Source organism: Actinomadura rupiterrae, assembly GCF_024172125.1.
In the GTDB taxonomy this organism is placed as follows: Bacteria; Actinomycetota; Actinomycetes; order Streptosporangiales; family Streptosporangiaceae; genus Spirillospora; species Spirillospora rupiterrae.
The window spans coordinates 168,796-599,130 of sequence record NZ_JAMZEA010000008.1 but is presented as its reverse complement, the minus strand read 5'-3'; the positions used below and the strand labels follow the sequence as shown (position 1 = coordinate 599,130).

The following is a 430,335-nucleotide window of genomic DNA, read 5'->3' as shown; positions in this document are numbered from 1 at the left end:
GCGAGGCGGGCAGTTGCAGCACCCACGTGTAGAAGACGATCGTCGGCGCGAGCGTGATCGCGGCGATGCGCAGCGCGGGGCGCCGGTGCTCGCGCAGCAGCGTCCGCAGTGGCCGGTCGGCGCCGTCCTGCGCGGTGAACAGGAAGCTCTCAGCGAGCTTGCGGCGCAGGACGATCGCGGCGATCCCGGCGAGTCCCCCGGCGGCGAACAGGATCCGCCAGCCGAAGGCGTGCATCTCGTCCTTGCTGAGCACGGCGGAGAGGCCGGTCGCGGCGAGCGCCGCGACGAGCGTGCCGAGCACCGTGGACTGCTGGAACACCGCCGAGTACCAGCCGCGCCGCTCGGCGGGCGCGGTCTCGGCGAGGTACGCCGCGGTGGCGCCGATCTCCCCGCCGGACGACGCGCCCTGCGCGCAGCGCAGCACCAGCAGCGCGAGCGGCGCGGCGACGCCGATCGTCCCGTAGGTCGGGACGATCGCGATCAGCACCGAGGCCACACCCATGATCGCGACGGACACGGTCATGCCGGCGCGGCGTCCGCAGCGGTCGGTGAGCCGCCCGAGCAGCGCCGCGCCGACCGGACGCGCCAAGAACGCCACGGCGAACGTCGCGAGCGCCGCCATCAGCGCTGCCGCTGGCTGCCCCTTGGGGAAGAACGCGTGCGCGAACATCGGCGCGCGAACGCGTAGACCGACCAGTCGTACCACTCCAGGGCGTTCCCGGCGGCGACGGCCGCGAGCGCCCCGGCCTTGACCCGGCCGGGCTTGGCGGCGGGCGTGAGGCCGGTGACGCGCGGCGTGTACTGCGGGTACGGCGACCGTTCAGGTACTGCGGGCACGGTTCACCTCCTCCCGGACGGCCGGGACGACCTCCCGGGCGAACAGCTCGATGTCGGCGGGACGCCCCGACGACAGGACGAACCCGGACACGCCGAGTTCGAGCGCCAGCTCGGCCAGCTGATCGGCCCAGACCTTCGGCGGCCCGTGCAGGACCCGCCCGAAGCGCCGGGCGAGAACACGCCGTCCAGGTTGTAGAGGCGGCGGACGGCCGCCGGGTCGCGTCCGGCGGCGGTGGCCGCCTCGTCGATCAGCGGCGACGCGGCGGCCATCTCGCCCGGGCCCATGTAGGCCGAGGACGGGATCCAGCCGTCGGCGAGGCAGGCCGATCAGGTTCAGCGTGCGCGGCCGGTACCCGCCCAGCCAGAGCGGGACGTCGAAGGGGCGGCCGAGGATCGGCGGGGCGTCGCGGAGCCGGTAGAACTCGCCCTCGACGGTGTGCCCGGGGCGCCCGTCCAGCAGGCCGCGGACGACCCGACGGCCTCGTCCAGCGCCTGGACCTGCTGGCCCGGTGTCCAGGACGGGCCGCCGAGCGCGGCGATCCCGCCCTGGTGCGCGCCGGAGCCGAGGCCGAGCGCGAACCCGCCCGCCGCTGATCTCGGCGAGCGTGGCGGCCCAGGACGCGAGCGTCACCGGACCGCGCAGCGGCAGCGACGCCACGTCCGGGAACACGGTGATCTTCCGGGTCGCGAGCGCGACCCGGGTGAGCAGGGTCGGGGTGTCGGCGAAGCCGGGATGGTACGGGTGGTCCTGCATCCCGACGAGGTCGAGGCCGAGGCTCTCGGCCAGCCGGACGTTCTCCATCGTGGCGGGCATGTCGGCGACGGCCGGCGAGAGGAACACGCCGAACAGCAGGTCGTGCCGGTAGTCGGGCATGAGGATTCTCCAGGAACGGAAGGAGGGAGGGCGCGGGCGGCGGCGTCGGGGAAGCGCGGGAGGCCGCGTCGGCGAAGCGCGTAAGGCGGCGTCGGGGCGCAGCGGGTCAGCGGGTCAGGGGTCAGGCGATGTCGGCGTAGGTGAGGCGGACGAGGGTCGGCGTCAGGTGCGTCTCCTCGTACTCCAGGTGGGCCGACAGCAGCTCGGAGACCTCCCGGACCTTGGCGAGCATCTTCGGGCCCACGGCCGGGTCGCCCGGCAGCAGCCGGATCATCTGCTGGAGCTGGTCCAGGTGCGCGACGAGCCGCTCGTGCTCGTCCATGAGCTGCTTGATGCGCGGCGCGAGGTCCGGGTTGCGCTTCCGCAGCACCGGGAACATCGACGCGTCCTCCACGGTGTGGTGGCCGTGCACGAAGGAGCAGAACTGGGCGCAGTAGCGCGGCAGGATGCGCTGCCAGTCGCGCTGGCGGAAGGCGTCCATCGCGCCCTGGAGCCTGCGGCGCGCGGCCGCGTCGCCGCCGACGCCGTCCACCACGGCGGTCACCAGGCGGCGGAACTCGTCCATGTCGCGGCGCATCTGGTCGTGGATGACGAACAGCCGCTGGGCGAGTTCGACGCCTTCGGGGTTGGCTCCGGGAAAGTCCAGCTGGGGCATGCGGGTTCTCCTCCTCGGCGAGGCCGCGTGGCACGGCGGGCAGGCCGCGCCGGCGGCTCGGGTGCTCGGTCGGGACGGGACCGGGCCGCGTCGTCGGGGGCCCGGTCCCGATCGGATGGGTCAGTCCTTGAAGCCGACGGCGAGCCATTCGGGGCCGGACAGCGGGCGGACGGAGACCCGTCCGAAACCGGCCTCGGCCAGCCAGGCCGCCGCGTCGGCGGGCCGGTAGCCGTGCCCGCCGGGGCTCTCCAGCATCATGTGCAGATCGGCCAGGTGGCCGAACAGGTTGGCGGCCCCGTCGGGCCGTCCGGGGTCGGTCATCAGGTCGTAGACGACGACCGCGCCGCCCGCGGGCAGCGCCTTGTACGCCTTGGCGAGCAGGTCGCGCTTGGTGGCGGTGTCCCAGTCGCACAGCACGTGCCCGAGGACGAGCAGGTCGGCGGCCGGCAGGTCGTCGGTGAAGAAGCTGCCGCCCTCGAACCGCATCCGGTCGGCCAGGCCCGCTTCCCGCGCGGCCCGCTCGAAGTGCGGCCGGACCTGCGGCAGGTCGAAGCCGATCCCGGCGAGGTGCGGGTGCGCGGTGAGCAGCGTCCGCAGCACCGCGCCGCCCGCCGCGCCGACGTCGGCGACGGTCTTCACGGCGTCCCAGTCGAGGTCGCTCTCGCGGGCCAGCGCGAGCGCCGCGCCGGTCGCGCCGCCCGCCATCGCCGCGTGGAACGCGCGGACGCGCTCGGGGTCGGCGTACAGCGCCTCGAACGGGTCGTCGCCCGCGTTCGCCTTGTTCTGCGGAAGGCCGGTGCGCAGCATTTCGGTCAGGCCCTTCCACGACTCCCACCAAAGGTGGGACGCGGCGAGCGGCAGGCCCGCGACGTTCGTGCCCTCGGCCTCGGTGAGGAAGCGCTTGGCGACCGGCGTCAGGCCGTACGCGCCGCCGTCCTCGCGAGCGAGCATGCCGAGGCCGGTCAGCGCGTCCAGGAACGGCCGGACGCCGCGCTCGTGCAGGCCCAGCTCCCGGACGATCCGCTCCACCGGGCGCGGGCCGTCCGCGAGCGCCTCGAACAGGCCAAGCTCGATCGCCGACATGAGCACCCGCGACTCCCAGAACCGGAACCCGGTGCGGATGACCTGCCACGGCTCGATCGCCGGGTCCACGGCCGGTTCGACGAGGGCGCGGATGGCGGCGGTGTCGTGGATGTCCTCGAAGCGGACGGCCTTCCCGTCGCGGATCCGCCAGTGGTGCACGACAGTGATGTCGGCCTCGCGGCCGGTCGTGGCGGCGCGCATGTGGTTCACGCCCGTGACGACCACCTGGTCGCCTTCGGCGAAGAACGTGTCGGGACGCATCCCGACCTCGGCGAACAGCGCCCGCGCGCGGGCCATGAACGCCTTCACGGCCGGAAGGCCGCGCTCGACGCCGCCGAGGCCGTGGTCGTCCATACCGTCCGGGTGGACCCACTCGATGTCGGGGTCGAAGAACGCGAGCGCCGCGTCGAGGTCACCGCGCCGGAACGCGTCGTACGAGGCGGAGATCAGCGCGATGTTGTCGGTCGTGAGCGCGGTGTCAGCGGCCGTGCCGGTCGTGAGCGCGGTGTCAGCGGCCGTGCCGGTCGTGGGCTCGGTGTCGGCGGTCATCGGGGCTCCAGGACGAGGTCGGGGGCGTGGTGGGCGAGGACGCGGGCGACGCCGGCGCGCCAGTCGACCTCGCAGGGGCCGACCAGCTCCAGGCGCCGGGTGTGGTCGAAGACCGCGGTCTCGCGGGACAGGTCGCCCGGGTCGAGCCGCGGCTCGATCCCGGTGAGGGCGGCCATGTGGTGCAGCAGGTCGGTGATGCCGACCTCCTCGTCCCCGCCCCAGTTCACGACGGTGGCGGGGACGGACGCGACGTCCCACAGCAGCGGCGTCTGCCGGACGACGTCGTCGGTGTGCAGCAGGTTGCAGAAGTTCTGGCCCTCGCGCGGGACGGCGCAGGGCAGCCCGTCCGCCATCCGGCGGAACAGGATCACCGGCAGGCCGCCGTGCCCGTACGGGCCGTACGCGACGTTCAGCCGCGCGATCGTGGTCGGCAGGCCGAGCGCGGCGGCGAGGCCGCGCACCAGGCCCTCGGTGGAGATCTTCGCGACCGGGTAGGTGGGCAGCCAGGGCGCCTGCCCGCCGATCGGGTCGGTCTCGCGGTAGCGGTGCATGCGGTCGGCGCGGTTGTAGACGACGCCGCTGGAGACGTAGAGGAACGCCTCGGCGTCCGCGCAGTGCCGCATCAGCTGCGCGGTCCCGGTCGTGTTGATGCGGACGGTGTCGTCGAAGTCGGTCCCGTCGCCCCGGTGCACGGCCGAGTGCAGGACGTGGGTGAAGTCGCCGGGCAGGTCGTCCGGCAGGGAGCCGTGGCCCATGTCCCAGACGCGGGTGCGGATGCCGAGCTCGCCGAGCGCCTTGCGGGCGTCCCGGTCGCCGAACCGGCCGAGGCACCAGACCTCGTTACCCGCCGCGAGCGCCTCGGCGACCGGACGGGCCACCTGGCCCGTCCCGCCGGTGATCAGGATCTTCTTGCCGTGGATCACTGTGGTCCTGTCTTCCTGGTCGGAGGCGTCAGGAGGCGCGCCGGTCGGAGGCGAGCGCGTCGCGCAGCTCGGCGCGCAGCGTGGCCTGGAACGTCCGGACGTGCTCGGGGCTCATGAGCGTGTAGTGCTCGCCGTCCACTTCGATGAAGCGGTTCTCCGAGCGGGTGAAGTCGTCCCAGGCGCGCAGCTGGTCGTTGAGCCAGTCGGCCTTGGTGCCCTTCAGCGGCGTGCAGTAGAAGACGCGGACGTCCTCGACCGTCCCGGACGGCGCGTAGTCGCGGCCGAGGTGCACCATGTTCTGCGCGAGCGCGACCCAGGCGGCGAACCGCTCGACGTTCAGGTCCAGCTCGCGCAGCCGCTGCCGGGGCGCGTTGTCGACCAGGTAGCCGAGCTGCTCGTCCTCGGGGAGCCCGCGCAGCTTGGCGGCCAGGGCCGGGATGTCGGCGGCGTTCACCAGGTCCAGGAACAGCGCGAGGTTCAGCGCGCCGTCGGTGAAGGTGATCTCGTGCATCCGGCCGGCGATGTGCGGCGGCAGGTTGAACACGCCGACGAACGACACCTTCTGCCCCATCGCCTCCAGCCGCTTGGCGATCTCGAACGCGACCGCGCCGCCGTAGGAGTACCCGGCGACCGCGTACGGCCCGAGCGGCTGGACGCGCCGGATGGCGTCCACGTACGTGTCGACCATCTCGGCGAACGTGCCGAAGTGCGCCTCGCCCTCGCCGAACCCGCGCGCCCGCAGCGCGTAGAACGGGCGCTCGTTCGTGAAGTACTTCGCGAGGTTGATGAACACCAGCACCTCGCCCAGCCCCGGGTGGACGCAGAACAGCGGCGTGCCATCGCCCGTGAGCTGCAACGGGACGAGCGGGTCGTACTCGGCCTTCGCGCCGCCCGCGATCCGCCCGGTCAGCGCCCGGACGGACGGCGCCTGGAGGATCGTCGACATCGGCAGGTCGTCCACGCCGAACGCCCGCTGCACCTCGACCTTCAGCCGCAGCACGTCCAGCGAGGTGCCGCCGAGGTCGAAGAAGCTGGTCGTCACCGACACGGCCTCCGCGTCGAGCACGCGCGCGTAGATCTCGGCGAGCCTCCGCTCGGCGTCGGTGCCGGGCTCGGCGAAGGCGCCGAGGTAGCGGGCGGCCAGCTCGTCCGCGCGGCGGGCGGACGCGGCGAGGCGTCCCCGTTCGAGGTCCTCGCGGAGCCGGCTCCGCTGGATCTTGTTGAGGTTCGAGCGCGGGATGGCCTCCTCGTCCACCGGCAGGATCGCCGCCGGGCGGAAGCCCCAGTGCATGACGGTCGAGTTCCGGATCGCGACGATCGTCCGGTAGAGCGCGGCGTCGTCGAACGCGGCGTCGCCGTCCGGCGCGAACGCGACGGCGAGCTGCTCGGTGTCCGCCCCGGCCGGACGCGTCGGGAACGCCGCGACGCTGCCCGCGCGCACGCCGTCCAGGTCGCCCAGCACGGTTTCGAGGTCGTGGCTGTAGTAGTTGACGCCGTTGACGATCACGCTGTCCTTGCTGCGCCCCACCAGGACGAGCGCGCCGGACGAGTCGAACATGCCGAGGTCGCCCGTCCGGAACCAGCCGTCGTGGGTGAACGCGTCGGCGGTGGCCTGCGGGTTCCCGAAGTAGCCGCTCGTGACCATCGTCCCGCGCAGCTGCACCTCGCCCGCCGCCTCGGACCGGCCGTCCGCTCCGGCAGCCGCGGTCGCGCCGGACGCTCCGGACGTGGCGGCGAGCACGTGGCCGTCCGGCGCGGCGATGCGGATCTCCAGGCCCCGGACGGGCCGTCCGAGCGCCGGGAACTCCGCGTCGTCGTCGCGCGGGTCGAACACGGTGTTGAAGACGCTCCCCGCGCAGGTCTCGGTCATGCCGAACGCCGGGACGACGACGTCCCCGTGCAGCCCGTACGGCTGGGCGAGGTCCAGGAACCGCCGGACGGTCGCGGTGACCGTCGCCTCGCCTCCCGAGATGATGTGCCGGACCTTCCCCAGCTCGAACGATTCGGCGCCCGGCGGAACGTCGGACAGGGCCCGCGCGAGCTGCCCGAAAAGGAAGTTCGGTGTGAACGTCACGGTCACGCCGTGCTCGGACACCAGCCGGAGGAACTGCAAGGGGTCGGCCAGCACGGTCTGCGGCGTCGCGATCACCTGGTCGGCCCCGGCCGTCATCGGCAGCAGGTGCGCCTCGATCGCCGCGATGTGGTCGGCGGAGATCCAGTTCAGGAAGACGTCGTGCCGGGTGATGCCGAGCGCGCCCGCCTTCCCCGCCTGCGCCGCCAGCAGGTTCGCGTGCGTGAGCCGCACCGCCTTCGGCAGGCCGGTCGAGCCGGACGTCAGCATCAGCAGGGCCAGGTCGTCCGGCTGCGGGAGGTGGATCTCGCCGCGCCGGCCGAGGTCGGACTCGGCCAGCTCCTCGATCGCGGCGCTGCGCAGCCGCGGCACGTCCGGAAGGTCGGCGAGGGCCGCCTTCGGCGCGATCACCAGGGGCTCGCCGAGCAGCACGCTCAGCTGTTCCAGTTGCGTCCGCCACCGCGCCGCGTCGTTCGGCGGAGCGATCGGGGCGGGCACCATCCCGCCGAGCACGCAGCCCCAGAAGGCGGGCAGGAACGTCTGCGGGTCGTCCGCGACGATCAGGACCCGGTCGCCGGGCAGGCGCCCGTAGCCGCGCAAGCCGCACAGCACGCGTTTCGCGCATTCGGCCAGGTCGGCGTAGGGAAGGTGCGGTCCGTCGACGAAAGTGACGCCGCGCTTGTCATGGGCGGCCACCGATAGCAGTTGCGGAAGTGTCGTGAAGTTGGGAGTCGGTTCCACTGGGACTTGCCTCCAGCCATAGAGCACGCGAAACGGAGTCAGACCACCTGGAACTGCGCCATCATCCCCATCGAGGCGTGGTCGATCAGGTGGCAGTGGTAGACGAAGGTGCCGCGGTAGTCGGCGAAGGTCGCCTGCACCCGGACGGTCTCGCCGGGATGCACGGTCACGGTGTCCCGCCAGCCCTGCTCGGCGGCGGGAGGCGGGGTCCCGTTGCGGTCGAGGACCTTGAAGTGCACCAGGTGGATGTGGAAGTTGTGCGGCAGCCCGTACTGGGTGTCGGCGTTGTAGATCTCCCAGATCTCGGTCGCGCCGAGCGGGACGGTCTGGTCGATCCTCGTGTCGTCGTAGGTCTTGCCGTCGATCACCATCACGCCGCTCGGCGGGTCGAACGGCCCGAACTGGATGCGCCGGGTGTTGGTCGCGGCGGGCAGCGTCGGCGCCGGTGCGAGCTGGTCGGGGACGTCGCTGGTGTCGGACGCGGTGCCGACGATGTCGAACCGGAGCAGCTGCTTCTGCGCGTCGCCCTCGTTCGGGAACGGCATCGCGTTCGTCAGCAGCACGTGGTCGCCGACCTTGTAGCGGGAGAAGTCGATGACCACGTCGAAGCGCTCGCCCGGCCACAGCTCGAACGAGGTCACGTCGTCCGGCGCGGGCAGCAGGCTCTGGTCCGCGCCGATCACCGTGAGGGTCGAGCCGTCCGCGAGGCCGAGGCCGAACGGGCGCAGGTTGGACGCGTTGAGGAACCGGAACCGGTACTTGCGGGCCTGCACCGGGAAGTACGGCTGGTTGCGGCCGTTGACGAGGATCGTCGTCCGGTTCGCGAAGTCGTCCATGACCCAGTTGAGGGTGCCGTCGTCGGCCATCCGGACGTCCCGGAGCATGATCGGCACCTCGTACGGTCCGCGCGGCAGGTTCAGCGCGCGCTCGTCCGGGCTGGAGATCAGGTAGAACCCGGCGAGGCCCTTGAACAGGTTCTCGGCCTCCACGTGGTGCGCGTGGTCGTGGTACCAGAGCGTCGCCGCGTACTGGTTGTTCGGGTAGGTGTAGGTCTTGCTGCCGCCGGGGTTGATGACGTCCATGGGGTGGCCGTCGTTCGCCGCGGAGACGTGCCCGCCGTGCAGGTGGGTGGAGATGGGCCGGTCCAGGGAGTTGGTCTGCCGGACGACGACCTGGCGCCCTTGCCAGGCCCGGATCGTCGGGCCGATGAACGTGCCGTTGTAGCCGAAGATCCCGCTGCTCACACCGGGGACCAGCTCCTCGGTGCCGTTCTTCACGGCGATGTCGTAGTAGTCGGTCGTGGACGTCGAGGAGGTGGGCCGCAGCACGCTCGGCACCGGCATCTGGACGGAGAACGGCGAGGTGGTGAGGCGGCTGCCGGCGCGCAGCAGGTGCGCGGTGTGCGAGCCGTGCCCGGCCATCGGCCCCGCGGCGCGCGCGGTGTGGGCGTTGTAGAGGACGGCGGTGGCGGCCGTGGCCGCTCCGCCGAGGACGAACTGCCGTCGCGTGACCATGCGTAGAGCTCTCGCTTTCATCGAGGGCCGTGGAGGGGACGCAGCGGGGAGTCGGAGCAAGAGGGACGAGCAGCGGGGAGCCGGGGGGACAGGCCGGGGACGAGCTGGGGGGACGAGGGACGGGAGGTGCCGTGGCCGGGAGGGGGACGCGGAGGCGTTGTCCCCCTCCCGGTCGCGGCGGGCCGGGAGATCGGGGAGGAGCCGGGTGGGCACCGGCTCCACTCCCGGCCGCGGGGTGGTGGGGTGGCCTTGGGCGAGCGGGGCGGCCAGGGCGGCTGGATCGGACGGTTCGGCGGGTCAGGCCGAGGAGGCGCCGGCCTCCGGGGCCTTCTCGGCGGGGGCGGGCGAGGCGTCCGGAGCGGGCGCGCCCTGCGGCGGCCTGCCGGGGATGACGGTCGCCGACAGCAGCAGCACCAGGACGGCGATGCACGCGCCCGCGACCAGCGCGCCGGAGTAGCCGCTGGTCAGCGCCTCCGGCATCGGGTGGCCGTCCTTGGCGGAGCTCTTGATCAGCTCCGTCACGACCGGCGTCAGGATCGCGATGCCGAGCGTCGCGCCGACCTGCTGCGAGGTGTTCAGCACGCCGGACGCGACACCGGCCAGGTGCGGCGGGGCCATCGACGTCGCGGCGATCGTGGCGGCGACGAACACCATGCCCATGCCGATCCCGGCGAGCAGGGACGGGCCGAGGATCTGCGCCCAGAACCCGCCGTCCGCGGAGATCGCGCCGAACCAGGCCATCCCGGCCGCGGCGATGATCGAGCCGATCGCGACGGCCGCGCGGGGCCCGCCGCGTCCGACGACGGGCGGGGCGAGCTGGGTGCCGATGATGATCGCGACGCAGATCGGCAGCTGCGCGACCGCCGAGCGGAGCGGCGACCAGTGGTGCACCTGCTGCATGTAGAGGGTCAGGAACACCATGCCGGGGACGAGCGCCATCGTCATGAGCCCCATGCCGAGGTTCCCGCCGGTCAGCGGGCGCAGCCGGAACAGGCTCGGCGGCACCAGCGGCGCGGACACCCGGTTCTCCACGACCACGAACGCGACCAGCAGCAGCACGCCGACCACCAGCGACGCGACGGTGGACGTCGAGCCCCAGCCCTTGTCGGGCGCGGTGACCAAGCCGTACACCAGCAGGCCGAGGCCGAGCGTGGACGCGATCGCGCCGACGACGTCGAACGAGGCGGCGCGCTCTCCGACGCGTCCGCCGGGGAGCAGGGCGGGGGTGAGGGCCAGCGCGACGATGCCGATCGGGACGTTGATCCAGAAGATCGCGCGCCAGCTGATCCAGTCGGTGAGCGCGCCGCCGAGCACCGTCCCGGACACGCTGCCGAGCCCGGCGAGCGCGCCCCAGATGCCGAGCGCCTTGAACCGCTCCTGCGGCTCGGTGAACAGCCGCATCACCAGCGCGAGGGCGGCGGGCGCGACCACGGCCGCGCCGAAGCCCTGCACGCCGCGCGAGATGATCAGCCAGGCCGAGTTCTGCGCCAGCCCGCAGGACGCGGACCCGACCACGAAGATCAGCAGGCCCCACACGAACATCGCGCGGTGCCCCACGTGGTCGGCGACGCGCCCGCCGAGGAGCAGGAACCCGCCGAAGACCAGGGTGTAGGCCGACACCACCCAGGACAGGTTCTCGGGCGAGAAGTGCAGGCCCCGCTGGATCGACGGCATCGCGATCGTGACGATCGCCGCGTCCAGGATGAGGATGAACTGCGTCACCGCGAGCACGGCGAAACCGGGCCCGCGCCTCGCCGCATCGGGTTGTGCGGACACGAGAGATACCTCCGGGTAGTTCGGGGTGTGAAGCCCGTTCCACCACGTTGTGGACGAGCTGTACCCGAAGCTACGAAGGTCCCTTGTTCACGCCTTGTCCCCGCGTTGTCCCCCGGAAGGCCAAGGCCCCGGGACGACACCCCGGGGCCTTGCCCAAATCACTCTGACCAGCTCATCCGCGAAGCCGCGCGACCGCCTCAACACCTCCCTCGCCCAGCGGCCAGTAGACGTGGTCGGCCCCGAGCTGCGCGAGCCGCTCGACGTCCGACGCGACCTGTTCGGGCGACCCGGTGAGCGGCATCCGCCCCGGATCAGCATCGGTCTCGCCCACGGGCCCGTTCGCCTGGACGACGAGCGGGGTGTCGGCCGGATCGACCCCGGCCTCCTTCGCCGCGCGCCCGTACAGCGCGACGATCTCGCGCAGGTCGTCCCACGAGTACAGCGACAGCGTGAGCCCCGCCCGCAGCCGCGCCGCCCGCGCGACCGCCCGCGCGCTCACCGCGCCGATGACGACCGGCACGTCCCGGACGGGCTTGGGCCCGATCTGCGACTCGGGGATGCGGTAGTGCCGCCCCTCGAACCGCACCGGGTCCGGCCCCCACACCGCGCGCATCGCGTTGACGTGCTCCTCGAACCCCGCGCCGCGCCGGCCGAGCGGCACGCCCACGGCCTCGAACTCCTCGGCCATCCAGCCCTGCCCGAGCCCGACCAGCAGCCGCCCGCCGGACAGCCGGTCGACCGTCGCGACCCGCCGCGCGAGCACCACCGGCGGCTGGAACAGCGCCGCGATCACGCTCGTGCCGAGCAGCACCCGCTCCGTCCGCGCCGCGACGAACGACAGCACCTCCAGGGGGTCGTACACGTTCGCCCACTCGTCCGGCGGATCGGCGGGCGGCATGACCCCGCCGTACGACACCGGCCCCGGCGGCCGCAGCAGCCGGTCCTGCACCCACACCGAGTCCAGCCCGGCCCGCTCGGCCCCGGCCGCCACCCGGACGATCTCCTCGGGCGACGCCGCCGCGCCGCTCGCCGGCAGAAGGACACCGAACCTCACCATGCGGAGGTCTCCTCTCAAGGGGGATCCTGGAAGTGCCCTCACGCACAGTGCCGCAAACCGAACAACGAGCAATCACGACAAACGTAGAAAAATTTCGTCAACCCTTGCGCAGCCCCACCCGCCCGCCCACTCCGGAGCGTGCCGGCCATCCGCCCGGATCCTCCATGGTCACGGCGATTTCCGTAGTTCAGGGGTGTTGTCGGAGAGTGATTGTTGCTATCTCTGGGAGGTCGTGACTTTCTGACGGTGCTCAAGGGGTGCGCGGTGGTCGCTGGCGGATCGGCGGGGGCGAGGGGGCTGCGGGCCCGGGAGCAGGCACTGGAGCTGGCGCGGCGGTCGCGCTCGGCATGTCGCCGGTGGCCGTCCAGCCGCTGCTGGTGTTCGCCGGCCACCGCCTGGACGAGACGCTCGGACGGGTCCGCCTCACGGGCCGCGAGGACGTCCTGAGCATGCTGCTCGCCGCGCCGAAGCGGTTGAACGCGCCGATGGTGAAGGCCGTCGCGGCCTACCTGGAAGAGGGCTTCCCGGCGTACGAGGCGAACGCGCTTCCAGAGCGTCCGGCCGCCGCCGCGGGCGAGAAGTCCGGGCTGTTCGACGTCGAGGAGGTCGAGCAGGCGGCGATGGCGTCGGTCCTGCACGGCCCGATCGAGCAGTGGATGACGTTCCTGCATCCCGACCAGGTCGCGATCGCGCGCCGCGAATGGAGCGGGCCGGCGCGCATCAGCGGACCGGCCGGGACGGGCAAGACCGTCGTCGGCCTGCACCGCGCCGCGCACATCGCCACCCGCACGACCGGGCCGATCATGTACGTCACCTACGTGAACAACCTCCCGCGCGTGCAGGGGCGGCTGTTCCAGCGGATGGCGCCCCACCTGGCCGACCGGGTGGAGTTCACCAGCCTGCACGGCTGGGCGCAGCGGTTCCTCGCCGACCGCGGCGTCCGGATCAACCTGGACAAGCGCGCGGCGGAGGACTGCTTCTCCCGCGCGTGGCTCCAGGCCGGCCGCGGCAGCGCGCTCGCCGAGCTGCGCGAGCGTCCCGCCGCCCCGCCCTACGCCGCCGTGATCGTGGACGAGGTGCAGGACCTCACGCTGGTCGGCGTCCGGCTGCTGCACGCCCTCGCGGGCGACGGCCCCAACGGGCTGCTGCTGATCGGCGACGGGCAGCAGGCCGTCTACCCCGGCGGGTTCCGGCTCGGCGAGGCCGGCGTCGGCATCAAGGGACGCGGAGCGGTGCTGCGCATCAACTACCGCAACGCCGCCCCGATCCTGGACGAGGCCATGCGCCTGGTCTCGGACGACCCGTTCGACGACCTGGACGGCCCGACCGCCAACGGCCACCGGACCGTCGAGACCACCTACCACGAGGGCCGCGTCGTGCACGCCGCCGCAGCGTCGGAGTCCGACCACGACGACGTGTTGGTCGGCGCTCTCGGCGCGCTCGCGGCGGGCGACCCGGCCGCGCTCGCGAGCACCGCCGTCCTGTGCCGCTCGCGCACCGACGTCGAGCACTACCACCGGCTGCTGACGCGCGCCGGGCTGCCCGTCCTGCGCCTGGACAGCTACGACGGGCGGCCCACCGAGGCCCTGAAGATCGGCACCTACCTGCGCGCGAAGGGCCTGGAGTTCAAGCACGTCTTCCTGCCCGCGTTCACGACGCGTCCGACCACCCTCGGCGGCGATCCCACCGCCGCCGAGCGCGCCGCGCTGACCCGCCGCCAGTCCTTCGTCGCCATGACGAGGGCCCGCGACCTGCTCTGGCTCGGCACCATCCGGGACTGAGCGGGAGGACGTCAGGGTTTGCGGGAGATGGCGGCGTACATGCCGGCTTCGGCGGGGGTCGCGGGGAGGGTTTCGGGGGTGGGGCGCCAGGCGGCGGTGTAGACGAGGCCGGGGTCGAGGAGGTCGGTGCCGGTGAAGAAGCGGGCGATGTCGGCGGCGGTGCGGGTGTGCAGGGACGCCGAGGAGTGGCTGTCGTAGACCTGCTCGGCCTCCTGCGCGATGGCCGGGTCGGGGTCGGACGTGCCGTGCGAGATGACCAGGTGGCTGCCCGGTGCGGTCGGGGCCATGAGGCGGGCGACGATGCCGTGCGGGTCGTCCGCGTCCGGGAAGAAGTGCAGGACGGCGAGGAGGAGGACGGCGACGGGGCGGTCGAAGTCGATGAGGCGGGTGACGTCCGGGTGGGCGAGGATCGCCTCGGGGTCGTGCAGGTCGGCCTGGACGAGGGCGACGCCGCTGGTGTTCGCGAGCAGGGCGCGGGCGTGGGCGGCGACGATCGGATCGTTGTCGACGTAGACGACGCGGGCGTCCGGGTTGTGCTGCTGCGCTACCTCGTGGACGTTCTGCTGGGTGGGGAGGCCCGTGCCGATGTCGATGAACTGGTCGATCCCGGCGTCCCGGACGAGGTGGGTGACCGCGCGGCTGAGGAAGGCGCGGTTGTGGCGGCACGCGTGGAGCGTCTCGGGCGCGGTCGCGAGGAAGGCGTCCCCGGCGGCGCGGTCGACGGCGTAGTTGTCCTTGCCGCCGAGGAAGTAGTCGTAGATGCGCGCCGGGCTCGGCACGCTGGTGTCGACTCCGGTCGGCGCCCATTCCGCGGTCATCGGCTCTCCCACCTGGCGGGTACGGCGTGATCATAAGCCGCCCGGGGGCGCGCGCGTGTGAGGAGCCCTCATGTTCGCTCTGGGCTGCGGGTGTTCGCTATGAGCGGTGTCGTGGCCCCTGAACGGACGTGGCCTCCGGGTGATAGCACGGAGGTATGAGGCTTCTGGTTCTTGGCGGTACGGAATTCGTGGGGCGCGCGGTCGTCGAGGAGGGCGTCGCGCGCGGGTGGAAGGTCTCGGTCTTCAACCGGGGCACGCACGAGGCCCCGGAAGGTGCGGCGGTGCTGCGCGGCGATCGCACCGCGCCGGACGGGCTGGCGGAGTTGCGGAACGGCGAGTGGGACGTCGTGGTCGACACCTGGTCGTGGGCCCCGGCGGCCGTGCGGGACGCGGCGGAACTGTTGTCGGGCCGCGCGGGTTCCTATGCGTACATTTCGAGCCGGTCGGTTTACGAGTACCCGGTCGCGGTCGGCGCGGACGAGAGTGCGCCACTGGTCGAGGGTTCGCCGGACGACGCGGACTACCACGACCGCGCTTCCGACTACGCGCGGGTGAAGGCCGGAGGTGAGCTGGCCGCGGTCCGCGCGTTCGGTGATCGGGCGCTGCTGGCGCGCGCCGGTCTGATCCTCGGCCCGTACGAGAACATCGGGCGGCTGCCGTGGTGGCTGAACCGGATCGCACAGGGCGGCCCCGTGCTCGCGCCCGGTCCGGCCGAGTTGAAGCTGCAGCTGATCGACGTCCGCGACCTGGCGGCGTGGACGCTGGACGCGGCGGCGCGGCAGGTCGGCGGGGCGTTCAACGTGACCAGCCCGGTCGGGCACACGACGATGCGCGAGCTGCTGGAGGCGTGCGTCCGGGCGACCGGGTCGGACGCGCGGCTGCGCTGGGCCGACCCGGACCCGATCCTCGCGGCGGGTGTGCAGCCGTGGCAGGACCTCCCGGTCTGGGTTCCGCCGGGCGATTTGTACGAGTTCCTGCACCGGACGAACGTGGACAAGGTGATCGGCGAGGGGCTGCGGTGCCGTCCGGTCGAGGAGACCGTCGCGGACACGTGGGCGTGGCTGCGGTCGATCGGCGGCGAGGCGCCGCAGCGTCCGGACCGTCCGGCGGTGGGGCTCGACCCGGAGGTGGAGCGGTCGCTGCTCAGCGGGGCCGCTTGAAGAGGTACGCGCCGTCCCGGATCCCGTCCGACACGGCGTCGGCGGTCTCGTCCGGGGTGAGCACGGACGAGTCGAGGACGTACCGGTCGTAGCCGTCCTGCGCCACGAACTGGGCGTGCATGTCCGCGATGGGACCCGGATCGGTGAGGTGCCGATCCGGGTCCCGCCCGGTCGCGCGGGCGAGCGCGGTCGCGGCGTCCGGACGCAGGATCACGTAGTGGAACGGTTGCGCGCGTTCCTCGAACTTGTGCAGGAACCACGGGCCCATCACGCCGTCGCAGATCACGGTGTAGCCGCCCGCCGCGTAGCCGAAGGCCGCGCCCGCGACGACGCCCATCACGGTCTCGTTCTGCTCGTGCGACTCGGGCAGATACGGCGGGATGATTCCGCGTTTGATGTAGGCCCAGAAGTCGTCGGTGTGCAGGTGGACGCTGCGCTCGAACCGTCCGGCGAGCAGCCCGGCCACGGTCGTCTTCCCGGCGCCGGGCGGCCCGGCCAGGATGATCACGTTCCCCATCCGGCTCATCCTCGCAGGCCCGCCAGTTTGTCGGGGTTCACCTGGAAGCGCAGGTTCTGGATGCGGCCGTCGAGCAGGTCGTAGGTGACGACCCCGATCGGCTGCCCGCCGATGACCGCGACCACCGCCAGCTCGCCGTTCACCGTCCTCGCCTCCAGGACGACGCCGACCGACTCCGGCTTGGCGAGCGTGCCGAGCAGCCAGCGCGCGACGTGGTCCGGGCCGTGCAGCGGGCGCCGCGCCGCGGTGACCTTGCCGCCGCCGTCCGACCAGCAGGTCACGTCGGGGGCGAGCAGTTCCATGACGGCGTTGATGTCGCCGCCGGACGCCGCGGCCATGAAGCGCTCGGTGAGCGCTCGGCGGCGTTCCGGATCGTCGTCGAACCGGGGGCGCCGGGCCTGCACGTGCTCCCGCGCGCGGTGCGCGACCTGCCGGACGGACGGCTCGGGCCGCTCCACGAAACCGGCGATCTCCGCATACGAGAAGCCGAACACCTCGCGCAGGACGAACACCGCGCGCTCGATCGGCGACAGCGTTTCCAGCACGACCAGCATCGCGGTCGAGACGGTGTCGGCCACCTCGGCCTCCTCGGCGGCGCTGTCGGGCGCGGTCAGCAGCGGTTCGGGGAGCCAGGGCCCGACGTAGCTCTCGCGCGTCGCACGGGCGGACGTCAGCCGGTTGATGGAGAGGTTGGTGACCGTCCGGACGAGGTAGGCGCGCGGGTTCTCGACGCCTGTGCGGTCGGCCTTGTTCCACGCGATCCACGCGTCCTGGAGGACGTCCTCGGCGTCGGCGACGCTGCCGAGCAGCTGGTAGGCGGTCCCGAACAGCAAACGCCGGTGCGCGGTGAACGGGTCCTCTGCCGTGCCGGTGCTCGTCATCACGGGCCGCCTTCCTTCACCGGGTGGTACGGCCACCCTTGGAGAGGTACGGGTACACATTGAAGCGCCTGCTCATCCGGAAGAACGGGATGGGGCTGCTGCTGACGGCCTCCTTGTAGAGGACGGCGGCGCGCCCGGTGAGCGCGAAGCGGCGCGGCGTGTCGTCCGCGTGCGTGAACTGGATGACGGCGTCGCGGCGGCCGAGGCTGACCGGCTGGTGGAAGTAGCCGAACCGGAACGGCTTGAGCGCGCGCCCGCGCAGCATCCGGACGATGTTGTCGGCCGCGTGCGCAGCGGTCGGCATGCCGCTCTGGCAGGTCCCGTGGATCTCGCCCCACGCCTGCTTCGCAGCGGCCGCGTCGCCGACCGCGAACACGTCGGGGTGGGACACCGAGCGGAGTTCCGCGTCCACGACGACGCGTCCGCTGCGGTCGGTCGTGATGCCCGCGGCCGTCGCGAGGTCGGGGACGCGGACGCCGCTCGTCCACAGGGTGGCGTCCGAGTTGACGATCGTGCCGTCCGCGAGTTCCACGCCGTCCGGGAGGACCTTCGTGACGGCCTCGCCGACCCGCACGGTCACGCCGAGCCGCTCGAACGCCTTCGCCATGTGCGCGCGCGCCCGCGGGCCCATCATCGCGGCGGGCTCGCCGCGGCTGACCAGCGTGACCTTGAGGTCGGGACGGGTCTCCGCGATCTCGGTCGCCGCCTCGACACCGGTCAGGCCGCCGCCGCTGACGGTCACGTTCCGGACGTCCGTTTCGGCGAGCCGCGCCGCGAGCCGTCCGGGCTCGTCCAGCGTGAACGCGTGATCGGCCGATCCGGGCACGAGCGAGGTGTCGGCCCTGCTCCCGAGCGCGATGACGAGCACGTCGTAGGCGAGCCCGTCCGTTCCGTCGATGACGACGCGGCGCCGGGTGGTGTCGATTTCGGTCACGCTGCCCTGGCGGAACACGACGCCCGAACCGTCCAGCAGGTCCGGGATGCGACGGACGGCCAGCTCCTGCCCGGACGCGGTCTGGTGCGTGCGCAGCCGCTCCACGAACCGCTCGGACGGGTTGACCAGCGTGACGGTGACGTCCCGGTCGCGGCGCGTCCCGTGCGCGATCCGGACGGCGCTCAACATCCCGGTGTAGCCGGCGCCCACGACGACGATGCTCTTGCGCATCTTCCCCATCTCCTTGAGGACGATCCCTTTTCGACGCCCATGGGACAAGCGGCCCGCCCGATCCGTGACAGACCGCCGTGTGACGTGCGCCACTCGGGTAGATCCTTCGCCAACTGCGGGGACAGCTCCGCCCGCCAACGGCGTATCCGCAGGTCGGACCGCGCCACGGCATGAACTCATGCTTGCATGATCACTACGCAACGACGGCGGCTCCGAGCCCTGGCCGCGGCCGTCGCCGCGCCTCTCGCCGCGCTGCCGGCCGTGCTCGCCGCGCCGCTGGCCGCGGCCGTCGCGGCGATCGCGATGGCCGCCGCCACGATCGGCCTGGCCGTCGCCACGACCGGATCCGCAACCGGCTCCGCACCCGCGTCCGCACCCGGGTCGGCACTCGCGTCCGCGCGTCGGGCGGGGCCGCGCTCGTCCACTGTCGGAGTGAACCTGGACGTCACGGGCATCCCGGCGATCGGGCAGCCCGCGTTCACCGGACGCCTCGGCACGGCCACGACCGGCGACGCCACCGAGCGCGACCAGGCCGACTACGCCCACGACCCGGACGGCGTGAAGTCGCTGGTCACGATCGCGAACCCGTCCGGCAGCACGTCCGGGAACACCGCGGTCGGCGCCTGGGACGCGACCAGCGACCCCAACGTGTTCGCCATGTCGCTCAAGCCGGGCGCCCCGCAGGTCCTGGACGTCGCGGCCGTGCACACCTACGCGCAGTGCGAGCCGCCGCACGCCCCGCAGGTCCAGAACTACGTGACCGCGCCGACGTTCGCGGAACGGCTGCTCGCCGACGGCGAGAACTCGGTCGACGTCACCGGCGCGCAGCTCGGCTACCCGGACGTCACGACCGGCACGCTGAAGGTCACGATGACGCGCGTCCAGAAGACGACGCCGGACACGGCCGCCGAGGCGCGCGTCGTGTTCGACATCGAGGGCACGCTGAACGGCGCTCGCGGCGTCCTCTACCGCGGTCCGATCGCGAAGGTCGTCCTCGGGGACGTCCGGGCGCAGTGCACCGGAATGTCGCCGAACCCGGCGCCGGGCGAACTCGTCGTCCACAAGTCTGTGGACAAGCGGTACGTGCGCGTCGGCGACACCGTCCGGTACACGATCACCGCCCAGAACGTCGGCGGGACGACCATGCTCGCCCACTTCACCGACGACATGAGCAAGGTGCTCAAGCACGGCGACTACAACCACGACGCGCACGCGACCAAGGGCCGGGTCGCCTACCGCGAGCCCTACCTGGTCTGGACGGGACGCCTCGCACCCGGCGACACGGCGAAGATCACCTTCACCGTCACCGCGCGCAGCGTCGGCCGGATGCCGAACGTCGTCGTGTGGGACAGGCGTCCCGTCCCGCCGCCGCCGACCCCGGCTCCGAAGCCGACCGAGAGCCACCACACCGACACCGACGTGGTGCCGAAACACGTGAAATGACGGCTCGGTCCCGTCGCGCGAGGGACACCGGGGAGTGGCCCAGATCACACGATCTGTTCCTTAACCTTTTGCTTAAGTGACGCGTCTTACGCTTCGTCCACCAAGGAACGGGAGTTACAGATGCGACGCAAGCTCATCCTCGCCACGGGCGTCATCGCGACCGCCGGGGCGGTCACGCTGGGCACCGCCGGGATGGCCTCGGCCAAGGCGAGCTTCGACCTGCACGCCAACCACAAGACCGTGCACCGGCACGGGACCGTCGGCTTCAAGCTGGCCGCGGCGACCGACTCGGCGCACGAGCACCTGACCGGCGCGAAGTTCTGCCTCCAGGAGGCGACCGGCAAGCCCGGCAAGTTCGCGACGGTCAAGTGCACGACGGTCGGCCACTGGGACCGCAAGGCGAAGGCGGAGATCTACTCGATCGCCTTCAACTTCGGCAACCAGGCCAAGGGCAAGCACGCCTTCCGCGGCACCGTCCAGTTCAAGCACCACGGCAAGTGGGGCCAGACCTACAAGACCAACTCGGTCGTGGTCACGGTCAAGTAGCCGCTTGAGCAGGCGGTTGGCCGCTTGAGCGGACGCTGACGCGAGCGTCGTAGGCCGGCAGGGGAGCGCCCCTCCGTCGCGGCGTCGGCAGGAGAGAACAGGGACGGCCCCGGCGGACTTTCGTCTGCCGGGGCCGTTCCGCTGTTCGTTGCAGGGAGGCTGCATCGCCATGCGGCGTCAGAGGCTGCGGGCGGTGATGTCGCCGTTGGAGGTGGTCGCCTTGATCTCCAGGCCGGGGGTGCCGTCGTTCTTGAGCGCGTTGCTGATCCGGCCGTTGGGGGTCTCGGCGTCGAGGGAGGCCGAGGCGCCGTGCGCCGCGGTCACCGAGATGCTGCCGGACTGGGTGCGCAGGACGACCGTCCCCGCCACCGCCTCGGCGATCCGGATGTCGCCGCGGGCCGTGGCGATCTCCGCCGGGCCGTTCAGGCGGCCGATCTCGATGTCGCCGTCCGTCGCCTTGAGGCGCAGGCCGGCGGCCTGGTCCACCGTGATGTGCTTGTAGGCGCCCTCGAAGGCCACCTCGCCCAGCGGGCCCTCGGTCACCAGCTCGGCGGCCTCCGCCTTGCCCTCGACGCGGGACCCGGCAGGCAGGTGGACGGTCACCGCGACCGCCCCGGACGACCCGAACGCCGAGCTCTTCGCCGCGGACTCGATCTTCAGGACGCCGTCCGCGTACGCCACCGCGACCTGCTCGGCGGCCTTCACGTCCCGGCCCTTGCCCGCGTCCACCGGGAGGACCTCGACGGTCGCGTCGGCGCGGTCGGCGGCGACGAAGTGGACGCGCCCGGCGGGGACGGTCACGACGGCGGCGATCGGGGCGGTGGTGTCGAACTTCTGCATCGTGTGCTCCTTGAGTCCGCGGCGCTTGCCGCTCTCTTTCCGACACCGCAAACGCTACGTTGCTTTCACGATCTACGCAACATCAACGTTGCGACGAGACCTTGTTTTTCCAGGTCAAGACACGAAAATCATTGCAACGGCTTGCCGTATAACGCAACACGCGTCCCGCAACTCGTTGCGTTACGGTGCCGGTGAACGCTATGCTGGCGGTATCAGGACGCAGCAGCAGCGAGGAGAGTGCGATGCCGGGAGGCAGGCTCACCCAGCAGGACCGCCAGCAGATCGCGGCAGGACTGGCCGACGGCCTGGCCTACGCCGAGATCGCGCGGCGCCTCGACCGGCCCACCTCGACGATCACGCGCGAGGTCATGCGCAACGGCGGCCCGGCCGGCTACCGCGCCGACCTCGCCCAGCACGCCACCCAGCAGCGCACGAACCGCCGCCGGACGGCCTCCGCGCAGGGCCCGGCGGCGTCCCCGCAGCCGCACGGGCGCGACCCCGAGGCCGTCCTCGCCTTCCAGGAGAAGCTCACCACGGTCTTCATCATGTCGGGCCTGCCGAAGATGATGGCCCGCGTCCTCGCCTGCCTGTACTGCACCGACTCCGGCAGCCTCACCGCGGGCGAGCTGGCCCGGCTCCTCCAGGTCAGCCCCGCGTCGGTGTCGAAGGCGACCACGTTCCTGTCCGAGATGGACCTCATCAACCGCGACCGCGACCAGGGCCGCCGCGAGCGCTACTTCGTCGACGACGACCTCTGGTACCGGTCGATGGTCCGCAGCGCCAAGGCCAACGACGACACGGTGGCCGCCGCGCGCGAGGGCGTCGGCGTCCTCGGCCGCGGCACCCCGGCCGGCGACCGCCTGGAGAGCGTCGCCCGCTTCCTCGACTTCGTCACCGAAAGCCTCCTCCGCGCCGCCGAGCAGAGCCGCGAGATCCTCTACAGCAAGCCCACCCCCACCCCCGAGGACGACTGAGCACGCAACCCCCGCCCCGAACGCCGAACACAACCCCCGGCCCGAGCGCCGAACGCAACACCCGGCCCGAGCGCCGAACGGAATGCCCAGCCCGAACGCCGAACGGACGCGACCCGAGCGAGTCTCGGGGCCGCGTCCGTCCTTCGTTCGGGTCAGGCGTGCTCCCAGACCGTCCGGACCTCGACGTTGCCGTACCTGGCGCCGGGGCAGCGCGCCGCCCAGTCGAGCGCGGCGTCCAGGTCGGGGACGTCGATCAGGTAGTAGCCGCCCGCGATCTCGCGGTCCTTCTCGGACGGGCCGTGCACCACGACGCGCTCGCCGTCCGGCCGGACGTGCACGGACACGGCGTTCGTGGTGTCCAGCGCCCGCCCGTCGAGCCGGACGCCCGCCTCGGTGACCGTCCTCTCGAACGCCATGAACTCCTCGACGGTCGGACCGTCCGCCGGATACTCCTCGGCCGAACCGGGCGCCGCGGTGTTGACCAGAAGCAGGTACTTCATCCTGCACTCCCTAGCTGTTCGGATCGCTTACCCCGCAACCACGAACAGCCGCCCCCGAAATGGACACCCACCCGGAAATCTTTCGCCGGCCCGCCGGATCAGCCCTGCTCCAGGGCCTTGACCTGCGCCGCCAGCTCCTGGATCCGAGCGCCTTGCACAAGGACGTCCTCGTACGCGACGTCCCCCAGGGCTCTCTGCAACAACGCCTGCTCCTTCTGGTACGCCACGCTCCACACCTGCGCGGCGACCGCGCCCACTCCGAACAGGGAGCCGACGACCAGGCTCAACCCCAGGCCGCGGACGCCGCCGGTGGAGGCCAGGCTGAGCACCACGCCGGTGCTGAGCAAGGCGGCATGCAACGTCCACACGAGCAGGCCGATCCCACCGGAATGAAGCCGCGGCCCGCGCGCCGCCGGAACCTGCGGAAACAGCACCCACCGCCGCACCACACCCGAGAACGTCTTCCAGAACTCGCGCTCGGCCGCCTCCAGTTCGGCGACCAGCTCCTGCCGGGCGGCATTCCGCTCGTCCATGCGTCCTCCCCGCTCGAAGGCGCCCGGACCGGGCACGATGCGCTCCGCCCCGCGGCCTCGTTTCCGGTTGGACGCACCATCCCGACCCCCGGCCCATGATCGCCGGCCCAACAGCGAGGGGTGGCCATCTGGACACCCAAAACCCCTCACTCAAGGTAGCCGGAACGTGCGTAGAGTCATCGGTGCAGCGGTCATCCTCGCGAGAAGGAGAACCCGTGCGCATCACCACAACACTCTCGGCGGCCCTGCTGGCCAGCGGCATCGCCCTGACTCCGGCATCTGCGGCCGCCCCGGGCACGCCTGACGGACGAACCCAGGCGACCATGCGGCCCCACCTCTGCCCGCCCCACAAGGTGTGGAACCTCCACCTACGACGCTGCGTGCCCCTGAAGGTGGCGCGCTGCCCGAAAGGCATGCACTACGACCACAAGCTGGCCACCTGCGTCCTGCGCGACTAGGCCGTGTTTACGCAGTCCCGGCCCACTGCGCTCGCCTAGCGGCTCGCTCCGTGACCGTGCCTGGGCGAACGCGGCATCGCTTCGCGATCAACCCGGGTGCCGCTCGCCTCCGGCGTCGCGGCACCGCGCTGGTCACGCGTTCGCGCGCGTGGCCGAGGCCACTTCGAAACAGGCCCTAGGCACCGACGCGTCCGGACCCCGGCCGAACGAGCACTCATCCACTTCGTTCGATTACCGACGGTTTTCGTCCGATAGCAGTGGGTAGTGGATCTTCTGGGAGGTCACGGGAAGGCGAGACCTCACAGTCCAGAGGGGGGACGATCATGAGCAAGGCCCGTCGCGCCAAGCAGCAGCAGGACAGGCACGCACGCCCGGTGGAGCACACCCAGGACGCGGCCCAGACGACGACCGTCATGGATGCCCAGGCGGCTCCGACGGCCACCCTGAAGAAGGAGCCGATCGCCAAGCCGAAACACCAGCGCAAGTTCGGCCACAACTGAGCCCAGCGCCCAGCGCACGCTCACACCCGGACACCACTTCCGGCTGTGAAGCCAGGCCCGCTCCGTCCCACGACCGAGCGGGCCTCTCCAATGCCCCCAAGATCGCAGGAGCCACCCTCACTCACCATGAACGAGCATCAGCCGCGTCGCGCTAAGCCTGCCGCGCTTTGATGGAGGCAAGGAGCCCGCTCCACTCGGACGCACCAACCCGCAGCCGCCCCCCGTCCGGATCCTTGGAGTCACGTATGGCAACGCCGGACTTCAGGAAAGCAGCCGCCTCCACGCAGTGCTCACCGTCCGACCCACTGCGAGTGCTCTTCCGCCAGGTCGTCGCCGGTGCCTCCAGCCGTCGTCCGGGGGGCTTGGAGTGGCGTACGCCGACATCCCACGAGGCCATGACCGCCACCTCCACGCAGTCGCTCTCAGGATCGCTGCCGCTGTGGCTACTCCTGCGCCAGGACCCGTGAGGCTCATTTCCGCTTTTGTTGCTCTTCCGCCATGTTGCCACCAGCGCCTCCAGCCATCGCGCGGAACGCTCTCGCTGCCCGTTCGAACTCCAGGCGCGAATCCTCCACGGACAGGGCCAGCGAGCAGAGGTCCTCGTACACGTCGAGGTAACGTGCCACCTCGTCGTCCTCTTGGAGGAACTGTGCCCGGGTCAGCGCGGCCAACGCCACCACCGTGAAGTTGCCGGTCTCGACGTCCAGGATCGAGAACGAACCATCGATGCCAGGGACGGTCGTCGCGCTGAACGGCAGGACACGGAGCTGGATGTCGTCCTCATATGAGACCTTCAGCAAGTAGCCCATCTGCTCGGCCATGACGAACGGACCGCCGGTGTTCATGCGAAGCGTGGCTTCGCCGATCACCGCTTCGTAGCGCAGCGGCGGTTCGCGGTCGAAGACCTCCTTTCGAGCCATGCGGAACTCCACATGGCGGTCCAACTCCTCCGGGGTGTACTTGAAGGAGCCCATCACGGCTCGTGCATAGCCAGGTGTCTGAACCAGCCCGGGAATGAGCTCCGGGTAGTACGACCTCACACGCGACGAGTCGATCTCAAGCTCGTGGTACTCCGTGATCTTCTTCGTGGGGAAGACCAGCCTGTTCCGCCGGACCCACTCACGGGACGGGCCAGGCGACGCGAGGCCCATCAGGGATTCCCGGACCGCGGGGCTTGTGACCTCGTACTTGGTGAGGATGTAGTCCACCTCGTGGCGGCGGACCACGACTCGGGCGTTCTCCATCCTGTGCAGCGTGGATTTGGACAGGTTGAGCAGCAGGCATGCCTCATCCTGGGTCAGGCCGCGCTCCTCGCGGAGGCGGCGGAGCTGTGCGCCGAGGCGGCGCCTTCGCAGGGTCGGGGGACGTTGCGCCATACACGCATGGTGAACGATCCGTCACGCGTTTTTCAGTGAAAGTTTCGAAGTTGACGGGTCGATACTTCGCGCGAGTTCCAGCTTTCGGGAGCCGCCCGTTCCCGGGAGCGGTCGTGTTCTTGGAACGTGTTGTGCGGGTTGAGCCGGCGTTTCATGCTTGCGGCGGTCCTTACGGGAAGGAGTGTTCCGATGACGCCGCGTGAGAAGCGCTATGTCCTGCTGGTCGGGCTCGCCTGGGAGTTGCGGAAACTGTGCGTGGCGACGTCCGTCCTGCTGCCGGTGCGCGGCGAGACCGTTCTCGCCGTGCACATTCCGGGGCATTCCGGCTTCACCGTTCTCGCCGCGCAGTCGGAAGGCCATTGGCTGATCATGTGGGGCCTCGAAGGCACCGCGTCCGCGGAGACGCTCGACCTCGCGGCGCGGGACATCGCGGCGGCCGTGCGGGGGCGCGCCGCATGAACCTCGTCGGCACCCTGGACGTCCCGGGCGTCGCGCGTTCGGCGCAGCTCGCCCGGGCCTTCGTCACCCGCCTGGCCCGCCGGCTCACCCTGATCGACGTCACCGACGAGACGCTCTCCGACCTCGCGCTCGTGGTGGACGAGCTGGTCGCGAACGCGTGCGAGCACACCGCATCAGGACGCGGCGGACGCATCTCCGTCTTCGTCCAGACGGCCGGCCGCGCCGTGCGCCTCATCGTGCAGGACGACGGCGGCGCCCTGACCAGCCGCACGTCCAGCCCGAGGCGTGCGGCGAGGGCGGACGCGGCCTGTGGCTGGTCGAGGCGCTGTCCACAGCCTGGGGATCGCACGACTCGTGCGTCTGGGCCGAGTTTCCGTGCCGGTCGAGTTCGCTCATGCCTCAAGAACAGCACGCGGAGCGCTGAGCCGCCTCGAAGGCGGCGACCTGTGGATAACTCTGCGCGACCGCGTCCTGTCACCGCGTCCGGCTAGCGTTCCCGGGCATGGCAGACATCCAGGAACTGATGATCGCGACGGACCTGCGCGCGAGCCTGTCGGAGGCCGAGGTCGCCGAGTTGCGCTGGCAGGTGGGGCTGGGCCCGCGTCCCGAGCACATCGGCGAGGAGACCCTCGTCGTCAACGAGATCCTTGACATCGTCCGGGACGAGGGCGAGGAGCCGGTGCAGGACGAGGACGGCGACTGGGTGATCAAGCGCTTTCCCGAACCCGCATGGCACGACGGCTCGCCACGCGCCGCCTACAAGATCCCCGGCGTCGTCTCCTCGTCCCTGGTCCGCGAGGGGGCTGCTGACGGCGGCCGCTGGGCGCTGACCTGCCGCTGGGAGATCCACCCCGACGGGCACGCCGAGATCGCCGAACTCTTCGACTGGCTGGCCGGACGATGCGACAGCGAAACCGCCTTCTTCGGCTATCTCCGCTGGTACGAGGAGGGCGAGCCCGACACCCCGCTCCACCTGCGCGCCGGGAAGATCGTCACCTTCCGCGACGGGAAGTTCGTCCCACCGTTCGCATGGGACGAGGACGACGAACCCGAGGATTACTGACCGACACGGCTTCCGGTCGTTCGGGCTGCTAGGTGTGTTCGGAGACCAGGGTGGCCCGGGTGCCGGGCTCAAGTGCCTGGAAGGTGTGCGGGAGGTCGCCCGGGTAGGCGATGTAGTCGCCGGGAGACAGCTCGACCGGATCGTCCAGGAGGCCGACCAGGGCGCGGCCCGTGCTGATCACGACGTGCTCGACCACCCCGGGCATGTGCGGGTCGGACGCGCGGGGCGGGCCCGGCTCGGCGGTGATCTGGTAGATGTCGCGGCGGGCGCCGGGCGGGCAGGACGCGAGGACGGTCGCGCGGTAGTCGGCGCGGTCGGCGGCCAGCGACGGCCCCTCGCCCGCCCTGATCACCTGCACGCGCGGGACGGGCTGCGCGACGAGCTGCGCGAACGGGACGTCCAGCGCGACGGCGAGCGCCCACAGCGTCTCCACGCTGGGGTTTCCTGATCCGGACTCCAGCTGCGACAGGGTCGACTTGGCGACCCCGGCGCGCCGCGCGACCTCGGTGAGGGACTGGCCGCTGCGGGCGCGCTCGCGGCGCAGCGCTGCGGCGATGAACTCCATCGGCGGACGGGCGGGCTGCTCGCTCATGGCCGTTCATCCTAGAGAACGCAGTTCGATTTGACGAACACGGCACGGATCGTTCATTTTGGACTACGTGCGTTCGATATGGAGAACACCCGACCGGGACATCGTCCTGGTCTGCCTGGCCGTGGGCGCGACCTCGGTGTCCTACGGCGCCATCTCGGTGGCGTCGGGGCTACCGTTCTGGTTCCCCATGGTGATGGGCGCGCTCGTGCTGGCCGGGTCCTCAGAGTTCCTTTTCGTCGGGATCGTCGGGGCGGGCGGCTCGCCGATCGCCGCCGCCCTCGCCGGCCTGCTGGTCAACGCCCGGCACATGCCCTATGGCCTCGCCCTGCCGGACGTCCTCGGGCACGGGTGGCGGCGCTGGCTCGGCGTCCACCTGATGAACGACGAATCGGTCGTCTTCGCCCTGACCCGCAAGGATCCGACGCGCTCCTACTGGACGTGCGGTGTCGGCGTCCTGCTGTGCTGGCCGCTCGGGGCGCTGCTCGGCGCGGGCGTCGGCTCGGCCGTCCACGATCCGAACGTGTTCGGGCTGGACGCGATGTTCCCCGCCGCGATCCTCGCGCTGATCCTGCCGTCACTGCGGGACGCGGGCGCGCGCCGTCCCGCGCTGCTGGGCGCTGTCATCGCGCTCGCATGCGTCCCCGTCCTGCCCGCCGGCCTCCCCATGCTCGCGAGCCTCGCCGCCCTGGCCTTCCTCCCTCTCCTCACCCGCCGACTGCCCGCCGCCACGGACGAGCAACAGCCTGGCCACGGCCCTGGCACGGAATCCGAGGACGATCGGATGGGGGCGGCGGAGACCGTCGTGTCCGGCGAGTGGAGGCAAGCATGATCATCGCTGCGATGCTGGCGCTCGCTGTCGGGACGTATCTGCTGCGGATGTCCGGGCCCGTGCTGCGGACGCGCGTGACGTTCCCGGCGAGCGTCGAGAAGCTGCTGGACACGTCCGCCGTCGTCCTCCTGACCTCGCTCGTCGCGGTCACCGCGCTGACCGAGGGCAGCGGCCCGGCGGACGTCGCGCGGCCGGTGGGGGTGCTGGTCGGGGGCGTCCTGGCCTGGCGGAAGGCGCCGTTCATGGTCGCCGTCCTGGCCGCCGCCGCGACGACGGCGCTGCTCAGGCTCCTGTGAGCCCGTTGGACGCTTCGGACAAGGGCGAGGGCCGCCGGTTTGTCGGATGCGGCATTGGCGCGGGTCTCGCGGAGGCCCAAGGATCGTTCCATGAGGCGTTTCGCGAGTGTGGAGGAGTTCGCCGCCGCCAAGGGCGAGCATCTGGGCTACAGCCCTTGGCGGACGGTCGAGCAGAGCCGGATCGACATGTTCGCCGAGGCGACCGACGACCGGCAGTGGATCCACGTGGATCCCGAGCGCGCCAAGGACGGACCGTTCGGCACCACGATCGCGCACGGCTACCTCACGTTGTCGCTGGTCAGCGCGTTCATGCCGGAGATCTTCTTCATCGACGGCCTGTCCTCGGTGGTGAACGTCGGGCTGAACAAGGTGCGCTTCCCGGCGCCGGTGAAGGTCGGCGCGCGGGTCCGCGGCGGCGCCGAGCTGCTCGACATCAAGAACTCCCCGGCCGGCAAGCTCTCGACCGTCCGGATGAAGGTCGAGGTCGAGGGCGAGCGCCGCGCCGCCTGCGTCGCCGAGACCCTCTTCCTCTACGTCGCCTGAGCCCGGCGGCCCCGCGACCTCATGGGCCGCTGCTAGCGTCCAGAGCGTGACCGAACTGGACGGACTGCCGCGGCTGGAGTTCGCGTTCCCGGGCCCGCTGCGCGACAAGCTGGTAGCGGCGATCATGGACGGCGCCAAGACGAGCACTACCGGCCTGGTCGCCGCCTACAAGGAGGAGGACGAGCCGCTGCCCGAGCCCGGACGGCAGGGCGTCCTGATCGACTCGGTAGAGCGGACCGTCGCGGTGCTGGAGACGGTAGCGGTCGAGACCGTCCGGCTAGCGGACGTTAGCTGGGAGCACGCCCGCGACGAGGGCGAGGGCTACCACTCGCTCGCCGAGTGGCGCACCGCGCACGAGTCGTTCTGGCACGGCGCGGAGATGCGCGAGCTTCTGGGCGACCCGGACTTCACCGTCGATGACGACACCCTCGTGGTGACCGAACGGTTCCGGCTCGTCCGGAACCTCGCCGACGAGCACGGACGGCTCGAACCCGCCCACACCTCCGGCGAGCGCGCCACGCTCGCCGGATTCCTCGACTGGCAGCGCGACACGCTCGCCATGAAGTGCAAGGGTCTGGACGCCGACCAGCTCAAACGCAAATCCCTCACGCCCTCGGACCTATCGCTGCTCGGCCTCGTCCGGCACCTGGCGGAGATCGAGCGCAGCTGGTTCCGCGAGGTCTTCGCAGGCGAGTCGCCCGGCCCCATCTGGCCGCGCGTGGACGGCGAGCACGCCGACTTCCTCGTGGACGACGCCGACCCCGGCGAGGCGTTCGAGGCGTGGCACGCCGAGTGCGACCGCGCCCGCGCGATCGTCGCGTCCCACGACCTGGGCGAAGTCGTCCACTGGCGGGACGAGGACTGGTCGCTGCGCTGGATCGTCACGCACATGATCGAGGAGTACGCCCGCCACAACGGCCACGCCGACCTCCTCCGCGAACGCATCGACGGCACCACCGGCGAGTGACGGAACGCTCAGCCGAAGTCGATATCGAGGTCGACCGGACGCTCAGTCGAAGGCGAAGTCGATCTCGATGATGGTCAGGCGGAGGTCGCGGACGAGCGGGATGCGGTGGCTCCACGGGGCGAGGCGGAACGCGCCGCGGCCCGCGGGGTAGGGCAGGGCGCGGACGGCGGTGATCTTCGGGGACGCGGTGGCGATCTTCGGGTACTCGCCGGCGTCCATCGCCCAGTGCCACGGCGGCGCGGTGTAGTCGGCCGTCCGCATCAGGCCCTTGAGGCTGCGGGCCGCCAGGGCGCGCGGCATCGTGTCGAAGAGCATCCGGCCGCCGGGGAAGCGGTCGGCGCACGCCGCGATCAGGCCGCGGACCTCCGGCGGGCGCAGGTACATCAGCAACCCCTGCGCGGTGACCAGCACGGGTTCGCCCTCGGGCACCTCGTCCATCCAGGTCAGGTCGAGCGCCGAGCGGGCCACGCTGCGGCGGCGCGGCGGGTCGTCCGGTAGCAGCTCGCGTCGGACGTCGAGGGTTTCGGGCAGGTCCACGGTCAGCCAGCGGACGCGCCCGTCGTCCACCCGCCAGAACTGCGTCTCCAGCCCCTCGCCGAGCGCGACGACCGTCCCGCCGGGGTGCTCGTCCATGAACCGGCGCACCGCGATGTCGAACGCCAGCACGCGCAGCGCCTGCCACTGCGCGAGGCTCCCGCCGCCGCCGAACCGCTCGAAGGGGTAGTCGATCGTGTCGACGAGCTGGACGTCCTTCGGGTCGTGCAGCAGCGCGTCGTCGCGGCGCGCCTCGGCGGCCCGGTGGTACAGGGTCCACAGCAGGGTCTCGGAAACGCCCGTGAGCTGGACTTTCACCGGTCCACGGTAACGGCCCGGCCGTCGATCGCCGCGCGCAACACTTCGGCGTGCCCGTTGTGCCGGGCGTATTCCTCGATCATGTGGCAGAGGATCCAGCGCAGCGAGACCGCGCCGCGCCGGGGATGCCGTCCGGACGCGTCCAGCGAGGGAGCGGACGCGACGACCTCCCGCGCCCGCGCGCACTCGCCGTACCAGGCGTCGTAGGCGTCCTCGGCCGGGCCGTCGAACCCGAAGTCGTCGCCGGGGAACCGCGACCAGCGCAGCGGCACGTCCTCACCTGCGAAAACGCGCCGGAACCAGGCCCGCTCGACCTCCGCCATGTGCCCGACGAGGCCGCCGAGCGTGAGGGTCGAGGGCGGGACGGACGGATCGGCCATTTCGGCGTCGCTCAAACCTGCGCACACCATGGCCAGCGCGTCCCGCTGGGCTTCGAGCAGAGAGATCAGCGTCGCCCGCTCGTCCGCCGCACGGGCGCCCGTTCCGTCCACCCGCCAACCCTAACCGGGGCCTGCCGGGAGGTCCGCTTCACGCTCTGGCCCGGGCACTCGTCCGGATCGGCACCACCCCTTGACAGAGAGTAACTGATGGTGATGTATAGGTGACTGTAGGTAGTCAATGGCGAGCGACACAACGAACCGGAGGTTCATCCATGCGTGCTCGCACTCTGACCGTGCTGGCCCTGTCCGCCGCCCTGGTACCCGCGTCCGCGGTGGCCGCCGCCGCGGCCGCGCACGACACACACCGGATCGCCCAGCACCGGGCCGCCGAGCGGACCAGGGCCGTCACGCCCGTCACCACGGACATCACCGCCGTCGACAAGTCCACCTGGGTGCGCTGGCTGCCGAACGCGCTCCCGGCCGCCGGCTACATCACGCTGAAGAACTCGTCGGAGAAGCCGCTCGACGTCACCAAGATCCGCACACCGGACTACCAGCGGGTCAGCATCTACCAGACCGTCGTCGACTCCCAGTCCAGCAGGATGGTCAAGCTCGACAAGTTCACCATCCCCGCGCACGGCGAGTTCGCCTTCGTCCCGGGCCGCTACCACCTGATGTTCGAGAAGCCCACGCGCCTGATCACGCCGGGCGACAACGCACGGGTGATCTTCTTCCTGAGTGACGGCAAGGTCTTCAAGGTCAGGATGCCGGTCCGCACCTCACCTGAGCTGTATTAGCCCGAGCGGCCTGATCGCGCTCGTGCGGCTCGTCCGAGAGCGCGCGAGCGCGGTCAGGGGAGGATGCCGGCCAGGAAGTCGGCGGTGGAGCGGCGCAGGTCGTCCAGGGACGGGGTGTCGCCGGCGCCGGCGAGGGCGTCGAAGAGGACGCCCTCGTGGAAGGCGACCAGCTGGCGGGCGTGCCGGGCCGGGTCGGGGGAGCCGGCCGCGGCGACGAGGGCGACGAGGGGTTCGCGGAAGCGGCGGCCCGCGCGGTCGTAGATCTCGCGGAGTTCGGGACGGCGGTTGGCCTCCAGCGCGAGTTCGTAGCGGGCCAGGGCGCGGCGGCGGGCGGTGGTCAGCTCGATGTTCAGCGCGTTTGCGACGATCTCGGTGAGCTGCTCGCGGGTCAGCCGGGACGGCACGGAGAGGCCGGCGAGCAGGGCCGAGTCGTCCAGTCCGGTGAGCCGGGTCATGGCGAGTTCGAGCAGCGCGAGGCGGGTCCGCGCGATGTTGGAGGTGGAGCCGGGGGCGAGCCCGGCCGCCTCGTCCACGGCGCGGTGGGTGAGTCCGCGCATGCCGCGGTCGACCAGCAGGGCGATCGCCGCGTCTGCGACCAGCTCGGCTCGTGACGTCATGGGGATCACACTACCGCTGTAGTGAAGCCCGAGCTACAGTGCTCACGAGATGAACTACAGGCGTAGTGAGCGGGGTAGTGGCATGACGACGCGGACGGCGATCGTGGTGGGCGGCGGCATCGGCGGACTGACCTCGGCGGTGGCACTGAAGGACAAGGGCTGGGACGTCACGCTCATCGAGCGCGCGGCCTCGCTGGACCCGGTCGGGTCGGGCATGGCGCTCGGCCCCAACGCGCTGCGCGCGCTGGACACGCTCGGGCTCGGCGATCCGGTCCGGGAGCTGGCCGCCTTCCAGGGGGACGGCGGGATCCGGCGGGCGAGCGGAGCGTGGCTCAGCCGGACGAGCGCGGAGGCCGCGGCCGCCCGCTTCGGCGACCCGACCGTCCTGCTGATGCGCGCGACGGTGGTCGACCTCCTCACGGCACGGCTCGACGGCGGCGAACTGCGCCTCGGCACGTCCGTGACCAGCGTCGATGCGGAGAGCGGGACGGTGGTGACGGCGGACGGCGCGGAAGCGCGCTCCGATCTGGTCGTGGCGGCGGACGGCATCCACTCGGCGATCCGCAAGGCCGCCTTTCCGGGCCATCCGGAACCCCGGTACTCGGGTTTGACCGCCTGGCGCTTCGTGGTCGATGCGGACGAGGCTCCGATGCCGTCCGAAACGTGGGGGCGCGGGCTGGTCTTCGGTGTCATGCCGCTCGCCGGGAACCGCGTCTACTGCTACGCGACGGCCGTGGCGCCGGCAGGCGGAACCGCGCCGGACGGGGAGAAGGCCGAACTGACGCGACTGTTCGGCACCTGGCACGCGCCGATCCCGGAGCTGATCGGGAAAACCGGGGACATCCTCCGCAACGACGTCTTCTACCTGCACGAGCCGCTGCCCGCGATGCACCGCGGCAAGGTCGCGATCCTCGGCGACGCGGCGCATCCGATGACGCCGAACCTCGGGCAGGGCGCCTGCCAGGCCATCGAGGACGCCATCGTCCTCGCGCACGAGATGACCGACGGCGGCGGCCTGCCCGCCTACACGCGGGCGCGGTTGCCCCGGACGTCCGCGATCGTGAAGAAGTCGGCGGGCATCGCCCGCCTCTCGAAGGTGAGCAACCCGGCCGCCGTCGCCGGACGGGACGCGGTGATGCGCGCGCTCGGACTGCTCGGCCCGACCGCGCTGCTGCGCCAGGGCGACGCGGTGTTCAACTGGGACCCGCCGCACGCCGGTGCCGTGACCAGGTGAGACGACCGTCACGCCGGTCCGGAGGTTGACCTCAACAAAAGTTGAGGTTCCAGAGTGGAACGCGTCGCCCCGACCCGCGGGGCGCGCGACCACCGGAGCCACGCAGAGATGAGTGAGACCGCAAGCCCCCCGCAGCCGCCTCTGCGGCTCGCGGTGATCATAGGCAGCACCCGCCGCGGACGGTTCGGACCCACGATCGCGGACTGGTTCACCGCCGTCGCCCGCACCCGCGACGACCTGGAGACCGAGGTCATCGACCTCGCCGACGTCCAGCCGCCCGAGGCCCCCGGCACCGCGTCCTCCGCCGCGGACGCGGCCCCCGCCGCCGCGGCATCCGGGGTGCCCAGCGCGGCGGAGGCGATCCAGGCGTTCGCCGCGGCGAGCGAGGCGCTGGAGCGGGCGGACGCGTTCGTGATCGTGACGCCCGAGTACAACCACAGCTTCCCCGGCGGGTTGAAGGACTTCATCGACGCGCACCTGCGCCAGTGGCAGGCCAAACCCGTCGCGTTCGTGTCGTACGGCGGCATGTCGGGCGGGCTGCGCGCGGTCGAGCACCTGCGGCAGGTCTTCGCCGAACTGCACGCGACGACCGTCCGGAACGTGGTCAGCGTCCACAACCCGTGGACGACCTTCGACGCCGAATGCCCCGACGCGCGCGCCGCCGCGCACCGGATGCTCGACCAACTCGGCTGGTGGGGAAGCGCGCTGCGCGACGCCCGAGCCGTCCGTCCCTATGAGGAGGTCTGACGATGGCCGCCACGCTCACCGCCGCTGACACCGCGGCGCCCGCACGCACGCTGAAGCCCATGACGATCGCGCTGATCCTGGTGCTCGGCGGGATCATGGTCTCGCTCGACACCACCGTCGTGAACGTCGCCATCAACCGGCTGTCCGAGACCTTCGACGCGTCGCTCGCCACGATCCAGTGGATCGCCACCGGGTACTCGCTCGCGCTCGGCGCGATGGTGCCGACGGCGGCCTGGGCGGTCGGCCGGTTCGGCGCCAAGCGGTTGTACCTGACGGCCGTCGCGGCGTTCGCGCTCGGCTCGGTGCTGGCCGGGCTGGCCTGGGACGTCCCGTCGATGATCGCGTTCCGGGTGCTGCAGGGCCTGGCGGGCGGGCTGGTGATGCCCGCCGGGATGACGATCCTGATCCGCGCCGCCAAGCCGGAAGAGCTCGGCAAGCTGATGGGTACCAACGGGCTGGCGATCCTGGTCGGGCCGCTCGCCGGGCCCGCGCTCGGCGGCTGGCTGATCGACCAGGTGTCCTGGCGCTGGATGTTCTTCATCAACCTGCCGGTCGGGCTGGCGATCCTGCTGCTCGCCGGTCGCCTGTTCCCCGCCGACGCGCCCGCCGCGCGGCGCGCGCTGGACGTCCCCGGCCTGCTGCTGCTCTCCCCCGGCCTCGCCGCGCTGATCTACGGCGTGACCCGGTTCGGGGACGGCGCGGACGGCGCGGCGCCGCTCCTCTGGATCGCCGCCGGGCTGGCGCTGGCCACGGCGTTCGCCGTCCGGGCCCGGTTCGCCGCGCACCCGCTCATCGACCTCGGCCTGTTCCGCACCCGAACGTTCTCCGCCGCGAGCGCGACGCTGACGGTGTTCAGCGCCGGGTACTTCGGGACGATGATCCTCGCGCCGCTGTACTTCCAGGTGGTGCGCGGCGAGTCCGCGACGGTCGCGGGGCTGCTGGCGATGCCGGGCGCGTTCGCGTCCGGGATCGCGATGCAGGTCGCCGGGCGGCTGGTGGACCGGATCGGCGCCGGACGGATCGTCCCGGTGTCGGTCGCGGCCGCCGCGACCGGGTTCGTGCTGCTGGCCGTCCAGCTCACGGCGGACGGCTCGTACTGGGGGATCGCCGGGGCGACGGCGCTGATCGGCGGGGGCGGCGGCGCGACGATCATGCCTGCGCTGACCGCCGCGACCAAGGGCGTCTCGCACGAGCAGGCGCCGGCCGCGAGCACCACCGTCAACCTCATCACGACCACGATGTCAGCGGTCGGCATCGCATCCGCTTCCGCGCTGCTGTCGGCCCGCTTGCCGGACGGCGGGATCCAGGCCGTCCACCGGCTGACCGGGCCCGCCCGCGAGGCCGCCGCGCCGACCCTCGCGCACGCCTTCCAGCTCACCTACCTGCTGCCGCTGTCGCTGGTCGTAGCCGCCCTCGTGCCCGCCCTGCTGATCCGTTCGCGGAGGACGCCATGACGACCTGCGCCTGACTGCCTGATCGGCGACCCGTCCGCCTGACCGTCCCTCGGGGGCCGGTCAGGCGGGCGGGATGTTGTGGTTCAGGCGGAACAGGTTGGACGGGTCGTACGCACGCTTCAGCGCGACGAGCCGCTCGTAGTCGCCCGGCTCGTACGCGGCGCGGACGTTCTCCGGCGTCGCGTTCGCGCCGTACAGGAAGTTGAGCGCGTGCCCCAGCTTCCACGGCGCGACGACGGCGTCGAGCCGGTCGTGGAAGTCGCGGACGTCGTCCGCCGTGAGCCCACCGACCAGCGGGGACAGGAAGGCGACGAAGTAGGCGGCGTCGCGGTGGCCCACGGCGCTCGGGACGGCCGGGGCCTTCGCCATCGCGCCGCCGAGATGCCGGATCTCCATGATGCGCGGGGCGTCCGAGCCGCCCGGGCCGGTCAGGCGCAGCAGCTCGTCCACGGCGGTCTGGGGGAGGTCACCGACCAGGGCGTGGGTGGTGAAGTAGCCCATCGGGACGTCCGGCTCGTTATGGATCGTCCCGATCTCCGGGTACGGCATCACCCGGACGGAGTCGACCAGCCTCGGCGCGATCCCGCGCAGCGGCGCGACGAGCCGCTCGCCCGCGTCCGCGTCGCCGAGGTAGGCGATCCGGATATGCGCGACATGCCGTCCGCGCAGCGGCTCGGGCACCATCGGCAGGTCGGGTAGCGGGACGAGAGCGATCGACGAGTTCATCTCGTCGGGGACGCTAGCCGTCCACTCGCGGTAGGCCGCGAAGACCGCCGGGACGTGCTCGGCGTCGAAGTACAGCGCGCCGCCGTACAGCCGCTCCAGCGGGAAGAGGTCGAGCTCGACGGCCGTCACGACGCCGAAGTTGGCCCGGCCGCCGCGCAGCGCCCAGAACAGGTCCGGGTCGGAATCGGCCGTGACGCGGCGTTCCGTCCCGTCCGCCGTGACGACCTCGATCGCCCGGACGTGGTCCGACGCGTGCCCGGCCGTCCGGCCGAGGATCGAGATCCCGCCGCCGAGCAGGTAGGACACCACGCCGACGCTCGGCGCGGACCCGTTCGGCCCGGCCAGCCCGTGCGCCGCGGCCTCGCGCACGACGTCCCGCCAGCGCGCGCCCGCCTCGGCCCGAGCCGTCCGCGCGCCCGGGTCCACGGCGACGCCGGTCAGCCCGCTCACGTTGATCAGCAGGCCGCCGTCCGCCGGGACGGGCATGCCGTGGCCGGTGTTCTGCACGGCGACCGGCATCCCGCGCTCGGCCGCGTACCGGACGGCCGCCGCCACATCGGACGCCGACGACGCCACGCCGACCACGTCCGGGCGGTGCCACCCGGCGAGCTGGAACGCGGCGCGCGCGTCGTCGTAACCCTCGTCCGCGCTGGTCAGGACGGTGCCTTGGAAGTTCGGGATGGTCATCGGAGTCTCCTCTCGTCCACGCACCTCCACCCTGCCCGCGGCCGATCCATAAGTCCAAGAGAGGCTTTTTCTACTTCCTAGAAGCATCGCTTATGGACAGCGGTTCGAGCACCGGGTTGCGCACGTGCTCGAAGATCACCGAGGTCCGGAACCCGGCGATCTCGGGGCGCTTGCTCAGCCGGTCCAGCAGCATCGCGTGCAGGTCGTCCAGGTCCCGGACGGCCACGTGCAGGACGATGTCGTCGCCGCCCGCGACAGTGAACACCCCGATGACCTCGGGCAGCGTGCTCACGTACGCGATCGCCGCGTCGATCACCTTCCGGCTCAGCGGCCGGATCTGCAGCGCCACCAGCGCCTGCACGCCGCGGTCGAGCGCCTTGAGATCGATGTCGGCGTGGTAACCCCGGATCACGCCGCGCCGGGTCAGCGCCCGCACCCGCTCCAGGCACGTGGACGGCGCGACACCGAGCATCCGGGCGAGCTCCCGGTTCGAGGTCCGAGCGTTCGCCTGGAGAATCCGCACGATCTCCGAATCAAGTTCGTCCATGACCGTGATTCTGGTCGATTTCCGGTCGAACGTTCGGCGAGGCCCCCATATGGGCGCCGGGCTGCCTACCTTCGAGGCCACATCCCGGACATCCGAAAGGAGCGCTCGTTGACGGCTGCCCAGGTTCCCGCCGAGACCCGCCCCGCCCGGCCCGCGCCCCCGCGCGGGCGGCTCGGCGTGGGCACGGGCACGGCGCTGCTGACCGGCGCGGTGCTCGGACCCGGCGTCCTCGCCCTGCCGCATTTGGCCGCGGCGGCGGCCGGACCGTCCGCGATCATCGCGTGGGCCGCGCTGCTGGTGCTCAGCGCGCCGGTGGCACTGACGTTCGCGTCGCTCGGCGTCCGGCATCCCGACGCGGGCGGCGTCGCGTCGTTCGCGCGGCGCGCGTTCGGCCCGCGCACCTCGATGGCGGTCGGCTGGTGGTTCTTCGGCGTGGTCCCGGTCGGAACGGTGGCCGGCGCGATGATCGGCGGGGACTACGTCGCGTCCGCCGCCGGGTGGGGCCGTCCGGGCGCGGCGGCCGTCACGCTGGCACTGCTCGCCGCGGCGTTCGCGAGCAACCACGGCGGGCTGCGGCTGTCCGGCCGCGTGCAGCTCGCGCTGGTCGCGGCCCTCGCCGTCCTGCTGGTCGTCGCGATCGGCACGGCGATCCCGCACGTGCGCGCGGACGCCTTCACTCCCTTCGCCCCGCACGGCGCGGTCGGCGTCGCGCAGGCGGCGGGCGTCCTGTTCTTCGCCTTCGCAGGCTGGGAGGCCGCGAGCCACCTCTCGGCCGACTTCGCGTCCGGCAAAAGCAGCGAAACCGGGACGTTGCTGCGGCGGGCGACCGTCGCGACGCTCGGACTGGTCGGTGTCCTGTACCTGGGGCTCGCGATGACGGTTACCGGCGCGCTGGGCTCGCGCGCGGAGACCTCGCCCGTCCCGCTAACACTGCTCTTGCAGGACGGTATCGGGCAGGCGGCCAAGCCCCTCACGGCGGTCGCGGCCATCGCGCTCAGCTTCGTCGCGATGAACACCTACATCGCGGGCGGCGGACGGCTCGGCGCGGCGCTCGCCCGCGACGGCGCGCTACCCCGCGCCCTCGCGCGCGGCGCGGACGCCGGGCAGGTCCCGCACCGGAGCCTGGTCGTGCTCGAAGTGATCTCCGGGGCGGTCGCCGCGGCCGCGCTGGCGTTCGACCTCGGCCTGGACCCGCTGATGCGCGCGACCTCGGCCTGCCTCGCGGCGGTGACCCTGGTCGGCGTCGCCGCCGCCGTCCGGTTGCTGCCGCGCGGACGGTCCCGGGCGCTCGCGCTGACCGCGACCGTTTTCGTCGGCGTCGTCGCGCTGTCCTGCGGCTTCTACCTGGCGATTCCAGCGGCCGTCGCGCTGGCCGTCGTCCTCACCGTCAGGCCCGAACCGCCCGGCGCCTAAGCCTGGCCGGTCTCGAAGCGGGCGATCTTGCCGTCCTGGACGATGAAGCGCCAGGACGTGCGCATCGAGCCCCACGTGTCATTGGTGTAGTTCGCGACGAACGAGCGGCCGTCCGGCGAGGTGGACTCGATCTCCATCCGGCCGTTGGACGAGAAGATCTCCCGGTCGGCCCAGTCGGACAGGTCCCGGTCGGAGCCGTCGTCGGACATCGTCGCGTCCGGGGTCAGCGCGGCCTGGAACGCGTTCCGGTCGCCCGCGTTGACGGCGTCCACCAGCGTCCGGACGGCGGGATCGAGCTGTGCGGTGGTCATGTGTCCTCCTGGTCGGTGGTCATGTTTCTCCAGTTCAGATGGTCAGGACGGTCCGGAAACGGGCCTTGTTCATGGTCTGGAAGGCGTCCTCGGCCTCGGCGAGCGGACGGGTCTCGATCATCGGGCGGACGCCGGTCAGCACGGCGAACTCCATGGCGTCCTCGGAGTCGGCGGCATGCCCGCTGTACCAGCCGGTCACCTCGCGCCGCCCGAAGACCAGCAGGTCGCCGGGGACGGGGATCGGGTCGTGGTCGTTGGCGATCACGACCATCCGCCCGTTGGGGGCGAGGCCGGTCGCGATGTCGGCCTGCGCGGACGCGGACCCGGCGGTGGACAGCACGACCCGCGCGCCGCCCAGCTTCCGCAGCCCGGCACCGGCGCCGCCGGACGCCTCGCTGTCGACGTACTCGTCCGCGCCGAGCCGCCGCGCGACGTCCTCCTTGGCGCGGCCGCGGTTCACGGCGACGACGCGGAAGCCCATCTTGTCCGCGTACTGGACGGCCAGGTGCCCGAGCCCGCCGATGCCCTGGACGGCCACGGTGTCGCCGGGCCGCGCGCCGCTGTGCCGCAGCGCGTTGAAGGTGGTGAGGCCCGCGCACATCAGCGGCGCGGCCTCCCCGAAGGTCAGCTCGTCCGGGACGGCGGCGAGCGCGGCCTGCGGCGCGACCATGTACTCGGCGTACCCGCCGTCGTAGCTCGCGCCGACGATCTTGCGCTCGTCGCAGTTCACGAAGTCGCCGCGGCGGCACGCGCGGCACACGAAGCAGTGCCCGCCGTGCCAGCCGACGCCGACCCGGTCGCCGGGCCGCCAGGCGGTGACGCCGTCACCGACGGCGTCCACGACACCGGCGACCTCGTGCCCGGGCGTGCGCGGCAGGCCGAGGCCGAGCGCGTCGAACCGGGCCACGGCGTCGCCGCCGCACACGCCGCAGGCGTGCACCTTCACCCGGACCTGGTCGCGTCCCGGCTCGGGGACGGCCAGCTCCACGGCCTGGAACGGCTCGCCCGCGGCGACGGCCCGGACGGCCCGCATGGTGCTGCTCATCAAGTCCTCCTCTGAGGGGTGTTCCTGCGGCCCGGCGGCCGCATTCGGGACATGGCGAGAGCCATGCCGAAACTTGGCCGCCGACCGTGGATATCAGCGATATCCGGTCGATGCTTCCGACGCTACCATACAAGCGCTAACGCCGATTTGTTACCATCGATACATGCCGGAACGTTCGCCTGCCCGGGACCGGATCGTCGCCGCGGCCGCCGACCTGCTCGTCCAGCAGGGCCGCGAGGCGGTGACCACGCGCGCGGTCAGCGCCGCCGCCGGGGTCCAGCCGCCCGCCATCTACCGCCTGTTCGGGGACATGAGCGGCCTGCTGGAGGCCGTCGCCGCGGACGGCTTCGCGCGCTACCTGAAGATCAAGAACGCCCAGCCGCGGGCCGGCGACCCCGTCGACGACCTGCGCGCCGGCTGGGACCTGCACATCGGGTTCGGCCTGGACAACCCGGCGCAGTACCGGCTGATGAGCGAGTTCCTCGGCCCGGGGTCGGACCATCCGGCGGCCCAGGAGTCCCGCGACATCCTGCGCGGGCTGGTCGAGCGCGTCGCCGAGGCCGGACGGCTCGCCATCGGCATCGACCAGGCCGCCGAGATGATGCTCGCGGCCGGGGTCGGCGTGACGCTGACGCTGCTGGACCAGGCGCCCGAGCGCCGCGACCCGGGCCTCTCCGAGCGCACCCGCGAGGCGGTCATCGCCGCCGTCACCACCGACCGCACCGCACCCGAGGACCGCGAACCGTCCCGCCGCGCCGTCGCGCTGCGCGCCGTGCTGGACGAGTCGTCCGCCGAGTTCACGCCGGGCGAGCGCCTGCTCCTGGACGAGCTACTGGCCCGCCTCTCCCCGGCCTAGCCGCCGCGCTCGGCGGCCTCTGCTCGATCTGGCGGGTATCGGGCGTCCTGATCACGTGGATGGGGTCTGTCACAACGGCACCAAAGGGACATGGACGTCTGCTAGAACATCCGGGTGGAAGCCCTGCGTCCCGGAGACCCCCGGCAGATCGGACCCTACCGGCTGGAATCGCGCCTCGGCTCGGGCGGGATGGGCCGGGTGTTCCTCGGCGTCTCGCCGGGCGGGCGCCAGGTCGCGGTCAAGGTCATCGAGGCCGGGCACGCCGAGGACCCGCGGTTCCGCCGCCGGTTCGCGCGCGAGATCAACGCCGCCCGGAAGGTCGGCGGGTTCCATACCGCCCAGGTCGTGGACGCCGATCCGGACGCGCCGGAACCCTGGCTCGCGACCGCCTTCATCCCCGGCCCGTCGCTGCGCGAGGTGGTCGCCACGCGCGGCCCGCTCGGCCGGGACGACCTGCGCGCGCTCGCGGCCGGGCTCGCCGAGGGCCTCACCGCGATCCACGCCCACGGCCTGGTGCACCGCGACCTGAAGCCGGAGAACGTGATCATGGCGGCGGACGGGCCGCGGATCATCGACTTCGGCGTCGCGCGCGCCGCCGACGCCACGTCCCTGACCTCGGCGGGCGTCGTCGTCGGCACGTACGCGTTCATGGCGCCCGAGCAGGTCCTCGCCGGACCGCCCGAACCGGCCTCCGACGTGTTCTCCTACGGCTGCCTGCTCGCCTTCGCCGCCGCGGGGGTCGGCCCGTTCGACGCCGACACCATCCCGGCGATCGTGCACCGCGTCCTCAACGACGTGCCCGAGCTGGAGGCCGTCCCGGACGTCCTGCGGACGCTCGTGTCGGTCTGCCTCGCGAAGGACCCGGCGGCCCGTCCGACCGTCCAGCAGGTGCTCGCGCACCTCACCGACCCGAACTCCGGCGCGCTCCCCACGCCGAGCCTCGCCGCGCTCCTCCGGGCCCCGGAGGTCGAGCCGGAGATCGAGCCCCTGGAGCCGCACCCGACGCCGGACGGCCCCACCCAACTCTCGTCCACCATGCTCGCCACCCGCGAATACAGCGAACCCCCCGCCGTCCCGCCAGCGCCGAGCCCGCAGTCGCCCCCGGCGCAGTCACCCCTACAGCAGCCGGCGCCGCAGGGGCCCGCCCCGCACGCGGTCGACGGGCAGGCGGCCGACCCGCACGCGCAGGGGCCGCAGGCGGTCGGCCCGCAGGGGCCTGGGCCCCACGCGGCGGGGCCGCACGGACTGGGGCCGCATGGGCCTGGCGCGCACGCGGTCGGTGCACACGGGCAGGGGCCGCAGGGGCCTGGCGCGCACGCGGTCGGTGCACACGGGCAGGGGCCGCAGGGGCCTGGGCCGCACGTGGTCGGTCCGCATGCACAGGTTCCGGCGTTGGCGCGGGGGGCGTCGGTGGACGGGGGGAGGCGGGCGTTGCTGATCGGGGGCGGGGCGGCGGTCGCGGCGGCGGCGATCGGGGTTCCGGTTGCGCTGCTGCTCGGGGATTCGGGCGGCAAGAAGAAGGCGGCGCAGCCCAAGAAGGCACCGCTCATCGCGTTCGTCTCGCCGGTCGCGACGCTCAGCGGGCACACGCAGGGCGTCCGGAGCGTCGCGTTCAGCCCGGACCGCAAGTACCTGGTCAGCGGCAGCGACGACTCGACCATCATCATCTGGGACATCGCGGCCGGGCACCCCGCGCGGACGCTGCGCGGCCACACCTCCAGCGTGCTCAGCGTCGCGGTCAGCCCCGACGGAAGCACGGTGGCCAGCGCCGCGCTCGACCGGTCCGTCCGGCTGTGGGACGCGGCGACCGGCGCGCTCAAGCAGACGCTGCCCACCGTCGAGTTCGGCCCGGTCTCGGTCGCGTTCAGCCCGGACGGCTCCCTCCTGGCGGGCTGCAATCCCGACATCTGGATCTGGGACGCCCGATCCGGCCGCAAGCTGCGCACCCTCACCGGGAGCGGGAACTCCGGCGTGCACGACGTGGCGTTCAGCTCCGACGGGCGGACGGTCGCCGCCGTCACCGACGGCTACTACAAGAAGGCGCCCGGCAGCAGCGTCCTGATGTACGACCCGGTGAGCGGGCGCCGCACCGGCACGCTCACCGGGCACAAGGACAGCGTCCGCGCGCTCGCGTTCCTGCCTGACGGCAAGTCCGCAGCGGCCGCCGGGAACGAGGGGATCGTCCGGATCTGGGACTACCGGTCCGGGACGACCACCGGGACGATCACGGTCGGCGGCGGCGCGATCCACAGCCTCGCGGCGACGCCGGACGGCCGCACGCTCGTCGTCGGGAACACCGACCGGACCGTCCGGAGGTTCGACCTCGCGACCCGCGCCCCGGCCGGGACGCTGACCGGCCCCGCGTCCGACATCGAGTCGGTGCGGGTCAGCCCGGACGGCTCGCTGATCGCGGCCGGCTCCGGCAACGGCTCGGACGCCGACCCCAACGTCTACCTGTGGAAGGCCCGCTGATGGAGCCGCTGCGTCCCGACGACCCGCGCCAGGTCGGCCCGTACCGGCTGGACGGACGGCTCGGCGCCGGCGGCATGGGCGAGGTGTTCCGCGGCGTCTCGCCCGGCGGGCGGCTCGTCGCGGTCAAGCTGATCCGCGCCGAGTTCGCGACCGACCCGCAGTTCCGGTCGCGGTTCGCGCGGGAGATCGAGGCGGCCCGGAAGGTCGGCGGGTTCCACACCGCGCAGGTCGTGGACGCCGACCCGGACGCCGAGTCGCCGTGGATGGTCACCGCGTTCGTGCCCGGCCCGTCGCTGCGCCAGGTCGTCGTCCGGCAGGGCCCGCTGCCGCCGGGCGAGGTCCGCCGCGCCGGCGCCGCCATCGCCGAGGGGCTGAAGGCGATCCACGAGAGCGGGCTGGTGCACCGCGACCTGAAGCCCGGCAACGTGATCATGTCGTCGGACGGCCCGCGGATCATCGACTTCGGCATCGCGCGCGCCGCCGACGCCACGTCCCTGACCTCGGCGGGCGTCGTCGTCGGGACGTTCTCGTTCATGTCGCCCGAGCAGGTGTGCGCCGAGGAGACCGGCCCGCCCGGCGACGTCTTCTCGCTCGGCTGCCTGCTCGCCTACACCGCCACCGGACGCGGCCCGTTCGACGCCCCGACGATCCCCGCGATCGTCCACCGGATCACCGACGGCGAGCCCACCCTGGACGGCCTGACCGACGACCTGCGCGACATCGTCGCCGCCTGCGTCGCCAAGGACCCGGCGCAGCGCCCGACCGTCCCCGACCTGATCACCCGCCTGACCACCCCGCAACTCCCCGCCGCAACGCCCCACGCCCCGCAGTTCGCCCCCGACAATCCGCAAGCCGCACCCCTTGGCGCGCACGCCGCCGCCCCGGGTGCGCAAGCCGCAGCGCTAAGCCCGCAAGCCGCAGCGCCCGGCGCGCATGCCGCAGCGCCGGGCCCGCAAGCGGCGCAGGGCGCGCCTCACGGGCATGGCGGGCAGCTCGGGTTTCCAGGGCAGCTGGGGACGGTGCCGGGGGGTGGGGTTCCGGCGGTGACGTCGCCGCGCGGTTCTGGCGGGCCGTCTCGGCGGGCGTTGCTGATCGGGGGCGGTGCGGCTGCGGCGGTCGCGGTTCTGGGCGGGACGGCGGGGGTCCTGCTGTGGCCGGAGAGCGGTTCGGCCGGGCAGGGCGACGTTCCGGCGACGCCGCTCGGGACGCCCGTCCCGACCACGCTGCCGAACACCGCCGTCGACATGTTCCAGCTCGCCTTCAGCGCGGACGGCAAGCGGCTGTCCGGCCTCGGGTTCGAGGCGCTCTGGAACTGGGACCTCGCGACCGGGCAGGGCAAGGTCGCCGAGCTGGACTTCGACGGCTGGGAGCGGCCCTACACGCTCAGCGCGGACGGCCGGATCGCGGCGGCCGGCACCCGGAGCGGCACGTTCACGATCCGCGACGTCCTGACCGGGAAGGCGATCGGCACCCTCCCGTCCGGGACGCGGGTGCAGTCGGTCGCGCTCAGCCCGGACGGGCGGCTGCTCGCCTACATCGGCCAGGACAACTCGCTCCAGGTCTGGGACGTCTCCGCGAAGAAGACCGTCAAGACCGTCCCGAACTACGCCCGCAGCACCCAGAGCGTCCTGCTGTTCAGCGCGGACGGGCGGGACGTCCTGCTCGGCGAGGGCGCGGTCAAGCGGACCCGGGTGGCGGACGCGCCGGTCAAGGGCGCCACGCTCGGCGTGCCGAGCGCGGTCACCCAGATCGGCGCCCCGGTCGTGGCGGTCGGCCCGTCCGGCTCGACCATGGCGTCCTCCAACTCGACCGGCGACTACACGATCTACCTCGGCCCGCCGGACGACCACGGCAGCACGAAGCTCGAAGGCGGGCACAAGGGGCAGATCACCACGCTCGCGTTCAGCCCGGACGGCAAGGTGCTCGCGAGCGGCGCCGAGGACGGCCTGGTCTGCCTCTGGCACGTCCCGACCGCCCGGCAGGTCGCGTCGGTGACCGCCGACCCGAAGCAGGTCGAGTGCGTGACGTTCAGCCCGGACGGCCAGTCCTTCGCCAGCGGCGGCCGCACCGGTGTCACCAAGATCTGGACGTTCCCCGGCCACTGACCGCGGCGGCCGGGCGAGGCGGTCAGACCGCGTTGGAGAGCGCCTCGAACTCCGCGTCGGTGAGCGTGATCTCGGCCGCGGCGAGGTTCTCCTCCAGGTGCGCGACGCGGGACGTGCCGGGGATCGGCAGCATCACCGGCGAGCGCCGCAGCAGCCAGGCGAGCGCGAGCTGGCCCGGGGTGGAGCCGTGCTCCTTGGCGAGGCCGTCGAGCGGCCCGCCCGGACGCGCCAGCTCGCCGACCGCGATCGGGAACCACGGGATGAACGCGATGCCCTCGGCCTCGGCGTAGTCCAGGACGTCCTCGGACTTGCGGTTCGCCAGGTTGTAGAGGTTCTGGACGGACGCGATCTCGGTGGTCTCGCGGGCGCGCTTCAGCTCGTCCACGCTGACCTCGGACAGCCCGATGTGCCGGATCTTGCCCTCGTCGCGGAGCAGCGCCAGCTCGCCGAGCGACTCCTCGACCGGCACCTTCGGGTCGATGCGGTGCAGCTGGTAGAGGTCGATGCGCTCGACGCCGAGGTGGCGCAGGCTCAGCTCGGTCTGCTGGCGCAAGTATTCCGGACGTCCGACGGGACGCCAGTCGTCCGGGCCGGAACGGGTGAGGCCGCCCTTGGTCGCGATGACCAGGTCGTCCGGGTACGGGTGCAGGGCCTTGCGGATCAGCTGCTCGCTGACGAACGGGCCGTACGAGTCGGCCGTGTCGATGAAGTTCACGCCCAGCTCGGCGGCGCGGCGCAGGACGCGGAGCGCCTCGTCCGGGTCGGCGGGGTCGCCCCAGACGCCGCGCCCGGTGATCCGCATCGCGCCGTAGCCGAGCCGGTTGACCGGCAGGTCCCCGCCGATGGCGAAGGTCCCGGACGCGTCGGCGGGGCGGGCGGTGGTGTTCTCGGTCATCTCAGCATCAACCCTTCGCAGTGGTGGCCCGTTCAATCATGCCCGGACGGGCGCCGGATGATCTCCTTATAGTCAACAAATTGATTAATCACTGGGGTACGCTCTAGCCATGTCGTTGCGCAACGCGGTGCTGGCCGCCCTCTTGGACGGCGAGGCCTCCGGGTACGACCTGGCCAAGAACTTCGACGCCGGTGTCGCCAACTTCTGGATGGCCACGCCGCAGCAGCTCTACCGCGAGCTGGAGCGGATGTCGGGCGAGGGCCTGATCGAGGCGCGGGTCGTCGAGCAGGAGCGGCGGCCCAACAAGCGGCTGTTCTCGCTCACCGAGGAGGGACGGCGCGCGCTGCGCGAGTTCACCGCCGCACCGCCGAAGCCGGGTGCGATCCGGGACGAGCTGATGGTCAAGGTGCAGGCGGTGGACGGCGGCGACGCCGAGGCCGTGATGGAGGCCGTCCGGGAGCGGATGCTGTGGGCCGAGGCGAAGATCGCGCGGTTCGAGCGGCTGCGCGCGCGGCTGCTCGCCGGCCGGACCGAGGCCGAGCACCTCGCCGAGGCGGAGCGCGTCGGCCCGTACCTGACGCTGATGCGCGGGCTGGAGTTCGAGCGGGAGAACCTGCGCTGGGGCGAGCTGGCGCTCGCCGTCCTGGAAGCACGCCGGAGCCGGGTGGAGTAGTCGTGGGATATCTGCGTTATGTCGCGGTCGGCGACAGCCAGACCGAAGGGCTGATGGACGGCGACGAGGCGTCCGGCTACCGGGGCTGGGCCGACCGCCTCGCCGAGAAGCTGGCCACCGCCGAGCCGGGGTTCCGGTACGCGAACCTGGCCGTCCGGGGGAAACTCGCGGGCGCGATCCGTGCAGGCCAGACGGACGCGGCACTCGCCCTGAACCCGGATCTCGTCACCGTCATGGCCGGGATGAACGACCTGATCAGGCCGGGCTGCGACGCGGACGCGGTCGCCGCCGACCTGGACGCGATGATCGGAGCGTTCGCGGCGTCCGGCGCGACCGTGGTCGCCTTCACCTTCCCGGACGTCGGCACGATCGCGCCGCTGGTCGCGCGGCTGCGGCCGAGGGTGATGGCGTTCAACGACCGGATCCGCGCGATGGCCGAGCGGCACGGCGCCGTCCTCGTGGACACCTGGGGGCACCCGGTCGTCACCGATCCCCGGATCTGGAACCCGGACCGCATCCACGCGTCGCCGCTCGGGCACGCGCGGATCGCGGCCGCCGTCGCGCACGCGCTGAACCTGCCCGACAGCGACGCGAGCTGGTCGGACCCGCTGCCGCCGCTGCCGGCCGTCCCGGCGTGGCGGCGCGCCGGAACCGAGCTGACCTGGGCCGCGACGTTCCTCAGCCCGTGGGTGTGGCGGCGGATCCGGGGCCGCTCGTCCGCGGACGGCCGCAGCGCCAAACGCCCCGAACTGCTACCGGTCACTCTCCTTTAGGGATGCCTGCGAACAGGTCGTCTTCGGGGAGCGTGACAGGGATGTGCGCCTTCGCCAGGTAGTAATCCTCGGTCGGCCATACGTCGCGCTCCACGTCGCGGTCGTGCAGCATGAATCCGCCGTTCGGATCGATCTGCGTAGCGTGCGCGAGCAACGCCTTGTCCCTGGTGGCGAAGTACTCCGCGCACTGGACGCGCGTAGTGAACTCAGGTGCCGGGACGTCGTCGGGGAACTCCTTCAGGACGTCCGCCATAGGCGACGGCAGGCCGCGCGCGGTCATCCCATCGTGGAGCGCCTGGAACCACGCCTTCGACAAGGCGCCGTGGTAGTAGAGCTTGAGCGGCTGCCACGGCTCGCCCGCCTCGGGGAAACGGTCGGCGTCACCCGCTGCGTCGAACGCCGCGACGGTCACCTCGTGCGTGCGCACGTGGTCGGGATGCGGATAACCACCGGTCTCGTCATAGGTCACAACCACGTGCGGACGGAACGCACGGATTTCGCCGACAAGGCGCGCTACGGGCTCGTCCATCGGCGCGAGGGCGAAACAGCCGTCCGGGAGCGCTTCGCCAGGCGCGGGCAAGCCGGAGTCGACGAACCCTAGGAAACGCTGCTGGACGCCCAGGATCGTCCGCGCCGCGTCCATCTCCGCGCGCCGGATCTCGGCCAGTCTCTCCCGGACCCCCGGACGGTCCATCCCAGGATTGAGGACGTCGCCGCGCTCGCCGCCCGTGCAGGTCACGACCAGCACCTCGGCCCCCTCGGCCGCGTACCTGGCCAGCGTCGCCGCGCCCTTGCTGGACTCGTCGTCGGGATGGGCGTGCACGGTCATCAGTCGCAACGTCATGGGCGAAACATTAGGTCAGACCTAATTAATCTGCAAGCCTAAATTTAGGATCGACATACACTCCTGCCCGCGCGGCACAGCACGCGGCGTGCGCGGCCCGGTCGGCGACCGCCTCGTCCAGCGGATCGCCGCTGGCCAGGAAGCGGTAGTACACCGGCGCGGACACCGCGCGGATCACCTCGGCGGCGTCCGTCCCCTCGGGGACCTCGCCGCGCTCGACGGCCTGCGTCACGCACGGCGCCCACTCCGCGATCCGGGCGGCGTAGAAGCGGTGCAGCGCCTCGGCGGTGCGCTCGTCGCCGGTCGCGGCGGCGATCACGGCCTTGAACAGCGCGCCCTGCCGCTCGTCGGTGAGCGTCGCGACGACCAGCCGGGCGTTCTCGCGCAGGTCGCCGTCCAGGGAGCCGGTGTCGGCGCGCGCGACGGACTGCTCGGCCATGCCCTCCAGCAGGTCGGCGACCAGCACGCGCGGACTGCCCCAGCGCCGGTACACGGTCGTCTTGCCGACCTCGGCGCGGCGCGCGATCTCCGCCAGGTCGATGCCGTCGAAACCGCACTCGATCAGCGCGTCCTCGGCGGCGCGCAGCACGGCGGCGCGCACCCGGGCGGTCCGTCCACCAGGACGCACCGTGCCAGGCGCGGTCTCCTCCTCCGGCGCGGACTCCGTCTCGGGCACGTTCTGCGGCATAACGGGTCTCCAGTTCCATTTAGGCGCGGCGGGTGGTACCGTCGAGCCCATCCTAACGGAACTACAGAACCGTTAACTGCTGGAGGCTTCCATGGCCGCGTCCACGTCCGCCCCCTCACCCGCGCACACCTCACCCGCGCACCACTCACCCGCGCTCACCTCGCCCGCGCGCACCGCCGCGCCGCCCGACCGCATGACCGGGCGGCAGCGGCTGCTGCTCACGCTGCTGCTCGGCGCGCAGTTCATGGTCGCCGTCGACTTCTCGATCCTGAACGTCGCGCTGCCCGAGGTCGGCGCGGGCCTCGGCTTCTCGGTGGCGAACCTGCAGTGGGTCGCCACCGCGTTCGCGCTCGCCGCCGCCGGGTTCACGCTGCTGTTCGGCCGCCTCGCCGACCTCGCCGGACGCAAGCGGCTGTTCATCGGCGGGATGGCCGTGCTCGGCGTGTCCTCGCTGGTCGGCGGGCTCGCGACCGGGCCGGAGATGCTGCTGGCCGCGCGCGTCGCGCAGGGCCTGGCGACCGCCGCCGTCACCCCGGCCGGGCTCGCGCTGCTGACCACCGCGTTCCGCGAGGGGCCGCTGCGCGAGCGGGCGCTCGGCCTGAACGGCGCGCTGATGTCGGCGGGCTTCACCGCCGGCGCGATCCTCGGCGGCCTGCTGACCAGCCTGCTGTCCTGGCGCTGGGCGTTCCTGATCAACGTCCCGGTCGCCGCGCTGGTGGTCGCGCTCGCACCCCGGATGATCACCGACGCGGCGCCGCGCGTCCGGGCCCGGCTGGACGTCCCGGGCGCGGTCTCGGTCACCGGCGGCCTGCTGCTGCTCGTGTTCGGCCTGACCCGCGCCGGCGAGCACGGCTGGACCTCCCCGCTCACGCTGCTCGCGCTCGCCGCCGGCGCCGTCCTGGTCGTCGCGTTCTGGTTCGTCGAGAAGCGCGCCGCGCAGCCGCTCGTCCCGACCGCGCTGCTCCGCCGCCGGACGGTCGTCTGGGGCAACACCGCCGGGCTCATCGCGTTCGTGACCGAGACCTCGCTGGTCTTCCTGCTCACGCTCTACCTGCAGAAGGTGCTCGGCTACTCGCCGCTCGCCACCGGCCTGGCGTTCGGCGTCCTCGGGCTCGGCACCGTCCTCGGCGGCACCCTCGGCGGACGCGTCGTCGGACGGTTCGGCACCCGCGCCACCATCCTCACCGGCGGCCTCGTCCAGGCGGCGGCGACCGCGACCCTCGTCGCGCTCGGCACCTCGCACGCCTGGATCGCGCTGCTGCTCGCCGCCACCTTCGTCGGCGGCGTCGGCAACATGCTGGTGATCGTCGCGTTCATGGTCACCGCGACGTCCGGCCTGGACGACGCCGACCAGGGCCGCGCGACCGGCGTGGCCACGATGACCCAGCAGATCGGCATCACGCTCGGCACCCCGATCATGAGCGCGGTCGTGGTCGCGAGCTCGTCGGGCGGCGTGCTGCCCGGCCTGCGCGTCGCGATCGGCGTGAACGCGGCGCTGGTGGTCGCCGGGGCCGTCCTGGCCGCCGGGTTCCTCAAGCGGTCCCGTTGACCGGACGGCGCTCCGCGCGCGCGGCCCTGGCCAGAGTGGCGACGGCCAGGGCCGCGACCAGCGCGCACACGCCGTTCCAGCCGAACCGCTCGAAAGCGTGCGCGCCGAGCCACGAACCGACGCTGCCGCCGAGGTACGCGCAGGTCATGTAGGCCGTGTTGAGGCGGCTGCGCTCGGAGTCGCGCAGCGCGTATATGCGGACCTGGTTGGCGACCATGCCGGACTGCATCGCGACGTCCAGCACGAGGAACCCGGCGACGAGACCGGCGAACCCGATCGGCCCGCCGAGCGTTCCCGCCGCGAGGACCAGCGCGGACGCGACGACCGCGAGCATGCTGAGCCGGTTGACCACGTCCGGGCCGCGCCGGTCGGCGAGGCGTCCGGCGAACGGCGTGCAGACCATCGTCGCGGCGTTGACCAGCGCGAGCATCCCGACCGCCCGCGTCGTCAGGCCGTAGGCGGGGCCGGTCAGCAGCAGCGCGACGCCCGTCCAGGCCGCCGAGAACCCGCCGAAGACCGCCGCCTGGTAGAAGCAGGACCGGCGCAGCTCGGGCTCGGTCCGCAGCAGCCGGAGCGACGCGGCCAGCAGTGCGGGGTAGCGGTCGCGAGACGCCGGACGCGTTTCCGGCAGGACGCGCGCCAGGACCAGCGCCGACACGAGCGTCAGGGCGGCCATCGCCAGGTACGGCGCGCGCCAGCCGAGCCACTCGCCGACGAACCCGCCGAGCGTCCGGGACAGCAGCATGCCGCCGATCGATCCGCCGAGCAGGATCCCGCTGGTCATCCCGCGCCGGTCGGCCGGGACGAGGCCCGCCGCCATCGGCCCGAGGATCGGCGCGATGACCGTGACCGCGCCGACGAACGCGGACGCGGCGACGAGCGGCGCCGTCCCCGGCGCCGCGCCGGCCGCGAGCAGGCCGAGGCCGGTGAGCGCGAGCAGCGCCACGACCAGCCGCCGGTGCGGGACGCGGTCGCCGAGCGGCACCAGCAGGAAGATCCCCGCCGCGTAGCCGAACTGCGTCGCCGTCACGGCGAGCGCGGCGGTGTCCGGCGAGACGCCCAGCCCGGACGCGATCGACGGGCTGATCGCCTGCGGGAAGTAGACGTTCCCGACGGCGATGCCGCAGGTCAGCGCGAGCAGCAGGACGACGCCGCGCCCGACGTCCGGCCGCGCGCCCGCCTTCTGGAGAGTCATTGCCATGCGGTCGAGTCCACGGCATGCGGCGGCGGTCGCCAATGGATGTAGCGTGGAACTTAATGATCAGTTTCGAGCTGGACGTCGAGGACCTCGCCGACACGAGGTTCGCCGTCTCGCCCCTGCACGAGACCGTCGTCAGCCTCCGCGTGCTGCGCGACCCGAGCCTGTCGGCGCTGCACCTGCCGTGGCGCCGGGCCGCCCTGGACGCCGTGGACCCCTCGGACCTGCGCCTGCTGCTGTCCCTGGTCAGCGCCCGCCGCACGCTGCCCGACCACCTGACGCCCCGTCCGGACGAGTTCGAGCCCCGCTTCGAAGCGGAACTGGACCGCGTGCGGCGGACGCCCACCGCCCACGTCCGGCGCGACCTCGCTGCCGCCCACGCGCCGAACGACCTGCCCGAACCGCTCCGCGCCCCGGACACCGCCGCGCTCCACGAGGCCATCTGCGACGTCCTGCACCGGTTCTGGGAGCTGGCGATCGCGCCGCACTGGCAGCGGATGCGGCTCGTCCTGGAAGCCGACATGACCTACCGCGCGCGCCGCCTCGCCCTGGGCGGCGCGCGCCTGCTGTTCGCCGACATGCACCCGAACCTGCGCTGGCAGGACGGCGTGCTGCACATCAGCAAGATGATCAGCCACCACCACGTCGCGGCGCGGGGGCGCGGGCTGCTGCTCATGCCGTCGGTCTTCGTCCACAAGCCCGCCCCGCCGCTGAGCCCGGACGAGCCGCCGGTGCTCGCCTACCCCTGCCGGGGCGTCGGCACGCTCTGGGAGGCGCCGCCCCCGCCCGACCTCCCGGCGCTGGACGCCCTGCTCGGCGCGCCCAAGGTCCGGCTGCTCGCGCTGCTCGCCGAGCCCCTGCCGACGATCGAGATCGCCCGCCGCCTCCGGGTCACGCCGAGCGCGATCTCCCAGCACCTCCAGGTGCTGCACGCGACCGGCCTGGTGAGCCGGGCGCGCGACGGCCGCCAGGTCCTCTACCGCCGGACGGCCGTCGGCGACGCCCTGCTCAACCCGTGACCTCCGTTGGCGGCGGCTCAACCCAGATTTCGGCCAGCCTCCTGATGGTGACGGGTTCGGCGAGGATCGACGCCAGCACCTGCTCGACGTGCCGGAAGTGCGGTGTCGTGAAGTGCTCGTCCAGGGCGTCCTGGCCGGTCCACTCCTCGACGACGAGCATGCGGGACGGGTCGTTCGGGTCGGTGTAGGGCTGGTAGGCGAGGCATCCGGGCTCGTCCAGGGACGGCTCGATCATCGCCTCCAGCGCGGTGCGCAGCCGGTCCTCCTGCCCCGGCACGGCCCGGAGCTCCGCCACCACGACCAGCGCCGTGCCCCCGGGGGTCACGGGCGGGCCGGGCCGGTGCCGGCGCCGGACGCGGTGATCGCGGCGGAGACGGCGTCCAGGTCGTCCTGGGTGAGCGTCACCTCGGCGGCGCCGATCCAGCCGTCCACCTGCGCGGACGTCCGAGCGCCGACGATCGCGCCGGTGATGCCGGGCCAGGCCAGCGCCCACGCGATCGCGGCCTCGGGGACGGTCACGCCGTGCCGGGCGGCGATCGGCCGCAGCGCCTCGGCGACCTGGAGGTTGGCGGCCAGGCCCGTGGTGAAGTCGGCGTGCCCGAGCCGCCAGTCGTCGGCGGGCAGGTTCGCGACCCGCTCGGCGGAGAACGCGCCGGTGAGCAGGCCGGACTGGAGCGGCGAGTAGCCGATCACGGCGGTGTCGTTGCCGCGCGCCCAGGCGATCTCGGCGGCGGCCGACCGGTTGATGGCCGAGAACGGCGGCTGGATCGCGTCCACGTGGGCGATCTTCTCGGCCGCCTCCAGCTCCTCGACGGAGTGGTTCGACAGGCCGATCGCGCGGACCTTGCCCTCGGCCTTCAGGTCGGCCATGACCTGCCAGTACTCCTCCAGCGGCGTCGCGTTCGGCGACACCGCGCCGAACCCGCCGCCCGCGTACTCCAGCGACTCGCCGGTGTCCGGGTAGTGCACCTGGTAGAGGTCGATGCGCTCGACGCCGAGGCGGCGCAGCGAGTCCTCCAGCTCGCGCCGGACGCTCGCCGGCTTCATGATCCGGCGCGGCGCGGCCTGCGGGTCGGCGGGGTCCCAGACCAGGCCGGCCTTGGTGAACACGTACGGGCGCTCGGACTCGGGCAGCCCCGCGACCGCCTTCCCGACCAGCTCCTCGGAGTGCCCGAGGCCGTACACGGCGGCGGTGTCGATCCAGTTGACCCCGGACCGGACCGCGTGCCGGACGGCCTCGATCGACTCGGCGTCGTCGGTCGCGCCCCAGCCGAACTTCCAGCCGGGCCCCGCGACCGCCCACGACCCGAAGCCGAGGCGGGTGATCTCCATGTCGGTGCGGCCGAAGCGAACAGTGTCGGTCATCTTCGTGGTGCTTCCTTGCTCGATGCGGATCGGATGACCATCACTGTCGTCCGGCGCAAGCGCGCTACCCAGTGCCAGCGCGTGCCTGGGCGCGACGTGACCAGGCTGCTCTGCGTGACTGGGCGCGGCATGCCGGTTGCCTGGGCGCGACGTGACCAGGAACCACTTGGCCCGGAGCGCGATACTGGAGCCATGGTCTTGGACAGGCGCGCCGAACTGGGCGAGTTCCTCCGGTCACGCCGGGCCCGGCTGCGGCCCGAAGAGCTCGGGCTGCCCGACTACGGCGGACGCCGGCGGGTCCCCGGGCTGCGCCGCGAGGAGCTGGCCCTGCTGGCCGGGGTCAGCGTGGACCACTACGTCCGGCTCGAACAGGGCCGCACGCTGCACTTCTCCGAGGAGGTCCTGGACGCCGTCGCCCGCGCGCTGCGGCTGAACCCGGCCGAGCGCGAGCACCTGTTCCGGCTGGCCCGGCCCTGGTCGGGGACGGACGCCCCGTCCCCGCCGCAGACCGTCCGGCCGGGCCTGCGGCGGCTCCTGGACGCGGCGCCCGACGTGCCCGCCTACGTCGTCGGCCGCGACACCGACGTGCTCGCCTGGAACCGGCTCGCCGCGGCGCTGATCACCGACTTCGGCGCGCTGCCGCCGGAGGAGCGCAACCTCGCCCGGCTCGTCTGCCTGGACGAGGGTGTCCGCGCGCTCTACGAGGACTGGCCGGGCAAGGTCGCCGACGTCGCCGCGTTCCTGCGGCTCGACTCGTCCCGGCATCCCGACGACCCGCGCACCGCCGCGCTGATCGAGGAGCTGTCGGCCGAGAGCGCCCAGTTCCGCACCGCGTGGGCGGAGCACCAGGTCAAGGACAAGACGCACGGCCGGTACATCTACCTGCACCCGGTCGTCGGACGCCTGGACCTCGCGTACGAGACGCTGCGGCTGCCCGACGACCCCGACCAGGCGCTCATCGCACACACGGTCGAGGAGGGCTCGCCGTCGGAGGCGGCGCTGCGGCTGCTGGCGACGCTGTCCCAGCAGGAGCTTCAGGACGTCCGGGGCGCCACCAGGCCGGACTCGTAGGCCAGCACGACCAGCTGCGCGCGGTCCCGCGCGTGCAGCTTGATCATCGCCCGGTTGACGTGCGTCTTCGCGGTCACCGGGCTGATCGCCATGCGGACCGCGATCTCGTCGTTCGACAGCCCCTGCGCGACCAGCGCGACCGCCTCGCGCTCGCGGTTGGTCAGCTCGTCCAGGCCCGTCCCGGCGCCCGTCCGGGGCGGCCGCGCGACGTACTGGCCGATCAGCCGCCGGGTGATGGACGGCGCGAGCAGCGCGTCCCCGCGCGCCGCGACCCGCACCGAGTGCAGGAGGTCCTCCGGCTCGATGTCCTTGACCAGGAAGCCCGCGGCCCCGGCGCGCAGCGCGTTGAAGACGTACTCGTCGAAGCCGTAGTTGGTCAGGATGACCACGTGCACCCCGGCCAGCGCCGGATCCGCCGCGATCCGCCGGGTCGTCTCGATGCCGTCCAGGACGGGCATCTGGATGTCCACGAGCGCGACGTCGGGCAGCGTCTCGCGGGCGAGCGCGTGCCCCTCCGCGCCGTCCGCCGCCTCGGCCACCACCTCGATGTCGTCCTCGGCATCGAGCAGCGCCCGGAACCCGCCGCGCAGCAATGGCTGATCGTCCACCAGAAGCACCCGGATCACGAGCACGCCACCAACCGCTCGTCCTGCACACGGATCACGAAGACCTCACCGGCCGCTCGTCCTGCTCGCGGGTCATGCGGGGCCTACGGGGAGTTCGGCCTGGACGGTGAAGCCACCTTCGCCTCGGGGTTCGGCGCGCAGGCGGCCGCCGAGGGCGGTCACGCGCTCGCGCATGCCGAGCAGTCCGACACCCGGGACGGGCGCGTGGCCCGGCGTCGCCCTGCCGTCGTCGTCCACCCTGATCGCGAGCATCCCCGGACGGTAGTCGATCACGATGGACGCGGTCGTCGCGGCGGCGTGCCGGGCGGTGTTCGTCAGGGACTCCTGGACGATCCGGTAGGCCGTCCGGTCCACCTCGGTCGGGACGTCGTGCCGCTGGCCCTCGATCGTCAGGGTCGTCGCCAGGCCCGTCCCGCGGGCGCGTTCGACCAGGTCGGAGACGTGGTCGAGACCGTGCGGCGGGGTGGCCGCGTCGTCCCGCAGCGTCTCCAGGGTCGCGCGCAGCTCGCGGGTCGCCTCCCGTCCGGCCTCCTGGATCGCGAGCAGCGCCGCGGGCACCTCCTCGCCGCGCTTGCGGGCCAGGTGCACCGCCACCCCGGCCTGCACCTTGATGATCGAGATCTGGTGGGTGAGCGAGTCGTGCAGCTCGCGCGCGATGTGCAGGCGCTCCTCGCTCGCGCGCAGCCGGGCGGTCTCCTCGCGGGTGCGCTCCGCCTCGTCCGCGCGCCGCTCGGCCTGCCGCAGCGCCACCCCGGCGGCCCCGGCGGCGATCAGCCACGCGATCTCCAGGACGCCGCGGGCCTGCGCGACCGCCTCGGCCAGCGACCAGCCGCGCGGGGCGAGCAGGGCCGCGAGCGGCAGCGTGAGCAGCAGCGTCACGCTCGCCGCGACCGAGACCGCGTGATGCCCCGCCCGGACGGCCGCGTACACCGCGAACAGGAACGCCACCGCGGGCACCTCGCACCCGAGCGCCTGGTAGCCCGCCACGCACACCCACGTCACGCCGAGGACGACCACCGGGGCCTTGCGGACGAACGCCAGCGCGAGGCCGCTGCCGCCGATCAGCGCGTAGCCGAGGATCTCCAGGGCGGTCGCGGGACGTCCCTGGGCGAACGCGGTGGTCAGGAGGGCCCCCGCCAGGCAGACCGCGATGATCCAGTCCCTGCCCCGGGCCCAGACGGCGGACGTTCCAGTGCTCAAAGCCGCCAGTCCGGTACGCATAGCCGCAACCTAGCCGCATCCCGGCGCGGCCACCTCCTGCGCGCGGACGAGCGGTCCGCTACTGCGCCCGCAGTAGATCCACATCGTCCGCAGCAGAAAGGCGCGTGAATTGCGCCGCCGGACGTAGCGCACATTGCCTTCGCCGGGCGGACGCGCCGCGCGGATCCGGCCGGAATCATCAATTCCGTCCAGCCGTGACGAACGACTGCTCAGGAGTTGACGATGACGACCGAGAAGGCCCGCGAGGACGGTTTCCTCGCCGGGCTCGCCCGCTTCTGCCACCGGCGCAGACGCCTGGTCCTGCTGCTCTGGGTCGCCGGGGTGATCGCGGTGGCGTTCGCCGGTTTCGGCTTCGGCGCCGCGTCCGACAACGATTTCTCCGGCAACGCGTCCGAATCCGCACGGGCGCAGAAACTCATCGAAAAGCATTTCCCCGAGCAGCAGGGCGACACGCTCACCCTCGCCATCAAGGCGGACCGGGGCATCGACGACCCGGCCGCCAAGCAGAAGATCGACAAGCTCGTCGCCGAGCTGGACGCCTCGCCCGCCACCGGCCCGATCGTCTCGCCCTACCGGGACCCGGCACTGGTCACCAAGGACCGCCGAATCGCGCGCACGACCATCCCGCTGACCAGCCAGAACGTCAAGATCGGCGACGTGCGGTCGCTGGTGACGGCGGTCAAGGACGCGTCCGGCGGCGGCGTGACGCTCGGCCTCGGCGGCGACAACGCCGAGAAGGCCGAGACGCCCGGGCAGGGCGCCGGCGAGAGCGTCGGCGTGCTCGCCGCGGCGGTGATCCTGTTCATCGCGTTCGGCTCGCTGGTCGCGATGGGCCTGCCGATCGTGACCGCGCTGATGGCGATCGTCGGCGGCATCGCGCTGATGAAGCTGGTCGGGTACATCTTCCCCGCGCCGGACTTCACCGTGGTCGTGTCCGCGCTGATCGGCCTCGGCGTCGGCATCGACTACGCGCTGTTCATCGTGACCCGCTTCAAGGAGGCGCTGAAGGACGGCGACCTGCCCGAGGCCGCCACGGTCAGGGCCATCACGACCGCCGGGCACGCGGTGCTGTTCGCCGGGACGACCGTCGTGATCGCGCTCCTCGGCCTGGTCGCGATGGGGCAGCGGCTGATGACCGGCGTCGCGATCGCCGCGTCGGTGACCGTCCTGGTCACGATGGTCGCGGCCGTGACGCTGCTGCCCGCCTTCCTGGGCTTCGCCGGCTACAAGATCAACTCCCTGCGCCTGCCCCGCCGGACCACCCGCGCCGAGCGCGCCCGGAACGCCCAGGCCGCGGCGAACGTCCCGGCCTCCGAGGCCGTGCAGGGCGTCGTGGACGGGCAGGGGCGGGGGCACGCCCGACGGACGGCGGCGGAGCGGTGGGCGGCGCTGGTGCAGCGGCGGCCGTGGGTCGCGGCCGCGCTGGCCACGGCGGGGCTGCTCGTCCTCGCGGCGCCCGCGCTGTCGATGCGGCTGAGCCTGCCGGACGCCAGCGTCCAGCCGCACGACCGCAGCAGCTACGTCTCGTACCGCATCCTGTCCGAAGGCTTCGGGCCCGGTTACGGCGCGCCGTTCGTCTTCGCCACGCCGATCGCGTCCCGCGACGCCGACCTGCGCCCGATCGTCCAGGCGGTCTCGAAGACCGAGGGCGTCGCCTACGTCACGCCGCCGCGGGTCAGCAAGGACGGGCAGGCCGCCGTCTTCATGGCCTTCCCGACGACCGGCTACCAGGACAAGGCGACGCCGCGCCTGGTGCACCACCTCCGGGACGACGTGCTGCCGGGCGTGCCGGGCGGCAAGGCCGTCCACCTCGGCGGGCCGAACCCGGTGACGGTCGACTTCTCCGACATGATCGGCGCGCGGCTGCCGCTGATGATCGCGGTCGTGCTGGCGCTGTCGCTGGTCCTGCTGCTCGCGCTGGTCCGGTCGGTGACGATCGCGGTCCAGGCGGCCGTGATGAACCTGCTGTCGATCGGCGCCGCCTACGGGGTGCTCGTCGCGGTCGTCCAGTGGGGGTGGCTCGGCAAGGCGCTCGGGTTCCCGACCGCGATGCCGGTCACGAGCTGGGTGCCGATGATGATGTTCCCGATCCTGTTCGGGCTGTCCATGGACTACGAGGTCTTCCTGATCTCGCGGGTCCGCGAGGAGTACGTCCGGACCGGCGACACGAGGACGGCCGTCTCGCACGGCCTGGCCCGCACCGCCAAGGTCATCACCGCCGCCGCGGCGATCATGGTCGCCGTCTTCACGACGTCCCTGCTCGGGCCGGACGTCGGGGTGAAGCAGATCGGCCTCGGCATGTCGGTCGCGGTCCTGGTGGACGCGACGATCGTCCGGCTCGTCCTGGTTCCGGCGGTGATGGAGCTGTTCGGCAAGGCCAACTGGTGGATGCCGTTCCGCCGCCGCGCCTCGGCTCCGGTTCCCACTGCGGTCGAGGAGCCCGCCGGGGTCTGATCGTCCTGTCCGGTTCGCGAGCGCGGGAGGCCCGGCCTCCCGCGCTCTTCGCGTACGGCGTCACCCCTCGCGGCGCGCTCCGCCTCCGGGACCGTGTCGGTACGTTCCGGCTCCGGACTCGTTCCGGTGCGTTCCGGCTCCGGACTCGTTCCGGTGGGCGTTCGCCTCGCGGTTGACCTCCCAGGCGTCGGCCACCGGTCCGAGATGGGCGAGCTTGTCGGGGTTGATGACCGTCCGGATCGCCTGGATCCGGCCGTCGAGGACGTCGAGCGTCCAGGTGTTGAGGACGCGGCCGGTGCGGTCCCGGAAGATCGCGCCGGGCTGGCCGTTCACCGCGTGCGGCTCCACCGCGACGCCGATCCCGGCGAGCGGCCCGGACATCGCGGCGAGCAGCCGCAGCACGTTCGCCGAGCCGAAGACCCCCTTGCCCCACTGCGGCGCCTTGCCGCCGCTGTCGGCGACCATGTGGACGTCGGCGGCGAGCATCCCGGCCAGCGCGTCCACGTCGCCCTGGCGGAAGGCGTCGAGGAAGCGTTCGGCCAGCTCCCGCCGCTCCCGCCGGTCCGCCTCGAAGCGCGGACGGCCCTCGTCCATGTGCCGCCGCGCCCGGACGGCCAGCTGGCGGCACGCCGCCTCGGACCGCCCGACCGCCTGCGCGACCTCGGGAAAGCCGAATCCGAACACCTCGCGCAGCACGAACACGGCGCGTTCGAGCGGGCTGAGCCGTTCGAGGAGCAGCAGCGCCGCCATCGACACCGAGTCGGCCAGCTCCGCCGACCGCTGCGGGTCGTCGTAGGGGTCGGCGAGCAGCGGCTCGGGCAGCCACGGCCCGACGTACTCCTCGCGCCGGACGCGCGCCGACCGCAGCACGTTGATCGAGATGTGCGTGACCACGGCCGACAGGTACGCCTTCGGCGACTCGGGCGCCGTGCCGGCCGCCTCGTACCGCAGCCATGCCTCCTGAACGGCGTCCTCGGCCTCGGTCACGCTGCTCAGGATCCGGTACGCGATCGAGAACAGCAGCGGGCGGAGCTCCTCGAACTCCTCCGTCCGGCTCGTCCCCGGGGCGGCTCCGGAACTCGCATCGGGGTTCGCGTCGTCTCCTCCGTGGACGCTCACGCGAGGACGTCCTTGAAGCCCTGGCGCCAGGACGGGTGAGCCGGTTCCCAGCCGAGCTCGGCCTTGGCCTTGGCGTTGGACGAGCCCTTCGCCTTGGTCATCATCGTCACCGCCACCTCTCCGGCGAGCAGCCCGCCCAGCCACGCCGGAATCCGCATCGGCTTCTTCGCGCCCGCGCACGAGGCCAGGTAGGGCAGCCACTCCCGGACCTCCGCCGGGTCGTCGTCCACGATGTTGTAGATGCCATGCGCCTTCTGCTCGATGGCCTTGAGGGTCGCGTCCGCCGCGTCGTCCAGGTGGATCCACGACCAGACCCCGGCGCCGTTGCCGATCTGCGGGAACTTACGCTTGCGCAGCATCTCGACCTGGTCGTCCGTCGCGCCCGGACCGTAGAACCAGCCGTAGCGCAGCGCCGCGCCGCCCGCCTTGAGCACCGCCTCCTCCAGGTACCGGACGGGTTCCATCGCGACCAGCGGGCCGAAGCCGGACGACAGGTCCAGCGGGTCGCGCTCCGGGCCGTCCCATCCGCCGTCGCGCGGGCCGTTCGCGGCGGCGTTGCTCTGCGCCACGATGTGGGACACGCCTGCGGCCTCGGCAGCGGCCAGCAGGTTGTCGGTGCCTTGCGTGCGCAACTTGACCGTCCCGGCGAAGTACCGCTCGGACTTCATGTTCGTCCCCGCGTGGACGACGCCGAGCGCGGTCATCTGGTGGACGAGGACGTCCGGCTCGGCGCCGGTGACCGCCTCGCGGACGGACGCGGCGTCCTGACCGTCCATCACGACCGGCTTGGCGCCCAGCTTCCGCAGCAGCTCCAGCTTCGCCTTGCTCGTCGTCGTCGCGGTCACCTCGTGCCCGCGCGCGATCAGGAGCGGCACGAGCCGCTGTCCCAGAACCCCGCTTCCACCTGCAATGAACACCTTCATGACTGCACCAATCCGACTAGCCGTCTTGTCTCGACATACCTGAGACAAGACAGCCCCGCCGCCTGTGACATCTCAGCCGGGCCTATGCGCCTCGTGATGTGTCAGCGTTTCAGCCGGGCCTGTGGTGTGTCAGCGTTTCAAGCGTGCGGCCCTGGACTCCAGGTAGCGCTGTTCGGCGAGGCTGGCGGTGGCCTTCGCGGCGGCGCGGTAGTGCTCGTACGCCGCGTCCGTCTCGCCGGTCTTCTCCAGCAGGTGCGCCCGGACGGACAGCAGCCGGTGGTGGCCGGACATCCGCTCGTCCCCGTCCAGGTCCGCGAGGACGGCGAGCCCGGCGGCCGGGCCGTCGATCTCGGCCAGGGCGATCGCGCGGTTCAGGGTGACCATCGGGTTCGGCGCGATCCGTTCGAGGATCAGGTACAGCGCGTGCACCTGCCGCCAGTTGGTCTCGTCGGCCTTCGCGGCGTCGGCGTGCGTGGCGGCGATCGCGGCCTGGAGCTGGTACGGGCCGAGCGTGGTGTCCGCCAGAGCGCCCTTGACCAGCGCCGTTCCCTCGTCGATCAGCGCGCGGTCCCACTTGCCGCGGTCCTGCTCGTCCAGCGGGACGAGGTCGCCGCCGGCGGTCGTGCGGGCGTCGCGCCGGGCGTGGGTGAGCAGCATCAGCGCGAGCAGGCCGGCCACCTCGCCGTCCTCGGGCAGCTGCGCGTGCACCATCCGGACGAGCCTGATCGCCTCGCGCGCGAGGTCGGCGCGGTCCAGCTCGTCCCCGGAGGACGCCGTGTACCCCTCGTTGAAGATCAGGTACAGCACGTGCAGGACGACCCGCAGCCGCTCCTCGCGCTCGGCGCCCTCCGGCAGCTCGAACCGGCTGCCCGCCGCCCTGATCCGCTGCTTGGCGCGGCTGATCCGGGCCGCCATCGTGGCCTCCGGCACCAGGAACGCGCGCGCGATCTCGGCCGTGGTCAGCCCGCCCACCGCGCGCAGCGTCAACGCCGTCTGCGACGCGGCGGTCAGCGTCGGATGGCAGCACAGGAACAGCAGGACGAGCGTGTCGTCGGTGTCCGGAACGTCCTCGGGGACGATCTCGGTGGCGTGCGCCGTCTCGCGCTCGCGGCGGGCGTGCTCGCTGCGCATCTGGTCGATGAGCCTGCGCTGCGCCACCGCGACCAGCCAGCCGCGCGGGCTGTCCGGCACGCCCTCGGCGGGCCACTGCACCGAGGCCGCGAGGACGGCCTCCTGCACCGCGTCCTCGCAGCCCTCGAACTGCCCGTGCCTGCGCACGAGCGCGCCGAGGACCTGCGGCGCCAGCTCGCGCAGCAGGCCCTCGACCTCGTGCGGGGTTCGGTCCGGTTCGGTCATGCCTCCAATTGTCCGTCGTAGAACATGACCTGTCGGACCTCGACCCCCAGGCCCTCGATCGCGGCGTCCGGGATCTGCGCGGCCAGCTCCAGCGCGCGGTCCCGGTCCTCGACGTCGACCAGGTAGAAGCCGCCGAGGAACTCCTTGGCCTCCAGGAACGGGCCGTCCGTCACCACGGTCTGCCCGCCGCGCACCTTCACCACGGCCGCCTGGGACGGGTCGACCAGCGCCTGCGTGTTGATCATCTCGCCGGACGCGCGGAGGTCCTCGATGAACCGGCCGTGGCCGCTGCCGATCGCCTCCTTCTCCTCGTCGGTCAGCGCGTCCAGGACGGCCGGGTTGATGTGCATGCTGATCAGGAACTTCATCGTGCTCTCCTCACGTCGCGTCCCCGCGAACGGGGCTCCAGTCTCCGCCCCACCAGCGGGGCTTCCATCTCCGGCCCTCGGGGCCCTTGCAGTCGGCCCTCGATGTGCCCTTGCATCAGGCCCTCGGCGGGCCTTGGCGTCAGACCCCGGCTGGGACCTCGGCGTCAGACCCCGGGCTGGGGCCCTGGCGTCCGGCCCCGGGTGGGGCCTTGGCGTCCGGCCCCGGGTGGGGCCTTGTGTCGGGTCGCCGAGGGCGTCGTGGCCGGGCCTTCGGGGCCCTCGTGTCCGGCCCTCGGCGGGCCCTTCGCCGGTTGGTCGGAGCCGCCGCCGTCGTCTTGACATCCCGCCGCGAAAATCTCGCACGAATTTTTTCCGGCGGTCTCGCCTCCACCATGTCAAGAAGCGTCCGGCCGCTCCGACCACCCCGCGTACCTGCCTTGAGAGAAGGGGTGATGGAGATGCGAACGAACCGCGCGTGGCTGGGGCTGATCGTCCTCGTGCTGCCGACGCTGATCGTCGCGATGGACATGACGGCGCTGCTTCTGGCGCTGCCGAAGCTGAGCGCCGACCTCGGCGCGAGCAGCGTCGAGCAGCTGTGGATCAGCGACGGCTACGGGCTGGTCGTGGCCGGACTGGTGATCACGGCCGGCACGCTCGGCGACCGGATCGGCCGCCGCCGGGTGCTGCTGGCCGGGGGAGCCGCGTTCGCCGTGCTGTCGGTCGTGGCGGCCTTCGCCGTGGACCCGCTGATGCTGATCATCGTGCGGGCGCTGCTCGGCGTGGCGGGCGCGACGCTGACACCGTCCACGCTGGCGCTGATCACCAACATGTTCCGGGACGAGCGGGAGCGCGGGAAGGCCATCTCGATCTGGGCGACCTGCCAGTTCACCGGCGGCGCGCTCGGCCCGGTGCTGGCCGGGCTCCTGCTCCAGCACTTCTGGTGGGGCTCGGTGTTCCTGATCGCGGTGCCGCCGATGGTGATCCTGCTGGCCGCCGGGCCGTTCCTGCTGCCGGAGTTCCGCAGCGACCGGGCCGGACGGCTCGACCCCGCAAGCGTCGCGCTGTCGATGGCGGCCGTCCTGCTGATGGTCTACGGGTTCAAGCAGCTCGCGATCGAGGGCCGTCCGGTCGTCCCGTCGGTGGCGCTGGTGGTCGGCGCGCTGCTCGGGGCCGTGTTCGTGCGCCGGCAGCTGCGGATGGAGACGCCGCTCCTGGACCTGCGCCTGTTCCGCAGCCGCCCGTTCACCGCCGTGATCGTCGGGCTGATCTTCGCCGGGATGGCCATGGCGGGGACGGGCCTGCTCGTCACCCAGTACCTCCAGAACGTCCTGGGCCACTCGCCCGCCGCCGCCGCGATGCTGTTCGCGCCGATGGGGCTCGGCGTGGCGGCCGGGACCATGACCGCGCCGGCGCTGGCGCGGCGGATGAAGCCCGCAACCGCCATTTCGGGCGGGCTGGCCGTGTCCGCTTTGGGCAGCCTGCTGCTGGCCGCCGTGCACGGCCAGGGCGCGCTGCCGCTGATCATGGTCGGGATCACCGTCCTGGCGCTGGGCACCGGGCCGCTGTTCGCGCTGGGCACGGGCCTGGTCGTCGGGTCCGTCCCGCCGGAGCGGGCCGGATCGGCCGCGTCGATGTCGGAGACGGGCAACTACCTGGGCGGCTCGCTCGGCTTCGCGGTGCTCGGCGTCCTCGCCGCGGTCGTCTACCGGGACGGGACGGACGGCACGTCCGACTCCCTCGCCGGAGCGGTCGCCGCCGCCCACCACCTGCCCGCCTCCCAGGCCGCGCCGCTCCTGCACACCGCCCGCGCGGCCTTCACGACGAGCCTGCACGTCACGGGCTTCGTCGCCGCGGCGCTCTTCGCAGGACTGGCGGCGCTGACTCTGATCATGCGTCCGGCGTCGTCCCAATCGGCTACCGAACCCGCCCCGGCGCCCGAGCCGGAAACCGTCTGACCCGTTTGGGATATGTGGCTCACGTCACACTTATCACCCTGTCACATCATCGAAGTCGGCGGCGTCTTGTGTTCGAACATCGGGCACCACGGGAGAACGGACAAGACGCTCATGACTTCGGCAACGGAAAACCTTCGGCGTGACTTCGGCGGCGACATCATCGAGCCGGGCTCCGCGGACTACGAATCGGCGAGCGGAGCGATGCTCGTTCCGGGATCCCCGGCTTATGTCCTGCGTCCCGGGAATGTGAAGGACGTTCGTGCGGCGATAGCCTTCGCCGCCGAATCGTCCCTTCCCCTCTCGGTGCGCGGCGGTGGCCACTCGTTCGCCGGATTCGGTACGAATAACAGCGGAGTGGTCATCGACCTCGGCCGCCTTTCCGGCGTGGACATCATCGACGCGGACCGGCACATCGTCCGGATCGGCGGCGGCGCCACCTGGGGAGCGGTCGCGGACGCGCTGCAGCCGCACGGCCTGGCGATCTCCTCGGGCGACACGCGCAGCGTCGGCGTCGGCGGCCTCACGCTGAGCGGCGGCATCGGCTGGAAGGCCCGCGAACACGGCCTCGCCCTGGACGCCCTGGTCGCCGCCGAGGTCGTCACCGCCGCCGGCCACGTCCTGCGCGCGAGCACCGACGAGAACCCGGACCTCTTCTGGGCGCTCCGCGGCGGCGGCGGCAACTTCGGCATCGTCACCGCCTTCGAATTCGCCGCGCACCCTTCCACCGACGTCCACTTCGGCAGGATCACCTTCCCAGCCGCGGAGCTTTCCACCGTCCTCCGGGGATGGGCGGACTACTTGCGCACGGCGCCCGAGGAACTCACGTCCATCATCAATTTCGCGAACCCCTTCTTCGGCGGTCCGGACGCGCCGGTCGAAGTCCTCGTCACCTACGACGGCGACGACCCGGAAAGCGCCGCCGCGGCCCTCGACCCGATCCGGAAACTGGGCACGGTAACGTCCGACGACGTCACCCTGAAGCCCTATGCGGAAATCCTCGTGGAGGGCATCGCCCCGCCGCCCGGAATCCGCTTCGCCTCCCGAGCCGCATTCGTCGGAACCGAATCGGTCGGCGACGTCCTGGACATCCTTACCGAGGTCGGCTCCGCCGCAGGATCACCGTCCATCTCCGTCCGCACGGTCGGCGCGGCCGTATCCCGGGTTCCGGACGACGCGACCGCCTACGCACACCGACAGGCGGAACTGATGTTCGTCACCGCCACCGCCGGTCCGGCCCCCGCCCTAGAGGCGTCCCGCCCCGCCCAGGACACGATCTGGGAACGCCTCACCCCGCACACCACCGGCGCTTATGCGAACTTCCTGGCCACCGCCACCGACCTGGACGTGGCCGCCGTCTACCCGCCCGAAACCCGCAAGCGCCTGGCGTCCATCAAGCACCAGTTCGACCCCACCAACCTCTTCACCCAAAACCACAACATCACCCCCGAATAACCCCTGGGGCCGCCCGAACCCCCTCGGGCGGCCTCGAACGGCCCCAATCAGGCACAACCCGGCGTCCATGCCACACAACCGCGCACGCCGCGCGCCGGGCTCGGCACGCTCACACTGCACATTTCCGCTGCTCAGACCATGAACTGGTCGTGGCGGAGGTAGATCTCAGCCCACTCCTCCTCGCTGAGTTCCCGCCCGCTCTCCACGATCTCGGCCAGCTCCTCGAAGTAGGCCTCGCGGGGAGCGCCGGGCGCGAACAGCACGAGCATCGTGGCCGGCCCGTCCTCGTTCCGGAACGCATGGACACCACCAGGCGGCGCATACAGGAAGTCACCGGGCGAGGCCGTCGTCCAGGCATCCCCATTGAAGAGGTTGACCCTGCCGTCCAGGATGAAGAACGACTCCGAGAACGTCCTGTGGAAGTGCGCCCCAGACCCGGACGGCTGCTGCCCCATCTCCCACCGATAGAGCCCGAAGTGCCCATCGGTGGTCGCTCCCGTAGCGAGGTAGTGCACGTTCGTCCGCCCGCCAATGGCCAGCTCCGGCACAGCGTCCGCCCCCCGGAACACCGCACTGACCTCGCCCTTCTCCGCCAAGTACCGAGCATCCGGATACGACATCCCCAACCTCCAACTCCCGCGCCCCAACAAGAGCGCATCCCAAACCTCAGCCAGCCACCCCACAAACCAGCGCCCAGCACAATCCCACACCCCACCAGCCCCAACACACCCCCACACCTCATCCCGCCCCGCGCACACGACCAGTCCCGCACCCATCAACGCACCGGCCGCCCACAACTCACCCCGCCGAACGTCAGCGGCCAGCCCTTCAACGCGGGTCGCGTCGCGGGGTTCGTCCTGAACAAACCGCGGTGCAGCGCGAACGCGTCCGGCACGCCGCACAAGCCCGGGACAACCACGACACGCCTTCGCCCAAACACGGCACGCCTCCGCACGACACGGCGCACGCCCAATGGACCACGGCGCGGCCCCGTCCGGAGACGCCGCCCAAGCCCGAGACGGCCTCCGCGCCGACACGGCACGCGCCCAACGGGTCAGGGTACGGGCCGTCAGAGGACGCCACCCGAAGCCGCACGTGGTCACGACAGGGGCCGCACGGACACAGTGCAGACCTCACGCAAGCTCAGCACACGCAAGAAGACACCACGCACGCCCGACGCGGCCGCCACAGTGCAGGCGCGCGACCGGGAAGGCAGAGCTATGCGGAGGCAGCTGTGCGAAGGCAGCTGTGACGGCGGCACCTGGGGCAGCGGCAACCTGTGCAGGCCCGCAAGGTCGGCGGCGGGGGGGCGCCGGAACAGCGGCGGGGGGCGTCGGAACAGCGGCGGGGGGCGTCGGAACAGCGGCGGGGGGCGTCGGAACAGCGGCGGGGGGCGTCGGAACAGCGGCAGAGGGTGGCCGGGTCAGCGGGTGGTCCTCGGGTTGGCGGCGGAGGGGGCCGGGTGGCCCTCGGGCTGGCGGCCAGGTCAGCGGAGGGTGGTCCTCGGGTCAGCGGAGGGTGGCTGGGGCGGCGCCGGGGTCCTCGGGTCAGCGGCGGAGGGGGCCCGGTCAGCGAGGGGGGTCGTCGGGTCGGCGGCGGAGGGGGCCGGGGCGGCGGCGCCGGTGGTCCTCGGGGTGGCGGCGGAGAGGGGTCGGCTTGCGGGGGTTGGGGGTTAGCGGCGGAGGGGGGTTTGGCGGGCGATGGCGGAGAGTTTTTCCGGGTTTCGGACGACGTAGAGGCCGCTGATGAGGCCGTCGTCGATGCGGACGGCGACGACGGTGTCGATCTCGCCGTCCCGGCGCAGGATCATCGCCGGGTGGCCGTTGACCTGCACGGGCTCCGCGGCGGTCAGGACGGGGACCTTGAGCAGGAGGCCCGCCACCAGCTCGGCGCCGACGAAGGGCTCCAGCGCGGCCTGGACGACGCCGCCGCCGTCGGTGAGCAGGACGACGTCCGGGGCGAGGATGTCCAGCAGGTTCTGCAGGTCGCCGGTCTCGACCGCGCGCTGGAAGGCGTCCACCGCGTCCTTGGTCTCGGCCGGTGACACCACCTCGCGGGGACGGCGCGCGGCGACGTGGGCCCGCGCGCGGTGCGCGATCTGCCGGACGGTCGCCGGGGTCTTCTCGACCGCCTCGGCGATCTCGTCGTAGCCGAGGTCGAACACCTCGCGCAGGACGAACACGGCGCGCTCGGTCGGGCCGAGGGTCTCCAGGACGAGCAGCATCGCCATCGAGACGCTGTCCGCGAGCTCGACGTCCTCGGCGACGTCGGGCGTGGTCAGCAGGGGTTCCGGCAGCCACGGGCCGACGTAGGACTCGCGTCGGCGGCCGAGCGTCCGCAGCCGGCTGAGCGCCTGCCGCGTCGTGACGCGGACGAGGTAGGCGCGGTGGTCGCGCACGTCCTCCAGGTCCACGCCGGTCCAGCGCAGCCAGGTCTCCTGCAGGACGTCCTCGGCGTCGGCGGCGGAGCCGAGCATCTCGTAGGCCACGGTGAAGAGCAGGTTCCTGTGCTCGACGAAAGACCTTGTCGCAGTATCTAGAGGGTCTTTCGTTTCCTTCGGCATCTCACTCATGCGTGGCCCCCTAACGTTCGTGCCAATGCCTGCCGCACAAACGACGCCGTAGCGATGGTTTTTGTGACAGTGGCGTGCGTCACAGGGCGGGACGCGGGGCCCGCCTGACCTCGCGGTCGACGGCGTGGGCGTCGGCCACCTCGCCGAGGTGCGCGAGCTTGTCGGGGTTGATGACGACACGGACGGCCCGGATCCGGCCGTCCAGAACGTCCAGGACGAGCGTGTGCAGCACCCGTCCGCCGCGGTCGCGGAAGATCGCGCCCGGCTGGCCGTTGATCTCGCGGGGCTCGCACGCCACGTCCGCGCGCGCCATCCGCGGGAAGGCGGACGCGAGCAGCCGCGCCACGCTCTCGGCGCCGACGAGCACCCGGGCCAGCTGCGGGGCCTTGCCGCCGCCGTCTCCGACCAGCGACGCCTCGTCCGCGAGCATGTTCCGGAGGCTCGACACGTCGCCTTCCCGGAGCGCGTCGAAGAACCGCGAGGCCAGTTCGTCGCGGGTTTTACGGTCGGCCTCGAAGCGCGGACGGCCCTCGTCCATATGCCGCCGCGCCCGGACGAGCAGCTGCCGGCACGCCGCCTCGGACCGTCCGACCGCGTCCGCGACCTCCCTGAAGCCGAAGTCGAAGACGTCACGCAGCACGAAAACGGCGCGTTCGAGCGGGCTGAGCCGTTCGAGGAGGAGCAGCGCGGCCACCGAGAGCGAGTCGGCCAGCTCCATGGAACGTTCCGGATCCTGGTAGGGATCGGTGAGCAGCGGTTCCGGCAGCCACGGCCCGACATACTCCTCGCGCCGGACGCGCGCCGACCGCAGCACATCGATCGAAATCCGCGTCACCGTGGCGGACAGGAACGCCTTGGGCGAATCGGGCGTCGTCGCGGACGCCTCGTAGCGCAGCCACGCCTCCTGGACGGCGTCCTCGGCCTCGGTCACGCTGCCCAGGATCCGGTAGGAGATCGAGAAGAGCAGCGGCCTGAGCTCCTGGAACTCCTCGATCCTCGCCACACCAACCCCCTTGTCCGACATTTCCCGCCCTACCGTGTCACAGGCGGCCGGGCCATCTCGTCTCAGGGGGCATGACGAACAACGAGCAGACCACAGTGCTGGTGACCGGCGCCAACAAGGGACTCGGCCTCGAAACGGCGCGCCGCCTCGGCGCCCTCGGCTGGACGGTCTTCCTCGGCTCCCGCGACGAGAGCCGGGGCCGCGCCGCCGCCGACACCCTCCTGTCCCAGGACATCAAGGTGACCATGATCCCACTGGACGTGACCTCGGACGCCTCGGTCGCGAACGCCGTCCGGCTCGTCCGGGAGCACACCGACCGCCTGGACGTCCTGGTCAACAACGCGGGCGCGTCCGGCCACGCCGTCCCGCCCGCCGAAGTGACGCCCGAGGAGCTCCACGGCGTCTACGACACCAACGTGTACGGGCCCGTCCGGGTAACGAACGCGTTCCTGCCGCTGCTGCGCGCCTCCGACAACCCGCGCGTCGTCATGGTCTCCAGCGCCGTCGGCTCCTTCGCCGCCATCACCGACCCCGACCAGCCGGCCGCGAAGTTGCACGAACTCGCCTACAGCTCGTCCAAGGCGGCCCTGAACATGATCACCGTCCGGTACGCCCACGCCCTGCCCGACATCAAGTTCAACGCCATCACGCCGGGCGAGGTCGCGAACCACACGTTCGCCGCCACCGACATGAACCACCACACCGGCCAGCTCACCGTCACCGAAGGCACTGACGCCATCGTCCGCCTGGCGACCCTCGCCCCGGACGGCCCGACCGCCACCTTCACCGACCGCCTAGGCCCCATCTCCTGGTAACCCCCCTCGCCCCGATCCCGAGCCGTCCTCTACATGTGGCCAATCGGGCCTCCCGCCGGGGGCGGTCAAGCCACAAGTCCCTGCTCGGCGGGCCCTGGCCAGTGGCCGGGGCCGGGGCCGGGGTTGGTCAGGCGGTGGCGCCCAGGAGCCGGACGAGACGGACAAGAGCGGCGCGCTGCCCGTCCGGATCATCGTTGAGTCCGGGCATCAGCATGGGCTGGAGCTGGGGCGTCGCGAACCACCACCCCGCCAGGGCGATGACGGCGTAGAGGAGATCCTCCGGCGGAACATCGGCGTTCAGGTGTCCTGCGGCCTGGGCCTTCGTCAACGTGGCGATCTTCTCGGCGTAGTGCGCGGCCCGGGCCTCCCGGGCCGCCGCCTCCCCGCCGCTGACGTGCAAGCCCTCCCAGTGCAGCAACCGGATGAAGTGCGGGTGCGCGCGGTGGTAGTCGAAGACCCGCGCAGCGTATTCACCCAGGTCGGAGGCGAGCCGGTCGTCCAGCGGCACGGCCTCTGCCAACCGCTCCAGCTCCCTGGTCAGCACCACGGCGAACATCTTCTGCTTGTTGCCGAAGTACGAGTAGATCCGCTCCTTGTTGACCCCGGCGCCGGCGGCGATCCGGTCCATCCGCGCGGCCTCGGGCCCATGGGTGGCGAACTCCTCGACCGCAGCTTCCAGGATGAGCCGCTTCGTCCTCTCGGTGTCCCATGCCATGCCCCGAGCATACGACATCTCCAACTCAAGAGTTGGACTTCTGGCCCCTCCCATGCCAAACTCCAACCACCGAGTTGGAAACACTCTCGCTACTTGGAGCCCTCGATGCCCATCACCATCAACACCCACCGCCCCACCCCACCCCGAACCAACGCCGCCGCAACCACGCAACCCCCGTCCACCACCGCAACTCCGAGCGCCCTGCCAGTACCAAGCAACAAGCCCCTCTCCGAACCAGAAGCGCCACGCGCACAACAGCCCGCCCTCCCATCAATCCACCTGCGAGCGCTGTTCACCTGGCTAGCCGTCTACTCGACCCTCATGGCGACCCAGCTCACCTTGGGCCCGGCCCTGCTCCCGCTGCCCCTCCCCATCCGGACGCTGCTGGTGACCGCCATCGTCGTCCCCACCGTCGTCTACGTCCTGCTCCCCGCAATCCTCCGAGCCCACGCCGCCCTAAGCCACCGCACCCCACCCACCCACTAACCCCCACACCCGCCATGCCCACCACCCCGAGCACACGCCTCCCCAAACCCCCACCGACTCCCACTCACCCAGCACCCCCGACTCCCGCGCCCCCAGCGCTCCGGTGCCTCTGAACCCGCTTACCGGCCCGCCTCCGCATACCGCCACCGGCGCACCCACCGCATCCGGCGACTCCATGTCCCGCGCAGCCGGTGAACCCGCGTTCTTGACTCATGCACACGCCTCGCGGATGCGGCCACGGGAGCGGGAGCGACGGCGGGAGCGGGAGCGGGGACGGGGGCGGCGCACCCGCACATCGGACGGCCCTGCACCACGCGCCTGAGTCCCTCACCCAGCGAACGAGACACCTCCGCTCCCCATGCAAGCCTGGCACCACCGGCGTCCGACGACTCCCACGTTCCACGCGTCCAGCGCCCGCCCGGACCCTCGCCCCTACGCATCCGGCAGCCCACGCCGTGACCCACTGCACCCGCGCCCCGCGCACCCAGCGCACCGCGGCCCCGGCGCCTCTGGACGTCGCGTCCCGCCACCGCCCCCGCTCACCAGACGCCCCCGCACGCCCGACGACGCCCGCCTTCCACGCGTCCGGCGATAGGGCCTCGGCTCGTATCCGTCCCGCGCCCCACGCCCAGGGCGCCCCCGCCACACCCGCGCCCCCGCCCCACGCCCACGCCGACGGGCGCGGGGCGGGGGGCGCGGGGCGGGGGGCGCGTCCGCGCATCGGACGGCCCTGCACCACGCGCGCCTGAGCCCCGCACCCAGCGAACGAGGCACCTCCGCACTCCACGCACTGGCACACCCCGCGCCCGACGACACCCGCGTTCCACGCGTCCAGCGTCCGCCGGGCCCTCGCCCCCGACGCATCCGGCACCCCACGCCCGTGGCGGACCCGATGACCCGCCCCCGCGCACCAGCGCACCCGCCGACTCCGCGCCCAGCCCCGGCGCGTCTGGACCCCGCGTCCCGCCACCACACCCGCTCGCCAAACGCCCTCGCGCGTCCGCAGCCTCCCGCCCGAAGGACGCGCCGCGCTCGTCGGCCCTGCGCCCCTGGCGCTGCCTTAGCCCGCCCGCATCCCCCCGCCACCACATCCCGCGTGGCTGGCGCGCCGCGCGTCCCATGACTCCGCGTACCCAAGCGTCCGGTGACCTCGCGTCCCACGCGCCCGGCGGCACCATGTCCCACGCGCCCGGCGGCACCATGTCCCGCGCGTCCAGTGACTCCGTCTCCCGTGGGTCCGGGGGCCGTCGCGTCCTTACTCCTTGTACTTGGCAGCAGGCGTGAGGCGTCGTCGGGCTGGTGGTGCGGGCTGGTCGGCGAACCCTGGCGGGGGTAGTCAGGCGATCGACTGCGCTGATGCGCTTGCATCAGGGAGCGTGGTCTTCGGGTTCGATCCGCATTCATGACAAAGACGCCTGTGCTCGGGGGCGAGGGCAGGCGTCTTGAGGACGGCCATCCCTGGAGGCAAGTGGGGGAGCCTTCAGGGACGGGGCGTTCGTCGAGTCAGGCGTTGGGCTCAGAGGCGGACGATGGCGGAGGCGACTTCCGTCGGGTCCGTGAAGCCGTCGAACGTGCCGTGGGCGAGCAACTGCGCAGCGGCCTGGTGTGCCGCTGCGTACGCGGACAGCTGCAGGGACGCTCCCACACTCACCCGGCGGACTCCGGCCCCGGCCAGTTCGGCCACCGTCGGCCCGCTGGGGTCGGCCATCGCGTTGACAGGAAGCGGCGAGGCCGCCACAAGCTCCTTCAGGACGGTCAGGTCGAGCAATCCGGGCACGAAGAGGCAGTCCGCCCCGGCCTCGGCGTAAGCGGCAGCCCGCGCGAGGACGTCATCGAAGCGCGCCGACTCTTCGCCGACCTGCAGGAAGTAGCCATCGGTCCGTGCGTTGATGACGAGATCGGGCACTCCCGCGCTGGTCGCCGCCTCACGCGCGGCGCGGATGCGTTCGGCCTGCTCATCGATGGTGTGCAGCGGCTCCTGGAAGGACCGGGAGTCCTCAAGGTTGACGCCGACCGCGCCGGCCCCGACGACCTCGGCGACCGTGAGCGCCACATCCGATGGCGCTTCGCCGTAGCCGTTCTCGATGTCCGCCGTGACGGGGACGTCGACGACCGCGCAGATGCGGCGCACGGCCTCCGCCATCTCGGCGCGTTCGAGCTTGTGCCCGTCCGCCTGGCCTTGCGCCCAGGCGATGCCCGCGCTGGTCGTCGCGACGGCCCTCGCCCCTGCGTGGACGACCGCAGCGGCACTGGCCGCGTCCCACGCGTTCGGCAGCACCAGCAGGCTCTCGTGCAACCGGCGCAGTTCCACAGCCTTGTCGTTGAGTCCCATCTTCCGCACGACCCCCTAAACTCAGAGAAACAGACCGTCAGTCGGTTTGGAAGCTACCGACCGACAGTCGGTATGTCCAGGGAGGCGAACATGAACAACCGCGGACAGGCCACCCGCGCCCGCCTGGTCGACATCTCCTCCCGCCTCTTCGCCGAGTACGGCTACGAGGGCACATCGATCGAGGCCGTCCTGCATCGGGCGAACGTGAGCCGCGGCGCGCTCTACCACCACTTCGACAACAAGGAAGCCCTGTTCGAAGCCGTCCTGGAGGAGCTTGAAACCGACATCACCCGCCAGGTGTTGGAAGCGGGCAAGGACAAATCCCCCGTCGACGCCCTCCGCGCCGGCTGCCGCGCCTGGATCCGCCTGGCCGCCGAACCGACCGTCCGCCGCATCGTCCTCATCGACGCCCCGGCCGTCCTCGGCTGGCAGCAGTGGCGCGAGATCGAGGAACGCCACGCCCTGGGCCTCTTCAAATCCGTCCTGGACACCCTGGCCGAGCAGGGCGCCCTCCCCGCGGAACGCGCCGACCTCTGGGCCCACATGCTCCTGGCCTCGATCAACGAGCTGGCCCTGCTCGTCGCCAACTCCGAAGGCTCCCCTGAATCCGTCACGCAAGCCGAAGCCGCCGCCGACGACCTCCTAGGCCGCCTCCTGGACTCCTGACCGCTTCAAGCCCTCCCGCGCCACCATCCCAGGAGCCGCGCCCAACCAGGCCCCAAGGTCTGGCCAGCCACCCAAGGACACGGCCCACCACATCCAGGACACGGCGCATGCCCACGCCCACTCCCCGGCCCACGCCCAGGGCCCGGCGCACACCCAGGGCCCGGCCCACGGCCACAGCCCGGGCCCGCGTTCCACAGCCCGGGCCCGCGTTCCACAGCCCGGGCCCGCGTTCCACAGCCCGGGCGCACGTCCACAGCCCGGGCGCGCGTCCACGGTCCTGCGCACGTCCACAGCCGCGTCCGCAGCCCGGCCCGCGTCCAGGGCCCGGCGCAATACGTCCATCCATGGGCCGGGACGTCCCCGATTCGCCCCAGGATGCGGCGCCGACCGCCAGGCGCAACGGACGGCCGACCTGCGTGAGACCAAGGAGCGGCTCCGCGCGATCTTGGACAACGGCATCCGCCTCGGCCTGCTCCGCCACCTGCACGACGGCCCCCGGCGCCGACCTGGCCGCGCCACCGTCCCCGGAGATCGTCTTCAACCACCTCGGCCGGATGGCGACGGCGACGGCGACTGGAGCGTCGCATCGGTCTTCGGCGGTGCGGACGGCGCGATGCCGGTCCGATGACCTTCGAGTCACAGTCCGTCCCGCAAGCCGATCCGCTCACCTGCGTCCACAAGGGAGCCTCGCCGCCACCTCAGACCACCGATGCCTCAGCGGCGAGCATGTCCCGCAGGCTCGACACAGCCAGCCCTTCGGGAGCCATCGAAGGGCCGGGCCCGACTTGAACGGCGGCGGTTGTTGGCCCGAGAGTGGACGGAATGATGGTGGACGAGGCGATGGTGCCGCTCGTCCTCGCCGGGGCGGTCGACTCGGCCGGGGCCGACCCGTCCTACGCCGACCTGGTGCGGCGGCTGCGGCCCGGCCGCGACGACGGCACCGACACCAAGGCCCGCGACGTCCAGTTCACCGCTGAGGGTGCACGCGAGGGGTTGGCCTCGAAGCGCGGACACCCCGTCCATCCTTTGATGGCGCCAATCGGCAAATGCCGAGCCGGGCTTGCTCGGTAGTCGACCTCGGTCTGGGCGCCAGGGAAGTACTTCACGAACCCGCTGGGGCCGGGCCTGTTATGGCGGCCCGCTGGCCATGCCCCTGCGACGGACGCTGCCCAGTCCGTCGACAGGCACAGCCCGTCCTCGGAACAACCAACTGCGGTGTCCCGAGGTCATGTGGCCGTCCGAACGAACGTTGCAACATGACGGTTCTACGCGGACGGGCATCACCATCGGCCTGCGGGCCTGAGCCGGTCAATCGAGAGCCGTACCGGCCATGAGCCGGTTGGACGTGAGGCGATTGGACGTGAGGCGATTGGACGTGAGGCGGTTGGAGGTGAGGCGGCGGGGTCGGGAATCGACAGGTTGTGAGCCGTCAGGACGTAGCCGTTCGTGCAGGGTGGCAAACGCCCGTTCGGCGCATGGGCTGGTTGTTCAGTGGAGCTGGCCGGTCTGGTGCAGGTGATCGAAGATGATCTGGTCTACGGGAGATACGCGGTGGCGGTCCGCGTAGGTCAGCCAGGTGACTTCTTCGATTTCGCTGGCGGCGGTCGGAGTGCCGTCGTGGTCGGCGGTGTAGCAGGTCATCTGGACGGTGATGCCGTCTGCGTGGCCGTGAGCCTGGGCTTGGAAGGTGCCCAGGTGCTCGGCGGTGGCGGGGACGATCGTGATGGCGAGCTCCTCGTCGATCTCGCGGACCAGGGTTTCGATGTCGGTTTCGCCGGGCTCGCGCTTCCCGCCGGGGAGGTAGTAGACGTCCTTCCCTCGTGATCGTGTGCTGAGGATCTTGCCTTCGTCGAGATGGATCCAGGCAATCTTGTCGATCATCGTCCGCTGTCTCCTGTCGGTCGTCGTCGGGCGGCGGCGGCCCGAGGCGGCTCGTTCGCGGTGCCGCTCCAGGAGTTCGCCGCACTTGAAGATCGCGCTCCGGCACCGCCCGAGGCAACCCGATAGGACCGTCGAGCGCGCTCTGGCGGGCCTTCCGGACTTGATGACCTCGAACGCCGCAGCCGGGCCGGCGGGGCACAAGTCGTCCCCTTGGAGGCTCGAACAGGTGTGACATGGGGGCGTGCGGGCCCGTTGATCGATCCGCAACCAACGCCGACGTCGAATGCCCTGTGCGCACTCCAGAGCGCTGCCGGTCGGCGAGCTGGCTTGGCAAGTCGCGCGCGGATTCGCCGTCGCGCACGCCTTGGGCAGGTTCTCGCTCGTAGGCGGACGCGACTGAACACACGCACGCATTCAGCGCCGCCTACTGCTAACTGCCCAGACCCGTGGGCTTGGCCGAGAGACCGGGTTGGCTGTGGGTTTGGCCATGGAGCCTGGCCGGGCCAGGACCGGGTTCCGTCCCGGGGCCGGGTCGGTTGCGGGCCGGGTCGGTTGGGGGCCGGGTCGGTTGGGGGCCCGGTTAGTCGTGGGGTGGAGGTGGTTGGGGGTCGGGTTGGTGGAGGTGGTTGGCCGCAGGTTATGGGGTGAGGAGGTCGTCGAGTTCTGCTTCGAAGAGCTTGGCGGGGTCGAGGCCCATGCCGGTGAAGTGGCCGGCGAGTTCGAGGGACAGGACTCCGTGGCAGCGCGTCCAGAAGGTCAGGGCCCGGTGCAGGACGGAAGGTGGGTAGGACGCGTCCGCCCATTGCCGGTGGTCTTCGAGGTGCTTGTCGAGCGGAGTGGCGGGACGCTCCGGGATGGACTTGGCGCATGCCTTGAGCAGGACGGACATGATCTCGTCCGCGATGACGGTGGTGTCGTCCGGGGCCTGGTAGCCGGGGACGGGCGTGCCGTAGATCAGGAAGTAGCGCTGCGGGTCTTCGAGAGCCCAGCGGCGCAGGGCATGGGCCACCACGCCCAGGTCGGCGCTCAGCGTCGTGGCCGCCTGGACGGTGTCGGCGAGGCTCTGGTAGGCGTCCCGGATGAGCTCGGTGATCAGCTCGTCGCGGTTGGCGAAGTAGCGGTAGAGGGCCGGGCCGCTCATCCCCATCTGCTTCGCGATCGCGTTCAGGGACAGCGCCGAGGCTCCGGCCGAGGCGATCTGCTCCCAGGCGCGGCGCTTGACCTCCGCCCGGATCTGGACGCGGTAGCGCTCGCGCGGAGTCTCGGAGCTCTTCTCCGCCACTGACCCGCCTCCTTGAGCTAGACCTTGAAGATTTAGTTAGAAGGTATCACGGAACCTATTGACCGCAGCCCGGCCGTCCAGTTATACCTTCTAACGAACGAACCACCCTCTAGCAAACATGAGAGCGGACATGGCCCATGAGGGCTTGGACACGGAGGAGCAGCATGTTCGGTAAGGCCACTTCGAGGACGTTCGGGCTTCGGGCGCGGACATGGGGACGGGCGCGCGGGAGTGCGCTGGTGATCACGGTTGCTGCGGCCGGGGTGCTCGCGAGTGCGGCGGACGGCGCTCAGGCGGCGGAGCGGCATCATGCGGGCGCGCCTCAGTGCAGAGGCGCGGGGGTCGATCCCGCCGCACGCGTCCGGTACGAGACGGACATCTTCATCAAGGCTCCGTTGAGCACGGTGTTCAAGGTTCAGACCGACGTGAGGCGCTGGCCGAGTTGGCAGAAGCCCGTGCTGTCCATGAAGCTCCTCGACCCGGGACGCCTTCGGCCGGGGTCCCGGTTCCGGTGGACGACGCCGGGCCCGGCCACCCCGACGACGCCCGCGACCACGATGACGATCACGTCCACCATCCAGCGGATCAAGCAGAACGACTGCATCCTGTGGAGCGGGCCGGCGATCGGGGACGGCGTGCGCATCGACCAGGGCGTCCACCTGTGGAAGTTCACCAAGGTCAAGGGCGGCGTCCACGTGCACACCGAGGAGACTTGGACCGGCAAGCAGGTCGACGCCGATGTCCCCACCGCCACGCGCCTGCTCGGGGATGGCCTCAAGCAGTGGTTGCTCGACCTGAAGGCCACCTCGGAAGCTCGCGCCCACGACCATCACCTGCACAAGCCCGCCCAGTCGCGTCCTTAGCCCCCCGGGGGGCGGCGGCCGAGGAGGTTCCGCACTGCTGCGCTCGAAGCGCCCGCGCCCCCAGGGCCTGCGGGGCTCGGCCCGAACGCTCGCTGGCGTGGGGCCTGGAAGTTCCCGCTCGGCCGCGGGCGAAGCGTCCGCGCCTCCAGGCCGTGGGGCCCTGCCCGGACGCTCGTCGGCCTAGGGCTTGGAGGTTCCGCCCAGCTGGGCTCGAAGGACTCGCGCCGCCTCCAGTCCCGCGGGGCTCTGCTCGAACGCTCGCCTGCGTGGGGCGTGAAGGTGCTGCCCGGCTGCGCTCGAAGCGCCCGCGCCCCAGGCCTGCAGGGCTCGGCCCGCACGCTCGCTGGCGCGGGCCTGGAGGTTCCCGCTCGACTGCGGGCGAAGCGCTTGCGCCTCCAGGCCCGCGGGGCTCTGCGCGGACGCTCGTCGGCGTGGGGGGGTTTGGAGGTGACGCCGGGCTGTGCTCGAAGGGCTCTCGCCTCTGGGCCTGCGGGGCTCTGTCTGGACGTTGTCGGCGTGGGTTGGGGCGGGGGGCTTGGGGGTTGGGGGCGGCGCTTCAGGGGTTGGAGTGGAGGAAGTCCAGGACGAGGGCTGCGGTTTCGTCGGGGCGTTCGAAGTGTGGGAGGTGTCCGACGCCTTCTAGTAGGTGGAGGTCGGCGTGAGAGAAGACGGAGCGCAGGACGTCTTCTGGGGGCATCGGGGTGATCGGGTCATGGCGTCCCCAAATGACTTGGACGGGGACGTCGGCGGCGTCCAGAACGCGGTAGAGGTACTCAGCCCCATGGAAGGGGACGTTGGCCAGCGCGGACAGCAGGCTGCGCTTGAATCCCCGATAGCGCAGTTCCGGCAGCAGGCGCGCCTGGACGCGCGCCACCACGCGCGGGTCGCGGGAGTAGCCGGGCAGGCGTGATTTCAGCGCCCGGTTTCCGGTCAGTCGGAAAAACGGCAGCCCGATGCCCGGAAGCATCGAGATCCGCAGGCCGCGACTCAGCGGCGTCGCGAACCCGTCGGGCGAGACGAGGCAGACTCCGGCGACGCGTTCGGGGTGATGCACGGCGAACTCGGCGGCGATCGGGCCGCCGAAGGCAAGCGCAACCAGCGTCACCGGACGGTCGACACCCAGCGCGTCCAGCAGGTCGATCATCTGCTCTTCGAACAGCGGCTGGTCGTACGAGATGTCGGGACGGTCGCTGAATCCGAGGCCGTAGCGGTCGAATCGGATGGTCCGATAACCGGCGCGGGCCAGCCGCTCGAAGAGTTCGTCCCAGACCCAAAGGGACAAGGTGGCTCCGGGAATCAACAGCACCGGTTCGCCTGTCTCCGGTCCGTCCACCATCACGTGCGTCGTTCCGTGACGAAGCCGGACGAACGACCCGGGCGCGTCCTTCCGGGCGCGGGCGTCCATCGGGACCGTCTCGCCGCGACGGCGGTTCAGCAGGACGGGCAGGGCGATCGCCGCACCGGCCACCGCCAGTCCAGGACGCAGGTTCAGGCTCATCGGACGCCACTCCTTCATAGCGGGACCGGTACATTAATGACCGGCGGTCAGTCGAATGACCGATGGTCAGTCTGTGCCACTGACCGGCGGTCAGTCAAGGCGAGCGAAGAGGTGGCTCATGGGCAAGGCTCCGGACGGCGTGCGGAAGCGCGTCCTCAAGCCGGCGGAGGAACGCCGCGCCGACCTGCTGGACGCCGCCCTGGAGGTGTTCGCCGAACGCGGCGTCGCCGACGCGACCGTCAACGACATCACCTCGCGCGCGCAGGTCGCGAAGGGCACCTTCTACCTGTACTTCTCCGCCAAGGAACAGGTCGTGGCCGCGCTATGGGAGCGATACGTGACCGGCTACATGGACCTGGCCCAGGCCGTCCTCACCGACCGGGACGAATCCGACGCCCTCACCGACCAGGCCGGAACCGGCGTCCTCACCGAGCTTCTTGAGCGACTGATCGACCACGCCGTGGAGAACGCCGAATTGCACCGGATCGTCTACGGCTCCGCCGACGCCAAGGCCCTAGCCCTTTGCGCGGAAACCAACCAGCGCGTTATCGACCTGCTGGCCGAAGCCATCGAACGCGGCATGAACGCCGGCACGTTGCGCCCAGGCCATCCCCAGGTCTTCGCTCGCATCCTTTACCACGGAGCCCACGCCACCTTGCACGACGCAAGCAGCGAATCCGGGCCGTCCTATACCCGGGCGGACGTCAAGACGACCGTCCAAACCATCGTCCAGCGCACCCTGGCCCCTGCCTGACACACCGCCCGCGCGCAAGCCTGAAGCCACGCACAACACCGCCACCCAGGCATCCCGCACGGACGCGGGGCCGCACGGACACGGGGACGCGGGGCCGCAGGGGCGCACGGACGCGGGGACGCGGCGTCCGCAGGTCGAGCGAATTGGGTATCCGACAGGCGTGCGCCTGGCGAAGTTGCGCGGGTGGGCGTCCGGCGGGCGTACGCCTGGCCAGGACGCGCGGGATGGGCGCCCGGCGGGGCTGGCGTGGCGTGGGCGTCCGGCGAGCCGAATATCCGGGCGTGCGCAAGGCGGGCATCCAGCGGGTTCGGCGGGCGTCCGCAGGGTGAGCGTCCGGCGGGCTCGCGGGAGGCGGGCATCCGGCGGGGGTGCGCGGGGCAGGCGTCCGGCGGGGGTGCGCGCGGCGGGTTCGGCGGGGGTGCGCGGGACGGGCGTCCGGCGGGTTCGGCGGGCGTCCGCAGGGTGGGGCGTCCGGTGAACGTACGCAGGGCGGGCATCCGGCAGAGTCGCGCGGGAGGCGGGCATCCGGCGGGGGTGCGCGGGGCAGGCGTCCGGCGAGTGTGCGCGAGGCCGGTTCGGCGGGTGTCCGCAGGGTGGGCGTCCGGTGAACGTGCGAAGAGTGGGCGTCCGGTGAACGTGCGCAGGGTGGGCGTCCGGTCGGCGGGCGTGCGCGCGGCGGGTATCTGCCGGGCGGGCATGGGGTGGCGGTGGGGTTGGACGGGGAGGGCCGGTCTGGGCGGGTGTTGGTGGAAGGGGTGCAGTTGGGGCGGGCGCGGGTTGGGCAGGGCGGGGCGGGCGGAGTCGGAGGGATGGCGCGGGCGGCGGCAGGGTGTGGACGGGGTTCTCGCGCTGGAGCGGGGGGAGGGCGTCCGGAAGGTGGTGTGGGCGGCGCGCGGCCTTCGAGGGGGCGGCGCCGAGGGGGCGGCGGTCCAGAGGGGCCCTCGGGGGGTTCCGGGGGCGTTGGTGGGGGAAAACGACGAAGGAGCAGCGGCCGGCGCGATTAGCGCGGGACACTGCTCCCAGTGATGAAGTGAAGTGGGCTACTGACGAAACTTCCTGGCCTGCAGCGATGCGGGCACTCTGACACCTGTGATTCCACGCTAACTAAGATCATTTTCCACTTGGGTCATGATCAGAGCGCCCCCCAGGCGTGTCGAGAGGATGCGCCGGGTGCGCGGGCGAGCTCGAGCGGCGATCATCGGTTCGAGGAGTTAGGAGGATCGAGCCGATCGCTGCACCCGCCGCCATGGTGATGGCCGCGGCCGTCAGGGCGGTCCTGTAGCCGCTGACGAAGGCCTCTCCGGTGGTCGCGCCTCCCGCAAGGGATGACTTCTCCTCCGCCATCAAGATCGTTCCGGCGCAGATGATGCCGAACAGGCTCGAGAGCTCCCGAGCGGTGTCGAGCAGGCCAGAAGCGGTTCCGTAGCCGCTCTCGGGGACCACTGCGAGTGCACTCCCGGACATGGTCGTCATGAGTGCGTAGCCAGCGCCGATCAGCCCAAAGACGGCGTTCAGTTCGAGATAGTTGATTCCAGTTCCCGCGGCGGCGCTGAGTCCGATGCCGATCGCCATCGTGAGCAGTCCCGCTGCTGTGGAGACATGAGTTCCGTGTGCAGCGCAGACCCGGGTGGCCACCGGGACGCCGAGCAGCATCAGGAGGGAGAAGGCCACGAAGATCAGTCCAGCCCGTGTCGGTGAATAGCCCAGGGCCTGTTGGATAAAGATCGCCGAATAGAAATATGCGCCCATAAGGCTAAAGTGGGCAATAAAGCAAACTGTGAGTCCCCCCATGAAGGTTCGACTTCTGCGCATTTCCTCGTTGATAAGAGGGTCGTCCGTGCGCCGCTCGTGAAGGACGAACGCCAGCGCGGTGATGATCGCGAAGGTTGCCGAGACGAAGACAGGAGGAGAGCCAGGTCCTCGGTCCTGGACCAGGAGGAGGGTGACGACAGTGCCCAGGATGGCGCATGCCGCAAGGGCGATACCGCCGAGGCCCACAGTTTTCCGGCGGGGGACGTCGCTCCTCTCGCAGACACCGGCTACGGCCAGTAACGCCGACATTCCGACCGTCGGCACATTGATCCAGAAGATGTAGCGCCAATCGGCGTACTGCGAGATCAGGCCGCCCATCGGGGGGCCGACAGCAACGGCAGTTGCTGCCAGACTGAGCCATACCCCCACCGCAATATCCCGCTTCTTCCGCTCAACGCTTTTGAAAGTAGCTCCTATCAGTGCGAGACAGGTTGGAGAGATTAATGCGGCACTTGCCCCCTGCAGGATCCTCGCCGTGATGAGAGAGCCACTTGACCATGCCGAGGCGGCGAAGACCGAGGAGCAGCCGAAAAGGAGCAGCCCGCAGAGGAGTATTCTCTTGCGTCCGAACCTGTCGGCCATGCGTCCGCCCGCTGGGATGAGGCTCGCGTAGGTCACCAGGAATGATGCGCCGATCCGCTCCATATCCGTCAGAGACATGCACAGATCGGCGCGGATGGAAGGCAGCGCCGTGTTCAGCACTGCGGTGTCGAGGGACGTGACGAAGGTAGCGCTGCCGACTGCGGCGACCACAAACCAGCGCTTGTCCATGGAAAGACCTCCCGTTTCATTGTGCTGGTGATCCAGTACGCCACGCGTCCAGGGCTTGCCCGGGATCCCGACTGAGTTGGGTGAGGGCATCGGTGAATCCGCTCACCAGACGGTCTATGCCCGCCTCGTCGAGAAGGCTGGGGTCGTAGATGACACTGCCGGTGAGCGATTTTCCCCATTCCATGGTCCACAGGCCGTCGAGAGGGACCGCCATGCCATCCACGAAGGAGTCCGAGCGCTGTAGACGTTCCGCCAGGCAGTCATCGCTGAGCCGGTACCGCCCGGCGCCTTCGATGACGACCACCTGGAACGGCATGAGGAAGAACTCCTCATCAGCGAGGAGGAGCCCGAGGTCCAGGCTCTCATCGATGACCTGAAGGACCGGAAGATCATGACTGTAGGCGTCGAGGAAGGTCTCTTGGACCTGTTCCACCGCCTGCCGGTGAGTCATCTCCTCGGAGAGCTCAGTTCGAAGAAGCAGTGCATTGACGAAGAACCCGACCATGTTCTCGGTCTCTGGGACATCTCGCCCGAAAGTCAATGTCGGCACCACGATGTCGTCGACGCCGGTGATCTTGCGGAGACACACCTTGTAGGCGCTGAGAAGAAGAACGAACGGCGTTACCTGAAGGTCCTCACTGACGTGCGTCACCGCGTCGGCGAGTGCTGCGGGCACCTCGAAGCGGAACACCGACCTATGACCGGCGTCTTGCGGACCACGCCGGCGCATGAAGGGAATCCTCGCGGGCCTGACGCCGTCGAGCTGCCTCTGCCAGTAGTCGAGGGCCCGTTTCGTCGCTCGGGTGAGGGGCTCCGCCTGCTGCCGTGCCGCATACTGCCCGTACTGCAGGACCGGTGGGAGCATCGGATCCGCGCCGGAGAGCCTGGCTCGGTAGAAGGCTCCGAGATCCTGCATCACCACTTCGAGTGACCAGGCATCGGAGGCGGAGTGGTGCATGAACAGCACGAGAACAGCGTCATCAGGCGAGAACCTGCCCAGGAAAACCCAGAGAAGAGGAGGCTCCGTCCACGGGCGCTCTCCCAACTCGATCGTTCTGATAAATTCTTCGGCGGCGCCTTCCGAGTAGCCGCCTTTGCCGCTCAGGTCTGTGACGGAGAATCGATGGCCTTCCGGCTCCAACACACATTGGGACGGCATGCCCTCGCGGCGGTGAATTACGGTTCGTATCACTTCGTGGCGAAGAGTTACATCAGCGACCGCTCCGTTGAGGGCCTCAACATCGATCCTGCCCTGGAGGCGGTGAGTAGAGGAGATCGTGAACAGCGGGCCCAGCGCGCATCCCGGATGTAGAGATTCGAAGAAGGTCAGCAACAGTTGAGAGAAAGAAAGCGGCGCGCTGTGGGCGACGGCCACCGGCTCTCGACTAAGATCAACCACAGGTCCTCCTCCAGCGTCGGGCAACGTATCGCGAACACGACTCCCAGAGTGTAGCCAGCTTACCTTGTGAGTAAATTTTATTTACCCACTCCGCGTTATCGGTTAGATCTTCACATATCTCCGACTCAACCAGCACGTGGGCACATGGTGGTGCCCACGTGACGGCTTCCCCGGGTCCAGATGTGGCCAGACTTGCCCCTTACTGGGTGCGGATCATCCGGCCTATGCTGATCGGCGGCGATCTTTTTCCCTTTATCTGACATCCAGACACTATTCAAGTTACGCCAGGGCCTTCCCTCAGGCTCTTAACCCTCAGCTCGGGCGGCAATTCTTTTCCGGTTGGCGCGATTCCGGCGGCAGATACTTTCCACTCTCGAAGGAGATGAAGTCATGGGCGTGCATGTGGTGGACGGTGCCAACGGTTATGTCGGGGCGAACCTGATCAGCGCGATGATCAGCGCTGGGGACGTCGTGCACGCTCTCGCGAGGGTGCCGGGCGACGTGGTGGCCGAGAGGGTGAGAAGCGCGCCTACCGCGCCCACGGACCTCGGCATGGAGCGACTCCATCCGCTCTGCTACGCGCTCACCTCACAGAGCCTCGGGCTTTCGGAAGAGGCCGTGACCGGGCTCTTCGCGGTCCCGTGCGACTATTGGCATCTGGCGGCCGTCGTCAATTTCAACCCCGGGCGAAGAGATGAACTCGAGGCGGTGAACGTCGCCGGAACACGGCGGGCGCTCGAGGTCTTCGCCCGGCACGCCAAGCCAGGCTCCCGGTTCTTCCTCATCAGCACGGCCTACGTGTGCGGCACCGAACAGCGGACCTTTCACGAGGAGTGGAACGAGCGCACAGATCCTGAGCATTTCCGGAACTTCTACGAGCTCACCAAGAACCAGTCGGAGCTCGTCCTCCGCGACTACCTGCGCGACGGGCGGGTGGACGGCGCGGCCATCCGCCTGGGGCAGGTTGTCGGTCACTCGGTGACGGGCCATGCCGACACTGATTACGGTGTCTACGACTTCATGAGAACGGTGAGTCGGTTCGCCCGCCGATGGCCCGGCAGGGCCATCCGGGTCAAGGGCGATCCTGAGTCGGCGCTCCACTGGCTGCCGATCGACTCCTGTGTCGACGCCCTGCTGGGGATCGCTCGGTCCGCCGTGGGAGATTTCGATCCGCCGATCTTCCATGCTCTGGCAGCGAATGCCGTGCCCGTCAAGGATTTCTTGGCCACGATCAGCGACCGTCTTCCCGTTGACCTGAGCATCGTTTCCCCGGACGAGGTCGATGACCATTCGATGAGCCGTATAGAACGACTGGTCGACGCGCGCCTGAGCTACACAGGAAAGTACATCAACCGCACGTTTGCCTTCGATCAGAGCAACCTGGTCAGGGCGTTGGGGGAACCGCCCGCAGCGGTCGATCGGGCGATGGTGGACCGGCTGGTGTCTTGGTGTATCGCGACGCGGGAGGACACCGACCCGGACATGGAGATCCCGGCATGACCCCGACGGATGTGACCGAACTGCTGTCGTTGGGTGCGGGTCCTGTAGTCGAGTGCCCGGATCGGACGTTGTCGGAGTTGTTCGAGGAGCAGGTCGGGCGGACGCCCGGCGCCGTCGCGGTGGTGGCCGGCGATGAGTCGCTCACGTACGCGGAGTTGAACGCGCGAGCCAACAAGCTCGCCCGTCGGCTTGGCGCCGTCGCACCGGTCGGTCGCGACAGGGTGGTGGCTGTCTGCCTCCCGCGCTCGGAGCTCGCGGTTATCGGTGTCCTGGCCGTGCTGAAGGCCGGGAGCGCCTATCTGCCGCTGGATCCCGACTACCCGGCGGCCCGCCTCACCCACATGCTCGAGGAATCGCGAGCGGTGGCCCTCATCACCCACACCGATGCCGCGCCGGCCTTGGTTGTCGACGCCCCCGCCCCTCCGATGCTCCTCCTCGACCGGCAGCAGGGCTTGGTGGACGGTTCCCCCGCGGGCGACCTAGGCTCCGTCGCGACATCCGGCGACCTGGCCTACGTCATCTACACCTCGGGATCAACCGGACGCCCCAAGGGTGTCATGATCGAACACCGCAACATCGTCAACTATCTGGCCGCCGCGTCCGGAGTGACTCGCCCTGGGCCGGACGACCGAGTGGCTCAGATCGTCAGCCCGTCGTTCGACCCCGCGCTCCGGGAGATACTCGGACCTCTGCTCGTGGGCGCGCGGATCCTCATGCTGCCCGAACCAGCCGACAGGTCACCGCGAGCACTGGCAGAGCTCTTCGCCTCGGGTGAGGTGACCGTCGCAGCGGCAATCGTGCCGAGCCTGCTCAGGCAGCTGATCGAGCATGCCGAAGCCAAGGGGCTTCACTGGCCCCTCCGCGTCCTTGCGACTGCGGGAGAGACGCTCACCACCGATCTGACGGAGCGGCTCCGGCCGATCATGCCCACCGGGCTCGTCGTGAACCAGTACGGTCCAGCGGAGTCGACGATGGTCAGCTGCCGCCACATCGTCAGGGCGAACTCTGCCGACGCCGCCACCATACCGGTCGGTCGTCCGGTGGCTAATGCACGACTGGTGTTGATGTCGGAGGACGACCAGCTCGTGGCCAGGGGGGCGGTCGGGGAGATCTGGATCGGCGGCGCCGGAGTCGGGCGAGGGTACCTCGGGCAGCCGGGCCTCACCGCGGAGCGGTTCGTGACGGTTCCCTACCGTGGTTACACGGAGCGCTTCTACCGGACGGGGGACCTCGGCCGATGGTTGCCGGATGGCAGCCTGGAGTTCGTGGGGCGAGTCGATCATCAGATCAAGTTGCGTGGCCATCGGATCGAGCCAGGGGAAATCGAGGCATGTCTGCGCTCCCATCCCGATGTGGTCGATGCGCTGGTCACCGCCGACCAGGACGGCCACGGGGCGCAGCGCCTGATCGCCTATCTCCGTGGTGACTGGTCGCCCGTAGAGGAGTTGCGCCAGCACCTCGCGCGGTACGTACCCGCCTACATGGTGCCGACACACTTCGTCACCCTCGACGACTTCCCCCTCACCGCCAACGGGAAGATCGACCGGGCCAGGCTTCCCGAACCGGAGGAGACACGCCCAGAAATCCAGACCGGCTACCTCCCGCCCCGCGATCCCACCGAGGCCGCCATCGCCGAGATCTGGGAGGACATCCTCGGCCTGGACCGCATCGGAGTGCACGACAACTTCCTCCACCTCGGCGGACACTCACTGCTCGCCACCAGCATCCTCAACCGCATTCACCAGGAGATCGGCGCCTCCCTGGATCTGGGGGAATTCCTTTCAGGCGCGACCATCGCCGCCACCGCGCAACTCGTCGCCGAGGGCGACGTTCCGAGCAGTCCTCGGAAGGCTTCAAACGATCCGGCCGTCGGGGCTCACGGAAAGGGAATCCTCTCCTTCGCTCAGGAACGCCTGTGGTTCCTGAGCGCTATGGAGGCCGGAAACCCGTTCTACAACATGCTGACCGCCGTGAGTCTGACAGGCGGCCTCGACCACTCGAAGCTGCGGCAGGCGCTCTGCGACGTGATCGAGGCCAACGAGATTCTCCGCACGGTGTTCACCGAGGACGACGGTGCCCTCCGCAGCTCGGTGCGGCCCCTGCAGGACGTCGAAGTCTCTCTAGTGTCTGTCCCTGATGGTACGGATGCCGATACCTGGATCGAGCGGGTCCTCACCGCCGACCTGAGGACGCCCTTCTCTCTGGCCGATGGCCCGCTCCTCCGCTTCAAGCTGCTCGAACTGTCATCGGACCGGCATATCCTCGCGACGACCTATCACCACATCGTCATGGACTGGTGGTCGGAGGACCTCTTCAATGAGCAGATCGCCGAGGCATACGCCGCGAGGCTCCGGGGGGAGGAGTACAGCGGACCGCCAAACGCCGTCCAGTACGCGGACTTCGCGCGATGGGAACGATCCCGAGAGCAAGTTCTCTCCCTGGAGAATCTGCCCTACTGGCTCGACGAACTGGCGGACGCCGAGCCCGTTGTGGCGCTTCCCACTGACAGGGAACGCCCGGCAGCCCAGACCCACGCGGGCGACGTGGTCCGGCTGCCGGTTCCAACAGCGGTCATCCACCGGGCACGGGCTCTCGCCAGAGACCAGGAGGCCACCTTCTTCGTGGCCGCGCTCGCCGCCTTCTCCGTTCTGATCTCCAAGCACACCGGGCAGCAGGACCTGATCATCGGCACCCCTTCCGCCGGAAGACCACAGACCCGGTTCGAGAACACACTGGGGTTCTTCTCCAACACGCTGCCCATCCGCATCCGGAACCTGGGAGACCAGACGTTCGAGGAACTGATCGGTCAGGTCAGGTCCCAAGTCATCGGCGGTTACAGCCACGAGCACTTCCTCTGCAGTGGCTGGTCGAGAAGCTGAACGTCGAACGCGACCTCTCCCGCAACCCGCTGATCCAGGTGCTGTTCCAGATCACCGAAAGGTCTTCAGCGAAGGCGTATCCGCCTCGGTGGCCCGGCCTCGAAGCCCTCCCGGTCCCCTCCCCTGCGACCTCGGTCCGGTTTGACATCGAACTTCACCTCGACTGCCGTGGTGAATCCACCGAGGTCGAGCTGACCTACAGCACTGATCTTTTCGACCGGGAGACCGCAATCCGTCTGGCCCGTCACTACGTGACGATCCTCAAGAGCCTGCCCTCGACGCCCCGGGCCCCGGTCGCGACGCTCAGTCTCCTCTCAGCCGATGACCAGGCAGAACTGCTGTCGTTGGGTGCGGGTCCTGTGGTCGAGTGCCCGGATCGGACGTTGTCGGAGTTGTTCGAGGAGCAGGTCGGGCGGACGCCCGGCGCCGTCGCGGTGGTGGCCGGCGATGAGTCGCTCACATACGCGGAGTTGAACGCGCGAGCCAACAAGCTCGCCCGTCGGCTTGGCGCCGTCGCGCCGGTGGGCCCAGGTGCAGTGGTGGCGGTCTGCCTACCCCGAACGACGGCGGCGGTCATCAGTGTCCTAGCCGTACTGAAGTCCGGGAGCGGCTATCTGCCACTGGATCCCGACTACCCGGCGGCCCGCCTCACCCACATGCTCGAGGAGTCGCGAGCAGTGGCCCTCATCACCCACACCGATTCCGCGCCGCCCCTCACAGCCGGCCTTCCATCCCCTCCGACGCTTCTCCTCGACCAGCAGCAGGATCTGACCGACGGCCTGGCCGAACACAATCTGGCCTCTGGCGCAACGTCCCGCGACCTGGCCTACGTCATCTACACATCGGGATCAACCGGACGCCCCAAAGGTGTCATGATCGAACACCGCAACATCGTCAACCTCGTCCACTGGCACGCGAACTCCTCCGACCACATCGGCCGCGTGCTCCAATACGCTCCGTTCACCTTTGACGTTTCCGTACAGGAGATCTTCCTGACGCTGCTCAACGGCGGCATGCTTCACCTCGTCGACAATGCGGCGCGCACGAACCCCTCGCGCCTTGCCGATATCGTGTCCGATGCCAAGCCGACCACCCTCTTCCTGCCCCCTGCCGCGTTCTCCTCTTATCTGGCGGGGGATGACTTCGCCTCCGCGCTCCGGGAGATCCGACCTGAGGTCGTCTGCGCAGGAGAGCAGCTGCAGATGCCCTCCGAGTCGGCGCTGATCACCTGGCAGGTCCACAACCAGTACGGCCCGACCGAGACCCACGTCGCTACCCACTACACCCTCCCGCGAGGGCTCGTCGGTGCGGCACCGATCGGTCGCCCGGTGGCTAATGCGCGGGTCGTGTTGATGTCGGAGAATGACCAGTTGGTGCCCAGGGGGTCGGTCGGGGAGATCTGGATCGGCGGCGCCGGAGTCGGGCGAGGGTACCTCGGGCAGCCGGACCTCACCGCTGAGCGGTTCGTGGCCGATCCGTTTGGGGGGCCAGGGGATCGTCTCTACCGGACGGGGGACCTCGGCCGGTGGTTGCCAGATGGGAACCTGGAGTTCGTGGGGCGGGTCGATCATCAGATCAAGTTGCGTGGCCATCGGATCGAGCCAGGGGAAATCGAGGCGTGTCTGCGCTCCCATCCCGATGTGGTCGATGCGCTGGTCACCGCCGACCAGGACGGCCACGGCGCGCAGCGCCTGATCGCCTATCTTCGCGGTGGGCACACATCGGTGGAGGAAGTGCGCCAGTACCTCGCGCGGTACGTACCCGCCTACATGGTGCCGACGCATTTCGTCACCCTCGACGACTTCCCTCTCACCGCCAACGGGAAGGTTGACCGGGGCCGGCTTCCCGAGCCGGAGGAAACGCGCCCAGAACTCCAGACCGGTTACATCCCGCCGCGCGATCCCACCGAGGCCATCATCGCCGGCATCTGGGAGGACATCCTCGGCCTGGACCGCATCGGAGTGCACGACAACTTCCTCCACCTCGGCGGACACTCGCTCAAGGCTGTGGCGATCATTTCTCGTATCCGCAAGAAGATCGATACCGACGTCACCGTCAAGGAGCTCTTCCGAGCGCAGACCGTAGCGCGCCTGACCGAAGAGATCCGGCGCCGTGAGGGGATCACCTGATGACAGGGACCGGGGATGGATTCGAGGCACTTCAGTTCACTCACGTCGACGAGGCAGCCGACCCGTCGCTTCACCTGGACTACCTCAAGACGATCTCAACGGTCCCAGGAATGCGGCCCTACAAGCTGCTCTCCTTCGATCTGCTGAACGCGCGCGATGGCGACACGGTCCTCGACGTCGGCTGCGGCATCGGCGAAGACCTGCCGAAACTCGGCGAACTCGTGGGGCCGCGGGGCGGTGTCGTCGGGATCGACAGCAGCAAGACCATGATCGAAGAAGCGAAGGCGAGGATGAGCGGCCTGCCCGTCCGATGCCTGCAGATGGACGCGCTCCACCTCGACTTCCCCGACAGGCACTTCGACGCGGTCCGCTCCGACCGGGTCCTTCCCTATCTCACCGAGCCTGCACGCGCGCTGAGAGAAATGGTGCGGGTCGTGCGGCCCGGCGGCACGGTGGTGGTCGCCAGCACCGACTGGGGATCCCTCGTCGTTCCCGGAAACAACCGGACGGTCACCCGCAGCATTCTCGACCTCAGATGCGACCGCGTGGTCCATGGCTGGCTCGCGCGAAGGTTCCCCGCGATGCTGAAACGCTCGGGCATGGAGGACATCCAGGTCCGTGCATCCGCGATCCTGGTTCCCGACCTGGAAACCGCCGACCTGCTCTTCGGGCTGACCTCCGCCACACGGGACGCAGCGGAAGCGGGGGCCATCAGCAGCGCGGACGCCGACCGGTGGCTGAGCGACCTCGAGCGCGAGACGGCACAGGGCACCTTCCTCTCGACGATCACCGGCATCGTGGCCGCCGGCCGCAGACCGTGACCGGACCTGTCCGCGACCTGCTGCGGGACCGGTCCTTCCAGCTGATGTTCTGGGCCCGGGCTATCTCGTTCTTCGGAAATGCCATCCTTCCCATCGCCCTGGCGTTCGCCGTGCTCGGGCAGGCGACACCCAGCGCCGCGACCCGGCTGGGGCTGATCCTGGCGGTCCGGTCGGTGGCTCAAGTGGTGTTCCTGCTGATCGGTGGGGCGGTCGCCGACCGGTTCCCCCGACGGCAGGTCATGGTCGGGGCAGAGGCGATGGCGGGCATCGCCCAGGCGGCGACAGCTGGCCTGTTCTTCCTTGGCAGTGCGACACTGCCCGCGCTGCTGGTGCTGGCAGCGGTCAACGGCGCCGCCTGGGCCCTGTTCTGGCCCGCCTCCACCGGACTCGTTCCCCACCTGGTCCCGATGGAGGCCCTGACCGCCGCCAACAGCCTGTTGCGGCTGTCGATGAACCTGACCGCGGTCGTCGGATCGGCGACCGCCGGCGCACTGGTAGCCCTGGCCGGTCCGCACTGGGCCCTCGCGGTCGGCTCCGTGACCTTCCTGCTTTCGGCCGGGTTACTCGGAGCGATGCGCACCAGGCCAGACAACCCCGCGGCGCACGAACACGCACTCAGGGCGCTGCGCACCGGCTGGCGTGAGTTCCGGTCGCGGCGCTGGGTCTGGGCGACGGTCGCCCAGTTCTCCCTCGTCAACGCCTGCTTCCAGGGTCCCCTGATGGTCCTGGGGCCAGTCGTCGCGGACCGGCGTTTCGGCGGCGCCCCCTTCTGGGCGACGATGCTGGCGCTGCACGCCGCGGGGCTCGCGGTCGGCAGCCTCGCCGCTCTCAGGACGCGCTCTGCCCGCCCCATGCTGACGGCCACCGCCGCGACCTTCGGCTTCGCCCCGATGTACATCGCGCTCGGCTGGAACACCCCGCGTGAACTGATAGGCGCGGCTATGCTCCTCGGCGGATTCAGCGCCTCCCTTTTCAACATCCTGTGGAACACCAGCCTCCAAACTCGGATCCCCCCGCATGTCCTTTCCAGGGTGAGCTCCTACGACGCTCTGGGATCGTTCGCCCTCGGCCCCGCCGGCGCCGCCCTGGCCGCGCCCCTGGCACTCCGCTTCGGGACAACAGCCGTCTTCCTCGGCTGCGGAATCCTGCTCACTCTTGCCTCCGCCGCCGTCCTGACATCTGGGGACACCCAGAAATTGACCCGCCCCGACCTTCACCATCGGCAGCGTTCTTAGCGCATAGCGCTTCAGTTGCAGATCGCCTGCTCGGCCGTAGTTTCAGGATGGTGGGGGCGGGGTTGTGCCAGCGGGCATAGGCCCGGGCGACCGTGTGGTGGCAGCGCCGCCAGTGTGACCGGGCCAGTGCTCGTTGGAGCCGTTCGGGCTCGGGATCGCCCCGCATCTGCCACTGCCAGCAGCGGCTGTCGTTGGCGACCAGGGTCGCCGACACTACCGGGCACCGTCTCATGCGCTGACGGCATGTGAACACAGGGTTCAGACCGGTGCACGCTCGTCACCGTGAGCTGGGCGGGCCGGGAGCGTCCCCCGCCTGGGGTGTCAGTGCTGATGTGCCCCGGCGGCCCGATGGTTTAGGCCGCTACCCCGCGTGTTATTACGTAGCAGAACGATCACTGTGGGTTAGAGTTCCGGGCGCGGGGGAGGAGAGCCAGTCCGGTGTGGTGGAGCACCTCATCGGCGCCAGGGATTATGTGGGCGCGACGCTTGAGTCGCTGCGGGCCGAGGCGGTTCGTTTGCGGTCCCGGTTGGATGTAGTGCTGGAGGAGATCGGTGACTTCCAGCGCACCGATGCCTCCCTGGATCGTCTGATCGTCCGTGCTGCAGGCCAGAGTGACCGGGACACCCGGCAAGGCACCGGCTGGGGCATCGACGAGACCATCACCCAGGATGCCAGGCAGCACGCCGACTCTGCTGCCGACGCGCCAGGAAGCACCTTTGATGCCCCTCTGGCCTCCGGTGATGGTGCCGGTGAGAATGTCGCGGCCGGGCAGAATGCGGAACCGGATGCCGACTCGGGGGGCACGGACCAGGGCGAGGCCGAGTCCGACCGGCCGCCTGCGCCCGGTGGCGGAACAGGTGCGCCGGGATCGCCGCGGTGGTCGCGGTGCGATGAGATCGAGCACCTGGTGCGGCAGCGTCCGGACCGCACCTCGTGGCGACCGCGGCTGGTCGCCGAGTTGTTGGGCGTGGACAACGTCAACAGCGTCCGGTCGTTGATGAAGTACATGCACCGCCGTGGTCGGCTGGCCAAGAACTCCGACGCCTCCTATCGGCTCGCCGAGCCCGCCTGCTCCACGTCCCCTCACGGGTCCGCTCCCGAGCCCGATCCTCCGGCGGCATCCGAGGCGGCGCCCGAGTCCGGTGTGGACCGGGGCCTGCTGGTCTTGCTGACCGAGGACGCCGACGCCAGCGACCACCGGTCGGCTCGCCAGGCACCAGGCCGCCCGGCCGGCAACGTGGCGTTCGCGTCGTTCGGCGCCGCCGACCGCCCAGTGCCGCGGCCTCGCGGGGGCCGGTCCGGTGCGCCACTCCGGCAGGTCGGTGAACGGGAGGTCCTTGACTTCTTGAGGATCGGAGCGGACCGAAGGTGGCGCCCGCAGGAGATCGCGGCCGAGTACGGGCTGACCGACTGGGAGCCGATCCGGCTGTTGCTGCGTGATCTGGCGGCTGCAGGCCGGGTGCGCAAACACGGTTCGGGCCGCTACCAGCACCGCCCGAACGCCACGACGACGGCCGCGGCTCGGGCGCGGAGTCAGGACGACCCCACCGCGGGGAGGGCAGGCTAGCCCGACTCCCAATTCATCCAGCGAGCGGCCGCCGCCCAGTACCAGCTCGACGACGGCCCCCGCCACAGACGACTCGCGCACGGCCTCGCCCGAAGGGCGATTCAGCAACCGGCAGCAAGCCGCGTCGCCACCGTACCGCCGCAGGAGGGCGGTACCGGCGGCGCGCGCGCTGTCCCGACCGCGTGTTGACCCACCCTTGGGCGCACGCAAGGAGAACACCGTGCCCGTTGACCAGCCCGATAAGCCGATCATCCCGTCGGTTTCCCACCGGCGCTCCCAGCCGCCCTCACCATCATCGCATTCCCGGATCGCGCTGCGCTCCTCCAGAGGCCGGCCGGGCCGGTGTCCTTGGGCGCACGCGTGCCTGCCTGGGTGGGCATCGGGGCCGCTGGTGCCGCCGAAATCGGCCGCGAGCAGGTGTCGGGGCGGCGCTGCGGGGGGAGGCGGCCGTGGTTGAGCGGAGCCGGCTCGCGCCGGCCGGGGTGCTGCGGTGGAACGATCTGGTTGCGGCGAAGATCGGTTCATGGCGTCCGGGACGCTGTCCTGAGCAGGTATGGGAACTGCTCGCTCCGACGGTGCGGCAGATCGCCACCGTGGCCGGTCCGCGCTCTCCCGAACATGCCAAGCAGGTGCTGGCCACCGCCTACCGTCTGGCTCGGTTCGCCTACGAGCAGGGCTTCCCGGTGACGGTGTCGTCGGTGCTGGCACCCGAGGCCATCGCAGCCTTCGTCCAGGTCGGGTGCGGGAAGGTCGCAGAGTCCACCCGCGCCGCCCGCCAGCGGGAGGCCTGGCAGCTGCGCCAGGCGGTGGTGGGCCTCCAGGACGCCTCCGGGGGAACGGCGCCGCCGGTGAGGTTCAACGCCTACGACCCGAACGCCCCCTACAGCCGGACCGAGATGACGCTGCTGTGGTCCTGGGCGGGCGGCCAGCCGACCGAGGCGCTGCGCCGCGGCTGCCGGCAGCTGATCGTGCTGGGCGCCGGGTGCGGGCTGACCTCCGCCGAGGTGATCCAGGTGCGTGGGCACGACGTGCGCCTGGGCGGCCAGGTCGGCGATCCGGTCTCGGTGCGGGCCCGCGCGACGCGGGACCGGGGGGTGCTGTGCCGCCGCGACTGGGAGCGGGCGCTGCGGCAGGAGGCCGAGCCACTGGCCGGGCAGGTGGTGTACCTGTTCCAGCCGCGCTGCCATGTCCGCACCGCCGGCGTCGTCTCCGGCTTCCTTGCCCGCGCCCATCCGGCGCCCGGCCCCCCGAAGCTGTCGATGCCGCGGCTGCGTTCAACCTGGCTGGTGGGGTTGCTGAACGACAACGTCCCGCTCACCACGATCGTGGCGGTCGGCGCCGACGACGTCTGGGCCACGCTGCAACGAGTGATCCGCTACGCCCGCGCGCTGGAACCCGACCAGGCCGCGCGAGCCCTGCGGGGCGCACCGTGATCTCCAACGCGCTGATGCCGGCCCGGTCGGCGCCTCCGCACCGCGGCCGGGGGCAATGGCCGCACGACCGCGGGCGCGTCGCCCACGACGCCGCGGAGGTCCGCGCAGGCCCGTGAAACAGATCGGCCGCCGTCGAGCTGGTACCCCGACGGCGGCCGCGGAAGACCGTGCACACCCTTTTTCGCATCAGACACGCCAGGCCGTCCGCCTGCGACGATACCGCCGCCGCCGTCCGCGGCGGCGGTAGGGCACGCGTTCGCGCCGGGGTTGTCTGCCGACCGCTCCCGCCATCAGGCGGGAAGGAACGGTGCAACCACCCATGAACAGCAACAGACCTGGCGCCCGCAGCGGAGGCACCTCCGGGACATCTGCCCCCGTGTCAGGGGCCGCCGTCGATCTCCGGCGCCGCGGCAGCAGGGCGGCCCGGTTCGCCGTTTTCGGGCCACAGCGGGCCCAGGGCACGTTCGAGGTTGGCGATGGTCAGCAGGTCGGCCCACACGGCCCCGGCCAGCACGTTGGCGATGGTCTGCCGGTTCACCCCGCTGACCGCTCCGAGCCGTTTGGCGCTCCAGCCCTGCGCCGCCATCGCCCTGGCCAGCCGCACCGCCAGCTGCTGGGCGACGTGCGCGCCGTGGTGGTCGGCCAGTCCCGCCTGCGGCCAGTCCCCGTCGATCACATAGTCGCGGGGCCGTCTGGCCCGCGAGTCGTCCCCGGCCACACCGGTCATTGTGAACCACCCGCCGCCCCGGAAACCCCACACCAGGAGGGCAAATGGATTAGCACCCTTGGTGAGCGGGCAGCAGTTGATCTTGGGAGGCGGTCCCGCCTCCCAAGATCGACCCGGGGGTCCGCCATGTCCGAGCACGTATCCAAGCCAGAGTCCGCGCGCCCGTCCGCGCGCCGCTCACCGCGCGCGGTGTCGATCAGGCTTGTTGATCGCCGAGTGATTCGGGGACGATGGTTGGGCGGCCGAGCCTAATTCAGAGGTTGAAACGGAGCTGACAGCACCCGTTGGCTGTTCCGAGGAGCGGGAGTCTACCGGCCGGTGGCGGTGCTGAGCCAGGTCGGATCACCCTCGATGCTGCGCCGAAAGCTAGACATCATTTTCAGCTTTACCCAGACGAAGCGCCTGGGACGGGTCCGTCCCAGCAGGATGAAAGAGGGTCGCGCATCGGCCGTTGTCGTCGCGGAGCGAAGGCTGTCATGACGACAGCACCCCAGTCGCCATAGCAGCCACTGAGCCTTTTCCATCACGGGGCGAGGGCGGCCTCGCGGTTTTGTAGGACGCTGATGGCCTTGGCGAGGTGGCCGGCGCGGTAGGGGCAGCAGCGGAGCTTGGTGAGGATCTTCCATGACTTGAGCTGGGCGTTTCCGCGTTCACCTGGTCCGCGGAGCTTGGCGTGGGCCCGGTTGGCTTGTTTCTGGGAGGCGGGCTTGTTCCTGCCCTTGTAAGGAACGATGATCGCGGGACCGGCGCCGACGTAGCCCTTGTCGGCCAGGACCGGCAGCCCGCACGCTGCCAGGGCGCGGATGATTCCCCAGTTCCGGGCCGCTTTCAGGTCGTGGATCGAGCCGGGTACCGCACCCGACACCCACACGATCTGCCCGTACGGGCCGGCAATTACCTGCAGGTTCACGCCGTGCTTGTGATGCTTGCCCGAGTAGAAGAGCCGGTCGGCGCGGAGGCGGTCGGTCGCGATGAGAGTGCCGTCCAGGATCAGATGTCCCAGCCCGTCTTTCTTCGCCCTGGCGAGTGTGGTGCCGAGCTTGGGTGAGCGGGCCGACAGCCAAGCCACGACCTCGTTCACATACCTCCACGCGGTCGTCGTCCCGACCCCGAAACCTGCCGCGAGCTGCGCGAACGTATCGCCCTTCTTCAAGTATGCGAGCGTCATCAGCGCCTGCTGCCCCGCGTTCAAAGCCCGGCCCTTGCTCTTCAGCTTCGTCCGCTCCCGCCGGACGAGACCGGTCAGGTAGTTCAGAGTCGAACGCGACAACGGCAGCGAAGCACGATAGAAAAGCACGTGAAACCTCTGGTTGTGGGGGGCGGAGGTCAGAGACCCCTCTCCTACCAGGGGTTTCTTCACGTCCACGGCCAGCCACGCCGCCCGCGATCATGCTGTGATCAGCAGCCTTGAAGAGGCTGCTGGAAAAGGTTCACTGAACGGGTTGATCTCTACGAAATCCCACATCATGGGCTGCACTGGGTGCCCGAACGTCGGCTCCGGCCTTGAGTAGCGATCGAAAACCCGCCATCGCATCTGGGTCGAACACCGTTGTGCAAGCTTTCTGTGACATAGGCTCAGGGCCGCCGTGACTCCTGCGGCATGTGCTTCCGAGCGACCGTCCTCCTGCACCCAGGTCGGTATCTGCGCTACCGCATCCGCGAACGCGTTCAGGGTGTGCACCTGACGTGCTGTGTAGAGTTCGAGGGGGCTGGCCATTCCATACATCCGGCTGCCCCGGTCAAGGGTGAGCGGTGCCTCATAGTTCATTCCTTCCGGCATGGAGATTGCTCCTCGCCGCCCAGCATCGGGTACGTACCGGCGGTCCTTGCCGCCGCCGATCACCTCAGCTAGGAGTTGCAGCCCAAGGCGACCGGCCCTCCCCTCGGTCCGTACGTAGTCGGTGGCGAATACAGTCCCGCAACCCGGACAGGCGAAGCGCGGTCGGCCACCTTCAAGTTTGGTCGCGGGCGGCGGAAACTTGTTCCCCTCCCCGACCTCAAATTCAACCCGCCCGCCAGTGACAACTGGCCTGAGCCACCGCAGATCCTGGGGCCTCTTGCTCAGCCACGGCGAGGTGTAGAGGGGGATACGAATACCGCACCCTTGGCAGGGGCAGGCCACTGTCCTCGCCCACAGGGACGCGGACACATTCGTGTCATCAACCTTGGGGTAGAGATGGCTGACCTTGGCCCATGCTGCGGAGCGCACCCGCTCGGCGTACCACTCGGTCACATCCTTCAGGCCCTCGGTTGTCGTGAGCTGGGCGATGTAGCGCTGGCTTTCGCGCAGTGCAGTCACGGTTTCGGTGAGCTGGTCGGACACATGCAAGACCCGGTATCCGTGGGGGTGGGTGAGGGGCCTCGCGTTTTCCGGACACCTGCTTGATGGGTGATCTACGCGGCTTGCTGCCGGTCCAGGTACTCGTTGTGGACCTCCCATGGGGTCCGGTACCCGTTCGCGGAATGTAGCCTGCGTCGATTATAGAAGCCCTCGATGTAGCGCATGCACGCCCGGCGGGCCTTCGCGCGCGTGGCAAATACCATACGGTTCAGCCACTCGTTCTTCAACGCCCCGAAAAACGACTCGGCCAAGGCATTATCCCAACATACGCCCGTCCGGCCCACCGACCGGCGCATTCCATGCCCGGCCAGGTGCCGACCGAACTCGGCACTCATGTAATTCGACCCGCGATCGGAGTGGAAGACACATCCGGGCTCGATGTCGATGTTCCTTGCGGCCGCATCCAGGGCGTCGGTGAGCAGCGAGGTTTTGAAATGGTCGCCCATCGCCCACCCGACCACCATCTTGGAGTGGCAGTCGATCACCGTCGCGAGATACGCGAAGCCCTCCCAGGTGGGAATGTAGGTGACGTCCCCGACCAGCTTGGTGCCCGGCGCGGCGGCGGTGAAGTCGCGGCGGACCAGGTCGGGGACCGCGCCCGGGCCGTCGGCCCGGGTCGTGACCGGCCGCCACGGCCGCGGCTGCACCGACTCCAGACCCAGCTCGCGCATCAGCTGCCGGACCAGTTCCGGCGACACCCGAACACCCGACCGAGCCAGAACCGCATGCACCCGCCGATAGCCATAGGTCTGGTGGTTGGCCGCAAAGACCGCCTCGATCATCAACTTGAGCCGCTCGCGGCGTTCGCGGGTCGCCAAGGCCGGCCGCCGCCGCCACTCGTAGAACCCCGAGCGCGAAACATGCAGCCAGGCGCACATATCGATAATGCTGTGGTTGGCCTTCTCCGCGTCGATGAACTCGTACTTGGCGGTCACGGGTGTTCCCTGGCGAAGAAGGCCGCGGCTTTTTTCAGGAAGGCGTTCTCCTCGCGCAACCTCCGGTTCTCGCGTTCGAGTTGGAGTTCCCGCTCGGTCCTGCCCTCGCCCGGACCCGATGCGGCCTGCGTGTCGGCGCCGTGCGTCAGCCGATACGCCTTCACCCAGGATCCCAGGGTGGTCTCGTGCACATCCAGGTCTCGTGCCACATGGGTGATGGGCCGCGGACCGTCCAGCACCATCCGGACGGCCTCGTCCTTGAACTCCTGGGAGAAGTACCGCCGTTTACGCCTTGCCAATGACCTTCCTTCCGGTTCGTCCACAATCCTAGCTATGGACGTGTCCGGAAGATCCGGGGCACCTCAGGGCGACCTGCAGGGCGGCGAGCTAAAGTTCGACCAAGTGGTCGCGGGCCTGGTCGTTGAGCGGGGTCCCGGCCTCGACGCGCAGGGCGAACAGCCGGTCCAGCAGCCACCTGTCGCGGGGGACTCGTTTGCCGTTGAGGTAGCGCGACAGCGTGCCCTTGTCGATGGTCGGGTTGACCCTGCAGAACGCCCCCTGGCTCATACCGACCGAGTCGAACAGGGCCTTCAGCTCGGACGCGAAGGCCTTGACCTGCGCCCGGTCCTCGACCGGGACATGCCGGGAAGGGCGTTCGCTGTCGATCACGCGCCCATCATCTCGGCACCGGCCCGGCGCCACCCCGGCGTCGACAGAACTGGCCATTACCGGGCGATGATCTCGTTGAGGACCCGGACCGCTCCGCTGGTCGCCGACAGAGCAGCCAGCACCACCACGGGAACAGACCCGTCGGCCCACAGAGTGAGGGCCCCGGTGACCACTCCGGCGGCCAAAGCGAGCGCGAGGACGATAGCCGCCCGGACCCCCAGCAGCGGCTCAGGCCCGCTGCCACAGCCGGGTTCGCGGTCACGGTCAGAGCTGGGGGTCGGCCTGGCCATCGAGGACTCCCTTACAAGTCGGGGAAGCAGTGGTGTCGCCCTCCACCATCGAGGCCATCTCCGGGGTTGCGCTGGCGTGCAACGGTCCTGCGGCGAGTTCCGGGTGTTGCCACTTACTGCAACCGCACACCAACGTGGGTCCCAGGAGAAATCGTGGGAACGATCAGGCCGCGAGGTCGAGCAGCTGATCCGAGCCAACGGGTCCGGGGTTCCAGCGGACGAAGTCGGCTCGGAGGTCATTGTTAAGGACGCGGGTGCGGATCTGTAGGAGGAGGTGGGGTCCTGGCCATGCACGCGGCCGGCGCTGAGCTGTGCCAGAAACTGGAGCGAACACTTCACCCCACCGAGATCAGGCTGATCGTCCTGGATTTCGCCTCCGTGACGGCGATGACCAACAGCTTCCCAGACGAACTGGTTGGCAAACTCTGCACCTCCCTCTCTAGCCTGAATCTGTCAAGTCGCCTCCTGGGCTTCCGGATCGCCCACGGTTGAGTTGACAGGACGGGCTCCATTCAGGAGCGTTGCCGGGAGGGTGCGCCCGCGGGTTCCTGCGGGACGTCTGCAAGGACCCGCCAAGCCGCGGCCGCGAAGGTCTCCAGCCAGTCGATCGTGCTAAGAGTTTCTTCTGCGGTGAGCGGCGCACGGCTTTCGCCCCCGCCTGGGCGGCGGTCGGCGCCGTGGACGATCTGATTCCTGCGCTGGACGATCTCGTTCATACGTGACCGCAGGACGTCGGGCGATTGTTGGTCTCCGCCCAGTGCGCGTGCGGTCTCTGGCCAGAGGTCGAACACGCCGCCACGAATATTGGGTCGATCACGTGAGGGTTCTCGAGAGGCGGCCGCGGGAGTCGGACGCCGGGTTCGGACTCCTCCCAAGATCCAACTTTCCACGACCGCGACCGCCTGTACCCAGCAGGCCCGGTGGAGATCTTCCAGATCCAGCGGCTTCGGTCCGCCCTCCAGAGACGGAGCGATCTGTGTCGCAGTGCTCACCAGTTCCCGGAGCCGATCGAAGCTTTCGCGTAGTGGTAGCGGCGGGTCTGAGGGCGGGGTGAACAGTGCTAGAGGCTCTGGGGCCGGTCGTCGCACTCTTGATGTCGAGGAACTCGGTGTGCCCGGGACGCCGCTCGGCCGATCCTCAGCTTCTGCTGGGACCTTGGTGACAGAGTCGATGATCAGACTCTGCCCATCGTGAAGCACCATCTTGGTCCGGTCGACCCGGACGGCACGGTGGCTGCTCAGCCTCTCGTGCTCGTACTGTTCAACTAGTCGGCCGTCCAGGAATCTGCGAGGAGCGTTGTCAGAGTGGGGCGGCAAATGGTCGCGAAACACTCTGATGTCGTTGACACGCACTGGGGTTGGACTGCGGTCCAGGTCGCGCTGGACCGCTGCGTCGGCAGTGTTCTGCGATGGGGAGGGCTGATCGAATGCCGCTGTGCTCAGCCGGTCGGCCAGAGCCGCGAGGTAGGAAGCGTCCTGGACGTCCCTGCCCAGAGAACCTGTCCACTCTGGTCCATGCAGGGCGCCCAGCAGGGATGCGGTCATGGAGGCGAGGGTGTCGGTGTCGGCCTTTGGCAGGAACGCTGCGCGCAGTAGTCCGCTGAGCGGGCGGGTGGCCGTGCGGGCGGCCAGATAAGCGGATGCGACGGCGGTGACCGTGCCCGCACCGTTGCGGGTTTTGTCGAAACAACCGAGCTCAGCCAGGGTTTCGTCGTCGTTGGCGAGCGCGCCGCGGCCCAGCGACCTGTGGGCGATGACCAGCAGTTCGCGGGCTTCGCCGATGGTGGCTTGCCAAATGGCGGCGGGTGACTGGCCCGTGGACGCTGTGAAGGCTCGGAGCCAAACTTCAGGCAGCATCCCGTGTACCCGATCGAAGTCCTGCCACGATCGGTCTTCGATGAGGGCTTGGACGAGATCGCCGTAGCCGAGTGTTCCCTGACGGAGGAGTGTGTGACGCAACGCCAAGCCATGGATGAGCGCGCCCACCAGTGCCCGGGGGTGACCGTGGGTGGTGATGCCGTCCGTGGTGATCCTTGCCAGCAACGACCCGGGGTTCAGATCGGCGGAGACGATCACGTGGGGGGCAATCCGCATCGCCACGCCGTTGGCGCCTGCGTTGAAGTAAGCGCCGATGGCGCGGTCGGCGAGAGCCCGGCTCGTAGAGTCGGCAACCCGTCGCCAGGGCGGTGTGCCCGTAGCCCAGGTGTGGGCGGCGGAGATTACCGCCCTGCCTCCGCCACGTTGGTAGACGGGCCAGGCCGGCAACTCAGTCTCGGTGAGGCGGTTGAGCCACCGCGGGCCGCTCAAGCAGGCGCGGGCGACCGACATCAGCAACTGGGTGTCGTCGCTGTAGTCGCCGGCGTTGACGCGTTCGGTGTAGCGGGCGTACTGGCCACCGGAATTACGGTCCCAGGAACGAAAGCTGGGCTCTGGCTGGATGCTGCGGGACTTGTTCCCGCCGACGATGCTCGACCGGATCTCCTGAGGCCAGCCGAGAGCGTCGCCAACGGCAGCGCACAGCACGGCACCCCGTGCGCGTTGCGGAAAATTCGCAGGCGGCGGCGTCATGTCAGCCATCTTCTCAGTCTGCCGACGGGGACCAAGGCCGCTCCTCGATTGTTCCGCCGTTTCGGATCCGGGAAGGCAGTCTCACGCGGTCGAAGAAGATCGGAGCGACGATCCAGCAGAATCGGTCGGGCGCGTGGCCGCGTCGGCCGAGGGCAGCGTACTGCTCCCGCGCGGTGGCGGCATCAGCGACAACGATGCCGGTGACGGCCGATACCGGTACGGGGCCAAGGATCAGCGCTTCGGATTGCAGATCGGTTGCCGCCCCAGGAACGTGACGGGGACCGCGTTGCCATCCTCCAGGCTTTGAGACGGCGGCGTAGCAATCAAGCAAGGCTTGGCGGCCGACCCGCAGGTGCGCGCCTCGGTCCTTGGCGGCGTTGCAGGGTGAGAACAGGGTGCCGAGCTTGTCGACGAGTGCTGCGTCTAGGAGCAGGCACACCCAGTCCTGGTAGTTCAGAAAGGGCCCCTTTGCCTTGGCCATCGACAGATAGTAGGGGTTGGGGAACTGCATGCTGCAGCAAATGCGGTCGGGATGGGCATCGTAGCGTTCGGAGTCGGTTGGGGAGAACTGGTCGCTGGCATTGTCGGCGAGTTCCTTGCTGCTGCGGATCTGCCCGTCCCGGAGGATGTGGAACAGATTCTTGGCAGGGGTGAAGTGCGCCAACCGTGTCAGCCTGACGGCGGCGCGCGCGTGGGCGACCTCGCCATTGCCGGTCATACAGCCAGCCTGGTGTAGAGGGCGGGATCGGTCGGGAGCAGCGGAGTGAGGGGCCCACGGTGGGTAAGCAACAGGTCCGAGCGCGCCCGGGTGATCGCCACGTACAGCAGCCTGGCCTCCCGGGCCTCGGCGTCGCGTTCACCAAAGGCGGCGACCTTGTCGGGATTCGGCATGTGCGCAGCGTCCAGGAAAGGCAGGATCACCGTGTCGAACTCCAGCCCCTTGGCCGAGTGATAGGCACCGCACCAGATTCCCGGCGTGGGGTCCCATACACGCATCTCAGGATCCAGCTCGCGGACGGGCAGCCCCACGCACGCCTGGCGCGCGTCTGCCCAGGTGCGTGCAAGCACGGCGACGGTCCCGGTACGGGCGTAGTCACGGGCCTGGGCACCTATCAGTTGGATCTCCCGCTCAGGATCAGAGCAGGTCACCAATGTCGGCAGCGTTCCGGCCGCGGTGGGCTCGCGTGGCTCGACGAGGTCCTGGGGATCACCCGCCATGTGAGGCATGCGACTCATGGCTATCGCCAGCCGGGCAATCTGCGCGGTGTTGCGGTAGTTGTCACTGAAGCGCTCAACCCGGTGGATGTTCAGTCCGCAGGAGCGCCAGCTCACCCCCTGCCCGTAGATCAGCTGGTGGTAGTCGCCAAAGAAGGTGACCGAGCCATCGGCGGGAACGGTGGCGGCCAGGGAGCGGATCGCCTCCGGCGCCAGGTCCTGACCTTCATCGATCACAACATGGCGGTACCGGCGGGGCCGGGAGTCCTGCGGGAGGCTGGCGCGGACAGCTCCGGGCAGGTCCCACCAGTCGTAGGTCTTGCCATGGTCAGACCGCAGCTTGAGGTAGGCGGTGCGGATCTTCCAAATGGCCTCGCGCTGGCTGTCGTTCAGGCCAGCCCCCCGGCCGCGGCCAACGCGCTCGGCGGCCAGGTAGTCCGACAGGGCCTGCAAGCCCATACCACTGATCCACTCGATCTCGTCGAGGAAGAACTCGACGGGCCGTTCGAAGAACTGGCCCGGCTTGTAGGTGGCAGCGATCTCCTTGATGGCCTGTCCGGCCAGGTGGCGGCGCAGTTCGGGATTGGCGATCGCGCCATAGGGCATCTTGCCAACGCTGTTGAGGTACCCACGGGCAAAAAGCCCGTAGGTCTCGATGGTGATGTTGGCCGCGGCAGCGGGCTGGATATGGCGCAGGTAGGTGACCAGCGCATTGTTGTAGGTGACCAGGAGGACTCGGCCACTGTTACGAGTTTCGGGCGCTGCCAGATGCTCAGCGCGCAGCATCGCCATCGTGGTCTTGCCTGTGCCCGCAGTGCCCAGAACAACCTGATGTCCCGCTCCTGGCAGGTAAATCACATCCGATTGCCGCCCACGCGGTTCCGGCAGACTCACCGCGCTCTCTCACGGATCGTCATGCCGTTGCAGACCATGCGCCGGGTGCAAAGGTCCTGTTGAGGCCCTACGCCTGGGAACCTTTCGGCGCAAGTCGACTTCCCCGAGAGAGGACCGTCCGGCGCACCATCGGAGATCCAATGGGCTGGGAGCCGGAGGAGAAGAGGCGCCACGAATGACAGGGTGATCACCAACCTGCTCGTTGAGACCTGATCAGCGGAGGTCGTGCGCCATGTCCGCAGCGCACCGTCAAGCAACGCAACTCTATCGAATTCCGGCGATCCTCGACTGGGTGCAGATACTGCAGCCGATCGACCGAAATCGGCCATCCCGGGTTGTGAACCAGGAAGCTCGTTGGAACGCGGCGATGGCACCGACATCAGCCGCCCGGACCTCCCTGGACGGTGACTCAAAGCCGCCCGCGTCCTGCGCACTGGCGGACACCTCGGCATCAGCAACGTCATCGTCACTCTGGTCGCTCAAGCCGCCCCTGGCCTGCATTCGGCGATCACCCAGGCAACACGCCCCGGCACGGCGACCGCCAGGGATTGATCCGGCACGTCAAGACGTGACCCGGCGGAGTGACGACTCTTCGGATCGCCTGGACACCGCAGTCCTCTATTGCGGATGGATAGTCGCCTTGCGGCATTCCGCCAGCACTGTGTTCATGGCCGCCTGTCCCCAGTCCTGCCATTGCTGGAACGTCCGATTCTCGTCGGAGGTTAGATGGTCGGGGTTCGGAAGGCTGACCTTCCAGTCCGCGGAGTCGACCAGAACAGCCATGGCCCGGTTCAGCTCCTCCCAGCGCAAATCGGCTCGGGCAGCGCGCGTGGACAGGTCCGAGACCGCATGGATCTGGTGCGCGATCAGCACATATGCCCCATGCTGGGTCGCCGCACGCGGCGGGCTCCCCTGAGGACGGGCGGTGAGCTTCTCGCATGCCCGCCTAGCCCAGTCCGCTGCACGGGAGGTGTCCTGTTGGCCGAAGCAGCCCACCGTCAGGCCTGCCGCCGACACTGCGACCAAAGCCAGGATGCAGAGTATCCGGTACATGATCTCCCATTCCGGCTGGCGGGAGAGGGACAGTACCGCCGTTCCGGTGCCGTCCGCCGCAACCTTTCAGGTTGCTATCGTGGTTGCACCTGACCATGCTTGGGCAACAGATGATCAAGGGGGACCACCGTTCTCACAGCAATACTCGGGGGACCAGCATGGAGACATTCGTGGTGGTGAAGGCACCGTCCGTCAGCGGTGCCGCCAGGCTGAGGAATCGTTGTTCCGTCTTGGCCGACGCTAGTGGTCGTCTTGCGTTGCCCACTATGGGCTCGACAACAGCCAGGTAATGCCGGGTGCCCACTCGACGAGGGAACCGGCGGCCACTCGCTTGGCCAGCGCGCGGCCGGTTATCAGCGCGCTGCCAAGGCTGTCGCCGCTCCGCGCGCCAGGTGGCCGCCGCGGCGCCGGGGTTGTGCCGGGCGGGAGCACTGGAGTCCGCAGCCGGCGACCTTGCCTGCACGTGGCTCATCTGGTCAGACACCGGCTGGCAGGAGGCACACTTCTGTTATGACTGCGCTCCAACGAGTGCACTGTGGCCAGTGGAATGCTCGTTCTGCCTGAGCGGCACCGGGCCGGTCATGGTTGCTTCGACGGCGACCAGCACCACAGCCTCACCCGATTGGGCACCAGCCCGAACCCGTCTTCGGCAGGCCGGCTGGACAGTCGGCTCCACACAGCTGCTATGTCCGGCATGCACTGTCGACCAAAGCGGCATGCCCGACATGACACCTTCCTGGTGGGAGCACCTTCGGAAGACGCTGCGGCGGGCTTGACCCTCGGGGAAACAAAGCGGGTTCAGCGGTTCGCGCCTCCATGGGCTGCCCGGCTCGGCGGGACCGGGCAATGAATCGGGGCAAGGGGCGTGAACTGGGAAGATGTCTCTTCCCGCAGGCAAAATCCGGGAAGATCACACAAATTGCCTCGTCGGGCAGCTCGGGCGCGGTAGCTTGCTGACCCATGGGCCAGGATCTCCGACGCGTGTCGGTAGAGGCGTATGAGCGCGTGGCGGCAGGGCTGGTCGAGGAAGAGTCTCGACTCAAAAGCCAGTTGGCCGCCGTGAGTGAGCGACTCTCCTCGGTGCGGGCCGCTTTGGATGCCCAGAGGGCGGATATCGAGGCATTCCCCGACGATCCGGAGTTTCTGTCCTCAGACGCCGAGCCCGAGGGGCCCGAAGAAGCTCCCACCTCGCAGCCTGGACCGGCCCCCGAACCTGTGGCACCGGTCACTCGCACGACGCCTGTCACGCCTGCGAAGTCGGCCACCAACGTTGTGAAGATCAAGGCCCCGCGCCGGGACAGGATCTGGCAGATCCTGGCCCAGGGCGCCGAGCGGTGGTGGCGCGTCAACGAGATCACCGTGGCTCTCGGAGAAGCGAACAACAAGATCGTGCGTCTCACCGTCGACAAGATGGTCGACAAGGGCGAGGTGCTCAAGCACTGGGCCTCGAAGAACGAGACCTGGTACCGCTTCAACGACGGTGTCGACCGACCCGCGCCGTCCGCGTCCGCAGCCTCCGACGAGGACGCCCCCATCGATGAGCAGGGGGCAACGATGTAACCCTGGTGCGCGTCTGAAGTCGCGCAATAAAAGTGGCCGCCGCCGAGCTCTGACCTTCGGCGGCGGCCGAACGACTGACCACAGCGCATAACTGACGGCTCGTCGTTTGCTCGAAACACTACCCGTCTCCACAGTCGGGTCGCAGGTGATTCGGGCATTTCGCCGTGGCCGTCGCCTTGACGTGCCCGTTTTCATCCTCGAACGGCGAGATGCCCATGTCCTTCTTCACCGCCGGCCTCCTGCCGGACGGTCCCCTCTTGCGCGCCGTCCGGCAGCCAGCGCACGCTGAGCGCCCGTTGCAGGTTGGCGATCGTCATCAGGTCCGGCCAGACCGCCCCTGCCAGGACATTGGCGATGGTCTGCCGATTGACACCGCTCTCGCGGGACAGGCGGTTGGCACTGAATCCCTGCTCGGCCATCGCCTCGCCCAAGCGGCGCGCGAGCTCTTGGGCGACCTGCGCTCCATAGGGTTCGCCGCCGGACTCGTCGACCAGCAGTGCCTGCGGCCACTGCCCTTCGACAGCGAAGTCCCGGGGGCGTCGAGTACGGGAGTCGTCACCAGACACGTCGCCGACCTTGCCCTCTCCATGATCATTTATGATCCGTCTATTGAAATAGCAGGGTGCTATTGGGGTAGCGGTGCTTAGGGGGGCGGAGGTGCCTCCGGGCGTCTATCTCTGGCAGGTACCTGTGTCCAACCGGATCAACTCCTACCGACCGCGGCGAGGCAGTCCCGCGGCCTGGGCGCGGGTCGAGGACGGGGTGCGGGAGATCGTGCAGCGGTCCGAGCCGCTGACGCCCTACACCGCCGGGGAGTTGATGAGCGTGCTGGCGCAGCTGGCAATGTTCGCCGACGCCCAGGGCTATCCGCCGGGCGCCGAAAGCTGGTTGTCGCGGGAGCTGATCGAACGGTTCATCCTGGTGGGCACGAATGCGAGCAAATGCTCTCGGGGTAACTACCGCACCAAGCTGCATCGGCTGCGCGAGGCGGTACTCGGCCCCGACTGCCAGACCGGCAAGCCGGTCAAGCTGTCGGCTGCGACAGCGGCCAAGCCCTATACCGACTCCGAGGTGGCGCGCCTCTGGTACTGGGCCGACGGACAGCCAACCGACGAGCTCCGTGCAGGCTGCCGGTTGCTGCTGTGCCTGGGCCGAGGCTGTGGTCTGGACTCCCCCGAGATCATCCCGCTGCGCGCCCATGACATTCGGCGACCGGGCAACGGTGCAGCCGTCGTCCACATCCGCGGACGACGGGAACGACAGGTGGTGTGCCGGCGCGCCTGGGAGAGGCCTCTGTTGCACGAGGCCGCGCGATTCGACGGGCAGGTGTCCTATCTGTTCCGGCCCCGATCCGGCGCTCGCGGAAAAAACACGGTCACCAACTTCCTGGCCCGCTGTCACCATGCGCCCAGCACCCCCACGCTGGTGATGGGCCGACTACGGGCGACCTGGCTGGTCGAGTTGATCGAGCAGTGTGTGCCGCTGCCAGTGATTGTTGCGGCAGCCGGCTTGGACACCCTGCACGGGTTGTCCCGCATCCTTCCGCACGTCCGGGGCATGGCCGCCGGACCGGCCGCCGACCTGCTGCGCGGTGACCTGTGACACTGCCGCCGCTTCAACACGGGGACCTTCCCGCCTCGGCGGCTCAACGTCCACGCATTGAGTTCGGTGATCAGCGAGTGCGCGACGCCGCCGCGTTCATCGCCGAATCCGGGATCGTAGCCGAGTTGGAGAGGTACATCGCCCGCGAACGAGGCCGTCCCCGTACGTGCACCGTCGAGGGGCTGCTGGTCGGGATGGCGCTGTGTGCTCACCGCACCGGAGGAGTGCTGTTCACTCAGGTCACCGAGATCCTGCACTGGGGCATTCCCGAGGATTGGCGGCGCCGCTTCGGCTTGGTCGACCGCGTCGACAACGCCCGTGGCTTCGCTGCCGCCTACAGAGTCGTGCTGCGGCTCACGCACCGCCTCCTCGACGAGCTGAACCCCTCGCCCCTGCCCATGAACCGGCGGCTTCCGGTCGCCGTAGTTGAGCAGATCATCCAGGAAGCCGACAGCGAGCTGCTCGCGCAGCGGCGTGAACGGCTCCACAAAGTCATCGACGCAATCCTGGGGGCGTCGATCGCCGCCGTCCGCCACCGGCTGGATGAGCATTGGGACGGCTCGCTGGGTGTGGACGCAACCCCGATCGCCACATGGGCCCGCGGCGTCGAACAGGACGGGCCGGTCACCGCCACCGACCCCGACGCAGGCTGGTACGTCCGCGAGGGCGACCACCGCGCCCCCGACCTCCACAGCCACATCCGCCCGACCAAGTCTGGCAGCAAACGGAACCCACGTAAGAAGAGGAGTGCAAGGAGGCTCTTCGGCTACGACGCGAATTTGGCGATCGCATACAACCCCCACCACGACCCACGCCCCCAGGAGCACGGCTGTGGCGACCCGAGGCTCCTGCCCGCGCTGGTGTTGAGCATGCGCCTGGACAAGCCCGGGCACAACCCCGGCAGCAACGGCGTCACCATGCTGAAGAGCATCAAGGAACGCGGACACCCCGTCGGGTATGTGGCTGGCGACCGGCTCTACAACGGCTCGAACCCGAATGCTTGGCAACTCCCTGTGCGGGCGCTCGGCTATGACCCGGTATACGACTACCGCAAGGACCAGCTCGGAAGCATGGCGCAGGCCGACGGCGCACTGCTGGTCGAGGGCACCTGGTGCTGTCCCTCGACCCCGCAACGATTGATCGACGCAACCCGCGATCTGCAGCGCGCCGCCGGGCCGAAAAAGATCGACCCCGAAACCTGGGTGGAACGCATCCACGCCCGCGCTCACTACCTGCTGCCCCGGAAGGGCCTGCCCGGCGACCAGGGGCAGCAGCGCTACATGTGTCCTGCCGCCGCCGGGAAGGTCCAGTGCCCCCTCAAGCCGGCCAGTATGGGCACAGACCCTCGCCTGCCCTTGGTCGATCCACGGCCGTCCCCCGTCAGCGAGCCACCGCCCATCTGTAAGCAGGGAAGCATCACCATCGGCTCTGAGGACGGCGCCAAGCACTGGCAGGCACACCCCTACGGCAGTCCGATCTGGCAGAAGCTCTACTTTCGGCTCCGCAACGCCGTCGAGGGTTTCAACGGATTCGCCAAGGACGATGCGCAAGAGGCGATCGAGCGGGCTCAGAAGCGGCGTATCCGCGGCGTCGCGGCACAGAGCCTGGTGCTGGCCTTCCAGCTCGCTCGCGTCAACCAGCGCAAGATCAGCGCCTGGATCGACACCCTGCCCGGCGAAGACGGCCAGCCCCGCCGCCGAGCGCGGCGTCGGAAGTACAAGCCGCTGGGCACCTGGACACCCAAGGGCCACCTCGACGAGGTGGCCTGACCATCCCGCACGCACCACGGCAACTCTCCGGGCGCGAGCCTGCCCAGAATCAGTTGAGCCGCCGCACGCCCGCTTCAGAAGGCCCCCATGATCGATTCGCGGCGCCCTCAAGGCGGCAAGCCACCCCCTTCGGAGCACCGACAACGACGAAGACCCCTCCGCCTGGCGCAGAGGGGTCTTATTTCGTCACTATGGGGGGAGGACTTGCGTCACTACCCCGAAGTGGGCGAGGAGGGATTTGAACCCTCACATCCTTTCGGACACACGGACCTGAACCGTGCGCGTCTGCCGTTCCGCCACCCGCCCCGGGTGTCGCCCCCGTTTCCGGGTGCAGGAAGAGATTAGCACGGTTCAGGGGGTGGTCCGGCAACCGGATACTTCTAGCGAACCTTGACACCGATACGATCGTCTACCAGTGGGGAAGGGAGGTGCCCGTGGGCGTCATTCAGCGCTTCGAGCGGAGGCTTGAGGGCATGGTCGAAGGTGCCTTCGCCCGGGCGTTCAAGTCCGAGCTGCAGCCGGTCGAGGTGGCCAGTGCCGTGCAGCGCGAGATGGACGACCGGGCCGCGATCGTCGCGGCCGGCCGCACCCTGGTGCCGAACGACTTCGTCGTGGAGATCTCGCAGCAGGACGGCCAGCGGCTTCAGGTGTACGCCGACAGCCTGAGCCAGGAGCTGGCGAACCTCGCCCGCGAGTACGCGAAGGAGCAGGGGTACTCCTTCGTGGGTCCGGTCCGGGTGCGTTTCGAGAACGCCGACGACCTGGCCACGGGCATGTTCCGGATCCGCTCTGGGGTCATCCGCGGGTCCACGGTGGAGGGCGGGGAGATCCGCCGGCCGCCGTCGGACTACCCGCGCGCGCCCGGTGGCGCCTTCGGCGGCAACCCCCGGCTGCTGGTCACCACGACGATGGACAACGGCCCGGCCCACCAGAGCACCTACGAGGTCAACACGCCGGTCACGCTGCTCGGGCGGGGCACCGACTGCGACCTTCGTTTGGTGGATCCGGGGGTTTCGCGGCACCATGCCGAGATCCGTATAGAAGGTCCCGAGATCGTGCTCGTCGATCTAGGGTCGACCAACGGTTCCTTCGTCAACGGCCAGCCGATCCGCCGGGTCACCCTGGTGGACGGAAGCCGTGTGACGATGGGGCGCACCACACTCGTGTTCCGCCGCGATAGGGAGTAACCCCGACTCCGATGTCCGACTTCACCCTCACGCTGATCAAGCTGGCGTTCCTCGCGGTGCTCTGGCTGTTCGTCATCGCGGCCGTCGGAGTGATCCGCGCCGACCTCTTCGGGTCGAAGGCCGCGACGAAGGCAGCCTCCCGCGCGGCGAACCGCGCCGCGCGGGCCGTCCAGCAGCGCCCGCCCAAGGCCGCCGCGCGGCCACCGCAGGGGGCGCCGCAGGGCGCTCCACAGGGGCCGCCGCCACGTGGGGGCCAGCGGGGCGGCGGGGGGCCGTCCAAGCTGGTGGTCGTGCAGGGCGAGCGGACCGGAACCGTCATCGACCTCACCGGCGTCCCGATCACCATCGGCCGGGCGAATGACTCCACGCTCATCGTGACCGACGACTACGCTTCGAGCCGACATGCCCGGCTTTACGCGCAGGACGGTCAGTGGATCGTGGAAGATCTCGGTTCGACCAATGGGACCTATCTGGGGCGCACCAAGGTGACCCGGCCGATGCCGGTGCCGCCGGGCGTCCCGATCCGTATCGGCAAGACCGTGATCGAGCTGCGCAAATGACTCTGGGAATCCACTACGCCGCCCGGTCCGACGTGGGCATGCTGCGCGAGGGCAACGAGGACTCCGGCTACGCGGGCGCGCACCTGCTCGCCGTCGCGGACGGGATGGGCGGCCACGTCGGCGGGGAGATCGCCAGCGCCGCCGCGATCTCCGAGATCCGCAAGCTCGACAAGGCGATGCCCGCCGCCGAGCTGCTGGCCGCGCTCGAGCACACGGTCAAGACCGCGAACGAGAACCTGCACCGCATCGTCGAGTCCGACCCGGCGCTGCAGGGCATGGGGACGACGCTCACCGCGATGCTGTGGGCGGGCAACCAGATCGCGCTGGTGCACATCGGCGACTCGCGCGCCTACCTGCTGCGCGACGGCAGCCTGTTCCAGATCACGCACGACCACACGCTGGTGCAGTCGCTGGTCGACGAGGGCCGGATCAGCCCGGACGAGGCCGCCTCGCACCCGCAGCGCTCGCTGCTGCTGCGCGCGATGGACGGCCGGGGCGAGATCGACCCGGACCTGTCGCTGCGCGAGGCGCGGCCGGGCGACCGCTACCTGCTGTGCTCGGACGGCCTGTCCACGGTGGTCACCGCGGAGACGATCTTCCAGGTGCTGACCGAGGCGGACGAGCCGGACCAGGCCGTCCGGCAGCTGATCGACCTGGCGAACCGGGGCGGCGGCCCCGACAACATCACCTGCGTCTGCGCGGACGTGGTGGAGCTCGGCAACCAGCCCCCGCCCCCCGGCCCCGGACGGGCCGTCGGAGCGGCTGCGAACGCGGCCCCGCCGCAGGTTCCGGGCGACCCGAACGCGCCCGGCGGCCCCGGCATGCCCGGCGGCCCGGCGGGTCCGGGCGACACGCCGGCGAGCCGCGCGGCGCAGCTGCGCGACACGATGCCGCAGCAGCCCGTCGCGGTGGACGAGATGCCGCCGCCGATGCCGCACCATCCGGGCGGTCAGGCCGGGCCGCACGGCACCGGCCCGCAGGCGACCGTCCCCGACCCGCGCTACCAGGAGCAGCCGTACGCGGCCGCCGAGCAGGAGTACCAGCCCGCCGGACGCCGCGAGCGCCGCGCCGCCAAGCGCGCGAGCCGCGGCCCGCGCCGCTGGCTGTGGCTGGTCGTCGTGGCCGGAGTGTTCGTCGTCGCCGTCGTCGGCGGCGGGGTGTTCTTCGTGCAGACCGCGCGCAGCGGCTACTACGTCGGCGAGCAGAACGGCACCGTCGTGCTGTACCGCGGGACGACGCAGAAGGTGCCGCTGATCAGCCTGTCCCGCAAGGCCGACCGGCAGCCGAACCCGCCGATCAAGGTGTCGGACCTGCCGCAGGACCGCGCCCAGGCCGTCCGCGCCAAGTACACGGTGAAGGGCCCCGGCGCGCTGGACGACCTGGCCAAGGCCGTGTGCAAGTACAGCCTGCGCGACGAGGGCGGCAAGGTGGCGATCCGGTTCGGCGTCGACCAGAACGACTGCGCGCCCAAGACCGTCCAGGCGGGGACGATCCCGCTGACCGAGCTGCCGACGTCCGACCTGAACAACGTCCGGGACGGGAAGTACTCCTTCATCGGCGTGGACCTGGCGGAGAAGAAGATCGCCGACCTGACCGAGCGGGTGGGCCAGTGCCACGGCCCGCACCCGGCGATCAAGGACTGTCCCGCGCCGTCGAGGGGCAGGTCGTAGCGCATGCACGCACTCGGGGAGCAGATCAGGGCGCAGATCCCGTACCAGCGCCGCAACGCGGCCTCGCTGGCGCTGCTGGTGTTCGCGATGGTGCTGACGCTCGCCGCGTTCGCCGAGGTCGGCCTGGCCCGGGACGGCTCGATCCCGGGCGGGCTGTTCGGCTACGGCGGCGGCCTGGTCGTGATGGCGCTGATCGCGTACGCGGTTCAGCTGCGGTTCGCGCCGTTCGCCGACCCGTTGCTGCTGCCATTGGCGGTGGCGCTGAACGGCATCGGCATGGCCATGATCTACCGGCTGGACCTGGACACCTCGGCGGACCACAAGGCCGCCGAGATCGCCGGCAAGAAGGTGCTCAAGGACGCGGCGGACGCCCCGGGCCAGCTGATATGGACCTTCGTCGGGATCGCGCTGTTCGTCGTCGCGATCGCGATCATGCGCGACACCAGCAAGCCGGACGCCAAGCTGTCGTTCACCCCGAAGACCGCGCAGCGCTACACCTACATGATCGGTCTCGGCGCGATCATCATGCTGCTGCTGCCGATCGTGCCGGGTGTCGGCGCGGAGATCAACGGCGCGCGGGTGTGGATCAGCGTCGGCGGGTTCTCGGTGCAGCCGGGCGAGTTCGCCAAGCTGATGCTGGTCGCCTTCTTCGCCGGCTACCTGGTGAACAAGCGGCAGGCGATGTCGCTGATCGGCAAGAAGATCGGCCCGCTGTCACTGCCGCGCGCCCGCGACCTCGGCCCGATCGTGGTCATCTGGCTGTTCTGCCTCGGCGTGCTGTTCATGCAGAAGGACCTCGGCACCGCGCTGCTGTACTTCGGCCTGTTCGTGTCGATGCTGTACATCGCGACGCAGCGGGTCTCCTGGGTGATGATCGGTGTCGGGCTGCTGGCGCTCGCGGTGTTCGTGGTCACGCTGCTGCCGTTCATGCAGCACGTGAACCAGCGCATCGACATCTGGCAGAACCCCAAGCCGTACTTCGACGGCGGCTGCCTGATGCACAACGGCAAGGTCGTCCCGGTCAACCCGAACACCGACATCTTCAAGCAGGCCAAGGTCACGCTGGAGGCCAAGGCCCAGCAGCAGGAGGCCGCCGGGCAGAAGGCGACCGCGATGCAGACCCGCCTCGTCGGGCCGGGCTGGTGGGCCTGCACGAAGATGGGCGGCGAGTACTCCGACAGCGCGCAGCTGATGAAGGGCATGTTCGCGCTCGGCCAGGGCAGCGTGCTCGGCACCGGGCTCGGGCAGGGCAAACCCTGGCTGACACCGCTGTCGTTCAGCGACTTCATCTTCGACTCGATGGGCGAGGAGCTCGGGCTCACGGGCCTGATGACGCTGCTGCTGATGTACGCCCTGATCGTCCAGCGCGGTATGAAGACGGCCGTCGCGGCGCGCGACCCGTACCTCAAGCTGTTCGCGGGCGGTGTCTCGTTCGTCCTGGCGCTGCAGGTGTTCGTGATCGTCGGCGGTGTGACCCGGCTCATCCCGCTGACCGGTCTGACCACGCCGTTCCTGTCCCAGGGCGGGTCGTCGCTGATGGCGAACTGGATCCTGATCGCGATCCTGGTCAGGATGAGCCACGACGCCCGCAAGCCCGCCCCGCAGGCCATCCAGGACGAGGGCATGACCCAGATCGTGAGCCTGCGATGACCTGCCGTAGCCCCCAAGCCCCCCAGCGAGGAGACGCCGCGTCGTGAACATGGACAAGCCGGTCCGGCGGGTCGCCGTGTTCGCCCTGCTGCTGTTCTTCGGGCTGATGGCCCAGGTGAACTACGTGCAGGGCAGCGAGGCCGACAAGCTGCGGAACGACCCGAACAACACGCGCAAGATCGCCGACGTGTTCAACAACCCGCGGGGGCAGATCACCGCGGGCGGCGAGGTGCTCGCCTGGTCCACCCCGACCGGCAAGGACAGCCCCAAGTACGGCCGCAACTACAAGGACGGCAAGGACTTCTCGCCGGTCACCGGGTACTTCAACGGCAGCGCGTCCAAGGTCGAGCTGGCCTACAACAGCCTGCTCGCGGGCACCGACAAGAAGATCACCCACCAGCGCTGGTTCGACCAGTTCATCGGCAAGAAGCCCGAGGGCGGCAACGTCGACCTCACCATCGACCCGAGGGCGCAGCGGGTCGCCTACGAGCGCCTCAACAGCGACACGGAGCGGCGCTCGGCCGCGGCGGTCGTCGACATCAAGACCGGCGCGATCAAAGTGCTGGCGTCCAACTCGACCTTCGACCCGAACGAGGTCGCGCCGCAGCTCGGCGAGAAGGGCATGAAGCGGCTGAACGAGCTGGACAAGGCGCCCGGCACGATCAAGCCGCTGATCGACAACGCGATGAGCCAGACCTTCCCGCCCGGCTCGTCCTTCAAGATCGTCGTCGCCGCGCTCGGCATGGAGAACCTCGGCCTGAACGAGAACTCCCAGGTCGAGTCCGGCCAGCTGCGGCTCCCCGAGTCGGGCCAGCTGCTGCCGAACTCGCACGACGGCGGCAGCTGCGCGGGCACCGCGTCGCTGAAGGGCGCGTTCGCCGAGTCCTGCAACACCACGTTCGGCAAGATGGCGCTCGACCTCACGATCAACAAGCTCAACGAGGGCGCGTCCAAGTTCGGTTTCGGGCAGAACGTCCAGGTCGAGCCGCTGATGAAGGCGGCCAAGAGCGAAGTGCCGATCGCGATCAACGACCTGCAGACCGGCAAGTCCATCCCGACCGGCAAGGACGGCACGGCCCGCTCCGGCATCGGCCAGGAGAACGTTCGCGCCACCCCGCTGCAGATGGCGATGGTCGCGCAGGCCGTGGCCAACGGCGGCAAGATCATGAAGCCGTACGTGGTGCAGCGCGCCACCGCCAAGGACCAGTCCGAGGTCTACAAGGCCAACCCGCAGGTCTTCGCGCAGCCCATCAAGTCGGACACGGCGAGCCAGCTCCGCGACATGATGCGCGCCGTGGTGTCCGAGGGCACCGCGAAGAACCTCCAGGGCGACGACATCGCCGGCAAGACCGGCACCGCCGAGCAGGGCGGCGGCAACCCCAACGCCCGCTGGTTCGTCGGGTTCGGCCCGGCCGACCACCCGCGGTACGCGTTCGCCGTGGTCAGCGAGGGCACCGGGGACGGCGCGCACGGCGCCGGCCCCATCGCGGCCGCCATCATGCAGGCGGTGATGAAGAAGTGAGCACGGGTACCCTCACGGGGAGCCAGGACGGGGCATGCCTCCGCCGCGCCGGGGAACGTCCCGGCACGGACCGGGCGCACCGGCCGAGCGGCCGAGGCGGACCGGTCCGGGCGCACCGGCCCGATGGCCGGGGCGGACGGGACCGGGCGCGCCACGACTCCGTCAACTCCGAGCCCGGCTCCGCCGCGTCCGCGCGGCGGGCGGCTAGGTTCGGGGGACAGGGTGACGACGTTCGAGGGAATGTGCGCAGATGAGTCAACCTCGGCTGCTCGGCGGCCGCTACGAGCTCGACTCCGTGATCGGGCGCGGCGGCATGGCCGAGGTCTACCGTGCCCGTGACCTGCGGCTCGACCGGATCGTCGCGGTCAAGACCCTGCGTCCGGACCTGGCCCGCGACCCCACGTTCCAGGCCCGGTTCCGGCGCGAGGCGCAGTCCGCCGCGTCCCTGAACCACCCGTCGGTGATCGCCGTCTACGACACCGGCGAGGACGCCGTCGGCGACACCCCGATCCCGTACATCGTCATGGAGTACGTGGACGGTTCGACGCTGCGCGACCTGCTGCGCGAGAACCGCGCGCTGATGCCGCAGAAGGCCCTGGAGATCACCGACGGGATCCTGCGCGCGCTGGACTACAGCCACCGCGGCGGGATCGTGCACCGCGACATCAAGCCGGCCAACGTGATGCTGACCCGGCAGCACGAGGTCAAGGTGATGGACTTCGGCATCGCCCGCGCGATGGCCGACTCGGCGTCCACGATGACCCAGACCGCGCAGGTCATCGGCACCGCGCAGTACCTGTCGCCCGAGCAGGCGCGGGGCGAGCGGGTGGACGCCCGCAGCGACATCTACTCCACCGGCTGCGTGCTGTACGAGCTGCTGACCGGGCGGCCGCCGTTCACCGGCGACTCCCCGGTCGCGATCGCCTACCAGCACGTCCGGGAGGAGCCGACCCCGCCGTCCCAGATCGATCCGGACATCCCGCAGTGGGCGGACGCGATCGTTCTCAAGGCGATGGCGAAGGACGCGGCGAACCGGTACCAGAACGCCGCCGAGTTCCGGCAGGAGATCCAGCGGGCCCTGCACGGGCAGCCGGTGTCGTCGACCGCCGCGTCCACGATGATGATGGGCGCCGCGCCGACGGCCGTCCAGCAGCCGCAGCACACGCAGGTGATGGGCGCGACGCAGGTCCAGCGGCCCGACAACTACGACCTGGCGCCCGTCCAGTACGGCGACTACCGGCAGGACGCCGACTACGACCGCGACCATCGCGGCGGGGGCGGCGGCGGCAAGGCGGCCGCGTGGATCGCCGCGGTGGTGGCCGTGCTCGCGGTCGCCGCGCTGGTCGGCTGGCTGCTCGCGCCGGGCGGCGGCAGCGACACCGTCAAGGTGCCCACGGTCGCCAACATGACGGTCGAGGACGCCACCAAGGCGATCAAGGACCAGGGCCTCGCGCTCGCGCCGGAGACCAAGAAGGAGTTCAGCAACGACGTCGACAAGGGGAAGGTCATCAAGGCCGACCCCGCCGAGGGCACGTCGCTGAAGAAGGGCGCAGCGGTCACGCTGGTCGTGTCCAAGGGGCCGGAGCCGCCGAAGAAGGTGGAGGTCCCGGACGTCGCCAGCCAGCCGGAGGGCGACGCGAAGCAGGCCCTGGAGGGCCGCGGCTTCAAGGTCGACATCCAGCGGATCCCGTCCAACGACGTCCAGCAGGGCATGGCCGTCAAGACCGACCCGAAGGCCGGCGAGCAGGTCGACCCGAACTCCCAGGTCACCCTGTACGTCTCCACCGGGCCGCAGGACATCGCGGTGCCGAACCTGCAGCGCCTGCCGCGCGACGTGGCCTGCAAGCGACTCCGCGCGCTGCACCTGACCTGCGTCGTCCAGGAGCAGCCGTCGCCGGACGCGACCATCCCGCCGGGCGCGGTGTGGAACGTCAGCCCGGCGCCGGGCACCAAGCTCCCGTCCGGCTCGTCCGTGACGATCATCGTCACGCCGAAGGCGCAGCCCCCGGCGACCTCCCCGCCCCCGGACCAGAACCAGCCACCCCCCGGCCAGCAACCCTGACGCCCACGGAAGGCCCGGCCCCTCACTATGAGGGCCCGGGCCTTCCCCTTGCCGGTGGGGTTGGGCCTGCCGCGCGCCTTCGTCCTTGCCTGGGGTCGTGACTACCGCGCGCTGGAGCCGGTGCGCCGGGCACGGACGTCCATGCGGTGCGGTGTCGGCGCTCGTGCGGTGGGTGCGGACGTCCGCGCGGTGCGGTACCGGGGCCTTCGCCCCTGCGCTGCGCGGTGGCGGCGTCCGGGCGGGGTGCGGACATCCGGGCGGGGTGCGGACATGGGAGAGGGCCTCCGCCACTCGGGGGCAATGGCGGAAGCCCTCTCGCTAGTGTCTTCGTACCCGGAGGTATCGGCGTTACATGCGTCACTCCGAATTTTCCGTGCAAACCCCTCGGGGGCTGGTCAACCGGACTCTGCGCAGGTGAGGAGCCAATTCCGGAGAAGTGCGTGTCCACATGCGGACAGCACCGATTCGGGGTGGAACTGAACGCCCTCGACCGGGGCCGTCCGGTGCCGGAGCCCCATCACGACGCCGTCCGGGGTGCGCGCGGTCACCTCCAGGACGTCCTGCGGCACGGTCTCGGGACGGACGGCCAGGGAGTGGTACCGCGTGGCCGTGAACGGGCTCGGCAGGCCCGCGAAGACGCCCCTGCCATCGTTCTCGATCTGGCTCGTCTCCCCGTGGACGATCTCGGGCGCGTGACCGACCGTCGCGCCGAAGACGTGCCCGATCGCCTGATGGCCCAGGCAGACGCCGAGCAGCGGGATGCCGCGCTCCACGGCGTCCCAGACCAGGTCGAGGCTGACCCCGGCGTCCGCCGGATGCCCCGGACCAGGGCTGATGAGGACGCCGTCCGCCTCGCGGGCGTCCTCGGGGGAGACGTCCTCGCGTTCGGCCACCCGGCAGTCGGCGCCCAGCTCCCGCAGGTACTGGACGATCGTGAAGACGAAGCTGTCGTGATTGTCCACGACCAGAACACGCACCCCTCCATTCTCCCCGCTATCCCCACAAGTTGACGAACGGCGGCGAACGCCCGTATGCGGAGCGTAATCTCTCGGCACCCCTCCGAGATCGAAAGGTTTCCGCGATGCATTTCCTCGCGCTCCTGCCCGGCGTTCCGCTCGTCCTCTCCGGCGCCGCCGTGCCCGGTTACGGCGCGTTCCGGTACGACGACGTGCGGGGGCTGACCGGTTACGGCTACTGGGGACCGCCGCGCGGCATGGGCCACGAGTACCTGAAGCTGAAGATCTGCGCCCGCGACGTCCGCCCTGACGGACGCGCCGTCCGGATGACCGTCGCCCTGAAGGAGCCCGGCACCCCGACCATCCTGTACGTCAACGCCGTGAACCACCGCGGCGTCGGCTCGACGGTCTGCTCGTCCCTGGTCAGCCTCGGCGCCGAGTGGCTGGTCGCCCGCGGCGGCACCATCGACCGCCGCGGCACCTACCACCCCGGCCCCTGGCACCGCCTCCGCTAACCCACACCCCCCGCGCTCCCCGCGTCCTCCCCCAGGCCGCGGGGCCCGCAACCCCACCTTCACCCACCACTCCGAACCCCCCTTTCAACCCGCGTCCGATCCAGCGAGCAAGCCCCCCGCCCACTCCAGCGCACAGCGCACACAGCCCGGCGCCGCCCCGCGCGCACGGCCCTCCGACGCGCCGCGCACATGGCCCACCGGCGCGCGGCGCGGAGCCGTTCGAGCGCGCCGGGCGAGCGACCACTCCGTCGCGCGCCGCGCAGGGCCGCTTCGGCGCGCCGCACGGGCGCAGCACGCAAGCGCGGGCGCAGCGCGCAGGCGCAGCGCACAGGCGCGGGCGCAGCGCGCGGGGCGAGGAGGCACTACCTCGCGCGGCGTGCAGGGTCCTTCGGGGTGTTGCGCGCCGCGGGGCGGTTCGGTGCGGGGTTTGGGCGTGCGGGTGGTGTTCAGGGGCCGGGTGGGGTGGGGGCCGGGGTGGTGGTGGCGGGGTTGCCGTTCATGACGCCGTGGTCGAACTGGATCTTGGGTTCGGCCCAGGGGAAGACGAGGTACCAGAGGATCACGGCCGCCAGGAGGACGAGGCCGGCGGCGATGGCGGTCTTCGTCTGCCATCCGCCGGGGAGCAGCCGCCAGATCAGCGCGTACATGCCCTGGTCCTCCTACTTTCCGGTGACGCGGGGGTACTGGGCGGAAAGCTCGCCGAAGACGATCAGGCGCTCGGCCGCCGAGTACATCGGGTGGCAGGTGGTGAGGGTGATCATCCGCTTGCTGGCGCGCTCCCCCGGATGGAACGGCACGGGCGCGGTGACCTGGACGTCCGTCGGGTCCACGACGCGGCGCGTGGTGACCTTGTAGACGTACTTGCCGTCCCGCGTGTCGACGTCGATCTCGTCGCCCGGCTTCAGCTCGCCGATCCGGTTGAACGGCGCGGAGTAGGTCGTCCGGTGCCCGGACACGACGAAGTTGCCGACCTCGCCGGGCAGCTGCGTGCCGGGGTAGTGGCCGGGGCCCTTGCGCAGGTCGTCCAGCGAGACGCCCTCGATCACGACGTAGTGGTAGGACGAGCCGAACTTCGGGATCCGGATCATCGCCAGGCCCTTGCCGAGCTTCACGCGCTCGGTCGTCACCTTCCCGCCGGACGGCCCGGACGCCCAGGTACGCATCATCTCCTTGCCGAGCTTGTCCTGCTGCTCGTGGGTGTAGCGGCCCGTCCCCCACAGCTCGTAGGTCACGAACAGCAGCAGCACCAGGCCCGCGGTGATGCACAGCTCGCCCAGCCCGCGGATCAGCACCCGCACCGCCGTGCCCCCTTCCCACCGCCATGTCAGCCCGGGGGCCGGCTCCCGGGCGTGTCGTCGCCCGCGTCCGGCGGCACCGTGGCGTGCTTCATCGTCACGTTCCCGGTGTAGGCGGGCAGGGTCACCCGCCGGAGCGTCCGCACCGACCAGCCGAGGCCGTACGCGCGGACGTACCGCCGGTACACCGTGATCGCGGGGGAGGCGTCCAGCGCGGCGCGGAGCCGGTCCGGGTCGCCGACGGCGGTGATCCGGAACGGCGGCGAGTACACCACCCCCTGGAGGATCAGCGTATTGCCCACGCACCGGACGGCGCTGGTGCCGATCACACGTTGGTCCATAATTTGCATGCCCCGCGCGCCGCCCGCCCACAGCGCGTTCACGACGGCCTGCACGTCCGCCTGGTGGACGACCAGGTCGTCCGGACTCGCCCCGGTCGGAGCCGTTCCGCGCGGCGCATCGTCCAGGACGACCTTCACGCCGTCGCCGCCGACCGGCGTCATCCCGACGCGCCCGGCGAGCCTGTCGGCGTCACCCTGGGCCTGGTTGACCCGCGCGTCGGCGCGTCCGGCGGCCCGCGACAGCCCGTCCACCTCGTGCCGCAGCCGGTCGTAGCGGGCGCGTTCGCCCAGCGTGCGGCGCTGTTCGGCGGTGATGAGCTCGGTGATCCGGGTCCGTCCGGTGTCGCGCAGGTCGGTGCCGCGGGCCGTGCTCGCGCTCGCCGCGAACAGGGCTCCCGCAAGGACCGTGAGAGCTGGGATGATGCTTCCCCACGCTCGACGCCGTACGCTGCTCACCAGCGACTACGCTAACCGACAAACCACCCATGCGCGGACCGGTGCGCCGGCCGACCCGCCCGAGGAGACAGAACCCACCGTGGCCAAGTCCAAAGTGCGCAAGAAGGCCGTCTACACGCCGCCGCAGAAGTCCAAGGCGCCCGAGGTCAGCCCTCGCTGGCTCGCGCCCACGATGGTGGCGCTCTGGCTGGTCGGCCTCGCCTGGATCGCCGTCTACTACGTCACCGCCGCCACCGGCGTCGACGTACCCCTGATGACCGGTCTGAAGAGCTGGAACCTGCTGATCGGCTTCGTCGCGATCATCCTGGGAGTCGGCCTCTCCACCAAGTGGCGCTGACGCTTACCCACTTCCCCGCTACCTGAATCCACGAAAGTTTTCCACAGGCTGGGGATAACCCCGAAACCCGTCCCCAGGCCTCCCCACCAGCCGCGTCTCCCACCCGAGCCGCGGCCCCCACCCATGCCCAAACCCATCCCCTCGCGCCCCAACCAGGCCACCCGCACGCACAAAACCGCCACCCACACCCCTGACAACCGGCACCCCCAGCCCCACACAACACGAACCGCCGCCCCCACGGCATCAGCTGGAACGCGCGACGCCAAGCAGCCACAACCTCAGCCACGTCACCAACCATGCGGCGCTGGAAAGCGGGGGCGCGGCGCTGCGCGTTCTTCGCGCTCAGCCCCGCGATGAACCACAGCGACAAGCCCAGCGAAAGCAGCTCGCCGGGGATGCGCCGCATCGCCTATCCCGTCTGGACGGCCCAAATGAGCGGGATGGCTGGGCGGGAAGGTGACGGCGCTGGCGAAGACGGCGCCGTCGCGCGCGAGGCGCTCGGGCGCCGGGCTCGGGCTGAAGTGGGGACCCTGGATGCCGAGGATTCAGGTCAGCCTGCCGCTGGCGTTGATGGCGCGTTCCGCTGGCGCGCGTTTCAGCTGGACGCATCCCGGCCGCGGGCGGGGCTGGGGGATTGGAGGGGCCTGGGCGCTGGGTGTCAGGTCAGGCCGTTGCCGGGGTTGGCGGTGAAGGTGGCGGCCTTGATGACGATGAGGGCGATGAAGAGGGCGAGGACGGCCAGGGGGGCGGCGATGTGCATCCAGCGGCGGCGGGCGACGGGGGCGTACGCGTAGACGAAGGCGACGGCCAGGCCGGTCAGGAGTCCGCCGACGTGGCCCTCCCAGGAGATGCTGCTCACCGAGAAGGTGAAGATCAGGTTGATGGCGAGCAGGAACAGGATCGGGGCGGTGGGGGCGCCGCTGCGGCGCGCGACGACGAAGAAGGCGCCGAAGAGGCCGAAGATCGCACCGGACGCGCCGACCGCGCCGGTGTAGGGCGCGACGAGCAGGAGCAGGACGTTGCCGCCCAGGCCGGACAGCAGGTAGAGCGACAGGAAGCGCGCGCGGCCCAGCGCCATCTCCAGCGGCGGGCCCAGCACGTACAGCGCCCACATGTTCAGCAGGATGTGCGCGAAGCCGAAGCCGCCGCCGCTCGGCTCCTGGTGCAGGAACATCGAGGTGATCAGCCGGTACCACTCGCCGTCGAGGACGCCTGCGGTGAGCGTCCCGTCCGGGCGTGTCCAGGCGCCGAGCATCATCAGGTCCGGGACGACCCGCTTCGAGGCGATCTCGCCGACGTAGGCCAGCACGCACACCGCGATCAGCGCGTACGTGACCACGGGCTGGTCGGACGAGCGCCGGGGGATCGCCGCACGCGGCCTGCGGGCCGTCCGGTTGCCTTCCGCGACGCACTCCGGGCACTGGTGGCCGACCGACGCGTCCCGCATGCAGTCGGGGCAGATGTGCCGGTCGCAGCGGGTGCAGCGGAGGTGGGCCTCCCTGCGCGGATGCCGGTAGCAGGTCGGGACCGGCGCCTCTGGGGCGGGTTGCTGGTCGGTGCTCATGGTGGCGGCTCCGTGGGCCTGGCTGCGGCGGGGCCGGTCCGCCCGCGGACCGGTCTGGCTGGGGGACGAGCCCGGTCCGTCCGGACCGGGTCCGTCTCCCCTACCTAGTCTTACGACTGGCGCCGCTCGATCGTCACCGACTCGATGACGACATCCTGCTTCGGACGGTCCATCTGACCGGTCTCGACCGAGACGATGTCGTCCACGACGCCCGTGCCCTCGATCACCTTGCCGAAGATCGTGTGCCGCCCGGTCAGGTGCCGGGTGTTCTGCACGTTGGTGGTGATGAAGAACTGCGAGCCGTTGGTGCCGGGGCCGGCGTTCGCCATGGCCAGCAGGTACGGCCGGTCGAACTTGAGGTCGGGGTGGAACTCGTCCTTGAACTCGTAGCCCGGGCCGCCGGTGCCGCGGCCGAGCGGGTCGCCGCCCTGGATCATGAAGCCGTCGATCACCCGGTGGAAGATCGTCCCGGCGTAGAGCGAGGTGCCGGTCTTGTCCTCGCCGGTCTCGGGGTGCCGCCACGGCTTGGAGCCGTCCGCCAGGCCGACGAAGTTGGCCACCGTCTCGGGCGCCTTGTCCGGGAACAGCTGGGCCACGATCTTGCCCTTGTTGGTGTTCAGCGTCGCAAAGATTTCCTCAGCCACGCGGGCCGCCTCCTCGTCGAGATGCTTGCGTCTGAGCTGGTCAAGGCTCGTTTCGCGAGGCGCACTCCTGTCTACCCTGAGTCACGCCTTGATCACTCTTCCAGGGTTTACCTCCCGCTGCAGGGGAAGGCTGCCTGACAGGACCTCGCAAACAGGGAGGTTAGCGTGTCCCTAAAGATGAGTATCCGCCGGAAGCCGCGCCAGGATGTCGGCTCGCGGCTGGACCGTGCACAGGTGGCATTCCGTCAAGGCCTGTCGGCTTGCCGGGGTGGCGCCTCGGTGGCGGCAGAGCGGATCGGCCCGGCGGCGCGCCAGAGCCGTGTCGTCGCAGCCGAGCGTGTGCTGGCCGCCCGGGGCTGGAGCGCCCCGCGGCTGAAGCAGGCGGCCAGGTATGTCGAGACGGATCTGGGCCCACGAGTGAGCTCCATGTTGTCCGACACGGCCCACCGGGTCGAGCCGCCACGCCGCCGCCGCCGAGCGCGCAGCGTGATGGTCGCCATGCTGGCGGGAGCGACGGCGGCCTGCGTGGCCGGTGTCGTGCTCACCCGGCGCAACGCGGCACAGACGGTCCAGATGATGACGGACGAGTCGACCGCCGAACCGGCCGACGCCCAGCACGCCGACCACGTGCCGTCCAAGAGCAGCTGAACCCGCGCGCACGCCGACCACCGAAGAGGGACCCGACCAACAAGGCCGGGTCCTTCTTCCACGCACCCCCCCAACCAGCCCACTGCCGAAACAGGCTGCCCGGCGGAAGCTGAGGCGCGGTGCGCGCGGCCGCATGAGGTGGCGCGGTGCGTGCGGCCGCATGGGTGGCAAGGTGTGTGCGGGTTCATGGGTTTGTCCCGCGGCCAGCGCTCCCGCAGCCTGGCCCTCCCGCAGCCTGGCACTCCAGGAGCCCGGCACCTCTTGGAGTCCGGCACTCCAGGAGCCCGGCGCCCCTTGGAGTCCGGCGCCCCTTGGAGTCCGGCGCCCCTGGAGCCCGGCACTCTCGCGGCCCGGCACTCCTGCGGTCGGGGCTCGCGGCCCGGCACCCTCGCGACCCGGCACCCCGCGCGACTCGACACCCCCGCGACTCGGCACCCTGGCCGCCCGACACCTCCGCGCCCCGGCGCTCTCACGGCCCGCCACTCCTGCGCCTCGGCACGCCCGCAGCTCGGCACCTCCGCGGCCCGGCCCCGCTACGACTCGGCGCTCTCACAGCCCGGCACACCTGCGGCCTCACAGCCCGGCACTCCTACGGCCCGGCACTCCTACGGCCCGGCACTCCTACGGCCCGGCACTCCTACGGCCCGGCACTCCTGCGGCACGGTGCCCCAGGAGCCCGGCGCCCCAGGAGCCCGGCGCCCTAGGAGCCCGGCGCCCCTGGAGCCCGGCGCTCCTACCGCTCAGCGCCACTGCGGCTCAGCGCCACTGCGGCTCAGCGCCCCTGCAGCTCGGCACCCTCGCAGCCCGGTACCCCCGGGTTCCGGCGCTCTCCGGCATGGGTGCCCCTGGATCCCGGGGTCCCTGCGGCCCGGCATGCCTGTGGCTGGGGGGGCTTGCGGCTGGTGGTTCTGGGCGGTTCCGCTCTTGAGTTGTTGCGGTGTTGGGGCCGGTGGGGCCGAATCGCGTTCTGGGTTGGCGGTCCGGGGGTTCCTACCAACCGGTACGGTGGCGCCATGTCGCCGACTCCGCGTCCACTTGGGCAGCAGCTCACCGGGCTCCTCAAGCGCAAGGCCCGGCAGGGCCTGCACACAGCCGTGCAGCGCGGCTGGGAGTGGGTCCAGCGGCACGGCGAGATCACACCCGAGACGCACGGGCGGCGGCGCTTCGCCTACCTGGGCGAGGGCGTGTGCATCGGCTTCCCGGTCGGGACGATCTACGGCGAGCCGTGGATCTCCATCGGCGACCACACCCTGGTCGGCACGCACGTCACGATCTCCGCGGGTTTCGTGCCCGGCCTGGACCTGGGTCCCGACGTGATCGTGAAGATCGGCGGCAGCTGCTCGCTCGGGCGCGGCACCCACATCGTCGGGCACCAGTCCATCGAGATCGGCGACGACGTCTTCACCGGCCCGAACGTCTACATCACCGACCAGAACCACACCTACAGCGACCTGGACATGCCGGTCGGGCGCCAGTGGCCCGAGAACAACCCGGTGGTGATCGGCTCCGGCTGCTGGATCGGCACCGGCGCGATCATCCTCCCCGGCACCAAGCTCGGCCGGAACGTGGCCGTGGCCGGCGGCGCCGTGGTCCGGGGCGAGTTCCCCGACCACTCCGTGATCGGCGGCGTGCCCGCCAAGGTGCTCCGCAGCTACACCCCCGCCGAAGGCTGGCAGCCCCCGCTCCGGAACCAGCCGCTCATCTCCCTGGACGAACTGGCGGCGCTCTCCCTGGACGGGATGGAAGGACTGCAACTCCTCCAGGACAAGCTCCGCAACGCCGCCCCCGGGCAGGCCCACAGAGAAGCCGGCTGACGTCCGCCTCCGACTCGTCCCGCAGCTGGACGATCGGCCGCCGCTCACGACGGCATTGCCCTGCGATCCCGCTTCCATATGGCATGCCCTGATCACCTTCCGCCTCGCTCCGGGACCGGCGGACACCGGCCCCGACGACTGACGGGATCCATCCTCGGCGCCGGGCCGCACCCACAGAAACCGAACGTCGTTCTGTGGATAACTTCGGCGCAGGCGGCATTCTCCTAAGCAACAAAGACGGACGGGCCGCTGACACCGTGTGGTGTCAGCGGCCCGTCCAGGATGCTCAGATGAGCGTGCGGCGCCTAGGGCTTGTTTCGAAGTGGCCTCGGCCATGCGCGCGAACGCGTGACCAGTGCGGTGCCGCGACGCCGGAGGCGAGCGGCACCGCGCTGATCGCGAAGCGATGCCGCGTTCGCCCAGGCACGGTCACGGAGCGAGCCGCTAGGCGAGCGCAGTGGGCCGGGACTTTGAAACACGGCCTAGTTGAAGCGGGCGCGGCGACGGTCGTTGCTCTCACGGCGAGGGCCGCCGTAGGAGGAACCGCTGCCGTTGCGACGGCCGCCCGTGCTCGCCCCGCGCGGCGCGGCGCCCCGGCGGTCGCCGGAGAAGCCGTGGTCGCCACGGGGCGCGCGGCTGCCGCCCTCACGGCGGTCGCCCGAGAAATTGCTGTTCCGACGGTCACCGTCGAAGTTCCGGTCGCGGTGCTCGTTGTTGTACGGCCGGTCTCCGCGGTAACCGCCCTCACGGCGGTCGTCCCGGAAGCCGCGGTCATCGCGGGGGCCGCTGTCGCGACGGTCGTCGTTGCGGCGGAACCCCTCACCACGGGACTCGCCGCCACGGCGGTTACCGTCGAAGCCGCGGTCCCGGCGGTCGCCTCGGGCGTCCTGGCCACCGCCACGGCGGTCGCCGTCGAAGTCCCGGCGGTAGCCACCGGAACCGCCCTCACGGTCACCGAACTCGCGGCGACGGCCGCCGTCCTCGCGGAAACGACGCTGGCCACCACCGTTGAAGCGGCCGCGACGGCCCCGCCCAGCCTCGCGGCGCGGACGCTCCGGAATGACCGGACCCTCGATCGGCACGCCGGACGGCTCGCGCGCGCCCGTGAGGCGGATCAGCGCGTCGTCACCGGACGTGACGCGGTGCTTGGGCGCCTCGATGCCCGCGCGACGCGTCATCGCCGAGGTCGAACGCACCTGGTGCGGCAGGACGAGCGTGACGACGGTGCCCTTCTCGCCCGCGCGCGCGGTGCGTCCGGCACGGTGCATGTAGTCCTTGTGGTCCGCGGGCGGGTCCACGTGCATGACGAGGCTGATGTTGTCGACGTGGATGCCGCGCGCGGCGACGTCCGTGGCCACGAGGACGTCGAACGTGCCCTCGTGGAACTCGGCGATCGTGCGCGTACGGAGCCCCTGGGACTTGCCGCCGTGGAGTCCGGCCGCCCGCACACCCGCCTGGGTGAGCTGCTTGGCGAGCCGGTCGACGCCGTGCTTGGTCCGGGCGAACAGGATGGTCCGGCCCTCACGGTTCGCGATTTCGGCCGTGATGGCCGCCTTCTCCTTGGGCGCGACCAGGAGCAGGTGGTGGTCCATCGTGTCGACGGGCTCGTCCACAGGCCCGATCGCGTGCGTGACCGGGTCGCTCAGGTAGCGCTGGACGAGGACGTCCACGTCCTTGTCGAGGGTCGCGGAGAACAGCAGGCGCTGCCCGCCCGGACGAGCCTCGTCGAGGATGTCGGTGACGTCGGGCAGGAAGCCCATGTCGGCCATGTGGTCCGCCTCGTCCAGCACGACCATTTCGAGGGCGGACAGGTCCGCGGCCCCCTGGCGCATGAGGTCCTTGAGGCGGCCCGGGGTGGCGACGAGGATCTCCACGCCGCGGCGCAGGGCGTCGATCTGCTTGAACATCGACGTCTGGCCGATGACGGTCTTGAAGTGCAGGCCCAGGGACCGGCCGAGCGGCTCCAGGTTGGTCACGACCTGCTGGGCGAGTTCGCGCGTGGGCACGAGGATGAGCCCGAGCGGACGGCGCGGCTCGGCGCGGCGCCCCTCCAGGCGGGCGAGCATGGGCAGGCCGAAGGCCAGGGTCTTGCCGGAGCCGGTCTTGCCACGGCCGAGGACGTCGTGGCCTGCCATGACGTCCGGGATGGCCGCGGCCTGGATCGGGAACGGCGACTCGATGCCCTGGCGCGCGAGAGCCGCCACGAGCGGCTCAGGCAGGCCGAGCTCCGCGAAGCCGGGTTGTGCCTCGGCCCTCGCGGTGTCCGCGACGTCCTCCGCAGGGGTGGACTGGGCATGGGCAGCAGAAACGTCGGTCACGCAATACCTTCCGAGAGGGGGCGCGTCTCGGGAGGCACCACAGAGGCCGGGGAGGCGGCCGTGATTCGTGCGCTGCAAGGACGAGCCAGTCGTGACGCCGCCACTGTTCGGGCGGGCGTCATAAGAGCGATTTGTTCATCCTAACGTCGGGAGGCCCCCTGCTTATGCCCATCCTGCAGGGCCGCCTTTGTCGCACAGGCCACTTCGCCCTGGTCTGTAGGGGTCCATGAAGGAGGCGCGCCGCGCCGCGTGGGGAGCCTTTGGCGGCACTGTTTCCGCCCGCGGACGTTCGTGCGCCCGCGCGGGGGACGGCATCGGTTCCGTGAGCGGGACGGCGCCCTCCCGTGTGCGGAACGGCGTGGATTCCGCGCGTCGGCCAGCTGCGTGGTGGCGTGGGTCGGCGGTGCGCTCCGTCCGTGGCCGGTGATGTGGCCCGCATGTGGGGTGGCCCAGACGTGCACGGTGATGTGGCCTGCAGTTGGCCAGTGGGGGTGGCTCGCTTGTGCGCGTTCTGCGTATGGGGACGGCAAGGCTGTCGGGAAGTTATCCACAGGTTGGCCGTCGGGTGGCGGCGTGTTCGGAGCCGCGCCGACGATGGACGGGTGGTCCTGCACCGAGCCCGCCATCGGCAGGTGAGGTCGAAGTGATCACGTCACAACCGCGCCTGTGCCCCTCGTTCGCTGGGGGGGTGACACGGGGCACAGGCGCGGCCATCCGTTCGTCGGCACCGCCGAGCCGACGCACGGATTGATCAGTGACGCCGGAGGAAGGAATCCAGGCGAAGGAGATCATCTTCTTCGCCCGACAGCGGAAGGGGGGGGTGATCTGTCGGGCCCGAGGTTCGGGGTCGAGGTCCGGAGCCGGGTCGAGGTCCGGGATTCGATGTTCAGGGTCCGGGATTCGATGTTCAGGGTTCGGCGCGGCTTAGCAGGCGCAGGTGATGCCGGCGACCGGGGCGGTCAACGGGTCGGGAGCACGACGGCTGACACCGGCGGCGGCCTCGACCGGGTACCCCTCGCGCGCCCAGTACTCGAAGCCGCCGATCATCTCCTTGACCCTGTAGCCGAGCCGGGACAGCTCCAGAGCGGCCCTCACCCCGCCGTTGCAGCCGGGCCCCCAGCAGTAGACGACTACGGGCACGTCCCGATCGAGGAGTTCCTCGTGACGAGCGGCGATCTCGGCCCGGGGCATGTGCACGGCTCCCGCGACGTGTCCCATGTCCCAGGCCTCGCGAGCCCGCGAGTCGACCACGACGATCTTCTCTGTCCCGTCCTGCATCTGGGCGAAAAGGTCCGAGGGGTCGGTCTCGAAGGCCAGCCGCGCGGCAAAGTACCGCACGGCCGCGTCCTCGATCTGGATCTCACTCACGCTCAAAGGAGGTCTCCTAACTGCGTTCTACAAGGTCAGAACTTCGCTGTGGTCTGGCTGACGGGCATCGGCTGATGCTCCGGCCAGGGGCATTCGCCGAGGGCCCGGGCCGGCGGCCCGTGCCGGTGGCTCCTGGCGGCGAGCCGTTCGCTTGGTCTGGCCCACGCGGCTTGTGCTCGGTTCGTCTTGGGCGTGACGTTCGTCTTGAGCTTGACATGGTGGGCCGTGGTCGAGGCCGAGCCGCTGGGGTGATCAAGAGCTGGTGATGGATTGGAGGTCGATGTTGCTTCGGACGAACTGAGCGGCTGGCGAGCAGCGGGACGGTGTTGTCGCTGCTCACAGGGAAATGGTCGCCGGTCTGCGATCGCCGCGACAGTGGCAAGAACGCCGCTGAGCGTTAAGATCTGGCCATGATCGAGGTTGCTGTGGGGCGTCGGCACCGCGTTGCGGTGCTCGTCTTCGATGGGATGGCGCCGTTCGAGCTGGGCGCGGTCGTCGAAGTGTTCGGGCTGCCCCGGCCCGAGCTGGACGTGCCCTGGTACGAGCTGCAGGTCTGCGGGCTGGATCGCGAGCCGTTGCGGATGGTCGGTGGGCTCACGATGACGCCCGATCACGGTCTGGAGGAGTTCGCCGCCGCCGACACCGTGATCGTCGTTGCGGTGCCCGACGTCAGGGGCGAAGTCCCTGCTCCTGTCGTGGACGCGCTTCGGACGGCGCACGCTCGCGGCGCGCGGGTGGTCTCGAACTGCTCCGGAGCGTTCGCCCTGGCCGCCGCCGGACTACTCGACGGACGCTCCGCCACGACGCACTGGCTCTACGCCGACCTGCTGCGCCGCCGGTATCCGGAGATCGACGTCACGCCGGACGTGCTGTACGTGGACGGCGACGACGTGATCACCGGTGCGGGTAGTGCGGCGGTCCTCGATCTGTGCCTGCATCTCGTCCGCAAGGACCACGGGGCGCGGGTAGCGAACGCCGTCGCGCGGCGGCTCGTCGTCCCGCCGCACAGGGACGGTGGCCAGGCCCAGTTCGTCGCGGCCGCAGTCCCTGAGCCGGCCGCCGACGACGCGATCGCCCGCGCGATGGACCATGCCTTGGCCAACCTCACCAGTCCGCTGACGATCGCCGAGCTGGCACGGGTCGCCTGCCTCGCGCCCCGGACCTTCATCCGCCACTTCAACCGGCAGACCGGCACGAGCCCGCTCCGCTGGGTCCTGCACCAGCGGATCATGGCGAGCCTGCCCCACCTGGAGAACGGCACCACCCCCGTGGAGAAGATCGCCGCCGCCGTCGGCTTTGACAGCCCGGCCACCTTCCGCCACCACTTCACCCGCATCATGTGCACGTCCCCGTCCGCTTACCGAAACACCTTCCGCACAGGAGCTGCGTAGACCTCCGCACAGGAGCCGCGTAGACCTCCGCACAGGAGCCGCATAGACCTCCGCACAGGAGCCGCATAGACCTCCGCACAGGAGCCGCATAGACCTCCGCGCCGGAGCCGCATAGACCTCCGCGCCGGAGCCGCATGGACCTGCTCCCGGCAGCCGCATCGACCTCGCCCGGCAGCGCACGGACCTCGGCGGGAGCTGCATTTCCCCAGGCCTACCTTCGGTGCTGGCCTGCAGTCGGCCCTTCGTGGCGGCAGGCCAGGGGAGGCCGTGCCACGGCTGGCCTGAGCCGCCCGGCCCCACGCGTCCGGCCCCACGGCCTGACTCGGCTGTAACGACACGAGGCGGGCTCGGGTGGCTGCACAAGGCGGCAGCCCCCTTCGCCTGCCCTGCAGCGCAACCGGCGGCCCCAAATCAGACATGGCCGAGGTTGAGCTGCACCAGCGCATGAACCGGCGGCCTCTGATCCAGCCGTGGCGGAGGTCGGGCTACACCGGCGCGTGAATGCTTCCGGAAACGGCCGACGCACGCGACGGCTTCGGATGGGGGGCCCGCACTGGGCTGCCGGAGTGACCGAACGCCGGGTGGTCGGTCGGATTGTTCTGCTGGGTGAGGCATCGGGACGGTGGCGTGGGCCGCGCGTAGCTCGGGGGCTCCGCGGCGCATGGCGCGGGCGCTGCCGTGCGCTGGGACGCGGCTGGTTGGGCTGGAAGGCGTGGGGGTAAATCGCGGCTATGGGGGTCGGGGGAGTTGGGTTCGTCTCGCGGGCGGGAGCTGCGAACAGGCGGTCCTGGCTGCGGGTTCTAGGTTCGGGACTGGCGCTGTGGGTGGCGAGCGTGGTGGTCACCGGGATCACCGCGAACTCGAACCTGGTGCCGACGATCGTTCTGCTGGGCAGCTTCGCAGTGCCGATGGCGTTCGTCGTGTGGGCCTACGAGCATGGGACGTCGGGCGAGATCACCGTCCCGTACCTGTTCCGGGCATTCGTCGTGGGCGGCGTGCTCGGGCTGCTCGGGGCGTCGCTGCTGGAGACTTACCTGCTGCATCCGTCGCCATGGATGTACGTGGGTGTCGGGCTGATCGAGGAGGCGGCCAAGCTCGCCGCGCTCATGTATGTAGCGCACCGGCTCCACGTCCGGACGACACGGGACGGCTTGGTCCTCGGCGCGACGGTCGGGTTCGGATTCGCGGCGTTCGAGAGCGCTGGATATGCGGCGAACGCGCTGTTCACTGTGCACGGACTGAGCATCCGCGCAATGGTGGAGACCGAGATTCTCCGAGGGTTGCTCTCACCGGTCGGACATGGATTGTGGACGGCGATCGTAGGCGGAGTCCTTTTCTCAGCGTCGCGCAGACGGCAGCGACTCCACATCAGCGGAGCAGTCATCCTGACATGGCTCGGAGTCTCACTCCTGCACGCCCTTTGGGATTCCATGCATGGCATCGCCATCGCAGTGACGCTCCGGCTCACTGGAGACGCCTGGCAGGCCGGGATGATCGACCGTGGCTACCTCCCGGAAGCCACCCCTGAGCAGGGACATCTGATCGCCCTACTGGACTGGGCCGGGCTGATCGCGATCTCCGCCATCGGCCTGACCTGGCTCCGCACGCTGTCCCTCCGAGCCAGTTCGGACGACTCCGAAGACGAGCCCTCAAATGAGAACGGACGCCCCGCCATCCATCCTTATCCTACCCCTGGCGTGATATCTCAGGCGCCACGAGATCCTGACACCGGACGCACGCCCGAGCCATTCAGCGACACGTAGGTCCCCTTGGCGTTCCCTTAACTCGGCATCACGGAGCACAGCCAACTCCGGGTCGCCGAACGTTCCTGGAACCCGACAACAGTTGTTCCCGGTTCTCGCCTACCGCCTACCAAGCCAGGCGCGCCATGCGAGAGCGTGCACCGAGTGCGCTGTTAGGCAGATGGCGTTGATGGATGTGTGAGTAGCACATTCGGAGCCGCGTGGACGCAGCGAGCAGGCTCGGCTGTCGTGGAGACGGAGCCTGTGCCGTAGGAGCTGCAGGCTTGCCGCCTGCTGCGCGACGGTGGTGACGAGGACGGCCCGAACGACGCTGAGGCCGAGGCCGACCAGAGCGGCCGCATCGGCGTGCCTGCTTGCTTGGCCCTCGGAAAAACCAGGTGCCTTGGGTCAGCCGGCGCCAGGTGTGTTGGCTTGCCTGGGGTGGTTGTGAGTGTGGTTCGGCGTGCCGGTTGTTGCTGCGTTCGGGAGGAGGGCGGCAGGGGCAGCGTTGAGATCGTTCGGGTGGGCCGAATTCATGTGAGGAATCACGGGATGGCTGCGAATGGGCCGCCGCAGTAGTTCGGAAGGGATGGTGGGTGTGGGACGTAATTACGTTCGGGAGGCTTGGTGGTCTCGGGAGGTTGAGTAGTTCGGAGTCCTGACGGTGGCGCTGTGGTTCTGGATGTTCGATGGCGCAGGTCGGGCTGGACGTTCCGGACGTTCGAAGGGTCGAAGTGGTGGCTTCGATGTCCTGTTCTGGTCATTTCCCGGCCGCAGAGCAGAAATTTGTCAGCGCCTGAGCCACTATTCGTCCGGAACGATGGTGTACGGGGGCAAGGGGGCGTGTTGCGGTGACTTCAGTCTTCTCCAACGCCGCGATGGACGACGACACACGACGGGGGATGCTCTTCCAGGGGGAGCTGTTCGTCTACTCGGCGACGCCGGCGTCGCGGGCGCTGGTCGAGTTCGCTCGGGAGCTGGTAGCGGAGGCGTTCGGGGGCCGCGATCCGGAGACGGCGCAGCACGAGATGGAGGTCAACGAGTTCGCCGCACTGCTGGCCGAGCTCAAACCGCGTTTCATCCACCATCCGCGCTGCCGGATCCTGCTGCCCGCGCTGCTGGAGGAGATGGGCTGCGACCCGTCCCTCACCTACTTCGACGTGCCGCGGCTGCGCACCTCGACGTCCAACGACTACCTCACGACCGGCATCTCCTACGCGTTCCACCCGCACCGGGACTGCTGGTACTCGGCGCCGTTCAACCAGGTCAACTGGTGGATTCCGGTGTTCGAGGTCGTCCCGGACAACGCGATGGCCTTCCACCCCAGGTATTTTGACCGGCCGGTCAAGAACGGCAGCGCGCGGTACGACTACGGGGAGTGGAACCGGACGAGCCGGCAGACGGCCGCCCAGCACATCGGCACGGACACCCGCGAGCAGCCCAAGCCCGAGGAATCGGTCGAGCTGGATCCGCAGATCCGGGTCGTTCCCGAACCGGGCGGCATGCTGATCTTCTCCGGCGCGCAGTTCCACTCGACCGTGCCGAACACCTCGGGGCGGACGCGCTTCAGCATCGACTTCCGCACCGTCCACCTGGACGACGTGCGGACGCACCGGACCGCCCCGAACGTGGACGCCGCCTGCACCGGCACGACGTTGCGCGACTTCGTGCGCTGCACCGACTTCGCGGCGATGCCCGAAGATCTCGCCGTCGACTACGAGAAGCGAGCCCTCGACAACCCCCTCCGAACCGCCGCCCCGATCTGACGCACCAACGCAGCCAATCGCCGACCCGGCTAGGCCATCCGGGCATGGGCTCGTCCGCCCCGCCCAAGCTCGAAGACGTCGTTCTGGGCTGCGAGGAGTGGACGCCCGGAAGGAATACGGACAGTCGATTCGGGTGGTGGCTCACGGTCCACTCGTCCGCACACCGGTGTGCGTCTTCGCAGGCCAGGCCGGAGGTGGAGACCGCGACCATCGGAGAGCCGACCTTCGCCGGGGCGCTCACATCCGGACGCACGCAGGCCCTCCGACCCGGACGAGCCTGGCTTGTCCCATTTGAGCGCTCGGGCTGACGAAGCTGGGCAGGCGCACTCGCTTGGGAGCGGCCTCTTGGGCGCCGACTCGCTCACAACGTCATCTCGACACCGCCCGCGCTCCGGTGGACGTCCGCGCACAACGAGCGCGTGTCGCCAAGGCGCGGGCCAGCGCCGGCCGTCAAGTTGACCGATCATTACAGAAAGGTCTAGCGTCGCAGGCATGGGACGGGTCAGGGAGTTCGACACCGCGGCCGTGGTCGAGCGGGCCATGGACGTGTTCTGGCGGCTCGGTTACGAGGCGACATCGATCCAGGACCTCGTCGAGGCGACCGGGATCGGGCGCGGGTCGATCTATGCGGCGTTCGGCAGCAAGGACGGCCTGTACGTGGCGGCGCTCCAGCATTATGCGGAGCGGTCGGCCGCGACGATGTCCGCGCGGCTGGATCGGGACGAACCCGTCCGGATCGTCGTGCGGGACCTGCTCCTGGCGCTGGTGGACGAGACCGTGGACGACCCGGAGCGGCGCGGATGCCTGATCACCAACAGTGCTGTCGAGCGGCTGCCGCGTGACCGGTTCGCGGCGCGCGTGGTCGGGTCGTCCCTGGACGGGACGGCCGAGGCGATCACGCTCGTGCTCCGCCGGGCCCGGGACCGGGGCGACATCCGCCCAGATGCCGACATCACGGCGATCGCAGACTTCTTCGTCACGACGATCCAGGGATTGCGCGTCCAGGGCAAGGCCGGCGCGGACCGGCGCCGGCTCGCCGCCGTGGTGGACACGGCGCTCAACGTTCTCTGACCCGTCGTCCGTCACGCGGGCACCGCTCGATCAGTGCCCATTTTATGGAATGTACAGTCAAGAAAAGGAGCCCGAAGATGACGACCGTCGCTCTCCTCGGCACCGGGATCATGGGGGCCGCGATGGCCCCGAACCTCGCTCGCGCCGGGATCGACCTGACCGTCTGGAACCGCACCCGGAGCAGGGCGGAACCGCTCGCCGCGCACGGCGCGTCCATCTCGGACACGCCCGCCGAGGCCGTCGCCGACGCGGACGTGATCATCACGATGCTGACCGAGGGCGAGGCCGTCCGCGCCGCGATGGAGGCGGTCGGCCCTGCGCTGCGTCCCGGACAGGTCTGGGCGCAGATGAGCACCGTGGCAGCCGAGGCCGTCGCGCCGCTGGCCAAGCTCGCCGACGAGCATGGCCTGATCTTCGTTGACGCGCCGGTGCAGGGCACGCGGCAGCCCGCCGAGCAGGGCGCGCTCGTGATCCTCGCGGCCGGTCCGGAGGCCGCGCGTCCCCAGCTCGCGCCGGTGTTCGACGCCGTCGGCAAGAAGACCGTGTGGCTCGACGAGGACGGCGCGTCCGGCGCGGGCACGCGCCTGAAGCTCGCCGCGGTCGCCTACGGCATCTCGCTGACCTCGATCCTCGCCGAGTCCCTGGCGCTGACCAAGGCGCTCGGCCTCGACCCCGCCCTGTTCGGCGAGGTCATCACGGGTGGCCCGCTGGACAGCCCCTACCTCCAGGCCAAGCTCGGCGCCGTCCTCGCGGACGATTTCACGCCCAGCTTCACGGTCCGGAACGCCGAAAAGGACACGCGCCTCATCACCGAGGCCGCCGCCTCGGCGAACGTCCGGCTCGACATGGCCGAAGCCGCACGCGACCGCTTCCGCCGGGCCATCGCCCAAGGCCACGGCGATCTCGACATGGCCGCCACGTACTACGCGAGCTTCGCGGCATCCTGAGCAGCACCGCATCGAGCCGGATGGCCCCGCAGGCCGTCCGGCTCTCCTGCCGTCGAGCGTCGCCTTCTGGAGCCCAAACAGAACAAATCCGTGGTTTCACTCCCTTCGCTCGGGTGTTACAGACGGTAACGGAGGAGTACGACAATTCTCAGCGGGGCTTGACGTCCAGTGGGACTTGGGAAGACTGGCGGGGTGATGGTCAAGACGCTGCGGCCGCGCAACTACAACGAGGCCTTGTACGTCGGGCACTTCTTCCGGAACAAGCGGGTTCCGGTGGTGATGGACCTGACCGCGCTCACCGACGACGTCGCCCGGCAGTTCGTCGACTTCGCCGCGGGCCTGGTCTTCGGACGCGGCGGAGACATGGAACGACTGGATTCCAAGGTGTTCCTGCTGGTCCCCGGCCGCATCAACCGACCCGGCGTCGTGCCGCCGGAGCCCGTCCCACCGACCGGCTCAAACGAGGCGACCGCCGACCCTCTGATCTGATCCATGCTCTTCGCCGTCACCATCGACTGCCCGGATCCCGTCGCCCTGGCCGCTTTCTACCAAGCTTTCCTAGGTGGCGAGATGCGCTCGTCCAATCCCGACTTCGTGGTGCTGACCAGCGAGAACGGCGGCGTCCGGCTGGACTTCCAACGCGTCGGCAACCCGGAGCCACCCGCCTGGCCGGATCCGGACGCGCCCCGACGCGTCCACCTTGACATCCAGGTGGACGACCTAGACCAGGCCGAACGGCAAGTGATCGACCTCGGCGCGCGACTCGCATCGCACCAGCCCGGCGGCCGCCGCTATCGCGTCTTCCTCGACCCGGCCGGCCACCCGTTCTGCCTAGCCACCCCAGACGCCGCCAATGTCCCGTCCACAATCATCAGCCCGCCCTAACCCGATCGCCTCCGGCAGCCCACGAACGCGGCCAGCGCCGTCACAAACGCGGCATCGCCGCCGACTTCATTGTGGGGTCGCGGGTCTAACACCCACTACAGGAGTGGACGTCCTAGTGCGCCTCGCAGGCGTGCGAGGCCCTGGACAGCCGCGCGCGCGGCGGTGCCCTCCTGCTCGCACCTTCCGGTGGGGGGCCAACGCCCCCTCCCTTCGGGGTGATCTCCACTATTCCCCCACTCTCGGAGGCAGTGGCCCTGAAAAGCCGAAAGCCCAGGCCGGGAAATCGTCCCTGACCTGGGCTTCCTTACGGGTGGAGCCTAGGGGATTCGAACCCCTGACACCCGGCTTGCAAAGCCGGTGCTCTGCCAACTGAGCTAAGGCCCCTCGGCGGGACAAAGCTTACCGGGGGACGGGCGCCGGACGCGCCCGGATATCGGTGTGGTGTGCGGGTGCCGCGCATGGCCTTGGCCCGGCGGGATCGGGACGGCGGTCCGTCCCGGTCACGCCGGGGCCATGCACGGCGGATATCGGTTCAGCTGTCGGTGGACGTGGCCTCGGTCCACAGGTCCAACTCGGCGCGGTCCTGCTGCAGACGACGCCAGACGACGAACCCGCCGAGAGCTACAACGGCCAGAACAAGCAGCTTCTTCACGGTGGGGACCCCTTCACCTCGACTATGAAGCCAGCCCGAGGGACACACGTATGAAGAGACTCTTCCCCCAGGCTCTCCGCAGCCTAGCAACCCGGGCGGAGCGATCCGCACCCCCTGTGCCGTTATCGGACCCGCCGTCCAAAGACGGTGCGGTTGCTGTGGCGGATGCGCCATCTCGTTTCGGACGCGGATCGGCCGGATAATCCGGGCAACGACGTCAGGAGAGTCCGGTGGGCGCAGAGGACGACTTCGGTCTCTGGGAGCGGGAGCTGCGGGCGGAGGCGCAGGACCGTCCGGAGTCCTCGGGCCTGCGCGGACTGCTGCTCGTCGCGGTCGCCACGGCCGCCGGGTGCAGGGTGCTGATCACGATGGGGCAGGCTCCGCTGGGGACGGCCGGGCTGGTCCTTTCGTCCGTGATCCTGCTTTTGTGGCGCGCCGGGATGTGACGCTGCGCAGCCGGATCTTGATCGCTGTCGGCGAACGAGGTGAAGCGCGTAAGCGTGACGGACGGCACGTCCGTAATCGGCGAGTCGGGCTCGCTCGCCGCGGTGTGTCGCCTCTGGATGGGACACGGCCCTCGCCTGGTGGACAGGGGCCGACGAGGGGGTTCATCCACAGGCTGGAGCGCGTCGTTTGCACAGCTGCTCGGCTGTGCGGGTAGGGGTTTCGGGCTTCTCCTCCACACGAGAATCCCCAGTTGGCCGGGGGTTTACGGACACGCGCCGGGACTCTGGACAACTTGGGGACGGCGTGTGGGCGACGTTCACCGGGTCCCTCATTTTCCACACCCTGTGGATAACTTCGGTGCACAACCTGTGGGGAGTGGGGAAGACTCGCCATCCACGTCGCGTCCCCAGGATGCCCCCAGGACGGCGTCCCGTTATCCACGTGGTGGATAACGCTCTGACCAGTGCCGAGGCGGCTCCGAGAAGGCGATGTCCCAGGCTCGTGCACAGGCTGTGGGCGGCGGGCCTCCACAGTGTCCCGCATCCGGTGGAAACCGTCCGCCCACGGGAAATCCCCAGCCGGGTCCCCAGATCATCTTCCTGTGAACCACACTGTGCGCCCCGTCCACAGGACGCACCACTCGACACGCTGCGGCCGTCCGACACGGTCCACGCGTCGCCCGGTTCCTACCTTTACGCTGAGCTAGCGGTGCGTAGGCGGAAGACTCCCGTCCGCAAGTTATCCACAGACTGTGGAATCGTTTTGACCCGCCGCAGGCTGCGGGAACACTGGGTTCCGGGAGCGGGGCGAGCGTTCCGTCCCCAGTTCGGACAGCTGGTCAGCGGCCGATGATCCAGCGGCCGGACCAGCCCAGGAAGCGGCGCGGGTAAGCCCCGTCATCGTCCAGCCCGCCGCCGTCCAGGACGTGGTCCAGCCCGGCGATCACGCGGTCGAGCCCGGCCGTCGGCGCGGTCGTGCGGGTGGCCACCGGTCCGAACAGACGGTCGGCCTCGTCCTTGGCCCAGGCGGTGAAGGCGCGGGCCTCGGCGTCGCCGGCCATCGACAGGAAGAACAGCGCCTGCCGCCACGCGTACGCCGCGTCCTTCACCGCGCGCAGCGGCAGCGCCGACCGGTTCGCGGTGGCGAGCCGGTCGCACAGCACGGCGAAGGCGCGGCGCGCCAGCTCGGGCCAGCCAGGCCCGGGCGTCACGCCCACCTTCCGGACGAGCACGGCGAGATTGTGCGTGGTCAGGACCTGGGACTGCTCGATGACCCGGCCGTTCGCGACCACCCACGAGCCGGGCCCGTCGCCCGCACGCGCAGAACACAGCGCCGCGAACTCCCTCGCGGCGTCCCATTCGGGATCGGAGGTGTTACGGACGTGCTTCTTCCGCGTCTTGTGCGAGTTCTTGTGCTCGCCTTCATGCGAGCGTTCGGCGGCAATGGCTCGGAGCGTCCGCACATGCGCGGCGTCGATGCCGTAGTAGCGGACGTACAGCGACCCGTCGAGCAGGTCGGCGGCGATCTCGGCCGCGCGCACGAACTTCGGGGAGAACGTGCCCATGAAGATGTCCGCGGCGAGCTCCTCGACGAACGGGACGTCGAGGCCGGCCTGCCGCGCGAGCGTCGAGAGCTCGGTGACCAGCCGGTTCGGAACGACCGTCCCGGGGAACGCGGAGATCGTGAGCTCGCCCAGCCGGGTCAGCGTCGTCCGGGCCGCCTGGTGCGCCGCGTCGCCGCCGCTCCCCCGCCGGGACGCGATCGCCGGGACCCACGGCAGCTCCTCGAACCGCACCTGGTGCTCCAGATTCACCAGCAGCAGCGAGCGGCGCGCGCGGAACGCCCGGTACTCCGCGGCGACCAGCGACGCCAGCGCCGGATCGCCGTAGTCGAGCGCCACCGTGGACGCCACCAGCTGCGGAACAAGCTCCGCAAGCACTTCCGCCGATGGCACGATCCGCCGCTCGACCAGCGTCCCGACAGGCGCACTCAGGGCCTGCCCAACTGTGCGAAGCACGACGTCCGGCATGACCGTCCCAACAGGCACCCCATCCTGCCGCCGTACCGCTCGCCCAAGCCCCGCGTTCTCGAGTCCGGTGGTCGCATTGGGTTCCGCGGACGCGCTGGGCCCCGCGGGCTCGTTGGCGGTCGTGAACGCGTTGGCGGTCGTGGACGGGCTGGGGGGCGTGGACGGGCTGGGGGGCGTGGACGCGTCGGGGGTGGTCGCGGCGGGCTGGGGGTCGGGGGAGGCGTCCTTGGTGCTGGGGGAGTCGGTGCTGGCGGAGGCGTGTTCGTGTTCGGTGACCGGGTGGACGAAGGGCGTGATGTCCGGGAGGCCGTCGTTCTGGGGGACGGAGGTTAGGCGCGCTGCCGCGATCGTGGCGAGGGCCTGGTGGGTCGGACGTGCGGCCTCGGCGGCTTGGCGCTCGCGGAGGGCCGAGTGCTCGGGAGATCCAGGCACGCCTCGGCGAGCGAGCATCGAGTCGACGGCGTGCTGGAGAAGGCCGCGTTTCGTGTCAATGCCGAGGAGGACGTCCTCCATGGCAGTGCGCAGGATCGCCGCGTTCTCCTTTGGCCGGCGGTGCTTGGAGCACAGGCGATGTTCGACGGCCAGCTCGCGGTACTCGTTCAGGAAGGCGGTGGCCTGAGCCGTCCAGCCTTCCGGGAAGGCAGTGGCAACGCGTCCGTCCACGACAGTGGTCAGCCAATGAGAGAGGAGGCGATCAGCGAAGGGATTCCAAACGCTCAGCGCCTCGTGCATCGCGTCGATCGCGGGAGGAGTGCGGCGTGCGAGGAGCGCATCGCGCACGTCACCTACCGAACGGCGGAAGACGTGTCGCGGGTTGCGTGGAGAACGGCCCGGACGGCGCGCCGGGACGAAGCGGACCCTGTCCGCGAACGGCGAGATCTCGTCCAGGACGTCGAGCGCGGCCGCGCGGTCGCCGTCCCGCAACAGCCACGCGACCGTGAGAAGCGCGGCTTCTTCTGGAACGGTGATCTCGTAGTCCCCCGCGTCCAGCATGGCGTTGAGTTCGGCCTGGCCGGCGTCCGTCAGGTAGTACGCGAAGACGGCGGCGCGGTTCGGGGCGACAGACGTCTCGTGCGGGAGCAGGGGGCCGCCTGCCAGCGGTATGCCGGTCGCGAAGCCTCCGCGCACGACCTCAAGGGTGACCCACGCCGGAAGCCCTGCGACCGGTGTGCGGCTGCCGATACTGAGCGTGCCGTCAGTCATCCCGTCGAGAACCTGCGTCCAGGCGCGAACGCGCCTCTCAGCTCGACGCCGGGTGGCGGCGTCTTCGTGCCGCGTTGCGGTGGTGAAGGCGCGTGCGAGCTGCCCGAGCGGGTAACCGTGTCCGATGTTCATAGCCAGCGTGGCGGGTTCCGCCCCCGCGCCCTCCGGGTCTAGAGCCCGGCGCTCTCCTGACTGAGCTACACGCTGATCAATACCGACCCTAGAAACCCGTCCTAATCCACGCAATCGGATTACCCGCCTGAGTCGGCATCCCTGGCGCGACAACGTGCCCTGCGCAGACGCCGACCACCATCTCAGCGACGCCCGATCTTCACCTGCGACACCACCTCACCCCGTGGAGGCCGCACAGCATCACTCACGCACCATCACCTGCTGACCGTCCACAAGGCGATGTTCGCTCGCAAGCCCGCGGCGCGCGCTTCTCACTGCCACAAGCCTCCACGCCACGCTGCTTCAAAGGACAGATCGCGACGAGTCACCACCCGACGCAGTCGCGGATTCGCCGCCCCAGCCCGAGCGGAACCGCGTTGCCGAGGGTTTTGGCGCGAGCTGAGTACAGGCGTGGAGGCACTTCTGGCGCGTACATGCCACCGCGGCAAATAGAGGTGAGCCCCGGACATGGACGCGCCCTTGCGAACGGACGTGAACGCAGTACCCCACGCCCGCACGGGCGGTGTCGTGAACCAGGTGGCGGGCCCGGCCGCAGACCTCGCTGCGGAACTCGCCGTGGGCAAAATCGTGCGCCGGGCCGGGCTCCTCGCCGTGCGCGTGGCCGTGCGCCTGACCGCCTACCTAGCGGCGTGCCTGGTCGCGTGCCCGAGCGCGGACCCGGTCGCGTGCCGGACCGTGCGCCTGACCGCATGCCTGGTCGCGGACCAGTCGCGTGCCCGAGCGCGTGCCTGGTCGCATGCCTGGTCGCATGCCTGGTCGTGGACCGGTCGCGTGCCTGACCGCCTCCCTGACGGCGTGCCCGAGCGCGCGCCGACCGTGGCCCCGAGCGCGTGCCTGGTCGCGGACCGTCGCGGACCCGAGCGCGTGCCCGAGCGCGGACCCGGTCGCCTGCCGGGCCGGGGGTCCTCGCCGTGCGCCTGACCGCCTGCCTAACAGCGTGCCTGGTCGCGTTTCCGACCGCGTGCCGGGCCGTGCGCCTGGTCGCGGACCGGTCGCGTGTCCGACAGCCTGCCTAACAGCGTGCCCGAGCGCGGACCCGGTCGGCTGCCGGGCCGGGGTCCTCGCCGTGCGCCTGGCCGTGCGCCTGACCGCCTGCCTAACGGCGCGCCTGGCTGCGTGCCCGTCCGCGTGCCGGGCCGTGCGCCTGGTCGCGGACCCGGTCGCAGACCCGGTCGCGGGCCTGACCGCCTGCCTGACGGCGTGCCCGAGCGCGGACCCGGTCGCGTGCCGGGTCGTGTGCCTGGTCGTGTGCCTGGTCGCGGACCTGGTCGCGGACCGGTCGCGGGGCTGACGGTGCGCCCGAGCGCGTGTCCGAGCGCGTGGGTGGTCGTGGGGGTGGGGTGCGTCAGCCGAGGGAGGTTATGGCTTCCAGCATGGCGCTGGTGGAATGGGCTTCGGTGATGCCGAATTCCCAGGCCAGCGCGCCCATGGCCTCCGCGCCGAGGCGTTTCGCCTCGGTGTGCGGGTCGCCTGCCGTGTAGGCGAGGGCGACCGGTTCGAGGGAGGCGAGAAGCTCCGAATAGTCCTGCCATGCGGACACTTCGGGCGGGCCGGAGATGACGAAGACGCCCGCCACCGAGCGCAGCGCTGCCAGCACCTCGGCGCGTTCGGTGGCGGTGTTGACCGGACGGCCCGGGCCCTTCCACGCGCGGACGCGCTCGTCGTTCTCGACGCCGACCACCACCGGGAAGCCGCGCTCCGCCGCGTCCCGAAGGAACCGGACATGCCCGACGTGCAGGACGTCGAACACGCCCGTGACGACCACCGGCCGCCCGTCCGGACGCGGGCCCGCCCAAGCCGCCGTCAGCCGCTGACCTCCCACAGCCATCCGCCCTCCGCAGGTCGATTCCCCTGCCACACAGTGAACACGACCGGGAGGCCCGTCCCGTCACCTGCCCCTGCTCCGGGCGGGTGACGCGACGCACGTCACACCCCCGGGGCCCTTGCGTGCGGCGATAAAAATAATGCCTACTATTTTTAGGCCCCACCCCCAGGAGGCGTGACGATGACGACGACGCTGGTGCGATGCGCGGACGGCGACCACACCGTGGAGCTGCGCGACCGGGAGCGCGTGGCGGAACGGCTGCTCAAGGCGTCCGCCAGGAAGTCCTACGACCCCGAGGTGGACGTCGACTGGTCCGCGCCGTTCGACCCGGAGCTCTTCTACCTCCCGCCCGAGGCCGTCTCGCTCTACGAGACGCCGCTGTGGGACCGGATGACCCACGAGGAGCGCGTCGAGCTGTCCCGGCACGAGCTGGTCAGCATGCTGTCGTTCGGCATCTGGTCGGAGATCATGCTGATGAAGGGCCTGCTCGGGCACGTCTACCGCGCCGATCCGACCACGCGGCACGTCGCGTACGCGCTCACCGAGACGGCGGACGAATGCCGCCATTCCACGATGTTCGGCCGTTTCATCGGCAAGACCGGACTGCGCCCGTACCGGATGGCCTGGCCGGAGTTCCAGATCGGCAAGCTCGCCGGACTCGTCGACCCGCCGATGGCGATGTTCGCCGCCGTCTTGCTCGTCGAGGAGGTCACCGACGCCGTCCAGCGCGTGGCCATGTCGGACGACCGCGTCCAGCCCCTCGTTCGGACGATCAGCCGCATCCACGTGACCGAGGAGGCGCGGCACATCTCGTACGCGCGCGAGGAGCTGAAGCGGCAGGTCGCCCGCACGCCGCGTCCGCTGCGCCGCGTCCAGGCGTCCGGTATCGCCGGCGTCGGAATCCGTATGGCGCCGCGCCTGACCCGCCCGGCCGTCTACGCCGCAGTCGGCCTTGACCCGCGCATGGCGTACCGGACCGCGAAGTCCAGCCCCCACCGCCAGGCCACGCTCCGCTGGGCCTTCCGCCGCGCCACCGGCTTCCTCACCGAGATCGGCATAATCGAAGGCCCCAGCGCCCGCATCTGGCGCCGCACCGGCATGCTCTCCACCACCGACTCCCCGGCCCCCGCCCCCAACGGCCTCCCCCACCGCCAACACCCAACGCAGCGAATGGACGAGGCGGAATGACGCCCGCAGCGTCCCCCGCCTAACCCAGAGCGTTGGACTCCGCACAATGGACGGCCCCCCACTGCACACGACAGGCGGGTGGAGCCCGCGCCGCGGAGGACGGCGACCCGCGCGATACAGGACGCGAGCGCAAGGGTGCGCGATGTGTGGACACGAATCCGCAGGATGTGCGGACACGAATCTGCGCGGTGGGCGGATGCGGACCGCGCGCGAGGACCGGCCGGTGCGATGTGCGCAGCGGGCGCAAGGGTGCGCGATGTGCGGACACGAATCTGCGCGGTGGGCGGACGCGGACGCGCGCGAGGACCGGCCGGTGCGATGTGCGCAGCGGGCGCAAGGGTGCGCGATGTGCGGACATGAATCTGCGCGGTGGGCGGATGCGGGGCGGGCGTGAGGGCCGCCGGTGCGGTGTGCGGAGCGGGCGTGAGGGTGCGCGGTGTGCGGGAGCGCGGGTGGCGGTGGGGGCGCTTTAGGGTTGGGGTATGGGGAGAGTGGCTGGGCTTACGGGCGCGGAGGCGCGGCAGCGGTTGCTGGCGGCGGCTGCCGAGGTGTTCGTCGAGCGCGGTTACGCGGGGACGGCCACCAGTGAGATCGCTCGGCGGGCGGGGTTGTCCACAGGCGCGATCTACTCGCGGTACGCGTCCAAGGCGGAGTTGCTGGCGGACGCGATCAAGGCGCACATGCCTGCTGAGCTGGCGCGGCTGCTGAGTGACGGTGCTCTCGGGGTGCCGGTGCCGGACGTCGTCCAGCATCTCGGCGAGGAGCTTCCGCACCGGCCCCGGCAGATCAGTGCGATGTTGGTCGAGGGGGCGGCGGCCGCGCGGCGCGATCCCCGGGTCGCGGAGATCTTCGCGGCTGAGCTGGCGGCGCACCTGGAGAGCGTGCAGAGCCTCGTCACCGCTGCTCAGGACGAAGGTTCGGTTGATTCGTCCCTTCCGTCCGGGGCCTTGGCGCGCTTCCTGCTGGCCGTGGCGCTGGGGACGCTGTTCACCAACATGCTGGACATCGACCCTGTGGACGACGCGGACTGGGCCACGGTCATCAACCGGTTCATTGCTGCCGCCGCCCCCGGTCAGTAGTCCACAAAAGCCGCCTAGGCGGTTAGGCGGGTGGCCAGACTCGGGCGGGCTTGCTGGATTAGGCGGTCGGGGGCGTCCTCGGGGTAGTAAGTGCTGAACGGGTGGTGGGCCAGGGCCAGTTCGGAGAGGACGAAGAGGGGGCAGAGGGCGCGGGAGTAGCGGCGGCAGGCCGAGGTGCGGCCGCGCTGGGCGTCCGCGTCGGCGAACTTGGCCTCGGCTTCGGTGACCTGGGCCCCGATGTAGGACGGGTTGTCCGCCAGGCCCGGATCGTCCAGGACGGCGTCGACGTTTCGGGTCGGGGCAGCTGACGCCGAGCGCAGGATGCGGGCCTGCAGCGCGTGCATCGAGACGACCGGGGACCAGATGTTGTAGTCGCCGCTCGACTTCGGAACGGCCGTGGTGACCGAGTCGAGGATCTCCAGGGCCTCGGGTCCGCGGTCCAGGGCCCAGAGGTAGGTGGCGAGGTCGAGCTCCTCGTAGAGCTCGCGCATGCGGGTATGGGACCAGCGCTTGACCAGGGACGACTTGAAGCGGATCAGGTAGGGGTTCGTTTCGGCGGCGGGGTCCGCGGCGGCGGGAGGGGTGATCGGCATGGACGCATCAAACCGCATCCGCCCGACGTCAGTCGGGGGGCGTGAAGAGGGCGTCGTGGGCCGCTCGTAGCGCGGCGGTCTCGCGGTCGAGCTGGATGAGGGCCTGTTTCGTGGCGGTGTCGGTAACGGTGTCCGACATCGCCTCGACGGACGCCTCGACCGCTTCGAGGCGGGACGTGAGGGCCTTGACCAGCGCGGACGCCGTGGACGGATCGGTCGGGAGCCCGGCCAGGCCCGGCAGGAGGCCGGCGAGTGCGCTGGTCCCGGCGTCCAGGCGGCGGCGCTCGCGGTGCAGGTCGAGCAGCGCCTCGACCTTGGACCGCAGCACCCACGGGTCGAACGGTTTGACCAGGTAGTCGACCGCGCCGACGGCGAAGCCGCGGAAGGCGAGGTCGGGTTCGCCGCGGGCCGCGGTCAGGAAGATGATCGGGATGTCGCGGGTCCGGTCCTTGCGCTTGATGTGGTACGCCGTCTCGAAGCCGTCCATCCCGGGCATCAGGACGTCCATGAGGATGACGGCGTAGTGGTCGGCCATCAGGGCGCGCAGGGCGTCCTCGCCCGAACGCGCGGTGGCGACCGACGCGTCCAGGCTCTTCAGGACGGCCGCCAGCGCGAGCAGGTTCTCCTGCTGGTCGTCCACGACGAGGATGCGCGCGGGCTCAGCGGCCATCGGTCGGTCCCCCGGGCGTTGTCGAGGGGCCGCCGTCCGCCACCGCGTCCGTGTCGAAGATGGCGGCCACTTCGGCGCTCACGTCGGCCTCCGCGCCCGCGTCCGCGTTGGCGTCCCCGTCGGGTGCGGGTGGCGGTACGGCCGGGGGCTCCAGCCAGCGGCGCATGACCATGAAGAGGTGCTCGATCTCGACCGGCTTGGTGACGTAGTCGGACATGCCCGCGACCAGGCTCTTCTCCTGGTCGCCCTTCATCGCCTTCGCGGTGAGCGCGACGATCGGGAGGTCGGCGAAGCGCGGCATGGCGCGGATCGCGCGGGTGGTGGCGTAGCCGTCCATCTCGGGCATCATCACGTCCATGAACACCAGGCAGATGTCGTCCTCGTGCTCCAAAGCCTCGATGCCGCGGCGGCCGTCGGCGGCGTAGCAGACCTTCAGGCCCGACCGCTCCAGGACGGTGCTGAGCGCGAACACGTTGCGGATGTCGTCGTCCACGATCAGCACCTTGCGGCCCGCGAACGCCGCGTCGCGCGCGACGACCGGGCCCGGCTCGGTCGGCTCCGGCGTGCCGATGCGCGGGCGCGGGTCGGCGACCGGGGTGAGCGTCTCGATGCCGGGCGCGGACGCCGGCGCGGGCAGTGCGGCGAGCACGGAACCGCCGGTCAGGACCGGGTCCGCGGGGACGTCCGCCAGCGGGTCGAGCATGTCGTCCGGACGCGGCCGGTACGGGGAGCGTTCGGGCAGGTAGAGCGAGAAGGTCGAGCCGCGGCCGGGGTCGCTGACCGCCTTGATCTCGCCGCCGAGCAGCTCGGCGATCTCGCGGCAGATGGACAGGCCGAGCCCGGTGCCGCCGTACTTGCGGCTGGTCGTGCCGTCCGCCTGCTGGAACGCGTCGAAGATGACAGTGAGCTTCTCGTACGGGATGCCGACGCCGGTGTCGGTGACGCCGAAGCTGATCACCCGCTCGGACGAGCGCAGGGTGTCGGTCGCGAACACCACGTTCTCGGCGAGGCCGACGCGCAGCCGCACCGAGCCCTGGCCGGTGAACTTCAGCGCGTTCGACAGCAGGTTCCGGACGATCTGCTGGAGCCGCTGCTCGTCGGTGCACAGCGTCTCGGGCACCTCCGGTGCGACCTCGACGTCGAAGTCCAGACCCTGCTCGATCGCGATGTGCCGGAAGGTGACGTTGACGTAGTCGACGAGCTTGGCGAGTGGGATGTCCTCCGGGTGGATCTCCATCTTGCCCGCCTCGATCTTCGACAGGTCGAGGATGTCGTCGATGAGCTGCAGCAGGTCGTGCCCAGCGCCGTAGATCGTGCGGGCGAACCGGACCTGCTCGGGCGTCAGGTTGCCGTCCGGGTTGGCCCACAGCAGCTTGGCGAGCAGCAGCAGGCTGTTCAGCGGCGTGCGCAGCTCGTGCGACATGTTCGCGAGGAAGTTGGACTTGTACCGGGACGACAGCGCGAGCTGCTCGGCGCGCTCCTCCAGCGCGCGCCGGGCCTGCTCGATCTCGGTGTTCTGCACCTCGATCTCGCGGTTCTGCTGGGCCAGCAGCGCCGCCTTCTCCTCCAGCTCGGCGTTGGAGCGGCGCAGCTCCTCCTGCTGGCGCTGCAGCTCGGCGGAGCGCTCCTGCAGCTCGCGGGTGAGCCGCTGCGACTCGGCGAGCAGCGCCTCGGTGCGGGCGTTGGCGATGATGGTGTTGATCGCGACGCCGATGGTGTGCACGAACTGGTCGAAGAAGGCCAGGTGGACGTCGGAGAACGGGGAGAAAGCGGCCAGCTCGATCACGCCGAGCACGGCGTCCTCGAACACGATCGGCAGCACGACCACGCAGGCCGGGGACGCCTCGCCGAGCCCGGAGGAGATCTTGATGTACTCCGGCGGCGCGTCCAGGATGATCAGCCGCTTGCGCTCGACCGCGGCCTGCCCGACCAGCCCGACGCCGAACCCGATCTCCTCGTTCAGCCGGCTGCCGCCGCGGTAGCCGTACCCGGCGATCAGCCGCAGCCCCGGGTCGCGGTCGCCGTCCCCGCGCTGGGCGAGGAAGAACGCGCCGTAGTGCGCGGCGACCAGCGGCGTCAGCTCGGACAGGAGCAGGCTCGCGACCTCGACCAGGTCGCGGTGGCCCTGCATCAGCCCGGCGATGCGGGCGAGGTTGGACTCCAGCCAGTCCTTCGCGCGGGTCGTCTCGCGCAGGTTCGCGACCATCAGGTTGACGTTGTCGGACAGCTCGGCGACCTCGCCCTGCGCGTCCACCGAGATGGCGCGGGTCAGGTCGCCGCGGGCGACGGCGCTGGCCACCTCGGCGATCGCGCGGACCTGCGTGGTCAGGTTGCTGGCCAGCAGGTTCACGTTGTCGGTGAGGTCCTTCCACACCCCGGACGCGCCGGGCACCTGCGCCTGCCCGCCCAGCTCGCCGCGGCTGCCGACCTCGCGCGCGACGCGCGTCACCTCGGACGAGAACGCCGAGAGCGTGTCGACCATCGTGTTGATCGTGGTCTTCAGTTCGAGGATCTCGCCCTGCGCGTCCACGTCGATCTTCTTGGTCAGGTCGCCGTTCGCGACGGCCGTGGTGACCTGCGCGATGTTCCGCACCTGGTAGGTCAGGTTGTTGGCCATCGCGTTGACGTTGTCGGTGAGGTCCTTCCACATCCCGGACGCGCCGCGGACCTGCGCCTGGCCGCCCAGCTCGCCTTCCGTCCCCACCTCGCGCGCTACTCGCGTCACCTCGTCGGCGAACGCGGAGAGCGTGTCGACCATCGTGTTGATCGTGGTCTTGAGCTGGAAGATCTCGCCGCGCGCGTCCACGGTGATCTTCTTGGTCAGGTCGCCGCCGGCGACGGCCGTCGCGACCTGGGCGATGTTCCGCACCTGGTTGGTGAGGTTGTTCGCCATCGAGTTCACGTTGTCGGTCAGGTCCTTCCACAGGCCGGATGCGCCGCGGACCTGCGCCTGACCGCCGAGCCGTCCTTCGGTGCCGACCTCGCGCGCCACCCGGGTGACTTCCGAAGCGAAAGCCGAGAGCTGATCGACCATCGTGTTGATGGTGTCCTTCAACTCCAGGATCTCGCCCTGCGCATCGACGGTGATCTTCTTGGACAGGTCTCCGTCCGCCACAGCCTTGGTGATCTGCGCGATGTTCCGCACCTGACTCGTCAGGTTGTTGGCCATCGAGTTCACGTTGTCGGTCAGGTCTTTCCAAACACCCGAGACGCCGCGGACCTGCGCCTGACCGCCCAGCTCGCCTTCCGTGCCGACCTCGCGCGCGACTCGCGTCACCTCGTCGGCGAAACCGGAGAGCTGGTCGACCATCGTGTTCAGGGTGTCTTTCAGCTCCAGGATCTCGCCCTGCGCGTCCACGGTGATCTTCTTGGACAGGTCGCCGTCCGCCACGGCCTTGGTGATCTGCGCGATGTTCCGCACCTGGCTGGTGAGGTTGTTGGCCATCGAGTTCACGTTGTCGGTCAGGTCTTTCCAGACACCCGAGACGCCGCGGACCTGCGCCTGACCGCCGAGACGGCCTTCGGTGCCGACTTCGCGAGCGACGCGCGTCACTTCACCGGCGAAGGCGGAGAGCTGGTCGACCATCGTGTTGATGGTGTCTTTCAGCTCCAGGATCTCGCCCTGCGCATCGACGGTGATCTTCTTGGACAGGTCCCCGTCCGCCACAGCCTTCGTGATCTGCGCGATGTTCCGCACCTGACTCGTCAGGTTGTTGGCCATCGAGTTCACGTTGTCCGTGAGGTCTTTCCAGACGCCGGACACGCCCTGGACTTCGGCTCGTCCGCCCAGGTTGCCCTCGCTGCCGACCTCGCGCGCGACGCGCGTCACCTCGCCGGCGAAGGCCGAAAGCTGGTCGACCATCGTGTTCATGGTGTCCTTGAGCTCCAGCAGCTCGCCCTTGACGTCCACGGTGATCTTCTGGCCCAGGTCGCCGCGCGCCACGGACGTCGCGACCTGCGCGATGTTGCGCACCTGGTAGGTCAGGTTGGACGCCATGACGTTCACCGACTCGGTGAGGTCCTTCCACGTGCCGCTGACACCGCGGACCTGCGCCTGGCCGCCGAGCCGCCCCTCCGTGCCGACCTCGCGCGCGACGCGCGTCACCTCGTCCGCGAACGCGGAGAGCTGGTCCACCATCGTGTTGACGGTCAGCTTCAGCTCCAGCATCTCGCCGGTCGCCTCCACGCTGACCTTGCGGGTCAGGTCGCCGCGCGCGACCGCCGTGGTCACCGCCGCGATGTCGCGGACCTGGTAGGTCAGCCGCCCGGCCATGTCGTTCACGGCCTCGGTGACCTGCGCCCAGCGGCCGGCGAGGCCGCGCACCTTGGAGTGCCCGCCGAGCCGTCCCTCGGTGCCCAGCTCGCGAGCGACCCGGGTCACCTCACTGGTGAACAGGGTGAGCTGGTCGATCATCCGGTTCGCGGCCAGGCCGGGACGGCGCAGGTCGCCGTGCAGCGGGCGGTTGCCGACCTCCAGGATGGCGCGCTGCGACAGGTCGCCCGCGGCGACCGCCTCCAGCACCCGGGCGGTGCCGGACAGCGGCGTGGTGATCAGGTCGAGCAGCGTGTTGACCTGCTCGACGGTGCTGGTCCAGCGGCCCTGGCCGGGGCTGGCGGCGAGCCGCTCGTCCAGCCGGCCCTCCCGGTTGACCTGCTGGCAGACCCGGTGCACCTCGTCGGCGAGGTGCCGGTTGCGGTCGGAGATCTGGCCGAGCACCTCGGCGATCTCGGCCATCGTGCCGCCGTCCGGGGCGGTGAAGCGGGGCCGGAAGTCGCCGTCCCGTATCGCGCGCAGCGCCTCCAGCAGCGAGCGCAGCGCCGCTTCCTGGTCGGACGCGGCGGACACCGAGGGCGCGCCCGCTCCGGCCGCCGAACCCGGCGGCGAGCTGTCGGCGGACGCGCCGGACTCGGCGGGCGGGGGCGCGTCGGGGTCGTCGGGAGCCGAGGTCAGAGGCGCTCTAGCAGTCATGGCGACGACCTTGCGAACTTGGCGTGTCTGAGCCTCTGCAGTCTGTCACCATGTCAGGACCCTCACCCGCAAATCCGAGGGTTTGGTTACGGTGCCGGGTTCGGTGAAGATCCTGGCCACCAGGGGGATCACGCATGCTCTCTCGCTCGTCGAGCATCGCTTTGGCGCAGGGGAGCGCCTCGGTGTCCGCCGCGCGCCAGCACCTCCGCGCGGTGCTCCTCGAATGGGGCCTGCCGCCCGCGGGCGCGCACGAGGCGCTGCTCGTGGCGGACGAACTCGTCGCCGGCGCCGTCCTCCGCAAGGCGGACGACCTCGAACTGACGTGCCGCCTGGACGGTCCGAGCGGGCGGCTGCGCATCGAGGTCGGCTGCCGGACGCGGACGACCCCGTTCGCGTCCGCGCACGCCGCTCCGGAACGCCTCGGCCCGCGCCTGACGTACACGCTGGCCGAGCAATGGGGAGTGACGTACACGCGCGAGACGACGACCGCGTGGTTCGAGCTGGCCGTCCCGTCCACCGAAGCGGGCGCAGACGATGCGTCCGACCAGATCGGCGGAGTCGGCGAGGGGCAAGGGCCGGGCGTGCGCTCCGAGGGCGAGCGGGGCGAGCGCTCCGAGGGCGAGCGGGGCGAGCGCTCTGAGGACGAGCGGGGCGTGCGCTCCGAGGGCGAGCCGGAGGACGCCGCCGACGACGGGACGCGCGGGCAGATCCTCGAAGGGGCTCGGGTGCTCGACGGGTCGCTCGTGCTGGACGGCGTGCGCGAGCCGTTCCCGGGGTTCCCGGCGGCGCCGATGCCGCTGCCGTGGCCGTCGGGGCTGTCCACCGAGGCGATGTTCGACCAGGTCGTCCAGTGGACGCGGGCGATCACCCAGGCGGACGCGGCGTACGTGCTGGTCGGGTCGCCCGGCGAGGGGCTGCGGGTGCGCGCCTCGACCGCGTCCGCCATGGCCGGGACGCCGGAGTCGCCGGACGCGCGGGTCGAGGAGGCGGCGCGGCTGCTGGCGGAGGCGCAGGACGACGGCCGGGAGCCGCCGCGGCTGCCGGACGGCGGCTTCCTGTCGGTGATCAGCGTCCCGATCCGGCGCGACGGCGAGCGGCTCGGCGTGGTCGTGGCCGTCGCGGTCCCGGCCGACCGGTTCGGCACCCTGGACGTGGCGAGGCTGCGGTTCGCCGCGGACGCGCTCACCCCGGTCGTCGCGGACGAGCGGCGCGCGCAGGCGCACCGCGACTACCGCACCTGGATCGGGTTCCTCGCGGAGGCGGGCGAGCTGCTCGCCGGGACGCTCGACGCGAACCTCGTCGTCGCGCTCGGCGCGCAGCTGCTCGTGCCGCGGATCGGCGCGTGGTGCGCGGTGTTCCTGGCTGGGCCCGGCGAGCGCGGCGAGCTGGCGCACGTGTGGCATGCCGACGAGCAGCAGATCGGCGCGCTGCGGGCGGCGCTCGGCACGGTGGAGGCGCCGCTCGGCGGGCAGGTGAAGCGGGTGCGTCCGTGGCCGGGGCTGGAGCGGATGCCCGTCCCCGCGCGGCTCGCGTACGGGCCGGAGGTGCTGGAGCTGCCGCTGGCGACGCGGGACCAGCGGCTCGGAACGGTCCTGCTCGGCGGACCCGAGGCCGGCTCGTTCCCCACCGATCTCCTGCAGCTCTCCGAGGACCTGTGCGCGCGCATCGCGGGTGCGCTGCTGACCGCGCGCAGCTACGGCGAGCAGGCCGCGGCGAGCCTCACGCTGCAACGCGGCCTGCTGCCGTCGCGGCTGCCGCCGATCCCCGGCCTGGACTACGACATCGTGTACGCGCCCGCCGGGCAGGACGCCGCTGCGGGCGGCGACTTCTACGACGTGTTCGCGGCCGCGCCGGGCTGCTGGCGGTTCACGCTAGGGGACGTGTGCGGAACGGGCCCCGAGGCCGCGTCCGTCACCGGGCTCGCGCGGCACACCCTGCGCGCGCTGTGCCGCGAGGGGTACGACTCCGCGCCCGCGATGGAACGGCTGAACGAGGCGATGCTCGACGAGGGCGTGGAGCGGCTGCTCACGGCCGTCCATGGCGAGCTGCGTCCGGACGGCGAGGGCGTGGCCCTGTCGGTCGTCCTCGCCGGGCACATCCCGCCGCTGCTGCTGCGCCCGGACGGCAGCGTCCGGGCGGTCGGGGAGTCGCAGATCCTGCTCGGCGCGATGCGGTCGCCCGGCTACGAGGCGGAGACCGCGCGGCTGGCGCCGGGCGAACTCCTGCTCTGCGTGACCGACGGCGTCACCGAGCGCCGCCGAGACGGGCGCCTGCTGGACGACGACGACGGCCTCGCCGCCCTCCTGTCCACGTGCACTGGCCTGACCGCGCGGGCCGTGACGCGGCGCCTGCACAACGCCGTCCGGCAGTTCGGGAAAGGCGGGCTGGACGACGATCTGGCGATTCTCGCGTTCCGCGCCGTCCCGACGCCTGACCTCAAGGCGTGAGCGGCGCGCCTAGCGCAGGGCGGCTTGGGCCTTGGGCCAGTTGTCGTGGAGGCGGCTCAGGTAGGACGCGGCTTGCGGGCCCGGTTTCGTGCCTTCGGCGAAGAGGCGCATGTTTCCCGCCCCGGCGTTGTAGCCGAGCGCCAGCAGATCCGACTTGCTGAACGTGGACGACCGGTCGGACGGCAGCTGGCGCGCCAGGTCGTGCAGGAACCAGGCCGCGGCGCGGACGGCCAGTGCGGGATCGTCCGGCAGCTCCTCCCAGCGGCGGTTCTGGAAGGGGCGTCCGTCCTTGGTGTCGTCGAACGCGGCCCGGTGCATGTTCGCGATGCCGAACGCGGCGTCCGGCTTGAACCGCTGCCAGGTGCGTTCGAAATTCGCGTCGTGCGGCTTGTCGGACTCGTTGTAGAGGATCGCCATCAGCAGCACCGGGTCGACGCGCGCCTCGTGCGCGTACAACTTCACCTGCGTCCCGAAGTGCTCGGGTGAACGGTCTTTCGACGACTGCCCGTCCGCGCCCGCGTCCGTGGCGGTCGCGCTCGGCTTGGCCGCCGGCTTCTGCGACGCGTCCGTCTTGGACGCGTGGCCGCCGCCCTTGATGGTGAGCAGCGCGGCGACGACGGCCAGTGGCAGCACCAGCCAGATCAGGTTCCCGCGTTTGTCCTTCACCCGCGCCCCCGGTCGCTCACGAGCCTGATCACCACACTGCCACATCGGGACGCCGGACGAACGCGCGGCCGGACGTGGCGGCGCGAGCCGGGGACGGCGCGAGCCGGGGACGGCGCGAGCCGGGGGCGGCGCGAGCCCGGGCGGCGCGAGCCCGGGCGGCGGGAAGTAAGAGCGGGGGAGTGTCGTGGCGGCGGGAGCCAGGGGCGGGGGAGCGAGAGTGGTGGACGCGGCCATGTCGCGCCGGGGCGGGGCGATCTAGCGTCCGCGGCATCTGTCCCCCATCGCCGGGAGGTCCCCGATGTCGCTCAGATCGCTGTCACTGCTGGCCCTTGCCGCCGGCCTCGTCGCCGCACCCGCGACCGCTGCACGGGCCGAGTCGTGCCCGTCCGGGATCAGGGTGCCCGGAGCCGAGTACCAGCAGGTCGCGTGCCTGTCGGAGCTGACCACGGCGGGCACGGTCGCGTCCGGGCACACCGTCCCGGGGGACTGGGCCGGGCTGACGCCGAAGGACCTGCCGGTGCCGAGCGGCGTGCCCGGCGTCCAGGTGGACGGGTACTTCCCCGACTCGTCCCGGACGAACGCCGACCACGGCTGGAACCACGACGCGCAGTTCGTCATCCGCCTCCCCGACCGCTGGAACGGCGGGCTCGTCGTCTCCGGCTCCCCCGGTGTGCGCGGACAGTTCGCCAACGACCGCGCCATAGGCGACTGGGTCCTCGCGCGTGGATACGCGTTCGCCGCTACGGACAAGGGCAACACCGGAGTCGACTTCTATAAGGACGGTCGGCATCCGGGCGACGCCATCGCAGAGTGGAACTTCCGCCTAACGCAACTGACGCGGGCGGCTAAGAAGGTCGTCCGGCAGAGGTATCACGAGAGGCCGCGTAGGACGCTCGTCACGGGCATGTCCAACGGGGGATACCTGGTGCGCTGGCAGCTGGAGAACCATCCCGAGCTGTATGACGGGGGAGTCGACTGGGAAGGCACGCTCTGGCGCACGGACGGCCCGAACCTTCTGACGTTCCTGCCACCGGCCCTGCGCGGTTATCCACAGGACAAGGACGCTGTGGTGAAGGCGGGATTCCCTGCCGAATCCGAGTTCCTGTGGCCGTTCTACAGCCAGTACTACTGGGGACTCACGCAACGCATCTACCGCGCCGAGTTCGACCCCGGCTACACAGGGGACGAGGCCGCATACGACTACCAGAGCCGTCCTGAGAGCGTGCGGAAGGCCGTCGCCAAGGTCGCGCTGACCGGACGCATAGGAAAGCCGCTCATCACGCTGCACGGGACGCTCGACGGGCTGCTGCCCATAAGCCAGGACTCCGACGTGTACGCGCGGCTCGTGCGCGCACAGGGGCGCGGCGCGATGTTCCGCTACTACCGGATCGAAGGCGGGACGCACGTGGACTCGCTCTTCGACGCCTTCCCGGATCGGCTGCGTCCGCTCGTCCCGTGCCACCGCGCGGCGTTCACCGCCCTCGAACGGTGGATCGGACGCGGCGAGGCCCCGCCGCCGAGCCGGACCGTCCCGCGCCCGGCCGCCGGCCCCGTCACGTCCTGCACCTTGGGCTGAGGCACCACTCGGAACGGACAGAGTGTGTGGGTCGACACCATGGGCAGCGCGTGTGACCCAGCTTACAGTTCGGGCCATGACGAACTCTTGGCCTGCGGGAACGGCCCCGTCCGGGGACCGTCCCCCGCACGACGCAAGCCCGGCCGGGGCCGGCGACCCGGCTGACGCGACCGCCGCGACCGCTGCGGCGGGCGCGGTCGGCGCGGGTGGCGGGCTCGGCGGGCGGACGGCGCTGGTGACCGGCGGCGGCAGCGGCATCGGCCGGGCCTGCGCGGCCGCGCTCGCCGCCGCCGGGGCCGACGTGCACGTGGTCGACATCGACGGCGAGGCGGCGAAGGCGGTCGCCGAGCTGATCGGCGGCCGCCCGCACATCGCCGACCTCGCCGACCCGGACGCCGTGGACGCGCTGCCCGCCGAGGCCGACATCCTCGTCAACAGCGCCGGCCTGCAGCACGTCGCGCCGATCCCCGAGTTCCCGGTCGAGCGGTTCGTCCGCATCCAGCAGGTGATGGTGACCGCGCCGTTCCTGCTGATGCGGCGGACGCTCCCCCACATGTACGCGGCCGGCTGGGGTCGCATCGTCAACATCTCCAGCGTCCACGGCCTGCGCGCCAGCGCCTACAAGGCGGCCTACGTCGCGGCCAAGCACGGCCTGGAAGGGCTCAGCAAGGTCGCCGCGCTGGAGGGCGCGGCGCACGGCGTGACGAGCAACTGCGTCGACCCCGGCTACGTCCGCACGCCGCTCGTGGAGGGCCAGATCCGCGACCAGGCGGCCGTCCACGGCGTCCCGCCGGACGAGGTCGTGGACGACGTGCTGCTCGCCCGCACGCCGGTGAAGCGCCTCATCGAGCCGGACGAGGTCGCCGCCGCGGTGCTGTGGCTCTGCGGCCCGCACGCGGGCTTCGTCACCGGCACGTCCCTCTCCATGGACGGCGGCTGGACCGCCCAGTAGTCCCCCACCGGACGCCACACCAGTCCCAACGGACGCCGCACCAATCCCACCGGACGCCGCACCAATCCCACCGGAAGCCTCACCAGTCCCCCATCCTCAGCCCAGGACGGAGCCCCCATGTCCCACCCCGATACAGCCGTGCCCGGAAACGGGAGAGAGCGCTCGAAGGGCATCGCGCGGATCGTCAGCGCGAGCCTGATCGGCACCACGATCGAGTGGTACGACTTCTTCCTCTACGGCAGCGCCGCCGCGCTCGTGTTCAACAAGCTGTTCTTCCCCAAGGCGGACCCGCTGACCGGGACGCTCATCGCGTTCCTCACCTACGCCATCGGGTTCGCGGCGCGCCCGCTCGGCGGCGTCGTGTTCGGCCACTTCGGCGACCGGATCGGGCGCAAGAAACTGCTCGTCGTCAGCCTGGTGATGATGGGCGGCGCGACGTTCGCGATGGGCCTGCTGCCGACGTACGCGACGCTCGGCGTCGGCGCGCCGCTGCTGCTGACCGCGCTCCGGGTCGTCCAGGGGTTCGCGCTCGGCGGCGAGTGGGGCGGCGCGGTGCTGCTGGTGTCGGAGCACGGCGGTGATCGCAAACGCGGGTTCTGGGCGTCGTGGCCGCAGTCCGGCGCGCCCGGCGGCAACCTGCTGGCGACCGGCGTGCTGGCGCTGCTCGCGGCCGTCCAGTCGGACGAGACGTTCCGCGCGTGGGGCTGGCGCGTGCCGTTCCTGCTGTCGGGCGTGCTGGTCGTGATCGGCCTGTGGATCCGGGTGTCGGTGAGCGAGTCGCCGCTGTTCCTGGAGGCGAAGGAGAAGCAGGACGCGCAGGACCGCGTTCCCGTCGTGGAGGTGTTCCGGACGGGATGGCGGCAGGTCCTCGTCGCGATCGGCGCGCGCTTCGGCGAGAACATCTCGTACTACATCCTCACCTCGTTCCTGCTCGTGTACGTGACCGAGCATCTGAAGCTGCCGAAGAGCACCGCGCTGGACGCCGTGCTGATCGGCTCGGCCGTGCACTTCCTCGTGATCCCGGCGTGGGGCGCGCTGTCGGACCGGATCGGGCGGCGGCCCGTGATGCTGATCGGCTCGGCCGGGATGGCGCTGTGGACGATCGTGTTCTTCTCGCTCGTGGACGACCGCTCGTTCGGCGTCATCACGCTCGCGGTGACGGTCGGGCTCGTCCTGCACGGCGCGATGTACGGGCCGCAGGCGGCGTACGTGTCAGAGCTGTTCGACACGCGCGTCCGGTACTCGGGCGCGTCGATGGGATCGCAGCTGGCGTCCATCATCGCCGGGGCGCTCGCGCCGATCGTCGCGGTCGAGCTGCTGAAGGACTACGACTCGTCCGTCCCGGTCGCGCTCTACATGGGCCTGGCGGCCGTCGTCACCGCGCTCACCGTCGCCGTCGCCCGCGAGACCCGCGGCCGCGACCTCGCCCGCGTCGAAGCCGACGCCGCGTCCCCCTCCGCCGTCACGGTCCGCACCACCTGACCACCCCCACCACGCACCCGGAACCGCCCGCCCACACGTTCGCTGAGGCGGGCGGTTCTGGGGGGAAGGCTGCGACGATAACCGGCATGGACCATCCGGCACTGTCCGCGATGCGCGGGCTGCTCGGGCTGCTCGTGGACGGCGCGCCCGCCGAGGACTTCGCGCGTCCGGCCGCCGAGGCGCGCGCCGCCGGCCTCGCCCCGGACGAGCAGGCCGCCGTGGACGAGGCGACCCGCATGGCGCTCGACATCCGCCGGACGCTGGAGGCGCACCGCCGCCGCGAGCGCGAGCTGGCTGCGCTGTTCGACAGCGCGGGCGACCTCGCCGCGCTCCGCGACCTCGACGCCGTGCTGCGCGCGATCGTGCATCGCGCGCGCACGCTGCTCGGCACCGACACCGCGTACCTCACGATGAACGATCCGGTAGCGGGGGACACGTTCATGCGCGTGACGGACGGCTCGGTGTCGGCGAAGTTCCAGCAGTTGCGGCTCGGCATGGGCGAGGGGCTCGGCGGGCTCGTCGCGCAGACCGCGCTCCCCTACGCGAGCCGCGACTACCGCACCGACACGCGCTTCAACCACACCCGCACGATCGACGACGCGGTCGGCGAGGAGGGGCTGCGCGGGATCCTCGGCGTCCCGATACGGGTCGGGACGCGCGTGATCGGCGTGCTGTACGCGGCGGACCGGCGGCCGCGCGACTTCGACCCGGACGCGGTGACGCTGCTGTCGTCGCTCGCCGACCTCGCGGCCGTCGCGATCGACAACGCGCGGCTGCTGGAGGAGACGCGCGCGACGCTCACCGAGCTGAACGCGGCCAACGCCGAACTCAACGCGGCGAACGAGGAGCTGAACGCCGCGAACGAGACGGTCCGCGCGCGCAGCGAGGAGATGCGCCGGGCCGCCGCGATCCACGACCGGCTGACCGGGCTGGTGCTGCGCGGCGGGGACGCGACGGACGTCGCGCGGGAGATCGTCGCGCTGCTCGGCGGCGGCCTCGTCGTGCACGACGCGGACGGCACGGAGGTCGCGCGCGTGGCCGCCGAACCGTTCGTCCCGGCGCCGGACGGCGTGGCGGCATCGCGCGCGAGCGGACGCGCCGTCCCGGTGGACGGGACGTGGGTCTACGCGGTCCTCGCGGGCGCCGAACCACTCGGCACGATGGCGCTTCTGGGCCGTCCGGAACTCACCGACGGCGACCGCCGGTTGTTCGAGCGCGCGGGGATCGTGACGGCGCTCCTGCTGCTGTTGCGGCGGTCCGTCGCGGAGGCCGAAGACCGCGTTCGCGGCGACCTGTTGGGAGACCTCCTGACCGGAGGTAATGCCGACAGTCTGACATTGCGCGCGCGCAAGCTCGGCGTGGTCTTCACTCGTGCGCACGCGGTGCTCGTGCTGCAGTGCGACGCGTCCAAGCGGGAGCGCTTGCTGACCGAAGCGTCGCGTCGTGCGCGCGCGTTGGGAGGGCTCGCCGGAACGCACAACGGCAACGTCGTCCTACTCGCTCCGACCGACGCGCCGGGCGCGCTCGCGCAGTCGTTGTCAGGGGAGTTGCGGGACGCGCTGGGCGGCGTTCCGGTGACGATCGGAGCGTCCGCTTCCGGGCCGGGACTCGGGCGGTTGCCGGCCGCTTTCGAGGAGGCGCTGCGGTGCGCCCGCGCGCTGCACACGCTCGGCCGGAGCGGCGAGGGCGCGGACCCGCCGTCGCTCGGTTTCCTCGGCGTGCTGCTGGGCGACCGCGCCGACGTCGAGGGCTACGTGCGCGGCGTCCTCGGGCCGGTCATCGACTACGACCGGCGGCGCGGGACGGAGCTGGTCCGGACGCTGGACGCCTACTACCGGAGCGGTGCCAGCCTGACCGAGGCCAGGCAGGCGCTGCACGTCCACGTGAACACGGTCGTGCAGCGGCTCGACCGCGTCCGGCGGCTCCTCGGCGACGACTGGAACAGCCCGTCCCGCGCGCTGGAGCTTCAGCTAGCGCTGAGGCTTCACTGGCTCAGCAGGTAGAAGTTGGAGTAGTGGTCCGGCGAGAAGTACACCTTGCCGGTGCTGCTGTGGACGATCCGGTAGGCGTCGCGCTGCGCGTACTTGGCCCGCGAGTAGACGTCGTACTCGTGGTAGGTCACGCCGCTCGGGAGCTGCCCCTCGCGGTTCTGGAACACGCCGCCGGTGTAGTTGTAGCGGCCGTCCGGCCACGAGTACCAGCCGCTCGTCGACGGCCAGCCCTTCGACGCCCACACGGACGCGGCGTAGCTGCCGTCCGCGCACCGGCTCACCGTGCACGTCTGGTACACCGACGCGCTCGCCGGGACGACGTCGACCGCGGCGACACCGGTCACCGACGCGGCCGCGACGACGCTGACGACCGCGCGCCTGGTCCACGACGCGCGGGACGCGTGCGCCGCACGGGACGCGCGGGCGGGCTTCTTCTTGAGCTGCTTCAAGGGGCCTCCTTGGCGAGGGGACGAACACCGCCATGTTCGCCAACATCGTCACGTCCGAAATATGGCAACAGTGGCCAAAATCCGAGGCGCCGCACGTCCGTCACCCCCGCGTCCTCCACCGTCCACCGGCGCGTCCCCGCCCGCAGACCTCTGGCGATAAGTTCCGTTTGGACCGATGTGGACGGGGAGAGGAACGAGTCCGTGACGATCTTGAACCTGGTGCCCCGGCCCGTCCGGATCTCCGGTGAGGGGAACGTCCCCTTCGACGGGACGGTCCGGACGCGCATCGACGCGTCGCTGCCGTCCGAGGGCTACCGCCTGACGACCGGCGCGGACGGCGCCGTCGAGATCGTCGGCGGGGACGAGGCGGGCGTGTTCTGGGGCCGCCAGACGCTCCGCCAGCTCCTCGGCCCGGACGCGTTCCGGCAAAGCGCGCAACCTGCCAAAGGCGAGCTGCCGCACGTCGTCATCGAGGACGCGCCGCGGTTCCGCTGGCGCGGGTTCATGCTGGACGTCGCGCGCCACTTCACGCCGAAGAGCGGCGTCCTGCGGTACATCGACCTGCTCGCGGCGCACAAGCTGAACGTCCTGCACCTGCACCTGACCGACGACCAGGGCTGGCGCATCGAGATCAAGCGCTATCCGCGGTTGACCGAGGTCGGGTCGTCCCGCCGGAGGACCAAGCTCGGCTGGGGCGAGCCGGACCTCTGGGACGACCGCCCGCACGGCGGGTTCTTCACGCAGGACGACCTCCGCGAGATCGTGGCGTACGCGGCGGAACGGCACATCACGGTCGTCCCGGAGATCGACCTTCCCGGGCACATGCAGGCCGCGATCGCCGCGTACCCGGAACTGGGCAACACCGACGTCCTGGACACGGCCGCGCTCGGCGTGAAGACGGACTGGGGCGTCAACCCGCACGTCCTCAACGCGGGCGACGCGACGCTGCTCTTCTTCGAGGGCGTCCTGGAAGAGGTGCTCGACCTCTTCCCGAGCCGGTTCGTCCACATCGGCGGCGACGAGTGCCCCAAGGACGAGTGGAAGGCGTCACCGGCCGCACAGGCACGCATCCGGGAGCTGGGCGTCGGCGACGAGGACGGGCTCCAGTCGTGGATCGTCCGGCACTTCGACCGGTGGCTCGCCGAGCGCGGCCGCCGCCTCGTCGGCTGGGACGAGATCCTGGAAGGCGGGCTCGCCGCGGGCGCGACGGTCATGAGCTGGCGCGGGCGCGACGGCGGCGTCAGCGCGGCCGAGGCCGGGCACGACGTCGTCATGTGCCCGATGCAGGAGGTCTACCTCGACCACCGGCAGAGCGACCATCCGGACGAACCGGTCGCGTTCGGCTGGACGAAGACGCTGGCGGACGTGTACGCGTTCGACGCCGTCCCGCCGGAGCTCGCCGGGACCGCGCACGCGGACCGCGTCCTGGGCGCGCAGGCGAACATGTGGACGGAGCAGACCGAGAACCAGCAGCGCATCGACTACATGGTCTGGCCGCGCCTCGCGGCGTTCGCCGAGGCGGTCTGGTCGCCGTCCGAGGGGCGCGACTTCGGCGGCTTCGAGCGCCGCATGCGCGAGGAGCACTACGCCCGGCTGGACGCCATGGGCGTGGACTACAGGCGGCCGGGCGGGCCGCTGCCGTACCAGCAGCGGCCCGGAATCCCCGGCCGTCCTTTCACGTCACCCAAATACGACGAGAGCTGAGCCCCGGGGGCCGCTCGTCAGGTGGAGTGCTACTCGCCCCGCCACGGCAGGACGTTCATGACCGGTGCGGGACCGCCGAGGTTGCCCGGCGCCGGGATCGCGTAGGTGTTGACGTACCGGTCGTTCGGCGTGCCCGCCGCCCACGTGTCGCTGGTGCCGCCGAAGACCGCCGCGAAGTAGCCGTCACCGTAGGCGCGGACCTTCGCGCTGAAGTGACCCTTCTTGTCGGTCTTCACCCACTTGACGTGGTACCAGGTCTTCTTGCCCTTGAAGCGGAAGATGATCCGGACGGTCTGCCCGCCGAACGCGCCGTACCCGCCCTTGGACACGTACCAGCGGCTCAGCGTGCCGGACACGGTCACATAGGAGTTCTTGCGGACCGAGGTCTTCGAGGCGCTCAGCTTCGACATCTTGGTCGACCAGCGCCACAGCTTCCGGACGGGCGAGACCGACGGAGCGTAGGTCGTGTCGCCGAGGAAGCGCGAGCGCCAGTAGCCGGAGTAGTAGACCCGCAGCGAGGTCTTGTAGCCGGTGTTCCACGGCGAGAACGTCTTCATGGTCTTCCAGCCGGTCGTGCCGTTGCTGGAGTACTCCAGGACGACCTTGCGGTTGTAGACCTGGCCGCCGCCGGACGGCGAGTACAGGTTCGTCCAGGCGGTCACCTGGCCGTAGGCGTCCATCGTGGTGGAGAAGGCGAGCCGCCCGGCGTACCGGACCGCGGTGTGGCCGAGCGTGACCCGCCCGCCCTTGAACAGGCCGGCCGGGGTGGTGTCGACGTAGAACGTCCCGCCGCAGGACGGCTTGACGGTCGTGCTGAACCTGCCGTCCGCGCCGACCGTCAGCGTCTGCGCCGGGATCGGGGCGCCGGTGCAGTTGGCGTCGGGAGTCTGGCCGAGGACGGCCTTGCCGCCGGGGACGGCCGTGCCCTTGTAGGTGACGGCGCCGTTGAGCGTGACCGGCTGGCCCTCGTCCAGGGTGGACTTGTCGGCTGTCATCACCGTGTCGGTCTGGCCGCGGACGATCTGGACCGTCACCGGGTCGGAGTGGAGGCTGAGCGACGGCACGTTCGCGGAGACGACGACCGAGTCGGACGTCCCGTTGGGCGCGAGGGTCGCGGTGTAGTTGCCGTCGGCGTCGGTGGTGCCGGCGGTGACCGTGCCCTCTCCGGCCGGGGCGGACAGCTCGACGGCCGCGCCCGCAGCGGGCGTCCCGTCGGCGTTGGTGACCTTGCCGGTGATGGTGGCGGTCGGGTGCTCGGGGTCCACCGAGGCGGGGGCGGCGATGGTGACGGCGGCCGTCCCGTCGGCGAACGCCGGTACGGCGGTGAGAGTGCCGAGCAGCAGGGTGCTCGTGACACCGACCGTGGCGAAGCGAAGCAAGTGATCCCTCCGGGTGTGAAGGACATCGAACGGTGAAGGTGGAACGTGGCGGGTGATGAAGCGACGCGCGACCCTCCGGGGCGGTTGGCCGCGGACACCGAATCGTGATCTATCGGACTTTCCGGTCGGCCATTCTTGCCAGACACTTACGTCTGTTAGAGACTTCCGGACGGTCCGCCGGACCGGCCGACCGAGACCGCAACCGAGGGAGCGGCAGTGACCGAGCAGGGCGCGGCGGGCATGACCGGACAGGGGCAGCCGCAGGGGCAGCCGCAAGGACAGGGCCAGAGCGCGGCGGGCACGACGGAGCAGCAGATCGGCGCCGTCGCCGCGAGCAACGGCCTCGGCGCGCACCGCGCCGCCTTCGCGTCCATCGCGGACGCCCAGGCGCGGCACGCCAACCGCGTCGGCATCGGCGCGATCGTCCTGCTCGTCCTCTGCCTGGTGTGCCTGGCCACCGGCTACCCGGCGCTGCTGATCATCCTCGGCGGGCCGTTCCTCATCGCCGTGTTCGCCTACTTCCGCTACAGCGGGATGGCCGGACGGAACGACGGCGCGCGCCTCGACCTCTTCGAGCGCGGGCTCACGTCGGCGTACCGGGGGCAGGTCCGGGCCGTCCGGTACGAGAGCACGGGCGTGCTGCAGGACATCGTCCGGTACACGCGCTACGGGCAGACCACGCGCATCACCTACCGCTACACGCTGACCGACACCACCGGCCAGCAGCTGACGCTGAGCGGCGGCTACGCGAACCCGGAGCAGTGGGGCCCGGCCATCCAGCAGGCCGTCACGGACGTCCACCTCCCGCAGGCCGTCGCGCGCGTCCGGGCGGGCGAGCGCGTGGAGTTCGGCCCGCTCTGGCTGACCGCGGCGGAGGTCGGCTCCGGTTCCAAGTCCGTCGCCTGGAACCAGGTCGAGGAGATCAAGGTCAGCAACGGCTTCGTCTCCCTGCGCGTCACCGGCAAGTGGTCGTCGCTGTCCACGACGTCCGTCAGCCGCATCTCGAACTTCTTCGTCTTCCTCGCTGTGGCCGACTACCTGCGCACCAACTCCCAGTAGCAGCCCTGATCGACACGCACGACGACCCGGTGACTGGGGTAGGCCATCTGCGTGACACGTAAGCGACACTGAGACGCGGTACGTGTTCCAGGGACCGAGAACCGGCCCGGCCACCGGAGGGAACCGTCGTGCAGCAGTCCAGCGCCGGCAACACACGTGCGCAGCCGGCAGGCGGTGAGGACGGGCGGCTGGCGCGGCGGCTCGGGACCGGGGACGCGGTCGTGATCGGGCTCGGCTCGATGATCGGCGCCGGTGTCTTCGCCGCGTTCGGGCCGGCCGCGCGCGCCGCCGGGACGGGCCTGCTGGGCGGCCTGCTCATCGCGGCGGTGATCGCGTACTGCAACGCGGTCGCGTCCGCGCAACTGGCCGCGGCATATCCGGTTTCGGGCGGGACGTACGTCTACGGACGCGAGCGCCTCGGCCATTGGTGGGGCTTCACGGCCGGGTGGGGCTTCGTGGTCGGCAAGACCGCCTCGTGCGCGGCGATGGCGCTGACCTTCGCCTCGTACGCGGTCCCGGGCCCGTGGTGGGCGCAGCGGATCGTCGCGGTCGCGGGCGTGCTGGCGCTGGCCGCGCTCAACTACCGGGGTGTCACCAAGACCGTCCTGCTCACGCGGGTCCTCGTCGCGACGAGCCTCACCGCGCTGGCCGTGGTCGTGATCGGCATCGCGGCGGGCGGGCACGCGAGCACCGCCCACCTGGACGGCCGGACCACCGGCGGTGCGTACGGCGTCCTCCAGTCGGCCGGGCTGCTGTTCTTCGCGTTCGCCGGGTACGCCCGGATCGCGACGATGGGCGAGGAGGTCCGCGACCCGCGCCGCGTCATCCCGCGCGCGATCCCGATCGCGCTGTTCCTCGCCGTGGCGGTCTACCTGGTCGTCGGGGTCGCCGCGCTCCTGGCCGCCGGGCCGCACCGCCTCGCCACGGCGTCCGCGCCGCTGACGGCGGCGGTCGAGGCGGCGGGCTCACCGGCGCTGGCTCCGGTCGTCCGGATCGGCGGCGCGATGGCGGCGCTGGGCGCGCTGCTGGCCCTGATCGCCGGGATCGGACGAACCGGGCTCGCCATGGCCCGCGAGCGCGACCTCCCGTCCTGGCTCGCCGCCGTCCATCCGCGGTACAAGGTGCCGCACCACGCGGAGATCGCCCTCGCCGTGGTGGTGAGCGTCCTGGTCGCGACCGTCGATCTGCGGGGCGTGATCGGCTTCTCGTCGTTCGGCGTCCTGGTGTACTACGCGATCGCGAACGCGTCGGCGCTGACGCAACCCGCGTCCGACCGCCGCTGGCCGCGCTGGCTCAACGGCGTCGGCCTGGTCGGCTGCGTGGTGCTGGTCGCCACCCTGCCCTGGCCGTCCGTCCTGGCCGGGGTGGTGATGTTCGCGCTCGGACTGGCCGGGCGCGGGCTGATCCTCCGCCGCCGCCGGGCCGCCTGATCAGCCGCCGGGGAACCTGATCAGTCGCCGGGGCAGCTGATCAGTCGCCGGGGCTGCTGATCAGTCGCCGGGGCTGCTGATCAGTCGACGCCGCAGGGCGGGACGATCCGGCCCGCGAGGACGCCCGCGACGATCACGCCCACCTCGGCGGCCGTCTCGTGGGACGGCGCGGGCGCGACGATCCGGGTGCCGTCGCCGATGAAGTGCCGCCCGGGCGTCCTGACCGTGAGGTGCCACATCCACGGCCCCGGACGGTACGGGCCCGGCGACGCGGCACCCGAACCCATGATCATCTGCGCGGCGGACTCGTCCGGCCGGCCGAGCGTCACCAGCAGGGGAGCGGCGGCGGGACGCGGCAGCTTCACGTAGCCGACCTCGGCCCGGGAGTCGGCCATGACCGGCCCCTCGATCGGCACCAGCTCGCTCCCGAAGTGCTCGGACGCCTGCCAGACCACGGTGTCCAGCAGCTTGACCGGCTCGACCTCCTCGTCCACGTACAGGCACTCGCGGGTGAACCGCTCGTCGCAGGCCCGCAGCACACGCTCGGGCAGCGGCCCCGACCAGCGCGTGTACGGGTCGTAGACGCCGTGCTCGAACAGGACCTCCTCCATGTCGTGCAGCGCGTGCGCGGCGGCGGCGATCACCGATTCGGTGTAGAGGGCGATGCGGTCGGCCCGGGCGACCTCAAGGACGTCTTCCCGAGCGGGGCTCTCCGTCTCGTCGTACATGGGACTCCTCCTCCGAACCGGTCCCAGCATCGCGGACCCGGATCGGGCGCGCCGCGCCGCTCGGCACAGGGTCACGATCCGGCACGCAAGTGTGGCCGCCGGGTTCGGACTACCCTGATCACGCCATGGAACTGCGCCAGCTCAGGTACTTCGTCGCGGTCGCCGAGGAGCTGCACTTCGGCCGCGCCGCCGAGCGCCTCACGATCGTCCAGTCGGCGGTCAGCCAGCAGATCGGGCGGCTGGAGCGGGAGCTCGGCGTCGCGCTGTTCGACCGCTCCCCCCGGCACGTCCGGCTGACCGAGGCGGGCGCGGTGTTCCTGCCCGCCGCCCGGGCCGTCCTGGACGCCGAGCGGCACGCCGCGGACACGATCGGCGCGTACGTGGCTTCACGTGAAACCGTCCTGCGGATCGGGACGAGCCGCGGCATGGGGGACAGGCTGACCAGCATCCTGGAGGCGCTGGCCGCGTCGAGATACCGGGTCGAGCTGTCGGCGAGCGCGCCCGAGGAGCGGATCCGCCAGGTGGCCGACCGCGAGCTGGACGCCGCGTTCGTCCGCGGCGTGGCCGACCCGCCCGAAGGCGCGGACGTCCGGCTCCTCCCGGTCTGGCAGGACGAGCTGCTCGTCGCGCTCCCGGCCCGCCACCCCTTCGCGGACGAGGAGAGCATCGACCTGGCGCGCCTGGCCGATCTTCCACTGATCATGACCGATCGGCGCGCCAACCCCGCGCTCGTGGAGCTGGTCGTCCGCGCCTGCGAGGACGCCGGGTTCACGCCCGTCCCCGGACCGCCGCACAGCACGCTCCAGGACACCCTCGCCTCGCTGGGCGCCGGCACCGACGGCTGGACGGTCGTCTACTCCGCCGCCGCCGACCAGGTCCGGACGACGCGCGTCGCGTTCCGGCCCGTCCGGCCGCCGCTCTCGCTGCCCGCCGTCCTGGTGGTCCCGGCGAACCCGCCTGCGCGCGTCAGCGCGCTGATCAAAGCCGCCCGGAACTCCGGCCCTCGCACAGGCTGAGCCGGAGGCGCGATCTCGATTCGTGATCGCTGCGCGCGCGGAGTGCTTCTGGTTCGCAGCCGCGCACAGGAGTGAAGTGGGAGCCGTCCTCCTCCCCCTCACCTGGAGTTTCGCGGTCATGTCCCTGAGCACCGAGATGTCCCGACCGGCCGCCGCCGCGCCGGCGCGGCGGCGGACGCTGCTGCCGTTCGCCGGGATCGCGGCGGGCAACTTCATGATCGCGCTGGACGCGACGATCCTGAACGTGGCACTGCCGGACATGCGGGCCGACCTGCACGCCCCGGCGGCCGCGCTGCCCTGGGCCGTGGACGCCTACACGGTCGTCCTCGCCGGGCTGATGCTGGCGTCCGGCTCCGTCGCGGACCGCTGGGGCCCGCGCGCGGTCTACCGCGTGGCGCTCGCCGGGTTCGCCCTCTTCTCCCTGCTGTGCGCGCTCGCGCCGAACGTCGGCGTGCTGATCGCGGGCCGGGCGCTACTCGGCGTGCCCGCCGCCGGGCTGGTGCCCGCGTCGATGGCGCTGCTCGCCGCGCTCTTCCCCGAGCCCGACCAGCGGTCCCGGCGGATCGGCTCGATCGTGGCGATCACCGGGATCGGCGTCGTCGGCGGGCCCGTGCTGGGCGGCGCGCTGGTCGCGCTCGGCGGCTGGCGGCTGGTGTTCCTGGTGAACATCCCGGTCGGGCTGCTCACGCTCGCCGCGTCGCGCGGGCTCAGCGGCCATCGCGGCGGCACCGCCAAGCCGATCGACCGCACGGGGATCCTGCTCTCGACGGCCGGGCTCGTGGCGCTCACGTTCAGCCTCGTGGACGGCGGGACGGGCGGTTGGCTCCGGGTCCGTCCGCTCGCTGGGCTGCTCGTCGCGGCCGTCATCATCGCCGCCCTGCCGCTCGCGCAGCGGCGCGCCGCGTCGCCGGTGCTGCCGCCCGCGCTGGTGCGCCTGACCCGCGTCCGCGTCGATCTGGTCGTGGGCGTGATGTCGCAGTTCATCTACTACGGCCTGCTGTTCGCGCTGACGCAGTGGATGGTGGACGGCAAGGGCCTGTCGCCGCTCCAGGCGGGCGCGGCGTTCCTGCCGATGACCGTGCCGGTGCTGTTCGTCCCGGTGCTGACCGGACGGTTCGTGGTCCGGTTCGGCGCGCGCCGGGTGATGCTGGCCGGGCTGGCGCTGGACCTCGCGGGCGGGATCGTCCTGGCCCTGGGCGGGACGTCCCTGTGGACGGTCTTCGCGGTGCAGGTCCTGGTCGGGGTGGGGAGCCCGCTGGCGATCCCGTCCTGCATCGCCGACATGTCGGCCGCGCTCCCGCTGCACCTCGCCGCGACCGGTCAGGGCGCGCTCAACGCCGCGCGCCAGACCGGAACCGCGCTCGGCGTCGCCGTCTTCGGCACGCTCGCGGCCCTGTCGTCGGCGGGCGTGGTCCTGCTGGTCGGGGCGGTGCTGACGCTGACCGTCCTGGTCGCCGCCGGACGCTCGCGGCGAGCGCTCGGCGAGCAGGTGGCGGCCTGAGAACCAAGATCCGCACAGAAGTTATCCACGCCCTGTGGATAACTTCTGTGCACAGGTATTGACCTCGGGTAAGGGCGCGTCGTCACCAGCCTCTCCCCACCCCGGTCCCCAGGTTTTCCACGTGGTGACCCGGTGGTCAACGACCGCCGCCGTCCGAGGTCGCCAGGTGTCAGGCGGCGCGGGCGGCCGCCTCGAAGGCGGCCTGGGCGGCCCGGACGAAGGCGGCGGTCGCCGGGGAGCGGGCGTCGCGGGGCCAGCCGACCGACAGGACGGCGGGTTCGGCGTCCTCCACGGGGATGTGGACGAGCTCGGCGCGCGGGTAGGCGCGCGTGACCCAGGCGGGCAGCAGGCACACCACGCATCCCAGCTCCACGAGCCGGAACAGCTGCGACAGGTCGGAGACGGGCGGGCGCGGCTCGGCGATGAGCCCGCGCCGGACGGCCTGCAGCCGGCTCTGGGCGAACGCGGTCGGCTTCTCGCCCGGGACGACCGGGCTCCCGTCCGGGAGCAGGCGTCCGGCCAGGTCGGCGAGCTTCAGGCTGGCGCGTCCGGCGAGCGGGTCGTCCGCGGCCAGGACGGCGATGCGCGGTTCGGTGCGCAGCGGCTCGAAGTCGAGGCCGCGGTCGTCGAACGGGTTGAGCAGCAGGCCGACGTCGGCGCGTCCGTCCCGGAGGGCCTGCGCCTGCTCGTCGCGCCCGCCCCAGATCAGCTCCACCGGCAGCGAGGCGTCCTCGCGCTGGTAGGCGGCGAGGATCTCCGACAGCATGCCGCCGTCGTTGTCGGCCTTGAGCGCCAGGCGCAGCCGTGCGGAGGGCCGTCCCGCGTGCCGGGCGCGCCGGTCCGCCGCGCCAACCGCTTCGAGCACGGTCCGCGCGTCCCGCAGGAGGGTCTCGCCGGCGCGTGTCAGCGCGACGCTGCGGGTAGTACGTTCCAGCAGTTGGACGCCGAGCTGCCGTTCGAGTTCGCGGATCGCCCGGGACAGCGGCGGCTGCGCCATGCCGAGGCGCCCGGCGGCGCGGCCGAAGTGCAGTTCCTCCGCGACCGCGACGAAGTACCGGAGCTGCCGCACCTCCAGATCACTCATATCCGCAGGGTATCAATCGCGATCGAACCGGTCCTTCAGGTTCGCGGGCGGGACGGGTTGGCTGATCGGCGTATCCCCACGGAGGTGCACCAATGATCGTCGTCACGACTCCCACCGGCCAGATCGGCCGTCAGCTCCTCGACCTGCTGCTGGACGCGGACGCGGCCGTCCGCGTCATCGTCCGCGACCCCGCCCGCCTCCCCGCGCGCGTGCGCGAGAACGCCGAGATCGTCCAGGGCTCGCACAGCGACAAGGACGTCCTCACCAAGGCGCTCACCGGCGCGGACAGCGTCTTCTGGCTCGTCCCACCGGACCGGACGGCACCGAGCATCGAAGACCATTTCGACGAGTTCACGCGGCCGTTCTGCGAGGCGATCACCGAGACCGGCGTCGCGCGCGTCGTCGCCGTCTCCTCGCTCGGACGCGGCGTCGCGAAGAACGCGGGCCACATCTCGGTCTCCCTCGCCATGGACGAGGCGATCGAGGCCACCGGCGTCCACTACCGCTCGCTGGAACTGCCGGGCTTCATGGACAACATGCTGTGGAACATCCCGTCCATCAAGGCGGCGGGCATGTTCACCTCGACCGTCACCCCGGACCGCAAGCAGCCCGCCGTCGCCACCCGCGACATCGCCGCCGTCGCCGCGCGCCTGCTGCTCGACGCGTCCTGGGACGGCCGGCAGGGCGTCCCGACCGTCGGCCCGGAGGACCTCTCCGCCGAGGACATGGCGAGGATCATGTCCGAGGTGCTGGAGCGTCCGGTCCGGTTCCAGCAGATCTCCCCCGAGGAGCACAAGGCCGCGCTGATGAGGTACGGCTCCAGCGAGGCGTCGGCCGACGGCATCAACGCCATGATGACCGCCGTCGACCAGGACGGGATCTACCACGCGCAACCGCGCACGTCCGAGTCCCGCACGCCCACGACGTTCCGCCAGTGGTGCGAGGACGTCCTCAAGCCCGCCTTCGCCGAATAGTCGCCGGGCCGAAACCGGAAGGGTGCCGCGCTCGTTGAGCGGGCGTGGCACTCGTCGCGTTCATGTCGATCCCCGGGCTCGTCCTCGGGCTGGTCGCGTTCGCCGTCCTCGACCATCTCGGCTGGTGGGCGCACCGCCGCTTCCGCCTCCCCTGGCGCCGGGACGAGGTCGGACGCCCCGTCTCGGCCATCGCGGTCGGCGAGCTGGACGCGTTCTTCCACGGCACCCACCGCAACCAGCAGGACCAGCGCGCGTCCTCGCTCATGATGCGCGACGACGAGACCGACGGCGCGCCCCCGCGCACCCGGATCGACCTCGATTCCGGCACCGCGACCGTCCGCCGACCGCTCGACTAGGGCTCAGGTCAGGGCGGCGATCTTCTTCTGGAGGAGGTCGCGGTCGCGGTCGTTCGCGCAGAGGTTCGCGGCGGCTTCCAGTTCGGCGCGGGCTTCGCCGGTGCGTCCGAGGCGGGCCAGGAGCTCGCCCCGGACGCTCGGGAGCAGGTGCGAGGTCGCGAGCGAACCGGCCGCGACCAGCTCGTCCACGATGGGGAGGGCGGCGGCGGGGCCGCGGGCCATCGAGACGGCGACCGCGCGGTTGAGGTCGACCACCGGGGACGGCGCCAGGCGGCCGAGCGCCTCGTAGATCAGGACGATCCGCTCCCAGTTCGTCGCCTCGACGGACGGGGCGACGGCGTGGCACTCGGCGATGGCCGCCTGGAGGCCGTAGGCGCCGAGGCCGCGGCCGACCTTCTCGGCACTGGCGAGCGCGGCGCGCCCGCGGCGGATCGCGGCCTGGTCCCAGCGCGTCCGGTCCTGGTCTTCGAGCAGCACGGGCTCGCCGTCCGGGCCGGTCCGGGCGGGGAAGCGGGCGGCGGTGAGTTCGAGCAGGGCCAGCAGGCCGTGCACTTCCGGCTCGTCCGGAACCAGGCGGGCCAGCACCCGCGCGAGCCGCTGCGCCTCCCCGGCCAGGTCGAACCGGATCACCTCGCCGCCCGAGCTGGCCGACGACCCCTCGGTGAAGATCACGTAGATGACGCTGAGCACCGAGCCGAGCCGCTCGGCGCGCTGCCCGGCCGCCGGCGCCGCGAACGGGACGCGCGCCGCCGCGAGCGTCTTCTTCGCGCGGGTGATCCGCGCCTGCGCCGTCGCGGTCGGGACGAGCAGCGCCCGCGCGATCTCGTCGCTGGTCAGGCCGCCGACCACGCGCAGCGTCAGCGCCACCCGCGCCTCCCGCGACAGGACGGGGTGGCACGCGATGAACATCAGCGTCAGGACGTCGTCGTCGATCTGGTCCGGGTCCCACGGCATCTCGGCGCCCTCCCCCGCGGGATCGGCGGGCGCGGCGGCCCCCGCGGCCACGCCGCCCTCGCCCAGGTCGCGGGCGAGGGCGGCGTACTTCTCGTCCTGCGTGGAACGCCGCCGGAACGTGTCGATCGCACGCCGCCGCCCGACCGTCATCAGCCACCCGGCGGGATTGCGCGGGACGCCGTCGCGCGGCCAGGTCACCAGCGCCTCGGCGAGCGCCTCCTGCGCCAGATCCTCGGCCAGCGCGAAATCCCCGGTGTACCGGGCGAGGGCGCCGACGATCCGCGCGGACTCGATCCGCCAGACCGCCGCCACCGCCTCGCGTCCGCTACCGCCCATCCGTCTCTCCCCACCGCTCGGTCAGGCGGCCGCCCGGTGCCTCGCGTCCGGTCATGTCAGAGCCGGCCGTGTCAGAGCCGGCCGGGTCAAAGCTGGCCGTGGGCCTCGCGCCAGGCGCGCTCCTTCTTGACCCACTCGTTGTCCTGCGGGAACTCGTCGATCGTGGTGACGCGCCGGATCTCGGTCTTGAAGCCGGGCGCGATCAGCGGGCTGCGCTTGGCCCACTCGACGGCCTCCTCCTTGGACGCGACGTTGAGCAGGTAGAAGCCGCCGAACAGCTCCTTGGTCTCGCCGTACGGGCCGTCGGTGACGACCGGCACCTCGGACGAGTTGTCCACGACCACGCTCTCGGCCGGGTCGGCGAGGCCCTCGGCGGCGAGCAGGACGCCCGCCCGGATCAGCTCCTCGTTGAACCGGCCGACGGTCTCCAGCATCTTCTCGAAGTCGACGTTCGCCAGGCTCGCGAGGCCCTCGTCGGTGGCGCGCCAGATCAGCATGTACTTCATGGCCCTGTCTCCCTGGATCGTCCGGGCCGCCTTCCGGCCCTTGCACTCGTAGGTCGAACGGGGGACGGCCCGGATCGACACGTCCCCCGAAAAAGTTTCCGGGGGACTTTCGCCAGGATAGGGCGCGGTGATCACGGCGGGCAGGGCTACCGCTCGATGTAGGACTCCAGGCCGCGCAGGATGATCTCCAGGCCGAACTCGAACCGGTCCTCGCCGTCCGAGGCCTCGGGGGACAGCAGCGGGCCGATGTGCCCGACCGTCGACGGGAACTGCTCGACGGGCAGGGCGGCGAAGAACTCGCGCACCTGGCTGAGGAACCGGGTCATGTACTCCCGCTCCGTCAGCCCGCTCGCGCGCTGCTTGGACAGGTGCAGCGACCCCTCGTAGGCGTCGGCGTTGATGTAGAGGTACAGGCGCTCCACGCCCCAGACCGCGGCGGGCGACGGGACGCCGCCGGCGAGCATGACCGTCAGCAGCCACTCGTTGACGCGCAGCGAGTTCACCCCGGTGGGGATGTTGCCGAGCGGGACCCGCGCGATGTCGGCGTGCTCGGACATCACGCGGTGGATCTCGTACGCGACCTCCTTGATCTGCTCGCGCCAGCGCGCCGGGTCCGGCTCGGGAAGCCGGATCTCCCCGCAGACCCGGTCGAACATGACGTCGAGCAGCTCCTCCTTGTTGGAGACGTGCGCGTAGAGCGAGGCCGGGCCGGTGTCGAGCTCCTGCGCGACGCGGCGCATGCTGACGCCGTCCAGGCCCTCGGCGTCCAGGATGCGCAGCGCGGTCTCGACGATCAGGTCCTGGCTGAGCGGCTGCTTCTGCGCGCCGCCGCCCTTGCGCTGCCCGCGCCAGGCGGGCACCGGGAGCGCCGCGCCCCCGCCCGCCGGCGTCCCGGCCGCCGCCCTGGCCCGCGGCCTGCGGCCGGAGTCCTCCCGAGTCGCCATCCGCGCCCCTCCCTCGTCCGGGACGGCCGCCTCGACCGTCCACGAACATCGTACTTGATAACGAATGCCGTACTTGACACGAACACTGATCGAGCATAGAACAGTGTTTGCAACGAACGAACGGCGTTCGTGCTCTGGAGATGAGGACGCTATGACCACCACCACCGACGCGGCGCCCGGCGGGCTCGCCGCCGCCGTCCCCGAGAGGCTCTACCGCTGGCGCTGGATCGCCCTGCTCGTGATCCTGGCCGGCGAGATCCTGGACATGCTGGACGCGCTGATCACCACGATCGCCGCCCCGACCATCCGCGCCGACCTCGGCGGGACGGCCGGCACCCTGCAGTGGCTGTCGGCCGGCTACACCCTCGCCCTGGGCGTCGGCCTGATCACCGGCGGGCGGCTCGGCGACCTGTACGGCCGCAAGAGGATGTTCCTCATCGGCGCCGCCGGGTTCACGATCGGCTCGCTGCTGTGCGGCCTCGCCGTCTCACCCGAGATGCTCGTGGGCTCGCGGGTGCTGCAAGGCTTGTTCGGCGCGCTGATGCTGCCGCAGGGCCTCGGCCTGATCAAGAAGATGTTCCCGCCCAAGGAGGTGGGCGCCGCGTTCGGCCTGTTCGGGCCGATCATGGGTCTGTCCTCGGTGGGCGGCCCGGTGCTCGCGGGCTGGCTGATCGACGCCGACCTGTTCGGCACCGGCTGGCGGATGATCTTCATGATCAACGTGCCGCTCGGCCTCGCCGCGGTCGCCGCCGGGCTGCGCTTCCTGCCCGAGGCGCGCGCCGCGAGCGCCAGCCGCCTGGACCTGGTCGGCGCGCTGCTCGCCGCGCTCGGCGCCGGACTGGTCGTCTACCCGCTGGTGCAGGGCCGCGAGCACGGCTGGCCCGCCTGGACGTTCGCGATGATGGCCGCGTCCGCCGCGGTGTTCGCCCTGTTCGTCTGGTACGAGGTCCGCACGCAGCGCGCGGGCGGCGACCCGCTCGTCACGCCCTCCCTGTTCCGCAAGCGCGGCTTCAGCGGCGGCCTGACCGTCGGCCTGGTGTTCTTCTCCGGGATGACCGGGTTCGCGCTGGCCTTCGGCCTCTACACCCAGCTCGGCCTCGGCTACTCGCCGCTCAAGGCCGGCCTCGTCCAGATCCCCTGGTCCGCCGGAATGATCGTCGGGTTCGGCGTGGCGCAGGCGGTGTCCCGCTTCGGCCGGCACGTCATCCACGTCGGGACGGTCGTGATGGCCGGCGGCGTGGGCCTGATCATCCTCACCCTGCACCTCGCCGGCACCGGCGTCGGTCCCTGGCAGCTCACCCCGGCGCTGCTGGTCACCGGCCTCGGCATGGGACTGCTGATGGCGCCCTTCTTCGACATCGTCCTGGCCGGTGTCGAGCCGCACGAGACCGGCGCCGCGGGCGGCACGCTCACCGCCGTCCAGCAGCTCGGCAGCGCGCTCGGCGCGGCCGTCCTCGGCACCGTGTTCTTCGACCGGCTCGGCGACCACCTCAGCGCGAGCGGCCCCACCTTCCAGCACGCGATGGACGCCACCCTGTGGACCACCATCGGCCTGCTGGGGGCCAGCTTCGCGGCCACCTTCCTGCTCCCGAAGCAGCCTCGTCCCGAGCAGGACGCCACGCACTGACCCGCTCCACCACTCCAGAGTCCGAACACGCGACGCCCCGGCGGCTCCCGCCGGGGCGTCGCGTTCCGTCCGGACCGACGCGCGCGGACGGGTCGCGTGCGACGGTAAATGATTCTCCAAGGGCGCGAACGTTTCTCCGAAGGCGCGAACCCGTGATCATCCCTGTGCATCTCATCGTCCGCAGGAGTCCATCGAGAACGGGGAATGACATGCGACTCAGCAAGTTCGCGCGGCCGGCGGTCGTGGCACTCGGGGCAGGGCTGGCCATCGCGGGCGGGGCGTCGGCGGCGAGCGCGGCCACACCGGCACCGCAGGCCGCAGGCAAGACGCACCTCACGTCGTTCGGCTACGGCAGGCTGCGGATCGGGGAGTCCGCGAAGGCCGCGCTGCGCTCCGGCCTCGTCGTGGTCAAGCACCGCGACCGGATCTGCATCGGCTACGACCTCAAGGGCCACCCCACGGGACGCGACAACGTCGGCGGTTACATCTCGCACAAGTACGGCGTCGCGATGATCACCGCGCCGAAGGGCGTCTCGACCAGCCGAGGCGTTCATGTCGGCTCGTCCTACGCGCAGCTCAAGCGGGCCTACCCCGGCGTGCGGCGCGACATCCACGGCTACTACGACGTCACCGCGCCGGGCAACCGCAAGGCGCTCTACTCGTTCGCCCTCCGGCACGGCAAGGTCAGCGGCATCTGGCTTGAGCTGAAGAACCAGGACTGCTTCAACTAGCGTCCTGGACCAGACCGGCGCCCGGTTCCGGGGTCGGCGGTGAAATCATCGGGGGGTTCCACGCGACCGGAGCGGAGACCGCTCGGCCGCGTGGCTTTCCCCCCGATGTCCGCCAATGCTCGACACCCCCCTGGCGCCCCTCACCCCCCAGATCGGGACGCCGGTGTAAAGCCCCCCGGCGGACGTGTCCGAGGCTAGCGGTCCCCTCCGGCGGCGTTGTCCCTTCACGCCCCGGGTGCGCCGAGCGGGCCCCACCGGGCGACGAACGGTCGGCTCCCGCCGCGTCCGGCCGGGCCGGACGATCATCCAGACCGAATCCGCGCGTTCAAGCGACCCGAAACCGCCCGGAATGCCAGGATGCCGGGCATGATCGCGAGGCATGTCTGGACGATCGCCCTCACCACGACCGCGGCCGCCGCCGCGAGCGTCACGACCGGCGCCTGGTACATCGGCCTCTTCACCTCGGACGGGCGCTTCACCGGACGCGACGCCTGCACCCTCCTCCCGCCCCCGGCGCGGCTGGCACCCCTGGTGGCCGCGGGGGCCCGCGAGCCCATCGACTCCCGTCCGAAAACCGTCATCGGTCTCGGCGGCGACGCCCGCTCCGAGTGCAAGTGGAGCAGCGTCCCCGAAGGCCAGGACCACCCCTTCCGGACGGTCCGCATCCACTTCGAGGCCGTGACCCGTACAGGTCGCGTCTCTGCGGAGTCGAGGGCCAAGACGGAGTTCCAGAACTGGCGCGCCAAAGGCTCGTCCCCCACGCGGCCCGTCGACATCGGCGACGGCGGGTACACGCGGACCGACGTGATGACGGTCAAGGTGCTCTGGTCGAAGACCGACATCTACGACGTCCACGCCAAGTTCCGGATCTCGAACGCCCTGGTCGACGTGTCGGCCCGCACGCACACCGAACCCGGCGCCGACAAGCTGGCCCTGGTCGTCGCGCTGGCACGCGACATCGCCGCGGAACTCGACCGTTGAGCCCGCCCGAGCACCGTCCGGATTGTCGGGGCGCGTCGCTAACGTTCATGCGGTCGGTACAGGACGAGTCACGTTGGGACACCACATGACGGACGGCGGGACGACCAGGAAGCTCGCCCCGATCGAGGGACGCGTCGACGCCCGGCTGACCGATCTGCGCCGCCTCATGGCGGAGGAGCCGGCCGACCCCGACATCGTGGCGGAGGCCCGCAAGCGCAAGGAGTCGGCGCTGCTCGACTTCGGGATCGCGCAGAGCTCCGTCGCGTCCTGGCTGTACGCGAAGTGCCACCACCACATCCCGACCACGGCGGTCCCGACGGCGGCGGTGCTGGCCACGGGCGACGGCAGCCGCGCCCTGCTCTACAACCCGCACTTCTTCCTGGAGCTGGACCAGGAAGGCGTCAAGTTCGTCCTGTTCCATGAGGCCAGGCACCTCATGCACCGGCACCTGTACGTGGACGAGGAGCTGCGCAGCGACCCGAGGTTCACGCTCGCCGCCGAGGTCGCGATCAACCACGTCGCGCTGCTCCGGCTGCGGCGCGACAGCCTGCCCACGATCCCCGGCAAGGACGGCGGACCGCCCGAACCGACCGGAATCGACCCTCGCAAGATCCACGCGATGTACGAGGAGGACCTGCGGAAGCAAGGGCTCCAGCCCCTCCCGTACGACGAGTTCTGCTACACCGACCTGACCGTGTACGGCGAGCTGCGCCGCATGAAGTCGCTCGAACCGCCGCCGATGGCCTACTGCGTCCACGGGGACGATGACGAGATCCCGCTCGACCCCGAGACCGTGGAGCAGGTCGCGGACGAGGTGCTGCGCGAGGTCGTCCAGGCGGCGCTGCGCGGCAACCAGTCAGCGCGCGAGGAGGTGCTGAACCTCGCCGACCGCTCCGCCGACGGCGGCGAGCGCATCCAGCGCATGTGGGGCGGTCTCGGCCTGGAGAAGCTGCGCGGCGTCACGCCGGTGACCCGCCGCGTCGAGTGGTGGCAGCGCTGGCTGGTCGACGTCCTCGCCTCGAAGCTGGAGGACGCCGAGCGGCTCGTCTACCCGAAGAAGCACGGCGCGATCCTGCTGGCGCTCGGCCACGACCCGATGCTGACCCGGCGCGGCCCGGAGCGGAAGAAGGTCGTGCTCATCGCGCTCGACACGTCCGGGTCGATGCCGGACGCCGTGATCAGCTGGCTGACCACGCTGGTCGGGCAGACCGACGGCGTCGAGAGCCACTGGCTCAGCTTCGACGGCGTCGTGATGCCGTTCGTCCCCGGCGAGCGCGTGCTCGGCGGGGGCGGCACGAACTTCCAGAACGTCGTCGACTACGCCGAAGGACGGCTCGAAGTGGCCGGCAAGCGGCTCATGGTCGAGCCCGACGCGATCATCATGGTGACCGACGGCTACGCGCGGAAGGTCAGCCCCGCCGAGCCGGACAAGTGGATCTGGCTCATCACCGACAACGGCGACGACTGGCCGGACCGCCACCACCCCCCGATGGCCTGCCACCGGGTCACATCGTCCGGCTGACACGCGGCCGCCCAGGCCGGCGTTGAAGCCGGCGTTGAGGCCGCATCGCTCCCAGAAGGGCCCGAAGGCGAACCGGGCCGGAACCATGACCGACGGAGGAGAACGCACCCGTGCCCACCGCACCGACGAAGAGCCGTCCCCCGCTCGCCGACCGGGGCGGACGGCAGTGGAAAGCCACCGCCACCTACCCGGACGCGCCGGAGGCGGGCCCCACGACGCGGCTGGAGAAGTTCATCGACGCGATGATCGCCATGGGCCAGACCGGGCAGATCTTCGGCGAGCACGGCATCGGCAAGACCTCCACGTTCGTCTCCTACATCCCGTCCCGGTACCCCGGCACCGAGCTGGTGATCGTCCCGGCCGCGAACCTCACCCCGGACGACCTGCTCGTCAACGCGCCGGTCCGCGACGACCGCACCGGCGAGCTGGCGCTGCGCCAGCTGGTGATGCGGCAGCTCGTCCCGGGCAAGCCGTTCGTCCTGCTCATCGACGACTCGCTGCAGGCGGGCAGCACGGTCCAGTCGCAGCTGATGCAGATCGCGTGCGACTGGCACCTCGGCGAGTACGACCTGCGCGCGCTGGGCTGCGTCGGGGTGTTCCTCACCGACAACGAGTCGCTCGCCGAGACCAGCGTCCGCCGCTCCGACCTGGCGATCCTCGACCGGATGGTGACGCTCAAGCTGACCGCGAACGACACCGCGTGGCGGTTGGCGCTCGCCGAGCGCTACCCCGACTGGGACCTGCGCGAGGTGTTCCGGCAGTGGGCCTCCCTGAGCCCCAAGCTGCGGCACCTGCTGTCGCCGCGCACGCTCCAGCACGTCCTCGACTGCGCCCGCGCCGGGTTCCCGCTGACCTGGGGGCTGCCGCTGCTGAACGGCAGCCGCCTCGCGCTGGTCGAGGAGCGTCCGGACGGCGAGCCCGGCCGCGACCGAACGGCCGAGGTGCTGGACGACATCGCGCGGTCGGTCGGGGCAAGCAACCCGTCCACGGTGGCCGACCCGGTCCGCCGCATCCTGCGCGCGGCGATGACGCACCGCTGGGCCGTCCTGCTCCAGGGGCCGCCCGGGTGCGGCAAGACCGAGATCACCAAGCAGATCGCCCGCGAGGAGACCGGCCGCGAACCCGTCTACTTCTCGCTGCCCGTGACCAACGTCGAGGACCTCTGCGTCCCCGTCCCCACACCGGACGGCGCGCTCGACGCGATGCTCGCGCGCACCCTGCTGGACCCCGAGCCGAAGGTGCTGGTCTGGGACGAGTACAACCGGCCGAAGGACAAGGCGACCTTCGCCAAGCTGATGGAGGTCACGCAGGAGTGGACGCTCGCCGGGCGTCCCATCCCGAACCTGCGCGCCCAGGTCGCGCTGCAGAACCCGCCCTACCACCTCGGCCGCAAGATGCTGGTGAGCAGCAACAACGTCGCGCAGGCCAGCCGGTTCACGATCAGCTACGAGGTCCGGCCGGAGGACATCCCGGCGAACGAGTGGCTGATCTCGACCTACGGCGAGACCGCCGAGACCGTGCTGGACTGGTGGAAGAACGACATCGACGACGAGGGCCGCGACTGGGTCACCAAGCGCACCCTGGAGCGGCTGATCAAGCTGCACCGCGCGGACATGCCGCTCCAGTCCGGGCTGATCTACCTCGGCGACGGCGAGTTCGCGCCCGTCCCGCTCACGGCGCTGGAGGCCCGCCTGGCCGGACGGCGCGGAACCGGCCTCGCCGACATCGCGGCCGACCTGCCCGGCTGGGACGCGCGGCTGGCGGCGGCCGCCGAGGAGTCCGCGGAGGGCACCGACGACACCGACCTCGTCCACCAGGTGTTCTCCAACGCCGAGGTCTCGCAGCTGGAGCGGCACCTGGACGCGGTGGCCCGCCTGCTCCGGCACCTTCCGCCGAAGCTGCGGGCCACCTACCTCGTCGGCCAGACGCCGGAGCGGCAGCGCTTCTGGGTGTCCGCACTGGCCCGGATGGCCGAGCTCAGCGCGGCGCCGCGGAGCTAGTCCTTCGGCTCGCCGTCGCTTTCGTCTTCGCCCTCGTCCTCTTCGGTCTCCTCGTCGTCCTCGTCCTCGTCCCACTCGTCGTCGTCCTCGTCCCAGTCCTCGTCGTCCCAGAAGAAGTCCTCCTCCTCCGGTTCGCGGATCATGGGGATCTGGACCTCGGACTGGGCGTGGCCGACCGTCCAGGAGTTGCGGAAGAAGTCGAACCGCAGGTGGAAGAGGTCGGCGGTCTCGGTGAACAGGATCGGCGGGACGAGGACGTCGACGGCGCCGACGGTCCGCTCGGTGCCGACGAAGATCTTCGGGTCGATGTCCGGCCCCTGGCAGGCCGCGAAGTTCACCGGGGTGAGCGCGTCCTTGCCGAGGACGTGGACGAGGTTGCCCTCGACGACGAACCGGTCGGGGTCGAGCACGACCTCCTCGCCGAGCAGCAGGATCGGCGCGGGCATGACCTCCTGCTTCGCCTTCTCCTGGAGCTCGGTGTAGCGCCCGATGGTGTCCGCGTTGCGCGTCATGTCGTAGTTGGAGACGCCGCCCATGTGGAAGCCGCAGCACGGGATCTCGCCGTCGTCGGGCCTCTCCGGCTCGGGGAACAGCGCGGACTTGTCGAACGGCGGCACGGCCGACGAGCTGCGCCGGTCCGCGAGGAAGCCGGGAATCCACTCCGCGTCCGCCGCTTCGACGACGTCGGCCTCGCACAGGTCGCGGAAGGCCCGGTCGCCGATCTTGCAGTTGAAGTAGTCGAGCAGCGTGATCGCGGCGCACTCCGCGGCGGTGATGCCGTCGCCCTTGGCGAACCAGAAGTCGTAGCCGTTCGCGACGAACTCCACACCACGGAACCTCTTGTGGACGAACGGTTCGGCGCCGTCCCCGGGCGTGAGGCCGTTCCAGTGCGCTGCGGCGACGCGGTTGTAGTAGTCGTCGGCGTGCCGCGCGAGTTCGGGCGCGAACACGCTCTCGCCGGTCAGGTAGCAGGCCTTGCTGAACAGCGCGCCGATCTCCGGGTCGTCCCCGACGTGCTCCTCGGTGAAGACCAGCTCCGAGCGCAGGAAGACCTTGCGCCCGTCGCGGTAGGGCGCGCCCTCGTGCTCGTACCGCTGGTCGAAGACCACGCAGGTGAACGCGGGGATCTCGGTGAGCGCGCCGGCGCCGCCCAGGTCGAGGACGGGCCCGTCCGCGCCCGATCCGCCAGTGAGGTAGAGCAGGACCGTGTAGCGCGACGCCTGCTTGCGCGCGGCATCGCGGTACGGCGTGTCGCGGTGGCGGTGGAAGTTCGCGTCGCCGGGCTCGAAGCGGTTGCACCGGAACACCGGGTTGACGTGCGAGAACCCGTCCATGAGGGCTTCGGGCATCGCCTTGGCGACGGCGCCGGTGAGGGCCTCGGCGAGCAGCGCCGAGTGGAAGATGAAGCGCTCACCGCCGCGCGAACCGGAGTTCAGCGGCGGGACGTACAGGTCGAGCGAGTCGAGGCCCTCAAGGCCGGTCCGGGTCGCGTCCGGAACGCGCATCCCGAACGCGAACGCGCCCTCGGCGATCTCCGTCCGGCCGTCCAGGACGAACTCCAGCGGGACGTCGGCGAAGACGCGGTCCAGCGGGAGGATGTTCTCGAACGTCCGGAACGACAGCTCGTGCGGGTCGGCGAACACGGCCGCCAGGTACTGCGCGTCCTCGATCGGACGGGCGAACCACTCGCGCACGTCCTCGTCGAGGCGCTCGGCATCGACGAACCGGACGGCCTTGAACCGCGCGGTCGGATGCCAGGACACCGCGAGCCCGTCGACCGTCGTCACGGCGCCGCCGCAGGTCGCGTCGACCTCCGCCCGGAACCGCCCGACCTCCTCAGGCGGGGCGCCGCCGCTCGACAGGGCGAAGAAGCGGTCGCGGAGTTCGGTGTAGCGGTCACGGAGTTCAGTGCTCATCGGCACCTCCAGATGGCGCGTAGTGCAGGTGGGAGCTGGGGGGCGTCCGCGAGCAGGGGCGCGCCGTCCTCACCGGCGGTTCCGTCGTCGCTGACGTCGATCACGTCGGCGCGGTTCAGCAGCAGCCGCTCCAGCGAGCCGGCGAAAGGCGCGCCGAGCAGCGTCCGCACCCCCTCCGCGCCGATCGGGTTGTAGCGGAGGTCGAGTTCGGTGAGGCCCTCGAAGCGGTGCAGGGCGGCGACACCGGCGGCGGTGATGGAGTTCTTCTGCAGTCGCAGCGTGCGGACGCCGGCGAAGCTCGGCGACTCGGCCAGCGCGGCCAGCCCCGAGTTCCCGACGGCGCAGTACCGCAGGTCGAGCGTGGTGATCCGGGCCGGCTCGGCCTCGGCGCGCAGGTAGGTCGCGACGGCGAGCGTGCGCGCGCCGAGCGCGCCGATCCGCAGGTAGGACAGGTCGAGCTCGGTGACCCGCCCGAAGCTCAGCGTCGCGAGCGCGCCGGTGTCGATGGACGCGGACGGCTCCGGTTCCCCGTCCTCGTCGCGGTCGTAATCCTCGTCCCAGTAGTCGCCGGTGTCATCGCCGGGAGCGATCCGCAGCGCGGTCACGAACGGGGACCGCAGCACCTGGTCGACGTCCACCGGCGCGTTGTCCGACCACTCGACCGCCACTCTGGTGGCGAAGCCGAAACGACGCTCCAGCACGGTCGCGCTCTTGGGCAGCGCGGCGTCCCATTCCGTCCGGTGCTCGGCCAGCAGCGCGGCGAGCTCCTGATCGAGCGGGTCCCGGCGAGCCGGACTCGTCCGGGCCCGGCGCCGCTCCAGCCGGATCACCTCGCCCCGGGTGTCGCCCCGCTCGCGCAGCCGTGCCCCGTACACGTCCCACGAGGCCAGATCCCCGGGATCCTCCCGCAGCCTCTCCTCAAGCGCCTCAATTTCCACTCACGGCATCGTAGATTCCCCCAGTGACAAAAACCCCGCTACTAGCGAAATAACGCAAAGAAGCACCGAGAGTCGGACGAACCCCCGATCCGAGCGCACCCAAAAGGGGAGCGACGAGCCATTCGCCGCAACGCGCCCACGGCCAGCTCTGTCACGTTTTCGAGTCGGGCAATTCGCACAAATCACACGCTCCCTGGCCACAGTCGGCCCCATCACGATGAGGCGGAACGGAGGGCGCAGCCCGTCAGTACGATCAGCCGATTCCGTCCGGTCAGCAGGGAGACTGCACACCCCGTGTCCACACCGTCCGAGGACCCCGCCTCCGCTGCCCTGCCGCTGCGCGCCACCGACCCCCGGGCGATCGGCGGCTACACGCTGTCGGGGAGGCTGGGATCGGGCGGCCAGGGTGTCGTCTACCTCGGACGAGGCGACGACGGCTCGCGCGTCGCGGTCAAGCTGCTCTACTCGCACGGCGACCTCAGCGCCCAGCGCGCCATGGCCAAGGAGCTGGCCGCCGCCCAGCGCGTCGCCGCGTTCTGCACCGCGCGCGTGCTGGCCAGCGGCGTCGAGGGCGACGACTGCTACCTGGTCACCGAGTACGTCGAGGGGGCGAGCCTGCTGCGCACCGTCCGGGACGGCGGCCCCCTGGACGGCCCCGACCTGGACCGCCTCGCCGTCGGCACGGCGACCGCCCTGGTGGCCGTCCACGACGCCGGGATCGTGCACCGCGACCTCAAGCCCGCCAACGTCCTGCTCGCCGCGGACGGCCCGCGCGTCATCGACTTCGGCATCTCCAAGGCCCTGGACGCCGCGACCGGCGTCACCAGCGACATCGTCGGCACCCCCGCCTACATGGCCCCCGAGCAGCTCGCCGGCCGGCCCGGCGGAGCCGCCGCCGACGTGTTCGCCTGGGCGAGCCTCACCGTGTTCGCCGCCACCGGCCGTCCGCCGTTCGGCGACGACTCGATCCCCGCCGTGATCACCCGCGTCCTGCGCGAACCGCCCAACCTGGACGGCATCCCGGACCACCTCCGCGACGTCCTGACCACCTGCCTGACCAAAGACCCCACCCGCCGCCCAACCGCCCCCACCCTCCTCCACACCCTCCTGAACCGCACCACCCTCCCCACCCCCACAAAGCCACCGCCCGCCCCCACCCCGAACCCCCCACCCGCCCCGGAGACCCCACCCCCGGCCCAGTCCGACGCGCCCACTCCAGAGACTCCGCCTGCGGAGGTGGCTGGTGTGCGGTTGCCGCCTGGGGGGCTGGCGCGGGGGCCGCGGGATGCGACGTTGATGCTCTCCGAGGGGGCGGCTGCGGCGGTGCCTCTGGGGCCGCCGCCTCTTCCGGCCGGCCCGGGGTTCCGGCGGGCCGTTATCGCCGTCGGGGCCGTCCTGCTGGTGGCGGCGGTGATCGGGGGTGCGTTCTGGGTGCGGAGCCTGCGTTCCCAGAACGCGGCCGCCAACAGCGCGCCCACCTCGCCTGGACGGCTGGTCGGGACCGCCGCGGAGTCTCCGGCGTCCTCCGATCCCGGGGACTCGCCGCAGGCGATCAGTGATGCGGCGCTGCAGGCCATGGCGCGGGCGCGCACGGCGTCGTTCGAGATGTCCAACCAGCAGACCGAGGGGGAGTACCAGCTGCACGCGATCGGCGAGCTCGGCTTCGACGGCAGCGGCTCCACCAGCTACCAGCTGGAGCTGGAGAAGGGGTGCGCGCTGGCCCCGGTCAGCGCCGTCCTCATCGGGAACACCGCCTACAGCTCGCTGTACGGGTCCGCCGGGGTCTTCGACATCTCGCCCGGATCGTCCCCGCCCGGAGAGGACGGCTGCCTGGGCGGGCTCGCCGAGGCGCGCTGGGCCAGCACGCCCTACAACATCGCGACCCTGCTGCGCCTCGGCCGCTCCATCACCCAGACGCACGGCCCGGACGGCCTCGTCCTGCGCGGTACGGCCTCGACGGCAGCCCTGACCACCGGGAACCCGTCGGCGCCGCTGTTCGCCGCCTACGCCAACGCACCGGCGGTCGTCTTCCGCATCGAGCTCGCCGCCGACCGTCTCCCCCGGCAGGTCGAGTTCCACTTCGCGATGTCCGTCGCGGACGGCGCCCGGCTCGACGCCGCATTCACCACGACCTACAGCCAATGGGGAATGGCCCCGCCCGTCCGCCGGCCCTAGATCGGGATATCGGCGCGGCGGTGGCCCCACTATTGCGGCGGAAATGCGAAAACCCGCCGGTGATCCGGCGGGTTTCGGCTGGTGGGCGTACCAGGACTTGAACCTGGGGCCTCATCCTTATCAGTTCGGCGCAGCCCAAGATCACAGCCTTGCCCCGAACCCCTGACCTCCTGCTGACGCCTGCCTGGGTCTGTCGTCGTCTGCCCCTGTTGCCGTCAGCGCTGCCGTCACTGCCGTCGGTCTCCCGGCCTGGCTGGCAGGGACGCGAACCTCTGTGACGGCCTGGTCGTCGTCAATCCGGCAACTCGTCGTCACAGGTACAGCGACCGGTCCAGAGTGCTCATTCGCGCGAACGGCGAGAACCCCTGACAGACCGATTCGCGCGAATGAGTGCTCTGGTTCGCGGGGGTCCAGGGGGCGGCGTAGCCCCCTGGTTCGAACGCGCTCAACCGGACCTGCCCACCGACAGACGTCGGTCTCCGTCGCCGTGTCGATGGTTGACTGAGCGCGCGCCCTTCGATGGCCTTGGCCGATGGCACTCCCCGCACCCGGCCCGCAACGCCCCCGGCCCTCGCTTCTGGCTGCGCTGCTCGACACCCGTTTTGAGCATCAGGTGACTCCGTACCTGGTGCGCTGGGTCTACCTGGGCACGCTCGCCGTCGTTGCGCTGGGAGAGCTGTTCAGCCTGCTGTGGGTGTGGGCGCTGGCCGAATGGATCGGCGCGGCCATGTGGCTCGCTGCCCCGGTGCTGCTCGGCGTCGGCCTGGTGGTGGTGCTTGCCGTCCGGATCGCCTGTGAACGAACCCTCGCCAAGCTCGGCAAGTGGAGTAGGAACGCCCCGACTACGTGAGCGGGCTGCCGTCCAATGCCGTAGGCACCCGAAGGGCGGGCTTGCCCGTTGGCCGGCGGCCTGCGCCTGATGCTCGTGGGGCGGCGGTGCGCCCCGGCGGACGACCGTTGGCCGGGAGACGGGGCCGGGCCGTCGCCGATGCGCGGCCGGGCGCGCGCGGTCGGGGACCGGCGCCCACGCCGCACGCCCCGGCCGCGCGGGCGGCGGGCCGCGCCAACGGCGCGAGCGCCGCCGCCCCTTGATCTCAAACGGCCAAATTCGGCAAGCAACGCGGGAAGCTCCGCCGACCTACGCGGGCACGGCGGGCTGTGGGTGGTCGTCGGTAGGCTGCGGGCACGGCAGGCAAGCAACAAGGGAGCAACGTGGAAAAGTGGAAGCTCTCGTATTGGGACGGCAGTACGGATGCGATGCTCGGCATGGACACGCGGCCTGACCCGTCCATCGTTGTCGAGCTTCCGACTGACGGCCTGGCTCGGACCGGTGAGGACGAACAGAAGATCCTTGAGCTGATGCGCGAGGCCGTGCGGGAGCACGTTGGCGAACACGCCATCCTGACGGACGCGGAGATCATCGGGGCTTAGTGGTCTCAAGCCCGGCTGCGCGCGTCGTCGTACCGGGCCGAGTAGTACGCATGATCCCGGGGGTATCCCTCAAGGTCGCTGAGGCTCGCTCCGTACAGCGCTGCTGCATCGCTCCAGTCTCGGACGGCATAGGCCATGTCCGCGCGCTGGAGCTGGGCGCGGACGGGATCGAGCCAATACAGCCATCCCGGCCGTTCGCCTGGGTCCGGGACACGTAGTGCAAGCTCGTACGCCTGATCACTGAGTTGCCGTGCTCGATCACGTTCGCCTGCTGCTGCGGCGGCCATGCCCTGAGTGTGCGCTGCGATCGCCTCGGCGGCTGGGGAAAGGCTTCGTCCTGGTGGAGCGATGCGAGCGCCCTCCGCGATCCGCATTGCGCGAAGTGGGTCGTTGTGGGTCAACACGTAATGTGATCGCACTCGGGTAACCCAAGAGCTGAGGTCGTAAGCTCCTGCCTCGCTCGCCCATCCTTGGGCAAGGTCTAGCCAGCTCAGGGCCACACCCATTCGCCCCTCTTGCGCGGCTACCCAGGACAGCCAATGCGCATGCTCACCCGCGAGGGTGAGTAGCTTGTCGGCCGTCGCCCCGGACGCGTCCGGGATGCTACGTGTCACGCTGTCAAGCTGGCTTCGGACCACCGACCACAGCTCGCGCCCGCCTACCTGGTCTTCGGCGCGGCGATAAGTCGCGAGTACTTCGCTGATCCAATCCGCCGTGCGTACATCTGGGCTGCCGGTCGTGTGGGCGTGCGCGATGCGCTCCCGAAGCTCCGGCGGCGGCATCCACTCGGAAAGATCCTGTTCCCGTGCGGGAACGCCTCCCAGCTCCTCCGGCACGTTCAACCCCCGGGTTATCCGGTCGATCACCTCGGCTGAGGTGATCTGTTTATTCCCGCGCTCGATGACGGAAATGTACGGCTGAGCCATGCCTACGAGCGGTTCCAGCTCGCGTTGGCTGAGTCCGGTCACCCGCCGGTACTCGCGGAAGATCGCCGCCCAATCCTTTCGAGCCCACGCGGCGCGTAGACGCGGATTGGTCCAGGGTTGACGATCACTCACAGCCCGACGATACGCCGTGCATATATCCGCTGCATATCGGTTCCGGGAAGTCGCTGGCTCACGATGGGTGACCACATCACATGGTGATCAAGTCAGCGCGGAGGCTGAGTGTTCATGGCGGACGGGATGCGCGAGTGCGCCGAGTGCGACGGGCGGGGCTGGAAGCTGGTTTCTCTGCGTCGTCTGGTCCTGGTCCGGAACTCGGGCCGGGGCGTCGGCCCCAAGCCTGAGCGGCGGCCGTGCTCCTGGTGCTCGTCGGCGAAAGTCGAGCGGGCGGCCTGATGAGCTGCGGGGCCGGTGTTCTGGTGTGGGTGGCTGCGGTGCCTCCTTTCCACGGGGTGGTGTCGCCTCTCGGGTCATGTCCCCGGTTCACCGGTCCCGCTTCCAACCCTGGGAAGGGGGTAGGCGGTGGGTGAGCAGCCGTTGAGCGAGGCTGAGGCGTCGGTGTGGGCTCCTGCGGCGCGTGCGCTGGTGGTGGAGCTGGCCGCGCGGGGCCTGGTGGCGAAGGTGCGGGGGCACGGCGCGGTGTGGGCGCGGAACCCGGCCGGTGAGCCTGCCCCTGACGACCCGGTGGGCACTGCCGCCTCTCCTGGTCTGAGTCAGGAGGTGTGGTGCCGTCCGGACTGGCCTGACCGTGAACTCTGGTGGTGGTGGGCCTGGTCGGTGCCGCGTCCGGTGGGAGACGACTCTGATGGTTCGCCGCTGGTGGAGCTGGAGCCGTTGTGTCCGGCCAAGGATGCGGCGCGAGCGGCCGAGGCAATCGCGCGGGTGTTGGCGGTGCCGTTCGCTGACGCCGGGGTGTCGTGATGGGCGGCGGGTTCGCGGGCTGGGTGGATGGTCGGGGTGGTGAAGCCGCGGGACGCCTACCGGTCGCTGCTGGTGGTTCGGCCGGTCGGGTGGAGCTTCCGGCGGGGTTGGATGCCGGGCCGGTGACGCGGGCGATTGAGTCCGAGTTCGGGTGCCGGGTGGAGATGGCTTGGTACGGCGAGAAGACGCGTTCGTGGTGGGCGATGGTCCGTGTGGGTGGTGGGTCGCGCCTGGTGGAAGCGATCAGCCCTCGGGAGTTGCGTGATGCGGTGGTTCAGGCGGACGGCTGGCCGTGGCCGAACACGGGGTCACGAGGCGCACATGACCAGTGAGCCGGAGCGCGAGGGGCTGCCCGAGGCTCGGTTAGACGAGTTGGCCGGCGGGTCTGAGGACGGGAAGCCGGGGGCTGCGGCGCTGGTGTTGGCCGAGGCCATGACCGAAACGGCGGACCTGTTCCGCAAAGCGGTGTCGGCGTCCGGCACGCTGCCGGTGGAGCAGACCAATGAGTTGCTCTCCTGGTTGTTCGACATCTTCGATCAGCTTCTGGGGCTGCTCTGGGACGCCGGAGAGAGCCTGAACGCCATCCATCACGCCACCGTCTCGGATGGGCCGGTGTGGGACGACGCGAACGCCGCCCAGGCACGGGCGAAGCTGCATGCCCTGGATCAGGCCATGGTGAACCTGTCGTCCTGCCGTGACACCCTCGGCGGTGCTCACATGCTCCTGAGCCATGCCCAATCCGAACTCGATCGGGTCGAGATCATCGATGGCACAGCCGGACGTCCGGCCGAGAAGACTCTCTAATCTGCGCCTGCGTCGGCGTGGCGAAACTCGATGTGTTGGCCGTCTTGGCGTGCTGTGGGCGTGACCTGCGGCTCGGCGGACGACTAGGCTGCCCGGTAGAGCGGTCGTTCGCTCAAGTGGCAGAGTCGTCAGGTGGTCAACATGTCGAGTTTGGAATTCGAGCCTCCGAAGTATGCCCGGGTGGTGCTGGAGCTGCGCCGTCGCATCGAGGACGGCGAGTACGCGCCTGGCGCTGCGCTGCCTTCTGAGTCTCAGTTGGTGCGTGAGTTCGCGGTCGGCCGTACGACCGTGGTGCGGGCGCTGGAGCTGCTGAAGAAGGACGGTTGGATCACCCGGGAGCATGGGCGCGGGTCGTTCGTGCGGGGCCGTCCGGTCACGCGCGAGGAAGCCAGCCGTCCGGGTCTTGCGGTGCTGGACCGACCGGAGACGGCGCGTCCGGTCGCGGTCGGCCTGGCCAAGGTCTCCCCTGGTGTGGCTGCGTTGATGGGCGTGGACCGGGGTGAGCAGATGATCCGGCGGCGCTGGGTCAACATGGTGGAAGGCATCCCGTCGGAGCTGGTGACGTGCTGGTTCCCGCCTGCACTCGCCTACGGGACCGACCTGGACTCGGACCGGCCGATCACGGCGGGCATCCGGGAGCATCTGCGCACGGTCAAGGACCTGCGTATTGATCACATCGTCGAGCAGCTCACCGCGCGGCACCCCCGGCCTGATGAGGCCGAGTTGCTGGACCTGAAGCCCACTGACGCAGTGTTGGCGCTGACGGCCTCGGCGCGGGACGCGGCCGACGCCTCGCGGTTCGGGATTGAAGTGCTGCTACCTGGCCACCTGCACGAGTTGGAAGACCGTTACAGCGTGCCGAACTGATTCGTCCAGCTAATGTGACTCACGTCACACGCTCATGCACTTGTCCGGACGAGTGGACGGGGTATTCTCTAGGTATCAGCTTGACCGGACAAGAGGTCAAGCGGACGAAGGAGATGGCGCATGGCGGTTCTGGGACGGATTCCGGTGAACTTCGGTGAGGTGTTCCCGTACGGGGTTTTCGCCACGGCGGCGGCCGAGCCGCTGGAGAACTTCGACACCAAGCGGCAGGAGATCGACAAGGAGAACGGGCTCCCGGTGTGGGTGGTGGACGTGTACGACGCCGACCCCGAGGCCAACCACAAGAACAGCGCGATCCGGGTGAAGATCTCCGCCGAGGTGTGCCCGGTGGTGCCCGAGCCGGTGATGGGGCCGTTCCGCCCGTGCGAGTTCGAGGGGCTGACCGTCACGCCGTGGTTGGACGACTCGGGGTCGCGTCCCCGGATCGCCTACTCGTGGCGGGCGCGCGGAGTGCGTGCTCCGGCCAACGTCCCCGGTGGCGTGAAGAGCCGTCCGGCTGCGGCGACCAAGGACGCGGCCTGATGGGGGCGGGCAAGGGGCGCATGGGCGCGCTCACGCTGCCGGTGGACGCGAACGCCACCAGCGAGTTCCGGTCCTTCCGGGCGCGGACGCCGCTGTTCTCGATCATCGCGGGGCGCGTCCTGGTGACGCTCACGCTCCCGGAGCGGCTGCGGGCCGAGGACGTGGAGTTCGCCCGGACCCTGGCCGAGCAGGCGAGCGCCTACGCGACCGAGGTCGAGCGGGCCTACAAGGCGTCCGGCCGCACCACGCACGCGGCGCGGAAGGGGCGGGCGGCCTGATGGGTGAGTACTCCTACACCACGATCGCGATCGAGCCGGGCGAGTCCCCCCGGATCGGGGTGGTCCTGCGCGGCGGTGAGTCGGTGTCGGTGCTGGCCTGTCTCCAGGGCGATGCGGCGCAGGTGGCGGTGACGCAGGAGGGCGTGAGCGTCGCCTTCACCCCCGCTGACTGGGAGCTGGTCACGGCGGCGGACGTGCACACCGCGCGGGAGTTGGCCGAGGCATTCGCCGCCTACGCGGCCAAGCTCGAACAGCTCCACGCCGAGCACACCGCCGACTCCGGGTCTGACGACTCCTCCGGCGCGGACACCTCGGAGTGTGCGGCGTGATGGCGCTGGCGCTGCTGGGGCTGGTGCTGATGGCCGTGGGCGTCATGGGCGCGCTGGCGCTGCTGGGTGAGTGGCTGGAGTCGCGGCGGGCGGTGCGCTGGTGCCACACCATGGGCCGTCACTGCGGCCGGGCCTCCTGTGAACCGTGCGCGCTGGCTGCCGAGTCGGCCGAGGCCGCCGCGAAGGTCGGGGCCTGTCCGGTGCTGATCGTCCCGGTCTGGTTCCCCGGACCGCCGTCGATCCCGGGCGCGTTCACCCGGGTCACCTGAACTAGCGAGTTCGCGCGAGGTGAGGGCGGGGCGGCGTGAAGCTGCAACCTTCCCGCCGCCCCTTCCCCTCTCGCTCGCTTCCTCTACCTGCGCAAAGTCCACGAATCCCGAAGGGGTGACCTCATCATGGCATGGGAGTTCCGCAAGCTCGGTCCGGGCGAGAACGTCGCCGTCGAAGCGTCCACCGACCCGTTCGCGGGCCCCAAGTGGGCTCCGCCGGTCTGGCACATGCCAGAGGGCCTGGTGCTGCTGGTCAACCTCGTCCGCTTCCTCGTCCGGCTGACCGTGTTCACCGTCCGCAACGCCCTCCCGCTCTCGGCTCTGACCGGGCTCGGATGGCTCGCCTACCGGTACGGCTGGGTCCTGCCGGTCGTCTTGGTACTGCTCGCCGGTGCCGCTCTGGCCGGGTGGGCGGCCTGGGACCGTCCCTCGTTCCTCCACTGGGTCGGCTACCCGGCTCGTGCCAAGTGGCGGCACTTTCGGATCTACCGGCGCGACTGGCAACCGGTGATCGTCGGGTCCGGGCTGTCCCGCGTCCACAAAGGGCGCGAGTACCTTCCGTCGATCAAGCGTGTGCAGTGTGGTCCGTCCGCTGACCGGGTGCTGGTCCAGATGCTCAAAGGGCAGGCTCCGGACGCCTGGGAGCGGGTCACGGCCAACCTCGCGCATGGCTTCGGCTCGTCCCTGGTCCGTGTCCGTCACGGCGGCCGTCCGGGGCGGGTCTGGCTGGAGTTCGTCCGCAAAGACGTTCTCGCCACCCCGATTCCCGCGCTGCCGATCCCCGCCGCTGCGGCCGTCGATCTCGGCGGGCTGGAGATCGGGCGGTGTGAGGACGGCTCCCCGTGGCGGCTGCGCGTCCAGGGGACACACGTCCTGGTCGCGGGCGCGACCGGTTCAGGCAAGGGCTCGGTGATCTGGTCAGTGGTGCGGGCGCTGCTGTCGCTGATGGTCGCCGGACTGGTCGAAGTGTGGGCCATCGATCCCAAGCGCATGGAACTGAGCTTTGGACGGCAGCTCTTCGAGCGGTACGGCCGGTACTCCGACGATCCCAAGGGCGGGATGGTCGAGCTGCTGGAGGCGGCGGCCGAGGACATGAACGCCCGCGCGGCCGAGTTCGGTGGGGCTGTGCGGTCGTTCACCCCGAGCGGCCGGCACCCGTTCCGGCTGATCATCGTGGATGAGCTGGCGTTCCTGACGGCCTACTGCCCAGAGCGGGAGCTTCGCAAGCGTGCCGAGTCCGCGCTGGCCATCCTCGCCTCCCAGGGCCGATCGGTCGGCTACGGGCTGCTCGGTGCACAACAGGACGCCCGCAAAGAGGTCAACAACCTGCGCAACCTGTTTCCCGACCGGATGGCGCTCCGGCTGGACGAGTCCGACCAGGTGGACATGATCCTTGGGGACGGGGCGCGGGACCGTGGCGCATACGCCGATGAGATCTCCTCGGTCCCCGAGATCGGCGCGGGCGTCGGGTTCGTCCGGCTGGAGACCGTGCCCGATCCCGTCCGCGTCCGGGCCGCGTACGTCTCCGACGACGACATCCGCGCCATGGTCGCCTACGCCCTGGCCCGCGACGAACGAGACGACTTCGACGACCAGGATGGCGGCACCTTTGGCCCCGGAGCGGCGGCATGAGCGCGCCTCGTCACTGGCTTGACCCGGTGCGCTGCCCGTCCTGCGCTCGCCTGAACCCCTCGTGGCTGGCCTACCGGCCCGACCGGGACGGCGACCGGGTGACCTGCGAGTCCTGCAACGCGGTGGTCCTGGTGCTGCTCGCCGATGGCCGCCTGGTGGAGCTGCGGCCCCTCAACCCGGCCAACACCACGGGAGGTGACGCATGACCTTCACCCAACCCACCCTCGACGCCCCGGACAGCCCCGTCGAACAGGCTGAGCAGACCGGGCGAGTGAAGGTGTACCCGCCGCTCGCGCGCGACTTGGTCAAGGCCGTCGCTCTGGAACACGGCGTGTGCATCCGCCCCGTGCCCATGCGGCGGGTCGATCTCCGCTCGGGAGTGTCGGAAGTCGTCTACGTGCCGTGCGGACACACCCTCGCCTCGGTCTGCCCCTCGTGCGCCGAACGCAAGCGCAAGCTCCGAGCCGTCCAGTGCTCCCAAGGCTGGCACCTGGACACCGAACCGGAAATCCGGCGCGAAGACCCGGCCGAACACCAGCGCAACCTGATGGAACTGCGCGCCCAAGCCCAAGCCGAACGCGACCGGGCCAAAGCCGAAGGACGCGCGCACGGGGAACCGGTCGAGTTCTGGGATGGCCTGCTCGCCGAACTGGACGTCGAGATCGAACGTGCTGGGGTGCGAGGCACGCTCAAGACCGGTGACCAGCCCACGCGGCGGACGCGAAGCACGCGGCGGCGACAGGACGCCCCCGACCTTCCCCGCCGTCCCGTGGACGCGCGGACCGTGGGCAAGACCTTCACCGCACCCGGCGGGAAGACGTTCCGGCCGTCCATCTTCCTCACGCTCACCCTCGACTCCTACGGGCGCGTGCACTCCGATGGGACGCCGGTCGATCCGGACGGCTACGACTACCGGCGGGCCGCACGCGATGCGATCCACTTCGGGAAGCTGATCGACCGGTTCGTGCAGAACCTCCGCCGGTTCGTCGGCTACGACGTCCAGTACTTCGCCGCCGTCGAACCCCAACGCCGCCTCGCCCCCCACCTCCATATGGCGATCCGCGGGACGATTTCACGTCGCGAACTGCGTCAGGTGGTGGCGGCGACCTATCACCAGGTGTGGTGGCCCTCCACCGACCGGATCGTCTACCCCAACGACCGGCTTCCGGTCTGGGACGAGTCGGCCGGAGACGACGGACAGGGCGGTTACCTCGATCCGAATACGGGTGCGGCGCTGCCGTCCTGGGATGAGGCCCTGGACGCGATCGGCGAAGATTACGACGCCGAGCCCCTTCACGTGGTCCGGTTCGGCCGTCAGGTGGACGCACAGGGTGTGTTGGCCGACACCCCGGATGCGCGGCGCTGCGTCGGCTACCTGACCAAGTACCTGGTCAAGAGCGTCGCCGACTGCCACGAACCCGAAACCGACCGGCAGAAAGCCCACGTCGAACGCCTCGCCGACGCTCTCCGCTATGAGCCGTGCTCGCCGACCTGCGCGAACTGGCTCCGCTACGGCGTCCAGCCCAAGAACCCGCGTAGCGGCATGGTCCCGGGGTTCTGCAAGGGCAAAGCCCACAAGCGTGAGCACCTCGGCTACGGGGGCCGGCGGGTCCTGGTCTCCCGCAAGTGGTCCGGCAAGACCCTCGCCGACCACAAAGCCGACCGGAAGGCATGGGTGCTTGCACGCCTGGCCGAGGCAGGGATTCCGGCAACCAACACCGACACCGGTTCCGGCTACGCCTGGGAACGCGCGGGCCCCGGTGACGCCGACGTCCGGTCCCTCGAACACCGCCTACTGCTGCTGATCAACGAACGCGTCAAGCGGCGCGAGCAGCTCGCACAAGCCACCCCAGAACTTCCGGCAACTCAGCAAGCGGCATAGCGGGAGGTGAACTCATGGCCGATTCGCAAGTGAAGCTCATGACCGTTCCGGAGGTCATGGCCGTGCTGAATCTCGGGCGTTGCAAGGTCTATGACCTGATTCGTTCCGGCGCTCTGGAGTCCGTCAAGGTCGGCCGTGCACGCCGAGTTCCTGCCGATGCGATCGACATGTTCATTACCCACCTAAGAGAAGAGGCGGCCTGATGGCTGAGAAGCGCAAGCCGAAGCGGCGGGCGAATGGCGAAGGAACCATCTATCCGCGTAAGGACGGGCGCTGGGAAGGGGCTGCGTACGTCCTGACGGCGGACGGTACGTTCAAGCGCATCCGCAAGTACGGCAAGACTCGGGAGGAGGTTCACGAAAAGCTCGTCCAGGCCCAGCAGAAATCCGCGACCGGTGTTCCCGTCGCCAACAAGCCCTGGAAGCTCGGCGAGTACCTGGACTACTGGCTGGAGAACATCGTCAAGCCGTCCAAGCGGTGGAACACCTACAAAAAGTACGAACAGACAGTCCGGCTGTACCTCAAGCCCGGTCTCGGCAAGCAACGCCTGGACCGGCTTCGGGTCGCGAAGGTTCAGACGTTCCTGAACCAGCAGATCGCGGCGGGTCACTCGGTGGCCAAGGTCCACATCATGCGCATGGTCCTGGGGGCCGCGCTCACCCGTGCCCAGCGGGAAGAGCTGATCTCGATCAACGCCGCGCGCCTGGCGACGCTGCCTCCTCCGCCGTCCAAGAAGGTCAAGCCCTGGACGGCCGAGGAAGCGCGGGCCTTCCTGGCCGCTGCGCGGAAGTCGCCTCTCTACCCGGCGTTCGTTCTCATGCTGACCTACGGACTCCGGCGCGGTGAGGTGCTGGGCCTGGGCTGGGACGACACGGACATGGACGCTCTGGAGATGCGGGTGCGCTGGCAGTTGCAGCGCATCAACGGTTCGCTTCAGCGAGTGCCGGTCAAGACGGATGCGGCCAATCGAGACCTTCCGCTGCTCCCGATCGCCTGGGAAGCGCTCATCGCGCGGGCTGATCAGCAGGGGGCGGCCCGGCGTCTGGCCGGGGAGGCGTGGCAGGAGAGTGATTTGATCTTCACGACGCGCACGGGGCGTCCGATCGAACCGCGTAACCTCGCGCGTGCCTTCGAGCGGATCACGGACGACGCGAACCTTCGGCGCATCCGCCTTCACGATCTGCGGCACACCACGGCCTCGTTGCTCAAGAAGCTGGGCGTCCCGCCGAGCGATGCGAAGGAGATCCTCGGGCACGCGCGTGTCTCGGTAACGCTGGAGATCTACACTCACGGCGACAATGAGGACCACCGCACGGGGCTCGGCAAGGTCGCCGGAGAGCTGTTCGGAACAGCGGAGAGCTGAGCCCGTTGCCGTCACCGTTGCCGTCAAAAAGCCCCCGCCGAATCCCGGCGGGGGCTTTGAACTGGTGGGCGTACCAGGACTTGAACCTGGGGCCTCATCCTTATCAGGGATGCGCTCTAACCGACTGAGCTATACGCCCTCAGCTGCGCCGCCGTCCCGCGGCGACGCATGTGAGATTACCGCATGGTGGAGCGTGGGCGGTAATCAGTTGTCACTCGGCCTCCTTGAGGGTCACCTCGACGCCTCCGACCAGGTCGGCGGCCAGGTTGTAGATCACCGCGCCGACGGTGGACAGGGCCGTGATGAGCATGACGTTCAGGGCTCCGACCAGCACGGTGTAGCCGAGGACGCGGACGAACGAGAACCAGCTGCCGGCATCGACGCCGCCGCTGTCCTCGCCCTGCTTGGAGGTCAGGTCGTGGACGGTGTTGGCGATGGCGTCGAACACGCCGAGGCCGGACAGGATCATCCACAGCACGATGACGGCGACCAGCAGGACGACGAAGCAGACCAGCGACATCACGAAGCTGAACTTCATCACCGACCAGGGCTCCAGCCTGGCGAGCTGGAGCTGGGCCTTGCGCGCCGACTTCCCGGGCGCCGCCGGACGCGCCGGGGCGGCCGGGGACGGCGCCGGACGGGACGGCGGCGGCGTGGCCGGACGGTCCTTCAGGACGGTGCCGGCGAAGCCCCCGCCGCTCGGCGCGGACGCGGCCGCGGCCGCCGCGGACGGCGACTCGGCGCGGGTGAAGCGCTTCTCGGTGCGGTCGGTGGAGACCGAGTCGGCGGGCTCGGCCGGCTCGTCCCAGGCGGGCTTCGCCGGACCGGACGGCTTGGCCGAACCCGGCTTGGCCGAACCCGGCCTGCCCGGCCCCGGCTTGGCGGCGGCGGACGTCACCGACGGCCTGTCCTCGACCTTGGGCAGGTCGTGCTTGGTCTCGTCCCCGGTGATCTCCACCGTCGCCTCGTCCCGGCCGGGCTTGGACGTGGCGGGCACGGCCTTGCCGCGGGCCGGCGGCTTGCCGGTCGTGCCCTTGTCCCCCGAGGGCCGGTCCTTGCCGGGCTCGCTGCTCACGTGACCTCCTGGCCTGGCGGCGCGGGCGCGGCGGCGGGCGGCAGGGTCACTCGCCCTCGCCTCCCTCGGCCGTGTCGTCCTCGCCGGTGTCCTCCATGGACTCTACGTTCCTCGCGATCGCCACGACGCTGTCGCCGTTCGCGAGGTTCATCAGCCGGACCCCCATGGTCTGCCGACCGGACTGCTTGATCTCCGCCGCGGTCGTCCGGATGACACCCCCGGAGGCGGTCATCGCGAAGACCTCGTCGTCCGGGCCGACCATCAGCGCCCCTACCAACCTGCCGCGAGATTCCACGATCTTAGCGGTGAGGACTCCCTTACCCCCACGCCCCTGGCGCGGATACTGGTCGATCGGGGTGCGCTTGGCGTAGCCGCCCTCGGTCGCGACCAGGACGTCGTGCGAGGCGTCGGACGCGACCAGCATGTTCAGCAGGTGCTGGTCCTCCTCGAACCGCATGCCGATCACGCCGGACGTCGCGCGGCCCATCGGCCGCAGCGAGTCGTCGTCGGCCGAGAACCGGATCGACTGGGCGTTGGTGGACACCATCAGCAGGTCGTCATCCGGCGACACCAGCCGCGCGGCGATCACCTCGTCGTCGTCGCCGAGGTTGATCGCGATGATGCCGCCCGAGCGGGGCGAGTCGAAGTCGCGCAGCGCGGTCTTCTTGACCTTGCCCTTGCTGGTGGCGAGCACCAGGTACGGCGCGACGTCGTAGTCGCGCAGGTCCATGACCTGGGCGATGTGCTCGTCCGGCTGGAAGGCCAGCAGGTTCGCCACGTGCTGGCCGCGCGCGTCGCGGGTGGCGTCGGGCAGCTCGTAGGCCTTCGCCCGGTACACCCGGCCCTTGTTCGTGAAGAACAGGATCCAGTGGTGCGTGGTGGTGACGAAGAACTGGTCGACGATGTCGTCCTGCTTGAGCTGCGCGCCGCGCACGCCCTTGCCGCCGCGCCGCTGCGCGCGGTAGAGGTCGGTCTTGGTGCGCTTGGCGTAGCCGCCGCGGGTGATCGTGACGACCACGTCCTCCTCGGCGATCAGGTCCTCGTAGGAGACGTCGCCGTCGAAGGGGATGATCTCGGTGCGGCGCTCGTCGCCGAACTTCTCCACGATCGGGGCCAGCTCGTCACCGACGATCTGGCGCTGCCGCTCCGGCGAGGCGAGGATCTCGTTGTAGTCGGCGATCTCGGCCATCAGCTTGTCGTACTCGTCGATGATGGCCTGGCGCTCCAGGGCGGCCAGCTTGCGCAGCTGCATGTCCAGGATGGCCTGGGCCTGGATCTCGTCGATCTCCAGCAGCGCCATCAGGCCCTGCTGCGCCTCCTGCGCGGACGGCGACCGCCGGATCAGCGCGATGACCTCTTCGATCCGGTCGAGCGCCTTCAGCAGCGCGCGCAGGATGTGGGCGCGCTCCTCGGCCTTGCGCAGCAGGTACCGGGTGCGGCGGACGATCACTTCGATCTGGTGCTCGACCCAGTGCCGGATGAACTGGTCGATGCGCAGCGTGCGCGGCACGCCGTCCACCAGCGCGAGCATGTTCGCGCCGAACGTCTCCTGCAGCTGCGTGTGCTTGTACAGGTTGTTCAGCACGACCTTGGCGACCGCGTCCCGCTTGAGGACGATCACCAGCCGCTGGCCGGTGCGGCCGGAGGTCTCGTCGCGGACGTCGGCGATGCCGTCGAGCTTGCCGTCCTTGACCAGCTCGGCGATCTTGAGCGCGAGGTTGTCCGGGTTGACCTGGTACGGCAGCTCGGTGACGACGAGGCAGGCCCGGTTCTGGATCTCCTCGACCTCGACCACCGCGCGCATCGTGATCGAGCCGCGGCCGGTGCGGTAGGCCTCCTCGATCCCCTTGCGGCCGACGATCAGGCCGGCGGTCGGGAAGTCCGGGCCCTTGATCCGCTCGATCAGCGCTTCGAGCAGCTCGTCGTCTGCGGCACCGTAGTTGGCCAGGTACCACTGGACGCCCTCGGCGACCTCGCGCAGGTTGTGCGGCGGGATGTTGGTCGCCATCCCGACCGCGATCCCGGCCGAGCCATTGACCAGCAGGTTCGGGTACCGCGACGGCAGGACCGTCGGCTCCGCCGAACGACCGTCGTAGTTCGGCGTGAAGTCGACGGTCTCCTTGTCGATGTCGCGCAGCAGCTCCATCGCCAGCGGGGCCATGCGGCACTCGGTGTAGCGCATGGCCGCGGCCGGGTCGTTGCCGCGCGAGCCGAAGTTGCCGTTGCCGTCGACCAGCGGGTACCGCATCGCCCACGGCTGCGCCAGCCGGACGAGCGCGTCGTAGATGGCCGAGTCGCCGTGCGGGTGGTAGTTGCCCATGACGTCGCCGACGACGCGGGCGCACTTGAAGTAGCCGCGGTCGGGACGGTAGCCGCCGTCGTACATCGCGTACAGGACGCGCCGGTGGACGGGCTTCAGGCCGTCGCGCACCTCGGGAAGGGCGCGCGCGACGATGACCGACATCGCATAGTCGAGGTAGCTGGTCTGCATCCGCTGCTGGATGTCGACCGGCTCGATCCGCCCGCCGCCGTCGGTGGTCGTTTCAGTCACGTGCGTAAGACCTCTGCTCTAGATCGGTTCGGGCGGGCTCAGATGTCGAGGAAGCGGACGTCCTTGGCGTTGCGCTGGATGAACTCGCGGCGCGGCTCGACCTCCTCGCCCATCAGGACGCTGAACAGCTCGTCGGCCTGCGCGGCGTCGTCGAGCTGGATCTGCATCAGGACGCGGCGGTCGGGGTCCATGGTGGTGTCCCAGAGCTCGTCGGCGTTCATCTCGCCGAGGCCCTTGAACCGCTGGACCTGGTCGCGCGGGCGCGGGTCGCGCTTGCCGGCCGCGATGCCCGCCTCGATGATCTGGTCGCGCTCGGCATCGGAGTAGGCGTAGTCGGCCTCGTTGCCGCGGGCGTCCCACTTGATCTTGTACAGCGGCGGCTTGGCCAGGTAGACGTGGCCCGCCTCGATCAGCGGCCGCATGAACCGGAACAGCAGGGTGAGCAGCAGCGTGTTGATGTGGTGGCCGTCCACGTCGGCGTCCGACATCAGAATGATCTTGTGGTAGCGCAGCTTGGTGATGTCGAACTCGTCGTGCACCCCGGTGCCGAGGGCGGTGATGATCGCCTGCACCTCGTTGTTCTTGAGGATCTTGTCGATGCGCGCCTTCTCGACGTTCAGGATCTTGCCGCGGATCGGCAGGATGGCCTGGTACATCGGGTTGCGGCCGCCCTTGGCCGAGCCGCCGGCGCTGTCGCCCTCGACGATGTAGACCTCGGACCGGCCCGGGTCGGTGGACTGGCAGTCCGACAGCTTGCCGGGCAGCGAGGTCGACTCCAGCAGGCTCTTGCGCCGGGTCAGGTCGCGCGCCTGGCGGGCCGCGACCCGGGCGCGCGCCGCCTGGGTGGCCTTGTTGATGATCTCCTTGGCCTCGCCCGGGTTCTCCTCGAACCAGTCGCGCAGGTGCTCGTTGCAGGCCTTCTGCACGAACGACTTGGCCTCGGTGTTGCCGAGCTTGGTCTTGGTCTGGCCCTCGAACTGCGGGTCGGCCAGCTTGATCGAGATGATCGCGGTGAGGCCCTCGCGGACGTCCTCGCCGGTGAGGTTGTCGTCCTTCTCGCGGAGCAGGCCCTTGTCGCGCGCGTACCGGTTGACGATCGTGGTCAGCGCGGCGCGGAAGCCCTCCTCGTGGGTGCCGCCCTCGGCCGTGTTGATCGTGTTCGCGAAGGTGTGCACCGACTCGGCGTACGACGCGTTCCACTGCATCGCGATCTCCACCGACATGCCCTCGGTGTCGTCGCTGAAGTAGATGACCGAGTCGTGGACCTGTTCCTTCTTCGCGTTGATGTAGCGGACGAAGTCCTCGATGCCGCCCTCGTAGTGGAAGGTCACCTGGCGGGTGGTGCCCTCGGCCTCGGTGTGGTCGGGCCGCTCGTCCCGCAGGGTGATGGACAGGCCCCGGTTCAGGAACGCCATCTCCTGCATGCGGCGCGACAGCGTCTCGAAGGACCACTCGGTGGTCTCGAAGACGTCCGGGTCGGCCCAGAAGGTGATGGTCGTGCCGGTCTCGTCGGTCGGCTCGCCCTTCTCCAGCGGGCCGATCGGGCCCTTCCAGGTGTAGGACTGCCGCCAGTAGTGGCCGTCGGTGCGGATCTCGGCGTCAAGGCGGGTGGACAGCGCGTTCACCACGGCCGAGCCGACGCCGTGCAGGCCGCCGGAGACCGCGTAGGACTTGCCGTCGAACTTGCCGCCCGCGTGCAGCGTGGTCAGCACCAGCTCGACCGCCGGCTTCTTCTCCACCGGGTGCAGCCCGACCGGGATGCCGCGCCCGTTGTCGGTGACCCGGACCCCGTTGTCGGCCAGCAGCGTGACCATGATCGTGTCGGCGTACCCGGCGAGCGCCTCGTCGACGGAGTTGTCGACGATCTCGTACACCAGGTGGTGCAGGCCTCGCTCCCCGGTCGAGCCGATGTACATGCCGGGGCGCTTGCGCACCGCCTCAAGGCCCTCAAGGACAGTGATCGAACTAGCGTCGTACGCCAAAGGAGATCCTCCTGCCGGGGACGCTCGCCGTCCCGCGATTGACGCGGTGTGCCCCGTAACACACGTAAGGGACGCCCACTACTCCTCGTCGGTGTCGGACGGAGCCTGGGCGACCCACGGCGGCGCAACATCCTGAACCGCTCCCATCCTACCCGCTCGGAACCCGAAAAGAGGCACTGAAGGCCGCTGTGCGCGCGTGTGCCGCTCGAAAGGGCCTGGAGATGCATCCCCCCATGGATCCGGGGGGGTTCTCCGCCCTACGGCACGCTCGCGCTTCGCGGTACCGGATCGCTCCGAACGCATGTTCCCATGCACCTCCGACACTCCCTTCCCCACGGCTGACCTGGGCTCTCTCGCCTCCCGACGCACCGGAGCGCGTTTCCCCCAGCCTGCCGCCCGCGGACCGCCGGTCAAAGCCGCGCACCAAACTGTGGATAACTCTCCGCCAACCCCCTCCGCTGCAACGCGCACGCGCACGAGAACGTCCCAGAGAGGACGTTCCGGAGGGGGAACGGGACGGGTTAGCGGACGCGCCAGGCGCCCGTGCGGCGGGGGCCGGACGAGGGGCCGACGACCTTGACGCGCTTGACGGTGCCGTGGCCGAGCTGCTCGTTCAGGCGGCGGACGAGCGTGGACGACAGCAGCCGCAGCTGGGTCGCCCAGGTCGTGGAGTCGGCGACGACGGTCAGCTCGCCCTCGTCGAACTTCTCGGGACGGGTGTGCTCGGCCAGCTCGGGGCCGACGAGGCCCGCCCAGTTGCCGAAGACGCCGCCGACCGCGGCGCGCTGCTCCCAGCCGCGGGTGGCGAGCAGGTCGCGGATCGCGTTGCCGAAGGGCTTGGGGTCGCCGCCGCGCCCGGGCTCGCGGACGCGTCCGACTCCGGACGGCGCCCTCCGCTTGCGGCCCTGGCCGGGGAGCGTGCCGCGCTTGATCGCGTCCGCGCGCGCCTGCGCCAGCGCCTCGCGCGCCAGCTCGATGCCCGACTTCGCCGGAGCATCGGCCGCCCCAGAGCCGCCGGACGTCTGGGAAGCACCGGACGTCTGGGAAGCGCCGGAATCCACCGTTCCAGAGGGGTTATCCACATCCCGTGGATCTTCGTTCATCGTCCCTCCCCCTTCCGGAACCCGACGGGTCGCCTGGGGATCACCCCAGCGTCACTCCACCATCATCCGCCGACTCACCGAGAACGGCATCCCCATCCGTCCCACTCGTGCGCGCGGGGGAGGGGACCACGTCACCGTCCGCGACCGCGAAGGTCGTCCCGGTGAGTTCTGCCGGAACGTCGGCCGGGACGGCGGCGGTGATCAGCACCTGCTCGGCGGGCGCGACCATCTCGGCGAGGCGGCTGCGGCGCCCCGCGTCCAGCTCGGCGAACACGTCGTCCAGGATGAGGACGGGGTCGTCGCCGTCCGCGCGCAGGAGGTCGAACGCGGCGAGCCTCAGCGCCAGGGCGAACGACCACGACTCGCCATGGGACGCGTAACCGCGCGCAGGAAGGTCCCCCAGGCGCAGGACGAGTTCGTCCCGGTGCGGCCCGACGAGGCTGACGCCGCGCTCCAGCTCCTGCTTGCGCGCCTCGGCCACACCCCCGAGCAGCTGCTCGGCAAGTTGTGCACGGTCTGTGGACAACTCGACGCCCTCGCCCAGCGAGCTGCGGTACGTCAGATCGGCGATCCCGCTGTGTGGAGCGAGTTCCGCATACGCGCGCGCGACAAGAGGACGCAGCGCCGCGACGAGTTCGAGTCGCGCGGCGAGCAACTCCGACCCTGTGCGCGCGAGGTGGGTATCCCAGACGTCCAGCGTGGCCAGAACCTCGGGACCAGGGGAGCGGCGGTGCGCTGCCGCCGACTTCAGCAGGGCGTTGCGCTGCTTGAGGACGCGCTCGTAATCCGACCGGACGCCTGCGAAGCGCGGTGCGCGCGCCGTCAGCAGTTCGTCCATGTATCGGCGGCGCTCGCCCGGGTCGCCCTTGACGAGGGACAGGTCCTCGGGCGCGAACAGGACGGTCCGGAGCATCCCCAGGATCTCGCGCGGCCTGGGGACGGGGGAGCGGTTCAGCCGGGCGCGGTTGGCCTTGCCCGGGTTGATCTCCAGCTCGATCAGGGCCTTGCGGTCGTCCTTCACCACGCCCGCGCGCACGATGGCGCGCGCCGCGCCCTGCCGGACGAGCGGGGCGTCCGTCGCCGCCCGGTGGCTGCCGTGCGCGGCGACGTACCCGATCGCCTCGACCAGGTTCGTCTTGCCCTGCCCGTTCGGCCCCACGAACGCGGTCACGCCCGGCGTCAGCGGCACCTCGGCCGTCGCGTACGAGCGGAAGTCCTGGAGCGAGAGATGGGCGACATGCACGAGACACGAGGGTAGGCCCTCGCACCGGCCGCCCGGCACGCCACCAGCTCAACCCGTGTGTCCGCGACGGGCGACGGCGCGCCCACCGCCGGCCGCCGGGTTCGCTCGGCCTGCGCAGGCACCGGATTCGCTCGGCCTGCGGCGACCGCCGGGCTCGCTCGTCCTCTGGCACGCACCGGGCTCGCTCGTCCACTGGCGGGCGGCGGGTTCGCCACAGCCTGTGGATAACTTCGGAACGGCCGAGCCCCGGCGTCCCCAGGGGTGGGGATGCCGGGGCTCGGGCGGCCGTGCGGCGATCAGATCCCAATGCGGCGGTCAGGCGCAGGGTGGCCCGCCGGGTTCGGGTATCAGACCTTGGGCGGGACGACGTCCGCACCGGGGGAGTCGGCGCCCTTGGCGGACTCGACGGCGTGGCCGCCGAACTGGTTGCGGAGGGCGGCGACGACCTTCATCGCGGGGGAGTCGTCCTGGCGGGAGGCGAAGCGCGCGAACAGGGACGCGGTGATCGCCGGCAGCGGGACGGCGTGGTCGACGGCGGCCTGGACGGTCCAGCGGCCCTCGCCGGAGTCGTTGGCGTAGCCGCGGATGTCGTCGAGCTCCGGGTCGTCGGCGAGCGCGCGGTTCATCAGGTCGAGCAGCCAGGACCGGATGACCGTGCCCTCCTGCCACGACTTGAACGTGCCGGGCACGTCGGTGACCAGGTCGGACGCCTCGATCAGCTCGTAGCCCTCGCCGAACGCCTGCATCATCGCGTACTCGATGCCGTTGTGGACCATCTTCACGTAGTGCCCCGCGCCGATCTTCCCGGCGTGCACGAACCCGTACTCGCCCTCCGGCTTCAGCGTCTCGAAGATCGGCATGAGCCGCTTCACGTCGTCCTCGGAGCCGCCGACCATCAGCGCGTAGCCGTTCTGGAGCCCCCACACCCCGCCGGACACGCCGCAGTCCACGAAGCCGATGCTCTTCGCGGCCAGTTCGGCGCCGTGCTTCTGGTCGTCCACATAGTGCGAGTTGCCGCCGTCGATGACGATGTCACCGGGCGACAGCAGTTCCCCCAGCCTGTGGACGGTCTCCTGGGTGGGGCCGCCCGCCGGCACCATCACCCACACCGCGCGCGGGGCGGACAGCCGCTCGACCAGCTCCTCGACGGAGGCGACGTCGCTGACCTTCGGGTCGCGGTCGTAGCCCACCACGGTGTGCCCGCCGCGGCGCAGACGTTCGGCCATGTTGCCGCCCATCTTGCCGAGGCCGATGATTCCGAGCTCCATTGCTTCAACTCCCCTGCGTGGCACCGCCGCGCGCGGGCACGCGGCGGCGGGATGGTCCCCTGGTCGTCCCAGAAGGCCCCGGACCGTTCCGGGGTCCCCTGACTCTGCCCCCGGTCGTGATGCTTACCCAGAGAGTCGCACAGGCATGATCAGGTAGCGGTAGTTGGGGTTCTCCCCGTCCTGCGGCGGCTTGCCGGTGAGGACGGCCGGCTTGGTCGGCGTGGTGAACGACAGCCGCGCGACGTCCGAGCCGATCGCGGACAGCCCGTCCAGCAGGAAGCCGTGGTTGAAGGCGATGTCGATGTCCTCGCCCTCCAGCGTGGCCTCCAGGGCCTCCACGGCCTGCGCCTCGTCGCCGGTGCCCGCCTCCAGGACCACCTCGCCCTGCCGGAACGACAGCCGGACGGGCGTGTTGCGCTCGGCGACCAGCGACACGCGCTTGACCGCCTCGATGAACGGCGCGGTGGAGATCTCGGCGAGGCCCGCGTACTCGCTCGGCAGCAGCGAGCGGTACTTGACGAAGTCGCCGTCCAGCAGCCGGGACGTGGTGCGGCGGCCGCCGCCCTCGAACCCGATCATGCCCTCGCCAGCGCCGCCCTCGGAGCCGCCCAGCGCGATCGAGACCTCGGCCCCGGCGGTCAGCGACTTGGCGGTGTCGGCGAGCGTCTTGGCGGGCACCAGGGCGACCGCGGAGAAGTCCGGGCGCTCGGGCTTCCAGTGCAGCTCCCGGACGGCCAGCCGGTACCGGTCGGTGGACGCGAGCGTGACGGTCTCGCCCTCGATCTCGACCCGGACGCCGGTCAGCATCGGGATCGTGTCGTCGCGTCCGGCCGCGATGGCCACCTGGGACACCGCGGCGGCGAACTCGTCGGAGCCGACCGAGCCCGCGGCGGGCGGCATCGCCGGCAGCGTCGGGTAGTCCTCCACAGGCATGGTGAGGAGGGTGAACTTCGCCGACCCGCAGCGCAGCATCACCTTCGCGCCGTCGGTCGTCACCTCCACAGGGTGGGGAGGAAGGCTGCGGCAGATCTCGGCGAGCAGCCGCCCGGACACCAGGGCCGTGCCGGGCTCCTCGGTGTCGATGTCGGTGGACACCTGGGCGGACACCTCGTAGTCGAACGCCGACAGCTTCAGCCGGTCGCTCGCCTCGATGTGCATCCCGGCGAGGACGGGCACCGGGGGGCGCACCGGGAGGGTGCGCGCCGTCCAGGCCACGGCGTCGGCCAGGGCGTCTCTGTCGATGCGGAACTTCAAGGGGACCCGCCTCCTGCAGGTTTCGGGCAACGGTGGGCTGGACAGATCTCGGTCGGGGCGGACCTCACGGGTTTCCCCAGGCCCTGACTTGAGATGGATCTTTTCTTGGGTAGAGAGAAGAGGAAGTACTAGTCATAGGGGCGGTGGATAGTGTGGACAACCGCCGTTCCCGCAGGTGAGACCGCTTTTCTTCATCCACCGGGCCTGTGCAGCGGAGGTGGATTGCGCGGCGCGGCCTGGGGACGGCGAAACGATCCCCACACGTCGTCCTCATGTCATCCCCCGGTTGTCCACGAGTTCTCCGCAGGTTTTCCCGGCCGTCCCGGCGCGGACCCGGCGCGGCCTCCGGCGGGCGGGCGGTGTGCACAGCGCGTCCCCAGGCCGTCCCCAGGTCATCCACCGAGCCGTCCCCATGATGCCGGGTGGCCGTCCCCAGCCGGTCCACAATCCGTCCACGAGTCGTCCTCAGATTCAACGGGGTTGTCCGCAGGTTTTCCCCCGGGTTATCCACCGTGTAGGGCGGAGTTTTCCCCAGGCTGTGAATGTCGATCTTGTGCGAGCGCCCCGGAGAACGGCCGGAACCGCCGTCCCGCGGGCCGGTTCAGCGCTTGCGCGCCTGGTGCTTGATCCGCCCGGTGAGCTCGGTGACCTGGTTGTAGATGGCCCGCCTTTCGGCCATCAAGCTGCGGATCTTCCGCTCGGCGTGCATCACCGTGGTGTGGTCGCGGCCGCCGAACTGCTGCCCGATCTTGGGCAGCGACAGGTCGGTCAGCTCGCGGCAGAGGTACATCGCGATCTGCCGCGCGGTGACGAGCATCCGGGAGCGCGACGGTCCACAGAGGTCCTCGATCGTCGTCCCGAAGTACTCCACAGTCTGCGCCATGATCATCGGGGCGGTGATCTCCGGCCCGGTGTCGTTGGGGATGAGGTCCTTCAGCACGATCTCGGCCAGCTTCATGTCCACCGACTGGCGGTTGAGGCTGGCGAACGCGGTGACCCGGATCAGCGCCCCCTCCAGCTCGCGGATGTTCGTCGCGATCTGCGAGGCGATGAACTCCAGCACGTCCGGCGGCGCGGCCAGGCCCTCCTGGCGGGCCTTCTTCTGCAGGATCGCGATCCGCGTCTCCAGCTCGGGCGGCTGGACGTCGGTGGTCAGGCCCCACTCGAACCGGTTGCGCAGCCGGTCTTCGAGCGTGACCAGCTCCTTGGGCGGGCGGTCCGACGAGATGACGATCTGCTTGGACGCGTTGTGCAGCGTGTTGAAGGTGTGGAAGAACTCCTCCTGCGTCTGCTCCTTGCCCTCAAGGAACTGGATGTCGTCCACGAGGAGGATGTCGACGTCCCGGTAGCGGCGGCGGAACCCGTCCGCCTTGCCGTCCCGGATGGAGTTGATGAAGTCGTTGGTGAACTCCTCGGAGCTCACGTAGCGCACGCGCGCGCCATTGAAGAGGCTCTGCGCGTAGTGGCCGATGGCATGCAGCAGGTGCGTCTTGCCGAGGCCGGAGTCGCCGTAGATGAAGAGCGGGTTGTACGCCTTGGCGGGCTGCTCTGCCACCGCGACGGCCGCCGCATGGGCGAACCGGTTGGACGAGCCGATGACGAACGTCTCGAACGTGTACTTCGGGTTCAGCCGACCGGGCTCGGCGGCCTGCTGGCCGCTACCGCTGGGCGCGGGCGCCTGGGCGGAGTCGTCGTCCCTGTAGGACGAGTCGTCGGACCGGTAGGGCTGGTCGGTGTCGCTACCTCCCCGGTAGGGCGAACGCTCGTTTCCCCCTTGGAAGACGTCGGACGGCGGAAACGGCGAACCCTGCGGGCCGCCTGGACCGCCTGGGCCACCCGGGCCTCCCGGGCCACCTGTGCCGCCGTCGGAGCGTCCGCCCCTGGACGGCTCGTTCCCGGCGCGCTGGTCCCTGTCCGGACGGGCCGTGCCGAGCGTCCGGTCGTTCAGGTGGGAGGGCGCGTGCGAACCGGTCGCCGTCGCGCCGCCTCCCATGCCGGGGTTGCCGCCGCCCATTCCGGGCCGTCCGCTGCGGGGGCCGCCGTAGCCGCCGAGGTCGGACGTGGGGTAGCCGCCGCTCTGCTCCGGACCGGAAAAGCCGTTCTGGTCACCGCCGCCATAGCCGCCGCCGGACGGATCGGCGGTCACACCGAAACGGTCCTTGTCGGACGGCGCGAAGCGGTCGTTGTCGGCGGCAGGGGAGAAACGGTCCTGGTCGGGACCGGAGGAGTACCTGTTGTCCTGGTCGGCGCCTGAGCCGTAGCGGTCCTGGTCGGCGCCTGGGCCGGCACCGTACCGGTCCTTTTCGGAGCCGAACCGGTCCTGATCCGGGCTGAACCTGTCCTGATCCGGCGCGAAGCGGTCCTGGTCCGGGCCGCCGGGATATCCACCGCCCTGTGGACCGCGTCCTTGGGGATCGAAGGGCGAACGCCCGCCGGCGGGGCCGTATCCGGAGGGACGGCCTCCGTAGTCGCCGCCTCGCTGGGGCCAGCCGCGGTCGTCGTTCTCGCGCTGGGCTGCCCAACCGCGGTCGTCTTCGTCACGCTTCGGGGCCCAGCGCTCATCGTCCTGGGCGGGCGGGTAGTTCGACGGGCCGTACCCGCGTTCCGCATAGGGCTGCTCTGGATAAGGACGCTCGCCGTAGGGGCGTCCTTCATAACCCTGGTCGCCATAGGGACGGTCCCGCTCACCCCGGTAACCGGACGCGTCGTCGCCCCGGTAGGGCTGAGCGTCAGGCTGCCCTTGGCCGCCCTCGTGCGCGGGCGCGGGAGGACTGGACGGCGCGGACGACTCAGGCTGGACGGTCACCGCCACACGGATCTCGCGCCCCAGCTCCTCGGAGAGTGCCTGAGTGATGAGGCCGCGCAGCCGGTTCTCCAAGGCGCTCTTAGCGAACTCGTTCGGCGCGGCAAGGAGAGCGGTGTCCTCTACAAGGGCGAGCGGGCGGACGAGCGGGAGCCAGGCCCGGTGGTTGGGAGAAAGGTCACGGTCGGCCAGAGCCGCCACCGCGCGGGACCAGGCGGATCCGAGATTCTGTCCGTCCATGCGCTAGGCCCCTCCCGATACCTCCGCCACGTCGCCCGCACGGAGTGCCCCTCAACCCGTCGATCCCGCCGGTCCGGGCTGCCACAGAGGCCCGTCCACAACGCGGGAGACTTACTCTCTCACGAGTTGTCCACAGAGTTGTCCACACCATGTGCATGAACATGGGGACGCCTGTGTAAAAGTCCATGGCACGACCGCGGAGGCCGTACGTAGCAAGGGGTTCGTGGTCTCGGCGCACCCTGCGAGACCTGCGAGAACTAGGAGAACCGGTCGGCTGAGGACCACATACCGGGAAGCTCGTCCCGACACTGTAGGGCCTGACTCAGGATGGTCGCAACACGCCTCAGAAACCCCGTAGGCACCGTGTTCGTCCCCACATGATCCACAGTTACCCACAGCCTTCGCGCGGGCGCACGAGGCAAGTCAGGACACCTTGACCCGCCCTCCCCGCGCGGGCGCACGAGCCCGAGGGATCGCTAGTTCACTAGCGACTGGGACCTCCCGCCCCTGCGCGGGCGCACGAGGCCCTGTGGGAAACGCACCCGATGACGCTCCGGAGCCAGGCTCCGCGTCCAGGGGAGGCCGGGCCGTGCTCACGGGGACGGTGCGGACGCTCGGCGGCTGCGGGCGCTCCGTTTGACCAGATGGGCGAGTAGCCCGTAACGTGCTGAGGTCGAGTCGCATCGACGGAGATGACGCGTGCCCGCCGTCTCGCCCAGTTCGGGAGAGCCGGGTGGGCCCCCGCTGCGGGGGACCGGACGCGGCCCGCGGTGCGAATCATCGAGCCTGATCACACCGACCGCAGCCCTGGAGCCTGAAGTGAGCAAGCGTACTTTCCAGCCGAACAACCGCCGCCGCCACAAGAAGCACGGCTTCCGGCTGCGCATGCGCACCCGCGCCGGGCGCGCCGTCCTCTCCTCGCGGCGTGGCAAGGGCCGCGCCCGCATCGCGGTCTGACCCTCCACTGACGCATGCTGCCGTCCGGACACCGGATGCGGCGGCGGGACGACTTCACCCTGGCCGTCCGGCGCGGTCGACGCGCCGGACGGCCAACTGTCGTCGTGCACCTGCTCCGCGGGGACGCATCAGCCGTGCCGTCCCGTGCCGGGGCGTCCCGCGGGGACGTCGAGCCGGGGCGTTCGGCCACAGGCGGAATCCGGCCTGTGGAAAACCGCCCCGCCGGCGCTGACGACGCGTCCCGCCCATTCGTTCGGATGGATGTGGACAACTCGGCGAACGGCGACCCGCGATCCGCCTCGCAAGCCGCCGCGCACCAGACCCAGCGGGCCGACGCCCCCGCGCTGGTGGGGTTCATCGTGGCCCGGACGGTCGGCAACGCGGTCGTCCGGAACCAGGTGCGGCGCAGGCTGCGTCACCTCGTGCGTGCGCGCCTGGACCGACTTCCGGGGGGTAGCCTGCTCGTAGTGCGCGCCAACCCGGCAGCCGGAACGGCGCGCGGTGACGAACTGGCCGCGGACCTGGACTCCGCCCTCGACCGGGTGCTGCGGCAGACCTCCAAGGGACGGACATGACGAGCGGACCGTCGGGTGCGCGACCCGCGGACTCCCCGGTCGGACCCGGCCGCGCGGACTCCCCGGACGAACCGGGCGCCGCGCCGCGCCCCGGACCGGTCGCCGCGGGCCTGATCGTCCTCGTCCGCGGCTACCGCCGCTTCTTGAGCCCCCTGCTCGGGCCCACGTGCAGGTTCCGGCCGACATGCAGCGCCTACGGGCTGAAGGCCCTCCAGGAGCACGGCGCGCTGCGCGGCTCCTGGCTGACGGTGCGGCGGATTGCCCGGTGCCATCCGTTCAACCCCGGCGGTTACGACCCGGTTCCGCCGCGCCGCGACCGCGCCACCGCTCCGGACGCGCCGTCCGGGGCCGGTCCGCGCGAACAGGCCGCGGAACCCCCGAAGACCTCCGGCCGCGAGCAGAGCGGCCCCGCCCTAGCAGAGCCCAAGGAGCTGCCCGGTGCTTGACTGGTTGTACACGATCGTCTCCCAGCTCGTCGTGTGGATTCACGCGGCGCTGAGCGTCGTCCTGCCGAAGGACAGCGGGTGGGCCTGGGGCGGATCGATCATCCTGCTGACCGTCCTGCTCCGGCTGCTGCTGGTTCCGCTGTTCGTCAAGCAGATCCACGCGTCCCGGAAGATGCAGGAGCTGAACCCGAAGGTCCAGGCGCTCCGCAAGAAGTACAAGAACGACAAGCAGCGCCTCAACCAGGAGGTCATGAAGCTCTACCAGGAGAACGGCGCCAACCCGCTCTCGGGCTGCCTGCCCCTCCTGGTCCAGATGCCCGTCTTCATCGGCCTCTTCCAGGTCCTCAAGCGCATCTCGGACGTCCCGCTGGACAAGTCCGGGCACGCCACCCACGGCGTCTTCAAGATGACGCCCGAGCTGGTCACCAGCGCGCAGAACGCGCCGATCTTCGGCGGCCGGATCTCGGACACGTTCCTCACCGCCTGGAACCACAGCCCCAAGGCCTGGAACGCGCTGGTCATCACCGGCGTCGCGGTCATCATCTCGTCCTGCACGACGTTCTTCACCGTGCGGGCCAGCATGCAGCGGCAGCAGCCGATGGCGGACGAGAACAACCCGATGATGCAGGCCCAGAAGATGATGGTCTTCCTGGCGCCCGCGTTCGGCCTGTTCGGCCTCGGGTTCCCGCTGGGCGTGCTCATGTACTGGGTGACGTCCAACTCCTGGACGCTCGCGCAGTCGCACTACATCTACAAGCGCTACCAGTCGCCCGAGGCGCTGGAGAAGGCCAAGGAGAACGGCAAGGCCCCCGCGGCCGCCGGCGCGAAGGCGAAGGCCGGCGCCAAGGCGAAGAAGGGCGCCGACGCGTCCACCGCCGATGCGGACGCGTCCGGCACCGCCGACACTCCCGCGCCGAAGGTCGTCCGGAACCAGCCGACGCGTAAGCCGCGCAGCAAGCGCAGCGGCTCCCAGAAGCGCTAGTTTTGACCCCGGTCCTTGCCGAAGAAGGAGATCCCGTTGAGCCAGACCGACACCACCGAGGTCGACGTCCAGGCGCTGGAGCAGGAAGGCGAGATCGCCGCCGACTACATCGAGGGCCTGCTGGACATCGGTGACTTCGACGGCGACATCGACATGGACGTCGAGGGCGAGCGCGCGGTCGTCGCGGTCGTCGGCGGCGCCCTGGACGAGCTGGTCGGCAAGCGCGGCGAGGTGCTGGAGGCGCTCCAGGAGCTCACCCGGCTCGCCGTGCACCGCCAGACCGGCAACCGCAGCCGGCTGATGCTCGACATCGGCGGCTACCGCGAGCGCCGCCGCGCCGAGCTGACCAAGCTGGGCCAGGAGGTCGCGGCCGAGGTCAAGCAGTCCGGCCAGGCCAAGCCGCTGGCACCGATGACCCCGTTCGAGCGCAAGATCGTGCACGACGCCATCGCCGCCGTCGGCCTGCGCAGCGAGTCCGAAGGCGAAGAGCCCGACCGCTACGTCGTCGTCCACCCGGAGTAGACCCCGGACGCACCGAAAGTGAATCGCCTCGTGCTCCCGCGCATTCCTCGGGAGCACGAGGCGATTCTTTTGTTGGTTCGAGTTAAGCGTCCTTGCTGCACCTATAGGACGTGTTGAAGCGGTCCACGGTGCAGACGTAGATCAGAGCGGTGTACTTGACCTTCGAGATGGCCACGTGCCCGTACCGCACCTGCCTGTACTTCGTGGCGAGAGCGACCCGCGGAGTGTAGCTGTGCCCGCCCTTGTCCCAGGTGTGGATGTAGAGCGCGGCCCGCTTGCCGTCGCCCTTTGTGTCCTTGACGGTGCCGGCGACGTCGATCTTGTAGAAGCCTTTTCCGAGAGAGATCCAGCAGATGCGCGCACTTCCCCAGGCGCCCGTGGTCGAGGTATAGGCGTTCCTGCAGGACCAGCCCCGCTTGGCCTGCGTGCTCGCGTCCGCCGCCGGGGCGGCGATCGCCGTGGTAGCGCCGGCGAGCACGACGGCTGCGGCCAGTGCCTTGAAACCAATCATCTGGATCCCCTCTTTCGTAAGTGGCTGGGCCGGATGTGAGGGATCGTAATGATCAGCCTTCAAGCGGGCATCCGGGAAATTACGTACGCCACTACGGAGGCGACATCAAATTCAGCTCTTGGATAACGCCGTGTCGTGCCAGGTCATTGAATTTTGGCTCGTTCCAAGAATGGCAGGGCGGGTGGCAGGCGCTTTGATTGGCCGGCAGCCGCCGTCGCGCGGCTAGCCGTATCTGGGACGGCCTCAACACACCGCCGTTGATTTATCGGTCATTGATAGCTGTGCTCGCCTCAACCGCCCGCCCGGATGAGCCAGGAACTCGCTCAATGATAAACGGTCGACAGGCGGCCGGCGTGAGGCTCCTATGCCAGGCGTTGTTCGGGCCCTGGTCGTCCGACCGCCGATGTCGTTCCGCGTTCCAGGCAGAGGCCCCGCACCGGGTGTTCGGTGCGGGGCCTCTGCTTTGCCCGGCCGCGGGCCGCCGCCAGGCGCGCGGCCGGGCGCCTGATTCCGCCGGAAACTTCAGTGGTTGCGCGGGCCTCGGTGGACTGGGGGACGGTCCGCCAGGGGCGGGTCTTCCTCGATTCCCGGGTCCTGGGCCACGGCGGGATCCTGCGCTATGGCCGGGTCCTGCGCCAGCGAGGGGTCCTGTTCCGCGTGGCCCGCGTGCATCTCCTCGCGGGTCGCCGGACGTTCGATCACACGTTCGATGACCTTGGGTTCGTCGGAACGCTCCACGAGCCGCTCCTCGACGACCGGGCGGTCCGGTTCGAGGTCGTAGCCCGGGTCCGCGCCGGCGACCTGCTGCGTGCGGCGGCGCGGGCGGGTGTAGGCGAACGTGAAGACCATGCTGATCACGCCGACCAGGATGAGGATCCAGCCGACGAGGTGGATGTCGAGGCCGCTGAGGTTCACGCGCACGGCGAAGGCGAGGATCATCCCCAGTGCGACGAAGGCCAGACTGACGCCGATACCCATGTGAGTCCCTCCCGTCGCGGTGGACAGCGCCGCCCTCCTCCTACCCCCTCCACGCCGAATATGCGTGGCCGCTGCGCCTGCCGTGCCCTTCATCGCGGGCGCGGTGCGGGGGGAATCGATCAGAGGGAGGCCAAGGAGGCGTCCGGAAGCCGTGTGAGCTGGCGTGGCGCCGCCCGCCCGGGTACGCCGTGGGCGGTTTTTGTGGAACGATTCGTCTGGTGGGCATTGCACGTGAGGTATTCGGTGACGCGCTGCCGATCGCGGAACGCTACGCGGAGTTCCTCGCCGACGCGGGCGTGGAGCGCGGGCTGATCGGTCCGCGCGAGGCGGACCGGCTGTGGGAACGGCATCTGATCAACTGCGCGGTGGTCGCCGAGGCCGTCCCGGAGAACGCCCGGGTGGTCGACATCGGCTCCGGCGCGGGGCTGCCGGGGCTGGTGCTCGCGATCGTCCGGCCGGACCTGTCGATCACGCTGCTGGAGCCGCTGCTCCGCAGGACGAACTTCCTGATCGAAGCGGTCGACCTGCTCGGGCTTGAGAACGTCGAGGTCCGGCGCGGCCGCGCGGAGGAGGTCGTCAAGGAGTTCTCGATGGACGTCGCGACCGCCCGCGCCGTCGCCCCGCTGGAGCGGCTGGCCAGGTGGGCGCTGCCTCTGCTGCGTCCGGGCGGCGAGCTGCTCGCGATGAAGGGGGAGCGCGCGGCGGCCGAGATCGAGGAGGCCGCGCCGGTGCTCAAGCGATTCGGTGTGCGGACCACTGAACTACTGCAAGTCGGACAAGGTAAGGTCGAGCCGCCGACAACGCTTGTCCGGGTGGTGGCCGACCGAGCGCCGCGTCCCGCCAAAGGGTCGAAGAAGAGGTCTTCATGAGCACGGGACCGGTACCGGGCCGCTCTGGCAGCCCCGACGAATCCGCTGACGAGCAGGCCGCCGCGCGCCTTCCCGGTCACGCCGATGCGCCGGACCGCCCAGGGGGCCCGTCCGGTCCCGGAGCCGACCAGGCCGGACGGCCCGACGCGGGCGCGCCGCCCGCCGCGGCCCCCGGCGACGCGGGGGACCGGCCCGAGGTGCCGCGACCCTCGCCGGAGGCGGGCGCCGCCCCCTCCGGACACGCACTGTGGGGAAACACGACGTCCGGAACCGCGGAGACCGTCGGGTACGTCCCGACCGGAGGCGGCGGCGCGACGCCGCCGCACCCGCGGCAGGGACACACTCAGGGGGAGTCAGAACTCGTGCGCGAGGCGCTGAAGGACGCCAAGGTTTCACATGAAACCTCCGTGACCGCGCTCAAGGTGATGCCGGGCTCGGGCCGGCGGGACGCCGAATGGCCGCGGCCGAGCCGGTGCCGGATCATCTCGGTCGCCAACCAGAAGGGCGGCGTGGGCAAGACGACCACGTCGGTGAACATCGCCGCGTCGCTCGCCATGCACGGCGCGCGTGTCCTGGTGGTCGACCTTGACCCGCAGGGCAACGCCTCGACGGCGCTCGGCGTGGACCACCACGCCGACATCCCGTCCATCTACGACGTCCTGATCGAGGACACGCCGCTCGCCGACATCGTCGTCCCGGCGCCGGAGATCCCGAACCTCTACTGCGCTCCGGCCACGCTGAACCTCGCCGGCGCCGAGATCGAGCTGGTCTCCAAGGTCGCCCGCGAGTCCCGGCTGCGCCGCGCGCTGGACGCCTACGACACCGACGGCTTCGACTACGTCCTCATCGACTGCCCGCCGTCGCTCGGGCTGCTCACGGTGAACGCGCTGGTCGGCGGGGACGAGCTGCTGATCCCGATCCAGTGCGAGTACTACGCGCTGGAGGGCCTCGGGCAGCTCGTCCGCACCGTGGACCTGGTCAAGGCGCACCTCAACCCGCAGGTGAACGTCTCCACGATCCTGCTGACGATGTACGACGCGCGGACCCGGCTCGCCGCGCAGGTCGCCGAGGACGTCCGGGCGCACTTCGGGGACGTCGTGCTCAACACGGTGATCCCGCGCAGCGTCCGGGTCTCGGAGGCGCCGAGCTACGGGCAGTCCGTGATGACCTACGACCCGGGCTCCAGCGGCGCGCTCGCCTACGCCGAGGCCTCCTCGGAGATGGCGCACCGGTGGGTGGAGGCCGCCCAGTGAGCAAGCAGCCGCGCGGGCTGGGCAGAGGGCTCGGCGCGCTGATCCCGACCGCCCCGCCGCCGCCGACGGCCGCCGACCCGTCCACCGGGCCGTCCGCCGGGCCCGGGTCGGGTGCGGGAGCGGGCGTCGGCGCGGGTGCGCGGGACGTCACGTCGGACGGCGCGTACCCGGAGGCCTCGGCCGTCGCGGGGGCGCACTTCGCCGAGCTGCCGCCGCGCACCATCCGGCCGAACCCGCGCCAGCCGCGCGAGCACTTCGACGACGAGGCGCTCCGCGAGCTGTCGGAGTCGATCTCCATCGTCGGGCTGCTCCAGCCGATCGTGGTGCGCCGCATCCAGGACGGCATGGAGCACGACTACGAGCTGATCATGGGCGAGCGCCGCTGGCGCGCCGCCCAGATGGCCGGCCTGGACGCGATCCCCGCGATAGTCCGGGACACCGGCGACGACGCGATGCTCCGGGACGCGCTCCTGGAGAACCTGCACCGCCAGCAGCTCAACCCGCTGGAAGAGGCGGCCGCCTACCAGCAGCTCCTGGAGGACTTCGGCGCCACCCACGAGCAGCTCGCCACCCGCATCGGACGGTCCCGACCGCACATCACCAACACGCTGCGGCTGCTGAACCTGCCGCCGAACGTGCAGCGGCGGGTCGCGGCGGGCGTCCTGTCGGCCGGGCACGCCCGCGCGCTGCTGTCGCTCGACACCGCCGAGGCCCAGGACCGGCTCGCGCAGCGCATCGTCGCCGAGGGGCTCTCCGTCCGCGCGGTCGAGGAGATCATCGCGATGCGCGAGGCGGACGACGAGCCGAAGGGCCCGCGCGTCCGCGGCAAGCGCCCGGTCGCGCCTGCTCTCAAGCACCTGGCCGACCGCCTCTCCGACCGCTACGAGACCAAGGTCCGCGTCGACATGGGGCGCAACAAGGGCAAGATCGTCGTCGAGTTCGCCACCCTGGAGGACCTCGACCGCATCATCAAGTCCATGGCTCCGGACGAGAAGGGCGTCGACGAGGACTACTAGGCTGTGTTTCAAAGTCCCGGCCCACTGCGCTCGCCTAGCGGCTCGCTACGTGACCGTGCCTGGGCGAACGCGGCATCGCTTCGCGATCAGCGCGGTGCCGCTCGCCTCCGGCGTCGCGGCACCGCGCTGGTCACGCGTTCGCGCGCGTGGCCGAGGCCACTTCGAAACAGGCCCTAGCCGCCTCTCCCCGGATGCCCGCCTCGCTCTCCGAGGCGGGCGTTTCCTTTTTCCGGCGATCTGACCGCTCGTTTCCGTGCTCCGAGCCCTTTCCTGAGCCGCGTTTCACGTGAAACCAGTCCTCTCAGGAGCCGAATCTGCGGCCTCCAGCGCGTCCCATTCGCGCTCTGAGAGCTTCCTGGCGAACTCCCCACGAGCGAAAAATCGCGCTCACGCCCTCTCCGGACACGCACTTTCGCTCGAACCGCGTCCCGCGACCATCCGCGAGTGCCGCCCCGAGAGTCCCCCAAGGCAGAGCGACGAGGGAGAAGGAGCGCGCGCTCGGGGGTGACTCGTAAGTGGCGGGGCCCATGTTTCACATGAAACATGCATACCTGGCTCAAGGTGATGTCCGGCTTGGCTGGGGCTGGGGCTGGGGCTGGGGCTGGGGCTGCGGGAGGTCTTCAGTGAGGGGTAGTGCTGGCTTGGGCCAATAGGTGCTCGACGACCTTGGGGGACTTGAGGATGCGGAGGCTGGCGTGCGAGGCCTCGCGGCCGATGGCTTCTCTGATGGCGGGGAAGCTGCTGCTGCTGCGGCGGTAGGTGAGGAGCAAGCGCCAGAAGGCCCAGTTCTCGCGGGAGCGGCGTGCGGCCCGCCAGGCGCAGCGCCACAGTGGGAAGTCGAGCACGATCACGGTGTCGGCCGCGCGTAGCCGCACGGCGAGGACGTCGTAGGGGCCGAGGTCGCCGTCTAGTAATCCAGCCCTCGGACTCGTTGATGAGCCGATGCTGGATGGCGGCCCACTCGGTCTTGGGGGCGGGGGTGAGGTCGTCCGTCCGGAATCGCTCGGCTAGTTCGATCACCGGGAGGGCGAGGGGCGCGCCTAGGCGGCGGGCGAGGGTGGACTTGCCTCGTCCGAGGATGACGATGTGATCCATGGGGGCGGCGGGGCGCTGTTTCACGTGAAACGGCGTCGGAGGAGGGAGTCGCAGAGGGGGCCGAGGTCCAGGCCGGCGGCGGCGACGGCGCGGGGGAGCAGGCTGGTCTCGGTCATCCCGGGGGCCACGTTGACTTCGAGGAAGTGGACGTCGCCCGCGGCGTCCACGATGAGGTCGGTGCGGGAGAGGTCGCGGAGGCCCAGGGCTTCGTGGGCGGTGAGGGCGGCATGGGTGGCGCGCTCGCCCGCCTCGGGGGAGAGGCGGGCGGGGGCGACGAACTCGGTGTCGCCCGCGTCGTAGCGGGCGGTGTAGTCGTAGCGCCCGTTCGGGGTGACGATCTCGACGGCGGGGAGGGCACGCGGGCCGTTCCGGCCCTCGATGACGCTCACCGCGACCTCGGTGCCCGCGATGTAGCGCTCGACGAGAGCGGCGTCGCCGTAGGCGAAGCAGGAGACGAGGGCGGCGGTGAGGTCCTCGGCCTTGTGGACGGCGGACGCACCGAGCGCCGACCCGCCCCGGGTGGGCTTCACGAAGAGCGGGAGCCCGAGCCGTTCGATGATCAGGTCGAGGACTGCGGTGGCGCCGAGGTCGTGGAAGAGCTCCTTGGGGAGCGCGACCGAGGCGGGCGTGGCGATCCCGGCGCGTGCCACCACCGACTTCGCGGTGGGCTTGTCCCAGGCGACCCGGCAGGCGGACGGGCGGGCGCCGACGTAGGGGACGTCCACGAGTTCGAGGATGTCGCGGATCGCACCGTCCTCGCCCATGGCGCCGTGCAGGACGGGGAAGACGACGTCCGGCGGGTCGGCGGCGAGGCGCTCCAGGAGGTGCGCGTCCGCGTCCCGCAGCTCCACGGGGATGTCGAGGGCGCGCAGGGCGTCGGCGACGCGGCGGCCGGAGCGGAGCGAGACCTCGCGCTCGTAGGAGAGTCCTCCGGCCAGGACGACGACGTGAGCGAATTCCACTGCGGTTCCTTCGGGCGGGTCGGGCGGTTCCGGTCGCCATCCATCATGGAGGCTGCCGCTGTTTCACGTGAAACGGGGGCGGGCGTCGGCGGGTTATCCACAGAACCCGCTTCGACTTTCGGCGGCCGACCCGCTCCGGCGACCATGGGTGCATGCGGGATGGTGAGCGTTCGGCGAGGCGGGAAACGCGGCCTGGAAGGGCCAAAAGCGCGCGCCCTCCGCCTTGACGAAGGCGAGAGGGCGCGTGCAGGTCGATCGAGGGAAGGGAGTGATGCGAGGGATCAGATGACTTCGGGGCCGGGGGTGTCCACGCCGGGAGAGCGGTGGGGGCCCACACCTCCGAAGGTGTCGCGGGTGTGCAGTTCGTTCTCGATGACGCCGGCCAGGCGGCGGACGCCTTCGCGGATGCGGTCCGGCTCGGGGTAGCAGTACGAGATGCGCATGTCGCGTCGTCCGTTGCCGTCGGCGTAGAAACCGGTGCCGGGCACGTAGGCGACGCGTTCCGCGATGGCGCGCGGGGCCATCGCCTTCGCGTCGAGTCCTTCGGGGAGGGTGAGCCATACGAAGAAGCCGCCGCCCGGACGCGTCCAGGTGCATCCCTCCGGCATGTGCGCGTCGAGGGCGTCCAGCATGGCGTCCCGGCGCTCGCGGTAGAGCTGGCGGAACTCCTTGATCTGCTCGCGCCACGGCTGCGTGGCCAGGTACTCCCGGACGGCCAGCTGGGAGAAGCTGGAGTGGCAGAGCACCGCCGACTCGGCCGCGAGGACGAGCTTGGCTCGCACCGCGTGCGGCGCGAGCGCCCAGCCGACGCGCAGGCCGGACGCGATGGTCTTGGAGAACGTGCCGAGGTAGACGACGCGGTCGGAGTCGTCGGCGCGCAGCGCCCGCATGGGCTCGCCGTCGAAGCCGAGAAGCCCGTACGGGTTGTCCTCGATGATGAGGATGTCGTACTCGGCCGCGAGCTCCAGCAGTCGCGCGCGCCGGGGCGCGGACAGCGTCACACCCGCCGGGTTCTGGAACGTGGGCACCGTGTAGAGGAACTTGACCGTGCGTCCCTCCCGCCGGAGGCGCGCGAGGGTCTCCTCCAGCGCGTCCGGAACGAGGCCGTCCTCGTCCATCGCGACGTGGACGACGTCCGCCTGGTACGACGCGAACGTGCCGAGCGCACCCACGTAGGAGGGGCCCTCCGCGAGGACCACGTCCCCCGGGTTCACGAAGATCCGCGTGACGAGGTCCAGCGCCTGCTGCGCGCCGACGGTGACGATCACGTCGTCCGCGCACGCCTGCACGCCCTCCAGCGCCATCACGTCGCAGATCTGCTCGCGCAGCCCCGGATCCCCCTGCGCCGACGCGTACTGGAGCACCTCGGCCCCGTTCCGCGCGATCAGGTCCCCGACCATCCCGCCGAACTCGTCCAGCGGAAGCGCCGACACGTACGGCATCCCGCCCGCGAGCGAGACCACCTCGGGCCGCGAAGCCACGGCGAACAGAGCCCGGATCTCCGAAGCCACCATGCCGGCGGCGCGGTCGGCGTAGCGGTCGGAATAGGCATCTGTACGCGTGTGCTGCTCCACGAGGCACCTCCAGGGCGATCGGATTACCCAGCAAACTACGGCATCCGCCCCCCACCAACCCCGAGAACCCCCCACAGTCCCCACCCCCAACCTCTCCCATCCCCCCACCAACCCGCCGCCAACGAGCCCGCCATCCCCAGGCCCGCCGTCCGCGCCCCGCCCGCGTCCATGCCCAACCAGGCGCCCATGCCCCAAACGGCGTTCCGCGCCAACCCGCCTGCCCGCCCTCCGGTCCGTCTTCCGCGTCCTGCCCGTCGCCCACGAACCTGCCGTCCACGAACGGCTCGTCCGCGGCCAGTCGTCGTCCTTGTCCAGCGCGCTTCCGCGCTCAACCCCCCTTCCCAGCCCACCCGCCCTCCGCCCGCCGTCCGCGAGCCCGCCTTCTCCGTCCAGCCCGCTGCTCGTTCGACACGGCGGCACGCTCGACACGCGGTTCCGCGCCCAACCCGCCGTCCGCGTCTCGCCCGGCGTGCGCGTTCCGCTCGGCGTCCGCGCCCAACCTGCCGCCCGCCGCCCGCGAGCCCGCCGTCCCCGTCCGGCCCGCGAACCCTTCGACACGGCGGCACGCTCGACACGACGTTCCGCGCCCCACCCGCCGCCCGCCTCTCGCCCCGGCGTGCGTGTTCCGCTCGGCGTCCGCGTACAACCTGCCGCCCGCCGTTTGGGTTTCGCCCGCCGTCCGGGAACCCGTCCTTCGCGTCCCGGTAGCCCTCCGCGTCCCGCCCGCGTCCATGCTCCACATGGCGTTCCGCGCCCAACGCGCCCCTCCCACCCCCTGGCCCGTCGTCCGCGCCCAACCCGGCCTCCGCGCCCCGCCAGCCCTCCGCATTGCGCCGGGCGTCCGCATCCCGCCCGGTGCCTGTCGTTTGCGTTCCGCCTGCCGTCCGCGAACCCGCTGTCTGCGTCCAGTACGCGCGGGCGTGCTTAACACGGCGTGCGTGCTCAACATGGCGGTCGGCCTCACCCGTCTTCCATGGACCCGACGTCCGCAGCCGGGCTCAGCGCGGCGGCCGCGCTCAACACGCCCGACCTGCCTCCCTCCCAGTCCACCCGCCGCCTCGTGTCTGTGTTTCGCCGCTGTCCGCGACGACGCCGTCGTCCAGGCTGGGTTCGTGCTCAACGCGGTGGGCGGGCTGAGCAGGGTGGCGGGGCTTCACGCGGTGTTCCGCGCTCAACCGTCTTCCATGAACTCGACGTTCGTGGTGCGGCTTGACGCGGTGGGCGGGCTCAGCACGTCGTTGCGTGTTCGACCCGGCTTACGCGCATCGATCGTTGTGCGGGGCTCGCGCGTCGGTCGCGTTTGGTCAGCGGGCCGGATTTGTGGTGGTGGCCGGGGCGGGGGGATCGGGGCTGCGGAGCGGCGGGGGTGGGTGGGGGGTGGTCGAGTACGATGCCGGTGGGTTGGGTGGTAGGGCGCTTTAGGGCGGGGGTGCCGGGCCGGTGTCGCGTCGTCTGGTCAACATCACGCTGGACAACCTGGATGATCTGCCGCACAGGTGTCGGCGGTGCGTGTTCTGGGAGCTGGATCCGGTCAGTCGCGGGCGGGCCGAGGAGGCCGGGGACCCGGGGCTGGAGAAGGAGGCGTGGATCTCGTCCACGCTGCTGGAGTGGGGGTCCTGCGGGAAGATCGTCTACGTGGACGATGTTCCGGCCGGGTTCGTCCTGTTCGCTCCGCCGCTGTACGTGCCGCGGGCGATCGCGTTTCCGACGAGTCCGGTGAGTGCGGACGCGGTCCTGCTGATGACCGCGCACATCATCCCGGAGTTCGCGGGCGGCGGGCTGGGGCGGATGCTCGTCCAGGGGGTCGCCAAGGACCTCGTGCGGCGCGGGGTGAAGGCCGTCGAGGCGTTCGGGGACCTGAAGGGCGAGGAGGGCGGGTGCATGGTGCCCGCCGACTACCTGCTGTCGGTCGGGTTCAAGACGATCCGGCCGCATCACCGGTACCCGCGGCTGCGGTTGGAGCTGAAGTCCGCCCTGTCGTGGCGTGAGGACGTCGAGGTGGCGTTGGAGCGTCTGCTCGGCTCCATGACACCCGAAGGCATGCTCCGGCCCGTCTGAGGGGATCTGAGGGACGTATGAGGCCCCGTTCCGGGTGGAACGGGGCCTCACGGGTGCGTCAGATGAACTCGGCGAGGTCGCGGAGGAGGGCGGCCTTGGGCTTGGCGCCCATGATCTGCTTGACGACCTCGCCGTCCTTGTAGACGTTCATGGTCGGGATCTGCATGACGCCGTACTCGGCGGGGACCTTCGGGTTCTCGTCGATGTTCATCTTGACGATCTCCAGCTTGTCGCCGTGCTCCGCCGAGATCTCCTCGAGGATGGGCGAGACCATCCGGCACGGTCCGCACCACTCGGCCCAGAAGTCGACGAGCACCGGCTTGTCGTTCTTGAGGACGGCGGTGCCGAAGTCGGCGTCGGTCACGGCTTTCATCGGGTCTCCCTTGGTTCTCGTACTGGGAACGGCGCGGCGGCCCCCCGCCGCCGCACCGGTCAGCCCTCGCCCGCGAGGACGGCCGGGTCGGTCTGCGGGATGGTCTCGCCCTCGCCCTGGTCCTGCAGCCAGCGCTCGGCGTCGATGGCGGCCGAGCAGCCGGTCGCGGCGGCGGTGATGGCCTGCCGGTAGGTGTGGTCGACCACGTCGCCGGACGCGAACACGCCGGGCAGGCGGGTCTTGGTGGTCGGCGCGTCCACCAGGAGGTAGCCCTCGTCGTCGGTGTCGAGCTGCCCGGTGAACAGCTCGCTGCGCGGGTCGTGGCCGATCGCGATGAACAGGCCGGTGACCGCGAGGTCCTCCTCGGCGCCGGTCTTGACGTTGCGCAGCCGGACGCCGCTCAGCTTCTGGTCGCCCTGCAGCTCGACCACCTCGCTGTCCCAGGCGAAGCGGATCTTGTCGTTGGCGAACGCGCGGTCCTGCATGATGCGGCTGGCGCGCAGCTCGTCGCGGCGGTGCACGACGGTGACGGTGCGGGCGAACTTGGTCAGGAAGATGGCCTCTTCCATGGCCGTGTCGCCGCCGCCTACGACCGCGATGTCCTGGTCGCGGAAGAAGAAGCCGTCGCAGGTCGCGCACCAGGAGACGCCGCGTCCGGACAGCTGGTCCTCGCGGGGCAGGCCCAGCTTGCGGTGCTGCGAGCCGGTGGCGATGATCACCGCGTGCGCGCGGTACACGTCCTCGCCGACCTTGACGACCTTCGGGTCGGAGGTGAGGTCGACCTCGGTCACGTCGTCGGTGATCAGCTCGGCGCCGAACCGCTCGGCCTGCTTGCGCATGCCGTCCATCAGGTCCGGGCCCATGATCCCGTCCGGGAAGCCGGGGAAGTTCTCCACGTCGGTGGTGTTCATCAGCGCGCCGCCGGCGGTCACCGAGCCCTCGAAGACCAGCGGCTTGAGGTCGCCGCGGGCGGCGTAGACGGCGGCCGTGTAGCCCGCGGGGCCGGACCCGATGATGATGACGTTGCGGACGTCGTCGCTCACTGTCTCAGTGCCTTTCTCGATGGCTGTCGGTGGCCGGAGGGGCGGGAACGCCGGGCCGATTCCCCAGGATCCCCGGAGCCGTTTCCGTCCGCCAGTCGCGTCAACCGATCCTAGGGCCCGCAGATTCCCGCCCGTCCCGGGACGGGCGCGGGCCGGACATAAGCTTGACCACATGGCCCGGATTCTTCTCCTGCACTCCATGTACGGGCTGCGGCCCGCCGTCCACCAGGCCGCCGACCGGCTGCGCGCGCACGGGCACGAGGTGCACGTCCCCGACCTGTACGACGGGCGCGTCTCGGACGACCCGGACGAGGCGCTCGCCATCAAGGAGGAGATCGGCATGGACGAGCTGCTCAAGCGCTCCGTCGCAGCCGCGGCTCCGCTGTCGGCGGGAGGCGTCGTCTACGCCGGCTTCTCCCTCGGCGGCGCCCTCGCGCAGAACCTCGCGCTCGCGGACGAGAACGCCAAGGGCCTGCTGCTGATGCACGGCACGTCCGACATGGCGGACGACGCGTCCGCGCCCGACCTGCCCGTCCAGCTGCACGTCGCCGACCCCGACACCTACGAGCCGGTCGACTGGCAGAACGCCTGGTACCTGCGCATGCGCCGGGCCGGTGCCGACGTCGAGGTGTTCCGCTACCCGGGCGCCGGGCACATCTTCACCGACCCCGAGCTGCCGGACTACGACGAGGAGTCCGCCGAGCGCGCCTGGGCGATCGCCGAAGACTTCCTCAAAACCCTCTGACCGTCCCCGACCGCCCAGGGACAAGAAGACGTCTCTGAACGTCCCCGACTGCCCCGGGACAAAGAGAAACGACGGCCGTCCGAGGACGGCCGTCGTTCCGGTGGCGCCGGTTCAGCCGGAGACCTGCGTGTGGCTGATGAGCTGCTGGTTCTCCGGGGTGCAGTTCGGCCGGACGACCCAGACGTCGTAGCGGCCCGCCGACGGTCCCGGCAGGGCGATGATCACGGCCGGGGCGCCGTCGTAGCTGGCCTGGTCGACCAGCAGCGGCCGGGCCGCCCTGGCCAGCGACGCGACGCACGGCTGGAGCGCCGCGGACGTCGCGCTCCGCATGGTCAGGTTCCGGGCGTGCTCGCCGAGCGCCTTGGCCACCTGCGCGCCGAGCGTGGCCGCGCGGTACGCGGTGCCGGTCGTCACGATCTCGTAGCCGCCGGTGGCCGCCGCCGAGGGCGCGACACCGCCGTCGGCGCCCGAGTTCAGGTGGTTGCGTCCGGACGGGTCGGTGACCGGGGACGAGACGCTCGCGCTGCCGTCATGGCCGCCGCCGCGCAGGAGATTCGTGCCGACCGCCGCTCCGCCGCCGAGCACGACCACCGCGGCCGCCGCGGCGGACAGGACCCGCCAGTGCCGCTGCTTGCGCCGCTGCTCCAGGCTCACCACGGTGGCGGTGTGCAGCGACTCCGCGGCCAGCGCGGAGTCGATCCGCTCGGCCAGCTCGGCGGGCATGGACGGGAGGGGCGCCTCCGCGAGCAGCCGGGGGACGTCCGCAAGGTCGGCGGATCGGTCCCGGCACTCGGCGCAGGTGTCGAGGTGCGCTTCGGCGGAGGCGGCCCGGTCGTCTTCGAGCAGTCCCTCGGCGAGGTCGGCCAGGGTGTCGTAGTCGAGGTGCGGGGAAATCATCAGGGTGCGCCACCTCCTTCCACACCTCCGACGTTCCGCGCGTCCCTTCGGTTCCGATGCTGCCGCAGAAGTGGGGCGAGCCTCGCGCGCCCGCGCGCGCACCGGGACTTGATCGTCCCTGGTGGGACCTCCAGGACGGCGGCCGCGTCGTCCACCGAATAGCCCATCATGTCGACCAGGACGAGCGCGGCCCGCTGCTCGTACGGCAGGTGCGCGAGCGCCTGCTGGACGTCCAGGGACACCCCGTGCGCGTCGGTGGGGTCGGGCATCTTGGGCGCGACGGCGTCGAAGGTCGCGTCGTCCCCCATGGGCGTGGACGGGCGGACCGAGCGGCGGCGGATCCGGTCCAGGCAGGCGTTGACGACGATGCGGTGCAGCCAGGTCGTGACGGCGGCGTCTCCGCGGAACCGGCCGGCGGCGCGGAACGCCGACAGGCAGGCGTCCTGGAGCGCGTCGGCGGCCTCGTCCGGGTCGCCGAGGGTGCGCAGGGCGACGGCCCACATCCGGTCCCGGTGCCGGTGGACGAGCTCGGCGAAGGCGTGCGGGTCCCCCTGCGCGTGCCGGGCGAGCAGCTCCTTGTCGGGCACCTCGTCCACGCGCGGCGTGCTCACCGAAGCCATGACCGCTCGCCTTCGCTGGTCACCCGGCGTCCGGGAACGGCCGCACCTGCTGAGGAAGACACCACAGATTCCTGGGGGGAGGGGACATTCTGCTCACAGGAACGATACCGAGAAGCCCCGCCCCACGTCACAACACGGAAACGCACCGGCGCGATCGCCACCCCATCGTTACCGGTGCCATCCCTTAGTGAACCTGCACGGATGGCCGTTTCCTTCCTGGTCCCGCACTGCCGGGGCGCTCTCGCACCACCCGGCCGCCAGCCACGTTCGAGCAGGTCAGGCGGCATATGACTCGGACCCGGCGGCCAACGCCGTCCGGGTCGGCGGCCGGCGTTCGGATGCCCGGCCGTCAGCCGGCCGAGCCGAGGATGGTGACCTCGCTCAGCTTGGCCTTGAAGCGGTCCGGGACGGGCGTGGTGAACCAGATGCAGACGTACTGGCCGCTCGCGGCCTTCTCGGCCTTGATCGGGAACGTGGCGCCCTGCGAGGTTCCCTTGCCGACGACGTGCAGCGCGCCGAGGTCCTTGGCGTCGCCGACGCGGAGCTCGATCGGGGCGTTGCCGACACCCGCGGTGTTCACGCGGACGCTGTCGACCTTCACCTTGCGGCCCATGTCGAAGACGACGCCGAGGCCGTTCTTCAGGTTGCCGAAGTTGTCCCCGTGGTACCCGGCGCTCTGCCAGGGACGGCCGTGGCCGCCCTTCATCAGGGTGTCGAGGTTCTTGCCGATCTGGCTGTCGGTGTCGCCCTTGGAGTCCTCGATGGAGGAGACACCGGACGGCTTCAGCGCGGTCGCGGCGGGCTCGGACGGCGAGTTCGTCTGCCCGGTGTGCCCGACGTTGCCCTGCTTGCCGCTCTTGTCGCCGTGGTCGTTGCCGCTGGACAGCGCCCACGCGCTCAGCCCGACGACGACCGTCAGCGCGGCCGCGGCGATGCCGAGCAGCCCGCGGTTCATCGGCTTGCGCGGCGCGCCGTGGTGCGAGGGGCGTCCGACCGGGGTGGTCGGCTGGACGGGCGGAGGCGTGGTGGACGGCCCGGACGACGACCGGCGCGGACGCGGCGGAGCCGCCGAGCGGGCCGGTGCGGGCGCGGGCTGGGCGGAGTGCACCTGCGTGGGCTGGGCCTGCGCGGGCGGCTGGTGGTAGGCGGCCGTCGCGCGCGTGGGCGCGGGCGGACGCGGTGTCGGCGCGGTGCCGAGCCCGGCGAACAGCGGCAGCGGCGTGCGCGGGACGCGCCGCAGCGCACCGGCGAAGTCGGACGGCGTGCGGAGCGCCTCGGCGTCCGGGCCGCTCGCGGGCGCGGGAAGGCCGAGGCTGCGGCAGACGATGTCGTCCACGGCGGACGGCACCCCGGCCTGCACCAGCCGCGGCGCGAGCAGGGAAGCGGAAGCGGGCTCGTCAGGCGTGGTGACGTTCGCCTTGGGATCGCCGTCCGGCGTGGTGACCGTGGTGGCGTTCTCGTGCGCGCCCGACTGCGAGCCCGATCCCGATGCCGAAGCGCCGGCGGTAGGCGCGGCAGGCAAGGACGAACGGGACGGCTCGCCCGGCCAGTGCGCGGTCAGCGCCGCGTAGAGCATGGACCCGAGACCCCGCGTGTCAACGGACGCGGGCGAGTCGGAGTAGTGGTCGGCCAGGACCGCGTCCGTGGCGACGCCGAGGACCTTGACGGTGCCGCCGGTCGTCCACACGAGGTCGCGCGGGGACAGGCACAGGTGCGCGAGACCGGCCGCGTGCGCGGCGGACAGCGCCTCGGCGGCCTCGTACAGCAGCGTGGTGGCGCGTCCGGGCTCCAGCGGGGCCTTGGCGAGCATCTGCTCCAGCGTCTCGCCGACGACCCATTCGCTGACGACGTAGGCGCGCTCGCCCGAGTCGTCGGCGTCGAAGACCTGGGTGAGGCGCGGGTCGGTCAGCCGGGACGCGGCGCGCGCGGCCGTGACGACCTCGTGCACGCGCGGGAAGCCGGGCTCGAACGTGCGGACGGCGACGGCGCGCGCGAGGATCTCGTCGATGGCCTTCCACAGGGACGAGCCACCCGAGTCCTTGATGCGTTCTTCCAGCCGGTAACGGCCCGCGAAGCGGGCGCCGGGCTCGATGACGGACGTGCTCACGGCAGTGTCCAGCGCAGGTGGTCAGATCCCATGTTCGTGGCGTGGCAGCTTACGCCTCCGACCCTCCTCTTTGCAGTCCCCAGGGTGTCGCCCCGCAAGCCGTAGTCCCCAACATGGTAGTGGCTGGACCGCTTGCCGGTCGCCTTAACCGCGCGGGTGGCGTGGAGTTTGCGATGCCCGCCGGTGCCGGTGAGCGCACTTTACCCGCGGCCCGGGATGCGGGAGCCGACCATGGAGAGCATGGACTGGACCTCCCCCACGCGCAGGAGCCGGGCGAACAGCAGGTAGAGCACGCCTCCACCGGCGCTACCCACCACGAGGGCGAGCATGCCCGGGATGAGGCCGCGGCCGAGTGCGGCCTCGGTCACAGCGTGCACGGCGTACGCGAAGCCGATCAGCGGCCACAGGGCCACCAGCAGCTTCAGGTGCGTGCCGATCACGCGCCGCCCGTCCAGGCCGCCGAGCTTGTGCCGCAGCACGACCCAGCAGACGACGGTGCCGACGACGTTGGCGAGCGCGAACCCGGACGCGATCCCGATGATGATCCACTTGACCGGCAGCAGGTAGTACGCGCCGACCGCGCACAGGATGTTCGTGCCGACCGTGCCGAACGCGATGAACGCCGGGGTGCGGGTGTCGTTGTGCGCGTAGAACACGCGCAGCATCAGCTGGTAGGACGAGAACGGCACGAGCGCGATCGCGAACGCCTGCATGACACGTCCGATGACCTCGGCGTCCGACACCGAGGTGGAGCCGTGCGCGAACAGCACCACCGAGATCTCCGGGCCGAGCACCGCCATCAGCGCCGCCGCCGGCAGGATGATCACCGAGGACAGCCGCAGCCCGGACGAGAAGTCGTCCCGGACCAGCTCGGACGCGCCCTCGGTGGCGTGCCGGGACATCCGCGGCAGCAGCGCGGTGATCACCGACACCGCGACGATCGCGTACGGCAGCTGGAAGATCATGTAGGCGGTGGAGTACGAGCCGTACCCGTACACGTCGCCCGCGCCCGCGTTGTGCGCCTTGCTGCCCGCGCTGTTGCACAGGGCCGTGACGACGGTGAACGCGACCTGCGTCAGCATCACGTAGAGCAGGGTCCAGCCGGCGAGCCTCCCGACGCCGCTGATCTCGCCCTTCTGGAAGTTCAGCTTGGGCCGCCACCGGAACCCGACCCGGCGCAGCGACGGCCACAGCGCGACCGTCTGCAGCACGATGCCGCCGGTGGTGCCCGCCGCGAGCAGGTAGAACTCGGTGTCGGTGATCGTGGACGCGCCGACGGTCTTGCCGCCCGACACCCACAGGAACGCGCCGCCGACGCCGATCATGACGATGTTGTTCAGCACCGGCGCCCACATCGGCGCGCCGAACGAGCCGCGGGTGTTGAGGATCGCGCCGGCGAACGCGCCGACCCCGTAGAAGAAGATCTGCGGCAGGAAGAACAGCGCGAACAGGATCGCGATCTTCCGCTCGTCCCCGTGGTAGGACGGCGCGGACAGCGTGATCAGCAGTGGCGCGGCGAGCATCGCGACCGCGGACAGGCCGAGCAGGCCCAGCACCGACAGCGTGAACACGCGCTGCTCGTACTGCTCGCCGTAGGCCTTGTCGCGTTCCTTCGCGCGCACGAGCAGCGGCACGATGACGCTGGTCAGGATGCCGCCGAGCAGCAGGTCGTAGATCTGGTTCGGGAAGGTGTTGGCGGTGTTGTAGATGCCGAGCAGCGTCCCGTTGGACAGCGCGGCGACGATCGCGGCCGTCCGGAGGAATCCGGTCACGCGGGACGCGATCGTCCCGAGCGCCATCATCGCGCCAGACTTCAGCAGGCTCGATCCGCCGCCTCCGCCTCCGCCGGTCTCGACGGGCGGCGCGGTCGGCGGCTCGGTGCCGGGCGGTAGCGGAAGGTCGAGCGCCGTCTCAGCGGCGGCGCCCATCCCCGCCGGAGGACGACCCGTCCCCGGGTTCCGTCCCGTTCCCGGCGTCCCCGGACCCTGGCCCGGACCCATTTCCGTTCCCGGACCCGTTCCCGGACCCGGGTTCTGAGCCATTGCCCGATTCATGCCGGGTCCGTGTCCCGAACCAGCCTCCGGCCTCGGCCCACTCGTCGGTCCCGGCGTCCCCGGCGTCCCCTGACGTCCCGGCATCGGCATCTGCACCGTCGGCTGGCGGTTCTGTCCGGCCGGAGGACCAGGAGTCCCGTACGGTGGCGCGGGAGTCGCGCCCGGCGCGTGGTGCCGGCCCTGCGCCGTTTCCGGACGCGTGACGTCCTGCGGCTGGCCCGGACGTCCCTGGTTCGGACGACCCGGACCCGCCTGGCCCGGACCCGCCTGGCCCGGCTGCCCCGGGATCGGCTGCGCCTGACCCGGACGGCCCGTATTCGGTCGGGACGGCGTCCGAGGCTGGTCCCATTGGGTAGCGGGCGGCGGAGGGCTCTGCCGGTACCCCGCCGGGGGCTGCCCCTGCGGAGGACCCTGCGGATTCCCCATCGGACGGCCCTGCTGCGGAGCCTGCGGGCCCTGCGGAGCCTCCGGGCCCTGCCGGCCTTGCGGATAGGCCTGCCTCGGGTCCTGCGGAGGCATCTGCCCCGCCGGGCCCTGCTGGGGCGCCTGGGTAGGCGGAAGGGCCTGCCTCGGGTCCTGCTCCTGGTCCGGGTTTGGGTAGCCCGGAGTCTCCCGAGACCAGGGGTTCTGCTCCGGGGTAGTAGGGCCCCGGCGCTCCGGCCGCTGGTCCCGTTCCGGTCGGTCCGTCACCGGCTGCCTCCGCTTTCCGGCGGCGCCTCGCTCGCATGGCCCGCACTCCGACGCCCACGAAGAGTACGGCAAGTGCGCCACCCGTGATGAGCAGCGACGTCCGTCCATACCCGGTGGTCCGGACGGTAATGACGTGGGGGTCGCCGTAGTCGTCGCCGTTGGCGGACGCGAGCTGCACCAGCAGCCGGAAGCGCCCGTTCCCGTTGGCGGTGACCGGGAGGTTGCGGGTGACCTTGTCGTTGGGCCTGAGCTCGATCGGGGAGCGCCCCTCCAGCTTGCCGATCTGGAGCTTGGCGCTGTTCTCCGACGAGATGTTCATCGTCACCCGGACGGTCTGGTCCGGGAGGTCGTTGGAGACGGTGATGTGCACCATGCCGGAGTTGCCCGCCAGCGCGGTCGACACGCTGACCACCCGGACCCGGCCCGTGTCCGCGGCCAGCTCGTCGCTGACCCGCCGCCGCGCCGCGAACGCCTGGGAGGAATGGGAGCGCCACGACACCGACTCCAGCCGCAGCACGGCCCGCTCGTAGACCGGGCTCGGCGAGTTGACCACGATGGAGGCGAAGGTGTTGGCCTCCTTCTGGATGCGGTGCACCTGCTCCAGGTAGCCGGGGCCGAGCTCGTAGCCCTGGTACTCCTCGGGGTAGTCCTTCTGCTGGCGCTGCTGCGGCGTGGTGCGCGCGATCTGCTCCAGCGTGCTCGCCTTCAGCCACGGCACGGACGAGGTGTCGTTGAGCAGGCCCTGCGCGAGGTCGGCGGACGGGCTCCAGTGCCGTCCGGGCGCGACGACGAGGGTGCGGTTCGCGGTCTGCGGCTGCTCGGCCGTGATCATCGCGGTCTCGGCCAGGAACCGCTGCTCGGTCAGCGCCTTCGCGCCGGGCGCGCGCGGGTCCTGGTCCAGGATGTCGGTGATCTTGTCGTCGTAGGTGAGGACGGCGTGCTGCCTGCCGCCGATGTCGGCGGTGGTCACGGCGTTCGGCGTGTAGCCGTTCTGCGCGCCGCCGAAGGCGTTGTCGCTGCTCATCAGGATCGGCCCGGAGCCGACCCAGCCGGGCTGGACGAGCTGCTTGAGCGTGCCGGGCCCCGCGACGCCGGACGGCGGCCAGGCCATCGGCGTGCTCGGCTGCCCGCCCAGCACGGCCGTCGCGACCTGCGAGTTCCGGTAGGCGAGCGCGACCTGGTTCTTCTGCTTGCTCCGGACGAGCGCGACGACGTCGGGGTCGGCGTAGGGCAGCGCGAAGTACGGATCGCCCTTCATCGCGGGCTTGAGCGACTTCAGCCAGGCGTCGGCGGCGGCGCTCTTGGGCTTCTTGACCGACTTGTCGTCCCGCAGGCCCTGGACCCGGTAGCCGGCGGTGGCCATCTGGCGCGCGTCGTCCAGCAGGGCGGGGTCGACGGCCCAGGTCAGCGGGGTCTTGGTGGTCGCCGCGGCGGACACCAGGCCGCTCAGCCTGCCGCCCTTGCCGAACTGGGCGTTCAGGTCGTCATCGGTGAACATGTCCCCGGCGGTGCGGTGCTGCCGGTCGATCAGCGGCCAGACCCAGCCGACCTTGATCGGCTTCACATCGCCCGGCTTGGGGCTGAACGTCACGAACGTGATGACCCCGGCGACGACCTCCTGAGCGGCGTTCACGACCTCGACGCCGACCGGGTAGACGCCGAAGCGGCGCATGCCGATGTCGGCGGTGTCCGCGTCGAGCGAGAACGCCTGCGAGCCGTTCGGCGCGGCGGCCTTCGGGAGCTGGGCGGGCTTCTGCCCGACCCCCCGGAGCAGCTGGGACGGCTGGCCCTCCGCGTACCGCTCCAGCTGGGAGCGGGTGGTGAGCGCGGTGCCGTTGTAGCGCATCCGGACGGTCAGCCCGGTCTGGTCGCGCCCGGTTCCGTTCGTCACGGTGCCGGTGATCCGCACCTTGGCGCGCTTGCCGGTCGCCTCGGCGGCCTTGGGACTGACGCTCGACAGCGCGAGCGTCACCTTTCCCTGCCGCGCCTTCTCCGGCTGCGTCGCCGAGTCGGGCGCCTGGGGCAGCGACGCGTCCGGCGCCTGCGGCTCGGCGTCCGGCGCCTGCGGCTCGGCGGCCAGCGCGCTCGTCGTGAGGCTCACGTCGGAGACGGACGCGCCGCCGGAGGGCAGGGCGAACGCCCCCGGCGCGGCGCTCGTGAGAAGGCAGGGCACCAGCGCGGCCAGGGCCGCCGCCCGACTCACCGCTCTCACGCCGCGCCCGCCCGGGGCCCGCGGCGGGCCGGCCGGGCGCTCAGTCTCCGCACCACGCGCTCGATGTTAGCCGCGCCCAGGCTCCCGTCCGACCGTCTGAACCCCCCACCGGCAAAGATCGCCCGACCCTGGACGCCCGCTGAACGAACCCCCGGCGGGTCGGGGGGTCAGCGGACCCGGGGTGGGCGGTTGGTGCCTCGGGGGACGTCGCGGAGGGTGGCCGCGCCGGTGGACCGGGCGCTGCGGGGGCGGGGCGCCAAGCGGCCGCGCAGCGCCGGCGAGTCGACGAACATCGCGGGCGGGGCCTTCGGCCCGCTGGGCGGTTCCAGCGCGCAGGGCTTGGCGGCGCTGAGCGTGCAGAGGTCGGCGACGCGGATGCCGAGGGCCGTGGACGGTTCGCCGGTGGGCGTGTAGACGACGTCGTCCGCGGCGAGCACCTCGGTGATCCGCTGGTCCAGCAGCAGCGGCATCGCGGGCGGGAGCAGCAGCGGCGCGACCAGCCCGGCGGCGTACTCGGTGACGGCGTTGACCATGTCCGCCCGCGCCGGCCGCACCTGGCGCGCGCCCACCTCCCTCCGGACGGCCTCCAGCGGCGGCCGGGCGCCCGCGCACACCACGGCCGCGGCCAGGAAGCGGTCGCCGCGGTACACGTCCTCGCAGGTGTAGACGCGGGTCACCAGGCACCGCACCGCCGGGAGTCCGAGCGCCTCGGGCAGCTCGTCGGCGGTCGCGATGCCGAAGGGCAGCCGCACGATCTCGTGCCGCGTCTCCCCGCCGAGCAACGCGCGGTGGATGGTGAGAGCGTCCTTCATGTCCGGCTCCGTCCCGCGGGGTCCACACCCCGCATCCGGTGGTGTTTCCGTCCCCCGTGAGCCACGCTGTGAGGGGGCCTCCCCACATACCCGTCGATGCGGCCATGATGCGGGGCGCCGCGTCCCGGACGCCCCGTAAACCCCGTTCCGCCGCGGCACCGGCGTCGCCGGCCCGCCCGGCGGGTCGCGCGGGATCCACTCCGCGCGGCGCCGTCCGGTCCGGCCGGACCCGCCCGCACCCGATGCGCCACGGTCGGTGCGGCGCCCGCGATGGACCGCGCGCCCGGGGTTCCCCGCTACCGTTGTCGTACGGAGGTTCACCGTCGGCCGCGCGGGCGCTCGCGGGGTGATCAGAACGTAACCCGGCTATCGCGCCATGTATAGGGGCGTGGAGGGGTTCGCGGCGGTGAATAGTGCTTTGTCAGCAGTCAACCAAGGAAATACGCTCGATGGCCGTGCCTGACCCCAACGCGAACCCGAACGCTCCCGACGCCGGCCGGGCCGCGATCACCGAGCTGCTGTCCCGCGTCGCCCCCGTTGCCGAGGACCTGGCCGCGCGGTTCGCCGCCGCCGGGCACGAGCTGGCGCTGGTCGGCGGCCCGGTGCGGGACGCCCTGCTGCGCCGCCCGACCAAGGACGTCGACCTCACGACGGACGCGCCGCCGCAGCGCATCCTGGAGCTGATCGACGGCTGGGCCGACGCGGTCTGGACGATCGGCATCGAGTTCGGCACGGTCGGGCTGCGTAAGGACGGCCACGAGCTGGAGATCACCACCTACCGCTCGGAGACCTACGACCCGAAGTCGCGCAAGCCCGAGGTGGCCTACGGCACCTCCCTGGTGGAGGACCTGCGCCGCCGCGACTTCGCGGTGAACGCGATGGCGGTGAAGCTGCCCGCCTACGAGTTCGTCGACCCGTTCGGCGGCCTCACCGACCTCGGCGCGGGCCTGCTCCGCACGCCCGGCCGCCCAGAGGACTCCTTCGGCGACGACCCGCTGCGGATGCTGCGCGCCGCCCGGTTCGCCTCCCAGCTCGGCTTCTCGGTCGCCCCGGACGTGGTGGCCGCGATGACCGAGATGGCGTCCCGCATCGAGATCGTCTCCGCCGAGCGGATCCGGGACGAGCTGTCCAAGCTGCTGTGCGGCGCGCACCCGCGCGAGGGCCTGGCGCTGCTGGTCGACACCGGCCTCGCCGCGCACGTCCTGCCCGAGCTGCCGAAGCTGCGGCTGGAGATCGACGAGCACCACCGGCACAAGGACGTCTACGAGCACTCGCTGATCGTCCTGGAGCAGGCCATCGCGCAGGAGGAGGACGGCCCGGACCTGGTGCTCCGGCTCGCCGCCCTGCTGCACGACATCGGCAAGCCGAAGACCCGCCGGTTCGAGTCGGGCGGGCGCGTCTCGTTCCACCACCACGAGGTGGTCGGCGCGAAGATGGCGCGCAAGCGGCTGACCGAGCTGCGCTACCCCAAGGACGTCATCGGCGAGGTGTCCCGGCTGGTCGAGCTGCACCTGCGGTTCCACGGCTACGGGACGGGCGAGTGGACCGACTCGGCCGTCCGCCGCTACGTCCGGGACGCGGGCCCGCTGCTGTCCCGGCTGCACAAGCTGACCCGGGCCGACTGCACGACCCGCAACAAGCGCAAGGCCGACCGGCTCCGCCGCACCTACGACGAGCTGGAGGAGCGCATCTCCCGGCTCGCCGAGGAGGAGGAGCTGGCCTCGATGCGGCCCGAGCTGGACGGCAACGAGATCCAGGAGATCCTCGGCATCCGGCCCGGCCCGCTGGTCGGCAGGGCCTACAAGCACCTGCTCGACCTGCGGCTCGACCAGGGCCCCATCGGGAAGGAAGCGGCCACCGCGAGCCTGCTCGCATGGGCCGCGGAACAGGGCGTCACCCCGCCGGAGCAGGCCGGCAAGCCCGGCGGCAGCGACAAGGCCAGCAAGACCGGCGGCAGCGCCAAGACTGGCAAGACCGGCGACGGCCCCGGGAGCAGCGAGGCCGCGGGGACGGAGGACGCGTCGTGATCGACCTTCGGCTCGGGCGGATGAGCCCGCAGGCGGCCGACGACCTGGTCGCCTTCGACAGCGAGCACATCTGGCACCCCTACGCGCCGATGCCCGCGAAGGTCCCGGCGCTGCCGGTCGTGTCGGCGTCCGGCACGCGGCTGACGCTCGCCGACGGCACCGAGCTGATCGACGGGATGTCGTCGTGGTGGGCGGCGATCCACGGCTACGACCACCCGAAGCTGAACGCGGCGGTCACCGGGCAGCTCGGGAAGATGGCGCACGTCATGTTCGGCGGGCTGACGCATCCGCCCGCCGTCCGGCTCGCCCGCAAGCTGGTCGAGCTGACCCCCGGGCCGCTGACGAAGGTGTTCTTCGCCGACTCGGGCTCGGTCGCGGTCGAGGTCGCGATCAAGATGGCGCTCCAGTACTGGCGCTCGCAGGGACGGCCCGAGCGGCACCGGCTGCTGACCGTCCGGGGCGGCTACCACGGCGACACGTTCGGCGACATGGCCGTCTGTGACCCGGTCAACGGGATGCACCACACCTTCAACGACGTCCTGGCCCGGCACCTGTTCGCCGACGTGCCGCCGTCCGGCTACGACGCCGAGCCGGACGAGGCGTACCTGGACTCCCTGCGCCGCCTCGCCCGCGAGCACGCCGCCGAGATCGCCGGGGTGATCGTCGAGCCGATCGTCCAGGGCGCGGGCGGCATGCGCTTCTACGCGCCGGAGTACCTCCAGGCGTTCCGGGAGGTCGCCGACGAGCTGGGCGTGCCGCTGATCCTGGACGAGATCGCCACCGGCTTCGGCCGCACCGGCGAGCTGTGGGGCTGCGACCACGCCGAGGTCGTCCCGGACATCATGTGCGTCGGCAAGGCGCTGACCGGCGGTTACATGACGATGGCGGCGACGCTGTGCACCGACGAGGTGGCCCGGACGATCACCGAGGGCGAGGCCGGGGTGCTGATGCACGGCCCGACCTACATGGCGAACCCGCTCGCCGCGTCCGTCGCGTCCGCGTCCATCGACCTGCTGCTGTCCCGCGACTGGCGGAGCGAGATCGACACCATCGAGGCCGTGCTGACCGCGGGCCTGGAGCCGGCGCGGGAGCTGCCGGGCGTCGCGGACGTCCGCGTCCTCGGCGGCATCGCGGTGATCGAGATGCGCGAGCCGGTGGACATGGCGGCCACCCAGGAGACCGTCCTGGAGCACGGCGTCTGGCTGCGCCCGTTCGGGCGGCTCATCTACGCGATGCCCCCGTACGTCTCCACCGAGGACGACCTGGAGCACATCGCCGACGCCATGTACGCCGCCGCGGCCCAGCCCACGAGCGCGGAGGACTGAGGGCGCGCCCGACCGGTGGCCTCGGGGTTCCGCGTCCTATCGGACACCCCGGGGCTCAGCGCTGATCGGTCACGGGGACGTGATGGTCTGCCCCGGTGCGATCGTGACGGCGGTAGGGGCGATGCCGCCGGTGAGCTCGAAGATGTCACCGACGGCGAAGTGGCGGCAGGCGCTCGTGATCGAGGCGACCACGAGGTTGCCCTCGTTGAAGCTGAGGCGCGCGTTCGCGTCCGCGTAGGCGAACTCGGTGAATCCGGGCGCGCCGGCGCGTCCCGTGACGAGGATGTGGCAGCCGTTCGACCCGTCGAGCGTGATGGAGCTGATGCTCACCGTCCCGACGGTCGTCCCGCTCGCGAACGTGTTGGCGTTGACGGTGGACGGGGTGGACGCCGAGACGTGCGTGTTCACCGTGAAGGCGACCCGGTCGGTGCATCCGGTGAAGGACAGGCCGGTCATCGTGCCGATGTTCGCGCCGGGCAGGCCCGTCCCGGAGCGGAGGCTCCCGGCGACGGAGAAGCCGCTGCACAGCACCTGCGAGTTGGTGTCGGCGTCACGGAGCGAGGCGGGGAACGCCTGGGTGGAGGTGCCGGTGGCCGTTCCGGAGAACGCGCCGCCCGGGCTGACGGTGAACGTGGGCGCGGCGGCCCGGGCGACCCCCAGGCCGGTGAGCGAGCTGACGAGCGCGGCGCAGGCGGCGGCCGCGAGGACGGGTTTTCGGGATGCGGGCATGGCTGGTCTCCTTGCTGGAGGAGTCGGTGAGGAGCCGCCGGGGAAGCCGTCCCGAGCGGCGGGGAGGCGGCCGGCCGGAGGGGCCGGAACCGTCGTTGACCGGCGGATATGCCGGTGCCGACGATTGTGGGCCGCCCGTCCGGACGCTGTCGAGGACGCTGACCGCTAGCAGCCGGGATTGAACCCGCGGCCCCGGAGGCCCGTTCACGGGGGCGAGGGAGCCCGGGCGCGTCCGGGCGTGACTACAGTGAGCGGATGAGGGCGGGTGAGCTGCGGGGGATCCTGGGTGAGCGGTACTTCCGCCGCCTGTACGCCACGCGCCTCGTCTCGCAGCTCACCGACGGCGTCTTCCAGGTCGCGCTCGCCGGATACGTCTTCTTCTCGCCGGAGCGGCAGGCGTCCGCGGCGAAGGCCGCGGCCGCGTTCGCGGTCACGCTGCTGCCGTACTCGGCGCTCGGCCCTTTCGCCGGGGTGTTCCTCGACCGCTGGCGGCGGCGGCAGATCCTGGTGTGGGCGCCGGTGCTGCGCGCGGCCGTCGTGCTGCTCGTCGCGGTGATGGTCGGCGTGGACGAGGACGGCCTGCCCTTCTTCATCGGGGGCCTGGTCGTGCTCGGCGTGAACCGCTTCTTCCTCGCCGCGCTGTCGGCGGCGCTCCCGCACGTGGTGCGGCGCGAGCAGCTCGTCACCGCCAACGCCTTCGCCGTGACGTCGGGGACGATCGCCGCGTTCGCGGGCGGCGGCCTCGCCTACCTCCTGCGCGGCGCGTTCGGCGGCGGTCCGCACGGCACCGCGTCCATCCTCGTGGTCGCCGCCGTGCTGTTCCTGGCCGCCGGGGCGCTCGCCGCGCTGCTGCCGCGCGACCTGCTCGGCCCGCACGCCGGCGAGACGTCCGGCGGCGGGACGGCCCGGGAGGTGCTGCACGGCCTGGTGGACGGCGCGCGGCACATCGTCCGGCTCCGTCCGGCGGGGCTCGCACTCGGTGCGATCTCGTTCCACCGGTTCCTGTACGGCGTGGTGCTGATGCAGACGCTGCTGCTGTGCCGCGGCCACTTCACCGGCAACGCCGAGGACGGCCTGCGCGTCGCGGCCGTGATGCTCGGCGTGACCGGCGCGGGCTACTTCGCCGCCGCGGTCATCACACCGGCGGCCGTCCGGCGGATCACCAAACCCGCCTGGATCTCGCTGCTGCTCGCGGGCGGCGGCGCCGTCGTGCTCGTCCTCGGGCTGCCGTTCGCCGAGGCGCCGTGGGCGGCGATGTCGTTCGCGCTCGGCGTCTCGTCGCAGGGCGTGAAGCTGTGCGTGGACACGATCCTCCAGGAGACCGTCGAGGACGCCTACCGGGGACGGGTCTTCGCCGTCTACGACATGCTCTTCAACGCCGCCTTCGCCGCCTCGGCCGCGCTCGCCGCGAGCTGGCTGCCGGTGAGCGGCGTGTCGTCCGGCACGGTCGTCGGCGTCGCGGCGGTGTACGTGCTGGGCGCGCTGATCTACCGGACGGCGTCCAACCGCGTCCCGGTCATCGCCGACGCTCCTCGAAACGCCGCCTGAGCAGGGTGAAGTCGTCCTCGGGGAACAGCACGGGCAGCTCGTCGAGCGTCCGCGCCAGCCGCTCGCGCAGCGCGTCGAACTCCTCCGACCCGAGCGGCGCGCCAGTGAAGAGGAACTGCCAGCCGAACGCGCCGCGGGTCAGCAGCAGGGTGTCCAGGTACTGGCGGTATCCGAGGTCCAGCTGCCAGTCCGCGTACCGGATCGTGGACCACCACAGCTCCGGCTCCGCGCCGTCCGGACGCAGCCGGATCCCGGCATAGCTCCCCGTTCCGGTGACCGGGTGCTCGTCGATGATGCGCAGCTCCGAGGATGGGAAGCGCTCGCCGCCCTTCCAGGACTCGATCCACGACTCGTACGCCTGCGGGCGCGCGTGCGCGAGGTCCGTCAGGAAGAACTCGCCGCCCGTGCCGTCATGCAGCGAGTCCCACTGGCGTCCCAGCTCCCGGAACCGGTGGAAGCAGGCCGCCAGCCCGTCGGGTGCCGATTCATGGCCCATGACGGCCGTCCAGGCCGCCTCGGCGTCGTCGAACCGGGGGTCGAGGCCGCCGTCGATCCGGTAGCGGACCTTGATCTCGGGATGCTCGTCGAGCGCGGCGCACAGCGCGTACCACCGGGCCTCGTAGGCGTTCGGCCGCACGGGCATGCGTCCCCGCTTCCAGTTGATCATCCGGAGCGGAGGACGATACCCCACCGACGCCGTCGAAACCTCCCATTCCACAAGGGTTCGCCCTATCTCACCCCGGTTCTCGGTCCAGGCCGAGCAGGGCCGCGGCGGTGCCGCCGAGCACCCGGTCGCACACCTCGCCGGACGGCGTCACCCGCTCGATCATCATGCGCGTGACCAGGGGATCTCCGTAGGGCGCGTCCGACCCGAACAGCGTGCGCCCGGGGATCTCGGCCACGGCCATCCGGACCGCGATGACCGTCGGGGACGTGGACAGCTCCAGATACATACTGGGGGTATCGCGGACGAGCCCCACGGCGTCCATCCAGTTCAACCCGCCGAGCTGGCTCACCACGAGCGGGACCTGCGGATACTCGGCCGCGAGCCGGGCGAGCGTGCGCAGGTCGCCCGCCGTCGTCGGAGCGAAGCCGTGCACGACGACGGGCAGGCCGTCATGCTCGGCGGCGGCGCGCAGGACGGGACCGAGGAGGTCGGCGCGTCCGGGCGGCGGGGTCAGCTCGCCGATGCCGCGGAGCCCGCGTCCGGCGATCTCCCGCTCGACCCAGGCGCCGATCCGGTCGGCCGGGAGGCTGAGCGGCACCGGGCCGAAACCGAGGAAACGGTCAGGATGCGCGGCGAGCGCGGCGTCCAGTTCGTCCAATGCCCGGGCGAAGGCCGGGCCCTCGTCGGTCCGTCCGTTGAGGGCGTCGTCGAGGACCGCGAACTCGCGCTGCAGCGACGCCAGATCCGGCGCGCGCTCCGGGTGCGGACGCGTCGGGAAGAGCACCGCGCGGTCGACGCCCGCCTCGTCCAGCAGGGCGATGTGCTCGCCCACAGGGTCGTGGACATGGCCGTGCGCATCGATGATCAAGGTGCCTCCAGGAGGTCCCGCGGACGCCGGAATGCGCCCGCGCGGCCCACTGTTGCCCCTTCACACGGTTGGAAGGTCAAGCCCGACCGCCGGGCCGCTTCGAGCCCGCCGACCGCTTACGAGAAGGGACGCGCCGTTGCTGATCGGGGAACTCGCTCGCCGTACCGGAGTCAGCGAACGGCTGCTGCGCTACTACGAGGAGCAGGGGGTTCTTCCAGTCGCGCCGCCTGCCGAACGGCTACCGCGACTATGACGAGTCGGTCGCGGAGACCGTCCGGCAGGTGCGCGCGCTGCTCGCGGCCGGTCTGCCCAGCCGCCTCATCCGCCAGCTGCTGCCCTGCTCGGAAGGCGACGGCGGCCTCCGCGCGTGCCCGGGCGTCCTGGACAAGCTCCGCGCCCAGCTCACCGCCCTGGACGAGAAGGCCGACGAGATCGCCCGCGCACGAGCGCTCCTGGAGCGCACCATCACCCGCACCACCCAGGCCGCCGACCCCCAACCGGCCCAGCTCCACTGAGATTTGGTCGCACAGCGTCGTTTTCGGGCTATTGGGCCAGGTAGATGCGGGTGTAGTCGTAGCCGGCGGCGATCGGGAGGAACAGGGCGTTCCGGACGCGGGAGGACGTGAAGACGGTGTACTTCCGGTCGAGGAGCGGCAGGATCGCGGCGTCCTGCGTGACCATCTGGTCGGCGCGGCGCCACAGGTCGGCCGCCTTCGACTCCGACGTCGTGGTGAGCGCCTGGTCGATCAGGTCGTCCACCTGCTGGTCGGCGTAGCCGCCGTAGTTGGTGGACCCGGGGCCGAGCGTCCGGCCCGACAGCAGCGGCAGCAGCACCGAGCGGCCGTTCGTGCCGTACCAGTCGGGCGTCCAGCCGGGAGCGGCGATGTCCCACTGGCCGGCCGCGCCGCGCTGCGGGTCCGAGAGCGTCCGGCCGTAGAAGTCGCCCGCGGTGTCCGGGGTCAGGACGGTCTGGACGCCGCAGGCCGCGAGGTTCTGGTGCAGCGACTCGGCGATCAGCTTGTGCACGCTGTTCACCCGGTACGGGAACCGGAGTGTCAGACCCCGCGGATAGCCTGCCGAGGCGAGCAGGCGGCGGCAGGTGGCGGGGTCGCCGGAGTCGCCGGGCGTCGGGAACGGGTCGGCGGGCGCGTACCCGGTCGTGCCCGGCGGGATGACCGTGTGCAGCGGGCGCGCCACGTCCGGTCCGCCCACGATCTTGACCAGGGCGGAGCGGTCCACCGCGTAGGCGAGGGCGCGGCGCACGTTCCGGTTCGCCAGCGCGCGCCCGTTGTTCGGGCTGCGCAGGTTGAACACCAGGTACGGGCTGGTCGACGGCGCGTCCCGGACGGCGAACCGGGCGTCGCGCGAGGCGCGCAGCCGGGGCAGCGCCGAGGTCGGCACGGGCTGGTCCCAGGCCAGGTCGGCCGTGCCCAGCTCCAGCTGCTGCTGGACCGCCTCGGGGGAGTCCTGCCCGAGCGTGATCCTGATGCGGTCGACGTGCTGCTCGCGCAGCGGGTCGCTCCCGGTACGCCATGCCGGGTTGCGGGTGAGCAGGTAGGTCGTGTTCGGACGGTACTCGGTGATCCGGTACGGACCGTCCGAGACGGTGTGCTGCCGGAAGACCGGGCCGTCCGGCACGTAGGCGTCGTACTCCTGCGGCGCCGCGGCGGTGTACCCGAGCGTGAGCAGGTTCAGGAAGTCCGAGGCCGGCCTGACCAGCCGGAACACCAGCGTGCGGGAGTCCTTCGCCCGGACGCCCTCGATGCCGTGCCCGTTCTGGTAGGCGGCGAACGCGGCGGCGGTCCTGCCGTCCGCGCCGGGGGTGGACGCCGCGATGCCCTGCGCGCCGAGCTGCATGTAACCGCGGCAGTAGGCGTCCATGCCGCGCAGCGTCGCGGTGAAGTACCCCATCCCGCTGGATGGCGAGGCCGGGTTGCACAGGCGCTTGAACCCGCGCACGAAGTCGCGCGCGGTGACAGGGCGGGGCGGCTTGGTGTCCCACATCGCGTCGCCCCGGAGGCGCACGGTGTAGGTCAGGCCGTCCGCGCTGATGCCGCCGTTCGCGCGGGTGGGGAGCCGCTCGGCGACGTCCGGGTGCACCGGGACGGTCTCGGCGAACGTGTTGGACGCGACCGTCCCGAACAGCGTGCGCGCGAACGTCCGGTCCAGGCCGCGCGAGCCGACGCTCGACGCCGACGCCGGGTCCAGGTGCTCCACGTCGGACGAGCCGACCACCCGCAGCGTCCCGCCGTCCCGGGGGACGCCGGCGTGGGTCGGGTCGTCCGGCCCGGGCCACGCGCACCCGGCCGCCAGCGCCGTCACGCCCGTGACCAGCGCGATCACCGGCCCGGACCGCGCCCGCCGCCACCCCTCCCGCCGCCGCGTCCCGCCTCGCAGCGTCTCGCGTCGCCGCGTTTCCTGCCGTCGCGCCTCCTGCCGCCGCGCTTCCCGTCGCCGCGCCTCCTGCCGTCGCGTCTCGTGTTGCCGCGCCAGCCGTTGCCGCGCCTCGCGCCGCCGTGCTGCTCGCCCGCCGCCGGAGGTGGGCTCAGGCTCGGGGCCGGTCGTGTCGTTCGGACCGGATCGTGTGTGGGGTTCCAGCAGGTCCGGCGGGCCGGGTTCGGACGGGTGGAAGTCGGGGTCGTGGGGGTGGTCTGGGCGGGGCGTGGGGTGCCACGCCGGTGCTGCCATCGGAGCCTCCCGAAAATGTCACGCGGGGTGCCAGGGTAGGGCCGGAGCGTGACTACGGGTGCTGTATCCCGATTTTCCTATGAAACAAAACAACCCCTGACGGGACGAATCCCATCAGGGGTCACTCTGTCGATCTTGGATCGAGCGCTCGCGGCGGCCTCAGCCAGGCGCCTCAGCCGCGCGCCGTCGCGGGGACGGAGGTCAGCGGTCGAGCTCGCCGTTGATGAAGGCCTCGACGGCGTCGTGCGCGTCGTCGTCGGAGTACTGCTCCGGCGGGGACTTCATGAAGTAGGAGCTGGCCGACAGGATCGGGCCGCCGATGCCGCGGTCCTTGGCGATCTTGGCGGCGCGCACCGCGTCGATGATGACGCCGGCGGAGTTGGGGGAGTCCCAGACCTCCAGCTTGTACTCCAGGTTCAGCGGGGTGTCGCCGAAGGACTTGCCCTCCAGGCGGACGTAGGCCCACTTGCGGTCGTCGAGCCACGGCACGTGGTCGGACGGGCCGATGTGCACGTCGGCCTTCGCCATCTCGTGCGGGATCTGCGAGGTGACCGACTGCGTCTTGGAGATCTTCTTGGACTGCAGGCGCTTGCGCTCCAGCATGTTCATGAAGTCCATGTTGCCGCCGAAGTTGAGCTGGTAGGTGCGCAGCAGCTCAACGCCGCGGTCCTCGAACAGCTTGGCCATCACGCGGTGCGTGATGGTCGCGCCGACCTGGGACTTGATGTCGTCGCCGACGATCGGCACGCCCGCCTCGGTGAACTTGGCGGCCCACTCGGGGTCGGAGGCGATGAACACCGGCAGCGCGTTCACGAACGCGACCTTGGCGTCGATGGCGCACTGCGCGTAGAAGCGGTCCGCCTCCTCAGAGCCCACCGGCAGGTAGGACACCAGGACGTCGACCTGCGCGTCCTTGAGGGCCTGGACGACGTCGACCGGCTGCGCGTCCGACTCCTCGATGATGTCGCGGTAGTACTCGCCGAGGCCGTCGAAGGTGTGGCCGCGCTGGACGGTCACGCCGGACGGCGGGACGTCGGCGAACTTGATGGTGTTGTTCTCGCTCGCGAAGATCGCCTCGGACAGGTCCATGCCGACCTTCTTGGCGTCCACGTCGAAGGCGGCGACGAACTCGACGTCACCGACGTGGTACTCGCCGAACTGGACGTGCATGAGGCCGGGGACACGCGTCTCGGGGCTCGCGTCCTTGTAGAACTCGACGCCCTGGACGAGGGAAGAGGCGCAGTTGCCCACACCCACGATGGCTACGCGCACCGAACCCATCCGGTTGCTCCTTCTCTTTAGCGGTTTGCGATCCTCGCCCGCCCCGAAGGGCGAACGCCACCTCTGCGGGACATGAGGTGGTGCTCACCCGTCCCTCTCGAGGCCGAGCCGCTCTCAGCGGCCGGTCTCCCGAGGCATGTTCTGAATCGATTGCTGTAGACGTTCTTTGGTTCTTGCCTGTTCCTGCTCCGCCCGCTCGCGGCCGATCAGCTCGTTGAGCCACCGGACCTCGCGCTCGACGGATTCAAGTCCATGGTTCTGCAGCTCAAGGGTGTACGAGTCGACCCGCTCGCGGGTCCGCGCCAGGGCGGCGCGCACGCTCTCCAGGCGCTCCTCCAGCCGGCTGCGCCGGCCTTCGAGGATCCGCAGCCGCACGTCGGCGCGGGTGTGCGAGAAGAAGGCGAAGTGCACGCCGAACCCCTCGTCCTCCCACGCCGCCGGGCCGGCCTCGGTGAGCAGCTGCTGGAGCCGCTCCTTGCCGTCGGCGGTGAGCTTGTACACGATCTTCGAGCGCCGGCTCTGCAGCGCGAGCGGCACGTTCGGCTCGCTCGGCCGGTCCTCGACGATGAGCCCCTTGGCGAGGAGCTGCTTGAGGCACGGGTACAGCGAGCCGTACGAGAACGCGCGGAACATGCCGAGCAGGATGTTGAGCTGCTTGCGCAGCTCGTACCCGTGCATCGGGGACTCGTGGAGCAGCCCGAGCACGGCGAGCTCCAGCACGCCCGCGCCCTTCTTGCCTGCCATGAGTCCGTCCCGTCGTCCGCGGAGCCGATGTCTCCATGTGATGTATCGAGTGAATGTATCGACCCGATACATCTGAAAGATACGTAGTACCGCGCGTCCTGGCAAGTCCACAGGATGTGATCACTGCCGCACGGACCGGGCGCGACCGGTCGCCGAGCGTCCCCTCCGCCCCGGCGGCCCTCTTCGTTCTTGCTGGTCAGGGCGATCGCGGCGGCTGTGATCTTCCGGATCCGGACGGCCCGGGATTACCCTGCTGGCATGCGGGCCGGACGCGCTGCTCGGGACCGCCGCCCATGAGGCCGCGGCTGGTCGTCGACTACGGCCTGGCCAAGCGCGCGGCCCTGGCCGAGCTGCGCTCCGGGCACCTGACCAGGGCGGACGCCTGCGACGCCCAGCCCTACCTGCTCCGCGCGGCCCGCTACCACGGCGAACCGGCCGACACCCCCTGCCCGGTCTGCCATGCCGTCCCGCTCACCCTCGTCCGGTACGTCTACGGGGACGAGCTGGGCCGCCTCGCCGGGCGGGTCACCGCGTCCGTCGAGCTGGCGGAGATGGCGCGCGAGTACGGCGAATTCCGGGTGTACGTGGTAGAGGTGTGCCAGAGTTGCGCGTGGAACCACCTGTCGCGTTCCTATGTTCTCGGTCACGGAGATCCGCCGCCTGACCGGTGAGCCCGCCCGTCCGCCGCGAACCCCGCGCGGACCTGCCCGTTCGCCGCTTCACGGCCGCGCTCGCGCCCCCGCGCGAAGTGCCAAGGTCTCGTCTGGGCCCGGCACGGGCCTCTCCCGTTCACCGGGAGGCCCAGTACTCTTCCGACACCACAACTGTCGTTGTCCCCTGCCGAACGAGGTCACGTGAGCACTCCAGGCCAGCCCCGACCGGAACCCGGTCCGCTGCGGCCCGGCGGACGGCACGTCCCCGCGCCCGGCGACAGTCCGGACACTTCGGTGAACACCCCTCCGCCGCCGGGACGCGACGGTTCCGGAGCCTTCGGAAGCCCCGGCACGCCCGGCGGACCCGGCGGCTCCCCGCCGGCAGGCCCGCCCTCCGCGAGCCCCGGCGCCCCCGGCATCCCGTCCGCGAGCCCCGGCGCCTCCGGCGTCCCGTCGGCAAGCCCGGGCGGCCCGGGAATCCCCTCTCCGAATCCAGTCGGCCCGGGAATTCCGTCTGCGAGCCCGAACGGGCCCGGCGTTCCTTCGACGAGCCCTGGCGGGCGGGGGATTCCGTCCGCGAGCCCGAACGGGCCGGGCGTTCCGAATGCTCTGGGTGGCCCGAACGGTCCGGGTAGGCCGAATGGTCCCGGCATGCCGGGTGGGCCCGGTGCGGCCGGTGGTGCCGCGATGGGCATGCCGGGGGCGGGGCATGTGGGCGGAGAGCTCAAGTTCGGCTACCCCGAGCCGGGTGGCGGACGGCCGGGCGGTCCCGGCGGGCCTTCCGGTCCCGGGGGACCAGGCGGTCCGGGCGGTCCAGGCGGTCCGGGCGGTCCGGGTGGGCCTGGCGGCGGACGAAGACGGAAGCAGCCGGAGCGCGGGCCCCGGCAGTGGTACGACCACCTGCGGTCGCGGACGACCGGTTGGCGGCGGTTCCTGCCGTCCTGGAAGCTGGTCGTCGGATCCGGGCTGCTCGTGACGGCGGGCCTCGGCTCGATGATCGGCATCGCGTACGCGCAGACACCCGTCCCGGACGAGGGCAACGCGGACGCCACGAAGACCGCCGCGATCTTCTACTACTCGGATGGCAAGACCGAGGTCGGACGGATCGGTAAGAACCGCATCATCGTCAAGATCGACAAGGTTCCGATGCACGTCCGGTACGCCGTGGTGGCCGCCGAGAACCGCTCCTTCTACACCGACAGCGGGTTCTCGCCGACGGGCATCACCCGCGCCGTCTGGAAGAACCTCACCGGTGGCGACACCCAGGGCGGCTCGACGATCACCCAGCAGCTCGCGAAGAACTACTACCTGAACGACAAGCGGACGATGGGCCGCAAGTTCAGGGAGCTGTTCATCTCGCTGAAGCTGGAGGACAAGCTCGGCAGCAAGGACAAGATCCTTGAGCTCTACCTGAACACGATCTACTTCGGCCGCAACTCCTACGGCATCGAGGCCGCGTCCAACACCTACTTCGGCAAGCACGTCGACCAGCTCACGCCGGACCAGGGCGCGCTGCTCGCCGCGATCATCCAGCAGCCGGGCAAGTACGACCCGCGCAGCGGCAACAAGCAGTGGCAGGCTGAGACGCAGGCGCGCTACGGCTACGTCCTCGACGGCATGCGCAAGATGCACAAGCTGTCGGACGCGCAGTACGCGCAGTACAGCAAGCGGATGCCCGAGACGAAGCCGATCGGCGGGCCGTCCACGTTCGGCGGGCAGCGCGGCTACATCATCAAGCGCGCGCTCAAGGAGCTGGACCGGCAGGGCATCACCGAGCAGACCGTCGTGGAGAAGGGCCTGCGCATCACCACGACGTTCGACAAGGACAAGATGGCCGCGGCGAAGAAGGCCGTCGAGACCACCGTCCCCGGTGTCGACCCGAACAAGCTACTGAAGAAGCACATCCGGCTCGGCCTGGCGTCCGTCAACACCTCGAACGGCGAGGTCGAGGCGATCTACGGCGGTCCGAGCTACCTGAAGGACTCCTACGACAACGTCTGGATGGGCAGCGCGCAGGCCGGATCGGCGATGAAGCCGTACGTCCTGGCGGCCGCGCTGGAGAAGGGCTACGGCCTGAAGAGCATGGTCGAGGGCCGGTCCGGGATGGGCTTCGACGCGGAGGGCAACTCGGTCAAGGGCGGCTCCCCGAAGGACGTCACGCAGGGCGGTCTACCGAACTCGCACAGCGCCAAGGGCGGGATCACCCTCATCCAGGCGATGAAGGAGTCGACGAACACCGCCTTCGCGCAACTCGCGATCAAGACCGGTCCGTCGAACATCGTGTCCATGGCCGAGCAACTCGGCGTCAGCCCGGACATGGTCGACCAGTACAAGACGCAGTACGGCGTCGCGCTGGGCATCAACAACATCCGGCCGATCGAGCAGGCGTCGGGGTACTCGGTGTTCGCGAACGGCGGCACCTATTACCAGCCGCACGTCGTCCGGAAGGTGGCGACGGCGGAGGGCAAGACCTTCAAGTCGCTCAGCTGGCAGGTGAAGAAGTCCGCCCTGTCGAAGCCGATCACGCAGGACGTCACCTACGCGCTGCAGGGGCCCGTGAAGCCGGGCGGCACCGCGCCGGCGGCGGCGCTGTCGGACCGTCCGGTCGCCGGCAAGACCGGTACGACCGACAACAACGTCGCGACGTGGTTCGTCGGGTACGTCCCGCAGCTGTCCACCTCCGTGACGATGTACAACAACGACCGGAAGACGCTGGTCGTCCCGGGCATCGGCGAGGTCGTCGGCGGTAGCGTCCCGGCGCGGATCTGGCACGCCTACATGGCCGAGGCGACCAAGGGCATGCCGGTCGAGGAGTTCCCGCCGCCCGCGTGGGTCGGCACCCCGCAGAAGTGGGTGGACGCCTACAAGGAGAAGAAGAAGGACAAGCGCCCGCCGTGGTGCGACAACAACCCGTGGGCGCAGCTCGACCCGCAGTGCCGGGGCGGCGACCACAACGGGGACGGCAACGGCAAGCAGCCCTGCCAGTCGCCCTACCCGGACGGCAACTGCGACCCGAAAACCCCGCCGTCGGACCCGCCGCCGCAGTGGTGGTGCTTCATGCACCGCGGTGACGACCGGTGCGACGGGCGCAAGAAGGGGCACGGCAACAACGGCCCGGCCTGGCCGAACGCCCTGGCGGAGCGTCCGCGCATCCTGGTTCCACCGCCCTCGTCGAGACCGTAATCCCGGACTTGACCGAAATGCCGCGAGCCCGGCCCGACAACCCGTCGGGCCGGGCTCGCGTCTTGTGAAGGGAGTGAGAAGCCCGTCATCGACCATCGGTGCCCGGCCCGGTACCGAGAGTGATCTAGCTCATTCGGTGACAAAACAGTAAAACCCCCTCTGAACTGGGATTTTTCGTGTCGTTCCCGCGTTGATCCGGCGTCCGCGCGCGTCAGGGCCGCCCCCAGCGCCCCGTGGTGCGCAGTACTCTCGGACGACGCACAGCCGTACCCCCACCGATGAGGTCGTGTGAGTTACCGAAGCCAATACGGACCGGAATACGGAGAGAGCCCGCGGCAGGCGCCGGGCTCCAGCCGCCCCGGCGGTAGCGCCATGCCGCAAGGCCGGGGGACCCCGAACGGCGACCCCGGCACCCCCGCGCGAGGCCGCAGACCGGCCCGCGTCGGCGGCCGCGGCGCGCCCACCCGCCAAGGCGGAGGCCGCCAGGCCCCGGGCGGCGGCGGACGCCGAGCCGCCCCGCCGAACGCCCCGCGCCGTCCCGCACCGGGCGGCCCCGGCGTAGGCAACCCGATGGGCCCGGGTGGTCCGGGAGGCCCGGGTGGCCCCGGCCGTCCAGGAGGCGGCGGCGGAGGCCGCGGCCCCGGTGGACCGGGCGGGCCGGGTGGACCCGGCGGCGGTCCGGGAGGGCCGGGAGGCCCCGGCGGTCCGGGCGACGACTTCTGGGGATCGGACGAGCGCGAAGGCCGTCGCGGACGCGGCGGACGTGGCGGCAAGAAGGGCAAGCCGAAGAAGACCGGCTGGCGCCGCTGGGTCCCGTCCTGGAAGATCGTCTCCGCGGTCACCGCCCTGTGCGTCCTGGCGGTAGCGACCCTGGTCGTCACCGGTTACATGCTCACCGGCGTGCCCAAGGACGCCCAGGACGGCGTGAACGACCAGGGCACCACGATCATGTACGCGGATTCCAAGACGCCGATCTCTCGGATTGGAACGCACCGGCAGAGCGTCCAGCTCAAGGACGTCCCGCCCGTGGTCCAGAAGGCGGTGCTCGCCGCTGAGGACCGCAACTTCTACAGCGAGACCTGGGGCGTCTCGCCCAAGGGGCTCGCCCGCGCCATCTACCTGACGGCGACCGGCGGCGACGTCCAGGGCGGTTCGACGATCACCCAGCAACTCGCCCGGAACTACTACCAGGGCCTGAGCCGGGACAAGACGATCAGCCGGAAGGTGAAGGAGATCTTCATCTCCATCAAGCTCCGGCGCAAGGTCGACGCGAACCAGATCCTGGAGATGTACCTCAACACGGTTCCCTTCGGGCGCAACGCCTACGGAATCCAGGCCGCAGCCCAGGCCTACTTCAAGACCGACGTCAAGAACCTCAAGTACGAGCAGGCCGCGATGCTCGCCGCGATGATCCAGCGGCCGAGCTTCTTCGCCACCCAGGGCACCTCGATCAACCACAAGCTGCTGATCGACCGCTGGCAGTACGTCCTGGACGGCATGGTCAAGATGGGCGTGATCACCGAGCAGCAGAAGACGAGCGCCAGGTTCCCCAAGACCACCCACAGTTGGAGCGACGTCAAGGGAGCCAACGGCCAGGGCGTCTACATCCAGCAGCGGGTCGAGTCCGAACTGAGTGGGCTCAACCTCCCGGACAACTGGGACAAGAACGGGGCGCGGGTCATTACGACCATCGACCCCACGTGGATGAAGTACGCCGCCGATGCAGTGGATGAGGCGGGCGTCAAGAAGTGGCCGAAGGCCGTTTCCAGCGGCCTTATCGCCGTCGACCCCGCCAATGGTGAGATCAAGGCGTTCTACGGTGGCGACAAGAAGCACAACGGAGATTACGACTCCGTCTTCAACCCGAGCGCCCAGGCGGGTTCGTCCTTCAAACCGTACGTGCTCGCGACGGCTCTCAAGGCCGGGTACAGCATCAAGTCCACGATCGACGGCCATTCGCCGCAGTGTTTCGACGGCGAGGGCGAGAACATCACCGGTGTCTCCGACTCGACCTCCTGCAAGGCCAAGGGCGGATACCCGGTCGCCAACGACGAGGGCGATGGCCCCATGGGCGTCATCGACCTGGTAAAGGCCACCGAGAAGTCGGTCAACACCGCCTACGTCAAGCTCGGCATCAAGCTGCACACCAGCGAGGTCGCCAAGACGGCCCAGCAGTTCGGCGTCCCCAGCAACTCGCTCAAGCCCTTCGCGCTGTCCGGCGGCGGTTACCAGGCCGGTATCTCGCTCGGTATCGCCGACGTCCCGGCGGTCACCCAGGCGGCCGGATACGCAACCTTCGCCAACGGCGGCTACAAGGTCACGCCGCACCTGATCAAGAAGGTCCAGCGCTACGACACCGGGTCCAAGAAGTGGGTGGACCTCAAGCTTCCCTGGGACAGGAAGAAGCCCGAGCGGATCATGGACCAGGACCTCGCCGCTCAGGCCGACACCGCGATGAAGGCCGTCGTGCAGAGCGGTACGGCGACCCGGGCCCAGCTCGACGACGGCCGCCAGGTGGCCGGCAAGACCGGTACCACCGAAAAGAATGTGGCGGCCTGGTTCGTGGGTTACATCCCGCAGCTCTCGACGGCTGTGACGATGTTCAACACGAAGCACCAGACGATCAGCGGCATTCCTGGTTTCCAGGGCAACAGCGTTTACGGTGGCACGATCCCCGCGAAGATCTGGAAGTCCTTCATGGAGAAGGTCATCCACGGGGAGAACATCGACGCAAAGCCCTTCCCGGACCCGAACTACTCGGGGACGACGCCCAAGATGTGGGACCAGCCGACGAGCTCGCCGAAGCCGTCCGACTCGCCGACCGACAGCCCGTCCTGCCCGCCCGGTCAGACGCCGGGCCCCGGCAAGGGCAAGAAGGGCTGCAAGCCGACGACGCCGACCACGCCCACGACGCCGACCACTCCGACGTCCCCGCCGAACGGCAACCTTCCCGGCTGCAGCATCCCGGGCATGGGCAGGCCGACGTGTGACCCGGACAAGCCGCCGCCCGGCAGTGAGAAGAACCCGCCGTCGTGGTTCTGCGGCTCGCACCCGGACTACAAGTACTGCAACCCGAACAAGCCGAACGACGGCCAGCGTCCGCAGGCCCTCCCGCAGTACGCGGGGACACCGGCGCGCGAGGCGTTCTGACCGGGAGCACCCTGTGACGCGGGGTCGCCGTCCACACCCCGGACGGCGGCCCCGCGCCGCTGTTTCAGGCGTCCGGCATCATCGGCGCAGAGCGTCCCTCAGCCGCATCCGTCGCCGTGGTGCTCAGTTCGATTTCGCGGCGGACCTGGCGGGGGCCCAGGTCCGCCTTGCTCTGCCTACGGAGGAGTCACCGTTCCTTCGTCCGTTTACGGGGGACTCGTCGTGTTCGGCGGGCCGGTGGGCCGCTGACTGGACGGTCCAGCCGATCCGGTGCAGCAGCAGGTCCACGCCGGCGAGCGTGTAGTCGACGCCGAACCGGCGGCGGAGGAAGGCCGCGACCAGGACGAGCGTCCAGCCCTGGTCCTGGTCCCAGCCGTGAGCAGCCGGCCCGGCCTCCAGTTCGCGTTCCAGAACCCGGAGCTGCGCCTTGGTCAGGCGGCAGCGCGCGCCACCGGGGCCCCTGGACCGGAGCGCGTCGCGTCCGCCGGCCGCCAGCGCGCGCCGCCACCGGTGGGCCGACGTCCGCGTCACGCCGAAGCGCCGCGCCACCTCCCGGTCGCTCGCGCCCGACTCGAACATGATGGCCGCGGCCATCCGCACCCTCTCCCGCCGGGCCCGCTCCTCCGCGGTCAGCCCGCCTCCATCGGGATACCTCATAGCCCCGGCATAACAGTTCAAGCCGTAGCCGTCACCAGCCAATCGGTGGCCATGGCCACCGGCCGGGACGCCAGGCGACGGCTGTGCCGAACAGGGCTCGAAGAAGCCTGGGCGAAGGCTGACCACATCAGGACTCGGACGAGTCGCCGGTCGCCCTGTCTGGTGATCTGTCTGGGGGTAGCGTGCCGGGAAAAGGTCTTGATCAAGAGGAGTAGTGCGTGGCATCCAGAGCCGTGGTGACATCCCTGGTCTCGACGCTGGCGATGGGTGCGGCGCTCGCCGTCGCGGCGCCCGCGCAGGCGGCGGAGCCGCAGGCGGCGCAGGCCAAGCAGTGCGCGCTGGGCAAGTGGACGCTCGTCGGTATCAACGCCCAGTCCACCGGGACGAACCGGTGGTACAAGGGCTCGCGGACGGGCGGCGGCGGCGCCAAGCTGACCATCACGAAGACGAAGTCGTACTACAACTTCGACAAGTCGGCCCGCATCTGGGAGCTCGACTACCTGAAGAAGGGGCACAAGCCCAACAAGGCGTACGACATCTACCGGAAGAACCTGGCGATCCCGTCGTCGGTGACGGGCGGCGGCAAGGGTGTCTTCGCCTCGAAGACCCGCGCGGCCACCGGGAACGCGACGTTCAAGTCGGTCGGGGTCGTCCCGCCGGGCGGGGGACCGAGCGGGAGCCTGGTGAAGGCGCTGTTCAAGCGCGGGATCGACGTGATCCAGGTGCCGGCCAAGGCGGGGTTCACCTGCACGAAGACCAGGCTCGTGTGGAAGCGGTCGTACAACTGGTACAACCCGTCCGCGAACCTGCACGCCAAGGCCGTCGAGACGGCGACCTGGCGGCGCGGCTGATCCGAGTGACCTGTGGCGCGCCGTTCCTGCGGGGGTCGGCGCGCCACGTCGCGTCAGAAGACGGCGTGCCAGGGGGTGCAGCGGTCGTAGGTGATGTCGGGGGCGCTGTCCGAGCCGGTGACCTTGCTCGCCAGGCAGGTGCGGACGCGGAATGACCCGGTGCACTTGGAGTCGAAGGTCGCGTTGTGCGTCTCGCCGGGTTTGGCCAGCTCGACGCCGTAGTCGCACATCGTGGCGCCGTTGAAGTGCTGGTGCTCGAAGACGGCGAAGCCCTTGGACGCCGACATGCGCAGGACGACGTCCCCGCTGAACCGGCCTCCCCGGGTGTCGTACGTGCCGGTCGCGCTGATCCCGGACGCGGCGGACGGCGCCGACCAGCCCCCGGTCGTCTTCTTAGGCGGGGACTTGGTTTCGGACGGTGACGAAGTAGGGCTACTGGTCTTCCCGGTAGCCGTAGGCGCGGACGACGTCGAGGGCGCCGTCGTCGGTGGCGTGGTCGGCGCGGACGCGCTGGGCGGGCTCGTAACCGCGACGGGACCGGAAGGCTTGCCGTCCGGCCAGAAGGCGTAGGCGGCGCCCCCGGCGACGAGCAGCCCGGCCGCTACACCTGCGGCGACACCGATCACCGTGCCGAGCCGTCGCTTGGGCGCGGGCGGACCCGGCAGCGTATGCGGCGCGCCGCTTCCAGGGGGAGGTGTCGCGGTCCCTGGTGGTTGGGTCGCATGAGCGGGATATCCGTGATGCGCTGCCGGTGCGTTCGAGGGGAAACCGGGCCCGGACGGTGGGTTCGAGGGGAAGCCGGGCTCTACGCCCGGAGCGCTTGCGCCGGGCGAGGGGCCAGGCGCGACCGCCGGGTTCTGGTCGCCGGACTGGAGCGGGCTGGCGGCGAGGTCGGCGCCCAGGCCGAGCATCTGCGAGGCGGTCGGCTGCGGCGGGACGGTCCCGGAGGCGCGGCCGGTGAGCAGCCGAAGCAGCAGGTCCTGCGCGGCCGGACGGCGCGACGGGTCCTTGTCGAGGCAATCGCGGACGAGCGGCAGCAGGCGTTCGGGGACGCCGTCCAGGTTCGGCGGCTCGTGCAGGACGCGGTGGGACGTCATGGCGTCCGCGCCGAACGGCGGACGTCCGGTGGCGACGAAGACGAGCGTCCCGGCCCAGGCGAACACGTCGACGGCGCTGGTCGGGGACGCGCCGTGCAGCAGCTCCGGCGACATGTACGCGGGGGTGCCGACGACGGCCGTGGTGGCGACGTCGGGGCCGACGGCGCGGGCGATGCCGAAGTCGATGACGCGCGGGCCGTCCGGACCCATGATCACGTTCGCGGGCTTGAAGTCGCGGTGCACGACACCGGCCTCGTGGATCGCGACGAGCGCGGTGGCCGTGGCGACCGCGATCCGGTCCAGGTCGGAGCCGGTGCGCGGGCCGCGCTCGGCGACCAGGGCCTGCAGCGACGGTCCCGGGACGTACTCGCTGACCAGGTAGGGTCGGCCCTGGTCGTCCCCGACCGACAGGACGCGGGCGGTGCAGAACTGCGCGACGGCCATCGCCGCGTCCGCCTCGCGGGCGAAGCGGCGGGCCACGTCCGGCGACACCGCGCCCGGCGCGTCGCCGCCGAGCAGCTTGATCGCGACCAGCCCGTGTTCGCCCGATTCGGCCAGATAGACGACGCCTTGCCCGCCCCGGCCCAGCCGGCGGCGGATATCGTACGAGCCCAGCGTCCTGGGATCCCACGGCCCCAGCGGTTCGCCGATCGCGGCCGGATCCATCTGCCGGGCCCCCTCTGGTTACGCGGACTATGGAGTGAGACGAACGAGTATGCCGACCGAAACCCCGAAGATCAGGATTTGATGGCACCGTGAGGCTACCTACCGGCCGGCTCCGGCCGAGTGACCGCCGTGCGCTCGCCCTGTGGCTCGGGTCCTGGGTCGGCGTGATGTTCTTCGTCGCCGTGGTCCCCCGGGTGCTCCCGTCGGTCTTCGACGGCAAGCCCTACCTGGACCGGTGGGCCCAGTGGGACGCGGTGCGCTTCCTCGACATCGCGACCTACGGTTACGGGGGCGTTCCCGGCGAGAAGTTCGATCCAGGATGGCCCGCATTCTTCCCTGGATATCCGCTCGCGCTCAAGTTCACCGGCCTTTTCACGGGGGGTGACTACAAGCTGGCGGGGCTGGTGATCTCGTTCTTCGCGGGCGGGGTCGCGGCGCTCGCGCTCGGCCGCCTCGCCGAGGAGGAGGTGGGCGCCCGGCCGCGCCGCCGCGGCGCCCTCCGCACGCGGCTGTCCGGCTGGACGTCCCGTATCGCACGCGACGGTGAGCGGTTGGACGACCGTGAGCGGTTGGACGGCGCCGAACACGACCCGGACGGCGACGAAACCTGGGACTACGGCGACGACGGCACCTATGGCGGCGGCGACGGCACCTATGGCGGCGGCAACGGGACGCATAGCGGCGGGGGCAGCGGGACGCATCGTCGCGGCGTCCAGGCTGCCGAGGCCGCGCCGCCCCGGACGACCGTCCGCCGCTCCGCATCGTCCGCGAACGGGCACACGCTCGAAGCCGCGGAAGAAGAGGCCGCCGACGAGGCCGGGACGATCGGCGCCGGAGCGGTCGCGGCGATGCTGGCCAGCCCCGCCGCGGTGTTCCTGTTCGCGGGGTACTCCGAGTCGCTGTTCCTCGCGTTCGCGCTGCCCGCGTGGCTGATGGCGAAGCGCGGCCGCTGGGCCTGGGCGGCGCTGCTCGCCACGCCGTCCTCGGCCGTCCGGATCACCGGGCTGTTCCTCGTCCTGGCGATGATCGTCGAGTACCTGGTCGGACGGCACGGGCGCCGCGAGCAGGGCTGGCGTCCGATCGGCTGGCTGGTGCTGCCGTTCACGCCGCTGCTCGCCTACACCGTCTACCAGTGGGGACGCACCGGCGACTGGATGGCGTGGCAGCACGCGCAGGAAGCGGGCTGGCACCGCAAGTTCACGATGCCGTGGGACGCGTTCAAGCTCACCTACCAGTCCGCGTTCGAGACGAACTACGAGTTCACGCTCGCGTTCCGCATCGAGGTCTTCGCGGCGGCGGTCGGCGTGCTGCTCTCGCTGTACCTGCTGTACCGGCGGCGCTGGCCGGAATTGGCCTATGTGGGCCTGCAACTCGCGGCGCTGATGACGTCCTCGTACTACCTCTCGATCGGCCGCGCGACGCTGCTGTGGTGGCCCCTGTGGCTGGGGTTCGGGACGCTCGCCCTCCGTCACCGCTGGCTGTTCGGAGCGGCCGTCGCGGCGGCGGCCCCGTTCGCCGTGCTCCAACTCCTCACCTTCACCTCGGGAGGCTGGGCAGGGTGAACGCCACATGGTTCCCGCGGGTGAGTTAACTCACCTGTCGGCGCTTGCATGCTGTCCGGAATCTCGGAAAAGTGGCGCCCCGTCAGAACCCCCTACCGAGGAGGACTCATGCGGCGTACCGCTCTGGCTCTGGGCACGATGGGGATCGTGAGCGCCCTGACCACCGGCACCGCTCTGGCCGCTCCGGCCGACGCCCACGCGGCGAAGGCCCACGGCTGGAACCTGTCGGTCAAGGGTGGCAAGGCGAACGGGGCGTACACGGTTTCGAGCAAGGGCTTCAAGTCCACGCTGAACCTGAAGAAGACCGCCAAGAACGGCAAGTACCTGGTCTTCTGGCACCGGCAGGCCACCAAGGGCGGCAAGTGGGGCCGTCCGGGCGTGAACTGGACGAAGTCCAACGCGCTCTACAAGGCCGCCTTCAGCGCCCCCGAGACCGGCTACCTGCAGGCCACGCTGTGCTGGGCCGACAAGGTCTACGTGCACAAGAACCACACCGTGTCCTTCAAGAACCTGAAGTGCGCGAAGGTCCGCACCTGGAAGCTCGCCCGATAACCCGGGCGGCTCCGGGGGCCACAGGCCACTGGTGAACGGCGGGACGCGTCCTCAAGGGCCCGGGGACGCGGCCCGCCGTTTCGCTTCCCCCCCCGGCATGGACCGGACGGGGCATCTCGGCGGATACCGGGCCGCCAAGGTCAAGTTCTCGGAAGCGCCGAATGGATCGGCTGGTCAGCGGGGTAATCACCCCGTCATGCGGATCACGCTCCTCACGGCCGTCCCACTCGGCCTGAGCCTCAGCCTCACCCCACCCGCCGTGGCCGCGTCCACGGAAGCAACACCCACACCCACACCGGCCCTGCCCGCGACACCGAGCGTGCCCGTCTCGCCGACGCCCGCCGTTCCCTCGCCCGCCGTTCCCTCGCCCACCGAACCCGTCCCGGCCACCGGGAGCACGTCCGCCGAGAGCGCGACAGGCACGATCTGGCCGGACGCGCCGGACGCGCGCGTCGCGTCGTCCCGCAAGGGGCCGCGCGGGGTGCACGCCCGCTCCGCCTACCTGGTGGACGAGACGTCCAGGCAGGTGCTCTGGGGACGCAACGCCGGCACGCGCCGTCCCATCGGCAGCATCACGAAGGTGATGACGGCCGTGGTGGTGCTCCGCTCGGGCGGGCTCGACCGGCGCATCCGCATCCGGCGCGCCGACCTCGGCTATGCCATCGCGCGGCACGGTTCGACCGCGCGGCTGCGTCCCGGCGACCGCTTCACGGCGCGCGAGCTGCTCACGGCGATGCTCGTCCCGTCCGGCTGCGACGCGGCGTCCGCCCTCGCGAACGCCTACGGGCCGGGCCGCGCCCGCTTCGTCCGCAAGATGAACCGGACGGCGCGCAGCCTCGGCCTGCGCTCCACGCACTACAACGACCCGGCCGGCCTGCCGCCCTCGCCCGGCTGGTCCACGGCCCGCGACCTGGTCGCCCTCGGCCGGTACGCCATGCGCTTCCCGGACTTCCGCGCGGCCGTGGCCCGCGACGCGTACCTCTCCCGCGCGACCCGCACGCACGGACGCAACGTCTGGATCAACACCGACACGCTCCTCGGCGACTACCCCGGCCTGATCGGCATCAAGAGCGGCTACACCTCCGAGGCGGGCTACAGCTTCCTGTTCGCCGCGCGGCGCTCCGGGCGCACGCTCATCGGCGCCGTCCTCAACAGCTCCCGGACGCGCCGGACCGCACGCTTCCACGACGCCGCGCGCATCCTCGACTGGGGCTTCGGCTGGAAGTGAGCCCCGCGGGCGCCGCGGGCGCCGCGGATTTCGCTGGTCAGCGCGTCGGAAGGGCAGGGGAGGGCGAGGCGTGTGCGACGATCGGCCGGTGAACGGGGTGACGGTGGACGCGAGGAAGCGGCGGACGCTGCTCGCCCTGGTCGTCGTCCCGCTGCTGGCGCTGACCGGACTCGCGGCATGCGGGAACGGATCGTCCGGCGGGGACGCAGGAGCATCCGGCCCCTCGCAGACGCACGCGCGCACGAGCAGCGCCATCCGACCGGGCAGTGCGCACGGCACGATCCGCGAGGTGCCGGCGTCGAGCCTGCCCGCCGAGGCGCAGCGGACGCTGAAGCTGATCGACGCGGGCGGCCCGTTCCCCTACCGCAAGGACGGCGCCACCTTCGGGAACCGCGAGCGACGGCTGCCGGACGAACCGGGCGGGTACTACAAGGAGTACACCGTCCCCACTCCGGGCGCCGGTGACCGCGGTGCGCGCCGGGTGATCGCCGGGCGGGGCGGCGAGCGCTACTACACCCAGGACCACTACCGCAGTTTCGTCCGGGTCAGCGGGGGATGATCCCCGCGATGACGGACACGAACGGGGACGGGGGATGACGTGGACGCGAACCAGGCACTCGACGAGCTCCTGACCGGGCGGCTCAAGCCCGGCGTCTACCAGTGGCGGGTGCCCGCCGGGACCGGCGCGGTCGGCGACACCGGCTGGATGGAGCGCGCCGGGGAGCACGGCTGGCGCCCGTTCTACCTCGACGGCCGCCGCGCCCGCGACAAGGACGCGTTCCTGCGCGCCTGCGCCGACGCCTTCGCCTTCCCGGACTGGTTCGGCGACAACTGGGACGCCCTGGAGGACAGCCTCACCGATCTCTCCTGGGCCCCGGCCGACCACGGCTACCTGGTGCTCTACGAGTCGTGGGCCGAGCTCGCCGACGCCGACCAGGCGTCCTTCCGGACGGCCCTGGACGTGTTCGCCGAGGCCGTCGCGTCCTGGCGGGACACCGATACGCCGATGACGGTCCTGCTGTCGAGCGTCGGCGTCGAGGTCGCGGGCGTCCCGCGCCTCACCTGACACCGCTCGCCTGACGCCGCTCGCCGCGGCTGACGCGAGCCCGCCGTGCCTGCTTCCGGGGTGCGCCGCGCGGGGTGCGCCGCGCGGGGTTCGGCCGGACCGCGGACCGGACGGCCCGACCGTGCGGCGGCCTCCTAGTACGTGGTGGACGTGCCGGACGAGCCGACGATCGCCGCCCAGAGGCCGATGTAGAAGATCCAGAAGATGATCCAGCCGACGGCGACGATGTAGCCGAGCACCAGGCCGGCCGTGGCCATGCCGGAGCCGCCCTCGCCGGTGCGCTTGATCTGGCCGTGCGCGACGTGCCCGAAGATGATCGCGAGCACGGACGTGAAGCCGCAGAAGAAGATCCCGACCAGGCCGAGCACCATGGACGCGGTCGCCATGCCGTTGGTCGACTGCGCGGCGGACGGTCCGCCGTAGTAGTTGTGCTGCACGGGAGCGGGCTGGGCGTACGGCTGGGGCTGCGGGACGGCATACGGGTCGTGCTGCTGCCCGTAACCGCCGTACGGGTCGTAGGGGGGCTGTGCCATTGACTTCCCGATCGGGTTGCGCGCCCGCCGTCGAAGCTGCTGTTCCGCGTGCGCTGGTGGTAGGGAATCCGGATTATGCCAGTGTGACGTGACATCGGGTCTGCGCGATATTAGATGGTTCGTGCTCCGGCCGGGTTCCCGCCGCGCACCCGCGGTTCCCGCGGCGTCCGGCCGACACTGGCCAGCCCTGACCGGCCCGGGCGCGGGGACGCCGGGAATGCGCAGGCAGCCGTCCGTCCAGCCCACCGCCGATCGCGGCGGACCGTCCGCCCGGGGGGCGGTTCAGCGGCAGCGGCGGATCAGGAGAGGTTGTCGCGGAGGAAGGCGATGTCGGCGGCCTGGCCGCCTGACGGGGTCTCGACGACGACGGGGGCGCCCGCGCCGCGCACGACGCCGAGGATCAGCTCCGGGTCGATCGTGCCGGAGCCCAGGTTGGCGTGCCGGTCGGCGCCGGAGTCGAAGGCGTCCCGGCTGTCGTTGCAGTGCACGAGGTCGATCCGGCCGGTGATCGCCTTGATCCGGTCCACGGCGTCGATCAGCTCCTCGCCCGCCGCGTGCGCGTGGCAGGTGTCGAGGCAGAACCCGACCTTGGACTCCAGGTTCGGCAGCCCGGACAGGACCTCCCAGAGTCGGGCGATCCGGTCGAACTTGCGGGCCATGGCGTTGCCCCCGCCCGCGGTGTTCTCGATCAGCACCGGGACGGGCACGTCGTCCAGCCGCTCGAACACCTTGCGCCAGTTCTCGAACCCGGTCTCCGGGTCGTCGTCCTTCAGCACGTGCCCGCCGTGCACGATCAGGCCCTTCGCGCCCACGGACGCGGCCCCTTCGAGGTGCTGCGCGAGCAGCTTGCGGCTGGGGATCCGGATCCGGTTGTTGGACGTGGCGACGTTCACCACGTACGGCGCGTGGATGTACACGTCCACGCCGGAGCCCGCGAGGTCGGCCGCCCCGTCCGGGATGACCGGCTTCTTCCAGCCCTGCGGGTCGCCCAGGAAGAACTGGACGACGTCCGCCTTCCGGGCGCGGGCGCTTTCGAGCGGGTTGGTCTGGTCGACGTGGGCTCCGATGCGCATGCACCGAGCCTATCCGCCCGTCCCGCCCCCGGATTCAGAACCGGCCGGGCCGCTTTGGGAACCGGCGGGGCCGTTCCGGAAGCGTCCCGCCGAGCAGGTCAGAAGGTGAAGCCGCCGTGCCGCAGCGCGAATCCGAACCCGACGAACGAGCCGACCATGCCGACGACGTTCAGCCAGCGCTCGCCGGTCGTCTTGGACACCATCTGGGAGTACAGGGACAGCGGCAGCCCGATCACGCCGGCCAGCGCCCCGAAGAAGTGCGTCGCCGGGATCCAGCCGAGCACGAGCGCGACCAGCCCGATCGTGATCGCGCCGCCGGCGAGCGAGTCCTCGATCCCGTGCCGGTCGCGGGCGCCGACACCGGCGGCCTCGCGCTTGCTGCTGCTTCCCGCTACCTCCTGTGGCATCGGGACACCCCCTCGGTAGGTGCGATCTGTGTCTCGGGGTCGCTGTGGGACGCGGGTGGACCCGCCGGACGGACGTGGCGGGCGCACCGCGCTGTCCCAGAGATTCCCGGACGGGGCGGGGATCAATCCGGAGCGCGTGCGCGGAAATGTCGGCGGGACCCGGTAACGTCGAACAGGAATTCGACCGGACGAGTCCGGGCGGGGAGGGACTGCTGATGAGGGAGAGCGAACTGGCGGTCATCGGCGACGCCGAGCTCGTCGAGGAACTGTCCATGCTGACCACCCAGACCGCGCGCATGCGGTCGCGGATGGCCGACATCATGGCCGAGCTCGAACGCCGCCGCTGCGGCCGTCCGGCCCAGCACGCCGCGTCCGCCCGCCGCTGACGCCGCTACCTGGTCGCCCGGCGACCTGGTGCGGCGGTGGGCCGGTCGGGCGGGAATGGCTCGCACGCTGCCGAGTCTTGATAGCCTGTATCGGTCTCGCGGCCGGTCCGCCGGTGCGGACGGGCGCCGGAAGGCGCGGCCGCGAAGGACGCAAGAAGCCCTCCTGTCACGGAAATACCGTGACCGCATCAGTCCAGAGGAGGTAGGGACAAGCATGCGTCGCTACGAACTCATGACCATTCTCGACCCCGCCATCGACGAGCGCACCGCGGCCGCCGCCCTCGACCCGTTTCTCAAGGTCGTGACGGCTGACGGCGGAAGCGTCGAGAAGGTCGACGTCTGGGGCCGCCGCCGGCTGTCCTACGACATCCAGAAGAAGCCCGAAGGCATCTACGCGGTGATCGACCTCACGGCTGAGCCCGCGACGGTCAAGGAGCTCGACCGTCAGCTCAACCTGAGCGAGACGATCCTGCGCACCAAGGTCATCCGCCCCGAGGTCCACTGAGCCGGAGCGGTCCAGCCCAACACCCAGCCGGAGCAGCCCCATGGCAGGCGACACCGTAATCACGATCGTCGGGAACCTCGTCGAGGACCCGAATCTGCGCTTCACCCCGAGCGGCCAGGCGGTCGCGTCCTTCCGCATCGCCTCGACCCCGCGGTTCTTCGACCGCCAGTCGAACGACTGGAAGGACGGCGAGGCGCTGTTCCTGACCTGCAACGTCTGGCGGCAGGCGGCGGAGAACTGCGCCGAGAGCCTGCAGCGCGGCATGCGGGTGATCGTCCAGGGCCGGCTCAAGCAGCGCTCGTACGAGACGCGCGAGGGTGAGAAGCGCACCGTGTTCGAGGTCGAGGTCGACGAGGTCGGCCCGTCCCTGCGCAACGCCACCGCCAAGGTCAACAAGACCCAGCGGCAGGGCGGCGGCGGAGGGGGCTTCGGCGGCGGTGGCGGCTTCGGCGGCCAGGGCGGCGGCCAGCAGGGCGGCGGCGGCGGTTTCGGCGGCGGCGGCCAGCAGGGCGGCCCCGGCGGGGCCCCGGCCGACGACCCCTGGGCCACCGGCGGCGGCGGTGGGGGCGGCGGGTTCTCCGACGACCCCCCCTTCTAACCAACACACACACGTCCATTCCCGCGCGAGCGGGGCTCTCCCCAAAGGAGCACCACGATGGCGAAGCCACCTCCGCGCAAGCCGAAGAAGAAGGTTTGCGTGTTCTGCCAGGAGAAGATCTCCTACGTCGACTACAAGGACACGGTCCTGCTGCGGAAGTTCATCTCCGACCGCGGCAAGATCCGGGCCCGTCGCGTGACCGGCAACTGCACCCAGCACCAGCGCGACGTCGCCACGGCGATCAAGAACGCCCGCGAGATGGCGCTGCTGCCCTACACCAGCACCGCGCGCTGAGTCAGGGGGACGACGACATGAAGCTCATCCTGACCCAGCAGGTCACCGGGCTCGGCGAGCCCGGCGACGTCATCGAGGTCCGCGACGGCTACGGCCGCAACTACCTCGTCCCGCGCGGCTTCGCGATCCTGTGGACGCGCGGCGCCGAGAAGCAGATCGAGTCGATCAAGAAGGCGCGTTCGGCCCGCGAGATCGCGACCGTCGAGCACGCCAAGGAGATCGCCGGGCGGCTGCAGTCGCTCAAGGTCGTGCTGCGCACCCGGACCGGCAGCAACGGCCGCCTCTTCGGCGCCGTGACCGCCGCCGACATCGCCGCCGCGGTCCAGGCCGCGGACGGCCCCGAGCTCGACAAGCGGCGGATCGAGATCGGCAACCCGATCAAGACCGTCGGCACCCACCGGGTCAGCGTCCGGCTGCACCCGGAGGTCAGCGCCTCCATCGACGTGGACGTCCTTGAGGGCTGAGCTCGACTCTGAGTGAACGGACGGCCGGATCCCCTTCGGGGGTCCGGCCGTTTTCCGTTTCATGTGAAACGTCAGCGAACCGCCGGGTGCTTGGGCCGACCCGCGCCCACCGACTACGTTCCGTAATCACATCGTCGGTTCGGAGGGTCAGCGTGCCGGGTCTTTCGTCAGAACAGCCAGGCCGGTCGGCACAGCAGCCGGACCGGTCGGCAGAACAGCAAGGCCGGTCAGCAGGACGGCCGAACCGGTCGGCAGGACGGCCGAACCGGTCGGCAGGACGGCCGAACCGGTCGGGAGAAGGGCCGGACCGGTCGGGAGATCGGCCGCCGGCGCCGTCCAATGCGGCGGAGGTGGTGTCGCGGCGGAGCCTGCTGGGCGCGGTCCTGGGGCTCTGGACGGCGGACGCGCTGCTGGGGCCCCAGAATGCGGCCATGGCGGAAAACCTCCCAAGTCCTGGGTCGGCGTCCGGATCGGCCGGCGGCGGCGTCCGCAGCGATGGCTCTGCCGAGCCGCATCCGCACGACTCGCTCCGGGCGCGCGAGGACGCGGCGCGGCTCGGGGACGGCGGGCCGGACCCGTTCGTCCATCCACGCGCCGACTGGAAGGCCCGTCCACCGCGCCGTCCGGCCACGGTCCTGAACCGCGCGCCCGACCGCATCGTCCTGCACCACACCGCGTCGCCGAACTCGCCCGACACCTCGCTTGAGCACGCCTACCGGCTCTCGCGGGACGTCCAGCGCTTCCACATGCGCGGGCGCGGCTGGGACGACAGCGGCCAGCAGCTCACGATCAGCCGCGGCGGGTACGTGATGGAGGGCCGCAACCGCAGCCTCCAGGCGATCCTCGACGGCAGGCACGCCGTCGGCGCCCAGGCCCTCCACCACAACGCGCACACGATCGGGATCGAGAACGAGGGCACCTACGTGTCCGAGGACCTCCCGGACGCCCTGCGGGCCTCGCTCGTGGAGGTCTGCGCCTGGCTCTGCGTCCGGTACGGCCTCGACCCGTCCGAGGCGATCGTCGGCCACCGCGACCTGTGCTCCACTGACTGCCCGGGCGACCGCTTCTACTCGCGCATCCCGGACCTCCGCAAGGCCGTCGCGCGCCGGACGACCTCCCTGCAACCCTTCCCGCCGGACGCCCAGGAACCCACCGACGACTCGCCGGACCCGTCCCCGCCCTTCCAGGACGACGACCCCGACGAGTTCCGCAGGCAGGGCACTCAGTTCGACCCCTGAGCCTCCGGCGCGCTCACCAGGCGGCTCAGGGCGGCCGAGGTCTGGACGAAGCTCGCGTCGCCGAGCACCGCGCGCAGCTCGGCGTTGAACGCGTCGATCGCGGGCTGCGCGGCGCGCAACGCGGCCTCGCCGCCCGCGGAGAGGCGCAGCACGACCGCGCGGTGCTCGTCCGGATGCGGCTCCCGGACGACCAGGTCCGCCGAGGTCAGGCGGGTGACCAGGCCCGTGACGGCGGACTCGCGCAGGCCCAGCGTCCGGGCGAGGTCGCGCTGGGTGAGGCCCGGCGCGTCCTGCACCGCGAACAGCGCGCCGAGCTGCGCCGTGCTGATCCCGGCGGCGGCCTGGAGGCGCCGGTCGGCCGCGAGGCGCAGCTGGTGCGCGGCGCGTTGCAGCAGGAAGAACAGGCGCTCATCGGGTTCGGCCATGCGCCGATCTTGACAGAGCCGAACCCCGCGCGACATCCTCACTTCACCAGTGAAGTGAGGAACGCCGATGGATCTCGACCTCGACCTCGCCCGCAAGGCCCTCGCCGCGCAGCCGTTCAGCCGCCTGCTGGACGCGCGGATCACCGCGTTCGGCGACGGCGCGGCCACCCTCGAACTCGACATCCGGGACGAGCTGCGCCAGCAGAACGGCTTCGTGCACGGCGGCGTCCTGTCGTATGCGGCCGACAACACGCTGACCTTCGCCGCGGGCTCGGTCGCCGGCGCGAACCTGGTCACGGCGGGCTTCACCATCGACTACCTGAAGCCCGCCGTCGGCGAGACGCTGCGCGCGCGTGCCGAGGTCGTCCGCGCCGGCCGCACCCGCGTCATCTGCCGCTGCGACATCACGACCCTGGACGCGTCGGGCACCGAAACCCTCTGCGCCGTCGCCCAAGGCTCCATCGCCATCGCGACCGCCGGCTAGCCAAAGCCGGCCGCTAGTTGTCGCGGGAGCGCGGGGTGTCGTAGCGGGAGCGGCGGCGGGCGATCTCGGGGTCCAGGGCCTCGACGATCGACCACAGGCCGGCGATGCGCGCCGCGACCTCCTCGGGGGTGAGCGCGTCGGTAGCGGCGTCCGCGAGATCGTCGATCGCGTCGGCCAGCCGGTCGATGCCCTCGCCCTCGGGTGAACACATGTTCGAATAGTAGCGAGTGGGACCCCGGGGACGGGTGAGCCTGACGCTATGTCCGCAACGTCGAACGCGTCACGTTGCGGGGGCGTCCTCCCGGGCCCGCCGGACGGCCCCGGTCACCAGCCACCGGTCGCCCCGCGCCCGCGCGCCCAGCGTGACCATCCGCGTCACCATCCACAGGCCGATCGCGCACCACAGCCCGACCAGGCTCCAGCCTGCCCAGTACGAGGTCAGAGCGGCGGGCAGGAAGACGATCGTGGCGACCAGCGTCGTCCACGCCAGGTACGCCCCGTCGCCCGCGCCGATCAGGATGCCGTCCAGCACGAACACCACGCCCGCGACCGGCTGGAGCAGCGCCACGATCAGCAGCGACGCCAGCAGCAGATGCCGGACGTCCGGATCGGCCGTGAACAACGACGGCAGCCACGGCCGGACGGCCACGATCCCCAGCCCGAACACCACGCCAGAGCCCACGCCCCACACGACCATGCGCCGCGTCACCGCGCGCACACGAGCAACGTCCGCCGCGCCGAGGTACCGTCCAGTGATGGCCTGACCGGCGATGGCGAGAGCGTCCAGCGCGAACGCCAGCAGGGACCAGATCTGGAAACCGACCTGATACGCCGCGATTTCAGCATCACCCATACGCGCGGCAACCGACGTCCCCACGATGAGGACGATCCGCAAGGCCGCCGTCCGTACCAGCAAGGACGCCCCTGCGGACGCGGCCGTCCGTAGACCCGCCACATCCGGACGCACGCCCGCCCCATGGCGTCGTGCCGCCCGCACCACCACGACCACGTAGACGGCCGCGCTGCCCGTCTGGGCGATGACCGTCCCCCAAGCGGACCCGGCGATGCCCCAACCGAACCCGAGTACGAACACGGCGTTCAGGAGCAGATTCAGCGAGAAGCCGCCCAACGACACGAAAAGCGGTGTGCGGGTGTCCTGCAGGCCACGCAGGACGCCTGTCCCAGCGAGCACCACCAGCATCGACGGGACGCCGAACAGGCTGATCGCCATGTACGTGCGCGCGTACGGGTCCACCTGCTGGGACGCCCCGAAGACGTCCACCAGCCACGGAACCAATGGCAGGCCCACCACGACCAGCACGACCCCGATGACGAGCGCGAGCCACATGCCGTCCACGCCCTGCCGGATACCGGCGCGCACGTTCCCCGCACCGATCTGCCGCGCGACCCCCGCCGTCGTCCCGTACGCCAGGAAGACCGACAGGTAGACCAGCGTGTTCAGCAGCTGGCTCGCCACGCCGAGGCCGCCCAGCGGCGCGGTGCCGAGCGTCCCCACGATGGCCGAGTCCGACAGCAGGAACAGCGGCTCGGCGACCAGCGCGCCGAACGCCGGCACGGCCAGCCGCAGGATCTCGCGGTCCTGCTTCCGGGTTGCGCTCATGGGCCTCGTCACACGAAGAATGGGTAATCGACGTTCACTGTACTCCCCTTACTTCGGGCGAGTTGCCCGACTTTCTTTCCCACACACCCGGTGGACAGTATTTCCGCAGGTCAGTGCGGGCTCGCGGGAAAGCTCCCGAAGTTGTCCCCAGGGTTGTCCACAGGTCGTGCACAACCCGCACGGCGTGTCTGCACAGGGACTCCACAATCCCGTCCACAGATCCTTTTGGCGCCCGGCCCGGCCGCGGAGAGAATGTCGGAGCCCTGGGATAGATGTGGGCTGGACGGACGGCGAAGGCGGACGGGGCCGCCGGCGCCCGAGGTGAGGGGGGTGTGCCCGGGATGAGCGTCTCCGAACTCGAGCCCGGCGACCGGGAGTTCGAGCGGACACCGCCGCACGACATCGCGGCCGAGCAGGGTGTGCTCGGCGGCATGCTGCTGTCCCAGGACGCGATCGCCGAGGTGATCGAGGTCCTGCGCACGGCCGACTTCTACCGCCCGGCCCACCAGATCATCTTCGACGCCGTGCTCGACCTCTACGGCCGCGGCGACCCCGCCGACGCCGTCACCATCGCGGGCGAGCTCACCAAGCGCGGCGAGATCGGGCGCGTCGGCGGCGCGCCCTACCTGCACACCCTCATCTCCTCGGTGCCCACCGCCGCCAACGCCGGCTACTACGCCCGGATCGTCCGCGAGCGCTCGGTCCTGCGCAAGCTCGTCGAGACCGGCACCCGCATCGTCCAGATGGGCTACAACGCCGACGGCGCCGACGCCGACGAGATCCTCGACCGCGCCCAGGCCGAGGTCTTCGCCATCGCCGACAAGCGGTCCGGCGAGGACTACGTCCCGCTCTCGGAGATCATGCCCGGCGCCCTCGACGAGATCGAGGCCATCGGCAGCCGCGGCGGCCAGATGGTCGGCGTCCCCACCGGCTTCGCCGACCTCGACGCCCTCACCAACGGCCTCCACCCCGGCCAGATGATCGTCGTCGCAGCCCGCCCCGCCATGGGAAAGGCACTGGCGCTGCCCACCCCGATCCCGACCCCCTCCGGCTGGACGACGATGGGCGCTCTCGCGGTCGGCGACGAGGTCTTCGACGCCGACGGGCAGCCCACCCGCGTCGTCGCCGCCACCGAGGTCATGCACGGCCGTCCCTGCTACGAGGTCGAGTTCTCCGACGGCGAGATCATCATCGCCGACGCCGAGCACCAGTGGCGCACGTCCGTGTCAGGCGAGACGGCCGTCCGCACCACCGCCCAGATCGCCGCCACCCTCGCCGAGACCCACGTCATCGACGGCCCGCAGGACCGCGTCACCAAGATCGTGGACGTCCGGCCGGTTCCGAGCGTGCCCGTCCGCTGCATCCAGGTGGACAACGCCGACCACATGTACCTGGCCGGCCGCTCATCCATCCCGACGCACAACTCGACCCTCGCGCTCGACTTCGCCCGCGCGGCGTCCATCAAGCACGGGCTGACCTCGGCGTTCTTCAGCCTGGAAATGGGCCGCAACGAGATCACGATGCGCCTCCTCTCCGCTGAGGCCCGCGTCGCGCTGCACGCCATGCGCTCCGGCACCATGCAGGACGAGGACTGGACGCGCCTCGCCCGCCGGATGAGCGAGGTCGCCGAGGCCCCCCTGTTCATCGACGACTCCCCGAACATGTCGATGATGGAGATCCGCGCCAAGGCCCGCCGCCTCAAGCAGCAGCACGACCTGCGCCTGGTCGTCATCGACTACCTCCAGCTGATGACCTCCGGAAAGCGCGTCGAAAGCCGCCAGGTAGAGGTCTCCGAATTCTCCCGGTCCCTCAAGCTCCTGGCGAAGGAACTCCAGGTCCCGGTCATCGCCCTCTCCCAGCTGAACCGAGGCCCCGAACAACGCACCGACAAAAAACCCATGGTCTCCGACCTGCGCGAATCCGGCAGCATCGAGCAGGATGCGGACATGGTGATTCTGCTGCATCGTGAAGATGCTTATGAGAAGGAATCGCCTCGGGCGGGGGAGGCGGACCTGATCGTGGCCAAGCACCGTAATGGTCCGACGGCTACGGTGACCGTGGCTTTCCAGGGGCACTACAGCCGGTTTGTCGATATGGCTCAGTAGTGGTGCTCGGGGTTTGGCCCTTCCGGTAGTCCGGGGTGCCGCGGGTGGTCAAGGGGCGGGCAAGGTCTGGGTGGGGCGGGGTTCTCTGAGGAGCGGCGGGGGAAGGGGTGCGGGGAGCCCTGGGGCTTGGGCTCGGTGCTCGTTCGCGCGATCGGAAGGCCGTCATGTCGATTCTGACCCGTCCGCACCAGATGCCGGTGCGGATCGCTACCGGGGCGTTCATCCTGAACTCGGGGTTGGGCAAGCTCCGCAACACCGACGAGATGGCGGAGGGCATCCACGGCACCGCCAAGACCGCCTACCCGTTCCTGGAGAGCTGGGAGCCGGTGAAGTTCACCCGGACGCTGGGCGCGGCCGAGGTCGCGGTCGGGGCGACGCTGCTCGCGCCGATCGTGCCGTCGCTCCTGGCGGGGGCGGCGCTGACGGGGTTCTCGGCGGGGCTGCTCGGGCTGTACCTGAAGATCCCGGGGATGCGCGAGGAGGGCAGCCTGCGGCCGACGCAGCAGGGCATCCCGTTGGCGAAGGACTCCTGGATGCTGGGCATCGGGCTCAGCCTGATCATGGAGTCGCTGGGCGGCCGGAAGCGCTGCCGCCGCCACCGGTCCTGAGCGCGCGCCCGGGCGCGGGCGCGGTTAGGGTCGGCGTCCATGGAACTGCGGCAGCTCCGGTACTTCGTGGCGGTGGCCGAGGAGGGTGGCTTCACGCGGGCGGCCGAGCGGCTGCACGTCGCGCAGCCGGGGATCAGCGCGCAGGTCAGGCAGCTGGAGCGGGAGTTCGGGCAGGAGCTCTTCGATCGCTCCGGACGGTCGGTGAAGCTGACCGAGGCGGGCGAGGCGGTGCTGCCGTACGCGCGGGCGGCGCTGTGGGCGGCGGACGGCGCGCGCCTCGCGGTGGACGAGCTGACCGGGCTGATCCGCGGCCGCGTGGCGGTCGGGACCGTCACGTCCATGCCGTCCGCCCTGGTGCCGGACCTGCTCGCCGGGCTGCACTGCGACCATCCCGGCGTGGAGATCACGCTGTCCGAGGGCAACTCGGCGGATCTTCTGCGCGACTTCTGGAGGGACGGCTCGACCTGGCGTTCGTCGGCCTCGCGGGTGACCCGCCGGACGGTATCGCCGTCCAGACCTACGTCTCGGAGCGGCTCGTGGTGGCCGTCGCGCCGTCCGACGAGCTGGCCGGACGCAGCCGTGTGAGGTTGTCCGAGCTGCGGGAGCGGCGGCTGATGAGCCTGCCGCGCGGCACCGGCATCCGCGCGATCGTTGAATCGGGGTGCGTGGCGGCGGGGTTCGAGCCGACCGTGGCGTTCGAGGCCGCCGACCCGCTGGTGCTGCTGGAGCTGGCCACGCGCGGCCTCGGTGTCGCGATCGTGCCCGCGTCGCTGGCGGGTGCGCATCCGGACCTGGTCGAGATGATCGAGATCGACGGGCCCGAGCTGCGCGGGGAGGTCGCGCTCGCCTGGCGCTCCGAAGGCCCGATGAGCCCCGCCGCCCGCGAACTGATCGCCCGCGCCCGCGCCGTCCTCTGACCGCTCGCCCAGCCCCGTGCGGTGCTGTGACCGGTCGCTCGGGCCCGCGCGGTCCTCTGACTGATCGCTCGGGCCCGTGCCGTGCTGTGACTGATCGCCCGGGCCGCGCCGTCCTGTGACCGACCACCCGCGCCCGCGCCGTCCTCTGACCGATTGCCCAGGCCCGCGGCGTCGTGTGACTGATCGCTCGGGCCCGCGTCGTCCGGTGGGTGCGCGGGCTGTTTCCGCGTCGTGGTGTGGGCGCCTGGGCGGGGCGGCGGGCCGCCCCGCCGGGTCGGGCGTCACGCGGCGGCGGGGACCTTGTCGAGGAAGCCGTGGACCTTGGCGATGCGGCCGTCCTCGTCCAGGACCGCGACGTCGAAGCCGACGACCGGGGCCTCGGCGCCCTCGGGGCCGAGCTCCCAGGTGAAGCGGACGATGTCGTGGTGCGCGTCCACCGGGCCGGCCAGGCGGAAGACCAGGCCGGGGAACTGGCCCTGGGCGCCGGCGATCACCGCGTCGATCGCGTCCCGGCCCTCGACGGCCGCGAGCGGGTCGGTGTAGGTGGCGCCCTCGGCCCAGACCTCGTCGATCGCGGCGCGGCGGGCGGCGGGGTCGGTCTCGTTCCAGATGGCGATGTAGCGCTCGATCTGCTGCTGCGCGTTGTTCATGATCTTCCCTTCTCGCCGGGTCCGTCCCGACGTGTTCAACGATGTCGCGGACGGTGTGGAAGATCGATTACCTCCCGGGTCATGACGTCCGCTCCGGTTCGCGGCGGATAGGGTCGGCCCGTCCGGGGAGGGGTGCGGGTGAGCGCTGGAACGATGACGATGGCGGACGCGCGGGCCTGGGCGCGTCCGGTGGAGCGGCGGCGGCGCGTGCGCGCGGCGTGGCCGGGCGGCGGCGCGACCGCGTCGATCGGGCTGGGCGTGCTCGGCGCGCTGTTCTTCTCCTCGTCCTTCATCGCGAACCGGCTGATGGCGGTCGGCGGCGGCGCGTGGGAGTGGACGGCGTCGCTCCGGTTCGCCTACTCGCTGCCGATCTTCCTGGCGATCGTCGCGGTGCGCGGCGCGCGCGCCTCCCGGACCGCGCGCGCCTCCCGGACCGCGCGCCAGAGCGCTGACCTGGGGTTGAGTCCCGTCTTCGGTGCGCTGCGGGCCGCGCCCGGACGCTGGACGCTGTGGAGCACGGTCTGCTTCGGCCTGTTCTACGCGCCGCTGTGCTTCTCGGCCACGACCGCGCCGGGCTGGATGGTCGCGGCGACCTGGCAGGTCACGATCGTGTGCGGGGTCGTCCTCGCGCCGATCCTTTACGGACGCGGGGACGAGCGCGGCAGGGTGCCGATGCGCGGCCTGGCGCTGTCCGGGTTGATCCTCGGCGGGGTGTTCCTGACGCAGCTCGGCGGTGGCGCGTCCGCGCTGACCTGGAAGGCCGCGCTGGGCGTCGTGGCCGTGCTGTTCGGCGCGGTCGCCTACCCGGTCGGCAACCGGCGCGCCATGGAGCTCGCCGGGGACGGCCTGGACACCTTCCAGCGGCTCGCCGCGATGTCCCTCGCCAGCATGCCGTTCTGGCTGGTCATCGCGGTGATCGGCGGGCTCAGGGCAGGGCTGCCGACGGCGGGGCAGCTCGGCGCGACCGCGGTCGTCGCGGTCTTCTCCGGAGTGATCGCCACCTCGCTCTTCTTCGCCGCCACCCACCGCGAGCGCGCGCACCCGATGCGGCTGGCCGCGGTCGAGGCCACGCAGGCCGCCGAGGTGGTCTTCGTCGCCCTGCTGGAGCCGGTGCTCCTGCGCTCGTCCGCGCCCGGAGCGGTCGGCTGGGCCGGTATCGTCGCCATCACGATCGGCGTCATGCTCTACGCGCTCGCCGGCAAGCGCTGACCCCGCCGCGCGTCCTCGCCCGGCCGGCCTCTGACGTTGATGTCGTTTTTCCGCTAGTGGACGGTCCGGTCCTCGGTGATGCTGGAGACATGCACGAGGACACGGAACGGTGCGTGCGGGCCGTCCAGGCGAAGGACGCCCGGTTCGACGGGTGGTTCTTCACCGGGGTGGTGACGACGGGGATCTACTGCCGTCCGAGCTGCCCGGCCGTCCCGCCGAAGGCGCAGAACATGCGGTTCTATCCGAGCGCGGCGGCGGCGCAGCAGGCCGGATTCCGGGCCTGCAAGCGGTGCCGTCCCGACACCAGCCCGGGTTCGCCCGAGTGGAACCACCGCGCGGACGTCGTCGGGCGCGCGATGCGCCTGGTCGCGGACGGCGTGGTCGACCGCGAGGGGGTGCCGGGCCTGGCGACCCGGCTCGGCTACAGCACCCGGCAGATCGAGCGGCAACTGCGCGCCGAGCTGGGCGCGGGTCCGCTGGCGCTGGCGCGGGCGCAGCGCGCGCAGACCGCCCGGTTGCTGATCGAGACGAGCGCCCTGCCCATGTCGGACGTGGCGTTCGCTTCCGGATTCGCGTCGATCAGGGCCTTCAATGACACTATTCGGGAGGTCTTCGCGCAGACTCCTACCGAATTGCGTGATCGAGTGGCCCGCGGGCATCCCACCGCCGTGAACGGCTCGCTGTCGCTGCGGCTGCCGTTCCGCCAGCCGTTCTTCCCGGACAACCTGTTCGGGCACCTCGCCGCGACGGCCGTCCCGGGCGTCGAGGAGTGGCGGGACGGCGCGTACCGGCGGACGCTGCGGCTCCCGCACGGTCCGGGCGTCGTCGCGCTGAAGCCGACGCCGACCTACGTGGCCTGCACGCTCACCCTCACCGATCTGCGCGACCTCACGATCGCGATCAGCCGGTGCCGGTGGATGCTGGACCTCGACGCCGACCCGGTCGCCGTCGACGAGCTGCTCTCCGGCGACGAAGTCCTGGAAACCCTCGTCCGCAAGGCTCCCGGAAGGCGCGTCCCGCGGACGGCCTGCGGAGCGGAGTTCGGCGTCCGGGCCGTCCTGGGGCAGCAGGTGTCCACGGCCGCCGCACGCACCCATGCCGCGCGCCTCGTGCGCGCGCACGGGGAGCAGGTGGACGATCCGGCCGGGGGCCTCACGCATCTGTTCCCGATGCCCGAAGTCCTCGTGGACCTGGACCCGGCGACCCTGGCGTTCCCCGAATCCCGCCGGACGACGCTGAAGACCCTGGTCACGGCCCTGGCGTCCGGAGAGCTGGACCTCAGCGTCGGCGCGGACTGGGACGAGGCCCGGGCGAAACTGTCCGAACTGCCCGGGATCGGCCCGTGGACGATCGAGACCATCGCGATGCGGTCGCTCGGCGACCCGGACGCGTTCGTCGCGAGCGACCTCGGCGTCCGGCACGCGGCGCGGCTGCTCGACCTGCCGACGACGCCGTCCGCGCTCACCAGGCGGGCCGCGGCCTGGCGCCCCTGGCGCTCCTACGCCGTCCAGCACCTCTGGGCGACGGGCGACCACGCCATCAACACCCTTCCCGCATGAAACGAGATCCGCTGTGAACACCCACGTCGTGATCGACAGCCCGGTGGGCCCGCTGACGCTGGTCGCGGACGGTCCCGAACTGGTCGGGCTCTACATGAACCAGCAGCGGCACCGCCCCGAGGACGAGACCTTCGGCGCGCCCGGCGACCCGGAGGACGAGCCGTTCGCGTCCACCGCGTCCCAGCTCGCGGCCTACTTCACCGGCGACCGGCACGAGTTCGACCTGCCGCTGAAGCTGAAGGGCACGCCCTTCCAGCAGCGCGTCTGGGAGGCGCTGACCCGGATCCCCTACGGCGAGACGGTCAGCTACGGCGAGCTGGCCGCCGAGCTGGGCAACCCCAGCGCGTCCCGCGCGGTGGGCCTGGCCAACGGCCGCAACCCGATCGGGATCATCGTCCCGTGCCACCGGGTGGTCGGCTCCACCGGCAGCCTCACCGGCTATGGAGGCGGCATCGAGCGCAAGCGCTTCCTGCTCGACTTCGAGCGCTCGCACCACCCCGCCGAAGAATCCGCCGCCCTCTTCTAACCACCAACCAGCAAAAGGCCCCGCGCCCGAGGGCGTGGGGCCTTCACCTCGTGCGCGCGCGGGGTCAGCGGTGGCGGCGCGTGAACCAGGCGGCGAGGCCGAAGAGGACGCCTCCGGTCATGAACCAGGGTTCGTAGAGGAACGTGGTGAAGCGCTCCTCGGAGCTGAAGTCCGCCGCGTCTCGTGCGCCCGCGATAAGGCCGATCCAGTCCGGGATGCTGGGGAGCGCGTGCACGAGCAGGACCGCCGTCGTGCCCCAGACGGCCCCGGCGAGCGCCCGGCGCGGCAGCCGCCGTCCCCAGGGACGGATGAGCGCGAGCGCCATACCGGCGGCGCCCAGCGAGGCCGGGATGGCGATCACGTCGATGACCAGCAGCGCGGGGGTGCTGTAGATGCTGCGTCCGTCGGGGAGGCCGAGCCGCCCGTCCGCGAGCCAGTACACGTGGACGGCGGAGAACAGCACGCCCCACACCGCCGCCGTGTAGGCGAGCAGGCGTCCGAGCGTCGTCGGGTGGGCGAAGGTGGGGCGGCGGGCCGCGGTGATCTGCATGTGGACGATCCTGCTGCGCGGGCCGCGGTCCGGGCTTCCCCCGCGTCGGCGAACCGGCTCCCCCGAGCGGGGGAGTTCCGCCTGCGTGGCTACGCACAGGGTGTTCTGTCGGTGGGGGTGGTTAGGGTCGGGGAGTCGCCGGATTCGACCAGCGAAGGGGAGGAAACATGGAGTTCCGGGTCGATCGTGGGGCGCTCGCAGACGCCGTGGCCTGGGCCGCCCGCACCCTTCCCGCGCGTCCGGCGCTGCCCGTGCTCGCGGGCCTGCGCCTCGTTGCGGACGCGGACGGCGGCCTCGAACTGGCCGGGTTCGACTACGAGGTGTCCGCGCAGGCCAGGGTGGACGCCGACGTCGCGACGCCCGGTCGCGCGCTGGTCCCGGGACGGCTGCTCGCCGAGATCGTCCGCAGCCTGCCCGCGCAGCCCGTGGAGTTCCTGACCAAGGACGCCGAGCTCGTGCTGCGCTGCGGAAGCGCCGAGTTCGGCCTCCAGACCATGCCCGTCGAGGACTACCCGACCCTTCCCGACGCGCCCGAACGCGCGGGCACGATCGCGGGCGACGCGTTCGCCGCCGCCGTCGCGCAGGTCACCCCCGCCGCCGGACGCGACGACGCCCTGCCCATGCTCACCGGCGTCCGCCTCGACCTCGAAGGCGACACGATGTGGCTGGCCTGCACCGACCGGTACCGCATCGCCGCGCGCGAGCTCACCTGGTCGCCGGACGCGGCCGACTTCCACGCCGGCGTCGTCGTGCCCGCCCGCACGCTCGCCGACACGGCCAAGGCCATCCGCCCGGGCGCGACCGTGTCGCTCGGCCTTTCCGGCGAATCCGACACGCTGATCGGCGTGTCCGGCGGCGACCGCAGCATGACCACGCGCCTGCTGGACGAGCAGTACATCGACTACCGCAAGCGCCTCACCGGCGACTGGACGTCGGTCGCGCGCGTCCGCGTCGCGCCGTTCGTCGAGGCGATCAAGCGCGTCGCGCTGGTGACCGAGCGCAACACGCCCGTCCGGCTCGCGTTCACCGGGTCCGAGGTCAGCATCCGCGCCGCCTCCGGCGACTCGGCGCGCGCGAACGAGTCGCTCGGCGCCGAGCTCGACGGTGAGGACATCGACATCGCCTTCAGCCCGCAGTACCTCCTGGACGGCCTGGCGGGCATCCACTCCGAGCATGCCCGCCTGGAATGCGCCGGTCCGACCAAGGCCGCGCTCCTCACCGGAATTCCGGACGCCGAAAAGGACGGCGACCAGCCCGATCTCGACGGCGACACCGGCTTCCGATACCTGGCGATGCCCGTCCGCCTGACCTCCTGACCAGGGGGTTCAGGCGTCGTTGGGGTGCGCGGTCACGGGCTTCGGGCCCGTGTCCACGGCCGCGGGTTCGTGGGTATGGGTGCCCGCGAGCCAGACGGTCCGGTCACACGAGGACGAGGCCAGCCAGGTGGTGGATTCCGGGCTGGGCGTAACCGTCCAGCGGTGCCCGTCGTAATGCGCCAGCTCGCCGTTGCCCCCGGCTGCCCAGATGTCGTCCCGGGACTGAGCTGTGACCGTGTTCGCCGAGGTCAGAGGCGTTTTCACGCGGCTCCAGCGGTTGCCGTTCCAATGCATGACGGTCTGGTGGCCGACGGCCCAGACGTCATCGGGGGCGGTGGCTGAGACGGCGGCGAGCGGGCCTTTGGCGCGGCCGGGGACGCGGGTCCAGGCTCGTCCGTCGAAGTGGAGGATCAGGGCGTCGCGGTCGGCCGATCCGACCGCCCAGACATCGTCCGGCGCGAGGGCCGCGACGGCGACGAGGCGTCCGCGCGGAATGTCGGGGATGTCGCCGGACGACTCCCACGACGTCCCGTCCCAGCGCAGCACGCGCGGCCCGTGCGGGCTGGCATGGCCGACCGCCCATGCGCAGCCGGACGAGTCGAAGGCCACGTCGTTGAGGACGATGCCGTGCAGCAGGCCGGGCTTGTCCCAGGATGTCCACTCCGATCCCGTCCAATGCCGGATCAGCGCGACATCGACCTGTTCGAGCCGGTCGTACGCGCCCCCGACCGCGATCGGGGCGGGTTCCGGGCCGACGCCGGACGCGATGCCGCGGAGACGCGCGCCCAGCAGCGCGGCGGACGCCAGGGAGGATCCGGACCGATCGGGGAAGATCGTCCAGGACGCGCCGTCCCAGCGCGCGGCAAGCGGCTTCTGGCCGGAGGCGCCCACGACCCAGACGCCGGACGCGGTGGCGGCGATGCCGTACAGCAGGTGCCCCGCGCCGGGCAGCGGCGGCGGGCCGGGTACAGACCCGGACGAAACGGAGGTGCCGGGGGAGAGCGCCATCACCGCGCCGCTCGCTCCGGCGCGGGCCTGGGTGGCGTTCCGGTTCACCGTGTGCGGCCCCTCGTGAAGGTGAGAACGACATCCCCGTCGGAGGGGATCATTGACCGTCCGGGGTGTCTTGACAAGCGTCCCCCACTTCGGAAACGCGCGAGCCGCTTCGGCGTGTTCCGCCGCGTCCGGAGGGTTACAAGTCCTGTACCGCGAGGATGAAGCGCACTGTCTCCGGGGTGTCGTTTCCGTAACCGTGCGTATGGTCGCCCGGGAAGACCGCGGCGGTTCCGGCGGGGACGGGCTGGGCGTGGCCGTCCACATGCAGCGTCAGCGTGCCGGTCTCGACCTGCACGATCTCCTTCGTGCCCGGCTTGTGCGCCTCGCTCTCGCGCAGCTCACCGGGCCGCAGCTCCCAGCGCCACAGCTCCATCGTCGGCCGCGGGTCGGTGCCCGCGAGCAGCGTGCCGGTGCCGCCGGACCCGCCCTCCCACAGCACCACCTGCCGCTCGGGCGGGAACAGCCGGACCGCCGGCCGCTCCGGGACCTGCACCAGCCGGACGAGCGGCACGCCGAGCGCGTCCGCGACCCGGATCAGCGTGCCGAGGTTCGGGTTGCCGCGCGCCGCCTCCAGGTTGACCAGGACACCCTTGCTGACCCCGGCCCGCTCGGCGAGCTCGTCCAGGCTCCAGCCGTGGCCGGAGCGCAGCGTCCGGACGGTCCGCGCGACGGCCCCGCCGACCGCCTCCTGCTCGCTCACCCGATCACTCCTGCCCGCTCATCCGGTCACCCTACGCTCGGTCGATCGAATGGTATACATAGTTCGCTGAAATGACCGAGGGGAGCACCGCCATGCTGGACACGATCACCGTCGACGATGCCGTACGCGCGCTGCGCCCGGACTTCGCCGTGCTCCTCATGTCCGCGGAGGGCCTGGTCAACGGCCCGTCCGACGCCGCGTCCGGGTCCTGGCTGAGCGACGCCGCCGCCAAGGCCGACCCCGGGGACCCGCACGTCGAGTCCTGGCGCGAGGCGTACGCCGCGTTCGGCGCCAAACCCAAGCGGACCCGGCCGTCCGTAGACGCCCTGCTCCGCCGCGCGGACGCCCTGCCCGCCATCAACCGCGTCGTGGACGCCTACAACGCCGTCAGCGTCGAGTACGCCCTCCCGATCGGCGGCGAGGACCTCGACACCTACGAAGGCCCGGCCCGCCTCGTGCGCGCGCGGGGGGACGAGCCCTTCGACGTCATCGCCAACGGCGAGCCCGCCGTCGAGAACCCGGTCGAGGGCGAGGTCGTCTGGCGGGACGACAAGGGCGTGACGTGCCGCCGCTGGAACTGGCGGCAGTGCGTCCGCACGCGCATCACCGAGGACACCAAGAACGCCCTGTTCATCCTGGAACGCCTGGAGCCGTACCCGCTCGACCGCCTGCGCGCCGCCGGGGACGCCCTCGCCGGCCACCTCCGCGCGATCTCCCCGGGAGCCCGGATCGAGACCCGGCTGCTCGGCTGATGATCACGCTCCTCGCGCTGGGCGCCGCGCTGTCCTACGGCGTCGCCGACTTCCTCGGCGGCACGGTCACCCGGCATTCCAGCACGCTGAAAGCCCTGTTCTGGTGCGTCCCGGCCGGGCTCGCGGTGCTGGCCGCCTCCGCCCTGCTCACCGGACGCATCCCCACGGCGACCTCGCTGACCTGGGGATTCGTCGCCGGTCTCGCGGGCGGCGCGGGCCTGATGACCTTCTACCGGGCGCTCGCCCGCGGCCCGATGTCGGTCGTCGCACCCGTCTCGGCCCTCGCGTCCGCGCTGCTGCCGATCGCGGTCGGCGTCGCGCGCGGCGAGCGCCTGGACGCCACCGTCCTCGCCGGCGTCCTGATCTGCCTCGTCGCGATCGCCCTGGTCAGCATGGAGAAGTCGGACGGGCCGTCCGAGCGCTCGGGCAACCCGCTCGACAACGGACCGCTCATGGCGGGCATCTCCGGCATCTGCTTCGGCCTGTTCTTCGTCCTGGTCAAGACCGCCGGGACGTCCGGCGGGCTCTGGCCGCTCGTCGCGGCCCGCGCGGGCAACCTGGCGGTCGTCGCGCTCGCGCTCGCCGTGGTGCTCGCGCGCGGCGGCTCGCCCGGAACGGGCGTTTCGGGCCGCCGCCTGATCGGGCTCGCCGTGCTGTCCGGCGCCCTGGACGCCTCCGCGAACGTCCTCTACTACCTCGCGGTGAACTCCGGACTCCTCAGCCTCGCGGCCGTCCTGACCTCGCTCTACCCGGCGATCACCGTCCTGCTCGCCCGGATCGCCTACAGCGAGCGCCTCCGGACCGTCCAGCGCCTGGGCCTGGCCCTGGCCGCCACAGGCGTGACCCTCGTAACGGTCGGCTGAAACCCGCCGAGTCGGACGCCACGCCCGCCGCCTGACGTCCCGGAAGACCTAGAGTGATCGGCCATGCCGGAAATCTCCACCTACGTGAGTGACACCGCGAGCGCCTACGACGCGATGGCCGTCCGCTATGCCGAGTTCGTTCGCGGCGTCCTCGACGGCCAGCCCCTGGACCGGGCGGTGCTCGCCGCCTTCGCCGACCTCGTCCGCGAGTCCGGCAACACCAGGGCCGTCGAGGCCGGATGCGGGCCCGGCCACATGACCGCCCACCTGCGCGACCTCGGCCTCGACCCGTTCGGCCTGGACATCGCCCCCGCGATGATCGACATCGCCCGCGAGGCCCACCCGGACCTGCGCTTCGACCTCGCCTCCATGGACGCGGTGGACGGCCCGGACGGCTCGCTCGGCGGCGTCCTGTCCTGGTACTCGATGATCCACACACCGCCCGCCGAACTCCCGCCCTACCTGGCCGAGTTCCACCGCGTCCTGGCGCCCGGCGGCCACCTGCTGCTCGGCTTCTTCGAGGCCGAGGGCTCCCAGGTCGTCCCGTACGACCACAAGGTCACCCCCGCCTACCGCTGGCCCATCGACGCCCTCGCCGCCCAGGCCGCCGCGGCCGGCTTCACCGAGGTCTGCCGCGTCCTCCGCGAGCCCCGCCCCGGCGAACGCCACCGCCAGGCCCGCCTCATCCTGACCCGCTCCTGACCCGGGCGGCGGATCCATGTCCTTGACGACCCAAGCGGCCCTCACGCTGCTGCCCGTAACGGCCGGCGCCCTGATCGGGTTCGTGCCTACCTACCTGACCGAACGCCGCCGCGAGCGCGAAACCCTCAAGAAGCGGTGGGACGAGCCGCTCCACCAGCTCTGCTCCGAAACCGCGGTGCGCGTCCGGAAGATCCTGCGCGGCCGCAACGCGGTCAAATACGCGGAAGGCGACCGCGACACCGCGCTCCGCGAGATGGCGGAAGACCTCCACCTGCTGAGCCTGCTCGTCGAGCAGATCAGGCTGCTGGGCAGCAGGGACCTCCAGATAGCGGCCCGCTGGATGCTCCGCCACGCCTACGCCGTCGTGACCGAGACCCGGGACGGCAGCGACCCCAGAGCCGCCGAATACCCGAACCCGCCCTACGAGCGCCTCGTGGAGGCCGTCCAGCAGTTCCGCATCGAGGCCCGCAGGCAACTCCGCGTCGAAACCCCCGAAGACATCGCCCCCGAAGAACCCTGACCCGCCCGCCGAGGCCCCGGACGAGCCCGCCGAGGGCCCGGACGAGCCCGATGAGCAGGCCGGGAAGGGCAACTGAGACTAGAACTGAGCCTAGAAAGCGTTGAGGGCGGCACCCGCGGGGTGCCGCCCTCAGACGTTTGGCCAGGTCATAGGCCATCTAGATGGCGGTGGCGGTGGGATTCGAACCCACGGAAGCTTGCACTTCACACGCTTTCGAGGCGTGCGCCCTCGTCCACTAGGCGACGCCACCGCGGAAGAGCCTACCGGACTCTGCGGGATGCGAAGAACTCGATTAGCGGGACGGCGCACTCGTCGGCGAGGACGCCGACGATCACCTCGGGACGGTGGTTGAGGCGGCGGTCCCGGACGACGTCCCAGAGGGAGCCGACCGCGCCCGCCTTCTCGTCGATCGCGCCGTAGACGATCCGGTCCAGCCGGGCCTGGACGGCCGCGCCCGCGCACATCGTGCACGGCTCCAGCGTCACCACCAGCGTGCAGCCGGTCAGGCGCCACGAGCCCAGCGCGGACGCGGCCTGGCGCATCGCGACGATCTCGGCATGACCGGTCGGGTCGCCGGTCAGCTCGCGGTCGTTGTGGCCGCGCCCGATCACGCGTCCGTCCGGGTCGAGGACGAGGGCGCCTACCGGAATGTCTTCCGCCTGAGCTGCGAGACGGGCCTCATCCAGGGCGAGGCGCATGGCCGGCTCGTACTCGCGAGCGGCGTCGTCGGTGGCCGGGACGCCGAACTCCACCCGGGCGCCGGACGCGTCGTCCTCAGTCACGGAGGCGGTCGAACTCCTCGCCGAAACCCGCGCGCTCGGCGACCGCCATCAGCGCGTCGCCGGGCAGGGAGCGCTCGCCCAGCTCGGAGAGCTGCTCGCCGTCGACGCCGAGATCGCCCAGCAGTGCGGCGTCGCCGGACGGGTCGCCGTCCGGGGCCTCCCCGACGAGCGGCTGGAACAGGCCCGCGAGCCGGTCGTCGCGGACGGCGGACACGTACGCGCGCGGCTCGCCGTCACCGTCCAGCCGGACGATCGCGAACCAGTCGTCCTCGCGCTCGACCAGCAGGACCACCGAGTCCCCGTAGGACTCGACGGCGGCCTCGCGCATCTGGTCGGCGATGTCGTCGACGCTCTCGGCCTCCGCGAGCTCGGCCTCGGTTCCCACCCAGCCCTGCGGCGTCCGGGCGAAGACGGCGGCGAAATACGACACGTTCTCATTGTGGACCACGAGGATCCGCCGGTCACACCCCGCACCGGACGAGTTCACCGGAACCTCTGGCAGCCGCCCCCCGAAAGCCACCCAACCCTGCCCAGCCGGCCTCCGAACCGCATACCTCTGAGCGGCACGGGCCGGACGGGCTCGGGGCGCGTAGGAAAGGGGGGCGTGGGCGTGGTTTGGAGGGGCGCGGGGGGATGGCGGGTGGGGGTGCTTGGCCTGGGGGCGGGGAGTGGCGGACGGGGGTCAGGCGACGGTGTCTAGGGCTCGTTCGAAGGCGATGGCGAAGCCGAGGCGGCCGGCGATGCTGAGGAGCATCTCGTCCGGGTAGAGCTCCAGGTCGCCGGAGATCGCGCCCAGCTCCATCTCGTCCAGGCCGAGGTCGGCGAAGATCGACATGTCGCCTACCGGGAGCACCTGGTCGAGCTCCTCGTCCTCCGGGACGGGGATGTCGAGGTACTCCAGGACCTGCTGCGCGAGCGGCCAGTCCACCGAGGCGGTGACGTCCGACAGGAAGACCATGTCGTCCTCGCCCAGCAGCCGGATCGCCACGAAGAAGTCGTCGCCGACCGAGACGAGCCCGATGGTGCCGCCGAGGCTCGGCTGCTGGCGGAGGGCATGGATCAGCCCCTCAAGGTCGCCGGTCAGCGCGACCGGGAGGACCTCCGCCTCCCAGCTCGCGTCCTCGCGGTACACCACGACGGCGAAATCCGCCGCGTCCACATCCGTCATGTCCACCCCACCCGGCGCGCGTGTCCTGCGAGGACGGAGGCACGGGGCCCCTCCCTCGCGAACCCCGCCGCCGTACCGGGCGGGGTGCCACGGCGTCCCTTCCGGACACCGCGCCGTCCGAATCTACTCGATCCGGCCCCGCCGGGAGTCTCGGATGGGCAGCAGGCCCGTCCAGCGGGGACGACCGAGCGCCCGGCGGCGCCTCCGCGGCCCCGCCGGGGTTCGCTTTCCACCACTTCGACCAGGGATGACGCCGCTAGGCGGCAAAGGTCAAGGGAGGAACCGGAACGTCCGGTGCCGCAGCGCGGCGTGGATCTGCTTGCGCCGCGCCCGATGCGGTGTCACCCGTTCCCGCAGCTCACGGGCCTCGGCGAGCTCCCGCAGGAACCGGGCCCGGCGGCGCAGCCGCTCCCGGGACTCTTCCGGCGTGAGATTCAGCACCCCCGCCTCCTGAAGTCTCGTCGCGTCGTCCTCCGTACAGCCTTCCTCAACGGGACCGCCGCCCGGCGGCATTCCCCGGCCGTCGTCCGCGCCGGCTCCCGCCGAAGCCGGGCGCGCCGCCGTCGCCCCCAGGACGCGCCCGGACTCCGCGCGCTCCGCGCCGAGCCCCCGCTCCCGTCGAGCCGTTCTCCTCGCCACGAGGTCAGCCTCCCTCGTGACCGCCGGATCAGATGTGCCCCCCGACTCAGACCAGGCACCCGAAAGCGCCGCCGTCTCGCCGTCCACCGTGGTCCTCCTCTCGGAACCGGACTGCGACCCGACCCCACTGCCCGACATCCGAACGCGTGGGCCGACCCCGGCCCACCGGCGTCCTGACGTGCCCAGCACCCCGTCTCCCGCCGAACTACCCGCGTCGGCACGCCCCATGCGTCCCGTACGGCCATCTTCGCCTGCCTTTGCCCGGCCCTGGAGCCCGGCCGACACCACCTTCCTGAAAGATCCGACTCCTCCCTTCCGCCGGTCCTCCCACCTCGCTCGGCGACCTGGGCCGAACGAACCGGGTCCCGGGCCGCCCGCGAGGTTTAGCCGCAGGCCGGGCGGGATCTGATCAGGCCTCCGAGGTCGGCTACCGTGAGCACATGCAGACCCTTGCCGTCGACCACCCGCTCGTCGCCCACAAGCTGACCACGCTGCGGGACGTGCGCACCGACTCGCCCACCTTCCGCCGCCTGGCGGACGAGCTGGTGACCCTCCTCGCCTACGAGGCGACCCGGGACGTGCGGGTGACCGATGTCACCGTTCAGACGCCGGTGGCCGAGGCCCACGGCGTCCAGCTGGCCAGCCCGAAGCCGCTGGTCGTGCCGATCCTGCGGGCGGGCCTGGGCATGCTGGACGGCATGACCCGGCTGCTGCCCACCGCCGAGGTCGGCTTCCTCGGGATGATCCGCGACGAGGGCTCCCTCCAGGCCCAGACCTACGCCACCCGCCTGCCGGACGACCTGTCCGGCCGGCAGTGCTACGTCCTCGACCCGATGCTGGCCACCGGCGGCACGCTCGCCGCCGCGATCAAGCTGCTGCTCGACCGCGGCGCCCGCGACGTCACGGCGCTCTGCCTGCTCGCCGCCCCCGAGGGCCTGAAGTACCTCGAAGAGGACTTCGCCGGCACGGACGCCCCGATCCGCGTCGTCACCGCGGCCATCGACGACCACCTCAACGAGCACGGCTTCATCATCCCGGGCCTCGGCGACGCCGGAGACCGCCTCTACGGCGTCGTCTGACCCGCCTCACGTCCGCCGATCCCCGGTCCCAGGTCGGGCTGGCCGCGCGGGCTTCCGGGGTTGGGCTGTCCGCGCGGGCTCCTTGGGGTGCGCTGACCACGTGGGCTTCCGGGGTGCTGTCTGCGCGGGTTCCCGGGGCTGCGCTGGCCGCGGGCTCGTCCGGCTGCTCTCATGTGGCCTTCTTCGGATTCTGCTGGCATTCGGTCTCCTTCGGTTGCGTGGCGTCCTTCTGGTGGCCGGGGCGGGACGTCTGGCGATCTTGGTTCGGGGGGCGTTCACGGTGGGTAGTACCCGGTTTACGGAACGTCGGCTGGCGTTCCTCTCCGCCGCTCCGGCATTCGGGGACGGTTCAGGACCGGGGCGGGGGGAGCGAGCTTGGGGGAAGCGTCATGGCTCAGCGACCGGACTCCGAACCTCACTACGGCGAGATCGGCGAGCGGCTGGCCCGCGAGTTCTCGGGCGTGCACGACGGACGGACCGTGGAGCGGTGCGTGACCGCGGCCCGGTACGGCGCGCTCGAAGTGACCGGGGCCGCCCCGGCCGATCTGGTGGAGCGCGTCGCCCGCAAGCACCTTCAGGTGCTGGCCGTCGTCGCCGCGGAGAAGCGGCGCCGATCACCGCGTACCTCACTGGGGAACACCCCCTGACCCTTCCGTCTCCGTCGTCCCTCACCCCACAGAACGAACGGGGGGCATGAAACGTTGGGGGCGACTTCCGGGTGACACCGGCGGACGATCCGGGTGACACGGCCGCGGAGGCGCCGTGCGGGTGCTTTGCCGTGCCTGGGCGCTGTGCGAAACTGGCCGAGGGTCCGTGGGTCGTCCGCTCCGGGAGGCATGAGTGCCCGCCAAGAAGTACGTCGCCTGGGCGGCCGTCGCGGTGGCGGTGGTCTACCTGGTGCAGCAGCCCGAGGGGGCGGCGCGCTCGGTCGCCCGCGCCGCGTCGGGGCTGACCTCCGCCGCAGACTCGGTGGCCACCTTCCTCAACGCGCTCGGCTGAGGTTCCCATGCGCCTGGTCACGCCCGGTGACTCCGCTCCCGCGTCGGTCAACAAGTACCTGCTCCCGCACGAGACGCAGGTGATCACGGTCCGCCGGCATCCGGCCGTGCTGATGCTGCCGGTCGGGCTCGTCCTCGGCGGCCTGATCATCGCCGGGGTGCTCAGCAACACCCTGGCCAAGGACGCGGGCACGGTGATCAGCTGGATCTGGTGGGGCTGGCTGATCCTGCTGGCCTGGTTCGTCTGGCGGGTGGCGGAGTGGTCGGTGGACTACTTCGTGATCACCAACCAGCGGATGCTGCTCACCACCGGCCTGATCACGCGCAAGGTCGCGATGATGCCGCTGGCGAAGGTCACCGACATGAGCTTCAAGCGGACGGTCGCGGGCCGGATGCTCGGCTACGGCGAGTTCGTCCTGGAGTCGGCCGGTCAGGACCAGGCCCTTTCGGCCGTCCCGTACCTGCCCTATCCGGAGCAGCTGTACCTGGAGGTCTGCGAGATGATCTTCCCGAACAAGAACGCCTCGGACGACTGACCCGCCCCAGGAGCATGTGATCTGCGTCACATGATGCGGGCGCCGAGGCCCTCGGTAAGCCTCTCCTGACCCGTCCGCATGCGGCTTGGCGTGCGCCTTCTCCGCGTGGACGCGTCCATCGGCGCTCCGGCCCGCAGGGCACGGCGATTGCGGCGCCCGGCCGCAGCCGTGGTACGGCTTCCGTGCGCGATGCCTGTCGAGCATGATCTACTGGGTTAAGCCGTTATCACCGCCAAAGCCGTAACTAGGGACGACTGGGACCGCTTCGTTACTCTCGACGTGCGATAACCGACGATGTGCAATTATGTCGGAACCCCAGCCGCCTGTTTACTTCCGCTAAGTGAGTTCTCATGCCGGGTCCAGGCAACGTCGGGGAGCGCGTCCGCAACCTGCGGCTGACCAGACGCTTGTCACAGGCGCAGCTCGCCGGTCACGACCTCTCCGACAGTTACATCTCGTTGATCGAGTCCGGTAAGCGGACTCCCACCCCCACCGTGCTGCGGATGCTGGCCGAGCGTCTCGGGTGCACGCCCGAGTACCTCGCCGAGGGCGTGGAGCCGGAGCAGCGCGCCCACCTGGAGGTCCGGGAGCGCCACGCGCACCTGGCCCTGCTGGCCGGCGACCCGCGCGGCGCCGCGTCCGTCTTCGAGGACGTCATCAAGCGCAGCGACGACCCCGACCTCACCGCGCGGGCGCGCGAGGGCCAGGCCCACGCGCTGGAGCAGCTCGGCCGCGTCGAGGACGCGATCGCGCTGTTCGAGGAGCTGCGCGAGCAGGCCGAACGCGACCCCGGGCGGACCAGCTGGCTCCCTCCGGTGATCTCGCTCGCCCGCTGCTACCACGCGGTCGGCGACCTCGGCCAAGCGATCGCGCTGGGGGAGCGGACCTTCGCTCGCCTGGACGAGCTCGGCCTCGCGCGCGGGCACGAGCGGATCGAGGTGGGCCGCATGCTGCTGCTCGCCTACGTGGACCGCTCTGATTTCGCCCGCGCGCACGCGCTCGGCCGCACGCTCCTCGCCGCCGAGGAGGCCGGACGGACCGGGGACGGCGACACGCTCAGCGTCTGCTACCAGCAGGCCAGCGTCCGCGCTCTCGACCAGAACGCCATCGGCGACTCCCTCTACTTCGCGGACCAGGCCCTGGCCGCGCGCGGTGAGGGCACCCGTCCTCGTGCGCTCGCGCGTCTGGATCTCGCAGCCGCGAAGGCACTGCTCCGCGGCGTCCCGGCGTTCTCCGTCGAGACGCCCGTCCCGGAGGACATGCCGCTCGGCGCGTCCCCCGGCGCGGCCGAAGAGGCGCTCCGCCTGCTGGAAGGCGCGGAGGACCTGGAAGGCGCGGAAGTCACCGAACGCACCGTGGAGAAGGCCCGCGCCCTGGTCATCCTCGGGCGGCCCGCGCAGGCCATCTCCGGCCTGGAGGAGTTCCTCGAAACCGGCATGGCCCTGGCCGCGCCCACCGAGGACAGCCTCACCACCCTCGGCCCGCCCCCGGGCACCGACCTCGTCGCGCGGACGCACAAGATGGCCCAGGCCAGGCTCGTCCTCGCGCGCGCACGCGTTGCGCAGCACGACCCGCAGGCCGCACTCGTGGTTCTGCGCGCCGCCGCGACCCAGCTCGCCGAACTCCCCGCGAACCGCTCGACCGCCCGCCTTCTCCACGAACTGGGCGACCTCTTCCAGATCGCCGGCGACACCCTCGCCGCGACCACCGCCTACCGCCAGTCCCTCGAAGCCGCAGGTCTCCGCGCCGGCCGCCCCCACACGGCCCCCTGCGACATCGGAGTCTGACCCCACCTCCCGAACGGTCCTCAAGGGCCGCGTCCGCTCAGCGGGCGCGGCCCTTTTGTGCACGGCCCAGGCACGACCTCACGTTTCGGCGGCTCGCTGCCCGGTGCGCAGTCGATGCGCTCGCGGAGTTGCCGTGCGTCCGAGCCTCCGACTGGGATTGTCGGAGGCGGCGAGTAGGTTGCGGACGTGATCGTGCTCTCGCAACAGGACGTTGAGGAACTGCTGGACGTCGAGGCGCTGGTGGACGCCCTGGCACCGGCCATGGCCGACCTCTCGGCGGGGAGGGCGGCGGTCCCCGCCCGGACGGCCGCGCTGGTTCCCGAGGCGGACGCGCTGCTGCTGGACATGCCCGGGTACGCGCCGTCCGCCGAGCTGCTGATCAGCAAGCTCGTGTCGGTGTTCCCGGGGAACGCCGGAAATGGTCTGCCGGTTCGGCAGGCGGTGATCGTGGCGTTCGACGCGGGGACCGGCGAACCCGTCGCGTTCCTGGACGGGACGCACATCACGGCGACCCGCACCGCGGCGTGCGCCGTCCTGTCGGCACGCCTGCTGGCTCGTCCGGACGCGTCCGTTGCGGCGGTCTTCGGGACGGGCCCGCAGGCACGCGCGCACATACGCGCCTTGCCGTTCGCGCGGTCGTTGCGCGAGATCAGGGTGGCGGGCCGAGACTTCGAGCGGACGCGCGCGTTCGCGGCGGAGATGTCCGGCGATGTCCCGGTACGAGCCATGGCCTCTTACGAGGAGGCATGCGACGGCGCGGACATCGTGTGCGGCGCGACTTACGCGGACGAACCGGTCATCCGCCGCGCCTGGCTCGCGCCGGGCACCCACGTCACCTCGATCGGCTACAACCCGCGCGGACGCGAGCTGGACGACGCGACCGTCGCCGACGCTTCCCTGTTCGTCGAGTCCCGAACGGCCGCGCTGGAGGCCGTCCCGCCGAACCTCGACCTCGCCGAGCCGATCGAGCGCGGCCTGATCACCGCCGACCACGTGCGCGCCGAGCTGGGCGAGGTGATCGAGGGCACGCACCCGGGACGGACGACCCCGGACGAGATCACCCTCTACAAGTCGGTCGGCGTGATCACCCAGGACATCGCCGCCGTCTCCCTGGTCCTCGCCGCCGCCCGCACTCTCGCCGCAGGTTAGACAGGCGACCACTGCGGGCGGCGCCACGCCAGGCCAGACACGGCGCCTCGAACGCGGTGTGCCGCCGGCACACGCGGTGTCACGGCAGGCTGGACGTGACGCCGCACGCTGTCCGGAGCAACTGCCACCGCTGATCGGCGTTGTGGTCGCCATCTGGGCGCCACAGCTTGGTGCCGCCGTCGCCGGGGGACGGCTGTCACGGTTTCTAGGACGGCGAGGCGGGCTGGGCGAGGTTGGCAGTTGGGGTGAGCCGTCACACGTCGGAAAGGAATGAATCTCCGGGGCGGGACGTCCTAACATGGAGACATGGGATGATTGGCTCATCGGAGGTCGATCCCGTCCCGACACGGTCGTGAGGAGGAACGTGACTCTGCGGACAGCTCGCCGCTCGTCCCTGGTCGAGCAGGTGATCGAGCAGCTCAAGGGCGAGATCGTCGCGGGCACGTGGCCGGTCGGCGCCCGGATACCGCCCGAACCGGCGCTCTCGGAGAGCCTCGGCGTGGGCCGGAACACCGTGCGCGAGGCCGTCCGCGCGCTGACGCACGCCGGAATCCTCGAAAGCCTTCAGGGGGACGGCACGTACGTGCGCGCCACCAGCGAGATGTCCGGAGCCATGCGCCGGCGCCTGGAGCGGGCCGAACTCGTGGAGATCCTCGAAGTCCGCCGCGGCCTGGAGGTCGAAGCGGCCCGGCTGGCCGCCGCGCGCCGCACTCCCGCGGACATCTCGGCGATCGAAGCTGCACTCGTCCTGCGCGACGCCGCGTGGGCCGCCCGCGAGCACATCGAGTTCGTCGAAGCGGACCTCGCCTTCCACACCGCCGTCGTGGAGGCCACCCACAACCGGATGCTCATCGAGCTGTACCGCGACTTCAGCGCCGCGCTCCGGGCGAGCATCGGCGCCGCCGGGCCGCTGGTCGAGCACGCCGACATCCCGCACGACCCCATCGCGTCGGCGATCGCCGCGGGCGACGGCGAAGCCGCCGCGTCCGCCGCGCGCCGCTGCCTCGACCGGATCATGGACGAGGCGGACGTCCACAACGCCGACGACGAAGTCGAACGCTCCGTCCCCGACGCCCCCTGACCCGTCCGGCACCACGACGACGTCCGCCGCGCCCGGATCGCGTCGCCGCCCGATTTGGAACGATGCAAACCCCGCGAGGCCCCCGTGGCCGAGGGACGCAACGAAGCGTCCCCACCCAAGCGCCGCGCCTCCCGACGGAACGCCACCAAGGTCACTGAGCAGCCAGCCCAGCCGTTCCACCCCGGCCACGTGAGCCTCGGACGAACGTGACACCCTCGCCCGGCGAAGCCCGGCAGGACGGACCCACCCCACGGCGCCCGCCTCCCGCTGCGTCCAGCAGAGCACATCGAGACCGCCCAGCCAGCCAGGCCGGACCGTCGTGATCCGGACGCCTCTAAAGCCAGGCTTCCGCGCTCCGAAGGGGACGGACTGCGGAACCTCGGCCGAGTCGGTGCCAGCGTCCCTGCCTGGAGTCGCTGAGACCGGCGTCCGCCCCCAAGGCACCTGAGCCTGATGCCGACCGAAGGCAGGCATGAAGGCTCGACACCGCCCTCGGGAAGGCGCTGCGACCAGCGGAAAGGCGCTGGGATCAGCGTTCGCCCCGAGGAAGACGCTGTGATCAGCGTCCGCCATGTGGGTCTGAGACCAGCGTGAGTGCGCGCGGGCGACGTCGAGAGCAGCGCTTTCGGCGGGAACGATCGCGCCAAAGCGGGCGACGCTCCGACCAAGCCCGGGCCGTCCCGATCGCGGGATCGCCTGAGACGGACGGCAACGGCGCCGCGCACATGCCCCATAGCCAGAGACCACGACGATGTCGCCGGAACCGGCGGCCAGGACCGAAGGATCATGACTAGCACCGCACCCACCACCGCACCCGGCGTCTCGCGCTTGACGGCGCTCTGGACCCTCGCCGGGCTCGTCCTGCTGACCGTGAACCTGCGCGCCGCGATCACCGGCGTCGCTCCCGTGCTCGGCGACCTGCAGGATTCGCTGAAGCTGAGCGGCGTCGAGGTCAGCATGCTGACCACGCTGCCCGTGCTGTGCCTCGGGGTGTTCGCCTCGATCGCCCCGGTGCTCGCTCGGCGGATCGGCGCGGAGGCCGCGATCGCGGTCGCGCTCGTCCTGATCACGGCCGGGATCGTGCTGCGCGTCGTCCCGGCGCAGGTCACGCTGTTCGGCGGGACGGTGCTCGCGGGCGCGGGCATCGCGATGGGCAACGTGCTGATGCCCGCGGTGATCAAGCGCGCGTTCCCGCGCAAGGTGGGCTCGCTCACCGGTCTGGCCATGATGCTGATGGCGGGCAGCGGCGCGATCGCCGCCGGCCTGGCCGTCCCGCTGGACGACACAGGCGGCTGGCGGCTGGCGCTCGCGGTCTGGGCTGTCCCGTCCTTGATCGCCGCGCTGGTGTGGAGCCCGCTGGCGCTGCGCGCACGCCGCGAACGGCACCTCTCCGCCGACACCGGCGAGCGCACCCCGGCGACCCGTCCAGCGGCCGAAGGCACGCTCCTCCGCTCGCCGCTGGCCTGGTACGTCGCAGGGTTCATGGGCCTGGCGTCGCTGATGTTCTACGTCCTGATGTCGTGGCTGCCGCAGATCATGCGCGACCACGGGTTCGCCGCGGGCGAGGCGGGCGTGATGGTCTCGATGATGATGCTGATCGGTATTCCGCTGGGTTTCGCGACCCCGGTCGCCGCCGCCCGGATGCGCCACCAGAGCGCCCTGGTGATCGGTATGGCCGCAGTGATGGTCCTCGGCATCGGCGGGCTGATCGTCGCCCCGTCCGCCGGCTGGCTCTGGGTGGTCTTCCTCGGCCTCGGCACGGGCAGCGCCTTCCCGCTGGCGTTCACCCTGCTCAACCTGCGTTCCCCGAGCCCGATGATCGCCGCCCGGCTCTCCGGCATGGCGCAGACCGCGGGCTACCTCCTCGCCGGTGCCGGACCGCTGGCGGTCGGCCTCCTGCACGACCTGACCGGCGGCTGGACGATCTCCCTCGGCCTGCTGTTCGTCCTGATCGTCCCCGAGGTGATCCTCGGCGTCCTCGCGTCCAGGCCCGGCTACGTCCGCCCCAGCACCACCCCCGAATCCGAACTTGAGCAACTGATCGAGTCCGAGTCCCTGATCCCCCTCCAAGAACCCGCCCCCACCCGCTGACCAGCAGGCCAACCCCGGACCGCGAAGCGCCAAACCCACCCCAACACGCGCACCGAGCCCGCCACACCGCAGACGAGACGAAAGGGCCCGATGCGCACGCATGAGAACTCAGTCACCCCCCGCATGTCGAGACCGGACTGATGCGCGCCGACCCAAGCCTGTACACGCGCCCGAGCTGAGACGCCGCGCCGCCCGAGCCAAACCCTGTGAGCCGGACGTCACGTGCGGGTGCGGCGACGGAATGACGCGCCCGCGTGCCAAACACCAGCAGGATGCGCGCAGACCGAGCCCAGCGCCAGGCACGCGCTGGCACGGCCCCGCTGCGTCCACATAGCGCCCGCACTGCGTCCGCGCTGGATCGGGGAGACGCCCGACCCGAGCCGGAGGCAATGCGCGCGCGTGAAGGTCGGCGCGTCCCGTGAAGAGCGGGTCGCACGTGCGCAGCGAGGCGACGGAGCGGGTGCACATCTCGAATGCCAGCGGGATGGGCGCGGGTCGTGTTCGGTGCTGGGCGTGCGTGCTGGCATTGCTGCGCTGCGTCTGGGGTGGTGCCTGGGCTGGGGCACCGGGTGCGCGTCGAGGGTGGGGTGGTTAGGGGGTGGGGCCTAGGTCTACGACGTCTAGGTCGAGGATTCGGGCGTGTAGGACGAGGCGTTGTTGCAGGGCGGCGCGGAGGGCTCGGTGCAGGCCGTCCTCCAGGTAGAGCTCGCCCTTCCACTGGACGACGTGGGGGAACAGGTCGCCGTAGAAGGTGGAGTCCTTGGCCAGCAGGGACTGCAGGTCGAGCTCCCGCTTGGTGCTGATCAGCTGGTCGAGCCGGACCTGGCGCGGCGGGATCTTGGCCCAGTCCCTGGAGGACAGGCCGTGCTCCGGATAGGGCTTTCCGTCGCCGACCGCCTTGAAGATCACGGTTTCGAGTTTACGGTCTCGGGGGCCGTGGACGGTGTGAGCGCCGTCCACGCTCGGGGAGTGTCGGATCGGCGGCGGCGCTTCAGGCAGGCAGGGATGACCTGGGCCGACTTGGGTGCCGAAGGCAGGTGGTGGGCGTGCTGTGTCGTGGGCATGGGCGTCCTAGGGGGTTCGGGGACGGGTTAGAGGGAGCCGGAGAAGGTGTCGCATCGGCTGGGGTCTCCTGTCTGGTAGCCGGTCGTGAACCATTTCTGGCGCTGGGCCGAGGTGCCGTGGGTGAAGCCCTCGGGGTTGACGCGGCCCTGCGCGCGCTTCTGGATGCGGTCGTCGCCGACGGCGCCGGCGGCGTCCAGGGCCTGGTCGATGTCGTTGCTGGTGAGCTGGGTCAGGAAGCCGGTGGACATGGCGTGCTTCGCCCATGTGCCCGCGTAGCAGTCGGCCTGGAGTTCGAGGCGGACGGAGCCGCTCGTCGCGCCCTTCGCGTTCGCCTTCACCTTGTTCATCGTGCCGAGCAGGTTCTGGATGTGGTGGCCGTACTCGTGGCCGACCACGTACGCCTGCGCGAACGGGCCTCCCTTCGCGCCGAAGTTCCGCTGGAGCTCGTCGAAGAAGGACAGGTCGAGGTAGACGCGGTGGTCGGCGGGGCAGTAGAACGGGCCGACCTGCGAGGTGGCGTAGCCGCATCCGGTCTGGGTGGCGCCGCTGAACAGCCGCGTCTTGGCCGGGGAGTAGCGGCGGCCCTGGTCGGCGAACTCCTGCGACCAGTACTTCTGGACGCTGTTGACGGTGCCGACGATGCGGCAGTCGTCGGACTGGTCGGCGTCCGCGCCCGTGCGGCACTTGGCCGCCAGGTTCGTGCCCGAGCCGATCCGGCCCTGCCCGCCGGGCGCGTGCGATCCGGTCCCCGAACCGCCGGTCAGGTCGAGGCCGAACACCAGCGCGACGATGGTCACGACGACACCCACGGCGCCGCCGCCGATGATCATGCCGCCGGGCATGCCGCCGCCCCCGCCGCGCGCGTCCTCCACCTGCGAGGCGTCGAGGTCGGCGTCGTCTCTGAAGTCCATCCCGATCCATCTCCCCGGTGCCCCCGCGGTCGAGGGCGCTCACCCCAGGGTGGCATGGACGCCCCACCGCCGCGTCCTCAGCGCCGAGTTGTGGATAACTTCCCTGCCAGGCCGGTTGACCTGCGAAAAAGTAGCCGCGGCGGTCAGTTCGCCGGAGGTGGCAGCCGGATGTCGTGCCCGCCGAGGCCCAGCCGGCGCAGGATTCCCCCCGCGTGTTCTTGGAGCAACCGCCGAGCCCGTGCGGCGTCGCCGTCCCGCATGGCGGCAGCGATCTGGCCATGCTCCTCGACGTCCTCGGCCGCATTGTCGGGATCGGCTACGGAGCCTGCCGTAAGCCGAAGCTGCTGGTTCCACAGGCGTGCGTACATGTCCTGGACGACGGAGTTCCCGGCCGCGGCGAGCAGCCGGTTATGGAAGGACGCCCCCATGTCCACGAAATCGTCGTCCCGTACCGGACGGCTCGGATCGGCGTCCGGCGCCAGGGCACGGCCTAGTTCGCGCAGCTTCTCTAGGCCCATGGCCGCGACACGGTCCAGCGCGTAGAGCTCCAGTAGAAGCCGGGCCTCCATCGTCTCCCGGCCCTCGGTCAATGTCACCGGGACGACCAGCCACCCGCGCTTGGGGTAGAGCCGTAGGAAACCCTCCGCTTCCAGCCGATGCAATGCCTCCCGTACGGGCGTCCTGGAAATGTCCAGTTGCTCGGCCAGCGCCGCCTCGGACAGCAGCGTGCCACCGGGATGCGTGCCGTCCAGAAGGCTCCGCCTCACGTGCGAGTACGCGCGTTCGGCGGCGGGAGTGCGCAAGGTCATGTCGTCATCGTCCCGCAGATCGCGTTCGGCATCAGTGCCCGAGCCCTAGGCCGGTGTCCGTTCCACTCACGCCTGCACGTCCGCGCGGAGCGCGGCATGCCTCGCGCCTGAGCGTTGGGGAAGGTGGCGGCGCGAGTTGGTGGCCACCACGCCCAGGCAAACGAGCACGACAACCGCCACCAGGAAGAGAAGGACGCTGTAGGAGACGGCGTCCGACAGGAGCGCGAGCGTCGCCGGAAGCAAGAACCCCACGTAGGACAGGGCATAGAACACGCCTGTAAGCCCCGCGAGGTCCCGTCCTGTAGCGATGCGCTGGATTTCCAGGAGTCCGCTAACGAGCCCGATGCTGTAGCCCGCTCCCAGCACGATCGCCACTGCCAGCCCAGCCCACGGCGAACGAGGCCCAGCGTTCAACGCGCACATGAGCGTCCCCAACGCGACGAGCCCCAGCGCGGCCATCGCGCCCCGCGCGGTCGAGACCGAGTCAAGTCGCTTGGCGATGGGCTGCACGGCGACACCCGTCCCAAGCGTGAGGACGGTCAGTGCGGTCGCATACACAAGCTGCCAGTCGCCCATACGATCGGCCTCCAGCTGAGGCGTGATGGCGTAGGCGATCCCGGCCGCCCCGAAAATCCAGGGCGCCGTAGGCAAAACCACCCGGACGAAGCGCCGATGCCCTGCCGTAGGGACGCGCAGGTCCCGCCAAAGCGGTCCTTCGATTCGTCCAGGAGGAAGCTGCGGAACCCGAGGCAACAGCGCCACCACCGAGAGGGACAGCACAATAGGCGGCAGATAGGGAAGCACCATGGGCGCCGGAGCCCACTGCGCCAACGCCCCCGCCACACCGGCCCCCATGGCGAACCCGGCCGTCAGCGCCAGCGAAGCACGTCTCGCCCCCGCACCAGGCGACGCGTCCGGCTCGAAGGGCGCGCCGGAGAGTTCCTTTACCCAACTCGTCCCGACGGCCATCGCGACGCCGACGGCAACGCCGGTCAACATCCTGCCTAGGAAAATCGGCCCCACTCCTAGCGGACCGGCCGCGAGCACAGCGCAGGCAACCGCCGACAGGGCCGTCCCACCGAGCATCAGCGGCCTACGCCCGTACCGGTCGGAAGCCGGCCCACCTATCAGGAGCCCCGGAACCAGGCCGAGCACATAGGCGCCGAGCATCGCGTCCACAGTGAGCGGCGAATACCCGCCAACCCGCCGGTACATCACCAGCAGCGGCGTGAACTGGTTCCCGGCCCACCCACAGCAGAACATCCCCGCAGCAACCACCCGCCACCCGAACGCGCCGCTCCGCCGCTCCCCACTCCCGGACATGCCCGCCGAACCTTCCTCCCGGCAACCTTGCATCCCCAGAATATACGACTTGTATACAAGCGCCTCCTGGCCGGGCCTGCGTAGGAAAGCGCTGAGGGCGGCGCTCGGGAGCGCCGCCCTCAGTCAGGTCAGGGTCAGAGGCCGGGGATCTGCCGGGCGGCGAAGGCTTGGCGGACGGTTTCCGCGGCCTGGTCGCCGTACATGGCGCGGGCCGTGGCCACCGTCGTCTTGGCGGCGGCGCTGAAGCTGGTGTCGGGGGCGAACGAGAACTGGGCGTTGACGATGATGCGGTCGGCGGTGCGGGCGCCGAGGGCCTTGCGGATGTCCCACAGCGCGTTCGACCAGATCTCGCCGTCCGCGTGGACCTCGCCCACCTTGTCCCCGTACACCTTGCCCGTGTCGAGGCGGCGCAGGCAGTGCGGCACGGTCGTGGTGTAGGACGTCGAGTCCCAGTCGCCCACGCAGGCCTCGGGCGTCAGCCGCGGCCAGCCGTACCGCGCGTCCGCGGCCAGGCCGACCTCGACGCCCAGGTAGTCGCCCCAGGCCTCGCCGATCGCGCCGGCCTCCTCCGAGCTGCCGAACCCGGGCACCTGGGCCTCGTGCACGGCGTGCCCGTACTCGTGGACGATCACCTCGCCGTCCTCCGCGTCGTCCACACCGCCCTTGCCGAAGCGGATCTCGTGCTTCTTGTCGGTGAAGAACGAGTTGTCCGCTCCCCACTGGTTGATCCGGACGTTCTGCTGCTTGTCGTTGGCGCCGGGCAGCTCGGACCCGAAGCCGAGGCTCTGCAGGTACTCCTGGGCCTCGTTGACCCAGAAGTACGCCATGACCTGCTCGAACTGGTCGACGTCCCGCGTGTAGCGGAAGTCACCGGTCGTCGAGTACGCGGGCGCGCCGGTCTCCGAGCGGACGGCCGCCCAGCGACCGGACAGGTAACCGCTGCCGTCCAGGTTCCTCAACGCGACCTTGGCGTACGCGGAGATGGGGACGGCCGACGCGGCGTCCTTGCCGTCCGCCAGGTCCTCGTTCCCCGAGGACTGGACGGGATTGACCATGAACACCTGACCGGTACCGGTTCCAGGCGCCGCCGCGGCGGCGGGCGCGGCGGCGAGCCCGGACACGGCGGCGATCGCGACACCAGCGGACAGCACGAGACGAGGCGCACGGTAGGGACGGAACAAGGCTCCTCCAGGGAGGCCGAGGGGCCGGCCGGGCGGGCAGAGGCCGGTCGACGGATCATGCCCCACTCCCAACCCCTTGGGTAGAGCCCCTGAGCAGCCAATGTTCGCCGAACCACCGCGCAGTGCAGCAGCAAAATCCGCCCATGAAGGCCCTATGTCGCTTGAACGCTGGAGGTGGGGCCGGACGTCGAACGAGCTGCTGGGCCCGGGAGATGGCCGAAGGGGCTTGCGGGCTTTGCTCGGTCTCATCAAGCTCGACGGGCAATGATCGTTGCCATTGCTTGTGGCACGTCCTGTGAACGACTTGAGTCGGCGGAGAGGCATGAACGACGTGAACTACTGCCAGGCGGTGTTTCCCTCGCCGGAGCTGGACGGCGCCGTGCCCTGCGCCGTGTGTCGGGGGCTCGGCATCACGCACGAGCGCGTGTCCACTGATTGGGATCGCGACCCGGTCACCGGCGAGGTCCGGCTGCTGCTCCTTCCGGTGTTCTGTCCGGCGTGCGGCGGTTGCGGCCGAAGTGGGCATGACGGGTGCGAGCTGATCGCGCACGGGTACCCGTCCGGCGCGCTCGACGAGCTCATTGACGGCCCGCCTCCAGGGGCCGACAGCGCGGAGGACGAGCTCCTGCCTGGCCGCGGACCCGACCCGGAGTGCCCGGCGTGTGACGGCCGCGGCTGGCGGCCTATCCAGTCCTCGCGCGCGGACGATCCCGATGGCGCCCGGATCTTCGCGCGCATGCCGTGTCGCTGTGCCAAACACCTCATCGAGCCCGTCCCCGCCGAAGACGTCGAATGATCCAGCGGGGCGGGCAGACGCTTCGTGGCTTCGTGGGGTGGGTGGGGCCCTTGGCTGCTGGGTAGCGACCGAGACTGCGATTGAGGCTGAAATGCGCTGAGGGCGGCACCCCGTAGGTGCCGCCCTCAGCGTTGCTTGCCTGGTACAGGCTGGCGGAGGATACGAGATTTGAACTCGTGAGGGGTTGCCCCCAACACGCTTTCCAAGTCTGCTGACCAACGTCCGCGCGTGATCACCCACGCCCGGAACGCAAGCTCACGGGCATTCTGCCGGTGGGGTCAGCCCTCGGCGGACTGGTCTGAACGAGCCCGAACGCCGAGCAATTGAGACTAGAACTGAGACTACGCGTTCCACGTCACCGCCAGGTAGGCGGACCGTGGGTGAGCGGTGGCCATGATCCCCTGGCATCGTCTCGCCTCGCATAGTGGCGTGGCATCCGGGAGCCTCTCAGCCGGGCAAGGCCCCGTCCTGCCTCAACTCAGCGCCAGCGGCATCATATGCGCGTCGCGATACCTGAACACAAGGAATCATGTGCCATCAGGGCGCGTGGACGAGTATGTGAAACGATTTCGGTCGTGCCAGCGATCACAAGGCATGCAGCTAGTCAGGGTTCTGATCGCGTCAGTCTTCTTTGTGATCGGCGGAATTATAGCTATCACTGTTATTGATCCAAATAAAATTCCCAAGGATCTTAGTTGGGAGACCGTGATTCGGGTAACGGTTCTAATGTTCGTCGTGGCAATTACTTTTGCCGGTCTGAGCAGACCCGCCGAGCGACGTACAGAAGAGACTGAGAGGGTGGCTCGCAGCCTGCGGCGTTCGGCTCAGTTAACGGCGACACCGGAACGTGCTAGCCGAGCAATTGACGATATGGCGCACCAGATATCCGAACTTGAGACGACCATACAAGACCTGCGAAGCCGTCCTACGCAAGCGCGAGAAATTCGTTCTCTGCGTAAGGAGATGTCGGAGCTTCGTGAGCGGCTGGCGGATTATGAGGAGGCAGCGGATATTGATGACGCCCGCCTTTCTGTTCTCATTGAGGTATACAGTCAGGCGCTAACGCAACTCAGAAGCAGCTATCGCATTAATCAGATCATCGCTACAGTCGGCACTGTGCTCATCTTTATTGGTGTAGGGGTTTCTATTTTTCGGTCCGGTGGCCAGCAGGTGGCGGGTATAATAATTACCGCAAGTGGATTAATTACAAACCTGACTTCAGGCCTCTTCTTCGCCCAAACAAATCGTGCACGTGAGCACCTTGAGCGACAGGCGAATCCTCTTCGCGATGAAGTCCGCCTAGGGGAATTAATAAAGCAATCCGAGGCGGTAATAGAGCGGGTTGTGGATCCCACGAGAAGGGATCAACTCCGCTCCAAAATTGTTCAGCGGATTCTAAATCAGGCTGATGCGATTGCAGAAGAAGAGGAAGTTATCGGCACTGGAATATCTAGCTGGAGAGAGTGGATATTTGGGCGCGGGAGTGGAGGCAAAAAAATAATATTGTAAATCTGACTCGTATTGAAATTGAGCGAACTTGAGAACATCTGCATCAGCCCTAGGCGTTCTCTGCTGATGCCTCATCTTTAGGGCTCGTCACGAAGGTTCCCTTGGCGGGGAGGGTGTGGACAAGGCCGCGGTCTCGGAGTTCTTCGATGGCGCGGCGGATGGTGCCGAGGGCTACGCCGTACTCCTCAGCGAGGTCGCGTTCTCCGGGTAGGCGGGCACCGGGCGAGAGTTCGCCGGCCGCGATGCGCGCGGCGATGTGGTCGGCAACCTGCATGTAAACGTACGCCGCTTCGCTGGGCTCGAACGGCGGCACCGGGCTCTGACCTGCCATGTAGATCACGCTATAGCGGCTCTGAGCTGCATAGATGCACGGGTAGCGGCATGCCGCTGCATACCGCTCTATACCGCTCTACACTCGTGAGTGAGGTTCGTAGCTCAGTGCTTCACCACGAGGAGGTGATCCCGTGGCCGCCCGCTCTCGTCCATGGGAGCCCGATCCGATCTACACGTGGGACGTCATCGGAGATGGCGCGTCCGAGGCTGGCGTCTCCAGAGACCGCGACAAGGCTCGGGACGCTGCACAAACAGCCCTTCGGCGTGCTCCGAAGGGATGCGTGGTCGTCATGCGTCGTGTCGCGTTTCCGCCCTCCGGACGGAATGTCTACATGCCTATAGGCCGGGAGGTACTCGGCTGGCTGGCCGACGAGGACGGCGCGGTGCTCTGGGCCGAATGAACGTGGGTGCGCCTCGGCGTCTAACCGACCCCGTGCGCCGAGGCGCGCCCGCCCCATCTGTCCGTACCGGCCCGACGAGAAGCGCCGGACCGGACCCCAAGCAGGAATCGAGGTGCCTGCCCGTGGTCCCAACATCCACCGAAGACAACCCCCTCGCCGCGCTTGCTGTGCGTCTGGAGCTGTACGGGCTCACTACGCATCTCACGGCCACGGGACTGCATGTGATGAACCCCAAAGCGTCCGGATGCTGTGATGAGGTTCGGCACCCGGCCGACCGGATCACCTGTGCGCGGCGTTCGGCCGCAGACGGGGGCGGCGGACGCTGGTTCTGGACGAGCTGGCGTGAACCGCTCGCGCCCGTTCACAGCCTGGACGAGGCGCTCGTCCGGATCCGGGCGAACCTCGCGCGGGTCGATCATGACCGCGCTCATCTGTCCGAACTCGGGTAGCGCGCGACGTCCGAACGCGAAGAGGGGCTGTCTCCGGTTGGAGACGGCCCCTCTTGCTGTGCTGGGGTTACTTGCTGTTCTGGGGTTACTCGCCGAGGGTGGTGTCCTTGGTGACCTTGCCGACCTGGACGGGGCGCTCGTTCACGAAGGCGCCGGCGGATTCGGGTGAGAAGGTCATGCCGGTTGCTTGGGCGGCTACGGCGCGCTGTAGGGCGATGCGGCGGCCGGCCGCGCTGAGCTGCTGGGCGCCCTCGGTGCGGTGGGTTTGGCCGGGGTGGTGGCGGTAGAGCCACGTGATCGCTTCGTCGTAGTAGCCCTCGCAGATCTGGGAGAGGGCGGCGAAGGTGGCGAGTTCGTCGTCGTAGGGGATGCCGGTCCAGCCGCCTAGGGCGCGGAAGGTGGCCGTGCGGAGCATCAACGCTGCGCCGTGGATCGGCCAGTTGCCGCCGTCCGCCTCGGCGAACTCGTTCACCTCGCCCGGCCGCTTGAGGCCGAACGGGATGGGCGAGGGGTAGGGCTTGCGGGTGCCGTCCGGGAGGATGTCGTCCGCTTGGCCGATGGCCCAGTGGACTCCGCGCTCGGCGAAGTGCGGGATCAGGGTCGTGAACACCTCGGGTAGGAGCATGTCGTCCTGGTCGAGTGCTTGGAGCAGGACGCCGGAGGCTCGGGTCAGGGCGAGGTTCCGCGTGAGCGCAATGCCGAGCTGGCGGCCGGCCGCGTCGTACTTGGCGTACGGGATGGGAGCGAAGAACTCGCGGAGCTTCGGGTCCGCGCCGTCCTCCTGGACGACCCACTCAAGGTCCCAGCCCTCAGGCAGCTTCACGGCTTCGATGGCCTTCGCCGTCTCGGAGAGGTAGGTCGCGGACGGCGCGTGAGCTGCGGTAATGATCGAGATCAGAGGCATCGGTCATTCGCTCCAGGGCTTGAGAGGCGTCGGGAAGGAGAGCTTCGTCCGGTCAGCGGGGAAGGTCGCGTCGGACACCTCGACCACCCGGCCCGTGGTGTCGATCGAGATGCGCCGGACGACCAGCAGCGGGACGCCTGCGTCCATGTGCCAGTCCTCGCGTTCGGCCGTGGTCGGCATGCGCCCGGTGACTTCGTCGATCATCTCGCCGACTTCGATACCCAGCGTCCGGAGCTGGTATTGCGTGCCGCCCGGCCAAGGCTCGTTCGCCGCGTCCATGTAGGCCGGGTTCTGGCCGATGATCTCGACCGGCAGGTACGAGAGGCTCCACGAGTTGAGGACGCCCGTCCGGGAGATGCGCGCCTCGTACGTGCGCATGAGGATGTCCGTCCCGGCATCCACCTTGAACGCCTCGGCGAGGTCCACGTTCGCTGGGATGACGTCGTAGGTGCTGCTGTAGTCGATCTCCTCGAAGGAGATGCCGGTCTCCAGCTCGGCCGTGCCGACCTTCGCGCGCTCTTCTTCGGGCTGCGCGGCCAAGTCTTTCTCGATCTGGTGGCGCGCCGATGACCTGAGCGTCTGGTTGACGGGCTGGCGGACGGAGAGCGGCTTGCCGCGTCCGCCCGTGACGAGCCCCTGCTCTTTGAGGAGCCGGTGAGCCTCACGGGCCGCGCCGACGGTGCAGCCCCAGGTCTCGCCGAGCTGGTGGATCGTCGGGACGGGGTCGCCGGGGGACAGCTCCCCGCTTTCGATGCGCATGCGGATGTCGTCGGCGATGGCCAGCGGCACGGACCGCCGTACCGGGGTGGGCTGCGGCTTCATGGGCACCATCCTAGGCCGGTTTACAAGTTTGCCAACAAACTTCGGGCGAGTCTCTTGCGCCGCGTCGTGTGACCCGTCTAACGTCGTCCTCGTTCGCCAGTTTGCTGGCAAACTTACAAACCGACGAAGGGGCTCCGATGTTCCAGCAGCAGACCAGCAAGCTCCCCCAGTACCTGATCACCGCTGTCGTCGTCTTCTTCGTCTGGGCCAACCCCGAGCAGGCCGCCGACATGGTCAACCACGCCTTTCACGTCGTCCAGGTCATGGCCGACCGCATCGGCAGCCACCACCACGCGGGTTGATTCGCCGCTCTCGTTCGCCGCCCGACTCTCGATCTGCGAGGAACTCATGAAGCTGCACCCGAGCAAGCTCTCCGCCACGGACCTCATCGCCGCCGGCCTGGTCGGCGCGGAGTGCGCCTACGACTCCGAGCTTCACACCGGCCCGCGCCTGGTCATCGAGACCACCGAGGAGAAGGCCGCGCGGGAGGACGTCGCCAAGGACGTTTGCCTCTCCTGCCCGGTCCGGTCCAAGTGCCTGGTCCGTGCGGTCGGCATCGGGGCGCGCTCCGGTGTCTGGGCCGCCGTAGCCGCCGAGGACATCCCGCGCCGCTCGCTGAACATCGCCGCCTGACCCGCCGCTTCGTCCAGCTAGGAGACTTCCGATGTCCTTCCGCACCCTCTCCGCTCCCAAGTCCGGCCCGGTCTACCTGTCCGTTGACCTTCCGGTTGGGTCCGTCGAAGTGATCTCCGAGCCCGGCCGGACGGTCGCCGAGGTGACCGTGACCGCCACGGGCACCGACGCGGCGTTCGCCGAGGCCGTCCAGGACGCCATCCTCCTGTGGGACGACGCCCGCGAGGCGCTCATGCTGCGCGTCCCGGAGGTCATGAGCGGCGCTCAGACCATCATCCAGACGAACGGCTCCGTCCACATCAACGGGAACGCCATCCACGTCGGGCGAGGCACGGTCGTGACCAGCATTGGGACGGTCGTCGGCGATATCAACATCGGCGACCAGGGCGTCACCATCAACGGCGTCACCGTGAACGGAACGACCGTCGTCGGCGCGGACGCCGGAAGCATCCAGGTCACCGCGCGAGTGCCGGAGCTGTCCAGCATCATCGTCAAGACTCTCGCCGCCGACCTGGACGCGTACGGCACCTATGAGGGCATCAAGTTCGACTCGTCCAGCGGGAACCTTCGTGCCGAGCGGACGCGGCACCTCCTCGCCGAAACGCGGTCGGGGGACGTGCGCGCCGACGTCGCCGAGCACGCCAACGTGAGCAGCACCTCCGGGGATGTCCGCATCGGCCGGACGGTCAACGTCCTCGCCAAGAGCACCTCCGGTGACATCGACGTCCGCGACTACCTGAGCGCCGGGACGAGCGGAATCGCCTCGCTCACGGCGACCTCCGGCGACATCACCATCACCGCGACCGGCCCCGGCACCATCGAGGCGTTCTCCACCTCCGGGGACGTCGACGTGACCGCCGGCCCGATGTGCGACCCGGACAGCTTGCGCGTGGACGCCCGTAGCCGCGTCGGTCGCGTCCGCACGCCCGCCGCCCCGGCCGCCGCCGCGTCCCGCGCGTTCGGAGGCTTCTGATGCTCGGCGCTTCCGCTACCGCCTTCGCCGCCCTCCTCGCCTCGCTGGGAGCAACGTCATGACCGACCTTGCCAACTACCCGCCTCCGCCCGATCTCGGCTCGTCCGAGCATCTCGGCCGCGCCCGACTCGCCTTGTTCAAGGCCGCCAAGGCTCTGCGCATCTGGCACGCCGGACGCGACGGAAGCACGGCGGGCAGCCCGTACACCGCGCGTGGAGGCGAGGCCATCAAGCACATCGACCTTGCGCTCCGCGCCCTGTACGACGCGCGGGCCGCGCTCGTCTCCGAGCACCGCATCGACTCCGAGGCTCGGGACGCCCGTATCGACGCGAGCCTTGCCGCTAGCCGCGCCATGCACGCGTCCCACACCGCATCCGCTCACCAGAACAGGAGCGCCGCGTGACTGTCGCGCCGATGTCCCCGCCGCCTTCGTTCGGGCACGACGCCGAGGCGGACGAGCCCTCGCTTCGTCCGCTCACTCAGAACGAGTTCACCGCCGTCGCGACCGTGGCCGCCCTGGTCGCCGTCCTCGGGCTCCTCGGGTTCGTCAACAGCTTCGCGGCCGTCGCCGAGGCCGCCCGTCCGTCCTTCGGTCGGCTGTCCTGGTCGGTGCCGCTCGGCATTGACCTCGGCATCGCCATCTTCGCCGCGCTGGACATCGTCCTCGCCCGGCTCGACATGCGCGTCCGCTGGCTGCGGTTCATCCCGTGGACGCTTACCGCCGCGACCGTCTATCTCAACGTCGCCGAGCAGGCGACGCCGTTCGGCAAGGTCGCTCACGCCGTCCTGCCGTGCCTGTGGGTGCTGGCGGTGGAGATCGGGGCGCATGTCGTCCGCGTCCGGGCGGGAGTCGAGAACGGGACGCGGATGGACAGCATCCGGCCCTCTCGCTGGCTTCTGTCTCCGCTGCGGACGGCCGCGCTGTGGCGTCGGATGGTGCTGTGGGAGATCCGTTCCTACCGGGATGCCCTCGGCCGCGAGCGCGCTCGGCTCCTCGCCCTGACCGAACTCCAGGACTCCTATGGCGCGTTCAAATGGCGTTGGAGCGCTCCTCGACGCGTCCGGACGCTGTACCGGCTCGGTGAACTCGTCCCGGTCTCCGGTCCGGACGAGCGGCCCGCGATCGAAGCGGGACCGTCCTCGGACGAGAGCGCGGACGAAGCCCCCGAGCCGTCCCGGACGGACGAGACGCCCCGTCCGCCCAAGAGCGCGCGTCCCAAGCGCGGACGGTCCCGCCGCTCGTCCCGGACGAGCGCGCCGGATGTCAGCGACCTGATGCCGCTCGGATGGCGCATCGCCGCCGACCTGGAAGCCAAGGGCGAAGCCCTCACGCGGGACACCCTCGCCGCCCAACTCCGCGACGCCGGACGGGCCGCCGGTAACGCCCGCGTCGGGGCCCTGCTGACCCGCCTCAAGACCGAGACCCCCGATGCCACGAGCACGCCCACCACGCAGGAGGAGGCAGCCTGATGACCTTCCCCAAGCCCATGGCCGACGTCGTTCACTTGCCCGTCCGGCGCGTCCCCGAGGCCGACGACGCCTCGGAGTCCACCGTCCAGGACGGAGCGGCCGACTCGTCCAGCGCGGACGAGCGGGACCGTCCGGACGGGACGGTCTTGGAGGGGCGCGTCCTGGTGGACACGCCCGACTCCGGCCGCCGTCCCAGCGTCCAGGCGCGGCGCGCCGAGGGCGAGCGCGCGCAGCGTCGCCCGATCATCGCGCCGTGGGTCCGCGACCGCGACGAGGCGACCGCCACCGTCCGATGGGCGCTCGGCTACGCCGGACACGTCGCCGGCTACCACGCCGCTCGCGTCCCGCTGTACGGCGTCCGGCTGACGCTCCGGTCGCCCCGCGGCTTGGCCCGCGTCGTGCGCGGTACGTGGCGCTGGACCTTCGACGCCGAGGGCATGCCGCTCCGCACCTACGCCGTGGACCGCAACGACATTGACGCCTACCTCAAGCTCGTCCACGAGCGGAACGACCGCGTTCGCTGGCGTCGGCTGATGGCCCTCGCCGGAGCCGCCAGCGGCGGGCTCGGCGTGGCCGCCGTGAGCGCGGCCGGAGGCGTCACGCAGGCCACGGTGTTCACCGCGCTCGTCCTGTTCCTCGGCTGGATCGGCACGCCGGAGGACAAGCGCGTCCTGGACGTTGCCGTGGTCGAGCACAAGGCCCCCAAGCTCACCTCCGAGGTTGTCGTCCGGGCGCTCGGTTCGCTCGGTATCGCCGAGATCAACAAAGCGATGGCCAAGGGCGGCGGCGGGATCACCTTCCCCGCCCCGATCACCCGCGACGGTCCCGGATGGCGCGCGGACGTGGATCTCCCGTACGGCGTCACGGTGTCGGACATCATGGAGCGCCGGGACCGCCTCGCCTCCGGCCTCCGCCGTCCGCTGGGCTGCGTGTGGCCCGAACCGGCGAACGAGCAGCACGCCGGACGGCTCGTCCTGTGGGTCGGTGACCAGGACATGAAGAGCGTCAAGCCGCCCGCATGGCCACTCGCCAAGTCCGGCCGCGCCGACCTGTTCAAGGCCGTCCCGTTCGGCACCGACCAGCGCGGACGCCCGGTCATGCTCACGCTGATGTACGCGAACGCGCTCATCGGCGCGATGCCGGGTGCGGGCAAGACGTTCGCTCTCAAGCCCCTGCTCTTGGCCGCCGGGCTCGACCCCAAGGCACAGGTCCGCGTGTTCGAACTCAAGGGGACGGGTGACCTGGACTTCTCCGAGAAGTACGCCCACCACTACGCGTCCGGCGCGGACGACGAGACCAAGCGCGCTTGCCTCGCCTCGCTCAACGAGGTCTATGCCGAGCTGGAACGCCGCGCAAAGACCATCGCGAGCTTGCCCAAGGACGTCCGGCCGGAGAACAAGGTCACGCCCGAACTCGCCGCCAAGCGGTCACTCAAGCTCTTCCCGCTCGTCCTGGTCATCGACGAATGCCAAGAGCTGTTCGCGGACGACGAGGTCGGCAAGGACGCCGGAGAGAAGGCCACGGCCATCATCAAGCGCGGCCGCGCGCTCGGCATCATCCTCCTGCTGGCCACGCAGCGCCCGGACAAGGACTCGCTCCCGACCGGCGTGTCCGCCAACGTCGGGCTCCGCTACTGCCTGCGGGTCATGGGACAGACCGAGAACGACATGATCCTTGGCACGTCGATGTACAAGAACGGCGTCCGTGCGACCACGTTCACCAAACAGGACAAGGGCATCGGCTACCTGGTGGGCGAGGCCGACGACCCGCAGATCTGCCGCTCGTACTACATCGACGGCCCGGCCGCCGACGTCATCGCCGCCCGCGCCCGCGCGGTCCGCAAGACGGCGGGCACCCTGACCGGCTACGCGGCCGGAGAGGACACCACCCCGGCCGACGACCAGGGAACCAACCTCTTGGAGGACGTCCTCGCCGTCATGGCCCCCGGTGAGGACAAGGTCCACTCTCAGACCATCGTGGACCGCCTCGCCGAACTCCGCCCGATCATCTACGGCCCGTGGGCCGACCAGGACGGCAAGGGCAAGGCCACCCAGTTGTCCAATGCCCTCAAGCCGCACGGCATCACCACACCCCAGGTTTGGGGACAGGACGAAACCGGCAAGGGCCGCAACCTCAAGGGCGTACACCGCGAGCACGTCCTCAGCGCCCTGGACAACAGCCGCGCCCGGAGCCGCTGACGCTCCGCGACCGGCTCTAGGTCTAGAGGCCGTCCTCTCTAGACCTAGAGCCCTCTCTAGAGCCCCATCCGCGCTCTGACCAGTGATCTAGCGCCTAGACCCCCCACCTGCGAGAACCTCTCCAACAGGTCAGGAGGACTCCTTTGCATGCCCTCATCGCCGCCTCTAGCCACCACTCGTCCAGCCCCGGAATCTGGTTCCTGCTCCTGCCCGTCGTCACGGTCGGCTACCTGATCCACTGCGCGATCTACCCGTATCGGCCATGCCGTTACTGCGACGGCGGAAAGCACCGCTCGGCCTCCGGCAAGGCGTGGCGCTACTGCCGCCACTGCAAGGGCACCGGCGGACAGCTCCGCATCGGCCGCCGCATCCTGACCGGCCTCAAGACGACCCGCGACCGCGCCAAGAAATAGCCCTCGCCGTCCGGGTGCCGCCTCCGCGCGGCACCCGGACCGGCCGCCCGCACCCCGCCGCACTGCCCGGAGGCCACCGTGAACGCCACGCCCTCACTCCGCCTGATCATCGACAGCGCGGACGCGCCGGACGGAACCGAGTTCATCCGGCCCCTGCCGCACAGCGTTGAAGCCGAGCAACACGTCCTCGGCTCGGCGATGCTCTCGGCCGTCGCCCTCGGCGAGGCGCGCGGCCTGCTGGACGGCTCGGAGTTCTACCGCCCCGCCCACGCCCAGATCTGGGACGGCATCCTCAGCCTCGCCGACCGTGGCGCGCCGTGTGATCCGGTCGCCGTGGCCGCCGCGATCGGTCCGCGCGATATCGCCAAGGTCGGCGGAGCGCCCTATCTGCACACCCTGATCTCCCAGGTCCCGACCGCCGTGAACGTGGCCTACTACGCGCACATGCTCCGGGATCTGGCCTACGCCCGGAAGGTCGTCGCCACGGGCACGCGCCTAGCCCAGCTCGGCCACGCCTCATCCGGCGACGACATCGCCGAGCTGCGCGCCGCCGTGGCAACCGAGATCTCCGCCGTCACTGCACCCGACACGCGCGGTTGGCCGGCCCCCGCGCCGCTGTGGGGCGCAGCCTCCGACGACCTCCCGGCGTTCCCGGTCTGGTGCTTCCCCGGTTGGCTCGGCGACTACGTGTCCGCCCTCGCCGAGGCCACCCAAACCCCGGCCGACCTCGCCGGATCACTCGCCCTCGCCGTCCTGGCCGTCGCAGCAAGCGGCAAGGTGTGGGTCCGCGGAACGACCTGGACCGAACCGACCAACCTCTACACGGTCGTCGTGCTGCCTCCGGGCAACCGCAAGTCCGAGGTCTACAAGGCGATGACCGCGCCTCTCAAGGCTGCGGAGGCCGAACTCGTCCGCGCCGCCGCGCCGCGCATCGCCGAGGCCAAGCTTGCCCGCAAGGTCGCCGAGGCCGACGCCGAGAAGGCCGAACGCGCCGCCGTGAACGCCGTGGACGAGATCCTCCGCGCCGAACGCCTCGCCGAGGCCCAGGACGCCGCGCTCCGCCTGGACGAGACGCGCATCCCAGCCGAACCGCGCCTGTTCACCGCGAACGCCACCGTCGAAAAGCTCACGTCCATGCTCGCCGAGCAGGGCGGACGCTTCGCGATCCTCGCCCCCGAGGGCAAGATCTTCTCCATCCTCGCCGGACGCTACTCCGGCAGCCCCGACCTTGAGGTGTTCCTCTCCGGCCACGCGGGCGAGGAGATGCGCACCGACCGCATGGGCCGCGAAGGCGAGGACGTCACCGCCGCGACCCTCACCCTCGGGGTCTGCATCCAGCCCGGCGTTCTGGCCCGCCTCGGCGAGACCCCCGAGTTCCGCGAACAGGGCTTCCTTGCCCGCCTGCTGTGCTCGGTGCCCAAGTCCCTTCTCGGCTTCCGCCGCGCCGACCCCGACCCAGTCCCGGCCGCCGTCCTGGACACCTACGCCAGCAACGTCAAGGCCCTGGTCCTGTCCCTGGCCGCCCTGGACGAGCCGCGCACCTTGCGCTTCACGCCCGAAGCCGAGGCCGCCGTCATCGCCCTGCTGCGCGACACCGAGGAGCGGTTCCGTCCCGGAGGCGACCTCGCCCACATGCCCGACTGGGGCGGCAAGCTCGTCGGCGCGATCCTGCGCATCTCCGCTCTGCTCCACCTCGCCGAGCACCTCCGCACCGGATGGGACCGCCCGATCACCCTGGCGACCTTCACCAACGCCCACCAGATCGGCGAGTACTTCACCCAGCACGCCCAAGCCGCCTACGACGCCATCGGCGCAGATCCCGCCGTCGCCGACGCCCGCGCGCTGCTGGAGTGGATCCGCCGCACCGGCACCGAGCGCTTCACCGCCCGCGACGTCGTCCAGGCGCTCCGGTCCCGCTTCGCCAAGGTGACCGACACCGACGCCGGACTCCGCGTCCTGGAGTCCCACGGCTGGATCCGCCGGCTTCCCGCGCCTCCCCGCAAGGGTGCGGGCCGCACGCCCTCCGTCGCCTACGAAGTCCACCCCGAGGCCGCGAACGCGCCCGCCGGAGACGCCCAGTGAGCGCCCCCGGCCACGGCCGGACAACGCCGCAACGCAACACGAAATCCACAGAAACGAATTCCTGTGGATTCTGTGGACCGTTGCGCCGTTGCAGACCCCCGCCGCGCCGCCCGTGAAGCCTGCCACGGTGCCGCGCCGCGAAGGCACCGGAACCCGCCGCCGCTCACCTCTGGAGGGTCCCAGTGACGACCACGACCACCGCTGACACCGACCTCCTTCTGACCGTCGAAGAGGCCGCCCGCCGCCTCCGCATCGGCCGAACCCAGATGTACGCCCTCATCACCTCCGGCGAGGTGCCGAGCGTCACCATCGGCCGTCTGCGCCGCGTCCCGGCCGAATGCCTCGCCACTTACGTCTCCGGCCTTCTGGCCGCCGTCCAAGCCAACTGATCACCGGAGGTCTCCGCATGGGACGCAGCGCGAACGGAAGGTCCAGCATCTACCTCGGCAAGGACGGGTACTGGCACGGTCGTGTGACGGTCGGAACGAAGGACAACGGCAAGCCTGACCGCCGCCACGTGATGTCCAAGTCCAAGACCACGGTCACCGAGAAGGTCAAAGAGCTGGAGAAGCTTCGGGACAAGGGGAAGATGCCCAAGGCCGGTCAGCGCTGGACCGTCGAGAAGTGGCTGACGCACTGGATCGACAACATCGCCATCCCGCCGAGCATCTCGGAGAACGCCCACTCCGGGTACCGCGTGGACGTGGAGAAGCACCTCATCCCCGGCATCGGCGCTCACCGCCTGAACAAGCTCACGCCGGAGCACTGCGAGAAGCTCTACGCCAAGATGCAGGAGAGCGGCCTCTCGGCCGGTACCGCACACCACGTCCACCGCACCCTCCGGAACGCGCTCAACGTCGCCGTCAAGCGCGGGCACCTTGGCACCAACCCGGTGACCCTTGCGACGGCCCCCAGGTTGGACGAGGAGGAACCGGAGCCGTACGAGATCGACGAGATTAAGCGGCTTCTCGCTGTCGCCCAGAATCAGTCGCGCAATGGCGCCCGGTGGGTCCTCGCGCTTGCCCTTGGCCTCCGGCAGGGCGAGGCACTCGGCCTCAAGTGGGATGACATCGACCTCAAGGCGGGAATGCTCCGGGTGCGACGCGGACGCCTGCGTCCGAAGTACGCCCACGGATGCGGGGAAGAGAGCCCGTGCGGCAGGAAAGCCGGCTACTGCCCCAAGCGCAAGCAGACACGGGCGGAGACTGGTCGGACCAAGTCCAAGGCCGGACGCCGGACGATCGGTCTCCCTGAGCACCTGACGAAGATCCTCAAGCAGCATCAGGCCAAGCAGAAGGCCGAGCGGAAGGCCGCACGGCAGCTCTGGCAGGGGAACGACTACGTCTTCACCAAGCCAGACGGACAGCCCCTCAACCCGAACACCGACTACCACGAGTGGAAAGCGCTTCTGGAGACGGCCGGGCTCCGTGAGACCCGACTCCACGACGCCCGCCACACAGCCGCCACAGTCCTGCTCATCCTCGGCGTCCCGACGCCTACGGCCATGGCGATCATGGGATGGTCGAGCGCGTCCATGGCCAAGCGCTACCAGCACATGAGCGACGCCATCCGGAACGACGTCGCGACCCGCGTCGGTGGCCTCCTCTGGGAGCCCGGCAAGGACGAAGACGACGAGAATGAAGGAATGGCTCCCGTCGGCGACTTTTGATCAGGTCTTTCGCATCTTGGAACGCGCCCAGCGTCCTGCTGGGCGCGTTCGTCTTGGCTTCCTCGTCGAAGCTTGATCAGGTGTAGTCTGTGGCTTGGCCAACACGCTGGCCTACTTCCGAGCCATGAGCGCCCACGTCGCTCCTGGTGCTGAGGATAAGAGAACTCTGGACTCAGCGTGATTTCGCAGATGCCCGGCGAACGCCGATCGACTTGTGCGAGGCGACGTGGGGGCTTCGCTGAAAGAAGTTCGATCATGGGTCGTAGTCAGGGCCGCAAACGCAAGATCCGCAAGCTGAAGGCTGTGAAAGGCATCAGCTACACGCGGGCTGCGAGCGAGTACGCACGAGAAGGCTCCGTGACTGGGAACGACGGGGCTCCGTCCCTGGAAAGCCCCTCGTATGGAGCACGAGCGCCGCTGTCTCTGCGGATGATTGCTGAGGAAGCTGCGCGTCGGCAGGCGCTGTGGTCCCGCATCCAACCCGGGCTGAGGCTTGCCCGGGAGTCTGAGGCTCAGCGCAAGGAGACGGCCCGTCAGTTGGCTGCCTCGGTGCAGCCGGCCATGAAGATCGCTGAGGAGATGGAGGCTCAGCACAAGATGTGGGCCGAGGCCTTCTCGCCCAAGCTGGCGGTGCTCGTCGGCGAGTCTGAGGCTCAGCGCAAGAAGTGGGCCGAGGCCTTCTCGCCCAAGCTGGCGGTGCTCGTCCGCGAGTCTGAGGCTCAGCGCAAGGAGACGGCCCGTCAGTTGGCTGCCTCGGTGCAGCCGGCCATGAAGATCGCTGAGGAGATGGAGGCTCAGCACAAGAAGTGGGCCGAGGCCTTCTCGCCCAAGCTGGCGGTGCTCGTCGGCGAGTCTGAGGCTCAGCGCAAGAAGTGGGCCGAGGCCTTCTCGCCCAAGCTGGCGGTGCTCGTCCGCGAGTCTGAGGCTCAGCGCAAGGAGACGGCCCGTCAGTTGGCTGCCTCGGTGCAGCCGGCCATGAAGATCGCTGAGGAGATGGAGGCTCAGCACAAGAAGTGGGCCGAGGCCTTCTCACCCTCGGTGGTGACGCTGGCCCGCGAGGCCGAGGCTCAGTGGAAGCGGTGGGCTGAGGAGCTGGCGGGGCCGGCGATGAGGCTTGCCCGCGAGTCTGAGGCTCAGCGCAAGCAGTGGACCGAGACTCTCTCGCGTACCGCCGCAGGGCTTGCAAGCGGTGTCAGGCGCGGTGACGGCGGCACTGATCACTGAGTGCTGACGTGGACTAGCTCACTTGCCCGTCCTCTGGGCCGGGCAAGTGAGACTAAAACTGAGACTAGAACGCAGTGAAGGCGGCACCCCGTAGGTGCCGCCTTCAGCGCGTTTAGCCTGCTAGCAGGCTGGCGGAGGATACGAGATTTGAACTCGTGAGGGGTTGCCCCCAACACGCTTTCCAAGCGTGCGCCCTAGGCCACTAGGCGAATCCTCCGCTGGATAGCTTAGCGGTTGTCGGGGACTGGTCGAACCTCGATTACGGCCGAGAGCGGGATCGGGCCGTAGATGTGGGGGAAGAGGTCGCCGTCGGCCGGCTCCAGGCGGACGTCCAGGCCCTGCGTGGAGACGGTCAGCAGGACGAGGTCGGAGGGCGGGACGTCCTTGTAGAAGGCCCCCAGGACGGTGCGGACCTGGTCGAGGTCGGAGGAGCAGTGGATGAAGCCCTCCTCGGCGAGCGTCCGGCCGCGGGTGGACATCGCGTACGACTCGCCGGAGGCGCGGGCGGATTCCCAGCGGGCGCGTTCGGCGATGTGCAGGACGGTTTCGGGTGGTGAGGAGGGGGTCTGGTCCGTCATGGTGGTGGAGCCTACGTGCGGGACGGGCGCGAGCGGCACGGTGGATGTCATAGACTCTGGGCAGACCCCTCGCACGGCGTCACCCTGTGAACCTCCCCAGGGCCGGAAGGCAGCAAGGATAAGCAGGCTCTGGCGGGTGTGCGGGGGGTCCTTTTCGCTTCTGACGCTCTGCTGCGCGAGGGAGGGCGGCCCCCGATGAGCCTGGCTCTGTACCGCAAGTACCGTCCCGCGACGTTCGCCGAGCTCAAAGGGCAGGAACACGTCGCCGAGCCGCTGCAGCAGGCGTTGCGCAACGGTCGTATCAACCACGCGTACCTGTTCAGCGGTCCGCGGGGGTGCGGGAAGACCTCGTCCGCGCGCATCCTGGCGCGGTCCCTGAACTGCGAGCAGGGGCCGACGCCCGATCCGTGCGGGACCTGCGACTCGTGCGTCGCGCTCGGCCCCACGGGGTCCGGGCACATCGACGTGATCGAGATCGACGCGGCGTCCCACGGTGGTGTGGACGACGCTCGTGACCTGCGGGAACGCGCGTTCTTCGCGCCGGTGTCCGCGCGCTTCAAGGTGTACATCATCGACGAGGCGCACATGGTCACCCGGGAGGGCTTCAACGCGCTGCTGAAGCTCGTCGAGGAGCCTCCGCCGCACCTGAAGTTCGTCTTCGCGACGACCGAGCCCGAGAAGGTCATCGGGACGATCCGGTCGCGGACGCACCATTACCCCTTCCGGCTCATCCCGCCCGGGACGCTCCAGGAGCTCGTCGAGGAGATCCTGAAGTCCGAGGACGTCCCCTACGAGGCGTCCGCGCTGCCGCTCGCGGTGCGGGCCGGGGCCGGATCCGCGCGGGACACGCTGTCGATCCTGGACCAGCTGCTCGCCGGGTCGGACGAGAAGGGCATCACGTACGCCCGCGCGGTCTCGCTGCTCGGCTACACGGACTCGGCGCTGCTGGACGAGGTCATCGGCGCGTTCGCGGCGCGGGACGGCGGGGCCGTCTTCGCCGCGATCGACCGGGTGATCGAGAGCGGGCAGGACCCGCGGCGGTTCGCGGCCGACCTGCTGGAGCGCGTCCGGGACCTGGTGATCCTGTCGAACGTGCCGGAGGCGGGCGGATCGGGGCTGCTGAACGTCCCGCCGGACGAGCTGGAGCAGATGCGGCGGCAGGCGTCGTCGCTCGGGCCGGGGGAGCTCACGCGGGCCGCCGACCTGCTGCACACCGGGCTGACCGAAATGCGGGGGGCGACCTCGCCGCGGCTGCTGCTGGAACTGATCGCGGCGCGGATCCTGCTGCCGGCGGCCTACGGGGACGAGGCGTCCCTGATGGCCCGGCTTGATCGACTTGAGCGGGCTGCGGCTTCGGGGGGCGGGTTCGTCGGCGCGGCCGGTGGCGCGATGCCGTCCCAGGGGGCTTCTTACGGGTCCGCCCAGCAGGTCTCGTCGGCTCCTCAAGGGTCGGTGGGCGGCCAAGCTTCCGCAGGCCACCCTGCTTCTGCGGGCCACTCTGCTTCCGCGGATCACTCTTCTGCTCCTGCGTCTTCTCCGGCGTCCCAGCGCCCTTCCGCGTCCCAGCAACCTTCTCCAGGGGCCCAGCAACCTCCTGCGTCCCAGCAACCTCCGGCGTCCCAGCAACCTCCGGCGTCCCAGCAACCTCCGGCGTCCCAGCAACCCCCGCCCGCCCAGGGGGGCGACCCCACTTCCAGTGTCCAACGGCCCACGGGAAGCCCAGAAGGCGAACGCGGTTCTGTGGATAACCGTGGTGGCGAAGGCGCTCGCGGTGAGGCCGATCACGGGGGCGCCGCCCAGCGCGGAGGAAGCGCACGGCAGGAAGGGACCGCCCAGCACGGGGGGATCGCCCAGCAGGAAGGCGCCACCCAGCATGGCGGGGCCGGACAGCACGGAGGCGGCGCCCAGCAAGAGGGGGCCGGCCAAAGCGGCGGTTCCAACCAGGGCGGTGGCTCCAGCCAGGGGGCCAACGACGGCTCGGGTGACGGGCGTCGAGGAGGAGCGGCTGCGGCTTCCTCCAGCTCTGGCGGCCAGGCGGGCGGGGCCGGAGCGGGTTCGGATTGGCCTGCTCCCGCCGGGCCTTCCAACGCCGCCGCGTCCAATCCCGCCGCGTCCAACGTCGGTTCCTCTCCGCAAGGCGCCGGTGCGCCTGCGCAAGGCGGCGGGGACGTGTCGATGGTGCAGCAGCGCTGGCCGGAGATCGTCGAGGCGGTCAAGTTCAAGAGCCGCGTCGCCTGGGTCTCGATCATGAACGGCGTCCGGCCGATCGGGCTGGTCGGGAACCAGCTCACCCTCTCCTTCGAGGCCGAGGGTGCGCTCAAGAACTTCACCGCGGGCAACCGCGACACCGTGCTGCGCGAAGTCCTCAAGGAGCGCCTGGGCGTCGACTGGCGCATCGAGGCGGTCCACGGCGTAGCCGCACCGGCCCCTAATGCGGGACGCCCCGCATCCGGGGGAGGCTTCGGCGGCGGCGCACCTGCTGCCGGATTCGCTGGCGCGTCCACCCCGGCGCCCCCGCCCGCTCCGGGTCCGCGTCCGGCCAGTCCTCCGCAGACCCCGTCCGCTCCGCCGCCGGCTCAGCCTTCGCAGCCCGCGCCGCAACCGTCTCCCGGGCCGTCCGCCCCAGCTCAGGGGCCCGCGAACCAGGCCGCTAAGCCATCCGCCCCGCGAGGCGCCGGGGACAGCGCGTCCCAGGACCCTGGTCCGCTGCCGCCGCCTCCGGACGAGCCGCCCCCGCCTTCCGAGCCCGGTCCGCCCGACGACATCGACGTCGTGGACCCGGAAGGCGACGCCGACTACGACGGCACGGAGGTCGAGTCCGGAGGCATGGCACTGATCCAGCGCGAACTCGGCGGGCAGATCATCCGCGAGATCGACAACACCTGACCCCGGAAGCCCGCACGCCCGGACGCCCGGACGCTCGCGGGCTCGGACCCTGGGCGCCCGGATCTTCCCGTGCCGCGCCTCACCCGGGCGGGCCCCACGTGTTCGAGCCTCATGCGCCCCGGACGCGCCTGGAGGCGGTGCGCTCGGGCACCGCACTCGCGAGCACGCCCAGCAACGCAGACTCGGGCAGCGCACGCCCAGCCGTTGCGCGCTCTGGCGCCCCGCATGCTCGGGCACGCACGCTTGGCGATGCCCGCACCGGGGCCATCGGGCAGGCACGCACGTCCAGGTACGCACGTCCAGGCACGCGCGTCCAGGCACGCGCGTCCAGGCACGCGCGTCCAAGCAGGCACGTTCGGGCACGCGCGTCCAGGCACGCGCGTCCAAGCAGGCACGTCCAGGCACGCGCGTCCAAGCAGGCACGTTCGGGCACGCGCGTCCAGGCACGCGCGTCCAAGCAGGCACGTTCGGGCACGCGCGTCCAGGCACGCGCGTCCAAGCAGGCACGTTCGGGCAGGCACGTTCGGGCACGCGCGTCCGGGCACGCGCGTCCGGGCACGCGCGTCCGGGCACGCGCGTCCGGGCACGCGCGTCCAGGCCGCATGTTCGGGCACGCGCGCCCTGGTGCTGCGTGTTCGGGCGCCGTGCGCAGGAGGCTTACAGCCGGGTTTTGTTGGCGCGGGCGCGGGCGCGGGCGCGGGTGCGGGACTGCAGGTGCGGGACTGCAGGTGCGGGGTGTGCCGGGGTGCTCTGCGGGTCTTGCTCGGGGCGTTCGGTGCGGGCGTGGGTGGCGCTTGGTGGGGGACGTGTCTGGGCGTTCGCGGCAAGGGGTGCGCGTCGCGGGCCCGGCGGTGTTTCGGGGTGGGGCGGGGTGCGGCAGGGGCTTCTTCGGGTGTGCGGTTGGGGGTGTGATGGGGGCTTGCGGGGGGTTCGCCCTGGAGGTCGGACGCGGCGGGGATGAGGCACGGGGCGGTGAATACCGCATCCGGTTCCAAACCCGTAGTCTCAGGTAGACAGAACGTCCGGTGCCGGACGGACGGGTCGGACCCGGCCCGTCCGTCCGGCTGGGGGATGCGACGGAACGGAGCTCACCGTGGAACCCGGTGGATTCAACATCCAGGAACTGCTGCAGCAGGCGCAGCGCATGCAGCAGCAGCTCTTCGACGCCCAGCAGGAGCTGGCCGAGGCCGAGGTCACCGGCACGGCGGGCGGCGGGCTGGTCTCGGCCACGGTGAACGGGCAGGGCGAGGTCACCGGCCTCACCATCGACCCGAAGGTGATCGACGCCGACGATCCGGCGGACACCGCGGAGACCGTCGCCGACCTGGTGCTCGCCGCGATCCGGGATGCCGGACGCGCCGCCCAGGAGCTCCAGCAGGAGAAGATGAGCCCCCTCACCGAGGGATTGGGCGGCGGCATGCCGGGCATGGGCGAGGGCGGCCTTCCGGGCCTGCCGGGCTTCCCAGGCGGCGGCCCCGAAACGCCCGGAAGCCCCGGACCCCACGGAAGCCCCGGAATCCAGGGCCCGCAGCACTAGAACGAACACGAACACGACCGGCAGAAGGCACCGCCCAGCGCGGCGCCTTCACTCCCCTCTCAGCAGGAAGGACGCGACCGTTGTACGAAGGGGTCGTCCAGAACCTCATCGACGAACTGGGCCGCCTGCCCGGCGTCGGCCCCAAGAGCGCGCAGCGGATCGCCTTCCACCTCCTCGCCGCCGATCCCGCCGACGTCGAGCGGCTCGGCCGGGCGCTCAAGGAGGTCAAGGACAAGGTCCGGTTCTGCAGGACGTGCGGCAACGTCGCGGAGGAGGACGAGTGCCGCATCTGCCGCGACCCGCGCCGCGACCCGCAGGTGATCTGCGTGGTCGAGGAGTCCAAGGACGTGGTCGCGATCGAGAAGACCCGCGAGTTCCGCGGCCGCTACCACGTGCTCGGCGGGGCGATCAGCCCGATCGAGGGCGTCGGCCCGGAGGATCTGAGGATCCGCGAGCTGATGCAGCGGCTCGCGGACGGGACGGTGAAGGAGCTGATCCTGGCGACCGACCCCAACCTGGAGGGGGAGGCCACCGCAACCTACCTCGCGCGGCTCGTGAAGCCCATGGGCCTCACCGTCACCCGCCTGGCCAGCGGCCTTCCGGTGGGCGGCGACCTGGAGTACGCCGACGAGGTCACGCTGGGCCGCGCATTCGAAGGACGGAGGCTGCTCGATGTCTGACTCAAACAGCCCGCAGGAATGGAACACCCTGGCCGAGCGCGTGGCCTGCCACGTGGAGAACTACCTGAGCGGCCTGGAGGCCGTCGCCCGCGGCGAGGCCGGGACGCACACGGTCCCGATGCTGCTGCTGGAGGTCTCGCAGGTCATCCTGGCCGGCGCGCAGCTCGGCGCGAGCGCGGACGTCATCCTGCCGGACAACTGGGAGCCCGAGGTCGGCGACGACCCGGACCTCGACCAGGTCCGGTCCGGGCTCGCCGACCGCCTGGCCGACATCGACGAGTACGTCGAGGTCTTCGACCCCTACAAGGACACCGAGCCGACCGCCTACCGGCTCTCGGACGACCTGGTCGACGTCGCCAGCGACCTCGTCCACGGGCTGCGCCACTACCAGCAGGGACGCCCGCTTGAGGCACTCTGGTGGTGGCAGTACTCCTACTTCAACCATTGGGGCAACCACGCCGGGGCCGCGCTCCGCGCCCTGCACGCCGTCGTGGCGAACGCCCGCCTGGACGTGTCCGAAGAGGCCGCCGTAGCGGGCTGACGGTTGGTATCAGGCGTCGCTGGGGAGTCTGGCGGCGCCTGCCGTCTGCCGGACGGCATCCTTGACCAGCCGAGCGATCTCAGCCGCGGGCACGGCGATGCCTGGGACGCCTTCCGTCCACTCAAGGAAGTCGTCGAGGCCCAGGGCGGGGATCTCGCCGAGGTACGGCCTGATGTAGACCGGGGTGTTCGGTTCGCTGCGCCAGCTTTCGCTGAGCGGCCCGATGTCCACCGCGTCCCATCCGAGCAGGTCCAGGAACCGCGTGGTCTCGGCCGTGGCGTCCGCGTGGTCACTCGCCACAGGCAGCGCACTGCGGCCGAGCGTCCCGGCGGCGCGGGCCAGGCTGACGATCTGGTGCGGGGTGATCGTGTTGAACGCCTTGACCAGGCGCGCGTCCGGTACATGCCGCTGGATCAGCTCCGAGGACGTGAGGACGCCGGAGTCCAGCTCGTCCAGATGGCCGTCCCTTTCGGGGTAGTAGTTCGCCGTGTCCAGCACGGTCTTCCCGGCGAGAGCCGCGACGGGCAGCTGCCTGTAGGCGATGAACGGGATGGCCGCCACCACGAGGTCACCGGCCCGAGCGGCCTCCTCCGGCGTGCCCGCGCGGGCATGCTCGGCACCCAGCTCGGCGACGAGTCCGGCGAGCGTGTCCGGACCGCGAGAGTTGCTCAGGACGACGTCCAGCCCGGCGGCGACGGCCACCCGCGCGACGGCCGTTCCGATTCGTCCGCTTCCGATGATTCCGAGCGTCTGGAACACGGCGTTCTCCGTTCGTGGATCCACAGCGAGCCAGCCCAGCCTGCGCCCGCCGCCCACCACCGACCAGCCCCACGCCCTGCGTACTCACCACCTGATCACCCACACCCCGCGCCCTGCACTGCATGCTCTGCGCCTGCGCTGCGGGCTCTGCGGCGGCGTAGGGTGATCTTGTGGGGGATGCCGGGGCGGACGGGTTGGGTGGGTTTCTCAAGGCGCGTCGTGCCCGGTTGCGTCCGCAGGACGTGGGGTTGCGCGACTACGGGGGTGCGCGCCGCGTCGCGGGGCTGCGGCGCGAGGAGCTTGCGCGGCTGGCAGGCGTGAGCATCGCGCACTACACGCGCCTGGAGCAGGGCAAAGGCGACGTCGTCTCGGACGAGGTCCTGACCGCCGTCGCCGCCGCGCTGCGCCTGGACGCCGACGAGTCCACATACCTGCACCGGATCGCGCGCCGCCCGGAAACCTGCGCGAACAAGGACGGCACCGCCCGGGCCGAGGTTCCGTTGAGCGTGCGGCATCTGCTGCACTCCTTCGTCCTGACTCCTGCGCTGGTGGTCGGACGGCACACCCAGCTCCTCGCCTGGAACCCCCTCGCCGCCGCGGTGTTCGGTGACTTCGCGAACGTCCCGGACGAGCGCCGGACGCTCTCGCATCTGCTGTTCACCGAGCCGTCCCAACGCGACCTGTACGGGGACGGCTGGGGAGCGGCGGCGCGCGAGCACGTGGCGCACCTTCGCGTCCTGTTCGCGCGGTTCCGGGGAGATCCGGCGTTCGTCGCGCACGTCGAGTCCCTGCGGGCGCTCAGCGCCGACTTCGCCCGCCTATGGGACGAACATCCCGTCGCCCAGACGCGGTCCAGAGCGTACGACCTGCACCACCCGGTCGTCGGCGACCTCACCCTGCACGCCGAACTCGTCTCGCTCCCGGACGCCCCGTCCTGCTGCGCCCTGGACCTGTTCGCCGCCGAACCCGGCACCCCCTCCGCCCGAGCCCTCCGCGAGCTCGCCGGCCTCTGAAGCGGGGCGCCGGGCCGGGACGCAACAGGAGTCACTTGGAGCCGGGACGTCCGCCGACGATGCCGGTGCGGGCGCTGAACCGGGCGCCGCGGACGATGGCCTCCTTGGTCAGGGCCGCCGCACGGCCGCCGAAGTACCGCCGCCCCGGGCCGTCGTCGCGGCGGAGGAACTGGATGATGCCGTCGCGCCGGCCGAGGCTGATGCAGGACGCGAGGTACTCCGGGGCGTACGGAACCGGGTCCTCGCCCTTCGCCAGCCGGACGAGGTTGTCGGCGGCGTGCGCGCCCTGCGGTTCCGCCGTCTGGCAGGACATCCGGGACCCGGGGACGGCCGCGCAGTCGCCGGCGACGATGATCCGCGGGTCGTCCACGCTGCGCAGGTACTCGTCCACGATCGCGCGGCCCTTCCCGTCCACCGTCAGCCCGCTGCGCGCGGCCAGGTCCGGGACGCTGCCGATGACCGCCCACAGCGTGAGGTCCGAGGCGGCCTCGCCGCCCGACTCCAGCACCAATCTCCCCGGACGAGCATCCGCGCCCGACTCCGGCAGCGCGCCCGACTCCGGCAGAGCGTCCGCGCCCGACTCCGGCAGCGCGTCCGCGGCCTCGCGGATCTCGGTGACGACGTCCTCCAGGACGTCCACGTTCAGGCGTTCCAGGCCCGCGCGGAGCCGTCGCCGGGCACCGTCCGAGAGCGGCGCGGCGAACTCCCGTCCGACGATCCGGACCTTCAGGTCAGGACGGGCGCCCGCGACCTCGGCGGCGGTCTCGATGCCGGTCGCGCCGGTGCCGACCACGGTCACGGTGCGTCCCGCAGGAAGGGCGGCCAGCGCGTTCCGGGCCTGCTCGGCGCCCTCCCAGGAGCCGATCGGGACGGCGCCGGGCAGCGGGTTCAGCGTGCTCCCGACGGCGAGGACCAGGAAGCCGAACTCCAGCGCCTCGCCGCCGTCGAGCAGCACCTGGCCGTCGCCGATCTTGTCGACGGACGCCCGGCGCGTGCGGACGCCGGCGCGCAGCATGTCCGCGAGCGGGGTCGCGGCGGTGCCCGTCCCGGCGGCCTGCTGGTGCAGCCGGACCCGCTCGACGAAGTCGGGACGCGGGTTGACCACCGTGATCTCGGCGTCCGGAAGCTTCTTCGCCACCCGGTTCGCCGCGACCGTCCCGGCGTATCCCGCTCCTGCCACGATCACCTTCATGCCTGCCTCCTCCATCGGCGTTCGCACAAGAGACACCGGGGGCGGCACGTGCATCACAGTGACCTGCGCCACGTTCGTCGGCCGATATGACATTTGTACTGCCAGAGACCGGAGGGATGTTCCTGCCGCCGGAAGGGCCCCGCGCGACAGGATTCAGATGTCGGCAGAACGCGGACACTGACCCAGGAGCAGGACATGAGCGAGACCCTCAAGGACAGCGACATCAAGCCCCTCCCGATCTGGTTCTTCGCCTTCGAGGGCACGATGGGCGCGGCCTACGACCTGCTCAAGGCCTGGGACGGCGCCTGGATGGTCCTCGCGGCGCTCGGCGCGGTGAACGTGCTCGTGGGGCTGACCGTGCTGCGTCGCCGCAAGAAGCTGATCAAGGCGATGCTGAAGAACAACCGGACCCGGAAGATCTTCTTCGCGCTGATCGGCCTGCGGCTCGGCGTGCACGTCGTCCTCGGGGCGATCGGCGCCGAGATCCACAGCGCGCCCGCGCACCTGGCGCTCGGCCTCACGATGGCCGCCATCACGATGGGCCTGCTCTGGTTCGACCAGCGCGTCACCTTCCGCGCCCTCGGCCTCACCGCGCCCCGCCCCCAGGCCGCCCCGCTCCCGGTGGCCTGACCTCCCGCGAACGGCCCGGCAGGCGGACGCCCTGCCGGGCCGTTCGCCGTCTGCCGGGCCGTTCGCCGGTTGGCAGGCTGAGCCGGATCGCCGTCTGGGAGGCTGAGCCGGACGAACCGGGCGGGTGGAAGGCGGGCAGATGGGGCGGCGGCGGGACGGGCGCTGGAACCACAACATCCACTACCACCCGCGCATCCTGCGGGCCGTCCCGGCGGGCGCGCGGCGGGCCCTGGACGTCGGATGCGGTGAGGGAATGCTCTCCCGCGCGCTCCACCAGACCGTCCCCGAGGTCACGGGCATCGACCTCGACGCGCCCAGCATCGAGCAGGCCCGAAGCCACAAGGACGACAGCCACAAGGACGACATCGACTACATCCTCGGCGACTTCCTGAAATATCCGTTGGAACCGGCCTCGTTCGACGTCGTCGCGTCCGTCGCCACCCTGCATCACATGGACACCGCGACCGGGCTCGCGCGGATGCGGGACCTGGTCCGTCCGGGCGGCGTGGTGGCGGTCGTGGGCCTCGCCCGGAACGAGATGCCGAAAGACTTGCCGCTCGAACTGGCAGGTGTGGCGGTCGGGGCAGTGCACCGGGTGGCGAGGGGGTACTGGGAGCACCCGTCCCCTCAGGTGTGGCCGCCGCCCGTGGGCTATCCGGAGATGCGGGCGCTGGCGGCGGAGCTGCTCCCGGGGGCCGAGTTCCGGCGGCACCTCCTGTGGCGCTACAGCATCGTGTGGCGCAGGCCGCCCGGATGACCTCCGGCGTCTCGGATTCCGGACGCGCCGTCTCACCTCCACGGTTACCTCGTCGTAATGACACCTCCCAACCTCGGTAGACTCACCTTGGCAAGCCCCTGACCCCGAACCGAGGAGCGCTGCCCGTGGCCCTTGTCGTGCAGAAGTACGGTGGCTCCTCCGTCGCCGATGCCGAGCGCATCAAGGCGGTGGCCCAGCGGATCGTGGCGACCCGCAAAGCGGGCAACGACGTCGTCGTCGTGGTCTCCGCGATGGGCGACACGACCGACGACCTGATCGACAAGGCGAAGCAGGTCTCGCCGCTGCCCCCCGGGCGCGAGCTGGACATGCTGCTCACCGCCGGGGAGCGCATCTCGATGGCGCTGCTCGCCATGGCGATCTCCAACCTGGGCCACGAGGCCCGCTCGTTCACCGGCTCGCAGGCCGGGGTGATCACCGACGGCGCGCACGGCAAGGCGAAGATCATCGACGTCACGCCGGGGCGGATCCAGACCGCGCTCAGCGAGGGCTCGATCTGCATCGTCGCCGGGTTCCAGGGCGTGTCGCAGGGCACCAAGGACATCACCACGCTCGGCCGCGGCGGCTCCGACACGACCGCCGTCGCGCTCGCCGCGGCGCTCGACGCCGACGTCTGCGAGATCTACACCGACGTGGACGGCGTGTTCACCGCCGATCCGCGGATCATCCCCGGCGCCCGCCGCATCCCGCGCATCTCCTACGAGGAGATGCTGGAGATGGCCGCGTCCGGGGCCAAGATCCTGCACCTGCGCTGCGTGGAGTACGCGCGCCGTTACAACATGCCGATCCACGTCCGGTCGTCCTTCTCCACCAAGGAGGGCACCTGGGTCGTCGACAGCAGCGAGATCGAAGGGCACGAGATGGAGCAGGCGATCATCTCCGGCGTCGCGCACGACCGGAGCGAGGCCAAGATCACGGTGGTGGGGGTGCCGGACAAGGTCGGTGAGGCCGCGTCCATCTTCTCCGCGCTGTCCGAGGCCGAGATCAACATCGACATGATCGTGCAGAACGTGTCCGCCGCGTCCACCGGGCGCACCGACATCTCGTTCACGCTGCCGGTCACCGACGGCCAGGCCGCGCTGACCTCGCTGAACAAGCTCAAGGACCGGATCGGCTTCGAGTCGCTGCGGTTCGACGACCGGATCGGCAAGGTCTCCCTGATCGGCGCCGGCATGCGCTCGCACCCCGGTGTCACCGCGAAGTTCTTCGGCGCGATCGCCGACGCAGGGGTCAACATCGAGATGATCTCCACCTCGGAGATCCGGATCTCGGTCGTGGTCGCGCAGGACGACGTCGACACCGCCGTCGCGTCCGCGCACCGCGCGTTCGACCTCGACTCCGACCAGATCGAGGCGGTCGTCTACGGCGGCACCGGCCGCTGACCAGGCGTTCTTCCGAAGGGCCGTCCGGCGCACCGGACGGCCCTTCGCGTTGTCAGCCCGTGGTGCGCGGACGGTCAGCGGGCCCAGCGAATCTCTGTGTTGTCGCAAGGAACGAACGACACGCAACGCAGGGAGCACATCATGAAGGTTCTGATCTCGGGTGCGAGCATCGCCGGTCCGTCCCTCGCCTTCTGGCTGACCCGGTACGGGCACCAGGTGACCGTGGTGGAGCGGGCGTCCGGCATCCGCCCCGGCGGGCAGGCGGTGGACTTCCGCGGGCACGTCCACATGGAGGTCCTGGAGAAGATGGGCATCCTGGACGAGATCCGCGGCCACCAGACCGACAACGGCCCGCTGCGCATGATCGACGGGACCGGCGCCGACCTGCTCGCGCTGCCCGCCTCGTTCACCGGCGGCCAGGTCGAGATCCAGCGCGGCGACCTGGCGCGGATCCTGTTCGAGCGGACCAAGGACGCCGCCCGCTACGTCTTCGACGACTCGATCACCTCCCTCCAGGAGACCGCGGACGGCGTCTACGCGACCTTCGAGCGGAGCGCGCCCGAGTGGTTCGACCTGGTCGTCGGCGCGGACGGGCTGCACTCCAACGTCCGGCGGCTCACCTTCGGGGACGAGTCCCAGTTCGTCCAGGACTCCGGCTACAACGTCGCGATCTTCAACGCGCCGAACCGGCTCGGGCTGGAGCGCGACAGCCTGCTCTACAGCGAGCCCGGCCGCGGCCTGTCGGTGATCCCGCTCGGCGGCGGGACGTCCGCGAACGTGATGTGCGTCTTCACCGCGGACGGATCGGCGGTGGACCGGCACGACTACGAGGGCCAGAAGCGCCTGGTCGCCGAGCGCTTCGCCGGGATGGGCTGGCACTCCCAGGCCCTCCTGGACGACATGCGGAGCGCGCCGTACTTCTACCACGACTCGATCAGCATCGTCCGGATGAAGTCCTGGACGAAGGGCCGGATCGCGCTGCTCGGCGACGCCGGATACGGCGCGACCTGCGGCGGCATGGGCACCGGCCTGGCGGTCGTCTGCGCCTACGTCCTCGCCGGGGAGCTGGCCGCCGCGAACGGTGACCACCGGGTCGCCTTCCCCGCCTACGAGCAGGCGATCAAGAAGTTCACCAAGGCCTGCCAGCAGGTCGCGGGCGGCGTCGGCGGCTTCTTCGCGCCGAAGACCGAGCGCAGCCTGCGCCGCCGCACCCGGATCTACAAGGTCCTCACCGCCGGCCCGATGATCCGGCTGCTCGACAAGCTGACCACCAAGGCCGCCACGTCCATCGAGCTCAAGTCCTACCCGGCCCCGGCTCCGGCCGCCCCGGCCGCCCACGTTCCGGCTCCGGCTCCGGTCAACGTTCCGGCTCGCGGCTACGCGGCGTGAGGTCGGCCGTCGGCGGCAGGACGGCCGCCCGAGCCGGTCCCCAGCCGGGAACGGACCGGGACGCACGGTCCGCACGAGCAGGGCCGCCAGTGAGAAGAGATGTCCGGGCCGGAGGCGCGAAACCGCCTCCGGCCCGGAATCGCGAACTCGCCTCCGGCCCGGAATCGCGACGAACGCAACAGCCAAGTGTCTCTGCGGGCCTTTAGGGTGATGGGCGTGACCGAGACCAAAGCCGTCAGGTCCGAGACGCGGACACAGATCGTCCAGACCGCGCTCCGCCTCTTCCGGGAGCGCGGATACGAGGCGACGACCATGCGCGCCATCGCCAAGGAGGCGGGGGTCGCGGTCGGGAACGCCTACTACTACTTCGGTTCCAAGGAAGAGCTGCTCCAGGCCTACTACGACCAGCTCCAGGACGAGCACGAGGAGGCCTGCCGGGCCGTCCTGCTCCGGGAGCGCGACTTCGCCGCCCGGCTGCGCGGGGTGCTGCGCGCCCGCGTCGACACGATGGTCCCGTACCACGAGTTCGCCGGGAAGTTCTTCAAGTTCGCCGCCGAGCCCGACAGCCCGCTCAACCCGTTCAGCTCCGAGTCCGGCTCCGCCCGCAGCGCCGCCGTCGCCCTGTACCGCGAGGTCGTGGACGGCTCGTCCCTCAAGATCGACGACGACTTCCGCGCCGAGCTGCCCGAGCTGCTGTGGCTGTACTCGATGGGCATCGTCCTGTACTGGGTGCACGACTCGTCCGAGGGCTGCCGCAAGACCTACCTGCTCGTGGACCGGACGGTCCCGCTGGTGAACAAGATGGTCTCGATGTCCCGGCTGCCCGGCTTCAAGTCCGTCACCCGCGACCTCGTCAAGATCATCCGCGACGTCCGCGCCTGACCTTGCGGACGCACTCGGCGCGGGCCTCGGCGCGGGCCCGGTGTCACCTGGGGACGAGGATGTCCCAGTGGTCGGTCTCGCGGGCGAAGACGTCGCCGGACGGGGAGCGGTAGAGCTCCGCGTTGTCGCCGCGCACGCCGGTGTGCTGGAAGTGGCCCGGGATGTAGGTGTCCAGGCACTGCGTCGGCATCACGTCGATCTTGTGGCCGGTGCCATGGCTGAGCTTGCCCGGCGCGTGCCCCTGCTCGGTGCCGCCCGAGACGGTGAGCGGGCAGCCGCTGGTGCGGCCGAAGTCGAGCAGGTCGTCCATGGAGCCGCGCAGCAGGCCCTGGAACGCCGTGCAGTTCGGATTGGAGCGTTCGTGGCAGTTGCCGTTGGACCGCCACTGGATGTGGTTGCTGGTCAGCAGCTGCTCGGCCGCCTCCTGGGTGAGCGGCAGGCCGCGCGCGGCGTGCTCCATCCGGCCCGTCAGGTTCGTCAGCCGTTTGCCCAGGTCACCGAGGAGGCTGAGGGACGAGGGCCGGAGCGCGGTCCCGACCAGGGCCCGTCCGCCGCCGCCCGCCGGGGCCTGGTGCGCCTGGTGCGAGGCGCCGGCCGACGCGGACCGGTCGCCTGCCGCGAACGCCGCCGCATGGCTGCTCTTCGCGGACGAATGGGAGGTTAAGGACGGCAGGTGCGGCCAGGACGGCACGGCCGCGACTCCCGCCGCGATCGGCAGGGCGGCCAGGGCCAGCCCGCAGACGATCCGTCTTCTCATCGTTCCCTCCGGCACACTCCGGTCGCCGGGGGAGAAACGACGCATCGGGCGTCGTGCGACATCGTGCCGGACGATTCCCGGGCGGAACGCCCGCCAAACAAGATCCAACCGCCCGAACCACCCGATCCGGCCCACCGAAATGTGCCGTGAGGCCCGCCGGGTCAGGGGTTCCGGGCGTCCGGACGGTGCTGCCCGACCCGTCTGAATCGGGGTCTATGCACCGCCCGGAAACCCCGGCGAACGGTCAGAGGTTCTTCAAGGTGTAGCCGATCTCCGTTTCCATCTGCTTGATCCGCTCCTCGACCACGAGCGACCCGTGGCCGGCGTCGTACCGGTACACCTCGTGCGGACGGCCCAGCTCGGCGAGCCGCCCGAGGTAGTTGTCGATCTGGCGGATCGGGCAGCGCGGGTCGTTCTCCCCGGCGAGCACCAGCACCGGCGCCCGCACCTGCTCCACGTAGGTGATCGGCGAGGACTCGCGGTACTTGTCCGGGACCTCCTCCGGCGAGCCGCCGAACAGCGACCGGTCGAACGCCTGGAGCGCCTCCATCTCGTCCTCGAACGCGGCCACGTAGTCGGCGACCGGGACGGCCGCGACCGCCACCGACCAGTCGTCCGGCTGCGTCCCGATGCCGAGCAGCGTGAGGAACCCGCCCCATGACCCGCCGGTCAGCACCAGCCGCTCCGGATCCGCCAGCCCGGACGCCACGGCCCAGTCGCGGACGGCCTTCACGTCCTCCAGCTCGGTGAGCCCGACGCGTCCCTCGATGGCGTCCCGCCAGGCCGAGCCGTACCCGGTCGAACCCCGGTAGTTGACCCGGACGACCGCGAACCCGTGGTCGACCCACGCCGCCACGGACGCCACGAACGAGTCGTCGTCCTGCGCGGTCGGGCCGCCGTGCACGTCGAACACCGTCGGGAACGGGCCCTCGCCCACCTCCGGACGGCTGACCAGCGCGTGGATCCGGCCGCCGGGACCGTCCACCCACGCGTCCGCGACCGGCACCGACGGCGGCGCGGGCGGACCCTCCGGCGTCAGCACGACCGCGCCCGACGTCGACCGGATCACCGGAGGCTCGGCCGCCGACGACCACGCGAACTCGACCGTCCCGTCCGGCCGGGCGGTCGCCCCGCCGATCGACCCGCGCGGCGTCTCGATCCGGGTCAGCTCACCCGATTCCAGGTCGTACCGGTACAGCTCGTCGCGCGCCTCGTACGAGTGCGTGACGAGCAGCGCGGACGCGTCGGGGAACCAGTCCGCATCGATCTCGCCCGGCAGGTCGAAGGTGATCTCGCGCTGCTCGCCGCCGACCGGGTCCCACAGCAGGATCTCCTCGCGGCCGCGCCGCTCGTGGTTCACCAGCAGCCGCGGGTCGCCCGCGACCGGCGCGAACCCGGCCGCGTACACGCCCTTGCCCGGCCCGTCCCACAGCTCGGCGACGGTCGAGCCGTCCTCGGTCCGGACGACCCGGATCGCCATGTGCCGGCTGTCGCCGTGCTCGCTGTGCCCGATCGCGACGAGCGACTCGTCCCGCGAGAGGCCGCCGACGTGCGCGTCCTCGGCGTGCGCGTACAGCTGCACCAGCTCGCCGGCCCGGTACCGGTGGACCGTGCTGCCCTGCTCCCCGGACCGTCCGACCAGCACCGTCCCGCTACTGCCGATCGCCAGCCCGGACGGGTACGACGCGTCCAGCCCGGGTACGGCGACCTCGGCCTCGCCGCCGCCGAACGGCGTGCGCTTCCACACCCCGAACTCGTCCCCGTCGGTGTCGTCGAACCACCACACCCACGCCCCGGACGGATCGACCGACCCCATCCACGTCCCGTTCGCCCGGTCCGTCACCTGCCGCCGCTCGCCGGTCTCCCGGTCCCAGGCGTAGATCTCCCACGTGCCCGTCGCGTTCGACTGGTACGTGCTCCGCTCCGGCGCGTCCCGCGCCCAGCGCGGCAAGCTCACCCGCGCGGCCCGAAACCGCGCCTTCCACCGCTCCTCGTCGACCATGCCCCCCAGTATCGGAGATACCGGGGGCGCTCTCACTCAGCCGTGGAAGGTGAACACCGCGCCGTCCGCGTCCCGCTCGTTCCGCTTCAGCAGGTCGCCGACGCCGAGGAGCGTGCGCGTGCCGGGCAGGACCGCCGCGTCGCGGAGTTGCGGGATCGCCGATCCGCCGCTGATCCGTCCGGTCGTCCAGTGGCTCTTGGCGTCCCGGTGCAGCGGCGTGCTGCGGCTGTACGCGTCCGCGTGGACGAGCAGGAACCAGAGCCCGCCGCGCCCGTCCGGCACCAGGACGCGCTGGTACGGCTGCCCCTTCGACGGGACGACCTCGCGGCTCCATTTCGCGCCGTTCCAGTGCAGCAGGTACTGCGTCCTGGACGCGTTCCGGTCGATCTCGGCGGTGATCCAGACGTTCTTCGCCGACAGCGCGAGCACATCGGTCGTGTACGTGGTCGAGTTGGAGGAGGCGGGCGGCAGCAGGGCGCCTGGCGACACCTTCCGCCAGGTCCTCCCATCGAAGTGGCCAACCGCGTTGGGGCCGCCCTTGCCCTCGCCGATGGCCCAGACGTCCTTCGCGGACACCGCCGAGGCGTGGTGCACCTCGAACGGCATCTTCTTGGTCTTCGTCCAGCCGCGTCCGTCGAAATGCCAGGTTCCCGCGCCCGGCTGTCCGAGGTCGTTACCGAAGACCCAGAGGTCGCGCGGGCCGAGCGCCGTGACACCGGTGATGACACCCGGGAAGTCATGGCGGCTCGTCCACCGGCGTCCGTCCCAGCGCATCACGTATGGCCCGTGACCCGGGTCGTTGCTGCCGATCCACAGGTTGGACGGCGAGGTGGCCGAGACGTGTTCCATGGCTCCGCCGGCCCGCTTCGGCAGCGGGACGGAACGCCAGGACCTCCCGTTCCAGCGGAACGCGACGCCCTTCTCGTCATGGCCGCCGAACGCCCAGACATCGGTGCGGCTGAAGACCTTCATCGAGCTGAACGAGGTGTACCCGCCCAGCTTGAAGCCCTTGGACACCGTCCACGAGGACGCCTCGGCGGACGCGGGTGCCGCCAGCGTCGCGGTGAGCGCGGTGGTCGCGGCGGCCGTGCTGAGGATGCGCATGGTTCTCCCGAGGGAAGGAGTGGCAGCGCCGACGGCGGGGGACCGGCGTGTTGAGGTTGCTTTGGCTACTTGGTGGGTGGGACGGAGCCGTCCGAGCGTTCCCAGGGGATGTGGGCGTCGTGCTCGGTGGACATGGCGCGCAGGCCCGGGTTCAGGCCGCGGTGGACGGCGTGGGCGACGCGCTCGATGGTGGCGACGCCGTAGGCCATGGACGGGGTGTCCCTGGTCAGGACGGCGATCGTGTAGGAGCGGCCGCCGCCGGTGAAGGCGCCGATGCTGTGCACGCGCCAGTTCTTGCCGTGCCGCGGCAGCCAGCCGTTCTTGACGTGCCAGGTGATGCCGGACGGGGTGCCCGACGGCGTGCCCCAGCGCTGCGAGGGGATCACCTCGTGCATGAGGGTCAGCGCGTAGGTGCGGGCCTTGGTGGTCAGGAGGCCGTTGGGCTCGGTGAACCGGCGCAGGAGCGAGATCTCGTCGTACGCGGTGATCTGGGTGAGGCCCCAGTAGCGTCCTTCGCCGAGGGTGGTGTGGGTCATGCCCGCCTGGCGGAGGAAGCGCTGCATGCGCGTGCGGCCGACGTGCGCCCACAGCGCGGACGCGGCGTTGTTGTCCGACTTCGTGATCATCTTCTTGGCGAGCGACTTCTCCGACGCGCTCATGTGGCGCTTCTCGTCCAGCACCTTGCGGAGCAGCGCGCCGAGGATGGTCGCCTTCACCACGCTCGCCGAGTCGTAGTGGCTGCCGGACGAGACGCCGCACCAGAGCCTGCGCTCGCGGTCGTAGACGGCGACGGACTCGGTTCCGGTGCGTCCGCGCAGGGCGGCGGCGATGGCGGTGCCGAGCCGCCGCGCGGTCGTGGGGGAGGTCTTGGACGAGCAGATCGACGCGGCGTCCGCCGTCGCGTCCCCGGTGAGCGGGGGGCGGGCGTCGCGGGCCGGAGCGGCCTGCGCGGTTCCAGCGGCGGACGTGAGCGCCGTGGACGTGAGCGCGGTGGTGAGGAGTGCGGCGGCCAGGGCACGCGGGACGCGTCGGGTCACCCTCGCCACGCTAGTGATCATTCGCGCCCGGTCACGGGATGTGGGCGGTAACGGTTCCGTAACTGGCGACCGGGCTAGGGGTTCTGATGTCCGGCTATAGGTGCGTATCCGGTGCCGCATAGGTGCGTGAGGGGCCGAGGCCGCTCGGAGGTCGGTCGGGGCGCGCGGCGCGGCCGAAGGCGAGGTCGGTCGGGGCGCGCGGCGCGGCCGAAGGCGAGGTCAGTCGGGGTGGGCGGCGAGGCCGCCGAGGACGCGGTCGATCTCGGCGCGGACCTGCCGGTCCATCGCGGCGGCGAAGCCCGCCTCGACCGCGACCTGCGCGCCGGGACGCAGCAGGGCGAGCGTGTCGGCGAGCTCGCCCGGATCCTTGCCGGCCGGGCCGCCGACGACGTACTCCGAGGTCAGCCGGACGAACAGGGCGGCCAGCTCGTCCAGCCGGCGGCGCAGCTCGACCCCGGCGGCGAGCACCTCCTCCAGCGGCACGCCGGCCCGGACGAACGCGACCGACGCCTCCAGGTGGCGGCGGCTCCAGTGCGTGATGCGGTCGCCGTCCACGTCGAGCAGCCCGGCCTCGGCGACGGCGCGCAGCCGCTCGCGGGTGACCTGCCCGGGGAACAGCGCGGCGAGCTCGTCGTAGGTCATCGTGACCGGCACCTCGTGCGACCACGGGTCGGTGACGGCCCGCTCGACGCCGAGGACGCTGCGGATGTCGCGGCCCTGCTCCCACGCCGACAGCAGCTCCCGGATGCCCTCCAGGGTGTGCCCGCGCTCCAGCAGGCTCGCGATCATGCGGAGCCGCGCGAGGTGCTCCTCGGAGTACAGGCCGATCCGTCCCGTGCGGCGCGGCGGCGGCAGCAGCTTGCGCTCCTGGTAGTAGCGCAGCGTCCGGACGGGCAGCCCTGCGGCCTCGGCCAGCTCGCCGATCCGGTACTCGCGGCCCGCGCCCCTGGGCGTCCGTCCGTCCGGCAGGTGCTCCCTGCCCGGCAGGGCGTCGTCCGGTCGGCCCTCGCCGGGCAGAGCCTCGCCGGATAGGGCCTCGGCCCTCGGGCCCTCGCCCGTCAGATCCCGTTCAGCGCGCACCGGGTCAGCATAGTTCGCCCGGACGGCCCGTGATCACGTGGTGTTGCGAAGGGTTCGCGTTCCGCGTGGTTTGTGGCGTCTGGGGCGTTCCGCGGCGCGGACGGCCTCGTCCGTGGCGACGAGCTGGGAGAGCGTGCGGGGCGCGACGGCGGTCTCCGGGCGGTCGGCGAAGCGGGAGCGGCGCATGGCGGTCTCCTCTCGGGTCAGGCCGCGGAAACGGGACGGGGGAAGGCGTGCGACACGGCGTCGAGCGCCCAGCGCATCCGGCGGGCGAACAGCTCGGGGTGGTCCCCGGCCTCCTGCGCGACGTACTCGGCGCATTCGCGGCACGCGCACAGGCCGTTCTCGACGACGCTGCGGATCTGCTCGTCGGACGGTCCCTGCGACTCCTGCAGGCGCGAGGCGAACAGGATCTGGGCCAGGGCGGGGGCGGTCATCTCGGTCGGCTTCGTCGCCATCGTGGACCTTCTTCCATCGGGAGGGGTCTCCCGGCCCCTTCTGCTGAATACGACTCTGACGCCCTCACGAAGTCATCGCCATCGGTGAAAACCCCCATTTGACAGTGGACCCGACCCCCATATCCGCAAGGTAAGCCCCCTGTAGCCCGTTCCAACGGGACGGCCTGGACGCACCGTGCCCCACCCCGTTCGAGGATCGCTGGAGGCCGCCTCGGCGAGCGCTCGGCGGCAGGCGCGGACGGCCGGATGCCCTTCCAACGCGTGCCCGCACGCTTCCAACTCGTGCCCGCGCGAGTCCAACGCGTGCCGACGTGAGGCGAGGCGGATCCCGCCCCCGCACGGGCTCGCTCACATCAATACCGGCAGGTCATCCCACAGGACTACCCGGATATTCCTCGGTTACGACAAGATCGAAGTCACGTGCGAGCAAGGTGGGCGGCGCGGTTCGGGTCGTCGGATGATGCTCGCTCGGAAACGTCCGCTGGACCGACGGAACGCGGGTACGGAATGGTCGTGACCATGCAGCCGCCCGCCGACACCGTCTGGACCTCGCCGCTCCCCGGCCGCCGGACCGCCTGGTTCTCCAACCCGGACGCGCGTTCATGGAGGTGCGAGCCTCCGTCGCGTGATGTCGCCGCCTTCCACACCGGGCTGAGCGGCTACGCGCCCACGCCGCTGGTCGAGTTGCCGGGATTGGCCGCCGAGCTGGGCGTCGGGCGGCTGCTGGTGAAGGACGAGTCGTCCCGGTTCGGGCTGCCCGCGTTCAAGATCCTCGGCGCGTCCTGGGGCGTGCACCGCGCGCTGACCGGCCATTACGGCCTGCCCGCAAGCGCGACGGCGGACGACGTGCGGACCGCGATCGGCGAGCGGCGGCCCGTCCGCCTCGTCACCGCGACGGACGGGAACCACGGACGCGCCGTCGCTCGCATGGCACGGCTCTACGGACTGCCCGCGCAGGTGTTCGTCGCGGCGGGTGTCCATCCGTCCGCGTGCGCGGCGATCGAGCGCGAAGGCGCCCGCGTGACGGTTCTGGACGTCCCTTACGACGAGGCCGTACGGCGTGCCGCCGCCGCGGACGGCCTGCTCGTCCAGGACATGGGATGGTCCGGCTACGAGGACGTCCCGCGCTGGATCTGCGAGGGCTACACGACGATGTTCACCGAGATCGACGAGCGGCTCGGGGGCCCGCCCGATCTCGTCGCGTTCCCGGTCGGCGTCGGCTCGCTCGCGCAGGCGGCCGTGACGCACTACCGGGGCGGCACCGGCCTCCAGCCGACCCTGCTGGCCGTCGAACCGGACGCCGCCGCGAGCCTGCTGGCCTCGCTGGTCGCGGGCCGCCGCACGTCCGTCCCGCCCGGCCGGACGATCATGGCGGGCCTCAACTGCACCACGCCGTCCGAGACCGCCTGGCCGATCCTGCGCGCCGGGGTGGACGCGGCCGTCGCGGTCTCCGACGCCGACGCCGGACGAGCCGTCCGCGACCTCGAAGAACTCGGCGTCGATGCGGGCCCGTGCGGCGCCGCGTCCCTCGCCGGGCTCCGCGCCGCCCTGCCGCGCCTGCCCCGCCAGGGCACCGTCGTCCTGCTCAGCACCGAAGGCCGCGAGGCCAACCCCGCCCTGACCTGACCCGCGCGTCCGAAGACGGCAATTGACAAACCGCAACCGAAGCTCGCGGACCGGCCCAGCCCTGACCGGTGCGCGCCAAAGCGTGCCCGGCCGGGCAGGAGGGTTCAGAGGCGGCGGCCGGCCAGGGGGCGGAGGGCCGCCAGGAGCGCCGACTGGTCGGGCGCGGCGGCGAAGAACGACACGTCGGACGACTCGACCGCGGAGATCGCCGCCTCGGCGAGCGTGCGGCCGTGGTCGGTGATGCGCAGCCGCTTGGCCCTCGTGTCGGCGGCGTCGGTCTCGCGGACGAGCAGCCCCTTGTCCTCCAGCCGCCGGACGACCTGGGACGTCATCTTCACATCGGTGTCGGCGTGCTGGGCCAGCGCCAGCTGGTTCGGCCGCACGCCTTCCCGGTCGAGCCACCACAGGCTGGCCAGCAGGACGAACTGGACGTGCGTCAGCGAGAACGGCGCGAGCGTCGCCGTGATCTGCCGCTGCCAGCGGAGCGTCGCCCGCCAGAGCAGGTAGCCGGGGCTGTCGTCCGGTTCCATGTCACCCTCCGCGCAGATGGTCTCCGCACATCCTAAACGTCGGCGGGCGCTGTTCACGCCGGAGTCGGGCGGCCGTAAGCGGCCGTTGACGCGTTCGTGCGCGGTGGGCGACAGTGTGTGCGCGATAATCCCCCGCTTGGTGCATGTGTGCGCATTTGCCCGTGTGCCGTTCGCTCCGTGAGGAGACGTGCCATGACCGCCGTGAACCGCCGCAGGTTCCTCCAGATCGCGGGTGGCGCGACCGCGCTGACGATGCTGCCCGAGAGCATCGCGCGGGCCGCCGCCATCCCGGCGCACCGCCGCACCGGCACGATCAGGGACGTCGAGCACATCGTCGTCCTGATGCAGGAGAACCGGTCCTTCGACCACTACTACGGCGCGCTGCGCGGCGTGCGCGGCTTCAACGACCCGCGTCCGGTCGTCCTGCCGAGCGGCAAGACGGTCTGGCACCAGCAGAACGGTTCAACCGAGGTGCTGCCGTTCCGCCCGGACGTCGACGACCTCGGCATGAAGTACCTGCCCGGCCTCGACCACGACTGGAACGGCGGCCACAAGGCCTGGAACAACGGTCGGTACGACCAGTGGATCCCGGCCAAGGGCGTCAACACGATGGCGCACCTGGAGCGCCGGGACATCCCGTTCCACTACGCGCTCGCCGACGCCTTCACCATCTGCGACGCCTACCACTGCTCCTTCATCGGCGCGACCGACCCGAACCGCTACTACATGTGGACGGGCTACGTCGGCAACGACGGCAAGGGCGGCGGCCCGGTCCTCGGCAACGACGAGAAGGGCTACGGCTGGACGACCTACCCCGAGCGCCTGGAGAAGGCCGGGATCTCCTGGAAGGTCTACCAGGACACCGGTGACGGCCTCGACGCGAACGGGTCCTGGGGATGGACCAGCGACCCGTTCATCGGCAACTACGGCGACACGTCGCTGCTCTACTTCGACAACTACCGCAACGCCAAGCCGGGGGACGCGCTCTACGAGAAGGCGCGGACGGGCACGACCATCAAGCAGGGCGGCACGTACTTCGACGTCCTCAAGGACGACGTCAAGAACGGCCGGCTTCCGCAGGTCTCCTACGTCACCGCGCCCGAGGCCTACTCCGAGCACCCGAACTGGCCGGTCAACTACGGCGCCTGGTACATCGCCCAGGTGCTGGACGCGCTGACCTCCAACCCGGACGTGTGGAGCAAGACCGTCCTGCTCATCACCTACGACGAGAACGACGGCTTCTTCGACCACGTCGTCCCGGCCTTCGCGCCCGCCTCGGCGAACCAGGGGCTCTCGACGGCGGACAGCACGTACGAGGTGTTCCCGGGCAACGCGAGCCGTCCGGCGGGCCCGTACGGGCTCGGGCCGCGCGTGCCGATGCTCGCGATCTCGCCGTGGAGCAAGGGCGGCTGGGTCTGCTCGCAGACCTTCGACCACACCTCGGTGATCCAGTTCATCGAGAAGCGCTTCGGCGTGCGCGAGCCGAACATCTCGCCGTGGCGGCGCGCGGTCTGCGGCGACCTGACGTCCGCGTTCGACTTCGCCCGGACGCCCGACCCGAAGCCCGCTCCGCTGCCGTCCACCGGCGGCTACGTCCCGCCGGACAAGAACCGGCACCCGAGCTACCCGATCAAGGCGCCCGGCATCCCGGCGATGCCGAAGCAGGAGGCGGGCACCCGGTACGCGCGTCCACTGCCGTACGCGCTGGACGTCACGGCGTCGGTCGCGCCGTCCAAGGTCACGGTGAACTTCGCGTCCGGGACGAAGGTGGGCGCGAATTTCTACGTCACCTCGTCCGCGCGGACGGACGGCCCGTGGACCTACACGGTCGAAGCGGGCAAGAAGCTCGCCGACACCTGGACGTTCGCGGGCGCGTACGAGCTGGCGGTGTACGGGCCGAACGGGTTCCTGCGCCAGTTCAAGGGCGACACGACGAAGGCGGCCCCCGAGGTCACCGTCGCGAAGTCCGGTTCGGATCTGCGCATCACGGTCGCCAACCACGGTTCGACGGCCGTGGAGATCGCGATCGCGGACGCCTACGAGGGCCTCAAGGCGGTCACGCACACGGTGAAGGCCGGGCACAAGGCCACGCACACCGTCCGGCTGCACCGGTCCGCGTCCTGGTACGACGTGACCGTCACCGTGCCGGGCGACCCGTCCTACCTGCGGCGGCTCGCCGGGCACGTCGAGACCGGCCGGCCGAGCCTCAGCGACCCGGCCCTGAACGCCCGCTGACGGTTCCCACCGCGGGGTCTACGGAGAGCGACCGGCGCCGGACGGTAAGGTGTCCGGCGTCGATCGCCCGTCCGCTGGAGCCGCGTTGCCCGATTCTGTGATCATCCATACCGACGGCGGGTGCAGCCCGAACCCGGGAGCGGGCGGCTGGGGCGCGGTCCTGCGCTACGGCCCGCACGTGAAGGAGCTGCGCGGCGGCGAGGCGGACACCACCAACAACCGGATGGAGCTGACCGCCGCGATCGAGGCGCTCGAACACCTCCGGCGGCCGTCCCGCGTGCGGCTGCACACCGACAGCCAGTACGTCCGGCAGGGCATCACGCAGTGGATGAACTCCTGGAAGCGCAACGGCTGGCAGACGAGCGGCCGCAAACCGGTCAAGAACGAGGACCTGTGGCGGCGGCTCGACGCGGCCGTCCAGCGCCACCAGGTCGAATGGTTCTGGGTGAAGGGCCACGCCGGCGACCCGGGCAACGAGCGCGCCGACGAGCTCGCGACGCTGGGACGCACCGAACTCGGCGCCCGCTCGTCCGCCTAGGGGTTCCGCGTCAGTTCCGGAGGACGAAGACGGCCGCGCGCGTGGTGTCGCGTTCTTCGAGATTGCCGGTCTCGGGGACGTCGTACTCGGCGATGGACGCCAGCCCGCGCGGCAGGTAGGGCCTGTGCGGGTCTCCTACCAGCACCTTCGCGCCCCGCGCGGCGCAGGCGCGCAGCGCGGCGAGCATCGGCGGAGCCATGTCGGGGTCGTAGCAGACGTCCCCGGCCAGCACGACGTCCGCGGTCTGGAGCGCTTCGTGCAGACCTGGCGTCCTCGTCACGTCGGCCTGGACGACTTCGACGACGACATCGTTGAGCGCGGCGTTCTCCGTGGCCGCCGTCCGAGCGAGCGGATCGACGTCGAAGGCGGTCACGTGCGCGGCGCCCGCGAGAGCCGCCGCGATCGCGACGAGTCCGGATCCGCTGGCGATGTCCGCGACGCGACGTCCGGCCACCACGTCCGGATGGTCGAGGACGTACCGCGCGAGCACCTGCCCGCCCGCCCAGGCGAAGGCCCAGAAGGGCGGATCGTCGGCGCGCGTGGCCGTCCAGGTGGCGAAGGGCTCCTCCGCGAGCCGCAGCCGCACCTCCGGCACCAGCGGGGGTGATGCAGTCCGGGTGAGTTCTCGCACCACCGCACGCTCGTCCACCAGCACACCGTAGTCACCGCAACAGGGCACTATGCGCGTGAGGCGATGGCGGACGCTTCCCAGAAGGCGGCGAGGATGTCGTTGAGGTGCTGGGGCGCGTCCACGTGGGGATAGTGCGCCGAGCCCGGAACGGACACATGCCGGGCGCCGATGCGTTCAGCCGTAACGCGCGCGCACGCGAGGAGCGGCCCAGCGCCGCGCTCGCGGTAGAGGTCGGGCGCGGTCTCCCATGTCCCGGAGACGATGAGCTTGGGGAAGGACGCGATCCGTAGTGCGGGCACGGGAATTCCGGCTTCCCAGCAGACGCGCTCGTTCAGTGCGCTGCCCGCCGCGCGCAAGCGCTGTTCGGTCGGTTCCATAGGCGGCATGCCCACGGAGTCGGTCGCGGCACGCAACCATTGCGCGGGCGTCAATTCGGGGAAGTCGGCGTATGCCTCGCGGTTGGCTTGCAAAGCCGCCGCGACTTGCGGATCGTCCGCTGCGGCCTGGTAGCAGCCGGGCTCGATCAGCGTCAGCGACAGGACGTCCTCGGGCCGCCGCGCCGCGGCCATCATCGCTCCGACCGCGCCGTACGAGTGGCCGACCAGGTGCGCGCCGCCGTCCAGCAGCTCGGCGATGTCGTCCGCGTCGGCGAGGTAGTCGCTGCGGAACGCGGGCCCGGCGTCGGGGCTCCCGCCATGCCCGCGCCGGTCCATCAGGACGAGCCGGAACCGCTCCGCCAGCGCCTCCTGCGCCGCGAAGCCGGACACCGGATCGTCCCCCCAGCTCATCGACCCGTGGACGAACACCGCGCGCGGCGCGTCCGCGGGACCGAGAACGCGGGCATGGACCTCGCCCGGCAGCTCCCCGTTGGCCCGGAACATGACCCCACCTCCTTAAACGACGTTCAATAATATTAAACCTTGTATAGGAGATGCCGGGCACCGGAGTCAACCCCGGCCGCCGGGCTGCCGGTAGCGTGGACGGCGTGCCGCCCTCTGACTCGGTCTGGCTCCGGCCGGACCGTCCACCCCGCGACCGGCAGCTCGACCGGGACCGGATCGTCGCCGTCGCGGTCGCGCTGCTCGACGCGGGCGGCCACCGCGCCCTGTCGATGCGCCGCGTCGCCACCGAGCTCGGCGTCACCGCCGGATCGCTGTACTGGTACGTCCGCACCAAGGACGAGCTGCTCGAACTCGCCCTCGACCACGTCCTGGGCGAGGTGACCGCCGACCCCGCGCAGAAGGACTGGCGGCGCGCGGTCGGCGATCTCGCGCGCAGCCATCGGGCGATGCTGCTCCGGCACCGGTGGGTGCTGTCGGAGCTGACCGTCCGGCCGAACCTCGGCCCGAACGCGTTCGCGCTGGCGGAGACCGGGCTCCAGCTCATGTCCCGCGCCGGGTTCGCCGACGCGGACCTGGACGCCGCGCTCGCCGTCGTCAACGACCACGTCGTGGGGGCCGTCCTGGCCGAGCTCGCCTGGCGGGACGCGCTCAGCGACCCGGACGCGACCTGGAACGAGGCAACGACCGCCTACCTGCGCGAAGCCGTGAGCGGCCACCCCCTGCTGGCCGGACGTATGGCCGCCGCGACAGGTGTGGACCCCGAGCAGGAGAGCGAGCGCCGCTTCGCCTTCGCCCTCGACTGCCTCCTGGACGGCCTGGCCGACCGCCACCCCGACCGCCGTCCCGACCGCCGTGCCGAACCCGAATCCGCTGGCCCCAAATGAAGGACGGTGTTGTGGCTGTAGAGGAACTGGCTCGGGCGTTGCCGGGCGCCAGGCTGGTCACGGACGCTGACGTACTGGCTGGTCTCGGGCATGACGAGGCGGAATGGGCACCGGCGGGGAAGGCGGTCGCGGCGCTGCGGGCCACGTCCGCCGAGGAGGTCTCGCGGGCCGTCGCCGCGTGCGCGGAACTGGGGATTCCAGTCGTCCCACGAGGTGCGGGCACCGGGTTGTCGGGCGGCGCGAACGCGGTCGACGGATGCCTCGTCCTCGACCTGTCCAAGATGGACGCGATCGTCGACATCGACACCGAGAACCTGGTCGCGGTCGTCCAGCCGGGCGTGGTGAACGACGACCTGAAGGCCGCCGTCGCCGAGCACGGCCTCTGGTACCCGCCGGATCCGGCGAGCGCGCCCTGGTCCACGATCGGCGGGAACGTCGCCACCAACGCGGGCGGCCTGTGCTGCCTGAAATATGGGGTGACGCGCGACTACGTCCTCGGGTTGGAGGCCGTCGTCGGCGGGCCGGGCGGCGCGTACGGCACGCGGCTCCGGTTCGGGCGCCGGACGACCAAGGGCGTCGCCGGATACGACCTGACCGGCCTGTTCGTCGGATCCGAAGGCACCCTCGGCATCGTCACCGAGGTGACGCTGCGGCTGCGTCCGGCCCGGCGGGACGCACCGCGCACGGTCGTCGGCGCGTTCGACGACCTCGTGGACGCCGGACGCGCCGTCGCCGCCGTCACCGCGCGCGGGCTCGTCCCCGCCGCGCTGGAGCTGCTCGACCGGTTCAGCCTGGAGACCGTCGAGGAGTGGAAGCACCTCGGTATCGACCCGTCCGCCGAGGCGATGCTGCTGGCCAGCATCGACACGCCCGGCGCGTCCGGTGACGAGGACGCCACGGCGGTAGCGGCGGCGTTCCGTGATTGCGGCGCGGTGTGGGCCGAGCAGTCAACGGACCCGGTCGAGGCGGAGGCGCTGTTCCAGGCGCGCCGCCTCGCCTACCCGGCGCTGGAACGCCTCGGCCCGGTGCTGACCGAGGACCTGTGCGTGCCGCGCTCCCGCGTCCCGGCGATGCTCGCCCGCACCGCGGAGATCGGCCGCCGGCACGGCGTCCGGATCGCGACGATCGCGCACGCCGGAGACGGCAACCTGCACCCGCTGCTGATCACTCCGCCCGGCGACGAAGCCGCTCGCGCGGCCGCCTAGGCGGCGTTCGAGGAGCTTCTCACCGCGGCCATCGAGGTCGGCGGCACCGTCACCGGCGAGCACGGCGTCGGCCTGCTCAAGCGGCACGGCATGCAGCGCGAGCTTCCCCTCGGCGTCCGCGCCATGCAGAAGGCGGTGAAGGACGCGCTCGACCCGCTGTCCCTCTTCAACCCCGGCAAGGTCATCGGCGCCGACCCCGACCTCGTCACCTGAACGGGATCGGTACCTGAACGGGAAAGGCCCCGCCGGGCTCGGCGGGGCCTTGCGAAATCGTCTCGGTCAGCGAGTGCGGGGGAGGGCCTGGACGAGCGCGGCGACCAGGACGTCCAGGACGATCAGCAGGTCCAGCCCGGTGGCGAAGGCGTGCGGGACGCCGCCGTGCGCGCCGTAGAAGACCACCCCGACGAGCGCGACCCCGATCGCCCCGCCCGCCTGCTGCGCGGTGCTCAGCACTCCGGACGCGGCGCCGGCGTGCTCGGCGTCCACCCGGCTCAGCGCCAGCGCGGGCAGCGGCGCCATGACCAGGCCCATCCCGGCGCCCGCGACGACCAGGCCGGGGATGATCCAGCCGATCGCGCCGTGCTGGCCGAGCTCGGTGGCGGTGACCGCGAGGACGCCGAGTCCGAGCGCCATGGCGAGCGCGCCGACCGCGACGGTCTGCCGTCCGAGCCGCTCGGTGACGGCCGCGGCCCGCGCCGAGGAGACGAAGTACCCGAGGCCGAGCGGCAGGAAGATCAGGCCGGACTCCAGCGCGGACAGGCCGCGTCCCATCTGCAGGTACAGCGCGAGGATCAGGAAGAACGAGCCCATCGTCATGGCGTGCAGGAGCGAGACGACCGCGCCCGCGGCGAACGCGCGGTGCCGGAACAGGGCCGGTGCGACCAGCGGCGCGGCGGCGCGGCGCTGGTAGAGGACGAACGCGGCGAGCAGCACGACCGCGGCGCCGAGGCACTCCCACGTCCACATCGGCCAGCCCTGCTCGCGGCCCTGGACGAGCGGGTACACGATCGCGACGAGCCCGAGGGACGCGAGCACCGTGCCGACCAGGTCGAGCCGGGCCGCGCCCGGCGCGCGGGACTCGGGAACGAGCCGCGGCACCAGCGCGAGCGCGGCCGCGCCGACCGGCACGTTGATCCAGAAGATCGCGCGCCAGCCCATCCCGGCGATGTCGGCCTTGATGAGCACACCGCCGATGAGCTGCCCGAACACCCCGCCGAAACCCATCGCGACGCCGTAGGCGTTGAACGCCTTCGCCCGCGCCGCGCCGGTGTACACCGTGTTGACGATGCCGAGGACCTGCGGCATGAGCAGCGCCGCGCCGACGCCCTGCGCGACGCGTCCGGCGATCAGCGTCCCGGCGGTCGGAGCCTCGGCGCAGGCGGCCGAGGCGAGCGTGAAGACCGCGAGGCCGATCGAGAACATCCGGCGGCGCCCGTACAGGTCGCCGAGCCGTCCGGCGGTGATCAGGCCCGCCGCGAGCGCGACGCCGAACCCGGCGACGACGAACTCGATCTGCGACGGGGTGGCGTGCAGGTCGCGCTGCGTGGCCGGGATCGCCACGTTGACGATGAAGAAGTCGAGGGTCGTGATGAAGATCCCGGTGAGCAGGACCAGGAGGGTCCCCCAGCCGGGCGCGGAGACCCGGGCGGGTGCCGATTCCGGTGCCGTGACGGCGGTCATTTCGCGCTCCTGCGAGTCGTCGGTCGCTGATGCCACTGAGCTTGCTCCCGCCCCCTGCGCCACGGCGATTACCCGGGACGTCATGGAACCTCCGCACCCGATTGGAACCTCCGCACCTGGTTGGACCTCCGCACCTGGATGAAACCTCCGCACCTGGTTGGAACCTCCGGTCCCGATTGGGACGGCCTGGTCCGGCCATGCGGGAATCAGGGCGGAATGCGGCGAGTTGCGGCGATCAATTCCGTGCGAGGAGACGAGGCGACGATGGCGCAGCAGTGGGTGGCGGGTTACCGGACGGCCGTGCTCAGCCCGTACGAGCAGGCGAGGCTCGTCGAGCTGAGGACGTTCGCGGACCAGACCGTTCGGGAACCGCTGTTCCTGGCGGGCGGCGGCGAGCGGATCCGGGTGCGGCTGAGCAACCGGTTCGGCCGCAACCCGCTGCGGATCGGCGCGGCGCGCGTCGCCGTGCAGGCCAAGGCCGATGCGATCGTCCTGGAGACCGACCGCGCGCTGCTGTTCGACGGGCGTTCCGAGGTGACGATCCCGCCCGGTGGCGAGGTCGTGAGCGACGACGTGCCGCTCGCGGTCGAAGCGAAGACCCTCCTCGCGCTGAGCCTCTACCTTCCGGACGGGTCAGAACCCGCGACGTACTCGCACATGCCGATGGAGAACGCCTTCATCGCGCCGGGCAACCAGACCGAATCCACCGAGTTGGACGCGTCCGAAACCGCCGAAGCGCGCGTCTACGTCACCGGCGTCGACGTCCTCGCGCCTGAAGGAACCCCGGTCGCCGTGGCGTTCGGCGACTCCTGGTTCGAGGGGACGGGCACGACCGTCGGCGGCAACGCCCGCTCCGTGGACGCCCTGAACGAGCGCCTCGCCCGCGGCTGGGTCGTGAACCTCGGCATCTCGGGCAACCGCCTCCTCACGGACGAGATCGGCGAGCACGCGCTGTCCCGCCTCGACCGCGACGTCCTGTCCGTGCCGGGCGCGACGCACGTGCTGCTCAACTTCGGCATCAACGACATCGGCCTGCCCGGAATGCTCGGCGAGCCGGCCGCCACCGCGCCGGGGCTGATCGCCGGGTTCACCGAGCTGGCGGCCCGCATCCACGCCGCCGACCTGCGCGTCCTCGCCGCGACGATCGGCCCGTTCGGCGGCGCGATCTACGAGGGCATCAGCACCCCCGACGGCCTCCGCGTCCGCCGCGAGGTGAACGACTGGATCCGCGGCACGCACGTCTTCGACGGCATCTTCGACGTCGCCCGCGCCGTCGAGGACCCCGGCAACCCCGACCACATCCGCCCCGACCTCGACGCCGGCGACGGCATGCACCTCAACGACCCCGGCGCCGCCCTCATGGCCGCCACCGTCAACCTCTCCGACCTCTGGTAGCAGCCCTCCCGCGCCTCGCCCCGACCCGCGTGACCGCGTGCCCGGCGGAGCGGGAGACAGCTCGTCCGGCGGAGCATGCGATCGCCCGCCTGCCGGAGCGCGCGATGGCGTGCCTGGCGGAGCGAGTGAAGGTCGGCCCCTGGATTACGTGGCCGTTTCGCGGAGGCTAGCTCAGAGGCTGGGTGCTGGGGCGGTGCTGTCGCGGGGGACGAGGGTGGGGCGCAGGAGCTGGAGCGAGTTGACCGGCGGGCGGTCGTTCTCGATGGCGTGGAGGAGGAGTTCGATCGCCTGCCGGGCCATCGCGCGGCTCGGTATCGCGACGGTCGTCAGCGACGGGTGGACGTGCCGCGCCTCGTCCACGTCGTCGTGGCCGATCACCGACAGCGAGCCCGGGACGGCGCGGCCGAGCGTGCGGGCCGCGTCCAGCGCGCCGATGGCGAGGACGTCGTAGGTCGCGAAGACCGCGGTCAGCTCGGGATGCGCGCGGAGCGCCCGCGTCGCGGCGGCGAAGCCCCCGGCCGCCGTCGGGTCGGTGACGGGGAAGACCATCTCGTCCGGGACGGTCAGGCCGTCGCGCTCGAAGGCGTGCCGGAAGCCGTCCAGGCGGTCGGCGTGCGCGGGCAGGCTCGCCACGACGGCGACGCGTTCGTGGCCGAGGTCGCGCAGGTGCCGTCCGGCGAGGTGGCCCGCCTGCTCGTAGTCGATCGTGACGACCGGCAGCGAGCTCGGGATCTCGGTCTCCCAGGCGCACAGCGCGATCGGGAAGCGCGCGTCGGCGAGCAGCGGGAGATGGTCGTCCAGACCCTCGTCACCCGCGATGAGCAGGGCGTCCACCGACCGGCTGGCGAGGCTCGCCATGTGCCGGGCGGCGCGCGAGGCGTCCTGCCGGGTGGTGCAGAGCAGCAGGTGGTAGCCGTGCTCCTCCAGGACGTTCTCGGCCTCCTCGACGACCTCCGAGTAGAACGCGTTGGTCACCGTCGGGACGAACAGCCCGACCGTCCGGGACGCGCCGGTCGCGAGCGAGCGGGCGACCAGGTTCGGGGTGTAGCCGAGCTCGGCGATGGCGGCGCGCACCCGCGCCTCGGTCTCCGGACGCACCCGGACCCGTCCGGTGACGACGTTGGAGACCGTCTGCTTCGTGACGCCCGCGCGCTCGGCCACCTCGCGCATCGTGACCACGGGGCCTCCAGTTGACCGGTCCAAGAGATCACTGTCATTGGTAGTCGGGTCCTGCGGTCCCGGTCAAGGGAATGGGGAGATCCCTCTTGTTTGACCGGTCAAATTCACCTACCGTCCGGTTGAACGATCACGGCACGACGACATCCGACCCGGGGGACGGACCGGAAGGAGCACGTGTGTCCACACGAAGGTTCACCGCATCCCTGACGACCCTGACCGCCGCGGCGGCGCTGTCGGTGGCCGTCGCGCCCGCGGCATCGGCCGCCGGCTACACGATCACCATCGGCTCGACCGGCACCTACGCCTACCCGACCGACACTCCGGCCAGCGCGTTCACCGACAAGGACGGAACGTTCTACTTCCAGCAGTCGGCCTCGCTCTACGGCAAGACCGACCCGCGCTACTGGGAGTTCTACTCCGGCTCCGACTTCGACCACGCGACGCGCGCCAAGACCATCAGCGACGCCAACAACGACACGACGGCGCGCTGCAACAACAGCCCGACCGGCGTGGAGGCGACCGCCGCGCCGTCCGGGTCCGGGTACTCGCAGAAGAACTTCTGCGACCTCGTCGGCACCTGGGTCGACCCGGACACGGGGAACTGGGTCGGGCTCGTCCACAACGAGTTCACGCCGCAACCTTTCGGGGACGGCCTGCACTACGACTCGCTCGACTACGCCGTCTCCACCGACCAGGGCCTGACCTGGACCATCAAGGGCCACGCCATCACCTCGCCGTACAGCACCAAGCGCGGCGACACGGCGGCGTTCCCGAACCAGACCTACAACTACGGCGACGGCGACCCGCGCCTGTTCGTGGACGCCGCGTCCGGATACTTCTACGTCTACTACGGCTCGCGCGTGATCCCGAAGGGCGGCGTGGGCGGCAGTAACGGCGGCCTCGCGCACGTCGCGCGCGCGCCGATGTCGGCGAAGATGGCGTCCGGTTCCTGGACGAAGTGGTACGACGGCTCCTGGTCGCAGCCCGGCATCGGCGGCAAGGAGAGCAACATGGTGCCGGTGACCTCGGACAACCCGTCCGGGTACACGCCGGTCGCCGGCGACTACGACCCGTCCAGCACCGGGAACGTGGACCAGCAGGTCGCCGCGGGCGAGCTGCCGCCGAAGTCCGACCTGTTCATCATGAACATCGCCTACGACGCGCACCTCGGCCTCTACATCGGCGAGCCCGAGGTCGTGAAGGGCACCGCGCCGCAGCGGTTCTACGCGACGGCCGACCTCGCGACGCAGAAGTGGCAGCTCATCGGCGACTCGGGGAGCTACACGTCCGGGTCCTGGTACCGCTGGCTCGTGGACAGCGCGAACCGGACGAACTCCACCATCGTCGGGAAGACGTTCCGGTCGTACTGCTCGATCGCCTGCGCGTCGTCGGACGGCGAGTACGCGAATGTCACCATCACGCCAGGCACGGCCACCCCGCCGCCGATCGACCTGTCCCGGACGTACCGGATCGGCAACGGCAACGGACGCGTCCTCGCGCAGGTCAGGGGCAGTTCCGCGACCACCTCTGACGCTGTGCCCACCGGCTCGTCGCTGGAGGGTTGGAGGTTCGCGGCGAACGGCGACGGCTCGTACCGCGTCACCAACGCGAGCACCGGCAAGTCCCTCGGCGTCAGCGCCAGCGGGACGGCCGGACGCGCGTGGGGCGCCAAGCCGACCGTCACCGCGAACGGTTCGGGCGTCGGCCAGCAGTGGTGGGTCGTGCCGTCCGGCGGCGGGACGTTCCGCCTGGTCAACCGGTACAGCGGCCTGGTGCTCGGGATGTCCTCGGCCGCCGGGCGCCTCGCCGAGACCACGCCCGCCCGCGCCTGGACCGACACCTCCGGCAGCACCGTGGGCGGCGGACGGACCGCCGCCGAACAAACCCTGAAGTTCACGGTGAACTCTTGACGACGGCCCTCCCGGAAAGCCGCTCACGCCTCGTACGTTGGGGGTGAGGTCGGGCTTTCCGGGAGGGACCGTTTTGCCCACGGGCAAGTGGCTGAAGCGCGTGGACGAGGCGTCCGGACGGGTGCTCGTCCTGGTCGCCGCCCTAGCCGGGATCGCCGCGGCGCTCGCGCTGCTCGCCTCCCTGGGCCTGGTCGTGGCGGGTGTCGTGCACGCGCTCGTCCCTTACTGGCCTTATGTGCTGGGCGGATTCGGGCTCGTGGTCGTCCTGCCTATGACGATCACCTGGCTCGAAGCGCGCTTCGAGCGGCCTTCCTCGGCACCCTCCATGCCCTCGGGCGGCAGCGGTCCGATCGACTGGCACGGGACCACGTCCTACCGGTGCCGGACCTGCGGACACAACTGGACGTCCCACGGCCACGGCAGAGGCCACTGCACGGTGCTCGGCCCGCCCTACCTGACCGAAACCACGGTCGGCTGGGAAGGCGACATCATCGAGACCACGAGCGGCACCTACTGCGACTGCACCCACTACATCGGCATAGAACCCGACTGATTCAGCCCTGGCCTTCGGCCTTCGGCTTTCGGCGAGCTGGGTTCTATGCCTCGCGGGGCGGTCGAATGCCGTAGCGGTCCTGGTCGGACGGGCGGGGAGCCTCCGGACCGTCCGGGCCGACCCGCAGCATCCGGCCGATGCGGACGATCCGGAAGCGCCGCGGTTCGCCGCCGATCGTCAGCTTCCACTCCGGACCGGGCTCGGCGTCGATCTCCTTGGCCGCGGACGCCCAGTCGGCCAGCTCGTCCTCGGACGCCGGCTCGCCCTGGAACTCGCGCAGCATCGGAAGCAGCTGGACGAAGTGGCCGCTCAACCGCTCCTTGGCGCTGTCCGGCCCGTGCCCGCCGGTGAGCGGCTTCCAGGCTCCCTCGGCCGTGACCTCGACGATGGAGAAGGTCGGCGGCAGCATCACCACACCCGGATGGGTGCGCGAAGCGAGCCTCGCCTCCGCCTCCACCTGCTCGGGCACGGACCCCGATAGCGGCCCGAACCCGACGAGGTTCAACCGCATCTGCGCCTCCCAGAACCCCGCGGGTGCGCCCGGATCGATCGGATGCCCGGCCAGCAGCGACACCTCGTCCGGCGGCTCGGCGTCGCTGGACCTCGGCGGCTCCATCCCGTCCGAGTTGATCAGAACGAACTTCTCGATCCGGACGATGCGGTAGCGCCGGTCACCGATCTCCCACTCGTCCTTCGCGAGCGGTTCCCCCTCTTCAGGATCAAGCCGCCCTGCCGCCGCCAGCATCGCCCGCGCCGTCCCGGGATCAACCTCCCGCCGCACCCCGGTAACACCCTCCACCCCGTCCGGGAGAAACGGCGCTGGGTCGGCTTCGGACTCGGCCTCGGACTCGGCTTCGGGTTCGACGTCGGCCTCGGCTTCGGACTCGGGCTCGGCGGAGCAGCGGAGCTTCGAGGCCAGGTCGATGCGCGCTGAGGCCGGGTCGTTCGCCCCGCTGCACAGGAGGCGCCATTCGTCGCCGACCTGCTCGGCGACGGCGAAGTCCGGCGAGCCGCCGGGAAGCATCTTGGGGAACGCGCGGATCCGCTCCCCGAGCTCCGCGTCGCGCATGGCCGCCATCGGCTCCAGGTCCGCGCGGACGTTGATCGTGTCGTAGCCGCGCATGAGCGGGAACGCCTTCACCGCCGGACGAGCCGTTCGCGAGTGTTCATGAACTCATGGTGACGCTACCGGCACCCTTCGTGTGCGTCGATTCAAAGATTTCCCCAAATCCCACGCGTCCGGCGGAGGTTCCGGATCGGCGGTTCGGGGCGGTGGCGGCCGGTCGTGGTCATGACCTTGCCAGTGGGCGCTGGCTAAGACAGGGTGGCGATCATGAAGCGCATGCTCCGCGCGGGCGCGGCCGGCGTCACTCTGGCCGCCCTGCTCGCGACCGCTCCCGCCGCGTCCGCGGCCGATCCGTCCCTGCACACCGTCGGCCTGCCGTTCCTCTGGTCGGCCGCCGGGGTGGACGACGTCGCCGCAGGAGGGCCCGACAACGTCTGGTTCGCCGGACTCCAGGGTTACGTCTGCATCCCGTTCGCCGACTCGTGCGTCGTGCAGAGCAACGGCAACCCGGTCGTGCGGCGGTGGACCGGGTCCGGATGGCGCGAGTACCCGATCAACGGGTGGACGGGCAACGGCGGCATCGGGCACGTCCGCAGCGCCGCCGGACGCACCTGGATCAGCGGCGACTACACGCAGCCCGGCTTCCTGGCGCGCTTCGACGGGACGGCCTTCCAGAAATCCCCGGTTCCGGACGGCGCGAAAGTCGCGAACCTCGACGTCGGCACTGGCGGAGCGTGGATCGTCACCGGCGACTCCCCGGACTACCTGGGCAAATACAGCATCTACCAGGGTGACGGCGGCACCTGGACGCGCGTCCCCGCGCCGTCCGACCTCAAGTACATCTGGGACCTCAAGGCTCCGGCCGCCGACGCGGTCTGGGCCGTCGGTGCGAAGGACCGCGACCTCGGCGGAGGCGGCCGCGGCACCCCGGCGATCTACCGCTACGACGGCCGCGCCTGGAGCGAACTCCCCGCTCCGCCGTCCGCCACGGAGATCGTCACCCACATCGTCCCGCGCGCGGCCGACGACGTGTGGATCACCATGACGCACTCGGTCGCGCACTGGAACGGCGCTTCGTGGACGCAGACTCCCGTTCCGTCCGGCGGCGAGACCTTCGCCCTCGATGTGGACGGCACCGGAACCCCATGGATCGGTGTCCGCAACGGCCCCGACGAGTCCCTCTACCGGCTCACCGGGAGCACCTGGACCAAGGTCACCACGCCGTCCGGAGTCGCGATCCGCTCGGTGGCCGCCGTCCCCGGTACCGGCACGGTCTGGGCCGGCGCCGCGAAAGGCCCCGACCCGGCCGTCCTCACCACAGGCTGACCCGGTCAGACGATCCCGCACAGGACGTGCGATCCGCCGTAGCACTTGGCGGTCACGCCGTCCATGTCGTCGAACGCGACGGTGTTCGTGTGCGGCTTCACGTCCATGTACTGGCACGTGAAGCCTGTCCGGATGATGGGCGGTTGCTTGGCTCGGGCGGCCATCAATCGCCGACCGGGGTTTACCGTCGTCGTTGGCGGGCTGACCTCGGCTGGTTTGTGCCCGCCGAGGTCAGCGGCGTCGCGGGTTGGGGTCCTTTCGGGTGAAGGCTTCGTAGGCGGCGAGGACTTCGTCGGTCGGGCCGTCCATGCGGAGGACTCCGGCCTCCAGCCAGAGCGTGCGGTCGCAGGTCTCGCGGATGGTGCCGTTGTGGTGGCTGACCAGGAAGACGGTTCCGGCCTCCGCGCGGAGCTGCTCGATCCGCTCCTTGCTCCGCCGCTGGAACGAACCGTCGCCTGTGGACAACGCCTCGTCGATCAGCAGCACGTCATGCGCCTTCGCGGCGGCGATGGAGAAGCGCAGCCGCGCGGCCATGCCGGACGAGTAGGTCCGCATCGGCATGTGGATGAAGTCGTCGCGTTCGTTGATGCCGGAGAAGTCGACGATGTCCGGGTAGTGCTCCTGCGTCTCGGCCGGCGTCATCCCCATCGCGAGGCAGCCGAGAGCGACGTTGCGCTCGCCGGTCAGGTCGTTCATCAGGGCGGCGTTGACGCCGAGGAGCGTCGGCTGGCCATCGGTGTAGACGCGTCCGCGCTCGGGCGGGAGGAGCCCGGCGATGGCGCGCAGCAACGTGGACTTACCGGACCCGTTCGTCCCGACCAGGCCGACGGCCTCGCCTCGCCGGGCGACGAAGCTGACACCCTTCACAGCGTGCACGTCGCGCGTCCCGGGCAGGGCCTTGCGCGCGACAAGCCGTCCGAGCGCCGAAGTCGCGCTCCCGCGCCCCGTCCCCGACCCGTGGACGCGGTAGACGACATGCACATCATCCACGATCACCGTAGGCGCCTCCCGAGTCCCACCCGGCGCCGTCGCCGCTTCCCCAGGCATACCTTGCGCTGCGGGCGCTACCCGAGGCGCAGCGTGCAGCCTGGGTGTTTCCCGAGATGGAGCCTGTGCTGCGGTCGCTTCTCGGGATGCGGCCTGTGTTGCGGTCGCTTCTCGCGGTGCGGCCTGTGTTGCGGGTGCTTCTTGGGGCGTGGCCTGTGCCGTAGATGCGTCGCGCCACGCACGTTGCGGCGCTGGCACTTCATGAGGAACGGCCTGTGCAGTTGATGCTTGGCACCACGCACGTTGCGGCGCTGGCGCTTCTTGAGGATCGGCCTGTGCAGTGGACGCATCGCGCCACGCGCGTTGCGGCGCTGGCGCTGGCGCGGGTGCTTCTTGAGGATCGGACTGTGCTGCGGGCGTTTGGTGCGTTGACGGGTGCTGTGCGGACGCTGGGGACTCAACCACGACCGTATTCCTCCTCGGCCTTCCAGAAGTAGATGTAGCCGCCGATTCCGATGGCGAGGCCCCAGGCGATGGCCAGGACCCAGATGTGCGCGGGCAGGCTCGCGCTGGAGACGGAGTCCATGAGCGAGTAGCGCATCAGCGCGATGTAGACGTGGGCGGGATTGGCCTCCAGCAGCGTCCCGGCCCAGGACGGCGCGTGCTTGGTGAGCGTGGTCAGGTTGTAGAACACGCCGGAGAAGTACAGCCAGGTGCGAGTGATGAACGGAACGAGCTGCGCGGCGTCGGTGTACTTGGCGCCGACGCGTGCCATCGCCAGCGCGACTCCCATGTTGAACAGGGACTGCGCGAGCAGGACGGGCGCGATGAGCAGCCAGCGCGGTGTTAGCGGCTCCCCGAACGCCAGGACGATCACCGCCAGCACGCCGGTGGAGAACAGCATCTGCTGCAGCTGGTTGAGCGTCAGCGCGATCGGGAGGCAGGCGCGCGGGAAGTGCAGGGCGCGGATCAGGCTCAGGTTCCCCTGGACGGCCCGCGTCCCGGCGAGGACGGTGCCCTGCGTGAAGCCGTACACGAACACCCCGGTGCACAGGTACGGGATGAAGTGCGTGACGCCGTGCCGGGTGCCCATCAGGACGCCGAAGATCAGGTAGTAGACGCCCGCGTTGAGCAGCGGTGTCATGACCTGCCAGAGCTGGCCCAGCTTCGCGCTCGCATACATCGAGGTGAGGCGGGCGGTGGCGTAGGCGGTGATGAAGTGGCGGCGCGACCACACCTGGCGGGTGTAGGCCGCCAGGGACGGCCTGGCTCCGCTGACGCCGAGCCCGTACTTGGCGGCGAGCTCATGCGGCGGCAGATCGTCCTCGTCGTCAGCGGACGCCGACGACGGCGGCGGTGCGGTGCGGATTCCCGGATGACCGAGGGCGTGCTGGCTCATGGCGCTCATGGCGACGCTCGCATTCGTGAGTGGACGCGACCGCCTGATGGATAGAACGGTACCGTATCGTCGCGTCGTCAACACCGTAGGCGGCCGATGGATGGAACGCAACCGTTCCGTCCATTCCGCTAGGCTCGACCGTCATGACGACCCAGCCCCGACCGCGCCGCGCCCCCAGCGGAGCCGCCGTCCTGCGGGACGACATCACCGAGTCCCTCCGCGCGGCGGTGTTCGAGGAGCTCGCCTCGGCCGGCTACGGCCGCATGTCGGTCGAGGCCGTCGCCCGGCGTGCCGGTGTCGGCAAGACGGCGATCTACCGGCGCTGGCCGTCCAAGCTGGAACTGGTCATCGACGCGGTCTCCGCCGTCGCGGCCCTGCGCATCCCCGCCCCGGACACCGGGACGCTCCTCGGCGACGTCCGCGCCCTGCTGGGCATCCTCAGCCGCGCGCTACGCCACCCCCTGGCCTCCCAGATCGTCCCCGACCTGCTCGCCGAGGCCGCCCGCAACCCCGAGATCGCCCGGACCCTGGAGCAGGCGCTCCGCGACACCCAGCGGGACATCACGTCCAAGGTCTTCGGAGCCGCCGTCAAGCGCTGCGAACTCCCCGAGGAGCTCGACACCGACCTCGTCCTCGACCTCCTGATGGGCCCGCTGTACTGGCGCCTGACCGTCCTCCGCACCGCCCCGACGTCCGCCTACCTGGACGACCTGGCCGTCACCGTCGTCGACAAACTCACCCAGACCGTCCGCCGCCCCTAACACCCGCCCCCACACACGGACACGCGCCGCCGCTTCCGCACGCCCACCCACCAACGCAGGTCCACGCTCACATACGCCCGCCCGGTCACACGCACACCCGCGCACGCCCGCTCGGTCACACGCACGTCCCCGCGCTCACGCACGTGCGCGCTCACGCACGTCGGCACTCACGCGCATCCGCGTGGTCACACGCGCGTCCGCGTTCACGCACGTGCGCGCTCACGCACGTCGGCACTCACGCGCATCCGCGTGGTCACACGCGCGTCCGCGTTCACGCACGTGCGCGCTCACGCACGTCGGCACTCACGCGCATCCGCGTGGTCACACGCGCGTCCGCGTTCACGCACGTGCGCGCTCACGCACGCGCGCGCTCATGCAGGTCCGCGCTCAGGCACGCCTGCGCACGCCCGCTCGGTAACGCACGTCGGCGCTCACGCGCGTCGGCGCTCACGCACGTGCGCGCTCCCGCACGTGCGCGCTCCCGCGCTCCCGCACGCCCGCGCTCCCGCAGCCCGCGCAGTCACGCGCACGCCCGCTCGGTCACACGCACGCCCGCGCACGCCCGCTCGGTTACGCCCGTCCGCGCTCACGCACGTCCGCTCGGTCACGGGCGTCCGCTCGGTCACGCGCGTCCGCGCGCGTGCGGGCTGAACGCGCGTCCGGGCTTACGCGCGGGGTGTTGCTGCTGTGGTCGCGGGCTTGCGTCGCTTCGGGGATGCGGGCGGGTAGGACATTTGTACTGGCGATCACTGGATGGACGGCGGTGCCGCCGACCTGGCCTGATGCTCGAAGCTGAAGCCGTACGAAGGAACACGGCCTCAGCGAAGTGAAGGACTCAGGATGGCGCAGCCCGACTCCGCGGACATCGCACAGCCCACGACCCCGCAGAGCGCGACCCCGCAGGCCGCGACTCCGCAGAGCGAGTTCCGGCAGGGTGCGAGCCAGCAGAGCGGCGCGACCGCGCCGGGGCCGCGGGCGGCGTTCGCGCCGCTGATTCTGGACGTCGCGGTTCCGCTCGCCGCCTACTACGTCGCGCACAAGGCCTTCGGGCTCGGCCTCGTGCCGTCCCTGCTCATCAGCAGCGTGGTGCCGGGCGTCCGGACGGTCGTCTCGGCGGTTCGGGACCGCGCGTTCAACGGCCTGGCGGGCCTGGTGCTGCTGGTGAACCTGGCCGGGATCGCGCTCGGCTTCGCGACCGGAAGCGCCCGGTTCATCCTGGTCAAGGACGCGGGGATCAGCAGCGTGATCGGCATCGTCATCCTCATCTCGGCCTTCCGCGCCGAGCCGCTCATGACCGCCGGGCTCAAGCCCTGGGTGACCAAGGGCCAGCCCGCCCGGATCGAAGCCTGGGACGGGCTGAGGGCGAACTCGGCGGCGTTCCGCCGCCTGGAGCGCCGGTTCAGCCTGATCTGGGGCGGCGCCCTGCTGGCCGAGTGCGTCACCCGCGTGATCTGCGCCTTCGTCCTTCCGATCGGCATCCTGATCTGGCTCCCGACCGTCCTGCTGGTCGTCACGATCGCCCTGGCCGCCGTCATCGGCGGCGGGAGCGTCGCGGACCCGATGCAGAAGATGGTCGACGAGTACACCCGCTAGAAACGTCAACAGGAGAAACGCGATGCGCGCCAAAGGCATAAACTACGACACCGGATTCTTCCCCGGCGGCGAAAGCTCCCGCACGGACTTCACCCGGGAAGCCGTCCAGCAGGAAATGCGGGTCATCGCCAACGACCTCAACTGCACCGCAGTCCGCATCACCGGCGGAGACCCCGACCGCCTGGCCATTGCCGCCAAAGCCGCAGCCGACGCAGGACTCGAAATCTGGTACGCGCCGTTCCCTTGTGAACTGACCGCCGACGAAATGCTGACCCTCTTCACCCGCTGCGCCAAGGACGCCGAGCAGATCCGGGCGGACGGCTCGGAGGTGGTCTTCGTGGCGGGATGCGAGGTGAGCCTCTTCGCCAAGGGCTTCATCCCAGGTGACGACGTCTACGGCCGGATCTCCGCCCTGGCCTCGGGAGACCCGCAGGTCTACGCTCAGATGGCCGACGTGCCCGCACGCACGAGCGAGTTCCTGGCCAAGGCGTCCTCCGCCGTCCGCGCCGAATTCCACGGCCCCGTAACCTACGCCGCAGGCCCCTGGGAAGACGTCGACTGGACTCCCTTCGACATCGTCGCAGTGGACGCCTACCGTGACGCGGACAACGCAAAGGGATACCGCGAAGGACTGCGCCGCCGCTTCACCCACGGAAAGCCCGTAGCCGTCACCGAATTCGGTTGCTGCGCCTATAAGGGCGCCGCCGACCGAGGCGCAATGGGCTGGGCGATCGTGGACCGCGACGCGAATCCGCCCCGCCTCAAGGGCGAATTCGTCCGTGACGAGCAAGAGCAGGTCCGCTACCTCGAAGAGCTCCTGGAGATCTTCGAAGCCGAAGGCGTGGACAGCGCCTTCTGGTTCACCTTCGCGGGCTTCGACCTCCCGCACGACGCGTCCGACCCGGCCCATGACCTCGACATGGCGTCCTACGGCGTCGTCAAGATCGTCCCGGACGAGCCCTGGCGTCCCAAGGCCGCCTTCACCGCCCTGGCCGCCGCGTACGCAACGCAGCCGACCCCCTGACACGCGGCCGCGAAACCGCACAATCCACGCCTATCCGGCCCCGCCGGCCCGCGACACGCAACCCGTCCCACAGATCTTCGAACAAGTGTTCTACGATGGCCGCATGCACCTCGACCAATCCGTCACCGCCGAGACCACCGCGACGGGCCGTCCGCTCCGCCTGACCCGTCCCGACGGCACGCACTTCGGCGTCCGCCGCGTCATGGCCGAATGGCAGCCGCCAGGCGCCCCCCGCCTCCTCCGCCTCCAGGTCACCACCCCCACCGGCGCCCTCGCCATAGCCGAGGTGACCGCCACCCCCGAAACCTGGCACCTCCGCCAACTCTGGACCTGACCGCCCGCACCGCACTACAGCCCACTACCCCTTCTGCTCACCAGCGCGCTGTATCGTGCGCGTCGCCCTGCCCGACCTAGCGTCATGGCCATGACGAACGCACCGACCCTCCGGCGGAGCATGACCGTTGCCGCGCTCCTGGCCGGAGCCCTCTCCACCACCTGCGTCTCCGCCGCGAACGCCGCCTCCCCGCACCGGGACGACCTGCTCAAGCACGACGTCGCCGCCTTCAAGGCCCTCGGAGCGACGGGCGCCCAGGCCCGCCTGACCACCTCCCACGGCCGCGACCTGACCGCCACCGGCGGCGTCGCCGACCTGAAGACCAAGCGCCCGGTCTCCCCGAACGGCTACTTCCGCATCGCCAGCGTCACCAAGGCGTTCACCGCCACCGTGATCATGCAGCTGGCCGCCGAGGGCCGGCTCTCCGTGGACGACAAGGTCGAACGCTGGCTGCCCGGTGTAGTGTCCAAGAACGGCAACGACGGCCGGAAGATCAGCATCCGCAACCTGCTCCAGCACACCGGCGGCGTCCACGACGACTACCCCGAGTTCACCTCGGCCGACGACTTCTACAAGCACCGCAACGACGTCTACACGGCCCGGCAGATCGTCGACCGGGCCATGCGCCACAAGCCGGACTTCCAGCCGCCCGCCAAGAAGTGGATGTACTCCAACACCGGCTACGTCCTGCTCGGCATGATCATCCAGCGCGCCACCGGCCACACCTGGCAGACCGAGATCCGCGACCGGATCACCCGCCCGCTCGGCCTCAAGCACACCTTCGCGAACGGGACCAACCCCAAGCTGCCCAGCCCCCACGCCAAGAGCTACCAGCGCTTCGCCCCCGGCGGCCCGCTCATCGACGTCACCGAGCAGGTCGGCCTGGTCAGCAACGGCGAGGCGGGCCTGGTCTCCACGACCGCCGACCTCAACCGCTTCTTCCGCGCCCTCGCCGCCGGCCGCCTGCTGCCCCCGAAGCAGATGAAGCAGATGAGGACGACCGTCCCCGTCGGCGCCAAGTTCCAGCCCCTCATGCCGCACGCCCGCGACGGCCTGGGCATCTTCTCCCGCCCCCTGACCTGCGGCGGACGCTACTGGGGCCACGAGGGCGGCGACTCCGGCTGGATCAGCACCGTAGCCGTCACCGCCGACGGCCGCCGCAGCGTCGCCCTCTCCCTGACCGGCGTCAACGCCAACTCCGAAGCCGATGTCCTCCGCATCGTCAAGGCCGAAGACAAACTAGTCGACGACGCCCTCTGCAAAACCCACTAACCCAAAACCAACTACTGAGGTTTTCGTTAGTTCTGTGGTGTGTGCGGGTGGATGGTGAGTCCGGTGTGGGTGAGGAAGGAGCGCGGTAGTTGTTGGTCGGCGCAGACGCGGTTGATGCCGCGTTCGGCGGCGTCGGCGACATCGGCGAGGTGGTCGCCGGCGAGGTTGGCCAGCTCGCGTTTCTTGATCGATGACCACAACAACTCCACCGGGTTGAGTTCGGGGGCGTAGGCGGGCAGCCGTTCCAGGGTGAGCCAGTGCTGGTCGGCGACCCAGGCACGCATCGCGCGGCTCCAATGTGCGGCCAGCCCGTCCCAGACCAGCACCACGTGTTCACCGACGTAGAACCTCTTGACCTGCTCCAGCACAGTGATCAGTGCGGCGGTGTCGTAGTTGCCCGGCTGAAGGTGGAAGCACAGCCGGGCGCCGCGGTCGGCGTCGGCGGCGTGGTAGCCGAGTGCGGCGGCCATCGAGGCGCGTTTCCAGTTCAGCCGGTGCCGCAGGATGGGTGTGCGGCCGCGGGGCGCCCAGGTGCGGCATACCTGGGGTAGCAGCGAGACGCCCGATTCGTCGAAGAACACGATCCATGCCCGGTTCTTCACGGCCCCCTTTTGATCCGCGGCCACTCATGCGTGAGCCACCGGGCGATCTCGGCCTCGTCCCGTTCGACCGCCCGCCGCGCGGGACGTTGCAGGCTCCAGCCCAGCCGCACGGTCAGCAGCCGCCATACCGAGGTCGCAGCCAGCCGCACCCCGGTGATGCGTTCGACCACCATTCCGACCCGCTCCAGCGTCCACACCTCGGCCTCAAAGCCATGCGCCCGGGCCCCTTGGTCCAGCGCGGCCCGCACCCGTTCGACCTGGTCATCGTCGAGTTTGCGCGGTCGTCCGCTGGCCGGGCGCCGCCGCAACGCCGCGGCCCCGCCCTGTTCCCACAGCCGCTTCCAACGCCGCACGCTCTCGGAATGAACCCCCAGGATCCGCGCGACCTCGACCTGGCGCACACCCTGTTCGAACAACTCGACCGCACGCATCCGCCGCGCCTCGGCAACCTGCGGCCGGGTCAGCGGCGGAGCCGAGGACACGGGAACAACCAACGAAGACTCGGAGGGCACGCCACGATACTCACACCGCAAGAACCCCTCACACCCACAGAACTAACGAAAACCTCAGTAAGGGCCGGCCTCCAAAAGGAGCCCCGGCCCTCCTCCCTGTGTCCGATTCACATGGTTGGGCCTCGGGCGAGATCCGGGACGTGGCGCCGTGTACGATCACGCGGTCATCTGACGCCCCCCGCGTTTGCTGGAGTTCCATGCGTCGCGCCGTCGCCGGTCTGACCGGTGCCCTCCCCCTGCTCGCCGTGCTCCCGGCCGTCCCTGCCTCGGCCGAGACCGTCACCACCGTCATCCAGGCCAGCAACGAGTCGGGCCACAAGGACCATCTGCAGATCGACTTCTCTGGCTACACGAAGGTCAAGACCGTCCAAGCCCATCTGGTGCCCAAACGGCACAAGGACGCCCCGGCCATCGACGTCACCGACTTCACCTTCAGCCCGCCGGTCGGTCAGTTCCAGCGGGCGATCGCCACCGTGCGTCCAGGCGTCCTCGACACCTATACGGTCGAGGTGACCGCCACCGACACCGAGGGCAACAGCCTGCAGACGGCAGGACAGGGGCCCTTCGCCTTCCTCTGGGGCGTCCAAGCGCAGTTCGACCTCAGCCTCGACAAGGCGAGCGCGGACAACCCCCAGGCGACCCTGCACGGCCACATCACCGGACTCACCCCGCAGGGACAGCCGGTCGCACTGCACAACGTCAAGCTCTCCGTCCAGGACATCGACAGCCCGGGCAGCCAGACGCAACTGACCACCGATGCCGACGGACGGTTCACCTACACCTTCCGGCAGAACTCGCGGGAGGACTGGCTGGACGGGCACGTCGGCGATGACTCCGACAACCCCGACCTCGATGGCGGCAACCTCTGGTACCGGGCAACGTCGGCGGTGTCGCAGACCCGGTTGAAGGTGAGTGTCAGCCCCGACCGGCTCCACTGGGGTGACACCGCGACGGTGCGCGGGTTCGCGGAGCACAACGTGAACGGGGTCTGGAAGCCGCTGCCCGGGCATGCCGTCTACTACGGGGGCCGAGCGGGCTACAGTTGCCCGGCCCCGGACAACCAGACGGCCACCACGGACGACTCCGGGCACTTCTCCGTACCCCTGAAGATCGACAACTCGTATCCCGTCACCGCCTGCGTGGGCGGCGACACCTTCCATGATCCCTCGGAGGCGTCCGCGCCGATCGTGGTCCCCTACACGGCCGACCTGTCCGGCCTGCGCTGGACCTTCGACCCGTACGGCAGGGTGGCACTGGACGGCTGCTTCGGCGGCTACTCCGGCCACCAGCCGAGGTTCCAGGTCGAGTATTCGCCTGACGGCCGCGGTGCCTGGACGGTGGCCAGGAAGTACGGCGGCTCGTTCTGCTCGTTCCAGGCGTCCTGGAACCGGTCCGGCTTCTGGCGGCCGCACGTGCTGCGCGACCGGTACAACGACGAGGTCTTCAGCCCGGCAGCCAAGCTCTGGCGGTGGAACGCCCGGTTCGAGCACTTCAGGGTCTCGCCTGGCAAGGTCCGCAAGAACCACAGCGTGACCGTGTCGGGGTCGCTCACCAGGGCGGTCTCGATGACGAAGCGGACCGGCTACGCCGGCCGCACCATCGAGGTCGTCTTCCGCTTCAAGGGCAAGAAGACCTGGTACCACCTGGCCTGGGCCAAAACCGACCGGTACGGCCGGTTCAGCAAGAAGGTCAAGGCGTACGGATCGGGCTACTACGCGGTGGTCTTCCGTGGCGGCCCGGACACCTTCGCCGACTGGACGAGCGGCAAGGACTACGTGCGGACATACGCGGTACCGACGGAAGGAGCGATCATTCCGACCCGTCCTGACCTGCCCACAGTGGTGCCCGCGCAGCCGTAAGCCCTCGATCATGAGACGAGACACCGTCCGTCTCCAAACGCAGGCCGAGCGGCCATCCCCCCGACGGACCCGCTCGGCCTCGCATCTGCCACCGCGCAAGCGCAAAACCCGCTGACCCAAGAAAACGACCAAGGGCCGGTCTCCTGAAGGAGCGCCGGCCCTTGACCAACCTGTCGGGGTGGCGGGATTTGAACCCACGACCTCTTCGTCCCGAACTAGCGGCGATCTTGGTCCAACTCGCTTGGTCCCCAGGTCGGCGAGTGTGCGGACATGTGGGGTAGAGCGGGGCTGTAAGCCTCTGTTGCTGTACTTCGGCGCTGTACGGCACCCACCTTGACCAGGGGAAGCCTCACGCGAACCGGTCTGCGGACGTACAGCATTTCGCGGCCCTCGTACGCGGCCTCATCGTAGTACGTGCCGTCGTGTCCACAGGCCGCACGGATGCGGAGACAGGACGTCCCGGCTTCCTCGTCGCTGCCTGCCCTTCAAACCCTGTGCGCGACATGCCACGTGCGCGGCTCCGCCCGAGGTTCATCATCCCCGCACCTACCCCCACAAGATCACTCCTCCTCTCCCGACGGCCGTCATCCGTGTCCCCGACCCGCGCACACCCGCACGGGGGCGACGGCCGGTCTTCCCCGTTCCTAGCCCGCGCGGGCCGCCACAGACGCAGCGACGTTCCGGGGTGCTCATTCGCGCGAACGGTCGTCACCCCGTGCCAGACAGATTCGCGCGAATGAGTGCTCCGGCTCGCGGGGGTCAAGGGGGCTGCGAAGCCCCCTTGTTCGAGCTCGTCCGACCGGCAAAGGCGGCTCTGAGCCGTGGTTCGGCGCTTCGGCCTCGTCGGCCTGGTGCTCGTCGTCGAATACTGATCGCGGTCGCGGTCAAGGCGCTGCCGCTGCGGGCTCGGTGCCGGTGAGAACTGCTCTCGGCTTGTGGACGGTTCGCATCCGGGGGCAGGGGCCGCCGTCCACGGGCTTCGCGCCGGGACCGGCCCGGAGAGGCCGCACGCCCGGCGCGAAGAGCCGGGGGCGGCGGCCCCGGCGGCCCGCTTGTGGGCCGCCCTTGAAGACGTAAAGAAAGTTCTCATCCGGCTTGCGCCGAGAGTTGCCGCATCCGGCCTTTCTCCTGGTCAGCGATCTGCACTGTCAGTATTTCTGCTTGATCGCGAGAAACTCGGCCGTACGTTCTGCGTGAGCGAATCGTAACGGAGGGCGATATGGCCGACCCGAGGGAGCGACTGGAGAGGCTCGGCGCTGCACTGATGGCAGAGGGGCTGAGTACGCGACTCGCGATGGATGATCCTCCGTTGCTGCACGTCAAGTTCCTCGGGCCTCCAGTCGCTCAGGAAACGATCGGGTGCGGTGAGCGGGACGGCCAACTGTGGTTCCGCTGGGTGTCGCAGGAGGTTCTACTCGGCCGGGCTGACGATGTACCCGGTGCCGCGGAGCGGGTGAGGTATGTGCTGATGCCTCCCGGGATCTCCGAGCCTGATGCCGAGTCGGAGGGGAGGCGGTGAGAGGTATGCGGCGAAGGAAGGGCCGTCACACGTCCGAAGCGGTCCGCGGCAGGATCGTTCCAATCGACTCGCCGGAAGCGCCCCGATACGCGGCGCTGCGCGCATTGCAGGACGAGGCGTCCCAGCGCATGTTGCGCGTGCACTGGGCGGGGCTGCGCGACGGTCCGTACCTGGTGCTCGCCACGATGGGCAGTCCAGCCGTGCGGGTGCGATGTGACTACCTACGCGATCAGGCGGGCGGGGATGGCGGCTGGTGGTACGTGTGGCACCTCGGTCCGCAGGATGGCCGGACGATCGCGCCGGTTGATGACATGGCGAACACCCTCGATGTGATCCGCCGCGAGTTGCATCGGGCCGTGATGTGAACGGGCCGACCCGCGGGCCGCGCGACCCTGACGCCACCGCATCCGAGGTTGCGGAGATCGTGACGGACGCCGTGATCGGTGAGCACATGGGGCGAGGCACCGTAACTGAGACGCTCGCCTTGGTGGCGCTCAAGGCACGGCAAGAGTCCGACATCGCACGTGAGCGGGTGTCGCTGGTTCACCGCGCATACCGGGCCGCTATGGCGCGTGCTGGGTACGACGAACGGTCGGCAAAGTACGTCGCCGGACTCGCGGTTGCGATCCTGGAGGAACCCAAGCTGCTCGACATCCTGAACCTCGCCGACGTCGCGACATGGGATGCCCTCGCAGGGCTCGGTGACGACCAGAGCGAGATGGGATCTGCGAACGCCCGCGACGACCAGGGCGGCGAGTGACTCCCTCCGGCCGGCGGATGGCATCGCGCATCTGTTCCCGTCCGGCCGGAGGGTTCCACAGTTACCGTTAGAGCAGGAGGCCACCATGCCGAACACGAAGTGCTCGACCTGTAACGGCGAGGGCGGTTGGTGGGAGTTCGGTAATGGGCAACCAGGTAAGGCCAAGCCCAAGCGGTGGATCAAGTGTGAGGACTGTAGGGGGACCGGGCAACGCTCATGAGTGATGAGATCGCCTGTCCCGAGTGCGGCGGGACCGGTGAGGAGCGCATCGGGCCGTTGCGGCTGATGTGCCGCTTCTGCCATGGCCGCAAGGTCGTCGGCGGTGAGGACGAACCGGCAGAGGACGGACCGCGGTACAACGCTCGGGGTTGGAAGATCCCTGAGGAAGGCGAGGAGTACGACCCTGCCGTTCACGGACCGTTGCCGCCCGCTGGGGATCATCCGGCTGTGCGTCATTCGGGGCTGTGCCGGACGTGCTTGGGTGCGGGTGTGGTTGTCGCGGAGGGGACCTACGCCGAGGCTCCCTGTCCGGATTGCTCGCCTCGCCGAGGTTCCTAAGACGCCAGGTGCGCGACCTCCTCGCGCGTGGCCGCCTTGGTCGTGGCGTTCTCCGTGTTCGCTTCGCTCGCTGGCTCACGGGCAAGAAACCCGGCCTTCAGCGCCGACTTGTGCTTGGCGCTGGCTGCCCTGGCTGTGCTTCAGTGGGGTAGGTGACAGTTGGCAGATTTTCTGCGATGGAGTCTCTCCAGGTCAGAAGCGCTGCGGAACCGCTGCTGTCACTTTTCCTGACAGTGGGTGCGGCTGCTGCCCGTACTTTGCCAGTGTGGCGAAGGGAGTGCTTGTGACGGAGCAGATGACCACAGGGCAGCGGGTCGCTCGTGCGCGTACCCGGAAGGGCTGGGATCAGGCGACCCTCGCCGACGCAATGGACCGGTCGGTCAGCTGGGTAACCAAGATCGAGAACGGACGGCTACCGCTTGACCGTGCGAGCGTCTTGGCCAAGCTCGCAAGCGTGCTGGACGTTGAGGTCCCCGAGTTGACGGGTCAGCCCTACCGGCACGAGACGGCCGAACTCGACTCGGGTCACTCGACCATTCCCGAGCTCCGGCTTGCGCTCCAACAGGCCACAATGCCGGGTGGCGCCGCGATGATTCGGAGCCGGGAACCGAGCAGCCTGGAGGAGATCGCCGGTCAGGTGGCGCTCGCGGAGAAGCTGCGGCAGGACGCGCGTTTCTCGGCGCTCGGCGCGATCCTCCCGCAGATCATCACGGACCTGACGCTTCACACGGCCGACCGGAACGCCTCGACCCTGGATCGGGCGGAGGCGCTAATGCTCCGGGCCTGCCACATGGCGCGCGTCACGTCCAACCTTCTGGGCCATCACGATCTCGGCTGGACGGCGGTACAGCGTGAGCTTGTCGCCGCTGATCGCGTGGGCGCTCCGGAGCTCGTTGCCGCGTCCGCGTGGGATCTGTGCGGGGTCTGGCTGCATGAAGCGTCCCTGGAAGGGGCGAAGTCGGCTGCCCTGGCCGCACTGGACGACATTGACGAGCACATGGGGTCCAACGACCCGGCCCTTCAAGCGCTTTGGGGTGCGTTGCATCTGCGGGCCGCCGTGTCCTATTCGCGGCTGCTCAACCGCTCGGAGGCGGAGGCCCACCTCGGCGAAGCCGAGCGAGTCGCTGCCGCGCTGCCCCCGAACGGGAACGTCTACCAGACCCAGTTCAACCGCGTGAACACTCGGATTCACGCCGTCGAGATCAGCCTCGAACTCGGCCGTCCACGTGATGTCGTCTCCCGGTCAGAGCTCGTAGAGGTCGCTGATATCGCCTCGGGAGAGAGGCAGGCTCATTACTGGACCTGCCGCGCGGCTGGCATGGCGATGAACCGCAAGGAAGACAAGGCCGTTGATGCGCTGCTGACGGCCGACCGAATCGCGCCTCAGCACGTACGGAACCGGCCGATCGTGCGGAACCTGGTGCGCGATCTGCGAAGCAGCGGGAGGCACTCCAAAGGGAGGGAGATCCGGGCCTTGGCAGCCAAGATGGCGCTCGACTGATCCCGTAGTCCGCTGGTGTGGCGCAAGTCTCGTCCGGCGACGTCACTTCGCCGGAGGTGCTCGACACCTGTTCACGGTGAAAGGCGAACTATCGGCACATGTCAGGAACGGTGATGATCCCGAACACTGGTCTTACCGAGATCGAACGTCAGCGGTTGCTGAGGGAGCTAGCGGAGATCGCTGCTGAGGTCGCGGACATGCAGCGGTTGACGAACGAGATCAGGGCTCGGCTCAGCGATCCTTCGTCCGCTCGTCAAGCTCGTCCAGCCTGATCCGCTGCTGCCGGAGACTCTCCTTGATCTCCTGGAGCTGAGCCCATAGGAGCGTGAACTCCTGGCTCGGCTCCTGGGGGGAGTCTCCGGCTTCTTCATGCTCGGGTATCGCAACGACGACGCTCGGGCTTCCCTGCCTGCTCTGGATGAGGCCCTCCTCGCGGAGTACCGCCAGAGCTCGTTCGACCGTCGCCTTCGCGGCCCCGTTCCGCTCAACCAGTTGAGCGATGGACGGGAGAGGGTCGCCAACCGCCAAGCGGCCTGAGGCGATGTCGTTCCGCAGGTCATCGGCGATGCGCACATACACCTTGCGCCGGTCCACGGACCCGTTTCTTCCCATGTCAACAGCCTACCGGCCGACGTAGGTACCTGCGTTCCCAGGAAACTTCCGGTCAATCGCTTGACGTTCCTACTTTCCTATGTAACCTAGGAAAGTAGGAAGTCGGAGCAACCCGGAGGTTGGACATGCGAAACATCCCCGTGGACATCACGAACCTGGCGTTCGTCTGCGTCTCCCCGCCTCGCCCGAAGCTGGTCAGCCAGGAGACGGGGGAGGTCAAGGTGGACAAGAACGGCGACGCCGTCTACCAGGTCGGCCTTTCGGCCGCGAACGCGGAGGGGCGCGTGGACTTGGTCACGGTCGCCGTGACGGGAGACCCGGGCGTCACGCTCGGACAGGTCGTCACGCCGCTCGGCCTCGTCGGCTTCTACTGGGAGCAGACGATCAACGGAACGAGCCGCTCGGGGGTGTCGTTCCGGGCGGAGCGCATCGTCCCCGCCGGTGCCGAGAGCGCGGTGGCTGCCTGACATGAGCGAGACGACGCTCTACCTGGTGCTTGGCGTGCTGGCCGCTACGGCGGCCGGCCTCTGGGCCTGGCGTCACTGGCACCCATCGTCCTTCTGGTACGGCGTGGGCTTCCCGCTGCGGGTGGTCTGGGTCTACCTGACCTGGAAGGCCGTGGCCTCCGGTTGCAAGGTGACCCGTAGGAAGCGGGCCTGGCGCTTCACCCTGGACTCCCTCCCGGTCGTGGGAGAAGCGACCCGGACGGCGGGGATGGTGGTCGAACGGCGGCGGTTCCGCATGGTCGATGTCGAGCAGGCTCCTCGCCTCGGCCTCATGCTGCCGACGCCGTTCGGCTGGCGCTTGCGGGTCAAGATGCACGAAGGCCAGATCCCCAGCGACTACGCGGCCGTAGCCGAACGTCTGGCGCACTCCTGGAGGGTGCACGGTGTGCGGGTCCTGGAGCGCAAGCCCGGGAAGATCACGCTTCTCGCGACGCGGCGTGACCCGCTGGCGAACGTCACCACCCCTGACGCTCCGCCGAAGCTTCTCGTCGTGCGGCCCGGCGTCCTGGAGAACGGAGAGCCCTGGGTCATCGACTTCCGGACCGTGCCGCACTGGATGATCGTCGGTGCTACGCAGTCCGGAAAGTCGAACCTCGCCAACGCCCTGATCAAAGAGCTCGCCCCTCAGCCTGTCGGCATCGTCGGCCTCGACCTCAAAGGCGGCGTGGAGTTCACCCCATACAAGCCGCGGCTGTCCGCTCTGGCCACCACACGGAAGGAGTCCGTCGAACTGCTGGAAGATCTGGTGGACGAGCTCGGGCGCCGGATGGCCGTCTGCACCGCGCACGGCGTGCGCAACATCTGGAGGCTGTCGCCGGACCTGTGCCCGATCCCGATCGTCGTCCTGGTGGACGAGCTCGCGGAGCTCTTCCTCATGGCGGACAAGTCCGAGAAGGAGGAGGTCGGCCGGACGGCTACCGCCCTGCTGAGGATCGCGCAGCTTGGCCGCGCGTTCGGCGTCTTCCTGGTCCTCTGCGGTCAGCGCATCGGCTCTGACCTCGGTCCCGGCGTTACCGCCCTGCGTGCGCAGCTCTCCGGCCGCGTCTGCCACCGAGTCAACGACCCTGAGACCGCCAACATGACGCTCGGCGACCTCGACCCCGCCGCCCTGGACGTGGCGCGCGGCATCGCCGCCGAAACCCCCGGTATCGCGGTCGTCGCCGGTCAGGACGGCACCTGGCACCGCGCACGCTCCGTGTACGTCCCCGAGGAAGAGGCCGAACAGGCCGCCCGCGACTGCGCGCGGGTCGCCCCCACCTGGGACGAACTCCTCGGCCGTCCGGCCGTCCTTAACGCCGCGTAATCCACCCACCCCAACGGCTGGCGTGAGCCCCTTCGCGCCGAGTCCCTACCCGACCCATGCCTGAAGGAGGCTCCGATGCCCGCTCGCCACCTGTACCCCGTGCCGTGCCTCGTCCCCGTCACCCTGGTGACGATCGAGTGGGACGCGGCCCCCGGCCTGCACCTCGCCCGATGCGGTGCCTGCGCCGCGCACTTCCGGTCCTCTCGCCTCGGCGAGGTGGAGGCATGGGCCGACCGCCACCACTGCGACCCCGAGATGATCGCGCTCCTCGCCGAGACCGACCTCCGGCGGGCCGCCTGATGCGGCGTCTCGCCGGGGCCGTGGCCGACTCCGGGCCGGTGCTGATCCTCGCCGGGATCGCTGCGGCGGGCTCGTTCACCCACATCCGGGACACGGCTCGCCAGCACGGGCAAGGCGGCTGGATGGCCTGGGCCGTCGCGGTCTGCATCGATCTGACGTGCGTTATGGCGGCCCGCGAGAGACACCGGGACAAGCGCACAGACAGGGCAACCGGGCGGCTCACCTGGCCGACGCTCGTCCTCGCTGGAGGCGTTGTGCTCTCTCTGGCCGCGAACCTCGCTCAGGCTGACCCGAGCATCTGGGGCTGGCTCACGGCGGCCACTCCTGCGGGGGCCTTCCTGGTCGCCGTGTCGATGCTCGAACGTCGGGCCGCCGGTGGTCGTGCTGGCGCGGCTCGCGACGCATCGGTTCCGGCAGTGCCTCCCTCGTTCGGCAACGCGGACGCGGAGCCGTCCCCGACTCTGCCGGTTCGCGACGTCCCTCGGCCGGAAGCAGCGTCCGTCAATCACGACGAGGACGAGCGCCAGACCGCCCCGATAGCGGCTCCTGCACATCGCTCACCGGTACCCGCCAAACCCGCCCCTGCCGCGCCCTTGGTCGCCTTCGCCCGCCGTGTCGCCGACGAACACCGAACCCGGCACGGACAGCCCATCACCGCCGACGCGCTCCGCGCACGGCTCGGCGTCTCCGACCAACTCGCCCGTGACCTGCTCGGCCACCTGGCCACCGCCTGACACCGAAGGAGATCACCATGGACGACTTCATTCGCCCCTACCAGCTCTTCGACCGCCTCCGGCTCATCATGGGCCTTCGCGCCCTGGCGACCTTCCTGGAGGAGAACCCGGCCGTCCCCGCCCCGAGCTTCATGCAGGCGACGGTGTTCGCCGACCGGGACGACTGCGAGCGCGCCCGGCGCGCCGAGGTCAACCGCATCGCGGTTCTCCTGGGCGTCACCCCGGACGACGACACCGCCAACGGCGGCCACTACACCGCGACCAAGAGCTTCGGCCGCGTCGAGTACCACATGGTCCACATCACGGACGCCACCAAGCGCGCTCATCAGGCGCTCATGTCCTACGCCAACAACTTCGACCGCCTGGGCACCGCTTCGGCGGACTCCAGCGAGACCGGACGGGCCGCCTGATGACTGCCGAGAAGGTTGCAGAAGGTTGGCGGTTGCGGTGCCGCTCCTGCTCCACCACCGCCCCCGTCTCCTGGACGGTCCTACTCGGCATGCGGACCGGTCCGCGTTGTTCGGCCTGCGGAGCCGACGAAGTGACTGCCCAGGACGCCGTCACGGGACAGGCGATCGCCTTCCCCCGCCCGCTGGTCCCGCCCGTCGAGTGGTGGCAGTGCTGCAACTGCGGCGGGACGGGCCTGGACGCCTACGGAGGCGCCTGCCCGCACTGCGAAGGACTCGGGCACTGCTCCTGATCTCCATCGCCCCCGACGTGGCCGCATAAGCCGCCAAGCACACACGCGCCACGTCGGGGGCCATCCCCTCAACCGCCTGTTATTCGGATAGGAGACGCCCCTATCGTGCCTCATCCCGTCATCACGCCGGATGACGCCCGGCTGATAGCCAAGATTCTCGACCGCTCAGACTTCGACCGCTGGGCCGCTCGCGCCCGCTCCACGGGCGGGTGCTCTCAACCGATCTTTCTGCACGGCAATGTGGACCACGTCCACAAGGTGACGGGGGAGAGCCTCCACCACTACACGACCGACAGTGAGCCGGACGGCGCACTCCCAGTTGCCTGCAAGACGCGTCGTGCTACGCGCTGCCCGGCATGCGCTGAGGTCTACCGCGCGGACACATACCAACTCATCCGCGCGGGCCTGACTGGTGGCAAGGGCGTCCCCGAGACAGTGACGAAGCACCCGGCCGCGTTCGTGACCCTTACCGCGCCTTCGTTCGGTCCCGTGCATGCGCACCGGGGGCGCTCCGGCGGGCGCGCTGAACGCTGTCACCCACGCCGCGACGCCGTGACCTGCCCGCATGGCGTCCGGATGTCGTGCACCGCCAAGCACTCGGCAGATGACTCCCGCCTCGGCGCACCACTGTGCCCGGACTGCTACGACTACTCCGGCTCGGTGCTCTTCAACGCGCTTGCGCCGGAGCTCTGGCGACGCTACACGCTTGCGCTCCGCCGATACGTGGTCAGGGCTGCGGGCCTGACGCTGAAGGAGTTTCGCGAGTCGGCGGTGATCTCGTTCGCCAAGGTCGCGGAGTACCAGCGTCGGGGCGTCGTCCACTTCCACGCCGTCATCCGCCTCGACGGACCGGACGGGCCGCACTCCTCGCCGCCCTCCTGGGCGACGTTCACCCTCCTGGAGGACGCCGTTCGCCATGCCGCCTCCGCTGTCTCGGTGACGACCCCCGAGAGCCCGGAGGTTCCCGCGCGGTCTCTCACCTGGGGGACGCAGGTTGACGTCAAGGCCATCACCGCATCCGGAGCGCTGACCGAACAGGCCGTGGCGGGCTACATCGCCAAGTACGCGACCAAGGCCGCCGAGTGCGTCGGCACCCTCGACCGTCGCGTTCACGAGAACGAGGACCTGGCCGCGCTGCCCATCACACCGCACGCCCGGCGACTCATCGCCGAGTGTCTCCGGCTCGGCGACCTGGAGGAGTTCGCGGACCTCCGCCTCGTCCAGTGGGCTCACATGCTCGGCTTCCGGGGCCACTTCTCGACCAAGAGCCGCCGCTACTCCACCACCCTCGGCGCGCTCCGACAGGCGCGCATCGACTTCGTCCGCCAGCAGCGCCCCGGCTGGCAACCGCCAGACGAGCAGGCCGCCGAGATCACCGTCCTCGCCGAATGGCGCTTCGCCCACCAGGGCCTCACGCGCGGCGAGGCGCTCGTCACCGCTGCCCTGACCGGACGAGACGTCCTCATTCCCCCGAACTCCCCATCTGCTGAATAGGAGCCATATGGACAGGCCCAACTTCATGGACAGCCTCGTCTTCGACGTCAACGAGGCTGCCGAACAGCTCCGCGTGAGCCGCTGGACCCTCTACAACCTCATCCGCTCCAACGAGCTCCGGACGGTCAAGATCGGCCGTCGTCGTCTGGTCCCCGTGGAAGCCCTTGCCGACTACGTGGAACACCTCATGGAGGAGGCTGCCTGATGCCTAGAACCGCGATTGCTACGCCAGAGGAGCCGGAGGGCCGGAAGGGGCGCAAGAGCCGGGGGCGTGGCCGCGCCAATGGTGAAGGGTCGATCTTCCCGTACAGGAACGGCACCTACGCCGCTTACGTGTGGGTCACGACTCCGGCCGGCGACCGTAAGCGCCGATGGGTCTACGGGAAGGATCGGGCCGAGACTCACGAGAAGTGGCTGAAGCTCCATGCCGAAGCGAGCAAGGGCCCTGTGGCGACCAAGGTTCCGACGTTGGTCGACTACCTCTCGTACTGGCTGGAAGAGGTCGTGGTCCCGCCGGACTTCGCGCCCCTGACCTGCTCGACGTACGAGACCCTCGTCCGTCTCTACATCGTCCCTGGCCTGGGCAAGAAGCGGCTCGACAAGCTCACGGTGCGGGACGTGCGGACCTGGCTCAACGCGACCCGGAAGACGTGCCAGTGCTGCGCTCAGGGGAAGGACGCCCGCCGCGACGAGAAGAAGCGGCGTTGCTGCGCGGTCGGGAAGTGCTGCCAGCGCTTCGCGTCTGAGCGGACGATCCGGGACGCCTGGACGGTCCTCCGTAGCGCGCTGTCGAACGCCATCCGCGAAGAGTTGATCTCGAAGAACGTTGCGGCCCTGGTCCGCGTCTCCAAGCCGCGTTCGCGCAAGAACAAGCCGTGGACGGTGGAGGAGGCGCGGCAGTTCCTCGAATCCGCACGGGACTCGGGTGATCCGCTCTACCTGGCCTACGTCCTGGTGCTCATCCTCGGCCTGCGCAAGGGGGAGGTCCTGGGCGCCCCGAAGGACGCAATCGACCGCGACGCGGCCGAACTCGACGTGTCGTGGCAGCTCCAGCGCGTCCGGCGTGAACTCCTCCACCGTGAGACCAAGACCGAGGCATCGGACGCCAAGCTTCCGCTCCCCGCCATCTGCATGGCTGCCCTGGATGTGCATGAGGCACGGCAGAAACAGCGGAAGAAAGCGGCGGGAGACGCCTGGACGGAAACCAAGTTCCTGATCACCACCCGTTACGGGACCCCGGTTGACCCCCGGAACTTCAACCGGGAGTTCGTCAAGCGGTGCCGGAAGGCGGGAGTTCGCCTGATCAAGGTCCACGACACCCGGGCGACCTGCGCCACACTGCTCGCGGCCCTGGACATCCATCCCCGCGTGGCCATGCGCATCCTGCGCCATGCCCAGATCGACGTCACGATGGAGGTCTACACCCAGGCCACCGACGAGAAGACGGTGGAGGCGCTCAAGCGCCTTGGGGACGCGTTCAAGCTGTAGCTGTTAGGACGCGTTGCTGTACTTCGCTGCTGTACGCAAAAAATCAGAGCCCCCTTCCGAGATCGGAAGGGGGCTCTGACATGGCGTCGGGGTGGCGGGATTTGAACCCACGACCTCTTCGTCCCGAACGAAGCGCGCTGCCAAGCTGCGCTACACCCCGGTTGGTGGCTGCCCGGGAGTCGTACGTTCCTCCCGGCGCCTTGACTACTTTAGCGGATGTCGGGGAGTGCTGTGGACGGGTTATCGCGGTGATGTCCGTCCCTCGCGGGGGACGAGGGTGAGGAGGCTGGCCTCCGGGGGGCAGCAGAAGCGCATCGGGGCCGTCGGGGAGGTGCCGAGGCCCGCGGAGACGTGCAGCCAGGCGCCGTTGTACTCGTGCAGGCCCTTCACGCGGGGGCGGTCGATGCCGCAGTTGGTGGCGAGGGCGCCGTAGAAGGGGACGCAGACCTGGCCGCCGTGGGTGTGGCCGGCGAGCATGAGGTCGTAGCCATCGGCGACGAAGCGGTCCAGGTTGCGGGGCTCGGGGGAGTGCGTGATGCCGAGGTGGACGTCGGCCTGCGGGTCGACCGGGCCGGCGATCTTGTCGTAGCGGTCCCGGTTGATGTGCGAGTCGTCGATGCCGCCGAACTCGACGTCCAGGCTGCCGATCTTGAGGCGGCCGATCCGGTTGTTCAGGTCGAGCCAGCCCGCGGCGCGCAGCGAGGACGCCAGCTCGCGGTACGGGAGGTCCGGTTCGCGGCGGCGCCTGGCATAGTCGGACTTGCTCGTCCGCCAGATGTAGCGGAGCGGGTTCTTGAACGTCGGTGAGTACAGGTCGTTGGAGCCGTAGACGAAGACGCCGGGACGGTCGAGGAGGGGGCCCAGCGCGTCCAGGAAGGGGCCCACGGCGTCGCGGTGGCCGAGCGAGTCGCCGGTGTTGACGACGAGGTCGGGCTCCAGGGCGTCCAGGGAGCGGACCCAGTCGATCAGCCGGCGGCGGCCCGGGGTGAGGTGCGCGTCCGAGACGTGCAGGATCCGGACGGACGGACGGCCCGGGGCGAGCACCGGCACGTCGAACCGGCGCAGGCGGAACCAGTTGCGCTCCACGAGCGAGGCGTAGCCGAACGTCGCGGCGCCCGCGCCCGCCAGGGCCAGGGGCGCGCTGTAGAGCTTTCGCACGGTTCTCTTCCCTCCGGATGTCCTGCTCCAATGGTTCCAGAGTCCCGGGCCGCGCGGTAATCCTGGTGAGCCTGCCGGTGCGCAGCGGGCATCATGTGACCATGAGTACCCTGAAGGAGAAGCTGGAGGCCGACCTGTCGGTCGCCATGAAGGCCCGCGACGAGGTGCGCACCCGCACCCTGCGGATGGCGCTGACGGCGGTCAAGAACGAGGAGGTCGCCGGGAAGCAGGCCCGCGAGCTGTCCGACGACGACGTGGTCAAGGTGCTGACCCGGGAGGCCAAGAAGCGGCGCGAGGCCGCGCAGGCGTTCGCGGACGCGGGCCGCGCCGAGCAGGCGCAGGCCGAGCGGGACGAGGGCGAGGTGCTGGACGGCTACCTGCCCGCGCAGCTGGGCGACGTCGAGCTGACCGCGCTGGTCGCCGACGCGATCGCCGAGACCGGCGCGGACGGCCCGCGCGCGATGGGACAGGTCATGAAGGCCGTGAACCCGAAGGTCGCCGGACGCGCCGAGGGCGGCCGCGTCGCCGCCGAGGTGAAGCGCCAGCTGACCTCGTCCTGAAGGGCGAACGGAAACGTCGAGGCCCCGGCGGGCGCAAGCACCGCCGGGGCCTCCTTGGCGTGCCGGGCCTCTAACGTCCGGGGCCTCCTGGCGTCTGAGGGCTCGCTGCGTCCGGAAGCGGGCTCGGGGTGCAGAGGGCGGTCAGAAGGGCCAGGGCCAGCCGTCGCCGCCGCCGTTCTGGGTGGGGGGCGGGCCGCCGGGCTGCGGGTTCTTCTGGGCGCCGTTGCTGAGGTAGATGATCACGACGGTGTTGGTGTCGGCGTCCGAGCCCGCGCCCGGTGAGGTGGACGCGACCGTGCCCTTCGGCTGGTCGGAGTTCACCGGTTGCGGGGAGACCTTCACGTCGAAACCGGCGGATTTCAGCGTGGCGGTGGCGGCGCCGACCGACTGGCCCTTCACTTCCGGGACCTTGGTGGTGTCGCCGAAGTTCTTGCTGGGCGAGGTGAAGCCGGGGGCGGGCTTGCCGGACAGGGTGCCGCGCATGGACGCCGCCCAGATCGGGGCCGGGATGTCGGCGCCGTAGACGCCGTAGACCTTGTGGTTCCAGGGGCCGCGGAAGTCCCAGTAGGCGACGGCGGACGCGAGGTTCGGGGTGTGGCCGGCGAACACCGCGCAGGTGAACTCCTCGCAGGTGCCGGTCTTGCCGGCGGCGGGACGTCCGATGCTGCCGATGTTCTTCGCGGTGCCCTTGGTGAGGACGCCGGTGAGGATCGAGTTGACCTCGTCGGCGACGCTCGCGTCCACGGCCTGGTGGCAGTCCTGGCCGGGGAGCTTCAGCTGCTTGCCCTGCGGGTCGACGATCTGGGTGATCGCGACCGGCGCGCAGTACTTGCCGCGGGCGGCGAACCCGGCGTAGGCCGCGGCCAGGTGCACCATGTCGATGTCGTTGGTGCCGAGGACCTGCGAAGGGTACGGGTCGAGCGGGGCGCCGGTGGCCTTCTTCATGCCGAACTTCTCGGCCATCCGGACGGCGTTGCACACGCCGACCCGCTTCTCCAACTCGGCGTAGAAGGTGTTCACCGAGTGCCAGGTGCCGTTCTTGAGGTTGAACTTGCCCGCCTCGGAGTCGCCGGCGTTGCTGATGGGGGTCCAGAGACCGCCGCCGCTGAGCTTGCCGGCCTTGCACATCGGATAGGTGATCGAGGTGGTCTGCGGCGAGTCGATCGTGGTGTTGACGGGGATGCCCTGGTCGAGCGCCTCGGCGAGGGTGAAGGTCTTGAAGGTCGAGCCCGCGGAGACGCCCGCGCCGCCGCCGTGCGCGGTGTCGGCGGCCAGGTTCAGCGTGGTGCGGCCCTTGACGTCGCCGAACCGCTTGCTCTGCCCGATGGCGAGGATCTTGCCCGTGCCGGGCTGCACCATCGCCTCGGCCGCGACCTTGTTGCCGGACGGTGTGACCGCGTTGCGCAGCGCGCTGTCGACCGAGCGCTGGGCGTCCATGTCGAGCGTGGTGCGGATGGTGTAGCCGCCGCGGTTCAGCTTGTTGACGAACTCGACCTGCTGCTTGCCGGGGAGGGACCAGTACTTCCCGTCCGAGAGCACGTTGAGCATCTCGTACTTCACGTACTCGCAGAAGAACGGCGCCTTGCTGGTCTCGCAGCCGCCGGCCGGGTCGGTGCGGTCGAGCGTGATCGGCTTGGCGATCGCGGCGTCGGCCTGCGCCTTGGTGATGTGGTTGAGCTGCTGCATGCGGCGCAGCACGATGTCGCGGCGCTTCTTCGCGGCGTCCGGGAAGCGGATCGGGTCGTAGGAGTTCGGGTTCTGCGTGATGCCCGCGAGCAGCGCCGCCTGCTCCAGCGTGAGGGCGGACGCGGGCTTGCTGAAGTACCGCTTGGCGGCGGCCTGGATGCCGTACGCGCCCGCGCCGAAGTAGGCGATGTTGAGGTAGCCCTCAAGGATCTTGTCCTTGGACATGCGGCGCTCGATGTCGAGCGCGTAGCGCAGCTCGCGCAGCTTGCGGCCCGCCGTCGGCGCGGTCGCCTCCTGGTACTCCTTCTGGTTGCGCGCGCGGTCGACCAGGATGTTCTTGACGTACTGCTGCGTGAGGGTCGAACCGCCCTGCGTGCCCTCGGACTCCACGTTCGACGCCAGGGCGCGGATGGTGCCCTTCAGGTCGAGCGCGCCGTGGTGGTAGAAGCGGTAGTCCTCGATGTCGACGATCGCGTTGCGCATGATGGGCGCGACCTGGTCGAGGCGGACCGACTCGCGGTACCGGTCGAAGAACGTGGCGACCTGGGTGCCGCTCGCGTCGTAGACCACCGTCTTCTCGGACGGGGGCGTGGCGTCGAGCCTGCTGTCCATGCTCTCGAAGTTCTCCGCCGCGTCCCGCGCGGTCATGCCGGTCGAGCCGACGCCCGGCAGGACGATCAGCGCGACGAGCACGCCGGCGGCGACCGCCGCGGCGAGCAGCCTGACCAGCGTGGAGAAGGCGTTCCCCCGACCCTCGTTCGCATCATGCACGGGGACAAGAGTACGCGGGACGACCAGTGCATTCGGGACAGGTCACCCCTCGCCGCCGGGATTTGGCCCGAACATAGTCCTCCCCACCGCCTCGTTCCCGTAGCCCCGTGCCATGTGAACGACAACCGTCGGCCTAGCTCACGCGTCAAGTACAGGTAACTAGTCCGTTCCGGCGGTATGGCCCCGGTGGGCTATATCGAGAATGGGCCCATCGGGGACTGTTGAATCGTCCCTCGCTTCCGTAAGTTCTTCCCCACGGCTTTCGTTTGGCGGCCTGACGTCCGCGCCCGTCTGGCCATAGAGCGCAAATCGACACAGACCCTAGGGGAGTGGGGCCAAGATGTGGATCACGGATTGGACCGCCCGCGCCGCCTGCCGTAACGCGGATCCGGACGCCCTGTTCGTGCAGGGTGCGGCGCAGAATCGGGCCAAGCTCATCTGCCGCGGCTGCCCGGTGCGGACCGAGTGCCTCGCCGACGCCCTCGACAACAGGATCGAGTTCGGCGTCTGGGGCGGCATGACCGAGCGGGAAAGGCGCGCGCTGCTGCGGCGGCGGCCGGACGTGCTCTCATGGCGCGACCTGCTGGAGACCGCCAAGGAGGAGTACGAGCGGTCGGTGGACGGCGACGAGAGCGAACTCGTCGCGAGCTGAGACCCCCGGCGTCCTCGCGTTCGGGAGGGGGTGTCCGTCCCGGGCTCGCGCGCCCTCGTGGGAGGGGCGGCCGGCTTCGGCAGGCCGGGGCGCGCGGGGCTTCCAGCAGCGGGCACGGCGAACGCGACCACGACGCCACGACAGCACGACGACACCGGCACGGCAACGCCTGAGCGCGATGCCGGGCCGGTGCAGCACGAGCACGACGCCGTTCCGGCGGTGAGACATGCCTTACGGCCGTGGACCCGAATCGTCCCCGAGACGGGTCCACGGCCGCTGTCGTCCCTGGTCAGGCACGTTTCGGACGTCCAGAACCCGGATTTTCGGACCTGCTCTAACGCGTGGTGGCCGGATGTGGCCACGATCTTGCGGTTTGGCCGCCACGGGGTCCGGGCACCGCTGATCAGACGCGCATCGCGGTCATGGGACGGCGAATGCCCGGCGGGGGCCATTCACCCGCCGGGCATTCGCCGTTAATCACCAGCTTCCCCGACGATTACGGAGCGCCCCGACTTTCTCCGTACAAACGAATAAATCCCCAGCTCAGGACGCACTACTCGCACCCTCGCGCGCGGCCCCGCAGTTCCGCTCAGTAGTCACAACTCGCAGCGGCCCGCAGAGCAACCGCATGCGATAGTCGCGCCCTCTACCGAGCACGCGCGACGGCCAGAACTCTCACCAGATCGGCAAGCCGCACCAGATCATTGCGCCCACTCACCCGAAGCCGCGCAATGCCGCCCTCTCAGATCACAGGCCGCCCCTGCAGGGCCGCCTCCCGGATCACGGGCCGCCCCTGCAGGGCCGCCTCCCGGATCACGGGCCGCCCCTGCAGGGCCGCCTCCCGGATCACGGGCCGCCCCTGCAGGCGAGGCCGCACGGCGACTCCCGCTGAGCTGGGAGAGCGCGGCCGGTCGTCGCACACCGTCCTGCCGAAGCCGCAGATGGCCGACCTCGCCAGGTCACAGGGGAGGTGGTGCCGTGGTTGCGGCTTTCGCGGGTCGAGGGTGCGGCTGGTCGTTCCGCCTCGTCTGGCCGAAGCCGCGCAACGCAGGGTCAGCCGGTGGCGGTCGCGGGGGTGGGGTCCTCCTCGGGGCGGGGCTCGCCTGCGAGGTCGGCGCCGACGCGGCGGAGGCCGTCCAGGTCGTGGACGTCCTCGGCCTGGGCCGGGACGGCGACGACGGGGACGGTCGGGTGCGTGGACGAGAAGTGCTCGCGCAGCCGGTCCTCGCGGGCCGCCAGCTGGACGCGGTCGGTGTGCAGGCGCAGCAGGGCGGCGGTGAGCGGGTGCTCGGCGCGCTCCTCCAGGGTCTCGGCGGCGGCCTGGGCGCGCGCGGCCGACAGCAGGTCGTCCGCCTCATGGACGCGGTTCACGACCAGTCCGGCGAGCGGCATCCGCTCCTCGGCCAGGCGCTCCACGAAGTAGGACGCCTCGCGCAGCGCGTCCGGCTCCGGCGCGGCGACCACCAGGAACGCGGTGCCGGGGGTCTGGAGCAGCTTGAAGGTCTTCTCGGCGCGCTCGCGGAACCCGCCGAACATCGTGTCGAACGCGGCGACGAACGTCTGCACGTCGCGGAGCAGCTGGACGCCGAGCACCTTGTTGAGCACGCCGGTGAACATGCCGAACCCGGCGCTGATCACCTTCACCCCGAACCGGCCGCCGGTCTTGGCCGGCGCGGCGAGGATCTTCATGAACCGGCCGTCCAGGAAGCGGCCCATCCGCTCGGGCGCGTCCAGGAAGTCGAGGGCGTTCCGGGACGGCGGGGTGTCCACGATGATCAGGTCCCAGGCGCCGGAGCGGTGCAGCTGGCCGAGCTTCTCCATCGCCATGTACTCCTGCGTCCCGGACAGCGACGAGGAGAGCGACTGGTAGAAGGGGTTGGCGAGGATCTGCCGGGCCCGGTCCGGATCGGCGTGCGCCTCGACGATCTCGTCGAAGGTCCGCTTCATGTCGAGCATCATCGCGTGCAGCTCGCCGTCGCCGCCGACCTCGATCCGGCGCGGGCTGTTGTCCAGCTCCGACAGGCCCATCGACTGCGCGAGCCGGCGCGCCGGGTCGACGGTGAGGACGACCACGTCGCGGCCGCGCCGGGCGGCCCGGACGCCGAGCGCGGCGGCCGTGGTGGTCTTGCCGACCCCGCCGGAGCCGCAGCAGACGATGATCTTGGTGCGCGGGTCGTCCAGCAGCTCGTCGACGTCCAGGGCGGGCGGGGTCTTGCCGGTCGGGCTCATCAGGCGGTCTCCGTGGAACCAGTGGTCGTGCGGCGCGCGCGGCCGTCCCCGCGCCCGCCGCCCTCCTCGCGTGGGGTCGTGCCGCGGCTCGCGTGCGTGGTCGTGCCGCGGTTCAGGCTCGGGGTCATGGAGCGGCGCGGGCTCGGGGTCATGGAGCGGCGCGGGGCCGTGCCGCGTCCTGGGCGTGGGGTTGTGGGGCGGCTCGGGCGTGGGCTCGTGGGGCGGCGCGGGGTCATGCCGGGGCCTGGGGGCGGGTCATGCGGCGCCCTGGGCGCGCAGGGCCTCGGCCAGGTCGTAGAGGCCGGCGAGGTCCATGCCGTCCGGGAGCATCGGGAGGGTGTAGCGGGGCAGGTCGAGGTCCTCCAGGCGCTCCTTCTCGCGGGCCTGGAGCGCGGTGCGGCGGGCGTGCTCGCCCGCCTCCGCGGCGAGGACGGCGGCGATCCGCTCGGCGTCCTGCTCCAGCCCGGCGGACTTCACGCCCCGGACGATCTCCTCGGCGTCCAGCCCGCCCGCCGCCGCGGCGGCGAGCGCGTCCGCGGGCAGGACGGGCTTGTGCTCCATGTTCACGATCACGCCGCCGACCGGGAGGCCCGCCTCGCGCAGGTCGTGGATGCCGTCCATGGTCTCCTGGACGGGCATCTCCTCCAGCAGCGTGACGAAGTGGACGGCCGTCTCCGGGCTGCGCACGACCTTCATCACGGTGTCGGCGTGGTTGCGGATCGGGCCGACCTTGGCCAGCCCGGACACCTCCTCGTTCACGTTCAGGAACTTGGTGATGCGGCCGGTCGGCGGCGCGTCCATGACGACCGCGTCGTAGATGAACGAGCCGTCCTTGTTCTTGCGCCGGACGGACTCGGAGGTCTTCCCGGTGAGGATCACGTCGCGCAGCCCGGGCGCGATCGTGGTGACGAAGTCGACGATGCCGAGCTTCGTCATGGCCTTACCGGCGCGCTTGAGGTTGTAGAACATCTCGAGGTACTCGATGAGCGCCTCCTCGGTGTCCACGGCGAGCGCGTGCACCTCGCCGCCGCCCGGGGCGACCGCGACCCGCCGCTCCCCGTAGGGCAGGGGCGGGACGTCGAAGAGCTGCGCGATACCCTGCCGCCCCTCGACCTCGACCAGCAGTACCCTGCGTCCTCCGGCCGCCAGTGCCAGGGCGAGTGCGGCGGCCACGGTGGTCTTGCCGGTGCCGCCCTTGCCCGTGACCACGTGGAGGCGTACGCCGTCCCAGTCGGTGTCTCTCGCGCTCACCCGATCGACCATATCGTTCGCCCGGCGAGGACTTCAGAGCCCGGCTCCAGCTATATAAGTGATCCCTGACACGATGCCCCGCCGAGGTGTGGACCGTTGTTTCGGACGTGCCCACGCGGTTAGCTGGGAAACGCGAACCGGGCGCCGGTCCGCCCCGTCCGGTCGGACGGCCGGGCGGCGGCGGCCAGGCCGGACGGCCGGTCCGCCCGGATCCGGGCCTCGGATCCAGGGGCAGTTCGGCTGAAAGGTGGCCCGCCATGGCGGTGGCCCTCTTCCTCGTCATAGTGATCGGTGTGCTCGCGCTGATCGGGCTGGCGTCGTCGGTCCGCATCGTCCAGCAGTTCGAGCACGGCATCGTGTTCCGGTTCGGCCAGGTGCAGCGCGGCGGCCAGCTCCGCCCGGGCGCCGTGCGCCGGCCGGGCCTGACCTTCATCCTGCCGATCGTCGAGCGGATGCAGAAGGTCAACCAGCAGACGGTGACCATGGGCGTGCCCGCACAGGAGGGCATCACCCAGGACAACGTCAGCGTCCGGGTGGACGCGGTCGTCTACTTCCGGGTCGTCGACCCGGTGAAGGCGATCGTGAACGTGCAGAACTACGGCTACGCGGTGTCCACCGTCGCGCAGACCTCGCTCCGGTCGATCATCGGCCAGTCCGACATGCAGGAGCTGCTGGGCGAGCGGGAGAAGATCAACGCCCGGCTGCGCGGCATCATCGACAACATCACCCAGGACCCCTGGGGCATCCTCATCGAGCGCGTCGAGATCAAGGACGTCTCGCTGCCCGAGGGCATGAAGCGCTCGATGGCCCGGCAGGCCGAGGCCGAGCGCGAGCGGCGCGCCCGGATCATCACCGCGGACGGCGAGTTCCAGGCGTCCAAGCGGCTCGCCGCGGCCGCCGAGATCATGTCGCAGGACCCGGCGGCGCTCCAGCTGCGGCTGCTGCAGACCGTCGTGGAGGTCTCGGCCGAGAAGAACAGCACGCTCGTCATGCCGCTCCCGGTCGAGATCCTGCGCTTCTTCGAGCGCGCGGCGGGCGGCTCGCTCTCCGCGCAGGCCGGCGACGCCCAGCCCAGGACGAACCTGAGCGAGCGGCTGGCCAAGGCCGAGCAGGACCTCGCCAAGGCCACTGAGGAGGCCCCGCCGATGGGGTCGGTGGAGGACGTCCCGCCCGTCCTGGGCCTGGACGAGCCGCAGCGCCGCGACGAGGAGGACGCCCCGGAGCTGACGCGTCCGGAGCGCCCGCGCGGCATCGCGGGAGCCGCCAAGCCCGAGGAGGGCGCTGACGGTTCGCCATCGCGCGAGTGACCCGACCAGCGGCGTCCCCGGCACTCCATCCAGCGCCGCCGGGGACGCCGCGCCTCCTCCCGCACGCGGGACGCTGCGCTCTCTCGTGTGCGCGGGACGCTGCGCTCTCTCGTGTGCGCGGGACGCTGCGCTCTCTCGTGTACGCGGGACGCCACGCCCTCTTGCACGCGCGGGAAGCCGAGCCTTCATGTGCGCGCGGGGACGCCGCGCCTTCTCTCGCGCGCGGGACGCCGGGCCTTCTCGTGCGCGCGCGGGGACGCCGCGCCTTCAGGTGCGCGCGGGGACGCCGCGCCCTCTCGTGCGCGGGCGGGGATGCCGGGCCTTCGCGTGCGCGGGCGGGGGCTCCGGGCCTTCGCGTGTGCGCGGGGGTTAGACGGGCTGGTGCTCTTTGGTCGGGGTGGACGTCGGGGCTTCTAGGGTGAGGCGGCGGACGCCGGGGGCGGCCAAGGTGCCTAGGCAGGCCGTGGCGACGATGACGGCTGCGACCAGCAGCGGGGCTCGTGGTCCCCAGATGGACGCGGCCCATGGCGCGAGGGAGTAGCCGAGCGGCGCGGCGGCCAGTGACAGTAGCCAGTCGTAGGAGCTGACCCGGGCGAGCGATTCTGTAGGGATGACGGCCTGCACGGTGGTTTCCCAGGTCGGGTTGAGGAAGCCGAGTCCTGCCAAGGCCAGGCAGTAGCAGGGGATAAAGACCGGGGCCGGCGCATAGAAGGCCAGCGCGACGAGCGGTATCGCGTAGGCGGCTAGGCCGACGTTGGCGACCGCCACCGGACGGCGTGGTCGGAAGCGTCCCGCCATCAGGGACCCGATGACGAGCCCGACCGCACCGGCTTCAGTAGTGATGATCCATACGGTCTCGCCGCCGAGGCGTTCTACAGCGATGAGGGGCGCGAGGGTGAGCATGGCGCTCTGGGCGCCGTTCCACATCGCGTGTGCGATGAGGCTCGTCCAGTACCAGTCGCGTGAGCGGACCTCCGTCCACCCCTGCTTGAGGTCGGCGCGCAAGGAATGCGTGGTGACCTGCCTTCGCCGGACGCGCGCGCACGAGATCAGGATGGCGCTCGCTCCGAAGGACGCGGCGTCGAGCATGAACGTCCAGCCGGGGCCGACGGTGAGCACGAACGTCCCCGCGACGGCCGGACCGAGCAAGCGGGTCGCGCCCGCGACCGTCCCGAGCAGGGCGTTCGCGCGAGGTAGCGCCTCGACCGGGACGGTCCCGACGACCATCGGGGACAGCGTCGGCAGCGCCAGCCCGGACGCGGCGCCGCCGACCGCCTGCATGGCGGCGAGCTGCCACAGCGCCGGATGCCCGCCGAGCAGCAGCAGGGCCGTGCAGAGCTGGGCGGCGAAGGCGAGCGCGTCCGTGCCGATCGCGATCGGCCGCGCGCCCCTGCGGTCGGCGAGGACGCCGCCGAGCGGCAGCGCCACGAGCCGGGGGAGCAGCGCGGACGCCAGCACGATCCCGAGCGCCGAGCCGGACTCGGAGATTCGCAGGACGGCGAGCGCCAGCGCGGCGGGGATCGCGGCGTCGCCGGTCAGGGACAGCGCGCGGGCGGTGAACAGCAGCCGGAAGTCCCGGCTGCCCAGCGGGTGCGTCATGCCGGGGAGAGTAGTTCGATGCCGAACTATTCGTCAAAGAATAATTCTGCGCCGAACCGGTAAGCTGTCCGGCATGCGGATGCGCGACACGGTGGACGAGCACGTCGAGCGATGGCTGCCCCTGCTGCCCGACCTCGATCCCGACGTGGAGGGCGCGATCACCCGCGTCCACAAGATCTCCGGGCACCTGCGCCGGGTCCGGGAGCGCGCCCTCGCCGACGGCTCGCTGCACCTGCACGAGTTCGACACCCTGCACGCCCTCGCCGGACGGCACGGCCAGGCCGCGCCCTCGCAGCTCGCGGCCGACCTCGGCGTCGCGCCCAACTCGGTCACCGGACGCCTCGACGGGCTCGCCGCGCGCGGTTTCGTCCGGCGCACCCCGTCCGAGACCGACCGCCGCCGCGTGGTCGTCGAGCTCACCGACGAGGGCCGCGCCGCCTGGCGCGGCGCCATGGACGCCCAGGGCGACGAGGAGCACCGCATCTTCGCCGCCCTCACCCGCGACGAGCTCCGCCACCTCTCCGACCTGCTCCGCCGCGTCGTCATCCGCGCCGACACCCCGGACCCCGACGCCTGATCCCGCCGCCTCCTGCCGCTGCCGCTCCCGACTTCGCCGCTCCCGAGGCTGCCGCCTCCTGCTGCCGCCTCCTGCTGCCGCTGCCGCGCCGACCGGAAGGCCGGACGCGGTTTTTGATCAGGGGGTGAGGACGAGGCGGCCTCGGAGGCCGCCCTCGGCGAGGCGGGTGTGCGCCTTCGCGGCGTCCTCCAGGGGCAGGACGTCCGCGACGCGCAGGCTGAGGCGTCCGGCGTCGACGAGCGAGACGAGGTGGGCGAGCTGCCCCGCGTCCGCACGGAACCAGACGTTCCGGACGCGGGTGCCGCGCAGGTTCACGGGCACCACGTCGCCGCCGTTCACGGCGACGAACTCGCCGCGGTTCCGCAGGGCGTCCAGGGCGCGGATGCCGAGGCCCGCCGCGTCCAGGACGCCGTCCACCCCGCCGGGGACGAGGTTCCGGACGGTCGCGCCGAGCGGTTCGTCCCGTCCGATGAAGAACTCGGCGCCCGCTTTGCGGAGGTCGGTCTCGTCGGCGGCCGATGCCGCGGCGACGATCCGGAGGCCGCGCAGCGCCGCCAGCTCCACGGCGAACCGTCCGACGGCTCCAGCAGCGCCTGTGACCAGCAGGGACGCGCCGGCGGGCAGGTCCAGGAGGTCGAGGGCCTGGAAGGCGGTCAGGCCGTTCAGCGGCAGTGTCGCGGCGTGCGCGGCGTCGACCGTGCGGGGCGCGTGGGTCACCGCGTCCGCGTCCAGGACGATCGCCTCCGCATGCGTACCGGTCGGCATCGGCAGCCAGTCGCGGAGGCCGATGACCTTGTCTCCGACGGCCAGGCGGTCCACGCCGGCGCCGACGGCGTCGATCACGCCCGCCGCGTCCAGGCCGAGGCCGAGCGGGAGGTCCGGGGCGAGCGGCGCCAGGTATCCCGCGCGGGCCGCCACGTCCACCGGGTTGACCGTCGCCGCCTCGATCCGGATCCGCACCTGCCCCCGGCCCGGGACGGGTTCGGGGACGTCCGCCACCCGCAGCGTCTCGGGGCCGCCGTACTCCGTCACACTGATCGCGCGCATGCCGAATACTCCCTGGTCAGATGGGGTTCGCGGGAGGTTTCCCCGCACAGGCAAGCCTGCGCGGAAGAGACGTCGGCCGGAAGAGGTTACTTCTGGGTGCGTACCCGACCCCGAAGTGCCCGCAATGCCGCATGCGCGGAACCGGGGCGGGGTTCGGGACGCGCCGGAACCGGAGGTGGGGCTTGACCACGATGACCGCCGCGGAGCGCCGCGCGCAGGCGAAGGTGGAGTTCGACGCCTACATGGAGGCGTGCCCGACGAGCCGCCTGATGGCCGTGCTCGGCAACAAGTGGACGACGATGCTGCTCAACCGGCTCGCCGAGAACGGCACCATGCGGCACGCGGAGCTCGCCCGGGCCGTCCCGGGGGTCAGCACGAAGATGCTCACCCAGTCGCTCCGCGGCCTGGAGCGGGACGGGCTGGTCACGCGGCATGTCACGCCCGCCGTCCCGGTCCAGGTGGACTACACGCTGACCGTCCTCGGGGAGAGCCTGATCCCGATCGTCGCGACCGTCCGGGAGTGGGCCGACCGCCACATGCCCGACATGGACGCGGCCCGCACCCGCTACGACGCCGGACAGGCCGGGCTGGCGCCTCCTGCGCCTGCGCGATCGCTAGGCTGAGCGCCATGAAGAAGTGGGAGTACGCGACCGTTCCGCTGCTGGTCCACGCGACCAAGCAGATCCTCGACAACTGGGGCCAGGACGGGTGGGAGCTCGTCACCGTCCTGCCGGGCCCGAACCCGGAGAACCTGGTGGCCTACTTCAAGCGCGAGGTGGAGTGAGCGTGGCCACGCCCGAGGAGCGGATCGCCGAGCTGGGCCTCGAACTGCCCGAGGTGGCGCGCCCGCTGGCCGCCTACGTCCCGGCCTCCCGCACGGGGAACCTGGTCTACACGGCCGGGCAGCTGCCGCTGGTCAAGGGCGAGCTGCTGCGCACCGGCAAGGTCGGCGCGGACATCACCCCCGAGCAGGCCGCCGAGCTGGCCCGGATCTGCGCGCTGAACATGATCGCGGCGCTGAAGTCCGAGATCGGGGACCTGTCGAAGGTCGTGCGGATCGTCAAGGTCGTCGGGTTCGTCGCGTCCGACCCGGACTTCGACGGCCAGCCGCAGGTGATCAACGGCGCGAGCGAGCTGCTCGGCGAGGTCTTCGGCGAGGCAGGCGCGCACGCGCGCAGCGCCGTCGGCGTCGCGGTCCTCCCGCGGAACGCCCCGGTCGAGGTCGAACTGATCGCCGAGGTCCGCTGACCGCGGCCGTCGTGCCGTGAGTGGTGGGACGAGGTGGGCGCTCTTGACGGAATGTGATTCGGTATGTCCGAATGGGGCGCCATGAACGGGTTGAGGTTGCCGGACGGGTTCCGGGAGCGGATCGAGGGCATCGCGGCCGGGACGATCGAGCCGGTCCGGCCGCGGCACGCCGCGACGGTGGTCGTGCTCCGCGACCACGCCGAGCACGGGTTGCAGGCCTTCATGCTGCGCCGGGTGGGCTCGATGGCATTCGCGCCCGGCGCGTACGTGTTCCCCGGCGGTTCGGTCGACCCGCGCGACGGCGAGGCGGGTGTGGGCTGGTCCGGGCCCTCCCCGGCGGAGTGGGGACGGGCCTTCAACGCGGACGAGCCGCTCGCGCGGGAACTGGTCTGCGCGGCCGTCCGGGAGACCTTCGAGGAGACCTGCGTGCTGCTCGCCGGGCCGACCGGCGGGTCCGTCGTGGACGACACGCGCGGCGACGACTGGGAGCGGGGGCGGCAGGCGCTGCTCGACCGCTCGCTGTCGTTCGCCGAGTTCCTGGACGCGCGCGGGCTCGTCCTGCGCTCGGACCTCCTGCGTCCCTGGGCGCACTGGATCACGCCCAAGATCGAGCCGAAGCGCTACGACACGCGGTTCTTCGTCGCGGCCATGCCCGAGGGGCAGCGCGCGCGGGACGTGAGCACCGAGGCCGACAGGGTCGCCTGGGTCCGTCCGGCCGAAGCCGCCGTGCGGGCGCGCGCGGGCGAGTGGCCCATGCTGCCCCCGACCCTCGCCACGCTGGAGGAACTGGCCCGCTTCGACACGGTCGCGGACGTCCTGGCCTCGCAACGCGAGATCGCCGTCCTCGAACCCGAGGGCCGGATCATCAACGGCGCCCCCTACCTCGTCCTCCCCGAAGACGCCGTCCACTACGACACCCCCGCCTAACACCACCCGCGACACCCCCCTCCGGCCCGCCACCCACGCCGACATCCACGCCTGAGCCTTTGGGAGGTGCATTGGCTGCGGTGCGGGCCCGTCTGATGTGGGCCCTGGGGATGCGCCTGGCCGGGACGTCCGTGCCGCGACGCCTGGCCCGGCTGGGGCTCGGTCCCGGCCGGTCGGGCAGGATGGGACGCGTGAGCGAGATCGACGGAACCGGCACCGAGCGGGCGAGATGCGTGCTCGCCCCCAATCCGTCCCCTATGACCCTGGACGGGACGAACACCTGGATCCTCGGCGAGCCCGGCGCGGAGGAGGTCGTGGTCGTCGATCCCGGCCCGAAGGACCGGGTGCACCTGGAGCGCGTCCTGGCCGAGGCCGAGGAGGGCGGGCGGCACGTCGGCGTCGTCCTGCTGACGCACGGCCACCCGGACCACTCGGCCGGCGCCGCGATGTTCGCCGGAATGGCCGGCAAGGGCGTCCGGGTGCGGGCGCTCGACCCCAGGCACCGGCTCGGCGACGAGGGCCTGGTCGAGGGCGACGTGGTGACGACCGGCGGACTCGACCTGCGGATCATGGAGACGCCGGGCCACTCCGACGACTCGCTGACGTTCTGGCTGGCCGCCGACCGGGCCATCCTGACCGGTGACACCGTCCTCGGCTACGGATCGACCGTCGTGGAGGGCAAGCTGGGCGACTACCTGGCGTCCCTGGACCGCCTGCGCCGCTTCGCCGACGACAACGAGGCCGCCGCCGTCCTGCCCGGCCACGGACCCAAGCTGGATGACCCGCTCGCCGCGATCGACCACTACATCGGCCACCGGCAGGAGCGGCTCGCGCAGGTCGAGGCAGCTGTCGCCGCAGGCGCCCGGACCGCCCGCGAGGTAGTGGAGATCGTCTACGCCGACGTGGACCGCAACCTCTGGCCCGCAGCGGAATGGTCCGTCCAAAGCCAACTCGACTACCTGGCCGAACGCACCTAACGACCACGCCCACAACCCGAAACCCATGCGCGCGACCGTACGTGCCCGCGAGCGCGCCCATGAGCCGAAGCCCGTCCCCGCGCAAGAGCGGGCCCGTGCCCGCGCATGAGCCGGGGCCTGTGTGCGCGAGCGCTCGCTCGTGAGCCGGAGCGCGTGTGCGCTAGAGCGCGCCCGTGAGCCGGGGCTGTGCGCGTGGACGTTCGTGTTTGCGTGCGTCCACGAGGCGGAGCCCGTGTGCGCGAGCGGCCATGAGGCGGGGCCTGTGCAGGCATGAGTCGGAGGCCCTGCGCGTGCGTGCATATGTCGGAGGACCTGTGCGCGCGAACGCGCGCGCATGAGCCGGAGCTCGTGCGCGCCGCGTTCGCGAAGGCGCGGCGGACGTTGCGTGCGTGCGTCGCGCGGGTCGCGCTACTTGGAGCGCTTGCGCAGGCGCTCGATGTCGAGGATGACGACGGCGCGCGCCTCGATGCGCAGCCAGTTGCGCTGGGCGAAGTCGGCGAGGGCCTTGTTCACCGTCTCCCGGGACGCGCCGACGAGCTGCGCCAGCTCCTCCTGGGTGAGGTCGTGGTGGACGTGCAGCCCGGCCTCCGACGGCTGGCCGAAACGCTCGGCCAGGTCGAGCAGCGCCTTGGCGACGCGGCCCGGCACGTCGGTGAAGACCAGGTCGGCCATCACGTCGTTGGTCTTGCGGAGCCGCTGCGCGAGTGCGCGGAGCAGCTGCACCGCCACCTCGGGGTGGCCGGTCAGCCACGGCCGCAGGTCGTCGTGCCCGAGCCCGGCCAGCCGGCACTCGGTGACGGCGATCGCGCTGGCGGTGCGGGGACGCGGGTCGAACAGCGACAGCTCGCCGAACATCTCGGACGGGCCGAGCACGCTCAGCAGGTTCTCCCGGCCGTCCGGCGCGGTCCGGGTCAGCTTGATCTTGCCTTCCAGGACGACGTACAGCCGGTCGCCGGTCTCACCCTCGTTGAACAGCGTCTGCCCGCGGGCCAGGCGCACCTCGGTCACGTTGGCGCGCAGCGCCTTGGCACCCTGCTCGTCCAGGGCCTCGAACAGCGGAGCCCTGCTCAGAACGTCCACGTCGCGGTCGGTCACGCTTCTCCTCCTCGAACACCCACATGCATAGTGTGACGTACGTCCCACCGCGTACGTGAAGGCAGGGTCCACGGCGCGCCGAAACCGGACCGGTCCAACTCGCCGCGCCGCCGCTTCCGGCGGTGCTTGCGGCGGATCGCCCCCGCAGCGGCGTCCAGTTGCCTGAACGTCTCCTGCGCACCCAGTGTACGGATCGCCGGGTGAATGCGGTCACAAAGGTACCGTTTCTCCTCTTCGGACGTGGTTACCCGCTGGTCACTTGCGGTTCGCCAGAACCTCCTCCACCTGCCGGACGGCCGTCGTCTCGGGGAACTGGACGAGCCACCAGGTGGCTCCTGCGCGCGCGTACGGGCCCGGATCGGTGCCGGGTGGGCCGCCTACGGAGACCTCATATCCGTCCATGTCACCGTCCCTGTGTTCGGCGATGATTTCCAGCATCCGACGGAGATCGTCTGGAGAGACTTCGGGACACAGCCCGTCGTAGCGCGCGGCCCGCCGCAGCGGCGCCGGCCTGGTCGACTGAGCGGCCACCCATATGGGAATGCGCGGCTGCTGTACGGGACGAGGCAGGAAGCGCAGCCCGTCCACGGTGTAGTGCGGACCGTGATGCACGACACGCTCACCGCTCCAGAGGCGGCAGATGAGCTCCAGCGACTCGTCCAGCATGCTCGCGCGCGTGCGCGGGTCGTCGACCTCGCCGAGGCGCGTCATCTCGCCGCCCGTATTGGATCCGAGCCCCACGCCCAGGACGAACCGTCCTCCGCTGAGCTGGTCGAGCGCCACTGCCTGCCGCGCCACTTCCTGTGGACGCCTACGGGAGAGCGGCGTGACCCGCGTCCCGAAGACCAGCCGCTCCGTGGCCGCCGCAACCGCCGCCAGCCCCGTCCAGGCATCACAGACCGCCAGCTCAGGACGGTTCGGTCGCGCCACGTGATCCCAAAGGAAGAACCCGTCGAACCCCGCGTCCTCGGCCTTCCTGGCAAGCCCCGCAAGCACCCGCGGATCAGCAAGCTCCCCGAACGGCGGCAAGTACACCCCACAACGCACACAAACCCCATACCCCCCACCCCCGACACCCCCACGTCACCCCCTCCAAACACACCCCAAAATCACCCCACCCCCAACACCGCGCCCCACCCCGAGCGCCCCAACCGCCGCCCCCCAAACCAACCCACACATCCGCTCGCATCCGCAGCCCCACCCCCGCCCGCAGCCCCACCCCCGCGCGCGCATGCCCACGGCGGCGGCGACGGCGGTGGAGATCGTGGCGGGGCCCCACCCCCGCGCGCGCATGCCCACCCCCGCGCACATGCCCACCCCGCGCGCGCATGCCCACCCGTATCCGCAGACCGACCCGCACCCACGCCCCCAACCGGCCTGCGGCCCCCAACCCCAAACCCACCGAGCCCCGTCCCAAACCACGCCCCGCAACCCGCGCCCCCCGTGATGGATCGCGCACGCGAGATGAGCCCACGAACGCGCGAGGCCCCTGCTTCTGTCTGAAGCCTTTGTGTATGCGATAGGGCCTCACGAATGCGAAAGGTCATCGCGCACGCGAGAGGAACTCACGCATGCGAATAGGCATCGCGGGCGCGAGATAGCGTCGCGCATGCAGAGTGATGCTGCGCGTGGTGGGGTGATGCTGCGCGCGTGGGGTGGTGTTGCGTGCGCGGGATGGCGTCGCGCATGCGGGGTGGCGTCGCGATGCGGGTGATGTCGCGCGTGCCAGGTGATGTCGCGCGTGCGGGCTGTGTTGCATGTGCGAGGTGGTGCGGCACCGTCCCCAACGCCCCCGGGGTGGGCTTGCGTGTGGAGCGGGTGGGCTTGCGCGTGGGGCGAGCGTGGGGGAGTTGGTTTGTGTGAGGAGGGGAGGGGCTTACGCGGGTTGGGTGCTCGCGTGTTGGGGGTGTGTGGACTTGGGGGGCTTGGTTGGGGCGTGTCAGGGCGCGGGAGCTTCTACGCTGGGCTCATGGCGACGCAGGTGACTCCGCGGCAGAGGCGGAAGCGGTTCCAGGAGGAGACGCGGCTGGGGCTCGTCCGGCGGGCGCGGCGCATCAACCGGGAACTGGCCGAGCTTTACCCGGATGCGCACTGCGAGCTGAACTTCGCCTCGCCCTACGAGTTGCTCATCGCGACCGTCCTGTCCGCGCAGACGACGGACAAGCGCGTGAACATGACGACACCTGAGCTGTTCGCCAAGTACCCGGGGCCCGAGGAACTGGCCGCCGCCAACCCCGAGGACGTCGAGGCGATCCTGAAGCCGACCGGGTTCTTCCGGGCCAAGACCAAGTCCGTCATGGGGCTGTCGAAGGCGCTGGTCGAGCGGTTCGACGGGCGGGTCCCGAACCGGCTGAAGGACCTGGTCACGCTGCCCGGCGTCGGGCGCAAGACCGCCAACGTCGTGCTCGGCAACGCCTTCGGCGTCCCGGGGATCACCGTGGACACCCATTTCGGGCGGCTCGCGCGCCGGATGGGCTGGACGACGTCCGACGACCCGGTCAAGGTCGAGGAGGACATCGCGGAGCTCATCCCGCGCAAGGAATGGACGATCCTGTCGCACCGGATGATCTGGCACGGCCGCCGCGTGTGCCATTCGCAGCGTCCGGCCTGCGGTGCGTGCGCGATCGCCCCGCTGTGCCCGTCCTACGGCGAAGGGCCGACGGACCCGAAGGTTGCCGCGAAGCTGATCCGTGACCGCTCCTTCGCCTGAGCTGTCGCGGAACACTCACCGTCGGCATCCATAGACGCTCACCACGCGCCCATGCGTGATTTGCCCGTCTTGGCGGGCGTCCCGCACCGGCTTTGAAAGCTCCGCGCAGGGTTCGCGCGGGCTGGGAAAGGCCTGTGTGCGCCGGGGGTCCGTCCGGTGCGGGCTGCGAAAGGTCCGCGCGTGCTGGCAGCCGTCCCCCCCGCGCGGGCTGGAACGGCTTGTGTGCGCTGGGAAGCGTCCCGAGCGGCCTAATTGGAGGTTCGCGCGGCTGAGAGAGGTTCGTGCGCGCTGGTGGGCGTCCCGCTTGGGCTGGGTAGGCGTCCCGCGTGGCTAGTGGAGGCTCGCGTGGCTGATGGAGGTCCGCGCGTGCTCGCCTTCCCCCGGGCATCCGGTGCGGGCTGGGGAAGGCCCGCGCGGATTGGCGGGCGTCTCGCGCGGTCTTCTGGGAGGTTCACGCGGGCTGGCGGCCGTCCCGTGCGGGCTGCTGCGAAGGTCCGCGCGCGCTGGTAGGCGTCCTGCGCGTGTTGGCAGGCGTTCTGCGCGTATTGACGGTGCTGTTGTCCACGTTCGCCATGCTTTAGGTGCGTCCACGGCCGCTCTTCAGCGTTTTCGTACGCTCACGGATGATTCGGCGCCTACATGCGTCCACGGGCCACCACGGACCGCTGGGGGTCCTGCGTGCGCCCACGACCCGCGTGCACCCACACGGCGGCTGCGTGCGCCCACGGTGCCTGGATGCGTGCATGGTGCCTGGATGCGCGTACGGCGCCTGCGTGCGCGCGCGAGGCGTGGTGGCGCTTGTGGGGGGCTTTGCTTGCCGTTGGATGCTCTCTGTGCTTGCCGACGAGCGTCCTGTGCGGGGGAACGGGCTTTGCGCTTCTGTCGGAGGGACTTAGGCCCTGCAGATGCTCTTGTGCATCTGCAGGGGGTGGTGACTCGGCAGTTGTGTGGGTCAGGACTTCCAGTGGGGGTCGCGGCCGAGGTAGCGCATGAGGGCGGCTACCTCGTCGTCGCCGGACGTGGCGGGGAGGACGGCGGCGTAGGCGCCGTAGGTGCGCAGCGGCTCGACGATCTGCTGGGCCACGGGCAACAGGTCGCGGGCGAGCGTGGTGGACAGGGGCGAGGGTGCGCCGGCGGACCTCGCGATGTCCCAGGCGTGGACGGCCGCGTCGAGGGCGCAGGCGCCGACGCCGAGCCCGGCGGGCATGTCGTTCGGCGGGACGGGCACGTGGACCTGTTCGGAGCTGGTCGCGACGCCCGCCCAGGCCTCGGCCGCGCTGGCCAGAGCGGGTTCGAGCAGGTCAGCGGGGGTCCCGTCGAGCACGCCGGTCGGCGCGAACGGGTCGAAGGACGGTCCGGGGCCGCCGGTGAGGAAGGCCGCGAACGCGATCTGGTCGCCCGCCGCGTGCTGGAGCACTTGGGCGGCGCTCCAGTCCGCGCAGGGCGTCGGGGCGTCCCAGTCGGCGACGGCGGCCGCCGCGGTGCGCAGCGCCTCGTGGGACTGCTCCAGAATCGGCCAGTTGGTCATGTCATGCTCCTGCCGCATCAGCTCTCCGGCCGAAGCGATCAAGGCCGGTCATCGGGGTTTCTATCGCGAAATCTCCTTGTTTGGCAGTGGTTCGAGGTATCGGTTTGGACGGGCCCGCGGGCTGCGTCGCGCGGCCGGGCGTGCGAGGGGGGCCGAAGCGCGATTGAGGGCATCCGCAAAGGGGATCGTGAGTGGTTTCGGGCGCTCCGTCACAGGGCGCCCGGCCGCCGGATTTCCGGTCGGCGGGAAGCATCCGGCCCGCCGCCGGGTTGGGAGATGTTGTGACCGACGCCGCTTCGCCCGCATGGCTGGACCGATTCCTCCGCGACGCCCCGCGGATGCCGGTCCCCGAAGGCATGCGGCCCGGTGAGGGCAGCCGGGACGCGGCGGTGCTGATCCTTTTCGGCGAGGGCCCTGACGGTCCGGACATCCTGCTCACCGAGCGCGCCGCGACGCTGTCCAACCATGCCGGGCAGCCCGCGTTCCCCGGCGGACGCATCGACCCCGAAGACGGCGGCCCGATCGCCGCGGCGCTGCGCGAGGCCCAGGAGGAGACCGGCGTCGAGCCCTCGGGCGTGGACGTCCTGGGCACGCTTCCCGAGCTGTACCTGTCGCACAGCAACCACCGGGTCACGCCGGTCATCGGCTGGTGGCGCGAACCGTCCGAAATCGCGCCCGGACATCCCGGCGAGGTCGCGACCGTCGCGCGTGTCCCGATCGCGGAACTGACCGACCCGGCGAACCGGCTGACCGTCCGGCACCCGTCCGGACTGCGGCTCGGCCCGGCGTTCCGGGTGCGCGGCATGCTGGTCTGGGGATTCACCGCCATGCTGCTGACGGCCGTCCTCCAGGCGGGCGGCTGGGACCGTCCGTGGGACCCAAGTCACGTCGAGGACCTTCCGCCGGACGCCCTGTCGCTCTCGCTCCGTAGCTGAGCGCCCGCCCCACGCGGTTTTGCTCTGTTGCTGAGGGTGCGCCTCACGCAGCGTTGCCCGACGCCCGCGGGCCACGCCTCACGCAGCGTCGCCGTAGGGCTGTGGGACGCGCCTCATGCGGCGTTGCCCCGGGCTATGGGCGGCGCCTTATGCGGCCACGTTTGATAGCCGAAGGTGCTTTGTGTACCGCTGATAAGCGGGCCATACGGGCCTCTGCGACGCCTCGTGCGCGCGTGCACATCGCCCCGGATGACTACACACGTCCGGTGAAACTGGTACAGCGAGGGGACGTGCGCAGGCCCGTAGTCGCTATACGGTGAAGCGGTGCTGGGCGACCACCTTCTGGATTTGATCCTGCTCGTGCTGATTCTGCTGTTTGCGGTGTCGGGGTACCGGCAGGGCTTCATCGTGAGCCTGCTGAGCTTCGTCGGGTTTGTCGGCGGGGGTGTGGTGGGTGTGCTGATCGCCCCGCCGATCGCCGAGGCGACGGTCAGTGGTGCGGCGCAGCAGGCGCTGCTGGCGATCGTGATCGCGTTTTTGGCGGCGACGCTGGGGCAGTTGCTGGCGTCGTCGCTGGGGGCGGTGCTGCGTAACCGGGTGACCGACAGCAATGCCCGGACCGCCGATGCGGTGGGTGGTGGGGTGGTGTCGGTGCTGTCGCTGTTGATCGTGGCGTGGTTCTTCGGGTCGCTGGTGGCCAATTCGGAGTTCAAGTCGGTGCGGACGCAGGTGAAGGGGTCGTCGATCATCCGCGGGGTCAATGATGTGATGCCGCAGCAGGCGCAGACCTGGTTCTCCTCCTTCCGGGGGTTTGTGGCCAGCAGCGAGTTCCCGCAGGTGTTCAACGGGCTGGGCGGGGAGTCGGTGGCCAAGGTCCCGCCGCCCAATGATGCGATCCTCAACACCGCCTCGCTGCGCGCGGCCCGGCAGTCGATCGTGAAGATCACCAGTACCGCGCCGGACTGCCAGCGCCGGATCGAGGGGACGGGGTTTGTGTTCGCGCCCGATCGGGTGATGACCAACGCGCACGTGGTCGCCGGCGCCCGCGGCTCGTCCCGGATCGATTCGCTGGATGGCACCCACCGTCCGGGCAAGGTGGTGCTGTATGACCCGCAGCGGGATGTGGCGGTGCTGTATGTCCCGGGGTTGACCGCTTCGCCGTTGAAGTTCGCCGGACCCGCGCGCGTGCGCGACGACGCCATCATCGCCGGCTACCCCAAGAGCCGCCCGTTCACCGCCCTCGCCGCCCGGGTCCGCGCCCGGCAGATCTCCAGGGCGCCGGACATCTACCACTCGCCGCAGGTCACGCGCGAGATCTACGCCATCCGCGGCGACGTCGAGCAGGGCAACTCCGGTGGCCCGCTGCTGTCGACCGACGGCCGCGTCTACGGCGTCATCTTCGCCGCCGCCCTCGACTCCCCGCAGACCGGCTACGCCCTGACCGCCAACGAGGTCGAGCCGGACGCACGCGCCGCCGAAGGCGCCACGCTTCCCGTCTCCACCGAAGGCTGCGCCGACTAGCGCACCCGCGCGCTTGCGATCCGCCGAGCAACCTCACGCAACCACACCGAGCGCAGATGCACCTGATTAGCGCGCGCACAGCCAAGCGTGCAAGCCGAGCATTCCTGGACGCTGCCATGTGAGGCCGTACCGGATTGTCGCAAGCGCAGACTGCCGTGGATGCGCCGCCAAGCGCGGGCACATCTGAGCCTGGACGCACGGAACCGCGCGGACGCAGAGCGGCTGGTGCGCGGGCGCATAGCAGTCTGGACGCGCCGGTTGGCACGAGCACAGGGCGGGGCGGGCGTCACGGTCAGCGTGGGCGCAACGGGGCGCGCATGAGGTGGGGCCGCCGGGGCTGAGGCGAGCGTGGCGGCAGCGCGTTCACGCTCGCAGCCGCGCCGAACGCGGCGGATTGGGACGAGTGCTTGGGGCGCGGGTTGTGGGGGTGGGGGCGGTTAGCGCAGGTTTAGGGGGACGGGGGTGTTGAGGGGGCGGTCTTCGGCGAGGGTGCGGATGTCGCGGGTCAGGCGGGGGATGTCGATGCCGTGCGTGTTGTCGCTGTACTCGTCTAGGCGGTCGGCGGCGCGTGACAGGAGTGCGTGCGCGCCGCGTGGGTTGCCCCTACGCAGGTGTGTGATGCCTACGGCTACCTGAGCTAGGCCGCGCCACAGTTCGCGCTCGTTTTCGGGGGCCGCCTTCCAGACCGCTTCCAGCACCTCGTGCGCGTGGAACGGACGGTCGGCGTCGAGTAGCCGCTGGGCCTCGTCCAACGCTTCGTTCGGCGGCAGCATGAAATCGTCGGGTGTCGTAGGAACACCCTCCGCGTCATGGGGGAGCGGGCGTCCGTACGCGTCGCGAGGTCGCGCATTGCGTGCCCGTCCTTGCGGATCGCGATCGCGTCCCTCGGAGCGGCGGTCCTGTCCTGGTGTGTCGCGGTCGCGTGGCTGCGCGTTGGGGTCGGGCATGGTCAGTGTTCGGGTTCGGGGTCTTTGAGCCAGCCGGTGAGCTGCGCGTCGAAGGCACGTGGACGTTCCTCGTGGGGGAAGTGGCCTGCGCCCTCGATGAGCTTCCAGCGGTAGGGGGCGGCGACGTACCGTCCGGAACCCTGGGCGCTGGAGGGAAGCGTGCAGCGGTCCAGCGCGCCGTGCAGTTGGAGCGTGGGGACCTGGATGGGCGCGCGCATGCGTCGCGCGTAGCGGATACCGTCCGGACGCGGTTGGGAGCGGACGAGCCAACGGTGGTACTCAAGCGCGCAATGCGCCACGCCGGGGATGCGTATCGCGTCGCGCACGAGGCGCTCGGTCCGTTCGTCCGGCCAGCCGGGGCCGGACCAGTCGTGGAGCAAGCGGCCTACAAGTGCGCCCTCGTTCTGGACGAGACGACGCTCGGGCCATACGGGAACCTGGAAGCCGAGCGTGTGGCGTGTAGCCCATAGCTGTTTGCGCGGGTCGCTGCGTAGGGACTGGCGCAGTCGCAGCGGGTGCGGCGCCCCTACCGTTACCAGCCTCTGGACGACCTTGGGGTGGTAGGCCGCCATCGTCCAGGCGAGTAGTCCGCCCCAGTCGTGGCCGACGACGATCGCGTTGGCCTCCCCGAGCGCGCGCACGAGGCCCGCGGCGTCCGCGGCGAGGGTGACCAGGTCGTAGCCGCGCGGTGGTTTGTCGCTCGCGCCGTAGCCGCGCAGGTCCACGGCCGCCGCGCGGAACCCGGCGGCCGGGAGCGACACGAGCTGGTGGTGCCAGGCCCACCAGAACTCGGGGAAGCCGTGCAGCAGCAGGACGAGGGGCCCCTCGCCCGCCTCCGCTACGTGGAAGCGGGTGCCGCCCGCGCTCACCGAGCGGTGCGTCCAGGGGCCGTCGATCTCGACGAGCGAGGCGTCCGGCGCGGCCATGGCGTGTCTCGCCCGCTCAGTCCGTCAGCGCCGGGGTGTCCGCGGCGTCGACCGCGTCGACCGCGTCGTCGGCGTCGCCGCGGTGCCGGAGCATGTCGAAGTCGGCGCGCAGCTCGGCGCGGGTGCGCTTGGCCCCGTCGATCTTGCGGATGCGCAGGTACCCGATGCCGACCAGCGCGCCGGCGAGCAGCGCGTAGACGCCCGCGACGATGAGGAACGCGGCCCAGTGCCAGATACCGGCCGCGACCAGCCCGTAGGCGGCGGCGATCGACAGCAGGATCACGATGAGCCCGGCGCACAGCCCGGCGATCGCGAACATCACGCTGCCCAGCGCGGCCTTCTTGGCGTCGTCCTTCAGCTCCAGCTTGGCCAGGTCCATCTCGGCCCGGATCAGGCTGGACACGTTGCTGGACGCCATCGCGACGAGCTCGCCGAGGGACTTGTCCTCCATGCGGCCGCCCGGCAGTGCCTCCGACATAGCGCTCTCTCCTTCCAGGGCCCCGGTCACCAGGGCCGAACCCAGCCTGGCAGCTCGTCCGCCGCCCGGACCACCCGGCCCGCCCGCAGGGGGCGTCCGCCCGTCCCGCCGCCTCCGCCCGCGGACCTCGCCCCGGCTCCGAACCTCAGCCCGGCACCCGACCTCAGCCCGGCACCCGACCTCAGCCCGGCCCCGGGCCTCAGCCAGGCGCCGGGCCTTGGCCTGGTTCCGGGCGTCGGCCCGGTTCCGGGCATCTGTCCGGGGATGGGCGTCGGCCCGGTTCCGGACATCAGCTCGCCTCCGCCTCGCGGGCGCGCTGCCGCACCCGGTGCCGGAAGACCGCGGACGCGGCCACCGACGCGAGCACGCTCGCGATCAGGACCGCTGTTGTCACTCTCTCGAATTGTGCCGGGTCGGGGTAGGCCAAACCGCCGATCAACAGCGAAACGGTGAAGCCCACACCGGCCAGCGCGGCCACCCCGGCGATCTCCCGCCAGTGCAGCTCGGCGCCGAGCGTGGCCAGGCCGAGCCGGACGGCCGTCCACGCGCCGCCGAGGACCCCCGCGAACTTGCCCAGGACCAGCCCGGCCATCACGCCGAGCGCGACGCGGTCGTTGAAGACGGCGCCGAGCGCGTCCCCGCCCAGCGCGACACCCGCGCTGAGGAACGCGAACAGCGGGACGCACAAACCCGCCGATATGGGACGCAACACATGGTCGGCCCGCTCGGCGTTCGTCGGCCGCTCGTCCGGCGTCTCCCGCGGGGACGTCAGCATCCCGAGCGCGACACCGGCGACCGTCGCGTGGATGCCGCTGCGCTGCGCGAAGTACCAGGCGAGGATGCCCAGCGGCACGTACAACCACGGCGTCCGGACGCCTCTGAGCTGCAGGAACCCGTACACGGCGATGAGGACGACGGCGGTCAGCAGCGGCCCGTACGACAGCTTCGAGGTGTAGAACAACGCGATGATCGTGATGGCGATCAGGTCGTCCACGACGGCGAGCGTGAGCAGGAACGCGCGCAACGGCGCGGGGCAGTCGGAGAACGTCACGGCCAGGACGGCCAGCGCGAACGCAATATCGGTCGCCGTAGGGACGGCCCATCCGCGCGTCGCGTCCCCATGGCCAGCGGTAAAGGCGACGAAGATGAGCGCGGGAACGACGACGCCCGCTATAGCGGCGATGACCGGCAGCGCGGCGTCCCTTGGGTTGCGCAGCTCGCCGTGTGTCAGCTCTTCACGAAGTTCGAGCCCGGCTATGAAGAAGAAGACGGCGAGCAAGCCACCTGACGCCCAATGCGCCAGATCCATGTGCTCCAGGCCCAGCCAGCTGGGGTTCAGCTCGTACTTCTGCATGCGCGTGTACGAGGACGACCAAGGCGTGTTGGCCCAGATGAGCGCGGCGACGGTCGCCAGGAGCATGATGACGCCGCCTACGGTCTCCGTACGCAGCGCGTCCGTCACGTTCTTGCCGTAACGGACGGTAGGCCGGACAGGCCAGCTGCTTCGAACGCGCGTCATCGATCCCCCGAGTGGCGGACGAACCATGGTCTCGGGGACGAGACAGACCCCTCGTGCGCGCGGAGACCGGTCCGCCCCCAACGCCGACCAGACTTCCCGGCACACCAGATCTCGAGCGTACCCGGATGATCGTCACCTAAGTCCCTTGTGCCCGCCCCTGACCATGCGAAACGGCCACCCAAGGGCTTCCACCGAGCACCCGCCTCACGCCCACGCGCGTCCGACGCCTAGGCGGCCCTCCTGCGCCCGCGCTTCAAGCACCCGCGCCCCTCACGTCCAGACCGCATGCGTCCAGACGGCATGCATCCGGGCCCGTGCGTCCGGGCCCCAGGCGTCTGGGGCCCAGGCGGTCGGGTCTGGTGTGCGGGCGTCTCGTGCGCCCGCGCCTGGGGTGTGTCATGCGCTGCCCGCGCCCCTCGGTGTGCGTGCCTCCAACGCTCGCGCCTTAAGCATGCGTTCCTCGTGCGCCCGCGCCTCGTGCGCCCGGGCCTCGTCTGTCCGGGGCTCGTGTGCTCGGGCTTGTGTGCGCGGGGCTCGTGCGCGTGGGCTCGTGCGTGCGCGGGTCGTTCAGGCAGCCGCGCCTAGCGTGCGCGAGCCTCATGCGCGCCCGACTTGCGCGGGGGTGGAGATGCGCGAACCCCGGCCAGGCCCCGGAAGGCGGCCAGGCTTCTAGGGCTTGGCCTATGTGCCTGATGCGGTTCCGGGGTGTTGGCCGGGGTTCGCGGTGTCGGTCAGTCTTCGGACTTGGCGCTGGGGAGCTTCTCGGCGATGAGGTTCATCACGGTGCTGTCGGCGAGGGTGGTGACGTCGCCGATGCTGCGGTTCTCCGCGACGTCCCGCAGCAGGCGCCGCATGATCTTGCCGGAGCGGGTCTTCGGCAGCTCCGGAACGATCATGATCTGGCGCGGCTTGGCGATCGGGCCGAGGGTGCGGGCGACGTGCTCGCGCAGCTCCTTGAGGAAGTCCTCGCCCTCGACGTCCTCGCCGGCGCTGCCGCGCGGGATCACGAACGCGACGATGGCCTGCCCGGTGACCGGGTCGGTCGCGCCGACCACCGCCGACTCGGCGACCTTCGGGTGCGAGACCAGCGCCGACTCGACCTCAGTGGTGGAGATGTTGTGGCCGGACACCAGCATCACGTCGTCCACCCGGCCGAGCAGCCAGATGTCGCCGTCCTCGTCCTTCTTCGCGCCGTCCCCGGCGAAGTACAGGCCCTCGAACCGGGACCAGTAGGTCTTTACGTACCGCTCGTCGTCGCCCCAGATCGTCCGGAGCATGGACGGCCACGGCTCCTGCAGCGTGAGGAACCCGCCGCCGCCGTTCGGAACCGGGCGCGCCTGGTCGTCCACGACGTCCGCGGAGATGCCCGGCAGCGGGCGCATCGCCGCGCCCGGCTTGCCCGCGGTGACGCCGGGCAGCGGGCTGATCATGATCGCGCCGGTCTCGGTCTGCCACCAGGTGTCCACGACCGGGCAGCGGCTCGCGCCGATGTGCTCGCGGTACCAGACGTACGCCTCGGGGTTGATCGGCTCGCCGACCGACCCGATCACGCGCAGCGAGGACAGGTCGTACTGCGCGGGGATGTCGTCGCCCCACTTCATGAACGTCCGGATCGCGGTGGGCGCGGTGTAGAAGATCGACACCTTGTACTTCTGGATGATCTCCCACCAGCGGCCGCGGTGCGGCGTGTCCGGGGTGCCCTCGTACATGACGGACGTCGCGCCGTTGGCGAGCGGCCCGTACACGATGTAGGAGTGCCCGGTCACCCAGCCGATGTCGGCCGAGCACCAGTACACGTCCGTTTCCGGCTTCAGGTCGAAAACCGCGTGGTGCGTATAGGCGACCTGGGTCAGGTAGCCACCGGTCGTGTGCAGGATGCCCTTCGGCTTACCCGTCGTACCGGACGTGTAGAGGATGTAGAGCGGGTGCTCGGAGTCGAGGGGTTCGGGCTTGTGCTCGGCGCTCTGCCGGTCGACGACGTCGTGCCACCAAACGTCCCGCTCGTGCTGCTCCACCTGCTCGCCCGTCCGCCGGACGACCAGGACCTTCTCAATGGACGGCGTGCTCTGCACGGCCTCGTCCACGGTCGGCTTGAGCGCGGACGGCTTGCCGCGCCGGTAACCGCCGTCCGCCGTGATGACGAGCTTCGCCTCGGCGTCCTCGATGCGGGTGCGCAGGGCGTCGGCGCTGAACCCGCCGAACACGACCGAGTGGGTCGCGCCGATGCGCGCGCACGCGAGCATCGAGATCGGCAGCTCGGGAATCATCGGCATGTAGATGGCGACCCGGTCGCCCTTGCGCACGCCCAGCTCCAGCAGGGCGTTCGCGGCCTTCGCCACCTCCGTCTGGAGGTCGGCATAGGTGAGGGTTCGGGTGTCGCCCGGCTCGCCCTCCCAGTGGTAGGCGACGCGGTCGCCGTGCCCGTTCTCCACATGGCGGTCGACGCAGTTGTAGGCGATGTTCAGCTCGCCGCCCACGAACCACTTGGCGAAGGGCGGGTTGCTCCAGTCGAGCACCTCGTCCCAGCGCTTGGTCCAGGCGAGCCGGTCCGCCTGCTCGGCCCAGAAGCCCAGGCGGTCGGCGTCGGCCCGCTCGTAGGCGTCGGCTTTGACGTTGGCGGACTCCGCGAGCTCGGCCGGCGGGGGGAAGCGCCTCGTCTCCTGAAGGAGGTTCGACAGTGTCTCTTGGCTCTCGCTCACGCGTACTCCTCGCTGGTCAAAGAGGGGGCGCCTTCCACGGCCCACTCCATCAGCGAACGTCCGGTCCGGACAAGGGCTTGCCGGTTTCGTGGGCACAAGGGGCGAAAGGTACTCCCCGGCTTCGGGTTGGATGCTATGTGATGCCAGCCACACGTGCCCTTACCCGGTCGGGGGTCCGGGAATCCGCGCGTGATCGGCCGACTCGGTGTGATCCTGGTTATGCCCTTCTGACCTGCATGGATGCCCTTTCGGCGTGATCGGGATTACTTGAAACAAAGTTTCCTGTTCGGGGTGTCGGCCGCGTGTCGCGCGGGCGGACGGGAGGCGGCCGGAAGGCGTGTTCCGGAGACCGCATAAAGTCGGGCGCGTGACCGATCACGATGCTGCGCGCGTGGCCGAAGCCGATGCTGCGCGCGCGGCCGAAGCCGATGCCTTCGCCGGTGTCGCCGCCCTGCCCGGGGTGGACGAGGCCGTAGCCGACGCGCGCAAGGCGGTGGACCGCCTGCTGGGCCACCGCATCCTGCGCCGACGCAGCGCGGAAGTCTCCACGGAGTCCGCATTGCGCGGGGCTCGTGCGTCCGCGGTACTGGAGGGCGCGTCCGTCACGCTGGACGAGCTGCGCGGCGCGGTGGAGGGGCATGCCTCACCGATCGTCCAGGGCTCGCTAAGGGTCAGCGCCGAACTGGGCTCGCTGGCTGAGACCTGGCGCAAGGCGCCTAGGCAGGTCCTCGCGCGCCTGCACGTACTGGCCGCCGCCGATCTGGTGGACGAGGACGTTCTGGGCCGTCCGCGCTCGGACGAAGTTTCGGTTTCCGACCCGCTGGAGCTGGGGCCGGCGCCGTCCGCTGCCGAAGTCTCGCAGCGGCTGGACGCGCTGTGCGACCTCCTCGTGCGCCCGAGCAAGGCTCCGGCGCTGGTCATCGCCGCTTTGGTACATGGCGAACTGCTGACGCTGCGTCCGTTCGGCGTGGCGGACGGCGTGATCGCACGGGCCGCCGAGCGGCTCACGTTCGTCGCGCGTGGCCTCGACCCCAAATCTCTCACCGCGCCCGAGGTCGGGCACCTGGAACTCGCTGCGGACTACCCGGACGCTCTGCGCGCCTACGCGTCCGGCACCGCCGAAGGCATGGCCCGCTGGATCCGCCACTGCGCCGACGCCACCGTCGCCGCCGCCCGCGACTCCCAGGCCATCTGCGAGGCCTACATGCGCGGCTGACCCCGCGTAACACCCCCGCTCCGGCCCCTCGTGCGCACGCGTTCCCGCGAATGCGTCTCTCACGGCGCGTCCTGCCAGGCACGCCCTTGCGGCCGCGCACCTACGGACGCGTCTCAAACGGGCGCGTCCGTAGGTCTATGTCCGCGCGTGCCTATGGGCTCGTCTCGGGCGGGCTCGCAGCTTTAGCGCGTCCCGGGCAGGCGCGTGGTTACGAACCTGTCTCGGACCAGCGTGCATACGGCGCGTCCCCAGCGGCGCGTGGCGGTACGGGGGCGTGTCGGGTGACAGGTTCCTGACGGGTGTCCTGGACGGGACGTCCTGTGTGGGCCGTCCCTGAAGACTCGCCCCGGATCGGTGCACTCCCCTAGGCACGTCCGCAAGGCACGTCCGCAAGGCATGTCCGCAAGGCACGTCCGCGCGGGCGGGTCTCTGGTGGTCGGGGCGCGGCTTGAAGTGCGGTCACCGAGCGTTGCCGGGGGCCCGGCGCAAAGGAACGGCACCCCGCACTTGGCGGGGCGCCGCCCTGGTCACGTCACACCGGGTTACCAAGCGTGCACCTCATATTCGTCGGAGCGGGTCAAGCCCGTCTCGACGCGCCTCCCGCGGCTGGTCGCGCGTGGGTGCCCGGCTGCCGTGCACGGACACTCGGTCCGTAGAACCTGTCTACGCCTCGTATGTCCAGTTGACAAGGCCTGAGCCGGTAAAGGAAACGTTCCAACGGGGGGCGGTGCGCGGGGAGCGGAGGAGGGAACCGTGCGGCCGCCGAGCCCCCGGAGACCGTGGAACGCGCCATTTTCGGCGCCCGTCCGCGCCCCTTCGTGATCGCCGATTCCGATCACTCAGTGTGATCGTTTCTAATTGCACCCGCTCGTGGCCGCGCATGCCTATGCGTGCGGACTCGTGGGGGACTGTCCGGCTCTGCGCCCGCGCCCGCAGGGGCCGAGTGAAGCCCTCGTGCGCGCGGGAGTACGGTCTTCCCAACCAGGCAAGAAAATTCGTCCCCGCGGAGGGACTTTCCCGCTCGACGGAACTCTCGACGATCGGGCAGCATATGTTGTATCTGCCTAGACTGGAGATGGCGAGATTGCTACTCCCTAGATCAAACTGGTGTACCACTTAGTGCGATCCGACTGAGACTTTCTTGGAAAACGGGCCGGCTCTACCCCCCCGGAGCCGGACCGTTCGGCGACCCCCGCTCTCCCCCCCGGCGGGGGTCGCCTTACGTGAACGGCCCGGGTGGTGGCTACCACCCCCCGGAGCGACCACCCGGGCCTTCACCGAACCACTCCTCCCGACCACGGGCTTGACCTGTGGTTTCGCCTGACCGCGCGGAAGTTATCCACAGAACGGGGCTCGGCTTCCGGTGGACGCGGCGGGCGGCGCATCGTGGAACTCCGCCGATGCGAGAGGAGAGCGCGATGACCGCCGCGCTGATCGTGACCGAGGACCCGTCCACCGCCGACGACCTGCTGCGCCTGGCCGCCGCCGCCGACGCGCCCGCCGAGGTGGTGGGCTCGGTGGGCGACGCGCGGGCGGGCTGGTACCAGGCCCCGCTCGTCCTGGTGGGCGCGGACGTCGCGGACGGCCTCGCCGCCGCCGGCCCGCACCGGCGCTCGGGCGTCGTCCTGGTCGCCCGCCCGGGCGAGGGCGCCGACATGTACCGCCTCGCCCTCGGTGTCGGGGCGGGCGACGTCGCCGTCTTACCAGACGACGAGCCCTGGCTGACCGATGCGATGGCCGCCGCGGCCGAGCCCGCCGACGCGCGCGGCGTGGTCGTCTGCGTCACCGGCTCGCGCGGCGGCGCGGGTGCGAGCGTCCTGGCCGCCTCCCTGGCCTACCGGTCCGCCCGCGACGGGCTGCGCACCCTGCTCGTGGACGGTGACCCGCTGGGCGGCGGCGTCGACCTGCTGCTCGGCATCGAGGGCCATGAGGGCGCCCGCTGGCCCGACCTCGCGCAGCGGCAGGGGCGGATCAGCGTCGCCACGCTCCGCGAATCTCTGCCGAGCCTGGGCGAGCTGTCCGTCCTGTCCTGGGGCAAGAGCGAGCCGATCGCGGTCGCCCCCGAGGCCGTCCGCTCGCTGCTCGACTCGGCGGCGCGCGGCTTCGACCTGACCGTCGTCGACGTGCCCCGCTACCTCGGCGACATCGGCCGCGTCGCGCTGCACGCCGCGCACACGTGCTACCTGGTCGTCCCGTCCGAGGTCCGGGCCACGGTCGCCGCCGACGTCCTGGCGTCCTTCCTGCGCCGCGAGACGGCCGACGTGCGGCTCATCATCGGTGGCCAGCCGCCGGGCGGCCTGCGTCCGGACGCGGTGGCCAGGCATCTCGGGCTGCCGAGCATCGGCACGCTCGACCGCGACCGCCGCGTCCCGCCCGCCTTGGAGCAGGGCGGCCTGCCTCGCGTGGCGCGCCGGGGCCCGCTCCGCGACCTCTGCGACCACCTGCTCGACGCCCAGTCCCTGGCCCCAGCCGCGAAGCCCGCGAGCGCCGCGAGCGCTTCGAAGGCCGCCTGACCACCGCTGAAGGAGCGAGCCATGACCAGCAAGTTCTCCGAGGCGGTCCGCGGCCGGCTGGCCGAAGGCGGCGCCGAGCCCACCGCGGGCCGCGTCGCGGCGGCCCTGCGCGCCGAAGAACGCCTGCTCGGCGACCGCGAGGTGCTCGCCCTGGCGGACGAGTTACGCGCCGAGTTCGTGGGCGCCGGCCCGCTGGAGCCGCTGCTGCGCATCCCCGAGGTCACCGACGTCCTGGTCAACGGCCCGGACGAGGTGTGGGTGGACGCCGGCTCGGGCCTGGTCCGCACGGCCACCCGGTTCGCGGACGAGGCCACGCTGCGCCGCCTGGCCCAACGCCTCACGGCCGCCGCGGGCCGCCGCCTGGACGACGCGTCCCCATACGCCGACGCACGCCTGCCCGGCGGAGTGCGCCTGCACGCCGTCCTGCCCCCGGTCGCCCCGACCGGCACCTGCCTCTCCCTGCGCCTGCCCCGCCGCCGCGCCTTCACCCTGGACGAACTGGTCGCCACAGAGGCGATCCCACCCGCCGGAGCCGCGCTTCTGGCCGCCCTGGTCAAGGCGCGCGCCGCCTTCCTCATCAGCGGCGGAACCGGCACCGGCAAGACCACCCTGCTGAGCTGCCTGCTCGGTCTGGCCGAACCGTCCGAACGCCTCCTGCTGGTCGAAGACTCGGCCGAACTGAGCCCTGACCATCCGCACGTCGTCCGGCTGGAAACCCGTCCGCCGAACGTCGAGGGCGCGGGTGGCGTGACCCTGCACCAGCTCGTCCGGCAGGCGCTGCGCATGCGTCCCGACCGCCTGGTCGTGGGCGAGGTCCGGGGCGCCGAGGTGGTCGACCTCCTCGGCGCGCTGAACACGGGCCACGAGGGCGGCTGCGGCACCCTGCACGCGAACGCGGCCACCGACGTCCCGGCCCGCCTCGAAGCGCTGGCCTGCGCGGCGGGCCTGAGCCGCGAGGCCGTCCACAGCCAGCTCGCCGCCGCCCTGGACGTCGTCGTCCACCTGGTCAGATCCCCAGGAACCGGGCTGCGCCGGGTGGCCGAGGTCTGCCTGCTGGAGCGAGCGCCCGACGGCCTGGTCACCGCCGTCCCGGCCGTGACCTTCACCCCGTCCGGCACCCTCGACCCGGCCGAGGCCGCCCCCGCCCTGTCCCGCCTCCTGCACCCCCACTGGCCGCTGCCATGGTGACCCTGGCCATGCTCTGCGCCGCCGCCGCGGCCTGGCTGCTGCTGGCCCCGCCCGAGTCAGCCCAACGCCTCCAGAGAGCCCTCCCGACAAAACCGACATCGACCCCGGTCGCGACGCTCGTCCACAGGGCAGACGCCGTCCGGCGCGCCTTCCTGGACAAGCGCCGAGCGCCCGCCCGCTGGCGAGCCGCCTCCATCGAACTCTGCGAAGGCATGGCGGCTGAACTCACCGCAGGCAGAACCCCCGAGGAGGCCTTCACCACCACCGCCGCAGTCCTGTCCCCGTCCATCGCCCGGTCCCTGCGAGCCCCGCCCCCGCACCACGACGCCATCAACCACCTCGACCATCTGGCGGCCACCCAGCCCGGCGCCGAATCCCTCAGACTCCTGGCCGCCACCTGGCGCCTGGGCGCCGAACGCGGCGGCACCCTGGCCACGGTCCTGGACGGCCTGGCCGCCGCCTTGCGCGACGAGGAAGCCCAACGCCAGGAAGTGGCCGTCCACCTGGCCGCCCCCAGAGCCACAGCCCGCCTCCTGGCCGTCCTCCCCGTCCTGGGCCTGGCCATGGCCACCGCCCTGGGCACCAACCCCCTCCCCTTCCTCGTCACCACCCCACCAGGCCTCGCCTGCCTAACCACCGCCCTAGCCCTAGACACCCTCGGCCTCTGGTGGACCACCCACCTAGCCAACTCCGCCCACTAGGCCGTGTTTCAAAGTCCCGGCCCACTGCGCTCGCCTAGCGGCTCGCTCCGTGACCGTGCCTGGGCGAACGCGGCATCGCTTCGCGATCAGCGCGGTGCCGCTCGCCTCCGGCGTCGCGGCACCGCACTGGTCACGCGTTCGCGCGCATGGCCGAGGCCACTTCGAAACAGGCCCTAGCCCCACCCCCAATCCCATGCCTCCCAACACACCTCCACACCCCTCTTCTCGCCCACCCGCCCCGCCCAGCTACCCGCACCGCCCAACAGCCCGCCTCGCGCCCGCGCTCCCCAGTTACCGGCGCCCTTGCTGCCCAGCTGCCGATAGCTACCGGCCCACCTGCCCGCGCCGCCCGACTGCCAGCTGGCCAAATAGCACCGCCGCCCGACTGCCCGCCCCGCGCCGTCCATCCATCGACACCCGCGCCGACCATCTGCCCACAACAACCCACCCGACTGCCGGCTCCGCACCCGCCTCGCCCGGCTGCCCTACAGCAACCCCGCCCAGCTACCCGCGCCATCCGATCACCCGCCCCGCGCCCGCGTTGCCCGCCTGCAGGCGCCCGCGCTGCCGGCTGGCCCACAGCTACGCCGCCCGACTACCCGCCCGGCGCTGCTCATCCCCCGTCATCCCCCGAGCTGGCGTGGCGCGGCTGCTGGCATCTGCGACGGCCACCTACCCGCCCCGCCGCGCTGCCCAGCTCCACACCCGCGCCTGCACCTTCAGCTGCCCGCCACCGGCCGCTCAGCCACCTGCTCCGGCACTGCCCGTCCACCCGCGCTCGCGTCGCGCGGCTGCTGGCACCCCGCGCCGACCAGCTGCCCGCCGATCTGCACCGCCCAGTTGCTACGGCCGGATGTCCGGCCGCGATGTCCTGCCCGGCTGCCCGCCTGGACACGCCAGCTGGCCGCGTCGTTCGGTTGCGCCATTCGGCGGGTCGTTTACGACGAAGCGGTGTGGGGCCCACATGTGCAGCCTCCAGGTCGTATTCAGGCGGGCCACCCACGCGCGCCGTCCGCAAGTGCCGTCCCAAACTCTCTGCACGTGCCTACACGTGCTCCATCACGCTCACACGTCGAGGGGACGCAGGGACGCCATGCACCGCGCGAACTCGCAACACACCCCGCGTCCGGCACTCCAGGCGCCCAGTTGCCCCCGACCACCGCACATTCACCTCCACCACACGCTCATGGACCTTCACCACGCGCCGCGCGGCGGACTCCGTACATGCGCACACCACGTGCCGCTCAGCGCGAACTTCCTCTGTGCTGCCGCCACGTGCTACACGCGGGCCCGATTGGCACGCACCACACTGGTTCCGCCCACACGTGCCTCGTCATGCGCAGCGCAGAGTCCCACCTGCCGATCCCACACGACGCGCTGCTTGGACGCGCTGCTTGGACGCGCTGCTTGGACGCGCTGCTTGGACGCGCTGCTTGGACGCGCTGCTTGGACGCGCTGCTCCGCGCTTCTTCGGTGCGTGGTTCGCCAGTGCGCTCCGATGCGTCCGGAGGCACCGCTCACGCGATGCGTGCATTGCCGAGAGCCCCTGGTGCTCACAGAGGCCCCGCACAAGGCCAGCCCGCTGCGCCTGCGCGTTCAAGGGATGCCGGGCTGCTCAAGGCGCGCTGTGCCGTTCAGCGCGCGTCCTCAAGCCGCGCTGCCCCTCTCGGGCTGTGCTGGGCCGTTCAACCTCCGCCTCCTCAAGTCACGCGGGGCCGTTCAAGGTGCGCTGTGGCGTGCTCGGTGCGTATGCCCCGCTGGGTCCGTCTGCTCGGCGGCCTGTGCGAGTGGCTTGGTCTGTGTCGTCTCACTGCGTGGTTCAGGAGTTCACATGTTGTGGATAGCCGTTCTCTGCTTTGCCGTCTGCGCCTTCCTGGTGTCGAAGCCGTCTCGGTCGGCTACGCGGCGGCTCACTGACATTCGCTCGTCGGACGAGCCTCGGGAAGCTGGGGGAGGGAGATGGAGGTGCAGTCCCTCCGGATTGGAAGGCTGGTGGGACGGGCTTCGGCTACGAGCGGCGGGGTGGGGGTTGGCTCGCGCGCCGGATACTCGTCCGCGTGCTGGCGGCCGATCGCATGTCTCGCAGGCGGGGCCTGGGGCTGCCTCGACGGAAGGCGTTCATGGCGGTGGGCCTCGTGGGGCGGGCGTGGCTCTGGGACGGCCCGGAGAGGTGTTCAGTGGCCGCTTCCTGGACGGTCGGCTTGCGCTCTTCGGAGCAAGGGCACCTGATTACGCCGGTGTTGCTGTTTCGTCGGTGGGCGCCTTGGCGCTCGGGGCTCAGCGGCCGAGGGCTGGTGGGGGCGGTCGTTCGGCGTCCGGTGGCGGCTCGGCTTCGCGGGGGTCTGAAGGCTCTGAGGTTCGGGAGCGGGCGCTGCGGATCGTGGCGGCCCTGGTTCCTGGGCTGGTCGTCGTTTGGGTGGTCGGAGGTTCGGGCGGATGGATCGCCGGGGCCATCGTGGCCGCGCTGGTCGCCAAGTGGTCGGTGAACCTGGGGAAGGCGGACGAGCGGGAACGGCACGGTCGGATCGTCCAGGAGCTTCCGGTGACCGTGGATCTGCTGGCCGCGTGCCTCAAAGGCGGGATGCCGTGGGACGAGTCGGTCGAGGCCGTGGCGTCCACGATCGGCGGGCCGCTGGGTGAGGAGCTCACCGCCGTCTCCGTCCAGATACGTCTGGGCGCCGATCCGATGCGGGCCTGGCTCGACTTGGGGGAGCGGCAGCCCCTTTTGGCACCGTTGGCCCGAACCGCCGTCCGGGCGTCGCGCAGCGGGACGGCGCTCGCGCTGTCATTGGGACGCCTCGCGCAGGAGCAGCGACGCACCGCGAGAACGGCGGCGGCCGCGCGGGCGCGTTCGGCGGGCATTCGAGCATTGATGCCGTTGGGGTTGTGCTTTCTCCCGGCCTTCGTGTTGCTCGGGATCGTCCCGGCCATTGTTGGAATCGCGTCCTCTATGACGCTCCCCTGGTGATTTCGTGCAATTCTCACGCCCGCGCATGAGGGCGTCTGCTGCTCCGGAGATTCCGTTTCGCGGCCTCTGAGGATTCCCGCTGAGCCGATCCGCGAGGAACTGGAGCTGGCTGCTGGGTCTTCGGCGGCGGCCACGGCGCTGGTTCCGCGTGATGGAAGGGGCTCTGAGCAGCGGTTTTGTGGTTCGCGCCCATGGCTCGGTTGAAGTTATCCACAGATCGGCGCCGGGCTTGGTGAGGCGAGTGCATGCGTAGCAATCTGGTTGCAGAGCGTGAAAAGCGCGCCAGACGAAAGGATCATGATGGGAAAGATCGCACGGGCATTCCGGCGCCGGCTCGATGTCGCTCGCGATGCGGGCATGTCCACCGCCGAGTACGCCGTGGGCACGATCGCGGCCACCGCGTTCGCCGGCCTGCTCTACAAGATCGTTACCAGTGCGGAGGTGCAGAAAGCGCTCTTAGGGATCATCAACAAGGCGCTTCAGCTGGCGCAGTGACCATGCGGCGGCAGCGCGACCGTGGCATGGCCACGGCGGAGATCGCGGTCGCGCTGCCCGCCCTGGTCCTGGTCACGGTGCTCGCGCTGTGGGCGGTGGCGGTCGCGTCCACGCACATGTCCTGCGTGGACGCGGCGCGCGCCGGAGCCCGTGCCGCAGCGCGCGGCGAGTCCCTGGACGCCGTCCGAGCGCTGGTGGCGAGATCGGCGCCCCGAGGGGCGATGGTCACCGTGCGGCGCGACGCCGACTCCGTCCAGGTGGCGGTCTCGACGGCTGTGCGTCCTCCGGCGCTCACGGGTCTGCCGGCTCTCGACGTCCAGGCACGCGCGGAGGCCGAGACCGAGCCAGGCGTGCAGGACGCTCCGGAGTCCGGTGCTGGGTCAAGCTCCCAGCAGCCCTCACCGCCCTGAGCGGCCAGGTGGCCCAAGCGGCCAGGTCGCCTGAGCCGCCAGGTCGCCCTGGGCGGCCAGGTGGCCCAAGTGGTCAGCAGGTGGCCCAAGTGGTCAGGCGGCTTGAGTGGACAAAAGTGGCTGGTGCGCGGGGCTGCGGGAGGGGGCAGGCGAGGCTGAGGAGGCTTCGCGGTGGGGCTGGGGTTGTGGGCGGGAGCGTGAGGTGCAGAGGCAGGAGGAGCCAGGGGCGTGGAGGGAGCAGGGACGTGGAGGGAGGAGAGACCAGGGGTGTGAAGGGAGGAGGAGGCAGAGGCGTGGGGGAAGGGGAGCCAGAGGCGTGGAGGGGGAAGTTGTGAGGGTTCGGCGGTGGGGGTTGGGGTGTGGGGTGGCGGATCGTGGGGCGGGGACGGTTTGGGTCCTGGCGTTCATGGGGGTGATCTGGGTCGTGGGGGTTGCGGCGATGGTGGTGGGAGGGGTGCGGGTCGCGCGGCATCGGGTGGAGGCGGCGGCGGATCTGGGGGCGCTGGCGGGGGCGCAGAGGGCGAGTGAAGGGGAGGTGGTGGCGTGCCGGGCGGCGCGGGAGGTGGCGGCGGATTCCGGAGGCCGGGTGGCTTCGTGCGCGGTGCGTGGGAGGATCGTCGAGGTCTCGGCGGACGTCGTGGTGCGGCTGCCGTTCGGGATCCATGGGGTTCGGGTCGCGGCCCGGGCCAGGGCTGGTCCTGCGGGACGAGACGGCGTACCCTGACGTGATTCGACTCTTGAACCAGATGTCAATAGAGGGCCGGAAGGGTGCCGCGAGCCGGTGGCGGCCAAAGCCGTGTTGCTTTGTCACCGTTCCGTGACTTTCGCTACCAAGTGGTACGTTACGCTGCCGTAAGCCCAGAGTTATCGCGTGACACGGTGGCTGCTACGGCCCCTCGCCCCTCCCGAGGCCGGACACCCCCAGACGGGCTCGGCTGCGCGGACGGTGCGGGTCCGGTCGGGTGCTGTTGGAGGTATGAGGCTGTGACGAGGATTCGCAGGATCGGCGTGATCGCTCTCGCGACGCCCCTTGCGATGGCCTTCCCTGTGTTCGGCCTCGCGCCGGCCGGGGCGTCCAACGGCATCCAGGCGCCGCGAGACGGCAGTGTGATCACGAGCGGTTCCGAGGTGTCCGTCCGCGCGACGTACGACTTCGCGTTCCAGATGCAGCTGCGGGCCAAGGTCCCCGGCTCGGGCGACAGCTTCCTCACGTCCGGCGGCGTCTTCGACCACTCGCTGTCGGCGCCGCTCTCGATCAACCGGAACGGCCGCTACACCGTCTACATCAAGGGTTCCCAGACCGGCCACGTCTACGCGTCCAGCACCTTCACGGTCAGGATCGCGCCGGCCTCGCCGAGCGGCGTCTCCGCGTCCGCATCCGGCGGGACCGTCCGGGTCAACTGGAACCTCGGATACGAGGACGACCTGACGGGGTACTCCGTCCGGGCGGGCAGCGGCTCGAAGAGCGGCAGCGTCGGCAGCCTGTGCTCGGGCTCCAGCTGCTCGGCCTCGGTTCCCGTGGGATCGGCGAGCGGTGACGTGACCGTCCAGGTCCAGGCGCTCCGGTCCAACGGGCTTGGCGGTTCGGTGTCGTCCTCGCCCGCTTCGACGAGCGTGGCGGTCGGCGGTGGCGGGAACGGCAACGGTCCCGGGACGAGCGTTCCGCCCGGCACGACGCCGCCTCCGGGCGGAGGCGGACCCAAGGGGAACGGCCCGCTCACGCCGTTCAACAACCAGTCGCCGGTCACGCTGCCGTCCGTCCAGCCGACGGACGCGACCCCGGGGTTCACCTACCCGACGCCGCAGGTCGCGTCCAACCAGGCGCCGAAGGCGGAGAACGCAGCCGCGTCCACGCAGCTCCAGTGGGGGCGCAGCATCGGCATCGCGCTCATCCTGCTCGTCGTCGCCGCCCACCTCGGCACCTGGACGCGCCGACTGCGCACCGTGCAGGCCGGAGTGAGCGAGCGGGGCATGGCCGCCCGGCTCGCCCGCGGCGGCTCCGGTCGCAGCCGCGTCCGCAAGGCGCAGCAGCACATCGCCCAGGCCGAGGCGATGGCGAAGACCGCCGTGCTTCCCGCTGCCTCTGACGGAATGTCCCCGATGGGGCAGGGAACCGCCGGGCCGTCCGGTGGAGACGCGCAGGCCGACGCCACGGCGTTCAACGCGATGCCCGGCGCGGACGCCGACGCCTCGAAGCCGGTGAACCAGAGCGTCGTCCAGGGCGCGGCCGCCAATCCTGGCCCGCGTCGCTCGCCGCGGCGTCCGGCGCGGCTGGGCAAGCGTCCCGGCGGAGTTGAAGTTCGCATCGCCGGCGAGCAAGGCCGACCGGGCACCGCGCAGGTGAACGATGCGGCTGCTTCGCTGCCTGGCGGCTTGGTGCCCGAAATTCCAGGTGGGCCGAATACTCCGGTCACCGGCGGCTCCGCGCCGACCGCTGCTGGCGGGGCGAACAGCGGTCTTTCGGACGCTGCGCTGCTCGGCAGTCCTTCGGGTCGGCCCTTCGGCGGCTCGACGCCCGAGGCGTCCGGCGCCCCGGAGGCCAACGCCCCCGGTGGCCGGGGTACCGATCGTCCCGCTGACCTGACGGCGGACGCGGCCGGACCTGACTCTGCGGGCCAGGGGCCGAGCGCTCCTGGCGCTGGGACGCGTCCGCTGGCGCAGCGCGACATCTTCAGCGTCGAGTCGGCCGTCGCGGACCTCCCTGAGACTCCCGACGCCTCGCCCCAGGACGCAACGGACACGGAAACCCCGTCCAAGAGCCGCCGCTCCGGCCGCGGCCGCCGCCGTCGCAAGAACTAGGCTCCTCCGCGGTCCGTCACGCGCGGTCTGCCATGCGCGGTCTGCCATGCGCGGTCTGCCACGCAACGTCCTTCCGGGACTGGGCTCGTCCACCCGGGCGCGCAACCCTCGTAGGCCCGTTGCGATCGCCAGGCATCAGGCTTGGCCACCGCCGGGCCTGGCCGTCGAGGCTAGGCGCGTGGGTCCGGCTATCTAGGTGCTTCTCCGTGGTAGGGCTTGATTTTCGTGAGGCCGGCGTCCCGGCCAGGGGGCGGCCTTCGCGAGGGGGATCGTGGGGGTGGTTGGGGGTTAGGTGGGGAGTTGGGGGGTGGGGGTGGGGAGGAGGGCGGCTAGGAGGGTTAGGGCGCCTTGTTTGTCCAAGGGGTCGTTGCCGTTGCCGCACTTGGGGGACTGGATGCAGGAGGGGCAGCCGGAGTCGCAGTCGCAGGAGGCGATGGCGTCCCTGGTGGCGGTGAGCCAGGCCTGGGCGTCGCGGTAGCCGCGTTCGGCGAAGCCGGCGCCGCCTTCGTGGCCGTCGTAGACGAAGACGGTGAGGAGGCCGGTGTCGGGGTGGACGGCGGTGGAGACGCCGCCGATGTCCCAGCGGTCGCAGGTGGCGAAGAGGGGGAGCAGGCCGATGGAGGCGTGCTCGGCGGCGTGGGCGGCGCCGGCGAGGTCGAGGTCGCCGAGGCGGTCCACCTGGTCGGGGGAGAGGGTCCACCAGACGGCGCGGGTGCGGAGGGTGCGCGGGGGGAGGTCCAGGGGCTTCTCGCCGAGCATTTCGCCGGTCTGGAGGCGGCGCATCTGGTAGGCGACGACCTGGTGCGTGACCTCGACGGTGCCGTAGTGCAGGCGGGCCTCGCCCCAGGGCGTGGAGCGCAGCTCCTCGACGATGCGGATGTCGGTGACGTCGCGCGCGGTGGTCGTGTAGTCGGGGTCGGCGGCCTCGACCAGCGCGACCGAGTCGTCCAGGTCGAGGGTCTGGACGACGAACGATTCGCCCTGGTGGATGTAGACGGCGCCGTCGTGGACGGTGGTGTGGGCGGACGACTCGTCCACGGTGCCGAGGAGGCGTCCGGTGGCGAGCTCGACGACCTGGACGGGCGTCCCGCCGGCGCCGCGGATATCGGCGAGGTCGGTGGGGTTGTCGCGACGCGTCCAGAACCAGCCGGTGGGGCGGCGGCGCAGCATCCCGCGGCGGACGAGGTCGGGCAGCAGGTCGTCCGCGGTCGGACCGAAAAGTTCGCGATCGGCGTCGGTCAGCGGGAGTTCGGCGGCGGCCGCGCAGAGGTGCGGTTCGAGGACGTACGGATTGTCCGGGTCCAGGACGGTGGCCTCGACCGGCGTGCCGAAGATCGCCTCGGGATGGTGGACGAGGTAGGTGTCCAGCGGGTCGTCCCGGGCGACCAGAACGGCCAGCGCGGACTGTCCGGATCGTCCGGCGCGGCCGGCCTGCTGCCAGAGCGAGGCGCGGGTGCCGGGCCAGCCGCAGATCAGGACGGCGTCCAGGCCCGACACGTCCACGCCGAGTTCGAGGGCGTTCGTGCTGGCCAGGCCGACCAGCTCGCGGGAGCGCAGGGACGCCTCCAGGGCGCGGCGCTCCTCGGGGAGGTAGCCCGCGCGGTAGGCGGCGACCTGGCCGGTCAGCTCGGGGGCCGCCTCGTCGAGCGCGCGCTTCGCGCCGAGCGCGACCGACTCCGCGCCCCTGCGTGATCGGACGAACGCCAGCGTCTGGACGTTCTCGACGACGAGGTCGGCGAGCAGGTCGCCGGCCTCGGCGGTCGCGGTGCGCCGGACGGGAGCGCCGTGCTCGCCGCGCAGGTCGGTCAGCGGCGGCTCCCACAGCGCGAAGGTCGCCGGACCGCGCGGGGACGTGTCGTCGTCCACGGCGATCACGTCCAGCCCGGTGAGGCGGGACGCCGCGGTAGCGGGCTCGGACGTCGTCGCGGACGCCAGGATGAACGTCGGATACGCGCCATAGCGGGCGCAGACCCGGCGGAGGCGGCGGATGATCTGCGCCACGTGCGAGCCGAACACGCCTCGGTAGCCGTGCGCCTCGTCCACAATCACGTAACTCAAGCGCCGCAGGAACCCGGACCAGCGTGAATGGGACGGCAGGATCGAGCGGTGCAGCATGTCCGGATTGGTGAGGACGTAGTTGGCGTGCTGCCGCACCCAGCCCCGCTCGTCCCGGGGCGTGTCCCCGTCGTAGGTGGCCGCGCGAACCCGAGGCAGATGCAGCCCCCGGACGGCCCGCAACTGGTCCGCCGCGAGCGCCTTCGTCGGCGCCAGGTAGAGAACCGTCCCTTCGCCGCCAACCCCTCCAGCCCGTCCAGCCCGGCCGACCCGCCCCCGCCCCGCACGCTCCCCCTCGCGCCCGCCGACAACACCCGCACGCGCAGCGACAGCGCCCTCACGCCCGGCCGTAGCGCCCTCACGCCCGGCAGCGGCGTTCCCAAGTCCGGAAGTGGCGACCTCGTATCCGGCGGCGGCGTCCTTGTCTCCGGCAGCGACGCCCTCGCGCCCGGCAGTTGCGTCCCCACGCCCGGCGGCGGCGACCTCGCGTCCGGCAGCGATGCCATCGCGTCTGTCGGCGACGGCCTCGCGTCCGGCGGCGGCACCTTCGCGCCTGCCAGTGGCGTCCTCGTCTCCGGCGGCGAGGTCATCGCGCCCGGTGGCGGCGTCCCCGCGTCCGGCGGCGGCGCCCCCGCGCCCGGTGGCGGCGCCCCCGCGCCCGGTGGCGGCGCCCCCGCGCCCGGTGGCGGCGCCCCCGCGTCCGGTGGCGGCGCCCCCGCGTCCGGTGGCGGCGTCCTCACGCGGGCCAGTGGCGCGCTCGCGTCCGGTGGCGGCGTCTCCGCGCCTGTCGGCGGCGCCCATATTTCCGGTGGCGGCCTCGCGCCTGCCAGCGGCGACCTCGTCTCCGGCAACGATGTCTTCGCGTCCGGCGGTGGCGCGCTCGCGTCCGGTAGCAGCGTCCTTGCGTCCAGCAGCGTCCTCGTGCGGGCCAGTGGCGTCCTCGCGTTCGGTGGCAGCGTCCTCGCGTTCGGGGGCGTCCTCGCGTGAGCCGGTGGCGCTCTGGCGTTCGGTGGCGGTGTCCTCGCGCCTGTCGGCGGCGGGCACATTTCCGGTGGCGGGCTTGCGCTTGCCAGTGGCGTCCTCGTGTCCGGAAGCGGTGCGCTTGTGTGCGGCGGTGGCATCCTCGCGTCCGGTGGCGGCCTCGCGTTCGGCAGCGGTCTGCTCGTGTTCGGCGGGGGCGGTCTTGCGGGTGCTGGTGGCGTCCTC

At 70.9% G+C, this 430,335-nt stretch carries 391 protein-coding genes, 6 tRNA genes, 1 other RNA gene and 4 pseudogenes; 224 read left to right on the top strand and 178 right to left on the bottom strand.

The annotated features are described in order from the left end of the window. From FHU30_RS30225 to FHU30_RS30180, 10 genes are all read right to left on the bottom strand, one after another. Window positions 1-622, bottom strand: a 622-nt coding sequence (locus tag FHU30_RS30225; protein ID WP_253880347.1) for an MFS transporter, incomplete at its 3' end; no start/stop codon positions are given. Continuing rightward, window positions 622-837, bottom strand: a complete 216-nt coding sequence (locus FHU30_RS30220) for a hypothetical protein (protein ID WP_253880346.1) — start codon at window positions 835-837, stop codon at window positions 622-624. The genes FHU30_RS30220 and FHU30_RS30225, both read right to left, overlap by 1 nt. Next, window positions 821-1,711, bottom strand: coding sequence for an LLM class flavin-dependent oxidoreductase (locus FHU30_RS30215; protein ID WP_253880345.1), 891 nt, complete (start codon window positions 1,709-1,711; stop codon window positions 821-823). The genes FHU30_RS30220 and FHU30_RS30215 overlap by 17 nt, the downstream gene beginning before the upstream one ends. Before the next feature lie 121 nt (window positions 1,712-1,832). Then, window positions 1,833-2,366 (bottom strand): hemerythrin domain-containing protein, encoded by a 534-nt coding sequence (locus tag FHU30_RS30210; protein WP_253876821.1) that lies wholly within the window; start codon window positions 2,364-2,366, stop codon window positions 1,833-1,835. 120 nt (window positions 2,367-2,486) lie between these two features. Next, entirely contained in the window at window positions 2,487-3,998 is a 1,512-nt protein-coding gene (locus tag FHU30_RS30205) for a methyltransferase (RefSeq protein ID WP_253876823.1), read from the bottom strand. Beyond that, complete coding sequence (locus FHU30_RS30200) at window positions 3,995-4,921, bottom strand: NAD-dependent epimerase/dehydratase family protein (RefSeq protein WP_253876825.1); 927 nt, start codon at window positions 4,919-4,921, stop codon at window positions 3,995-3,997. The genes FHU30_RS30205 and FHU30_RS30200 overlap by 4 nt, the downstream gene beginning before the upstream one ends. 28 nt (window positions 4,922-4,949) lie before the next feature. Then, window positions 4,950-7,688 carry an alpha/beta fold hydrolase gene (locus FHU30_RS30195; RefSeq protein ID WP_253876827.1) on the bottom strand — a complete coding sequence of 913 codons (2,739 nt, stop codon included), beginning with the start codon at window positions 7,686-7,688 and terminating at the stop codon, window positions 4,950-4,952. A gap of 83 nt (window positions 7,689-7,771) precedes the next feature. Next, window positions 7,772-9,247: a multicopper oxidase family protein gene (locus FHU30_RS30190; protein WP_253876829.1), complete on the bottom strand. Its 1,476-nt coding sequence runs from the start codon at window positions 9,245-9,247 to the stop codon at window positions 7,772-7,774. Window positions 9,248-9,544: 297 nt separating this feature from the next. Then, window positions 9,545-11,023 carry an MFS transporter gene (locus FHU30_RS30185; RefSeq protein WP_253876830.1) on the bottom strand — a complete coding sequence of 493 codons (1,479 nt, stop codon included), beginning with the start codon at window positions 11,021-11,023 and terminating at the stop codon, window positions 9,545-9,547. Between the two features lie 172 nt (window positions 11,024-11,195). Then, on the bottom strand, window positions 11,196-12,080 hold the full coding sequence (locus tag FHU30_RS30180; RefSeq protein WP_253880344.1) for a TIGR03619 family F420-dependent LLM class oxidoreductase: 885 nt from the start codon (window positions 12,078-12,080) through the stop codon (window positions 11,196-11,198). 257 nt (window positions 12,081-12,337) lie between these two features. Between FHU30_RS30180 and FHU30_RS30175 the strand changes: the two genes are divergently transcribed. Further along, entirely contained in the window at window positions 12,338-13,861 is a 1,524-nt protein-coding gene (locus FHU30_RS30175) for a UvrD-helicase domain-containing protein (RefSeq protein WP_253880343.1), read from the top strand. An 11-nt stretch (window positions 13,862-13,872) separates the two neighbouring features. On the opposite strand, the gene FHU30_RS30170 is transcribed toward FHU30_RS30175, so the two are convergent. Then, window positions 13,873-14,679 carry an SAM-dependent methyltransferase gene (locus tag FHU30_RS30170; RefSeq protein ID WP_253880342.1) on the bottom strand — a complete coding sequence of 269 codons (807 nt, stop codon included), beginning with the start codon at window positions 14,677-14,679 and terminating at the stop codon, window positions 13,873-13,875. A gap of 155 nt (window positions 14,680-14,834) precedes the next feature. On the opposite strand from FHU30_RS30170, the gene FHU30_RS30165 reads away from it, so the two are divergent. After that, entirely contained in the window at window positions 14,835-15,839 is a 1,005-nt protein-coding gene (locus tag FHU30_RS30165; protein WP_253880341.1) for an NAD-dependent epimerase/dehydratase family protein, read from the top strand. Here the strand turns inward: FHU30_RS30165 and FHU30_RS30160 are convergent. Genes FHU30_RS30160 through FHU30_RS30150 form a run of 3 tightly spaced genes read right to left on the bottom strand, consistent with a single transcriptional unit; the run spans window position 15,823 to window position 18,402 of the window. Next, the gene (locus FHU30_RS30160; protein WP_253880340.1) at window positions 15,823-16,356 is read right to left on the bottom strand and encodes an AAA family ATPase; all 534 of its coding nucleotides are present in this window, start codon (window positions 16,354-16,356) and stop codon (window positions 15,823-15,825) included. The two genes, FHU30_RS30165 and FHU30_RS30160, sit on opposite strands and share 17 nt — an antisense overlap. A 5-nt stretch (window positions 16,357-16,361) precedes the next feature. After that, window positions 16,362-17,237, bottom strand: a complete 876-nt coding sequence (locus FHU30_RS30155; protein ID WP_253880379.1) for an RNA polymerase sigma-70 factor — start codon at window positions 17,235-17,237, stop codon at window positions 16,362-16,364. A 16-nt stretch (window positions 17,238-17,253) separates the two neighbouring features. Beyond that, complete coding sequence (locus FHU30_RS30150; protein WP_253880339.1) at window positions 17,254-18,402, bottom strand: NAD(P)/FAD-dependent oxidoreductase; 1,149 nt, start codon at window positions 18,400-18,402, stop codon at window positions 17,254-17,256. Between the two features lie 186 nt (window positions 18,403-18,588). On the opposite strand from FHU30_RS30150, the gene FHU30_RS30145 reads away from it, so the two are divergent. Together FHU30_RS30145 and FHU30_RS30140 are read left to right on the top strand one after the other, a co-directional pair. Further along, on the top strand, window positions 18,589-19,845 hold the full coding sequence (locus tag FHU30_RS30145) for a DUF7927 domain-containing protein (RefSeq protein ID WP_253880338.1): 1,257 nt from the start codon (window positions 18,589-18,591) through the stop codon (window positions 19,843-19,845). Between the two features lie 120 nt (window positions 19,846-19,965). Beyond that, window positions 19,966-20,391 carry a hypothetical protein gene (locus FHU30_RS30140; RefSeq protein ID WP_253880337.1) on the top strand — a complete coding sequence of 142 codons (426 nt, stop codon included), beginning with the start codon at window positions 19,966-19,968 and terminating at the stop codon, window positions 20,389-20,391. 177 nt (window positions 20,392-20,568) lie between these two features. On the opposite strand, the gene FHU30_RS30135 is transcribed toward FHU30_RS30140, so the two are convergent. Beyond that, window positions 20,569-21,231, bottom strand: coding sequence for a DUF4097 family beta strand repeat-containing protein (locus tag FHU30_RS30135; RefSeq protein ID WP_253880336.1), 663 nt, complete (start codon window positions 21,229-21,231; stop codon window positions 20,569-20,571). A 242-nt stretch (window positions 21,232-21,473) separates the two neighbouring features. Between FHU30_RS30135 and FHU30_RS30130 the strand changes: the two genes are divergently transcribed. Next, window positions 21,474-22,205, top strand: coding sequence for a GbsR/MarR family transcriptional regulator (locus tag FHU30_RS30130; protein ID WP_253880335.1), 732 nt, complete (start codon window positions 21,474-21,476; stop codon window positions 22,203-22,205). A 152-nt stretch (window positions 22,206-22,357) separates the two neighbouring features. On the opposite strand, the gene FHU30_RS30125 is transcribed toward FHU30_RS30130, so the two are convergent. Further along, the gene (locus FHU30_RS30125; RefSeq protein ID WP_253880334.1) at window positions 22,358-22,705 is read right to left on the bottom strand and encodes a YciI family protein; all 348 of its coding nucleotides are present in this window, start codon (window positions 22,703-22,705) and stop codon (window positions 22,358-22,360) included. Between the two features lie 98 nt (window positions 22,706-22,803). After that, window positions 22,804-23,238, bottom strand: a complete 435-nt coding sequence (locus tag FHU30_RS30120; RefSeq protein WP_253880333.1) for a hypothetical protein — start codon at window positions 23,236-23,238, stop codon at window positions 22,804-22,806. Between the two features lie 215 nt (window positions 23,239-23,453). Between FHU30_RS30120 and FHU30_RS30115 the strand changes: the two genes are divergently transcribed. Then, the gene (locus FHU30_RS30115; RefSeq protein ID WP_253880332.1) at window positions 23,454-23,696 is read left to right on the top strand and encodes a hypothetical protein; all 243 of its coding nucleotides are present in this window, start codon (window positions 23,454-23,456) and stop codon (window positions 23,694-23,696) included. Between the two features lie 323 nt (window positions 23,697-24,019). Next, window positions 24,020-24,196, top strand: coding sequence for a hypothetical protein (locus FHU30_RS30110; RefSeq protein ID WP_253880331.1), 177 nt, complete (start codon window positions 24,020-24,022; stop codon window positions 24,194-24,196). Between the two features lie 151 nt (window positions 24,197-24,347). Here the strand turns inward: FHU30_RS30110 and FHU30_RS30105 are convergent, their stop codons facing one another. Both FHU30_RS30105 and FHU30_RS30100 read right to left on the bottom strand, forming a co-directional pair. Further along, window positions 24,348-24,704 carry a DUF397 domain-containing protein gene (locus tag FHU30_RS30105; protein WP_308211426.1) on the bottom strand — a complete coding sequence of 119 codons (357 nt, stop codon included), beginning with the start codon at window positions 24,702-24,704 and terminating at the stop codon, window positions 24,348-24,350. Beyond that, window positions 24,667-25,572 (bottom strand): helix-turn-helix domain-containing protein, encoded by a 906-nt coding sequence (locus tag FHU30_RS30100; protein ID WP_253880329.1) that lies wholly within the window; start codon window positions 25,570-25,572, stop codon window positions 24,667-24,669. The genes FHU30_RS30105 and FHU30_RS30100 overlap by 38 nt, the downstream gene beginning before the upstream one ends. A gap of 189 nt (window positions 25,573-25,761) precedes the next feature. On the opposite strand from FHU30_RS30100, the gene FHU30_RS30095 reads away from it, so the two are divergent. Genes FHU30_RS30095 through FHU30_RS30085 form a run of 3 tightly spaced genes read left to right on the top strand, consistent with a single transcriptional unit; the run spans window position 25,762 to window position 27,094 of the window. Next, on the top strand, window positions 25,762-26,031 hold the full coding sequence (locus FHU30_RS30095) for a hypothetical protein (RefSeq protein ID WP_253880328.1): 270 nt from the start codon (window positions 25,762-25,764) through the stop codon (window positions 26,029-26,031). Next, on the top strand, window positions 26,028-26,522 hold the full coding sequence (locus FHU30_RS30090) for an ATP-binding protein (RefSeq protein WP_253880327.1): 495 nt from the start codon (window positions 26,028-26,030) through the stop codon (window positions 26,520-26,522). Before FHU30_RS30095 ends, FHU30_RS30090 begins: the two co-directional genes overlap by 4 nt. Before the next feature lie 11 nt (window positions 26,523-26,533). Continuing rightward, window positions 26,534-27,094 (top strand): hypothetical protein, encoded by a 561-nt coding sequence (locus FHU30_RS30085; protein WP_253880326.1) that lies wholly within the window; start codon window positions 26,534-26,536, stop codon window positions 27,092-27,094. Between the two features lie 28 nt (window positions 27,095-27,122). Here FHU30_RS30085 and FHU30_RS30080 read toward each other — a convergent pair whose 3' ends face one another. Continuing rightward, a complete protein-coding gene (locus FHU30_RS30080) occupies window positions 27,123-27,686 on the bottom strand; it encodes a helix-turn-helix domain-containing protein (RefSeq protein WP_253880325.1) in 564 nt (187 codons plus the stop codon). Between the two features lie 67 nt (window positions 27,687-27,753). Here FHU30_RS30080 and FHU30_RS30075 point away from each other — a divergent pair, with 67 nt between their 5' ends. The 4 genes from FHU30_RS30075 to FHU30_RS47305 all read left to right on the top strand — a co-directional run bounded on the left by FHU30_RS30075 (window position 27,754) and on the right by FHU30_RS47305 (window position 30,321). After that, entirely contained in the window at window positions 27,754-28,515 is a 762-nt protein-coding gene (locus FHU30_RS30075; RefSeq protein WP_253880378.1) for an AzlC family ABC transporter permease, read from the top strand. Then, complete coding sequence (locus tag FHU30_RS30070; RefSeq protein WP_253880324.1) at window positions 28,512-28,811, top strand: AzlD domain-containing protein; 300 nt, start codon at window positions 28,512-28,514, stop codon at window positions 28,809-28,811. Before FHU30_RS30075 ends, FHU30_RS30070 begins: the two co-directional genes overlap by 4 nt. Window positions 28,812-28,901: 90 nt before the next feature. After that, window positions 28,902-29,354 (top strand): MaoC family dehydratase, encoded by a 453-nt coding sequence (locus tag FHU30_RS30065; RefSeq protein WP_253880323.1) that lies wholly within the window; start codon window positions 28,902-28,904, stop codon window positions 29,352-29,354. Between the two features lie 46 nt (window positions 29,355-29,400). After that, window positions 29,401-30,321, top strand: a complete 921-nt coding sequence (locus FHU30_RS47305; RefSeq protein WP_308211424.1) for a mycothiol transferase — start codon at window positions 29,401-29,403, stop codon at window positions 30,319-30,321. 42 nt (window positions 30,322-30,363) lie between these two features. Here FHU30_RS47305 and FHU30_RS30050 read toward each other — a convergent pair whose 3' ends face one another. Beyond that, complete coding sequence (locus FHU30_RS30050) at window positions 30,364-31,173, bottom strand: class I SAM-dependent methyltransferase (RefSeq protein ID WP_253880322.1); 810 nt, start codon at window positions 31,171-31,173, stop codon at window positions 30,364-30,366. After that, window positions 31,170-31,664 carry a DinB family protein gene (locus FHU30_RS30045; protein ID WP_253880321.1) on the bottom strand — a complete coding sequence of 165 codons (495 nt, stop codon included), beginning with the start codon at window positions 31,662-31,664 and terminating at the stop codon, window positions 31,170-31,172. The genes FHU30_RS30050 and FHU30_RS30045 overlap by 4 nt, the downstream gene beginning before the upstream one ends. Window positions 31,665-31,825: 161 nt before the next feature. On the opposite strand from FHU30_RS30045, the gene FHU30_RS30040 reads away from it, so the two are divergent. After that, window positions 31,826-32,350, top strand: coding sequence for a copper chaperone PCu(A)C (locus FHU30_RS30040; RefSeq protein ID WP_253880320.1), 525 nt, complete (start codon window positions 31,826-31,828; stop codon window positions 32,348-32,350). A 53-nt stretch (window positions 32,351-32,403) separates the two neighbouring features. Here the strand turns inward: FHU30_RS30040 and FHU30_RS30035 are convergent, their stop codons facing one another. Then, entirely contained in the window at window positions 32,404-32,967 is a 564-nt protein-coding gene (locus tag FHU30_RS30035; RefSeq protein WP_253880319.1) for a TetR/AcrR family transcriptional regulator, read from the bottom strand. A gap of 82 nt (window positions 32,968-33,049) precedes the next feature. On the opposite strand from FHU30_RS30035, the gene FHU30_RS30030 reads away from it, so the two are divergent. From FHU30_RS30030 to FHU30_RS30020, 3 genes are all read left to right on the top strand, one after another. Further along, complete coding sequence (locus tag FHU30_RS30030) at window positions 33,050-34,201, top strand: FAD-dependent monooxygenase (RefSeq protein WP_253880318.1); 1,152 nt, start codon at window positions 33,050-33,052, stop codon at window positions 34,199-34,201. A 108-nt stretch (window positions 34,202-34,309) separates the two neighbouring features. After that, on the top strand, window positions 34,310-34,948 hold the full coding sequence (locus FHU30_RS30025) for an NADPH-dependent FMN reductase (RefSeq protein WP_253880317.1): 639 nt from the start codon (window positions 34,310-34,312) through the stop codon (window positions 34,946-34,948). 2 nt (window positions 34,949-34,950) lie between these two features. Beyond that, on the top strand, window positions 34,951-36,402 hold the full coding sequence (locus FHU30_RS30020) for an MDR family MFS transporter (RefSeq protein ID WP_253880316.1): 1,452 nt from the start codon (window positions 34,951-34,953) through the stop codon (window positions 36,400-36,402). Between the two features lie 60 nt (window positions 36,403-36,462). Here FHU30_RS30020 and FHU30_RS30015 read toward each other — a convergent pair whose 3' ends face one another. Beyond that, a complete protein-coding gene (locus FHU30_RS30015) occupies window positions 36,463-37,815 on the bottom strand; it encodes an FAD-binding oxidoreductase (RefSeq protein ID WP_253880315.1) in 1,353 nt (450 codons plus the stop codon). A 70-nt stretch (window positions 37,816-37,885) separates the two neighbouring features. Next, a complete protein-coding gene (locus FHU30_RS30010; protein WP_253880314.1) occupies window positions 37,886-38,362 on the bottom strand; it encodes an Lrp/AsnC family transcriptional regulator in 477 nt (158 codons plus the stop codon). A gap of 108 nt (window positions 38,363-38,470) precedes the next feature. Here FHU30_RS30010 and FHU30_RS30005 point away from each other — a divergent pair, with 108 nt between their 5' ends. Then, window positions 38,471-39,775 carry an APC family permease gene (locus FHU30_RS30005; RefSeq protein ID WP_253880313.1) on the top strand — a complete coding sequence of 435 codons (1,305 nt, stop codon included), beginning with the start codon at window positions 38,471-38,473 and terminating at the stop codon, window positions 39,773-39,775. Here FHU30_RS30005 and FHU30_RS30000 read toward each other — a convergent pair. After that, the gene (locus FHU30_RS30000) at window positions 39,772-40,086 is read right to left on the bottom strand and encodes a nuclear transport factor 2-like protein (RefSeq protein WP_253880312.1); all 315 of its coding nucleotides are present in this window, start codon (window positions 40,084-40,086) and stop codon (window positions 39,772-39,774) included. The two genes, FHU30_RS30005 and FHU30_RS30000, sit on opposite strands and share 4 nt — an antisense overlap. A 34-nt stretch (window positions 40,087-40,120) precedes the next feature. Continuing rightward, on the bottom strand, window positions 40,121-41,131 hold the full coding sequence (locus FHU30_RS29995; RefSeq protein WP_253880311.1) for an alcohol dehydrogenase: 1,011 nt from the start codon (window positions 41,129-41,131) through the stop codon (window positions 40,121-40,123). A 163-nt stretch (window positions 41,132-41,294) separates the two neighbouring features. Between FHU30_RS29995 and FHU30_RS29990 the strand changes: the two genes are divergently transcribed. The 3 genes from FHU30_RS29990 (at window position 41,295) to FHU30_RS29980 (ending at window position 46,564) form a co-directional block, all read left to right on the top strand. Continuing rightward, complete coding sequence (locus FHU30_RS29990) at window positions 41,295-41,987, top strand: TetR/AcrR family transcriptional regulator (protein ID WP_253880310.1); 693 nt, start codon at window positions 41,295-41,297, stop codon at window positions 41,985-41,987. Between the two features lie 114 nt (window positions 41,988-42,101). Continuing rightward, window positions 42,102-44,459, top strand: coding sequence for a WD40 repeat domain-containing serine/threonine protein kinase (locus tag FHU30_RS29985; protein WP_253880309.1), 2,358 nt, complete (start codon window positions 42,102-42,104; stop codon window positions 44,457-44,459). Beyond that, window positions 44,444-46,564 carry a WD40 repeat domain-containing serine/threonine protein kinase gene (locus FHU30_RS29980; RefSeq protein WP_253880308.1) on the top strand — a complete coding sequence of 707 codons (2,121 nt, stop codon included), beginning with the start codon at window positions 44,444-44,446 and terminating at the stop codon, window positions 46,562-46,564. The genes FHU30_RS29985 and FHU30_RS29980 overlap by 16 nt, the downstream gene beginning before the upstream one ends. A gap of 22 nt (window positions 46,565-46,586) precedes the next feature. Here the strand turns inward: FHU30_RS29980 and FHU30_RS29975 are convergent, their stop codons facing one another. Further along, window positions 46,587-47,459 carry an aldo/keto reductase gene (locus FHU30_RS29975; protein ID WP_253880307.1) on the bottom strand — a complete coding sequence of 291 codons (873 nt, stop codon included), beginning with the start codon at window positions 47,457-47,459 and terminating at the stop codon, window positions 46,587-46,589. A 109-nt stretch (window positions 47,460-47,568) separates the two neighbouring features. Here FHU30_RS29975 and FHU30_RS29970 point away from each other — a divergent pair, with 109 nt between their 5' ends. Further along, a complete protein-coding gene (locus FHU30_RS29970; protein ID WP_253880306.1) occupies window positions 47,569-48,132 on the top strand; it encodes a PadR family transcriptional regulator in 564 nt (187 codons plus the stop codon). A 2-nt stretch (window positions 48,133-48,134) separates the two neighbouring features. After that, window positions 48,135-48,905 (top strand): SGNH/GDSL hydrolase family protein, encoded by a 771-nt coding sequence (locus FHU30_RS29965; protein WP_253880305.1) that lies wholly within the window; start codon window positions 48,135-48,137, stop codon window positions 48,903-48,905. Here FHU30_RS29965 and mca read toward each other — a convergent pair. Continuing rightward, the gene (gene mca / locus FHU30_RS29960) at window positions 48,892-49,749 is read right to left on the bottom strand and encodes a mycothiol conjugate amidase Mca (RefSeq protein WP_253880304.1); all 858 of its coding nucleotides are present in this window, start codon (window positions 49,747-49,749) and stop codon (window positions 48,892-48,894) included. The genes FHU30_RS29965 and mca overlap by 14 nt on opposite strands. 25 nt (window positions 49,750-49,774) lie before the next feature. Then, complete coding sequence (locus FHU30_RS29955) at window positions 49,775-50,425, bottom strand: TetR/AcrR family transcriptional regulator (RefSeq protein ID WP_253880303.1); 651 nt, start codon at window positions 50,423-50,425, stop codon at window positions 49,775-49,777. Between the two features lie 103 nt (window positions 50,426-50,528). Between FHU30_RS29955 and FHU30_RS29950 the strand changes: the two genes are divergently transcribed. Continuing rightward, on the top strand, window positions 50,529-51,986 hold the full coding sequence (locus FHU30_RS29950; RefSeq protein WP_253880302.1) for an MFS transporter: 1,458 nt from the start codon (window positions 50,529-50,531) through the stop codon (window positions 51,984-51,986). On the opposite strand, the gene FHU30_RS29945 is transcribed toward FHU30_RS29950, so the two are convergent. Further along, entirely contained in the window at window positions 51,970-53,187 is a 1,218-nt protein-coding gene (locus tag FHU30_RS29945; RefSeq protein ID WP_253880301.1) for an MFS transporter, read from the bottom strand. The two genes, FHU30_RS29950 and FHU30_RS29945, sit on opposite strands and share 17 nt — an antisense overlap. Window positions 53,188-53,243: 56 nt before the next feature. Here FHU30_RS29945 and FHU30_RS29940 point away from each other — a divergent pair, with 56 nt between their 5' ends. Next, window positions 53,244-54,203, top strand: coding sequence for an ArsR/SmtB family transcription factor (locus FHU30_RS29940; RefSeq protein WP_253880300.1), 960 nt, complete (start codon window positions 53,244-53,246; stop codon window positions 54,201-54,203). Here the strand turns inward: FHU30_RS29940 and FHU30_RS29935 are convergent. Together FHU30_RS29935 and FHU30_RS29930 are read right to left on the bottom strand one after the other, a co-directional pair. After that, the gene (locus FHU30_RS29935; protein ID WP_253880299.1) at window positions 54,193-54,528 is read right to left on the bottom strand and encodes a putative quinol monooxygenase; all 336 of its coding nucleotides are present in this window, start codon (window positions 54,526-54,528) and stop codon (window positions 54,193-54,195) included. The genes FHU30_RS29940 and FHU30_RS29935 overlap by 11 nt on opposite strands. Next, window positions 54,525-55,568: an aldo/keto reductase gene (locus FHU30_RS29930; protein WP_253880298.1), complete on the bottom strand. Its 1,044-nt coding sequence runs from the start codon at window positions 55,566-55,568 to the stop codon at window positions 54,525-54,527. Before FHU30_RS29930 ends, FHU30_RS29935 begins: the two co-directional genes overlap by 4 nt. 192 nt (window positions 55,569-55,760) lie before the next feature. Here FHU30_RS29930 and FHU30_RS29925 point away from each other — a divergent pair, with 192 nt between their 5' ends. Beyond that, complete coding sequence (locus FHU30_RS29925; RefSeq protein WP_253880297.1) at window positions 55,761-56,639, top strand: helix-turn-helix transcriptional regulator; 879 nt, start codon at window positions 55,761-55,763, stop codon at window positions 56,637-56,639. Here FHU30_RS29925 and FHU30_RS29920 read toward each other — a convergent pair. Together FHU30_RS29920 and FHU30_RS29915 are read right to left on the bottom strand one after the other, a co-directional pair. After that, window positions 56,603-57,265, bottom strand: a complete 663-nt coding sequence (locus FHU30_RS29920) for a response regulator (RefSeq protein ID WP_253880296.1) — start codon at window positions 57,263-57,265, stop codon at window positions 56,603-56,605. The two genes, FHU30_RS29925 and FHU30_RS29920, sit on opposite strands and share 37 nt — an antisense overlap. Window positions 57,266-57,337: 72 nt before the next feature. After that, complete coding sequence (locus tag FHU30_RS29915) at window positions 57,338-58,486, bottom strand: sensor histidine kinase (protein ID WP_253880295.1); 1,149 nt, start codon at window positions 58,484-58,486, stop codon at window positions 57,338-57,340. Between the two features lie 222 nt (window positions 58,487-58,708). Between FHU30_RS29915 and FHU30_RS29910 the strand changes: the two genes are divergently transcribed. Next, window positions 58,709-60,940 carry an MMPL family transporter gene (locus FHU30_RS29910; RefSeq protein WP_253880294.1) on the top strand — a complete coding sequence of 744 codons (2,232 nt, stop codon included), beginning with the start codon at window positions 58,709-58,711 and terminating at the stop codon, window positions 60,938-60,940. Window positions 60,941-61,000: 60 nt separating this feature from the next. On the opposite strand, the gene FHU30_RS29905 is transcribed toward FHU30_RS29910, so the two are convergent. From FHU30_RS29905 to FHU30_RS29890, 4 genes are all read right to left on the bottom strand, one after another. After that, window positions 61,001-62,059 (bottom strand): RNA polymerase sigma-70 factor, encoded by a 1,059-nt coding sequence (locus tag FHU30_RS29905; protein WP_308211422.1) that lies wholly within the window; start codon window positions 62,057-62,059, stop codon window positions 61,001-61,003. Then, window positions 62,056-62,982, bottom strand: coding sequence for an NAD-dependent epimerase/dehydratase family protein (locus tag FHU30_RS29900; RefSeq protein ID WP_253880293.1), 927 nt, complete (start codon window positions 62,980-62,982; stop codon window positions 62,056-62,058). The genes FHU30_RS29905 and FHU30_RS29900 overlap by 4 nt, the downstream gene beginning before the upstream one ends. Before the next feature lie 129 nt (window positions 62,983-63,111). Beyond that, window positions 63,112-64,338, bottom strand: coding sequence for an RNA polymerase sigma factor (locus FHU30_RS29895; RefSeq protein ID WP_253880292.1), 1,227 nt, complete (start codon window positions 64,336-64,338; stop codon window positions 63,112-63,114). Then, the gene (locus FHU30_RS29890) at window positions 64,335-64,706 is read right to left on the bottom strand and encodes a YciI family protein (RefSeq protein WP_253880291.1); all 372 of its coding nucleotides are present in this window, start codon (window positions 64,704-64,706) and stop codon (window positions 64,335-64,337) included. Before FHU30_RS29890 ends, FHU30_RS29895 begins: the two co-directional genes overlap by 4 nt. 452 nt (window positions 64,707-65,158) lie before the next feature. Between FHU30_RS29890 and FHU30_RS29885 the strand changes: the two genes are divergently transcribed. Beyond that, window positions 65,159-66,661, top strand: coding sequence for an MFS transporter (locus FHU30_RS29885; protein WP_253880290.1), 1,503 nt, complete (start codon window positions 65,159-65,161; stop codon window positions 66,659-66,661). A 12-nt stretch (window positions 66,662-66,673) separates the two neighbouring features. Continuing rightward, window positions 66,674-68,113: an FAD-binding oxidoreductase gene (locus FHU30_RS29880; RefSeq protein WP_253880289.1), complete on the top strand. Its 1,440-nt coding sequence runs from the start codon at window positions 66,674-66,676 to the stop codon at window positions 68,111-68,113. Between the two features lie 131 nt (window positions 68,114-68,244). Here the strand turns inward: FHU30_RS29880 and FHU30_RS29875 are convergent, their stop codons facing one another. From FHU30_RS29875 to FHU30_RS29865, 3 genes are all read right to left on the bottom strand, one after another. Beyond that, the gene (locus tag FHU30_RS29875; protein ID WP_253880288.1) at window positions 68,245-68,733 is read right to left on the bottom strand and encodes a cupin domain-containing protein; all 489 of its coding nucleotides are present in this window, start codon (window positions 68,731-68,733) and stop codon (window positions 68,245-68,247) included. A gap of 1,052 nt (window positions 68,734-69,785) precedes the next feature. After that, window positions 69,786-70,676 (bottom strand): RNA polymerase sigma-70 factor, encoded by an 891-nt coding sequence (locus FHU30_RS29870; RefSeq protein ID WP_253880375.1) that lies wholly within the window; start codon window positions 70,674-70,676, stop codon window positions 69,786-69,788. Between the two features lie 88 nt (window positions 70,677-70,764). After that, window positions 70,765-71,709: an RNA polymerase sigma-70 factor gene (locus tag FHU30_RS29865; RefSeq protein ID WP_301323794.1), complete on the bottom strand. Its 945-nt coding sequence runs from the start codon at window positions 71,707-71,709 to the stop codon at window positions 70,765-70,767. A gap of 50 nt (window positions 71,710-71,759) precedes the next feature. On the opposite strand from FHU30_RS29865, the gene FHU30_RS29860 reads away from it, so the two are divergent. Then, on the top strand, window positions 71,760-72,503 hold the full coding sequence (locus FHU30_RS29860) for an SDR family oxidoreductase (RefSeq protein ID WP_253880286.1): 744 nt from the start codon (window positions 71,760-71,762) through the stop codon (window positions 72,501-72,503). Between the two features lie 127 nt (window positions 72,504-72,630). Here the strand turns inward: FHU30_RS29860 and FHU30_RS29855 are convergent, their stop codons facing one another. Next, complete coding sequence (locus FHU30_RS29855; protein ID WP_253880285.1) at window positions 72,631-73,218, bottom strand: TetR/AcrR family transcriptional regulator; 588 nt, start codon at window positions 73,216-73,218, stop codon at window positions 72,631-72,633. Window positions 73,219-73,323: 105 nt separating this feature from the next. On the opposite strand from FHU30_RS29855, the gene FHU30_RS29850 reads away from it, so the two are divergent. After that, complete coding sequence (locus tag FHU30_RS29850) at window positions 73,324-73,704, top strand: hypothetical protein (RefSeq protein WP_253880381.1); 381 nt, start codon at window positions 73,324-73,326, stop codon at window positions 73,702-73,704. Window positions 73,705-75,220: 1,516 nt separating this feature from the next. Here FHU30_RS29850 and FHU30_RS29840 read toward each other — a convergent pair. Beyond that, a complete protein-coding gene (locus FHU30_RS29840; protein WP_253880284.1) occupies window positions 75,221-76,015 on the bottom strand; it encodes an isocitrate lyase/PEP mutase family protein in 795 nt (264 codons plus the stop codon). Between the two features lie 111 nt (window positions 76,016-76,126). Here FHU30_RS29840 and FHU30_RS29835 point away from each other — a divergent pair, with 111 nt between their 5' ends. Then, complete coding sequence (locus FHU30_RS29835; RefSeq protein WP_253880283.1) at window positions 76,127-76,702, top strand: TetR/AcrR family transcriptional regulator; 576 nt, start codon at window positions 76,127-76,129, stop codon at window positions 76,700-76,702. An 822-nt stretch (window positions 76,703-77,524) separates the two neighbouring features. Then, window positions 77,525-77,773: a hypothetical protein gene (locus tag FHU30_RS29830; RefSeq protein WP_253880282.1), complete on the top strand. Its 249-nt coding sequence runs from the start codon at window positions 77,525-77,527 to the stop codon at window positions 77,771-77,773. A 417-nt stretch (window positions 77,774-78,190) separates the two neighbouring features. Here FHU30_RS29830 and FHU30_RS29825 read toward each other — a convergent pair whose 3' ends face one another. Both FHU30_RS29825 and FHU30_RS47300 read right to left on the bottom strand, forming a co-directional pair. Continuing rightward, entirely contained in the window at window positions 78,191-78,583 is a 393-nt protein-coding gene (locus tag FHU30_RS29825) for an NUDIX hydrolase (RefSeq protein WP_253880281.1), read from the bottom strand. A gap of 637 nt (window positions 78,584-79,220) precedes the next feature. Beyond that, window positions 79,221-79,865 (bottom strand): TetR/AcrR family transcriptional regulator, encoded by a 645-nt coding sequence (locus FHU30_RS47300; RefSeq protein ID WP_253880280.1) that lies wholly within the window; start codon window positions 79,863-79,865, stop codon window positions 79,221-79,223. Window positions 79,866-80,104: 239 nt separating this feature from the next. On the opposite strand from FHU30_RS47300, the gene FHU30_RS29815 reads away from it, so the two are divergent. Then, window positions 80,105-80,728, top strand: coding sequence for an SRPBCC family protein (locus FHU30_RS29815; RefSeq protein ID WP_253880279.1), 624 nt, complete (start codon window positions 80,105-80,107; stop codon window positions 80,726-80,728). Window positions 80,729-81,284: 556 nt separating this feature from the next. On the opposite strand, the gene FHU30_RS29810 is transcribed toward FHU30_RS29815, so the two are convergent. Next, window positions 81,285-82,226: an alpha/beta fold hydrolase gene (locus FHU30_RS29810; RefSeq protein WP_253880278.1), complete on the bottom strand. Its 942-nt coding sequence runs from the start codon at window positions 82,224-82,226 to the stop codon at window positions 81,285-81,287. Between the two features lie 118 nt (window positions 82,227-82,344). Between FHU30_RS29810 and FHU30_RS29805 the strand changes: the two genes are divergently transcribed. Next, a complete protein-coding gene (locus tag FHU30_RS29805; protein ID WP_253880277.1) occupies window positions 82,345-82,980 on the top strand; it encodes a TetR/AcrR family transcriptional regulator in 636 nt (211 codons plus the stop codon). A gap of 1,110 nt (window positions 82,981-84,090) precedes the next feature. Here FHU30_RS29805 and FHU30_RS29800 read toward each other — a convergent pair. Together FHU30_RS29800 and FHU30_RS29795 are read right to left on the bottom strand one after the other, a co-directional pair. Then, a complete protein-coding gene (locus tag FHU30_RS29800) occupies window positions 84,091-85,563 on the bottom strand; it encodes an MFS transporter (protein ID WP_253880276.1) in 1,473 nt (490 codons plus the stop codon). A 16-nt stretch (window positions 85,564-85,579) separates the two neighbouring features. Beyond that, window positions 85,580-86,938: a condensation domain-containing protein gene (locus FHU30_RS29795; protein WP_253880275.1), complete on the bottom strand. Its 1,359-nt coding sequence runs from the start codon at window positions 86,936-86,938 to the stop codon at window positions 85,580-85,582. Between the two features lie 414 nt (window positions 86,939-87,352). On the opposite strand from FHU30_RS29795, the gene FHU30_RS29790 reads away from it, so the two are divergent. The 7 genes and pseudogenes from FHU30_RS29790 (at window position 87,353) to FHU30_RS29760 (ending at window position 98,527) form a co-directional block, all read left to right on the top strand. After that, entirely contained in the window at window positions 87,353-88,462 is a 1,110-nt protein-coding gene (locus FHU30_RS29790) for an SDR family oxidoreductase (protein WP_253880274.1), read from the top strand. Next, window positions 88,459-91,622 (top strand): annotated as a pseudogene (locus tag FHU30_RS29785) (amino acid adenylation domain-containing protein); the annotation flags it as partial. The gene FHU30_RS29790 and the pseudogene FHU30_RS29785, both read left to right, overlap by 4 nt. A gap of 78 nt (window positions 91,623-91,700) precedes the next feature. Then, a complete protein-coding gene (locus FHU30_RS29780) occupies window positions 91,701-93,470 on the top strand; it encodes a non-ribosomal peptide synthetase (protein ID WP_372503983.1) in 1,770 nt (589 codons plus the stop codon). Then, window positions 93,470-94,291, top strand: a complete 822-nt coding sequence (locus FHU30_RS29775) for a methyltransferase domain-containing protein (protein ID WP_301323790.1) — start codon at window positions 93,470-93,472, stop codon at window positions 94,289-94,291. The genes FHU30_RS29780 and FHU30_RS29775 overlap by 1 nt, the downstream gene beginning before the upstream one ends. Beyond that, window positions 94,288-95,526, top strand: coding sequence for an MFS transporter (locus tag FHU30_RS29770; RefSeq protein WP_253880271.1), 1,239 nt, complete (start codon window positions 94,288-94,290; stop codon window positions 95,524-95,526). The genes FHU30_RS29775 and FHU30_RS29770 overlap by 4 nt, the downstream gene beginning before the upstream one ends. A 440-nt stretch (window positions 95,527-95,966) precedes the next feature. Beyond that, on the top strand, window positions 95,967-97,094 hold the full coding sequence (locus FHU30_RS29765; protein WP_253880270.1) for a hypothetical protein: 1,128 nt from the start codon (window positions 95,967-95,969) through the stop codon (window positions 97,092-97,094). Window positions 97,095-97,543: 449 nt separating this feature from the next. Continuing rightward, window positions 97,544-98,527, top strand: a complete 984-nt coding sequence (locus tag FHU30_RS29760) for a site-specific integrase (RefSeq protein ID WP_253880269.1) — start codon at window positions 97,544-97,546, stop codon at window positions 98,525-98,527. Between the two features lie 379 nt (window positions 98,528-98,906). Here the strand turns inward: FHU30_RS29760 and FHU30_RS29755 are convergent, their stop codons facing one another. From FHU30_RS29755 to FHU30_RS29730, 6 genes are all read right to left on the bottom strand, one after another. Beyond that, the gene (locus FHU30_RS29755) at window positions 98,907-99,254 is read right to left on the bottom strand and encodes a helix-turn-helix domain-containing protein (protein ID WP_253880268.1); all 348 of its coding nucleotides are present in this window, start codon (window positions 99,252-99,254) and stop codon (window positions 98,907-98,909) included. A 523-nt stretch (window positions 99,255-99,777) separates the two neighbouring features. After that, the gene (locus FHU30_RS29750) at window positions 99,778-100,551 is read right to left on the bottom strand and encodes a transposase family protein (RefSeq protein ID WP_253874200.1); all 774 of its coding nucleotides are present in this window, start codon (window positions 100,549-100,551) and stop codon (window positions 99,778-99,780) included. 90 nt (window positions 100,552-100,641) lie between these two features. Next, a complete protein-coding gene (locus FHU30_RS29745) occupies window positions 100,642-101,577 on the bottom strand; it encodes a hypothetical protein (protein WP_253880267.1) in 936 nt (311 codons plus the stop codon). Window positions 101,578-101,648: 71 nt separating this feature from the next. Beyond that, window positions 101,649-102,772, bottom strand: a protein-coding gene (locus tag FHU30_RS29740; RefSeq protein WP_372503897.1) for an IS3 family transposase whose coding sequence is annotated in 2 segments (ribosomal slippage) — window positions 101,649-102,553 and window positions 102,553-102,772 — 1,125 coding nt in all. Because the reading frame shifts where the segments join, the coding sequence is not laid out codon by codon here. A gap of 145 nt (window positions 102,773-102,917) precedes the next feature. Beyond that, entirely contained in the window at window positions 102,918-103,199 is a 282-nt protein-coding gene (locus FHU30_RS29735) for a hypothetical protein (RefSeq protein WP_253880266.1), read from the bottom strand. 56 nt (window positions 103,200-103,255) lie between these two features. Continuing rightward, complete coding sequence (locus FHU30_RS29730) at window positions 103,256-103,489, bottom strand: hypothetical protein (protein WP_253880265.1); 234 nt, start codon at window positions 103,487-103,489, stop codon at window positions 103,256-103,258. A 288-nt stretch (window positions 103,490-103,777) separates the two neighbouring features. On the opposite strand from FHU30_RS29730, the gene FHU30_RS29725 reads away from it, so the two are divergent. After that, window positions 103,778-103,981, top strand: a complete 204-nt coding sequence (locus tag FHU30_RS29725; RefSeq protein WP_253880264.1) for an STAS-like domain-containing protein — start codon at window positions 103,778-103,780, stop codon at window positions 103,979-103,981. Window positions 103,982-104,001: 20 nt separating this feature from the next. On the opposite strand, the gene FHU30_RS29720 is transcribed toward FHU30_RS29725, so the two are convergent. From FHU30_RS29720 to FHU30_RS29705, 4 genes are all read right to left on the bottom strand, one after another. Continuing rightward, window positions 104,002-106,065, bottom strand: coding sequence for an ADP-ribosylglycohydrolase family protein (locus FHU30_RS29720; protein ID WP_253880263.1), 2,064 nt, complete (start codon window positions 106,063-106,065; stop codon window positions 104,002-104,004). Between the two features lie 4 nt (window positions 106,066-106,069). Continuing rightward, window positions 106,070-106,774 carry a DarT ssDNA thymidine ADP-ribosyltransferase family protein gene (locus FHU30_RS29715; RefSeq protein WP_253880262.1) on the bottom strand — a complete coding sequence of 235 codons (705 nt, stop codon included), beginning with the start codon at window positions 106,772-106,774 and terminating at the stop codon, window positions 106,070-106,072. Then, window positions 106,771-108,165, bottom strand: coding sequence for a 3'-5' exonuclease (locus FHU30_RS29710; protein WP_253880261.1), 1,395 nt, complete (start codon window positions 108,163-108,165; stop codon window positions 106,771-106,773). Before FHU30_RS29710 ends, FHU30_RS29715 begins: the two co-directional genes overlap by 4 nt. A gap of 618 nt (window positions 108,166-108,783) precedes the next feature. After that, on the bottom strand, window positions 108,784-109,038 hold the full coding sequence (locus FHU30_RS29705) for a hypothetical protein (protein ID WP_253880260.1): 255 nt from the start codon (window positions 109,036-109,038) through the stop codon (window positions 108,784-108,786). 1,140 nt (window positions 109,039-110,178) lie between these two features. Between FHU30_RS29705 and FHU30_RS29700 the strand changes: the two genes are divergently transcribed. Beyond that, window positions 110,179-110,778 (top strand): hypothetical protein, encoded by a 600-nt coding sequence (locus FHU30_RS29700; protein WP_253880259.1) that lies wholly within the window; start codon window positions 110,179-110,181, stop codon window positions 110,776-110,778. A 191-nt stretch (window positions 110,779-110,969) separates the two neighbouring features. On the opposite strand, the gene FHU30_RS29695 is transcribed toward FHU30_RS29700, so the two are convergent. Continuing rightward, a complete protein-coding gene (locus tag FHU30_RS29695; RefSeq protein ID WP_253880258.1) occupies window positions 110,970-111,344 on the bottom strand; it encodes a helix-turn-helix domain-containing protein in 375 nt (124 codons plus the stop codon). A gap of 196 nt (window positions 111,345-111,540) precedes the next feature. On the opposite strand from FHU30_RS29695, the gene FHU30_RS29690 reads away from it, so the two are divergent. Together FHU30_RS29690 and FHU30_RS29685 are read left to right on the top strand one after the other, a co-directional pair. Further along, window positions 111,541-112,380, top strand: coding sequence for a hypothetical protein (locus FHU30_RS29690; protein ID WP_253880256.1), 840 nt, complete (start codon window positions 111,541-111,543; stop codon window positions 112,378-112,380). Between the two features lie 77 nt (window positions 112,381-112,457). Next, window positions 112,458-114,149, top strand: coding sequence for a hypothetical protein (locus FHU30_RS29685; RefSeq protein WP_253880254.1), 1,692 nt, complete (start codon window positions 112,458-112,460; stop codon window positions 114,147-114,149). 223 nt (window positions 114,150-114,372) lie between these two features. Here FHU30_RS29685 and FHU30_RS29680 read toward each other — a convergent pair. Next, window positions 114,373-114,455, bottom strand: a tRNA-Leu gene (locus tag FHU30_RS29680). Window positions 114,456-114,583: 128 nt separating this feature from the next. Between FHU30_RS29680 and FHU30_RS29675 the strand changes: the two genes are divergently transcribed. The 6 genes from FHU30_RS29675 to pknB all read left to right on the top strand — a co-directional run bounded on the left by FHU30_RS29675 (window position 114,584) and on the right by pknB (window position 122,800). After that, a complete protein-coding gene (locus FHU30_RS29675; RefSeq protein WP_253880252.1) occupies window positions 114,584-115,336 on the top strand; it encodes an FHA domain-containing protein in 753 nt (250 codons plus the stop codon). Window positions 115,337-115,347: 11 nt separating this feature from the next. Beyond that, window positions 115,348-115,896, top strand: coding sequence for an FHA domain-containing protein FhaB/FipA (locus FHU30_RS29670; RefSeq protein ID WP_253880250.1), 549 nt, complete (start codon window positions 115,348-115,350; stop codon window positions 115,894-115,896). After that, on the top strand, window positions 115,893-117,566 hold the full coding sequence (locus tag FHU30_RS29665) for a Stp1/IreP family PP2C-type Ser/Thr phosphatase (protein ID WP_253880249.1): 1,674 nt from the start codon (window positions 115,893-115,895) through the stop codon (window positions 117,564-117,566). Before FHU30_RS29670 ends, FHU30_RS29665 begins: the two co-directional genes overlap by 4 nt. Window positions 117,567-117,569: 3 nt before the next feature. Further along, window positions 117,570-119,216, top strand: a complete 1,647-nt coding sequence (locus tag FHU30_RS29660; protein WP_253880247.1) for an FtsW/RodA/SpoVE family cell cycle protein — start codon at window positions 117,570-117,572, stop codon at window positions 119,214-119,216. Between the two features lie 49 nt (window positions 119,217-119,265). Continuing rightward, window positions 119,266-120,738: a peptidoglycan D,D-transpeptidase FtsI family protein gene (locus tag FHU30_RS29655; RefSeq protein WP_253880373.1), complete on the top strand. Its 1,473-nt coding sequence runs from the start codon at window positions 119,266-119,268 to the stop codon at window positions 120,736-120,738. Between the two features lie 250 nt (window positions 120,739-120,988). Beyond that, the gene (pknB, locus tag FHU30_RS29650; protein WP_253880245.1) at window positions 120,989-122,800 is read left to right on the top strand and encodes a Stk1 family PASTA domain-containing Ser/Thr kinase; all 1,812 of its coding nucleotides are present in this window, start codon (window positions 120,989-120,991) and stop codon (window positions 122,798-122,800) included. 395 nt (window positions 122,801-123,195) lie between these two features. Here pknB and FHU30_RS29645 read toward each other — a convergent pair whose 3' ends face one another. Further along, window positions 123,196-123,777, bottom strand: a complete 582-nt coding sequence (locus tag FHU30_RS29645) for an anthranilate synthase component II (protein ID WP_253880243.1) — start codon at window positions 123,775-123,777, stop codon at window positions 123,196-123,198. A gap of 104 nt (window positions 123,778-123,881) precedes the next feature. On the opposite strand from FHU30_RS29645, the gene FHU30_RS29640 reads away from it, so the two are divergent. After that, window positions 123,882-124,271: a hypothetical protein gene (locus FHU30_RS29640; protein ID WP_253880242.1), complete on the top strand. Its 390-nt coding sequence runs from the start codon at window positions 123,882-123,884 to the stop codon at window positions 124,269-124,271. Window positions 124,272-124,717: 446 nt separating this feature from the next. Here the strand turns inward: FHU30_RS29640 and FHU30_RS29635 are convergent, their stop codons facing one another. The 3 genes from FHU30_RS29635 to FHU30_RS29625 are packed head-to-tail and all read right to left on the bottom strand — an operon-like array spanning window position 124,718 to window position 126,363. Continuing rightward, window positions 124,718-124,918 carry a hypothetical protein gene (locus tag FHU30_RS29635; protein ID WP_253880240.1) on the bottom strand — a complete coding sequence of 67 codons (201 nt, stop codon included), beginning with the start codon at window positions 124,916-124,918 and terminating at the stop codon, window positions 124,718-124,720. A gap of 12 nt (window positions 124,919-124,930) precedes the next feature. Continuing rightward, window positions 124,931-125,569, bottom strand: a complete 639-nt coding sequence (locus tag FHU30_RS29630) for a class E sortase (protein WP_253880238.1) — start codon at window positions 125,567-125,569, stop codon at window positions 124,931-124,933. Between the two features lie 26 nt (window positions 125,570-125,595). After that, window positions 125,596-126,363, bottom strand: a complete 768-nt coding sequence (locus FHU30_RS29625) for a DUF881 domain-containing protein (protein WP_253880237.1) — start codon at window positions 126,361-126,363, stop codon at window positions 125,596-125,598. Window positions 126,364-126,442: 79 nt separating this feature from the next. On the opposite strand from FHU30_RS29625, the gene FHU30_RS29620 reads away from it, so the two are divergent. Further along, window positions 126,443-126,700 carry a cell division protein CrgA gene (locus FHU30_RS29620; RefSeq protein ID WP_253880236.1) on the top strand — a complete coding sequence of 86 codons (258 nt, stop codon included), beginning with the start codon at window positions 126,443-126,445 and terminating at the stop codon, window positions 126,698-126,700. A 658-nt stretch (window positions 126,701-127,358) separates the two neighbouring features. Here the strand turns inward: FHU30_RS29620 and FHU30_RS29615 are convergent. Then, on the bottom strand, window positions 127,359-128,264 hold the full coding sequence (locus FHU30_RS29615) for a rhomboid family intramembrane serine protease (protein WP_253880235.1): 906 nt from the start codon (window positions 128,262-128,264) through the stop codon (window positions 127,359-127,361). A 110-nt stretch (window positions 128,265-128,374) separates the two neighbouring features. Continuing rightward, window positions 128,375-128,908: a peptidylprolyl isomerase gene (locus FHU30_RS29610; RefSeq protein WP_253880234.1), complete on the bottom strand. Its 534-nt coding sequence runs from the start codon at window positions 128,906-128,908 to the stop codon at window positions 128,375-128,377. A 165-nt stretch (window positions 128,909-129,073) separates the two neighbouring features. Here FHU30_RS29610 and FHU30_RS29605 point away from each other — a divergent pair, with 165 nt between their 5' ends. After that, window positions 129,074-129,556: a hypothetical protein gene (locus FHU30_RS29605; protein WP_253880233.1), complete on the top strand. Its 483-nt coding sequence runs from the start codon at window positions 129,074-129,076 to the stop codon at window positions 129,554-129,556. Window positions 129,557-130,569: 1,013 nt separating this feature from the next. Next, complete coding sequence (locus FHU30_RS29600; protein WP_253880232.1) at window positions 130,570-131,370, top strand: acyltransferase; 801 nt, start codon at window positions 130,570-130,572, stop codon at window positions 131,368-131,370. A gap of 482 nt (window positions 131,371-131,852) precedes the next feature. Here FHU30_RS29600 and FHU30_RS29595 read toward each other — a convergent pair whose 3' ends face one another. Both FHU30_RS29595 and FHU30_RS29590 read right to left on the bottom strand, forming a co-directional pair. Beyond that, entirely contained in the window at window positions 131,853-133,688 is a 1,836-nt protein-coding gene (locus FHU30_RS29595) for a DEAD/DEAH box helicase (RefSeq protein ID WP_308211421.1), read from the bottom strand. A gap of 924 nt (window positions 133,689-134,612) precedes the next feature. Beyond that, window positions 134,613-135,056, bottom strand: coding sequence for a rhodanese-like domain-containing protein (locus FHU30_RS29590; RefSeq protein ID WP_253880230.1), 444 nt, complete (start codon window positions 135,054-135,056; stop codon window positions 134,613-134,615). Between the two features lie 410 nt (window positions 135,057-135,466). Between FHU30_RS29590 and FHU30_RS29585 the strand changes: the two genes are divergently transcribed. The 7 genes from FHU30_RS29585 (at window position 135,467) to FHU30_RS29555 (ending at window position 142,858) form a co-directional block, all read left to right on the top strand. After that, window positions 135,467-136,447, top strand: a complete 981-nt coding sequence (locus FHU30_RS29585; RefSeq protein ID WP_253880228.1) for a helix-turn-helix domain-containing protein — start codon at window positions 135,467-135,469, stop codon at window positions 136,445-136,447. Window positions 136,448-137,280: 833 nt separating this feature from the next. Then, complete coding sequence (locus tag FHU30_RS29580; protein ID WP_253880221.1) at window positions 137,281-138,210, top strand: PrsW family intramembrane metalloprotease; 930 nt, start codon at window positions 137,281-137,283, stop codon at window positions 138,208-138,210. An 830-nt stretch (window positions 138,211-139,040) separates the two neighbouring features. Continuing rightward, on the top strand, window positions 139,041-139,955 hold the full coding sequence (locus FHU30_RS29575) for a phytanoyl-CoA dioxygenase family protein (RefSeq protein WP_253880220.1): 915 nt from the start codon (window positions 139,041-139,043) through the stop codon (window positions 139,953-139,955). Window positions 139,956-140,447: 492 nt separating this feature from the next. After that, on the top strand, window positions 140,448-141,026 hold the full coding sequence (locus FHU30_RS29570; protein WP_253880218.1) for a TetR/AcrR family transcriptional regulator: 579 nt from the start codon (window positions 140,448-140,450) through the stop codon (window positions 141,024-141,026). Window positions 141,027-141,070: 44 nt separating this feature from the next. Beyond that, the gene (locus tag FHU30_RS29565) at window positions 141,071-141,973 is read left to right on the top strand and encodes an NAD(P)-dependent oxidoreductase (protein WP_253880216.1); all 903 of its coding nucleotides are present in this window, start codon (window positions 141,071-141,073) and stop codon (window positions 141,971-141,973) included. 195 nt (window positions 141,974-142,168) lie between these two features. After that, window positions 142,169-142,462: a cell division protein SepF gene (locus FHU30_RS29560; protein WP_253880371.1), complete on the top strand. Its 294-nt coding sequence runs from the start codon at window positions 142,169-142,171 to the stop codon at window positions 142,460-142,462. Window positions 142,463-142,465: 3 nt separating this feature from the next. Next, the gene (locus FHU30_RS29555; protein ID WP_253880214.1) at window positions 142,466-142,858 is read left to right on the top strand and encodes a VOC family protein; all 393 of its coding nucleotides are present in this window, start codon (window positions 142,466-142,468) and stop codon (window positions 142,856-142,858) included. A 311-nt stretch (window positions 142,859-143,169) separates the two neighbouring features. Here the strand turns inward: FHU30_RS29555 and FHU30_RS29550 are convergent. Next, window positions 143,170-143,242, bottom strand: a tRNA-Ala gene (locus FHU30_RS29550). Window positions 143,243-143,390: 148 nt separating this feature from the next. After that, window positions 143,391-143,510, bottom strand: a complete 120-nt coding sequence (locus FHU30_RS29545; protein ID WP_211245696.1) for a DLW-39 family protein — start codon at window positions 143,508-143,510, stop codon at window positions 143,391-143,393. A gap of 230 nt (window positions 143,511-143,740) precedes the next feature. Between FHU30_RS29545 and FHU30_RS29540 the strand changes: the two genes are divergently transcribed. Next, window positions 143,741-143,956 (top strand): hypothetical protein, encoded by a 216-nt coding sequence (locus tag FHU30_RS29540; protein ID WP_253880212.1) that lies wholly within the window; start codon window positions 143,741-143,743, stop codon window positions 143,954-143,956. A gap of 839 nt (window positions 143,957-144,795) precedes the next feature. On the opposite strand, the gene FHU30_RS29535 is transcribed toward FHU30_RS29540, so the two are convergent. Continuing rightward, window positions 144,796-147,189, bottom strand: a complete 2,394-nt coding sequence (locus tag FHU30_RS29535) for a transcriptional regulator (protein ID WP_253880210.1) — start codon at window positions 147,187-147,189, stop codon at window positions 144,796-144,798. A 1,258-nt stretch (window positions 147,190-148,447) separates the two neighbouring features. Here FHU30_RS29535 and FHU30_RS29530 point away from each other — a divergent pair. Beyond that, on the top strand, window positions 148,448-148,672 hold the full coding sequence (locus tag FHU30_RS29530) for a hypothetical protein (protein WP_253880208.1): 225 nt from the start codon (window positions 148,448-148,450) through the stop codon (window positions 148,670-148,672). 54 nt (window positions 148,673-148,726) lie between these two features. On the opposite strand, the gene FHU30_RS29525 is transcribed toward FHU30_RS29530, so the two are convergent. Then, window positions 148,727-149,209: an adenylyltransferase/cytidyltransferase family protein gene (locus tag FHU30_RS29525; RefSeq protein ID WP_253880206.1), complete on the bottom strand. Its 483-nt coding sequence runs from the start codon at window positions 149,207-149,209 to the stop codon at window positions 148,727-148,729. 177 nt (window positions 149,210-149,386) lie between these two features. Here FHU30_RS29525 and FHU30_RS29520 point away from each other — a divergent pair, with 177 nt between their 5' ends. Beyond that, complete coding sequence (locus tag FHU30_RS29520) at window positions 149,387-150,394, top strand: AurF N-oxygenase family protein (RefSeq protein WP_253880204.1); 1,008 nt, start codon at window positions 149,387-149,389, stop codon at window positions 150,392-150,394. A gap of 482 nt (window positions 150,395-150,876) precedes the next feature. After that, complete coding sequence (locus FHU30_RS29515; protein ID WP_253880202.1) at window positions 150,877-151,473, top strand: TetR/AcrR family transcriptional regulator; 597 nt, start codon at window positions 150,877-150,879, stop codon at window positions 151,471-151,473. 14 nt (window positions 151,474-151,487) lie between these two features. Here the strand turns inward: FHU30_RS29515 and FHU30_RS29510 are convergent, their stop codons facing one another. From FHU30_RS29510 to FHU30_RS29500, 3 genes are read right to left on the bottom strand one after another with little or no spacing between them, the layout of a single operon-like run. Next, window positions 151,488-152,066 (bottom strand): hypothetical protein, encoded by a 579-nt coding sequence (locus FHU30_RS29510; RefSeq protein WP_253880201.1) that lies wholly within the window; start codon window positions 152,064-152,066, stop codon window positions 151,488-151,490. Window positions 152,067-152,094: 28 nt separating this feature from the next. Then, window positions 152,095-152,736 carry a response regulator gene (locus tag FHU30_RS29505; protein ID WP_253880199.1) on the bottom strand — a complete coding sequence of 214 codons (642 nt, stop codon included), beginning with the start codon at window positions 152,734-152,736 and terminating at the stop codon, window positions 152,095-152,097. Next, the gene (locus tag FHU30_RS29500) at window positions 152,726-157,705 is read right to left on the bottom strand and encodes a HAMP domain-containing protein (RefSeq protein WP_253880197.1); all 4,980 of its coding nucleotides are present in this window, start codon (window positions 157,703-157,705) and stop codon (window positions 152,726-152,728) included. The genes FHU30_RS29505 and FHU30_RS29500 overlap by 11 nt, the downstream gene beginning before the upstream one ends. Before the next feature lie 134 nt (window positions 157,706-157,839). Between FHU30_RS29500 and FHU30_RS29495 the strand changes: the two genes are divergently transcribed. Beyond that, window positions 157,840-160,152, top strand: coding sequence for a SpoIIE family protein phosphatase (locus FHU30_RS29495; protein ID WP_253880195.1), 2,313 nt, complete (start codon window positions 157,840-157,842; stop codon window positions 160,150-160,152). 9 nt (window positions 160,153-160,161) lie between these two features. Here FHU30_RS29495 and FHU30_RS29490 read toward each other — a convergent pair whose 3' ends face one another. Next, entirely contained in the window at window positions 160,162-160,818 is a 657-nt protein-coding gene (locus FHU30_RS29490; RefSeq protein WP_253880193.1) for a transglycosylase SLT domain-containing protein, read from the bottom strand. Window positions 160,819-161,116: 298 nt separating this feature from the next. On the opposite strand from FHU30_RS29490, the gene FHU30_RS29485 reads away from it, so the two are divergent. From FHU30_RS29485 to FHU30_RS29470, 4 genes are all read left to right on the top strand, one after another. Then, window positions 161,117-162,394, top strand: coding sequence for a 3-hydroxybutyrate oligomer hydrolase family protein (locus tag FHU30_RS29485; protein ID WP_253880191.1), 1,278 nt, complete (start codon window positions 161,117-161,119; stop codon window positions 162,392-162,394). A 76-nt stretch (window positions 162,395-162,470) separates the two neighbouring features. After that, window positions 162,471-163,346, top strand: a complete 876-nt coding sequence (locus FHU30_RS29480) for a 3-hydroxybutyrate dehydrogenase (RefSeq protein ID WP_253880188.1) — start codon at window positions 162,471-162,473, stop codon at window positions 163,344-163,346. Window positions 163,347-163,463: 117 nt separating this feature from the next. Further along, complete coding sequence (locus FHU30_RS29475; RefSeq protein ID WP_253880186.1) at window positions 163,464-164,828, top strand: MFS transporter; 1,365 nt, start codon at window positions 163,464-163,466, stop codon at window positions 164,826-164,828. A gap of 86 nt (window positions 164,829-164,914) precedes the next feature. Continuing rightward, the gene (locus FHU30_RS29470; RefSeq protein ID WP_253880184.1) at window positions 164,915-166,831 is read left to right on the top strand and encodes a helix-turn-helix domain-containing protein; all 1,917 of its coding nucleotides are present in this window, start codon (window positions 164,915-164,917) and stop codon (window positions 166,829-166,831) included. On the opposite strand, the gene FHU30_RS29465 is transcribed toward FHU30_RS29470, so the two are convergent. After that, the gene (locus tag FHU30_RS29465; RefSeq protein ID WP_253880182.1) at window positions 166,813-167,268 is read right to left on the bottom strand and encodes a ribonuclease domain-containing protein; all 456 of its coding nucleotides are present in this window, start codon (window positions 167,266-167,268) and stop codon (window positions 166,813-166,815) included. The two genes, FHU30_RS29470 and FHU30_RS29465, sit on opposite strands and share 19 nt — an antisense overlap. Before the next feature lie 219 nt (window positions 167,269-167,487). Here FHU30_RS29465 and FHU30_RS29460 point away from each other — a divergent pair, with 219 nt between their 5' ends. After that, the gene (locus FHU30_RS29460; RefSeq protein ID WP_443612898.1) at window positions 167,488-168,972 is read left to right on the top strand and encodes a beta-N-acetylhexosaminidase; all 1,485 of its coding nucleotides are present in this window, start codon (window positions 167,488-167,490) and stop codon (window positions 168,970-168,972) included. A 29-nt stretch (window positions 168,973-169,001) separates the two neighbouring features. Here the strand turns inward: FHU30_RS29460 and FHU30_RS29455 are convergent, their stop codons facing one another. Next, entirely contained in the window at window positions 169,002-170,351 is a 1,350-nt protein-coding gene (locus FHU30_RS29455) for a carboxypeptidase-like regulatory domain-containing protein (RefSeq protein ID WP_253880173.1), read from the bottom strand. A gap of 216 nt (window positions 170,352-170,567) precedes the next feature. Between FHU30_RS29455 and FHU30_RS29450 the strand changes: the two genes are divergently transcribed. Both FHU30_RS29450 and FHU30_RS29445 read left to right on the top strand, forming a co-directional pair. Next, window positions 170,568-171,410 carry a DUF6585 family protein gene (locus FHU30_RS29450; RefSeq protein ID WP_253880171.1) on the top strand — a complete coding sequence of 281 codons (843 nt, stop codon included), beginning with the start codon at window positions 170,568-170,570 and terminating at the stop codon, window positions 171,408-171,410. Between the two features lie 128 nt (window positions 171,411-171,538). Then, the gene (locus tag FHU30_RS29445; protein WP_308211420.1) at window positions 171,539-172,840 is read left to right on the top strand and encodes an APC family permease; all 1,302 of its coding nucleotides are present in this window, start codon (window positions 171,539-171,541) and stop codon (window positions 172,838-172,840) included. Window positions 172,841-172,920: 80 nt separating this feature from the next. Here the strand turns inward: FHU30_RS29445 and FHU30_RS29440 are convergent, their stop codons facing one another. Beyond that, a complete protein-coding gene (locus FHU30_RS29440) occupies window positions 172,921-173,568 on the bottom strand; it encodes a hypothetical protein (RefSeq protein WP_253880166.1) in 648 nt (215 codons plus the stop codon). A 125-nt stretch (window positions 173,569-173,693) separates the two neighbouring features. Between FHU30_RS29440 and FHU30_RS29435 the strand changes: the two genes are divergently transcribed. Next, complete coding sequence (locus tag FHU30_RS29435; protein ID WP_253880164.1) at window positions 173,694-174,584, top strand: LysR family transcriptional regulator; 891 nt, start codon at window positions 173,694-173,696, stop codon at window positions 174,582-174,584. A gap of 118 nt (window positions 174,585-174,702) precedes the next feature. Next, entirely contained in the window at window positions 174,703-176,085 is a 1,383-nt protein-coding gene (locus tag FHU30_RS47295; RefSeq protein WP_372503978.1) for an MFS transporter, read from the top strand. Window positions 176,086-176,254: 169 nt separating this feature from the next. On the opposite strand, the gene FHU30_RS29425 is transcribed toward FHU30_RS47295, so the two are convergent. Next, window positions 176,255-177,169, bottom strand: a complete 915-nt coding sequence (locus FHU30_RS29425; RefSeq protein ID WP_301323788.1) for a LysR family transcriptional regulator — start codon at window positions 177,167-177,169, stop codon at window positions 176,255-176,257. A 92-nt stretch (window positions 177,170-177,261) separates the two neighbouring features. On the opposite strand from FHU30_RS29425, the gene FHU30_RS29415 reads away from it, so the two are divergent. After that, a complete protein-coding gene (locus FHU30_RS29415; protein ID WP_253880161.1) occupies window positions 177,262-178,143 on the top strand; it encodes an NAD(P)H-binding protein in 882 nt (293 codons plus the stop codon). A gap of 44 nt (window positions 178,144-178,187) precedes the next feature. Continuing rightward, window positions 178,188-178,499: a DUF6191 domain-containing protein gene (locus tag FHU30_RS29410; protein ID WP_253880159.1), complete on the top strand. Its 312-nt coding sequence runs from the start codon at window positions 178,188-178,190 to the stop codon at window positions 178,497-178,499. A 3-nt stretch (window positions 178,500-178,502) separates the two neighbouring features. On the opposite strand, the gene FHU30_RS29405 is transcribed toward FHU30_RS29410, so the two are convergent. The 3 genes from FHU30_RS29405 to FHU30_RS29395 all read right to left on the bottom strand — a co-directional run bounded on the left by FHU30_RS29405 (window position 178,503) and on the right by FHU30_RS29395 (window position 181,239). Further along, window positions 178,503-179,789: an RNA polymerase sigma factor gene (locus FHU30_RS29405; RefSeq protein WP_253880157.1), complete on the bottom strand. Its 1,287-nt coding sequence runs from the start codon at window positions 179,787-179,789 to the stop codon at window positions 178,503-178,505. A gap of 86 nt (window positions 179,790-179,875) precedes the next feature. After that, window positions 179,876-180,295, bottom strand: coding sequence for a YciI family protein (locus FHU30_RS29400; protein ID WP_253880155.1), 420 nt, complete (start codon window positions 180,293-180,295; stop codon window positions 179,876-179,878). Window positions 180,296-180,441: 146 nt separating this feature from the next. Beyond that, a complete protein-coding gene (locus FHU30_RS29395; RefSeq protein WP_253880154.1) occupies window positions 180,442-181,239 on the bottom strand; it encodes a TetR/AcrR family transcriptional regulator in 798 nt (265 codons plus the stop codon). 151 nt (window positions 181,240-181,390) lie between these two features. Here FHU30_RS29395 and FHU30_RS29390 point away from each other — a divergent pair, with 151 nt between their 5' ends. The 5 genes from FHU30_RS29390 (at window position 181,391) to FHU30_RS47290 (ending at window position 188,100) form a co-directional block, all read left to right on the top strand. Next, entirely contained in the window at window positions 181,391-182,866 is a 1,476-nt protein-coding gene (locus FHU30_RS29390) for an MFS transporter (RefSeq protein ID WP_253880153.1), read from the top strand. A gap of 209 nt (window positions 182,867-183,075) precedes the next feature. Then, a complete protein-coding gene (locus tag FHU30_RS29385; RefSeq protein ID WP_253880152.1) occupies window positions 183,076-183,597 on the top strand; it encodes a hypothetical protein in 522 nt (173 codons plus the stop codon). Between the two features lie 366 nt (window positions 183,598-183,963). Continuing rightward, window positions 183,964-184,578 carry a hypothetical protein gene (locus FHU30_RS29380; protein ID WP_253880150.1) on the top strand — a complete coding sequence of 205 codons (615 nt, stop codon included), beginning with the start codon at window positions 183,964-183,966 and terminating at the stop codon, window positions 184,576-184,578. Between the two features lie 85 nt (window positions 184,579-184,663). Continuing rightward, window positions 184,664-186,100 (top strand): DUF2201 family putative metallopeptidase, encoded by a 1,437-nt coding sequence (locus FHU30_RS29375; RefSeq protein WP_253880148.1) that lies wholly within the window; start codon window positions 184,664-184,666, stop codon window positions 186,098-186,100. A 110-nt stretch (window positions 186,101-186,210) separates the two neighbouring features. Then, window positions 186,211-188,100, top strand: coding sequence for an AAA family ATPase (locus FHU30_RS47290; RefSeq protein WP_253880145.1), 1,890 nt, complete (start codon window positions 186,211-186,213; stop codon window positions 188,098-188,100). Here the strand turns inward: FHU30_RS47290 and FHU30_RS29365 are convergent. Both FHU30_RS29365 and FHU30_RS47285 read right to left on the bottom strand, forming a co-directional pair. Then, the gene (locus FHU30_RS29365) at window positions 188,097-190,016 is read right to left on the bottom strand and encodes a 2OG-Fe(II) oxygenase (protein ID WP_253880143.1); all 1,920 of its coding nucleotides are present in this window, start codon (window positions 190,014-190,016) and stop codon (window positions 188,097-188,099) included. The genes FHU30_RS47290 and FHU30_RS29365 overlap by 4 nt on opposite strands. Further along, window positions 190,013-190,954 (bottom strand): leucine-rich repeat domain-containing protein, encoded by a 942-nt coding sequence (locus FHU30_RS47285; protein ID WP_253880141.1) that lies wholly within the window; start codon window positions 190,952-190,954, stop codon window positions 190,013-190,015. Before FHU30_RS47285 ends, FHU30_RS29365 begins: the two co-directional genes overlap by 4 nt. A gap of 294 nt (window positions 190,955-191,248) precedes the next feature. On the opposite strand from FHU30_RS47285, the gene FHU30_RS29355 reads away from it, so the two are divergent. The 3 genes from FHU30_RS29355 (at window position 191,249) to FHU30_RS29345 (ending at window position 194,560) form a co-directional block, all read left to right on the top strand. Next, window positions 191,249-193,129 carry a serine/threonine protein kinase gene (locus FHU30_RS29355; protein WP_253880139.1) on the top strand — a complete coding sequence of 627 codons (1,881 nt, stop codon included), beginning with the start codon at window positions 191,249-191,251 and terminating at the stop codon, window positions 193,127-193,129. A gap of 613 nt (window positions 193,130-193,742) precedes the next feature. Beyond that, window positions 193,743-193,979 carry a hypothetical protein gene (locus FHU30_RS29350; RefSeq protein ID WP_253880132.1) on the top strand — a complete coding sequence of 79 codons (237 nt, stop codon included), beginning with the start codon at window positions 193,743-193,745 and terminating at the stop codon, window positions 193,977-193,979. A 362-nt stretch (window positions 193,980-194,341) separates the two neighbouring features. Further along, a complete protein-coding gene (locus tag FHU30_RS29345) occupies window positions 194,342-194,560 on the top strand; it encodes a hypothetical protein (RefSeq protein ID WP_253880131.1) in 219 nt (72 codons plus the stop codon). A gap of 5 nt (window positions 194,561-194,565) precedes the next feature. On the opposite strand, the gene FHU30_RS29340 is transcribed toward FHU30_RS29345, so the two are convergent. Continuing rightward, a complete protein-coding gene (locus FHU30_RS29340) occupies window positions 194,566-195,618 on the bottom strand; it encodes an NsdA family TPR-like regulatory protein (RefSeq protein WP_253880129.1) in 1,053 nt (350 codons plus the stop codon). Window positions 195,619-196,026: 408 nt separating this feature from the next. Between FHU30_RS29340 and FHU30_RS29335 the strand changes: the two genes are divergently transcribed. The 12 genes from FHU30_RS29335 (at window position 196,027) to FHU30_RS29280 (ending at window position 204,389) form a co-directional block, all read left to right on the top strand. Beyond that, window positions 196,027-196,425, top strand: coding sequence for a hypothetical protein (locus FHU30_RS29335; RefSeq protein WP_253880127.1), 399 nt, complete (start codon window positions 196,027-196,029; stop codon window positions 196,423-196,425). A gap of 321 nt (window positions 196,426-196,746) precedes the next feature. Beyond that, window positions 196,747-197,229, top strand: coding sequence for a hypothetical protein (locus FHU30_RS29330; RefSeq protein ID WP_253880125.1), 483 nt, complete (start codon window positions 196,747-196,749; stop codon window positions 197,227-197,229). 141 nt (window positions 197,230-197,370) lie between these two features. Beyond that, the gene (locus tag FHU30_RS29325) at window positions 197,371-198,096 is read left to right on the top strand and encodes a GntR family transcriptional regulator (protein WP_253880368.1); all 726 of its coding nucleotides are present in this window, start codon (window positions 197,371-197,373) and stop codon (window positions 198,094-198,096) included. Window positions 198,097-198,216: 120 nt separating this feature from the next. Beyond that, complete coding sequence (locus FHU30_RS29320) at window positions 198,217-198,636, top strand: plasmid replication, integration and excision activator (RefSeq protein WP_253880123.1); 420 nt, start codon at window positions 198,217-198,219, stop codon at window positions 198,634-198,636. Next, a complete protein-coding gene (locus FHU30_RS29315; protein WP_253880121.1) occupies window positions 198,636-198,914 on the top strand; it encodes a hypothetical protein in 279 nt (92 codons plus the stop codon). The genes FHU30_RS29320 and FHU30_RS29315 overlap by 1 nt, the downstream gene beginning before the upstream one ends. Then, complete coding sequence (locus FHU30_RS29310) at window positions 198,914-199,243, top strand: hypothetical protein (protein ID WP_253875120.1); 330 nt, start codon at window positions 198,914-198,916, stop codon at window positions 199,241-199,243. Before FHU30_RS29315 ends, FHU30_RS29310 begins: the two co-directional genes overlap by 1 nt. Beyond that, on the top strand, window positions 199,243-199,512 hold the full coding sequence (locus FHU30_RS29305) for a hypothetical protein (RefSeq protein WP_253880119.1): 270 nt from the start codon (window positions 199,243-199,245) through the stop codon (window positions 199,510-199,512). The genes FHU30_RS29310 and FHU30_RS29305 overlap by 1 nt, the downstream gene beginning before the upstream one ends. A 126-nt stretch (window positions 199,513-199,638) precedes the next feature. Beyond that, window positions 199,639-201,144 carry an FtsK/SpoIIIE domain-containing protein gene (locus tag FHU30_RS29300; RefSeq protein WP_253880117.1) on the top strand — a complete coding sequence of 502 codons (1,506 nt, stop codon included), beginning with the start codon at window positions 199,639-199,641 and terminating at the stop codon, window positions 201,142-201,144. Further along, window positions 201,141-201,350 carry a hypothetical protein gene (locus tag FHU30_RS29295; RefSeq protein ID WP_253880115.1) on the top strand — a complete coding sequence of 70 codons (210 nt, stop codon included), beginning with the start codon at window positions 201,141-201,143 and terminating at the stop codon, window positions 201,348-201,350. The genes FHU30_RS29300 and FHU30_RS29295 overlap by 4 nt, the downstream gene beginning before the upstream one ends. Next, window positions 201,347-203,026, top strand: a complete 1,680-nt coding sequence (locus FHU30_RS29290) for a replication initiator (RefSeq protein ID WP_253880113.1) — start codon at window positions 201,347-201,349, stop codon at window positions 203,024-203,026. Before FHU30_RS29295 ends, FHU30_RS29290 begins: the two co-directional genes overlap by 4 nt. 14 nt (window positions 203,027-203,040) lie before the next feature. Next, the gene (locus tag FHU30_RS29285) at window positions 203,041-203,229 is read left to right on the top strand and encodes a helix-turn-helix domain-containing protein (RefSeq protein WP_253880112.1); all 189 of its coding nucleotides are present in this window, start codon (window positions 203,041-203,043) and stop codon (window positions 203,227-203,229) included. After that, window positions 203,229-204,389 (top strand): tyrosine-type recombinase/integrase, encoded by a 1,161-nt coding sequence (locus tag FHU30_RS29280; RefSeq protein ID WP_253880111.1) that lies wholly within the window; start codon window positions 203,229-203,231, stop codon window positions 204,387-204,389. Before FHU30_RS29285 ends, FHU30_RS29280 begins: the two co-directional genes overlap by 1 nt. Window positions 204,390-204,451: 62 nt before the next feature. On the opposite strand, the gene FHU30_RS29275 is transcribed toward FHU30_RS29280, so the two are convergent. The 9 genes from FHU30_RS29275 to dnaA all read right to left on the bottom strand — a co-directional run bounded on the left by FHU30_RS29275 (window position 204,452) and on the right by dnaA (window position 217,908). Next, window positions 204,452-204,528, bottom strand: a tRNA-Ile gene (locus FHU30_RS29275). Window positions 204,529-204,600: 72 nt separating this feature from the next. After that, on the bottom strand, window positions 204,601-205,464 hold the full coding sequence (locus FHU30_RS29270) for a DUF3566 domain-containing protein (RefSeq protein WP_253880110.1): 864 nt from the start codon (window positions 205,462-205,464) through the stop codon (window positions 204,601-204,603). Between the two features lie 46 nt (window positions 205,465-205,510). Then, a complete protein-coding gene (gene gyrA, locus FHU30_RS29265; protein ID WP_308211418.1) occupies window positions 205,511-208,015 on the bottom strand; it encodes a DNA gyrase subunit A in 2,505 nt (834 codons plus the stop codon). Between the two features lie 38 nt (window positions 208,016-208,053). Continuing rightward, on the bottom strand, window positions 208,054-209,997 hold the full coding sequence (gene gyrB, locus FHU30_RS29260; RefSeq protein WP_253880109.1) for a DNA topoisomerase (ATP-hydrolyzing) subunit B: 1,944 nt from the start codon (window positions 209,995-209,997) through the stop codon (window positions 208,054-208,056). A 521-nt stretch (window positions 209,998-210,518) separates the two neighbouring features. Beyond that, the gene (locus FHU30_RS29255; protein ID WP_253880108.1) at window positions 210,519-211,100 is read right to left on the bottom strand and encodes a DciA family protein; all 582 of its coding nucleotides are present in this window, start codon (window positions 211,098-211,100) and stop codon (window positions 210,519-210,521) included. Between the two features lie 40 nt (window positions 211,101-211,140). Continuing rightward, a complete protein-coding gene (gene recF / locus FHU30_RS29250) occupies window positions 211,141-212,343 on the bottom strand; it encodes a DNA replication/repair protein RecF (protein ID WP_253880107.1) in 1,203 nt (400 codons plus the stop codon). 347 nt (window positions 212,344-212,690) lie between these two features. Then, entirely contained in the window at window positions 212,691-213,635 is a 945-nt protein-coding gene (gnd, locus tag FHU30_RS29245; RefSeq protein WP_308211417.1) for a phosphogluconate dehydrogenase (NAD(+)-dependent, decarboxylating), read from the bottom strand. A 99-nt stretch (window positions 213,636-213,734) separates the two neighbouring features. Next, window positions 213,735-214,865, bottom strand: coding sequence for a DNA polymerase III subunit beta (gene dnaN / locus FHU30_RS29240; protein WP_117357829.1), 1,131 nt, complete (start codon window positions 214,863-214,865; stop codon window positions 213,735-213,737). A gap of 601 nt (window positions 214,866-215,466) precedes the next feature. Continuing rightward, window positions 215,467-217,908, bottom strand: a complete 2,442-nt coding sequence (gene dnaA, locus FHU30_RS29235; RefSeq protein WP_253880105.1) for a chromosomal replication initiator protein DnaA — start codon at window positions 217,906-217,908, stop codon at window positions 215,467-215,469. 819 nt (window positions 217,909-218,727) lie between these two features. On the opposite strand from dnaA, the gene rpmH reads away from it, so the two are divergent. From rpmH to FHU30_RS29210, 5 genes are read left to right on the top strand one after another with little or no spacing between them, the layout of a single operon-like run. Beyond that, entirely contained in the window at window positions 218,728-218,865 is a 138-nt protein-coding gene (rpmH, locus tag FHU30_RS29230; protein ID WP_117357827.1) for a 50S ribosomal protein L34, read from the top strand. 14 nt (window positions 218,866-218,879) lie between these two features. Then, window positions 218,880-219,440, top strand: coding sequence for a ribonuclease P protein component (gene rnpA / locus FHU30_RS29225; RefSeq protein WP_308211416.1), 561 nt, complete (start codon window positions 218,880-218,882; stop codon window positions 219,438-219,440). Further along, window positions 219,437-219,886, top strand: a complete 450-nt coding sequence (gene yidD, locus FHU30_RS29220) for a membrane protein insertion efficiency factor YidD (protein ID WP_372503976.1) — start codon at window positions 219,437-219,439, stop codon at window positions 219,884-219,886. Before rnpA ends, yidD begins: the two co-directional genes overlap by 4 nt. Next, window positions 219,879-220,868, top strand: a complete 990-nt coding sequence (gene yidC / locus FHU30_RS29215; RefSeq protein ID WP_253880104.1) for a membrane protein insertase YidC — start codon at window positions 219,879-219,881, stop codon at window positions 220,866-220,868. Before yidD ends, yidC begins: the two co-directional genes overlap by 8 nt. 36 nt (window positions 220,869-220,904) lie before the next feature. Further along, window positions 220,905-221,390, top strand: coding sequence for a Jag family protein (locus tag FHU30_RS29210; RefSeq protein ID WP_253880103.1), 486 nt, complete (start codon window positions 220,905-220,907; stop codon window positions 221,388-221,390). A gap of 82 nt (window positions 221,391-221,472) precedes the next feature. On the opposite strand, the gene FHU30_RS29205 is transcribed toward FHU30_RS29210, so the two are convergent. After that, window positions 221,473-221,901 carry a hypothetical protein gene (locus FHU30_RS29205; RefSeq protein WP_253880102.1) on the bottom strand — a complete coding sequence of 143 codons (429 nt, stop codon included), beginning with the start codon at window positions 221,899-221,901 and terminating at the stop codon, window positions 221,473-221,475. Between the two features lie 522 nt (window positions 221,902-222,423). Further along, on the bottom strand, window positions 222,424-222,879 hold the full coding sequence (locus tag FHU30_RS29200; protein WP_253880101.1) for a DUF6458 family protein: 456 nt from the start codon (window positions 222,877-222,879) through the stop codon (window positions 222,424-222,426). A gap of 218 nt (window positions 222,880-223,097) precedes the next feature. Between FHU30_RS29200 and rsmG the strand changes: the two genes are divergently transcribed. From rsmG to FHU30_RS29185, 3 genes are all read left to right on the top strand, one after another. Next, complete coding sequence (gene rsmG, locus FHU30_RS29195; RefSeq protein ID WP_253880100.1) at window positions 223,098-223,748, top strand: 16S rRNA (guanine(527)-N(7))-methyltransferase RsmG; 651 nt, start codon at window positions 223,098-223,100, stop codon at window positions 223,746-223,748. A gap of 425 nt (window positions 223,749-224,173) precedes the next feature. Further along, the gene (locus tag FHU30_RS29190) at window positions 224,174-225,001 is read left to right on the top strand and encodes a ParA family protein (RefSeq protein WP_253880364.1); all 828 of its coding nucleotides are present in this window, start codon (window positions 224,174-224,176) and stop codon (window positions 224,999-225,001) included. Continuing rightward, window positions 224,998-226,017 (top strand): ParB/RepB/Spo0J family partition protein, encoded by a 1,020-nt coding sequence (locus FHU30_RS29185; protein ID WP_253880099.1) that lies wholly within the window; start codon window positions 224,998-225,000, stop codon window positions 226,015-226,017. The genes FHU30_RS29190 and FHU30_RS29185 overlap by 4 nt, the downstream gene beginning before the upstream one ends. 620 nt (window positions 226,018-226,637) lie before the next feature. On the opposite strand, the gene FHU30_RS29180 is transcribed toward FHU30_RS29185, so the two are convergent. The 3 genes from FHU30_RS29180 to FHU30_RS29170 form a co-directional block, all read right to left on the bottom strand. Next, window positions 226,638-226,892 carry a P-loop NTPase family protein gene (locus FHU30_RS29180; RefSeq protein WP_253880098.1) on the bottom strand — a complete coding sequence of 85 codons (255 nt, stop codon included), beginning with the start codon at window positions 226,890-226,892 and terminating at the stop codon, window positions 226,638-226,640. Window positions 226,893-227,132: 240 nt separating this feature from the next. Further along, window positions 227,133-228,074, bottom strand: coding sequence for a D-alanine--D-alanine ligase family protein (locus FHU30_RS29175; protein WP_253880097.1), 942 nt, complete (start codon window positions 228,072-228,074; stop codon window positions 227,133-227,135). Window positions 228,075-228,355: 281 nt separating this feature from the next. Beyond that, window positions 228,356-229,588 (bottom strand): aminotransferase-like domain-containing protein, encoded by a 1,233-nt coding sequence (locus tag FHU30_RS29170; RefSeq protein WP_253880363.1) that lies wholly within the window; start codon window positions 229,586-229,588, stop codon window positions 228,356-228,358. A gap of 1,500 nt (window positions 229,589-231,088) precedes the next feature. Here FHU30_RS29170 and FHU30_RS29165 point away from each other — a divergent pair. Continuing rightward, window positions 231,089-231,706: a GNAT family N-acetyltransferase gene (locus FHU30_RS29165; RefSeq protein WP_253880096.1), complete on the top strand. Its 618-nt coding sequence runs from the start codon at window positions 231,089-231,091 to the stop codon at window positions 231,704-231,706. 58 nt (window positions 231,707-231,764) lie between these two features. On the opposite strand, the gene trxA is transcribed toward FHU30_RS29165, so the two are convergent. Together trxA and trxB are read right to left on the bottom strand one after the other, a co-directional pair. Beyond that, window positions 231,765-232,079: a thioredoxin gene (gene trxA / locus FHU30_RS29160; RefSeq protein ID WP_253880095.1), complete on the bottom strand. Its 315-nt coding sequence runs from the start codon at window positions 232,077-232,079 to the stop codon at window positions 231,765-231,767. A gap of 59 nt (window positions 232,080-232,138) precedes the next feature. Continuing rightward, complete coding sequence (gene trxB / locus FHU30_RS29155) at window positions 232,139-233,122, bottom strand: thioredoxin-disulfide reductase (protein WP_253880094.1); 984 nt, start codon at window positions 233,120-233,122, stop codon at window positions 232,139-232,141. A 172-nt stretch (window positions 233,123-233,294) separates the two neighbouring features. Here trxB and FHU30_RS29150 point away from each other — a divergent pair, with 172 nt between their 5' ends. Then, entirely contained in the window at window positions 233,295-233,867 is a 573-nt protein-coding gene (locus FHU30_RS29150) for a dienelactone hydrolase family protein (protein WP_253880093.1), read from the top strand. Window positions 233,868-233,978: 111 nt separating this feature from the next. On the opposite strand, the gene FHU30_RS29145 is transcribed toward FHU30_RS29150, so the two are convergent. The 6 genes from FHU30_RS29145 to FHU30_RS29120 form a co-directional block, all read right to left on the bottom strand. After that, window positions 233,979-234,764 carry an anti-sigma factor family protein gene (locus FHU30_RS29145; RefSeq protein WP_253880092.1) on the bottom strand — a complete coding sequence of 262 codons (786 nt, stop codon included), beginning with the start codon at window positions 234,762-234,764 and terminating at the stop codon, window positions 233,979-233,981. After that, window positions 234,764-235,384, bottom strand: a complete 621-nt coding sequence (sigM, locus tag FHU30_RS29140) for an RNA polymerase sigma factor SigM (protein WP_253880091.1) — start codon at window positions 235,382-235,384, stop codon at window positions 234,764-234,766. Before sigM ends, FHU30_RS29145 begins: the two co-directional genes overlap by 1 nt. A 349-nt stretch (window positions 235,385-235,733) precedes the next feature. Further along, window positions 235,734-237,491, bottom strand: a complete 1,758-nt coding sequence (locus tag FHU30_RS29135; RefSeq protein ID WP_253880090.1) for a protein kinase family protein — start codon at window positions 237,489-237,491, stop codon at window positions 235,734-235,736. A gap of 200 nt (window positions 237,492-237,691) precedes the next feature. Next, the gene (murJ, locus tag FHU30_RS29130; RefSeq protein ID WP_253880089.1) at window positions 237,692-239,419 is read right to left on the bottom strand and encodes a murein biosynthesis integral membrane protein MurJ; all 1,728 of its coding nucleotides are present in this window, start codon (window positions 239,417-239,419) and stop codon (window positions 237,692-237,694) included. Continuing rightward, window positions 239,403-242,438 (bottom strand): DUF6049 family protein, encoded by a 3,036-nt coding sequence (locus FHU30_RS29125; RefSeq protein WP_253880088.1) that lies wholly within the window; start codon window positions 242,436-242,438, stop codon window positions 239,403-239,405. The genes murJ and FHU30_RS29125 overlap by 17 nt, the downstream gene beginning before the upstream one ends. Window positions 242,439-242,614: 176 nt before the next feature. Then, window positions 242,615-243,259, bottom strand: a complete 645-nt coding sequence (locus FHU30_RS29120; RefSeq protein WP_253880087.1) for a YbaK/EbsC family protein — start codon at window positions 243,257-243,259, stop codon at window positions 242,615-242,617. 449 nt (window positions 243,260-243,708) lie between these two features. On the opposite strand from FHU30_RS29120, the gene FHU30_RS29115 reads away from it, so the two are divergent. Together FHU30_RS29115 and bioA are read left to right on the top strand one after the other, a co-directional pair. Continuing rightward, on the top strand, window positions 243,709-245,286 hold the full coding sequence (locus FHU30_RS29115) for a CCA tRNA nucleotidyltransferase (RefSeq protein WP_253880086.1): 1,578 nt from the start codon (window positions 243,709-243,711) through the stop codon (window positions 245,284-245,286). Continuing rightward, window positions 245,283-246,611, top strand: a complete 1,329-nt coding sequence (bioA, locus tag FHU30_RS29110) for an adenosylmethionine--8-amino-7-oxononanoate transaminase (protein WP_253880084.1) — start codon at window positions 245,283-245,285, stop codon at window positions 246,609-246,611. Before FHU30_RS29115 ends, bioA begins: the two co-directional genes overlap by 4 nt. A gap of 69 nt (window positions 246,612-246,680) precedes the next feature. Here the strand turns inward: bioA and FHU30_RS29105 are convergent, their stop codons facing one another. Further along, a complete protein-coding gene (locus tag FHU30_RS29105; protein WP_253880082.1) occupies window positions 246,681-247,340 on the bottom strand; it encodes a hypothetical protein in 660 nt (219 codons plus the stop codon). 255 nt (window positions 247,341-247,595) lie between these two features. Here FHU30_RS29105 and FHU30_RS29100 point away from each other — a divergent pair, with 255 nt between their 5' ends. After that, window positions 247,596-248,888: an MFS transporter gene (locus FHU30_RS29100; RefSeq protein WP_253880081.1), complete on the top strand. Its 1,293-nt coding sequence runs from the start codon at window positions 247,596-247,598 to the stop codon at window positions 248,886-248,888. On the opposite strand, the gene FHU30_RS29095 is transcribed toward FHU30_RS29100, so the two are convergent. Both FHU30_RS29095 and FHU30_RS29090 read right to left on the bottom strand, forming a co-directional pair. Continuing rightward, window positions 248,857-249,555, bottom strand: coding sequence for a hypothetical protein (locus FHU30_RS29095; RefSeq protein WP_253880079.1), 699 nt, complete (start codon window positions 249,553-249,555; stop codon window positions 248,857-248,859). The genes FHU30_RS29100 and FHU30_RS29095 overlap by 32 nt on opposite strands. 67 nt (window positions 249,556-249,622) lie before the next feature. After that, window positions 249,623-250,423: an amidohydrolase family protein gene (locus FHU30_RS29090; RefSeq protein ID WP_253880077.1), complete on the bottom strand. Its 801-nt coding sequence runs from the start codon at window positions 250,421-250,423 to the stop codon at window positions 249,623-249,625. Between FHU30_RS29090 and FHU30_RS47745 the strand changes: the two genes are divergently transcribed. Both FHU30_RS47745 and FHU30_RS47740 read left to right on the top strand, forming a co-directional pair. Beyond that, complete coding sequence (locus FHU30_RS47745) at window positions 250,374-250,676, top strand: MerR family DNA-binding transcriptional regulator (protein WP_372503975.1); 303 nt, start codon at window positions 250,374-250,376, stop codon at window positions 250,674-250,676. The genes FHU30_RS29090 and FHU30_RS47745 overlap by 50 nt on opposite strands. A 28-nt stretch (window positions 250,677-250,704) precedes the next feature. After that, window positions 250,705-250,938 carry a MerR family transcriptional regulator gene (locus FHU30_RS47740; protein WP_372503974.1) on the top strand — a complete coding sequence of 78 codons (234 nt, stop codon included), beginning with the start codon at window positions 250,705-250,707 and terminating at the stop codon, window positions 250,936-250,938. 28 nt (window positions 250,939-250,966) lie between these two features. On the opposite strand, the gene FHU30_RS29080 is transcribed toward FHU30_RS47740, so the two are convergent. The 3 genes from FHU30_RS29080 to FHU30_RS29070 form a co-directional block, all read right to left on the bottom strand. Next, window positions 250,967-253,111, bottom strand: coding sequence for an ABC transporter substrate-binding protein (locus tag FHU30_RS29080; RefSeq protein ID WP_253880075.1), 2,145 nt, complete (start codon window positions 253,109-253,111; stop codon window positions 250,967-250,969). A 201-nt stretch (window positions 253,112-253,312) separates the two neighbouring features. Beyond that, on the bottom strand, window positions 253,313-254,392 hold the full coding sequence (locus FHU30_RS29075) for an inositol-3-phosphate synthase (RefSeq protein ID WP_253880073.1): 1,080 nt from the start codon (window positions 254,390-254,392) through the stop codon (window positions 253,313-253,315). 114 nt (window positions 254,393-254,506) lie between these two features. Then, window positions 254,507-255,136: a PadR family transcriptional regulator gene (locus FHU30_RS29070; protein ID WP_253880072.1), complete on the bottom strand. Its 630-nt coding sequence runs from the start codon at window positions 255,134-255,136 to the stop codon at window positions 254,507-254,509. 293 nt (window positions 255,137-255,429) lie between these two features. Here FHU30_RS29070 and FHU30_RS29065 point away from each other — a divergent pair, with 293 nt between their 5' ends. From FHU30_RS29065 to FHU30_RS29055, 3 genes are all read left to right on the top strand, one after another. After that, window positions 255,430-255,807: a DUF5318 family protein gene (locus FHU30_RS29065; protein ID WP_253880070.1), complete on the top strand. Its 378-nt coding sequence runs from the start codon at window positions 255,430-255,432 to the stop codon at window positions 255,805-255,807. A gap of 633 nt (window positions 255,808-256,440) precedes the next feature. Further along, window positions 256,441-258,972 carry a transglycosylase domain-containing protein gene (locus tag FHU30_RS29060; RefSeq protein WP_253880069.1) on the top strand — a complete coding sequence of 844 codons (2,532 nt, stop codon included), beginning with the start codon at window positions 256,441-256,443 and terminating at the stop codon, window positions 258,970-258,972. 372 nt (window positions 258,973-259,344) lie between these two features. Continuing rightward, entirely contained in the window at window positions 259,345-262,122 is a 2,778-nt protein-coding gene (locus FHU30_RS29055) for a transglycosylase domain-containing protein (RefSeq protein ID WP_301323787.1), read from the top strand. A 123-nt stretch (window positions 262,123-262,245) separates the two neighbouring features. Here FHU30_RS29055 and FHU30_RS29050 read toward each other — a convergent pair whose 3' ends face one another. Further along, on the bottom strand, window positions 262,246-262,779 hold the full coding sequence (locus FHU30_RS29050; RefSeq protein WP_253880067.1) for a winged helix-turn-helix domain-containing protein: 534 nt from the start codon (window positions 262,777-262,779) through the stop codon (window positions 262,246-262,248). A 218-nt stretch (window positions 262,780-262,997) separates the two neighbouring features. On the opposite strand from FHU30_RS29050, the gene FHU30_RS29045 reads away from it, so the two are divergent. Continuing rightward, window positions 262,998-263,630 (top strand): hypothetical protein, encoded by a 633-nt coding sequence (locus tag FHU30_RS29045; RefSeq protein ID WP_253880065.1) that lies wholly within the window; start codon window positions 262,998-263,000, stop codon window positions 263,628-263,630. 53 nt (window positions 263,631-263,683) lie between these two features. Here FHU30_RS29045 and FHU30_RS29040 read toward each other — a convergent pair whose 3' ends face one another. Continuing rightward, window positions 263,684-265,393, bottom strand: coding sequence for a serine/threonine protein kinase (locus FHU30_RS29040; RefSeq protein ID WP_253880063.1), 1,710 nt, complete (start codon window positions 265,391-265,393; stop codon window positions 263,684-263,686). A gap of 89 nt (window positions 265,394-265,482) precedes the next feature. Between FHU30_RS29040 and FHU30_RS29035 the strand changes: the two genes are divergently transcribed. From FHU30_RS29035 to FHU30_RS29015, 5 genes are all read left to right on the top strand, one after another. Next, window positions 265,483-266,955 carry a putative hexosyltransferase gene (locus tag FHU30_RS29035; RefSeq protein WP_253880061.1) on the top strand — a complete coding sequence of 491 codons (1,473 nt, stop codon included), beginning with the start codon at window positions 265,483-265,485 and terminating at the stop codon, window positions 266,953-266,955. 108 nt (window positions 266,956-267,063) lie between these two features. Continuing rightward, window positions 267,064-267,507, top strand: coding sequence for a hypothetical protein (locus FHU30_RS29030; protein ID WP_253880060.1), 444 nt, complete (start codon window positions 267,064-267,066; stop codon window positions 267,505-267,507). 196 nt (window positions 267,508-267,703) lie between these two features. Further along, window positions 267,704-268,735: a D-alanyl-D-alanine carboxypeptidase family protein gene (locus FHU30_RS29025; RefSeq protein ID WP_253880058.1), complete on the top strand. Its 1,032-nt coding sequence runs from the start codon at window positions 267,704-267,706 to the stop codon at window positions 268,733-268,735. 88 nt (window positions 268,736-268,823) lie between these two features. Then, on the top strand, window positions 268,824-269,294 hold the full coding sequence (locus FHU30_RS29020; RefSeq protein ID WP_253880056.1) for a guanyl-specific ribonuclease: 471 nt from the start codon (window positions 268,824-268,826) through the stop codon (window positions 269,292-269,294). A 39-nt stretch (window positions 269,295-269,333) separates the two neighbouring features. Next, entirely contained in the window at window positions 269,334-269,801 is a 468-nt protein-coding gene (locus tag FHU30_RS29015; protein WP_253880054.1) for a barstar family protein, read from the top strand. A 134-nt stretch (window positions 269,802-269,935) separates the two neighbouring features. Here FHU30_RS29015 and FHU30_RS29010 read toward each other — a convergent pair whose 3' ends face one another. The 3 genes from FHU30_RS29010 to FHU30_RS29000 all read right to left on the bottom strand — a co-directional run bounded on the left by FHU30_RS29010 (window position 269,936) and on the right by FHU30_RS29000 (window position 271,814). Next, window positions 269,936-270,334 (bottom strand): DUF4190 domain-containing protein, encoded by a 399-nt coding sequence (locus tag FHU30_RS29010; RefSeq protein ID WP_253880052.1) that lies wholly within the window; start codon window positions 270,332-270,334, stop codon window positions 269,936-269,938. 299 nt (window positions 270,335-270,633) lie between these two features. Further along, window positions 270,634-271,407: a deoxyribonuclease IV gene (locus FHU30_RS29005; protein WP_253880050.1), complete on the bottom strand. Its 774-nt coding sequence runs from the start codon at window positions 271,405-271,407 to the stop codon at window positions 270,634-270,636. 98 nt (window positions 271,408-271,505) lie between these two features. Next, a complete protein-coding gene (locus FHU30_RS29000; protein WP_253880048.1) occupies window positions 271,506-271,814 on the bottom strand; it encodes a hypothetical protein in 309 nt (102 codons plus the stop codon). Window positions 271,815-272,029: 215 nt separating this feature from the next. On the opposite strand from FHU30_RS29000, the gene FHU30_RS28995 reads away from it, so the two are divergent. From FHU30_RS28995 to FHU30_RS28970, 6 genes are all read left to right on the top strand, one after another. Next, window positions 272,030-272,200, top strand: a complete 171-nt coding sequence (locus FHU30_RS28995; protein WP_253880046.1) for a hypothetical protein — start codon at window positions 272,030-272,032, stop codon at window positions 272,198-272,200. 214 nt (window positions 272,201-272,414) lie between these two features. After that, window positions 272,415-272,705: a 30S ribosomal protein S6 gene (rpsF, locus tag FHU30_RS28990; protein ID WP_253880044.1), complete on the top strand. Its 291-nt coding sequence runs from the start codon at window positions 272,415-272,417 to the stop codon at window positions 272,703-272,705. 40 nt (window positions 272,706-272,745) lie between these two features. Beyond that, on the top strand, window positions 272,746-273,303 hold the full coding sequence (locus FHU30_RS28985) for a single-stranded DNA-binding protein (protein ID WP_253880042.1): 558 nt from the start codon (window positions 272,746-272,748) through the stop codon (window positions 273,301-273,303). A gap of 57 nt (window positions 273,304-273,360) precedes the next feature. Continuing rightward, window positions 273,361-273,597 carry a 30S ribosomal protein S18 gene (rpsR, locus tag FHU30_RS28980; RefSeq protein ID WP_026403973.1) on the top strand — a complete coding sequence of 79 codons (237 nt, stop codon included), beginning with the start codon at window positions 273,361-273,363 and terminating at the stop codon, window positions 273,595-273,597. Between the two features lie 17 nt (window positions 273,598-273,614). Then, the gene (gene rplI / locus FHU30_RS28975; RefSeq protein WP_253880040.1) at window positions 273,615-274,061 is read left to right on the top strand and encodes a 50S ribosomal protein L9; all 447 of its coding nucleotides are present in this window, start codon (window positions 273,615-273,617) and stop codon (window positions 274,059-274,061) included. Window positions 274,062-274,492: 431 nt separating this feature from the next. Continuing rightward, window positions 274,493-275,299 carry a peptidoglycan recognition protein family protein gene (locus FHU30_RS28970; protein ID WP_253880038.1) on the top strand — a complete coding sequence of 269 codons (807 nt, stop codon included), beginning with the start codon at window positions 274,493-274,495 and terminating at the stop codon, window positions 275,297-275,299. Here FHU30_RS28970 and FHU30_RS28965 read toward each other — a convergent pair. After that, window positions 275,284-275,724: a MarR family winged helix-turn-helix transcriptional regulator gene (locus tag FHU30_RS28965; RefSeq protein WP_253880036.1), complete on the bottom strand. Its 441-nt coding sequence runs from the start codon at window positions 275,722-275,724 to the stop codon at window positions 275,284-275,286. The two genes, FHU30_RS28970 and FHU30_RS28965, sit on opposite strands and share 16 nt — an antisense overlap. A 67-nt stretch (window positions 275,725-275,791) precedes the next feature. Here FHU30_RS28965 and FHU30_RS28960 point away from each other — a divergent pair, with 67 nt between their 5' ends. After that, window positions 275,792-276,208, top strand: coding sequence for a PaaI family thioesterase (locus tag FHU30_RS28960; RefSeq protein WP_253880034.1), 417 nt, complete (start codon window positions 275,792-275,794; stop codon window positions 276,206-276,208). A gap of 13 nt (window positions 276,209-276,221) precedes the next feature. Here FHU30_RS28960 and FHU30_RS28955 read toward each other — a convergent pair whose 3' ends face one another. Then, window positions 276,222-276,419: a hypothetical protein gene (locus tag FHU30_RS28955; RefSeq protein ID WP_253880032.1), complete on the bottom strand. Its 198-nt coding sequence runs from the start codon at window positions 276,417-276,419 to the stop codon at window positions 276,222-276,224. 69 nt (window positions 276,420-276,488) lie between these two features. Next, window positions 276,489-277,829 (bottom strand): MATE family efflux transporter, encoded by a 1,341-nt coding sequence (locus FHU30_RS28950; RefSeq protein WP_253880030.1) that lies wholly within the window; start codon window positions 277,827-277,829, stop codon window positions 276,489-276,491. A gap of 341 nt (window positions 277,830-278,170) precedes the next feature. On the opposite strand from FHU30_RS28950, the gene dnaB reads away from it, so the two are divergent. The 3 genes and pseudogenes from dnaB (at window position 278,171) to FHU30_RS47735 (ending at window position 281,459) form a co-directional block, all read left to right on the top strand. After that, window positions 278,171-279,934: a replicative DNA helicase gene (dnaB, locus tag FHU30_RS28945; RefSeq protein ID WP_253880028.1), complete on the top strand. Its 1,764-nt coding sequence runs from the start codon at window positions 278,171-278,173 to the stop codon at window positions 279,932-279,934. Window positions 279,935-280,098: 164 nt separating this feature from the next. Continuing rightward, entirely contained in the window at window positions 280,099-280,542 is a 444-nt protein-coding gene (locus tag FHU30_RS28940; protein ID WP_253880026.1) for a hypothetical protein, read from the top strand. Between the two features lie 39 nt (window positions 280,543-280,581). Further along, a pseudogene (locus FHU30_RS47735) lies at window positions 280,582-281,459 on the top strand (LysR family transcriptional regulator). A gap of 281 nt (window positions 281,460-281,740) precedes the next feature. Here the strand turns inward: FHU30_RS47735 and FHU30_RS28925 are convergent. Beyond that, window positions 281,741-282,109: a nuclear transport factor 2 family protein gene (locus FHU30_RS28925; RefSeq protein ID WP_253880024.1), complete on the bottom strand. Its 369-nt coding sequence runs from the start codon at window positions 282,107-282,109 to the stop codon at window positions 281,741-281,743. A 138-nt stretch (window positions 282,110-282,247) separates the two neighbouring features. Between FHU30_RS28925 and FHU30_RS28920 the strand changes: the two genes are divergently transcribed. The 3 genes from FHU30_RS28920 to FHU30_RS28910 all read left to right on the top strand — a co-directional run bounded on the left by FHU30_RS28920 (window position 282,248) and on the right by FHU30_RS28910 (window position 285,403). After that, window positions 282,248-283,318, top strand: a complete 1,071-nt coding sequence (locus tag FHU30_RS28920; RefSeq protein WP_253880022.1) for a DMT family transporter — start codon at window positions 282,248-282,250, stop codon at window positions 283,316-283,318. Between the two features lie 89 nt (window positions 283,319-283,407). Further along, window positions 283,408-284,877 (top strand): DNA-3-methyladenine glycosylase 2 family protein, encoded by a 1,470-nt coding sequence (locus FHU30_RS28915; RefSeq protein ID WP_253880020.1) that lies wholly within the window; start codon window positions 283,408-283,410, stop codon window positions 284,875-284,877. Window positions 284,878-284,890: 13 nt separating this feature from the next. Next, complete coding sequence (locus FHU30_RS28910) at window positions 284,891-285,403, top strand: methylated-DNA--[protein]-cysteine S-methyltransferase (protein WP_253880018.1); 513 nt, start codon at window positions 284,891-284,893, stop codon at window positions 285,401-285,403. 64 nt (window positions 285,404-285,467) lie between these two features. Here FHU30_RS28910 and FHU30_RS28905 read toward each other — a convergent pair whose 3' ends face one another. After that, on the bottom strand, window positions 285,468-285,953 hold the full coding sequence (locus FHU30_RS28905) for a DUF3995 domain-containing protein (protein WP_253880017.1): 486 nt from the start codon (window positions 285,951-285,953) through the stop codon (window positions 285,468-285,470). A gap of 167 nt (window positions 285,954-286,120) precedes the next feature. Between FHU30_RS28905 and dnaN (FHU30_RS28900) the strand changes: the two genes are divergently transcribed. Continuing rightward, window positions 286,121-287,269, top strand: a complete 1,149-nt coding sequence (gene dnaN / locus FHU30_RS28900; protein ID WP_253880014.1) for a DNA polymerase III subunit beta — start codon at window positions 286,121-286,123, stop codon at window positions 287,267-287,269. A gap of 9 nt (window positions 287,270-287,278) precedes the next feature. Here dnaN (FHU30_RS28900) and FHU30_RS28895 read toward each other — a convergent pair whose 3' ends face one another. After that, complete coding sequence (locus FHU30_RS28895) at window positions 287,279-288,325, bottom strand: beta propeller repeat protein (RefSeq protein WP_253880012.1); 1,047 nt, start codon at window positions 288,323-288,325, stop codon at window positions 287,279-287,281. A gap of 136 nt (window positions 288,326-288,461) precedes the next feature. Then, window positions 288,462-289,025: a helix-turn-helix domain-containing protein gene (locus FHU30_RS47280; protein ID WP_253880010.1), complete on the bottom strand. Its 564-nt coding sequence runs from the start codon at window positions 289,023-289,025 to the stop codon at window positions 288,462-288,464. 71 nt (window positions 289,026-289,096) lie between these two features. Here FHU30_RS47280 and FHU30_RS28885 point away from each other — a divergent pair, with 71 nt between their 5' ends. The 4 genes from FHU30_RS28885 (at window position 289,097) to FHU30_RS28870 (ending at window position 291,862) form a co-directional block, all read left to right on the top strand. After that, entirely contained in the window at window positions 289,097-289,777 is a 681-nt protein-coding gene (locus tag FHU30_RS28885) for a B3/B4 domain-containing protein (RefSeq protein WP_253880009.1), read from the top strand. After that, window positions 289,777-290,640, top strand: coding sequence for a DMT family transporter (locus tag FHU30_RS28880; protein ID WP_253880008.1), 864 nt, complete (start codon window positions 289,777-289,779; stop codon window positions 290,638-290,640). The genes FHU30_RS28885 and FHU30_RS28880 overlap by 1 nt, the downstream gene beginning before the upstream one ends. A gap of 63 nt (window positions 290,641-290,703) precedes the next feature. After that, complete coding sequence (locus FHU30_RS28875; RefSeq protein WP_253880007.1) at window positions 290,704-291,342, top strand: class I SAM-dependent DNA methyltransferase; 639 nt, start codon at window positions 290,704-290,706, stop codon at window positions 291,340-291,342. 22 nt (window positions 291,343-291,364) lie between these two features. Continuing rightward, the gene (locus FHU30_RS28870) at window positions 291,365-291,862 is read left to right on the top strand and encodes a hypothetical protein (RefSeq protein WP_253880006.1); all 498 of its coding nucleotides are present in this window, start codon (window positions 291,365-291,367) and stop codon (window positions 291,860-291,862) included. A 162-nt stretch (window positions 291,863-292,024) separates the two neighbouring features. On the opposite strand, the gene FHU30_RS28865 is transcribed toward FHU30_RS28870, so the two are convergent. The 5 genes from FHU30_RS28865 to FHU30_RS28845 form a co-directional block, all read right to left on the bottom strand. Further along, window positions 292,025-292,112: transfer RNA gene (locus tag FHU30_RS28865), tRNA-Ser, on the bottom strand. Between the two features lie 10 nt (window positions 292,113-292,122). After that, complete coding sequence (gene tadA, locus FHU30_RS28860) at window positions 292,123-292,560, bottom strand: tRNA adenosine(34) deaminase TadA (protein WP_253880360.1); 438 nt, start codon at window positions 292,558-292,560, stop codon at window positions 292,123-292,125. A gap of 76 nt (window positions 292,561-292,636) precedes the next feature. Beyond that, on the bottom strand, window positions 292,637-293,074 hold the full coding sequence (locus tag FHU30_RS28855) for a tRNA adenosine deaminase-associated protein (protein ID WP_253880005.1): 438 nt from the start codon (window positions 293,072-293,074) through the stop codon (window positions 292,637-292,639). Window positions 293,075-293,326: 252 nt separating this feature from the next. Then, window positions 293,327-293,812 carry a tRNA adenosine deaminase-associated protein gene (locus tag FHU30_RS28850; protein ID WP_253880004.1) on the bottom strand — a complete coding sequence of 162 codons (486 nt, stop codon included), beginning with the start codon at window positions 293,810-293,812 and terminating at the stop codon, window positions 293,327-293,329. 270 nt (window positions 293,813-294,082) lie between these two features. Then, window positions 294,083-294,253, bottom strand: a complete 171-nt coding sequence (locus tag FHU30_RS28845; protein WP_253880003.1) for a hypothetical protein — start codon at window positions 294,251-294,253, stop codon at window positions 294,083-294,085. Window positions 294,254-294,891: 638 nt separating this feature from the next. On the opposite strand from FHU30_RS28845, the gene upp reads away from it, so the two are divergent. From upp to FHU30_RS28805, 8 genes are all read left to right on the top strand, one after another. Next, entirely contained in the window at window positions 294,892-295,530 is a 639-nt protein-coding gene (upp, locus tag FHU30_RS28840; protein ID WP_253880002.1) for a uracil phosphoribosyltransferase, read from the top strand. A gap of 389 nt (window positions 295,531-295,919) precedes the next feature. Then, complete coding sequence (locus FHU30_RS28835; RefSeq protein WP_253880001.1) at window positions 295,920-296,177, top strand: hypothetical protein; 258 nt, start codon at window positions 295,920-295,922, stop codon at window positions 296,175-296,177. Between the two features lie 193 nt (window positions 296,178-296,370). Beyond that, window positions 296,371-296,529, top strand: coding sequence for a hypothetical protein (locus FHU30_RS28830; protein ID WP_253880000.1), 159 nt, complete (start codon window positions 296,371-296,373; stop codon window positions 296,527-296,529). A gap of 7 nt (window positions 296,530-296,536) precedes the next feature. Further along, the gene (locus FHU30_RS28825) at window positions 296,537-297,064 is read left to right on the top strand and encodes a PH domain-containing protein (RefSeq protein WP_253879999.1); all 528 of its coding nucleotides are present in this window, start codon (window positions 296,537-296,539) and stop codon (window positions 297,062-297,064) included. A gap of 350 nt (window positions 297,065-297,414) precedes the next feature. Then, on the top strand, window positions 297,415-298,851 hold the full coding sequence (locus FHU30_RS28820) for a helix-turn-helix domain-containing protein (RefSeq protein WP_253879991.1): 1,437 nt from the start codon (window positions 297,415-297,417) through the stop codon (window positions 298,849-298,851). 186 nt (window positions 298,852-299,037) lie between these two features. Continuing rightward, entirely contained in the window at window positions 299,038-300,000 is a 963-nt protein-coding gene (locus FHU30_RS28815; protein ID WP_253879989.1) for an ornithine cyclodeaminase family protein, read from the top strand. A 364-nt stretch (window positions 300,001-300,364) separates the two neighbouring features. Then, window positions 300,365-301,081 (top strand): FadR/GntR family transcriptional regulator, encoded by a 717-nt coding sequence (locus FHU30_RS28810; RefSeq protein WP_253879987.1) that lies wholly within the window; start codon window positions 300,365-300,367, stop codon window positions 301,079-301,081. Window positions 301,082-301,867: 786 nt separating this feature from the next. Next, a complete protein-coding gene (locus FHU30_RS28805) occupies window positions 301,868-303,172 on the top strand; it encodes a CynX/NimT family MFS transporter (RefSeq protein ID WP_253879985.1) in 1,305 nt (434 codons plus the stop codon). A gap of 591 nt (window positions 303,173-303,763) precedes the next feature. Here the strand turns inward: FHU30_RS28805 and FHU30_RS28800 are convergent. The 5 genes from FHU30_RS28800 to FHU30_RS28780 form a co-directional block, all read right to left on the bottom strand. Beyond that, complete coding sequence (locus FHU30_RS28800) at window positions 303,764-304,081, bottom strand: type II toxin-antitoxin system VapB family antitoxin (protein WP_253879983.1); 318 nt, start codon at window positions 304,079-304,081, stop codon at window positions 303,764-303,766. A 182-nt stretch (window positions 304,082-304,263) separates the two neighbouring features. Further along, complete coding sequence (gene ypfJ / locus FHU30_RS28795; protein WP_253879981.1) at window positions 304,264-305,148, bottom strand: KPN_02809 family neutral zinc metallopeptidase; 885 nt, start codon at window positions 305,146-305,148, stop codon at window positions 304,264-304,266. Window positions 305,149-305,291: 143 nt separating this feature from the next. Continuing rightward, a complete protein-coding gene (locus FHU30_RS28790; RefSeq protein WP_253879979.1) occupies window positions 305,292-305,957 on the bottom strand; it encodes a GntR family transcriptional regulator in 666 nt (221 codons plus the stop codon). A gap of 66 nt (window positions 305,958-306,023) precedes the next feature. After that, on the bottom strand, window positions 306,024-307,280 hold the full coding sequence (locus FHU30_RS28785; protein ID WP_253879977.1) for an MFS transporter: 1,257 nt from the start codon (window positions 307,278-307,280) through the stop codon (window positions 306,024-306,026). A gap of 134 nt (window positions 307,281-307,414) precedes the next feature. Further along, window positions 307,415-308,431: a M4 family metallopeptidase gene (locus tag FHU30_RS28780; RefSeq protein ID WP_253879975.1), complete on the bottom strand. Its 1,017-nt coding sequence runs from the start codon at window positions 308,429-308,431 to the stop codon at window positions 307,415-307,417. 352 nt (window positions 308,432-308,783) lie between these two features. On the opposite strand from FHU30_RS28780, the gene FHU30_RS28775 reads away from it, so the two are divergent. Beyond that, window positions 308,784-309,257 (top strand): hypothetical protein, encoded by a 474-nt coding sequence (locus FHU30_RS28775; protein WP_253879973.1) that lies wholly within the window; start codon window positions 308,784-308,786, stop codon window positions 309,255-309,257. A 594-nt stretch (window positions 309,258-309,851) separates the two neighbouring features. Then, entirely contained in the window at window positions 309,852-310,766 is a 915-nt protein-coding gene (locus FHU30_RS28770) for a TRADD-N-associated membrane domain-containing protein (RefSeq protein ID WP_253879971.1), read from the top strand. Window positions 310,767-310,815: 49 nt separating this feature from the next. Here the strand turns inward: FHU30_RS28770 and FHU30_RS28765 are convergent, their stop codons facing one another. Beyond that, entirely contained in the window at window positions 310,816-311,097 is a 282-nt protein-coding gene (locus FHU30_RS28765) for a GntR family transcriptional regulator (protein WP_253879969.1), read from the bottom strand. A gap of 525 nt (window positions 311,098-311,622) precedes the next feature. On the opposite strand from FHU30_RS28765, the gene FHU30_RS28760 reads away from it, so the two are divergent. Then, on the top strand, window positions 311,623-311,949 hold the full coding sequence (locus FHU30_RS28760; RefSeq protein ID WP_253879967.1) for a hypothetical protein: 327 nt from the start codon (window positions 311,623-311,625) through the stop codon (window positions 311,947-311,949). An 85-nt stretch (window positions 311,950-312,034) separates the two neighbouring features. Here FHU30_RS28760 and FHU30_RS28755 read toward each other — a convergent pair whose 3' ends face one another. Together FHU30_RS28755 and FHU30_RS28750 are read right to left on the bottom strand one after the other, a co-directional pair. Further along, on the bottom strand, window positions 312,035-312,853 hold the full coding sequence (locus FHU30_RS28755; RefSeq protein ID WP_253879965.1) for a glycosyltransferase: 819 nt from the start codon (window positions 312,851-312,853) through the stop codon (window positions 312,035-312,037). 3 nt (window positions 312,854-312,856) lie between these two features. Beyond that, the gene (locus tag FHU30_RS28750) at window positions 312,857-313,675 is read right to left on the bottom strand and encodes a GntR family transcriptional regulator (protein ID WP_253879963.1); all 819 of its coding nucleotides are present in this window, start codon (window positions 313,673-313,675) and stop codon (window positions 312,857-312,859) included. A 137-nt stretch (window positions 313,676-313,812) separates the two neighbouring features. Between FHU30_RS28750 and FHU30_RS28745 the strand changes: the two genes are divergently transcribed. The 11 genes from FHU30_RS28745 (at window position 313,813) to FHU30_RS28695 (ending at window position 324,337) form a co-directional block, all read left to right on the top strand. Further along, window positions 313,813-313,977, top strand: coding sequence for a hypothetical protein (locus FHU30_RS28745; protein ID WP_253879961.1), 165 nt, complete (start codon window positions 313,813-313,815; stop codon window positions 313,975-313,977). Between the two features lie 46 nt (window positions 313,978-314,023). Continuing rightward, the gene (locus FHU30_RS28740; RefSeq protein WP_253879959.1) at window positions 314,024-314,308 is read left to right on the top strand and encodes a WhiB family transcriptional regulator; all 285 of its coding nucleotides are present in this window, start codon (window positions 314,024-314,026) and stop codon (window positions 314,306-314,308) included. A 31-nt stretch (window positions 314,309-314,339) separates the two neighbouring features. Then, window positions 314,340-315,281, top strand: a complete 942-nt coding sequence (locus tag FHU30_RS28735; RefSeq protein WP_253879953.1) for a DUF4097 family beta strand repeat-containing protein — start codon at window positions 314,340-314,342, stop codon at window positions 315,279-315,281. A gap of 58 nt (window positions 315,282-315,339) precedes the next feature. Beyond that, a complete protein-coding gene (locus FHU30_RS28730; RefSeq protein ID WP_253879948.1) occupies window positions 315,340-315,684 on the top strand; it encodes a hypothetical protein in 345 nt (114 codons plus the stop codon). Next, complete coding sequence (locus FHU30_RS28725; RefSeq protein WP_253879947.1) at window positions 315,681-316,751, top strand: DUF2637 domain-containing protein; 1,071 nt, start codon at window positions 315,681-315,683, stop codon at window positions 316,749-316,751. Before FHU30_RS28730 ends, FHU30_RS28725 begins: the two co-directional genes overlap by 4 nt. After that, a complete protein-coding gene (locus FHU30_RS28720; protein ID WP_253879945.1) occupies window positions 316,751-318,949 on the top strand; it encodes an FtsK/SpoIIIE domain-containing protein in 2,199 nt (732 codons plus the stop codon). Before FHU30_RS28725 ends, FHU30_RS28720 begins: the two co-directional genes overlap by 1 nt. A gap of 143 nt (window positions 318,950-319,092) precedes the next feature. Then, window positions 319,093-319,362: a hypothetical protein gene (locus tag FHU30_RS28715; protein ID WP_253879943.1), complete on the top strand. Its 270-nt coding sequence runs from the start codon at window positions 319,093-319,095 to the stop codon at window positions 319,360-319,362. Window positions 319,363-319,440: 78 nt separating this feature from the next. After that, window positions 319,441-321,444: a YfjI family protein gene (locus FHU30_RS28710; RefSeq protein ID WP_253879942.1), complete on the top strand. Its 2,004-nt coding sequence runs from the start codon at window positions 319,441-319,443 to the stop codon at window positions 321,442-321,444. 182 nt (window positions 321,445-321,626) lie between these two features. After that, window positions 321,627-321,833 (top strand): helix-turn-helix domain-containing protein, encoded by a 207-nt coding sequence (locus tag FHU30_RS28705; protein WP_253879940.1) that lies wholly within the window; start codon window positions 321,627-321,629, stop codon window positions 321,831-321,833. Between the two features lie 17 nt (window positions 321,834-321,850). Continuing rightward, window positions 321,851-323,113, top strand: a complete 1,263-nt coding sequence (locus FHU30_RS28700) for a tyrosine-type recombinase/integrase (protein ID WP_253879938.1) — start codon at window positions 321,851-321,853, stop codon at window positions 323,111-323,113. A 561-nt stretch (window positions 323,114-323,674) separates the two neighbouring features. Then, entirely contained in the window at window positions 323,675-324,337 is a 663-nt protein-coding gene (locus FHU30_RS28695) for a hypothetical protein (RefSeq protein WP_253879936.1), read from the top strand. A gap of 129 nt (window positions 324,338-324,466) precedes the next feature. On the opposite strand, the gene FHU30_RS28690 is transcribed toward FHU30_RS28695, so the two are convergent. Continuing rightward, window positions 324,467-324,554: transfer RNA gene (locus FHU30_RS28690), tRNA-Ser, on the bottom strand. Between the two features lie 10 nt (window positions 324,555-324,564). Then, on the bottom strand, window positions 324,565-324,915 hold the full coding sequence (locus FHU30_RS28685; RefSeq protein ID WP_253879934.1) for a DUF952 domain-containing protein: 351 nt from the start codon (window positions 324,913-324,915) through the stop codon (window positions 324,565-324,567). A 60-nt stretch (window positions 324,916-324,975) separates the two neighbouring features. On the opposite strand from FHU30_RS28685, the gene ffs reads away from it, so the two are divergent. From ffs to FHU30_RS28655, 5 genes are all read left to right on the top strand, one after another. Next, window positions 324,976-325,071: signal recognition particle sRNA small type (ffs, locus tag FHU30_RS28680), an RNA gene on the top strand. A 39-nt stretch (window positions 325,072-325,110) separates the two neighbouring features. Further along, window positions 325,111-327,801 (top strand): DNA polymerase III subunit gamma and tau, encoded by a 2,691-nt coding sequence (locus FHU30_RS28675; protein ID WP_253879932.1) that lies wholly within the window; start codon window positions 325,111-325,113, stop codon window positions 327,799-327,801. A 1,093-nt stretch (window positions 327,802-328,894) separates the two neighbouring features. After that, entirely contained in the window at window positions 328,895-329,338 is a 444-nt protein-coding gene (locus FHU30_RS28665) for a YbaB/EbfC family nucleoid-associated protein (protein WP_253879930.1), read from the top strand. A gap of 80 nt (window positions 329,339-329,418) precedes the next feature. After that, window positions 329,419-330,018 (top strand): recombination mediator RecR, encoded by a 600-nt coding sequence (gene recR, locus FHU30_RS28660; protein ID WP_253879928.1) that lies wholly within the window; start codon window positions 329,419-329,421, stop codon window positions 330,016-330,018. Next, window positions 330,011-330,559 (top strand): DUF5063 domain-containing protein, encoded by a 549-nt coding sequence (locus FHU30_RS28655; protein WP_253879926.1) that lies wholly within the window; start codon window positions 330,011-330,013, stop codon window positions 330,557-330,559. The genes recR and FHU30_RS28655 overlap by 8 nt, the downstream gene beginning before the upstream one ends. Before the next feature lie 9 nt (window positions 330,560-330,568). Here FHU30_RS28655 and FHU30_RS28650 read toward each other — a convergent pair whose 3' ends face one another. Beyond that, on the bottom strand, window positions 330,569-331,318 hold the full coding sequence (locus tag FHU30_RS28650; RefSeq protein ID WP_253879924.1) for an NADPH-dependent F420 reductase: 750 nt from the start codon (window positions 331,316-331,318) through the stop codon (window positions 330,569-330,571). Between the two features lie 170 nt (window positions 331,319-331,488). Here FHU30_RS28650 and FHU30_RS28645 point away from each other — a divergent pair, with 170 nt between their 5' ends. Further along, window positions 331,489-332,331, top strand: coding sequence for a helix-turn-helix domain-containing protein (locus tag FHU30_RS28645; protein WP_308211415.1), 843 nt, complete (start codon window positions 331,489-331,491; stop codon window positions 332,329-332,331). A gap of 31 nt (window positions 332,332-332,362) precedes the next feature. On the opposite strand, the gene FHU30_RS28640 is transcribed toward FHU30_RS28645, so the two are convergent. After that, window positions 332,363-333,523 carry an NAD(P)/FAD-dependent oxidoreductase gene (locus tag FHU30_RS28640; protein ID WP_253879922.1) on the bottom strand — a complete coding sequence of 387 codons (1,161 nt, stop codon included), beginning with the start codon at window positions 333,521-333,523 and terminating at the stop codon, window positions 332,363-332,365. 195 nt (window positions 333,524-333,718) lie between these two features. On the opposite strand from FHU30_RS28640, the gene FHU30_RS28635 reads away from it, so the two are divergent. From FHU30_RS28635 to FHU30_RS28615, 5 genes are all read left to right on the top strand, one after another. Beyond that, on the top strand, window positions 333,719-334,153 hold the full coding sequence (locus FHU30_RS28635; protein ID WP_253879921.1) for a hypothetical protein: 435 nt from the start codon (window positions 333,719-333,721) through the stop codon (window positions 334,151-334,153). A 139-nt stretch (window positions 334,154-334,292) separates the two neighbouring features. After that, a complete protein-coding gene (locus FHU30_RS28630; RefSeq protein ID WP_253879919.1) occupies window positions 334,293-334,910 on the top strand; it encodes a class I SAM-dependent methyltransferase in 618 nt (205 codons plus the stop codon). Window positions 334,911-335,035: 125 nt separating this feature from the next. Beyond that, window positions 335,036-336,310, top strand: a complete 1,275-nt coding sequence (locus tag FHU30_RS28625) for an aspartate kinase (protein WP_253879917.1) — start codon at window positions 335,036-335,038, stop codon at window positions 336,308-336,310. Between the two features lie 141 nt (window positions 336,311-336,451). Further along, window positions 336,452-337,699, top strand: coding sequence for an FAD-dependent monooxygenase (locus tag FHU30_RS28620; RefSeq protein ID WP_253879915.1), 1,248 nt, complete (start codon window positions 336,452-336,454; stop codon window positions 337,697-337,699). 216 nt (window positions 337,700-337,915) lie between these two features. Beyond that, window positions 337,916-338,581 (top strand): TetR/AcrR family transcriptional regulator, encoded by a 666-nt coding sequence (locus FHU30_RS28615; RefSeq protein WP_253879913.1) that lies wholly within the window; start codon window positions 337,916-337,918, stop codon window positions 338,579-338,581. 43 nt (window positions 338,582-338,624) lie between these two features. On the opposite strand, the gene FHU30_RS28610 is transcribed toward FHU30_RS28615, so the two are convergent. The 7 genes from FHU30_RS28610 to FHU30_RS28580 form a co-directional block, all read right to left on the bottom strand. Then, entirely contained in the window at window positions 338,625-339,338 is a 714-nt protein-coding gene (locus tag FHU30_RS28610; protein ID WP_253879911.1) for a hypothetical protein, read from the bottom strand. Window positions 339,339-339,582: 244 nt separating this feature from the next. Continuing rightward, window positions 339,583-341,340: a S9 family peptidase gene (locus tag FHU30_RS28605; RefSeq protein ID WP_253879909.1), complete on the bottom strand. Its 1,758-nt coding sequence runs from the start codon at window positions 341,338-341,340 to the stop codon at window positions 339,583-339,585. A 36-nt stretch (window positions 341,341-341,376) separates the two neighbouring features. After that, window positions 341,377-342,444, bottom strand: coding sequence for a hypothetical protein (locus FHU30_RS28600; RefSeq protein WP_253879907.1), 1,068 nt, complete (start codon window positions 342,442-342,444; stop codon window positions 341,377-341,379). Between the two features lie 65 nt (window positions 342,445-342,509). Then, window positions 342,510-343,490, bottom strand: coding sequence for a serine hydrolase (locus tag FHU30_RS28595; protein WP_253879905.1), 981 nt, complete (start codon window positions 343,488-343,490; stop codon window positions 342,510-342,512). Between the two features lie 210 nt (window positions 343,491-343,700). Next, on the bottom strand, window positions 343,701-344,561 hold the full coding sequence (locus FHU30_RS28590; protein WP_253879903.1) for a MerR family transcriptional regulator: 861 nt from the start codon (window positions 344,559-344,561) through the stop codon (window positions 343,701-343,703). 33 nt (window positions 344,562-344,594) lie between these two features. After that, window positions 344,595-344,747 carry a hypothetical protein gene (locus FHU30_RS28585; RefSeq protein WP_253879901.1) on the bottom strand — a complete coding sequence of 51 codons (153 nt, stop codon included), beginning with the start codon at window positions 344,745-344,747 and terminating at the stop codon, window positions 344,595-344,597. A 17-nt stretch (window positions 344,748-344,764) separates the two neighbouring features. Then, window positions 344,765-345,019 (bottom strand): hypothetical protein, encoded by a 255-nt coding sequence (locus tag FHU30_RS28580; RefSeq protein ID WP_253879899.1) that lies wholly within the window; start codon window positions 345,017-345,019, stop codon window positions 344,765-344,767. Window positions 345,020-345,538: 519 nt separating this feature from the next. On the opposite strand from FHU30_RS28580, the gene FHU30_RS28575 reads away from it, so the two are divergent. Beyond that, complete coding sequence (locus FHU30_RS28575) at window positions 345,539-346,645, top strand: pyridoxal-phosphate dependent enzyme (RefSeq protein WP_253880358.1); 1,107 nt, start codon at window positions 345,539-345,541, stop codon at window positions 346,643-346,645. Between the two features lie 104 nt (window positions 346,646-346,749). Here FHU30_RS28575 and FHU30_RS28570 read toward each other — a convergent pair whose 3' ends face one another. Beyond that, window positions 346,750-347,175, bottom strand: coding sequence for a MarR family winged helix-turn-helix transcriptional regulator (locus FHU30_RS28570; RefSeq protein WP_253879897.1), 426 nt, complete (start codon window positions 347,173-347,175; stop codon window positions 346,750-346,752). 192 nt (window positions 347,176-347,367) lie between these two features. Here FHU30_RS28570 and FHU30_RS28565 point away from each other — a divergent pair, with 192 nt between their 5' ends. Both FHU30_RS28565 and rnhA read left to right on the top strand, forming a co-directional pair. Further along, window positions 347,368-349,410 (top strand): phosphocholine-specific phospholipase C, encoded by a 2,043-nt coding sequence (locus FHU30_RS28565; protein WP_253879896.1) that lies wholly within the window; start codon window positions 347,368-347,370, stop codon window positions 349,408-349,410. Window positions 349,411-349,495: 85 nt separating this feature from the next. Next, complete coding sequence (gene rnhA / locus FHU30_RS28560) at window positions 349,496-349,948, top strand: ribonuclease HI (RefSeq protein WP_253879894.1); 453 nt, start codon at window positions 349,496-349,498, stop codon at window positions 349,946-349,948. 10 nt (window positions 349,949-349,958) lie between these two features. Here the strand turns inward: rnhA and FHU30_RS28555 are convergent, their stop codons facing one another. Together FHU30_RS28555 and FHU30_RS28550 are read right to left on the bottom strand one after the other, a co-directional pair. Beyond that, window positions 349,959-350,597, bottom strand: a complete 639-nt coding sequence (locus tag FHU30_RS28555) for a class I SAM-dependent methyltransferase (protein ID WP_253879892.1) — start codon at window positions 350,595-350,597, stop codon at window positions 349,959-349,961. Between the two features lie 29 nt (window positions 350,598-350,626). Continuing rightward, window positions 350,627-351,460, bottom strand: coding sequence for an alpha/beta fold hydrolase (locus FHU30_RS28550; RefSeq protein WP_253879890.1), 834 nt, complete (start codon window positions 351,458-351,460; stop codon window positions 350,627-350,629). Between the two features lie 104 nt (window positions 351,461-351,564). On the opposite strand from FHU30_RS28550, the gene FHU30_RS28545 reads away from it, so the two are divergent. Together FHU30_RS28545 and FHU30_RS28540 are read left to right on the top strand one after the other, a co-directional pair. Beyond that, on the top strand, window positions 351,565-352,305 hold the full coding sequence (locus FHU30_RS28545) for a TetR/AcrR family transcriptional regulator (RefSeq protein WP_253879888.1): 741 nt from the start codon (window positions 351,565-351,567) through the stop codon (window positions 352,303-352,305). Continuing rightward, a pseudogene (locus tag FHU30_RS28540) lies at window positions 352,302-353,723 on the top strand (FAD-binding oxidoreductase). The gene FHU30_RS28545 and the pseudogene FHU30_RS28540 overlap by 4 nt, the downstream one beginning before the upstream one ends. A gap of 66 nt (window positions 353,724-353,789) precedes the next feature. Here the strand turns inward: FHU30_RS28540 and FHU30_RS28535 are convergent. Next, window positions 353,790-355,190 (bottom strand): MFS transporter, encoded by a 1,401-nt coding sequence (locus FHU30_RS28535; RefSeq protein ID WP_253879886.1) that lies wholly within the window; start codon window positions 355,188-355,190, stop codon window positions 353,790-353,792. A 264-nt stretch (window positions 355,191-355,454) separates the two neighbouring features. Between FHU30_RS28535 and FHU30_RS28530 the strand changes: the two genes are divergently transcribed. Continuing rightward, window positions 355,455-356,585 (top strand): GDSL-type esterase/lipase family protein, encoded by a 1,131-nt coding sequence (locus FHU30_RS28530; protein ID WP_253879884.1) that lies wholly within the window; start codon window positions 355,455-355,457, stop codon window positions 356,583-356,585. A 171-nt stretch (window positions 356,586-356,756) separates the two neighbouring features. Here the strand turns inward: FHU30_RS28530 and FHU30_RS28525 are convergent, their stop codons facing one another. Further along, window positions 356,757-357,755 (bottom strand): LacI family DNA-binding transcriptional regulator, encoded by a 999-nt coding sequence (locus tag FHU30_RS28525; protein ID WP_253880357.1) that lies wholly within the window; start codon window positions 357,753-357,755, stop codon window positions 356,757-356,759. 185 nt (window positions 357,756-357,940) lie between these two features. Here FHU30_RS28525 and FHU30_RS47275 point away from each other — a divergent pair, with 185 nt between their 5' ends. Both FHU30_RS47275 and FHU30_RS28515 read left to right on the top strand, forming a co-directional pair. Next, on the top strand, window positions 357,941-359,674 hold the full coding sequence (locus FHU30_RS47275) for an RICIN domain-containing protein (RefSeq protein ID WP_253879883.1): 1,734 nt from the start codon (window positions 357,941-357,943) through the stop codon (window positions 359,672-359,674). A 73-nt stretch (window positions 359,675-359,747) separates the two neighbouring features. Beyond that, a complete protein-coding gene (locus FHU30_RS28515; protein WP_253879881.1) occupies window positions 359,748-360,227 on the top strand; it encodes a hypothetical protein in 480 nt (159 codons plus the stop codon). Window positions 360,228-360,270: 43 nt separating this feature from the next. On the opposite strand, the gene FHU30_RS28510 is transcribed toward FHU30_RS28515, so the two are convergent. Further along, entirely contained in the window at window positions 360,271-361,368 is a 1,098-nt protein-coding gene (locus FHU30_RS28510) for a DUF5954 family protein (RefSeq protein WP_253879879.1), read from the bottom strand. 192 nt (window positions 361,369-361,560) lie between these two features. On the opposite strand from FHU30_RS28510, the gene FHU30_RS28505 reads away from it, so the two are divergent. Further along, a complete protein-coding gene (locus FHU30_RS28505) occupies window positions 361,561-362,619 on the top strand; it encodes a ligand-binding sensor domain-containing protein (protein WP_253879877.1) in 1,059 nt (352 codons plus the stop codon). Between the two features lie 231 nt (window positions 362,620-362,850). Here FHU30_RS28505 and FHU30_RS28500 read toward each other — a convergent pair whose 3' ends face one another. Both FHU30_RS28500 and FHU30_RS28495 read right to left on the bottom strand, forming a co-directional pair. Then, window positions 362,851-363,609, bottom strand: coding sequence for an ABC transporter ATP-binding protein (locus FHU30_RS28500; protein ID WP_372503971.1), 759 nt, complete (start codon window positions 363,607-363,609; stop codon window positions 362,851-362,853). Between the two features lie 454 nt (window positions 363,610-364,063). After that, window positions 364,064-365,005: an ABC transporter permease gene (locus FHU30_RS28495; RefSeq protein ID WP_253879874.1), complete on the bottom strand. Its 942-nt coding sequence runs from the start codon at window positions 365,003-365,005 to the stop codon at window positions 364,064-364,066. 143 nt (window positions 365,006-365,148) lie between these two features. Between FHU30_RS28495 and FHU30_RS28490 the strand changes: the two genes are divergently transcribed. The 5 genes from FHU30_RS28490 to FHU30_RS28470 all read left to right on the top strand — a co-directional run bounded on the left by FHU30_RS28490 (window position 365,149) and on the right by FHU30_RS28470 (window position 369,989). Continuing rightward, window positions 365,149-365,766 carry a TetR/AcrR family transcriptional regulator gene (locus FHU30_RS28490; RefSeq protein ID WP_253879872.1) on the top strand — a complete coding sequence of 206 codons (618 nt, stop codon included), beginning with the start codon at window positions 365,149-365,151 and terminating at the stop codon, window positions 365,764-365,766. Between the two features lie 840 nt (window positions 365,767-366,606). Further along, window positions 366,607-367,359 carry a VC0807 family protein gene (locus FHU30_RS28485; RefSeq protein WP_253879864.1) on the top strand — a complete coding sequence of 251 codons (753 nt, stop codon included), beginning with the start codon at window positions 366,607-366,609 and terminating at the stop codon, window positions 367,357-367,359. Window positions 367,360-367,381: 22 nt separating this feature from the next. Next, window positions 367,382-368,383 (top strand): glycoside hydrolase family 113 protein, encoded by a 1,002-nt coding sequence (locus FHU30_RS28480; RefSeq protein WP_253879862.1) that lies wholly within the window; start codon window positions 367,382-367,384, stop codon window positions 368,381-368,383. Between the two features lie 103 nt (window positions 368,384-368,486). Next, window positions 368,487-368,717 carry a hypothetical protein gene (locus FHU30_RS28475; RefSeq protein ID WP_253880380.1) on the top strand — a complete coding sequence of 77 codons (231 nt, stop codon included), beginning with the start codon at window positions 368,487-368,489 and terminating at the stop codon, window positions 368,715-368,717. Between the two features lie 90 nt (window positions 368,718-368,807). Continuing rightward, a complete protein-coding gene (locus FHU30_RS28470; RefSeq protein WP_253879861.1) occupies window positions 368,808-369,989 on the top strand; it encodes a serine hydrolase domain-containing protein in 1,182 nt (393 codons plus the stop codon). Between the two features lie 26 nt (window positions 369,990-370,015). Here the strand turns inward: FHU30_RS28470 and FHU30_RS28465 are convergent, their stop codons facing one another. Beyond that, window positions 370,016-370,591 carry an IS630 family transposase gene (locus tag FHU30_RS28465; protein WP_253879859.1) on the bottom strand — a complete coding sequence of 192 codons (576 nt, stop codon included), beginning with the start codon at window positions 370,589-370,591 and terminating at the stop codon, window positions 370,016-370,018. Beyond that, window positions 370,588-371,103 carry a winged helix-turn-helix domain-containing protein gene (locus FHU30_RS28460; protein WP_253879857.1) on the bottom strand — a complete coding sequence of 172 codons (516 nt, stop codon included), beginning with the start codon at window positions 371,101-371,103 and terminating at the stop codon, window positions 370,588-370,590. Before FHU30_RS28460 ends, FHU30_RS28465 begins: the two co-directional genes overlap by 4 nt. A gap of 197 nt (window positions 371,104-371,300) precedes the next feature. Here FHU30_RS28460 and FHU30_RS28455 point away from each other — a divergent pair, with 197 nt between their 5' ends. The 5 genes from FHU30_RS28455 to FHU30_RS28435 all read left to right on the top strand — a co-directional run bounded on the left by FHU30_RS28455 (window position 371,301) and on the right by FHU30_RS28435 (window position 377,300). Beyond that, on the top strand, window positions 371,301-372,962 hold the full coding sequence (locus FHU30_RS28455; protein ID WP_253879855.1) for a hypothetical protein: 1,662 nt from the start codon (window positions 371,301-371,303) through the stop codon (window positions 372,960-372,962). A 1,219-nt stretch (window positions 372,963-374,181) separates the two neighbouring features. Then, the gene (locus FHU30_RS28450; protein WP_253879853.1) at window positions 374,182-374,481 is read left to right on the top strand and encodes a hypothetical protein; all 300 of its coding nucleotides are present in this window, start codon (window positions 374,182-374,184) and stop codon (window positions 374,479-374,481) included. A gap of 5 nt (window positions 374,482-374,486) precedes the next feature. After that, window positions 374,487-374,846, top strand: a complete 360-nt coding sequence (locus tag FHU30_RS28445; RefSeq protein WP_253879851.1) for a hypothetical protein — start codon at window positions 374,487-374,489, stop codon at window positions 374,844-374,846. A 59-nt stretch (window positions 374,847-374,905) separates the two neighbouring features. Further along, complete coding sequence (locus tag FHU30_RS28440) at window positions 374,906-375,241, top strand: hypothetical protein (RefSeq protein WP_253879850.1); 336 nt, start codon at window positions 374,906-374,908, stop codon at window positions 375,239-375,241. Between the two features lie 841 nt (window positions 375,242-376,082). After that, window positions 376,083-377,300 (top strand): helix-turn-helix domain-containing protein, encoded by a 1,218-nt coding sequence (locus tag FHU30_RS28435; protein ID WP_253879848.1) that lies wholly within the window; start codon window positions 376,083-376,085, stop codon window positions 377,298-377,300. Between the two features lie 231 nt (window positions 377,301-377,531). Here the strand turns inward: FHU30_RS28435 and FHU30_RS28430 are convergent, their stop codons facing one another. Beyond that, entirely contained in the window at window positions 377,532-377,894 is a 363-nt protein-coding gene (locus FHU30_RS28430) for a GntR family transcriptional regulator (RefSeq protein ID WP_253879847.1), read from the bottom strand. 143 nt (window positions 377,895-378,037) lie between these two features. Here FHU30_RS28430 and FHU30_RS28425 point away from each other — a divergent pair, with 143 nt between their 5' ends. The 9 genes from FHU30_RS28425 (at window position 378,038) to FHU30_RS28385 (ending at window position 384,437) form a co-directional block, all read left to right on the top strand. After that, the gene (locus FHU30_RS28425; protein ID WP_253879845.1) at window positions 378,038-378,379 is read left to right on the top strand and encodes an SCO3933 family regulatory protein; all 342 of its coding nucleotides are present in this window, start codon (window positions 378,038-378,040) and stop codon (window positions 378,377-378,379) included. Window position 378,380: 1 nt separating this feature from the next. Next, window positions 378,381-379,721, top strand: a complete 1,341-nt coding sequence (locus FHU30_RS28420; protein ID WP_253879843.1) for an FtsK/SpoIIIE domain-containing protein — start codon at window positions 378,381-378,383, stop codon at window positions 379,719-379,721. A 75-nt stretch (window positions 379,722-379,796) separates the two neighbouring features. Then, complete coding sequence (locus FHU30_RS28415) at window positions 379,797-380,021, top strand: hypothetical protein (protein WP_253879841.1); 225 nt, start codon at window positions 379,797-379,799, stop codon at window positions 380,019-380,021. 38 nt (window positions 380,022-380,059) lie between these two features. Next, window positions 380,060-380,755, top strand: a complete 696-nt coding sequence (locus FHU30_RS28410; RefSeq protein WP_308211414.1) for a DUF2637 domain-containing protein — start codon at window positions 380,060-380,062, stop codon at window positions 380,753-380,755. 17 nt (window positions 380,756-380,772) lie between these two features. Further along, entirely contained in the window at window positions 380,773-381,165 is a 393-nt protein-coding gene (locus FHU30_RS28405) for a hypothetical protein (RefSeq protein WP_253879837.1), read from the top strand. Window positions 381,166-381,296: 131 nt separating this feature from the next. Then, complete coding sequence (locus FHU30_RS28400) at window positions 381,297-381,455, top strand: hypothetical protein (protein WP_253879835.1); 159 nt, start codon at window positions 381,297-381,299, stop codon at window positions 381,453-381,455. Between the two features lie 105 nt (window positions 381,456-381,560). Continuing rightward, window positions 381,561-382,949 carry a replication initiator gene (locus FHU30_RS28395; protein ID WP_308211413.1) on the top strand — a complete coding sequence of 463 codons (1,389 nt, stop codon included), beginning with the start codon at window positions 381,561-381,563 and terminating at the stop codon, window positions 382,947-382,949. Window positions 382,950-382,956: 7 nt separating this feature from the next. After that, on the top strand, window positions 382,957-383,154 hold the full coding sequence (locus tag FHU30_RS28390; RefSeq protein WP_253879831.1) for a helix-turn-helix domain-containing protein: 198 nt from the start codon (window positions 382,957-382,959) through the stop codon (window positions 383,152-383,154). A gap of 263 nt (window positions 383,155-383,417) precedes the next feature. After that, window positions 383,418-384,437 carry a tyrosine-type recombinase/integrase gene (locus tag FHU30_RS28385; RefSeq protein ID WP_253879829.1) on the top strand — a complete coding sequence of 340 codons (1,020 nt, stop codon included), beginning with the start codon at window positions 383,418-383,420 and terminating at the stop codon, window positions 384,435-384,437. Between the two features lie 86 nt (window positions 384,438-384,523). On the opposite strand, the gene FHU30_RS28380 is transcribed toward FHU30_RS28385, so the two are convergent. Both FHU30_RS28380 and FHU30_RS28375 read right to left on the bottom strand, forming a co-directional pair. Next, window positions 384,524-384,597 (bottom strand) — tRNA-Pro (locus FHU30_RS28380). Window positions 384,598-384,677: 80 nt separating this feature from the next. Then, window positions 384,678-385,595: a metallophosphoesterase gene (locus FHU30_RS28375; RefSeq protein ID WP_253879827.1), complete on the bottom strand. Its 918-nt coding sequence runs from the start codon at window positions 385,593-385,595 to the stop codon at window positions 384,678-384,680. 101 nt (window positions 385,596-385,696) lie between these two features. On the opposite strand from FHU30_RS28375, the gene FHU30_RS28370 reads away from it, so the two are divergent. Beyond that, on the top strand, window positions 385,697-386,155 hold the full coding sequence (locus FHU30_RS28370; protein ID WP_253879825.1) for a GatB/YqeY domain-containing protein: 459 nt from the start codon (window positions 385,697-385,699) through the stop codon (window positions 386,153-386,155). Window positions 386,156-386,296: 141 nt separating this feature from the next. Here FHU30_RS28370 and FHU30_RS28365 read toward each other — a convergent pair whose 3' ends face one another. Continuing rightward, the gene (locus FHU30_RS28365) at window positions 386,297-388,612 is read right to left on the bottom strand and encodes a penicillin-binding protein (protein WP_253879823.1); all 2,316 of its coding nucleotides are present in this window, start codon (window positions 388,610-388,612) and stop codon (window positions 386,297-386,299) included. A 340-nt stretch (window positions 388,613-388,952) separates the two neighbouring features. Between FHU30_RS28365 and FHU30_RS28360 the strand changes: the two genes are divergently transcribed. After that, entirely contained in the window at window positions 388,953-389,264 is a 312-nt protein-coding gene (locus tag FHU30_RS28360; RefSeq protein WP_117357385.1) for a WhiB family transcriptional regulator, read from the top strand. A gap of 1,053 nt (window positions 389,265-390,317) precedes the next feature. Here the strand turns inward: FHU30_RS28360 and bagB are convergent. Both bagB and bagA read right to left on the bottom strand, forming a co-directional pair. Beyond that, complete coding sequence (gene bagB / locus FHU30_RS28355; RefSeq protein WP_253879821.1) at window positions 390,318-391,493, bottom strand: ATPase BagB; 1,176 nt, start codon at window positions 391,491-391,493, stop codon at window positions 390,318-390,320. Window positions 391,494-391,748: 255 nt separating this feature from the next. Continuing rightward, window positions 391,749-392,744 (bottom strand): ATPase BagA, encoded by a 996-nt coding sequence (gene bagA / locus FHU30_RS28350; RefSeq protein ID WP_253879819.1) that lies wholly within the window; start codon window positions 392,742-392,744, stop codon window positions 391,749-391,751. A 257-nt stretch (window positions 392,745-393,001) separates the two neighbouring features. On the opposite strand from bagA, the gene FHU30_RS28345 reads away from it, so the two are divergent. Further along, window positions 393,002-394,051 carry a slipin family protein gene (locus FHU30_RS28345; protein WP_253879817.1) on the top strand — a complete coding sequence of 350 codons (1,050 nt, stop codon included), beginning with the start codon at window positions 393,002-393,004 and terminating at the stop codon, window positions 394,049-394,051. Between the two features lie 369 nt (window positions 394,052-394,420). On the opposite strand, the gene FHU30_RS28340 is transcribed toward FHU30_RS28345, so the two are convergent. Next, window positions 394,421-395,650 carry an MFS transporter gene (locus FHU30_RS28340; RefSeq protein ID WP_253879815.1) on the bottom strand — a complete coding sequence of 410 codons (1,230 nt, stop codon included), beginning with the start codon at window positions 395,648-395,650 and terminating at the stop codon, window positions 394,421-394,423. A 73-nt stretch (window positions 395,651-395,723) separates the two neighbouring features. Here FHU30_RS28340 and FHU30_RS28335 point away from each other — a divergent pair, with 73 nt between their 5' ends. Continuing rightward, window positions 395,724-396,227 (top strand): MarR family winged helix-turn-helix transcriptional regulator, encoded by a 504-nt coding sequence (locus FHU30_RS28335; protein ID WP_253879813.1) that lies wholly within the window; start codon window positions 395,724-395,726, stop codon window positions 396,225-396,227. Between the two features lie 117 nt (window positions 396,228-396,344). Here FHU30_RS28335 and FHU30_RS28330 read toward each other — a convergent pair whose 3' ends face one another. After that, window positions 396,345-397,274: an NADP-dependent oxidoreductase gene (locus tag FHU30_RS28330; protein ID WP_253879811.1), complete on the bottom strand. Its 930-nt coding sequence runs from the start codon at window positions 397,272-397,274 to the stop codon at window positions 396,345-396,347. 191 nt (window positions 397,275-397,465) lie between these two features. Between FHU30_RS28330 and FHU30_RS28325 the strand changes: the two genes are divergently transcribed. The 5 genes from FHU30_RS28325 (at window position 397,466) to FHU30_RS28305 (ending at window position 400,426) form a co-directional block, all read left to right on the top strand. After that, on the top strand, window positions 397,466-397,897 hold the full coding sequence (locus tag FHU30_RS28325; RefSeq protein WP_253880356.1) for a winged helix-turn-helix transcriptional regulator: 432 nt from the start codon (window positions 397,466-397,468) through the stop codon (window positions 397,895-397,897). Between the two features lie 5 nt (window positions 397,898-397,902). Continuing rightward, window positions 397,903-398,058, top strand: a complete 156-nt coding sequence (gene sp36 / locus FHU30_RS28320) for a Sp36 family protein (RefSeq protein ID WP_089310660.1) — start codon at window positions 397,903-397,905, stop codon at window positions 398,056-398,058. Window positions 398,059-398,060: 2 nt separating this feature from the next. Next, entirely contained in the window at window positions 398,061-398,522 is a 462-nt protein-coding gene (locus FHU30_RS28315) for a RidA family protein (RefSeq protein WP_253879809.1), read from the top strand. A gap of 63 nt (window positions 398,523-398,585) precedes the next feature. Further along, the gene (locus tag FHU30_RS28310; RefSeq protein WP_253879807.1) at window positions 398,586-399,449 is read left to right on the top strand and encodes an NUDIX hydrolase; all 864 of its coding nucleotides are present in this window, start codon (window positions 398,586-398,588) and stop codon (window positions 399,447-399,449) included. A 182-nt stretch (window positions 399,450-399,631) separates the two neighbouring features. After that, a complete protein-coding gene (locus FHU30_RS28305) occupies window positions 399,632-400,426 on the top strand; it encodes an MBL fold metallo-hydrolase (protein WP_253880355.1) in 795 nt (264 codons plus the stop codon). A 408-nt stretch (window positions 400,427-400,834) separates the two neighbouring features. Here FHU30_RS28305 and FHU30_RS28300 read toward each other — a convergent pair whose 3' ends face one another. After that, window positions 400,835-401,521 carry a Crp/Fnr family transcriptional regulator gene (locus tag FHU30_RS28300; RefSeq protein WP_067483689.1) on the bottom strand — a complete coding sequence of 229 codons (687 nt, stop codon included), beginning with the start codon at window positions 401,519-401,521 and terminating at the stop codon, window positions 400,835-400,837. 255 nt (window positions 401,522-401,776) lie between these two features. After that, window positions 401,777-402,556, bottom strand: coding sequence for an LLM class flavin-dependent oxidoreductase (locus FHU30_RS28295; protein ID WP_253879805.1), 780 nt, complete (start codon window positions 402,554-402,556; stop codon window positions 401,777-401,779). Between the two features lie 934 nt (window positions 402,557-403,490). On the opposite strand from FHU30_RS28295, the gene nth reads away from it, so the two are divergent. Continuing rightward, a complete protein-coding gene (nth, locus tag FHU30_RS28290; protein WP_253879803.1) occupies window positions 403,491-404,231 on the top strand; it encodes an endonuclease III in 741 nt (246 codons plus the stop codon). 952 nt (window positions 404,232-405,183) lie between these two features. On the opposite strand, the gene FHU30_RS28285 is transcribed toward nth, so the two are convergent. After that, window positions 405,184-405,759: a TIGR03086 family metal-binding protein gene (locus FHU30_RS28285; RefSeq protein ID WP_253879801.1), complete on the bottom strand. Its 576-nt coding sequence runs from the start codon at window positions 405,757-405,759 to the stop codon at window positions 405,184-405,186. Between the two features lie 338 nt (window positions 405,760-406,097). Here FHU30_RS28285 and FHU30_RS28280 point away from each other — a divergent pair, with 338 nt between their 5' ends. Both FHU30_RS28280 and FHU30_RS28275 read left to right on the top strand, forming a co-directional pair. After that, window positions 406,098-406,694 (top strand): NUDIX hydrolase, encoded by a 597-nt coding sequence (locus FHU30_RS28280; protein WP_253880354.1) that lies wholly within the window; start codon window positions 406,098-406,100, stop codon window positions 406,692-406,694. A gap of 324 nt (window positions 406,695-407,018) precedes the next feature. Beyond that, window positions 407,019-408,215 carry a MarP family serine protease gene (locus tag FHU30_RS28275; RefSeq protein ID WP_253879800.1) on the top strand — a complete coding sequence of 399 codons (1,197 nt, stop codon included), beginning with the start codon at window positions 407,019-407,021 and terminating at the stop codon, window positions 408,213-408,215. A gap of 437 nt (window positions 408,216-408,652) precedes the next feature. Here the strand turns inward: FHU30_RS28275 and FHU30_RS28270 are convergent, their stop codons facing one another. The 5 genes from FHU30_RS28270 to acs form a co-directional block, all read right to left on the bottom strand. Further along, a complete protein-coding gene (locus FHU30_RS28270) occupies window positions 408,653-408,967 on the bottom strand; it encodes a DUF309 domain-containing protein (protein ID WP_308211412.1) in 315 nt (104 codons plus the stop codon). A 197-nt stretch (window positions 408,968-409,164) separates the two neighbouring features. Then, window positions 409,165-410,088, bottom strand: a complete 924-nt coding sequence (locus tag FHU30_RS28265) for an alpha/beta fold hydrolase (RefSeq protein WP_253879798.1) — start codon at window positions 410,086-410,088, stop codon at window positions 409,165-409,167. 16 nt (window positions 410,089-410,104) lie between these two features. Beyond that, window positions 410,105-410,566: a phage holin family protein gene (locus tag FHU30_RS28260; RefSeq protein ID WP_253879796.1), complete on the bottom strand. Its 462-nt coding sequence runs from the start codon at window positions 410,564-410,566 to the stop codon at window positions 410,105-410,107. Window positions 410,567-410,855: 289 nt separating this feature from the next. After that, entirely contained in the window at window positions 410,856-412,028 is a 1,173-nt protein-coding gene (nhaA, locus tag FHU30_RS28255; protein ID WP_253879794.1) for a Na+/H+ antiporter NhaA, read from the bottom strand. A gap of 788 nt (window positions 412,029-412,816) precedes the next feature. After that, window positions 412,817-414,784, bottom strand: a complete 1,968-nt coding sequence (acs, locus tag FHU30_RS28250; protein ID WP_253879793.1) for an acetate--CoA ligase — start codon at window positions 414,782-414,784, stop codon at window positions 412,817-412,819. Between the two features lie 367 nt (window positions 414,785-415,151). On the opposite strand from acs, the gene FHU30_RS28245 reads away from it, so the two are divergent. The 9 genes from FHU30_RS28245 (at window position 415,152) to FHU30_RS28210 (ending at window position 427,074) form a co-directional block, all read left to right on the top strand. Then, entirely contained in the window at window positions 415,152-416,000 is an 849-nt protein-coding gene (locus FHU30_RS28245; RefSeq protein ID WP_372503968.1) for a Fic family protein, read from the top strand. A gap of 1,418 nt (window positions 416,001-417,418) precedes the next feature. Beyond that, on the top strand, window positions 417,419-418,513 hold the full coding sequence (gene ssd, locus FHU30_RS28240) for a septum site-determining protein Ssd (RefSeq protein WP_253879792.1): 1,095 nt from the start codon (window positions 417,419-417,421) through the stop codon (window positions 418,511-418,513). A 21-nt stretch (window positions 418,514-418,534) separates the two neighbouring features. Then, window positions 418,535-419,701 carry a TadA family conjugal transfer-associated ATPase gene (locus tag FHU30_RS28235; RefSeq protein ID WP_253879791.1) on the top strand — a complete coding sequence of 389 codons (1,167 nt, stop codon included), beginning with the start codon at window positions 418,535-418,537 and terminating at the stop codon, window positions 419,699-419,701. After that, window positions 419,695-420,402, top strand: a complete 708-nt coding sequence (locus FHU30_RS46395; protein WP_301323780.1) for a type II secretion system F family protein — start codon at window positions 419,695-419,697, stop codon at window positions 420,400-420,402. The genes FHU30_RS28235 and FHU30_RS46395 overlap by 7 nt, the downstream gene beginning before the upstream one ends. A gap of 2,380 nt (window positions 420,403-422,782) precedes the next feature. After that, window positions 422,783-423,370, top strand: a complete 588-nt coding sequence (locus FHU30_RS28225) for a type II secretion system F family protein (RefSeq protein WP_253879790.1) — start codon at window positions 422,783-422,785, stop codon at window positions 423,368-423,370. Between the two features lie 297 nt (window positions 423,371-423,667). Then, window positions 423,668-423,865, top strand: coding sequence for a DUF4244 domain-containing protein (locus FHU30_RS28220; protein ID WP_372503967.1), 198 nt, complete (start codon window positions 423,668-423,670; stop codon window positions 423,863-423,865). 26 nt (window positions 423,866-423,891) lie between these two features. Then, a complete protein-coding gene (locus FHU30_RS28215) occupies window positions 423,892-424,275 on the top strand; it encodes a TadE family type IV pilus minor pilin (RefSeq protein ID WP_253879789.1) in 384 nt (127 codons plus the stop codon). A gap of 106 nt (window positions 424,276-424,381) precedes the next feature. Next, a complete protein-coding gene (locus FHU30_RS47270; protein ID WP_308211411.1) occupies window positions 424,382-424,999 on the top strand; it encodes an Rv3654c family TadE-like protein in 618 nt (205 codons plus the stop codon). 284 nt (window positions 425,000-425,283) lie between these two features. Further along, complete coding sequence (locus tag FHU30_RS28210) at window positions 425,284-427,074, top strand: hypothetical protein (protein WP_253879788.1); 1,791 nt, start codon at window positions 425,284-425,286, stop codon at window positions 427,072-427,074. Window positions 427,075-427,362: 288 nt separating this feature from the next. Here the strand turns inward: FHU30_RS28210 and sftH are convergent. After that, window positions 427,363-429,366: pseudogene (sftH, locus tag FHU30_RS47730) on the bottom strand (DNA 3'-5' helicase SftH); the annotation flags it as partial. Between the last annotated feature and the right edge of the window lie 969 nt (window positions 429,367-430,335).

Excerpts from the sequence above, each read along its gene's own strand:
- FHU30_RS28530 (WP_253879884.1), top strand. The coding sequence starts at position 355,455 with ATGGCGCAGCAGTGGGTGGCGGGTTACCGGACGGCCGTGCTCAGCCCG.
- FHU30_RS29585 (WP_253880228.1), top strand. The coding sequence starts at position 135,467 with ATGATCGAGGTTGCTGTGGGGCGTCGGCACCGCGTTGCGGTGCTCGTC.
- FHU30_RS28960 (WP_253880034.1), top strand. The coding sequence starts at position 275,792 with ATGGATCTCGACCTCGACCTCGCCCGCAAGGCCCTCGCCGCGCAGCCG.
- FHU30_RS29715 (WP_253880262.1), bottom strand. The coding sequence starts at position 106,774 with ATGACCGGCAATGGCGAGGTCGCCCACGCGCGCGCCGCCGTCAGGCTG.
- FHU30_RS29950 (WP_253880302.1), top strand. The coding sequence starts at position 50,529 with ATGGCCGCGTCCACGTCCGCCCCCTCACCCGCGCACACCTCACCCGCG.
- FHU30_RS29190 (WP_253880364.1), top strand. The coding sequence starts at position 224,174 with ATGCCGGGCTCGGGCCGGCGGGACGCCGAATGGCCGCGGCCGAGCCGG.
- FHU30_RS28470 (WP_253879861.1), top strand. The coding sequence starts at position 368,808 with ATGACGAACGCACCGACCCTCCGGCGGAGCATGACCGTTGCCGCGCTC.
- FHU30_RS28655 (WP_253879926.1), top strand. The coding sequence starts at position 330,011 with ATGTCTGACTCAAACAGCCCGCAGGAATGGAACACCCTGGCCGAGCGC.
- FHU30_RS29755 (WP_253880268.1), bottom strand. The coding sequence starts at position 99,254 with ATGACCGGTGTGGCCGGGGACGACTCGCGGGCCAGACGGCCCCGCGAC.
- FHU30_RS29500 (WP_253880197.1), bottom strand. The coding sequence starts at position 157,705 with ATGACTGCTAGAGCGCCTCTGACCTCGGCTCCCGACGACCCCGACGCG.
- FHU30_RS28370 (WP_253879825.1), top strand. The coding sequence starts at position 385,697 with ATGAGTACCCTGAAGGAGAAGCTGGAGGCCGACCTGTCGGTCGCCATG.
- FHU30_RS29470 (WP_253880184.1), top strand. The coding sequence starts at position 164,915 with ATGGACCATCCGGCACTGTCCGCGATGCGCGGGCTGCTCGGGCTGCTC.
- FHU30_RS28475 (WP_253880380.1), top strand. The coding sequence starts at position 368,487 with ATGCACCTCGACCAATCCGTCACCGCCGAGACCACCGCGACGGGCCGT.
- FHU30_RS28490 (WP_253879872.1), top strand. The coding sequence starts at position 365,149 with ATGACGACCCAGCCCCGACCGCGCCGCGCCCCCAGCGGAGCCGCCGTC.
- FHU30_RS28420 (WP_253879843.1), top strand. The coding sequence starts at position 378,381 with ATGAGCGAGACGACGCTCTACCTGGTGCTTGGCGTGCTGGCCGCTACG.
- upp (WP_253880002.1), top strand. The coding sequence starts at position 294,892 with ATGCAGACCCTTGCCGTCGACCACCCGCTCGTCGCCCACAAGCTGACC.
- FHU30_RS30215 (WP_253880345.1), bottom strand. The coding sequence starts at position 1,711 with ATGCCCGACTACCGGCACGACCTGCTGTTCGGCGTGTTCCTCTCGCCG.
- bagB (WP_253879821.1), bottom strand. The coding sequence starts at position 391,493 with ATGAGCCCGACCGGCAAGACCCCGCCCGCCCTGGACGTCGACGAGCTG.
- FHU30_RS28820 (WP_253879991.1), top strand. The coding sequence starts at position 297,415 with ATGCCGGGTCCAGGCAACGTCGGGGAGCGCGTCCGCAACCTGCGGCTG.
- FHU30_RS29775 (WP_301323790.1), top strand. The coding sequence starts at position 93,470 with ATGACAGGGACCGGGGATGGATTCGAGGCACTTCAGTTCACTCACGTC.
- FHU30_RS29635 (WP_253880240.1), bottom strand. The coding sequence starts at position 124,918 with ATGTACGCGCTGATCTGGCGGCTGCTCCCCGGCGGATGGCAGACGAAG.
- FHU30_RS29915 (WP_253880295.1), bottom strand. The coding sequence starts at position 58,486 with ATGCGTACCGGACTGGCGGCTTTGAGCACTGGAACGTCCGCCGTCTGG.
- FHU30_RS28905 (WP_253880017.1), bottom strand. The coding sequence starts at position 285,953 with ATGCAGATCACCGCGGCCCGCCGCCCCACCTTCGCCCACCCGACGACG.
- FHU30_RS30125 (WP_253880334.1), bottom strand. The coding sequence starts at position 22,705 with ATGAAGTACCTGCTTCTGGTCAACACCGCGGCGCCCGGTTCGGCCGAG.
- FHU30_RS29395 (WP_253880154.1), bottom strand. The coding sequence starts at position 181,239 with ATGGCGACTCGGGAGGACTCCGGCCGCAGGCCGCGGGCCAGGGCGGCG.
- FHU30_RS29435 (WP_253880164.1), top strand. The coding sequence starts at position 173,694 with ATGGAACTGCGCCAGCTCAGGTACTTCGTCGCGGTCGCCGAGGAGCTG.
- FHU30_RS28765 (WP_253879969.1), bottom strand. The coding sequence starts at position 311,097 with ATGGCAGGTCAGAGCCCGGTGCCGCCGTTCGAGCCCAGCGAAGCGGCG.
- FHU30_RS29170 (WP_253880363.1), bottom strand. The coding sequence starts at position 229,588 with ATGGTGGCTTCGGAGATCCGGGCTCTGTTCGCCGTGGCTTCGCGGCCC.
- FHU30_RS28565 (WP_253879896.1), top strand. The coding sequence starts at position 347,368 with ATGACCGCCGTGAACCGCCGCAGGTTCCTCCAGATCGCGGGTGGCGCG.
- rpsR (WP_026403973.1), top strand. The coding sequence starts at position 273,361 with ATGGCGAAGCCACCTCCGCGCAAGCCGAAGAAGAAGGTTTGCGTGTTC.
- FHU30_RS29975 (WP_253880307.1), bottom strand. The coding sequence starts at position 47,459 with ATGACCGAGAACACCACCGCCCGCCCCGCCGACGCGTCCGGGACCTTC.
- FHU30_RS28280 (WP_253880354.1), top strand. The coding sequence starts at position 406,098 with ATGCCGGTCCCCGAAGGCATGCGGCCCGGTGAGGGCAGCCGGGACGCG.
- nth (WP_253879803.1), top strand. The coding sequence starts at position 403,491 with ATGGCGACGCAGGTGACTCCGCGGCAGAGGCGGAAGCGGTTCCAGGAG.
- FHU30_RS30155 (WP_253880379.1), bottom strand. The coding sequence starts at position 17,237 with ATGACGAGCACCGGCACGGCAGAGGACCCGTTCACCGCGCACCGGCGT.
- FHU30_RS29330 (WP_253880125.1), top strand. The coding sequence starts at position 196,747 with ATGACCAGTGAGCCGGAGCGCGAGGGGCTGCCCGAGGCTCGGTTAGAC.
- FHU30_RS29150 (WP_253880093.1), top strand. The coding sequence starts at position 233,295 with ATGGCCCGGATTCTTCTCCTGCACTCCATGTACGGGCTGCGGCCCGCC.
- FHU30_RS28535 (WP_253879886.1), bottom strand. The coding sequence starts at position 355,190 with ATGACCGCCGTCACGGCACCGGAATCGGCACCCGCCCGGGTCTCCGCG.
- FHU30_RS28790 (WP_253879979.1), bottom strand. The coding sequence starts at position 305,957 with ATGACCTTGCGCACTCCCGCCGCCGAACGCGCGTACTCGCACGTGAGG.
- FHU30_RS28360 (WP_117357385.1), top strand. The coding sequence starts at position 388,953 with ATGTGGATCACGGATTGGACCGCCCGCGCCGCCTGCCGTAACGCGGAT.
- FHU30_RS29375 (WP_253880148.1), top strand. The coding sequence starts at position 184,664 with ATGACGGACGGCGGGACGACCAGGAAGCTCGCCCCGATCGAGGGACGC.
- FHU30_RS29555 (WP_253880214.1), top strand. The coding sequence starts at position 142,466 with ATGCTCTTCGCCGTCACCATCGACTGCCCGGATCCCGTCGCCCTGGCC.
- FHU30_RS29885 (WP_253880290.1), top strand. The coding sequence starts at position 65,159 with ATGGAGATGCGAACGAACCGCGCGTGGCTGGGGCTGATCGTCCTCGTG.
- FHU30_RS29315 (WP_253880121.1), top strand. The coding sequence starts at position 198,636 with ATGGGGGCGGGCAAGGGGCGCATGGGCGCGCTCACGCTGCCGGTGGAC.
- FHU30_RS28635 (WP_253879921.1), top strand. The coding sequence starts at position 333,719 with ATGAGCGAGACCCTCAAGGACAGCGACATCAAGCCCCTCCCGATCTGG.
- FHU30_RS28775 (WP_253879973.1), top strand. The coding sequence starts at position 308,784 with ATGAACGACGTGAACTACTGCCAGGCGGTGTTTCCCTCGCCGGAGCTG.
- FHU30_RS29810 (WP_253880278.1), bottom strand. The coding sequence starts at position 82,226 with ATGAGCCTGAACCTGCGTCCTGGACTGGCGGTGGCCGGTGCGGCGATC.
- FHU30_RS29425 (WP_301323788.1), bottom strand. The coding sequence starts at position 177,169 with ATGAGTGATCTGGAGGTGCGGCAGCTCCGGTACTTCGTCGCGGTCGCG.
- FHU30_RS28605 (WP_253879909.1), bottom strand. The coding sequence starts at position 341,340 with ATGGTCGACGAGGAGCGGTGGAAGGCGCGGTTTCGGGCCGCGCGGGTG.
- FHU30_RS29880 (WP_253880289.1), top strand. The coding sequence starts at position 66,674 with ATGTGGCTCACGTCACACTTATCACCCTGTCACATCATCGAAGTCGGC.
- FHU30_RS28425 (WP_253879845.1), top strand. The coding sequence starts at position 378,038 with ATGCGAAACATCCCCGTGGACATCACGAACCTGGCGTTCGTCTGCGTC.
- FHU30_RS29050 (WP_253880067.1), bottom strand. The coding sequence starts at position 262,779 with ATGAGGTATCCCGATGGAGGCGGGCTGACCGCGGAGGAGCGGGCCCGG.
- FHU30_RS29200 (WP_253880101.1), bottom strand. The coding sequence starts at position 222,879 with ATGGGTATCGGCGTCAGTCTGGCCTTCGTCGCACTGGGGATGATCCTC.
- FHU30_RS29105 (WP_253880082.1), bottom strand. The coding sequence starts at position 247,340 with ATGCCCGCATCCCGAAAACCCGTCCTCGCGGCCGCCGCCTGCGCCGCG.
- FHU30_RS28695 (WP_253879936.1), top strand. The coding sequence starts at position 323,675 with ATGAAGATCGCTGAGGAGATGGAGGCTCAGCACAAGATGTGGGCCGAG.
- FHU30_RS28285 (WP_253879801.1), bottom strand. The coding sequence starts at position 405,759 with ATGACCAACTGGCCGATTCTGGAGCAGTCCCACGAGGCGCTGCGCACC.
- FHU30_RS29010 (WP_253880052.1), bottom strand. The coding sequence starts at position 270,334 with ATGGCACAGCCCCCCTACGACCCGTACGGCGGTTACGGGCAGCAGCAC.
- FHU30_RS29835 (WP_253880283.1), top strand. The coding sequence starts at position 76,127 with ATGAACAACCGCGGACAGGCCACCCGCGCCCGCCTGGTCGACATCTCC.
- sp36 (WP_089310660.1), top strand. The coding sequence starts at position 397,903 with ATGAAGAAGTGGGAGTACGCGACCGTTCCGCTGCTGGTCCACGCGACC.
- FHU30_RS29615 (WP_253880235.1), bottom strand. The coding sequence starts at position 128,264 with ATGAGCACCGACCAGCAACCCGCCCCAGAGGCGCCGGTCCCGACCTGC.
- FHU30_RS29310 (WP_253875120.1), top strand. The coding sequence starts at position 198,914 with ATGGGTGAGTACTCCTACACCACGATCGCGATCGAGCCGGGCGAGTCC.
- FHU30_RS28995 (WP_253880046.1), top strand. The coding sequence starts at position 272,030 with ATGAGGGAGAGCGAACTGGCGGTCATCGGCGACGCCGAGCTCGTCGAG.
- FHU30_RS30010 (WP_253880314.1), bottom strand. The coding sequence starts at position 38,362 with ATGGACGAACTTGATTCGGAGATCGTGCGGATTCTCCAGGCGAACGCT.
- FHU30_RS28610 (WP_253879911.1), bottom strand. The coding sequence starts at position 339,338 with ATGAGAAGACGGATCGTCTGCGGGCTGGCCCTGGCCGCCCTGCCGATC.
- FHU30_RS28675 (WP_253879932.1), top strand. The coding sequence starts at position 325,111 with ATGAGCCTGGCTCTGTACCGCAAGTACCGTCCCGCGACGTTCGCCGAG.
- FHU30_RS28875 (WP_253880007.1), top strand. The coding sequence starts at position 290,704 with ATGCCGGAAATCTCCACCTACGTGAGTGACACCGCGAGCGCCTACGAC.
- FHU30_RS28455 (WP_253879855.1), top strand. The coding sequence starts at position 371,301 with ATGCGTCGCGCCGTCGCCGGTCTGACCGGTGCCCTCCCCCTGCTCGCC.
- FHU30_RS28925 (WP_253880024.1), bottom strand. The coding sequence starts at position 282,109 with ATGAACAACGCGCAGCAGCAGATCGAGCGCTACATCGCCATCTGGAAC.
- FHU30_RS30145 (WP_253880338.1), top strand. The coding sequence starts at position 18,589 with ATGATCACTACGCAACGACGGCGGCTCCGAGCCCTGGCCGCGGCCGTC.
- FHU30_RS29970 (WP_253880306.1), top strand. The coding sequence starts at position 47,569 with ATGTCGTTGCGCAACGCGGTGCTGGCCGCCCTCTTGGACGGCGAGGCC.
- FHU30_RS29060 (WP_253880069.1), top strand. The coding sequence starts at position 256,441 with ATGCCGGGTGGGCCCGGTGCGGCCGGTGGTGCCGCGATGGGCATGCCG.
- FHU30_RS29515 (WP_253880202.1), top strand. The coding sequence starts at position 150,877 with ATGGGGAGAGTGGCTGGGCTTACGGGCGCGGAGGCGCGGCAGCGGTTG.
- FHU30_RS28985 (WP_253880042.1), top strand. The coding sequence starts at position 272,746 with ATGGCAGGCGACACCGTAATCACGATCGTCGGGAACCTCGTCGAGGAC.
- FHU30_RS30160 (WP_253880340.1), bottom strand. The coding sequence starts at position 16,356 with ATGGGGAACGTGATCATCCTGGCCGGGCCGCCCGGCGCCGGGAAGACG.
- FHU30_RS28745 (WP_253879961.1), top strand. The coding sequence starts at position 313,813 with ATGTTCCAGCAGCAGACCAGCAAGCTCCCCCAGTACCTGATCACCGCT.
- FHU30_RS28215 (WP_253879789.1), top strand. The coding sequence starts at position 423,892 with ATGGCCACGGCGGAGATCGCGGTCGCGCTGCCCGCCCTGGTCCTGGTC.
- FHU30_RS28835 (WP_253880001.1), top strand. The coding sequence starts at position 295,920 with ATGGCTCAGCGACCGGACTCCGAACCTCACTACGGCGAGATCGGCGAG.
- FHU30_RS28580 (WP_253879899.1), bottom strand. The coding sequence starts at position 345,019 with ATGGCGACGAAGCCGACCGAGATGACCGCCCCCGCCCTGGCCCAGATC.
- FHU30_RS29510 (WP_253880201.1), bottom strand. The coding sequence starts at position 152,066 with ATGCCGATCACCCCTCCCGCCGCCGCGGACCCCGCCGCCGAAACGAAC.
- FHU30_RS28620 (WP_253879915.1), top strand. The coding sequence starts at position 336,452 with ATGAAGGTTCTGATCTCGGGTGCGAGCATCGCCGGTCCGTCCCTCGCC.
- FHU30_RS29440 (WP_253880166.1), bottom strand. The coding sequence starts at position 173,568 with ATGTACGACGAGACGGAGAGCCCCGCTCGGGAAGACGTCCTTGAGGTC.
- FHU30_RS29570 (WP_253880218.1), top strand. The coding sequence starts at position 140,448 with ATGGGACGGGTCAGGGAGTTCGACACCGCGGCCGTGGTCGAGCGGGCC.
- dnaN (WP_253880014.1), top strand. The coding sequence starts at position 286,121 with ATGGAGTTCCGGGTCGATCGTGGGGCGCTCGCAGACGCCGTGGCCTGG.
- FHU30_RS29120 (WP_253880087.1), bottom strand. The coding sequence starts at position 243,259 with ATGAAGGACGCTCTCACCATCCACCGCGCGTTGCTCGGCGGGGAGACG.
- FHU30_RS29505 (WP_253880199.1), bottom strand. The coding sequence starts at position 152,736 with ATGGCCGCTGAGCCCGCGCGCATCCTCGTCGTGGACGACCAGCAGGAG.
- FHU30_RS28940 (WP_253880026.1), top strand. The coding sequence starts at position 280,099 with ATGTCGATTCTGACCCGTCCGCACCAGATGCCGGTGCGGATCGCTACC.
- FHU30_RS29940 (WP_253880300.1), top strand. The coding sequence starts at position 53,244 with ATGATCAGTTTCGAGCTGGACGTCGAGGACCTCGCCGACACGAGGTTC.
- FHU30_RS28450 (WP_253879853.1), top strand. The coding sequence starts at position 374,182 with ATGGCCGACCCGAGGGAGCGACTGGAGAGGCTCGGCGCTGCACTGATG.
- FHU30_RS28630 (WP_253879919.1), top strand. The coding sequence starts at position 334,293 with ATGGGGCGGCGGCGGGACGGGCGCTGGAACCACAACATCCACTACCAC.
- FHU30_RS28700 (WP_253879938.1), top strand. The coding sequence starts at position 321,851 with ATGGGACGCAGCGCGAACGGAAGGTCCAGCATCTACCTCGGCAAGGAC.
- FHU30_RS30100 (WP_253880329.1), bottom strand. The coding sequence starts at position 25,572 with ATGGCGCAACGTCCCCCGACCCTGCGAAGGCGCCGCCTCGGCGCACAG.
- FHU30_RS47745 (WP_372503975.1), top strand. The coding sequence starts at position 250,374 with ATGTGCTCGCCCACAGGGTCGTGGACATGGCCGTGCGCATCGATGATC.
- FHU30_RS29790 (WP_253880274.1), top strand. The coding sequence starts at position 87,353 with ATGGGCGTGCATGTGGTGGACGGTGCCAACGGTTATGTCGGGGCGAAC.
- FHU30_RS29520 (WP_253880204.1), top strand. The coding sequence starts at position 149,387 with ATGACGACGACGCTGGTGCGATGCGCGGACGGCGACCACACCGTGGAG.
- FHU30_RS30140 (WP_253880337.1), top strand. The coding sequence starts at position 19,966 with ATGCGACGCAAGCTCATCCTCGCCACGGGCGTCATCGCGACCGCCGGG.
- FHU30_RS29030 (WP_253880060.1), top strand. The coding sequence starts at position 267,064 with ATGCGGCGTACCGCTCTGGCTCTGGGCACGATGGGGATCGTGAGCGCC.
- FHU30_RS29895 (WP_253880292.1), bottom strand. The coding sequence starts at position 64,338 with ATGACCGAACCGGACCGAACCCCGCACGAGGTCGAGGGCCTGCTGCGC.
- FHU30_RS28330 (WP_253879811.1), bottom strand. The coding sequence starts at position 397,274 with ATGCGCGCGATCAGTGTGACGGAGTACGGCGGCCCCGAGACGCTGCGG.
- FHU30_RS29480 (WP_253880188.1), top strand. The coding sequence starts at position 162,471 with ATGACGAACTCTTGGCCTGCGGGAACGGCCCCGTCCGGGGACCGTCCC.
- FHU30_RS28415 (WP_253879841.1), top strand. The coding sequence starts at position 379,797 with ATGCCCGCTCGCCACCTGTACCCCGTGCCGTGCCTCGTCCCCGTCACC.
- FHU30_RS29535 (WP_253880210.1), bottom strand. The coding sequence starts at position 147,189 with ATGACTGACGGCACGCTCAGTATCGGCAGCCGCACACCGGTCGCAGGG.
- rplI (WP_253880040.1), top strand. The coding sequence starts at position 273,615 with ATGAAGCTCATCCTGACCCAGCAGGTCACCGGGCTCGGCGAGCCCGGC.
- FHU30_RS29070 (WP_253880072.1), bottom strand. The coding sequence starts at position 255,136 with ATGGCAGGCAAGAAGGGCGCGGGCGTGCTGGAGCTCGCCGTGCTCGGG.
- FHU30_RS30040 (WP_253880320.1), top strand. The coding sequence starts at position 31,826 with ATGCGTGCTCGCACTCTGACCGTGCTGGCCCTGTCCGCCGCCCTGGTA.
- FHU30_RS28880 (WP_253880008.1), top strand. The coding sequence starts at position 289,777 with ATGATCACGCTCCTCGCGCTGGGCGCCGCGCTGTCCTACGGCGTCGCC.
- rpsF (WP_253880044.1), top strand. The coding sequence starts at position 272,415 with ATGCGTCGCTACGAACTCATGACCATTCTCGACCCCGCCATCGACGAG.
- FHU30_RS28405 (WP_253879837.1), top strand. The coding sequence starts at position 380,773 with ATGGACGACTTCATTCGCCCCTACCAGCTCTTCGACCGCCTCCGGCTC.
- FHU30_RS29655 (WP_253880373.1), top strand. The coding sequence starts at position 119,266 with ATGGACAAGCCGGTCCGGCGGGTCGCCGTGTTCGCCCTGCTGCTGTTC.
- FHU30_RS29415 (WP_253880161.1), top strand. The coding sequence starts at position 177,262 with ATGATCGTCGTCACGACTCCCACCGGCCAGATCGGCCGTCAGCTCCTC.
- FHU30_RS47295 (WP_372503978.1), top strand. The coding sequence starts at position 174,703 with ATGTCCCTGAGCACCGAGATGTCCCGACCGGCCGCCGCCGCGCCGGCG.
- FHU30_RS29080 (WP_253880075.1), bottom strand. The coding sequence starts at position 253,111 with ATGGCAGCACCGGCGTGGCACCCCACGCCCCGCCCAGACCACCCCCAC.
- FHU30_RS30065 (WP_253880323.1), top strand. The coding sequence starts at position 28,902 with ATGAGGCGTTTCGCGAGTGTGGAGGAGTTCGCCGCCGCCAAGGGCGAG.
- FHU30_RS28495 (WP_253879874.1), bottom strand. The coding sequence starts at position 365,005 with ATGAGCCAGCACGCCCTCGGTCATCCGGGAATCCGCACCGCACCGCCG.
- dnaB (WP_253880028.1), top strand. The coding sequence starts at position 278,171 with ATGAGCGTCTCCGAACTCGAGCCCGGCGACCGGGAGTTCGAGCGGACA.
- FHU30_RS29295 (WP_253880115.1), top strand. The coding sequence starts at position 201,141 with ATGAGCGCGCCTCGTCACTGGCTTGACCCGGTGCGCTGCCCGTCCTGC.
- FHU30_RS28220 (WP_372503967.1), top strand. The coding sequence starts at position 423,668 with ATGATGGGAAAGATCGCACGGGCATTCCGGCGCCGGCTCGATGTCGCT.
- FHU30_RS28345 (WP_253879817.1), top strand. The coding sequence starts at position 393,002 with ATGGCGGTGGCCCTCTTCCTCGTCATAGTGATCGGTGTGCTCGCGCTG.
- FHU30_RS29475 (WP_253880186.1), top strand. The coding sequence starts at position 163,464 with ATGTCCCACCCCGATACAGCCGTGCCCGGAAACGGGAGAGAGCGCTCG.
- ssd (WP_253879792.1), top strand. The coding sequence starts at position 417,419 with ATGACCGCCGCGCTGATCGTGACCGAGGACCCGTCCACCGCCGACGAC.
- FHU30_RS29320 (WP_253880123.1), top strand. The coding sequence starts at position 198,217 with ATGGCGGTTCTGGGACGGATTCCGGTGAACTTCGGTGAGGTGTTCCCG.
- FHU30_RS28600 (WP_253879907.1), bottom strand. The coding sequence starts at position 342,444 with ATGCGCATCCTCAGCACGGCCGCCGCGACCACCGCGCTCACCGCGACG.
- trxA (WP_253880095.1), bottom strand. The coding sequence starts at position 232,079 with ATGAAAGCCGTGACCGACGCCGACTTCGGCACCGCCGTCCTCAAGAAC.
- FHU30_RS30035 (WP_253880319.1), bottom strand. The coding sequence starts at position 32,967 with ATGACGTCACGAGCCGAGCTGGTCGCAGACGCGGCGATCGCCCTGCTG.
- FHU30_RS30180 (WP_253880344.1), bottom strand. The coding sequence starts at position 12,080 with ATGGTGAGGTTCGGTGTCCTTCTGCCGGCGAGCGGCGCGGCGGCGTCG.
- FHU30_RS30070 (WP_253880324.1), top strand. The coding sequence starts at position 28,512 with ATGATCATCGCTGCGATGCTGGCGCTCGCTGTCGGGACGTATCTGCTG.
- FHU30_RS29875 (WP_253880288.1), bottom strand. The coding sequence starts at position 68,733 with ATGTCGTATCCGGATGCTCGGTACTTGGCGGAGAAGGGCGAGGTCAGT.
- FHU30_RS29730 (WP_253880265.1), bottom strand. The coding sequence starts at position 103,489 with ATGGCCAGGCCGACCCCCAGCTCTGACCGTGACCGCGAACCCGGCTGT.
- FHU30_RS28955 (WP_253880032.1), bottom strand. The coding sequence starts at position 276,419 with ATGTGTTCACCCGAGGGCGAGGGCATCGACCGGCTGGCCGACGCGATC.
- rnpA (WP_308211416.1), top strand. The coding sequence starts at position 218,880 with ATGCTGCCGTCCGGACACCGGATGCGGCGGCGGGACGACTTCACCCTG.
- FHU30_RS29930 (WP_253880298.1), bottom strand. The coding sequence starts at position 55,568 with ATGACCGACACTGTTCGCTTCGGCCGCACCGACATGGAGATCACCCGC.
- FHU30_RS29560 (WP_253880371.1), top strand. The coding sequence starts at position 142,169 with ATGGTCAAGACGCTGCGGCCGCGCAACTACAACGAGGCCTTGTACGTC.
- FHU30_RS29870 (WP_253880375.1), bottom strand. The coding sequence starts at position 70,676 with ATGCCGAAGGAAACGAAAGACCCTCTAGATACTGCGACAAGGTCTTTC.
- FHU30_RS29405 (WP_253880157.1), bottom strand. The coding sequence starts at position 179,789 with ATGGGCGGTAGCGGACGCGAGGCGGTGGCGGCGGTCTGGCGGATCGAG.
- FHU30_RS29285 (WP_253880112.1), top strand. The coding sequence starts at position 203,041 with ATGGCCGATTCGCAAGTGAAGCTCATGACCGTTCCGGAGGTCATGGCC.
- FHU30_RS30165 (WP_253880341.1), top strand. The coding sequence starts at position 14,835 with ATGAGGCTTCTGGTTCTTGGCGGTACGGAATTCGTGGGGCGCGCGGTC.
- FHU30_RS28970 (WP_253880038.1), top strand. The coding sequence starts at position 274,493 with ATGGCGGAAAACCTCCCAAGTCCTGGGTCGGCGTCCGGATCGGCCGGC.
- FHU30_RS29830 (WP_253880282.1), top strand. The coding sequence starts at position 77,525 with ATGATGGTGGACGAGGCGATGGTGCCGCTCGTCCTCGCCGGGGCGGTC.
- FHU30_RS29805 (WP_253880277.1), top strand. The coding sequence starts at position 82,345 with ATGGGCAAGGCTCCGGACGGCGTGCGGAAGCGCGTCCTCAAGCCGGCG.
- FHU30_RS30090 (WP_253880327.1), top strand. The coding sequence starts at position 26,028 with ATGAACCTCGTCGGCACCCTGGACGTCCCGGGCGTCGCGCGTTCGGCG.
- FHU30_RS29300 (WP_253880117.1), top strand. The coding sequence starts at position 199,639 with ATGGCATGGGAGTTCCGCAAGCTCGGTCCGGGCGAGAACGTCGCCGTC.
- FHU30_RS28480 (WP_253879862.1), top strand. The coding sequence starts at position 367,382 with ATGCGCGCCAAAGGCATAAACTACGACACCGGATTCTTCCCCGGCGGC.
- FHU30_RS28885 (WP_253880009.1), top strand. The coding sequence starts at position 289,097 with ATGACCGAGGGGAGCACCGCCATGCTGGACACGATCACCGTCGACGAT.
- FHU30_RS29700 (WP_253880259.1), top strand. The coding sequence starts at position 110,179 with ATGGGCCAGGATCTCCGACGCGTGTCGGTAGAGGCGTATGAGCGCGTG.
- FHU30_RS28585 (WP_253879901.1), bottom strand. The coding sequence starts at position 344,747 with ATGCGCCGCTCCCGCTTCGCCGACCGCCCGGAGACCGCCGTCGCGCCC.
- FHU30_RS30110 (WP_253880331.1), top strand. The coding sequence starts at position 24,020 with ATGAGCAAGGCCCGTCGCGCCAAGCAGCAGCAGGACAGGCACGCACGC.
- FHU30_RS28750 (WP_253879963.1), bottom strand. The coding sequence starts at position 313,675 with ATGAAGCCGCAGCCCACCCCGGTACGGCGGTCCGTGCCGCTGGCCATC.
- FHU30_RS29720 (WP_253880263.1), bottom strand. The coding sequence starts at position 106,065 with ATGGCTGACATGACGCCGCCGCCTGCGAATTTTCCGCAACGCGCACGG.
- FHU30_RS29290 (WP_253880113.1), top strand. The coding sequence starts at position 201,347 with ATGACCTTCACCCAACCCACCCTCGACGCCCCGGACAGCCCCGTCGAA.
- FHU30_RS28570 (WP_253879897.1), bottom strand. The coding sequence starts at position 347,175 with ATGGAACCGGACGACAGCCCCGGCTACCTGCTCTGGCGGGCGACGCTC.
- FHU30_RS29910 (WP_253880294.1), top strand. The coding sequence starts at position 58,709 with ATGACGACCGAGAAGGCCCGCGAGGACGGTTTCCTCGCCGGGCTCGCC.
- FHU30_RS29380 (WP_253880150.1), top strand. The coding sequence starts at position 183,964 with ATGATCGCGAGGCATGTCTGGACGATCGCCCTCACCACGACCGCGGCC.
- FHU30_RS29640 (WP_253880242.1), top strand. The coding sequence starts at position 123,882 with ATGCATTTCCTCGCGCTCCTGCCCGGCGTTCCGCTCGTCCTCTCCGGC.
- FHU30_RS29280 (WP_253880111.1), top strand. The coding sequence starts at position 203,229 with ATGGCTGAGAAGCGCAAGCCGAAGCGGCGGGCGAATGGCGAAGGAACC.
- FHU30_RS30095 (WP_253880328.1), top strand. The coding sequence starts at position 25,762 with ATGACGCCGCGTGAGAAGCGCTATGTCCTGCTGGTCGGGCTCGCCTGG.
- FHU30_RS30080 (WP_253880325.1), bottom strand. The coding sequence starts at position 27,686 with ATGAGCGAGCAGCCCGCCCGTCCGCCGATGGAGTTCATCGCCGCAGCG.
- mca (WP_253880304.1), bottom strand. The coding sequence starts at position 49,749 with ATGACGTTGCGACTGATGACCGTGCACGCCCATCCCGACGACGAGTCC.
- FHU30_RS30120 (WP_253880333.1), bottom strand. The coding sequence starts at position 23,238 with ATGGACGAGCGGAATGCCGCCCGGCAGGAGCTGGTCGCCGAACTGGAG.
- FHU30_RS29665 (WP_253880249.1), top strand. The coding sequence starts at position 115,893 with ATGACTCTGGGAATCCACTACGCCGCCCGGTCCGACGTGGGCATGCTG.
- FHU30_RS28525 (WP_253880357.1), bottom strand. The coding sequence starts at position 357,755 with ATGCGCGAGGTGGCCGAGCGCGCGGGCGTCACGAAGCAGACGGTCTCC.
- FHU30_RS30130 (WP_253880335.1), top strand. The coding sequence starts at position 21,474 with ATGCCGGGAGGCAGGCTCACCCAGCAGGACCGCCAGCAGATCGCGGCA.
- FHU30_RS29005 (WP_253880050.1), bottom strand. The coding sequence starts at position 271,407 with ATGCGCATCGGAGCCCACGTCGACCAGACCAACCCGCTCGAAAGCGCC.
- FHU30_RS46395 (WP_301323780.1), top strand. The coding sequence starts at position 419,695 with ATGGTGACCCTGGCCATGCTCTGCGCCGCCGCCGCGGCCTGGCTGCTG.
- FHU30_RS30000 (WP_253880312.1), bottom strand. The coding sequence starts at position 40,086 with ATGACCACCGCACAGCTCGATCCCGCCGTCCGGACGCTGGTGGACGCC.
- FHU30_RS30170 (WP_253880342.1), bottom strand. The coding sequence starts at position 14,679 with ATGACCGCGGAATGGGCGCCGACCGGAGTCGACACCAGCGTGCCGAGC.
- FHU30_RS28915 (WP_253880020.1), top strand. The coding sequence starts at position 283,408 with ATGCACGAGGACACGGAACGGTGCGTGCGGGCCGTCCAGGCGAAGGAC.
- FHU30_RS29670 (WP_253880250.1), top strand. The coding sequence starts at position 115,348 with ATGTCCGACTTCACCCTCACGCTGATCAAGCTGGCGTTCCTCGCGGTG.
- FHU30_RS30085 (WP_253880326.1), top strand. The coding sequence starts at position 26,534 with ATGGCAGACATCCAGGAACTGATGATCGCGACGGACCTGCGCGCGAGC.
- FHU30_RS29145 (WP_253880092.1), bottom strand. The coding sequence starts at position 234,764 with ATGATTTCCCCGCACCTCGACTACGACACCCTGGCCGACCTCGCCGAG.
- FHU30_RS28785 (WP_253879977.1), bottom strand. The coding sequence starts at position 307,280 with ATGTCCGGGAGTGGGGAGCGGCGGAGCGGCGCGTTCGGGTGGCGGGTG.
- pknB (WP_253880245.1), top strand. The coding sequence starts at position 120,989 with ATGAGTCAACCTCGGCTGCTCGGCGGCCGCTACGAGCTCGACTCCGTG.
- FHU30_RS29205 (WP_253880102.1), bottom strand. The coding sequence starts at position 221,901 with ATGATTGGTTTCAAGGCACTGGCCGCAGCCGTCGTGCTCGCCGGCGCT.
- FHU30_RS29365 (WP_253880143.1), bottom strand. The coding sequence starts at position 190,016 with ATGAGCACTGAACTCCGTGACCGCTACACCGAACTCCGCGACCGCTTC.
- FHU30_RS28730 (WP_253879948.1), top strand. The coding sequence starts at position 315,340 with ATGACCGACCTTGCCAACTACCCGCCTCCGCCCGATCTCGGCTCGTCC.
- murJ (WP_253880089.1), bottom strand. The coding sequence starts at position 239,419 with ATGGGCGCCGCCGCTGAGACGGCGCTCGACCTTCCGCTACCGCCCGGC.
- FHU30_RS28340 (WP_253879815.1), bottom strand. The coding sequence starts at position 395,650 with ATGACGCACCCGCTGGGCAGCCGGGACTTCCGGCTGCTGTTCACCGCC.
- FHU30_RS29495 (WP_253880195.1), top strand. The coding sequence starts at position 157,840 with ATGCTCTCTCGCTCGTCGAGCATCGCTTTGGCGCAGGGGAGCGCCTCG.
- FHU30_RS29000 (WP_253880048.1), bottom strand. The coding sequence starts at position 271,814 with ATGCCACAGGAGGTAGCGGGAAGCAGCAGCAAGCGCGAGGCCGCCGGT.
- FHU30_RS29075 (WP_253880073.1), bottom strand. The coding sequence starts at position 254,392 with ATGGGTTCGGTGCGCGTAGCCATCGTGGGTGTGGGCAACTGCGCCTCT.
- FHU30_RS29385 (WP_253880152.1), top strand. The coding sequence starts at position 183,076 with ATGCGACTCAGCAAGTTCGCGCGGCCGGCGGTCGTGGCACTCGGGGCA.
- FHU30_RS29255 (WP_253880108.1), bottom strand. The coding sequence starts at position 211,100 with ATGAACGAAGATCCACGGGATGTGGATAACCCCTCTGGAACGGTGGAT.
- FHU30_RS28325 (WP_253880356.1), top strand. The coding sequence starts at position 397,466 with ATGACCGCCGCGGAGCGCCGCGCGCAGGCGAAGGTGGAGTTCGACGCC.
- FHU30_RS29865 (WP_301323794.1), bottom strand. The coding sequence starts at position 71,709 with ATGTCGGACAAGGGGGTTGGTGTGGCGAGGATCGAGGAGTTCCAGGAG.
- FHU30_RS29485 (WP_253880191.1), top strand. The coding sequence starts at position 161,117 with ATGTCGCTCAGATCGCTGTCACTGCTGGCCCTTGCCGCCGGCCTCGTC.
- FHU30_RS29600 (WP_253880232.1), top strand. The coding sequence starts at position 130,570 with ATGTCGCCGACTCCGCGTCCACTTGGGCAGCAGCTCACCGGGCTCCTC.
- FHU30_RS28310 (WP_253879807.1), top strand. The coding sequence starts at position 398,586 with ATGTCCGAATGGGGCGCCATGAACGGGTTGAGGTTGCCGGACGGGTTC.
- FHU30_RS30205 (WP_253876823.1), bottom strand. The coding sequence starts at position 3,998 with ATGACCGCCGACACCGAGCCCACGACCGGCACGGCCGCTGACACCGCG.
- FHU30_RS29850 (WP_253880381.1), top strand. The coding sequence starts at position 73,324 with ATGCCCATCACCATCAACACCCACCGCCCCACCCCACCCCGAACCAAC.
- FHU30_RS28850 (WP_253880004.1), bottom strand. The coding sequence starts at position 293,812 with ATGACGGATGTGGACGCGGCGGATTTCGCCGTCGTGGTGTACCGCGAG.
- FHU30_RS29660 (WP_253880247.1), top strand. The coding sequence starts at position 117,570 with ATGCACGCACTCGGGGAGCAGATCAGGGCGCAGATCCCGTACCAGCGC.
- FHU30_RS30135 (WP_253880336.1), bottom strand. The coding sequence starts at position 21,231 with ATGCAGAAGTTCGACACCACCGCCCCGATCGCCGCCGTCGTGACCGTC.
- FHU30_RS30020 (WP_253880316.1), top strand. The coding sequence starts at position 34,951 with ATGGCCGCCACGCTCACCGCCGCTGACACCGCGGCGCCCGCACGCACG.
- FHU30_RS30190 (WP_253876829.1), bottom strand. The coding sequence starts at position 9,247 with ATGGTCACGCGACGGCAGTTCGTCCTCGGCGGAGCGGCCACGGCCGCC.
- FHU30_RS30030 (WP_253880318.1), top strand. The coding sequence starts at position 33,050 with ATGACGACGCGGACGGCGATCGTGGTGGGCGGCGGCATCGGCGGACTG.
- FHU30_RS28720 (WP_253879945.1), top strand. The coding sequence starts at position 316,751 with ATGACCTTCCCCAAGCCCATGGCCGACGTCGTTCACTTGCCCGTCCGG.
- FHU30_RS28825 (WP_253879999.1), top strand. The coding sequence starts at position 296,537 with ATGCGCCTGGTCACGCCCGGTGACTCCGCTCCCGCGTCGGTCAACAAG.
- FHU30_RS29990 (WP_253880310.1), top strand. The coding sequence starts at position 41,295 with ATGCCGGAACGTTCGCCTGCCCGGGACCGGATCGTCGCCGCGGCCGCC.
- FHU30_RS28950 (WP_253880030.1), bottom strand. The coding sequence starts at position 277,829 with ATGAGCGCAACCCGGAAGCAGGACCGCGAGATCCTGCGGCTGGCCGTG.
- FHU30_RS29065 (WP_253880070.1), top strand. The coding sequence starts at position 255,430 with ATGAGGCCGCGGCTGGTCGTCGACTACGGCCTGGCCAAGCGCGCGGCC.
- FHU30_RS28550 (WP_253879890.1), bottom strand. The coding sequence starts at position 351,460 with ATGTTCCGGGCCAACGGGGAGCTGCCGGGCGAGGTCCATGCCCGCGTT.
- FHU30_RS28735 (WP_253879953.1), top strand. The coding sequence starts at position 314,340 with ATGTCCTTCCGCACCCTCTCCGCTCCCAAGTCCGGCCCGGTCTACCTG.
- FHU30_RS28640 (WP_253879922.1), bottom strand. The coding sequence starts at position 333,523 with ATGAAGGTGATCGTGGCAGGAGCGGGATACGCCGGGACGGTCGCGGCG.
- FHU30_RS29100 (WP_253880081.1), top strand. The coding sequence starts at position 247,596 with ATGAGGGCGGGTGAGCTGCGGGGGATCCTGGGTGAGCGGTACTTCCGC.
- FHU30_RS29400 (WP_253880155.1), bottom strand. The coding sequence starts at position 180,295 with ATGAAGTACATGCTGATCTGGCGCGCCACCGACGAGGGCCTCGCGAGC.
- FHU30_RS28335 (WP_253879813.1), top strand. The coding sequence starts at position 395,724 with ATGCGGATGCGCGACACGGTGGACGAGCACGTCGAGCGATGGCTGCCC.
- FHU30_RS29305 (WP_253880119.1), top strand. The coding sequence starts at position 199,243 with ATGGCGCTGGCGCTGCTGGGGCTGGTGCTGATGGCCGTGGGCGTCATG.
- FHU30_RS29900 (WP_253880293.1), bottom strand. The coding sequence starts at position 62,982 with ATGAAGGTGTTCATTGCAGGTGGAAGCGGGGTTCTGGGACAGCGGCTC.
- FHU30_RS29890 (WP_253880291.1), bottom strand. The coding sequence starts at position 64,706 with ATGAAGTTCCTGATCAGCATGCACATCAACCCGGCCGTCCTGGACGCG.
- FHU30_RS29325 (WP_253880368.1), top strand. The coding sequence starts at position 197,371 with ATGTCGAGTTTGGAATTCGAGCCTCCGAAGTATGCCCGGGTGGTGCTG.
- yidD (WP_372503976.1), top strand. The coding sequence starts at position 219,437 with ATGACGAGCGGACCGTCGGGTGCGCGACCCGCGGACTCCCCGGTCGGA.
- FHU30_RS29995 (WP_253880311.1), bottom strand. The coding sequence starts at position 41,131 with ATGAGCAGCACCATGCGGGCCGTCCGGGCCGTCGCCGCGGGCGAGCCG.
- ypfJ (WP_253879981.1), bottom strand. The coding sequence starts at position 305,148 with ATGGACTTCAGAGACGACGCCGACCTCGACGCCTCGCAGGTGGAGGAC.
- sigM (WP_253880091.1), bottom strand. The coding sequence starts at position 235,384 with ATGGCTTCGGTGAGCACGCCGCGCGTGGACGAGGTGCCCGACAAGGAG.
- FHU30_RS28805 (WP_253879985.1), top strand. The coding sequence starts at position 301,868 with ATGACTAGCACCGCACCCACCACCGCACCCGGCGTCTCGCGCTTGACG.
- FHU30_RS28965 (WP_253880036.1), bottom strand. The coding sequence starts at position 275,724 with ATGGCCGAACCCGATGAGCGCCTGTTCTTCCTGCTGCAACGCGCCGCG.
- FHU30_RS30210 (WP_253876821.1), bottom strand. The coding sequence starts at position 2,366 with ATGCCCCAGCTGGACTTTCCCGGAGCCAACCCCGAAGGCGTCGAACTC.
- FHU30_RS29390 (WP_253880153.1), top strand. The coding sequence starts at position 181,391 with ATGACCACCACCACCGACGCGGCGCCCGGCGGGCTCGCCGCCGCCGTC.
- FHU30_RS28755 (WP_253879965.1), bottom strand. The coding sequence starts at position 312,853 with ATGCCTCTGATCTCGATCATTACCGCAGCTCACGCGCCGTCCGCGACC.
- FHU30_RS29945 (WP_253880301.1), bottom strand. The coding sequence starts at position 53,187 with ATGGCAATGACTCTCCAGAAGGCGGGCGCGCGGCCGGACGTCGGGCGC.
- FHU30_RS30025 (WP_253880317.1), top strand. The coding sequence starts at position 34,310 with ATGAGTGAGACCGCAAGCCCCCCGCAGCCGCCTCTGCGGCTCGCGGTG.
- FHU30_RS28235 (WP_253879791.1), top strand. The coding sequence starts at position 418,535 with ATGACCAGCAAGTTCTCCGAGGCGGTCCGCGGCCGGCTGGCCGAAGGC.
- FHU30_RS30015 (WP_253880315.1), bottom strand. The coding sequence starts at position 37,815 with ATGACCATCCCGAACTTCCAAGGCACCGTCCTGACCAGCGCGGACGAG.
- FHU30_RS29855 (WP_253880285.1), bottom strand. The coding sequence starts at position 73,218 with ATGGCATGGGACACCGAGAGGACGAAGCGGCTCATCCTGGAAGCTGCG.
- FHU30_RS28260 (WP_253879796.1), bottom strand. The coding sequence starts at position 410,566 with ATGTCGGAGGCACTGCCGGGCGGCCGCATGGAGGACAAGTCCCTCGGC.
- FHU30_RS29725 (WP_253880264.1), top strand. The coding sequence starts at position 103,778 with ATGCACGCGGCCGGCGCTGAGCTGTGCCAGAAACTGGAGCGAACACTT.
- FHU30_RS28505 (WP_253879877.1), top strand. The coding sequence starts at position 361,561 with ATGAAGCGCATGCTCCGCGCGGGCGCGGCCGGCGTCACTCTGGCCGCC.
- FHU30_RS28740 (WP_253879959.1), top strand. The coding sequence starts at position 314,024 with ATGAAGCTGCACCCGAGCAAGCTCTCCGCCACGGACCTCATCGCCGCC.
- FHU30_RS29525 (WP_253880206.1), bottom strand. The coding sequence starts at position 149,209 with ATGGCTGTGGGAGGTCAGCGGCTGACGGCGGCTTGGGCGGGCCCGCGT.
- FHU30_RS28390 (WP_253879831.1), top strand. The coding sequence starts at position 382,957 with ATGGACAGGCCCAACTTCATGGACAGCCTCGTCTTCGACGTCAACGAG.
- FHU30_RS28445 (WP_253879851.1), top strand. The coding sequence starts at position 374,487 with ATGCGGCGAAGGAAGGGCCGTCACACGTCCGAAGCGGTCCGCGGCAGG.
- FHU30_RS28305 (WP_253880355.1), top strand. The coding sequence starts at position 399,632 with ATGGGACGCGTGAGCGAGATCGACGGAACCGGCACCGAGCGGGCGAGA.
- FHU30_RS29925 (WP_253880297.1), top strand. The coding sequence starts at position 55,761 with ATGGTCTTGGACAGGCGCGCCGAACTGGGCGAGTTCCTCCGGTCACGC.
- FHU30_RS29860 (WP_253880286.1), top strand. The coding sequence starts at position 71,760 with ATGACGAACAACGAGCAGACCACAGTGCTGGTGACCGGCGCCAACAAG.
- FHU30_RS28575 (WP_253880358.1), top strand. The coding sequence starts at position 345,539 with ATGCAGCCGCCCGCCGACACCGTCTGGACCTCGCCGCTCCCCGGCCGC.
- FHU30_RS29800 (WP_253880276.1), bottom strand. The coding sequence starts at position 85,563 with ATGGACAAGCGCTGGTTTGTGGTCGCCGCAGTCGGCAGCGCTACCTTC.
- FHU30_RS29565 (WP_253880216.1), top strand. The coding sequence starts at position 141,071 with ATGGAATGTACAGTCAAGAAAAGGAGCCCGAAGATGACGACCGTCGCT.
- FHU30_RS29095 (WP_253880079.1), bottom strand. The coding sequence starts at position 249,555 with ATGATCAACTGGAAGCGGGGACGCATGCCCGTGCGGCCGAACGCCTAC.
- FHU30_RS28685 (WP_253879934.1), bottom strand. The coding sequence starts at position 324,915 with ATGACGGACCAGACCCCCTCCTCACCACCCGAAACCGTCCTGCACATC.
- FHU30_RS30150 (WP_253880339.1), bottom strand. The coding sequence starts at position 18,402 with ATGCGCAAGAGCATCGTCGTCGTGGGCGCCGGCTACACCGGGATGTTG.
- FHU30_RS28770 (WP_253879971.1), top strand. The coding sequence starts at position 309,852 with ATGCAGCTAGTCAGGGTTCTGATCGCGTCAGTCTTCTTTGTGATCGGC.
- FHU30_RS29040 (WP_253880063.1), bottom strand. The coding sequence starts at position 265,393 with ATGGATCCGGCCGCGATCGGCGAACCGCTGGGGCCGTGGGATCCCAGG.
- FHU30_RS28485 (WP_253879864.1), top strand. The coding sequence starts at position 366,607 with ATGGCGCAGCCCGACTCCGCGGACATCGCACAGCCCACGACCCCGCAG.
- FHU30_RS29115 (WP_253880086.1), top strand. The coding sequence starts at position 243,709 with ATGGCCGTGCCTGACCCCAACGCGAACCCGAACGCTCCCGACGCCGGC.
- dnaA (WP_253880105.1), bottom strand. The coding sequence starts at position 217,908 with ATGGACGGACAGAATCTCGGATCCGCCTGGTCCCGCGCGGTGGCGGCT.
- FHU30_RS29825 (WP_253880281.1), bottom strand. The coding sequence starts at position 78,583 with ATGATCGACAAGATTGCCTGGATCCATCTCGACGAAGGCAAGATCCTC.
- FHU30_RS29055 (WP_301323787.1), top strand. The coding sequence starts at position 259,345 with ATGCCGCAAGGCCGGGGGACCCCGAACGGCGACCCCGGCACCCCCGCG.
- tadA (WP_253880360.1), bottom strand. The coding sequence starts at position 292,560 with ATGCGCCTCGCCCTGGATGAGGCCCGTCTCGCAGCTCAGGCGGAAGAC.
- FHU30_RS29025 (WP_253880058.1), top strand. The coding sequence starts at position 267,704 with ATGCGGATCACGCTCCTCACGGCCGTCCCACTCGGCCTGAGCCTCAGC.
- FHU30_RS28265 (WP_253879798.1), bottom strand. The coding sequence starts at position 410,088 with ATGGCCGCGCCGGACGCCTCGCTCGTCGAGATCGACGGCCCCTGGACG.